Source organism: Halanaerocella petrolearia (genome assembly GCF_054657875.1).
In genome coordinates this window covers 519,044-980,416 of the sequence record NZ_BAAHXW010000002.1, presented here as the reverse complement: position 1 = coordinate 980,416, position 461,373 = coordinate 519,044, and the positions used below count along the sequence as shown (strand labels likewise).

Here is a 461,373-nt window from a genome sequence, read left to right as displayed (position 1 = left end):
TTTTGTCCACTGAAAAATAGCTCAGTTGCTGCTTTAGCTGCTGCTGTAGCAGTACTACCAGTTGTATAACCTCGTCTTAACCTCTTGCCATTCTTAATAACATAACTTTCAAAAGTCATTGAACTACTCCTCTAATTAACATAGTCATGAGTTTTGAGTTGTGAGCTATGAGCTAAGTCAAAACCATATATTTTAGGAGCATGAATTAAATTTATTATTTTGATACTGACTGGACTCACGACTCATATCCCACGACTCACAGCTAATATAAAGTGGCACTTTATATCAGTCACTGACACTAATTCCTCACACTGACACTTAATTATCAATCCATATAAAGCAGTGCATTCATAATAGATGCTGCTACTGCACTACCACCTTTTCTACCTCGCACAGTAATATAAGGAATATCTAATTTTTCTAGTTCTAGTTTAGACTCTTTAGCTCCTACAAAACCAACAGGAGTTCCAATGATTAAGGCTGGATTGGCCTTGTCTACTTTAACCAACTTAATTAATTCAAATAAAGCAGTTGGAGCATTACCAATTACAAAGACTTGATTATCCTTATTTTTTATTGCCTGACGCATACACATCATTGATCTAGTAATTCCTGCTTCTTTAGCCTTTTTAGCAACCTTTTTGTCACTAATAAAACAATTAACTTGGCCTCCTAAGGCACTAACTTTACGCTTATTAATCCCTGCTCTTAACATATTAACATCTGTTACAATGTTGGCCCCTGATTCTAAAGCTTGCAAACCAGATTCTATAGCCTCATCAGAAATAATTACTAATTCCGTAAATTCTGGATCAGCTGTAGCATGAACTACTCTCTTAACTACCTTTTCTTCTTTAGCTGAACAGTCAAGTTCACCTATCTCTTCTTTTATAATTTCCATACTCCTTCGCTCAATTTCCTTTGGATCTTGTAGAATCTCCATTCTATCCCTCCTTATTTTTTATCAATTGACAATGTACAATTTACATTTTACAGTCATTTTTTCTTTATATTCTAGATTTTATGAAAAATTATTTTTAGATTCTTAACTGTTCACTGTCAACTGTTCACTGTACACTGTTATCCCACTGCTTTGATTTGATCTACTAAAATTTCTGCAATTTTTTCATTTGCCCCAATATTCTTACCAAATACAAATTCAATCTCTGGATATTTATCTTCAACTTCTTTAATTAATTCTGGAATATCTTCTTGAATATGTACCCCAGGAAATAAAAATAAAGGAATAATAATTACTTTATTCACTCCTTGCTTAGCTACTTTAGCCACGCTCTGTTCTAAATTTGGCTCTGCTAACTCCATTGATGCCCGCTCAACTAGATCATAATCGACCTTATCTTCAATCATCTCTACAATTTTAGCAAAAACTGAATTCGCTTCATTAGTTCTGCTACCATGCCCTAAAATAATAATTCCTGTCTTCATATTAGCTCCTCCTTCTAATCTTCAATCATTCTTAAAAGTTCTTCTTTACCTTTAGGAATAATCTCATTATCTAATCCCCCTTTAGTTTTAAGTCGATTATAAACTTCTACTAGCCAAGGTTGAGTTAGATTGGCTTCTTCTATAAGTTCTTGATTTTGAAAAATTTTTTCTGGCTTTCCTTGCCCAATCATTCTTCCTTGCTTCATAATATAAGTATAATCAGCCCAAGAATAAGCTAAATCAACATCATGAGTAGCAATAACTACTGTTATTCCTGACTGTTGTAGTTGCTTAAAAAGAGCCATTATTTCTTCTGTAGCTTGTGGATCGAGCCAAACTGTTGGTTCATCAAAAATAATCACCTCTGGTTCCATTACTAAAACATCTGCAATTGAAACCTTCTTCTTCTGCCCATAACTTAACTGTTGAACTGGTTTATCTTTTAAATTACTGATTCCTATTGTCTCCATTATCTGATGAACCCTACTTTTTACCTCTTCTTGAGCCAAGCCTAGGTTTAAAGGACCAAAAGAGATCTCCTGCATAACATCTGCCGAAAACAACTGACTATCAGGCTCCTGAAAGACAATACCAACCCTTTTTCTTAACTCTGTTAATGATCTTTGATCATACTTAATCTTTTTTTCTTTAAATAACATCTCCCCTTGCTGAGGTTGTAAAATACCATTTAAATGAAGGAATAAAGTAGACTTTCCTGCTCCATTTGGCCCTAATATAGCTACTCTTTCCCCTTTAGGAATAGTTAAGGATAAATTTTGTAATACTTCAGTACCATCTTGATAGCTAAATTGAATATCTCTAACTTCAATTATTGGGTTAGACAATTAAATCTCCTCCTAATACAGCAACTACAACTAAAATCACTTCTATTAAAATAATAACTATTAAATTTCTAATAGATATTGTATAATCATAATTTATCACCTTTATCTGTCCCTTATATCCTCTAGCTTCCAGTGCTATTTGCAACTTCCGAGCTCGATGGTAAACTTCAATAAATAAATTAGAAACTAGTTGACTTAAAGAAGATAAAGATTTCCTAAAAGAAGAATAGCCTAATCGAGATAATTGGGAAATCCTAATCTGTTCAGCACTTTCTAAAAATATAAATAATAACCGATAGATTAAAAGCATCAATTCAATAAAAATCTCAGGTAATTTAAGCTTTCTTAAAACTGAAATTATTTCTACCATGGGAGTAGTTAAAGCTAAAAAATAGAGACTAGATACTGTCGCTAAAGATTTAAAAGTCAGCTGTAAAGCAAAAATAATATTCTGCCTACTAATCCCTAAATTAATTCCCCATAAATTTAGATACCATAAAAAATGATTATTCGCTCTACTAATAGAAATTATAATAGGCATTATGCTAATCAATAAAAAAGAACTAGGAATCATAAACAATTTAATAACTACCTGACTAGAAATCTTAGCTCCTAGAATAATAGCTCCAACCATCAATAAAATAATAAATAAAGAAGTAACTATAGAATTAGCAACTAAACAGATTATCATTGTTAATATAGCAAATAACAACTTTTCTCCTGGATGAATTGAACGTAATTGATTGGAATAAGCATACTGATCAATATCTAACATCTCTATTCTGTTCCTGCTGCTATCTGAGCCTCTTCAAAAGTAGCCATATCACTGATAATCTTAGTTGCAGCTTCTACTAAATTCATACTCAAAACTGCTCCTGTTCCTTCTCCTAATCTCATATCCAAATCTAATAATGGTTCTAAATCTAACAGATTATAGATTTCAATATGGCCTGGTTCTACTGATTTATGTGATGGAATCAAGTAATCTGTAACCTGTGGGTTGAGTTTCTTAGCAATCAAAGCTGCAGCTCCTGAAATTAAACCATCTACTATAACCGGTACTCGATTAGCAGCTGCTGCTAACATAACTCCAGCCATACCTGCTATCTCTAAACCACCTACTTTAGCTAAAATATCAATTCCATCATTAACTTGAGGTTGATTTACTTCTAAAGACTGAGCAATTACCTGTTTTTTATTGTTTAATTTTTCTTTACTAATTCCTGTCCCATGACCAACTATCTCATCTAATGATAGATTAGTAATAGTAGCTAAAATAGCACTACTAGCCGTAGTATTTCCTATCCCCATCTCACCTGTTCCAATCAAATTAGCTCCTTGAGAAATTAAATCTTCTCCAACTTCAACCCCTACTTCTAAAGCAGCCCTAGCTTCCTGATGAGACATAGCAGGCCCTTGGGCTAAATTATCAGTTCCTTGTTTTACTTTCTTAACAACTAAATTCTCAGTTTCTAATTCATTAGCAACACCTATATCTACTACTGTCACTTCCGCTTCCATCTGTTTAGCCAACACATTAACAGCAGCTCCTCCATTCAAAAAATTATACACCATCTGGGTAGTGACTTCTTGAGGAAAAGCACTTACCCCTTCTGTTACTACTCCATGATCAGCAGCCATTACAACATGATGTTTCTGGTCAACCTTAGGAAATAACTTTCCAGTTATTCCAGCTAATTTAACTGCAATCTTTTCTAACTTACCTAAACTACCTGGTGGTTTAGTTAAACTATCTAACCTTTTTTGGACCAGATCCATCTTTTCTTGATCTAACTTTTCAATTTTTGTAACTGTCTCTTCTAATAAACTCATTTTTATGCCTCTCTTTCTTTAAATTTAAACTTTGTCTGTTTCAATCCAATATAATAACCTATAACTCCTGCTCCTAAAGCAGCTTGTAAAGCAAAAAGTAGACTTTCAATTTCTCCACTTGGAGGCTTCCAAATAACATGAAACCAAGGTTCATAATTAGGGCTTACTTCTTTGATTATTCCTTGAGCAGTTCCATCAGCTCCCCCAAATTCAGCCTTAGGATTAATTAATAATGGGGCTATAACTAAAACTACTATTACCATTAATAATATTAAGTTCTTATTAGTTAAACTCATACTAGCCCTCCTTAGACAGAACTAATAAATGTTGTAGTTCATTCTCACTATATCTACTAATTAAATTAAAAATCAAGACTGTTAGCAATCCTTCAATAACAGATAAAGGAAGTTGCGTAACTGCAAATACACCCATAAATTTAGCAAGTGAAACTATAAAACCTCCTTGTTGAGCAGGAAAAGCCACAGCCAATTGAGTAGCTGTAGTCACATAGGTCATCAGATTACCTAAAGTAGCTCCTAAAAATACTGCTAGACTAACAGATAACCCTAACTTTCTAATCAACTTATAAACTCCATAAGCTACAAATGCCCCTACTACTGCCATAGAAAAAAGGTTAGCCCCTAAAGTAGTTATTCCACCATGAGCCAACAACACAGCTTGAAAAATAAGTACAATACATCCTAACACAACCATAGGCCACGGTCCAAATAAAATAGCTCCTAATCCTATACCAGTTGGGTGAGAAGAACTACCTGTTAAAGAAGGTAGTTTAAGTGATGATAATACAAAGATAAAAGCTCCAGCTACTGCTAATAATATCTTTACACCAGCACCTTCTTCTTTAGCTAATCTTCTAAGGTGCTTAATTCCGAAAGCTAAAAATGGCAGAATTACTAGCCACCACAAACCTGCCCACTTAAAAGGTAAAAATCCTTCGGCTATATGCATGGCATAAACTCTTTCTGAATAATAAAATAATCCTATTAATAAATAAATTCCTATTACCAAGATATTATTTTTATTCTTCATAAGTCAGTCCCCCAATATATCAAAAGTATTTAAATTAAAAAATTATATATGGTCTATTACTAGGAGAATCCTTTCTAACTACCACATCTGCACCATATACCTCTTTTATATTTTCAGAAGTAATTATATTCTTCGGCTTACCAAAATCATAAATTTGGCCTTGTTTAAGCAGTAGTAGTTTATCACAATATTTAGCAGCTAAATTTAAATCATGCAGTACAATTAAAATAGTTAATTGTTGATTACAATTAAGCCTTCTTAATAAATCCATTATCTCTAACTGATAATTAATATCTAAATTAGAAGTTGGTTCATCTAATAATAGTACTTCTGGCTGTTGAGCCAAACTTCTAGTTAAAATAACTCTCTGCCTCTCTCCGCCACTGAGTTGACTTATAGGTCTATCAGCCAACTTTAAAGTATTAGTTAACTCTAAAGTTTCATTAACTATATTTAAATCCTCTTCTGTTTCACTACTGAATCTATCAATATAAGGACTTCTGCCCATCATTACTAGCTCTCTGACTGTAAAATCAAAATTAAGACTAGTATTTTGAGGTACAGTGGCTAATTTTTTAGCTATTTCTTTCTTCTTAAATCCTTGTAGATCAAAATCATCTAAGCAGATAGCTCCAGAATTAGGCTGAAAAATATTATTTATATTCTTCAATAAGGTAGATTTTCCAGAGCCATTAGGGCCAATTAAACCTATAAACTCTCCTTTTTTAATAGCAAAACTGATTTCTTGTAAAACTTCTACTTTGCCATATTTATAACTTAATTGATCAACTTCGATCTTACTAGCAATCCTTACCTCCTCCTATCTTCCCTTTTAAACAATTATAAGTATACTTTACTGATTATTATATTATTGATATTAAGTGGCACTTTCGTGCCACAGCTATCTGTCGTCTGCTGTGTGTAGATGGTCTTTATCACGAAGAGTTTCTATGAAACTCGTAGGGTGAGCTAAATCAAAGTCAAACCATGAATACAATTAAAACCCTAGAATATAGAATTTATAGGAAATTAGAGGTTTTGAATGTAACGGTTTTAAATTGGCTGATAGCACACAGCACACGACACACGACTGTGTCACCTATAGTGACACAATCTCTACTTTTATCTAAAATTTGTAGTCTTCTTCTTATTTAATAAGTAAAGAAAGAAAGGACCACCAAATAAAGAGGTTATAATTCCTACAGGAACTTCAGTAGGTGCAATTACTGTCCGAGCAAAAGTATCAGTTAAAATTAAAAATACTGCTCCTACTAAAGCTGAACTAGGAATTAAAATTCTATGGTCTGGGCCAACTAATAATCTTACTAGATGAGGAATAATCAAACCTACAAAACCAATTACTCCACTTCCAGCTACTGCTACTCCAGCCAATAAAGATCCAATCATTAATAGTATCTTCTTTATCTGTTCTACTTCAATTCCTAAGCTTTGGGCTGACTCCGCACCTAATAACATAATATTTAGATCCCTAGCAAAAATATAAATTAAAAGGTAACCAAATATAATATAAATCCAGATCATTTCTACTGTATCCCAATCAGCTGAAGCCAAACTACCCATTATCCAGAATATAATCTGTTGCATACTTTCATTATGAAAGACCATTAATAAAGAAACAATAGCCGATAAAAATGAACCTACTGCTACTCCTGCTAACAATAGAGTACTTACTGAAACCTTTTGCCCCACTTTAGCTAAATTATAAACAATAAAAGTTGTTAATAATGCTCCTATAAAAGCAAAAATAGGAATACTATTTGAAAATTTAACTCCCCAGAGCATACCTATAGTAGCCCCTAAAGATGCTCCAGAAGAGATTCCAATTACATAAGGATCAGCCATTGGATTCTTTAGTAAAGCTTGAAAGACTGTCCCAGAAGTTGCTAAAGCTACTCCTACTAAGCCAGCCAATAATACTCTAGGCAATCTAATCTTAAAAATAATAGTCTCATTAATTCCAAAATCCTTCCCTATGCTAAATATCTCTTTAGCATAAGGAACTTTACTTAATAAAATCTTTACTACCTTTAGAAATGGTATTTTAACTACTCCTAAACTAGTTGCTAGTATAACTGTTAAGACTAAAGATATAAATAATGCTAAAATAACTACTCGCCATTTTCTCTCTTTAGTTTGCATATATCATCAACTCTTCTTGTTAGTTTTTCTTTGCTAATTTTTTAAATAAAAAGTTAAAATAACTCTGGATGAATAGCTTTAGCTATCTCTTCTAAAGCAGTCACTATTCTTGGCCCAGCTCGATTAACAATATCGGGATTTAAGATATAGACTCTTCCTTCTTTAATTGCTTTAATATCTTGAAACTTATCTCGTTTCATAATTTCTTTCTTACTTACCTTATTAGTAGCAAGATAAACAGCAGGATTCTTGGCTAACAGAGATTCAAAACTATATTGTGGCCAAGCACTTTGGGCATCATAAGCAATATTTACTCCACCAGCTAAAGAAATCAAATTATTGATGAATGTATTTGGCCCAGCCGTATATAAAGGTTTCTTCCAGACTTCATAAAATACTTTTGGTCTCTTTTTCACATTTCTTTTAACCTTATTAGTAACCTTTTCAACCTTATTTTTCATCTCAGTCGTAACTTTATCTGCTTTACTTTCTTTATCAGTTACCTTTCCTACTAAATTAATAGTAGTCATGATCTCATCTATAGTCTGAGGATTTAAACCAATCACATTAACTCCTAACTTCCTTAATCTCCTAATTACTGATTTAGGATTAGATGCTGCTGCCAAAACTAAATCTGGCTGTAATTGAATTATTTTTTCTAAATTAGGCTCTTTAATATTTCCAACCCCTGTTACTTTAGTAGCAGGCTGAGGATAGTCAGCATATTCAGTAACTCCTACTATCCTATCTTCTAATCCTAACGTAAATAGTGTTTCAGTATGATTTGGTGCTAAAGAAATAATTCGTTGTGGTTTCTTATTAAGTCTCACCTTATTATTTAAATCATCTACTACTGTTACTGGATAATCTGTTGCTTGGGCAACACTTCCTCCTAATACTATAATAGCTACTAGTAAATAAAGAGTATATTTAATCTTTGGTTTCATTTCTTTCCCCCTCTTTTATAATCAAAAAACCCTCAATCTTGTTAGCAAGATTGAGGGTAAATATAAGTAAACATAGATATCCTTATTATCTACTACCTTCTTGCTACCGAAGTGATAGTTATCAACTAACTAGGCAGGTCTCCTGACTTCTAGCTTAACATCAAGCTCTACCTTCCCCAGTCTAAGCTGAGTGGCATCTTAAGCTCAATATGCTAGTTACAGTGGCGGGCCCGCTCAGGATTTACACCTGATTCCCTATTCTCCTTTAGCCGTACTAAAGGCACCTAATTAGTAACTAATATTCTGTTTTATTTCTTAATAGATACATTCTTTAATGATTATAAAGTTCCTTCTTTAAAATCAAATTTAAAAATAATAATTAGGTAGATTCTCTTCTAATCAATTTTGGTAAAACCTTCTCATGTCCTAATTCTACTGTAACATCTTTCATTCTTTTAAATAACATATCAATAGCAAGCCTTGACATTTCATGCTTAGGTAATGCCATAGTACTTAAATTTGGTCTAATATATGTAGCTACACTATCATCAAATCCTATAATTGCCATATCAGCAGGAATTTTTATCTCTAATTCATTTAGATTATCTATAACTCCTGTCCCCATTATGTCATTATAAACAAAGATAGCAGTTAATTCAGGATTTCTCTGAATTAATCTTTTACTAAGTCGAAAACCTTCTTGTCGAGAAAATTCATCTCCTAATTCAATATAGTCTTCATTTACATCTATTCCCGCTTCATTTAGAGCTTTTTTAAAGCCGCTAAGTCGCTGCTCTGTTGTCTTACTCTCTTTAACGCCAATAAAACCAATTTTAGAATGTCCTTGATTAAGCAAATGTTCTGTGGCAGTTCTTCCTCCTGCTAAATCATCTATTGTGACGGTATCAATTTCACCAATTACTCTCGCTCCAGCTAATCCGACTATAGGTATATCTTCTGAAATTACTGTTTCAATCAAATCACTTTGTATAACTTCCCAAGTTAAAGTTGTAATAATCCCATCAACTCTATTTTCTAATAAATTCTTAGTATATAAATTAGCTCTATCAATTTGACTTTCAGTATTACAAAGGTAAACACTATATCCCTTTTCAAAGGCCATATCTTCAATATACTTAGCAATTTGTGAAAAGAAATTATTACTAACAGAAGGAACAATATAAGCTAAGGTATGAGTTGTCTGACTAGAAAGAGCTCTTGCTATTCTATTTGGTCTATAATTTAATTCTCTTACTGCCTGTTCCACTCTTTTAGTTAACTCATCACTAACATTGACTTCTGAATCTTTATTAATAACAGCAGAAACAGTAGCAACTGAAACTTCAGCTTTCTTTGCTACATCTTTCATAGTAGCCATTTATCTACCCTCCTTAACACCTTATCAATAATATCTATTCGTATATAACCTATTCTAATCGCTTAGATGATACTATTATATATTATGATAACTATTACTGTCAAATAGTATAAAATCAATCTATGATCCTTTGAAAAGTGTAAATGAGGGAAAATAATAATAAAAAAATTTAATCTATATAAAATCTATATTCTGTTCTTGCTCTATATAAATGATCTGAAGTATAAGTTTTAGTAGGAAATTTATCTAAGTTTATTGCATTAGGATAATCTTGAGTTTCTAAACAGACTCCTAATCTTTTTTTAGATTCTACTCCATCACTTAATAATCCTTCATCTCCAAGCTGGTTGCCAGCATAAAATACTACAACTGGTTGATCAGTTGAAATACTAACTGCTCTACCAGTTTCTTTTTCTTTAAGAACTATACTGTCTTTATTATCTTCTAAAACAAAGGGATGATCAAAACCATCTGTAAATTTAAGCTGTTTATAATCTAGCTCTATATCTTTACCAATCTCTTTAAGTTCTCTAAAATCAAAAGGAGTATCTTCAACTTCTCTGATTTCTCCTGTAGGAATTGATTCTTCATCAAGAGCTACAAATCTTTCAGAGCTTATCATCAACTGATGATCTAGCATGTCAGTTTTACTACTACCTGATAAGTTAAAGTAAGTATGATTAGTTAAATTAATAATAGTTTCTCGATCCGGTTTAGCTTTATATTCTACTATTAATTTATTCCCCTTTAGTAAATATCTAACTGTGAATTCTACATTAGCTGGAAAGCCTCCTTCTAAATGAGGACTAAAATAACTTAATTCTATTCCATCTTCTATTTCTGTAACATCCCATATCTTTTTATCAAGACCAATTGGCCCACCATGCAAATTATTTGTATTTTCATTTTGGGCCAACTTATATATATGGTCATTAATAGTAAATTCTGCTCCTTCTATCCTACCAGCATGGCGTCCTATAATAGCACCAAAGTAAGGAGATCTCTCTTCGTAATCTTTAATATTATCAAATCCTAAGACTATATTTTCCTTATTTCCATCTTGGTCTGGAGTATATATTTCTGTAATAACCCCTCCATAATTAAGCACATTTACTTGTAAATTTTCATTAATTAATAAGTATTTAGTTACCTTTGCACCATTTTTAAGTTTACCAAATTGTTCTTTTTTAATTTTCATTCCTTCCCCCCCTATAACTCCTAAGCTTAGCAGATTTATTTCTAAATTAGTTCTACCTAAAACACGTTGTTCCATAAAAACAACTCACTAATAAACTATCTCAGTTGGTTATAGACAGTAATATCTATGCCAACTGAGATAGTTTAAAACTTAATGCTATTATAATTTAGCTAAAATGTCCTGAGTTATCTTTTCAGCTTCAAAACCAAACTTCTGAGCAACCTCTTCACCTGGTCCACTAGCACCAAAAGTATCCATACTTACCAGATGATCTCCTTGTCTTAAGAACTGATACCAGCCTTGACCAACACCTACTTCCATAGCCACTCGTAAAGTAGCTGGGTCACCTAAAACTTGGTTTACATAGTCACTACCCTGAGCTAAGAATTTATCTCTATCTGGAATAGATACAATGCGAGCAGACTTTCCTTCTTCTGCTAACTTATCTGCTACTTCTACTGCTAGAGATACTTCACTACCACTAGCTAATAAAGTAACCTCTGCATCTTCCTCTTCACTGACTACATAACCACCTTTATAGATAGCAGTAGTATCATCTTTTTCTATATGTGGTAGACTCTGACGAGTTAAAACTAATACTGTTGGCCCGTCTGTTCTCTCCATGGCCTGAGCCCAAGCAGCTTTAGTCTCTTCTGCATCACCTGGTCTAATAACTTTTAAGTTAGGTATTAATCTCAGTGATTCTACATGTTCAACTGGCTCATGAGTTGGCCCGTCTTCTCCTACATAAATAGAGTCATGAGTCAAAACATAAACTACTGGTTGATTCATTAAAGCAGATAATCTGATTGCCCCTCGCATGTAATCGGAGAAGACAAGGAAGGTTGATACAAATGGTCTTAAACCGCCATGTAGCATAATACCATTAGCCATTGCTGCCATAGCATGCTCTCTAACTCCAAAACGGAAGTTGCGACCTTGATACTCACCTGCTTGAATCTCATCATATTTATTTAAGTAAGTCTTGTTAGATGGAGCTAAATCTGCTGACCCTCCTACTAGATAATCAACTTCATCTGCAATCTTTCTTAATGAAGCACCAGAAACATTTCTAGTTGCAACTGGAGTTTCTATTTCAACCTCCTCAACTATCTCTCGTAAGTCAGTTGGTAACTCTTGGTTGTGAGCTTGATCCCATTTCTCTTTAAGCTCTGGATTGGACTTGGCCCACTGGGCAAATTCTTCTTCCCACGCTGTTCTTTCTTCTTTAAGCTCTTCTTGTCTTTGAGCAAAGAAATCCTTTACTTCATCTGATACATAAAAATCAGTATCAACTGGTAAACCTAAATTTTCTTTCATCCCTTTAATTTCTTCTGTTCCTAACGGGGCACCATGTGCTGAGCTCTTTCCTTCTTTATTTGGAGCGCCAAATCCAATCTTAGTTTCTGCCACAATTAAGCTTGGCTTATCTGTAACCTTCTTAGCTTGAGCAAGGGCTGATTGAATAGCTTCTGGATCATGCCCATCAACTCCATCAATTACATGCCAATCACAAGCCTTAAATTTGACTGGCACATCTTCTGTAAAGGTAATATCTGTGTCACCACCAATAGAAATCTCATTATCATCATAGATAGCAATTAATTTACCCAAATCTAGATGGCCTGCTAAAGAGGCTGCTTCAGATACGATTCCTTCCATCATACCTCCATCACCAAGCAGAGTATATGTATAGTGATCTACAATCTCAAACTCTTCTGTATTATATCTCTCAGCTAGCATTCTCTCACTGACTGCCATTCCTACTGCATTAGCAAATCCCTGTCCTAGTGGCCCAGTTGTAGTCTCTACACCATCAGTCTCGTCACACTCAGGATGACCTGGTGTCTTGGAATCCAATTGCCTAAACTCTTTTAAATCATCTAAACTCACATCAAAACCTGATAAGTGTAATAATGAATATAAGAACATAGAACCATGACCTGCTGATAAGACAAATCTATCTCTGTTAGGCCAACTCGACTGACTTGGATCATAACTCATCTCCGCTCCATAAAGTACACTTCCTATTTCAGCACAACCAAGTGGTAAGCCTGGATGGCCTGAGTTAGCTTTTTCAACTCCATCAGCTGATAAACCTCTAACTATATTAGCTACTTGCTTTAACATCTCTTTTCCCTCCTATTCTCAATTACTCTTTTGTACTCTCCCAATCATCTAAAAATCTCTGAATTCCTATATCAGTTAAGGGATGCTTAGACATCTTCTGTACGACTCCAAATGGAATTGTAGCAATATCTGCTCCTATTAATGCTGCTTCTTTTACATGGCGAGGACTTCTAATACTAGCTGTTATGATTTCACTATCTAATCCATAATTCTCTAAGATCTGATTAATCTCTTCTATCAACTTCATTCCTTCATGGGCTCTATCATCTAAGCGACCTACAAATGGACTAATAAATGTTGCTCCTGCTTTAGCAGCTAATAAAGCCTGATTAGCTGAAAATACCAATGTTACATTAGTCTTGATCCCTTCATTTTCTAAAACTTTGACTGCTTTCAACCCTTCTTCTGTCATTGGAATCTTAACTGCTACATTAGGGGCCAACTCAGCTAACTCTCTAGCTTCTTCGATCATTCCTTCAGCCTCAAGACTGATAACTTCAGCACTTACTGGTCCCTCTATTAGTTCACAAATCTCTTTAATTCGAGTATGAAAATCAACATCTCCTTCTCTAGCAACTAAACTTGGATTAGTTGTTACTCCATCAATCACACCTAAACTTGTAGCCTTCTTAATCTCCTCTAAATTAGCAGTATCAATGAAAAATTTCATCTCTTATCACTCTCCTATATATTTTTTATTCTATTCTTCTAAATAAAAGATACTATCTATATCAAGTAATAAATAATCTAGATTGGCCAAGTCATTCATAGATTCAGCATCCTATAAATCTTCAACTTAAACCACCACTATTTCTAAATATTCACTCTAATATTTTATTGATTATTCTAAATATTCAACGGCTGCTCTTTCCACAGGAAGACACTCTTTATATCTCTCCATAAAGACTTCAAAACCTTCAACATCTTCAGAATCGGGTTCAATGATGGATTCGTTTTGATCTGTAAAAATATATTTATTAAGAAAGCCTTCTAAACTTTCATCCTCTTTTTTATTTAGACAATAAGATGCTAACAGGGCAATTCCCCAAGCACCACCTTCACCGGCAGTTTCCATAACAGAAACTGGTGCATTAACTGCTGCAGCCATCAAACGCTGAGCAACACCTTCTGTCTTAAATAAACCACCATGACCCAGCATCTTATCCAACTTGACACCTTCTTCTTTTAAAAGAATATCCATTCCTATCTTCATAGCACCTAAAGCACTCTGTAGATTAACACGCATAAAGTTTGCCAAATTGAAATTACTATTAGAAGATCTTGCAAACAATGGACGACCTTCTTCAAAACCTGTTATATGTTCCCCAGATAGATATCCATAAGCTAAAAGACCACCACAATCTTTATCACCTTCAAGTGCTTTGTTGAATAAAGTGTCATATAAAGTTGTCATATCTACATCAAAGCCTAGAGAAGTCGTTACTTCTTTAAAGAGATTAATCCAAGAATCTAAATTAGAGGCACAGTTATTGGAATGAGCCATAGCAACTAGTTTTCCTGATGGTGTTGTTACTAAATCTAGTTCAGAATGAGTTTCTTCTAGATTATCTTCAAGAACTACCATTGCAAAAATAGATGTACCAGCTGATACATTCCCTGTCCGTTCAGCAACACTATTAGTAGCTACCATACCTGTTCCAGCATCTCCTTCAGGTGGACACATTAAACTTCCGGCTTCAAGTTTCCCTGAAGGATCAAGAAGTTGGGCTCCCTCTTCAGTCAGTCTACCTGCATCTTCTCCTGCAAGTAATGTTGTCGGAAGAATATCTTCTATCTTCCAGGAAAAATTCTTGTCTGCCACTAATTCATCAAATTGATTCAACATTTTTTTATTAAAAGAGCCTGTTTTAATATCAATTGGGAACATTCCTGATGCATCTCCAACACCTAATACTTTTTTACCAGATAACTTCCAATGAACATAACCTGCTAAAGTCGTCATATAATTAACTTCACCTACATGATCTTCTCCATTTAAGACTGCTTGATATAAATGGGCAATACTCCATCGCTGTGGAATAGGATAATCAAAGAGGTCGGTTAATTTTTTACTTGCTTCTTCAGTAAAGTTATTACGCCATGTTCTAAAGGGTACAAGTAGCTTATCATCTTTATCAAAAGACAAATATCCGTGCATCATTCCACTAAAACCAATAGAAGCCACCTTGGTCAGTTCAACATCATAGTTGGCCTTAACATCATCTGCCATATCTCTATAACTGCTTTGAACCCCTTCCCAAATCTCTTCTAGGCTATAGGTCCAAACTCCATCTATATAACTATTTTCCCAGTTATGACTACCTGTAGCAATTATTTCATTATTCCCATCAAGTAAGACTGCCTTAATCCGGGTTGAACCAAATTCAATACCTAACACAGTATTTCCATTATTAATCATTGCTTGGGTTTCTTTTGGCTCTGAATTCATAAATAAACCTCCATCCTTGATTATTTTGACTAATTATTATTGTCCATAATAGGCATTCTTACCATGCTTTCTTAAGAAGTGTTTATCTAGCAAAACTCGATTAATTGCTTGAATCTCTGGCGTTAACTTTACAGTTCGATAAGCCATCTTAGCTACTTCTTCCATTACAACTGCATTATGAACAGCATTAGCAGCATCTTCGCCCCAAGAAAAAGGTCCATGATTATTAACTAAGACTCCTGGTAGATATGATGCCTTCTTATCTACCAATGTTTCTACTATTACATGTCCTGTTTCAGCCTCATACTCTCCTTCAATCTCTTCTTTAGTCATCTTTCTAGTGCATGGTATATCACCATAGAAGTAATCAGCATGGGTAGTTCCTAACGCAGGAATTGGTTTACCTGCTTGAGCCCAACTAGTAGCCCAGGAAGAATGAGTATGAACTATGCCACCAACTTCAGAGAAATTATTATATAAAACTAAATGAGTTGCCGTATCAGAAGATGGACTTAAATCACCTTCAACTTTATTGCCCTCTAAATCTACAACAACCATATCGTCTACTGTCATTTCCTCATATGGTACACCACTTGGTTTAATCACTACTAATTCTTTCTCTCTATCAATTCCACTTACATTTCTGTAAGCAGACTTTGAGCTTTAAAAAATCGGACAGCTTTCTTTAAAAATATTTGTCCTTTAAACAGCATTTTAACACCATTAAAACCTAAATAAACCAAACCATCCTATCCTAAAATAACCTATAGATATGTAAAAATCCCCTTGTGCAGGGGAAAAGCAGATAACTCATCTACTTAATTAACTCTCTATGTAAACTAATGTTGCTCTAGCAATCTTGCTGGGAGATAACCCCTTAATCAGCTTAAAAATGTCATTCTTATCTAACGCTTCTATGCTCGTAACTTTCATCAAGCAGTCCATGAACTTATGCCCCTCTACTTCTTGAAGTATCTTTAGAGCAGAATCCATATCACTGCAATAAGCAGGTGCTAAACAACCATAAAATTCTATAACTTCTCCATCCTTTCTAGCTTTCTCCCAGCTACCACCTACTAAACAAGTAGAAGTTCCTCCTTTGCCGTCTTTTTCAGCATTAGGGTCATATACATAATTAGCTGCTCCAAATACACTGTCCTCTGCTTTGATAACATTAAACTCAAATATCCTCTCAGCTATAATCTGTTCAACTTCTTTTGCTGACTCTAAAAACTCTTTTTCGTTTAAATTTAAAATTTCATCAATATTCATTTTAACACCTCCGATAGTGTCTGTCCGATTTAAAATAAAGCAAGGAGGCTCGGATAACCTCCCTTTCAACTATAGTCTAGAACTACAGCCTAGCTTACATACTATTCTACCATATATTGATATGAAATCCAATCTAAGTTTATAGTCACTATTGACCATAGACTTTATTCTATGTTAGGAATCAACTTCATTACATCTTTGCCAAATATCTTCCTCTTCAAATTATGACTATTGCAATGCTTGAGTATCCCTAAGTAGGATTGGACTGTCGCATTTAGCTTATCTAATCCTATATCTCCTTCCTTAAACTTAACTGATAACCTCTTAATCCTTCTTTTCATCTTCTTCTTAGTGCTTTTACGCAACTTTCTATGGGTAGCCCAAGTCACATAGCCACAAAAATCAATCCCTAAATCAACTGGTCTTACTGCTGTTTTATTATTTAATTCAAGGTGCAAGTAATCTTCTAGAAATACTTCAATCTCCTCTCTAATCTTATGCAACTCTTTCTTGTCCTCGCCTAGTATCACAAAATCGTCCATATACCTTATATAGTGCTTAACTCTTAAATTATGCTTCACATACTTATCTAGCCAATCCAGATAGACGTTGGCAAACAGCTGGGAAATTAGGTTTCCAATTGGAATTCCTATCCCTCTTACCTTTTCTCTTTCAAAATAATGGTCTCCTAACTGCACACCAAACTCTCCGTCATCCTTTTTAATGATTTCCCAGATGAGGTCTAAAGTATCCTGACAGCCTATTTGCCTCTTAATAATTTGAAGTAGCCTCCTGTGGTCAATCCGATAAAAGTATTTTGCTACATCAGCCTTGAGATAATAATGTTTTTTAGGGCTTCTGTCTAACTTTCGCAACCAATATTGTAGCTTCTCAACTGCATAATGAGTTCCTTTGTCATGTCGGCAGGCACATGAATACTCGTAAAACTGATTATCGAAGATAGACATTATCTGCCTATATATTGCCCATTGAACTATTCGATCACGGAAGGGCAACGCCATGATAAGTCGTTTTTTCGGCTCATATACATAAAATCTATTATATTCACCTACTTTATATTGCTTGTGAATTAGCTCATTCTGCAACTGAATTAAATTAGATTCTAATTGTGCACTAAATTCTAAAACTTGATTGGTAAATCTCTTTGATTTCCTAGCTTCCTTGTATGCTTGGTACAGGTTTTCAAAGTCATATATCTTGCTATATAGATTCTTGATTGTTTTAGGAATAATAACACCACCCTAAATTATTATTGGTGCTGAACGTAGTAGCTTTCGAGCTTATTCTAGCCTACTAGCTACTTTTTCAGCAATCTATGTTTTTTGCTGGAGGGACTTGAAGTATCTCAGCAGGGAAGAAAGCCCCTTTAATCTATTGCTGGTACTGGATAACAACCACTTAGGTTGTTAACTTCTGACCAATGTTTCTACTAGACTAGAGCGGAGCGGAAGCCAATACTGTTGTTCGAGTTCGAGCGACGGTTGTTCAAGTTCAGAGCAAACAGCCCAGCCTTGGAGTCGTTGTTCCAGTTCCCGCCACGCATGGCAGCCACAATGGCTTTCTCCCCAAAGAAAATTATTTATCTATACTCTTCAACCAACCTCCAATTAATTTGCCTATTTCATGTAACTTCTTAGACCAAATCTCATATTTTTTGAAGGGCAGGAATTCAAGGTCACGTGCTAATCTTATGTAAGTCTTTAAGACCTCTAATTCTGCATCTAATTTCTGCATTGTAGTCTTTTTATAATACTTCTTATTAGTAGTTATAATCATCCTTAAAATCTTAACCATAGTCTCTTTTATCTCTGCTACAAAAGTATATTTTTCTGACCTCGGAAATTGCTTTAGTGCTTGATATCCATATTGAGTCATATCATATGCTTTTTGATATACTATCAGATTCTCCAATTACTACCACCTCTTGTATTATGAAAAGTTCAGGGATGGACTATCGTCCACCCTGACAGATTATTAGTTTTCCAGATTGCAGATTACAGAGGAATATAAGCGGAGCGGAAGCCAATACTGTTGTACGAGTCCGAGCGACGGTAGTACAAGTTCAGAGCAAACAGCCCAGCCTTGGAGACGTTGTCCCAGCTCCCGCCACGCACGGCAGCCCTTTCTCCATAATTTCGTGCCCAAACATTGTCACCATTGTATCCTGCACCTGCGGGATAGATAGCAAGGTGCTTTAGTAAGTCAGGAACTGTAGTATCCGCTGTTAAATTTTCAAACAAGGTGTCATTATAGCCATATTGGTCATTAACATCACTATCATACATTGGATTATCTCTAGTATCACTAAGGACTAAATCCCCACCTACATTATGGCTATCTTCTACGCTGTCACCAGCTACTGAGTTATCAATATATGTAGCAGTGTCATGCCAACCTGTAGTATCTCCTGCCACATTATCAGTCATGAAGTCATTATCATCAAAAACCCAAATTTTACCGTCCACCAGTCGAAGTCCATCAACCCACTCCCACACATTACCGTTCATATCATAAATGCCTGCTAGTGTCCCGTCGTGTGCCCAAGTTACTGGACCAGAACCAGTCGCAACTCTATCTGCCCCAACTGCTACTCCTCTTTCATATGGAGCACTTATATCTTTCCCATAATCATTATTCCCACGAGGTTCGAACCCATTTTTTCGACACCAAAGAGCTATGGCAGCCCATTCAGCATTGGTCATGAGATGCCACCCATTACCTTTTGAGAAGCAGGCGTTTCTAGCTTGATCAAAGTCAACATACACTTCTGGGTCTTGGTGAGGCAAGGAATAAGCTCGTCCATCATTAATGATATTTTGATACTTGGAGATATAAATAACATCTTTAATCTCTCCACCAACCTTAAATGCTGGATGAATCTCATGTGGTGCTCCATCAACTACCTCGTCTAAGTAAAATTTAGGTATTCTAACCATAACTGACGGGTAACCTTTATCATCAAAAATTACTGTATTCTTTCCTCCTGTTTGCATTTCAACTAGCTGCTTATATGAGTCCTTCTGACTTAATACAAAGCTCATTATTCTATCCCTCCATTATTATTATTGTAGATACTCGGTAAATTCCATAAAGCTAATTCTACATCATCTAGATTTAATTCCTTTTGTACCTTCTCAAAAACTTTATTCCCATCCTCGTCAACTTCTCCAGTATCAACAAGCTTATGCTCTATTCCAGGGATAACTATATTAGCTATATACCACTTGCCACTATCTTTAATTAAATTTCTATTCTTATCTAATCCAATATCAACAACCTGCTCAATATTGCCTTGTTCCTCTGTTAAACCAACTGTTATTTGACCATCAAAAGTTATAGTTTTGTTAGTCTCATCAACAGTATAAGGTATCTTTGCTCCTTGATTCATCTCTTCTATTTTCATTTTTTACCTCCTTAGACATCAGGGTTAGCTAATATATATCTTATCTTTGCAGAATCAGCTGAACCAGTATATTTAATCTTGAAGCCATTGCTAGTCTTATCATAAATCATTACATCACCAATCAATGCTGGGTCACCTTCGATTATCTCTGTTACTACAGAATAATCAGGAGAATCAAATTGCATATAACCTGGAAGAGCTACTAAAGCTACAGGGTCAGAAGATTGAAAATAATCTCCATCATTACTATTGGTGATTTCTACTTCCCCTTCTTGGAGTCGTTGGTTTTTCCACTTATCAAGTTCAAGCGAGTTACTCCTTGCTTGTCTAGCTACTGTAATAGTATAGGCATTAGCTATATTCTGTAAATCAATACCAGCTTCCATTCTGTTCATATTTTCTTGGTCGAAAAGTGTTCCTTCAACCAATACTTCCCCAGTTCCTTCATCTACTATCTCATCTTGCCACTGAATCGGGTTGTAATTCTTTCCGTAATCCAATTATTACACCTCCTCAATTGTGTAATCAAAAGCAACCATTTTCCCTTTGCGGGCTTCTTTTTCTAAGACATCATTCTTTTCATCAATTACATGCCCTCTATCATCAATTAATTCTACTTTTGTTATTGTGGCAGAATTATCAGAAGCAGGAAGATAGAGAAAAATTCTAATATGCCCGCCATCTCGTTCAACATTTCTTATCTCAGTTGTTACTGTACTACCATCAACTGTCCACCTGCCTGAATTTAAAAAATCTTCAATTTCTTCTGTAAGTCTATCTATTCCAGTGGCATTCAAGATACCAACCTCCCTGAACTATATTTTGTAGTGGAACTGCATACAGGAATTGCATTAGAACTGATTTCAATGTTTGCATCTATTGTAATATCATTTAGCTCACTTGCTCCATTTTGAGTTGTCTTAGTACTTTGGCTACTCACTTGCAATACATTATTTTTATTGACAACTTCACTTTTTAAGGTCAAATTAACCGCCCTTAAAGAGGCATTAAATTTTATATGTTTCTCTCCGCCTCGTAAAGTCCCGCAAGATACTGGTTGATTAGATTCACTCTCAGTGGTCTTAGTTAAATTAAAATCTGACCTAACAGCAAGCCCTTGATTAACATTTTTTTGAGTTTTGCTACACTCTTGGGGCTTGTGATCTGCAACTATATCCTGAAAGCTTAGATTGAAAATACTCTTTTCAGCATGACCTTCATATTTGTGGAACTTACAAAAGTTATTATCAGAAGATGTAATCGTACCACAAGCAGGTCTTTTATCTGAATTACCAGTAATTTCTTTTGTTCTGATTATAAGTTTTTGGTAATAAGTAGCTATATAATTAGGTAAGGAACTGGCTTGTTTAATCCTTCTTACCTCTTTTTTTACAATATCTAAATTTTGTGTTTCATTTATCTTCTCTTGATTTAAGAATATATTGAACTCTGCCCAGCGGTCTGGGTCTGTCTTATATAAAAGTTGAATCTCAGAATTAGGATAACCTAAGACAGATAAAGTCTTTTTCATAGCTGGATAAGTTCCGCCTTGCTGATATGTGTCAAATGCAGCTAATACTCTTTCCCTATATAATTCTATATCTTCGCCTTTATATCTCGGCAAACCCCTTGCTTCACCTAATAATTCAAGCCCATTTTTAGGTGCTGTCTTAACAAGCCAAGCTCTTCTAACATCAAAAATAGACTGCTTTAATTCATCAAGTTCTTCTCCCAAGGTAGTTAGCCACTTTTTATTTTCTTCTCCCTTTTTAAGAGGTCTATTTAATAGCCCCCACAGATAATTAAAAAAATTCATATTAACCAGCCCTCTCAGTTGCTAAATTGATATTTCCTAGAGTCAACAATTCATAAGCAGTGGCTGTTTTATCATCTGGGAGAATAATTTCTACATCTACTACATTATCTATCTTCATTAAATAATAAGTTATTTGCCCCGTGTATAAATCATCACCTAAATTAAGTGCTTCCAATCCCATTGACTGTTTTAAATCATAATTTTCAGTAAAAAAAGCACTAATTATAGTTTCTGCTTCATCTACAATATCCTGTTCGTCCCCATAAAATTCATCTAAAGTTAAAACTATATCGAAATCTATCTGTTTAAACTCTGGGTCTCTAACTAAGACATTATCAATCAGAGGTTTTCTTTCATTAATATAGTCGGTAACTTGCTGTATTAATTCTTGACTAGCAGGATGAATAATCACATCAACAGTACCTTGTCCTCTAGGGTGCATGTCATCAATCTCAACATCAACTACTCCTGGAGTAGCTCTAGCCCATGATTCGTAAGCATCCTTAGTACTACCAGTCGAAAGCTCAGACCATTTTAAAAAATATCTATTTCGTAAACTGTCATCTGACTCTTCCTCAGTACCTTCTTTAATTATCCAATCAGCTGAATTAGAGACTTCTTCTACTCCTGGAATATGAGTTACTAAAGTAGTAATATAACCAGTCCCTACATTATACTTAGCTCCTGCAAATTCAGCTTCAACCTCTACTTCAAATTGACTTTCACCAGCTACAGAAACAACATCTCTAGTAGTAAAATATCTTAACTCTTCCCCTTGAGAAGAAACCTTAGTTTTAACAATGCTACCTGCTTCTACCTTGAGGTTTGCTGAGGGGTCATCTTTAACAAAGGTTACACTACCTTTTGTCTTAGTAGCAGGTTTTCGCTCAAGACCTATTTCAGCTACTTTTAATTCTAACCAAACCCCAGTAGCATACTGAACATAACCTTGAGGCAGGACTTTTACAAGCAGTTTATATAATTCTTCAACACCTTTTAATGCAACATAGGTAAGTGTTTTAAACACTCCGCCATTATTCCAATTAGTAATTCTACTTTTCAGATTCTCCATTTTATCCTTAGCTTCTTGAGTTAAAGTATCAAAATCTTTAAACCCAATTAATGACTTCCAGTCCATTAAATCACCTCCACCTCAAGATTATGCTGATTATATTCCAAAATTAAATTAACAAGATTATCTTCTGAGATTAATTTAAAACTAGCTTTAAGCTTAATTTTCTCTAAATCCCAATTAATCACTTCTGCTTTGGCAGTAGCTGGTTCAATCCTAGCATTATTCTTTAAAACTTTTTTTATTTCTTGGGTAATACCTAAACGATTAATAAAAGTATTCTCTTCATGTAAATACTTCCAAATATCAATCCCGTACTCTGAATCATAAAACAAACTACCTTTAGGAGTAGAAAACTCATTGATTATATCCTGTATTACACAATTTACTCCTGCAACAGTTTCAACATCTCCAGCAGGTAATAATTCATAATCATCTTTCCAAGAAATATCTACTCCATAAATTTCTTCTCCCATAAAATCACCCACTTATTGTCGCTACTATCCAATAGGTTCATGATGCTATTCTTTGTTAAAGTCAAAATCAATTTGAGGGATTATTGCATGAACACAATGTTGTATAGCAGCTATAATATGGAACCCAAGATGTGCTAAGTATTCTTTCATCAACACCACCTCCTTATTTAGTAAAACTAACTTTGGAATCATGCCCAGTCATAACAGGGATAGGCGTTCCAGTTTGCCCGCTACCTCCTCCATCAGTCCAACCATATGGATGCTTATGAGAATCATAAATTGCCTTAACTACATCCGCATAAGCTACAGGATGGGTCTCCGCTCCTAAAATAATCTTATCTGCTATTGCTTGAACTAGAGGAGAAGTTAACGTTACTTCTTTGCTTGCATTAACTTTCAATTCTCCGTTGCTATTAGCTTCTAAAGTGAAATTTGGAATAATAACTTCTAGCAATTTCTCAATTTCTGCTGTCATTTTTTCACTCGTTTTAACTAAAATTTCACCTTTAGGAGTAATCTCAATTTTAATTCCTTCGCTATGCTGAATAATAATTGAATCAATAGCATGGTCAGGTATCTCATAACCTTGTGGCAATACTGCATCAAGATAAGGGTGAGCAGGGTCATTATAGTAAAATCCTATTCTGCAAACAGTTCCTTTTTTAGGAAGACAAAAGACACCTCTTTGATCCCCCGCCCAAACTACTGGTATTTCTACATCAGGAATTACTGGAGATTCTTCATCTACTGACCCATCCTTTTTAAGCGGTTGCACATCACAAGAATATAGATTGTCAAATTCATTAACCTTACCACCTGATTCATGAACTTTAACTACTTTTGCTTTAATAGGGTACTGGTAACCTTGCAACTCTGGAAATACTTCTAGAACTATTTTCCTAACAATATCTTTTAATTCTTTAACTCCTGCCATTCAATATAGCACCTCCCCTTATCTTGATAATGGTTTCTTATCCTATCAATTTTAGCCAATCCTTCAAAACTAGGATGGGTAATCTTAATTACATTAGAATGTTTCAAAAAAGGTACTGCTATTGTTTTCAACAGCCCTGAACCATCTCTATTAGGAGTTAGCTCAATGATGTTTTTGCCATATTCAAACTTAACTATCTCTTCTGTGGAGTATCTAGGCGATTCTTGCCAACTGCCCCAGAAAAATGTCTCATCATCAAAATAAAAATCAAAATCTAACCCCCAGGTTTCATTAATCAACTTTACTAATGTAATTACATCTCTATTTCTAACTACAAAATGATGTTTTTTTCTAAAAACTTTTGAGCTTAATGTATAATCCACTCCAGCTTGGTTAAGACTATATCTTAAGATATCCTGTGGCGTACAATCAACAAAACTTTTAGTAATTTTAACTTCCTTAAGTGCTGCCATATTATCTTTACAGAATAATTTAGTTCTATTGTCATTAGTTAAATTATTGATGTTACCTTTAAAAAGTTGCCATAACCCTTTAGTCCTATAACCTTGTTTAATAATAATCTCTTGTCCAACTTGTAAACTATCTTCTTTTGAAGTTAATTCTATTTCAGCTAAATCTACAGGGGTAATCCTGCTACTGATATGTTCGAAACTTTTAATTTTCTTAATCTCTTTTGAACCAACTGTAATATGAAAATAAGGAGCTATATATTCAATCATGATACAACTTCGCCTCCTGGTATATCATCATCCTCAGCAGGAGAAGGTGGTAAACTAACCGATTGAGAATCAGAATAATAACTATAGCTATCACCTGAGAATCCGTTTACATCTGTTTCATCAGATTGTTCTAAATTGCTTCGTTCTTCCTTTTCTACTACAACTGGCTTGTACTGGACAAAATGAAGTTCGGCAAGAATTGTGTTATCTTTATTAGTATCTTTAGTTTTTAAATCATCAAAAACAACTTCTTCAATTCCCCAAGCAGAAGTTAATCTGTTAACCACATTATAAATGTAGGGTTTAGCATTAGAATCTGTATTTTGAAAAATACTTACTAACTTCTCTACTTTTTCATAACAATCAGTTTGATTGTCTGTCTGTAGTTTTAAAGTCAATGTTATCTTAGCATCATTATATCCTTGAGGCTGTTTTGAAGTTCCGCTTGCTCCTTTAATATCCACTTCATCAATTTTAATAGAGTTCTTAACAGACATATTTTGATAAACACCTGGTATCACCTTATCCCCTAATTTAATCAGCCCATAGTCATTAGTAATAACTTTCATAATTAACCACCTATTTCATCTTTGAATTTGCGTAATGCATCAACTAAATCAGTTGGTTCATTAACCTCTTCAACATTCAAATTAACATCACCCTGAATAACTATTTGGCTTCCAGTAGTACTTGTTGATTCTGTTTGCTGTTGCTGATCAGTGAACTGTGGCATTGAAATATTGCCCGTATCAGAACCTAAAATACTTGAAGCAAAATTAGAATCAGTTTTTGTGCCGTATTGAGCTTCGCCTGCTAACTTAGGTAAAGAAGGTATATCAGGCATTGTTAATTCATACATAGCATTTGCTTTTAAATTATCTAAACTAGGTATAGTTAAGTTTTCTACTACATATTGAGCCTTAGCTGATAAATTTGGTAGTGCTGGTAACTCAGGTAATTGCAAACTAGAACTTTTAAGAAAATTAGAAGCTTTACCTAAAACACCTTTCATCATCCCTGTTAAGCCAGATGATTTATTAACTCCAGAAGCCAAAGTATCAATTAAAGCTTTACCACTTTTAGTCAATGTGGATAATGGACCTTCTTTAGCATCTGAGAAAGGAAGTAAATTTCTAACTTTTTTTAATCCTGCTTGTACAGTTTCTTTAGGTTTATTAATAACTGATTTCAAACCATCTGTGAATGCATTCCATAATCCTGCACCTGATTTTTTAAAGGTTGTAAATAGACCTTTAACCCAAGTTAAAGTATCATTTAAAGAAGTTTTAAAATTAGACCAACTTAATTTAGGCAACTGGATAGGGGTTAATAAAAAATTCTTAAACCCTATAAAAGCATTCTTAATAAATTGAATCCCTGATGTAGTACTATTTTTAATACCTCCCCATAAATTAATGAAGAAAGTTTTAATAGCACTCCAATTTTTAATCACTAAAGCTGGCAAACCTATAAAAGGCATAAAGAAACTAACTACCATTAAAGCTTTATTAGAAGTATTATCAATAGTATCTTGAATCCAATTAAAGGCACTTACTACCATACTCACTGTGGAATTCCAAGCTCCTTGTAAAAATGCTACAACCTTATCCCAATTCTTCCAAAGTGCATATATTCCAGCTGTTAGTGCGGCAATACCAACTACTACCCAGGTAACTGGATTAGCAAGTAAGGCAGTGGTAAAACTCCAAACACTAGCAACTAAAGTTGGGATGGCATTAACACCAGCCCAAACTGCTTTTTTAGCCATCTGAACCAAGCCTAAAGCCATGCTTTTTAATCCATTAACTGCCTGCATAGCTGCTTGTTTCCCAAAGTTCCAAACTGATACTGCTAATTTTTTCATTGAAGTAGCAGCAGTTATGGCAGCTTGCTTGCCTGTTTGATAGATACTAATAGCCATTTTCTTTAAATTTTGAGCAGCTGATATAGCTGCCTTTTTAGCAGCAGAAGCCATATTGACCATACCAGTTTTGATTTTACCAAGTGCAGCATTTAATTTGCCATCCATTAAAGAACCCTTTAATTTTAAATATCCCTTCTTAACATGAAGGAAGCTTTTCCAACCATATCCAGCCATCATTGTAAAAGCACCCATGACTGTCATAATTGGTCCTACTATTCCTAAGATGGCAGTTGTTATTCCAGCAATCATCATTGCAGTTTTAGCTATAGTAGGATGTGCTTTCGCTATATCAGTTAGCTTTTGAATAAATGTTGTAACATTCATTATAGTTAAACTTAATGTTGGTGACACTTGTTGGCTTAAAGCCATTTTTAGTGCATCAAGATTATTAAGTAATATCTGCCATTGTTCATTAGGTGGTGCTTCCATTATTTTTTGAGCTTTAGCAGCTGCGTTTTTAGAATTCTTGACTTGTTTTAATTTCTTCTGTAAATCTCCAACTTCCCCACTTAATAATGAGATAGCCCGCAAGCCTTCTGCTCCAAATGCTTTCTGGAAAGCCATTTTAGTCTCATCTGACATCTTATTAAATCCACCAAACTGCTTTTTGATATTTTTCAATGTTCCTATATATGAAATACCACCATCAGCAGTTCGAGCTATTTCAAAGCCTAACTTTTTAGAAGCACTCATCATCTTACGCATAGAAGAAGCAAAAGCCGTTCCTGCCATACTCCCTTGCATCCCAGCATTATTTAATTTACCTAACACAACATTAAGTTCTTCAACAGAAGTTCCAAACTGTTTAGCAGAAGGAATAGCATATTTTAACCCTTCCTGTAATTGCCCTAGATTCTTTAACTGGAATAATTGCTGAGTCTTAGTTAGTATATCTCCTAGCCTGCCCATTTCATTAGTAACATTTGCTGTCTTATCACCTAAGTTATTATACATAGTAGCTACTAAATTAGCTGTTTGAGCACTATCTGCCATTGTTGCCTTTGCTACAGTTAACGCAGTTTCAGTAGCTGCTATTGCTTGTTGATCTTTTAATCCAGCAGAAGCCATCATGTAAGTTGTTCTAATATATTCTTGAGCAGAATTAGTATGAGCTTTAGACCATTCTACAGCCCTTTTTCTAGTATTAGCCAGTGATTTATCTATACTACCCATAGTAGATGTTGTCACAGTTTTTAACTTTTGCAACTCACTTTTTACTTGTGAAGCAGGATCTATAATGCTTTTTAAACCAAAACCCATTGTTGCAGCAGCTCCTGAAACAGCAGCACCAGTAGTAGCCATCTTCTGCCCTAAGTCAATAGTCTTTTGAGCATGATTCATATTATCCTCTAAATTTTGCACTGAACCAACCATTTCTCTTACTGGTCCTGTTAATTTATCTACTGCTGAAACTATTACTCCTAATTTATATATAGATTCCATTCCCATTTGTTGACAACACCTACCTTTCTGGGTATAATTTTAGTAAGATTTGTTTATACTAATAATAATGAGGTGATAAATTATGTTAGCTGCTCTTATAATGATTATTGGAACTTCTTTTGGTATTGGAGCTATTTTAGGAATTTTATACAGTATTATAAGATTTCTACCACCTGTCTTGTATATGATTTATGATTTAATTGTTACTTTCTGCAAAGCATTCAAGGAAGCTTAAGGCGAAGGGGTTTATTTTTTAAAAAGTTCTCCTATCGCCTTCATGAATCCTAATTTAATATTTTCAATTTCAGTTTCTTGCAAAAATAAAGACTCTGCTGCTTTAGTATAAAAAGCATCATCATCTAACTTGTCTATCTCACTTTGAGAAAGATTAAACCACTTTTTAATCAGTAGCTCAGATTGTGCTAAACCATTTTGTTTAATTAAATTAAACCGATCTACAATTTCTTCCTCGTAAAATTTTTATTGATTCCCACTAGGTCTTGTAATTCATTACCTAAAGCAACAATCAATCCTGGCTCTTCTTCGACCATCTTAACTACTACATCCTTTTCTGGATATACCAAACAGTCAAATACTAAATTATGCATAGCACGGTAGGCATCTGTCATAGCAGTTTTTAAATATCTTCCTAATTCACTTCGCCCTGGCTTCTTAAAGATGAATACCATCTCTTCGCCACCTTCAAAATCAACTTCCGCAGCAATTTCATAAATAGTGCCATACTGCTTCTTAAGGTTTTTAATCTTCTCTTCTAAAGTTACACCTTCCTGTTTAGCCTTTTTCTCTTTACCTTTCTTTTGTGCAGTCTTTTCTTTTTTACTCATTGTTGTAACCTCCTAATTTATTTTAGATTTAGTTTGCTGGTAAGCCATTCCATTCAATTGGTGCTAAAATAACAAAGTCTTTTTCAACATTAACTTTTTTATCCCCTTGAGAAGTAGAGGTTGAATTGGACTTAAATTTACACTTCGGCAGTTTATCAGTCGTAATTGGTTGGTCATCATTAGCATAACTAACTGTAATCGGAAATGGGTCTAAACCATATAAAGTCTCGCTGTTTTGCTTAACATAATCTACAAACTTCTCAAACTCTTCTCGACGAATTGTCAACTTACCCTCAGCAGAGTAGTTACCTTCTCCATAGCCGTATGGGTTAGAGCCCTTCCCATAATTAGCCTCAGTCTCTTTTTCATCACTGTACTCGATACTTTCAATAGCAATCATAGTCCCATAAGGTAATTTGATACTAATTGATTCCCAATCATAACTTTTACCATTAACAGACATATAACTTCCTCCTTTCATACTTAGCAAAACTTATATCAGGCTTTTCTAACCTGCTAAGAATGGATTATCATAAGAGATATCCCATTCAATTTCTCTCATAATCGCTAGTGGCACAATCTTGATTGTACCTTTTAGCTTAGAAGTAGATAGAATATTTTGGTCTAATGGAATAATAACTTGTCCTCCAGAAATTTCTCCATCATCAGCCATCGAGTTGATAGGCTGTTCAACATTGGCTTTGAAGTTAGAAACATCTTTAATCTTGCCATCATCTGTAATCTCAACTTCATCATGTTCAAATAACAATGATTTCTTTCGAGTAGCTCGGCAAGCTTTATCCATTGGTCTTCTCAACTCAACATAGGTATAATCTGACCCCTCTGGAGCCATCATGCGACCATTTGTAATATAAATTCCATCCAATCCTTCATACTGTCGGAAAGTAATATATCCCGCAGCATCTAATGCTTCAATATGACCTGAGTTAATACCCTGTGGTCTAATCTCAACTGCTCCTGGAATGCTTCCCTCCATAACTCTACCTGGAGAACGTCCCACATGAATACTACTTAATCTCCCTGCATATTTACCTGCTCCATTTCTTTCAATAATTTTTCCAAAATCAGCATCTGACACTTCTAATCTGCCCGCAACAACAGAAACTCTTGTTGAAGCAAAACTACTTCTTTCATCAACTAAATTTTGTACCCATGTATCAACATCTTCTCCTTCTGCTGGAGAATAAGCTTCTGCTATAATGTGGATAAATCTATAGTTTGCTTCTGCCTCAGTTGCTTTCGCATCTAGTGCAGCCCACATAGCTGAATCGCTTTCTCCAATCACATGAATAAATTCATATTCTAAATTAGATTCTAAAGCTACATCAATTGCATCTCCTACAGTTTGAACACTTGGTTGTGGAGCTTGAGTCTCAAACGTCCACTTATCACCCGACTTAAATGAATCACTAGGTGTTGTATCATCCTCAGAAAAATCTAAAGTAATACCTGCATTAACTATTTCATAACTGCCATCTGTAGGCACAGTTAATTTCGGCGAGAATATGTCTCCGCCATCAAGGCTATACTTAAAGGTTGCCTCATTAAGTGCCCCTCCATCTATAATCTCTACAATAACTTCATAAGAATCTAAAGGAGTTCCAGAAACCGTCATATCTCCTAGACCAGTATTATTAGCACCAGAAGTAACATCTCCTGTAGAACCTGAAACGCCTTGAGCTGCTTTAACTGCATAAACAGTTGTTGTTCCAGCAGAGAAAGAATCAAAGATAGCATTTACAAGTGGACCACTTCCTAATTCCTCAATTACCGCTTTTTTGTCACTGCTGGTAAAAATCATAAATTTATTATCCTCGCCTTGGGCACTAACTCCAACTTTTACGTGCAATCCTGACGGATCATTAACTGCAACTCCCAAAGCTCCATCTTGAATATTATGATTTACATTTGGTAATGACATCAATTAGTCCTCCTTTCTATTTATCTATTACTCATTCTGCCTTTTAAAAACGACTTCACTTTTTCTTTAAAATCACTCTCGCTAACTTTCTTGCCTTGCCCCCAATTATTTCTTTGCTTAACTCCAGCCATTACATAACCTGGTATATCATGCTTTTTAGCTAATTCTTCAATAGTAATCAGCTTTTCTTTTGTCTTAGATTTACTTTTCTTCGAGTTCTCTTTCTTCTTAGCCATGTTCTACCCTCCTAGCATAAATTATTCAATACTTCCTTCTTCTGGAGCTAAATCTACTAACTTAAATGTCTTGGTGGTGTAAATTCCACCTTCAAACTCTAAAAGTAATTCTCTAGCAACTTTCTTTTTTAATATATCGCCAGTTAAATGTAAAGAAGATTTATTAACTTCAATTTCTACTTTATTATTGTTGCTATCTTGAATCTTTTTATCTAGTGCAGCTAAGAATTTATTTCTTAATTCAGTTGCATCTGATTCCTCTTTAGCTACAAACAAAACATAAATATAGTTCGTAACCTTATAAACTCTTTTGGTGTAATACCTCATTTTATTCTCTAAATCATCTTCTTTACTTACTAATTCACCATCTGTTTCTAAATCTTCATCCTCAGAAAGATAGATAAAAGCAGCAGGAGTTGGAAATCTGTTACGACCTAATTTTTTAAGCCCCTCATAAATCTTTACATCATACTCCATGTTATTTAAAATATTTTTTAAATAATCTTTATATAATGAAATCAATTTTCTCCCTCCTAACTGCCTAAGTGATTATCTATCCTATCTTTAATAATGTGTTTGACCTCTACCTGATCTTCTTCACTAATACCTAAAAATGGTCTAGCAGGAATTTCAACCTTTTTCTTTTTAGCCCATCTGCCTCCTGCTTTAAAATGAAGGTAGTCAGCATTTTTAACTTTAATTTCTTTCCCTTGTTGATGAACTGCTGCATAAATAATATTACTTCCTACATCAGTTTTTTTGCTTGTTGCTTTGTAAGTGATAGAATTTTTCAGTGTTCCTTTATCACTTAAAGTTTTGCCACCTTCTGCTTTGGCTCGATGTGACTTCTCCCACTTATCTCCATCTGGACTTTCTTCATCTTTGAATCTATCCTTTGTTGCTTCAACTAAATACTCTCCAATTTCTTTATGAAGTCCTGTAAAGTTAAAATCAACTAATTTTTTTAAATCCTGATTAAACTTATTAAAATCACCTGTTAGTTTAATCCCCATTTAATCACCCCTTAAAGGGCTTTTTAAATATCTTTTAATTTCTCTGGAACATCCTCCAATTCTGAATCTTCTTGGTAAAAAGGATGTTCAGCAAAATAATCTCCATTAATATTAATCTCAATCTTATCAGCTATGTCTTGGGCAATTGTTTGCGGTGCATCTTCAATTACAGTTTTTAATTCTTTTCTTAACTCCTCTGTCTTATCCAATTCTTTAATGCTTTTAATCTGCTGATAAATGCTTACACTCAAATGAGCACAAAATAATATCCCAACTAAAAGCCAAACTATATTGCCTAAAATAACTAGCAAAGAAACACCTCCTAAAAACCTTGCAAACTATCTCGTGAGAAAACTCGGTCTTGACTAACAACTTCTATAGTATTGTCCGCCTGTGGAGAAGAAGCACCAATAGTCACTTGACCTTTAGCTATCTTCTCCAATAACCTCATAGCATTCTTGTGTTTGCGGATAATGTCCTGTTCACTTTCTTCATCAATACCTCTATCAGAAAACAGCTCATATACAACTATATCAACTGCTATTTTATTAATAACTTTAGGTACTGGACTAAGTGGAACATCATACCTCTTTTGCACATAAGAATTAATTAGAGCAGTTGTATCTTCGATAATCCCATCAACTTTAGTGGAATTAATTTGAGTATCATCAAGACCGCCATCAGTTGTAATATCAATTATAGTTTCTTCTGAATATCTTTCTAATAAATCATCTAGAGTACAGTACATCAGTTACCACTCTTTTCTGCACTTCTTATTTTTTCTTTCCCTTGCTTTTTCCTTTGCCTTTACTTTTCTTTTTCTTTTCTAACTTCTCAACAACTAGCATAGGCTCTGACTCTAGCTGTTTAAGTTCTTCCTTGCTAAATTTATCACCAGGATACTCTTGGGGCTTAGAAGAGTGAGCTACACCACATCTTCTAAAACCCTCTTTTTTTGATGTAATACGGATAACATCCGCCATACGCTTGTCCACCTCCTTAATAAACCTTTCAAACCCCTTTTAAATTTATTCAATTTGATTTAAAAAATATTTTACCTATAAATATACTCTTTGCCTGTCTAATCCTTCTTATCGTCTTTCTGTGGCTTTTGTATATATAAAGAATAACTGGTTATAATAAATAGGTTACGCTAGATAAGGAACAACCAATAAGTCAGCAGTGCCTTTCCATTTGTTAGTTGCACCATTAGCATCTCGGTCTGCTTCTAATATCTCTTTTGCTGCACCTTCTAAACTAGGTGGAACTACCAGTAAGTTAGGTTTGATATTCAGTGGTGTTCCTTCTTCATCTTTAAACTCCATCATAGCACCACGAGCAGACTCATAATTATCAGCAGTTAAATCCTGCTTGCTACCATAAGCCATTTGCCAAAACCCATAACCTACGTTACCTCTATAATCGACACCGTATAAATATTCTTTGTTCATAAATACATGGTCATCATCTGGTTTTGTCTTAGCTACAAACTCAGGCTTTTTTCTTTCTTGGAAGATTAATGGCTTTAGAGCATGGGTAACATCAAGCAAGAACCAAGGTGTGCCAGTTCCTCCGCCAGTATTGGAAACACTTTCACCATTTACTTCATGGTCACTATCAAAGAAATACTGACCATCATAACAAGCTCTTTCAAAACCTTCCTTTAACAATTTAAAGATTAATAGATCAGGATGTTCTTTAGCTGCTTTACCCATTTCTGAAACCATAGGTTTATAAACACCGTAAGCATCATCCTCAATATCATCTCTATCTACTCCTACAGTAGATTCAAAAGACTTATTCTTAATACTATAACCATGAGCAGCTAACTGTTTAACATTTCTTTCTCCAATCCACTCTTTTAATCTTGGGAATCTACCAATCCAAGCATAATCATTCTGCTTAGTGGTTGATGGAACTTTAGTTGCTACTTCTTCCCAATAAGTATCTGACTCCTCGAAGGACTTATTAAAGGTGACTTTAAAACTTCTATAAATTGAAGCTAATACTGCACTATTTACTAACATACTTTCAACTCCCTTATTCTGATTTTATTTAGTCAATCTTAACCCAAACCTTATTACTTTCTACATCAAAAATATTTCCTGCTTTGATGTCGTTAGTCACTGAGCCAACTAGACCAACAGTGATTGCATCTACAATATAACAATCGTCTCCAATGTCGCTTTTGCTAATACTGCCATCATTCTCATAACCAAAGACACCTTTGCGAACTTTTACATCCTCCCCTTCGGAAGAATAATCTTCTGACCTACCAACAACCTTTAAATCTACTGAATCAGAAGCAGGTACTGCCTCGCCACTGGTGTTGATAGCTGTCATAGTCCCTGCATAGATTGTAGTATCAGCAGCAGGTGTTAAAACTAAAAACTCTCCACTACGTCTTGGTGTATTTCTATCAGATGTTACTGGCACTCTTCTCACCCCTTTCTAAAATAAGTATTATTCTGAATCCCCATACTTTTCAAAGTCCTCTTCACTAATACCCAACTGTTTATTTACAATAGTCTGCACTTCACTAGTCTGGCTTTTGGTCTTAGTCTTTAGATCAAATTCTTCTCCATCATCTACTGGAACTACTTGAGGAGCTTTATTAATGAAAGTTTTGAATCCTTCTGGATCATCTTCGGCATAACTTTTAGCCCATTCTTTTTGAGCAGGAGTAATCTTGCCTTCCTTCATTGCTAATTGAACTAATTCATCTCTTTTGCTTCTTTGCATTTCTTGCTTTAGCTTATTAAATTCTTCTACACTTACCCCAGTTACAGTACTCTGTTTTAGAGCATGGATAGTAGCTACTATCTCTGATTGACTAGCTCCTTCTTCTAAATCCAAAGCATCCAGCACCTTACTATTGACTATTTTAGTTTCTTCTTGTGATTCTCCACCTTCTCCAGTTTCTCCATTACCAACTTGATTATTGCCACTTTGTAAATCCTTTAAAGCAGTCATCACTTCTTCTTCTGTGGCATCTTCTTTTAAACCTAGAACTTTAATTAATTCTTCTTTGTTCATTTCTTCTTCCTCCTTCATTCCAAAATTATAGTTTTTATTAACTATCGGCTCCATTCCATCAATGAATGGTTTATTGGTTAAAGCAGCAGAGTGTAGTACATGCGGTCTATTCCAACCTTCTTCATCTTGATGGGAGGATAATAAAACTGGGGAAAGATATTTATATTCCTTGTTTTCAATATATTCTTTACCCCGTTTAGTCCATTCAACCTTGGCATATAGACCTTCATCCTCTTTATTTATTAGTTCTCTAATCCATCCTGCTGCTGGAGCTTCTGTACCATGTAGTGTTTGGTGCTCATAATCAATCACACAATCATTCTCTTCTTGAGCAAAGTTCTCAATTATCTTTACTACATCTGCTTTAGTAACTCTAAATTTTCCTGATGGATGGTCTGTCCAGCTACCTAAAGGTATTATTTGAATCATCTCTGGTGCTTCTCCACCCTCCAGCTCTCCTTTGAGTATAATCGGAGTTATCTTCATTCTCTCTCACCTCGCTCTTGTTTGAATTTATCACTTAAACTTTTGGGATATTTGCTTAAATCAGGTTCCCACGTACCTAAAGCAGGATTAGTAGCCCAACCTTTATCAGGAGCTACTTTTTTGCCACTTGAAGGCATTCGAGGTATTTCTTCTGTTACTTCTAATCCTCTTCGTTCTAAATCTCTAGCTGAGCGAGAACGAACACCGCAACGACATTGGAAACCATTGGGAGGATAATATGTATCCCAAAAGGGGTCATCATATCTTTTAACAACGCCATCAAGTTGTTTGTGGCTTGGTCTTGTCTTGTTATCATTAATAGCATCATACTCCCAATAAGGTCTATTCTTTACAACCTCTGGGTCGGTTTGTTGCTTAAATCTTCCTGCACTAAAATTCTTTTGGATATTAGTGCGATAGATATTCTCAATCCTATATGCTTTAGGTCTCTCTTCTTTAGACCAACCTTTTTTAGCAAATAATGAATCAACATTTTTTTGGAACTCTCTTAGTGGAGTACCTTCCTCCATTACTTTATTTAGTTCATTCCAAACATCATTTAAAATATCTAACTTGCTAACACCAGCAACTGTAAAAGCTTTGTTCTTGCACTCTGCGGTTAATAAATTATATTGTTCAGGAGTTAGAGCTACTGTTTTACTAAAAGCCTCAATCGCTTCTTCAAAAGGCATAGTTACAAGGTCTTTAATCTCCATCTTCTACTGTTGACCTCCCATACAAGTCTGCTACAAAGAATGCTCTAGCAGTTAGCTCTTCTAACTCCTGAGTCTCTAGATCATCATACAGTTCAAATAATTTTTCTTGGATTTCTTCATAAGAATCAGCCTTTAAAATCACTTGTTTAATATTTTTAATGTAATCTTCATAGACTACTTCTGCTTGCTTTCTAGTATTAGCAATTAAGTTCTCTACTTGCTCCTGTTGGGGAGTAAAATTGTTATCTGCTGATAAAGAAATCAAATTTTTAGGTTTTTGTTTCATCTCTACAGAGTTATTTCCAGGGGCAGTAACTACTTTTTCTCCCTCTTTAGGCTTTGGAATACCAAATTTTTTATGAATATGGTCTTCACTAATCCCTTGAAAGCCCATTTGAACTAACTTATCATATACATTAGCTAGCTGTTCTAAATCCTCTGATTTATAGACATTAACTTTAAACGAGGGGGCTGACTCTCTAACTACATCCCAACCAAAGTTAAAACCTACTAAAGGCTCTATTAACTGCGATTGAACAGTTGAAGCTAAACTGTCTGCATCTGCTTCTCTTAAATCCTGCCTTACCATTTCATGAACTTTAGCAGCTGAATAAGTTCCAGTTCCTCCAGTAGTGTCAGTTGTTAATGTCTGACCTAAGATACCTTTTGACATTTCACGATTACAAAAGTTAGCTAGTTTCTCAAAAATATCCCCTTTAGCACTAGAAATTGCCTCAATAAATTCTATCTCAGTATCTTTAGAAATTATTCCTGCTGCATCACTGCCTAAGCTTCTGATTGCTTGAATTAAAGCTTTTTTATCATTTTCAGAAGCACCAGGAGCATACTTTCCAAGCCTTAACGGCATTCCATAAATCTCTGTAAAGCTAACCCAATCCTTGATATCATAATTTTTAAAGAGATACATCCAAGCACATATTTTTAAAATACCTGACCTTAATTGGCTTCCGGTTTTAACACTAGGCTTATGATAGATAAATTTATAAGCTGGTAATTCTTTGCCACTAGGTGCATCATCTGTAATAATTTTAGGCAGAATTGAATCATAAAATGTAAATCTTTTATTCTCGATACTTTTAAGTTTTTTTACAATTGCTTGCCCTTGATTTATCTGCCAGTTGATTTCCTGAATTCTAAAACCTTTACCTACTGCTTCTAATAAATCTTCTAGATAATCTTCAAAGTTAGGAATATTCTTTAATTGATTTTCAACAAACTCTGCAATCTCTTTATCCTTCTTGTCATCAGAAGCAGCAATAACTTCCCAAGTTGCATTAGAACCTAATACAGATTTCTTCCTGATTTGAAAACAATTAAAAAGATGTAAGTCTTTACTTAACATTTCCTCAAAAAGTTCACTTTGGCGTTGAATATCGCCATTGTCAGCTTCTTTAAAAATCTTAGCCAACTTTTGAGGTGTCAGTCCTTCGGAAGGGTAATTTGAGTACCGATCTCTAATTGATGCAACTGCAATTTCTCTAGTATCAGGCTCTTTAGTTGATTTTAATTCTCTTCCATATTGATCTACAATCTTACTCATTAATAAGTCCCCCTTCCTTGAAACCTACGTTTTGATACTGATTCATACTCACTCTCTCCACTTCCAATGCTCATAGCTAACTTATATGCCCCTTCTAATGCGTCGGGTCCATCATCATTAGCAGCCATTGGGAAAAACTTTAATTGTTCTAGTAATGTTTTGTGTTGTTCGTTAAATTTAATATATTTGTTCTTGATATGAGGCTGTAAGGTTTGAATCCTCATTTCTTTATCTGAAACTTGATTGACTTCTTCAATAGGTAGATATAAATTTTCTTGGGCACTTCTTTTAGCCAACTCTTCTTTCAAAAACCATTGGAACTGATTTGTCTCTGCCCCTAACTTAGCAACCCCCTTGCCATAATCACGTCTTAACCTCTTTTCTACCTCAAAAGTATCAGTAATGATTATATCAGGATGTCTTTTTTCAATGGAAGCTTCGACTACATAGATATAACCTGTGATGATATGTTTAGCCAACACAATAATAGTTGAGTAGTCACTATCTTTATTCTTACCTAGTGAAGGATCTATGAACCCAACAAATATAAAACCATCTGAAAAGTCAATTTCTGCTGGATTATAGTAATCAAGCCATTCTTCGTTAAATAACGCATCATCTGGGTCAATTGGTTCGTTTTGAATTTCAGAGTTAAAAGAAGCTTCCCCTTCCGTTAACTTATCAACCATTAAATCATAATAACTATTCTTCTCTTCCCAGAGAACTTCAACGCCTTCTAGCATTTCTTCTTTGAATTGCTCAAAAAAGTGCAAGGCATCTTCTTCACGTTCTGGATTGGATAAATCAGTAAATATCTCTTCCCAGGTGTCCCACATGCTTTGATTTTTAGAGAATGATAAGACACCTTTATACTTAACGCTTCTATAACCTGGGTTCTCTAAGATATTAGCAAGTAATGAGTCGTAGTGTAGAATAGTACCTATATAAACAATATCAGTGTAATCATCACCAGCTTTAGAAACTGCTTTAAAGAACCAATTAGATAATTTTTTACGCTGTTCAGGAGTTTTTACATTCTCATCATTCTCAATATCATCAAGAACTACTAAATCAGGTCGCCAGTTTCTATGCCTTCTACCTCTGACTTTTTTTCCTGACCCAATACCTTCAATTTTAATATTAGTGCTAGTTGTAATTGAATCTTCACGCCATGTTTTGCCTTGTAACTCTCCAAAATCTTCTTGGACTGCTTTATTCTCTTCTAATTCAATCTTGATGTCGCTTAAAAACCCTTTTGCTTGGTCACTTGAATCAGAAAGAATCAAAATATAATGTTTATATTCATATAAAATGGCGTGTAAACTATCTTTGAAGGTAAAGGTAGTACTTTTAGCATGACCACGAGGTGCTGCAATCGCACGATTAGAACCATTTAGCCCAGCAAGTTCTTTAGCAGCATTTTCATCTTCTGGGTTCTTGCCCTTTAATACTGCTTCTTGCCAGATGTCATCTAATTCTCTGTGAAAATCAGGTGACTTTCTAACAAAGTAGTGTGGAAAATAAGCTCTTCCAAAGTATTCAAGGTCAATTGCCCCTAGTTTTCGCCTTAAACCATTTTCTCCAGTAAGTTTTGTTCCATCATGATACTCCTGGAGAAGCTTTTTATGCTCTTTGCTGCTTCCTCGCTTAAGATATTTAACTAGTAATTCTTCAACATCTATCTCCTGTTCACTATTGTTTATATAGTCAGTATCCTCTACTAACTCAGTTATTAATTCAGCCACCTTTACCACCTAATTCTTAACGGCTTCTTTGCTTTTATCCACAAGCCTTGTTAGTTTTTGCATTAACTCGGAATCGGTATTAATTTCTGATTTTAATTCTTCTTTAATCTTTTGGACAGCAGCTTCTACACCTTCGTTATATTTTAGCTTGACTCTTTCACGTCTGGTAGCAGAGGATTCAAGTTTTGATAAGACATTCATCAACTTAACTAAATTTGCTTCTTTTAACTCTTTCCCTGCATCTACCTTCATTAAAGTTTCCATGATTAATTGTACTGACATTTGAGAAGCTGCTTCATACATTTCTGTTGCAGGTCTATCAGCAGATTCTTCAACAATTGTTTTGGCTTGGTCTTTAACTACCTTTAATCGTTCTAAACGAGAAAGAAAGTCTTTCCCATACCTACCTACTGCTGATTTTGAGATTTCATATCCTTCTTGCTTAATCATGTCAGTTATTTCTCGATAAGTCTTGCCAGCGACTAACTTTTGATTAACTGCTTCCAGTAGTTCATCGGGCAACTCTTCTCTTACCTTGTGATGCTTCCTTCTAAAAGTCATAAAATCACCCCTGGGTCAGGGTCGATGTTCCCTTCTATAAGGTCTATTCCTTTTGAAGTTAACTTAACTAAATTTCTTGAAATATCATATTCAGGAATTTCAGCTGTATCTTGAATTACATATTTCTTTTCTGCTAGATAAGTAATTAACCCATTAACCTTAGCAGGAGAGATAGAGTACTGGATGTCAGTAAGAATCTCACTAATTAAGTGATCCCCTGTCGGTTGCGGGTAATTCATATATAAAATTTTTAGTATTCTGCCTCTAATCTCTTTATTTTGATTGCCATTAACTGCTTTTTTCAACTCTATCACCGCCTATCACTTTGGATAATGCCTTGTTCATTTCACTTATTTCACTACTTACATTGTCTATTTTAGAATCAAGATTGCTAATTGCCCGTAAAAAATCATCACGCATAACAAATTTACGGGGCATATCAGCTCTATCATCTGCAATTTCTTTTTTAAGTTCATCAATTTCTCTTTCGTGCTCGTTGATATCTTCTTTGATTGTTGTTCTTAAATCATGGAGAAGATAACCAACTATTCCTAATAAAACTGAAAATATAGAAGTGACAATAGTCACTACTATGCTAGTTTCCATTGCTACCACATCCAATCATGTTACCTCTCCTTCCGAACCAATCTACCTAAAATCTTCTTGTCGGCTATCGTGATTTTTTGATACTCTCCCCGCAATTACTTCAAAGGATTTCCCTCCTACATAGCCTCCAATCATGATTTTAATTATCTGCCACATATCAGGTGGTATCTTAAGCATTACTTTGACATTAAAAAATGCTTCTGTATATGGAGCAATAATATAATTATTTGCTATGATAAAAGTAAAGACTAAGGCAGTGATTGGTCGCCAATTACTGGTAAGGAAGTGTTCTGACTTTGCTTCTGTTACTAGAACATCCCTTTTGGCTTTTAGTTCTTCTTGTTGAACTTCTATCATTTGAGAAGTCAATTCATTCTTTACTTTTTCCATTTCTTTTTTTGCTCTCATTTTTTCCTCTTCGGAAGTATTAATGTCATCAATAATGTCTCCTACTGGTTTGATAGTATTAGAAACTATCTGACCAATTTTATCCCACATAATTTCACCACCTTGTTTAGTAGGGCAGGTGGAGCAACCCTGCCTATATTATTGTGTGAATATTGTTGTCGCCTGCTCCCCAATACTCCAAAATCTATACCAATTAAGAAGGTATTTGACTTAAGTTATTTTAATATAAGCTGAATTGCCTTAGATAAAACAACTACTAGACCACCAATAACTGTTACTAAAGAATCAATTAAATCAGCAGTGTGCTTTTTAGGATTGAAATAATCATAAATTTCTTTCCCTACTGCAATAACAGTAACTAAAACTAAAGTCCACATAGTTGGTATTGTTAATAATAGGCAACCAGCTGCAATGCCTACTCCAACAATAAAGTGTAATAGCTTGTCCTTTTTAATAAGTTTAAAAATCTTTCATCACCTCTTTAAATACAATTTAAAGGCTGTTTATAATACCTGGGGTAGAGTTTCTATCTTTTGATACTGTCTGCTTTTATCTCTCCACCACATTGCTTTTTTGCCAGTCTGTAAAGTTCTAATATCTAAGTGCAGACCAGGGTTATTCCAAAAAGGATAAACTCCAATACCTGTAAAAGGAAATCTAATAGCTGCTAAAAACTGTTCTTGCCAGCTAAGTGCTGGAACATATAAATCTACTGCATTACCTAAATAATGCTGACTATTAGGTGAGTGTTGACCTTGTGTTCCATAATTAATTCTGACAGGTCGCCCTAAATATTCTCGGTATTGGTCTAATAGATAAATTAAACGAGGGTTTATCTTTTCTGGGTCGCCCCAACAAATTTCGCCTAAATCATTCTTTTCGCTTTTGCGGAAATGTTGAACTTGATAAGGCTCACCTTTAAATTGGATTGTGTTCTCATCTAACCACAACATATTTTTTCACCCCCAAAAAATTAAAAAGCCTCAACGATGAATTAATCATCATTAAGGCTATGATACTACATTATTTTGTTGTAGTCTGTTGAGTAATTTCATTAATTTATTGCAATAATTCATTGTAGAATTTCAAGCACTATTTTACTCTTTTGTGAAATCAAATATATTGGTTTGGTTCTCATTCATCTGCTGTTGATGTACGATTTGTCTGACTCGTCTTTCAGAGAGGTTGTATTTACGAGCTAGCTCTTGATAGTTTTCTCCAGTAAACTCTCTAAAAATTCTTTTATCTCTCAGTGGTTGAATGGCACAATCTAATTTAGGGAAATAAATGCTACTACCTTGAAATAATATAGCTATTGTTAAGGCGGTATCTAAATCTACCTTGAGAGCAATTACTTGATATGGTTCAGGTAAATCATCTATATCAATATCTTCTTTATATTCCTTAATTAAAGTCATCAAACCCCTCCTTAGTCATTACGCTCCAACATTGCTTTTAAGCCCTCGATTACTTGGGATGCTTCTTCTTTAGTCTGTGCCCAGGGCTTTCCTATCTGCCTTCTATTAAAACCTGTTCTCCTTTCGGTTTTATGCCAGCCTAACTTATTATATAAGTCTTTAATGTATTCCTGCTGGGCAGGAGTAACTGTATTTCCAGATGTATTATTAGCTGTTTGGCTTCTTCTGGAGTTTTTGGCTGCTCTTTTTGCTGTTGATTCAAAACCCATTTTGTTAAAGCAATCAATTACTGCTTCAAATCCTTCATAATCTAAATCAACTGAGGAGTAAACCCCTGCTTCTCTAAATAATATGTCTCTGTATTCATCATCATTTAGCCCCAGTTCATTTTTAGCTACATGAATTAAGGCAATCTTTTTATTGCTTATCACTGTGCCACCTCCTTAATTAAAGGCAGCCTTAAAGACTGCCTTTATAACTGGTTATGTTACTAACTGGTCTTATAATAAAAGTTATCTGATTCTACTTTATCAATCCCAGCAGATTGAATTTCTTGGTCTGAATAATTCTTTAAAGCTCTTTTATCGACCTTTCTAACTGTCTTAACATTAATGCAATCATTCATGCCTAACTCTCTTAACCTAGCTAAAATTTCTTCTTCCTTCTCTTTAGGAACTTCTAGCCTGATTGATTTTCTATGTCCTACAGTACCAAAGTTGAGTTGTTTAGATTTACCATCAAAATCTTCTCGGTTATCAGCAACAAATTCTTCTAATTCTTCAGCTAACTTAGCAATCTTATCTTCCAGTGGTGCTAAATCCTCACCATATTCTGCTTTAGCTTCAGCAATTATTTCCTTCATTTCATTCTCGACCTTTTTCTTCTTAAATTTTAACTCTGCTAATTCCTTAAGTGTCTGATCTGCTTCTTTCCAGTCTGTAATTTCTTCTGACATGCTATCTCTCCTTTATAAATTATTTTGAGGGTCGTTTAAGAACTCTTCTAGGTCTGTGTAATTTTCTTTTAAATACTCAAATACAATCTCATTATCCACCTTGAGACACCTCCTTAAAAAGGATTGGTTTCCCTTCCTGGTGAAGATTACTTATGGAAGGGAGGGGTTTAATATGCCTTCAACTGGTGAAAAACCAGGTAAAGGAACTTATCGGTGCAAAATGTGTGGTAGATATATTAAATTAGATGATGATTCTGACACGCTACCACCATGTCCTGAATGTTCCTTTACTGAATTCAATCAATCTTAGTGGTTATGAACTCGTGGATTGAGTGTTCATCATAACCAAAGAGTTTGCCTAGTATCCAATGGTCAAATTTACTATCAGGAGTCTGCTGCAAAGTCTTGATTACTTCTAATATATGAGGGTATTTATATATCCAAAGCGTTTGCCACCCCTCATAAAGTTCCTCGTTATAGGTGAGGAGATTTTCCTGTTCTATAAACTCTTTAATCTCATCTAAATACCTATCTTGAACAGCGAGTGTTGCAGCAGGCTTCCCCCTATTGACCATGTAACAATAAGCTTCTGCTTGCCCTTTTAGAAATTGACTCATATAACCACCTTATTTTGTTTAATGTTCCTGCTCTAACTGGTCAGATACGTTCCTTAATGCTTTGAAGAATGCACGCCTGAACTCTTGATTTGCCTGTTGAGGATTCTTCTGTTCTAGCTTAGTTACTCTATCCTCTAATTGTTGTAATTTCTGTTCTACAGTGTCACTCATAGTCTAGCCTCCTATTTATTGGACTTCTTATTACCCTTCTTCTCTTTGCCCCATAACCTAACATTGCCCCGATGTTGCAAGTAATTAATCTCTTCTTTTGCCATTTGTTGCACCTCTTTTCTAATCAATTATTTTCAAAACTATGGCAGGACCTTTTATTTCGGGTTGTAACTTATTATGTGGCTCTACTGTAGCTGATTCTACACCTTCACGCTTTTTTAGTTCTTCCACTAAGTCTTTAGTTGGGATGCTCATTAGAATCTTTTCTTTTGGCAACTTTACTGCTATTGGGGGTAAATCAACTTCTACCCCTGTTATCTCTTCTTTCTCTTCTTCAATTTTAATTGCTTCTCCAGTGCTAGAACTTATAATTTCATCTGCCATCATTTTTCACCTCGCTTTCTAGCCTGTCATCATCAGGGTAGGTGGGCTAATTCCTACCGACTGGGCAGATGCCCAGTTTCGACTTAAGGTTTTTTAAACTGGTTTATAATCTTGAACTTAAGCTCTTATCTTTAAGAGGTCTGCTTTCGATTTTAAAATCTTCATCTAAAGTCTTTAAGGTATAAGAGTTATAAACTTCATATTCTGGTGCAGCAAGCCTTCCTCTATTTCTGACTAATCTTTCTTTAGTGCCATACTCAATGCCAAAGAATAAGGTACTAATTTCTCTTTTGGCTCGCTGATCTCTAATGTAAGAACAAACTTTAGTCCAGGCATCGACTATTTCTTTAGGTGGTTTATTATCTTTAGTCACTGCTATCACTTCCAAAACCTTTAGCCAAAGGACTTATGCCTGTAATCTCATAACCATTTTTCTTAATTCTCCTGATTAGTAGCTGATTGTTGGTTCTTAGTAGCTTGCTTAAGAGATTCATTAGCACTCACCCCTTTAAATGCTCTAATAAGAGCTTGTGCCATATTTCTAGCAGCAGTTGCTAGGGAATTAAATAGAGGTTGAAATATCTGGCGGTACTGTAATTTAGTCTTTAATAGGATTAGTTTCTTATGTTCTGTTGGTTGTTTACTCTTTAGAGCTTCTCCAATAGTCATCATTAGTAACGCCTCCTTATTGGTTGTTAATTAAGATGTCTTTAAGAACATAAACTGTCTGTTTAAAAGCAACAACTCTACCTAAATAACGACTTTTTAAAAGTTCATCAGTGGTTGTTTCGCTCTTTTTGGAGTACCGTTCAGAAGCTTGCTGTAAGTGGCAGATTAAATTGCTTAGTTCGGCAAAGATTCGAGCCTGCTGACTGGTTTGTAATAGAGCAAAGAGTAAGAAACCTAAGCTACCTCCTGTAATCATACCTGCTAAAAATTTAAGCATCTTTGACCTCCTTTCATGGAAGGGCAACTAAAAGTTGCCCTTTTAATTATCCCTGTAAGATTCTTTCTGCTTGTTTAAAGTGGTCAATTTCGATAGAAGTTCCTTTGTTGTAGGCTAATGTCATGGCTAGAACTAGGTGCTTGACCATGTATCTAAACCCCCCGTAATCATTAGCCTTTTTTTCTAAAAAATCAATCATCTCGTCAGCAGGTTCTAAGACACATTCTTGAGCTATTTTTTTAATATCTTTGCGGCTTTTTTCTCCTGAAATTCTGCGTTTGATTCCAATGCGACTAAAGAACTGGGCGAATTCTGCTCGCTTATCTCTCATTTCATCTAATACTAGTGGGTTACCAGCTAAGACAAGTGAGATTCTTGCTCCATCATAGATTGCTCGAACTGTTTCTAGAGAACTGTAAGTAAGATGCTGGGCTTCATCAATGATAATCATTGTACCACTATCAGTTAGATGGTCGATTAAGGCTCTTTGCTTAACTGCTAATTTACCTGATTCTTTCTTTCCTAGAGCATGTAATAGCTCGTCCAATAGTGAATTAGGAGACCGCAAAGCTGGAGAAGCACTAATAAAGACTACATTATGATTTTCTTTGCTGTATTTCTTTAGGGTCATACTCTTACCAATGCCTGGGTCACCAACAATTACACCAATATCATCATTTAGACGGCAGAAACTAAGAACTGTTTTAATCTCTTGGGCTATCTCGGTATCAACAAAGCCTGGTTTCTTAGGAGTATCAAGCTTCTGCTGTTGAAGGTTCATGTACTTCTTGACCTTATCGCAGATATTTGATATACTTCCTTTATAAGTTCCGCTAAGGAACTGGCTTAGTGCTGAACCAGATATTCCAATTTCACGAGCCACCTGGCTTTGTGATTTGTTGCTCTCTTCAATGTAGCGGGAGAGAGCTTGTTTAACTTTTTTTACATCGGAGCCTCCTTGAGGCTCTTTTTTAATTTGCTTAGCATTTTTCATGGTTATCATCCTCCGTTTTAGTTTTTAGATTAACTTCAATTACATTCTGATTAACGCCAATCTTGATTAGATACTTAGTAAATCCCTGCTTAGTAAAATCAATTCTTTCAATCTGCTTAATATCTTTAACTCTTAACTCCCCAGTAGGTTCTGTAAATCCTAATTGCTTATCAGATTGCTCTTCGATCTTATCCAGCAACCTAATAACTTCTTCTAATTTGATACGCTTAAAGGCAATTCCTGAAATGCGACCTCCATCAAAATCCTGTTTAACATAATCAATCTTGGGTTCTTCCTTTCTATCAGGGAGGAGTAATTTTAAGTAACTATTTACACCCTGTTTTAACTGGTTGAAGGTGGGTTCTTTAATCTGATAGTCCCCATCTTTAATAACCTCTGCTAGTAATTCAATCCTGCCAGCTAATTCTGTTCTATCATTCATCATTCTACTAGGCATTTTATCCCTCCTTAAAAGGTGATTAAGCAAAGTTTAAAAGCTGTTTAAATTTATTTAGCTACCTTTTTAGACTGTTGGTTTTGCTTTAACTGGTCTCTAAAATGAGGGTCGTTATAAACTATTTCTTTATACATGGCTGCTAAGTTATTATCTAGCCTATCAATAGTTCTATCGCTTAAGTTGGTCTGCTCAATAACATCCTGCAAGAATTTGATTCTAGCTACTAAATCTTTCTTGCGTAGTCCACTAGCTACTTTTAAATCTGACATATTAACACCACCTCTTTAATGTTGAATGATTGATTCTAAAGTAATAGGGTCAATGCTGATTGTTGCAGTAGTATAGTTCCACTCTCCAGTAAGTTTAGTTCCACACTCAGGACAATCTTCTAGACGAAACCCTGGAAAGACTGTAACTAAGTGATTGCAATTGCTACAAAACTGCTCTAAAACTGAGACTTCTAACTGGCTGTGTTTTCTCACTGGCTCACCTCCTTTCAAAAGGTTTTTCTACCCTTCCTGCTGAATATTAAAAAAACAGGAAGGGGTGATTACATATGGATAATGATAAGCAAATTAATCTAGATGATATAAAGAAAGAGATTATTGAAGAGTTTGAAACTAATCATCTAGATAAATTCACTGGTGTAAATAAGGAAATTATTAGTACTTTAATTCTTCTTTCTGCTAATGTTTCTAAAAGATTCATTGAAGAGTATCTTAAAGAATCAAATAATCAGTAAATCACTTGTCTAGTTCTTTAGATAGTTGTCTTAAAGCCTGTACAAGTGATTGGTTTTCTTCTTTACTTGGCTGTTCTAGAATTCGCCCTTCTAGTTCAGCCATTCTCTTTTCTAATTTACTTACTCTTTCCTTTAGAGCAATAAAGTCTTTATCATTGGACATTTATCTGCACCTCCTTTTAGCCTGTCATCATCAGGGCAGGTGGGCTAATTCCTACCAACTGGGCATTAGCCCAGTTTCGACTAGTTTAAAAATCACCCATAGCATCTTGTAGGTCTTTTAAGTCTTTTTTGCGTTGTTCTTCTTCATCAACTGGTTGTTGCTGCTGGTTCTCAAATAGCTGATGAACTTCGCTCATAACCTGTTTGCGTTCCTGATCAGGAAGGTCTTGGGTCTGTTCTTCTAGCTTTTTAAGTGATTCTCTGATGTCTGTTTTGTGCATACGAACTACATTAGGAGAATCAAGTGCTTCTTGTCTAGCTCTTTCTTGGTTCTCTTTTCGCTTAGCTTCAAGATAATCTTCCATTGTAAATTCTTTGGATTGAGAGATATATTCTTCATCTTCTTTAACTTTATTTCTGATGTTATTACGCTTACGCTTGAAGTCTTTCATTGACTGTTCATCAATGCCTACAAATTTGTTTTGCTGAACTAGTTGAGCGGTACATAGGAACTTATCATCTAAATCACAGATATAGACTTGGGATAGGTCTTCGGGGTCATATCTAACTTGTACTTTTTGACCGCTGGTAGTGATTTCTTTTAGTTCATCACTATAATAGTTAAGACCATCCATCTTGATACCATTACGACCAACCACTCTAGTTCCTTTAACCTTAGTTAGTAAGAAGGTTAGTTCTCGTTCACTTACTTTTCTAACTTCATTAATGTTTTCTTTCCAAACTGTATGTGGTGTTTTACCTTTCATACCTTTACCATTTTGAGGTGTTTCGTGATAGACTACTTCTAACCAGCTTGAAAAGATGTCTTGTAATTCTTCGATGGTAATGAGCTTGTCCTTGTTATTGAGTACTTCTTGTAATTGCTCTGGAGCATTGGAAGGACAATTACCACGATAACTAGGGAACATCTTGTCAAAATGATTGTGGAAGTCCTGAAATTTACGCTCAATTGGTTTTGCTCTGGCATTATAAGGGTTGGAGAAATGGGGCTGAACATCAAGAATCTCTAGCATTGATGTTGCTTTCCACTCCTCAACTTCTATCTGTTGTTTACTGCTGTTGATTCGCCCACCTGCAAATTGATAGGCTCTGTAATCTTTACCATTATCAATATAAACATGGTCTGGAATTCCATAATCTTTACAGGCATCTGCAAAGCTGTGCATGATGGTGTTTAGATTAGGGCTAAAAGATAACCTGTAACCAACAAAGGTTCGAGAACGCATGTCCATCCAAGCAGTAAGAATAGCTCGTTTAGGATTTCCTTCTTCATCAAGAACGAAGAAGTCGCATTGACTGTGGTCTCCAACAAATATTTCATTGCTTTCTAATCCTGCTATATCACGTTCAATGTAAGGTTCGATTTTATCTTTTAGTGCCTTGTCGCCTTCTCTTAAGGCTACACGAGTGGCTGGGTCAATGTATTTTTTAACATATCTTCTAAAGCTTCTGACTGTTGGAATCTTGCCCCAACCCTCTTGTTTTGCCATTGTTTTAGTAATTCGATGGCAGAAGGCAACACTTCTTTGTTGCTGAGTAAGATATAAATTTAAGAAGAACTTCCAGGCTTCTTCATTAACTGCTGGAGGACATCTTCTATCTCCTTGTTGATTTTCACTTAAGGTTCGTTCGTCCATTAAACCAGTAATGCCTTCTTCTCTAAGATTCTTGCTCCAATTGTAGTAACTACCTGTAGAGAAAGGCATATCAGGATGCATTGCTTTGACTACTTGAACAGCTTGTTTGATGGCTTCGGTTTTGCCTAGCTCTTCTTTGAGTTCGGCAATAATTTCATCTGCCTTTTCAATCATCTTCTTTTTGATAACTGCTTCTTCTCTAGCTTGACCTGAAAACTGGTCAATGGTATGTTTTCTGACTATCCCTGTATCTGCATTTTCTCGCTGCCAGTACTTGACTTGTGCCTGCCAGGGTAAGCTCATAACATTGATTCTAAGAACTTTGCCTCCTCGACCTCGCCCTTCCTGGTACTGAATATCATATTTGCCTTCCTTAGCATTTTTTTGGATAGTCCGTTCGCTAGTACCACATAATTTAGCAGCTTCTTTAGTGCTAACGTACACATTCTCACCCCGCTTCCAAAATTGAATTAAATTTACTAGTTTGATATACTAAAATAAAGGTATAAATTTGTTGAGAGTAGAGGTAGCCGCCTCTGCTCTTTTTTTGTTGATAAATAATTATCCAATAGTAGCAATATACTCACACTGACCATCCTTTGTTTGCTCAAGACTGCCTGCAATAATAGTAGATGTTGGTTCATCAAGGCAGATACGTTCTTTAAAATCCTTAATAGCTTGAGCCTTAGTCTGGCAGTAATGACCATAATAAAGTGCTTCGTTGCCTTGCCCATCTTGTCCAACAAACCAAGTTGCAAATTCATCTTTAGCAGGTAGATAGGCAAGAATATAATTGTCACCATTGTGGTCAGAACCACGACAAATAACTTTTCTTTTCATTTTGCAAACCTCCTTAAAAAAAGAATAAACACACTATAATAGGGTAAATATAAGAGTAAAAATATTAACCTACATTTTCAACTTTGCATTCTGTAAAGTTAGTGGGTAAAAAAATTTCATCAGGTGTCTTATCAAGTATTTTGGCTATTTCTAATGCCATTTTTAGTTTCATAGGGCGTTTTCCATTTTCTAATAAACAATAATAGCTTTCTGAAATACCTAACTTTTCAGCCATCTGTTTTTGGGTTAAGTCTGCATCTTTTCTAAACTCAGCAAACTTAATCTTTATAGATTCATTCATTTGAACAGCCCTCCTTCTTTGCATATTGTAAAGTGATTACACTATATATTATAGGGCTAACTTTACAATATGTCAAGAAAAACTTTTCAATTTGCAAGATATTTTTTAACGTGTTGTAACTTTACAAATAGTAAAGTATAATATTTATGAGGTGAGTACGATATGGGAATAGGCAAACAATTAAGGAAGTTACGAAAAGAAGAAAACTTGACTCAAGCCCAACTAGGCAAGAAATTAAACCTAGGTGAGTCAACTATTTCTTTATATGAAAGTAACAAAAGAGAACCTGACTACAAAACACTCAAGAAAATTGCTGATTTCTTTAATGTTACTGCTGATTATCTGTTAGGGTTTAGCAGTAAAGAAGAACAGAAGGATAAACTAAAGGAAATAGCACCTGAAAAAACTCTTGAGTTGCTAAATCCAGAAGAAATAGATTTCCTATGGGAGATACTACACGATGACAAAAGGCAAATACTATTGCGAGAATCTAGAGGTTTAACTGATGAAGATTTAGCTAAAGCAATTGCAATGATAAAAGCGATAGTAGATGAAGAAAGGGAGAAAAGGAAAGGAGAATCCTAATCTCCCCCTTTTTCATTCTCTTATAGATGTTAAAAAAGGGGGTGAAATAGATAATGCTGAAAATAAAGAAGGCTGAAATTGTAGCAAGGAAGTTTTTGCAAAAGCATAGACTAAAAGTTCCTTTAGATATTGAACAAGTGGCTAGTCTTTTAAATATTAAAATAACTTATGGCAGTTTTGTTGGTGATGGAGCTATATTATATAAAGAAGAAGAAATTAGTGTTATTGCAGCTAACAAGGATCAAGACCCTGGGCAGCTTAGATTTAATTTGGCTCACGAGATGTCCCACTGTTTATTGAAGCATAGGGGTAAGATTTTTAGAACATATAAAGGAAAGAATAAGCCTGTTTATGAAAAATGTGCAGATGCTTGTGCCAGTGAGTTGTTGATGCCGAGGAATGAATTAAAGAGGAAGAGTTTTGAGTTGTCAGGTGATGTGCAGAAGTTAAAAGAATACTTTGTTGTTTCTGAGCAAGCAGTAGTAACAAAGATGAAAATTTTAAAGTTACCTTACACGAATACTTTTTATAAGTAGTTTTATTTTTGCCTATCTCAGAAATATTTAACTTAAATGGGTATTGTCGTTAATTGTCGAAATAAGACAAACCTTATGTAAAGAAGCCTCAATTGTAATATTATGGGTTTCGTTAATGGTTCGTTAGTCATCCTTTTTTAACGAAATTCTAAAACTAGAGTGTAAAGCAAACTTACCTCTGTTATCCCCCGCCCAAAGGACATTGGTGGTGTCAAGGAGGAGAATAACAGAGATAAATAAGTTTAACACTGATATATGACTATTTTAAGGTTTATATCATTTTTAATTCTGATTTAAAGACTATTTAAAAGCTATGTAAAGAGGGTACTATTTTTTTAATCTATCTGTCCGAAATCCTAGATTTGAGATATTTTTTCAAAGTAGTGTCTGTCTGCCTGGAGGAGTACCAGGGAGTTAATCAAGTTTGAGTATGGCAGAGTTATCTAGTCTATGCTGATGTGCGAGGTAGTGAGCAGGAGTTAATTAACCTTGTTGGTGGTAGCTGGTGGCTGATTGGGGTGAGCAGCCTGTTTGTGTGTCCTGTCCCACGTTGTCCCGCCGAATCCCACGTTGTCCCAGTCATATCTCTCTTTTTAAACTATCTTGTCCTATAACAATTTCCCCAAGTATAAGTAACTAACTCACGTTTTGGTAACTCTAAATTTGCTTCTAATACTTCTTTTTTTAAATCTTCTAGCATTTTATTCCTCCCTTCTTAATACATCTACAGTAAACCATAGATCATAAGTAAATTTATTACAAAGATTCCAAGGAACACATCTAACCCTTTAGAAAATAGAAATTATAAGATTTAAAATTTAATCCTAGAAACCTTTTGAACTAAAAATGATCTACTCACGACCTTATGATCTATGACACAAAAGTATCACTAATAATTTAATTAGTCAGTAAGTTTATAATAAATATCATTCCACTTAAGTTCTTTCTTAAAGTCTGATAATTTAGTCTCATCATCAATTAATAAACACTCTAGATCAGCTATCTCTGCAAAGTCTTGTAAGTGTTCAGCAGTTAATGATTGACTAAATCCAGCGTGATGAGCTCCACCAGCATGAATCCAAGCCGAAGCTGCAGTCTGTAGATTAGGCTTTGGTTCCCATAACACCCTTGCTACAGGTAAATTAGGTAAATCTTCTGCAGGATTTTCTACATCTAATTCATTAAGAATTAGACGGAATCTATCTCCCATATCTACTACTGAGGCATTAATTGCTGATCCACCTGCTACATCAAATATTAATCTAGCTGGATCATCTTTTCCACCAATACCTAACGGCTGTACATCTAATACTGGCTTATCATCAGCAATTGTTTCACAGACTTCTAGCATATGTGCTCCTAACACTTTTGTATCTTTTTGGTCAAGGTGATAAGTATAATGCTCCATTAAGGAAGTTCCACCTGCAAGCCCTGTATCCATTACCTTCATAGCTCTAACTAAAGCAGCCGTCTTCCAATCTCCTTCTGGGCCAAATCCATAACCATCAGCCATTAACCGTTGTACAGCTAAACCTGGTAATTGTGATAATCCATGTAAATTCTCAAAGGTTGTAGTAAAGCCTTTAAAATTACCATCCTCTAAAAATGATCTCAACCCTATCTCAATTCTAGCAGCATCTCTAAGTGACTGATGTTTTTCACCATTAGCTAAAAGTTCTTCTTTTACAATATACTCTTCTTTATATTCTTCAATTATTTCATCAAGTTCTGCTTCAGTTACATCCTCAACATACTCTACAAGATCTCCTACTGCATAACCATTTACTTCATAACCAAATTTCATCTGTGCTTCAACCTTGTCACCTTCTGTAACTGCCACTTGACGCATATTATCACCAAATCTTGCTATCTTAGCTCCTTGTGCATCAGCCCAAGCAGCAGCGGCTCGTGTCCAAGTTGCAAGTTGGTCAATAACTTCCTCATCTTCCCAGTGACCAACAATTACCTTTCTATTCTTCTTCATTCTAGAAGCAATAAAGCCAAATTCACGCCCTCCATGAGCTGATTGATTAGTATTCATAAAGTCCATATCTATTTCAGACCATGGTATTTCCCTATTAAATTGAGTGTGTAAATGCACAAATGGTTTCTGTAACGCTTTTAAACCTTCAATCCAAGTTCTAGCTGGAGAGAAAGTATGCATCCATGTAATTAGTCCTATACACTTTTTTGCTGCATTTGCTTCTAAGCATAATTGTTTAATATCTGCCGCCGTTGTTAAGACAGGTTTATGAACTACTTTAACAGGTATCTTATCTGATTTTGAGAATGAATTAACAATTTGTTGTGAATGTTCATCAACTTTTTCCAGTACCTCATCACCATATAAGTGTTGACTTCCTGTAATAAACCAAACTTCAAACTCTTTTAATTCTTTCATAATTTAACCTCCTTATATAATTTAAATCTTTCTTACTTGTTCACCTGAAGCAGCTAACATAATATCTTCTTGATTAAAATACTGCCGACTAAATTCACCAGTTAATTCTCCTTCAGAAAGTACTAATATCCTATCACTCATACCAATAATTTCAGGCATCTCAGAAGAAATCATAATAATTCCCATTCCTTGTTTAGCTAATTTAGTTATTAGGGAATATATTTTAGCTTTGGCCCCTACATCTACACCTCTAGTAGGTTCATCTAAAATTAAAATCTCAGGTTCAATTGCCAACCACTTAGAGATAGCAACCTTCTGCTGATTACCACCACTTAGTTGTTTTACCTTCTGTTTTTTAGTAGCTTTAATATCTAAATCCTCCATAAAAGAGTTAACTAACTCTTTCTCCTCTTTTACACTAGGAAACATAGTCTTACTTAGTTTCTTTAAAATTGGTAAAGTAATATTTTCACGCGTATTCATCTGCAAAACTAATCCTTCTCTTTTTCTATCCTCAGGCAGATAACCTACTCCTTGATCTACTGCATCCTCTATTCCTGATAACTCAATTTCTTTACCTTTCAAATATACCTGTCCTTCAGACATAGGATCAACACCTAAAATAGATCTCATTACTTCACTTCTTCCTGCTCCAACTAAACCAGCAAAACCTAATATCTCTCCTTCTCTAAGCTCAAAACTTATATCATCAAAAACTCCATCTCTACTTAAATTCTCAACTGTAAATATTTCTGAACCTATTTCATGTTCTTCCCATTTATAAAAGTCATCCAGTTCTCTTCCTACCATATAAGATACCAAATCATCTTTATTAACTGCATCAACTTCTTTAGTAGCAACTTTCTGTCCATCTCTTAAAACAGTTACTCGATCACATATTTCAAAAATTTCTTCTAACCTATGAGAAATATAGATTATAGTAATACCTTTTGCCTTTAATTTAGCAATAATATCAAACAATATTTTTTCTTCTTTTTTAGTTAAAGCGTCTGTGGGTTCATCCATAATTAAAATCTTAGAATCATAAGATAAAGCCTTGGCAATTTCGACCATTTGCTGATAGGCTACAGTCAAGTTTTTCACTTTAACACCTGAGTCAAGATCTAAATTATACTCTGATAATAAATCTTCTGTTCTCTGCTTAAGTAATTTCTTATCTATTAAGGAGCCATTAGTTGGCTCTCTACCTATAAAGATATTTTCTGCTACTGTTAGATTATCAAATAGATTAAATTCTTGGTGAATAATACTTATACCCTTTTCTTGAGCCGACATTACTCCATCAAATTTAACTTTATTACCATTATAAATAATATCTCCTTCACTAGGCTCATGGACTCCAGATAAAATCTTCATTAGTGTACTTTTACCTGCTCCATTTTCTCCTACTAAGCCATGCACTTCTCCTTCTTTTATTTCAAAACAGACATTATCTAATGCTTTAACACCTGGAAAAAACTTACTAATGTTCTCTGCTTTTAATATCCCCATATATATCAACTCCTAATAAAATATAAAATCAACTTTATAATTATCTCAATAATATTAATATAATAAGGGGCAATCAAATTTAATTATCCTCTTATCTAGTCTTATAAATAATTGTTGCCCCAAAATTACTAATTTAGTCTTTATAGGAATTAATATTGTCTTTGGTAACTACTTCAACACCTGTATCTTTATACTTAGGCACTTCCTTGCCTTTAGATAACTTTAATAATTGTTTAACGGATTGATATCCCATTAGATCAGGTCGCTGAGCAATAGTAGCATATACTGTTCCTTCACGAATATAATCTAACGTTTGAGGCATGTCATCAAATCCAATAATAGTAACTTCATCTGTTAGACCTTTAGTTTTTACTGCTTGGGCTGCTGCTGGTGCTCCAGTAGCACTACAAGCAAAGATACCATCTAAATCATAAGCTTGTAATAAAGCTTCAGCTTGACTAAGAGCTAATGACATATCATCTTGATTAGCTTCTACTTTAACTACTTCAACATCTGTACCTTTTAATGCCTCTTTAAATCCTGCGATTCTAGATTGTAAATTCTGAGCCCCTAATTGGCCAGTCATAATTGCTACTTTTCCTTTACCATTTAACTTTTTAACCATTGCTGCTCCAGCTTTTCCTCCAGCCTTTTTATTTCCTGTTCCTATATAAGAAATTCGCTTACTCTCTGGAGCATCAGCATCAAAAGTTATAACTGGAATATCCCGATCCATAGCTCTTTCAATAACTGATTTTATTGCAGTAGCATCTACAGGTGAAACTGCTATCCCATCTACTCCTTGAACTATTAAGTTTTCAATAGTTGATACTTGTCGAGCAGCATCTGCTTTCTGAGGGCCAACAAAACGAACATCAACTCCCAGTTCTTTACCAGCCTTATTAGCACCATCAGCACTTGCTTTAAAATATGGATGGGTGATTAATTTAGGGACAACTGCAAAAGTTTTCTGTTGCTCCTCATTCTTATCTTCACCAAAAATCCACCAAGCTTCTGCTTTACTACTGATAAATGATACGCAACCGACTGCTAAAACTAAGACCAAAGCTATTGCTATAGACTTTTTATTAAACATTTTAATCCCCCTTTAATATTATTAGTTAGTACCTTACCACCTGAATTATAAAGACTAGCAAACTAATATCTGTTATATACTAGCTTTTATCACCTCCTAAAAATATTTATTAATTATTAAATCAACTTCTATAACTCCAATTTATTCTTCAGATTTACTCTTATTACGTATTCTATCTAAAGCAACTGCTCCAATAACTATAGAACCAATTGCTATAGTCTGCCAATAAACTGAAACATTTAATAGAACTAATCCATTTCTTAATACTGCCATAATAGCAGCCCCTAAAAATGTTCCTAATATACTTCCTTCTCCTCCCATTAAACTTGTACCACCAATTACTACTGCAGCAATAACATCTAGTTCCCAACCATCACCTGCATTTGGTTGGCCCGAACTCAATCTTGAAGCCATTATAGTACCAGAAACCCCTGCTAAAAAACCAGTAATCGTATAGACTAAAGTCTTTATTTTCTTTACATTTAATCCTGATAATTCAGCTGCCTCTTCATTACCACCAATAGCATAAATATATCGACCAATATTAGTACGGTTTAAGAAGATATGTCCTAGAATCATAATCAAAGCCATAACAATAACAGGAAATGGAATTCCTAATAAAGATCCTTGGCCCAGAAATTTAAAACCTTCTGGAACACTACTAATTGGCATTCCTTTAGTAAGTACCATAATCAAACCTCTAGCAATACTTAACATCCCTAAAGTTACTATAAAAGGAGGTATATCTATCTTAGTAATCAAAGTTCCATTTATATAACCTATTAATCCTCCTGATACCATACCTAAAATAACTGCCAGCCAGACTGGAACTCCCATACTCATTAACATAGTCGAAATAATCCCAGTAAATCCAATTACTGAACCAACTGACAGATCAATTCCAGCTGTAATAATAATGTATGTCTGTCCAACTGCAACAATAGAAACTAGTGACATCTGTCTCGCCACACTTAATAGATTATAAGTACTTAAAAACTTAGGAGTTAAAATTGATATAACAGCACCTAACAATAATAATGCTATTAATATAGTTGACTCTTCCATATCTAAAAATTTATTAAACATATTTGTATCCTTATCTTCAGTTTTAGAAACTGAAACATTTTCTTGAGCATTCATTTTGTTTATTCACCCTTTCAACTGATTAGATTTTTTAATTTGATACTTTATATTATAAATAGAAAACTATTGCTTAAATAATCCTCTATCCCTCCTTCCCTTTACTTAACCACAACCTAATCAACATACGGTTGTGCATACAATAAACTGATTAAAATAGTTAATTTCACTACTTAACCCTTTTATTTAGATAATTATTGTACTGTTGTTCGTACAATAATTATCTAATAAAAAAACCACAGCTATCCTAAAAAGTAAATCAACTTACTTTCTAGATACTGTGGGTTCTTATAATAGTTATATTCTTATAACCACTTATTTAAAGTCATTTAAGTTGTGTTTCCTTGCCTAGATTATAACTGCTATTTGTTATATATTATAAAATTATTTTCTTAGAAACTAAATTATAAATACTTTTATTACTTGTTAATCAAATTATATAATAGATTTATAGTATTGTCAAATGATTTATTTAGATAGTACTGATTCTCTCTCAATTAACTTTGGTGTAAAAACAATATTTTCATTAAATTGCGCAATTTCTTCCTCAATATTTTCTAAAATAATCTTAGCAGCCTTCATTCCAGCTTTCTCTTTAGGATGATCAACAGATGTAATTGAAATATTATTTAACTTAACTAAATCCGAATTATCAAAACCAATTATTGATATATCCTGAGGAACTTCAAAGCCTAAATCATTTAATACCTCCTTGACCAAAATAGCAATCTGATCGTTAAAACAAAAAATAGCTGTAGGTGGCTCTTGACAATCTACTAACTCTTTAGTCAAATCAAATATTTCATTCTCAAATTTTTCTGTCTTGCCAAACTCTGAAGTATAGTATTTTTTAACATAATCATTATATACAGCAATATCTCTTTCTTCTAGAGCTTTTTTATAACCCTTAAATCGATTAATAGAAGGTTTATGTAACCCCTTATATATTATAGCAATATTATCATGTCCTTGCTCTAAAAGAAATTCTGTAGCCAAATATCCACCTTTTTTATCATCAATAGTAATATAATTAAATTTATCATTTTCAAATTTACTATCTAAAATTACTACTGGTATATAGTTATCTACAAACCTCTCTAATAAAGCTATATTTTGATAATCATCAGCACTCTTAGCTGGCTCAATAATTAACCCATCTATATTTTTTTCAAGAAATTTTTCCAATATCTCTTTTTCTCTTATCTGACTATCTTTAGAATTACCTAACAATATCTGATAGCCTTCTTGATGAAAGATGTTATCAACACCATTTAAAATATCAGAAAAAATATAATCATGCAGACTGATACTAATAAATCCTATGTTACCTGTTTTCTCTTTAGGATTCCCTTTTAAGAAAGTTCCTACACCTTGCTTTTTATGCAACAGACCTTCTTGGTTTAATATATTTAATGCTTTTCTAACTGTATGTCTGCTAACATTATATTTTTCTGTCAATTCACTCTCTGTTGGCAACTTATCACCAGGCTTTATTTGGCCCTCATTAACTAAATTCTTAATCTTATTTTTAATCATAACATATTTAGGCAAATAATCTTCATTCATCACTTATCATCCTTTACTCATTATTTTATCTATATTATTAACTTATAAGAAAAATATTTTTGTAAAAATCTCATATCTTTCGTCTTTCTTATTTATATTATCCATATATCAAAATGTACGTACAACTACCTTGGTTTAATTATAAAATAAGTACTTAATAATGTCAACCTATATCTAAACATTAAAAATCAGAATATATATTTTTTATAAATATTTATCTTTCTGGTTTCTCATAAATAATTAATGTGTGGAGGATAATCCCCTCCACACTAACTAATCAAACTTTAACTATTCATCTTTTCTAATCTAAGTACATTCCAAGAAAGATTAGATAAATCAGCTACTACTTTATCCCCTTCAACTGTTGCGTTCCCTTCTGTATGAGGCTTTACATTATCAGTATTCTCTGCTGTATTTCTAGCTTTGACGTCTTCATTTTCTAATACAATATGCTCTACTACACTATAATCTTCAAAACCTTTTAATTCACATTCAAAAGACAAACTATCTTCTTGATTTCTATTTACAGCAAAGATAGTTAATTCATCATCTTCTTCATTCATTACACTAACAGCATCTAAGAAAGGTACTTCATCACAATTTTCACTCTCATAAGTTGGAGAAGATATAACTGAATCTAATACAGTCCCTCTTCCATATTTAGATGCATGAAGATATGGATAATAAATAGTCTGCATCCAGACATCTCCACCTTCTTCTGTCATGATAGGAGCTATTACATTAACAAGTTGAGCTAAACAAGCCATCTTTACTCTATCTGCATGCTTCAATAAACTCATTAACATCATACCTACTACTAATGCATCTTCAAAAGTATAGATATCCTCTAACTGTGGTGGAGCAGTCTGCCAAGGCTCAAGTTTTTCATCTGCTGCATTAGAATGAAACCAGACATTCCACTCGTCAAAGGATAGATTAATCTCCTTGTCACTTCCTTTTTTGGCCTTTACATAATCACACGTAGAAATTACTGATTCAATAAAGTCATCCATTCCTACTGACTGAGCTAAGTAATTGGCAAGGTCATCTTCTTTATTACCAAAATACTGATGAAGAGAAATATAATCTACATGCTCATAAGTATGCTCTAACACAGTAGCTTCCCATTCTGCAAAAGTTGGCATCTCCTGATAAGAACTTCCACAGACTACAAGCTCAATTTCTGGATCAACCTGTTTCATAACTTTAGCCGTTTCACAAGCAAGTCGTCCATATTCTTCAGCTGTCTTATGACCTAACTGCCATGGCCCATCCATCTCATTACCTAAACACCATGTTTTAATATTATAAGGCTCTTCTTGACCATGCTCTTTTCTTAAATTACTATAGTAACTTCCACCTGGATGATTACAATACTCTAATAGATTACGAGCAGCGTCTATACCTCTAGTTCCTAAATTAACTGCCATCATAACATCTGTATCCACTTTGTTGGCCCAATCCATAAATTCATTAGTTCCTACTTCATTAGTTTCAATTGTTCTCCAAGCTAATTCTAACCTATTTGGTCTATCTTCTACAGGGCCAACTCCATCTTCCCAATTATATCCTGAAACAAAATTACCACCTGGATAACGAACAATAGGTACCTCTAATTCCTTAACTAACTCCATTACATCTTCTCTGAAACCACCTTCATCAGCTGTTGGATGATCTGGTTCATAGATGCCTGTATAAACAGCACGCCCTAAATGTTCTATAAAAGAGCCATAAATACGATCATCAACTTCACCAACCTTAAAATCCTTATCTAAATTCATTGTTGCTTTCTGTTTGCTCATCAAAATTCTCCTCCTTTAAAATATAAATTAATATATAATAAATTAAACTTTATCCTTTTATACTTCCAGCAGTGAGCCCAGAAATAAAATAATCTTGCATTTTCAGAAAGAATATAACAATTGGTAACACTGCTAAAAAAGATCCAGCCATTAACATACCATACTGCGGTCTATACTGCCCAACTAAAGATGAAAGACCTACAGTTAATGTAAACATTTTTTCAGTTCTCATTACTACTAGAGGCCACAAAAGATTATTCCAAGATCTAATAGAAAATAGAATAGCCATAGCTGCTAAAGCCGGTTTAGAGATAGGAAGTACTATCTTATAAAATATCTCCCACTCCGAAGCTCCATCAACTCTTGCTGCATTTAATAAATCATCATCTATCCCTACCATATTTTGCCGAATAAAAAATAACCCCATAGGATTTGCAATCATCGGCAAAATCAAACCTGCATAGGTATTAATCAGCTTGACTTTAGTTAACATAACAAAAAGTGGAATTATCTGAATGTGTATTGGTAACATTTGAGCGCCAACTATAATCATAAACAAAGTATTCTTATATTTGAAATCATACTTTGCAAAAGCAAAACCAGCAATACCACATACAAATAACCCAAAGAATACATATCCACCACTAAAAATCAAACTATTAATATACCACCTTAAAAAAGGAGTATCTAAAAGATCTATATAATTTTTCAAAATAGGCTCTTTAGGTAACAGCCTTAATTCACTAGTAAAAATTGCACCTGACGCCTTAAAAGAAGAAACAACCATCCAATAAAAAGGAATAATAAACAAAAAGCAAATAAAAGTTAAAATTGCCATTGACATTATTCTATTAGAGTTGATATCTAAATCTATATCTACCATCTTCTTTAAGTTTAATTTCACTTTTTTACCTCCTACGCTTCATCATTAAAAAATCCAGTCAATTTCAATTGAATCAAAGTAAGAATTAATATAATTGCTGCCATTACAAACCCAATGGTTGAAGCATATCCTAACTTAAAGTAAGAAAAAGCATTCTTATAGAGATAAACAGCTAATGTTAAACCACTATTCTCTGGAGTAACTCCACCATTCCACAAGGTATAAATTTCAGCAAATAACTTATAGCCTCCAATTAGGTTTAAGGTAGCAACAAAAATAATAATAGGTTTTAGTAAAGGAAGGGTAATGTAATAAAATCTTTCCAACATATTAGCACCATCTATAGCAGCAGACTCATATAATTCTTTAGATATTCCAGTTAGACCAGTAGTGAAATAAATTATATTAATTCCTGTCCATCGCCAGGTTGCAATTAGAAGAATCGAAGGTATAGCAAGAGCAGGATTCACCAACCATTCTTGAGAAGGAATTCCTATTAATCCTAACATAGCATTTACAAGACCTGTTTCTCCTTCATAAAGTAATATTCTAAAGATAGCAGCTGCTATTACTAAAGAAATTAATGATGGAATAAATAAAATCACTTTATAAACATTTTTCCCTTTGCAATATTTAGAATCAAGAAAGACTGCTAAAATTAATGGTAAAGGAATTAAAATAATCATAGTTCCAATTACATATTTAGTATTATTAATAACAGCCTTTATAAAATTACTATCTTTAAGAAGATTAAAATAATTTTGTAACCCTACAAATTCTCCACCACTCAATCCCTTCATTTGATGGAGACTTAAGAAAGCTGAATATAAAATAGGAACTACCTTAAAGACAAGAAATAAGACTAGGAATGGAGCAATAAAAATCCATGGAACTATTTTCCTATCATACAATACCTTTTTCAGCATATTAGTATATCCCTCCCTAATGGGAATATATCTCTCCCTGGTTGATATTAACCAGAGAGAAATATCTTTGATTATTTATCTTCTTTTAATCTTTTAGTAGCCTCATTTAATGCTTTTTCTGGATCTTTATTCTTCTTTATTACTTTAAAAAGCACTTGTTGATTCATAATATCTCGTGCTGTTGCATATTGACCTGATAAATAAAAAGGTTGTATTTTAGGTTGCAGTTCTTTTATAATTTCCATAACCTTCTCATTATTAAAGTATGGAAGTGGTTTATACAGCTTAGGACTATTGTAAGCATCTTTTCTCATTGGATCAAAACCAAGCTCGGTCCAAATTTCAACTCCTGCTTCCTTAGTTAGTTTTGCATATGATAGAAAATCTTTAGCTATCTCTTTATTATTCGCTGTCTCAGTTATGGCAGTACCTGTTCCTCCTCCTGTAGAAGCACGTGTACCTTTTGACCCCCACTTTGGTAATGGACGAACCACTACTTTCCCTTTTAAATCAGTCATAAACTCAGTAAATCTAATCATATACCATTGAGGCATAATTACAGCAGCATATTTCCCATCATTTATAGCCTTATAAACATTCTTATCATCATAGAAAGGAATAGTTTTTGCTATTTTATATTTGTGAACAAGATTTTGCATATACTGTAGTACTCTTACATTCTCTGATCTATTAAGTATAATATCTCCTTTTTTATCAAATATATTACTGCCTAACTGAGTACTCATAACATTAAAAGTCATAAAGTCTGAGATGGGAACACCAGTCATCCATTGGTCTATCTTACCATCTCCATCAGTATCTTTAGTGATTTTTTTACCTACTTCAACAAAATCTTGCCAAGTCTTTATATCAGAAGGTAATACACCTGCTTTTTCAAATAATTCTTTATTATAATACATTACACCAGTTCCTATATGAGTAGGAATTCCATATACATTACCAGAACTATCTGAATATGGAGTAACTCTTGTTTGTACAATCTCATCTCGATATTTATCAATTACTGAAGTAAGATTAACTAAACTATCTTTACTATTGGCAACGATTCCTGGAAATTTACCAATTTCTATATCAACCAAATCTGGAGCTCCAGTTCCAGTTTGAAGAGCAATATTTAACTTATCATGCATTTGATCATATGGGTAACTTTGCGTGTTTAATTTAAAATCAAATTCTGGATGTGCTTTGTTAAATTCCTTTGCTTTCCTTTGATAATAATCAGCATGAGCACTAACAAATGTCCACATATCAAGCTTTACTACCGACTTATCTGTCTCTTTTTTATCATCACCAAAGATCCACCAAGCATTACTTATAGTTGAAAATGAAATCAATAAAATTAAAACTGATATAAATATAGTCTTTTTATTCTTTAACATACTTTCCCTCCTTAAATATATTTTCTAATAAACAATTTAAACAACACTAAATTATTGCAGTATTTTTATCATCTCCTTTCAAAATTAATTTTCCTGTTTCACTAGCAATGAACTCGAATAATAAATGGAGCTTACTAAAAACTTATAGACTTAATTAATTATACTGTTATACGTACAATTACAAAGGAATAAAAAAATACACAAGCATTCAAAACATCCTCTCCCTCAGAAAGGACATCTTTAATGTTGTGTATTCTTATATTAATTATATAATTTTACTTTTTGCTTGCTGTTACTTAGTATTTACACTAATTATTAACTTATCATTTATATAATACTTAGAATAAATTTAATTGTCAAGTTATATATGTATCTTTTTACAATTATTAGCATATATTTTATTTTTATATTATTATATTACATCTTATTGAAATTAATCTCACTTATTCCATCTCACTAGAGACATTTCTAATCGATTAGAAATGTCTTAAAAAATAATTGCAGTTTCTAATCGATTAGATTTTAATTATAATAAATATTTATATCATCTCAACTTAATTATACACATTACTATATTAAATGTCAATACAAATTAAAAAATTATAATAATCAAATTACTAACCTACATAACAGATTCGATTAGTCAGCCGATCTAGTAACTTTTCGTTATGAGAAACTATAATATAAGGTAGATTAAGATCAGTTAAAATACTAATAGTCTGTTCAACAGCATTAGAATCTAAGGCAACAAAAGGCTCATCTAACAGTAAAATATCAGGTTTCATAGCTAAAACAGCTGCTAGAGCAATACGTTTCTTTTCTCCTCCTGATAGTTGATAAGTAACCTCTTGTTCATAACCAGTTAGCCCTACTAACTCTAGCATCTCTGCTACTATATCTGCTACCTCTTGTTTATTTTTACCTAAATTCAAAGGGCCAAAAGCTATCTCCTCTTCTACAGTAGGACAGAATAGTTGATCATCAGCATTCTGGAATAGATAACCTACTTTTTCTCTAACTTCTCTAAAATCAGACTCTTCTTTACAAAGTTGATTAAAAATAGAGATTTCTCCCTGTTGAGGAGTTAATAGTCCCATAATAATCTTAAAAACAGTAGTCTTGCCTGCTCCATTTGGTCCTACCAATCCTAATCTGTCTCTAGCTTGAAGATGTAAATCAAAATTATTTAATACTTGTTTTCCACAAGGATACTGGAAAGAAATATTCTTTAGCTTTATCATTAATAACCACCTTTATCTAGAATAATCAACCAACTAACTACTACTAAACTACCTAGCATCATAATAAAATCAAGAGACGAAAACTGAAAGTCATCTTGTAAATAAAACTGTCCCTTAAAACCTCTACAGAGCATAGCTTCATAAACTTGCTGAGCCCGATCATAACTTTTAACCAATAGCATTCCTAATAAATAAGCATAACTCTTATATGTGTGTAAGGAAGTCTTATTTTTAAAGCCTCTTAATAACATAGCATTATATAGTTTCTGATATTCTTCTTTAATAACATCAAAATAACGATAGACCAAAAAAAAGAGATAGATTAGTTTCCTTGGTAATTTTAGATAAGTAAAAGTATAAGTCAACTCTACTAAACTTGTAGTAGATAGTAAAGAAATAAGTACTAACAGAATAGAATTGGCTCGTATAGTAATCTGCAAAGCATAAATTAAACCTTCTTTAGAGATTACTAACGGGCCAACTTCCCTTAAAAAATCTCCTGGATAAGTAAAAGGAACTATCAACCAGATAAAGAAGATAAAGCTGTTAACGACTAATAGCCTATTAGCTACATATTTAAGATCTAACTGGGCAGCTAGTACTAGTAACAGACCTACAACTAAGATCTGAGCTAACATTACCAACTTATATCCACTAGCTGCTACTACTGTCAAAACAAAAGCAAGAACTACCTTTAACCTAGGATCTAACTGATGAACCCAACTATTACCTTGGGCCAACTTATGATTCATCATGACTTATTCTCTCGCTTCGTTTTAAAGTAGAAAACAAGTCCCATTAAGCCAAAGATATAACCAATACCACCTATGACTTCAGTCACACCTGGCCTTCTTTCTGTCTCAAACTTAGCCACTTTCCTTCTTAAAGGAGCTAATTGCTTTGCTAACTCCTCTTGAATCACCACTCGTAACTTCTCTTCAGATATTTGATCTGCTTGTTGTTTAGCTTCTTTGCTTACCGTCTCTTCTATCTGCTGTATATCTGACTTACCTAAGTTAGGTAAGTCTTCTTTACTAAGTTGATATTCAGCTCTATGCCCAGCCCCTGCAACTAAGACTATCTTTAGCTTAGCCTTTTTAGAAAGCTTAAATTTATAAATACCTTGTTGATTGGTCTGACCCTGATTTATTAAATCACCTTGTAGATTATAGACCTTAACTTGTCCTTCTATAACTGGACTACCATCTCCAAATGCCCCTTCAACTATTACTTGCTCCCCTTTTAAATAAGCATAAGTTACAACTCTATGGGCCAATACTGGTGTTACTATAGATAGCATTACTACTATTAATAATATTCCAACTAACTTCTGTCTCATCTAAATCACTCCTCTAATAAATTAGGGCGTACTCGACTAAGAAAGAGCAAGGTAAAACTACTGATAATACCTTCTACTATCAGCAAAGGTAATTGTGAGACAATAACCAACTTAGCTATAGCTACAAAAGATTCTCCTACTAACGTAAGTATTCCAGCCATTAAAAGAGAAGATAATAATACTGCTATAGCACCAACCAAGAAAGAACTAACTCCTAACCATAATCTATCTCTTTTAATCTTTATTAACCCTTTAAATAAATAATAAGAAATTATAGCTGGTAGAGCCATTACTATAGTATTAACTCCTAAAGTAGTTAAACCTCCAAACTGAAAGAGAATACTCTGAAGTAATAAAGCTATAAAAAAAGCTGGAAAGGAACTCCAGCCTAATAAAATACCTGCTATTCCATTTAAAATCAAATGAATATTTGTTGGCCCGAGAGGAATGCGAATTAACGACGATATAAATAATGCTGCAGCAATAATAGCTACCTGAGGTAACTCTTCTTCTGACATTCTTTTAAGTCCAGTAGTTATCCCTCCTACAGCCACTACTGCACCTGAAGTTAGAACTGGAAGAGAGAGTATTCCTTCTGAAATATGCATTTAATCACCTACTTTATTATTTACTTCATATCCTGAGCTTTAACCCACATTACAGCTCCTAATTCATGTTCTTTACCTTTAATTTTTTCCCCTTCTAATAAAGCTGCAAACCCCCACCAACCAGCTTTAGGTAAAGCATAACTGAAGACACCATTCTTATCTGCTTTAATAACTTGAGTAATAAAATTAGCATTTGATACCTCTACACTTTCATAAGTTCCTGAATCTAAAGTAGGAAACTTGGCTTGATTAAAATACTCTACTTCAATCTCAGCATAAGGCACTGGCTGTCCATTCTTCTTAACTATCCCTCTAAATAGATTACCAGTCCATAATCCATAAGGACGGGTCAGAGGAACTATTTCTGCTTTCATTCCTACTTCTTGATCCCAACCACCAGAAACAGCCATTGAATTAACTACTACTTTAGTATTATGAGTTATATATTTATTCTCCATTTTTTCCCAATAAGGCTGTGGTTCTAAGTAAAATATATAATCACCAAGTCCTTTAAGCTGATAAGAAGATTTAAAACTCTTACCTCCTTTTATCTCTATAGACTGCAAATTATTTAATAAGCTCTTTTTTCTACCTCTATGTAATACCCCAAACTTAGCTGGTTGTTTCATATCCATTACTTCCGATCCTGCCATAGGGTGGGTAAAAAGTAAGTTTAAATCTATTTTCTGTTTCTCACCTTTAGTTATCATTCCTTTAGATGGTAGAATCATCTGAAAGTGAGCTCCAACAGTACCAACTATTAACATAACTAAAGTAGCTATAATCAATACTACTAAATTTCTTCGCCGCATAACTGATCTTCCTTTCTTTTCTGGACCTTACGATAGATTCTTTTAGTAGGATAAGCTAATTCTATATCTAATTCCTGCTTAAACTCTTCTAAAATTCGCTTATAAACTCGGTCTTCAATAACTCTTCTCTTGCGAACAGAAGTTAAATAACGTAAAGTAATCTGTACTCCACTATCCTTAATCTTTACATAACTAGTTGGAGTAAAAGCTCCATACTTAATCATATAATTTCTACTCATCTTTTGCACTCGACATTTGGCCCGTTCCTCTATTCCTTCTTCCTTTTCTTCATTAATTATATTTAACATTATCTCTTGTGCTTGCTCCCAATCACTCTCAAAAGTAACCAACACCTGAGTTTCATTCCAGAAACAACCAAAACCTTTGGTATAATTAAAGATAGATTTTTTAAATAAGTTACTATTAGGCATCTGCACTAACCTACCAGTACTCTGTTCAGCTTCAATTCTATTTCCTACTTCTAACATAGTAGTATAAAAGACTCCAATATCAATTACATCACCTTGAATCTGCCCCCACTCTATTCTATCTCCTAGACTAAAAGGTCGTTTAACAACCATTAATATCCAAGCAGCAATATTCAATAAGACTTGATGTAAAGCCAAAGTTACTCCAGCAGATAAAAAACCTAAATAAGTAGTTAAATTAACTGTTCTACGGATCCAAATTACTAATATAATAATTATATTCAGAATAAATGTTATATAATAAATAGACCTTCGAACTTGATGGCGTCGTTTCAAATTATCAATCTGCTTATTAACCAATCTTGTACCCCAAATTACAGCTAGGTAACTACCAATAAAAATTAAGATAGATAAAATTAATTTATAACCTAATAAATCTTTTATTCTAAAAATAAACTCCAAACTAAACACCTCAGTATGCTAACCGAACATCTAGTTATAGCATTATTTACCTAAGAAATAATTTCTAGATCACTAACTATTCTCCTGCTCAAAATATAAATTCAAAATCTTCTTTCTAATACCTGATCTGCTAACCAAAACAATAAATCTCTATTAGAAATAGCTGATAATTGTTCTAATCGACTTTCTGCTTTCTGTAAATAAGACTTAGCAAGAGTTACAGTATAATCTAAAGCATTAGTTTTATTAATCACTCTTTTTATCTCTACTTTATTTTGAACTGGTTTCTGCAGTAATTTCTTTAATCGAGTATTATATTCAGTCCTATTAAGAACAAATAGAATAGGCAAGGTATAAATCCCTTGAGTAAAATCGTTATTAGTAGGTTTACCTAACTTAGAAGCTAATTTAGTAAAATCTAATACATCGTCAGTCAGTTGAAAAGCCATACCTAAATACCTACCATATTGGATTAAATTCTGTCTATTTCTAGGCAATAAAGAACCTAACTCAGATCCTAATAAACAACATGTCTCAAATAATAAAGCAGTCTTCTTTTTAATTCTATGTAAATAATCTTTACAAGAAATATCTAATTTATACCGATCTTGATACTGTTGAATCTCTCCTTCACAGATCTTCTTAATTAATTTAGCAATTAAACCAGTATGTCTCTTACTAGCAGTTTCAGACAATAGATCAAAAGTTAAACTAAATAAATAATCACCAGTAAAGACTGCAACATCTTTACCATGAGATTGTTGAACTGTTTTTCTTCCTCGTCTAAAATTAGCTTCATCAATGATATCATCATGAATTAGAGTCGACATATGTAACATCTCTATAGCAGCAGCTACTGGCCAAACTTCTCTTTTATTATAATCTCCATTTTGAGCTACAGCTATTATTAAGGCTGGTCTAATCCGTTTACCACCTGCCTTAGCTAGTTCAGAAATGGATTCTTGAATTAAAGGCTGAGCACTTATTAATTGCTCTTGAAAATAGTCTTCAAACTTTTGTAGTTCACTATTAATTACTGGAAACTGATTCCAGAACACTTTATCACCTGCTTCAAGCTCTACTTTATTTAATACAAAATAGGAGCACAAAGAACTTGTGCTCCTTTAATCACCTTGATATAACCTGCTGAGACTCCTCTTCTACATTCAGTTCTGCTACCCATTCAGTATCATGTTCATCAAAAATAAATTCAGGAATTAAGTATAATTCATCATTAAAATTAAAAACAGTATAAGTATTACTAACTCCTTCTTTAGTTCCTATTCTTTCTGCCCCAGCATCTACTAAATAATTATAAATTTTCTTATATCTCATCTTCTCTGATAAATTATGAACCATTCTTACATCCATATCAAATAATTCCATCATTAATTCAGTAGTAGTCATAATACTTTCTGCTAACAACTTCATTATTCAACCTCCTAATTAATCTATATTCTACTTCATTTTATCCACTTTATTCTTTAACTTCTTAATAATTCTCTTTTCTAATCTAGAAATATAGGATTGAGAGATACCCAAGATATCTGCTACTTCTTTTTGAGTCAGTTCTTTATTCTTATCATTGAGTCCAAAGCGTAAAATCATAATTTTTTGTTCTCTCTCTGTTAAATACTCCATAGCTTCAGCCAATAATTCTTTATCCACTTCTTCTTCAATATATTTATAAATCAAATCAATATCAGTACCTAATACATCTGATAACTTAAGCTCATTACCATCCCAGTCAATATTTAATGGTTCATCAAAAGAAACTTCAGATTTTTTCTTATTATTCTTTCTTAAATACATCAAAATTTCATTTTCAATACAACGAGAAGCATAAGTAGCCAACTTAATATTCTTACTTACATCAAAGGTATTCACTGCTTTAATCAAGCCAATAGTTCCAATTGATACTAGATCTTCAATGTCAATACCAGTATTATCATATTTACGAGCTATATAAACAACAAGTCTTAAATTTCTCTCAATCAAGACACTTCTTACTGTCTTATCCCCATCAGCTAACTTAGATAATAAAAATTTTTCTTCTTGGCTAGATAAAGGAGGTGGTAGAGCCTTACTGCTACCTACATAAAATACATTCTTAGCTTTATACATACCTAAAATCTGTAGTAGCCTAATCATACCTAGCCTCAACTTCCACTTAACCTCTATAAATAGTCTTTCCATCTTATCCCTCCTTATAAGTTAATAGCCCTAAAAACTTTAGGATTAAGTAAAGCTTGATAATTATTATCACTATCTAAAACACTAGCTTGCAAAGCAATAATTACTTCTTTAGTAGTAAATACCTCATCTTCTGTACGAATAGTTACCTGATCTGGTCTAAAACCAACTAACATACCATCTTCTTTTCCAATTGAAGAAAAAGGAATCAATCTAAATCGATTAGACCAACGCGTATCAATTACTTCATCTAATAACTGATTACTATTGTAATTATATTTAGAAAAAGCCTGCTTTATTCTATCTGGTAATATTTCCAACAATACTTCCACTTCTACAATAATCACAGGAGTTTTTGTTAAAGGGTCTTCTAGTTGATTACCTGTATCAACTAATGCCGTTACTTGCTGTGATTCTCCTTCAAACTCAATCTTTAAAGGAATACAGAAGATATCTGGAAGTAGTTTCTGTTGAATGAACATCCAACCAAACTTACCTATAATAATAATTATTACAAATCCAAAAATAATCAACCAACCACTATCTGGAGAAGTATTTAATGTTAATGGAGATCCCCCAGTTAAATTATAGAGAGCTAAAATTGCACCAGCAGTAACAAAAGTAATTAAATAAAAATAACTAAGAGACTTATATAATCTTTTGTAACTAATTGGAGCAAAAGAGATTAAAATCATTACTACAGAAACTATAAAATGAATCCAAATTTGATTTAAAAACCTGAATTTAGGTAAAATAATCAATATAGTATAAGCTGTTCCTAACATAGAAGTCAATAATAGACGCCAAATCTTATAATTTATATCTGATAACTTAGCTGTAGCCCATAACAATAAATAATTCATTACTAAGTTAACTATAGATAATAGATCTAAATAAACCACTAATTTCATTAGCTAAGTATCCACATCCTCCCTGATAAACATTATATTTTTAGTGGGTTATAAATATAACCAAAGTCTATAAATTAATAAAATAGTGAAAAAAAAGACTTTTCCAAAACTATTGTCGAATAAAAAAATCTCGATACCTAAAGGCATCGAGATTCAAATTAAGAATCTTTATTTTTTCGTAAAAAAGCCGGAATATCCAGATCATTATCTTGGAAAGGCTGAATATCAAAGTCATCTTCAGTCTGCTCTTCTTGTTCAAGCTTTTCCTCACTTTTTTCATTAGTTTCTTCTTCTATTACACCTTTTTCAGCTGTATTAAATCCTGTTGCAATAACTGTTACCTTAACTTCATTTTCAATCTCTTCATCGACTACTGATCCAAGAATAATATTTGCTTCTGAATCAGCTACTTCAGAGATAACTTGTGCTGCTTCATTAGCTTCATGTAAGCCTAAATCAGCTCCACCAGTAATATTTAACAAAACACCTTTAGCCCCATCAATAGAAGCCTCTAACAGTGGAGAAGCAATAGCTGCCTTAGCTGCGTCAACAGCACGTTCATCACCAGCAGCCCTGCCAATCCCCATCAACGCAGAACCGGCATCAGTCATAATTGTCTTTACATCAGCAAAATCAAGGTTGATTAAACCAGTAATAGTAATTAGATCAGAAATACCTTGAACACCCTGTCTTAAAACATCATCGGCTGTTTTAAAAGCATCAACTAAACTTGTCTGCTTTTCTACTACATCTAATAATCTATCATTTGGAATAATAATTAAAGTGTCAACTCTCTCTTTTAGTTTTTCAATTCCTTTTTGAGCTTTAGTCATTCGCTGTCGCCCTTCAACAGTAAATGGCTTGGTTACAACTCCTACTGTCAAAGCCCCAATATCTTCTTTAGCAATTCTGGCAATTACTGGAGCAGCACCTGTTCCAGTACCACCACCCATACCAGCTGTAATAAAGACCATATCAGAACCTTCTAAGGCTTCAGAAATCATCTCCTCACTTTCCTTAGCAGCATTTGCCCCTACCTCAGGATTAGCTCCTGCTCCTAATCCATTAGTCAGTTCTTCACCAATCTGCAGAGTGATTTCTGCTCGAGAGGAGACTAAAGCTTGGCCATCTGTATTAACAGCAACAAATTCAACCCCGCTTAAACCAGATTCAATCATACGATTGACGGCGTTATTACCACCGCCACCAACTCCAACTACTTTTATATCTGCAAATTGTGGCTCTTCAGACCCAAACTCAAACATCAAGACCCCCCCTAGTTAACCTAAAAAATATTTTTAAACCAATCTTTAACTTTATTAAATAAATCATCCACTATCTCTTCTTCATCTCTTCTTTTAATCTGCTGTTTTGATGTATCTTTTATATTTTCGGCACCATAATTTCCTAAACCTACTCCTGTAGAGAAGATAGCAGCATTATCTCCAGAGAAACCAGCATACTCATCATCAAGATCATAAATTGAACCATCTACATAATCAAGTAAAGTATTCATATTTTCAGGTGCTCCAACTCTAACAGGCATATCTAACTTTTCAGATGCCAACTCTGGAACTCCTTCTAACAGAGACCCTCCTCCAGTCACTACTGCTCCAGCTGGAACTAACCCCTTATATCCTGCTTTTTCAATATCCTCTTTAACTAAAGAAAAGATCTCATCAATACGTGGCTCAATAATTTGACATAATACTTTACGAGAAATAGTTCTTTTCTGTTTCCCGCTAGTATCTAAAATATCAAGCTTTTCATTCTGGTCTACTAAACTAGCTTTAGCACAACCATGCTTAATCTTGATCTTTTCAGCATTATTACGAGGAGTACGCATTCCTACAGCAATATCATTTGTAACATGATCTCCACCTACTGGTAAAATAGAAGTATACCAAATACTTCCTTCTTTAAAGATAGCAATATCTGTAGTTCCGCCTCCCATATCGACTAGCAATACACCTAAATCTTTTTCACTTTCAGATAGTACTGCTTTGCTAGCAGCCAAAGGCTGTAAAACAATACCTTCTACTCCAAGGCCTACTTTTTTAACACTCTTAACCAAATTTTGAATAGAAGTTTTCGACCCAGTTACAATATGAGCTTCAGCTTCTAATCTAACTCCAGACATTCCTAATGGATATTTAATATCTTTACATCCATCAACAGTAAATTGCCGTGGAATAACATGTATAATTTGGCGTTCAGGTGGCATAGAAATAATCTTAGTAGCATCAATAACTCTGTCAATATCTTGTCTGGTTATTTCTTTATTCTCACCAGTCTCTTCATTCTTGCCAGAAACAGCTACTACTCCATGCCGATTAGTAGAAGAAATATGAGAGCCTGCAATCCCCACAAAGACAGAATCTAATTCTACTCCGGCCATTCTCTCTGCCTTGACAATTGATTTTTCTATGGAAGCAACAGTATCATCTATATCAACAACCATACCTTTCTTTAAACCAGTAGAAGGGCTAGTACCAACTCCAATTATATCAATAGATCCATTATTATTGACTTCAGCAATGATTGTACAAACCTTAGTTGTACCTATATCAATTCCGGCAACTACATTTTGTCGTGTCACCAAGCGCCCTCCTTCCAATAAGTAACAAACACTCCTGATTATAGATCCTTTCTACTGATAATTTCAATATTCATAGTTATTTTCCTTTTTTTATTTGTAAATTTTCTAAAAAATCATCTTAGTTTTAGAAATGAATTCTTTTTATACCTTAAATCTACATAATCTACTTTTAAATTTTTAGTTTTAATATCCTGATAAATGGAAGTAAACACCTCTGCTTTCTGCTCAATATTAAAATTAGTCCCCAATTTAACTTTACCACCTTGTCTTAAAAATAAATTAATCCTTTGCTGAGAATCAATATGTAACTCACTTATCCCTGCTAATACATTTTTAGATAACTTACTTAAGTAATTTACAGCCTGACTCTTCATTCCAGTTAATTTAATCTTCTTCGCCTGACTATCTATATTGACTCCTGTAATTAATGGTAATTTCCAACTGGATAAACTATTAGTTACCTCTAAAATCCAACCTTCAGTATCAACCACTTGATAAGAAGATTGAAAAGGGATGATAGCTATTGGACGTCGTTCTTGAACACTAATAACTAACTTGTTAGGTAAATCACGTTTGATGGTTACTGATTTTAACTGAGGTAACTTTAGTAATTTTTTCTTTATTTTTTTACTATCAATCTCAAAAATATTAGTCTCTTGCTGCAATTTACTAAAGTTAAGTAGATAATTATCAGTTAATAACTGATTACCTGTTATCTTTATCTCCGTAATCTGAAAGTAATTTGAATAAATAATATGTACTACTCCTAACACTACTAATAATGCAATACAGATTAAAATTACTTGCTTGTCCAAAATATCACCCCTCTAAAAAATGCAGGACTAACTTCAGTCCAAACTAAAACTAAGATTAAGATTGAGGTTGAGGTCTGAAACTCAACCTCAATCCTAATTACTTATTTAAAGCTGACTGTAAAATTTTAATTACTAACTCAGAAAAATCAATACCAGATGCTTCAGCTGCTTGAGGTAGCAAACTAGTCTCAGTCATACCTGGAATAGTATTTACCTCTAATACATAAAGTCCTCCTTGAGGAGTAAGCCTTAAATCTACTCTAGACATCCCACTACACTTAAGAACTTGATGTGCCTGTAAGGCCAATTTTTGAGCTCGTTGATAAACTTGTTCATCTAGTTTAGCTGGAACCTCAAACTCAGTCAAACCCTTAGTATATTTAGCCTCAAAATCATAGACACCATCTTTAGGCTTAATTTCAATAACAGGCAGAGTTTCAGGATTTTTATTTCCTAACAGACCTACTGTAATTTCACGCCCAGGGATATACTCTTCAATTAATATCTCCTGATCATACTTAAAAGCCTCTTCTAAACTAGACATTATATCTTCTTCTTGATCTACAATAGATAATCCTATACTAGACCCTTCTAAAGCAGGCTTAACTACAACTGGCATCTCTAACTCTTGCTTTATCTGCTGTCTACACTCTTCCTTTTTCATTTTAAACTGTTCACTAGTTAAAACCATAAACTCTGGAGTAGTAACTCCTACTTGTTGAAATAATCGTTTGGAAGTTACTTTATCCATAGCTACAGAACTGGCTAAAACTCCTGATCCTGTATAAGGAATCCCTTCTAACTCTAACAATCCTTGTAAAGTACCATCTTCACCAAATCTACCATGTAAAGCAATAAAAGATAGGTCCACATCTTGATCTAATAAGGCTTGTGGTAAGTTATCTTGGGCCGGATCTACATCAATAGTTTCATATCCTTGTTTCTGTAAAGTATTTAAAATAGCCTGCCCTGTCTTTAGGGAAACTTCACGTTCCTTAGATTTACCTCCTCTAATTACTGCAATTGTCTTATCTTCTAGCATCTTCTCCCTCCTTTTATTCTTCACGCTTGATTATAGCCCCAAGTTTAGTTAACTTATCTTCTAATCCTTCATAACCACGATCAATATGATAGATATTTTCTACTGTAGTCTTCCCTTGGGCAGCTAAACCAGCTAAAACTAAAGCAGCTCCTGCTCTTAAATCCGTTGCTTTCACTGTTGTTCCTGTAATATTTTCTACTCCTTGAATAATAGCTTGGTTATCTTCTACTTCAATATCTGCTCCCATTTGGTTTAGTTGCTCTGCATGCTGTAAACGATTATCAAAAATAGTCTCTGTAAGCACACTTCTACCCTCTGCTTTAGCTAATAAAGTCATAAACTGTGGTTGCATATCTGTAGGAAATCCAGGATAAGGTAAGGTCTTAAGTTGTACTCCTTGCCATGAATCTACTCCTGTTACTCTTACTTGATCTTCTATAATTTCTACGTTAACTCCTGTTTCAGACAACTTAGCTAATATTGATTCAATATGTACAGGGATTAAATCTTTAGCAACTATTTGACCTTTAGTTAAAGCTGCTCCTACTAAAAAGGTTCCAGCTTCAATTCGATCTGGAATTACTCGATACTCAACTGGATCGAGTTTGTCTACTCCTTGAATCTTGATTACATCAGTACCTGCTCCTTTAACATTAGCTCCTAGACGATTTAAAAAGTTCTGGAGATCAACAATTTCTGGTTCTTTAGCTGGATTATAAATTATTGTTTGTCCTTTAGCCCTTGTAGCAGCCATCATAATATTTTCAGTAGCTCCCACACTAGGAAAATCAAGATGAATTGTAGCTCCTTCTAACTTATCAACTTTTCCTTCCAAGTAGCAACCCTGTTCTGTAAACTCAACACCTAAAGACCGTAAACCTTTAAGGTGTAGATCAATTGGTCGAGAACCAATACTACAACCACCAGGCTGATATATTTTAACCTGACCAAAACGAGCTACCAATGGCCCCATTAAAAATATACTAGCTCGCATCTTCTGCATCAACTCTTGAGGGATTTGGCAACTATCTATATTCTCAGTATTAACAACTATAGTCTTATCTTTATGCTCTGCTTGAGCACCTAAAACTTCTAAGACTTCTTTCATCACTCTTACATCACGTAAATTAGGCACTCTTTTAATTACAGATTCTCCAGCTCCAAGTACAGTTCCAGCCAAGATAGGTAGTACTGCATTCTTAGCCCCATTGATCTTTACTTCACCTTCTAAAGACTGACCACCCTCTATTATAAAACGCGACACTGACTTCACCTCCTTAATTTAAAACTTCCAATTCCCGAACCAGTTGAATACCATACTCTTTATCTACTAACTCTTCTACTTGCTGTATTAAATTTAATACATCATCAGCCGTAGCATTTCCTAAATTAACAATAAAGTTAGCATGTTTAGTAGAAACTTGAGCATCACCGACTCTTAATCCTTTCCCTCCAGCTTCATCAATTAATCTACCTGCTGAATCTAAAGGAGGATTCTTAAAGATACAACCGGCATTAGGAAGTGATAAGGGTTGATTTTCTCTACGCTGGGCCAACTTCTGATTCATTCGCTCTTCTATTAATTGGCGTTTAGCAGAATCCAATTCTAATTCCACCTCTACAATTATTTCTTGCCTATCTTGAAAAGAACTATTTCGATAATTAAAGTCTAATTCATCAGATTTATATATCTGAAACTGACCACTAGGTGATAGAACTTCTACTTTAGTAATCATCTCTCCAATCTCTTGTTCTTTTACTCCTGCATTCATAACTACAGCTCCACCAATACTAGCTGGCAGACCTCTGCCAAACTCTAGACCACTTAATCCATATTTTGCTACCGTTGTAGCTAGAGTAGGTAGACTAACTCCTGCTTGAGCTTTAACTAGATTACCTTCAATTTCAACTTTGGATAACCTAGATAGTTTGATTACTACACCTGTTAATCCTTGGTCACTAATTAATAGATTAGTTCCATTACCAATTATCCAGTAAGATATTTCTTCCTGATATAAATATGTAACTAACCTTCCTAGGTCATCCTTATCATTAGGGATAACTAATGCATCAGCTAAACCACCTATCTTAAAAGAATTATGATTTTTAAGCGGTTCTTCAAATAATACTTCTCCTGTTACTAATGAAGAAAGTGTCTCTTTAATTTCTTGATTAATCATTACATCACCTCAGTCTTAACTAACAACCTTATGCAAGCCCTTATCTCTCATATGATATGCAACCCTAGCTACAGGCGTTACCTTATAACTTGTCCAATTTCTTAATTTAAGTTTAAGAATTAATCTGCTCAAACTTAAACTAAATCCAAAATTAATTCAACCAACTTATCAGCCGCTTCTGGTTGACCTAATTCTTTACTTGCTTGTGCCATCTGGGCCAACTTCTCCTCATCACTAAGTAGTCCAGTAATTGAATTAGATAAATTCTCTCCTGTTAACTCTTGATCCAAAATAACTTCAGCAGCACCATTCTCTTCTATAGATCTAGCATTATGTTCTTGATGATTCTCTGCTGCATGAGGATAAGGAATTAAGATAGCCGGAATACCACAAGCAGTAATTTCTGCTAGACCAGTTGCTCCAGCTCGGGAAACAATTAAGTCAGCTACTGCCAAGGCTGCCTCCATATTATATAAATAAGGCTTAATTATAAGATTCCCACTTTCTAAATTCTTTATACCCTGCTCTTTGGCTTGCTTAGAAACTTTATCAAAGTCACGTTTCCCAGTAATATGTAACACCTGTAAATCTCCTGCTTGCAGTTGAGGATAAATATCAACCATAGCTTGGTTGATACTCTTAGCTCCTCTACTACCACCAAAGACTAATAAAATATCCTTATCTGGTACTAAACCCAACTCCTGATAAGCCTCATTTCTTCCTTTAGTCAAAATTTCAGGTCTAATTGGATTGCCTGTCAAGACTGTCTTATCTGGAGTACTAAAGTGCTTTTTAGCAGCTAAATTACTTAAAGCAATCTTATCTACTACTTTAGCCAAAAGACGATTAGTTATACCTGGATAAGCATTCTGTTCATGAATTAAAGTAGGAATACCACTTAGAGCTGCAGCCAAAACAGTTGGCCCGCAGACATAACCTCCAGTACCAACTACTATATCAGGATTAAATTTACTAATAATCATTCTAGCTTCCACTAACCCTACTCCTGTCTTCAATATAGACTTTACTAAACGAGGTGAAATCTTACGTGGCAATCCTTCTACATGAATAGTCTCTAACTGATAACCTTCTTTAGGAATAATATCAGCCTCTAATCCTGCTTCTGTTCCTACAAATAACAGTTCAAGGTCCTCAACTTCTTCTTCTAACTTTCTAGCACTAGCCAAGCTAGGATAAATATGTCCCCCTGTACCACCACCAGTAAATAATACCTTCATCTTCAACACTCCTACTTCTTACAAAATCGAGATACATTCAATAAGATACCTATAGCCACCGACATAACAACTAATGAAGTACCACCATAACTAATAAAAGGTAGAGTAATACCTGTTACTGGCATAGAACCAGTAACTACCCCAATATTAATAATTGCTTGTAGAACAATCCAAGTAGTAACTCCTACTGCCAACATAGAACCAAATAAATCAGGAGCCCGCATAGCAATCTGTAACCCCCGCAAAGCAAGTAACCCATATAAAAATAAAATAATTAGACTACCTAAAAAGCCTAATTCCTCTCCTACAACAGCAAAAATAAAGTCAGTCCCTGGCTCAGGTAGATAAAAGAACTTCTGTCGACTCCGACCTAAACCAACACCAAACAATCCTCCTGAACCTAAAGCATATAATGATTGAATAATATGAAACCCTGTCCCTTTAGGGTCTTGCCAAGGATTTAAAAAAGCAAAAACTCTCTTTCTTCGATAAGGTTCAGCCATTAGAGCATAAACAAAAGCTGGCAACCCCGATGCAAATAAGCTTCCTAAATGTAGCATTCTCGCTCCTGCAGCAATTAACATAATTACTACTGTTAAAGCTATCGTTCCTGCTGTCCCTAAATCAGGCTCTGCTAAAATTAATAGAAACACTACTCCTAAAACAGCTAAAACAGGTAATAGTCCTGTAATAAACTTCTTAATTCTATCTCCTGCAAAATAGATATACCTAGCAGTAAAAATAACCATAGACAATTTAGCAAACTCAGATGGCTGAACTGCTATTCCGATATTAATCCATCGCCTAGAACCATTTATCTCTGGACCAATAAAGAGTACTAAAACTAATAGTATAATACTACCTAGCAAAATATAATAAGTCCAGCTTAAATAACGATGATAATCAATATTAGAGACTATAATCATAGTAATTATTCCTAATACTGCCCAGGTGAATTGTCGTTTTAAAAAATGAAAACTATCATCATATTTAACATAGGCTGTAATAGAAGTAGCACTAAAGACCATAGTCACACTAATCCCCATTAATAATACTACTACAAGAAAAGTTATATAATCAGGGTTATTTTCCAAATTAACCCCTCCTTAATTTCCTAACACCCTCTTTAAAAATTCTACCTCGTTCCTTATAACTACTGAACATATCCCAGCTTGCACAAGCCGGAGATAAAAGAACTATATCTCCAGAATTAGCCAACCTAGTTGATTGATTAACAGCTTCTTCAATATTAGCTACCTGATAAATATCTGTAAAACCTAACTTTTTGACTTCAGCTTCAATTTCATCTGCTGTTTCACCTAATAAGACTAAAGCCTTTACCTGCTCTACTGCTACTTGAGCAAACTGATCAAAATTAGAATCTTTATCCATACCTCCTGCAATTAAAATAGTTGGCTCTGAAAAAGTCTCTAAAGCTTTAATTGCTGCTGCTGGATTAGTCCCTTTAGAATCATTAATATACTGCACACCATTAATTGTATCTACATTTTCAATTCTATGTTCGACACCAGTAAATTTATTCAATACTTTAGCTAATACTTCTTTCTTGACTCCCATTAATAGAGAAATTGCTACTGCAGCTAAAGTATTTTCTAAATTATGAGGCCCTTTTAAACCTAAATTATCTAACTCAATTATCTCTTGTCTGTTTCCAGATAAGTTACTGACTATCTTATTATCTGCTACAAAAACGCCTTTTTCTAACTGATCTTGTTGACTAAAGAAGATAACCTCAGCTGCAGTAGCCTCTGCAAACTCTCTTACCTGTAAGTCATCATAATTTAAGACAGCATAATCATCTTCTCTTTGTTTAGTTAAGATCTTTCTTTTAGCTGCTACATATTCTTTAAAGGTACCATGCCGATTTAAATGATCAGGAGTTAAATTTAAAACCAAACTAATATCTGGTCTAAAATATTTAGTTCCTTCTAACTGAAAGGAGCTTATTTCAGCAATTGCTACATCTTCTGCCTCCAGCTCTGGTAGATCTTTAATCAGAGCCCGACCAATATTACCTCCTACTATTGACTTTAAATCAGTTGTAGCAAAAATTTCACCTACTAAAGTAGTTGTTGTTGTTTTACCATTAGTCCCAGTAATAGCTATTAGTTGGGCCTGATTATAACGATAAGCCAACTCAACCTCGCTAATCACTTCTATTCCTACCTCTCTTGCTTCTTCTAAGATAGGAATATCAATTGGCACCCCTGGACTAATAACAATTAAATCTGATTTTAAGATTAGTTCTGGAGTATGACCATCTAAGTCTAAAGTAAGATCATAATTTGATAATAGCTTTAATTCATCTTCTAACTCTACCTTAGATTTAGTATCTGTTGCTATAACTTGAGCACCTTGGCCCTCTAGAAATTTAATTGTTTCTACACCTGTTCTTTTACTTAATCCTACCACAGTCACTAATTTATCCTTTAGCTCCATACTATCCCCTTTCTTAACCTAACTTAAACAAACCTAATAATCCTATTAAAGATAAAATAATAGCAAAAATCCAAAACCTAATTACTACTTTAGACTCTTCCCAACCCTTCAACTCAAAATGATGATGAATAGGACTCATTCTAAAGATACGACTACCATTAGTTAACTTAAAATAACCAACCTGGAGCATTACTGAAATAGCTTCAATAACATAAACTCCACCAATAATAAATAAAAACAATTCTGTCTTAGTAAAAATAGCTATAGAAGCAAGCGCCCCTCCTAAAGCTAAGGAACCAGTATCTCCCATAAAAACTTGGGCTGGATGGCTATTAAACCAAGCAAAGCCTAAACAAGCTCCAGCAATAGAAGTAGCAAAGATAGCTAAATTCTGATTACCAAAACCAAAACAGATATAAGCATAAGTAATAGTCACAATAATTGTTACTCCAGCTGCTAAACCATCTAAACCATCAGTTAAGTTAACAGCATTAGAAGTCCCAATAATTACAACAACTATAAAGGGAATAAATAATTTACTGCCTAAATCTATTGTCGTCAATAAATAAGGTATTAATATTTCTGTTCCTAACTCTAACTTAGTCAAAGCTGCTAAAGCCACTGTCAAACCTATCAAAATCTGTCCTAACATTTTCTGCCAAGCTCTCAAACCTAACGATCTATCTGCTATTATCTTAATTCCATCATCTAATAAACCTAATAAGCCATAACTTAAAGTTACAAATAAAGATAAGATAATCTCTAGCTTAGGTTCAGCAAAGATCAAAGTAGAAATTAAAACAGCTAGAATAATGATTACTCCACCCATAGTTGGAATACCAGCTTTCTCCATATGGCTTTTAGGGCCAACTTCTCTTATATTTTGACCAAATTCTAATCTTCTGAACCATTTTATAATAAAAGGACCAACTACTATACTAATTACAAAAGATAATACAGCAGCATATATTAAATTAGCCACTACCATCACTCCTTATTCTGTAACAGATCAACAAATTCCTCAAGTTTCATTCCTCGTGAAGCTTTAACTAAAATTGTATCCCCTGATTCAACTAGTGTTAATAATTTATCCTTTAGTTCCTCTCTATCAGTAAAGTGAAATACCTTCTGTTTATCCATTCCTGCTACTATAGCACCTTGGGCTATCTCTGAACCTAACTCACCAGTTGCAAATAAAAAGTCTAGTCCTTTATTAGCTATTAACTTACCAATCTTTCTATGTTCTTCTTTAGCCACTTCTCCTAACTCTAACATATCTCCTAGAATAGCTATCTTTCTATCTACTGCAATTTCATCTAAGGTATTAATAGCTGCTTGCATAGAAGTTGGATTGGCATTATAGGTATCATTAATAATCTCTAATCCACAGTCAGTAGTTACAATTTGATTTCTCATCTTAGTTAATTTAAGATTAGATAACCCTTCTTTAATTACAGATAACTCTAAATCAAGGGCCAACCCAACTGCTATAGCTGCTAAAGCATTATAGACATTATATCGCCCTGGAATAGGTAACTTAACCTGAATAGATTCTTGAGTCTCATTATTTACTACTTCAAAACTAACTCCTTCTTCACCTAAAGTCTCTATATTAATAGCTTGTAGTTGACTTCCCTCTTCTAGACCATAAGTAATTAGCTGAGCTGCTGTCAACTCATCCATCTGACTGACATACTGATCATCACTATTTAAGATAGCTACTCCATCTTGATCTAAAAATTCAATCAGTTCACCTTTTGCCTGGGCTATCTTCTCTTGACTACCTAACAACTCAATATGGCTAACCCCTACATTGGTCACTACCCCAATATCAGGTTGAGCAATCTGAGCCAAATCTCTAATCTGTCCTAAGCCTCTCATCCCCATTTCAACTACCAAAGCTTGATGTTTTTCTTCTAGTTGAAAGAGAGTTAAAGGAAGACCAATTTCATTATTATAGTTTCCTTGAGTCTTTAAAGTTTGATACTCCTCTTGTAAAACTGCAGCAATCATATCCTTAGTAGTCGTCTTACCAGTACTACCAGTTACAGCAACTACAGGCAAAGAGAATTGACTTCGATAATAAGCAGCTAAATCTTGTAAAGCTTGTTGAGTATCTTCTACTACAATCAAAGGACCATCAACCTCTACTGCTTGAGATACAATAGCAACCTTAGCTCCTTTAGCAAAGGCATCAGCTACAAAATTATGTCCATCAAAATTATCGCCAACTAAGGCAATAAATAATGCACCAGATTCTAAAGTTCTTGTATCAGTTGAAACTCTATCTATAGTAAACTCAAGATTACTAGTTGAATCACCTGTCACAGCTGTTACAATTTCATTTGCCGAAAGTGATTTCATTAAGTTTCACTCCTATCCTCCAAAGCTACTCTAGCTACCTGTCGATCATCAAAGTCAATTACTTGATCTCCAATCTCCTGATATGTTTCATGTCCTTTTCCAATAATCAAAATCATATCTTCAGGCTGGGCTATATCAACTGCTTGGTAGATAGCTTCCTTACGATTCTCTATAATAATATAATCTTGACCTTCCTTCTTATCTAACTGATCAATCCCTTCTTTAATATCAGCAATAATATCTAATGGATGTTCACTACGTGGATTATCAGAAGTAACAATTCCGAAGTCGGCTAAGTTAACACCTAGTTGGCCCATAATTGGTCTCTTTTTAGCATCACGATCTCCACCACAACCAAAGACCACAATCACACGACCTTTAGTAAATTCTTCAGCTGTCTGTAATACATTCTCCATACCATCAGGAGTATGAGCATAGTCAACAATAACTCCAAAGTCCTGTCCTTGATCAATTAATTGAAAACGACCAGGTACACCTATAACTTCTTCAATTTCTTCTTTAATCTCAGTTAAATCAAATCCTAAACTGGCTACAGTAGCAATAGCTGCTAAAGAGTTGTACACATTAAACCTACCTGTTAAATTCAATTTAATTGGTAATTGACTATTAGATGTCTTAAGATCATAACTTACTCCCTTAAAGTCCACTTTAATATCTTCTGCCTTGAATTCAACCTCTTTCTCTAAACCATAACTAACAACCTCACCTTGATTCTCTTCTACAATAGAATCAGCATATTGATCATCAAAGTTGATTATAGCCACTCCTTCATTTTGGCTAAATAATTTAGATTTAGCACTTAAATAATCATCTAAAGACTGATGAAAATCAAGGTGATCCTGACTTAAGTTAGTAAAAACCTGACGATCAAAATCAATTTCTAATACTCGATCTAATTCTAATGCATGTGATGATACCTCCATCACCACATGAGTAATTCCTTCTTCTATCATTTGAGCAAAATAACGTTGCAAATCTAAAGATTCAGGGGTAGTTCGACTAGCTTCCTGTTCAACCTTTCCAACTTTATTCTTAATAGTTCCAATTAAACCTGTTTTCATTTCTAAATTATTTAAAATTGATTCAATTAAATAAGTAGTTGTCGTCTTTCCGTTGGTCCCTGTCACACCAATAATAGTTAAATCTTGGGCTGGATAACTATAAAATTTAGCACTGACTTTAGCTAAAGACTCTCTAGTATCATTTACTCTTATTGTAGTAACTTGATCATTAGCTACTTCATTTTCAACTAAGATAGCCTGAGCACCATTATTGATAGCATCTTCTATAAAATTATGTCCATCTTGTTCAAAACCAGAAATCGCTACAAAAAGATATCCTTCTTCTACCTCACGAGAATCATAAGCAATACCAGTAACTTCTATATCCGACTCTCCTATTATAGATTTGACTGACAATACTTCAACTAACTCCTTTAAATTAACCATTCTTAACCTCCTTATAAGAAAGAATATTAATTAGATAACCATACTTTAACATATTCTCCTGTATCAACTGTAAGTCCTGGAGCAGGTTTTTGATCTTTAATTACTCCAGAACCAGACCATTTAAGCCTTAATCCCAACTCACCTATTAAATCTGCTGCTTCTCTCACTTTCATTCCCTTTAAATCAGGTACTGTTACCTGATACTTTTGCTTTTCATTTTCAGCATCATCAAAGAACAAAATAACAGTACTCTCTTCATTAACTACTACTCCAGGTTGAGGGACCTGATCAACTACCTTATCTCCCCTATCTTCTAATTTAACCTGCAATCTTTTTCGATGTAACTTATCTTCTGCTTTAGTCAAAGATAAATTCTTGACATTTGGTACTTTAACCTGCTTAACTTTATTATCTTCTTTCTTAGATTCTTTTTTCTTAGATTCTTTATCAGTCTGTGGTGGAATCTCTAAATAACGTAAAGCATCTTTGACTACATCATGAAAAATAGGTGCTCCTACTTGGGACCCATAATAAGGATAACTACTAACTCCATACATAACTACTAAAGTGACCAATTGAGGATTTTCAATAGGTACCATTCCGATAAAGGAAGCATCATAAATTCGTTTTCCATAATGTTTAGCTGTTCCTGTCTTACCACCGATTCTATAACCTTTAATTGCTGCTTTCTTCCCTGAACCTTCTGCTACTACTCCTTCTAATAGCCTTCTTACTGTTTGAGAAGTTTCTTTAGAAATCACTCTTCTAATTGGCTCAGGTTCCATCTTCTTAAGCAATTCACCATTTGGTTTTCTAACTTCCTTAACTAACTGAGGCCTTAATAATTGACCGTCATTAGCCACTGCCGAGACTGCTCTAATTAACTGAATAGGAGTCACAGTAATACCATGCCCAAAAGACATAGTTGCCAACTCAACTGGACCAATATCATCTAAACTATAGGCTAATCCTTCTGCTTCACCTGGTAGTTTAATTCCTGTTTCTTGACCAAAACCAAAAGCTTTAATATAATCATAAAATTTCTCTTTTCCAATTCGTTGTCCCACTTGAACAAAACCAGGGTTACAAGAATTTTGTACTACTTCGGCAAATGTCTGCTTACCATGTCCTCCACTTTTCCAACAATTAATTCTCTGACCTGCTACTTCTATATAACCAGGGTCATAAAATTTATCGTTAGAATGAACAACACCTTCCTCTAAACCTGCAGATGCTGTCATAATCTTAAAAGTGGAACCTGGCTCATAAGTATCTGATACAGCTCTATTACGCCACAGACGTGGAGTATAATCAGCAAATTGATTGGGATTATAAGTTGGGCGATTAGCTAAGGCTAAGATATCACCATTCCGAGGATCCATCATCACAATTGTTCCAGCTTTAGCCTGATGCTCTGTCATAGCCTGGTCTAACTCTCTTTCAGCTATATACTGTAGTACATGATCTATCGTTAAATAAATATTATTCCCATCATCAGGTGCAATATAATCTTTAATTCCTTTAGGAATTTCGCGACCAATAGCATCACTTTCAATCGATATCCTACCTGGATCGCCTCTTAGTTGCTGATCATAAGATAACTCTATTCCTTGCAAACCTTGACTATCTATTCCTGCAAAACCTAAAATATGTGAAGCAAGATTACCTTTAGGATAGAACCTTTTACTTTCTTCAGTAAAATAAATTCCTGGTAGATCTAATTTGCGAATCTTTTCTGCTTTTTCCTCTGCTACCTTACGAGCAATATAAACTGCTCCTAACTGCTTTGTAACCTTTTGATAAATCTCTTTTTGTGATAATTCAAGAATTGCAGCTAATTTCTGAGCTGTCTGCTGAGGTTGTTCGATATCTTTAGGAGCTGCTACTACAGTATCAGCACTAGCACTGACAGCTAACTCAACACCATTTTTATCATAAATGACCCCTCGCTTAGGTTCCACTTTAACTTTTCTCAATCTCTGTTGTAAAGCTCGCTGTTGGTAATCATTATTCTTCGATAATTGAATCCAGCCTATCCTTAGAACCAATAGACTTATTGCTAAGAAAGCAAGACCAAATAATAAAAGAATTCTTGCTCTTACCTTTTGACTTATTTTGCTCACCTTATTACTCCCCTTCCTCAACTCAGGAAGTTGATTATTCTAAAGTATCAGCTTGCACATTAGCTAAATTATCAATCCAAGCCATAATTTTATCTGTAATATTCTGCTGTGATCTGTTATTAGCCTGCTTTTTTTCTTTAGAACTAGCTTGTTGAGATGATTTCTTTTGTTCATTATCAAGTACAACATAATGTACTTGATCTGGTTCTTTCATTCCCAATTCTTCTTTAGCCACCTCTTCAATCCGCTCTAAAGACATTAAATTAGAAATTTTGAGTTGTAAATGTGCATTTTCTGATTTTAGACGATTCCTTTTTTCCTTTAACTTTTCTACCTTTAAATTCTTTCTTGATAATTGTACATATTGATTAATATGTATTAAAATCAGAATCACAATTAATACTATTATAAAGATTCCCCATAGAATTCGCTTGAATTGTTGATCATTTGTTGATTCAGATTGAGAGCTACCTTGTTGCAAAAAAAATTGCTGCTCTTGATTTTTTTTATTATTCCCTATTCCCAATCTTATTCACCCACCTTTAACTTTAGAACTCAAGGGATTTTTAGAATAAATCATCTTTTATATCTTTTCTGCTACTCTTAATTTAGCACTCCTTGCTCTACGATTATGAGCTACTTCCTCTTCTGTAGGTGCAATAGAGCTTTTAGTTAAAAAATCAACCCTAGCTTCTTTATCACAACCACAAATAGGAAGTTTAGGAGGACAAATACAATCAATAGCTAACTCCTTAAAATTCTGCTTTACAATTTTATCTTCTAGTGAGTGAAAACTAATAACACAGATTCTAGCTCCTGGCTTTAGCCTTGCTACTGCATCTTCTAACACATTCTCTATTATTTCCAATTCATTATTAACAGCTATTCTTAAAGCCTGAAAAGTTCTTTTGGCAGGATGAGGTCCTTTCCTTCTAGCTGAAGCTGGAATAGCCTGTTTAATCAATTTTACTAGCTGAGTAGTTGTTTCAATTCTTTCCTTGGATCGAGACTCAACAATAAATTGAGCAATTCTAGCAGCCCATTTCTCTTCTCCATACTTACGAATAATAGTTGTCAGCTGATCTTTAGAATAATTATTAACTATATCTGCTGCAGTTTTAGTTTGACGTTGATCCATTCTCATATCTAACGGAGCTTCGTATCTATAACTAAAACCTCGGTCAGGATTGTCCAATTGATATGATGAAACTCCTAAATCAAATAAAACTCCATCAACCAAATCAATATCTAGTTGATCCAAAATATTATCCAGATTTTTATAATTATCTCGGACTAAATCAATCTGTACATCATACTGGCTTAATTTACCTTTTGCTTCTTCAATTGCTGCTTGATCCTGATCAATTCCAACAAATCTGCCCTGATCAAGTTGTTTAACGATTTCTTGAGCATGACCAGCTCCTCCTAAAGTACAATCAACATAAATTCCATCATCTTCACAATCAAGATAATCTAAAACTTCATTCAACATTACAGGTATATGATTAAACTCCATAAATATCACCCTTTTATATAAGTATATATAAGTAAATGAAAGGACATTACATATTGTATTATATAGAGAAATATTTCGCAATACAAATTGGGATAAAAAGTAATTTATTCCCATTATATTCTGGTTAGATCTAGTTTGTAGTATCAGAAAAATTGTAACTTTTTTGCTCCTAGCACATAAATATAAAATAAGGGAATTCCCATTATCTTATTTTATATAATTTAACACAAATTATTGAAAGAATAATTTTACTATTGAACAATTTGATCATTCATCTAGATAAATTTAATAGATTTAAATTCCCTTGAATTAAATATCCCTAGAAGGGAGGTATTGCTATGAAGATTGATTATTTATTCACTTGGTCTAAAAACGAAGAGGAGGATTTAAAGGCAGTAGGAGGAGGATTTAAAGTACCAGCTCCTTTCAAATGGGTATTTGCAATCTTTAAAAAATAAATTACAACTTAATTAATAGGGGCACTAAAATAGGAACTAAAGCAGATAAAACAGCACCACTAATAAAAGAAATAACTACTATTTTAGTCTGATCAACAGTCTTTGAAATTAAAGGCAGAGTAGTATCCATTGTTGTAGCCCCCCCTGGAGCAACAATAGATACTTTAGCTCCTAACCTAGCCATGACTGGAATTAAAACAATAGCAATTACTTCACGAAATACATTAGTCAAAAAAGCCAAAGCCCCTAATTTAGCACTATATATCTTTGTTAACAACACCCCTGATAAACTATACCATCCAAATCCTGCTCCTATAGCACTAGATTCATTAAAAGGCATACCTAATAACTTACCACTTAGAACGGTACCAATTATACTTCCTAAAGCAATAAAAATAGGAACTAATATTATTTTAAGCCCAAACTCCTTTAGTTTATGTAATAATTCTTGATTTCTACCAAGATCTATCCCAACACCTAACAATAGAAAAGCTAACAAAATAGTAGACAGAGACGATAAAGAATCAATCCATAAGCTAGGAATTATAGAATGTCCCAATAGTATTCCTATAATAATAACAATAATAATAGAAATTAACATCTTTATTCCCCCTGGCTTGATAATTCAAAAACTAACATAATTATTATACTACCTAATACTGATCCTAATGCTAAAATGAAAGCATTTAATCCTATCTGATTTAAACTATTGACTATCTGAGGATCAGCACCAATCTGTAATCCCATAGTAAATAATAATAATAATAATCCTCCTAATACTAAATAATCAGCTAAATCTAATACATATTCTGGTAATAACTGCAAATTGCCTATTAATAGCCCTAGTATTAAGGAAAAAATAATTATCCACATTATTTTCACCCCTTACCCCATTAATTTTAAAACAGCTTTTTTAATTATAACATAATCATACTCAATCTTGCCAGAAATTAACCTAATTCTAATCTGATTTTTAGTTATATCAGCTAAAAAGGCTTTCTACTTCTATAGAAAGCCTTTTACATATCATTTTGATATACTATCTTCCTTTTTATTAGCCTTACTTACTTTCTTTTCTTGTTGGTTATTGTCTTCTAAAATCTTGGGAGTAATAAAAATAATCAATTCTCTTTTTTCTTTTGTTTTATTACGACTCTGGAATAATTTACCAAAAATAGGAACGCTGCTTAACAAAGGAACCTCAGATAATTTCTCAATTTCACTTTCTGAAATCAAACCACCAATTACTATTGTTTTACCATCTTCAACTATAATATTGGTTTCAACTTTTTTAGTATTAATTACTGGATAATCACCTTGCCAGTCATAAACACTACTCACTTCTGGCTTAATGTTAAGTCTTATCTGATCATTGCTATTAATTTGAGGCGTTAATCTTAATACAGTTCCTACATTTTTAAAACTAACACTAGTAGTGGTAGTTCCAGCGTCCTTATCAGCTTCCTTTTTTACTATTGGAACTTCTCGACCAACATCAATCACTGCTTCCTTACCATCGACTGTAGCTATTCGAGGGTTAGCTAAAGTAGTTGAATCTCCAGTTGACTTCAATGCTTTAATAATAGAGTTATAATTCATTGAAACATCTCCAATATTTAACCTTCCAGATGGAAGAACCCCACTACCATTACTACCACCTGTATCGCTATCCCATACTTTTTCTCCTGCAGAACCTTCTTGAGCAAAGCTCCAATTTATCCCTAAATCTTTTAACTTATCATATGATACATCTTCTATTCTAGCTTCTATAATTACTTGTCTTTGTGGTTGGTCTAGTTTTTTAATAACTTTAGCAATTGCTTTCATTTCTTTCTTATAGGCTGTAATTATTAAACTCTTACTTCGTTTATCAACTGCAATCTTATCTTGACTAATAAATTGTTGTAGACTTTTCTTAATCTTATCTGGTTTAGAATTTTTTAGTTTAAATACTTTAGTTATCTTTTTAGCAAAATTAGCTTGTAAACTTTTAGATGTTCCTATTAATAAAGTATTATCCATAACCTTGTAGCTTAAACCATTAGACTTAGTTAATAATTCTACAGCCTTTAGAAAAGTAATATTATTTAATTTGATTGTTATTTTTCTATTTTCTACTGAATTATCAATAATAATATTTTTTCCAACACTATTTGCTATAGCCTTAAAAGCATTTTGTAATTCCATATCTTCAAAATTAAGATTAATTTTTCCTTTACTAACTTCTATTTTATTAGCTTTATTTTGCCTCTTAAAACTATCTTGCAAACTCTCGGCAGTTCCAATCAAGACAGTATTATCAATAATTTGATACTCTAAACCATTTGTCTTAGTTAAAAACTTAACTGCTTCAAAAAAAGATACACTCTCTAAATGAACTGTTACCTTTCCTTTAACAGAATTATCAGCTACTATATTCATTCCAGCAATATCTGCTACAGCTCTAAAAGCATCACGTAGTTCTACATTCTTGAAGTTGAGATTAATCTGTTTTAATTTAGGCTTATTCTGCTGGGCCAACCCCACACTAGATAATAAACTAATTAATATTATTCCAATTATTAAGTATCTTACTCTACCATCTATAATTGCTATCACCTCCTATAGTCAAAGTCACTCTCTGCTTATCTTTAGTTACTAATATACGTCTCTCCCCTATTATTTCAACCTGCCAACCAGCTAATCTACCACCTACTGTAACTAATTCTGTTCTATTAGCTAATTGCAAGATAGCTAATTGACTATTATTCTTCTTAATAATTCCTACTAATTTAAACTTAGGCAGAGAAGATTTAACTGGTTGTATAGTTTCTTCTTTTTTTACCTTTGGCAGTTGAATTTGAAATGGATTACTAACTGGATAATTCTGTTTAATCTCTTTTACTTGCTCCTGTTTGATAGATTCTTGACTATTAGATTGATATCTTTTGACTGTAACTAATCTATCTAGTCGATCTCTAAATTTTGCCAACTCTTCTTCTTTACTATCTTCCTTATTTAATAATCTATAAACTATTAATCCACTACTAATGGATAAGAAAAAGATAAGAACTACCCCTAGTATCTTAATTAGATTATCATTTAACTTAATTCTTCTCCGGGCCAACTTCACTTGCTGTCCCTCCTTGCTCTATAAAGTAAGCAACCAACCTTAAATTAGCTTCTAATTTAGCTTTTCCTATCCTTGTAATATTTAAGTTATCAACTAATAATAATTTTTCTAATTCTTCAACATTCTTTATATAATTTAAAAGTTGCTGATAACTTCCTTGTAGTTGCAGTTGAATACTTAATTTATTATTTTTAATCCTACTAGAGCTAATATCTAATAGACCAACTTCTATCTTAGTAGCTAACTGATTTAAATTAACTACTAAATCTAACTCTTGACCTTCCTTTAAAAATTTGGCCTGTTTCTGTTTTAATTCTTTAATTAACTTTCTATTCTTCTGCTTAACTTCTTTTTCTTGCTGTAGAACAGTCTTTTTAGCCTTTAAACTAGTAATTATTCCTCCTAGATTATCTCTGCTCTGCTTTAACTTCTTGACCTGTGGTTGATAAAGATAGAAATAAAAGATCACTCCCAAAATAATTAACATTCCACTAGTCAGTAATATCTGCTCTCTTTTAGTTAATTTGGCCCATAAGTTAGTCAACCACTGCATGATTATTCCCTACCTTATTGATTTCTCCATTTAATTGATAATAAATTACCTCTGCTGGCTGATAGCCTTGTAACCTTAACTTTTTCTGCCTAACAAAATCTATTGTAATCCAACTAAAATAAGCTGATTGTTTTAATTTAGCTACAACTTGTCCAAACTCCTCTCTAGTTAGAGCATAACCTTGTAACTTAAATAGATGTTGCCGATAAAAAGTTAACTTCTCTAACCAACTCACCTCTGTTACTACTAGTTTTAACTCTTGCAGAGCTGGCGTTATAGCTACTTTTGGCCCTTGTATCTGATTAGTCGCTAATTGTTTTTCTAAATTTTTATTATCTGCTTTGATCCCTTTAATATCTGCAACCTGTTGATTAACTTGAACCAACTTCTTTCTTGCTATATCTAGTTTGGACTCCATCTCTGTAATATTAAATACTAGATTAAGATAAATACCTCCAACTATTAAAAATAAAATAATTATTCCTGAACTAATTATTAGAATCCTTAACTTATTTTGACCTAATCTACGATTTTCTAAATATTCAGGAGGTAATAAATTAATCACTTTCTTCTTCCTCCCTTAAAGCTAACCCAATACTAACTCCTAAATACTGAGCTGTCTCTTTCAACTGTCTATTACTTATATCCGTTATATTGGTCATTAGTCTACCCTCTAATTTCATTTTTTCTACCTTTAAACCAAATTCAGTTGCTAAATAATCAGTAAAACCAGCTAATTTAGCTCCACCACCAGTTATAATAATCTGCTCTAGATCTTTATTATTATACTTAACTTCAAAATAATCTAAGGAACGATAAATTGCTGTAGTCAAATTTCGAATAATTAAATTAGTATTATTTTCAACAAATAGATTGGTCTGTTGTTTATATTCCTCTGCCTGTTCAAAGGTTAACTCTTTATTTTCAGCAATATCTTCAGTAATATCAACTCCTCCTAAATCAATTGTTCTAGTAAATAATAATCTACCCTCTTTAATAATTGAAATATCTGTCGTCTTCATTCCTATATCTAAAATTCCAAGTAAAGAATTATTATACAATTGATTAATAGTTCGTGCTATAGCAATTGGCTCAATCTCAATAGCTACTAGATTCAAATTTAACCCTTCAAATAACTCTATATACTTATCAATCAGATCATGTCTAACGGCTATAATTAATACTTGATACTCTCCTTCTAAATTTTCAGTTAAGATTTCATAATCTAAGACTACTTCTTGAATATTAATTGGTAACTTTTCTTCTGCTTCCCACTTAATTGCTTCTGTAAGCTCTTCTTGTGGCATCTTAGGTATCTCTACCATTCTACTAATAACTTCCTCACCACTAATTGCCGTAACAACATTTTTAGCTTTGAAATTATTTTCTGATAATTTAATCTCTAAAACTTGTTTTAAGGCTGCTAACTTCTTTAGTTTACCATCTTTAACTGCTTCTTTAGGGGTTTCTAGAACAGCTAAATTGTTCAATACAATATTTCCTAAGTTAGTTTCAACCTCTACCAGCTTAACTAATTCTTCTCCAATATCAGCACCGATTACCTTTTTATTAAATATATTACCTAACTTATGTTTTATAGTAGCTACTAACCCCATTACCCCACCTCATTTCTAATCTTCTTGCCAACTGACTAGCTGTAATTTACCCTCTGAATCTGACTCATGCTCTGAACTATAATCTACCTGTTGCCTCTTAAAAGTATCTAAATAAGAATTATCAAATACTATCTTTAAATTATTCTTAGCTATTATTCTATCTTGAGCTATTAGACTACCTACTATTTCTACATTATTCCATAGTTTAATACTACCTTGTGAATATAATAGAGTTTCTAAATAAGCATTATTTTTAATGTTAATATCTCCAGTTACTATAACCAAAAAAGGGCCTTTTCTACCTTGTGTGATCTGCCAATTAGATTTAGCTGATAAATTACCATCTACTACTAAGACACCTGAGCCTTGAATATTATTCTTATGAAACTCTACATCACCATCAATATAGTTGATTCCGTCTTCAATAAGCATCGGATCCTTACTATCTCTTGTTATCAAATAATCAGCCTTTTTCCTTAAACTATCAATCTCAATCTCAGGAAAAAGATTATCACTTTCTTCCTCCTTGAGAATAGAACTTTTTAAATAAATATTATTACCCATATTTATCTCACCAGTAGAATAGAGATCTCCACCAGATTCATTACCAATAATAGTAGCATTATTTTTAATCTTAATCTCATTTCCTGAATAAACTGAATAGTTAAAAGCTTGACTACTATTATTATTTTGATATCTATAAGTAGCAGAGATTCTCTTAGTATTATTTTTATACTTAGCTAATGAAGTAAAAGTTACTTGATTATCAGTTATCTCTTTAGTTATCTCTGTTTTATATTCTTTATTTATGTCAATTGGAAGTCTCTCTGTAACCAACTTAAATTGTCCTTCTTTATCTGCGGTTTTCCAGAAACTATCATTAGCAAATTTATCTCTAGCATACTCCAAACCAGCTTCTGCTAAATAAAAAGTCTGCAGCTCTTTCTTTCTAGTTTCATTAATCTTAACTTCACTAACTAAAGAAGTTAGCATTCCAGTAACCAACGTCAATAATACTAATGTAGTTAATAAAGTCAAAACAATAACTGACCCTTCTTGATTCTGGAACATAGACCTACCTTCTTTCTATAAACTAGCCTGTAATGCTCTCAATAAAACTTTATCTTTAATTCTATCTCTCTTAAATGATTGTCTTAAAGTTAAATCTATTTCTATACCCTTCTGTAATACATTATAAGTAAAATTCACTTTCTCAATCTGATCTTGGGCAAATTGCCGAGTAGAAGAACCCCAGTTTAGATTAGATAACTTATCTTTATTCGAATCATTAATAGTGATTTGCCAATAATCAATCCTCTTTTTTTGAGAACTATAAGCATACCTTCTATACTGATCAATTCCCTTATCTAATTTACCATTCCCATTCAAATCTACTGCTAGGCTCACTGCCTTAGCTGTCCAATTATCCTTAAGAGAATGATTGATTTCTAGTGTTCTATGCAGATCTCTAGTCAATCTTAAGAGAATAATTCTAGTTTCTCTCTGGACTGAAACTGTCTGCTGAGTTAATTTCTCTATCTTCCAACCAGTCAGTAAAATACCAACAATTGCAGCTCCAACTATACCAATAATACCTAACACAATTAGAACTTCAATCAAAGTAAAACCTGCTCTATCTTTCATTTTATCACCTGTTAGTCAGTAAGGTCATCAACTTTACTTCTTCCTTATCTCCTCTTTTATCTAACCAAAATACTGTTACTGTTACCTGTTTTAAAGTTGGCCCGGCTTGATTAACTAATTCAATCTTAATTTCAAACTCAGACTGTTTAGGATCAACAATTAATAAAGCATTACTTAATTCCTGTTTTATTGTTACTCCTTGTAAATTCTTTAACTTATCTATTATCTCTGAAATAGTAAATTGATCACTATTACTAGCACAACCCTTTACACTTTCTATAGCCCATCTAGCTAAAGATAGCGCTTGTGTCTTCTTATTAGTATCTGTTATCATCTGAAAACCACCAATAAAACTTCCTAATATAGGAATCAAGACAAGAGATAATATTGTAATTCCTACTACAACTTCAACCAATGTAAATCCAGTTTCTTTTTGATAATCACTTGTATAGATCATTGATTCTGCTCAAACCTACTTTCTTGCAACTGTAGATTAATACTAATTCCTATTCCTAGTAAGCTCCAAAAGACTGGGGCTACTGAAATCACACTATCATTAAACAGACCAGTTATTACATAAGCAATAAAAGCAGTAAAGACACCTACTCCTACCTGTTTATAGTAAGTATCCAATTTCATATTATAATAAAGTTGCTAACTGGAAATAAAATAGGTTCCAAATAAAATTAATAAAGCAAGTAAGGAAGTTAGTCCTGTATTGATCCCAACTTGTAAATACATATTATGAGGTTTATCAACTATAATTTTAGTCGTTCCAAAGGTAATTAACTTTCCTACACTATCAAATTGAGGAAAATAGAGGGCATAGGTATCAGGGCCAAATCCTATAAAAGATGTATCTTTTAGCATAGGAAGTGATCTAGACCAGATATATCCCCGACCAGAACCTAATCTTTCTATACCAACAAAACCCCATTTTTCAATATCACCTGTCTTATATCCTTTATTTTGAAAACCAATAATCCATAGCTCTTTATCTTTCTTATGTTCAGTAATCCTAAAATTGGCTTCTTTATTATTATAAGAAAATTGTAAAATCTGTTTATCTTCTAATAACTTAAACTTATAATCTTTATATCTCTTATCTTCTAATTCTATTACTCCATTTTTTTGATTTAAGGTATAGTTGATTCTTTTTTCTGCCTCATTAAAAAATAATAATTTATTATTAGTAATAACTTTAATTTTTAACTTACTTTTATCTGTAACTAAAATCAACTGATTATCATTAATTATAACATCTTTAAGTTGATTTGAATTCTTCTGACCAGTTGCTATCTTAGTCTCATCTACAAAGGAAAAGAACTCTTCTACTAACCGATTCTTTCCCACCTGATTCATACCTATAAAGACTAGCGTAAAACCAATACCTAATACTAAGATAGCTTTCCAATGCTTAATTAACTCTTCTTTTACCAATATAACTAACAGAATAATGGCTACAAAACCACCAATTATCCCTGCTCGAGAAAGAGATCCTAGCCAATTAGCAAAAATCAATAAACTAAACAGCCCTAATAATATTTTGGATTTTAATTTCTGACTTAGTATATATAAAGTTAATCCTAGAGTAAATATCATTGCCATATAACTTCCTACATAATTTGGATTATATAAAGTAGAAAAAATATAATCAAATTTAGCAGTAATACCATTAACTTTACTAGATAGTTTAGAGGATAGAATCAACTTCTCACCTAATTTAGTAGTAAATAAATCAAAACCAAAATACTGCAAAATTCCTATCAACCCAATAATAGTTGCTGATAAAAAGAGAGTAATTATTAAAAATTTAATATCTCCTTCAGTCTCTACTAAATTTAGAGTAATAACTAAGACTAATAAATAGGATAGAAGTACAAACATTCCTTCATATCTATTAGGAAAGCCCCACAAAGCTACAGAACTAGTCTTTGCATAGTAAGTAGAAAGGATAATACAAATAACATAAATCTCTATTGGAAGATAATAATATGTCTTTTTAAGTTTACCCTCACCAAAACTATAAGTTATAAAAGATATTAAAGCACAACAAGTAGCTAGCAAGAAAACAACCATCTTATAATAAGAAAAAAAGTCTAAATCTTTAGACCAATAGGATTTCAATATTCCTGCGATAGAAATCTGCTTACTAAATAATACTAAAGGAACTACCCCCATTATAATAGCTATTGGTATCAAATATCTAGTATTGTTTTTCTTCTTTAACTTCATTCTACTCACACTTCCTAATATAAAAATAATCTAAGGTACCAATTAATAATCTGATTCCCCCATAGAATCATTATTAAACTACCTAAGGCAATAAAAGGGCCAAAAGGAAGTCGACTTCCCCATTCTTTAGCTCCACTACTTAATAAAAACAAAGCTATAATTGAACCAATAAAAGCACCAATAAAAATAGCTACTAAAGAATATAATCCTCCTATAAAGCTACCTACCATTGCTATTAACTTAACATCACCTAATCCCATACCACCTTTAGTAATAAATATAATCAATAATAAAAAAATAGCTGGAATAACTATACCACTTAATGAACTCTTAAAGTTAAGTTGGCCCGTTAATAAACTACTACCTAACCCTGATACAATACCTAAGTAAGTAAGTTGATTAGGAATGATCTGATATTTAAAATCAATAAAACTAGCCACTATTAATAAAGAGATCAACCACACATAAAGAAAAAATTCTATAGTAAAATAATACTGTTTATATAAAGTAAAAAAAAGTAGACCTGTTACTAGTTCTACTATTGGATACTGGTATGATATTTTCCTCCCACAATAACGACAACTGCTTTTTGTTAAAATAAAACTTAGCACTGGTATTAAATCAATAGGTTGGAGTTTAGTTTCACAACTTGGACAATAAGATCTAGAAAAAACAATCGGTTCTTTCTTTGGTAGCCGATAAATTACTACATTCAAGAAACTACCGATTATTAAACCAAAGGTAAATATTATAACTCCTAATGACATACTTATTTTCACCTGCTCTAAATTACTTATTTGTAAAAAGTCGCATTGTTTTTCTTATTTAAACCTAAAACCTTTTAAAAATAAAAAGATTATTTTAGTAAAGATGTTTCTTAAATTTTAATTGGTCTTAATCTTAACTGTAAACTGTAAATTGCAAACTGTAAACTGAAAAGAGTAATATGAGAATCAGCACCAAAAACGGTGCTGAAAAATGACTACTATTCACTTATACCTCCAGGTGTAACAGTTATTTTATCATTATTATTAACAGTATCGTCATCATTAATATCTACATCTACTTCATACTCAATTGTATAGGAAGAACCAGAAGTAGAGTAACCGCTACCTGTACTATACTTATTAGTATCCACATTTGTAATATAGTCGTTAATATCACTTAAACTTGCTGGATATTCACCCTCTTCCGCATTATACATCTCTAAACCTGCCTGAATATTTCTTAGATCACTTTTTACAGCAGCTATATCTGCTTTATCTCTTACTCCACCAAATTGCGGAATAGCAATTCCTGCTAAAGTTCCAATTACAGCAATTACAATCATCAACTCAATTAAAGTAAAACCTTCTTCTCTAGTTGCTAAAGTCTTAAACTGATCTCTTAATTTTTTTATCACTATAAATCCTCCTTTATATGAAAATACATTATATTACTTCTATAATTGATTAATAAAATCCTGCTTAACATAAATTAAAATGAACCCATTTCCATATTTTATACATATAATGAAATATTAGGATAGAGGCTAGGTTTTTAAACACTCTCACATAACCTCATTTTTATAAATTTGACTTTACTAATACTGATTCCTTACACTGACACTACATCATTTATAAATAACAAAAAACCGCCCTATAATCTTAAAAATTAATTTAAGATAGGACGGTTTCACCAATAGCTCAGTATAACCTAGGTGACCAGATATAAGTCATACTTCATTGCTTCCTATATTAAGAAATTCTTTAATTATACATATATTCCTTTTGGATTAATATATCATTAATACCAAATTATATCAAGTATTTTTATAATACTAAATTGCTTTAAACACTTTGAATCAGACCAAACATAGGTAACATAATTGAAAGTACTATACCTCCAATTATTATTCCCAATACTACAATTAAAGCTGGCTCAACTAATGAAATAATACTATCGACTTTATATTCAACCTCTTGTTCATAAAAATCAGCTAACTTATTAAGCATCTCTTCTAGATTTCCTGTCTCTTCTCCAATTTCTATCATCTGTAGTGCCATTTCAGGAAAGGTATCATCTTCACTTAAAGGCAAAGTAATACTTTCTCCTTCACTAATACTTTGTCGAGCAGATGCCAATTTATCAGCTATAACTTGATTAGAGACAACCTTACTTACTACTTCAAGTCCTTCTAAAATTGATATTCCACTATTAATTAAAATAGATAAGGTTCTACTTATTCTAGCCACTGATACTTTAACCACTAAATCACCCCATAAAGGTAACTTAAGTAGTATTCCATCTATCTTTCTTTTCCCTTGGTCAGTCTGATAATAATAATAGATACTAACAATTATGACAACTAAAACCAAAATAAATAAATACCAATAGCTTGAAACTAAACTACTACCATATAATAATAATCTAGTTAATAAGGGTAATTCAATATCCATACTAGAAAAGACATCTACAAAAGTAGGTAATACTACTGTAATTAAAAAAAAGACTACTCCTAAAGCTACCAAGGTGATTACTATAGGATAAACTAACGCAGAGGTTATTTTCTGCTTTAAATCATTCTCCTTTTCAAAATACTGAGCCAACTCCTCTAAAACACCATCTAATATACCACCAGTTTCTCCTGCTTCTACCATAGTAATAAATAATTTAGGAAAGACTTTATCTTCCTTTATCATTGCTTCTGATAAGGTCATACCACTCTCTACCCTTTCTCTAATAGCAATAATAGAGTCCTTTAATTTAGAAGCAACTACCTGCTCCGATAAAATATTGAGTGTTCTAACTAATGAAAGTCCTGAATTAATCATAGTAGCAAATTGTCTACTAAATAAAGCTAACTCTTCTACACTAGCTTTTTTCCAAGTTAAAAATTCAAAATTAAAATCAAAATTAGAAGTTTCTTCTTCAATTGAAGTAATATAATAACCTTGCTCTCTTAATTGATTAACTGCTATCTTCTTACTTTCAGCTTCTATATTTCCTTCAGTTAACTCTCCTTGTCTATTACGAGCTTTATAGTGAAAAATATGATCTATAACTAGCCACTCCTTTCTAAATTAGATTCTTAAGAGTCTCTATATTATTAGATTTATTTAAAGCTGTTTGACGCTTAATCTTTCCTTGTCTATATAAATCACGTAATGAATAATCCATAGTATGCATCCCCTTGTCTCTACCAGTCTGCATTACTGACTCTAATTGATGGCTTTTACCTTCACGAATTAGATTCTTAACTGCTGAATTTACTACTAACAACTCTGTAGCTGCTACTCTATCTAAACCGTCAATTGTAGAAATTAACTGTTGTGATAAAACTCCTTGTAAAATTAAAGACAGCTGTGTCCTAATCTGAGCTTGTTGGTGCGGCGGAAAAACATTAATAATTCGATCAATAGTTTCAGCTGCTCCATTAGTATGTAGAGTTGCTAAGACTAGATGACCAGTCTCTGCTGCTGTAATAGCAGTTGAGATAGTCTCTAAATCTCTCATTTCACCTACTAAAATAATATCTGGATCTTGTCTTAAGGCAGCACGTAATCCAGTTGCAAATTCTGCTGTATCTTTACCTACAGCTCGCTGATTAATAATTGATTTCTTATGTTGATGAACATACTCAATTGGATCTTCTAACGTTATAATATGCTTATCCTTCTGCTGATTAACTAAATCAAGCATAGCAGCTAAAGTAGTTGACTTCCCACTTCCAGTTGGTCCTGTAACTAAAAATAAGCCTCGAGGCTGTAAAGCCAACTCTTTTAATTTAGTTGGTAATCCTAGATCATCTAACTTAGGAATTTCAGTCGGAATTATCCGTAATACTAAAGCAGGATTTGCTTGCTGCTGAAAAGCATTAACTCTAAAACGATAATCACGCCACTGATAAGCAAAATCAACCTCTCCTTCTTCTTTAAGTATCTTCGCTTCTTCCTGATCTACCATATCAGCAATCATTCCTCTAAGTTCCTCTTTAGTAATTTTCTCAGTTCCTATCTTTTCTAACCTACCATTGACTCTAACTATAGGTTCTGCTCCTACAGTTAGATGAATATCTGATGCTTCTAATTTAATTCCTTGGCTTAATAGCTCAACTAGCTCCATTATTACCACTCCTTAAAAATTAACCTTTGTAACTCGCATAGCCTCTTTTAGCGTAGTTATTCCCTGACTTACTTTCTGTAAACCACTAGATTCTAAAGTAACCATACCTTTCTTCTTTGCTTCCTCTTCAATTTTTGTAGCTGATGCTTCTTCAACTACCAATTGTTTAACTTCTGAATCTAATTCCAACACTTCATAAATAGCTGTTCTTCCTTTATAACCAGTACCATTACATTGATGACAACCTGTTCCATGATATAATTTAATCTTCTTCTCACCTACTCCCAAATAATTCTCTAACTGAGAATCGATAAGTGGAGTATCAGCTTCTACCTTACAATTTGAACAGATAGTTCTAACTAATCTCTGAGCTACTACTCCCATTACTGAAGAGGCTATTAAGAATGGTTCAATCCCCATATCAGCCAATCTTGATAAGGCTCCAGCAGCCTGATTAGTATGTAGAGTACTTAAGACTAGATGACCAGTTAAAGCAGCGTGTATAGCAATTTCAGCTGTCTCTTGGTCACGTATCTCTCCAATCATTACTACATCAGGATCTTGTCGTAAAATAGCTCTTAAACCACTAGCAAAAGTAAGCCCTGCTTTAGGATTAACTTGAACCTGGTTAATACCATTTAACCTATACTCAACTGGATCTTCTACAGTAATAATATTCTCATTTTCAGTATCTAGAGAGCTCAAAGCAGAATAAAGAGTGGTTGTCTTACCACTTCCAGTTGGGCCAGTAATTAAAATCATCCCATGAGGTTGATTAATCATCTTTTTAAAAATACTTTTGTTTTTAGATAAAAGACCTAATTCATCAATATTTAACATTAAATTATTCTTATCTAAAATCCTAATAACAACCTTCTCCCCCTGCACAGTAGGAAGAGTAGAAATTCGCAAATCTATTTCCTGGTCATCAATTGTCATCTGCACCCTACCATCTTGAGGAAGTCTTCTTTCAGCAATATCTAAATCAGCCATAATTTTAATTCGAGATACAAGAGCAGAATGAGTATGCTTTGGTACTTCTGTCTCAGTATGTAAAATACCATCAATTCTATATCTAACTCTTACATTCTCTTCTAATGGCTCAATATGAATATCACTAGCTCTTAATTTCACACCATCATTAATAATATTATTGACCAATCTAACAATAGGAGCTTCTTCAACCATCTCTCGTAATTGATTTACTTCTAGATTTGTATTTTCTTCTTCTGTATCTAGATTCATTTCTTCTACAAATTCATTTACTAAATCAGTATTATTATAATATTGATTTAAAGCATATTCAATTTCAGATTGAGTAGCAATTACAGGATTAACTTCATAGTTTGTCTTAATTCTAATATCATCAATTGCTAACACGTCTAGTGGATCTTCCATAGCAACAGTAAGTTTACCTTCTTCTTTCTTAATTGGAATCACTCGATGCCTTTTAGCTAAAGAAGATGGAATTAAATCTATAACATCAGAATCAATTATAAATTTATCTAGATCAACCTGAGGAATCCCTAATTGATATTCTAATGCTTCTACTACATCCTGCTCTGTTATTAAATCCATTTCTTTTAAAACAGTTCCTAACCTTTTGTCAGTTTCTGTTTGCTGTTCTAGAGCTTCTGTTAACTCATCCTCTGTAATAAAACCACTTTCAACTAATATATCACCAAGACGCTTTTTTCGGAGCATTATTATGACCCCCAAAACCTTTTGTTCTTTTTAACCATGATTTTACAATCATCAGCCTACTATTCTATTATTATACTTCAATAGTATACAACATATCCCTGCTAACTTAACAAAAAATAAAAAATCTCCACTAAATAGTGGAGTACTAAATGGGGTGGATGATGGGATTTGAACCCACGGCCTCAGGAGCCACAATCCTGCGCTCTAACCAACTGAGCTACATCCACCACAATATTTAATTATTCAAATGGCGTGCTTGGGAGGATTCGAACCCCCGGCCCACGGCTTAGAAGGCCGTTGCTCTGTCCAGCTGAGCTACAAGCACTTATTAAATGGAGCGGGAAACCGGACTCGAACCGGCGACACCCAGCTTGGAAGGCTGGTGCTCTAGCCAACTGAGCTACTCCCGCATGATATATAATATGGTGCGAAGGGTGGGAGTCGAACCCACACGCCTTGCGGCACTAGATCCTAAGTCTAGCGTGTCTGCCAGTTCCACCACCTTCGCATATTAAGTTAGCTCTAAAGTGGTGGCAAGACCCGGATTCGAACCGGGGACACGAGGATTTTCAATCCACTGCTCTACCGACTGAGCTATCTCGCCACATTATGATTACACTCTTAAGAACTATTACTATAAAATATTATTATGGTTGCGGGGACTGGATTCGAACCAGTGGCCTCCGGGTTATGAGCCCGACGAGCTACCAACTGCTCTACCCCGCGTTATTGGTGAGCCATGGAGGATTCGAACCTCCGACACCCAGATTAAAAGTCTAGTGCTCTGCCAGCTGAGCTAATGGCCCTTTTTGTGGAGCTGACGACCGGACTTGAACCGGTAGCCTGCTGATTACAAGTCAGCTGCTCTGCCAATTGAGCTACGTCAGCATAGTGGCGGGGACGACGAGATTCGAACTCGCGATCTCCGGCGTGACAGGCCGGCGTGTTAACCAGCTACACCACATCCCCAAATAATGGTGGGCGAAACAGGGCTCGAACCTGTGACCCCCTGCTTGTAAGGCAGGTGCTCTCCCAACTGAGCTATTCGCCCATGTTTTTAGTTTACAGTTAAAAATCTAAACCCTTAAACTTTTTACTTTGAACTTAACTATAAATTGTTAATTGTAAACTGTTAACTGTAGTTTGGTACCCCCAAGGGGATTCGAACCCCTGCCGCCAGGATGAAAACCTGGTATCCTAGGCCACTAGACGATGGGGGCCTATTTAAGGCAATTAAGCTTTTGGCTGGGGTGGCTGGATTTGAACCAGCGAGTGCAGGAGTCAAAGTCCTGTGCCTTACCACTTGGCGACACCCCATTAATAGCTTTGCTTTTTACTCAAGACAAGCATTAGTATATCTCATCTCTACTAACTTGTCAAGATAAAAACTTAAAATCTTTAATAAATTCTAGCAACGACCTACTCTCCCATAGGGCTGCCCCCATAGTACCATCAGCGCTGGAGGACTTAACTACTGTGTTCGAGATGGGAACAGGTGTTGCCCCTCCGCAATCATCACTAGATAAAATGGGGTGGATGATGGGATTTGAACCCACGGCCTCAGGAGCCACAATCCTGCGCTCTAACCAACTGAGCTACATCCACCATAATATCGATTAAACAGTGGCGTGCTTGGGAGGATTCGAACCCCCGACCCACGGCTTAGAAGGCCGTTGCTCTGTCCAGCTGAGCTACAAGCACTTATCAAATGGAGCGGGAAACCGGACTCGAACCGGCGACACCCAGCTTGGAAGGCTGGTGCTCTAGCCAACTGAGCTACTCCCGCATAATAAGTGGTGGCAAGACCCGGATTCGAACCGGGGACACGAGGATTTTCAATCCACTGCTCTACCGACTGAGCTATCTCGCCACATTATGATTACACTCTTAAGAACTATTACTATAAAATATTATTATGGTTGCGGGGACTGGATTCGAACCAGTGGCCTCCGGGTTATGAGCCCGACGAGCTACCAACTGCTCTACCCCGCGTTATTGGTGAGCCATGGAGGATTCGAACCTCCGACACCCAGATTAAAAGTCTGGTGCTCTGCCAGCTGAGCTAATGGCCCAAGCTTGGTGGAGATAACCGGGCTCGAACCGGTGACCTCTTGTCTGCCAGACAAGCGCTCTCCCAACTGAGCTATATCCCCACACACTCCTATTAATTTGGCGGGGACGACGAGATTCGAACTCGCGATCTCCGGCGTGACAGGCCGGCGTGTTAACCAGCTACACCACATCCCCAAATAATGGTGGGCGAAACAGGGCTCGAACCTGTGACCCCCTGCTTGTAAGGCAGGTGCTCTCCCAACTGAGCTATTCGCCCATGTTTTTAGTTTACAGTTAAAAATCTAAATCCTTAAACTTTTTACTTTGAACTTAACTGTAAATTGTTAATTGTAAACTGTTAACTGTAGTTTGGTACCCCCAAGGGGATTCGAACCCCTGCCGCCAGGATGAAAACCTGGTATCCTAGGCCACTAGACGATGGGGGCCTATAAGGCAATTAAGCTTTTGGCTGGGGTGGCTGGATTTGAACCAACGAGTGCAGGAGTCAAAGTCCTGTGCCTTACCACTTGGCGACACCCCATTAATAAGTTTGTCTCTTACTCAAGCCGAGAATTATTATATCTCAACTCTTCTAATTTGTCAAGAGAAAAACTTGAAAACTTCAATCAATTCTGGCGGCGACCTACTCTCCCATAGGGCTACCCCTATAGTACCATCAGCGCTGGAGGACTTAACTACTGTGTTCGAGATGGGAACAGGTGTTGCCCCTCCGCAATCACCACCAGAATTATTTATTACACTTTCAAAACTGCACAATAATAACTTTATCTAGATTAAACCCTCGTTCTATTAGTACCAGTCAGCTTAATATGTCACCATACTTATACTCCTGGCCTATCTACCTGATAGTCTATCAGGGAACTTACTGGATTATTCCATGGGATATCTAATCTTGAGATCTGCTTCACGCTTAGATGCTTTCAGCGCTTATCAGTTCCGCACTTAGCTACCCAGCAATGCCATTGGTTGACAACTGGTCCACCAGCGGTACGTCCATCCCGGTCCTCTCGTACTGGGGATAGTTTCCCTCAAATATCCTGCGCCCACGGCGGATAGGGACCGAACTGTCTCACGACGTTCTGAACCCAGCTCGCGTGCCGCTTTAATGGGCGAACAGCCCAACCCTTGGAACCTGCTCCAGCTCCAGGATGCGACGAGCCGACATCGAGGTGCCAAACCTCCCCGTCGATGTGAACTCTTGGGGGAGATAAGCCTGTTATCCCCGGGGTAACTTTTATCCGTTGAGCGACGGCAATTCCATGCTCTACCGTCGGATCACTAAGCCCGACTTTCGTCCCTGCTCGACCTGTATGTCTCGCAGTCAGGCTCCCTTCTGCCTTTACACTCTTCGTGCGATTTCCAACCGCACTGAGGGAACCTTTGGGCGACTCCGTTACTCTTTAGGAGTCGACCGCCCCAGTCAAACTGCCTGTCTGAAACTGTCCTAACACTGGGTTACAGTGCGTAGTTAGAACACCGGCACAATAAGAGTGGTATCCCATTGATGGCTCCATCGACACTAGCGCGCCGATTTCAATGCCTCCCACTTATACTGTACATAGTGTACCAAAGTTCAATATCAGACTGCAGTAAAGCTCCACGGGGTCTTTCCGTCCAGCCGCGGGTAGTCTGCATCTTCACAGACACTTCAATTTCACCGAGTCCTTCGTCGAGACAGTGCTTAGGTCGTTGCGCCATTCGTGCAGGTCGGAACTTACCCGACAAGGAATTTCGCTACCTTAGGACCGTTATAGTTACGGCCGCCGTTCACTGGGGCTTAAGTTCAATGCTTTGGATCTAAGTCCTAACATATCCCCGTGACCTTCCAGCACCGGGCAGGCGTCAGCCCCTATACTTCGACTTGCGTCTTAGCAGAGACCTGTGTTTTTGGTAAACAGTCGCCTAAGCTTCTTTGTTGCAACCTCTTCGAGCATAACTCTATTGAGGCACCCCTTCTCCCAAAGTTACGGGGCTAGTTTGCCGAGTTCCTTGACGAAGGTTCACTCGCTCGCTTTAGAATTCTCATCCAGTCCACCTGTGTCAGTTTGGGGTACGGGTACCTATCACCTTGCTAGAGGTTTTTCTTGGCAGTAGAGAATCAACTTCTTCGTTCCCGTAGGAACTCCTGATCACACTTCAAAGTTATCAATGGTCCGGATTTGCCTAAACCATCCTTCTAAGTGTTTCAACCTGTCATACCGTTGACAGGCAAGTCTATCTTCCTGCGTTACCCCTTCGCTCAAATGCTAATAGGTAGCGTCGGAATTTTGACCGACTATCCATCGCCTACGCCTTTCGGCCTCGGCTTAGGTCCCGGCTTACCCTGAGCGGACGAGCCTTGCTCAGGAAACCTTGGACTTTCAGCGAACAGGATTCTCACCTGTTTCTCGTTACTCATACCGGCATTATCGCTTCTATACAGTCCACAGCTCCTTCCGGTACTGCTTCAGTCCGTATAGAATGCTCCCCTACCATTGGATAACCAATTCGCAGTTTCGGTGGTAGACTTGAGCCCCGGATATTTTAGGCGCAAGACCACTCGACCAGTGAGCTATTACGCACTCTTTAAATGAATGGCTGCTTCTAAGCCAACATCCTGGTTGTCTAGGCAGTCTCACTTCCTTTGCCACTTAGTCTACACTTTGGGACCTTAACTGGCGATCTGGGTTGTTTCCCTCTCGACTATGAAGCTTATCCCACATAGTCTGACTCTTAAGCTTTCTGTATTAGGATTCGGAGTTTGAATGGATTCGGTAGCTTGGGTAAGCCCCTAGTCCAATCAGTGCTCTACACCCAATACAGCCGTCTTAAGGCTAGCCCTAAAGCTATTTCGGGGAGAACCAGCTATCTCCGAGTTCGATTGGCCTTTCACCCCTATCCACAGTTCATCCCATGGCTTTTCAACGCCAACGCGGTTTGGACTTCCACAGGCTGTTACACCTGCTTCATCCTGACCATGGATAGGTCACTCGGTTTCGGGTCTATGCTAAGCGACTTGCGCCCTCTTCAGACTCGCTTTCGCTACGGCTTCACCTTTTAGGCTTAACCTCTGCCACTTCACATAACTCGCCGGTTCGTTAAGCAAAAAGCACGCCATTAGGCTGATATATATACGCCCTCTGACCGCTTGTAAGCATATGGTTTCAAGGTCTATTTCACTCCCCTCTCGGGGTTCTTTTCATCTTTCCCTCACGGTACTGGTTCACTATCGGTCGCCAGATAATATTTAGCCTTAGGAGATGGTCCTCCTTACTTCCCACGAGGTTCCACGTGACTCATGGTACTCAGGTACTATCTAAGCCTCTTTTAACTTTCATCTACAGGACTATTACCTTCTGTGGTGTGGCTTTCCAACCACTTCGACTAGCTAAAAGTCAGCTTATGATACTTCATAGTAGTATCGTGATAGCCCTACGACTCTATAATAGCAATGCCTATGAGCTTTTACACTATTACAGTTTGGGCTATTCCCCTTCCGCTCGCCGCTACTTAGGGAATCGCTTTTGCTTTCTTTTCCTAGGGTTACTAAGATGTTTCAGTTCACCCGGTTACCTTCCTAGAGTTATTTTAATTCACTCTAAGATGACATGGGTTACCATGTCAGGTGCTCCCATTAGGATATCCTTGAGTCATCACTTGTTTGCAGCTCGTCAAGGCTTATCGCAGCTTGCCACGTCCGTCATCGGTTTCTGGCGCCTAGATATCCACCATACGCCCTTACTAGTTTAATCTAGACTCGGTTAATCGTTGTTATTGTGCAGTTTTCAAGGTGCAATTACGAGAGACTCAGTCTCTCAAAACTAAACAATGTAACATTCCAACTACCCTCAGCGTTTAACTCCTTAGAAAGGAGGTGATCCAGCCGCACCTTCCGGTACGGCTACCTTGTTACGACTTCACCCCCCTTATCGGGCACACCTTCGGCGCTTCTCTCACTTGGTTGAGTCAGCGACTTCTGGTGCCCCCAACTCGGGTGGTGTGACGGGCGGTGTGTACAAGGCCCGGGAACGTATTCACCGTGACATTCTGATCCACGATTACTAGCGACTCCAGCTTCATGCAGATGAGTTGCAATCTGCAATCCGAACTGAGACTCACTTTACAGGATTGGCTCTACCTTGCGGTCTCGCTTCCTTTTGTGTAAGCCATTGTAGCACGTGTGTAGCCCAGAACATAAGGGGCATGATGACTTGACGTCATCCCCACCTTCCTCCGCGTTCTTCCGCGGCAGTCTCCTTAGAGTCCCCATCATTACATGCTGGCAACTAAGAATAAGGGTTACGCTCGTTGCGGGACTTAACCCAACATCTCACGACACGAGCTGACGACAGCCATGCACCACCTGTCATTTCTGTCCCCGAAGGGAACTTCTCTGTTAAAAGAATATCAGAAAGATGTCAAGTTCTGGTAAGGTTCTTCGCGTTGCTTCGAATTAAACCACATGCTCCGCCGCTTGTGCGGGCCCCCGTCAATTCCTTTGAGTTTCAACCTTGCGGTCGTATTCCCCAGGCGGGATACTTAAAGCGTTAACTACGGCACCGAGGGAGTTGAACCCCCAACACCTAGTATCCAGCGTTTACAGCTAGGACTACCGGGGTATCTAATCCCGTTTGATACCCTAGCTTTCGTGCCTCAGCGTCAGAGTCAGACCAGGAGACTGTTTTCACCATTGGTATTCTTCCTAATATCTACGTATTTCACCACTACACTAGGAATTCCATCTCCCTCTTCTACTCTCAAGTCTAACAGTTTCAAAGGACTTTCACTAGTTGAGCTAGTGGCTTTCACCTCTGACTTGCTAGACCGCCTGCGCACCCTTTACGCCCAGTAATTCCGGACAACGCTTGCCCCTTACGTGTTACCGCGGCTGCTGGCACGTAATTAGCCGGGGCTTTCTTTTGAGGTACCGTCATACCTAGCAGTTGTTCACTACTAAGTTGTTCTTCCCTCAAGACAGAGCTTTACGACCCTAAGGCCTTCATCACTCACGCGGCATTGCTCCGTCAGGCTTTCGCCCATTGCGGAAGATTCCCCACTGCAGCCTCCCGTAGGAGTCTGGGCCGTGTCTCAGTCCCAGTGTGGCCGATCGCCCTCTCAGGCCGGCTACCCATCGTTGCCTTGGTAAGCTGTTATCTTACCAACTAGCTAATGGGACGCAAGCTCATCTTTAAACGATAGTAATCCATCTTTCCTCTAAAAAGAGAATATCCAGTATTAGCCACCCTTTCGAGTAGTTATCCCAGATTTAAAGGTAGATAACTTACGCGTTACTCACCCGTTCGCTGCTTTACTCGTTACCCGAAGGTAACTTTCTCGCACAACTTGCATGTGTTAAGCATGCCGCCAGCGTTCGTCCTGAGCCAGGATCAAACTCTCCGAAAAAAGGAAATGAGTTTGACACTGACTTCGGAATAGTCGGATGTTACATTGTTTAGTTTTCAAAGACCGAAATCTCTGTCGCCTTTTTAAGCGACATTTACTATATTATCAAATGTTTATCTTTCTGTCAAGAAGTTTCTAAATTATTTTTCGCTTGTCCAGAAAAAATGGCTCTTTCTTTCAAGCGACACTTATTATATTATCAAACTTTAAATTGATTGTCAAGTTCTTTTTGAGAAAGTTTATTTATAAATCTTAAATTTCTTGCTCTCTCAATAGCACGCTTAACAGTCTAACAAATAAGATTCAAACTGTCAAGATTTTTTATAACCTTAAAAATCAATATAAAAGAATTTTTCAGCTATTAAATTTATCGCTTTTCTCAAGCGACGCTTTATATAATAACAGTCTCTTATCAATATGTCAATAAATTTTTGCGTTATTTAAAGATATTTGATAAATGATATAGAAAAAATAAAAAAGGGCCAACTTTATGCTGACCCTAAAATACTACTCTTTAATTAATCCTCCACCTACAACTAAATCATCATCATAAAAAACTATAGACTGCCCTGGTGTAATTGCTCTTTGTTTTTCTACAAATACTACTCTCACTTCATCATCAGCTGCAGGATAAATAGTAGCTTTAGCAGCTGGAGCATTATATCTGATCTTAGCCTCAACTTCTCTAGGCTCTGTTAGCTTATCTATGGCAACCCAATTTATATCTTCAGTTATTAACTCTTTACTAAATACATCTTCATTATCTCCTACAATAACTGCATTTCTGGCTGGATCTAACTCAACAACATACCATCGCTTATGAGTATCTAATCCTAACCCTTTACGTTGCCCAATAGTATAGAAGGGTAAACCTTCGTGTTCTCCTAGCTTATTCCCTTCTAAATCTAAAATAGGACCTGATTCAATAATATCTGGATAATGATCAGTTAAAAAACGCTGATAGTCATCATCAGGAATGAAGCATATCTCTTGACTATCAGGTTTATCATGAACCTTTAAACCATACTCTTTAGCTAGTTCTCTTGTTTTTGTCTTTTCGTAATCTGCTAATGGAAATAAAGTATGCTCTAACTGTTCTTGAGTCATGTTATATAACATATAGGTTTGATCCTTTTTAGAATCAGTAGCTCTTTTTAATAGATTACGTTCTGAAGTCCGCTCTATTTTAGCATAGTGTCCAGTAGCCATATAATAAGCTCCTAGTTCTTTAGCTTTACGCAGAAAGGCTTCAAATTTTACTTCCTTATTACAGACTACACAAGGATTAGGAGTTCTTGCTTGTGCATACTCATCTTTAAAGTCTTCAATTACTGTTGATTCAAATAATTCTTGAAAATTAACTACGTAAAATGGAATATCAAGTTTATGAGCTACTCTACGAGCATCTTCAACTGCTGATAAAGAACAGCAACCTCCCTCATTCTCTTCTGGCACTTCATCAGAAGGCCAAATCTGCATTGTAATTCCAATTACTTCATAGCCTTGATCTTTTAGTAGAGCAGCTGTTAATGAACTATCAACCCCACCACTCATTGCTACAACAACTTTATTTTTATCTAACATCTAAGTCACCCTTTATTTATTATTCGTGATGATGATCCTCTTCATACTCACGTTCAATTCCTAAATAATCATCAATTGCTTTCTGTAAAGCATCGGCTGCTAAGTTAGAACAATGCATTTTCTGAGCAGGTAGTCCTCCTAGGGCTTCAGCCACTGCTTTATTACTTAAGTCTCTAGCTTCTTCTATACTTTTACCTTTAACTAATTGAGTAGCCATACTACTTGTAGCTATAGCTGCTCCACAACCAAAAGTCTTAAATTTAATATCTTCAATCTTATCATTATCAACCTTAATATACATCTTCATAATATCTCCACACTGAGGATTTCCTACTTGACCAACACCATCTGCATCCTCTAGTTCACCTACATTCCTTGGGCTACTAAAATGATCCATAACTTCATCTGAATAATCTTTCATATTTATCACTCCTTATGCTTTTACTTCTTGATTATAAATTGGAGACATAGCACGTAAGTCAGCTACTACCTTAGGTAAAATCTCTAAAACTCTGTCCACCTCTTCTTCAGTATTATACTTTCCTAAAGATAGACGTAAAGAACCATGAGCAACCTCATGAGATAAGCCCATAGCTAATAAAACATGTGAAGGATCTAAAGAACCAGAAGTACAAGCTGATCCACTAGAAGCTGCAACTCCTTCTAAATCCAACTTCATTAAGATAGACTCACCTTCAATATATTGAATACTAAAGTTAATGTTATTTGGTAACCGCTGAGTACGATGTCCATTTAATTTAACATAATCAATCTTCTCTTCAATACCATTAATTAATTTATCACGTAACTTAATTAATTTTTCCTGCTTTTCTTCTAACTCTTCTTTAGCTAACCGAGCTGCTTTCCCAATACCAACAATACCATGTACATTTTCAGTTGTTGCCCTTCTACCTCTCTCTTGAGCTCCACCATGTAATAACTTATTAATTCTAGTACCTTGCCTAATATATAAAGCGCCAATTCCTTTAGGGCCATAGAATTTATGACCTGATAAGGAAAGCAAATCTACATTTAGCTCATTAACGTCTACTGGAATATTACCTACTGCTTGAACTGCATCTGTATGGAAAGTAACACCAGCCTCTTGAGCTACCTCACCAATCTCTGAAATAGGCTGAATAGTACCCATTTCATTATTAGCTAACATAATTGTAATTAAAATAGTATCTTCTCGAATAGCATCTTTAACATCTTGAGGGTCAACCAATCCTTCTTCATCAACTGGTAAATAAGTAACTTCAAAACCTCTTTCTTCTTCTAAGTATTCACAGGTATGCAAAACAGCATGATGTTCAATAGAAGAAGTAATAATATGTCTTCCTTTACCTTCTAAAGTTTCAGCTACTCCTTTAATAGCAAAATTATCTGCTTCAGTCCCTCCACTAGTAAAGATAACTTCTTTTGATTTATCAGCACCAATTAATTTAGCAACTGAATCCCTAGCTTCAGTAATTGCATTTCTTGCTTCTCGACCAAAAGAGTGGAAACTAGAAGGATTTCCATAGACCTCTTCAAAATAAGGTTTCATCACTTCTAAAACTTGAGGATCGATTTTAGTAGTAGCAGCATTATCCATATATATTCTTGTCACTTTTATTCCCTCCATCTGTTTAGTTTATAATTTACAATGTACAGTTGACAGTTAAAAAAATAAAAATTCAAAAGGCCTAACCTTAAGTCTAAATATTAAAATCACTCACTTTATACATTGCTTAAACTAAAACTCAAACTTAATTTTATTATAAATTCAATTTTAAATTACTGTACTATTTTTGAGATTTAACTGTAAATTGTGAATTGTACACTGTTGACTGATTAGATGTGATACATATATCCATGCTGTTTTCCGTCTTGTTTAGCATTGATTGCTTCTTGACGTAAATTTTCTAAGGTAATTGAGTCTAAAACTTCATCGATATTATCTTTTACCTGCTGCCAAATCAACTTTACTACACAACCATCACTATTTTCACATTCTGTATCTATATCTTCAGAAACACAATCTGAGAGAGCAATTGGACCTTCTAAAACTCTAATAATATCTCCAATTGTTATTTCTTCAGCTTTTTTAGCTAGTAAATAACCACCATGTGCACCACGTACACTATTAACTAACCCTTCATTTCTTAAAGTAGCAATTAATTGTTCTAAATAATTTTCTGAAATCCCTTGCCGCTCTGCTATACTACGCAAGGGGATAGGCCCATCACCTTGGTGTAAAGCTAAGTCAAACATAGCTCGCACACCATAGCGTCCTTTAGTTGATAACTTCATTTCCTACACCCCCTTCAACCTTCAATCCCTACCTTTCTTGTTGGGATTTGTAAGGTAATCTTACCACATTACTAGGGTTTTGTCAATTCAATTCTATTATTTCTCCCAATTTAATCAAGTATTCATTATATAGGTTATTGAAAAATAACCTTATTATCTGATTTTAACTATATTGTGTCACCACAGGTGACACAGTCGTGAGCTATCTGCTATGTGCTATCAGCCAATTCAAAAACTAAATTCTTACAATTCCTGCACTTTAAGGATTTGAGACGTGTTTATGATTTTAAATTTGACTAAGCTACCCTACTAGTTTCATAGAAACTATTCGTAATAAAGCCCATCTGCTGACGACAGATCCTTTAGAGGTCTTGAAATCAAGATCTTTCGTAATAGAACCTATTTGCTGATAGCCGTGGCGCGAAAGTGCCACTTTATATCAATAATATCTCACTAATAGTTACCTACAAACTACTTAAATACATCTCCTTCTTTCTTAAACTCAGATTGTCCTTTAGTGGCTTCAGTAATTCGATCTTTAAATTCAGTAACAAAGCTAGGTTGTAGTAAAGCTATAACTTCAGCACCTTCATTAGTATATGTAGTATCTATAACTTGACCAGTATGACCTTCTAAATCATTGATCACTTGGCCCATCTGACTATAAGGTACAGAAACCTTTAATTTTATGTATCTTGTCTTTTCTATTATCTTAGTTTCCTCAATTGCTTGACGAACACAACCACCATAAGCTCTTATTAATCCACCCACTCCATGCTTAACACCACCAAAGTAACGAGTGATTACAACAGCTACATTAGTAATATTAGCCCCTTCTAATGCCTGTAAAGCAGGTGGTCCAGATGAGCCACTAGGTTCACCATCATCACTAGATCTAGTAACTGACTTATCTCCTAATCCAATCTTAAAAGCAAATACATTATGAGTAGCATCAGTAAAATCTTCAGAAACTTGGTCAATAAATTCTTCGGCCTTATTAACAGTATTAACATTCTTGATTGAAGTTATAAATTTACACTTTTTTATCTTAGTTTTTATTCTCATCCCTTGAGATATCGTCTGATATTTATCAGTCATATTCCAGACGCCTCCTCTTATTAATTTAGAATTTACAATGACAATTATCAATTGTCAATTTGTTTTAATCTAACTGTTCTAGAAATTCTTTAATTCTTTTTTCGTAACCATTAGTAGTAGGTTGATAAAATTTGCTACCTACTAATTCATCAGGTAGATACTGCTGAGATACATAATTATCTTGGTAATCATGAGCATACTTATAGCCTTTACCATGACCTAAATTTTGGGCACCAGAATAATGTGCATCCTTAAGATGATCTGGTACTCCAGAAGTAGTCTCTTCTTCTACAGCTTCCAAGGCTTTATCAATTCCCTTAATAGCTGCATTGCTCTTGTCCACACTAGCAATATAGATAGCAGCTTGGGCCAAAGGAATACGAGCTTCTGGAAGACCTATATACTCTAAAGCTCTAGCAGCTGAAACTGCTAACATTAAAGCATGAGGATTAGCATTTCCTACATCTTCAGCAGCATGAATAATCATCCGCCGAGCTATAAACATTGGATCTTCACCTGCTTTAATCATCTTTGCTAACCAGTATAAAGCAGCATCAGGATCAGAGCCTCGTAGACTCTTAACAAAAGCAGAAATAACATTATAATGCTGGTCTCCTGCTTGATCATATTTTATAGCCTTTTGTTGAATCGATTCTTCGGCTACTCCCAAAGTGATTTTCTTAACTCCATCTTGGTTAGTTGGAGTAGTTAGGACTGCTAATTCCAAAGCATTCAAAGCCTGTCTAGCATCACCATTAGCTACTTGAGCCAAATGTTCAAATGCTTCTTCTTTAGCTTCTACTTGATATCTACCTAATCCAGATTCTTCATCTTCTAAAGCCCGCTTTAAAATTTTTATAATAGCATCTCTAGTTAACTTCTGTAACTGAAAAATCATTGACCTAGATACTAAAGGGGAATTAACTTCGAAGTAAGGGTTCTCTGTTGTAGCACCAATTAGAGTTACAGTCCCTTTCTCTACAGCTGGTAATAAAGCATCTTGTTGTGACTTATTAAATCTGTGAATTTCATCTATAAAAAGAACCGTATCAGTATTATACATTCCTTTTCGTTCTTTGGCCCGCTTAATTACTTTACGAAGATCATTTACTCCTGAAGTAACAGCATTTAAGCTTTCAAAATCTGCTGCTGTAGTATTGGCAATAATTCTAGCTAAAGTAGTCTTGCCAGTGCCAGTTGGCCCATAAAAAATAGCTGACTGTAACCGGTCAGCTTTAATAGATCGGCGCAGTAATTTACCTTCACCAACAATCTCCTCTTGTCCTACAAATTCATCTAAACTTTCTGGTCTCATTCTAGCTGCTAATGGTTTATCATTATCATCTTGGTTTATTTGTTGACTAAATAAGTCCATATTTATTCACCTCCAAAATGAAAACGCCAGGCTAATCCTGACGTTTAAAAGAATAATTCTTCTAATATAAGTGCTACTCCATCTTGATTGTTATCTTTAGCTATCCTATCAGCGCTCTGTTTTACTTCATCTGGTGCATTATCCATTGCTACTCCACAATCAGCCAATTCTAACATTGATAAGTCATTATAATTATTACCGAAAGTCAGCACTTGCGTCGAATTAAGATGGTATTGGTCCATTAAATCTTCTAAAGCAGCACCTTTTGTTACATTAGCTGCCATAATATCTATATAATTGTCTGTGGTCTGTGCAATTGATAATTCATCAGCAAATCTCTCTTTTAAATCTATTACTACTTTTTCTATTCGATAACTATCTACATTAAATAGAATATTAATTAAGTTACCATTTAAAGTTTCAGCCAAATCTCCAACTGGCTGGGGATCTACTTTCTCTTCTTTAATATGCACATCTGCTTTTTCAGTTATATCTGCTACACAAATTCTATCAGGGAAATAAAAACTAATATGTAAATCTTCCCTTCTAGCATAAGATAATAATCTCTCTGCTATAGAAGAAGGAATAAACTCTTGAGATATTATATTCTCATCAGGTTGCTTAATTAAAGCACCATTGTTAACAATTAATGGAGTATTTAAGTCTAATTCTTTAGCAAACTGTAACATAGACTGATAAGGACGACCACTAGCTAAAATAATTTTTACTCCTTCTTCTTTTAAGTTTAACAAAACCCTTTTAGTATATTCTGAAATCTGACATCTATCATCTAATAAGGTTCCATCTAAATCTATAGCTACTAGCTTATAGGACACTTTATCACTCCCAAACTAATATATGATATTTTCACTCATACTGATTATTCATCAATAAACTTTTCTAAAGCATAAGCAACTCCATCTTCTTGATTACTCTTAGTTACAAAATCGGCTACCTCTTTTACTTGAGATAATGAATTATCCATAGCAATAGATAAACCTGCTACTTCAAACATTGGAATATCATTATGTCCATTACCAATAGCTATAACTGATTCAGAATCAATATTCAATCTATCAACTACATACTCTAAGGCCTTCCCTTTTGTCGCTTTTTGATTCATAACTTCTATTGATGATCCGCCAGCACTAGTAATATATAACTCTTTTAAGTATTCCGATCTCAATTGATCAAAACCTGCTCTTGCTATTTCTTCTTCTTCATGATGAAGCAATAGTTTAATTGGAGCTTTATCTATTTCTAAATCTCTATCAATAGTAACAGTTTCAACTTCTTTCAATTCTCTATGTATTTCAGCTCGCTTAGAATAATTAGTTGCAATCTGATCTTCATAATAAACACTGATAATATAATCATTTTCTTTACCATATTCCAAAATATCTTGGGCCAACTCTGATTGGAGGTTTAATTTATGATATATCTTATCAGTTAATAAACATTTAATCAAAGAACCATTAGCTGAAATTATAGGCATTACTATTCCTAAATCTTGAGCATAAGGAGCTAAAGAACCAAAAGGGCGGCCACTAGCTAAGACTACATTTATTCCTTGTTTTAATAGATAATTAATCACTTCTCTATTCTTCTTAGAAACCCTATGTTGATCATCTAATAAAGTATCATCCATATCAATAGCTACTAACTTATATTCCATTTTATCACTCCCAAACAAATCTCAATACCAGAATCCTAACATTCATACTACTTTACTCAACTATAAACTTCTCCAAAGCATAAGCAACTCCATTCTCATGATTGCTTTTAGTTACAAAATCAGCCTTCTCTTTTACTGCATCTGGAGCATTATCCATTGCCACTGCTAAACCAGCTACCTCAAACATAGCTACATCATTATAATTATTACCAATAGAAATTACTTCTTCTGGAATCAAATCTAATCTATCCATTAAATACTCTAAAGCCTGTCCTTTAGAAATCTCTAAATTCATTGCTTCTACATACTCATCATCAGATCTAGTAATATATAATCTATCTTCATAATCACTAGCAAGTTTAGAAAAGGCCTTATCTATTTTATCAACTTTATCATAATATATAATCTTAACTGGTGGCTCTTCTAATTTAGAATCATCTATTACTTCCACATCTAATCCTTCTAATTCTTGATGTCCACGAGCCAACTCTTCATCAAAAGTATAAATATCATCTTCAAAATATAGACTTACACCATAATTATTTTCCAAACCATAATCTAAAATCTCTTGGGCCAACTCTAAAGGCATATCTGCTTTATGATAAACTTTATCAGTTATTGTACATTTAACTATAGAGCCATTAGCTGAAATTAATGGTAAATAAACCTCTAGTTCTTCTGTGTAGGGATGTAAAGATTGATATGGTCGACCACTTGCTAGAACAAACTGAACTCCTTGATCGGCCAACCTATTAATAACTTCCCTATTTTTAGTCGATACTTGGTGATTATTATTAAGTAAAGTTCCATCCATATCTATTGCTACTAATTTATAACTCATTTTATTCCCTCCATATTATATTTAATTAATTTCAAATTATTTATAGATATATCCTGTCACTGAAAATGACACACTATATCAATATTATACTTCTAGTTTTATCATTAAATACCTGTCTTAAAAGAGAATAAGTTGCTTATTACTAATAGTAATACATATTTTTATAAGAAATTATTAAACTAAATAAAGAAGAAAAATTTAGCTAGATGGAGATGGGAAGAATGAATAATCTGCTTAGAGTAATTATTTATAGTTCTTTAGCAGGTAGTACAATCTTATTAGGAGGCTACTTAGGCACTAAAGAAACAACAGATAATTTTTTATCTTTTATCTTGTCCTTTGGTGCTGGCATTTTAATTTCAGTTATCTCTTTCTCTTTAATTCCAGAATCTTATCGAGAATCTGGAATACTAGGTAGCTCTATTAGCTTTATCTTAGGTGGCATTTTCTTTTTAATAGCTGATGAATATATAGAGGAAAATTTTAAACCTGGTTTAGGCATTGCTTTAGGTACTCTATTAGATGATCTACCAGAATCAATTAGTATGGGCATTGGCTTTGCTACTAATAAAGGTGGACTAGGCTTAGTTCTAGCCGCATCTATCTTCTTGCATAATATTCCCGAAGGATTTTTAACTACTGAAGAAATGATCAATGTAGGTGATTTCAAGAGAAAATACGCTTACCTAGTCTCTGGAATTATCTCTCTAATCAATCCACTAGGAGCTATTATTGGTTATAAATATCTAGTTAACTTTTCAGATTTTTGGTTGGGTTCGATTATGGGTTTTGCTGGAGGGGCAATTCTATATATGATTACTAATGAAATGATTCCTAGAGCAGTTAAAATAGGTAATAAATTCGAAGGGTTAGGGGTTCTAATTGGTTTCTTAGTCAGTTTTCTGTTAGGAGAAATATTCACCTCAGCTACTTTAACTTTTTAAAAAAGAAAGCTTCCCTAATCGGAAGCTTTTAATGTTCAATCAAATTATAAAAGTTAATCAATCTTAATATCCTTTAATGATTCCGTTGCCAACTTAGGTGGGGTAGGATTAATATAAGAACCTGTTCCTAACTCAAATCCAGCTGTTATAGATAATCTTGGTAAAATCTCAATATGCCAATGATAAATTAGCTCTTTATTTTTAATAATAGGAATAGTATGTAAAATTATATTAAAGGGTGCATAATTAAATCCTATTTCTAATTTTCTCACTATTTCCTTTAAAATTTGAGCCAAACTTCCAATCTGTTGCCCCTTAATTTGACTAAAACTATCTTGGTGCTCTTTAGGAAGAATCCAAGTTTCAAAAGGAAATCGAGAAGCATAAGGATTAAAAGCAACATAATCTTTATTATTCACAATAATTCTTTCTTCTTGCTTTAATTCATAATCAATCATTTCACAATATACACAGTTTCCTTCTTCTTCATAGAATTTTTTAACTCCTGTTAATTCTTTTTGAATAACAGAAGGAACTATTGGCGTAGCCATAACTTGCCAGTGAGGATGTTCTAAAGAAGCTCCTGCAGCACCACCAAAATTCTTGAAAATTTGAATAAACTTTAATCTTTCATCATCAGCTAAATCATTATGCCGAGTTTGTAAAACCTTAATAATTTCCTCTATATGATCTATAGAATGACTACCAAAAGTACTATCATGCTCATTAGATTCAATAACAACTTCTGCTGCTCCAACTCCACTGATCTTATTATAAAATCCTACTTTATCTTTTCTTAATTTTTTATCAATATCTAAAGCAGCAAATTTATTAGGAACAACCCTAATTTTCCAACCTGATTCATTAGCCTCCCTATTAGGATTATCACTTACAGCCATAATCTCTGAAGGTGTATCAACTTCATTACCATAACAGAAAGGACAATAATCATTGTCTTTAGTTGTCTCATCATCCTGTTCAAAGTCGTGTGGCCTTTTACCTCTCTTAGCAGCAATTACTACCCTATCACCTGTAACTATGTCTTGTCTAACTTCTGACATTTTAATCCTCCTTACACACTAACCCAAATATAACTCTTTTAACTTAGCTAAAGAAATATCATTATTTTTTTTGCCACTTAAAAAATAATCTGGAATTTGAAATTTATTTCGTGGCATATATCTCTCCTTATCTACTAAAACTTGTTCTAATCTGTCTAGATAACCCTTAGCAGTACTAACCCAAGTGTACTGATCTTTAACTCGTTTAATTCCAGCCTCACGATACTTTTTCCAATTATCATTGCTACTAACTATTTTTAATAATCCTTGTGCAATATCAACTGGATCAGATGGATTAACTAGAATACCATATTGATCATCTTCCATAATTTCACTGGGACCACCATTTTTAGTAGCTACTGTTGGAAGTCCTGATGCCATTGCTTCTACTGGAGCAAGACCAAATGGTTCATAATGAGCTGTTAGAGCAAAAACTGATTTATAATCTGCTAGTGTTCGATAACAAGCTGCCAATTCTTTTTGACTAGCAAGAGAGAACATACTTACTTTACCCTGTAAGTTATATTCAACAATAATATCCATTATCTCATCTAAAATCTCTTTTTCATCATCACTTGCTTGAGAATAATCTTCAAATGGATTATCAATCCCTCGTAAAGTAATTACTAGATTGCCTTTCTGTTGTAATTCCTTACTCTGTGCAAAAGCCTTTACTAAACCAATATGATTCTTCTTATGATCTAAACGACTAGCTGCTAAAATAGCTGGTAGTTCTCTCCGATCAGCATCTAAATCACGCTTAAACACTTTTTTAATTTTTTGTTGTATCTTATTCTCAGTTTCATTTGGAGTATCAGGATTAAAAATATCAGTATTGGCTCCTGGAGGAACTACTGCAAATTTATTTCCATCTTCTACATCTACTGCACTTTGGTAAGCTTGATGTGAATACTGCTCCATTTTCTCTTGCGTCGTACTAACAAAGTTAGTAACAGAATTATGCATACTAATCCTTTCAGCAATAATTCTTCTATGAAAATTAAATTTATCATTTAGTTCTTCAATATTACCTTCATCAATATCAAATTTATCCATCTTCTGTGCACCTAAGGAGTGTCCTGTAAAGGTAAATGGAATTTCTGTTTTTTCTTGTAATATTGCTCCTGCTAATCCACCATCACCATAGTGAGTAGTTGTAATATCAGGCATTTGACCTTCTGCTTGATAAAAATCAATGATTTCATCTACATATTTATTAAGATAAGGCCATAACTGCTCTTTATTTAAAAATTTATCTCCCCCAAAAGGCAATCTAATAATTCTGACCTTATCACTATCAATATAGGAATCAAATTGTCTAGCAAATTCTTGCCAAGCTTCATCTTTTATTTGACGAGTAATAATATCAATTTGAACATCAAATTCCTCAGCCATTGCCAAACAAACTTCTTTAACATAAACAAGTTGCCCTCCAAAATCAGGATGTTCAGTCCAATAACTATCATTTGGATCAAAATTACCTTGAGGGTTTAAAAATGTAACTAATTCTGGTTTAGACATGTTTTATCCTCCTTATATTTCTTATATTAATTATTTTTAAACTAGAGTAACCTGCGGCTTAATATCAAACTCTTGTACTATCTCATCTTTATTTGGCAACTCAGCTACGGCTCCTACCTGTTGTAAAGCTAACGCAGCTGTAGCATTACCAACTTTAATCGCTGTTTCTAACTTATCATCAGCAACTAAAGAGGCATACATTCCAGACCAAAATGCATCTCCAGCTCCTGTAGTATCAACCACTTTAGTAGCAAAAGTATCTAATTTTATAGTCTCATCACCTGTAGATACTAACACTCCATCTGCTCCTAAAGTTAAAACTACTAAATCGGCTCCTGCTTGATGAAATTTTACAATATATTCTTCTTTAGTCATTGAACCAAATAAAGCTTTAGCATCATCCAAAGAAGGTTTAGTAATATTAACATCCTGTAGTAATTTTGTGATGAAAGTCGGCCCATCTTCTTCACCTTCCCACAACTGTTGTCGATAATTAGGATCTAAAGAAATAATCTTACCTTCTTCTTTTGCTATTGCAACTATTTTTAATAAAGTTTGACGAGTAACTGGAGCAGCTAAAGCAAAAGTAGATAAATGAATAATTTTAGTTTCTGAAATTAGTTTTTCTTTAATATCTTCCTCAGTAATGTACTTTTCTGCATCACGATAGGCTATAAATTCTGGAGTATCTTTACTTTGAGTAACTAATACAGCTGATGTGTTATAATTAACATCACTGATAATTCCTCTAGTATCTACCCCACTAACTTGTAATTTTTCAATTAAATATTCTCCTAATCCATCAACACCTACTTTACTAATCAGACCAGATTTAGCTCCTAACTTCTTAATATTTATGGCTATATTAGCAGGTGAACCACCAAAATAGCGATTGAAACTTTTAGTTTCCTTTAAAGAAGAAACTAGCTTATCTGAAATTATATCTACTAAAACTTCACCTACTGTTAAAACATCTAACTCAGTATTATCAAAATTCATTCCTTGATTAAATTCAAACATGTAACCAACCCCCACAGTTAAATTTTAATCGATACCTGTATTAGCAACTCCTTGTATAAACTGCCGTTGTCCAATCAAAAATAAAATCAATACAGGTACTGTCACAAAAGTAGCTGCTGCCATTAATAATGTATAATTAGTAGAAAATTGATCTTGGAAAGTAGTCAGTCCTAATTGAACTGTTTTCATAGCCTGGGAACGGGTTAAAATTAATGGCTTGAATAAAATATTCCATTCAGCAGTAAAAGTAAAGATAGACAATGAAACTGCTGCTGGTTTAGATAAGGGAACCATTATTTTCCATAAAATTTGCCATCTGCTAGCCCCATCAATTAAGGCAGCTTCTTCTAAAGCATAGGGAATTTGAGAAAAAAATTGTTTGAATAGAAAAATTCCAAATGCATTAGCCAGTGAAGGAATAATTAACGCTTTATAACTATCTAACCATCCTAATTTAGAAATTATTACATACACAGGAATTGATCTCATTTGGAAAGGCACAATTAAAGTTGTTAATAAGATGCCAAATAAGAGTTTTTTTCCTTTAAACTCAAAACGGGCAAAAGCATACCCAGCCATAGCGGAAGTTATAATTTGACCTAAGGTAATAATAATGGCCACTACCATACTATTAGTAAACTGACGACCAAAATTAGTTTTACTCCAAGCCTGAATGAAGTTCCTCCAATTTGATTTTTTAGGTAGTAAAGTAATTGTTTGGCTAGATAAGATTTCACTTCTAGTCTTTAAAGCAGTACTTACCATCCAAAAGAAAGGAAATAAAACTATAATCGTATTAATTATTAATAAAATATAAACACCTGTTTTTTTTAGTTTTCCGGAAGAATTTAAACTTGATGTACTCATTTCCACCCCTCCTTATTACTCATCTTCTAATAAGTTCATCTGTACTTTACTTACAATCATAGTCACAACCAATAAGATCACGGCTACTGCCGAAGCTTCCCCCATATTGAATTTATCAAAAGCTAATTCATACATATGATATACTAAAACTGTAGTAGATCCCACTGGGCCACCTTTAGTCATAGCATGAAACTGAGCAAAACCTCTAAAACTAAAGAATAACATCATAATTGTAACAAACAATGTAGTTGGCTTTAATAATGGCCAAGTAATATGTTTAAATGATTTCCAACCAGACCCTGCTCCATCTAACCTAGCTGCTTCATAATAAGATTCTGGAATTCCTTGTAAACCTGCTAGATAAACCACCATAAAATATCCTGCAAACCTCCATACAGTCAGCAAAATAACTGCTGGCATAGCCCAAGTGGTACTTTGTAACCAATGAATTGGATCAACTTCTACTATGCCCAGTAAGTAGTTTACTAATCCTTTATCATAATCTAACATCCAAACCCAAACCAATCCTGCTGCAACAAAAGAAATTACCTGCGGACTAAAAAATGCCGTTCTAAAAAAACCTAATCCTTTTATCTTTTGGTTTAATAAAATTGCTAAAAATAAAGAACAAGCTACAGTTAAAGGAACTGTTATAACTACAAAATAACCAGTATTCGCAAAAGCATTCCAAAATTCCAGAGAATGAAACATTTCTATATAATTTTTTAAACCTACAAATTTCATAGAACTAATTACATTCCATTTAGTAAAACTAAGAATAATATTAAATAGAATAGGTATTAGAATAAATACGCTAATAAATAGCATAGCTGGAGCTATAAATAGATAACTAATAATATCTTCTTCATCCAAACTGAGTATATTCTTTATATTACTAACTGAACCTTTTTCCGTATTGAGGTTAGGCATTTTATCCTCCTCCATTCTTCATTGCTTTTTTTAAGTGAGTTGGTGGGGGAATCTCCCCACCAAACTCTAATCCAACTATAATGATTTATTCATTTAATGCTTCTTGACCCTTTCTAGCTGCTTCTTGTAACGCTTTTTCAGGAGTTAATTTTTGATATAAAACTTTTTCAATCGCTTTACCTAATGCACTGGAGATATCTGAATAAGCTGGATCAGTTGGTCGTGCAAATCCATACTTCATTTGCTTAGTAAATGTTTTTACCTCTGGATTATTATCTAAAAATGTCTGATATTCTTCACTATTCATTGCCGGCTTACTTACTGGAAGATAACCTGTTTTCTTAGCCCATTCCACTTGGAAGTCAGCACTCATAACATACTTAGCAAATTCCCAAGCAGCTTTTTCTTTTCTTTCAGTAGTTTTGAAGATGTATAAATTCTCTCCACCAAGACTAGTACCTCTTTCTTCTTGCTTTGGTAACATAAAAGTACCATAATTTAAATCAGTCTTATTAAGCTGTGGAAGTGTCCACGGACCAATAATTTGCATTGCTATTCTTCCTGACTCTAAATCACCAGTCTTATAGCCAGCACCAGTTTGAGAGAAATTAGCTACATTATACTTATATTTTAAATCAGCCCAATACTGTAAAGCTTCTGCCCCATCTGAAGAATCAAAAGCAATCTCAGTTCCATTATTCTTTAAGAATTCACCACCAGATTGCCTTAAGAAAGCTTCCCAATTCCAAACAGTCCATTCCCCAGTTCCCATCGGAATTTGGAAACCATATTTAGCATCACTATTCTCTTGTACCTTTTTAGCTACTTTGATAAACTCTGTCCAAGTATTTGGCATTTTCTCAATTCCAGCTTGCTTAAAATAATCCTTATTATAGAAAACACCTAAGTTATTTGCTTCAAATGGTACTGTGTAGATTTTTCCTTGATAAGAAGACACCTTCCATAAAGAATCATAAACATCATATTTATCGAAACTAGAATCATTCTGAATAAACTCTTCAACTGGAGCTAAAGCACCAGCTTCTGCTAATTGTCCTGTCATATGAGGTCCCATCCACATCATTTCAGGTGGATTGCCACCTGCTACTGCAGTCATAACTTTACTCTCAGCATTATCTGCTGCACCATAACTCTGCAACTTTACTTGAATATCAGAATGAGATTGATTAAATTCTTTTACTTTCTTCTTCAATGCTTTATTATTAACTCCCGATTCCATACCATGCCAAAATGTTAACTTCACTACCTTATCTTTATTTTTCTCTTTGTCATCACCAAAGATCCACCAAGCTCCAGCATTTAATGAGAGCGATAGTACTAATACTAAAGATAATGCTACTACAATGCTCCTTCTTTTAAACATTTTATCCCCCCTAAGTTTATTTATATAAATAAAGCATTATGGAGGTTATAAACTTATACTTTATCATCTTTTATGTATGAAACGCTTTACATAACAAAAAATAGTTCTCACTTCTAACTAGAATTTCTAACAATCAATTCATAATCTAGCATAACATTCTCTTCTTCTAATGGTTTATTTTCAATTAGTTTTATTAACATTTTCATGCCTACTGCACCTAAATGATAAATTGGTTGACTTATAGTCGTTAATTTAGGTATAACATAACGAGACAGTTTAACATTATCAAAACCTACAATACCAATATCATTGGGTATTTTTAAACCAGCCTCTTTGTTTGCTTGCATAGCTCCAATAGCCATTTCATCATTTGCAGCGAATATAGCTTCAGGTAACTTATTAGATGCTAATATTTTTTTCATAGCTTGATAACCACTTTCTAAAGTGTAATCGCCTTCTACTATCCATTCAGATTTATACTTTAAATCATTATCTTCTATAGCTTGTTGAAAACCTCTTAATCTTCTAACACCTGCAGTTTCATCTGAAAATGAACCACTAATAAATCCAATTTTTTTGTAAGAGGAATCAATTAAATATTCAGTCATATCATAAGCTGCTTTATAATTATCAATATTAACTGTTGGAAATTTAACCTCGGATTCTTCTCTTGAAATTAAAACTACTGGAAAATTAAGCTCTTCTAATAGTTCAGCTCTTTTTTTATCAAATTTGCCTCCCATATATATTATACCATCTGCTCTTCTATCTTCTAAAATTTGAACAGCTTTTTTAGTTTTGTCAAACTCAAAATCAGTATCAAATAATACGACATTATATCCATAAAGGTCTACTATATTTTCAACTCCTTTAACTATATTGCCAAAAAATGGGTTAGATATATCTGGTATTATTAATCCAACTAATTTTGTTTTATCCTGTCGCAAATATCTAGCATTCATATTAGGACTATAATTTAATTCTTCAATTGCTTTTTTTACTCTTTTTCTAGTTCTTGGAATAACAACATCATTATTATTTAATACTCTAGATACAGTTGCTTCAGAAACTCGTGCTAGTTTAGCTACATCTTTTATAGTAGTTTCTTTATTTTTAGATTTTAACTCATCATTACCATAATCTAATTTTTCAACTGCTTTATTTACTTTTTCTTTAGTTTCTTGTCTAACCTTATTACTACCATTTAGTACTCTAGATACGGTAGCTGTAGAAACTCCTGCTTCTTGTGCAACCTCTTTTATAGTCGTCATCTTCAGTTCTCCTTCTCTGTATGAAATCCATTACATTTATATTATAACTTTAAATTGCTAATCTGTCAAGAGAAATTGTTCCTAACCTAATTAAAGTTTCATAGTAAATCTTTCAACTACTACATATATATTTCTCTCTGTGATTATTTTATCTACTGAAAAGTCATGCTCCTCAGTAATTACTTTATCTACTATCTGTAATTCAAATCCTAAAGCAACTCTAGGAATTTCACTTATAATATCAAATAATCTATCATAATATCCTCCACCATACCCTAATCGATTACCATGAGAATCAAAAGCAACTCCTGGCACAATAATTAAATCTAAAGACTCTGGATTAACTGGTCTTATATATTTATCCTTAGGTTCTAAAATTCCATATGTTCCTAGTTCTAATTCACGATTATAGTTCTTCAATAATGATAATTCCATCTTCTTCTGTTTCTTATTAGTTATTGGTACTACTATTTCTTTACCTAAATCTAAAGATCTTTTTATCATTAGTTCTGTCTCTACTTCACTTCTGAAAGCTACATAAAACATAATTCGATTAGCATTTCTAAATTCTGATTGTTGAAATAAATATTCTTTTACTTGTCTGCTCTTCTTTATTATCTCCTCTTTAGTCAAATTATCTCTTTTATCAAGCAACCTTTTTCTTTGTTCATTTTTAGTCATTATCTTACTCCTTTCTATAAAGTGAAACTTTCGTGCCACAGCTATCTGTCATCTGCTGTGTGTAGATGGTCTTTATCACGAAGAGTTTCATAGAGGGGTTTAAAGATTTTGAATTGGCTCATAGCTAAAAGCACACGACACACGACTGTGTTACCTGTGGTGACACAATATATCAATTAAGTATCACTTCTATATGAAAAAAGACTAGCCAAATTGGCTAGTCTCTTCCTACTATTCTAACTCTATATCCTGCTCAACCTCAATACCTAACTCATCAAGTTGCTTTTGCGATACATCTGATGGAGCATCTGTTAAAGGAGATGTTCCTCTCTGAGTTTTAGGGAAAGCAATTACATCTCTAATTGTATCTAGTCCTCCTAGTAACATTACTAGTCTATCTAATCCAAAGGCAATACCACCATGGGGTGGAGTTCCATACTTAAAGGCTTCTAATAAGAAACCAAACTTCTCTTCTATTTCTTCTTCAGACATATTTAATAGATTAAAGATCTTCTTCTGTAATTCACTATTATGAATTCTAATACTTCCTCCACCAACTTCAATTCCATTTAAGACTAAGTCATAAGCTTCAGCATTGACTTCTTCTGGTTTATCTTCTAATTTATCTACTTCTTCTGGTTTAGGATTAGTAAATGGATGGTGTAAAGAAACATATCTTCCTGCTTCATTATCCCACTCTACTAATGGAAAATCAGTTACCCATACGAAGTTGAATTCATCTTCAGGAATTAAGTCTAATTCTTCACCCAACTTTAACCTTAAATTACCTAGAGAAGCAGCAACTACTTCAGGAGTATCAGCAACAAATAATAATAAATCTCCTGTTTCAGCTTCCATTTTTTCTAAGATTCCTTCAATCTCTTCATCAGATAAGAACTTAGCAATCTGAGAATTGACTCCTTCTTCAGTCACCTTAATCCAAGCTAATCCTTTAGCACCATATACTCCTACAAAATCAGTTAAATCATCTATCTGACCACGAGAGAAATCAGCACATCCTCTAGCATTAATACCTTTAACTTGGCCACCATCAGCAACAGTACCACTAAAGACATTAAATTCACTATCAGCTACAATATCAGACAGATCAATTAACTCCATACCAAATCTAGTATCAGGTCGATCTGTACCAAAGCGATCCATAGCTTCCTGATAGCTTATATGGGGAAATTCAGTTGGCTCTTCTAAATCTGCTACTGCAAAAATTTCTTGTACCATACCTTCAACCAATTCCATAATCTCATCTTGATTGATAAAGGACATTTCCATATCAATCTGTGTGAATTCTGGCTGACGATCAGCTCGTAGGTCCTCATCTCTAAAGCATCTTGCAATCTGGAAGTAACGTTCCATACCTGATGCCATTAATAACTGTTTAAATAACTGAGGCGACTGTGGTAAAGCAAAAAAGTCTCCTTTACTAATTCGGCTTGGAACTAGAAAGTCTCTAGCTCCTTCCGGAGTACTCTTTGTTAAAATTGGAGTTTCAATTTCTAAAAATTTATTATTATCTAAATAATCTCTAACTACTTTCTTTACTTTATGGCGCAAAATAATATTATCTTGCATTGGTTTTCTACGTAAGTCCAAATATCTATGTTTTAATCTTAAATCCTCACCTGCAGAAACATCATCTTCAATCATGAAAGGAGGTGTCTCTGCCTCATCTAGAATATGTAATTCTTTAGCTTGAATCTCTATTCTTCCAGTAGATAATTCCTCATTAATCATACCTTCTGGTCTAGCTTTAACTTCACCTTTAACAGCGATTACATACTCTTTTCTTAATTCATCTGCTATAGAAAATACACTATTGTCTTCTTCTGGATTGAATACTACCTGTACTAGTCCAAATCTATCTCTTAAATCAACAAAAATTACACCACCATGGTCACGTCTTCTCTGTACCCAACCTGTTAGGGTAACTTCTTCTCCTACCTGCTCTTTACCTAATTGACCACAAAAGTGGCTTCTTGTTATTCCTTTCATTATTGCTTCCCTCCTATGCTATTGTACAAACTCTTCCATCTTAGTAACTAAATTATTTAATTCAACTTCTTCTTGATCTCCTGTTTCCATATTTTTAATAGTAGCTACCCCAGATTCTAATTCATTGCCACCTAGAATAATACTATATTGAGCATTATTACGATCAGCATGTTTCATTTGTCCACTTACACTACGACCTAAATAATCCATTTCTACCTTTAACCCTGCTCTTCGTAAATCATACAAATAAGAAAAAGCAGCTTTTTTAGCTTCTTCTCCGATAGTAGTAATAAATAAATCAATACTTGTATCAATTGGTAGTTCAATTTCTTGCTCTTCTATAGTCAATAACACTCGTTCCATTCCCATAGCAAATCCAACACCAGGAATATCACGACCACCAACTTCTTGGGCCAACTCATCATAACGGCCACCACCGAAGATAGTATCTTGAGCACCTAGCCCTTTATAAATAACTTCAAAGGCTGTTTTAGTATAGTAATCTAATCCTCTAACTAGTGTAGCATCAAGAATATAATCTATATTTAATAGATCTAAATATTCTTGTACACCAGTAAAGTGTTCTTCACATTCAGTACATAACTCTTCATATAATTTAGGTACATCAGACATAAATTCCTTACCTCTATCTTTTTTACAGTCTAAAATTCGTAATGGATTACGTTCATATCGATCTTGACAGTCAGAACATAATTCATCTAGATGAGGTTTAAAGTAGTCTAATAGTTTCTCTCTATATTCAGCTCTACATTCAGGACACCCAACACTATTAAGACGCACCTCTAAATCATCTAATCCTAACCGTTCTACAATCTGCATACCTAAAGAAATAATCTCAGCATCAACTGCTGGGTCATCAGTTCCTAAAACTTCAACTCCTAACTGATGAAATTGACGATAACGTCCTGATTGCGGCCTTTCATAACGGAACATTGGCCCTATATAACAATACTTAGTTGGTTGAGCTTGTCCATAAACCTTATTTTCTAAATAGGAACGCATTACTGAAGCAGTACCCTCAGGGCGCAAAGTTAAACTACGATCTCCTTTATCTTGAAAAGTATACATTTCCTTTTCTACAATATCAGTTGTCTCACCTATTCCGCGTTCAAATAAATCAGTCTGTTCAAAAATAGGTGTTCTAATCTCTTGATAATTATATGTACTAAAGACTTCTTGAGCAATATTCTCAAGATACTGCCAAGTGGCAGTATCTTGAGGTAAAATATCATTAGTTCCTCTAGGAGCTTGATACTTCATTTTCATCCTCCTTATATGCTACGTTACTCTGACTGGTTCTGTTTTTTAGCTTCTTGATTTTGTTTTGTTTCTTTAGCTTTCTTCTGTCGTTTCTTCTGAATCTCTTTTACTTTATTCATTTCCTGCTTAGCTTTCTCTTTTAGACCCATCTTTTGATAGATAGTATATAATCTATAATGAGCCATTAAATTATCTCCAGATAATTCAGAGAATTTACTATATTGAGTTTTTGCTTTATCTTTCTGATCTAATTCACGATATAGATTAGCTAACTCAAAGTGTAATTGAGCATTACCTTCATTCTTCTTAAGAGCTTTACTATAAACATCAACTGCTTTTTTAGTCTGATCTGTCTCTTTATATAAGTTAGCTAAATTCTTATAAAAACTAACTTGCTTTGGATGTTTCTTAATTGCTTGCTTATAAGTCTTAATTGCTTGATCAGTCTTATCTTGTTTCTGATATGCTTGAGCTAAGTTATTATATAAATAAGAAACTTGTGATTTATTCTGTAAAGCAGCTTTATAACCAGAAATAGCTTGGCTATAGTTTTCATTCTTGAAAGCATTATAAGCTTTAATTTCTTGATCCTTTACTACAATATTAGACTTATTTTTAGTATTTTGCAACCATTTATTGAAACTTTCTTTCTTCTTCTGATTCAATAACTTCTGTTTGATCTTCTTCTGTTGCTTATTAAATTCTTCCCCGTTAGCTTCTTTCTTATCAGTTACCTTAATAATATGATAACCATATTGAGTCTTAACTGGTTCACTAATTTGACCTACTTGCATAGAAAGAGCTTTTTCTTTAAAAGCAGATACAAGTTGACTACTCTTACCAATCCATTTACCTAACTTGCCACCTTTTTTAGCAGAAGGACCTTCAGAATACTCTTTAGCCATCTTAGCAAAATCTTTATCCTGCTTAACCTTAGCTAAAACTTTCTTCGCTTTAGATTTAGCTTCTTGGTCACTACGCTTGTCACCTGCTTTAATTAGAATATGACTAGCTTTTACCTGCTTATATTCATCTTTAACTTCAGAGTTAGAAACTTGAATATCACTAGTAACTTCATCTCTTAACTTCTTAATAGCTAACATATCTTTCATTCCATGCTTAAGATTTTCTTTAATATCAGCTAAACTACGTCCATTTTTCTTTAATAACATATCTAATTCTTTTTCAGAAGATACCTTGGCTTGTTTAACATATTGATCAATTCTCTTTTGTACTTCTTGTTTAACTTCTTGCTTAGAGACTTTATCCTGCATTCCTTTTTCTTCTGCCTTCTGAACCAATAATTTGTTGTCAACTAATCTATCTAAAACTCGATCTTTAAGTGGTAACACTTGGGATTGAGAAATTTGTCCTCGATAACGCTGTAAAACCATTCTTAACTGAGAGTTAAATTCTTGATAAGAAATTTCCTGACCATTCACAGTAGCAACTGGTCTATTAGAAGCTTTAGCCTGATTAGCTTGCGGTCCACTACCTGTATTCAAGTAAACTAAAGTACCACCTGCTACAAAAACGACTGCTATTATAGCAGCTATAACTTTCATTCTCTCTCTAAAGAAATTTAATAACATATTAACGTGCCTCCCTTTTTATTTAAATTAACTACATACAGCTACCTAATATTGTAACTTATTTTACTAAAGATGTCAATTTAGCTATCTTTCTATCAGTTCTATTTTCTAGCTCTCTAATATACTGGTCAGGTAACTTAGGATTGATTTCTCGCTCTAAAGACCAGTCTTGAGGATCAACTAATTTAGTAATAGAACCTCCTCCTAGACCAATCACCGTCTGTCGTTCTTCCATCATTAAAATATTATAAATTGACTCTAAACCTGACTTAGCATAACCTATATTTTGTAAATTACCTAGCATATATTTTTGTCGATACATATAATAAGGAATTAATTCTAATTCCTTAGCTGCTTTTTTAGTTAAAACCAACATTTCTTTGACTTTAGAAGCAGTAGGCAACTTAGTTTCTTTATCTAATTTAGCAGCTCTCTTTAAAGCTAAAGTATGCACTGTTAAACTATCTGGAGTTAACTTCTTAATTTCTGATAAAGTATTTTCTACATCCTCTATTTCCTCTCCTGGGAGACCAATAATTAAATCCATATTAATATTTTTAAAACCTATTTCTCGGGCCAATTTAAAGCTATCTATAACTTCTTCCACAGTATGATGGCGACCTATTTTATCTAAAGTGGCTTGATTCATTGTTTGAGGATTAATGCTGATTCTGTCAACTCCTGCTTCCTTTAAGACTTCTAACTTATCTACAGTAATAGTATCTGGCCGACCTGCTTCAACAGTAAACTCTCTTAGATTAGCTAAAGGAAAGTACTTTTTTAGTTTTGAGATTATATCCCCTAATTCTTTAGCTGATAGAACAGTAGGAGTACCTCCACCAAAATAAAGTGTATCTACTTGGAGACCTAAATCTATTACTTTCTTACCTAATCTTTCTATTTCATAATTTAAAGCAGCTAAAAAATCAGCTACATACTCTTGATTTGAGCTAAAAGGATAAGAAGCAAAAGAACAGTAAGCACATCGAGTAGGACAGAAAGGAATCCCTAAATATATACTGACCTTCTTTTTAGCTTCTTTTTTACTAGGTAGATACTGTCGTTCTTTATTTACTATTTTTAATAATAAATCCCGTTTTTCTTGGGCAATACCATATACATCTGCTAAGATATAATCTATCTTTTTCTGACTAAATCCTTTATCTAATAGAAAGTGACCAATTTTAGTTGGTCTCACTCCAATTAAAATACCCCAAGGGCTTAAAGGTTGCTTTAAATAATTACATAGTAGCCGATAGATACTTAATTTCACTCTTGCTTTACATCTTTTCCGAAATTCATCTTTTGTATGAGAGCCAGCCAAAATTTCTTGATCTGTCATCTCTTCAACCAATTCTGGTTCTCCTTGAATAAGACTAGTTACTTTAATTCCCTTTTCAGTCTGTAGAGTAGTCTTAACTGTTATTTCAACTTTATCGTCTTTACCAGCTCTAACTATATCTACATCTGGTAGCAGAATATTCAACATCCCTTTGACTGAACCATAATACTTTTCTGGTATATCTAATGCTACATTCATAATTACAGCCCTTTCTACAAATAAGGATTATTACTTTTTACTTCTTCTAGAGTATAAGTTGGTCCATGACCAGGATACAACTTTAATTCTGGTGGTAAAGATACCAGTTTATTAACTGATATTTTTAAGTCTTTTGATGAACCATGAGGAAAATCAGTTCTACCTACGCCTCTAGCAAAAACTGTATCACCACTAAATAATCCTTCAGCTGACTTTAAAGATATACTACCTGGGGTGTGACCTGGAGTATGAATCACTTCAAAAGTTAAATTACCAGATTCAATCAAATCTCCTTCTACTAATAAGTTATCTGCCTGAGGTGACTTTATCTTCTGACTAGGATTACCTATATAAGCAGATAAATTAAGTTCAGAATTCTGTAAAAAATCACTATCAGCTTGATGGATCAATAATTCAGCTTCAGTCTCTGTTAATAGTTCTTTATTAGCAGCTATATGATCTGCATGACCATGAGTATTAATTATATATTCGAGTTGCCATTCTTTCTCTTTAATCATCTGTAATATTTGACTTGCTTGCGCTCCTGGATCAATGACTATTACTTTATCTGTTTTTTCATCAGCTACTAGATAACAGTTAACATCTAATTGACCTACTACCAGCCTCTTAACTATCATCTCTTATCCTCCTGTCTTACTCTTTCTTCTATATATATTATAAATAATAATCTTTACGAGAGTATGACGAAATAAAATCAATTTTTTAATTGGGATTAGCTCGTTGTACATTTAATACACCAGCAATCTCTTCTAGCTTATTAATTATATCCTGCATATGAGATAGACTACTAATTTCAATTAACAGTTTAATATAAGCCACTTTTTCTTTAGTAGTTCGAGCATTGATAGAAGATATATTGATTCCTGCCTCAGAAATAACAGAAGTTAATTCATTTAACAAAGAACGTTTATCTAAAGCTTCTATCTCTAACTCTACATCATAAGAAGCTTTCTCAGCTACATGCCATTCTACATCAATAATTCTCTCTGGTTCATTATTCTTCATCTGTTCTAAATTATGGCAATCAGTACGATGAACAGAAACTCCTCGACCTCTAGTAATATAACCAGTGATCTCATCACCAGGTACAGGATTACAACATCTTGCTATCCTGACCAATAAACCTTCCATTCCTTTTACTTTGACACCCTTATTATCATCTGTCTTAATTTTGCGAGATTTCTTTAACTTATTCAATTCTTGCTTAGGATCAGTTTTATCTTTCTTCTTCTTTTCTTCAGGTCGTAACTTATTAATAATACTTGATACAGAAAAGCTATTATTCCCAATTCCAGCATATAATCCTTTGATATTATTAACACCTGATTTTTGAGCTATATCTTCTAACTTACTACGCTTAACTTCTTCTTTTAGAGTAAAATGTTCTTTATTTAATCGTTTCTCTAACTTCTCTTTACCTCTAGCAATAGCCTCATCTTTACGTTGTGTCTTAAACCACTTCTTAATCTTACTTTTAGCTCGTGAAGTCTGGACAAAATTAAGCCAGTCTCGGCTTGGACCACTGTCACTAGAAGTCAGAATTTCAATAATATCACCATTATCTAATTGATACTCTAAAGGAATCATCTTACCATTAACCTTGGCTCCTACACAGGTATGACCTACATCAGTGTGAATATGATAAGCAAAATCAACTGGGGTAGCTCCTTTTGGTAAAGGCATCACATCACCTTTAGGAGTAAAGACAAATACTTCATCTTCAAATAATTCAATCTTTAAATTTTCCATAAATTCTCTAGCATCTTTAAGATCACGCTGCCATTCTAATAACTGGCGTAACCAAGAAATCTTCCTTTCAAAGTCTTCATCTTCAGGATTACCATCTTTATAACGCCAGTGAGCAGCAATTCCATATTCAGCAGTCCGATGCATTTCCCAAGTTCTAATCTGAATCTCCAAGGGTTCTCCTTTAGGGCCAATAACTGTAGTATGAAGGGACTGATACATATTCGACTTAGGCATAGCTATATAATCCTTAATCCGTCCTGGCATAGGATTCCATATCTCATGCAGAATACCTAAGACCTGATAACACTCTTTTACAGTATCTACAATGACTCTTAGAGCTGTCAAATCATAAATTTCATCAAAGCTTTTATTTTTATTAACCATCTTTTGATAAATACTATATAAATGTTTAGGTCGCCCATAGATCTTACCACTAATATCTGATTCAGTCAATTTACCATTAAGGGTATCAATTACATCTTCAATATATGCTTCTCTTTCAGCTCGATTTTTAGCTAGCTTATTGGCTAATTCATGATACTTATCCGTCTCTAAGTATCTAAAACTTAAATCCTCTAATTCCCATTTTAAGCGAGACATTCCTAAACGATGGGCCAAAGGTGCATAAATCTCTAAAGTTTCATTGGCCTTCCTTTTCTGTTTCTCTTGTGGTAGATAGTTTAGAGTGCGCATATTATGTAATCGATCAGCCAACTTAATCAAAACTACTCTTATATCTTTAGCCATAGCCAAAAACATCTTTCTTAGACTAGCTGCTTGATGTTCTTCTCTAGTCTTAAAGTCAATCTTATTTAACTTAGTCACTCCATCTACTAAGAGCCTAATTTCTGAATTGAAGTCTTCTTCAATCTCTTGAGCTGTAATCTCAGTATCTTCTACTACATCATGTAATAAAGCACCTGTAATAGAGACTACATCCAACTCTAATTCGGCCAAGATCATAGCTACTTGTAGAGGATGACTAACAAAGGGTTCACCAGAGACCCGTTGTTGGCCCTGGTGAGATTCTTTAGCTATATAATATCCCTGTTTGACTAAATCAAGATTAGGATCTTCAGTATAGGATTCTATCTCAGTTATCAGTTGATCTAAGGATGCCATAAATTAATTACTCCTCTACTAATTTTTAGTCTACTCTTTAATTAAAGAAAAGACATCATAGCCTTCTAACTGATCTCTACCATTTAGATCTTCTAACTCCATTAAGAAAGAAATTTCTACAATGTTACCGCCTAACTCCTCAATTAAATCAGTTGTAGCGTTAACAGTTCCTCCTGTAGCTAATAAATCATCTACAATCAATATATTCTGTCCTTCATCAATAGCATCTCTATGTAATTCTAAAGTATTACTACCATACTCTAAGTCATACTCTCTTGTTACAATATCACCTGGTAATTTACCTGGTTTACGAACTGGTACAAATCCTTTATTCATCTTTAAAGCCAAAGGAGCACCTACTAAAAAGCCACGTGCTTCAATTCCAATAACTAAATCTATCTCTTCATTATCATAACGTTCAGCCATTCTATCAATTGCTTCCTGATAAGCATTAGCATCCTTTAATAAAGTAGTAATATCTTTAAATTCAACACCTTCTTTAGGAAAATCTGAAATAGTTCTAATTTTATCTGTTAAATTCATTATTATGCTCTCCTTTCAGTTCTAAATAGTTCTAATTGATTAAATTTAATATTTCTTTTAATTGAGCAGTCAGTACAGAATTCTTAAATTGATTAAATCTTTCTCGCTGGACAACACATTCATTATAACGTATAGAACTATGCAAGTCTAGTTTATTCTTTGGTTGAGAGTTTAACTGAATCATACTTTCTAAATCTTTACTTCTAGTCAATAAATTGAGTTCAGCAAAGACTGCCAACCCAGTCTTAATTGTCTCTATCTGTACTAGACCTTTACTCCTTTGCTTTAACCTATCTAATAGTTCTTTATCAGATAGTTCAATATACCCCTGACCTTCTGTTAATTTAGATAAAAGAATGTATAATTCCTTCAATAATTCTCGATTAGGGGCCAATCCTGTCAGATGATTTTCAGCTTTTTCTAAATCTTGCTTATTATACAACAGATAAAGAGTAGCTTCATCTTGCTGCTTTAAATAACTAATCTGCTGTAGAAATTCAACCTGAGTTAAACTTGGTTGATAAAAGACTATATTCTTTAATCCTGGCAAAGATACTGCTGGGTTAAAATCAGGAGTAGCTACTAAAGCTCTTAATTGACCGCTAACAAATTGGTCTATTACTTGTTGCTGATCTTGAACTTCAAGCCCTGAGTTATAGAATAGAACTTGATCAGTTAACTCCTCTTGGCTATACCATAGATTAGAAGTTAAAGCTACACTCTTAGAATTATTAGAAACATAAATTAATGTCTGTTCTCCTTGATCTAGTATATCAGTTATATGCTCTAACTTCTCTCTATCAGTCAAATCACGTTTATCAACTACTTCAATCGGCTTGCCTTCTTTTTCACTCGATAAAGTAGTAGCTAATAATGTTACATCAGTAAAACTATCTCTAATTTTAGCTACTCTTGGTATTTGACAAGTAGCTAAAATCAAATTATCAACTTCATTATTAAGTATTTGTTGATAACAACTAATAAATTCGGGTGTAGCCAACAAAATATTGACTTCTCCTGCCTCTAAACCCGCCAATAAGGTCTGTTCTTCTTGGCAGGATAGAGCAGCATGTCCACGATAAACCTCTAATTCTTCTTTTAATAACCGATAGTCTCTTTCCACCATTCTTTTGTCAGGCCAGACAATTAATGATACTTGATTCTTACTGACCTGTCTACTAATAAAGTTATTAATCAAAAGTCTTCTTTCCACTTCCGTAGCTAAATTAACCAACCTATCTTCTCCTGCTTCTAAAGCAGTTAATACTTGTTGGTACTTAGCTGATAATTCATCATCTAAATTCTTACCTTTTTCTTTCTCTACTGACTGATTTAAATTTCTAGTAATAAACACTTTAATCTCTTGTTGTTTTAAATCAGCTATAAAAGCTCGATAATTGACCCCTACAGCAAGATAAGGGGCCAACTCTAGGGCCAACTTAGACTTAAGATAACCTACCACTTGCCCTTGAGTAGTCTGTAATTTAACTTCTAATTCCTGACTATTAGTCCAAACTAAAGTTAGCTCTTCTCTAATAGCTAATTTATCTATTATCTCTTGTTTAACTTCAACTAATTCAGTATAGAACCAATCTAAAGCAGTTGACCTATCATTATCTTCTGCTACTACAGTACTTTCTTTAGTTGCAGCAAGTTTATCTACTAATTTAGGAGCTGGCAGACTAATCTCCTTTACTTTAAGCTGGAGACTGATCTGTCCATTCCACTCATTCTCTTCTAGATTAAAGAGCAAATCTACTTTTTGATCAGCTAAAGTATCTTTTAAATGCCCTTGATTAAAAGCAATCCCATCTCTTCGCTGACCATCAGCCTGAACAGACAGCTTTAAATGCTCCTGATTACTACCAACTGCCCTTAGACTCTGCACTTGTAAACTTCTAGCCTGTAATACAGGACGTGGATTTCTATAACCAAAAGGTGCTAAAGCATCTAACTCTCTTATCAGAGCAAAAGAAAGCTCCTTTAATGCTACTCTTTCATCAACTCTTTGTCGCGGAACCAGATCATCCTCAGTCAGTTTCTGATTAGCATACTGGTTCAATCTCTTTCGAAATTGTTGAATATTCTCTTTTTTAATAGAGAAACCTGCTGCCTGTTTATGACCTCCAAAACTGATTAATAAATCTTGACATTCAACTAGTGCATCATGAATATTAAAACCTGGAATACTACGACAAGAACCTGGCCCGTCTCCTTCTTCCGTTAAAGCAATTAAAATAATTGGTCGATAGTACTTCTCTTGTAAGTCAGAAGCTACATTACCAATAACTCCTGAATGCCAGTTAGGAGAAGCTAAAACAACAACTCTCTCACTATCTAAATCAATATCACGAATAGCTTCCTCAGCTTCAGAAAAAATACGATCACTAATCTCTTTACGACGATTATTCATCTGATTTAACTTAGTAGCCAAACTTTGGGCTCGATTATAATCAGCAGCCAATAACATTTCAACCCCTGCCTCTGGTTGTCCTAGCCTACCAGCTGCATTGATTCGTGGAGCCAACTGAAAACCAATATTACCTGCTTTAATCTCTTTATTGCTATAACCAGCAATATCAACTAAAGCAGCTAATCCTGGCGCCTCTACCTGACTAATTTGATTTAACTGTTCTAAACCATAACTAGCTATAACTCTATTTTCACCTCTTAACGGAACAATATCAGCTACTGTTCCTAAAACCACTAGACTTAAATAATCAGTCAATGGAGACTGCTTACTATTATCTTCTAATTCTAATGCCAACGCCTGGGCCAACTTAAAAGCAACTCCTACACCACAGAGTTCTTGCCAAGGGTAAGTACATTCTTTCTGCTTAGGATTGATTATTGCTACTGCTGGTGGATTTTCTACTGCTGGAGTATGATGATCAGTAACTATTACATCTATTCCTTGCTCATTGGCATACTCTATCTGCTTGTGAGCTTTAATGCCACAATCAACAGTAATCAACAGTTCTGTACCAGCATCAACCAACTCTTCTACTGCTTGTAGATTCAAACCATAACCTTCTGTTAATCGATTAGGAATATAATAATCAACATTAGCATTTAATTGAGTTAAATAATCGACTAATAAAGAGGTACTAGTAATGCCATCAACATCATAGTCACCATAAACTACTATTTTTTCCTCTTTACTTATTGCTTCTTTAATTCTAGCTACTGCCTTTTTTACTCCTCTGAGTAAAAAAGGATTATGTAAATCAGTTAAATCAAAGTCTAAAAAATCCTTCACTTCTTTAGGATTAGTAAAACCTCGTCTAACTAATACCCTTGCTGTAATAGAACTAATATCTAAAGCCTCAACCAATCTCGTTACTAAGCCTTGATCTATCTCTTTAATCTTCCAAATTGTTTCCTGTTGCAAAATCTCCAGCCCCTAACTTATATTAATAGTTAACAGTTGACAGTTAAAATTAAAACAAAATTCAAAACATCTATAAGCTTTTTTACTGTAAACTGTACACTGATTAATGATTCCTGACACTGATTCCTCATAACTAAATAAAGAGCATTTATTATTTTAAATTCTAAACTATAGATTGTCAATTGTTAATTATTTAAAATCTACCTGATCTTAAAATAGAAATTACTACCCAAATTCCTAATATTACTGCTATTAGATAACCTGAAATCCCAATAACAGGGAAACCTAATAAGGTAGCCCCTTTATCAGTCAACATTACTAATGAGGAGCCAACAATCAAAGCCGAAACAATTAACGAAACTGATAACCGATTAGTTACAATATCTAGTTTGGAAATCAAATCATTTAAATCTACATGTTTCATTTTCACTTTCAGACTACCATCTTCTAATAAATGCATTACCTGTTGTAAATCTTCAGGAAAATCAGTTAAAACTTCTATCATATCTCTTAAATCTCTAAATAATCCTTTGACTAACCTTTTGGGATGATATTGCTCTTTTAATAGCTGATAAATAAAAGGTCTAGCTACTACTAGAATATCAAAATCTGGGGCTAAATTAGAAACTACACCTTCTATTGTAACTAATGACTTGGTTAGTAACGTAAATTCAGAAGGTAATCTAATCTTATAACGAAAAGCTAAATCTAATATCCTATTAATAATTGGCCCTAACTCTACCTCTTCTAAAGTAGCACCATAATAATCATCAACTAACTTGTAAAAATCACGTTGTAACTCTTTACGATCTATTTCATGAGTTACTACCCCTAATTTCAATAATTCTTTAACTGCTCGCTCAATATCTTTTCTAATTAAAGAAGTAAATAAAGTAGCTACTGCTTCTCTATCAGGACGGCTCAATTGACCTACCAACCCAAAGTCAATTAAAGCTAACTTATCGTTATCAGTAATAATTATATTTCCAGGATGGAGATCTCCATGAAAGAACCCATCAATTAAAGCCTGTTTCATAAAGGATTCAGTAATTATTTTAGCCATTTCTTTCTTAGTTGATTCAGATTCAAGTTGACGAATCCTACTTCCAGCAATAAATTCCATTGTTAATAATCGGCGAGTAGTAAATTCCCAAATAGGATCAGCTATCTTAATATCTTCTTCTTGGGCAAAGTTCTCCTTGAATTTACTGGCGTTACGTCCTTCAATTCTATAATCTAATTCTCGTTTAATCATCTTAGAAAAGTTCTCTACTACTTCTACTGGACTAAAGAAAGAATCTGTAAATAATCTGTTTTCTAATATTTGAGCCAGATTAACCATAATCTCTAAATCAGTTTCAACTCTACTCTCAATACCTTCTCTTTGTACTTTAACTACTACTTCTTCTCCATTCTTTAAGATGCCTTTATGTACCTGACCAATAGAAGCTGAAGCCAAAGGTGTAGCTGACAGTTCAGTAAAAAAATCCTGACAACTTCCTTCAAGTTCATCTTCTATTATAGCAACTACTTGCTTAAAGTCCATTGCTGGTACCTCTTCTTGTAACTTCTCTAATTCTTCTATGTAACGAGGAGGTAATAAGTCTGATCTAGTACTTAATAGCTGTCCTAGCTTAACAAAAGTTGGCCCTAACTCTTCTAATACTTTTCTTAATCTAATAGCACGTGTATCTTTATTCGGTCCAGAAGGATCTAAGTTTTTAAATCGCTTTCTTAAAGGTACAAAGTGATATAAATCCAATACTTCTACTAAATAACCAAAGCCATTTTTAATCAAGACCTCTACTATTTCTCGATAACGCTTGATATGACGATAACCTCTTGTAATTCCACGCAGCATTTAATCCACCATCCTAAAAAATCGTCATTAATAACCAACTAGTCATAACTAATGAAATTAACAAAGAAACAAGTGAACCTCCTAGCTGACCCAAAATAGTACCTAACCCTATTTGGACTGCTTCTTTAATCTCTCGTCCAGTTAACCACTCTACAATAACTGCTCCTAATAAAGGGCCAACTACTAATCCAATTGGTCCTAATAAGAAAGGAGATATTAATAAACCAGCTATAGCGCCTAATATACCATATCTACTACCACCAAAATATTTAACTCCTAAGAGACTGAATAGATATTCACTTAACTCAGCCAATCCACTTAACAGAATCAAACCTACAATTAATTGCCAACTAATAACTTGCCAGCCAACATTAAAACCATAAACTAGTGCTGCTAAAACAATTAAAGGAGTGCCAGGAAGACCAGGTAGCAGTGTTCCTAACACTCCTAAGCTTGAAATTATGGCTATAACCACTTTAACTGTCATCAACTTCTATACCTTTCTGCCCTTCTTCCTGTTCTAATTCCTGCTCTAATGACTTTACTTGTAACTCTAGTTTTCTAATCTTCTCTTCTAACTCTTTAATTTTTCCTTCATCTTGTAGGTTATTCTTTAGCTCAGACTTGACCTTTTCTTTTAATTCTTCTCGTTGTTTTTGAGCATCAGCAACCATTTGATCTACAAATTCTGCTGCTTCTTTTCGACTCATCTTACCTTGCTCAACTAAATCATCAACTATCTCTGTTAATTTATCTTTAGTCAAAAACAAAGCTCCTAATCCAGTTACCATTAACTCACGAAATACCTTCTTCATCAAATCACCTCCACCAATATATATCTATTCTTATTATATCATCTTAATTAATTATTCCCAATCTTCCTCTTAATAATGTAAAAAAGCCCTAGCCATAAGTGACTAGAGCTTAAAGGTTACATCTGTCTCTTCATTTTATCTCTTTCATTCCAAGCTACTAAAATTGGACTAGCAACAAAGATAGAAGAATAAGTTCCTGATAACATACCAATTAATAAGGCCAACATAAAGTTTTGAATAGTAGCCCCACCTAAGAATATAATAGCTAAAATTGGCAATAAAGTAGTTAAAGACGTATTAATAGACCGTGGTAATGTCTCTAGAATAGCTTGATTATTTAATTCAGCAAAAGTGTCACTACGTTTAGCAAATCTTAACTTTTCTCTAATTCTATCAAAGATAACAATTGTATCGTTAATAGAATAACCTACAATTGTCAATAACGCTGCCACAAAAGGACTATTAATCTCTGGACCTAACAAAGAAAAGACTGTTATTACAATTAAGACATCATGTAATAAGGCCATTAGTGCAGCAATAGAGAATCTAAATTGGAATCTAAAACTAATATAAGCCACGATAGCTATTGAAGCAACAACTAAAGCCCAAAAAGCTTTATTCCTTAATTCTTGTCCAATAGTTGGGCCAACTACAGAAGTTCGTAACATATTAGCAGATGGATAATCTGTTTCTACTTTTTCTTGTAAAGCAACTACCTTATCATGTTCTAACTGCTGAGTTCGAATTAAGATACCATTCTCACCAGTCTCTTGAACTCTACTCTTCTTATTTAAACCAAATTCAGATAAAATATCTCGAACCTCTTCTGTTGTCACCTGTTTATCAAACTGAAACTCCATAATTGTACCACCAGTAAAATCTATACCTAGATTCATACCTTGCATTAGAATAGAAATTAATCCAATGGTAATTATGACACCTGAAATTGTGAACCATAACTTTCTTTTTTCTATAATCTCCACATCCATTACCCCCTTGACCAGCCAAGCAATTTATCTTGCTGTAATAAGTCTCTATCTAAAGCTAAATTAACTAGCATTCTAGTTACTACAATTGCTGTAAACATACTAGCTATAATACCAATACTTAAAGTAATAGAAAATCCTTTAATAGTACCTGTTCCAAAGTAAGCTAAAATAGCTGCAGTGATTAAAGTAGTTACATTAGAATCTAAGATAGTTCTAAAAGCTCGTTTAAAACCAGCATCAACTGCTGCTTTAATAGTCTTACCTGCCTGATACTCATACTTAATTCTTTCGAAAATAATAATATTTGCATCAACAGCCATTCCTATTGATAATAGTAACCCAGCAATACCAGGTAGAGTTAAAGTAGCATTTAAACCAGCTAAAGTACCTAATACAATTACTGAGTAAAAGACTAAAGCAATAGCTGCTAAAAATCCTGGTAACCTATACATTAGAGTCATAAAAGAAACAATTAAGATCAAACCAATAATTCCAGCTTTTACACTCTTGTTAATTGAGATTTGACCTAAAGTTGGCCCTACTGTTCGATTTTCAATTACTTCAACTGGTACTGGAAGAGCACCTGCTCTAAGTAATAATGCATCTTGTTGTGCCTCTTCAAGGTTTTTATATCCTGTAATACTGGCTTTACCAGCAGTAATTGGCTCATTTACTCTAGGATTAGTTAATAATTTATCATCCAAATAAATTCCAATCCTATTTCCTACATTATTTCTAGTTACTTCAGCAAACTTTCTCTCGCCTTTATCAGTAAATATAACCTGAATAACAGGTTGGTTAAACTGACCACCAAAGCGAGCATTTGCTTCTTGTAAATACTCACCGCTCATTAATACATTCCCAGCTTCATCTTTAAACTTTAGCTGAGCAGTCTTACCAATTGTTTCAATTGCTTGATTAGGATTTTTAATCCCAGGTAACTCAACAATAATTCGCCGTTCACCTTGACGTTGAATTACTGGTTCAGTTAATCCCATCTCATTAACACGACGATTAATAACACTCATAACCCGTTGCATAGACTTATTATTAACTTTAGATGTTTCAGTATCTTTCGCTTCTAAAACAACATGAGTTCCTCCCTGTAAATCAAGCCCTAAATTAATACTTTCATTTAGTGGATAGAGAAAATATGCTGCTAATAATAGTAAAGCTATCATACTAAATACTTTTCCGAATCGTTTCTGCTTCCAGTTCATATTCTTTCCCCTTCCTTATAATGCTATAATATAATCAGTCTAACATGTTCATTATATCTTTTTTATAGGGAACTTGTCAATTAATTGCTATGGCTACAGTTTCATAATCTCTTTATTACTACATTATAATATTTTGGCTTCATTAATAAGTAAGTGAAAGCGGCAATCTAAAACTTCAGCTGCCTTCCTCGACATGACCATTCTGTCTAAAAAGATTTCGAAATACTCCATCACTAGACTAACTTCTGTATCAATCTCTACATCTAATGTAATTGTCTGCTCTTTTTTATCTACTCTAACATCAGAACCTTTAGCTGCATAATTAACTCGATCATGAATATCAAAAGTAGCAACCTCTTTATTCCTAACTCGTGTATGATGAACATCAGACTTATCTGCAATAACTAAAGCTGCAGTTATATCATCAACTGGAGCTCCATCACGATGATCATGGTTTCCTACTGCTCCCATAATAATTCCAACTTCATCATAATTCATTCCCATCTCTGTCAATATTCTTTCTACTAATATCCCAGATGTATGGGCATGATCTGATCGATTAACTATATTTCCTATATCATGCAAATACCCAGCCAATTGGACCAACTCCACCTTACGTTGAGAATAATCTAACTCTTTTAAAATCTGTCCAGCTACTTTAGATACCATTCCAGCATGTCTAAATCCATGCTCAGTATATCCTAAACTATCTAACTGCTTATCAGCTCGTTCTATGTAAGACTTAACCCGATGATCTTGTTTAACATCTTCTACAGTAATCTGCGCCACAATTGTCCCCTCCTTTTTCTCTCTTTTTTAGTATAATAATTTAAACTTAAGCTATTCAACTAAATCAAAAAAAGAGGTTATAACAACTTCTTTAGTACTTGTAAAGCTTTATCGTAATGTTTGGTGTCCTTAGCTACAACATAGATTAAATCTCCCTTCTTTATACCATAGCTTGTTCCTTTATACTTAATAGCCTTACCAGGCAATTTATCTGTAGGTACTTTAGCTAAACCTCCTTGAGAAGCAAGCACTTTAAACTCTTCAGCTGGTATTAAAAATAAATCAGGTTCATCATCTGCTCCATAAAGGATTAGTAACTTCTTCATATAAAATTTTTTAGGAGCAACTATCCTACTTACTTCTATTTCTTTTATATTTATAGATTCAGTTCTATCTTTTAAACCACTTCCTAGCCAATGCATTATCTTAATTTGATTCTGGTCAGTATTATTTTGGCTACTACAAGCTGTTAGTAAGAGACACATAATAAAAATAACTACTGTTAATTTTTTCATATTAACCCTCCTGTATCCAGTATAATTTATACTATTAATAATTGCAATAGTGAAAATAATAATAAAAAACTCCTTACCAAAGGAGTTTTAAATATTGAAATCAACTACTTTTAAGTTTTTAAGGAGAAAGAATCAATTCTTTAACTATATCAAACCATAAATCTTCTTCTTTAATTACTTTTAATCCTGCTTCTTCAATATTGTTCATAGTCTCTCGATTGATATTAGCTCCCCACATCCAGAGACTCATCCAATTAATTGAATCCATTAAATAACCAACAGGCTCTTTTTCTGTTCTCATATGTTCTAACATTAAGATCTGTCCATTAGGTTTGCAGACTCTTTTCAACTCTTTTAATCCTTTGATAGGGTCAGGAACAGAACAGAAGACACATGTAGTGACAATTACATCAAAAAAATCATCTTCAAAATCAAGATTTTGAATATCCATTTCAAATAATTTAACTTCTGCCTGTGATTGCTTAACCTTTTTGGCTGATTCTTTTAACATCCGTTTACTAAAATCAATTGCATAAGCTTCAATTCCTGCTGGATAATAAGATATATTCTTTCCTGTTCCTACACCTGCTTCTAACAGATTAATCTTTTTACCATTAGTTATCTTTGCAACTTGTTGCCACAATTTTTGTCGCCAACTTCCCATCTTCCCTTGTTCCATCATTGCCTCACAGATATCATAAACTGGAGCAATTCGATTATATCTCTTCTTAATTTTTTTAGTTTCAGTCTTCTTCATAACTATTACCTCCATTTAAACTATTAATTTGGTGGCAATAAATCACTGAGAAAATTTAGATATAACATCCATTAATTCATCAATAACTTCTTCACTATCTTCTCCTTCACTTATCACCTTACTAACACAACCATGGGTATGAGACTCTAAAATAGACATTCCTACCTTATTTAGCGCTCCTTCAATAGCAGCAATTTGAGTTAAGATATCAACACAATATTTATCATTATCTATCATTCTTTGAATACCTCGAACTTGGCCTTCTATTCGCTTCAATCTAGTTATTAAGTCTTGTTTATTACCACTATATGAATGCATCAGACTACCTCCTCAAATTATTATTTTATAATATCTGTTATTCTAGGTTTAATATTCGTCTCATTACTTACTATTCTTATTATTATAATTGAGAGTATTAAAAATCCTATTGCACCTATTGCACCTGAATTTTCAGCAATTTGTGCCATAAAGTAATCTCCAAGAAAGTAACCTACTACTATACTTACTAGTGGAAATAAATAAACTAATAAAGCAGCAGATACAATACTCCTTCCAGTCATCTCAAATTGCACCCTCTGTCCTGGTTGAGCTCCAATCTGATTATCCACTTCAACTATTAGATCATCTACTTCATGTTCATGCTCTTCTCCTGCTAAACCACATTCTTTATCACAATTATGACAGGCTGAATGGCGTTGAATCTCAACTACAGCCATTTCACCTTTAGTTTCAATAACCTTTCCTATTTCTTCCATAAATCTCCACCTCATCTTTTTATTTTAAATTAGCAACTAATGAATTATTATATCAAAAAGGGATAGGATTTAAAATCCTACCCCCTTACTAATATCTTATTAACAAGATATTAACTTCTTCTATGCAGAAACTTCTACAGGTTCATATCCAGCTTCTTCAACGGCTGCTTTAAGATCAGTACCATCTACATCTGTAGCTAATTCTACAACAGCTTGATTATCATCTGCACTTACATCAGCAGATTCTACTCCACTAATAGCTTCTAAAGCCTCCTTTACACGACCTGCACAATGACCACATGTCATTCCTTCAATTTTAATTGTCTTCTTCACTTGAATCCCTCCTTTATTAGTTTGGCTTTCACCTTGATTTAATTTATATTCAGGCTCAAAGCCTTTTAACCTTAAAGCATTAGTTAAAACTGAAACTGAACTCATTGACATTGCTCCAGCAGCAATCATTGGATTAAGCATTGGCCCTCCAAAGATATACAATAGACCTGCTGCAACTGGAATACCTGCTGTATTATAAGCAAAAGCCCAGAATAAGTTCTGCTTAATATTTCTAATTGTAGCTTTACTTAATTGAATTGCTGTTACAACATCCAATAGATCATCCTTCATTAATACTATATCAGCTGATTCCATAGCAACATCTGTTCCAGAACCAATAGCCATTCCAATATCAGCTTGGGCCAAAGCTGGGGCATCATTAATACCATCACCAACCATAGCCACCTGATTTCCTCCATCTTGTAGCTTTCTTACTTCATTTGCTTTATCTTCAGGTAGCACTTCAGCTCGAACAATATCTATACCTACTTCTCTTGCAATAGCATTAGCTGTTCTCTCGTTATCACCAGTAATCATAGCAACTTCAATACCCATCTCATGAAGTTTTTTAATTGCTTGAGCACTATTGTCTTTGACTGTATCAGCTACAGCAACAATACCTGCTATTTCACCTTCAACAGCCATAAACATTGGTGTCTTACCTTCATTGGCTAATTTATCAGATTCTTCTTGTAAAGAAATATCTATATCATTATCATCCATCAACTTTTTATTTCCAAATAAGATATTCTGACCTGCAACATCTACTTCAATACCATGACCAGGTATAGCTGCAAAATTATCAATATCTTTAAATTCTAATTCCTTTTCTTCAGCATCTCTTACAATAGCTTCACCTAATGGATGTTCTGAACCTTTCTCTGCTGAAGCTGCTAAAATTAACAATTCATCATCTGCATACTCTTCAGTAGTTATAACATCAGTAACTTCTGGTTTTCCTTCTGTAATTGTACCAGTCTTATCAAAGACAATTCGCTCTGTCTGATAAGTAGTTTCTAGTGGAACTCCGCCTTTGATTAAAACTCCATTTTCTGCTCCTTTACCAGTCCCAACCATAATAGCTGTTGGAGTAGCTAAACCTAAAGCACATGGACAAGCAACAACTAATACAGAAATAAAGATAGTTAAGGCAAATACTCCAGTAGCACCAGCTAAGTACCAAGCTAAACTAGACACGATAGCAATTCCAATTACAGCTGGCACAAAGTAAGCTGCAACAATATCAGCCATATTAGCTATTGGCGCTTTAGAACCTTGTGCTTCTTCAACTAACTTAACAATCTGGGCTAAGGCTGTATCCTTACCAACTTTGGTAGCTTTAAATTTAATAGTTCCATTCTTATTAATACTGGCCCCTACTACTTTATCTCCTTCTTCTTTCTCAACTGGGATACTTTCACCTGTCAACATCGATTCATCAACAGAAGTATGTCCTTCAACTACAGTTCCATCTACAGGAATCTTTTCTCCTGGTTTAACTAGCAGGATATCTCCTTCTTCAACCTCTTCAATTGGAATTGTCATCTCTTCACCATCATGGATTACAGTAGCAGTCTTAGCTTGTAAATCCATTAATTTCTTAATTGCTTCTGATGTCTTACCTTTAGAGACTGCTTCTAAGTAATTGCCTAATAAGATTAAGGTGATAATAACTCCTGCACTTTCAAAATATAAGTTATTAGCATACTCTATATTACCACCATAAATTTCTACTATACCATATAAGCCATATACTATAGCAGCAGAAGTACCAATAGCTATTAGAGAATCCATATTAGGGTTTCCTCTAAATAATGACTTAAAACCAACTGTATAGAATTCATAACCTGCTATTGCTGCTGGAATAGTTAATAACAACTGAATTACAGCAAAGTTTAAGGGATTGACTTCTGGATTTATAATCTCTGGAATTGGCATTCCAACCATATGGCCCATTGAGATATAGAATAATGGAATTACAAATACTGCTGAAGCAATAAACTTCCTTAATAAAGTCTGTATCTCATTCTGTCTCCGTTCTTGTTCTGCATCAACCTGCTCACCAGCCTCAATTTCTAATGGTTCATATCCAGCATCTGTAATTGCTGCCTTAATCTCTGAGATTCTAGTCTGGTCAGGATCATATCTTACATTTGCTTTTTCTGTAGCAAAATTAACATTTACTTCATCAATTCCATCTAGTTTATGAATCTCTTTCTCTGTTGCTGCTGCACAAGAAGCACAACTCATACCTCCAACAGGAATTGTAACCTCTCTTAATTCTATATCATCTTCAGCTTCATATCCGGCATCTTTCACTGCTTGTTTAATATCATCTAGTGTGGCTGAAGAAACATCAAATTCTACATTTAGCTTTTCTGTAGCAAAATTAACATTTGCCTCTTTAACACCATCTATTTCATCTACACCTTTTTCAACGGCTTGAGCACAAGAAGCACAACTCATACCTAAAATCTTTAGGGATTCTTGTCTCAACCCTTTAGCATCTGCCATTCTTCCCCCTCCTTTTATTTTATTATTTCTAAAAATAGAAAAATTATTTTTATAAATACCCCCTAAGGGTACCATCTCTGCATAAATAATAACATACTAAAATTAACCTGTCAAGATAACCTATGAAATTAATAGATGTTATTAGCATAAAGTACAACTTCAGGTCGAGATTAAGATCAAGAAAACCAAAAAACCTAAACCTCAGCCTTGACCTTAAAATCTAATATTACCCATACCTATATAGGGTATATATAATAGAAAAGTATCTATACTTCTATTATACTGAACAAGTGGTTTCTAATAATCTCTACTATTTTACTCGGTTATATTATATGCAACAAAACTTATTCTGTCAATATTTTCATCTGGTTATTCGAATTATCAAATATAATTAATTATACTTTAAACTCTTCCACTTTATCATCTAAATTTTGAGCAAAATCCTTTAACTGGTCTGAAGAAGTTGCTGTATTTTTAGCACTTAGGGATAAACCTTGAATAATTTCATTAATAGTTTTTGTATGATCTACAATCCTTTCTAGTTTATCTACTTCCTCTTTTGTTACTGACTTAACACCTAACATCTGCTGGGCTATATCTTCAATATTCTCTTTAATCTGATTAAAATCATCTACTGTTTCTAAAGTACTTGTAGTACCTTTTTTAATTAGTTTATAGTTTTGATTACTATTTTTGACTGCTTTTTTTGTTTTCACCTGTAACTTATTAATTAACTCTTCAATATTTAATGTTGATTTCTTAACATCATTAGCTAACTTTCTAATCTCTTCTGCAACTACTGCAAAGCCTTGCCCTTCCTTATCTGACCTAGCTGCTTCTATTGCAGCATTTAAAGCCAAAATATTAGTTTCTTCAGCTATGTCATCTATAGTCTCAATAACTTCATTTATTTCTTGAGCACTATCATCTACTTCATCTATAATCTGGTTTAATTCTAAAGTTCTCTTATCTATTTTCTCCATATCCTGAACTAATTGACTATTATCTTCTGCTCCTTTAGTAGCTAAATCACTAGTTTTAGTAGTAACTTCTGTAATATATTCAATGTCTTGTTTTGTCTCTTCGATTAAATTATTAAATTCTTGAATCAAGTTTAAATTCTCTTCTACACTGACTGCTTGAGTATCTGTAATAGCCGCTACTTCTTGAGAGATGGCACTTAATTCTTGACTGGCACTATTAACCTGCTCAGATTCTTGGTCTATATTAACAATCAATCCTCTTAAGCTTTCTGTCATCCAATTAAAGATATTAGCCAGTTCTTCTATCTCATCTCTTGTATTAACTTCAATAGTTGTAGTTAAATCACCATTAGCAATTTCTTTAGCTCCTTTAATTAGTCTTTTAATAGGAACAGTAATCAACCATGTAATTACTAAACCTAATAAAGTTACTACTACTCCCATAATAACTACACTTTTTAATAAAAAATCATTTAATTCAGTAGCTAATTTATCTACCTGGTTAGTATGTTGCATCATATCTGATACAACAGGTTTTAGCTCTTGAGTAGTAAGGTTATCGATATTTTTTAAATCATCATGTTGGGTATCTAATTTCTCTAACACATGATTTAATTTGGTTAAATGGTGATTACCATAATAGACTACTCCTCCTAAAAATAAAACAACTATTACAGAACAAGTCAATAATTTAGTCATCAAATTAATCTTTAGCCTTCGCATTATCTTTCCTCCTTATTTTCTAATTATGAGTATAAGTTTATGTAAATTAGAGCAGAAAAACTGCTCTAATTAATAAACTACCTTTGTGCAATAAGATAGATACCAAGTCCTATAAGAACTACAACTGTTAAAGGACTAATGAATATACTCTCGCCAAACCACCTATTTCCCTTTTCCTCTTGCTTCATTTCTTCTGTCTCTTCATCAATATTTCGTCTTGGATCATCTTGAATCTTCTCCTTATATTCTTCACCAGGTGACTGGTCTGGACTATCTTCAGGCTGTCCTCCATTTTGAGCTAAAGCTACAACTGGTAGCAATAATAGAGTAGTAATTAAGATGATACTTATAGTTTTCTTCATAACTCTTCCTCCTTTTATTATTATCTTGTACACTTTGCTAAAATAATATAGAAGAAAAATTATTATTACTCTATAATTTTTAAAACTTAATCTTAAGCTGATATTTAGATCTTTAAAATTTACTATATCCTTGTTAATCTAATAAAGTTAAAATATTAATAAAAAGCCACCTGAGAAGGTGGCTTTAATCTAAAAATCAGATTATTTTATATCTACCAACCCATCATGCCACCATTACCATGCATTCCTCCTAGACCACCCATATGACCTCTAGGTCCTTGTGGTCCTCTTCTCATCATTCCATAACCATTCATCATACCATATCGTCCCATCATTGGCCCAAAGCCCATCATACCATAATTATAACTACCCATTCTCTGTAATTGCTCATTAGATAGAATACTTCTTAAGTCTAAACGCATTTCAGTTCTTAAGTTAGACATTTTGTTTCTTAACTGAATAACTTGATTCTGTAATTCAACTATTTCATCTCGACTAACATCCTTATCTAAATAAACTTCTCTTAATTCATAATTTTTATCTCTTAATTCATAAGCAACATCTCTCATTTGATCATAATACTTATCTTGTAACTCTCGAATCTGATCTTGCTGATTAGCTGATAGACCAAGCTGGTCCTGATAATAATCTACTCCATTGTTATATCCTTGACCTTGATTTACATTACCTTGGTTTCCATTAGTACTATGTCCTCCACCATGAGCAAAAGCAATAGCCGCAAAGCTTAATACCAACATCATTATCAAACCTAAACTCAAAGTCTTCTTCATAATTATCTCCTCCTATTAAGTAATATAGTCGTGAGTCATGTGTCATGAGCCAATTCAAAAAAATAATCTAATTTTCATAAAAATTTTTATTTTAAAGGTGTTGAACTATTTTATAGCTTTGGTTTCGAACTAACTCATAGCTCATAACTCATAGCTAACGACTTATCTTGTACTCATAGTATATAGAGTAAATATTAAGAAAGTATTAAGAAAGTAATAAATTTTTTTAAAATCTTAATTTAAAAGATAAAAAACCACCTATAAAAAGGTGGCTAATATCTATTATGAAAAAAGCCCTGCTACATAATCAGAAGATGGTTTAGAAATCAGTTCTTGAGAATCACCTTGTTGAACTATCTTCCCATCTTTTAATACTACTATTTTATCAGCTATACTCATAGCATCATCTTTATCATGAGAGACAAAAATAGAAGTTATTCCAGTCCGTTTAATAATCCTTCTTAGTTCTTCTCTAATTTTTGACTGTAGATTTGCATCAAGACTACTAAATGGTTCATCCATCACTATCAATGAAGGATCTATTGCTAATGCTCTTGCCAAAGCTACTCTCTGTTGCTGCCCTCCACTAATTTGATGAGGATATCTATCTTTTAGCTCCTCTAAGCCAATCAATCTCAATACTTCCTCTAACTTCTTTTCTTTATATTCTTCACTCTTATCCTTTACGCCAAATAATATATTTTCTGCTACTGTCATATGAGGGAATAGAGCATAATCCTGAAATACCATCCCTACCTCTCTTTCTTCAGGAGATACAAAAACATCATTATTAACTACTGTATTATTATTAATCTTTATAATACCCTTAGTAGGTTCTTCAAGCCCAGAGATTAACCTTAAAACTGTACTCTTTCCACTACCACTCTCTCCTAGAATACAGACTATATCTCCTTTTTCTACACTAAAGGTAAAATCTGTTAGAACATCTGTTTTAGAATTTCTATATTTAAAATTCAGATCTTTAATTTCAACAAACATTTTACCCCTCCTTACTTCCTAATTTGTGAATGTAATATATAGCAGTACTACAAATTAATATTATAATCATAGATAATACAGCCGACTCATGTATCATTTCATTGCCTGCATATTCAAAAGCTTTACTAGCTAATGTATCAAAATTGAAGGGTCTCAAGATCAAAGTTAGAGGTAATTCTTTTAATACTTCAATTAACACAAGTAAAAAGCCACTAATAATTGCAGGTTTAATCATAGGTAGATCAACTTTAAAGAAGGTCTCAGTTATTCCCTTTCCCAGAGTACGTGATGCTTCAAAGAAACTATCTCCTACCTTATCAAAACCTGACTCAACAGAATTATATCCAATACCTAAAAACCTGATTATATATGCAAAAATAAGCATTATTATACTTGACCTCAATGAAATATTCATTTTATTATCTAAGGTTATAAAAAATAATAAGATACCAACAGCTATAACAGCTCCTGGAATTGAATAACCAAGTATTGCAACTTTTGAATATAATTTAGAGATTATATTCTTATTAATCCTTGCAGTATTAGCAATGATTACTGCTATAATAATAATCAGTGCTGAAGATAATAAAGCAACAGATAGAGAGTTAAGAGAGAAAACAATAAACTCTAAATCTAATATTTCAGCATAACTTAACCAACTCCAATGAAGAAGTTGTAAAGTAGGTATTAAAAAGCCAATACTAAAAATTAAAGAACAGAACCCTGAAACTAGATAAGCATTTATTCCAGATAGTTTCTGACGAGAAACAGGTCTTACTTTTGTATTACTATAACTGAACCTTTTATCTCCTCTAGAAAACTTCTCTATTAATAAAACTCCAAAAACAAAAAGCATCAATAAGGCAGATAACTTTACTGCTGAATTTAAATCTCCCATTGCAAACCATGTCTTAAAGATAGCAGTACTAAAAGTTGAAATACCAAAGTATTTTACAACTCCATAATCATTTAAAACCTCTAAAAGCACTAAACTGACTCCTGCAACAATAGCCCCTCTAGAGATTGGTAAAACAACATGCCAAAAAATCTCAAAAGGACTTCTTCCTAAAGTTCTGGCTGACTCTACTAAAGAAGCAGACTGCTTTGATAGAAATGACCTTGTTATAATATAAACATAAGGGAATAGAAAGATTGTATAAATAAATATTGCACCTTCTATTGTCATTATATCAAAGTAAGCTTGATTTAGTTGTACACCAAAATTTCTTAAAAATGTCTGGATCACTCCAGTATAATTTAATAAACCAGTATATGTATAAGCACCAATATAAGGTGGAATAGCTAAAGGAAGTATTAGCCCCCATTTAAAGAAATCACGTCCAGGAAACTTATATTGTGTAACAAACCAAGCTGGTAATAAACCGATAAAAATTGAAAAAACACCTGTAAATAAAACTAGAATAGTCGAATTTATTACATAGTCCTTTAAAAGATATTCCTTTATATGCTGCCAATTTTCACTTGCTGGCTTAAAGATATTTATTAAAATATTAAAGTTGGGAATTAAAACAAGCAATACAATAAAAAAACTTAACACTGACCATATATTAAATAAAGATCTAAAATCTCTCTTTTTCAACAATTGTAATCACCTACCTGTTAAAAAAAGCAGTCAATTAATTGACTGCTTTTTTAAGATTAATTATTGCCATCCTACTTTATTAAAGATTTTAACTGCTTGCTGGTTGTATTCTCCTAATTTAGTTAAATTGATATCCTGAGCTTCAAAGTCACCCCATGATTTTAATAAATCTGAAGCTTCTACATCTTGATTTGCAGGATATTCATAATTAGCATTAGCAAATATTTTTTGTGCTTTCTTACTTGATAAGAATTCTATTAATTTAATAGCATTCTCTTTATGTTTAGCATATTTAGTGAGACCAATTCCACTTACGTTAATATGTGTCTTCTCTGGAAAGAAGACTCCTAGCTTTTCTGCTGCTTCTACTTCTTCTGGATTAGAAGAGTTTAACATTCTTCCTAGGTAATAAGTATTCATAATTGCTAAATCACCAACACCTGCAGCAACAGCTGTAGCTTGAGCTGTATCATTGCCTTTAGGTCTTCTAGCCATATTATTTACAATTCCTGCCGCCCATTCTTTAGCAGCTTTCTCACCTTTTAAAGTAATAAAAGAAGCTAATAAAGATTGATTATAGATATTTAATGAAGTTCTTGCTAATATTCTATCTTGCCATCTCTTATCTGTCAGGTCTTCATATGTAGATAATTTTGATATATCTACTCTATCTTTTGCATAAGCTATAATTCTAGCACGAACAGTTAGTCCAAACCACTGATTACCTTGATCTCTTAGGTTAGCTGGTATATTATTAAATAATTCCTTACTATTAACAGGCTGTAATAGATCTTTTGTCTTGGCCCGATGTAATCTACCAGCATCAGAAGTAATTAATACATCAGCTGATGTAGATTGACCGCCTCTTTCTATTCTTTCAATTAATGCATCAGCACGACCTTTTAACACATTTACCTTAATACCTGTTTCTTCTTCAAATTGTTTATATAAATTCTCGTCAGCCTCATAATGCCTACTAGTATAAACATTAACCACACCTTTATCTTCGCCTAATAAAAAATCAAAAAAGCCAGCCGAAGCTGTTGAAACTATAACTGTACTTAGGATTAAAACCAAAGCTAATACAAATAATGATTTTCTCATTGACGTCATCATCTCCTCTTAATTTAATTCTTTAATTTATACTTTTATTAAAATAATATAAATTAACTCATAAATGAAATTGAAAGTAATTTTCAGTTTCATAATAAATTATAGTAAAACATATCTAATCTGTCAAGATTTGATTTTACTTCTTTATTTACTTTATATATTAAGAATTAATTAAGATATGATATTTAATTAAAGTTTTCTAACAAACAAATCTTTTCGTTTTAAAATTAAATATAAAGGTAACGAGGGCAGGAAAAGCCAGGAAGACTTTTCCTTTTTTGTGGAAGAAATTAAAAGTCAAATTAAAAATTTGACTAATAAGAATACTAAAGTAGATAATAACCATAATATATATCTACTCAAGTCACCGTTATGTGCTTTACTTAAGTTGGCCCCTATATAATCAAAAGCTTTCCCTAACATAGGATAGTAGTCTATATTACTTTCTGAATGAGGATGAGGTTCTATCAAATCATGGGCCAACTTAAATATAACTAAGGCCAGCAAAGTTGGTTGCAAAGACTTCCAGATATAATAGAGTGAAAAAGGTTTCAACTTAATCTTTTGATTAAAAAAGCTAGTTACTAGACCAGGCTTAATTCCAATTACCATAATTACAACTGTAATTACTCCCATACCTAATAACATTGAATTACTTGGTCTCTGTTTAACCTTTATCTCCTGATCATTTTCTCTAAAAAAAGCAAAGTAAGTTACCTTTAAGAAAGATAGCGAGGTTCCAATTCCTGCTAGATATAATCCCCAAGTCAAAATAGGATTACTGACTCCTTTTTTGATTAATAATTTACTGATATGACCACTAAAGATAGGAACTCCAGCAATTGATAAGGCTGCTACTAGAGCATAACAAGTAGTTAATGGCAGTTTTTTATATAATCCACCTAGATCAACTAAGTCTTCTTTTTCTGTTGTATAAATAACTACTCCAATAACCATAAATAATAACCCTTTATACAAAACATTATTAACTAAATGAAGAATTCCACCTGCCATACCAAGCGAAGTTCCAACTCCAATTGCAGTAATCATATAACCTATCTGACTAATAATATGATAAGATAATAACTTTCGCACTTTAGTCTGTTTAAGAGCCAAAAACACTCCTAAGATAGCAGTAATAACTCCGGCATAACTTAAATTGACTTCACCTAATAAACGATATAAAGCATATACTCCTACCTTGGTAGTATAAGCCGACAATACCACACTAATATAAAAAGGAACATTAGCATAGTTTTTAGGTAACCAAGTATGTAAACCAATAAAGGCCAATTTAATACCTACAGCTAAAACAAAGAAAGGTAGTCCATATTCTACACTAGTCAATACTATACTTTCTGTAGCATTATACTGTAATAATATCCCCCATAACAGACTAACTGCCCCTACCATATGCATCATAAAATAATAATAACTTGTCTGTTTAGTAATTGGTTTCTGCTTATTAAAGATTAAAAAATAAGAACTAATAGTCATAATTTCCCAGAAGATATAAAAAGAGAAGAAATCTCCTACAAATAAAATAGCTACTGAAGCCCCTATATAGATTTGAGATAATATATAATATTTTGTATCTGCTACTTGTAAAGAGTAAATAGTACTACAGAGTCCAAAAAAAGCAAAAACTAATCCTACTAATTTACTAATATTAGTTACATTTAATAAGACCAAATCGAAATCTAAAAAAGGCACTACCAACTCTTGTGTAATTGATAAATTATAAATTATGCCTATTACTAACAAAGAATTAGCTATTGCTAACAACTGTCTCAATTTATCTTCTGTAAAATATAACAGCAAAGCACCAAAGAAATAGATCAATCCTGGATTAGCCATAAATACCCTCCCTAAAATAAGTTAATATAAAAACTTCTATTAATAAGAGCTTCTGAAGTTTCTATTATAAATTGAAAAAAGAAATTAGGAAATATCCCTAATAATAAACATGAAAGCGATAATATTAAAGTAGGAACTTTTAAATTCCAAGGTATCAATGTCAGATTAGATCGATTGTTAGACTGACTATATATCTTAACAATTACTTTTAAATAATAAATTAATGACCATAAACTACCAACTAAAATTAAAAAAGCGGGAATTACATAATCAGCTTCCAAAACAGCCTGCACAATTAACCATTTACTTATAAATCCATTAAAAGGAGGTAACCCAATAATAGCTAAAGCTGCTATAGTAAATGACATTGATATATAGGGTAAATTCCAAGCTATTCCTTTAATGTCCTCCAGTCTATCACTCTTAATATTATAGATAAAAATACCAGTAGCTAAAAAGAGAGTACCTTTCATTACTATATGATTAAGCAAATGATAATTTCCTGCTATAATACCTTTATTATTTCCTACTGCAAATGCCATAATAATATATCCCATATGTGCAATACTAGAATAACCTAATAATCGTCTTAAAGTATCCTGTTGATTAGCCAATAAATGTGCTACCAAGAAAGTAACTGCCCCCCAATAAATTAGAAGAGTAGTTAAATTAGCTTTTATAAACTCAACTCCATAAAATAAATACATGATTCTCATAAGAGCATATAATGAAGTTTTAATTACAACACCTGACGATAACGTGCTAAATGTAACTAAAGCATTACTATAAGCATCTACTAGCCAACTATGTAAAGGAATAAGAGCAAACTTAGTAGCAAAACCGAATAAATAAAAGACTATAATAGTAACTTGAATCATATTCGATACACTTTTAAATTTAATAGCCACTTGGGCCAAATTTAATGTTCCAGTAGAAGAATAAACTAAGATTGTAGCCAATAAAATAAATATTCCACTAATTGAACCCAATATTAAGTATTTGAAAGAAGCTTCAATATTCTTATCTTCTCTACTTAGAGCAGTCAAAGCATAAGATGTGATAGATACTATTTCAAAAAAGACATATAGATTAAATAAATCACCTGTTAAGACCATTCCCATAGCCCCAGTCAGCAATAATAAAATAAGAATATAATATTTAATACTACTCTTTTGAATATAACTTATAGAATAAATTATCACTATATATGATAAAATCCCAATTAATAAAACAAATAAAGCTGAAAAAGAATCAACTACAAGACTGATTCCTAGTGATGAATTCCAGCCACCTAAATTATAAATTAGAGGTTCTTTTATTGCCTTAGCAACTACTTTGAATACTAAAAGCAGATGAAGTGTAGAGCCTAACATTAAAATAATATTAATATACTTCTTAAAATAAAACTTTACTAATCCTAAAGAAAAAGCTATCAGTAATGGTAAGATTATCACCCAGATAATAAGGCCCATTTTTCTCCTCCTAACAATAATTTAGAATAATTGCTTGGCTCTAATAGAAACTTGGATATCTGCTTAATAGTAATTAATACTAACTTTGGTTGAAAAGCCAATAATAAACAAGCAATTGATAAACAGACTGTAGGTAATACTAATCTTAAAGATACTGCTATAATTTTAGCTTGATAGTCTAAATTAGTATATAGCAACCTAATAATCTTCAGATAATAAATTAAGGATAGAATACTACCAAGTGGAATAAAAGCTGCCGGTATTATAAAGTTAGCCTCTATAGCAGCATTAGTCAACAACCACTTACTGATAAAAGAATTGAAAGGAGGCAAACCCACTATATTTAAAGCAGCAATAGTAAAGATAAAAGAATTAAGAGGTAACTGATATGCTATTCCCTTTAAATCATAGATATTACTCTTTCCAGTTTTAAAAACAAAGATACCAGCAGTTAAAAATAATAATCCTTTAACTACAGCATGATTAATTATATGATATACACTTGCCTCTAGTCCTGCCACATTAAATAATCCAATTCCTATCATAATATAACCAATTTGAGAGATGCTTGAATAAGCCAAAACCCTTTTTAAGTTCTTCTGTTGATAAGCAAGTAAATGTCCTACAAGTAAAGTCACTACTCCAATATAAGTTAATATAATATCTAAATCCAATGCTAATAACTCTTGTAGTCTAAATAACGTAAATAAATTCCTTAGTAAAGCATATAAATAAACTTTAATTACAACTCCAGACAGTAAAGCACTAATCGGAGATGGAGCTGCTGGGTGAGCATCTGGCAACCAACTATGTAACGGAACTAAAGCAAATTTAGTCCCAAATCCAACTATAAATAGAGCTAAGATTATCTTTTTTGTAATCTCTGGAATAGATTGACTTTGCACAACCAACTGGGCCAAATTTAAGGTTCCAGTACTATGATAAATTAGTATAATGGCTAATAACACTAATACACCACTAATAGAACCTAAAATCATATATTTAAAACTTGCTTCAATAGAAATATCCTTCTTTTCAAAGGCTACTAAGGCATAAGAAGTAATTGAAGTTAGTTCTACAAAAACATATAAATTAAATAAATCACCTGTAGCTACTAAACCTATCATTCCAGTAATTAATAATAATAATAACATATAATACTTTCTTTGCGATTCTCTAATATAATCTAGAGAATAGTAAATAATTCCTAGAGAAATGAAAGTAATTAAAGTTATCAATATTCCACTCAAAGGATCTATAACTAGGTTAATGCCAAGTTTAGAATTCCAACCACTTAAATTATATACAACAGGGTTCTTTATAACCTCTAATAAAGTATTAATTGCTAATAATAAATTAACTCCTCCACTAATAACTGTAACTATTCTCATAAGCTTAGCAGAATATAAATCAATAATAAATAGACTAAATGCAGTTATTAAAGGGATTAATAAAAGCCAGATAGGTTCCATTAACCACTCAGCCTCCTAATTTCACTAATATCCAAGGTATTATACTTTTTGTTAAGTTTTACTGTTAAAAATAACATTAAAGCAGTCATACTGGCCCCGATTACAATTGCTGTTAGAGCCAAAGATTGTGGAATGGGATCAACAATAGTTTGATAATGCTGATCAATAATTGGAGCTGTTCCTTCTGGTTTATAACCTACAGTAAGTAACAATAAAATTAGAGAGCTCTCCATAACATTAATCCCTATAATTATTTTGATTAAATTTTTATAGGTTAAGACTGTATATAAACCTAAAGAGAAGAGAATGATTACTGTAAAATAGATTACTTTCACTCTAGTTCCTCCTTTATTCCTTTATTAAACGGATAAATATAATTGATAATCCAGCACCTACTTTGAGTCCTACCAATAAATTTAAGATCGGAATAATTCCAGCACTCATCAACTTCCCAGGAGTTCCTAAATTAAATCCAGCTTGACTATTAGATAGAAATTGACTACCCATTATTATTCCTAATAACCCGGCCAGAACAAATCCTAGTGCCCCAAGTTTCTCTAATAAAGATTTCTTTTTTAGAGTCTTTTCTTCTGGGTCATGTCTTAAACCGTAAGTAATTGTTAATAAAATAAAGATAGTAGCTATAATTACTCCTCCTGTGAAACCACCACCAGGAGATAAATGACCATAAAAGATTAAATAAAAGCCTAATATATATAAAAAAGGAACAATCAAGCTTATACTCTGGTAAACAATAGGAGAAAAGTTATCATAAGCTGCAATAGGTCTCCTTCTTCCTGCCAGTAGAGATATAGTAGAAACAACAACCAAAATAACTGTTGCCTCTCCTAAAGTATCAAAGGCTCGATAATCAAATAAAATAGCAGTAACTAAATTAATAGAACCAGTATCTTTAACTCCTTGTTCAATATAATAATTACTGATAGAATCTTTATTAACCACTTTATGAGATTCTGGTAGAACAGAAGAGAAATTAGCCAGCAGTACTATTCCCAATATAAGAACTAAGGCTATCACATAAGCTTTCCTCATTGTCTTCCTCCTGTCTTATCAATAGTAATTATAAAGAGTCCTGTAGTGATACCACTAGCAATTACAACCTCAGCTAAAGCTACATCTGGAGCTTGCAAGATTACAAATAGAATAACTAAACTCGAACTAAGAATAGATAAACCAATAACTGAATTAATTAAATTACTAGAAAGCACTGCAAAAAAGGCTGATAATAAAACAATTAATAGTAATATATAAACTATAAGTTCCATTACTGTAATTCACCAACCTTTTTTTCTTTTAAATCATCTCTAACTAATTGATCAGAAGTTTCATTTTCATTACCTTGGTCATAATAACCTGCTCGGGCAATAGCATGAGTAGTAATTGGATTAGTAGTAATTAAAAATATAATTATTAGCCCTAACTTTAAAGAATAAAGTGACCAACCTTTAAGCAGAATAATCCCTAACAGAATTGAGACTCCCCCACCAGTTAAACATTTAGAACCAATATGTAACTTAATATAAAAATCTTCAAATCTGATCATACCAATAGCAGTAATTAAAAAGAAAAAGGTACCATTAAGAACAAGAAAATAACCAATTGGTTGGATAATTTTAAACCCTCCCTTATCTTCTAAAATATTTAGCCATAATTAATACATCCATAAATAACAGTAAAGCATAAACTATAGCTACATCAAGAAAAATCTCTCGTTTAAAATACAAGCTTAATAATACTAAAACTAATAAAAACATAATTCCAATTGAATCTGCTGCAACAATTCTATCAAAGACAGTTGGCCCTTTTATAACTCTATAGAATGTTAATAAAACTGAAATTAGGATTGTTATTATTATAATTTCTATCATTCAAATATCCTCCTAATAATCTTTTCAAAATTACCTAATATTAACCCTCTAATTTCCTTATTATCATCAGATTTTATATTTAACCAATGAACATATAGCCCTTTGCTATTAATATCTGAATCTATTGTTACTGTTCCAGGAGTTAAAGTAATTGTATTAGCTAGAATAGTTAATTTTATTAACTTATCCTTTCTTCCTAATTTAATAGGAACCTTCACAATTCCAGATTTAAATGATGAGTTAGGATTGATCACATAATATGCTACCTTATAACTTGCTATAACTACTTCTATAGCTACAAAAATACTATACAAAATAAAAAACAAAGATTTTGTAATAAACTTTTTAGACAATACTCGAGTAAAAGAACTATGTACAATAACAAATTCTATAGTTCCAGTTATAATTAACCCTAATATTAAAGAACTAAAAGATAAGTTACCAGACAAGGCAATCCAGACAGCATATAATATAATAAATGCAAACAAATCTTCTTTATCTACTACTTTCATCTTTTCCTCCCTAAAAAATTAATTTTTATAACCTAAATTTAAACTTACTTAATATATTCCATAAAATACGTTAATAGTCCTCTACTTATACTTTAAAATAATAATTTATAACCTATAAAATAAAAAACCTAGCCAGATTGGCTAGGTAAAGAGTTAAAACTTATATTCTTCTATTAACTGCTGTAATTTTTGTGACATTGTTGATAATTCCTGAGCTGAATTAGTTACTTCTTCAGACATATTTTCAACTTCATTAGAAGCTTGTATTACCTGTTCACTATTATCTTCTAATTGTTCAATTGCAATAGCAGTCTGTTCTATCTGATCTGAGGTCTCTTGAATTGAACCCTCAATCTGACCAAATACTTCTCCAGTCTCTTGTGCTACAGCTTTACCTTCTTTAGACTTAACTTCTACTTGCTTGATTGCTTTTAATCCAGCTTCAGATTTGTTTTGTGTTTCTTTAACCAAATTATCTATTTTTTCAGTAGCTTGAGATGTCTCTTCAGCTAACTCACGAATCTCTTCTGCTACAACCGCAAACCCCTGACCATGATCTCCAGCTCTAGCCGCCTCTATAGCTGCATTTAAAGCTAATAAATTGGTCTGTTCTGCTATATTAGTAATCAACTCTACAATCTGTCCAATCTCTTGTGAATTTGCATTTAATTCATTAATCACACCTACTGTCTTCCCTACTGCTTGATCGATATCTTTCATACTATCAACTGTCTCTTTAATATTATTACTACCAAATTCGGCTTGATTACTAGTTTCCTCAGCTAAACCGTTGACTTCTTGAGTAGTAGCAGCTATCTGTTGTAAACCACTGATAACTTCCTGTAAGTTCTGATTAGTCTCTTCAACTGTAGCATTTCCTTCTTCAGAAGAAGCTGATAACTCTTCACTATAAGCTGATAAATCTTCAGTATACCCTAAAATATCAGCCATTAATTTTCTTTGTTTTTTAGTATTTTGATTGAAAGTATCAGCTAACATTCCTAATTCATCTTCTCTTTCAATGTCTAACTTAACATCTAAATTTCCTTCTGCTTTTTTATTCATTACAGATACCAAATTTTCAATTGGAGCAACAAATCGTTTAGCAAACCACCATGCAATTAATCCAGCAACTGTTCCTATAACAACTATACTAACTATACTGACCAATAATCTTTCTTGCCCTATAGTAGCCATATTTTTATCTGTTATATCTTGAAATGCTTTTGCTATTTCTGGATGAGAGAACAACTTACTAGCTTCATAGTGCTGTACTATCGTAGTAAGAATCAATGGAAATACAACTAAAGACACAACCACTAAAATAAACTTTTGTTTTAAATTCAATTTATTATATAGCCTTTTCACTTTATCCCCCCTAAGCTAAATTTTTCACTAATATAAACTTTATATAGAATTCACAATTTCTAACAGACTATTATTTGTTACTCAGTTTCGGATAAGTAACATCATTAATTACCCGCATATTAGTCAAGGGCCAATAAACCCAAAACGCTTGACCACTGATAGCATCATAAGGTACATAACCTACCAAAGAAGTCATTCTACTATCAGAACTATGATTTCGGTTATCTCCCATAACAAAAACATGACCTTTAGGCACATGATAAGGGCCATAGTTTCCATACATTGTCTCAAGAATATAATCTTCTTTTACACGATGGTCATTAATAAAGAGATTACCAGCTACAATCTCTAGTTTATCACCTGGTAGGCCAATTACTCGCTTAATATATTTTCGTCCTAGATCACCTTTAGGCTCTAATACTATAATGTCCCCTCGTTCAGGTGACTGAAAATTATAAATAAACTTATTAACAAATAATCGTTCTCCATTATGTAAAGTATCATCCATTGAATGTCCTTGTACTACAAAAGACTGAATAACAAAAGTTATAATAAAGAAGGCTAAAACCCCTGCAATAATAACTGATTCTATAAATTCTTTGACTGTTTCTTTATTAATCAATCTCCTATCCTCCTAATCTATTCTGCTTCTTCTAATTCCACTTCCTCTTCCTTTTTATCTACTAGACTACCAATTGCTCTTTGGGTTACATCAACTTTGACTTCAGGTGCAATTCGCAATTCAAATCCATCATCTTTAACTTCAGTAATTGTAGCCTTAATTCCACCAATAGTCACTACTTTATCTCCTCGTTGTAGCTCTTTTATCATTTCTTGATATTCCTGTTGTTTCTTCTTCTGTGGTCTAATAAATACAAACCAAAAAATAGCAAACATAATAATCCATGGGGCAATACTAGCTACTATCTTCAACATTTTTATTCCTCCTTGTTAGATATGAATGTAAAAGTCAGTGTAAGTGAAACCAAACTTCTAAAAATTAAGATTTAGAATCTACTTACACTCCTTCCTGATACAAATAGGGATTCCATATCAGAATCATGAAATCCCTTACTTAGTTATATATTCAAGAAACAAATATAAAATCCTGTCTTTTCCAGTAAATTTCTAAACCTCTAATCCATATTTATCATAAAATTCGGCTCTATATTCTAAAAATCTATCATCTTTAATAGCTTCTCTAATCTTTTCCATTAAGTTTAATAAGAAATATAGATTATGATAAGTAGTTAATCTCAATCCCAAAATCTCATTACGCTTAATCAAATGTCTAATATATCCTCTTGTATAATTACGACAGGCATAACAGTCACATTCAGGATCCATTGGTGTAAAGTCCTTCTTATACTGGGCATTCCGAACTGTAATTCGACCATGACTAGTAAAGACTGCTCCATTACGAGCTACTCGTGTTGGGAAGACACAGTCAAACATGTCTACTCCTCGCATCACTGCTTCAAATAAATCATATGGAGTTCCAACCCCCATTAAATAACGCGGTTTATTTTCAGGTAATAGATCAGGAGCATAATCAAGAACTTCTAACATCTCCTCTTTCGGTTCTCCTACACTCAAACCACCAATTGCATATCCTGGTAGATCAAATTCAGTAATCTGTTGGGCACTCTTCTCTCTTAAATCCTTATACATTCCTCCTTGCATAATCCCAAATAAAGCTTGGTCACCTCTAGTATGGGCCTTTATACATCTTTTTAACCATCTTGTTGTCCGTTCTAATGACTGGTCAACATAATCTCTTTCAGCTGGATATGGTGGACACTCATCAAAGGCCATAATAATATCAGCCCCTAGACTCATCTGAATCTCAATAGATTTTTCTGGACTAATAAAATGCTTAGAACCATCAAGATGAGACTTAAATTCAACTCCTTTCTCAGTAATCTCATTCATATCACCTAAGCTAAAGACTTGGAAACCACCACTATCAGTTAGAATTGGATGATCCCAATTCATAAATTCATGTAAACCACCAGCTTCTTCTATCAATTCATGGCCTGGTCTAAGGTATAAATGATAAGTATTACTCAAAATAATCTGTGACCCAATATCTTCTAACTCTTCTGGACTCATACTCTTAACTGTAGCTTTAGTACCTACTGGCATAAAGATTGGGGTATCAATCTTACCATGTGGAGTTGATAGCTCGCCAACTCGTGCCTTAGTATCACAACATGTCTTCTCTAATTCATATTCAAATGACATTTTATTCCCTCCAATTTTTCATTTGCTCTAAAATTAGACTATTACAAAGCTAACTCTACTTAATCTTCATTATAACTTATCTATTCTTTATTAATTATTCTTTGGTTCTAACTGTACACTGTAAACTGTTAACTGTAAACTATATTATTAACATCCCATCACCTAGACTATAGAATCTATATTCTCTCTCAATAGCTGTTTGATAAGCTTTCATAGTCAGTTTTCGCCCAGCAAAAGCAGATACCATCATAATTAGTGTGGACTTAGGAAGATGGAAGTTAGTAATCAGAGCATTAATTCCTTTAAAATCATAACCTGGATAGATAAAGATATCTGTCCAACCTTTCCCTGCATTTATCTTCCCATCTTCATTAGCAACTGTCTCTAAAGTACGAGTTGTTGTAGTACCTACAGCAAAGACACGATTACCTTTCTCTTTAGTCTCATTGATTAACTGAGCAGCTTCCTCTGAAACTTCATAGTATTCAGAGTGCATATCATGTTCTTCTATATCATCGACTTTTACTGGTCTAAAGGTACCTAATCCAACATGTAAAGTAATATCAATAATCTTGACACCCTTATCTTTTAATGCATTTAATAAAGAATCTGTAAAATGTAGACCAGCTGTTGGAGCTGCTGCTGCACCTCTCTTTTCAGCATAGACAGTCTGATACTTATCAGGGTTCTCTAACTTTTCTTTAATATATGGTGGTAGAGGCATACTACCTAACTCATCAAGAATCTCTTCAAAGACCCCTTCATGTTCAAACTCAACTACTCGTCCACCAAAATCAGTTACATCTTTTACTTTAGCAACTAACTTTCCTTCACCAAAGACTATTCTAGTTCCTACTCTCACCTTACCATTTGCTTTGACTAAAGTTTCCCAGGTGTCAAGTTTAACTCGATTCAATAATAAAAACTCAACTTTTCCTCCAGTTTCTTCTTTATGACCAAATAAACGGGCAGGAATTACTTTAGTATTATTTCTAACTAAAGCATCTCCTGGTTGAAAATAATCAACAATATCTTTGAAAGTATTGTGTTCAAGTTTATCTTCGGCTCGATTAACAACCATTAACTGTGACTCATCTCGGGGTTCAACTGGTTGTTGAGCAATTAACTCTTCTGGTAGATCAAAATCAAATTCTTCTACTTTCATCTTAATGCCTCCAAACTTAGTTTATAGTATATAATTATAGTTTATCATAACTTATTCAATTGAATAAGTTATTAATTTTCGAGATAATGCTTTACTTTTTAGTAAAAAGTAGCTTAAAAAATTGAATTCAAAAGCTATTTCGGAAAGGCTTACCAGCCTTTTTCCGAGTAGCTTTTATCTAGGGCTATAAAAGCTACCAAAAGATCTCTTTGAAAAACAAGTTATGCTTCCTACTATTAAAAAAAATAATAGATTGTATTAAATACCCTTAATTCATATATTAACTATTATTCTTAAATAAAAGGGCGCATTGTTTTTCTTATTTAAAATCAAAATCTTTAAACATTTATGATTTTGGATTTACTCAGCCTCAGCCTTAACCTCAACCTGAATTACAGAATTATCTCGAAAATATTACACTTAATGAGTATTCTATTTTAACAAACGAATAATTAGAGAAAAAGCTAAACTAATTAAAATAAATTATCCTCTTGAGCTACTTCAATTTCAAAATGTTGATAAGCCTGTTTAGTTGCTTTCCTTCCTCGCGGGGTCCTTTCTAAATAACCTAACTGTAATAGATAAGGTTCATAAACATCCTCTATTGTTTCTTCTTCTTCATTAATAGCAGCCGATAAGGTAGAAACACCTACTGGTCCTCCTTCGAACTTTTCAATAATTGTTAATAAAATCTTCTGATCAATTCTATCTAAACCTAACTCATCAACTTCTAAACGTGATAGAGACTCTTTAGCTATTTCTTGAGTAATAATTCCTTCACCTTCTATCTGGGCAAAGTCTCTTACTCGTTTTAGAAAGCGATTAGCTATTCTTGGTGTTCCTCGAGAACGACGAGCAATCTCATTGGCTCCCTCTTTTTCTATACCTACTTCTAATACCTGAGCAGCTCGCATTACAATCTGGGCCAACTCCTTATTATCATAAAATCTTAACCTACTTAAAACTCCAAAGCGATCTCTTAAAGGAGAAGTTAAGCTACCAGCCTTAGTAGTGGCACCTACTAGAGTAAAGGGGGGTAAATCTAGTCTGACTGAGCGAGCATTTGGCCCATTTCCAACTACTATATCTAAAGCATAATCCTCCATAGCAGGATATAAGATCTCTTCAATTACTCGATTTAACCGATGGATTTCATCAATAAATAAGACATCATTAGGCTTTAAGTTGGTCAGTACTGCTGCTAAATCACCTGGCTTTTCAATGGCTGGCCCAGAAGTTACCTTAATACTAACTCCTAATTCATTAGCAATAATATTAGCCAGTGTTGTCTTACCTAATCCTGGTGGACCAGACAATAAAACATGATCTAAAGATTCTCCCCGTTTCTTAGCTGCTTTAATAAAGATCTTTAAGTTCTCTTTAACCTGACCTTGACCAATATAATCAGAAAATCTCTTGGGACGTAGACTCATATCTAGATCATCTGATCTACGACTAGGAGATACAAACCTATCTTCCATCTTTCAACCTCCCTTAATAGAAGAATTAACAATTTCCAATTGAAGATTGACAATTAAACAATTAATTTTCCTTAAATTTAAGCTCAAACTTAGACTTAAACTTAGCCTACTGGCTTAAATACTGTAAACTGTTTTTAATCATATCTTCAACTTCCAATTCTTCTTTATCTGCTGTTACTTTCTTGACTGCCTGTCGGGCATGCTGTTTAGTATAACCTAAATTAATTAAACCTTTAATAGCATCATTAATTTCATCATTAGTTATAGATTTTCCTTCTGTCTCCGTAAGATCATCTACTTCTACTTTTTCTTGTAGCTCTAGAATCAGCCGCTTAGCTGTTTTATTTCCAATACCTTTAATCTGCTTTAAAGTTTTAACTTCACCATTAATAATAGCCAATTTAAATTCTCTAACTGACATACTGTCTAAAATACCTAAGGCAACTTTAGGCCCTATTCTAGATACACCTAGTAATCTCTCAAACAGCTCTAATTCCTCTATAGTAGTAAAGCCATAAAGAGTAATAGCATCCTCGCGTACATAGGTATAAATATGCAATTCAACTTTATTACCTATTTTTAAGCTATCCTGTAGACTAGCTGGTAGATAAACTTTATAGCCTATTCCATCTGATTTAACTACTATATATTCTAAATCCTGCCGTAATAATTCTCCTTCTAAATAAGCAATCATTTTATTACCTCCAAATTCAAGAAAAAGAAAAAAACAGCCATCTAAAGACTGTTTTGTAAGACAATTTTAGTTTTTAACACTAGCAAACCCTTCTAAATAACTTAACATTTCTTCTCTATCTTCTACCTCAATTCCTAACTGTAAAGCTCTAATATCTTCTTTAGAAAGATCTTTAGTTGGTATATCCTTTCTTACTTCTACCAACTCATGTTCACCTAGTATCTCTCCTCGATAGACAGCTACATAACCATCTTTGATACCAAGATATAATTTGTTAGGCAACTTTCTTTTTGAATCACTATCATCTTGACTACTATTACCAATTATAGTTTCTAATTTTGGTAGTTCTTCTATATCTTCTGTTTCCACTTCAATTACTACTTGTCCAGAATTAAACTCTGTTATTCTTCCTTTAGTCAATTGCTTAGCCAATTCTTCTTTAGATAGACCAGTCCAACTATCATTAACCTTTTTTTGACTAACTACTACTTCTTTATTCAAAGAATTAATCTGCTTAATAATTACTTCAGTATCAAGATCTATTTCTACTTTTTCTGAGTTGGACAACTGCTGATTGATATAAGGTTCTTGCTGACTTAACTTCTTCTGTTCTTTCTTGACTAGATTTTTTAACTGTTGATTCTGCTGATCTTGTTCCTTAACCTTAGACTTTAAACTAGAAGACTGATTCTTATCAGGCGATCTATCAATATCTAAAGTCAAATAAGTAACCATAGCAATTAAAGAAACTACAACTGCTGTCAAGATTATAGCTTTTATTATCTTCATTATTAAAATCCCTCCAGCCTTTGACTTCTTCTTTATTATTTCCTAATAAAGAGTTTAATAAACATTATCTTAATTCTAGAGCCAGACTGGAGGAAACCTCTATTTAAAGTTACATTTCGTCAGCTATCTCTGCCATAACTTCTTCTGCTACATTAAAGTTGGCATAAACATCTTGAATATCATCATGATCTTCTAATTTATCCATTACTTTTAATACTTTCTTAGCATCACTTGGATCATCTAAAGTAATTTCATTATCTGGAATCATTACTATATCTCCAGAATCAAATTTATAACCATCTTCTTCTAATACTTTTCTAACATCTTGTAAATCTTCTGGATCAGTCAAAATATCAACTGTATCATCAGTAAATTGAATGTCTTCTGCCCCTGCTTCAATAGCATCTAACATTGCTTCATCTTCAACAACTTGATACTCAGAACGATCAATTATTAACTTTCCTTTTCTTTCAAACATCCAGGCTACACAACCATCTTCACCTAAATTACCACCATGTTCAGATAACAAATGCCTTATCTCAGATACAGTTCTATTTTTATTATCAGTCATTACTTCCATATATAAGGCTACTCCTGCTGGAGCATAACCTTCATAAACATAAGATTCATAATTGACACCTTCTAACTCACCTGTTCCCCGCTTGATAGCCCGTTCAATATTATCTTTAGGCATATTAGCGTCTTTAGCCTTTTGAATTGCTAAATCTAAATCGTTATTAACTTCTGGGTCACCGCCACCTTCTCGAGCAGCAACAGTAATCTTCTTAACTAGTTTTGAGAACAGTTTGGCCCGTCTTCTATCCTCTTTCTTCTTTTTATGTTTAATATTATGCCATTTGGAATGTCCAGCCATGATTATACCTCCTTTAATAAATCAGTATCAATTAATTATTTTAACATAATAAGCATCTTTTTTCAATTTCTACTTGCTTGTAGAATACTCATCAATAACAGTTGACTTTGGATAAGAACCTAGTAGTTTATACCAAGAAGTCTTACTCTTTAAATTCTGTAGTACCTCTCTAAGTTGGCTTTCTTCTCTATGTCCTTCACAATCTATAAAGAATATATAATCACCTAACAACTTTTTAGCTGGTCTTGATTCAATCCGTGTTAAATTTATCTCTCGCTGAGCAAACTCATGTAAAATTTCATACAAAGCACCAGGATGGTCTTCTAAAGGAGAACAGATTAAAGAAGTCTTATCTTGACCAGTTTGAGAATTGTCATCCTGAGAAAGTAAAACAAATCTAGTCCAATTTTCTCGATTATCCTGAATCCCTTGCTTTAAAACCTGCAATTGGTACTGCTTAGCTGCTTGTAGATTACCAATAGCTGCCCAACTATCATCTAATTCAGATAACTTCTTAACTGCTTCAGCTGTACTATTAGAGCTATGTATCTGATAATCAGTTAAATTATTTTCTAAAAATGAACGACATTGGGCCAAAGCTTGAGGATGAGAAATAACATTATCTATTTCTGCTAGAGATATTTCATCTGTAACTAATAAATTATGCTCTATAGGAATTATAATCTCATGATTAATCTTTAGTTCAGACTCTACCAATAGATCTAAAGTTAAAGTAACTGCTCCTTCTAAAGAATTTTCAATAGGCACTATTGCACCATCAATTACTTCCTGCTTAACCCCTTCTACTAAACTTCTCAAATCAGGGTAAGATGAATATTCAGTGACTTGACCTTGATACTTCTGAGCTGCTAATTCAGTAAATGTACCCTGTGGACCTAAAAATCCTAACTTCAAACTACTCACTCCTTACTACTTCAAATTAGATTATTAAACAAACAGTTTATTATTTGACTTGTATTATAAAAATGAAACTTAATTGATATAATGTGTCACCATAGGTGACACAGTCGTGAGCTATCTGCTGTGTGCTATCAGCAGATTTTCACGGAGAGTCCGTAGGACTCATAGGAGTTCAAAACCTTTAAATTCAAAAACTAAATTCTTACAACACCTGCGTTTCAAGCGTTTAATATGTACTTATGATTTTGAACTTGATTTAGCTCATAGCACATAGCAGACGACAGATAGCAGTGGCACAAAAGTGCCACTTTATATCAAAATAAGAACAAAAAATTAACTAACAACATATCTTATAACAAATATTATAAAGGAGGGATAATTATGTTTCCACTTAAAAATAATGATAAAAAAAAGGAAGACCAAAATAATTATGATGATAATGCAACTAATGACGCCTTTACCTTATTCTTAATTCTAATTCTATTGATCTTATCTGAAATAAATTATAGTAATAAAAACAAACAAAATCCAAAAGACAATAACACATATAGAACTAATGATGCCTTTATTCTCTTCTTGATTCTGATTCTATTAATTTTATCTGGAATAGATATCTAATCCTAACTACTTTTATATGTATATAAAACTACCCCGTTAATATATTAAAAGGCACCCTGATAAGGATGCCCTAATAGTTAGTAATAAGTAGACCTATAAGCCGAGTTCTGTACCTTTGCAGGCGACAGTCATCCATCTAGGGTGATAATTACCTATCACCTCAAGCAGCTAACCCGGAAAGATGAGCGAGCAACTCTTAACCTTTCCCTATTCAGCCTTGCTTCGGATGGGGTTTACCATGCGGTCTTGTCACCAAGAACCCGGTGCGCTCTTACCGCACCCTTTCACCCTTACCTAACAATAAGTTAGGCGGTATACTCTCTGTGGCACTTTCCCGCGAATTACTCCGGCTGGGTGTTATCCAGCATCCTGCCCTATGGAGCTCGGACTTTCCTCAAATATAGCATTATACTATACTTGCGACTGTCCGGTCTGCTTATTACCTTTATTCAATTCGTCGAAAATAATTATAACACGCAGTTATAAGATTGTCAATAAAATTTAACAGCAAAATTTAGTAGTCTATCTACGTCTATCCATAGCCTGATTTGCTAATGCATCGGCTTCCTTATTCTGTTCACGCGGGATATGAACAAAATCAACTTGAGAGAAGTTATCTATTAACTCCTTAATCTGATTATAAAGTGGCTTTAAGTTATTACTTTTAACTCTATATTCACCTGTTAACTGCTTAACTAATAACTGACTATCAGCTCTTACTTCTATTTTTTTCTGACTATAGTCTTTAGTTAAAACCTCAAGCCCTGAAATTACTGCTTGATATTCAGCTACATTATTAGTAGCCTGACCAATATATTCTGAAACTTCTTTTATCTTTTCTTGATCACTATAAACAACAGCACCTACACCTGCTGGACCAGGATTACCTCGTGACCCACCATCAGTATACATTACTAGATTCATCATTATCCCTACCTCCTATTCTGTATATAATATTCTACCACAATTATTACAAGTTACTATTCCTTTTTTCTCTTTAACTTCTGTAACTAGATTAATTGGTAATGACATTCTACATCCCATACAATAGCCATCTTCTATTTTGACTACTGCATTACCATACTTATTATCTACTAATTGATTATATTTAGACACTAATTCTTCATCTAATTCTTCTACTACCTGTTGTCGTTTCTCTTTTATTGACTGTAACTTAACTTTTAATTTATTCTCCTGTTCTTTCCATTGCTCTTGTAGGTCACTTAACTTTTCTTTATACTCTTCTATTTCTTTCTCTAAAGCTCCCACCTTTTCCTGCATTGTCTCCTCCTGAACCATTAAATCTAATAATTCTTCTTCTAATTCTTGTTTCTGTACTATTACTACATCCAATTTATCCTTTAATTGCTCTAATTCTTTAGGATTAGAATTTTCACCACTATATAATTGTTGTTGATAATCCTCTTCTTGTCTTTCTAATCTAGCTTCTTCAAATTCTTTATCCTTAACCTGTTCATGTAACTTCTTCAAATTAACCTTTTCAGCCTGATATTGTTTCTTTAAATTAGCAATCCCCTTCTCTAATCTATCTATTTTAGATAATAATGACTCGTCTTTCATATCTTCTTGTACCTTTTCAATCTGATTATCAAAGTTCTGTAATTGGCATAATAAATTCAGTTTGCTCATTATAACCCTCCCTAAAAAGTTAAAAGAATAGAAAAAAGGTAGGTCAAATCTGACCTACCTAAATTACTTGCCATGGATTAGTATTAATTTCAGATACTACTACTTCAATTTCTTGCGTAGCTAATTCTTCTTGTAGATAATCTGCTATTCCTCTTCTCATAATCTGCTCTGTTCCATAGTGGCCAGCATCAATTAAAGATAAATTCTCTTCTTCAGCCATTTGCGCTTCATGATACTTTACATCTCCTGTAATTAGTACATCTGCTCCTTTAACTGCTGCCGTTTTAATTAAATCAGCTCCACTACCACTACATAAAGCTACCTTCTTAATCTTATTCTCTAAATTACCTACTACCTTAATTTGCCTTAAATCTAATTTTTCTTTAACTAACTGAGCATACTCTTTTAAAGTAGTAGCTTTCTCTAAATTACCTATTCTACCTAAACCTACTTTTGGCCCTTGATTAACCAGGGGATAAATATCATAAGCTACTTCTTCATAAGGATGAACCTCTAACATTTTATTAATTACTTGTTGTAATTTATTAACTGGTACTATAGTTTCTAATCTATACTCTTGCACCTGATTTACTTCACCTTTAGATCCTAGATAAGGATCAGTTTCAGCTAATGGTTTAAAAGTCCCTGTACCTAATTGACGAAAAGTACAGTGGCTATAATTACCTAACCAACCTGCCTTAGCCTCACCTAAAGTTTCCCTAACTTCTGTAACTGAGTCTTCTGGAACAAAAACAACTAACTTTTTCAACTCTTGGCTATCAGTAACTTCTAATACCTTTGTATCAACTATATCTACTTTAGAAGCTAATAGATCATTTAAACCATTAGGGGCAATATCATAATTTGTATGAGCTATATAAAGACCAATATCTTCTTTAATTGCTTTTCTTATAATTTTACCTATTGGATTATTAAAGTTAAGTTTAGAAAGTCCTTTAAAGATAAAAGGATGATGAGCAACTACTAAATCAACATCTTCTGTAACTGCTTCTTCTAATACCTGAGAATTAAAATCTAAGGTAACCATTACCTTCTCTACAGATTGATTATAGTCACCTAACTGCAAACCAACATTATCCCAATCAGCAGCTAAGTTAGTTGGTGCTAACTCTTCTATTAAATTAGTTATTTTTCCTAATTTGATAGCCATCTCTTTACCTCCTGTAAACGTTCAACTTTTTCTTCTAACCTTTCTACTTTAGGGTGCTCAGGTATTTCCGTAGAAATCTGAGTAATAATTCCTTGCCATTTATCTTCTAATTCAGTTAAATATGTAGCTAATAAAGGATCTTCTTTCTCTAATAATCTCGGGCCAACTTCTAGTAAAAAAGGATCTTTTAGTTCCATTGGCCCAGGAGCAACAACAATAATTTGATAGAATCTATCATTATCTGTCACTAACCCTTCATTAACAATCTCAAAATTATTCTTCACCAACCATTTCCTTAGTGAAGCAGCTCCTGCCATTGGCTGTAAAACAATTCGCTTTAAACTTTGGGCCAACTCATACTCATCAGCTAAAATTTGACGAATAGTCTGGCCTCCCATACCAGCAATAATAGCCGTCTTGACTTCATACTTACCTAAGACTGACAATCCACAACCTAACCTTACATCAACCTTATCTTCTACTCCAGCCTTTTTAACATGATCTAGAGCTGCCTGATAAGGTTCACGATTATAGTCACTAGCAATAATCTTAGGAGATTCTGTATTCTGAGCCAAATAAATAGGGATATAAGCATGGTCTGTTCCAATATCTGCTACACTTGTTGGTAGTTCAAGAAATGATACTATCTTCTTTAAACGTGGAGATAATTTCATAATGTACTCCTCACCTTGCTTTTGTTACATTATATTATATCTAACTTAACTATCTGATATCAAGGGTATTCCAATAATAGAATAAAAATAAGACTCCACCTATTGCTAGATGGAGTTGATTAATATCTATTAACTTAAATAATCTTTTAACTTCTTACTTCTGCTTGGATGTCTCAACTTACGTAAAGCTTTAGCCTCAATCTGTCTAATTCTTTCTCTAGTAACTCCAAATTCTTTTCCTACTTGCTCTAGAGTACGAGATCGACCATCTTCAATACCGAATCTAAGCTCTAGAACTCTTTTTTCTCTATCAGTTAAACTGTCCATTACACCATCTAACTGCTCTTTTAATAACATTCTAGAAGCTGCTGCAGCTGGTTCAGGAGAATTTTCATCCTCAACAAAGTCACCTAAATAACTATCTTCTTCTTCACCAATTGGAGTCTCTAAAGAAACAGGTTCCTGAGCAATCTTCTTGATTTCTCGAACCTTTTCTGGATCTAAATCCATTTCGTCAGCAATTTCTTCATCTGTTGGCTCACGACCTAATTCTTGAACTAAGTGTCTAGTTACTCGAATTAACTTATTAATTGTTTCTACCATATGAACCGGCACTCGAATAGTTCTTGCTTGATCGGCAATAGATCTAGTAATAGCCTGCCTAATCCACCAAGTAGCATAGGTACTAAATTTATACCCCTTAGTATAATCGAATTTTTCTACTGCCTTAATTAATCCTAAATTACCTTCTTGGATTAAATCTAAAAATAACATTCCTCGTCCTACATACTTTTTAGCAATACTAACTACTAGCCGAAGATTTGCTGCTGCTAACTTCTGCTTAGCTAGCTCATCGCCTTCATCTTTCCTACGAGCTAACTCTTTTTCCTCGTCAGCATCTAATAAAGGAACCTTACCAATTTCCTTAAGATACATCTTAACAGGGTCATCAATACCAGCTGCATCAGGTACTCCAAAGTCTATCTGACTGAAATCAAATTCCTCGTCATCATCTTCTTCACCATCTTCGCCATCTGTATCTGTAGAAGTCTCTTCTTGTTCTGTATCTTCTACATTATTTACTGCTTGGTCTTCATCAGATGATTCTTCATCTATAACTTTAATTCCTTCAGCAGCAAAGATATCATAAACTTGATCTAACTGATCCGAATCTATATCAACCTCAGATAAAACTTCTTGAATATCTTTTTCTTTTAACTTACCATTCTCTCTACCTTTATCTAATAATTCACTAATTTCTTTCTGCATTGTTTGTTGTTGCACAGCCATTAATTCCCCTCCTTCCTTAATAATCTTTGATACTTTTGATAATCCTCTAATAATTGGTTTAACTTACCAACATCATTCTGCGTTTCAGCTTGCTTAATCTCATCATCTAGATTTTTAATCTTCATTCTTAATTGATGCTCCTTTACCTTACTTATATAATCTAAAAACATTTTATCAACATTACCATTAACTACATTCTGTACCGACAACTTAAGTAACAAATTCTCTGCCTCTTGATCATCAATCTTATCTAATAGATCATCAACATTAAATTTATTATAATCAGCAGAATAATTACAAATTAAAGAAATAATCTGCCGATACTTATCATTAACAAACTCATCAAGAGATAACTTCTCCTCTAGATTAGGAATAAATTCAGGGTTATTAATTACTATTTTAATTAATCCTTTTATTGTACTATCATAACCACTTTTTTGTGAATCAGACAATTCCTCTTTTAAATCATTATTAATATTATACCTGTTCTTATGCTTTCTATCCTGATTCCTTTTAACTTTATGTTTCTTATATTTATTAATCTCTCGTTTTAGAACCTGTAGATTAATATTTAATTTTTCAGCTACTATTTTAGAATATTCATCTCGTTCTATATCATCTGGAATCTGAACTAAAATCGGTAATATTTTTTTTACAGCAGCCACCTTATCATCAATCACTTCAAAGTTCATATTGTCTAAAACGCTATCTATTTTAAACTGTACTAAAGGTTGAGCTTGATCTATTAATCTCTCAAAAACTTGACTACCTTCTTCTTTAATGAATCCATCAGGATCCTGATTAGCCGGCAATTTAACTACTTCTACAGCTAAACCCTCTTGCTTTAAAATATCTAATCCTCGCAATGTTGCCTTAGCTCCTGCAGTATCAGCATCATAAGCAATATAAACTTTTTCAGCATACCTATGCAATAGCTTAGCCTGTTCTTTAGTTAAAGAAGTTCCTAATGAAGCTACTACATTCCTTATTCCATACTGATAGGCAGTAATCACATCAGTATAACCTTCAACTATAATTGCTTCTTCTGAAGCTCGAATTGATTTTTTAGCTAAATTAAGCCCATATAAATTACGACTTTTATCAAAAATTGGAGTTTCAGGAGAATTTAAATACTTAGGTTTATCATCTGAATCTAATACCCGACCTCCAAAGCCTATAGGTTGTCCACGATGATTGCAAATAGTAAAGACCACTCGATTTCTAAACCTATCATAATACCCTGTAGATTTATTACGAGAGATTACTAAACCAGACTTGGCTAAAACTTTATCCGAATACCCTTTTTTTCTTAAAAATTTATATAACTGTTCCCATCTATCAGGAGCAAATCCTAATTTAAACTCTTTAATTATTTCTTCAGTAAATCCTCTACCCTTTAAATACTGATACCCCTTCTGACCAATATCTGATTCTGATAGTAGATATTGATAAAAACGTGTAGCTAGTTTATGAATCTCAAAAATTTGCTGTCTTTGGTTTCTTCTCTTTCTATCTTGAGGAGAGGACTCTTTCTTAGGTAAATCAATATTAGCTTTATCAGCTAAATATTCCACTGTTTCTACAAAATCAAAACCTTCAATCTCCATAATGAAATTAAAAATATTTCCTCCCACTCCACAACCAAAACAATAGTATAATTGACGGTCAGCATTTACATTAAAAGAAGGGGTTTTTTCATTATGAAAAGGACATAAGCCCATATAACTATTCCCTTTTTCTTTCAACTTAGTATACTCATTAACAATCTCAACTAAGTCATTGCTATAACGAACCTTTTCTATCAAATCATCACTATAATAACCATGCCCCAAAATGATTCACCCTTTAATCATTATTATCCCCTAAATCTTCCTCCTTTATAAATTGGTTAGGTCTCTTGTTTATAATATTAGTAGCAATAATTGACTTTCGACAAGTATAAACAAATTCCTGCCTGAAATCCAAAAAATCTATTTTATATTATTTCCAATCTTAATTTAACCATACTAGGGTTTTAAAAATACATAAGCTACATCTTTCAACATAATATTTCATTAAAATATATTTTTACTATTAATTTCACCACTATATTATTATTACAAGATAATAACCAAAGTTCCTGCCCTAAATTACAAATTAAGCTAGATTAAAAATAAAACCCCTAGGTTTTCACCCTAGGGAGATACACTATTGCTATCAATAAGACTATTAATTTTTGTAGCTAACTGCTCAATCTGTTTATCTGTTACATTAACTTTAGGACATCTTAATTTACTCATTACCTGATTAGAATATTTCAATTCATTACTTATACGGCTATCACTCACATATTTAGTATTTAAACTAAGACCTAGATTCAATATTTTATCTTTTCTATGTTTCTTTAAATCACCTAGTTCAATTGTTAAACCAATAATTTTATTCTGATAATCAGCCAAATCAGCAATTCCAAAATCTAATTCTGGTACTAAAGGAACATTAGCAGCTTTATATCCTTGGTATCCTAAAAATAAAGATAAAGGTGTCTTAGCTGTACAAGAAACACCTATTAAGATAATATCTGCTTCTTTTAACTTTGCATAATCTAATCTATCATCAGCAGATACAGCAAATTCCATTGCTTTTATTTTATCTTTATAGCTAATATTTAATTTACTCATAACTTAACCCTCCTATTCAAAAATATACTATTCTTACCTTAGAAGGGTTATTATTAATTTAAGAACAAATTATAGATCTTCTGGTATTCTAGATACTATTTGACTAGCTACTTCTTCAATTGAAGTATTAGTTATATCAATAATTCGACACCCAATATGTTTCATGATCTGTTGAGCATAATCTAACTCCTCTTTAATTCTTTCTAACTTTATGTATCCACTTTGGGAACCAAAATTCATTGCTTTTAACCTCTGCTGTCTAATCTTTTGCAAAATAGCTGGTCTAATTGTAAGTCCTATTATTTTATCTGTTGGGATATTATATATTTCCTCTGGTGGTGCTACTTCTGGCGATAAAGAAATATTAGCTACTTTATAATTTTGATGGGCCAAATACATACTCAATGGAGTTTTAGAAGTTCTAGAAACCCCCATTAGCACAATATCAGCTTCTGATAACTTATTTAAGTCTTTTCCATCATCAGCTCGTATATTAAAATCTACACAATTCATCCGTTCTACAGCTTCTGGATCAACATTATAGCCTAATCCTACTTCTAATTGAGGTTGCTGGTTTAATATTTGAGAAAATTGAGTCATAAAGGGACCTAATATATCCATTGTTGGTAAGTTATATTTATTAGCCTTAGTTTCTAGATAATCACACAATTCAGGTAAGACCAGAGTATAAGCTAAAATTACATCTTCTTCTTCTTGAGCTTTATTAATTATACCTTCTATTTCATCTATACTAGATATATTAGAAAATTTTCTAGTCTGGATATGTTCCATATCAAATTGAATAACTACTGAATCAATTAATGTTTCAGCAGTTCTACCAGTAAAATCAGATATTAAAAATACAACTAAATTGTTAGCATGCACTTTAATTAGTTCCCTCCTTATATATCTAAACCAAAATCAACAAAAACCCTAGTAATATTTGTTTTACTCACCTTACCAATTACTTTTAATTTATCATCTTTGTTATTTTTTGATTGATTTTTAACCTTTTCGATAACTGGAATCACATCAATCTCATAATCAACTAACTTTTTAGCTGCCTCAAAAATTGTATCATCATTTTTGACTGTAATAATATGAGGCATTCTCGTCATAGCAACACTAACTGGAACTTGGTTAATATCTGTCTCTCCCATAGTTATCTTTAATAAATCCTTACGAGAGACAACTCCTACTAATGATTCACTATCATTTATTACAAAAATAGAACCAGCATCTTCTAGAAATAGAGTTACTATTGCATCATAAACTGAAGTCCCTTCTTCTTTAATTACTATAGGGGCTGACTTTATCTCTTTTACCTCTCTTCCATACAGTTCATCAAAATCTTTTAGATATGAGTTATCTTGAGAATAAAAATAACCAACCTTTGGTTTAGCCTTTAATATATTAGCCATCGTCAAAACTGATAAATCTGAACGCAAAGCTCCTCGAGTTAAATCCAATTGTTCTGCTATTTCTTTACTAGGAATTGGTTCATTATTCTTTACTATTTCAATTATTTTCTTCTGTCGTTCACTTAAATTAATTGTAATCACTCCCTTAAAAATGGAGAATCTAATCTATTTAACTACCATATTTATTATAGCAAATAATAACCAATATAAAAAGTTAAGTAGCTAAAACAAAAACCCTGGTAAAAACTATCCAGGGTAACATAGCTATTCTCTTTATCCTAAATAAATAGATGGTGGCACCTGCCCTAATTATTAAAAATTTAACCACATAGTTCTGCTGCAGTTGGCCCTAAACTATGATTAGTTCTTAACTCCCTTACAGATCCTACTTGATCTGCTTGACTATTCATAACAAGAGAATGAGTTTGACTTTCTTGAACCCCAGTTAATATTTCACCACTAGTTACACCTGTCATAGAAAAAATAATATCATCGCCTTGGACTAAGTCATCAAGCTTAAACACCTGACTAATATCATTAATCCCCATCTGTAAAGCTTTTTCAACATCAGTTTGATTACGAGGATATAATTGAGCTTGCATATCTCCACCTAAACATTTTAAAGCTGCTGCTGTTAAAACCCCTTCAGGAGCTCCTCCAACTCCCATTAGTATATCAGCTGCCATGTTATCTAGTGCAGTACTAATTCCGCCAGCTACATCGACTGCACTAATCAATTTGACTCTTGCTCCAATACTTCTCACTTCTGAAATTAAATCTCTATGCCGTTTTCTATCTAAAATAACTACTGTAAGATCAGATACTTTAACCTCTTTGGCTTTAGCTACAGCTTTTAAATTCTCAGTTGGTGTGGCTGTTAAATCAATTACCCCTTTGGCCTCAGGGCCAACTGCTATCTTCTTCATATACATATCTGGTGCTTGAAGTAGATTACCTTTTTTTGCTGCTGCTACTACTGCTAAAGCATTAGGCAGTCCTCCTGCTACTAAACTTGTGCCTTCTATTGGATCAACTGCTATATCTAGCTTACAAGATCCGCCTGCTCCAACCTTTTCTCCTGTATATAGCATTGGAGCTTCATCTTTGGCTCCTTCACCAATTACTACTTCACCACTAATATTAATTGTGGCAAAAGTCTTTCTCATTGCATTAACAGCAGCCTGATCAGCAGCAATCTTATCTCCTTTGCCTATTAACCCTGCAGCAGTTAATGCTGCCTGTTCTGTTACCCTAACAAATTCTAAAGCTAACCGATTCATTTTTCTGAATCAACCCCTCTATAGTTTTTATTTTAAGATTGAGTCTAAGTTTAAATTAAACTATTCATTCTATAAATTACTTAAACTCAACCTCGAACCTATGTTAATCCTTTTCACTTCTCAATTCTAATTTGCTTGTTTGAACTCTCTATAAACTACTCTATCATTAATTTCCTCATTCTGCTTTAAATAATCAATTACAGTTAAACCTTCATCATCAACTAATTCTGGATTTGCTCCATACTCAAGTAAAACAGAAATCTCTTGCCAAGTACTAGACTGAGCAGCAATCATTAATGGGGTTCTTCCTTTTTGATCTTGACAATTAACCTCTGCTCCAGCTTCAATTAATTCAATTAATAATTGTGGTTGGTTATTATTCTTAATAGCCCAAGTTAATGGGGTATTCCCAGTCCAATCACCTTTATTGACATCTGCTCCAGCTAACAATAAGTTCTGTACCAACTCTTGACTCTTTTCAGTAGCATACATTAATGCCGTTCTACCTAAACCTTCTCTGGCATCTACCCTAGCTCCAGTAGCAAGAAGTGTTTCAATCACTTCTAAGTTATCATTATATTTTACAGCATACATTAAAGGTGTCTTTCCTACTGCAGAATGGCTATTAACATTGGCCCCAGCATTAATAAGTTTATTAATTACTTCTTTATCTTCACTATACCAAGCTGCAAACATCAAAGCAGTAGTTCCAGCTCTGTTACGAGCAGTAACATCTACTCCAGAATTAATTAGTGACTTAATTAATTCTAAATTAGTATTATTCTTTAATGACTGCATTAATACAGTTTCTCCATAATCATTTCTCTCTTTAGCCTCTAGATCTTCTTTAATTGACATAGCTACCAAGATAATTCCCCCTTAAGAATATACAGTTGAGTTATTAAAAAATAATTTTATTATCTAATTATTAAATCCACCTATTATCTGAATCTTAATTTTCAAATATATTATACTAATTATATGTATAAAATGCAACACTTTTCAGGTGAAAAAGATTATTTTTCATCATTTTTAGGTTATATATGTTATACTATATGCTTTATTGTTTAACATAATAGCTTTAATCAACACTATTTTGAACTTATTTAATTATATAATAAACATTTCGCATACATATTATAACAATTATTATATATATTTCAATAAAATAAATAAAAAATAATAAAAAGAGCTTAATTAGCACTCAATAAATAAGTATATGATGTACTATTGTACTTTATAACCTGGTTATATTTATATTTTATTATACATTAATATAGTCTTAATTAATTATTAAATTATTATTCTAAATAGATTATAAAATAAAAAAACTCTGGATTTAATTAAATCCAGAGCATTAATAAATACTTATAAATTGTAAGCTTTATTTCCTGTTCCATAGGTAGTTTCCCAATCAGAAATAAATTCTTCCACACCTTGGTCAGTCATTGGATGAGAGACTAATTCCTTAATCAGGTTAGGTTTAGCAGTAATTGCTTGACTACCAGCTAAAAAACAATTGTGAATTTGATCTACATTTCTAAAACTAGCTGCAAGAATCTGAGTAGCTAAATTATGAAGTTCAAATAACTCATTAATTTCTGAAACTACCTTTGTTCCTTTAGCAGAAATATTATCTATTCGATTAACATAAGGCGCTACAAAACTAGCTCCTGCTTGGGCTGCTAAAAAGGCTTGCTGAGGAGTAAAAACTGCTGTAGCAGTCGTCTTGATCCCTTCTTTATTAAGTAACTTAATTGCTTTAATTCCTTCTGTAATTACTGGAATCTTAATATATAAATTTCCTCCTACTTTTTCATTGATAAATTTAGCTTCTTTTATCATTTCCTCAGCCTCTTGACTCAACACTTGCACATGTAACATTTTTTCTGCCCCAATTATATCCCGAATTGCAGTTATTAACTCTAAAAAATCTGTATTCTCCTGAGCAATAATAGAAGGATTAGTAGTTACTCCAGCAATCGGATACAGATCTATATACTCTTTAATCTTTTCTAAATTAGCTGTATCTAATAAAGTAGTCATCCTTATCACTCCTTTTTTATTATCTATATTATGAACAATTAATTAAACAAATAATAGCCTCCTTTCTATAGACTCTGTTCAGTTCGAGAAATAATATCATTTTGAGTCTTCTCATCTAAGGTAACAAACTGAGCACAATAACCAGCTACTCTAACTATTAAATCTCTATATTCTTCTGGATTTCTCTGGGCTGCTTTAAGTGTCTCACTTGATACAATATTAAACTGAATATGCCAGCCCTTAAGATTAATAAATGATTTAATAAAAGAAATAAATTTATTAAATTGAGACTGCCCCTCTAATAATTCTGGAGATAGTTTTTGATTCAACAATTGCCCTCCTGTAATCTCAATTGTAGGCAATTTAGTAATAGAATTAATTACTCCAGTTGGCCCATTTACATCAGTCCCTTGAGTAGGAGATGCTCCTTCAGCAGTAGGAGTTCCTTTCTCTCTACCATCTGGAGTTGCTCCACATACAGATCCCATAGGTACATTAGATGAAATACCAGAAGTACCTAAATAATACTGCCCTCCTATTGGACCACGATTATATCTAGTATTTTTATAATTTTTAATTTCTTTTTTATAGGAATTATAAGCATCTAGAGCTACTTGATCTACATAGTCAATATCATTACCATACTTAGGAGCATCTTTTAACATTTCTTGAATCTCTTGACCTTTCTCTCCAGTAAAATTGTTTTCTAAAGTTTCCATTACTTCTTCAGTAGTTAATTCTTCTTCTTCATAAATATATTTTTTAAGACTAGCAAAAGAATTAGCTACATTTGCCAAACCTACTTGTAATCCACTTATCATATCATAAACTGCTCCACCTTCTTTAACTGTCTTACCTCGTTCAATACAATTATTTATTAAAGACGAACAGACAATATCTGGTACTAACTTTTCTAAGTTAACATCAGCTACATGATCGGAGATTACAGACAATTTAGTATAATAACTAATGTGTTCTTCCCAAGCATCCCATAACTGATCAAAAGTATCAAAATCAGTTAGATCCCCATTGCCTTTTAGTAATACATGACCTGTTCGTGTATCCTTACCATCATTAAGAGTTAATTCTAGAGCTTTAAGCATATTTAAAAAGGTCATTCCTGTACAACGATAGCCCCATTTACCTGGTACAGCTACCTCCACACACCCTACCATAGTGTAACCATAAGCATCTTCATAGGATACTCCTTTATCTAATAAAGAAGGAATAATTATTTCATCATTATGCAAGGCAGGCATTCCATAACCAGTTTTAATAACTTCACCACATTCTCTTAAGAACCTTTCAGGACTGTTAGCATGAACTCTAGCCGATAGATTAGGTTGAGTTAATTTCATTTCTGCTACACTCTCTAGTATTAAATAAGATAATTCATTTGTTTCATCTTTACCTTTATAATCTTGTCCTCCAATAGTTACATTTTGATAGGTAGGATAACCTGCTCCATAACCGGCATGAGAAGTAGGTCTTAACTTAATAATAGAGAATAACTTAATCCATAAACATTCTAATAATTCTTTAGCCTCTTCTCGTTCTATAACTCCTGTTTCAATATCATGCTTATAATACTCGTATAAATATTGATCTACTCTCCCAAGAGAAGCTGAATGACCATTACTTTCAATTTGAAGAACTAAATGAATGAACCAGATTGTTTGGACTGCTTCATAGAAATTTCTAGGAGGTTTAGCTGGTACCCTCTGACAAATATCAGCTATCTTTTTTAACTCTTCTTTTCTCTGTTTATCAGTCTCCTCTACTGCTTTCTGATAGGCTAGTTGAGAATAACGATTAGCAAAATCAATTACACTTTGATTAGCAATAATAGTTGATTCTAAAAAGGCTTTCTTTTTTAAAGCACCAGTTTGGCCCATATCTAATTTTTCAATTGATTCTTCTGCTTCTCTAATAACTCCATTAAGCCCTTTATCTAGTACTTTTTCAAAATCCGGTACAATATGACCATCTCCAGAAGTCATATTCCCTTCTCCATGAATGACTTTCACTTCTGAAGCTTTTTCTACTTCTTCAGGCAGTAACTCTTTACATTTAGCATGTAGAGTTTTGCCTTGCCAATAATCTACTATTTCTAATAATTCATCAATATCTTCTTCAGGAAGATAAAAATTATCTCCTGGACGTTGGTCAAAGTTACCTTCTTCTTCTATTTCAGTCTTCATCCAGTCGACAGCATACTCAGGAAAAATAGGAGCTGTTCTTTCATCAGAAGCTTGATTTCCTACAACAAGTTCACCATCTTTAATGTAAATTGTCATATTTCCAAGAATATTTTTAACTGATTCAGCTCTCTTCAAATAAATAGGTGCAGCTTCATTTTCTTGATAAGCCTCAGTAATATACCTTGCTCTTTCGATACAGACCTCTGGTCTCTTTGATAAAACACTTTCTCTTAATCTTTCTACTCTTGGATTATCCAATTGATAACTATTTTTATCCATTGAAAATCCCTCCTATAATTATGTTTAAAAATAATTAATAAACTTTCACTCTTTTAGAATATTAACTCCACCTACAACTTTAACATCCAGGCCTTTACTTGCTATTAATTGTTTTAAACTCTTAATTTCATCTTTTTTAGGTGGTTCTAAATCTGCTAAAGGATATTTGCGATTTAATTTTTTATAATTTTCTCTGCCTAATGTATGGTAAGGTAGTAAATGAACTTCTTGGATTCCTGAATAGAAAGCTAGATTATAAATTGAATTAAGGTGCTCTTCACTATCATTAATTCCTGGTATAATAGGAACTCTAATAATAATATCATTATCTAATTTGGAAACTTTCTCTAAATTATCTAAGATTAAAGTATTCTCAACACCTGTTACCTTTAAGTGCTGCTTATTATTTAAGTGCTTAATATCAAATAATACTAAATCGGCATATTTTAAAATTCTTTTAAAGTCATCCCAAGCTCCATATCCAGAAGTTTCAATGGCTGTATGAATATATTCTTGTTGACACTTCTCTAGAAGTCTTGCTGCAAATCCAGACTGTGATAAAACTTCTCCTCCAGAAATAGTTACTCCACCATCTGATTGATTATAAAAAGTTATATCTTTTTTTATTTCTTCAAAAACTTCATTAACAGTTAGATATTTACCTATTGTTTCTGTGGATGAATCATTTCCATTATAGGTTTTTTCTATTTTATTGCTTTGTGTCTGCGGACTACTGCACCATTGACATCTAAGAGGACATCCCTTTAAATAAACTACTGTTCTAATTCCTGGCCCATCATAAACTGCATACTTCTCAATATTTGCCACTAAACCTTGAGTGATATAAAATCACCTCCCTAATTATATTTTACCTAATAATCTGTTTTATTATTATTTATTATTTATTATTACTTAATATTATTATAGATTATTTAATTATTAAAATCAACTATTTCCTTTTATTTTATTAATATTGATTATTGATCTATCTTATTATATACTTAATAATAAATTATATTGTATATAAAAGGAGGCTATATTAATGAGTAATAAATTATTTGCAGAAGAAAGAAGAGAAAAAATAAAAGATATCTTAAATAATAAAGGCAAAGTCATTGTTAAAAATTTAAGTAAACAATTTGATGTTACTGCAGATTGTATTCGAAAAGATTTAAAAAAACTAGAGAACGAAGGTGTTTTAAAAAGAACTTATGGAGGAGGGGTTCCAACTAGAAAGATTCCAACAGATAGAAAAGTTGAAGAAAGAATAGATTCTCATCGCGAAGCTAAAAATAAAATCGCTAAAAAAGCTTTTAATCTTATAGATGACAATGAAACTATATTTTTAGATATTTCAACTATAAATATCTTATTAGCTCAACTTATTGATCAAAGTAATAAAAAAATAACTGTTATAACCAATATGACTGATATTATAACTACACTCTCTTCTAATCCAAATGTAACAATAATTTGTCCCGGAGGAAAATTCAATCCTGAACTTGATGGTTTTATAGGAAGTATGACAATTGAGGAGATCTCCGATTATAAACCAAGTAAGGCTTTTATTGGTAGTGTAGGAGTTAATGCTTTTGAGAAAGAAGTAACTACATTTAATACTGAGGATGGAAATACTAAGAAAGCTATTATTAATTCTGCCAAAAAGTCTTTTATAGTAATTGAAAATATTAAATTTGAATTAGATGGATTTTATAAATTTTCTAATTTAGAGGATATAAATGGAATTATTACTGAAAAAAAACCTGGATCTAATATTTGTGATGCTCTGTTAGAAATAAATACTAAGATAATATAACAGAAAATACTACATATTTCTCAAAAAATAAAGGAGTCCTGTTAAATTTAACAGGACTCCTTTATTTAAACTTAATTGAAAGGGTTATTATTAATCAATTACAATTTCATCTAAATCAGCTACTTCAGATAATAACTCAGCAACTAATTTTAATAAGTATAAACGATTTTCCTTAACTTTCTTATCTTCTGCCATTACTCGTACAGAATCAAAAACAGCATCAACTGATTCTTTAATTGTAGTCAATTCTTCTAAAGCTATAACATAATCTTGATCGATTAATAACTGGTCTACTTTATCTTTTAATTCTTTATAATCAATATATAACTCTTCTTCAGTAGTAGATTCAAACAACTCTTCATTGATTATAACTTCCTCTGTAGCCTTCTGGGCCAAATTATTGACTCGATTGAAGACAGTGATTAAGTCTGCAAAGCTTTCATTAGATCTAAAGTCCATAACTGCTTTAGCTCGCAATAAAGTATCATGAATATCAGAACAATCAGTAGCTAAAATAGCATCTCTAACATCATATCTAATATCTGCTTCTTCTAATAACTTCTCTAATCGTAACTTAAAGAAGTCAATTACATCTTCTTTAATCTCAACCTCTGGCCGCTGGATCTTATCAGCTAATAACTCTAAGGCCGAATCGATTAAAGTATCTAAAGTAATATCTAACTGACCATCTACAATAATGTTTACAATCCCTTGTGCTTGTCGTCTTAAAGCATATGGATCTTGAGATCCAGTAGGAATAATACCTACACTAAAGCAAGCTACAATATTATCAATCTTATCAGCAATACTGACAACTTGACCTACATTAGTTTCTGGTAAGATGTCATCAGCATATCGTGGTAAGTAATGTTCAAAGATAGCTGTAGCTACTTCCTTATCTTCTCCATCTAATAAAGCATACTCTCGTCCCATTACTCCTTGTAATTTAGAGAACTCATTTACTATTTCAGTTACCAAGTCAGCTTTAGCCAACTTAGCTGCTCTCGTTGCTTGCTTTACTTCTGTATCAGACATCTCAAGCTCTTGAGCAAAGTTATCAGATAGATCAATTATTCGTTCTACTTTATCATAAATAGTACCTAAATCTTCCTGGAAGATAATATCCTTAAGCTCTTCAACTTTTGCCTCTAAACTTGCTGCTTGATCCTCTTCATAGAAGAATTTCCCATCTGACAATCGAGCCTGTAGTACTTTTTCATTACCTTGACGGACAGTATCAATATGTTCTGCTGTTCCATTTCTAACAGTAATAAATAAATTTTCTAGCTCTCCTGCATCATTTTCTACTGGGAAGTAACGTTGGTGTTCACGCATAGAAGTAATTAGCACTTCAGATGGCAACTCTAAAAACTCTTGCTCAAAGCTACCACACAAGGCAGTTGGATACTCAACTAAGAAGTTAACCTCTGTTAATAAATCATCATCTATAACTACATTAATTTCTTCTTCCTCTTCAATCTCTTTTATCTGCTCAATTATCATCTCTTGGCGTTGACTATGATCAACAATCACATATTCTTCTTCTAAAGCAGAGAAGTAATCAGCAGGTTGAGAAATTTCTATCTTTCCATCACTTAAGAATCTATGTCCTAAACTCCAATTATCAGTCTCTACCTCTGCCACAGAAAAGTCTATCTCTTCTGTTCCATATAAAGCTAATAACCACTTAATTGGTCGGATGAAACGCATTTCTTGGTTGGCCCAGCGCATAGGCTTAGGGAAATTTAAATCAGTTATTAATTCATTTAATAGCTGCGGTAGTAACTCTTTAGTCAGTTGACCTTCTTCTGTAGTACAGGCAAAGACATACTCTCCATTATCTGTATCTCTAATCTCTAACTCATTTGGTGTTATACCTTGACCTCTAGCAAATCCCTGACCAGCCTTAGTAGGATTTCCTTCATCATCAAAAGCAATATTATTAGCTGGCCCACGTACTTCTTTATGTAAATCCTCTTGTTTAATAGCCACATCTTCAATATATAGAGCCAATCGGCGTGGGGTACCAGTTACTTTAATATTACCAGTCTCAATCCTTTGGGCTGAAAATTTATCTCGGGCCAACTTCTCTAATTGTTCAAAAGCAGACAACATAAACCGTGCTGGAATCTCTTCAGTTCCAATTTCTAATAATAGGTCCTTACTCATTATCCTGTCCCTCCTTTAACAATGGATGGCCTAACTCTTCTCGCTGTTGGACATAAACTTGGGCACATGCCTTAGCTAAATCTCGAACTCGACTAATATAGCTAGTCCGTTCTGTAACTGAAATAGCTCCTCGAGCATCTAATAGGTTAAATGTATGAGAACACTTTAACACATAATCATAAGCCGGTAATACTAAACCTTTATCAATTACACTTTGAGCTTCCTCTTCATATAAATTAAATAAAGTAAGTAATTTATCAACATCAGCTTCTTCAAAGTTATATGTAGAATGTTCTACCTCGCCTTGATGGTGTACATCACCATACTTAATTCCATCAACCCACTCAATATCATAAACACTATCTACTTCTTGTAAGTACATAGCAATTCTCTCTAAGCCATAAGTAATCTCTACTGATACAGGCTGACATTCAATACCTCCTACCTGCTGGAAATAAGTAAACTGGGTAATCTCCATACCATCTAGCCAGACTTCCCAACCAAGTCCCCAAGCACCTACAGTTGGATTCTCCCAATTATCTTCTACAAAACGAATATCATGCTTGTCCGGATCAATACCTAATGCTTCTAAACTTTTGAGGTATATCTCTTGAATATTATCAGGCGAAGGCTTCATAATCACTTGATACTGATAATAATGCTGTAGTCGATTAGGATTTTCTCCATAACGTCCATCATCTGGTCTTCGACATGGCTCTACATAAGCTACATTCCATGGCTCAGGACCTAAAGACCGTAAAAAAGTAGATGGATTCATAGTTCCTGCCCCTACCTCAACGTCATAAGGTTGACGAATAATACATTTCTGTTCAGACCAAAACTGATTCAAATTATTAATAATCTCCTGAAACTTCACAATAATTTCCCTCCCGCATTTTAAGTTAGTGTCAGTGTAAGGAATCAATGTAAGTTAATTTAAGCTGTGAGCTATGTGTCATGAGCCTAGTCAAATTCAAAATCATAGACATATCTTAAATCCTTAGAACATAGAAGTTTAAGGGTTTAAGTTTTGAATTAAAGGTTTTGAATTCGCAGATAGCTCAAAGCACACGACTCACGACTGTATCACTTTCAAATTAACTATCTAAGTAAGAAATTTCACTCACACTAATCCGTGACACTCTAATTACAAAAAACCCCCTCCCTAGTAGTACTACCAGGGACGAGGTCAAGCTCTACCCTGTCATTTTATTATACCAAATTTTGCTCTTAATATATCAAAGATTATTCACCTTGTCAATTCTACTTAGAACGCTCCACCTTGATTTTATACTTAGTAGCCATAGCAGCTATAGTAGCTATAGCCGCTAAATAAGGAGCTAAAACTACACCTACTAGACCAGCTGTAACTGGAATATTAAGCACAGAACGATCACCTTTTTTAACAACAATTCTAGTTACATTCCCCTGCCTAATTAGCTCTCTGATCTTACTGACTAATTGACTACCTTGAGCCTGAAACTCATCTTGCTGAAAATTAGCCTTAGTTTCTTCTTGTCGTTTCTGATTTTGACTTCTATTTTGATTCTGATTTTGGGTCTGATTCTTGGTCTCTCTGTTGGCCCTTTTATTTTTAGGTTGGCTCTCATTATCTATAGTCAATACTGCCTCTAATACATCTCCATTAGATTCTTTTAACGCCTGAATTGCTTCTTCATAACTAGCCCCAGTCCGTTCTACTATAACATCTATCTTATCTAATTCCTCCATTGCTTTCCTCCTTAAAAATCTTTTACTGTCTCTAAAAAGGAGAGAGTCTTTAACCTTTTTTCAATAATTGTTTCAACATAAGCTGGCATAATTTCAACTAGTTCTCTATTAGCATAAGCTGGTAAATCAAGCCGTAATAGACGTCTATAATCTAATTGTAATAACTGCTGCATAAACTTAATAGTACCTAGACTTATTTCTTTATCCTGGTTAGTATTACACTTAGAACAGAACAGACCACCTTCTACTAGGTTAAATCTAAAATCAGAATCTACTTCTGCTTCACATTTAGTACAAGCTTTAATCTGAGGACGATATCCTAACAAAGCCAATAATTTCAACTCAAAAGCTCTAACTAATAAGTCTAATTCACCTTCATCTAACTTATCCACCAACTTTAATGTTAACAATACTAGACTGAATACAGATTCATGAGATTGGTAATCAGCAGTCAATTCATTAATTAATTCAGCCAAGTAAGAAGCTACTCCCATCTTTACAATATCATCTCTAAGACTGCTAAAAGATTCTTTAATCTCACACTGACTTAACCTACCCAAATCAGATTTCCCTTGATAGACCAGTATCTGATTATAGGTAAAAGGCTCTAAACCTGCTGCTAAACTACTTTTGGTTTTACGTACTCCATTAGCTACTACTCTAACCTTTCCTTTATCTCTAGTAAACAAAACAATTATTTTATCTGCTTCTCCTAATTCATAATGACGTAAGACTATAGCATCTGTATCAAAGAGGCTCATAATTATCAACCCTTTTTATTAGTGTCTCCTATCTCCTTCTAGATATAACTCCAAACTCCTCTTTGATAGCTTGGCTTATAGTCTTTTCCTCTTTAATGCCCACCTACCAAACTTCCCTAGTTTGATATTTATTGTTCCACATCTGATAAATAGTATTACTATCAAATTTTGATGTAACTTTATAATTTGTATTAAACTACTGCTACTTGTTTAGTATATGCAGACCATCAATCTTCATAACAGCAAAATTAAAAAGAGCCAGCATTTAAACTGGCTCTTAAAAATTAATCATCTTTATTTGTAACTACTTCTATAGCATGCTCGGTACCAATTCTATTAGCTCCTGCATCCAACATCTTAATTGCATCATCAAAATTCTCAACACCACCATAAGTTTCAACACCAATACCTCGACCAACTATCTTTCTAACTAATGCTACATCCTCTAAATTTGGTTCCTCCTCTGGGCCAAAACCCGTCTCAGTCTTAATAAAATCAACACCTAAATTCTTAAGATATTTAGCAACTTCTACAAGTTCTTCTTCAGTTAAGTAAGCAGTCTCTATAATAGCTTTAGTAATAATATCTTTAGTAACTCCTGATAACTTAGTAGCCTCAATTACTGGTTTAATATTCTGCTTAATTGCATCCCAATCCCTTTTTTTAATATTTGCAGTATTAATTACTATTTCAATTTCTTGAGCTCCATTATCTAAGGCATCTTTGGTCTCATAGGCTTTAGCCTTAGCTGTTCCTGCTCCTAAAGGATAATTTACTACTGTCGAAACCTTTACTGAACTATCCTTAAGTAACTGAGTAGCTAAAGGAACAAAACATGGATTAACACTGACAGCCACTAAATTATACTCCTTAGCCTCTTCACAAACCTGCTTTACATCAGCTACAGTAGCAGTTGGATCTAATATTGTATAATCAACAACTTTCACCATATCTTTAGGTTTAATTGCCACTAGCATCAACTCCCTTATATAGTATTAAGTTAAATATTCTAAAAATACTCTAGCTAAACTAAAATAAATAAATAATCCTGAAACATCTATTAAAGTAGTGATAAATGGCCCAGCAGCCACAGCAGGATCAGCTCCAAAATAATTAATAATAAATGGAATAATTGTACCAGCTAAAGTAGCAGTTATAATTGTACAGAACATTGCTAAACCAACAACTACTCCTAACATATAACTTCCTTGCCAGAAGAAAGCCACTATCCCAATAATCAAGCCACAAAATAAAGCAGTCAAAACTCCAACTTTAAGTTCATTCCATAAGTATTTACCAATCTCCTTAGGTTCTATATCTCCAGTAGCCAACCCTCGTACTACAACTGCTAAAGACTGGGTGCCAGCATTTCCCCCAGTTCCAGTCAAAGTAGGAATAAAAAAAGATAAAGCTACTACCGAAGATAAAGCATCAGAAAAACTACCAATTACAGTTCCAGATAACATACTAGCAAATAAAAGTATTGTCAACCAAGGTAACCTTTTAAATGCCCCCTGCAAAATTGTATCTCTACTTGTATCTAAATCCACTTCAGTCGTTGCGGCCATTTTATAAATATCTTCTGTTGCCTCTTCTTCAATTACATCAAGAATATCATCTACAGTTATTATACCCAATAATTGATCTTTAGAATTGACAACTGGAACAGCTAATAAATCATACTTAGAGATAACTTGAGCTATCTCTTCTTGATCTAAATCAACTTGAACATGAATTACTTTCTTCTGCATTAAACTCTTAATTTCTCTATCAGGATCAGCTGTAATCAATTCACGCATAGAGAGCACTCCAACTAACCTTTGTTTCTTATCAACTATGTAGATATAATAAATCATCTCTGCTTCAGTAGCAACTCGCCTGACAGTATTTAAAGCTTCTCCAGCTGTCTTACTCTCTTTAACAGCAATATACTCAGTGGTCATTATCCCCCCAGCACTTTCTTCGTCATATCCTAATAAATCTTGAATCTGCTGGGCATCATCTTGTTTCATTAACCTTAATAACTCTTTACTCTTACCAATTGAAATACTACCAAGCAAGTCAGCTATATCATCAGCATACATATTATCTAAGATTACTTTCAACTGCTTAGCTTCTAAAAAATTTAATAAGATACGCTTTGATGTTGCATCAATCTCAGTTAATGAAAAAGCTATCTTCTCTAAAGGCAAACAAGGCAATACAAATCTCAGTTCAGCTGTCGACAGATCTTCTAACAACTCTGCAATATCAGCAGGATATAACTTGGCTAAAAAATTTTTAATTTTAGAATCAGCTTCGAGTTCAATCTTTCCTCTCAGTTCAGCTAATAACTGCTCCTGCTTATCTCCCATACTACTACCCCCGATATCCTAACATCCGCAAGGCATCTTCTTTATCACGCCAGTTCTTCTTTACTTTAACCCATAAATCAAGGAATACCTTACAATTTAATAAACTTTCAATATCTTCTCTAGCAGCACTACCGATTTTTTTAAGCATCTTTCCTTTCTTACCAATTAAAATACCTTTTTGTGACTTTCTCTCTACATAAATATTGGCCCGTATATCAATTAATTCCTGCTCCTGACGATCATTAAAGTCAATAATTTCAACTGCTACTGAATGAGGAACCTCTTCATGAGTATAATTTAAAACTTGTTCTCTGATTAATTCAGTAATAATAAACTGCTCAATCTGATCAGTTATCATCTCATCAGGATAATACTTAGGTCCTTTAGGTAGAAAATTAACTATTTCGTCAACTAAGTAGTCTAAATTAATATCTTTTAAAGCTGAAATACTGATTACATCATCAAAATCTGCCAACTGTTGATACTTCTTTATTCGTTCAGGTAGTTTATCTTTATCTATATCATCAACTTTATTTAAAACCAATAAGATAGGCATGTCGGCACCTGATAATTGTTTAGCTATTCTTTTATCATCTTGATTAGGAGGATAATTAGCATCAACCATAAATAAAACTAAATCAATATCCTGTAAAGACTGATAAGCAACTTCATTTAAATATTGGCCCATTTTATCTTGTGGTCGATGTACACCAGGTGTATCAAGAAAGACCATTTGAGCATCATCTAAAGTTAAAACACATTGAATCTTATTACGTGTCGTTTGGGCTTTCCGAGAGGTAATAGCTATCTTTTCTCCAATTAAATGGTTAATTAAAGTTGACTTACCAACATTAGGTTGTCCAACTACTGTAATGAATCCTGATTTAAAATCTTCTCCAACTTCTAATTTATTCATCTTGGCTCCTCCTTTTATAACTTCAACTCCATAATAAATCTATCCTCATTGAGACCATATTCTTCTTCATGAAAATCAACTTGTTTAAACCCAAACTTACGATATAATTTAATAGCAGGATGATTATCAGGGTCTACTGTCAGTTCGACATTAGTTATTCCTAGCTGTTGTAATTGTTCTAATGAATAATCAAGTAATCTCTTCCCTAGTCCCTGTCCTTGAAATTCTTCTACAATAGCTAGACCATAAAGATAAGCAGTATTAATTTCATCCATATCTCTCATATATTCAATTACTCCTACAGGTTGACTATCAATATAAATTACATATACAGCACCATGACGTAAAAAAGGCACTAATCCCCATTGATTTAATCCACCTGGGCCAAATATTTCTTCTTCAATAGCAACTAATTCTTTGATTATAGCAGTCTGATTATCAGTTAATCTTTCGATCTTCATCTGCATAATCTGCCTCCTTATCCCTTATTTCTTGTGGCATTATTGTTCCAGCTGAAATAATCAATTTTAATCCTTCCTCTACTGTAATATCTAAATAGGTTACATCCTCTCTAGGAACTAAAGCCAAATGACCTGAAGTAGGATTAGGAGTAGTAGGAATAAAGATACTTACAATTTCTGCTTCACCTGTATTCTTTTCAATACGATTAATTCCTTCTCTTGTCAAAAAACCTAACTGATAGACTCCTGAACGAGGATACTCCACTACAGCTACCTTACGAAATGCAGTCTTATTTTTCCAGAATAGAGCCTGAATTATCTGCTGAATACTTAGGTAAATATTACGAAATATAGGTATCTTAGTCAATACCTTCTCACCATAATTAATCAACTTTCTCCCTAATACATTAGTAGCTATAACTCCTACTCCTAAAACAAGCCCAAAGCTAATTATAACACTTAAACCATAAATTCTGGTACCAATCAAAAACTCAATTACAGGACCAAAGCTTTGCTCAACAATATTAACTAAAGTGACTATAATATAAATAGTAGCCAATAAAGGAAATAATACAGCTAATCCTGTAAGCAGATAATTACGTAACCGTTTTAACATCTAGTCTTCCTCCTGGTCTTCATTATCTTCCTTAGATTCAGCCTCTAAATGCTTAATCTTTACTTTAGTAATTCTACGTTGAATTACCTCTTCAACTGTAATAGTTAAATCTTCAAACTCTAATCTTTCTCCATCTTTAGGAACATAGCCTAACATACTCAAAACAAAACCACTAATTGTCTCATAATCTTCTTCTGGTAGATCGATTCCTAATGTTTCATTAATTTCATCAATATCAACTCGACCATCCACTAATAATTCTTGTTCATTAACCATCTTAATTAATTTTTCTTCTTCATCATATTCATCTTGAATATCTCCTACAATCTCCTCTAATATATCTTCAATAGTAACTAAACCAGCAGTACCACCATATTCATCTAATATAATAGCCATATGTATCTTTTCTTTCTTTAATTCACTCAATAAATTATCAATCTTCTTAGTTTCTGGTACATAGTAGGCTGGTCTCATTATTTTTTGGACATCCATATCAGATTCTTCTTGTCGTAATAAAGGAAGTAAATCTTTAGCGTAGACAATCCCTACAATATTATCAATAGTATCATTATAGACTGGTATCCTTGATAATCCCATATCTGTAACAATCTCTATTAAATTTTCCATAGGATCATTAATCTCTACACAGATCATATCTATACGAGGCACTAAAATCTCTTTAACTCGAATATCATCAAATTCAAAAATACTATTAATCATCTGCTTTTCATCAGTCTCAATAACGCCTTCTCTTTCTCCTACTGTCAAAAATCTTCTAATTCGTTCCTCACTAATAAAAGCCTTACCTTGATATTGATCTTCCTCTTTACTACCTGTAATTATACTAGTTAGTATATTTAAAACCTTGACAATTGGATAAAATAAATAATAACAGACCTCAATTGGTCGAGCCACTGTCATTGAAAACTTAGCTGTTTTTTTATTAGCTATAGATTTAGGGGTTATTTCTCCAAAAACTAATAGTAATAAAGTAACTATCCCTGTAGCTATTCCTACTCCTGCATTACCAAAAATATCAATGGCTAATTTAGTTGCAATTGAAGAAGCTGCAATATTAACTAAATTATTACCTACTAAAATAGTAGCTAATAATCTATCAGGAGTAGCTAATAGCTTTTCTACAATTGCTGCTTTTTTATTTCCTTCTTGATTAAGATGCCTAATTTCAACCTTATTGACTGACATTAAGGCAGTCTCTGAACCAGAAAAGAAGCCAGATAAAATTAGCAAAATAAAGAAAGACACTGGCTCAATTAATTCCTGAATTTGCATACACCAAGCCTCCTTAAAGAATTCAACAATCCCCTAGTAGTTTATAAGCATAGTAATTGGAAGATTAATAAACCTACTAAAATACCAACTACTGCCCCTAAAACTACTTCCCAAAAGCTATGAATCCTTCCTTCAATTCTACTCTGCGCTACTAATAAAGCTAATAATAAGACTAAACTGATTACTAAAGCATTGTCAATTAATATTGAAATAATTAAGACTATACAGAAAGCTATAGCTGTATGACCGCTAGGCATTCCACCCTGTAGAAAAGTACCTGATTTAAAGTAAGATTTAACAAAAATTACTACTAACATAACTACTATTAGAGAAATAAAAGTTAAATGCATAGGGGTTCTTTGAACTCGCTGCAATAAAATCAGAGTCAATGGTCTTAACTCATTAAAAAAAATTATATAACCTATAACAATTGCATTTAAAGCTGTAATTAGTACAGCCCCTGCAGCAATATCTTTAACCACTTTGATCTGAGGATGATATTGACTGCTAATCAAATCACTTAAAGATTCAAGGGCTGTATTAATCATTTCAGCAAAGATAACTAAAGTAATGGCTAAAAATAAGACTACTAGCTCTACTTTAGAAATATTAAATAAAAGACTAGCTAACAAAACAATAATAGCTATCATAAAATGAATCTTCATATTTCGTTCTTGTTTTAAGACTTTAACAATACCGGCTACAGCATAATTAAAACTCTGAATCAGCTTATTTATTAGTCTCATTCTTCTCTAGTTAAACCTAAATCTCCTAAAATTTCTTCTTCTTTTTGACGCATTATTTTTCGTTCTGAATCTTTTTTATGGTTATAATCTAAAAGGTGTAACATACCATGGACAGTTAAAAAACCAACCTCTCGAGCTAAGGAATGATTATATTCCTCTGCTTGTTGCTCTGCAGTCTCTAAAGAGATGATAATATCTCCTAATAAATTTTCATCATCTTGAGGAAAAGATAATACATCAGTCGACTCATCTTTATTCCTAAACTCTTCATTTAATTGCTGAATATACTTATTATCAACAATAGCAATACTTACTTCTTTTTCCTGGCCAGCCTCTAACTCTAGTACTTGATTAACAACTCTATTAATTATATCAACTACCGCTTGGTCTAGTTCATAGTCAAGCTGTGTATCATTAATTAGAACTGCCATTTGATTTCGCTCCCTCCTTAAATTGTTGTTCAATATTATCAGGATATTCAATTCGATTATGAAAAATACCTTTTAGGATATTAACAAATGCAGCACTTATCTTATCTAAATCTTTCAATGTTAAATCCGATTCATCTAATTGTTCACTATTTAGTTTCTTCTTAATTAAGTCATTAACAAATTTCTCTAGTCTATCTGGATTACTCTGGACTGCTACATTAGATCTAACTGCTGCTTCAACCATATCTGATAACATTACCAATGCTGCTTCTTTAGTTTGGGGTTTTGGCCCAGGATATCTAAATTCGCTTTCATCTACATTTTCATATTTATCATCATAAGCTGCCTCTTGATAAAAGTAAGATACTAAACTAGTACCATGATGCTCTTTAATAATATCAATTAGTATCTGTGGTAATTTATATTCTTGGGCCATATCTACTCCATCTTTAACATGAGAAGTAATAATTAAAGTACTTAGATTAGGTGACAACTTATCATGTGGATTCTCATCTCCAATTTGATTTTCAGTAAAGAAGTAAGACCTTTTTATCTTACCTATATCATGATAATAAGCACCTACTCGGGCCAATAAAGAGTCAGCTCCTACTTTATCAGCAGCCGCTTCAGCTAAATTACCTACTATAATACTATGATGATAGGTACCGGGAGCTTCCACTAATAGCCTCTTTAATAATGGGTGGTTAGGATTAGAAAGCTCCAGTAATTTAACTGGAGAAGTAATACCGAAAATATTCTCTACATAAGGCAATAAACCATTTGTGATAACTGCTACTATTACTCCATTTAGTATACCCAAAGGCACTATTTTTAAAAAAGTGACTACTTCAAAAACAGGCTTAGTTAATAAAAAAGCAAAGATAGTAACTGAACTAGCTCCTCCAACAATAAAACCTGCCCTTACTAAATCCGACCTTTGACTGAGTTTAGTAACACTATAAATCCCACTTAAACCACTAACTACTGCTACTACTATATCAGCCATACTCTTGTCACTGACTATTGCTACCAAAAAGGACAAGACAATAGTAAATATAATAGATAAATTACTATCTATCAAGATAGCTATTAGAATCGAAACTGCAGCTATCGGAACAACAAAAGAAGGATAAGTGATAGGTAAATAATTTACAATCTTAGCTAATAATAATATAATAATCGGCAATAGACCTAATAGAGCCAACTTTCCCATATCATCTAATATATAGGAATGATATTGACGAATATAAATAATAGTCATAGCCGAAATAATTAGCACAATTAAAAGATAACCTATAATATTTAAATAATTTATTTTGGGATCTTGTAAACCTAGAATTTCTAATTTTTTCATATCCTCTTCAGTCAGTACTTTACCATGACGAATAATAATCTCACCTTTATGAATTGTTCTCTTAACTGGCTTAACCTGTTCTTTAGCCTTCTCCCTTCTCTTTTGAGTAGCTTCTAAATCAAGAATCAAGTTAGGCTCAATAAACTGTTGGGTAAGTTTCTTAACTAAATCTATATACTGTTTAGACTGATCTAATTTAGCTGCTTCTGTTTCTAATTGTTCTCTGACTTGAGCTAAATAGTCACTCTTAACTCCTCTATTCAAATACTTCTCTAAAAACATCATAATATCTTCTTTTAATTTAGTAAGCCTTTCTGGTTTCAGCTGTAATAAATACATATAATCCTGGTCTGTCAATTTTAATTGGCTTTTCCTCTTAAGTTCATTAACCCTAGTTCCTAACTCTCTTTTTTGCCTCCTAAAGTCTCTAAGAAGGTTGAAGAACTGATTAACTTCTCTTCTAATAGTCGGAGAAACTGTTATATCTTCTTCATAGACTTTAGATACTGAATCTGCAGCTTCTTCTTTTAACTTTTGAGTTCTTTTTTCATCAATATAATTAACTGTTTTAGGAGCCTCAATATCATTTTGAGTGACTTGTCCCACTTTTAAATCGACTTTATCAGGTAAAAAATCAATTGTTACTAATAAGACCAATGCTACAACTACCAGTATACTACCAGCTACCTGTTGAAATTTCTTATTTTGATAAAAATCAAATCTACTTATATCAATTTTTTCTTTAAACTGTGACCACAAATTCATACTATTCACTCCTACTTAATATCTTCATAGGCAGCAATAATCTCCCTGACTAAAGGATGTCTAACTACATCTCGATTAGTTAAATAAACAAAATTAATTCCTACTATCTTCTTTAAAAGTTGTTCTGCCTCTACTAACCCAGAACTCTTTCTTCTTGGTAAGTCAATCTGAGTTATATCACCATTAATTACTGCCTGAGAGTCACGCCCCAATCTTGTTAAAAACATTCTCATCTGTTCTTTAGTAGTATTTTGAGCTTCATCTAGAATTACAAATGAATTCTTTAGTGTTCTTCCTCTCATATAAGCCAAAGGGGCAATCTCTATGACCTTTCTCTCTAATAGTTCATCTACTTTTTTAGTTCCTAATACATCATACAAAGAATCATAAACTGGTCGCAAATAGGGATCTACCTTTTCTTGTAAATCACCTGGTAAAAATCCTAAATTTTCTCCTGCTTCAATAGCTGGTCGAGTTAATATAATTCGCTTTACTTGATCACTCATTAAAGCATTAACTGCCATTACTACTGCTAAAAAAGTCTTTCCAGTTCCGGCCGGGCCAACACCAAATACAATATCATTACCTCGAATAGCATCAATATAAACCTTCTGCCCTAAAGTCTTAGGTCTAATCTTTTGACCAGAACTGGTCACTTGAATTATATCAGAATATATCTCATCTAAAGAAAAACTATCTTCTTTAGCTAATTCAATAGCATATTCTAATTCCTGAGCAGTTAAATCGCCTTTACTCTGTACTATCTGATCTAATTCTTGGAATAGATTTATTACCTGTTCAACGCTATCTTCTTCTCCATTTATCTTGACTAAATTACCTCGTCCAATAATTTCTACTGTAAAATTATCTTCGATCATTTCTAGATTTTGATCTTGGTTACCAAAAATACTCATTGTAGAGTAGTTAGTACTTAATTCTAACTCCTTAGTTATCTGTGCCAAGTATTTCTTCCCTCCTAGTTCCAATTTCTTCTTCAACTTCCACTAAAGCTTTCACTCTAATTAACTTATCTTCATTATCTACCTTAATTAATTTTAATTTACTATTTAATATTATAGCCTTTTTTTCTACCCCTTGCAAGATACGATCAATAGCCTTTTCTTTAGCTACTTGCTTAGCCTCTACTAAACTTCTTTGCTCTTTAAACTCTTTTATCTGAATATATTTTCTTATAACTATTTCTATAGGCAACTGATGATTCCTCCATTGGGGCAGAGATTTTACCTCTTTTTCAACTCTGAAATTAGAATAGGGGGGCTTTTTAGGCCCTGTAAGTATAAACTCTTGTTTATTAATTCGAACTGCTAAACTAGTCTTTATATTATCTGTTGGTTGTTGATAATATCGAGTTAATTTAGCTTCTCCATAACCTTCATACCAGACCTTAGCCTTAACTATTCCTTCTGCTTTAACCTCTTTAGTATCTATCTTAACTCCTTTATCTTCCTCTTCTGTCTCATTTTTAGTTGTCTCACTAACTTGTTTCTTAACTTTTACTTTACTACTAATTAAGGTATCTCCTGTGCTGACTGTCATTCCTTCTTTAACCTGAGGACTTCCTTTTAGTACTATTATCTCACTAATTATTCCTGGCTTGTGAGCTACAATGTCAGCAGGCTCTATTGTTGTATCAATCAATTCCTTTTCTACTACTTCAACTATCAACTTAGTACCCTGAAAATAAACATTGGCCCAAGATACCTGTCGTTTACTTTCTACAATTAACTCAGACAATTTATCAGTAGGAATCTTTGATTTCAAGACACCTGGTCGTATTTTAACCTTTTTAAGAATAGAGTTGATTTCACTCTTATCTAGATTTTCTACCCCTTTTATTTCAATAAATAATACAAAATGTGATAGAGTATAAACAGCCAGTATGATAAATAAAATACCAATAGCTAGAACTCTACGTCTGATTAATTTATTAATCCAAAAAGGCAGGCCTCTTTTTTGATAAATTTCTACTTTACAATCTGTATTTCGAACACTTTTCCTAACTTTTTTAAAATCCTTGACATTAATATTTACATAAATAGTATCATCTATCCGAATAATATTCCATAATTCAATTCCTTGTCGCATCCAATCATTAATTAATTTAGTATACCGTCTACCACTTACTTTAAGTTGTACATAGCCTCTACAGAAATCATATAACTTTTGAAACATAGTATCCTCCTTACAACAAATCAAAGCTTATATCAGTGATTCTACCAGTTATAATAACCCCCTCTTCCTTCATTTGATCAATAACTAAATCTTCACCAGTAATTAATATCTGACCATGATAAACTCTGATTTTAACTGATTCAGGTGTATACTTAATAATTCCTTGATGGTTCTCTACTCTCAAATTTAAATTACCTACAATAGAAATCATAGGTAGATTTAGCAATACGTCTTGAGGAAGGTCGAATAACTCGGCCAGTTTAGCTTTTATTTTTTCCTGCCTCCTCATCTAAACTCCTCCTTAAGTTCTACAGAGAAGATTTTAAATTCTCTGTCTTTAAATATTATGTAAGAAGAAAATTATTAATTACAAAAAAGAAAAAAGCCTGACATCTCTGCCAGACCAACATATCTAATTACTGCAACTTCTTTCTTACTAATTTATTTACTACATTTCCATCAGCTCTACCTTTTACCTTAGGCATAATAGCTCCCATTACTTGGCCCATATCGCTCATATCTTGAGCACCTAAATCAGTAACGGTTTCTTCAACTATATCAACAATCTCTTCTTCACTTAACTGTTCTGGTAAGTATTCCTGTAAAATCTCAATTTCCTGCTTAGCCTCTGCAACTCGATCTTCATCTCCAGCTTTTTCAAATTCAGCTAAAGATTCTTTAGTCTGCTTGACCAACTTAGCTAGAACCTCAATTATTTCATCATCTGATAAATCTTTACGTTCATTAATTTCAGCATCTTTGATCTCAGCTCTAGCCATTCTAATGACAGCTAGTTTCTTCTTCTCCTTACTCTTCATTGCATCTTTCATATCTTCTAATAATTTATCTTGAATAGACATAAAAACTTCCTCCTTAAGATATTTTTACCCTGGTGGCCACTGTAAATTACGACCGCCCAATAAATGATAATGAATATGGAAGACAGTCTGTCCCCCAGCTTGATTGCAGTTGCTGACTACTCTAAATCCATCATGGGCTATTTCCATATCTTCAGCTAATTGATTAGCTACTTGATAAATATGTCCTACTAGCTCATTATCCTCTTCTTCTAAGTCAAGCAGAGTAGAAATATGTTTTTTAGGTACAATTAATATGTGGACAGGGGCTTGAGGATTGATATCTTTAAAGGCAATTACTTCTTCGTCTTCACAAACAATATCACTATCAACTTCACCTGCTACTATCTTACAAAAGAGACAATCATCCATCATTTCACCTCCCCCATTTAAATTGACAATGTAATATATATTAAATAAATATTTTTTAAAACTACATAATTATTTGACTTTTAGATTGATTATAGTATTTATAAGCTTTGGATTTTTAATTGTAAATTCTACATTGCCAATTGTCAATTTGATACAAAATTGATAATCGACTTTATATCATTATTATTAATCTTCTAACTTACCTACTAGCTTTCCTTCTTTTTCCATTAATTTTACCTCAACTAATTCCCCTGCTAATTTATCAGGACCATCAACTAAAACTCGTAAATAATTATCTGTAAAACCAGTTAATAACCCAGTCTGATAGTCACGTTCTTCTTCTAATAAGACTTTCATCTTCTGTCCAGTGAAGTTCTGTTGATAATCATAAGCAAGTTCATCAGCCATCTCTCTCAACTGCTTACTTCGATCTTTCTTAACTTTAGAATGAACCTGATTAGAAAATTCAGCAGCTGGAGTTCCTTCTCGTTTTGAATACTTAAAGACATGAATATCACTAAATTCAAGCTTTTTAACCAACTCATAAGTAATTTCAAAGTCTTCTTGACTAGAACCAGGAAAACCAACAATTACATCTGTAGTAATAGCAATTTTAGGTATTCTATCTCTAATCTTAGCTACCATTTCTTCAAACTCACTACTATCATAAGGTCGATTCATACTTTCTAATATCTTATCTGAACCGCTCTGTAATGGTAAATGTAGATGGCGACATAACTTATCTGATTCAGCAATCAAATCAATTAAATCATTGCTTACTTCTGTTCCTTCAATTGAACTTAATCTAATTCGCTCAATATCTTCAACTAAAATCAACTCTTTAAGTAACTTTTCTAAGCTAAGGTCATCTTTATCCTTACCATATTCTCCTAAATGAATTCCTGTCAAGACAATTTCTTTAAATCCATGCTGGGCCAACTTCTCTGCCTCAGCTAAAACATCTTCTAATTCTCGACTTCGCAATCCACCACGAGCATAAGGAATGATACAATAAGAGCAGAATTGGTCACAACCTTCCTGAATCTTAATTGAAGCTCGAGTACGGCCTTTAAAGTCTTCTAGCTTAATCTCTTCAAAGACCTCTTCTTCTTCAACGGGCTGAACAAAATTAAGTGGCTTATCAGCTTTAGCTGCCTGCTCTACAAACTCAACAATCTTACTTCTACCTGCTGTCCCCACTACTAAGTCAATCTCAGCACTCTCTAGTACCTTCTCTGGTTCTACCTGTGGATAACAGCCTACCACTGCTAGTAAAGCATCTGGATTACGTCGCTTGGCCCGTCTGGTTATCTTACGTGACTTTCTAGCTCCCTGATGGGTTACAGTACAAGTATTTATGATATAAATATCTGCCTCTTCCTCAAAATCAACTATCTCATAATCTTCATCTTCAAATTGGGCCATCATGGCTTCTGTATCATAACGATTGACCTTACAACCTAGTGTATAAAAAGCAACCCGTTTCATAATTAACCTCCTAAATCTCCTATCTCATATTGAGCCAAAGCTACTGCAGTAATTCCTGCTGTCTCTGAACGTAAGATACGAGGGCCAAGGCTAACAGGCTTCATTCCAGCCTCTTTTACCTTGCTAACCTCTTCTGAGCTAAATCCACCTTCAGGGCCAACAAAGATAATTACTCTTTTCGGTTTCTCTTCTTGTAGCATCTCTTTAATTCCTCTTGTATCCTCATCTTCCCAAGGAATTAAAGCTAAATCATAGTCAGCTAGCAAAGAAGAAACATCTGAAGAATCGATTACTTCCTCTACAGTAGGAATTTTAGCTCGTCGTGACTGCTTAGCTGCTGCTAAAGCTACTTTCTGCCACCGATCCTGTCGCTTCTTAGCTTTTTTATCTGTTAACTTAACTACAGTTCTCTTAGTTAAAGCAGGAATAATTCTGTCTACACCTAACTCGGTACATTTTTCTACAATCAAATCCATCTTCTTTTTACGTTTAGGCAGACCATGGACTAAAGTAATCTCTACTTCTGATTCTACTAATTGAGCTAATTCTTCTTTAATTTGGCCCTCTACTACTTCATCAGAACTATGGACTAACTCAACTAAGTATTTATCTCCTTGACCATCAGCTACAGTAATTTCATCACCTGCTCTTAAGCGTAGGGAACGAGTAATATGTCCTACATCAGAACCAGTAATTAAAACTTGATCCCCTCTAATATCATCTGGTGTAACAAAAAAATGATTCACCTTACTCACTCCTAACTAAAACAATTGAAAATTATCAACTATTTTGTCCAACAAGTGTAACCCACTCACCTTGTTGAACTCGCTCTACAACCTTAAAGTTATATTCCTTCAACTTATCCTTTACTTTTTCTTCTTTCTCTACAATAATTCCTGATAACATAAAGTAACTATTATCTTCTATTACTTGGGCCAAATCAGGAATTAAATCTAAGATAATATGTGGCAGTAGATTAGCTATTACTAAATCATAGCCTTTCTCTACCACTTCAACTAAGTCACCTGTTACAAAATCTATCTCTTCTGCTACTACGTTTAAGTTAGCATTCTCTTTTGCTGCTTCAATAGCTACAGGATCAATATCTAAAGCAAAAATATCTTCTGCCCCTAGTTTAGCAGCAGCAATAGATAAAATACCTGTGCCAGTACCAATATCCAATAGACTAGTATCTTGGGTTAGATATTCTTCAAGTAACTGCAAACAACTCTCTGTTGTTTCATGATGTCCTGTCCCAAAGGCTTGACCTGGATCTATCTCGATTATAATATCTTCTGGAGCTGACTGATATTCTTCCCAAGTAGGCTTAATAACAATTCTATCTGTAATCTGTAGTGGTTTAAAATTCTCTTTCCATTTAGAAGACCAGTCTTCTTTAATGACTTCTCTAACTTCTAATTTACCACTACCAACTTCTAAATCATACTCTTCTAAAGTAGAAATATTATTCCTTAACCTTTCTAAATCAATATCTTCTTCAATATAAGCTTTAATCATTATCTCATCTTTACTATCTGTTAAATCTTCTTTAGATATACCTGCTACTTCCTCTTCTTTTAATAAGCTACTAATAGCAGGATAAGCTTGATAAGTTGTACTAATCTCTATCTCTTTCCAAGACATTTATCTCACCTACTTTTAGAATAAATCTTTTATTTTTTGCCAAAAACCTTTATGTTCTGGATTAATCTCTTCTCCACTAATTTCAGAAAACTTCTCTAACATTTCTTTCTGCTCTTGGTCTAATTTCTCTGGAATAACTACCTTAACCTTAATTCTTTGGTCACCACGACCTTTCCGATTAATATAAGGAATTCCTTTATCTTTTAATCTAAAGGAAGTACCAGGTTGAGTACCTTCAGGTATCTTAAATTGGACTTTACCATCTAAAGTCGGTACTTTAATCTCATCTCCTAAAGTAGCTTGCACAAAATTAATTGGCACCTCACAGATAACATCATTGCCTTGGCGTTCAAAGATCTCATGTGACTCAACTTGAACTACAACATATAGGTCACCTGCTGGTCCACCATTTTCACCAGCTTGACCTTCACCTCTAATTCTTAACTTAGAACCATCTTTTACTCCAGCTGGAATATTAACAGATACTTTTCTCTTTCTCTTAACCTTACCTTCACCATTACATTCAGAGCAAGGATCAGTTGCAAATTGACCTGTACCTCCACAACGATCGCAAGTCTTAGACTGTACCATTTGACCAAATGGTGTATTCTGCTTATATTTAATCTCTCCTGCACCATTACATTTAGCACAGGTTTCGACATCCTCAGGTGAAGCAGCCCCTGTACCATCACAGACTTCACACTCTTCAGTTCGAGGAATAGTAATCTCCTTTTCTGCCCCAAAGGCTGCTTCTTCAAAACTGACACTCATTCTATACTTTAAATCGGCTCCTTTACGAGGACCATTTCTGCGTCGACCACGACCACGTCCTCCTTCACCAAAGAAGATATCAAAGATATCATCAAAGCCACCAAAGTTACCACCACCAAAACCTCCGGCTTGACCTTGACCGCCAAAACCAGCATCTTGATTGACTCCTGCATGACCATAACGATCATATCTAGCCTTCTGCTCCTCATCACTTAAAACTTCATAAGCTTCTGTAACTTCTTTGAACTTCTCTTCAGCATCTTCATGATCACTTATATCTGGATGATACTTCTTAGATAATTTACGATAAGCCCGCTTAATCTCTTTCTGACTAGCATCTCGATCAACACCTAGTATATCATAATAATCTTTTTTTGCCATCTTAAGTCACCACCTGTTTTTTTCAATAGTTGATAGTGTACAATTTACAGTTTACAGTTAAAATCAAAACCTATATATCAAAAGATTATTAGATTCTGAATTTACAACTGTCAACCATCAACTGTTAACTGTACACTGATATAAACTACATTACATCTTAACATAAAAAGAGAGCCAAAGCCAACTATTATGGCTTTGACTCCTGTAATTCACTTCCTTATTCAAAATTTACTCGTCATCAACCTCTTCATAATCTACATCTACTACATCATCATCGTCATCTGCTGCTCCATGAGCTCCAGCTCCTTGAGCTCCTGCTCCACCAGCAGCTTGCTGAGCTTGTTGTGCCTGCTGATACATTTGAGTTGTTGCTTCTTGTAACTTACTGCTTACAGTTTCTTTCTTCTCATCAATAGTATCAATATCCACTTCATCTGGATCAATATTATGAATATCAACATCTTCTAGTACTTCTTCTAATTCTTCTTTAGCAGCTTCAATATCACTGATTAATCCACTATCCATCTGTTCGCCAGCTTCTTCAATTGTCTTATCTACCTGACGAACTAAACTATCTGCTTCAGTTACTGTCTCAATAGCTTCTTTCTTCTTCTTATCCTCTTCAGCATGCTCTTCAGCTTCTTGAACCATCTCTTCAATCTCTTCATCAGATAATCCAGTATCAGATTGAATAGTAATCTCTTGTTCTTTTCCAGTTCCTTTATCCTTAGCAGATACATTTACAATACCATCATTGTCAATCTTGAAAGTAACTTCAATCTGTGGTACTCCTCGTGGCGCTGGAGGAATATCAGTCAACTGGAATCGACCTAGTGTTTCATTATCCTTAGCCATCTCTCGTTCACCTTGTAAAACATGGATATCAACAGTTGTCTGATTATCTTCAGCAGTAGAGAAGACTCGACTCTTCTCTGTTGGAATAGTAGTATTTCTCTCAATTAACTTAGTGAAGACTCCACCTAATGTCTCAATACCTAAAGATAATGGAGTAACATCTAATAGTACAACATCATCGACTTCATCATTTAGAATACCACCTTGAATAGCAGCACCAAGTGCTACACATTCATCAGGATTGATTCCTTTATTAGGCTCAATACCTGTCTCTTGCTTAAGTGCTTCCTGAACTGCCGGAATACGAGTAGAACCACCAACTAATAATACTTGGTCAAGATCAGACTTAGATAGACCTGCGTCATCTAAAGCATTCTCAGTTGAATCTATAGTTCTATCAATTAATTCAGATATCATATCTTCGAATTCAGAACGAGACAGGTCAATATCAAGGTGCTTTGGCCCATCTGCAGTCTGAGTAATAAATGGTAAGTTAACATTAGTAGTAGCTACTCCAGATAATTCAATCTTAGCTTCCTCAGCAGCATCTTTTAGTCGTTGTAAAGCCATTCTATCTTCTCTTAAGTCAATACCATGCTTCTTTTCAAACTCATCTGCTAAGTAATTAATAATCTGTTCATCAAAGTCATCTCCACCTAGTTCATTGTCTCCTTTAGTAGAAACTACTTCAAATACTCCGCCACCAAGGTCTAGAATAGAAACATCAAATGTACCTCCACCAAGGTCATAAACTAATACTGTCTGCTCTTGGTCATCATCTAAACCATAAGCTAAAGAAGCAGCAGTCGGTTCATTAATGATTCGTTTAACATCTAAACCAGCAATCTTACCAGCATCTTTAGTAGCTTGCCGCTGAGCATCAGTAAAGTAAGCTGGAACTGTAATAACAGCTTCTTCTACATCTTCTCCTAGATAATCTTCAGCATAACTTTTAATCTCCTGCAAGATCATTGCAGAAACTTCCTGTGGCTTTCTATCTTCACCATCTAATTCAACAGTATAATTCCTATCTCCCATATGTCGTTTAATAGATTGTACTGTCTCCTCAGGATTCTTGATTGCCTGTCGTTTAGCAGGCTCTCCTACTAGTCTCTCTCCATTATCATTATAAGCTACTACAGAAGGAGTAGTTCTACCTCCCTGTCTATTTGGAATAACAGTTGGCTCTCCACCTTCCATTACTGCTACGCAAGAATTTGTTGTACCTAAATCAATACCAATAATTTTACCCATTATGTATTCTCCTCCTTATTATTAATTTATAATTGATGATTAACAATTAACTCCAAGTAATAATTCTAAATATATTTTAGCCATTAATCTTATATTATAAATTGTACCTTGTTCTCTATTCTGCTATTTTAACCATTGCTGGTCTAATTACTACATCATCTAACTTATAGCCTTTCTGCAGCTCTTCAGTAATAATACCAGAATCATATTCATCACTTGGTTCATTCATTACTGCTTCATGTAAATTAGGATCAAATTCCTCTCCTACAGTTTCAATAACCTCTACATCATTTTTATCTAGTAGATTAACCACCTGACGATGGATCATTTCAACTCCCTCTAGTACATCATTTACTTCTTTACTATCTTGAGAAGTAGCTAGAGCTCGTTCAAAATTATCGATAATCGGTAACATATCAGCTACAAAATCTTTAGTAGTCCGGGTAGTCAGTCGTTTCTTTTCCTTGGCTACCCTTTTTTTATAATTAGAAAAGTCAGCTTGTAACCTCTGAAGACGATTAATATACTTTTCTTTCTCTTCTTTTTCAGTAACTAACTCTTCTTCCATCTTTCCTAGTTGTTTCTCAATTTCTTGAGCTTTATTTAACCTATCTTTAAGTTGACTAAGTTTATCCTTAACTAAGTCTGAATCTGCTAACTTATCCTTTAGCTCATCAACTTCCTCTTCTAACTGGATTAAATCACTATCACACTCCAGTTCAGTAAAATCTTCTGTATCTTCCTCTACTTCAAGCTCTTGATCTGTAGTATCTTCTTCTGCCATAACCAATCATCACCTGCTTCCTACTATTAAAATATTTATGTATTTGAGACCAAGCTCTAGCTCAGTCTCAATCTATTAATCATCTTGGTTAGCTAAATATTTACTTAAGATGTTAGACATAAACTTGACTGTACCAACCACTCGAGAATAATTCATCCGAGTTGGCCCTAACACACCAAGTTTACCAACTGGTCGACCATTAAAGTGATAAGTAGCAATTACTATACTACAATCTTTAATTTCTTCACATTCATTCTCATTACCTATTAAAATTTCTAAACCAGTTTTAGATTGAGAATCACCTAAAATATTCTTTAAAACTGACTCATGCTCTAGAACCTGTAGTACATTCTTTACTTTATCTATATCACTAAATTCAGGTTGATCTAAAATATAAGTTGTTCCACCTAAATATATTTTACCAGCTGAAGAAAGATTATTCCTAAAATTAGTTGTCTTTAAAAACTTTAACTCTCGAGTAGTTAAACTTAAACGTCTAACTAATTCCTGATTTAACTTTGCTAATAATTTGTTATCTATCTTATATAATGGTAAACCGTGTAACCGCTGATTTAAAAATCTAGAGACATCTTCTAATTGATTCTGACTGAGGGTCGATGGGACCTCTACTATTTTATCTTTAACTATTCCAGTATCTGTCACTAGTACAATTAGTAATTTTTTGTCTGCTATTGGAACCAGTTTTAAATATTGCAATACACTCTCCTGAACTTTAGGACTAGAGGCTAATGAGGTATATTGAGTCAAATCAGATAACAACTGTGAAGTCTCCTCAATCAAACCTTGAATCTCCTGTTCTTTAGACTTGTATTTCTGTCTAATTGATTCAGCTTTAGCAGAAGATAACTTGTCTAAGTCCATTAAAGTATCAACATAGAATCTATATCCTTTATCCGATGGTATTCTACCTGCTGACCGATGAGGTTGTTCTAAATAACCTACCTCTTCTAAATCAGCCATTTCATTTCTAATGGTAGCAGAACTAACATCAAAATTATATCTTCTTGTCAATTTACGAGAGCCTACTGGTTCAGCTGTTGTAATGTATTCTTTAATAATTGCTTTTAAAATCTTCTTTTTTCGCTCTGTAATTTCCACCTAGTAACCACCACCCCTCTGTATTAGCACTCGTTAGCTTCGGGTGCTAATAACTTGCTATAATAAAAATATCATTTACCTTTTAATTTGTCAAATAAAATTTAAAACTATAAGTTCAAATTTAAGTCAACAGAAATTCAGATATAACTTGATTGGCCATTAACATACCTGAGGTGGTTAAAGACAAGCTTGTATTATCAATAGAAATTAAACCTGTCTCTTTGAGTCGACTAATTTTTTCTTTATATAGATCAAAAACAGATAGATTATATCTAGCCTTAAAGTTTGCTAATAAAATACCTTCAGTAAGACGTAACCCCATCATCATTCTTTCTTCTATCTGCTCCTCTAAAACCAACTCTTGATAATTAGCTACTGGTAACTGTCCTTCTTTAATCTGCTGACAATACTTTTTAATAGAATTATAATTATATCCTCTACCTTCTCCATCATAAAAGTGGGCTCCTGGACCAACTGCCAGATATGGCTGGTATAACCAATATCTTTTATTATGAAAACACTTTTTATTATCTTGAGCAAAATTAGAAATTTCATACTGTTGATATCCATGATTTTCTAATTTTTCTTTTGTTAACTGATACATCTCTAAATCCAGTTCTTCACTAACTGGTTCTAACTTACCTTCTTGTAACCACTGATAGTATAGTGTTCCTTCTTCAAACTTAAGATTATAAGTCGATAGATGATCAGGATTTAATTGACAGACTAAATCCAAAGTAGTCTTCCAATCTCTTAAACTCTGTCCTGGTAGGGCAAATATTAAATCTAAGTTAATATTATCAAAACCTACTTCACGAGCTAAATAATAATTATCAATGGCCTGTTGAACAGTATGAATTCGTCCTAACTGTTCTAAAAAGTAGTCATTAAAAGACTGTACTCCAAAGCTTAAACGATTGACTCCTGCCCTCTTTAAAGTGATCAATTTTTCTCTATCTAAGCTACCAGGATTAGCTTCAACTGTCAGCTCTAAATTATCACTACATGATAATTCCTGCTGGCACTTAGTAATGATCTTAGCTAAAGTAGAACCTGATAATACTGTAGGGGTACCTCCACCAATAAAAATAGTCTCAACCTTAGGACTGTATTTATCAGCTAGTAGTTCTATTTCCCTTTCTAAAGCCTGTGCAAATTCTGTTATTAGATTATTATTCTTGATAGAAACTGAATTAAAATCACAATAATGGCACTTCTCTATACAGAAAGGAATATGAATATATAATCCATAGTCAGTCATAAATTATCACCCTTGCATCAATAGTTGATATAAAGTGGCATTTTGCCACTTTATATCAGTTGACAGTTGACAATTGACAGTTGAAAGCTCTAAATTAAAAATCTATAAAACTTGATATATAAGAGATTATAGAGATTTTGATTTTAACTGTAAACCGTACACTGTACACTGTCAACTATTGATATAAAGCTATGCTTTATATCAATTACTCCTCATCAATTGTCAAGACAGCCATAAATGCTTCCTGAGGAATATCTACACTACCAACCTGTTTCATCCGTTTCTTACCTTCTTTTTGTTGTTTAAGCAACTTCTTCTTTCGAGAGACATCTCCACCATAACATTTCTGCAAGACATCTTTTCTTTTAGCTTTAACTGTTTCACGAGCAATTACATCATTACCAATAGCAGCCTGAATAGGCACTTCAAACATCTGTTCTGGAATATACTCTTTCAACTTCTTAGCCAACTGTCGTCCTATGCGATAAGCAAAATCACGATGAACAATACAAGATAGAGCATCAACTGAATCTTTATTAACTAAAATATTTAACTTGACTAAATCTGCTTCTTGATAGCCAGCAAATTCATAGTCAAAAGTTGCATAACCTCGTGTTTTAGATTTTAACTTATCAAAGAAATCTAAGACGATCTCACTTAATGGAAGATCATAAGTTAATCTTACTCTGATCTCATCTAGATACTCCATATTCTTAAATTCGCCTCGTTTTTCTTGAGCCAACTCCATAGCTGCTCCAACATACTCATCAGGTAACATAATAGTAGCTTCCACTACTGGCTCTTCCATCTTTTCGATATGATGTTTCTCTGGCATTCGGGCTGGATTCTCAACCTCTACTACCTGACCATCAGTCTTATGAATCTTATAGATTACACTAGGAGCAGTAGTTATTAGATCAATATCAAATTCCCTTTCTAGACGTTCCTGAATAATCTCCATATGCAATAGACCTAAAAAACCACAACGGTAACCAAAGCCTAAAGCTTCAGATGTTTCAGCCTCAAAAGTTAATGCTGCATCATTTAACTGTAATTTTTCTAATGCATCTCGCAGTAGCTCATAATCACTATTATCAACTGGATATAGACCACAGAAGACCATTGGCTTAGCCGGCTTATATCCTGGTAGCCGCTCTGAAACAGGATTCTCTGCATTAGTAATTGTATCTCCTACCTGAGCATCCTTAACATCTTTAATACTGGCTGCTACATAACCAACTTCACCAGCTGAAATCTGATCTGTTTCTGTCATTTCTGGACTAAATGTACCTACTTCATCTACTTCGAAAGTCTTATCAGTAGCCATCATCTCAATCTCCATACCTGGCTTAATAGTTCCATCCATTACTCGATAATAAGAAATAACTCCTCGATAAGAGTCATACATTGAATCAAAAATTAAAGCCTTTAGCGGCTTGTCCTCTTGACCATTAGGTGCTGGAACTCTCTTTACAATTGCTTCTAATACATCTTCAACTCCTGTTCCTTCTTTAGCACTAGTTAAAATAGCCTCGTCAGGATCAATACCTACCTCTATCAACTCTTCTTTAACTCGATCTGGATCGGCACTTGGTAGATCAATCTTATTAATAACGGGAATAATCTCTAAATCATTCTCTAATGCTAAATAAATATTAGCTAAAGTTTGAGCTTCAATACCTTGAGCTGCATCAATAACTAATAAAGCTCCTTCACAAGCTGCTAAGCTTCGGGAAACCTCATAGGCAAAATCAACGTGACCTGGCGTATCAATTAAATTTAAGACATAGTCTTGACTGTCTTCGGCTTGATAATCCATTCTTACTGCTTGAGCCTTAATAGTAATACCACGTTCCTGCTCTAAATCCATTGTATCTAATAACTGTTCTTGCATCTCTCTTTGTGAAATAGTACCGGTAATCTCTAATAATCTATCAGCTAAAGTGGATTTTCCATGATCAACATGGGCAATAATGGAAAAATTCCTGATATGTTCTTGGTTAATCTGAGTCATCCTCTTCCTCCTTTAAGGGTAAAAGTTTGCTGGTCTAATTATAACACCAGACTCTAGTTTAATCAACCACCTTCCTTAATCAGACTAGCAAGTACATCAGCTAATAGTTGGGCTGACCTTCTAGCTTCAGGAATTGTATTTTTAGCCCCACCAACCTCTAATAATAGAGCATGAGGATGAATATGTTGATTATATCTTCTATTACTAACCAACTCTACTTCTCTTAATAGACCAGGGTACATACTCTCCATTTTACTTCCTAATCGCTTAGCAAATTTTAAATTCTTTTTCCATTCTGGATGAGGCAGTCCATAATTATTATTAGTTACAATAATCATAACTGTAGCTACTTGTTGTCCATTAATCTGGGTTGTAAGTAAATCTCTACCTCCTTTAGCAATTGCATCACGATGAATATCAAATACCATCTCTAAGTTAGGATTGTCTCTTACCATACCTTTAGCTGTATGTAATGAATTTATATAAGACCGAGCATAAGTTGTATCATTAACCCGGGTAGAATGTATCACTGGAATCTGATATTTATTCTTCAATCTATCAGCTAAATAATCTCCAATTTGAACTACATCTCCTCTCTCGCCAGCAGGTGCATGAGCATTATAGCCTTTATTTTCATAATTCTCTGAAGTATGAGTATGATAGATGCCAACTAAGTTTCCTTTTACTCTAGTTGGTTCTAAACTCTCACTCTTATTATCTCTTTTAGGAGCCAATGTATCTTCTGGTTTATTCTTTAATCTATTCTCATCAGACTGAATATTAGATTCTGTCTGCCAAAAATCTAACTTTACTCTATGGTTCTCTTCATTATTATGCCTACCTTCAGCTTTTAATTTATCTTCTACTTCATCTTTCATATTTACTTTGATTTGTGGCTGACTAACTACTGGTTTAGCTGGTCTTTCTTGTTTATCTTTGACCTTAAAAAAAGAAAGTGGCACTCCTGTAATAAACTCACAACTATAATTAACTATATTAGAGACTTTATCTGAATCAGACTCTAACAGTTGATTGTTAACTCGTACAACAGGTAGACCTTCTTGTAGAATGAACTTAGAATGAAAATTATCAAGTTCTATTATTCCCAACCAATAATTAATTACTCTATTAAAAAGATGATTATTGACAAGTAATTGATAGTTTACGTTACTATCAACCATCTTAATTCCTGGTAAAATAAATAAAAAACAAACGATACTTATAAGTAACGTAAAAGCAACTACTTTCTTTAGCATAATACCACTTCCTATATTCAATTAATCCCTTTTTTATATCAAATCCTATAGAAAATTTATGTAATTAAAACTAAACTTATAACCTTACCTACTCTTAAACTCTAAATAAAAAAACTCTAATCTATTAATAGATTAGAGCTAATACAAGTTAAATTATTGCAAATATAATGACACATCTTCTGCTCTAATATCAGGATGTAAAGCTACATTAATTCCCCCAGCTACCACCCGACTAGTATCTCGAATTAACTGATCTACTCCTTTAGGAGCTACAACTAAATCGCCCATAAAAGGCTGTAAAACACTTTTGATTAAATCTTTTTGACTAGTCTGGCGCAATATATCTCTTGCCTGTGGAGGTAAATTTTGATTATTTTCTATCTGTTTAATAGTATCATTGACAATATGAACTGAATTAATTACTGTCGGCATACCCATAGCAACTACTGGTACTCCCATATCATCTTCGGTGATACCTATTCTCTTCTTTCCTAATCCAGACCCAGGATAAATACCAGTATTACTGATCTGAATAGTCGAAGCTAATCTATTACTTTCTTGTGCTGCTAATGCATCCACGGCTACAATCAAGTCAGGATGTACTCTATCAACAACTCCTTTAATGATTTCAGCTGTTTCAATTCCTGTCAAGCCTAATACTCCTGGTGCTAAAGCACAGACTGAACGCATCCCAGCTTGAGATTCTGGAGCAGCTGAATCATACAAATGGCGAGTAACTAATAGATGGTGAACTACCCTTGGCCCTAAAGCATCAGGAGTAGTATTCCAATTACCTAATCCAATTACCAAAATAGTTGGGTCTTGACCTACTCCCATATTAGAAAAATCTATTATATTATTCATCTCTTGGGCCAACACTCCACTTAACTGTTCATGAACCTGACGATTAGTCATTCGTAATGATTCAGACTCTATAGTAATATATTCTCCAGGTGGTTTACCAATATGTTGAGCAGCTTGTTGATTCATAACTTCAATTCTAGTAATAGTAGCATCTTCTAGTGATTCTTCTTCCACTGCTACACCTGGAATTTCTCCACCAGTTCTCTCTACTGCCAGGTCTTTAGCTTCTAAAGCCAAATCAGTTAAGCTAGCCAAATCTTCAAATTCATCTGTCATAACTAACCTCCTTTATCCTTATCTTAGCTCAGTTGGTACAAAAGTATCAATTACTCCAATTGCTAAAGCTGATAATAAAGCTCCCATAATTGTAACATTCATTCCAGCAACTAAATATTGAGTAAAATAAATTACTACTGTCGAAGTAACAAAACCAATCAAACCTCTTGCTTGAGGTGAAATATCTTCTCCTAATACTGCTTCTAACATAAAACCTAAAAAAGCAATTATAACTGCTGCAACTAAAGCATTAGTAAAACCCACTATTTCCATACCAGGTATTAAAATACCAACTCCCAATAGAACAAATGCTGAAACAATAAACCTAACTAATGCTCCTAACCAACCAATCATACCACCAACCCCTTTCATAAAGTAGGTAAAGCGGTTTATCAAAAAATATTCTGTTATTAATTATAATACCATAACTAACTACTCTTATTCATCTTTTCTCTTAAAATAATCTTGCTTTTTTTATAGCAATATGATAGAATTCATATGGTTCAAATGTCAGATAATTTCCTTATATATAATACATATTAACAAAGGAGGTGCAAAATATGCCAACAACTGACTCTGCTGATAAGAGAGCTAGAACTAATAGAAAAAAAGGTGAAATCAATAAAGGCAGAAAATCTAAAATGAAGACTGCTATTAATAATTTTCACGAAGCAGTTGCAGAAGAAGATATTGAGTTAGCTAAAGAAAGATTACAAGAAGCTAAGCAAGTTATCGACAAAGTAGCTAGTAAAGGAACTATTCCTAAAAATAGAGCTGCCCGAAAAAAATCTAAATTAGATAGAAAGTTTAATCAATTAGATTAATAAGACATAAAAAGGTGTTGCCTTAATTGGCAACACCTTTTTATATTTCACTTTGCTTTTAAATAGTTTCCTTTAGATCAATTACTAACAACTCTAATTCAAATTCTTGATCTGCACCTGTTACTAATTTATAATCTGTTTCTGCTAACCTCTCTAAAGCTTCTTCTAATGATGAAACTGAAAAATTACGGCTCTGTTTTAAACACTTTTCAATAGGATAGGGATGTTGATTTAATTCTTTAGCTATCTCTTTTACTGTTAATCCCTGTTGAGATAATAACTTAGTCTGTAACATCAACCTAATCTGTCGAGCAATCATACCTAAAATCTGTTTAGGTTCAGTTCCTTCTTCTAAAATATTATTCAACAACTCTAATGCTAAAGAAGTATTCTGATGACCAATTGCATCAACAAAATCAAAAATGATATTATCTTTAACTAACCAATCTCTACTAATAACTGCTGCTACATCTGATTTAGTAATTGTATTCTTATCTCCTACAAAAGTAATAATTTTCTCTAATTCACTCTGTAAGCGCTGTAAATCATTATTAAAAGCTTCCTCTAACAACTTAATTGCTTTAAATTTAATTTGATATCCTTCCTGTTGAACTCTTTTTTTTATCCATCGATCTAATTTCTTATATTTTAAAGATCTAAATTCTAAAATCTCTCCTATTTTATTTACTTTTTTATATAACTTTAATCTCTTATCTGGTTTTTTATAACTGACAAATAATAAAATAGTTGTCTCAGGAAAATCATCTAATAAGTTATAAAGTAAATTTATATCTTTAACTTGTTTAGTAAATAAGTCATAAGTATGAACAACTACTATCCGCTTATCAGTCATAAATGGTAGTGTTTCGGCGGCATTAACCAGTTGGCCCACTAAATTATTCTCTTGTTTAATAACATTAAGATTAAAATCTCTGAATTCATCATCTACAAAACTAGTAATAAATCTATCCACAAACTTTTCTAACAAATATTCATCTTCACCATAAGCCAAATAGATAGATTCTAAACCATCAACATTCTGTTGCAAAATATCTTCATACTGCATTATTTCACCTCAATTTTTTTACTATTCTTAATTTGGAATCAAATTTAATTGTAACATAAAAACTAGAATTTATGAAAGAAAATTAATTCCAGACAAAACTTGCTAAGTATAAAATAGCACCTAGAACACATAATAGGTAATGCAACAAAGTAATCAAATACACTAATTAATCAAGTAATTAATCTACTAAACAAAGGAGTTGGAAAAAATGTCTACTAGAAATAACAGCAATCGATTATTAAACCCACAAGCTTTACAGGCAATGGACAAATTTAAAGTAGAAGCAGCTCAGGAACTTAATGTCTCTAACGAGTACAAGTCTGGTTACTGGGGTAATATGACTTCTCGCGAGTGTGGTGCTGTTGGTGGACAAATGGTTAAGAAGATGATCCAGGAATATGAACAAAAACTAGCTAATGGTAATCAAGCTACTACTGCTAATACTCAAGAAGACTATAATTTAGCAGCTAAAGCTGGATCTTTTAAACCTCAACAATAAATCAACTACTACAATCCAACATTCAAGGAGGTAATCAATATGTCAGTTAGAAATAATAGTAATCGATTACTAAACCCAATGGCTAAACAGGCACTAGATAAATTCAAAGTAGAAGCAGCACAAGAGCTTAATGTATCTGATGAGTACAAGTCTGGTTACTGGGGTAATATGACTTCTCGTGAGTGTGGTGCTGTTGGTGGACAGATGGTTAAGAAGATGATTCAAGAGTATGAACAGAAACTAGCTAATGGTAATCAAACTACTACTGCTAATACTCAAGAGAACTATAATCTAGCAGCTAAAGCTGGATCTTTTGAACCTCAACAATAAAATATCGAAATAAGCGGTGCTTAAGCACCGCTTATTTAAATTATTATAAAATCCAGAAAGGGGTTTGATGATGAAAAGAATAAAACCTTGGTTAATTTTATCTTTAGTATTAGGATTATTGGTTGGAACTATAGTCTCAGTAGAAGCTCAGAATTATCGTCGACAGAATCAGAATCAAAACCTATTATGTATTGTTAGAGATGGGGATTCCTTATGGAAAATTTCTCAACGTTATGATATGAGCTTAGATGAAATTATTCAAGCTAATCCTCAGTTTGAAGATCCTAACTTGATATATCCTGGAGATAGAATCTATAAAAACAGATGGCAAAGACGGCGAAGACGACAAAGACAACCAGAAAGAGATAGGCAACAACAAAGAGAAAATGTACCTCAACAAAGAGAAGAACCTCAACAAGAAGAAAGACAGCAACAGCCAACTCCAACTGGTCTCAAGGAAATGGAGAAAAAAGTAGTTGAATTAGTAAATCAAGAACGACAGAAACAAGGATTAGAACCTTACCAACACAATCAAAAAGTATCAGAAGTAGCACGAACTAAAGCCCAAGATATGGCAGAAAATAATTACTTTAGCCATACTTCTCCTACCTATGGTTCTCCATTTGAAATGCTAAGCCAATTTAATGTTAGTTACAGAACTGCTGGAGAGAATATTGCTAAGGGCCAAGGTACAGCCCAACAAGTCATGAATAGCTGGATGAACTCTTCAGGTCATCGTCGCAATATCTTAAGTCAAAGATTTACTCAAATTGGTGTTGGATTAGCTAAAGATGAAGATGGAACTCCTTATTGGGTACAGATGTTTATTAAGCCATAGATAGTATAAGTGTGAGTGAGATTTTCTACACTCACACTTTTTAATTTTTATCCAGAAAAGTATTATACTTATATCTCTCACCATCAGTGAATAAAGTAATTGCTCCTTGTTTATCAGTTCTTAATACTTTAATATTTTTATTTTTCAATCTATTAAGCACTACTATATTAGGATGACCATATTTATTCTCACCTACTGAAACAACGGCTACTTGAGGTCTAACATAGTTGAGAAAATTATTTGTACTAGAAGTCTGACTACCATGATGGGCCAACTTCAATAAACTACTGTCTATATTATAACCACTAGCTACTATCCTCTTTTCAGCCTGTCTTTCAATATCTCCTGTCAATAATAGCTTAAACTCTTTATAAACTAACTGTACTACTAAAGAATTATTATTTGCTGCATCATCTTTAAGTAATGGTAAAGTTGGCCCTACTACCTTAAACTGAATAGGATTAATATCTATTTTATCACCAGCAGCTAATTTAAATAATTTTATCTTCTTCTTGTTAATTAACTGCTTTAAATTCTGCTTTAATTTATTATCTTTAACAGTAGGAGGAATGCAGACCTTATTTACTTTAAACTTTTTGATTATAGGCAATACACCTCCTATATGATCTTGATGGAAATGGGAAATCAAGATTAAATCAACTTCTTCTATTCCTTGTGACTCTAAAAAACTAATTATCTTTTGACCACTCTTTCCAGTATCAACTAAAATTTTCTGACCACTAGGTGTCCTAATATAAGCTCCATCAGCTTGTCCTACATCAAAAAAGATAACTTTCAACTGTGGATAATTATTAAAACCTAACTGGATAAGTAATAATAAAATCAAGCCCAAACAGATAATTAATCCTTGGTTCCTATATTTTTTATAATAAGAGACTAATCTAGATCTAATTAATTGTCCAAAGTAGTAAATAACTAAATAATAAACTATTATCCAGCCTAGATTTGGAGTAGCCAAAGAAATAGATATTGCTATGTAATCAGCTAAATATTCTATTACCTGTAAAGTAAATAATAGCAATAAATTAATTCCACTAGCTATTAATTTAGCTAATAATTGATTAATAAAACCAATACTAATAAAGACTATCCCTAACCATAAAATAATACTAATTAACGGAATTAAAAATAGATTAGCAATTAAACTACCTATTGAAATTTGATTGAAGTAGTAAGCCAAGACTGGTAATAAGCCTAACTGGGCGGCTAAAGTAGCAGCTACTATATCTTGTATCCTCGTTGGTAACCAATCTAGATATTCTTCTAAACAAGGAGCCAAGTAGCTGATAGTTACTACAGCCAAAAAAGAAAGTTGAAAACTAATAGTAAATAGACTTCTAGGATTAATTATTAAGATAATAACTCCTACTCCAGCTAAGAGATTATATAGATCAATTCTTCTCTCTAAATACCTGCCTATTAAAACTGATATAATCAATAGAACTGCCCGTAAACTAGGTAATTGACACCCAGTTAATACTAAATAACCAGCTAAGAAAAATATAGTCAGCACCAAAAGTAATCCTTGTGGTAATTTAAGATATTGACCACAGGAATAGATTAAATAGCTAATTAGTCCAATATGAAAACCAGAGATAACTAATAAATGGCTGACACCTAACTTTTTAAATTTATCTTTTACTTGAGTAGATAATTGAGCTTTATCTCCTAACAATAGTGACTGCAATAGGTTATCCTGCGGAGATGAAAAATAGGTTTTTATCCTCTGAATAATTTTTTGACGTAGATTAAATAAAGAGTTAAATAACCAATTAACCTCTTTTCCTACCTTCTTTATTGTTTCAATCTGACCTATAGCATATACCCCTTGCTCTTTTAAATAATTCCGATAAGAAAAACCACCAGGATTACGTTGTCTACTAGGAATCTCTATGTTAGCAGTAACTTTAATTATGTCACCATAATCAAAGTTATCCTTTATTTCCCAGTGATTAAGTAGCATTTGTCTGTCACTAACTTGATCACTATCAGAAAACTTTATATCAGTAACTAGATATCTTATTCTTTCTTTTCTCTCTTCAATGCCAACGACTTTAGCTTTAAACTCTTTTCTTACTCCTAAATACTCTCTTAACCAGTCTTCTTTCCAGTCTAAATTAAGATACTGAAGATATAAGAATCCTAAAGAAAATATTAATATCCAGACCAAAATTTTTGTTTTATCATATCTTTGCTGCCAACTATAAATAGTTATTAAAGATAGTAGACTAATTCCTAGTCTGATCAAGTCAATCATTTTTTGATTTTCAGACAAGTAGTGAGCCACTATTAACCCTAAACTAAGAGCAAGAAATACTTTGACTAAAGGACGACGAACTCTAATAGCTAATCTGCCCTCTTAACTTAGCTAACGTCTTAGTACCTATCCCCGAAACTTTTGTTAACTCATCTAGACTACTAAATCCATTCTGCTGTTGACGATAACTAATAATACTTTCTGCTGTCGCCGGGCCAACTCCACTCAACTGCTGAAGCTCTTTCTTATTAGCTTGATTGATATTTATCTTATCTGAACCTTTCTTTTCAGTCTGACCTTTAGTCGGAATAATGATTTTACTACCATCTCTAACTGGTAAAGCTAGATTGATAGCATTTAAGTCAGCCTGATCAGTTGGCCCGTCTGCCTTCTTAAGCACACGATAAAGTCGAGCACTTTTTTTACATTTATAGACACCGGGATTAGATACTGCCCCTCCAATATGAACAAATATCTTTTCGGTATTATTATCTGACTGACCTGCCTTCATATGAGAATTCTCTTTCTTAAGTTTATTATTATTATTCTGTTTCTTTACTTTAACAGCTTCATCTCCATAACTTTTATCTTTTAAAATTAAAAAACTACTAGTTCCTACAATAAGAATTATTAATACAAGTACTATTGCGTCTTCCTTTTTATCTATCTTAAACATTTACTCACCTCCGTTCTTTAGTTAATTTTCCCAAGGATAATTTTTCTATACTCGATTATTATATTCATTATCGATACAATTCTTTACTTTTTAATAAAAAGTTAATTTAAAATTTTGATGTCAATTTTCTAAAAGTGACGAAATATCTCGATAATATTTAATCTCTCAAAAAATAAAAAAGACCTACACAAAATTGTGCAGGCCTTTCTTTTATTAGTATCTATTGTGCTACTATATTAACTAATTTTTTTGGTACTACAATCTCCTTAATAATCTCTTTACCTTCAATATGACGCTGTACATTATCCTGCTCTTTAATAACTGTCTTAAGCTCTTCCTCTGCAATATCAGCAGCTACCTTTACTTTATCTCGAACCTTACCATTAACCTGAACTACAATCTCAATTTCATCTTTCTTAGTTGCTGCTTCATCAAATTCAGGCCAATCTTGATTATGAATACTCTCCTCATATCCTAATTCAGTCCATAATTCTTCAGTCATATGTGGAGCAAATGGCGCTAATAATAGAACAATATTTTCAATTACTGTCTTTAGTAATTCATAATTTAGATCATCAGCTTCACTTAAGTATTTATAAGCAGCATTGACTAGTTCCATAATAGAACTAATAGCTGTATTTAACTGTCTTCGTTCTGCAACATCTTGAGTTATATCTCTAATTGCTACATGTAGTTGGCGATGTAACTTCTTATCTGTATCGTTATCGATTGCAAAATCAGTTGTTACATCTTTGATATCCTCTATATTTTGAGCTACTAATCTCCAAACTCGATTTAAAAAGCGTTGCGCACCTTCTACTCCTTCGTCACTCCAATCTAAATCTCTTTCAGGTGGAGCAGCAAATAAGATGAAGAGACGAGCCACGTCAGCACCATACTCATCTAAAATTTTCATTGGATCTACAATATTACCTTTGGATTTAGACATTTTGGCCCCATCTAACAAGACCATACCTTGTGTTAACAGACTAGCAAATGGTTCTCTATCTGCAACTAATCCTTGGTCATTTAAAAACTTCATAAAAAATCGAGCATATAATAAGTGTAAAATCGCATGTTCAATACCACCAATATACTGGTCAACATTCATCCAGTAATTAGCTCGTTCTTGGTCAAATACCTTATCAGTTAATTCAGGGCTTGTATAGCGTAAGTAATACCAAGAAGAATCAACGAAAGTATCCATAGTATCAACTTCTCGCTCAGCCTCTTGTCCACATTCAGGGCAAGTTGTCTGGACAAAACCCTCTACATTCCCTAATGGAGATTGGCCTTCACCTGTAAATTCTACATTTGTTGGTAACTCAACAGGTAGATCTTCTTCTGGAACTGGTACTGTACCACAATCACCACAATAAATCATTGGAATTGGAGTACCCCAATATCGCTGACGAGAGATTAACCAGTCACGTAAGCGATAGTTAACATCTTTACTACCAATCTTTTCTTCCTCAAGATATTCTACAATTTTATCAAAGGCTTGATCTACCGTTAGACCATTTAAAAATTCAGAATTAACTACTACTCCATCTTCAGTATAAGCCTCTTCTAATTGATCTGCAGTTAACTCTTTATCTTCTGGTTGAATTACTACTTTAATTGGTAAATCATATTCTTTAGCAAATTCAAAATCACGCTCATCATGAGCTGGAACAGCCATAATTGCTCCTGTACCATAATCCATTAATACATAATTAGCAATCATTACTGGAATTTCTACACCAGTTACTGGATTAATAGCCTTAATTCCTGTATCAATACCTAATTTTTCAGCCTCAGCACCAGTTCTCTCTTCTTCATCCTGATCTTTAACCTCTGCAATAAAGTCTCTAACTTCTGTTTCATTCTCTTGACCAGCTATTAACTCATCTACTAATGGATGCTCAGGTGCTAAAACCATATAAGTTGCGCCATAAATTGTATCTGGACGAGTAGTGAATACCTCTAATTTACTATCACTATCTTTAATTTGAAACTCAATTTGAGCCCCTTCACTCCGACCAATCCAGTTTTCTTGCATTGTCTTAACTCGCTCTGGCCAACCTTCTAATAATTCATGATCACCTAATAATTGATCAGCATATTCAGTAATTTTAAAGAACCACTGCTCTAATTCCTTATCGTTAACTTGACTATCACATCGCTCACATTCCCCATCAATTACCTGTTCATTAGCCAATACAGTCTGACAACTAGGGCACCAATTCACCTCAGCTGTCTCTTTATAAGCCAATCCTTCTTTATATAATTCTAAGAATAGCCATTGAGTCCATTTATAATAATCAGGTTTGCAAGTAGCTACTTCTCGCTCCCAATCATAACTTAAACCTAGCATCTTAAACTGCTGTTTCATATTAGAAATATTATCTTCAGTCCAATCAGCAGGATGAATATCACGCTGAATTGCTGCATTCTCTGCAGGTAATCCAAAAGCATCCCATCCCATAGGATGTAATACATTATAGCCTTGCATCTTCCTGAAACGAGCAAAGACATCTCCTATAGAATAATTTCTTACATGTCCCATATGTAAATTGCCTGATGGGTAAGGGAACATCTCTAATACATAATACTCTTCTTGGTCTTGATTAGCTTCTATCTGATAGATGCCCTCTTCTTCCCATTGGCTCTGCCATTTTCCTTCTACATCTTTAAAGTTATACCTTTCTTCCATCTCTAATCCTCCCTCAAATTTAATATATAGTCTTCTCTGACACTATTAAACAAAAAACCCCCACCCCAAATAATAGGGACGAGAGTTATATTCAAAGCAGTAAATATAACTTTTAATCTATTATACTCTAAGCACTTTCTATTGTCAATTACAAGAAGATGGATTTATAAACCCTCTATAGCTACTTCTTCTGCATCGCCCCATAATTTTTCTAGATTATACAACTCTCTCTCTTCTTTATGAAAAACATGCACTATTACATCAGCATAATCTAATACTACCCAACGATTTTCATCAGTTCCTTCTTTATGAAGAACTTCAATCTCTTCTTCTTGTAAATTATCCTCAATAGAATTAAAAATAGCTCTAACATGAGGCGTTGAAGTACCATTACAGATCACAAAGTAATCTGCTAAAGTGGTAATACCCCTCATATCTAAAACAGCTAACTCTTCAGCATTTTTATCTTTAGCACCTTCTACAATCTTTTTAGCCAATTCATCTGTCTTAATAGTTTCTAATGTCATATAAAATATGACCTCCTATATATATCTATAGTATTTCCTGAATTACTATAATTTATTCTAATCTTCATTAATCTTTCTTTGACCAATAATTACTTCAACCTGTTGCCCCTCTTCTCTATTAATTACTTTAGCATCTAAATAACGGGCCAACTTCTGTAGACTTTTAACCTTACCTACAGGAGCAATGATAATATTCTGATTATAATTAAAATGTTCAGCATTACCAACCTTTTTTATCTGATACCCCTGTTGAACCAATAAATCAGCAAATTGACCAGCTAAGCCTGATGTCCCACTACCATTTAAAATAGATAATTCTATACCTTGATTTCTAAAGTAACTCTTAGTCTTTAATAAAGAATTAACTACCCCTTTAACCCCTTTAGGATTAGGTAACCAATAACTAACTCCTTCAATATATTTAGGACTTCCTGGTAGCATTTCCATTGCTATCTGATCTAAACTGAAATTATCCATCAAATTAGCTAACTTCATCATCTTAGCCAGCTCTAAATCAGTAGCTACATATTTACTAAATTTATTTATCAGTTTTGGAACTTTTAAGATAGTCTTTAAACTTAAAAACTCCTTTAAAGCTGCCTGTAAAAACTTCTGTTGTCGCTTAATTCGACCAATATCTCCTAAAGCATCATGTCTAAACCGAACATAATTAAGAGCCTGCTCTCCTGTCAATCTCTGTTTTCCTGCCTGAAGATCAATATTTAAACCAGCTGCCTGATCTACATAATGCAGATCTTTCTCTACATTAATCTCTACTCCACCTAGAGTATCAACTAAAGCAACAAACCCCTGATAATCAACTTGTAAATAATAGTCTAAAGGAATCTCTAGATACTCTTCTAAAGTCTCTTGCATTAATTTCAAACCACCATAAGAATAGGCAGCATTAATTTTATGATAATCACTATATTTATCTCCAGCAATTTTTACTCTACTATCACGAGGAATAGATAATAAACCTACTAATTTAGAATTTAAATCAATACTGACAACTATAATTGTATCAGTCCGATTCCGACCTTCTAATTTAGCATCTGATCCTAATAATAAGATATTAAATTTATCATCTAACTTAACCTCTGCTTTATCCTTTTTGACTTCTTTAGGAACTGAATCTAACGGAGATGAATTGAGTAACAGATAGCCTCCTACTCCACTGACTATCATTAGCAGAGCCACTAGAACAGTAATTTTTTTCACCATAATTACACCTCTATCTACAAGAGGACATTTCGAGTCTCAATTGTCTGAGGATGAATTATTGCCTCCTGCTTTAAATTATACTTAATAGTATTTTCACAAGCAATTCTTACTGCCTCATCTAATGGTTTATCTTTTACCTTGGCTCTTAATTGATCTATTGCCTGACAATCTCTATTAGGTTCAATATAATCAGCTAAAAAGACTATCTTATCTAAAGACGTCATCTCTGAACTGCCTAAAGTATGTAAACTAATAGCTTGTAGAATTTCTTGATCAGTAATCTTAAATTTCTCACTAGCCAGCTTAGCACCTACTGGAGCATGTAACAAAGCAGGTACCTTTTGGCAAACACTGTCTATCACTATACCAAACTCTTTTGCCTTTTGCAATAGCTCTTTAGTCGACACTCCTTTAGCACAATCATGTAATAGACCAGCCCATTTAGCTTGCTCTATATTGGCCCCATATTTTTTAGCCAACCTAATAGCTGTTTCCTTTACTCCAAGACTATGTTGTAATCTGGAATCACTGATCATCTCCTTTAGCTTAATTATGGTTTCTTCTTCATTCATTATCTTCTACCTCCAGATATAAATCATGCTTGCCAATATAAGCTTCTACTTCTTCAGGTAGCTGATACTTAATTGTTCTTCCAGCTTCAATTCTATGTCGAATATCTGTTGAGGAGATAGCTAAATTAGGAATTTCTAAGATATGAATACTATCTCGATAAGAATCATAAACTTCCTGACCTAATTTAGACAGAGAATAACCAGGTCGACTAGCTGCAATAAATTTAGCCTCTTTTAATAACTCTTCTGGATTTTTCCAAGTAAAAATCTCTAAAATAGCATCTGCACCAGTAATAAAATAAATCTCTGCTTCAGGGTAGATCTCTTTAAAAGCTCTTACTGTGTCTATAGTATAGGATAACCCTGTTCGGTCAATTTCTATCCGTGAAACAGTAAACTTAGGGTTACTCATTGTAGCCAATAAAGCCATTACATATCTATCTTCAGCATCTGTTATTCTTTGTTCAGTCTTATGTGGAGGATTACCAGAAGGAACAAAAATAACTTGGTCCAAATCATATTGATAAGCCGCACACTCTGCTGTCAAAAGATGACCATTATGAATTGGATCAAAAGTCCCTCCCATAATTCCAATTGTTAGCTTATCTTCTGCCATAAATGTCAACTCCCAATTACTAGTTTTTTAGCTTAATTATTATGATATAACAATTATTTGATTCTCTCAAGGTTAAAGTAGTAAGTATTAAATAAAACATTATTGATATAAAGCTATGCTTTATATCAATTAAAATTCAATAGTATAATTGTAAATATATTAGGGCAAAATTCATTTAGGAGGGAATTTAATGGAGCAAGAAAATAAAGAATTTGAAAAAGAAAAATTATCTGAACTAAAAAAACTATATCAACAAGAACCTAAAACTGAATTTATTCCTGATAGATTATATCATTATGTTCGAGAGAATAAAGAAAGTTTAATTAAAGAGGCAATTACTAAAATTAAAAAAGATGGACTTAAAGTAGCCCATCCTAGAGATACAACAAGTATTATAGACGACAAGACACAACGACCTACTGGCATCTACTTTTGGGGCCAACCAATTAAAGAAGAAGTACATATTGAAATAGATGTAGTTGATTTAGAGTTAGATCAGTTATATGCCTTTCCACATCAGATAGCTGACACTATCTTAAAAATTAATCAGGATAATGTTACAAGTAGCTTTTGGTCTCAGCTAAAAAAGATAGCTACTCCTCTACCATTTACAGAATATCAGGGCCAATTTAGGGCTGAATTCATCTATACTTCTGATATCTCACCAGACCTGATTAAGATTAAAAGCAAATCTAAAACTACTTCTTAGTCAACAGATCAGCAGCCTCTTTAATGTTGGCCCTAGCCCCTACTAAAAATACTTGATTTGAACCTTTAATTACAGTATCACCATGAGGTACTAAGAGTTTATCTTGATCTTGGTCAAAGATACCACCAATTAAAACTTGTTGTGGAAAGTCTCTATGCTGAGCAATCTCTGAAATACTCCTACCATGGCTCCATGTCTTTTCAGGAATAGTTAAAATAGAAACTTCAGCCTTTCCTCCTCCTAGCGAAACAACCTTACGAATATCTGGCTGCTCAATATCTAACACAAACTCATCTACCATCATATCGACGACTCCAGCAATAGTTGTAGCTCCAGCCAATTGATAAGCACTTTTATATTCAGGATCTCGCATTCGAACCATAATCTTTTCTATGCCAAAGTTTTTAGCTAATAAAGAGAATGATAAATTATCAGCATCATTTCTCATTACTCCTACAACAATATCTGCCTGTTCAATCCCTGCTTCTTTTAAAATATTGATATTAGTAGCATTACCCTGAATACTAACTGCTCCATATTCAGAATAAATCCTTTCACATACTTCTTGATCTAGATCAATCACTACTACATCATGTTTTTCTACTAATTTTTTAGTTAGATTACGTCCTACAACGCCACCACCAGCAATTAAAATATACACTTTATCCCCTCCAAGCTTTCTTACTAAAGATAACAAAAAGTGGTAAAATCTCTAATCGACCAGCTAACATTCCAATAATATAAGTAATCTTAATTCCAGCTGATAGACTCTGCATCTTCTCTACACTGAAATAAAATGGACCAATATTCCCTACTGCCGAGAAGATACCAGAAAATGCATTCCAAGCCGGTAGATCAGAATATATAGCAGTAATCCCTCCACCGATAATAATAAATAACAACCATCCAAAGACTATAGCAACTACTCTAAAAATCTCAGCATCTGGAATAATACTCCCATCTACTACCACTGGTAAGATAGCCCGCTTTGGATAATAGATCTTCTTAACCTCACGCTTAAGTAACTTATGTAAAATAGCAATTCTAATCAACTTAATACCACCAGCAGTGGAACCAACACAGCCTCCAACCAACATTAATAATAAGAATAACTGCTTAGCTAAAGCTGGAAAGAAGGGATCCATAATACTCTTAGTTCCATAACCAGTGGTAGTTAAGATAGAAACTACTTGAAATAGAGTCTGTCTAACTGCTGTCTCTAGTCCCAACCAATTAAATGGAACAGACAAATAATGATCAACTAATATTAGCCCTGTTACTCCACTAATAGTAGCCCAGAAATATTTCATCTCTATCTTATCCCATAACGCTTTGATATTTCCTGTTAATATATTATAATGAACTAAGAAATTAATTCCACCTAAAGCCATAAAGATAGTAATTACATACTCAATTAACTTATAATGCTGATATCCAGCTTTCTGAAAGTAGGCAATGCTACTATCATAATTAGAAAAGCCACCAGTTGATAGAGTAGTAAAAGAATGAGTTATAGCATCAAAGAAAGAAAGTCCTAACAATTTTAATAGTATCATCTCTAATATAGTAAATCCAGCATAGACTCCCCATAAGATCTTGATTGTCTTAAAGACATTAGGTACAGGCCTACTCTGATTGATCTTATGGCTCTCAGCAGTAAATAACTGAAATAAACCTGACTGTCCTCGAAATGTAATTACTAAAAAGAAGGTTAAAAAACCTAATCCTCCTAACCACTGAATCAAACAACGCCAGAATTGAATTGACTTAGGTAAGTTATTTAACCCAGTAAAGACAGTAATTCCTGTAGTAGTAAAGCCACTGACTGTCTCAAATAGAGTATCTAAATAAGAATAATCTAACTCTAGATAAAAAGGTAATGCTCCTACTAGCGAGATAACTATCCATCCTAAGGTACAGACTAGCATACCAACTGTAATTGTAATCTTCTCTTCTCTTGCCTTTAAGTGAGGAATAAAACCTAATACCAAAGCTAATACAGCTGGAATAAGAAAGATGTGAACTAGTCCTTCTTGATATAATAGACTAACCATAGCTGGTAATAAAAGCATGCCCCCTAATACAATTAACAGTGAACCTAATAAACTACTTATCGTTGCTAACTTTTGATTAAACACTTATCATCTCCTCCTTAGATTTTGAAAATTTTAGTCTACGGTTTACAGTTTACAATTTACAGTTAAAACCATAAAACTATTCATCAATTCAATTAAATGAAACAAAAAAGAGGCAAGATTGCCTCTTTTAATATATAATACTATAATTTTTATTTAATGAGAAAATATAGTAGATAAAATTTAATTTCTCTACTCAGTTAATAGCTCATCTACTTCTTGCTCATTAAAAGAATAATCTTGACCACAGAAATGGCAATTAATCTCCACTGCTCCTTCTTCTTCTAATATTTCTTCTAGTTCACCTTCACCTAAACTTACTAACAGATCTTTAGTCTTTTCTCGATTACACTTACACTTAAATTCAACATCTTTTTCAGCTAATACTCTAAATTCAAAACCATCTAATAACTTCTTTAATAACTCCTCTGGGCTTAGTCCTTCCGCAATTAATCTACTAATTGAATTAATTTCTGCTAGATTAGCTTCTAATTTATCAATTGTATCTTCACTAGCATCTGGCATTAGCTGAATAATAAATCCTCCTGCCGCTTTAACAGATAAGTCAGTATCAACTAAGACTCCTAGTCCTACTGAAGAAGGCGTCTGTTCTGACTTAGTAAAATAGTAAGTTAAGTCATCACCAATCTCACCTGAAATCAATGGCACACTGCCTTGATAAGGATCTTTTAAACCCATCTTCTTAGTAACTTGAAGTTGGCCCTTACCAATAGCTTCTGCTACATCTAACTTTCCTTGGTTATTTGTCATTAATTCAATTTGAGGATTGGCTACATAACCTGTTACCTCACCATATTGATTACCTTCAACGACTATCTTTCCTAATGGACCATCACCTATAACTCTTAAAGCTATCTTATCACCAGATTTAACCATTGACCCCATCAATAACCCAGCTGTCAATGTCCGACCTAATGCTGCTGTAGCTACAGGAGTGGTTTGATGAGACTCTTGTGCTGCACTAACTACTTCAGTTGATCTTACTGCTAAAGCTCTAATCTCTTTATTAGTTGTTATAGCTCGTACTAAATAATCATTCACTAGTATCACCTCTTAGTGCTTTTAGTTCTTCAACAATCTGATAGTTATTTCCTATTACGCCACCTAATTCAATCTTAGGTTTAAGGTGTCCATGAAAATCACTACCTGCTGTAGCTAATAAATCTTTCTCATTTGCTAATTGCAAGAAACCGTCTATTTCGTCCTCATTATGATAAGTACTATAAGCCTCTATACCCTGTAATCCTGCCTCTATTAAATCATCAATTACATCTTTATCGTGGTAACTTAAAGTAGAACCTGGATGCGCTAAGATAGCCACACCACCTAACTCCCTAATTAATTTAATTGCATCTTTAGCAGTAGGTTTCCAACAAGGAACATAAGCTTTGGCCCCTGCTCTAAAATAATCCAAATAAAAGTTGAAATAAGGTTGATCGCTCTTATCTCCTGTTAAGTAAGTCTGTAATTCTTCATTATCTTGGTTCTCAGGCTTATTTAATAGTACTTCAGCAATAAATCCACCTAATGGTCTATCATTATCTGATTGCTCTAATACTTCCTCTGCTGTAATCTCAAATCCTAACTCCTGCAGTCTTTCAATTCGTTTAAAAAATTGTTCCTTTTTAGCTTCTTCCATACCTTTTAGCATTTCATCAATCTTAGAAGATTGCCAATTAAAATAATAACCTAAAATATGTAATATATTATCTCCATACCTTGTATCAAATTCAACACCAGGAATTACTTCTAATTCATCATCTACCGTTAACTCTAGAGTTTCACCTACTCCCTCTGTTAAATTATGATCTGTAATAGCTATTGCAGCTAAATCATTATCTTTAGCCTTTGTGATTATTTCTTCTGGTGTAAAATCAGCATCATCACTATAATTAGTATGAATATGTAAATCTATCTCTCTCATCAGTTACCTCCTTCTACCTCATCATATATTTAATTAATTAATTTTAAGTTAATTGAACTATCTTCTTCAAAATAATAATCTATATAAATTCTATCATCCTTTATTATAATATCAAACAAAACTTATTTTCAATATATATTCTCAATAATTAATCTATTAGTTTCTATGTAGATACTTAATTAGTAATTATACAACTTGTTGTATTATTTTGACACCAAATCAATACTCTGCTATAATTATCCTTATAACGAATTATCAAGCGTAAGGAGTGTAAAAAATGAGATTAATTAGCGTAGAGAATATCAAACCAGATATGGAGTTAGCTAAACCAATCTATCATAAGGATAGAGTTTTACTAAATACCCATTGTACTAATTTATCTAGGTATAAAAACAAATTACTAGAATTAGGAATTAACCATATTTATATTACTGATGATAAATCAGAAGGAATAGAAGTTACTGACGTAATTGATAAAAAAACAAGAAGAAAGAGTAAAAAGATAATCAAAGAATCATTTCAAAATATTACTAATAATAAAAAGATCAAAGTTGATAAAATAAGTAATGTTACTAAAGAAATAGTTGAAGATATCACTCATCAAGACAATATTTTAGTTAACCTAATAGATATCAAAAGTACAGATTCTTATACTTTTGAACATTCAGTTAATGTAGCAGTCTTATCCTTATTATTAGGCCGAGAATTAAATTATACTCGCCAACAATTAATTAAATTAGGTATAGGTGCTTTATTACATGACATTGGTAAAGTAGCTATTCCAGAAAAAATAATAAAGAAACCTGCTCAACTAACAGATGAAGAATACGAAATAATTAAAAAACACCCTTCTCTAGGCTATGAAAATATAAAAGGGTATTATAATATTAGTCCTTTATCTAGAACAGTGATTCTGTCTCATCATGAAAAAGTAGATGGAACCGGTTACCCAAAAGGGTTCTCTCAAGACAATATCCATGAGTTTGGTAGATTAGTTGCTATTACAGATGTTTTTGATGCTTTAACTAGTGATCGCTGTTATAGAGATCGGTGGCCAATCAATAAAGCAGTCAACTTCTTAATTTCTAAAGCTGGAGAAGAATTTGACTCAGAACTAATTAATAAGTTTGTCAAAACAATTGCCATTTATCCTAATGGTAGTTCAGTAAAATTAAGTACAGGTGAAAAAGCAATTGTGGAAAGACAGAATAGAGATATTCCTACTAGACCAGTAGTCAGAATTATTACAGATGAAACTGGAGAGGAGTTAGAAGGTTATAAAAAAATCAATTTAAAGGATGAGCTTGATATAGTTATTGTTGATGAAGAAGAGTAAAAACTATCTGTTATGACTATCAAAGGGCGAACACAAGTTCGCCTATTATCAACTTTTTTAAAGTTCTGTTAAATCAATTATTTCCTTCTGTAAAGCCTTAATAATTGCCTCCCGTGTACAACAAGCATCTAAATAATCAAATATTTTCTTTTTATGATATTTAATGGTGCTTATACTGCATGATATCTTTCGAGCTACTTCTTGTTCCGTTAATCCTTGAGCTAAAAACTTTAAGACTTTTATCTGCTTATTAGCTACTTTTCTTTTAGAGTTCTCCTGTTGCAAGGAAACTACCTTCTTATGTGATTCTAGATCTTTAATAATATTATCTCTTAACAATAAAGCAATTCCCATTAGTTCTTTCTTTAACTCAAATCTTATCGTCGATACATCTAAATAACCAATTATATCTCTATTTAAATATAATGGAAGAGCAAAACAATACCAATCCTGCAAAAAATCGCAATAGTGATGTTCTGGAGCTAAGTAAATCTGTTCCTTTAAATCCATAGCCAATGAAATAGCATTAGTTCCACTACTCTCTTCTGAAAAACTTACTCCTTTATTTATAGAGTTTGCAACCAATTGTTGAATATTTTTACCTGTCACTACCTTTAATAAGATCCCATTGAAATCAGTTAATAAGAAAAGATAATCATCATCAATAAATTTTGCCACTTTTTTAATATTATCATCAAAAGCTGAAATCAATAGCTTATTTTCTTTTAATCTATCTTTTAGTCTGCTTTTAGCTAATCTAATTTTAGGCTTAGTAATATCAGTAGGTAAATTTTCTCTACTACATCTTCCTAATGAAAGTAAAACTTTTTCTTTAACCTTGATATCTTTCACAACTATAATCTCCTCTCAAAATAATAATTACTAATAATTTAATTAGATAAGCCCTCTGAATTTCCTGCCTGTTTTAATTAATTATTGTAATTAATGGATTATATAGAATTAAATCGAAACAAATTACAAATAAAAAAGTGGCCTAATAGTAGGCCACTTAGATACCACACTTATCACACTCTGAACATTTTTTTAATAATACTTTAAAACAACGAGGACATCTAATCTTATTAAAATCTTTAACTTCATAACCACATTGAGAGCAGATTCTAATCTGTTTATCAGTATTACACTTCATTCTATCACCTTCAAGTTAGATGATTTGTGCTACAATACCACCTACAGTAAAGGCAGTAATCCAACTACCAAACCAGATTGCTACAGATTCCTTCCAATTTCTTTCCTTGATCATAATCATCATTGCAGCAATACATGGCACAAATAAAGTAATAGTAATTAAAGAAACTGTCGTTTGAGCTGCTGTCATACTTAAACCAGTTAAACCAGCTGCTCCAAAGTCACGCCTTACAATTCCCATGATGAAAGCTGTAGCTGCTTGTTTAGGTAGCTGTAACCACCCAACAGTAATTGGAGCTACTGCATCTTGAATAGCTATTAACCAACCAAAATACTGCATTACAGTAATAACCACTGATCCCAGTACAAAAACCGATCCTGCTTCTTTAATAAAGGATTTAGACTTGATATAAGTCTTCTGTAATACATTACTCATTTTAGGCATTCTAAGCGGTGGTAGGTCAATCAATAAGTCAGTTGATTCACCAGGCATTACTTTATTTAAGAAAGTACCTGCTAAAACATAAACAGCCGCAATAGTACCTACATAAATCATAAAGTATTTAGCACCTAAAGGTGCAATTAACCCTGTAATTACCCCTAATTGAGCAGAACAAGGAATTGCTAATCCTAATAAGAAGATAGCAATAATCCTTTCTCGTTTAGAACCTAATAATCGAGTTGTAATTGTAGCCATTGTTACACAACCAAAACCAAGTAACATTGGAATAATTGCTCGACCATTCATTCCTAAAGCTGTTAGGATACGATCAACTAAGGCAGCAATCCGTGGTAAATAACCCGAATCTTCTAATACAGCCAAGAAGAAATAAAATCCTATAACTAATGGTAGCAATAATCCAAAGGTATATGTAACTGCCATAGTTAAAACGCCAAATTCTCCAATTAATAATTGGCCTACTAAAGATGATTTAGAGATTAAATTACCAATAATATCTTTAATAAATGGTTCATAAGTACCAGCAAATAAATGTCCTTCAGTAAAATCAACAATTGTTTGGGCCACAAAAACTCCAATGAATTTATATAACAGATATAAGACACCAAATAACATCGGAATTCCAGTCAAAGGTCGAACCATCCATCTACCTAATTTGGTTTTAAAGTTGGCCCCTTCACTCTTTTGCTCAACTACTTGCTCAACTACTTGATTGACTCTTTCTCTTCGATTTCGATAGATCTCTTCCTGATAATCTAAAGGCTCTACATTGTTTTTTTGAGCAACACTAGAATCACCTTCTAAAACTAATAATGATTCTGGTCGATTACCTACTTCCTCTTGAGTAGCTGCTAGTTCTGATTCTAGATTTAAGCTACTGTTTCCAACTTTAGCTTGATCAACAGCCTTTTTTACTTCAGCTAGCCCTTTTCCTTGAGGAGCTACTGTTGGAATAACTGGTACCCCTAAACTTTGACTTAAACTATCAATATCAATATCAAGACCTTGGTTATCTGCTTCATCCATCATATTTAAAGCTACAACTACTGGAATACCCATATCAATAATCTGTTGAGTTAAGAATAGGTCACGTTCTAAATGAACAGCATCAACAATATTAACTACTACATCAGCTGATGCAATTACATCTCGAGCTACCCTTTCTTCATCATTAAAAGAAGATACTCCGTAAACACCTGGTGTATCAAGTACAACATCATCTCCATACTTACCTGAGCTAATATCTAAAGTCGTGCCAGGATAATTTGATACGTCAACATAAACACCAGTAAAATCATTAAAGAAAATAGACTTACCTACATTAGGGTTACCAGCTAATACTATCTTATCAGCATCTGCTGGAATATCTATCTGATGACTAATATCGCAACAATCCATTTTTCAATTCCTCCTTAATCTATTATGCAACCTCAATCTTCTCGGCCAATTTTCTTCCAATAGCAATCTCTTGTAAGTTACGTTTTAAAATTACTGGCCCACCTGGTATTTTTTCAGCGCAGGCTACCTCTGCTCCTTCTGAAATTCCAAAGCGTAGTGTCTGAGCTCTAACATCTCTATCAGGAATAGAAGTAATTTGAAACTGTTCCCCTCGCTTTACCTCTGCTAAAGTCATATTTATCTCCTCCTTGCAATTGATATTCTTTATCATTAATATCCAAAAATAAAAACCATTCTCATTTTACTCAAATATATTATAATATATTCAACTAAAAAAGTCAATATAATAAAAAACTACTAGAATTATGTAGCAGTTTTTCATTAATATATCATATTCAAAAAAATAAAAAGCCCTTGGGAATTAATTCCCAAGGGCTTTTTACTAAATTACTCTTCAATTGCTTCAGTTGGGCAAGAGCTAGCACAAGCTCCACAATCAATACAAGCATCAGAAATTTCGTATTTAGAATCTCCTTCAGAAATTGCATCAACTGGACAAGTACCTGCACAAACACCACAAGAAACACAAGCATCAGTAATTGTATAAGCCATTTCTTTCACCTCATTTAATAATATTTTAATAGTATTATGTAAGTCATTTTTTCACTATTTATATAGTAGCATATTTTTTTCTAAGTATCAATTATATCTTAAAAATATGAATGAAAACCATAATCATTTATCAGATTGAAATTAGAAATGGCTTATATATTAAGCTATATTACTGACATTCATCACAGTAACCATAAAACTTAATTTTATGTTCTGTTACTTGAAATTTATATTTCTTATACAAATGAGATTCAATCTTCTCTAACATTTCCTCACTGAACTCAGTTATCTTATCACATTCAACACAAATTAGATGATGGTGGATATTTTTACCTTTTAATTCATAACGTCGGCAATTAGTATCAAAGTCTAACTCTTTAATTACTCCTGAATTGGAGAAAACCTCTAAAGTACGATAAACTGTTGATAATCCAATAGATGGATTTTTATTCTTTATATTATTATAAATTTCTTCTGCGCTAAGATGTTTCTCTTGATTACTTAAAAATACTTGTAAAATTAACTTCCGCTGAAAAGTTAACTGATAATTATTTGCTGCTAATATCTTTTTTAGATTCTTAAAATTTATTTCCATAATTAATCACTCTTCTTATAGACTTTATATTTCCTTGGCCCACTTATTAATTTCTTTTATAGCCTCTGAAGTTATATCTCCATCCCACTTAAATCCTTCAGTAACAATATTTACACCTAATTCTTCTAACTGCTCTTCTAAAGTATCTACTGCTTGACAGAACATTTCACCATAAGAAGTATCTCCTGGGCCAAAAACCGCTCCTTCTTTATCAGATAAATCAATATCTGCTTTAGATAAAGATTCACTAAAAGAAAGGAAATCATCTTGTAACTCTCCAGCTCCCCATGTAGATGAACCAAATACTACTAGATCATAATCCTCTAACTCTTCAACTTCTATATTAGATACATTTTCATTAACAACCTCATAATTATCAGCCAATGTCTTTTCTACTTGCTTAGCTAAATCTTCAGTATTTCCCATTGTTGAACCGAATGCAATAATTGCCTTCTCCATCATTTATCTCTCCTTTCTTATTTCTTGAAAATGATTTTCATTATCTATTGATAGGATAGCACTTATTAGTCAGTATGTCAATATTTTTTCTTAAATTATAACTATATCGAGATATTTCTGCAGTTTACAGTTTACAATTTACAGTGTACAGTTAAGGTCAAAACTAATAAAAATCTAAGATGTATCTTTACTAAAAATAATTTTATTATATTTAAATGGTTTTGATTTTAAATAAGAAAAACAATGCGATTTTTTATTAAAAATAGTAGTTAATATATAAATTAAGAGTATTGAATATGATCTAGTGCTTTTTTAATAGTAGGAAGCATAACTTGTTTTTCAAAGGGATCTTTTGGTAGCTTTTATAGCCCTAGATAAAAGCTACTCGGAAAAAGGCTGACAAGCCTTTCAGAAATAGCTTTTGAATTTAAACTTTTTAATAAAAAGTAACGCATTATCTCGATAATATTTTACTTTCAAAAAATAAAAAAGGCTACTCCAGAGGGAGTAACCTTCTAATTCTTTATAAATTTAATCCAGCTTGCTTTAAAGCCTGCTGCAAAGCATTATTATAAGCCTTAGTACTATAAGTAGCTCCAGAAATAGTATCAATTTCTGTTTCTTGTTTTCTTACAACTAATTCAGGAAATTTTTGATAGGCCTTAGCTGCTGGTTGATGCGGATATCCTCTACTCTTATCTGGGGCCAACTTCCCACCAGTTGAACTCTCCCCAGGAATAATCTCTACTTCTTTAATCTGCTCTCCTTTAACAGTAACCTGCAATAATGCATATCCATCATCACCAAAGTCTTTACTAATTCCATAATAAATATTATCATTATACCTACCAGCTGCTATCTGTAAAGCCATCTTAACTGCTGTTACATAATCATTATAACTCTCTGTAGCTCCAGAAACAGTATCTACATTAACAGACTGTCTATTAACTACCTGTCTTGGATACTGATTAAATAATTTAACTGATGGTCCATGAGGATATCTTCCTTCTTTCTTTACAGGATTAAAGATTCTCACATCAGCAATCTTATTTTGATTAATCTCTACTTTAACTACTACATCTCCATGGTTATCAGGTACATAACCAATATAAGTTCCATCTTTATATTCTACATCTTTAGCAATTACCATGGTACTAACTACAACTACTAAAGATAAAATTACTAAGCTAGTAACTAACTTTCTCATCTTTTACCTCCTTACTGACCACTACTTAACTAACTTACCATGATCTAAATTAATCTGTCTTTCTGCCAACTCTCCTACTTTAGGATCATGAGTAACCATTAAGATACTATGTCCTTGTTCATGTAACTCAGTAAATAAATCTAATACTATATTCTCATTCTCTTTATCTAAATTACCAGTTGGCTCATCTGCTAAAATTAATTTTGGATAATTAATTAAAGCTCTAGCTACACAGACTCTCTGTTGTTCTCCCCCAGACAATTCTTTAGGTAAATGATCTGCTCTATGTCCTAGACCAACCTTTGCTAGAGCTTCTCTAGCCTCTTCTTCATCAGCCATACTATGATAATATTGAGCTGTCATTACATTCTCTACTGCCGTTAAGTAAGGAACTAAATGAAACTGCTGAAAGACTAACCCAATCTTCTCTCGTCGCACAGTAGTTAATTCTTTCTTATCTAATTCGGAAATATCAATACCATCAATCTTGACTTGACCTTGAGAAGGAGTATCCATACAACCAATTAAATTCAACATAGTACTCTTCCCTGAACCAGAAGGCCCCATAATAGATATCCATTCTCCTTCTCCAATTCCTAAGCTAACATTATCTAAGGCACGTACATCACCATCATATATTTTAGACACATTATCTAATTGAATTAAACTCACAAGTTTAACCTCCTTATAAACTATTCTCCTTTTAATGTCACTGCTGGATCAATATTAATCACTCTCTGTACTGGTAGAGCAGAAGCAAGGCAAGAAACTATAATAGATAGTATAAATGAAATAAGAATAATCATTGGTCTAAAGGAAATATAAGAATCAAAGACACTTTTACCAATAGCTTGAGCTCCTAAAAACCCTAATCCATATCCAACTAAACCACCAATACCACCTAAAATAGCAGCTTCAGTTAAAAATTCCATACTTACTTGCTTATTCTCAGCTCCTAAAGCCTTCTTTAAAGCAATCTCTTCTTTTCTCTCTGTAACTATAGTCATCATAGTAGTTGAAACACAGAGTAGTGTTGATGCTAAAATGATCATAACTACCAAATACATCAATGACTTAATCTTATTTAAAATCTTACCTTCTGAACTAGCAATCTTCTTGATTGATTCTAACTTAACATTAGTCAATTCTTTATTCAGTTCTGTTATTTTCTGATCCAAACTTTGTCCATTAGTCAAAATACTAAAGTAAGCAGTACTAACCTTATTCGACTTAGCAAAGACCTCTTGAGCTACTGGCAAATTAACAAAAATCCGATTATCTGCCTGAGCACCAGTCTCTACTATAGCAGTAACCATAAACTCTTTCTGGCCCCACATCTTATCTGTAGTAACCTTAACTGTATCTCCTATCTCATAATTTAATTTATTAGCTACTTCCTTCCCAATTACTACTTCATCAGTTATACTATGATCTAGTGGTAATTCACCTGTTATCTTCCAGTAAGGATTAACTTTCCTTATCTGATCAAACCAAGTTCCTACTAAGACTACTGATTTAGTACCCTCATAAATAACTTCTTTTACTTTAACATTAGCTACTCCATAAAGATTAGGTCTATAACCTACCAATTCTTGATCACTAAATTTACTGACTACTTTATCTAAATCTGATTCATTAATTTCTTTCTTATCTTGCTTACCAGGCTTTACAATTAAGTTTGCTCCGTAATTTCTTAATTCCTGACTCATTTTAATATTTATATCATAATAAACACTAAATAAAGCCGAAATCACACTGATTCCAACTACTATAGCAAAGAAGGCTATAGCAACTCTTGATTTTCTTTCTTTAAAAGACTTACCAACAATCCGCAAAAACATCTTTAATTTTCTCATCAAATCCCTCCTTCCTTAACCATGTAAAACTTCAGCTGGTTCTAACTTTAATGCAATTCGTAATGGTGAGACACTACCTAATAAGGCTATAATAACTGATAGAACTAAAATTATAGGCAATACAAATAAATTAATAGCAATTGCAGTACCAAAAACTTGTTGCCCAATTAAATTAGCAAATCCAATACCTAAACCATAACCTAATCCGCCACCTAATAGACCAACTAAAGAAATCTCAATTACAAACAAAGCAATAACTGCTAAATCGCTAGCTCCAATTGCTTTTAATAATCCGATTTCTTTCTTTCTCTCTAAAACTTTAGTAGTCATAATACTAGAAATACCTAAAGCCGAACTAACTAAAGCTGCTAAAGTAACTAAAAACATTAGTAACTGAATCTTATTTAAGATTATTCCTTCTGATTTTGAAATCTGGCGAACTTCTTCAGCTACAACCCCTGGAATAGCTTCTTCTATCTGATAAGCAATAGCACTAACATAAGCTGTACAATACCAAGTCTCAAACTCTTTATCAGATAAAGAATCAGGATCTTCTTTTGCTTTCCGAGCCAAATCATTAACAGGAGTAGTTAAAGCACTAACTTCTACCCTATCAACTTTATCTTTTAGACCAATTGTCTGTTGCAGGAAGTCAAGTGGCAAGTAAATTTTTCCTTCTGCTTCTCCTCCACTATCAATTATTCCTGCTACCTTTATCTTTTTAATAACCACCTTTTTATCCAAATTGAAGTTTAATTCTATCTGATCACCAGCAGATACATCTAAATCTCCTGCTACTTCTTGACCTATCATAGCTAAATTTTTGCTCTTACCATTTTTAATCCATTTACCATCTACTTCCCACCAAGACTTTAGATTCTTGATACCAAAATTAAATATTTCTCCAGTAGGAATTCGAATTCTATCATTAAACCAAGTACCAACCACTGGAATCTGCTTATCTTTTAGTTGACCATTGACTTTTAAATATGGGGCTAAATTTACAATATTATGACGCCAGAAGATAGTCTTAATCTTTGTAACATCATCTTCAGTAATATACTCTTTTCCCTTATCAAGCGAATTAAAGCTGATTCCATCAATTTCTACTGGTAGATTTTCAGATTCAGGCTCAACAACAATATTTGAACCATAGGACTTCAACTCTTGATTCATCTTATCTCCAATATCCAAAGATACATTTAGCATTGCCGTAGCTAAAGAAGCTCCAAAGGTAATAGCTAAAATAGCCAACAACTTAGACTTTAAACCTTTGGTAAAGCCTCTTCTTAAGATTCTAAGTAACATCTTTCCACCTCCTATTTAAACATTCCCTTTCTCTTGACTAATTCACTAACTTCTATTTGAATACTATCTTTATCAATAGCATACTCCATAGGAATTGGATTACATCCCCCTGGGAAACCAATAGTCATCTTATTCATTACTACATCACATCTTTTACAGATTACTTTATCCTCACGTTGATAATAACCTGCTGCTCCACAGATTTCACAGGCATCATAGACCACTCCATAAGCTCCTTCTGCCTTCTTAATCAAGAAGAATGGAATTACTGTTCCATCTTCAGTCTGATATGAATATCTATGTAATTTACCATCAGCTAAATCTTCCTTCTTAATTGAAAACTGTCCATTACTTGGTTCTAATTCAACAGCTGGCGATAATTTAACAGACTGATTAGCATATATATAATTAACTCCTAATAATAAGATTAAAAAGCTAACCATAATGGCTCCAGCTTTGGCCCAGCGTTGCTTATTTTTAAGTTTAGCCTTTACTTTTCTTATTTGAGCTAGATTTAAATCTTTGCTAATAGTTAATTCTTTCTTTCTAAAGGCATTAATTAATAGATAAACTGCTACTATTCCTAATAAAATATGAAAGAAATAACCAATATTATTATAAAAAGGAGCTAAACTAGAGATCAATTGAGGAGTAGCTGAAATTACTCCTTTAATCATTAATCCATAGACACTTAAAACACTTAATCGTAATAAATTAGCTATATAAACTAAAGTAATTAATTTCCTACTTTGAATTAAAGTCATCTTTTTATGAGCTTTAACTAATACAAAAGAAAAACTGATAGCCAATATAATTCCTAATACTCCACCAGAATACTTTAATAATAACTCTGTATTAAAACCAGTAGTCAACATACTATCAACAGTTATTCTAGTCGGAAATAATAATAGTTTAGTCTCAAATTTAATACCTAAATAGAGACTAAAGATGAAAATAATAATTTCAGATAAGAAAGAACTATATCTAGATAACTCACCTTCCTTATTTGAAACCCCTTGATAAATAGCACCTTGTATCCAAGTCCAACCTACCATTATTATGGTCAATATAAATCCAGCAAAGGATAATAAAGTTTTTATTTCTTTTTCAATTCTTAAATTAGCTATTGAATAAGCCAATAAAGCACTAAATAATAACGCTAATCCTAAACCTCCATAGCCATATAAACTAAGTTTCTTCTGTTTAGTCTTGTATATAAATCCAAATAACAGCCCACTTAAAATTGCCAATTCAAGTCCATCTTTAAGTGTCATAACTAATGTTTCTAACATTCTTACACCTCCTAGACTAAATGCTTAAGTCTCCAGATAGATTAACTACTACCTGGAGACTTAAAGTGATTAGCTTTAATTATATTTTACACATTACCTTTGTAAGTAAAGTCCCACTGAACTTTAATAGGTTTCTTCCAGAACCGCTTCTGAACTCCTGTTGTTTTATCTACGTGCTGTAAGAAGTCCTGTTCTGCTGGAGACTTAATGATATAAGTTAATCTATAATTTCCAATTCCCATCATCTTTACATTAGATCCATAGTGAGGGCCATCGCTAGCTACCATCGGCATAAAGCTTCCTTCTTGTACTTCTCCAGTATCTAAATTCTTTAATTTATAATCAACTGTTAAATTAGGAACCCATGATCCAAAAGCAAATCCATAAGGATTATTCATTAAAGCACTAATGTCTGCTTCAATATGAAGATCAGATTCATTAGGTCCTAATCCAGCCTTAGCTCCTGGTTTCATTGGTACTGATTGAAAATAAACTGCTGCAATCTGCATCTTTTTAGCTGTCTTTGGTTCTCCAATTGGATACTCCTTAAAAGCATAAGTATTCATTGCCATTCCTAACATCAAAGTCATTACCATTACTGCTGTGATTAATGTTTTCTTCTTACTTAACATTTGAACTCCTCCTTAAGTTGATTAAGATTAAGTTTGAGTCTAAGTTTAAGTTAACTAGCAAACTTTTAAACCATACTTAATCCCAAACTCAAACTTGAACTAATTGTATTTACGAACTTAATTTAGCTTCTTGATCATCGCCTAAAAAGTAATAACCAAGACCCAAAATCGCTACCACTAATAAAACCACCTGCAAACTCAATGTTTGCCAAGTAGGATAGACTCCTAACCAGCTAATTGTAGGCACTTTACTTATCTGCCTAGCTCCTACTACTCCAGCCTCCTGCAATTCACGGATTCCATCACCAGCAAAGACAAAGGCTAAATAATACATTAGAGTACTTGTTCCTATAAAGAAAGGCTTTAATGGTAATTTTAAACTACCTTTCTTAACTACTAGATAAATAACTGCTAAAGCTAAACAACCTACTAAGAATCCTAAACCAATCATCCCATAATTACTTTTATCTGTTTTAGCAAATAAAGCTTGATAAAATAAAACTGTCTCTGCACCTTCACGATAAACTGCTAAAAAGACTGCCCACCAAAGAGTCCAAGTATTGCCAGTAGTTAAAGAGTCTTCTACTTTACCTTTTATATACTCTTCCCACTTTTTAGTTTCTACCTTACTAATTAACCAGAAACTCATTGAGAACAGAATAACCATAGCTAACAACATTGTAATTCCTTCTAACAATTCTCGGGCTACACCAGTAGTCTGAAAAACATAATTAAATAAAATAGCTGTTACAAAACTACCTGCTATTGCTACAAAGGTACTATTATAAACAGTCTTAAGTTTTTCCTTATTACCAGACTTAATTAAGTAAGCCATAATAGCACTGATAACTAAGATAGCTTCAAAACCTTCTCTAGTTATAATCAATAAAGAATATAAAAATTTACTTAATGGACTATTATCTTCTCTGGGAGCTACCTTATCTAACTTTTTAGCATAAATCTTTAATTCATTAAGTAACTTAGTAGCCATCCCTTTTACTTGTTGTTGTGAAACTCCTTTGTCCATCAACTTCTTTATTTGATTAAACATATACTCCACCTTAAAAGCATTCTGACCACCTATATTCTTTTGAATAACCTGTTCCATCTCTTCTCCTTCAAATGGGCCAAAATAGGCATCAGTAATACTTTTCTTAGCTTCTTTTATATCACCATTCTTATACAAATCTAATCCTTGATTAATCCTAACTTCAATATCATCAGTTACATCTTGCCAAGAAGCAGCGTGACTAGCAGGTGAAAAGCCTGTTAACAATACTGCTACTGCTAATATTAAAAACAATAATCTTTTCTGCTTACCCACTGATCAATCTACCTCCTAAAAGATCTTGAATAAAGAAAGGAATCTACTTAATAAACCATCATCTTCCCTAGGAGCTACTTTATCTAACTTTTCATCATAAGTATCTAATCTATTGATCAACTCAGTAGCCATCGATTTTACCTCTTGTTGAGAAGCACCTTTATCCATTAACTTCTTTATTTTATTAAACATATACTCTACCATAAAAGCATCCTTACCGCCTATATTCTTTTGAATAGCCTGTTCCATCTCTTCTCCTTCAAATGGGCCAAAGTAGGCATCAGTAATGCTCTGTTTAGCTTCTTTTAAATTGTCTTCCTTATACAAATCTAATCCTTGATTAATCTTAACTTCAATATCATCAGTTACATCTTGCCAAGAAGCAGCGTGACTAATAGATGAAAAACCTGTTACCAGTACTGCTACTGCTAATATTAATAACGTTAATCTCTTCTGTCTAATCAATTATTATTCCACCCTTCTAAAAGATTTTGAAATCCATTATCATTAATAGTTAAAATTTTTTAGAACTTTAATTTTTAATCCATCTTTATACTCAATTTATTATAGCCCCATTGAACTTATGTATAGTAAAAATCATTATCATTACCAATTAACACCAATAATTATATCTACTTCAAAGTATAATGTCAACCATTTAATCAATTTAATTCAAAAATCCACAAAAGTTTAATTTCTTATAAATTGAAGACCAGGATCTTCTAGAAAATAAAACTGGAATCTCTCTTGCCTTAGCTTTAGATTTAACCTTCTCACATAAGTTATGACCTACATAATCTGTTAATACTAAGACCATATCAGTCTCTCTATCTACTCTACAATTTTGACACTTACGCCCAGAAATATGCTTAATACAACTAAATCCACAGTTACTTAACCTTTCCGGTATCTTACCTAATCGATCGCCACCTACAATTAAAACAGACATTTTACCCAACCTCCTATTATATAAAACTGAAAATCATTTTCATTTAATTTCTATGGTAATAATAACAATTAATCTTGAATTTGTCAATAAATTTTATGTTATTTTCTTAAATCAATCTTAATTAGAAATAATAGCCAAAAAATAAAAAGCGTCTAATTAGACGCCTTTTCCTATTACTAGATCACTATTATATTTTTTAATACCACCTACTTCAACTATTGCTACCCAGTCTTTAATACTTTTCCCTTTTATAAATAAATCCTCATTCAAATCACCTAATGGTACTAAAACAAAAGCCCTTTCCCGAATTCTAGGGTGAGGCAGAGTTAATTCTTCATCATTTAACTTTAAATCATCATATACTAAAATATCAACATCAATTGTCCTAGGTCCCCATTTGATTTTTCTTTTCCTTTTTAATTTATTTTCAACTTCTTGGCACCAGTCTAATAGATCATAAGGAGTCAATTCAGTCTCTATCTGCAAGCACATATTTAAAAAGTCTTGCTGATCAGTATACCCCCAAGGTTCTGTCTCATAAATTTTAGATAAACCTATCAACTCTGTTTGAGGAAACTTTTCAATTGATTTTATTGCTTGATTTAAATTTTCTTCTCTATCTCCTTTATTAGTTCCTAAACCTAAATATACATCCTTCATTTTTATCGCTCCTTAAAGCCTACTTCTTTCTATCTCAACAGCTACATAATTAAAAATACCTTTAATAGGTGCTTCAGGTTTTTTTACTTTAACCAATACTTCTTCTACTAAAGAATAATTTTCTAATATACTTTGAGCAATATTCTCAGCCAAGGCCTCTAATAATTTATATTGCTGATTCTGGCAGATATCTGCTACCAATTGATAAACTTGAGCATAATTTACTGACTCTTTAAGATTATCACTACTTCCTGCCTGCTTTAAATCACATTTTAACTCTAAATCAATAATAAACTTCTGCCCTAATTTATTTTCTTCTTCTAGTGCACCATGATAGCCGTAGAATGATAATCCATCTAGTATTATTTTATCCACATTTTAACCCCTTTCCTTAAAAATTTAAAATTGACAATTAATTATCAACTATCTATATATTGCATCTGTTACTTGTGCAGCTTCTAAATTCTCTTTAATATCATGAACTCTAACTATATCTACCCCTTGCATAATCCCCATTACTGTAGTAGCCGCTGTACCTACTACTCTCTTCTTAGGTGGCTCATCTAAAATATTACCTAACATTGATTTGCGAGAAGTTCCTAATAAGATAGGATACCCTAACTCCTTTAACTCAGAAATTCTTCGCATAATCTTCATATCTTCTTCTGCACTAGTTCCAAATCCAATTCCTGGATCTAAAATTATATTTTCATCTTTAATCCCAGCTTTTTGGGCTATATTAATACTATTTTTTAAAAACTCCTTCATTGAAATTAAAATATCATCACTTTGCTTTTCATATAATCGACTGTTAAACATAATTATAATTGGGACATCATACTCAGCCACTACCTGGGCCAACTCTCTATCACCTTGTAGACCACGCACATCATTGACAATATCTACCCCTAAGTCTAAAGCCTCTTTAGCTACTGTAGACTTATATGTATCAATAGAGATAGGAACCTCAACCTTGTCTACTAATTCCTTTAAGACAGGAGTAATCCGTTCTATTTCTTCTTGAGCTGTAACCTTCTTGGCCCCTGGTCTAGTCGATTCAGCACCAATATCAATAATATCTGCTCCTGCTTTAACCATTCTTTGTGCCTGTCGTAAAGCAGCATCTAAATCAAAGAAGTCTCCTCCATCTGAAAAACTATCTGGCGTTACATTCAAAATTCCCATAATATATGTTTTTTCGCCGAAGTTAAACACTTTTATCCCTCCTATCAAGTTTTAATCAATAGTTTACAGTGTACAATGTACAATTGACAGTTAAATTCAAAACCAAAATCAGCACCACTATAATTCTATATATATTAATGCTTTAAAAGGGATTGATTTTAACTGTAAACCATAAACTGTTAACTGTACACTGATATAAAATAGCACCTGCTACTTTATATCAATTAAAATTCAACAGACTCATTACTTCATTCTTAATTGCAGAATCTTCCTTAAATATTCCTCTAGTAGCCGAGGTAATAGTCTCGGTTTCAGTCTGCTCTACTCCTCGCATTGTCATACATAATTGCTCAGCTTCTACTACTACATACACTCCTTGTGGCTTCAAGGACTCCATCATTGTATCAGCAATTATTTTAGTCATTCTCTCCTGTAATTGAGGTCGTTTAGCTACTGTCTCAACCAGTTTAGTCAACTTAGAAAAACCAGTTACTCTACCATCTTTAGGTTTATAAGCCAGATGTACTTTACCAAAGAAAGGAATCAAATGATGCTCACAAAGAGAATAAAAAGTTATATCTTTAATCAATACTAGATCATCTGCTTCATCTTCTATAAATACATCAAGTATTTCTTTAGGATCTTCATTAATACCTGATAATATCTCTTGATACATTAGTGCTACTCGTTCTGGAGTTCTCTCTAATCCTTCACGTTCTGTATCTTCTCCTATAGCCTCTAAAATATTACTAACTGCTGCTTCTATCTGCTCTTGATTCATCATACATCTCTCCTTATTTATTATAAACCCGTTGCTTAAATTCTTCATTTAAAGCTGCAAAGACTTGATTATCAGACGAATACTCTACTCCTTCAATCTCTACTACTTTCATTAAATCTAATAAACTATTAGTTACAAAAGCAGCATCAAATTCATTAATTTTATCTAGATCAATTTCTATTACATTAACTTCAATACCTAACTCTGCACTCAACTCTAATACTTTATTTCTTATTATTCCTGGTAATAAACCTAATTCCTGCTTAGGGGTATATATATTTTTCTGGTCAAGAAAAAATATATTAGTCATTGTACCTTCTAACACTTGATTATTCAAATTAACAAATAAAGCCTCATCATATCCTTGCTCTACAGCTTGACGCTTAGAATAAATATTGTCTAAATAATTAACTGTTTTATGTTGGTATAAAGGATTCCAACCTCGCTTAATAGACGCAATTTTTAACCTATATCCTTCTTTGTAATCCTCTGCTTGATAGGGAATATCTCTTAAGAAAAAATTATAACCTTCCGCACAGACTGTTACTCTAAAAGCTTTATCATCTACTCCTTTTACATAATCCAATATTTTCTGCTTTAAATCTTCTTTAGACAATTTAAAAGAAATACTTAACTTATCAAGTGAATTATACAAGCGAAGTAAGTGTTTATTTAAAAGAATAACTTTTCCTTGGTGCACCTTCATAGTTTCAAAAACTCCATTACCAAACTTGGCTAGCTCACTATTAAATGATACTCTATTCTGCATAATATCCCCTCAATGCCTTGATTATAGAATCAGCTTTATCTAATGTCTCCTGATACTCAGCTACAGGATCAGAATCCCAAGTTATTCCTCCACCAACCTGAAAACAAACCTGTTCATCCTTCTTTACAACTGTTCGAATAGCTATATTCAAATCAACTGAACCATCAAAACCTATATAACCTATTGAACCAGTATATACATTTCTCTTAGTCGGCTCTAATTCATCAATTATCTCCATTGCTCTTATCTTAGGTGCTCCAGTTATAGACCCTCCAGGAAAGACCCCCTCAATCAAATCAACTATATCTTTATCTGAACTCATTTCTGCCTTGACAGTAGCTACTAAATGATGTACATTAGCATATTCTTCTAATTCAAATAATTCAGGTACTTTAACTGTTCCAACTCTTGCTATCTTACCTAAATCATTTCTCTCTAAATCAACTATCATTAATAATTCAGCCCTATCCTTAGCACTATTAAGTAATTCTTCTTTAAGCTGCTGATCTTCTTTAGGACAACTACCTCTTGGTCTAGTTCCTTTAATTGGTCTTGTCTCTACAATCCTATTCCGCACCTTAATAAATCTCTCGGGAGAATTAGAGATAATATCCACATCAGAAAAGTTTAAAAAAGAACCAAAGGGAGCTGGGCTTACTCTTCTTAATCTGCTGTATAATTCATAACTAGACATACTCGTTTTCCCACTAAATCTCTGGGCCAAATTAGCCTGATAAATATCTCCAGCTTGAATATAATCCTGTATCTTCTTTATAGCTTCTAAATATTCATTTCTAGTAAAATTAGATTTAAGCTCTACCTCAGGATAATCATTATTTTCATTACTACTTGCTACTCCTTTTTCTTCAGCTAAATTGATTCTAGCTTTAACTTCTTTTATTAGCTTTAATTCCTGTTCTTGATCCAGATTAGGAGTAGCAATATACTTCTTATTCTCTAAATGATCAACTACTATTACCCAATTATACAGTCCTAAGTATAAATCAGGAACTTTAACATCAGCAATCGCTGTCTCAGGTAGATTTTCAATCTGAGCAGATAGATCATAAGCTAAATAGCCTACTGCTCCACCAATAAAAGGTAGTTCAGTATTATTCTCTACTTTATATGACTTAAGTTCCTCCCTTAACTCTTCCAAAGGATCTGCTATTTGTTTATCATACTTTAAAATTTTAAAAGGATTAGCACTTATAAACGAGTATCTACCTAATTTTTCGGCATCCATAGCACTATCTAAAATAAAACTATGGTCATCATCTTTAAATATAGTATATAATTCAAAACTAGTTAAGCTAGTTGTCAACTCCTCTATCATTTACTATTCACCTCTAGCCTGCTTAATAAAATTATCTAATAGTTGATGTCCTTGCTCAGTTAATATAGCTTCAGGGTGAAATTGTACTCCTTCTATTAAATAATCCTTATGTTTAATTCCCATTATTTCTCCCTCATTAGTTCTAGCAGTAACTTCTAACTCATCTGATAAAGTCCCAGGATTAATCACTAAAGAATGATACCTAGTTACTTCTAAAGGATTATTGAGATCTTTAAATATTCCTTGTCTATTATGGTTAATTGGTCCCGCCTTACCATGAACTGGTCTAATAGCTTCTATGATTTCAGCTCCAAAAACATGTCCAATTGTCTGGTGACCTAAGCAGATTCCTAAAATTGGTTTCTTATCTTTAAAATACTCTACTACAGAAATCGAAATACCAGCCTCTAAAGGAGAACAAGGCCCTGGAGAAATTATTATCACTTCAGGGTTTATCTCTTCAATTTGAGGGATTGTGAGCTCATCATTTCTTTTTACAACTACCTCATATCCTAATTCTCTCAAGTACTGAACTAAATTATAAGTAAATGAGTCATAATTATCAATCATTAAAATCAACTTTATCATCCTTTATAGTTATTATGTCACTTTCAGTGACACTAGTTGTGAGTCGTGTGTCGTTTGCTATTAGCCAATTCAAAACCATTATATTCAAAATCTAAACCCTATAAAAGCTTTTTTTAAAAGATTTGAAAACTGTTTATACTGATAGCTGTGTCACTCACAGTGACACAATATACCAATATAGTTTCACTTTTATAATTGACTGTCTTTTAGCAATATTATTAACAAAAAAGTGCCGCTTAAATAAGCGACACTTCACTAAAAGACATTATATATTTTCACTAACTACATTTTCAACTGTTCTACTCTGCAAGAACCAAACAACAGCTAAAATAACAGCTCCTACTAAGTCAGACATTAAATTAGGTATCAATAATCCTACAGCACTAACTAATAATAATCCTTGTTCTAGATTACTAGTCTCTTGTCTAAAGTAACCTAATACTCCTGCCGACAAAGCTGTCACTCCAATTAAAGAACTGGCAGAAATTAAGACTACTTGACTTAAACTAGTATCTATTAATAACATTGCCGGAGAATAAGCAAAAATAAATGGTACTACAAAACCAGCAATAGCTAATTTAACTGCTGTAATACCTGTCTTTAATGGATTAGAACCAGCAATACCAGCTCCAGCATAAGCTGCCAAAGCAGCTGGTGGAGTTAAATCAGCTACTACTCCAAAGTATAAAACAAATAAATGAGCCGCTAGCTTAGAAACTCCTAACTTGATTAAAGCTGGTGCAGCCATAGCAGCCAAAACAATATAAGTAGCTGTTGTTGGTAATCCAGTACCTAAAATGGTACATGCTACCATAGTAAATAATAAAGCTAAGAATAAATTCCCATTAGCTAAAGAGATAGTAATTGTCGTAAACTTTAAGCCTAAGCCAGTTAAAGTTGTTACTCCTACAATAAATCCAACACAGGCACAGGCAATTGCTACTCCTAAAGCCCCTCGGGCTCCTTCTTCTAAAGTCTCTATCACTTCTTGTAAACTCATCCTAGTATCTTCACGTAAGAAACTAAGTCCAAAAGCTAATATAATCCCCATAAAAGCCGCTTTTAGAGGGGTATAACCTCTAAATAAATAATAGAAAATAACTATTAGTGGAATTAACATATGTCCTCGAGTCTTTAATATGTCTTTTACCTTAGGAATTCTATCTTTGGACATACCACTTAAACCTAACTTCTTAGCTTCAAAGTGGACCATTAAACCAACTGCTAAATAATACAACACAGCAGGTAAGATTGCTGCCTTAGCAATCTGCATATAAGGAACACCAATAAATTCTGCCATAATAAAGGCTGCTGCTCCCATAATTGGCGGCATAATCTGACCACCTGTAGAGGCTGCTGCCTCAACTGCTGCGGCAAACTTTGGTTTATATCCAACATTTTCCATCAACGGGATAGTAAAAGAACCAGTAGTTACTGTATTAGCTACTGAACTTCCCGAAATAGAACCCATAAAACCACTAGAAACAACAGCAGCCTTAGCTGGACCACCAGTTGTTCTTCCAGTTAAAGCCATTGCTAAATCAATAAATAAGTCACCAAGTCCTGTTCTCTTAGCAAAAGCTCCTAATAATAAGAAAAGAAAAACATAGGTCGCCGACACACCTAATGGTACTCCAAAAATTCCCTCAGTAGTAAAGTACATATGACTAGCAATCCGTGGAATAGAAAAACCTCGATGCGCCAACACCCCTGGCATATTTGGCCCTAAATAGGCATAAATCAAAAAGATTGCCGAAATAGCCGGTAGTTCCCAACCTACTACTCGCCGAGTTGCTTCTAAAACTAGAAAGATAGCTGCTACTGCCATCACTTGGTCAAGAGTTGTATACATACCTGCTCGACTAACTAGCTCTCTATAATTAATTACTAGATAACCTGCTACTATCAAACCTAAGACTGCCAATCCTATATCTAGCATCCATAGCTTTTTATCTTCCTTAAATTTAGAATGAACAGGATAAAGTAAAAAGATCAGGACTAAAATAAAACCTAAATGAATAGCCCTCTGTTTCAAAGCCAATAAAACACCAAATCCAGCTGTATATAAATGAAATAAAGACATTCCAACAGCAATTAAAGTAATTAATACAGCCATTATCCCGCTATATTCTCTAAACTTACTACTAGGATCGAATTGTTCTAATAATTCTTCTGTCTGTTCCTCTTTTGTTTCCTCCGCCATACTTAGTTCCTCCTCTTATCTTAATCTAATAACATCTGCCAACCATTTCTACTCTCTACTCTAATCTGTACTAAACTTTTAGGCTCAACCATCTTAAATAACTTATATTCTTTATTACCAATTATTAATTTATGGCGAGCATAGTCACTAACTCGTAGAGGTATCTCATCTAACTTCTTATCAATTTCTTTAATCTCAAATTTATCATCAGCTATAATATATTTATTCTTATTTAAAAATGGTAATCCAGCTCCATAAGATTCATATTTAGTTCCTACTAACCAGATTTGATCCTGCTTAATCTGAAAATAATCCCAGACAGGCGTCCTTTCTACAGAATGAATATACTCAATAGCAAATCTCATCTTATCAGTTGTAGACTTTTGCCAAACTACTTGTCCACTATCTGCTTCTTTAATCACTAGTATATTCTCCTGATAAATTAGCCCCACTATTATTAAGATAAATAATACTACTAAAACCAAATATTTTCTCCGCATAAAAATGAGATCCGGACATTTAAAAAATGTCCGGATAACTTCACCTCCATTTAATTAAGCCACTACTCTACTTCTTTAAAATATTTCTTAGCTCCTGAGTGTAGAGGAATAGTCATTCCTTCCTTAGCCGATTCAACCTTAATATCTTTAGCTCGTTTATGAGCGTTAATCAGTTCATCTCTATTTTCGAAGATAGACTTTGTAATTTCATAAACTAATTTTTTATCTAAATTCTTTTGGACAACCAAAGTCGCTTTTAAAGCAATTGTCTTAAACTTCTCATCTTGACCTTTGTAGACTCCAGCTGGTACCTCAAGTCCAGTTAGAAATGGATATTTACCATGTAACTTATCTATCTGCTCTTGATTGAAACTTAATAACTTAATATCCTGAGTAGAAGCGACATCCATAACTGCTGCTGTTGGTACACCAGCAGTCAAGAAAGCAGCATCTATCTGTCTATCCTTTAATCTACTTGCTGCTTCTCCAAATGATAAGAAGTCCTCATCAATATCATCATAAGTAATATCGAAAGTCTTTAATATCTGTTTAGCATTAGCTTCTACACCACTACCTGGAGCCCCAACAGCTACCTTTTTATCTTTAAGATCCTGAATACTATCAATTCCTGTCCCTTCTCTAACAACGATTTGAATAACTTCAGGATATAAAGTAGCAATACCTCTCATATTTTTAACAGCTTTATCTTTAAATTGTTGTTGACCATTAAAAGCATAACTAGCAATATCATTCTGTAAAATAGCTAATTCAACTTCTTCTTTCTTCATTAGTCTAGTATTTGTTACTGATGCACCTGTAGATTGGGCTGAAGCTGAAACATTGCTTACGTCAGAATTGATTATTTTAGCAATTGCCCCTCCTATAGGATAATATGTTCCAGAAGTTCCACCTGTAGCAATAGATAAAAATTCCTTTTTATTTTGAGAGGAACATCCCACCACTACTAAAGATACTGATATTAGTAATACTAAAGAAAAAATTAATTTTTTACTTCTCATACTTATTACTCCCTTCTCTTATCCGCTTATTAGATTTTTAATAACTATAATAATATAAATACAGCAACACTTTTAATTATACATTGCTACAAAAATTATGTCAAATATATGTTAACTTAACAACTAAAAAATCACCTATTCCACAGATTAAGTTCAGAAAAATTCAGCTGATCAAAATTCAAAAACTTGGCTCCTAACTTAACAAATTTTTCAGATAATCTATCTAAATCACTAACATAAAATTTAGCTTCACCAACTTGATTAGAAGTCATTAAATGCTCATCTGCTAATATTTGTCTAGCCTTTAAGGCAATACTTTGACCTGGATAAATCAATTTAACTTCTTGCCCCATTACTTCCTTAATGATTCCACCTAGATAAGGAAAATGTGTACAACCCAATAATAAAGTATCAACTTCCTGCTCTTGTAAAGGAGCTAAATAATCTTGAGCAATCTTTCTAGCTCGTTGGCTGTATAATTCTCCTGCTTCAACTAAAGGGACAAAATCAGGACAAGCTTGTACAAATAATTCTACTTCACTATCTGCTTGCTTGATTGTTTCTTGATAGGCACCACTACCTACTGTTCCTTCAGTAGCAATAATACCTATTCTCTTGTTTTTAGTTCCAGAAATTGCCTTTTCAACTCCAGCATCAATAGGGCCAATAATTGGTATAGAAAAATTATCTCGGGCCAACTCTAGACCTGCTGCAGTAGCAGTATTACAAGCAATAATCACCATTTTAGCTCCTAACTCTACAAAATGATCTATAATCTTAAGCACAAACTCTTCTACTTCTTCTTGTTCTCGCTCACCATAAGGTAAATGGGCTGTATCACCAAAATAAATTATATCTTCCTGAGGAAACTCTTCTATCACTTCTTTAGCTATCGTTAAACCTCCAACTCCTGAATCGAACAACACAATAGGATTATCTCTCTTCATGTTCACCATCCTAACTTTATGATTTATAAAAATAACATAGTCATGTGTCTTAAGCTAATTCAAAACATTTACATTCAAATTCTAACTCTCATAAATCATTTTTTAAGTATTTTGAACTGTTTTATAGTTTTGACTTTGAATTGGCTCACAGCTAATAGCTCATAACTCATGACTAGTGATATAAAGTTTAAACTTTATATCACTACTACTTATAGTTTATATTAATTAGTTAATAATTATTTCTCCAAAGAAAAAACGAGGCCTGAAGTTTCGCCTCGCTTACTGAATTAAATCGCCTTTAAATTTTAGTGGATGCCGTAAATCAATGTGTCCTACTAAAGATTCAACCTCCTGACCAGCTACTAAAATCTGCACTTGATCTATCTCTTCAAATTGGGTCAATGTATTGATGATTGAATAGACTGTCATTGTTTCACCAGCAGTACCACCTGGATGATTCTTAACTATCTCTTGACTAAAATCAACCTTAACTAATCCATCTTTTACTTCTAAATCAAGCAACTTAGTCTCATCTGGGATAGTAGCTATTAAACCTTTAGAAGTTGGCCCTTTAATTAACTCTTCCATTAAATTATAGTAGAAATTATTTATCTTGACTTCTCTATTCTCAGCTACTAAATACTGAGCTTGATTATCACCAAAATAGACTTTTACTTCCCTAGTAGCAAAGAATTTAGGGTATAATAAGATTGATAACAAAATTATAGCTATTGCTAAAAAAATATATATATTTTTGTTTTCTAAATTAAACATTAGAACTCCTCCTCTACCGACAACTTAAAGTACTTACTAATCCCTTTATATAAGCCAACTGCAGCATTCATTCTAGACTCTGGCTGACTTAATAATTCTTCCTCTTCTGGATTACTAATAAAAGCTACCTCAGCCAAAATAGAGGGCATATTACTATTTCTCAGGACATATAAATCTTCAGATTTAGTTCCCCGATCATAAGTATCTAACTCTTTAGCTAAACTATCTTGTACAAAATGTGCTAGTAAATAAGACGTATTCTCTGCCTCTTCTCCCACAAAAGTCTCAGTTCCAAAAGGCTCTTTAGTTTGATGAGAATTAATATGAATACTGACAAAGATATCAGCACCTAATTTATTAGCTAAGTCAGTCCGTTCATCTAAACTAACCTCTCTATCTTTTTCTCTAGTCATAATCACTTTAGCTCCAGCCTGCTCTAGAATATCTCTCAATGCTAAACCAATATCTAAATTAATATCTTTTTCACGTAATCTAGCACCTAAAGCTCCAGGGTCATATCCTCCATGACCAGGATCTACAACAATTCTCTTACCAGCTAAGTTATTTCGAGCTATCCTAAACTCAGTTTCTTTAGCCTTAGACTTGTCCTTACCAATTAAATTAACATCCTCAGTTAAATCTAATACTACTCTTACATTATAAGGATCAGTAGAATATTGACTATAGCGTATCTTACTTACTATAGCTGAATTATCAATTAAATTAATAGCCTCTTGATCAATAACAGTATTAGATAAATCTACTACTAAGCGTTTAGGATTCTCTAGTTTATACACTTGATAAGTACCAGTAGTTAATAAAGAAAGACTGATTTTAGATTGTGTCTTAATATCCTCTACTTTAACTGCCTGTAGTCTATTCATCAACTTTAACTGTAGTTGATTATCAACCCACTTAAGTTGATAAGGAACTAATTCCTTTAAATCAATCACAACTCGAGTAGTTGATTTATCAAACTGAGCTACCCTAATCTCTTCAATTAATTGATTATCAACTTGAATCTCTTCTTTATCAAATCTATTAGTAGTATTTGGAAAATCAAGAATCAATCTATCTCCATCTGTCAAAGGAACAACTTCAGGCTGTTGACGATTAGATAAATTAAATACTATTTGATTCTCTTTCTTAGACTGGTAATCCACCTGTTTCAATTCAGCCAACATAGCTTTAATCTTTAAACCGGCATCCTCTTTAATCGTCTTTATCTTTAGTTTCTTTTTAGGCTCAAAAACTACTCTAACTATATTATTAGGTTCTGTCTGATACTGACTAACTCTAATCTGCTTAAAGAAAGAATCATCTATTTTAATCTCTTTAGCTTCTTCTAGTACAGCATTCTTAAGATCAATAGCTATCCTTTGTGGATTAGATAAATAATTTGGTTCACTTGCTGTTATAGAAGCTGTAGAACCAACTCTCAACCTACCTGATTTATAATTTAAATCAGTAATTATCGGGCTCATCTTAATTAAATACTGGTATTTATCTTCTACCTGTTTCTTTACTATTTTATAATCAACTCTATCCTGTAAATCTACAACTACTCGTACTGTATTTCCATTAAATTGGGCTACCCGAACTTCTTTAATCAAATCACTATCAGCCTCTAATTGATCTAGCTTTTTATATAAAGCAGTTCCTTTTAAATCAAGAGTAATTCGACTAGGTTGTTGTAAAAAATCACTATTAGATTCTACCTTCTGACTAACTGTTACTCCAATGCCATGATAATTATCATTCTGACAATAATTAACTTCTTCTACTTTGGCCTTAATCTGAAAAACTTTAACCACTTTATCTTTAGGATTCGACTTAATAACCAAACCTAAAGCCCTTCCTAAAGTTTTAAGAGGTACCATCAACTCTCCATTAACTCTCTTAGTAGCTACAGGCAACTGAATCAACTCATCATTGACCTGTAGATTCTCATCTCCTTCTCGTAACTTAACTATCTTATCCTTAAGCTGTAAACGAAGAGTCTTAATTGAATTAAACCACTTCATCTTTATTGGTAAAGCCTTGGTCAACATCTGTACTGGAATCAAAATATCTTCTTCAACAAGTTGATAACTTAAACTATCAGTTACTTGGTGTCCATTAACCTCCAACTTAATATCTTCATTAGCATATAAAGAAGTAGAAAAACTACAAATTATAACTACAGCTAATACCCCTACTAATATTTTTTTCGACATCATACTAGCCTCCTAAACTAGACAATCTTATACTGTTTTTTCTACTATATAGGCTATACTTTTTAAATTCTAGTTTAATTACTAAAATCCTCTTTTAAATCACTAAATATAAAGAAAGCCCACATAATAGTGGGCCAACTTCCCTCTATTGCTTTGTAAAATACTTTTTAATCCCTGCCACTATTCCTTTCGCCACCTGATTTTGAAAACTACTATTAGATAACAAACGTTCTTCACGTGGATTGGATAAAAAGGCTGTCTCTACTAAAATAGATGGCATATCTGTTTCCCGTAAGACAGCAAAGTTAGCTGCTTTTAGACCATCATCTTCTAATCCAATCCGCTTAATCAATTCACTCTGTACATACCAAGCTAAAGCCCAGTTTTCTTCAGAAGCATACCAGTGGGCATAAGTAGACGTCCCATTAACTCTAGAATTAGAATTAGAGTTGGCATGAATACTGACAAAAAGATCAGCTGACCAGTTATTAGCCTGGTTGGCCCGATTAGATAAAGTATGAAACTTATCTCCTCTTCTAGCCATCTTAGTTCTAAATCCTTCCTGCTTTAATAACTGATTGACTTTCTTAGACATCTGATAATTGACTACTTTCTCTTGAACTCCTGATGGGCCAATTGCTCCTGGGTCCAGACCACCATGACCAGCATCAATAACTATCTTTTTTCTTCTTAATTTTAACTTAGGTGCTTTTTTAGATCCTGTTTCTGATTTTGGTTGACTAGATCGACTGATAGTAGAAGAAGCAACTACTTGAGTATTATTCTCAACCTCTAATACCACCTCAGAGCCTTTAGGTTTAATCTGATAACTACTCATTTTCTTCAAATCAACAACTACTCTTACTACTGATGGATTAAATCTAAACTGACTGACTCGAACTTGTTCAATAATTCCATTATTAACTGGAATTTTAGTCTTAACCTCTCCTAAACTAAGATTATAGAGATCAAGGACTAATCGTTTAGGATCTTCATATGAATTAACCTCATAATCAACCTTAGTATCAGCATTAACTACCACTTGCGAAGTATTAGCTAAAGTATTGATACCTATGTTAGTTACTTGATTAGTCTGATAGTAAACTGTCTTAGTACTACCTTCCCAACTTATCTCACCACCATAAATTTTAGGTAATAATCTTAATGGAATCATTACTTGATTACTTATTGATTTAATTCTACTACGCAAAGGAATAATCTCCGAATTGATTTCAATAACCCTATCTCCTATCTGAAAAGAGGTCTGTAAATAATCATCTTCAATCTTTAAGCTCTGGTTATCTCTATCCCAATTTACTTTCGCTCCAAATTCATCGGCTAAAATTTGAGCTGGAACTAAAGTTCTACCATTTGTAACTACCAACTTAGTAGCTATCTGCTCTCCATTAATTACTAACTTAATATCTTGAGCAGAAACAGGAATAGCAACAAGAACCATTGCTACCACCAAAGCTACTATCAGTCTAGATTTAGTCTGCAATCTCCTAGCTCCTCTCTAACACCATTAATTACTATATTATCTAATTCATCTACCTTAAAGTTTAATTTTCTCTACCATTTCATCTTGATGATTAGTAAATTTAAATTTCGTATTCTGTGTTGGATCTAACTTGGCCCTATTAACTTTGACTACATCATAAGGTAAATTAACTACTTCTAAGGATAGCTGGTTAACTGAAGAATAAGGTAACACTTTAACTACTACTTCCTTCTTGTGCTGTAGGATACTATCTATCTTAAGGTTACAACCTACTCTTTTACATTTATCTAAAGCAACATAAATTAGAAAATACTTACTATAATTGATATTAAGAATAGATAAGTTTTGATGATACTTAGGCAATTTTAATCTATCCCCTTGATCAGTCAACACCCATGCATTATAATTTACTTCTTCTAACTCCATAGTACTACAATTACATTGTTTATTAATTAAAGAAACAAAAGGAACTTCTTTGGATTTACTAAGCCCTATTTTCTTCCAAAACAAAGCTCTTCTAACCTCCTAACAAAAGACTTCTTCTTTTTACAGATTCAAGACATAAGTTAAAAAACCTCTTATAAAAATATGCCATAATTTATAGTCCAATTCAACTTACCTATTTTTTAGTAATTAGATATATATTAAATATATATTAAACTATAAACAAAAAAATAAAAAAGGACCCATCTGGGTCCTTTAAAAATTATACAATTAAATCATCATCTTTTTCAGGTCGAGAATCAAACTCTTCTTTCATATCAGCAAAACCTTCTCTACCTAACACACCATAAGCATACTTCTTACCTAACTCAACACCAGGTTGATTAAAGGCATTAATATCATATAACTCTCCAGCGAAAGCAGTTGTTAACTCGTATAGATAGAAGAACTGACCTAAAGTAAAGGCATTTACCTCAGGGAAAACAACTGTACAGTTCAATCTATTGTTTTTAGTTAAAGCTAACTCAGTCGCCTTCTTTTCAGTAGTAATCAATTTATTGAAAGTATGATCACCAAGATAAGAAACCCCAGAAATACCTTCATAACCCGCAGCAATCTCTAATTCTTCTGCAAAGTTTTCTACTTCTAAGAAAGTAACAACCTTATCATATGGACCTTCCATATATAACTGAGCTTGAGAGTGCTGATCTGTAGCACCTAAAGCTTTAATTGGAGTAGGGCCAACATTAACAACATTATCATCTCGATCAAGTTTCTTACCTAAAGACTCAGCCCATAACTGACGATACCAGTCAGCAACATCCTTTAAAGAATGGTTATAAGGCATCATTACAGACATTGGCTTACCATCTTGATCAGCTAAATACTGTAAAGTAGCATTTAGATAGGCAGGATTATCCCATAGCTCATCTGTATCACATAACTCAGCCATATATTCTGCTCCAGCTAATAACTCTTCAATATCAACACCAGTAAATGCTGCAGATACTAGACCAACTGGAGTTAAAACAGAGAAACGACCTCCTACATTATCAGGAATAAAGAACTTCTTCATACCTTCTTCTTTAGCAATCTTAATTAGATTACCAGAATCTTCACTAGTAGTGGCAATAAAGTGATCTCCTACTGCATCTTCTCCTAACTCTTCTACTACAGCAGCACGAGCAGTTAAGAACTGACTCATTGTTTCTGCAGTTCCACCAGACTTAGAGATAACATTAAAGACAGTCTTTTCTAAATCTAATGTCTCTAATAAAGACTTTAAACGAGTTGGATCAACATTATCAGGTGTAAATAATCGTGGGCAATTATCTCTAGCTTCATCTTTTAAATTATAGTAAGGATCATTTAAAGCAGTCTGCACAGCAATATTACCTAAAGCAGAACCACCAATTCCTAATACTACAAAGTTGTCATACTTGGCACGATTAGCTTCAGCAAACTCTTTAATCTCTTTCGCAATCTCTTTATGAGTCTCTGGCAGCTCCATAAAACCTAAGTCTCCAGCTGCCTTACCTTCTTTAATTGCCTTATGAGCTTCAACAGCTTTATCTTGCATCTTAGCAATATCTTCAGTAGTATAACCATGCTCTTGACCTACTTTGTCAGCAAACATATTATTTACGTCTAATTTCAAGCGCATAGATTCTTTCCATTCTGCATCTTCATAACGTTTAGTCATTTCTATTCCTCCTCTTAATTATTATCACTTTACTTATAAAAAATATTCTCCTGCAAACGTTTCCATTCTCTTACAATAATAAAGAATAGTATGTACTTTCTGTTACGTGATTCTACCTAACCATCTAATTTCCTGCAAGAAAAGAATATTTTTTTGAAAAATATAAACTCCAAAAAATAAAAATAGAGCAATATGTGAAAACACATTGCTCACCTAAGTTACTAGATTACTTTATGAAATTCTTCAACTTGCTCTAATTTATTTAACTTTGCATTAAACTCTTCTCTTGCCCTATCAAATCTCTTCTGCTTTAATAGAGAAATCTTCTTATTACCATAATACTTCCATTCTCCTCTATGAGTAACCTCTAAATCTACATATCCCATAAATCCTAATACATCTTTAAGAGGATAACCAAAAAAGATACCAATCTCATGAGGAAATTCAGCTCCCTGTAATCTATTCTTTAATTTTTCTAAATATTTATCTAGACTATATTCTTGAGGATAACCTATATTCTTAAGAAAATTAAGTACACGTTGATCTTTAAGTTGTTCTTCTAAAGCTTGAGAATGATAGAAAAGGACTTTCCGTCGTCCATTCACTATATCTATTTCTATAAGTTCTAACTGATTATAGCCTAGAAGAGTTCCTTTACACTTTTGCCAACAACTCTTTTCTTGTTTTATACTTCTTAATTCAGCTGGCTTAACTCCCATAATAGTAGCACCTATTCTTCTTAACAAACATTCACAATTTTTCCTAAAGCAATTTATATCACTTCTACATTTTTTGGTCCCTTTCATCTTCTCTCCCCCTTATCCATCTAACTAATTGAAATTGGTTTTCAATATCTATATTTAGTATAACATTAATAACTTCTACTGTCAAAAACTAATTAAAACAAAAAAACACCTCTCCTAATTGGAAAGATGTTTTAAGTGACTATTGATTAGTTATTTTATAATTTCTACTTTTACTGATTAGATAATCTTGCATCAAAGTTACATCTTTAAATATATAACTCACTAATTTATTAACTAAATCCTCTTTTATTTTATCATTTAAATCTAAATAACTACACAATACTTTAACTACTTCTTCAATTTGTCTTCTCTTACTCTCATTCGAATAATTATTATAAACTTTCAATAGTTTTTCTCTTATTTCTTCTAATAAACTAGCTTGAGTATTTACATCTTTTATTAGCAGAGAAGAGAAACTATTAGAAATATTACGTATAGTACTTGAACTAAAAGCTAAATCATTATTTTTAGTTACAAATATAAAACTAAAATAATGAATAACAACTAACATTAAAGCACGATCATCCACTTCTATTTTAGCTCCTATCTCCTTAAATCTTAACTTATCCTCCTCTTCTTTTATCAATTCAAACAGTTCTTTAGCTACATCATAGCTGGATACCTTACTACTCACCCCTAAAATTTTCTTTAAAGTTTTAACTGGCAATATACCCCTCCTCTAACAAAGTACTATGTTATAAACTTATAAATTATAATAAAAAAACCTAAATTTTCTAGAGAATACTAGAAAATTTAGGTCGGATTCACCATTGACTCCATATAATCCAGGTGCCCAAATAAAGATTATACTTCTCTGCCTCCTAAATACATTCATTTTCTATTTTTTAGCTAACTTCTCTAAACTTTACTTTTGATTATTACTAACTTTTTCTAAAACATTAATAAAATTTGAAAAATCTTCACTTTGGTACTTGTCATTTAAAGAATCAGAATCATCTTTTAAAATAAGATTAATAATAAATCCTAAAATAAAAAGCAATACAATTGAAGAAAGAGGCATAATTATCACTCCCTATATTTTTTTAAGTACTTTAAAATCTATTATAATTATCCCTCTTATTAAAAAAGCCTATATTCCTTTCGGTAACCTGACAATCTTAGTACAACGATTTAATGTACCGTAGACTCATAGTTTTGCGACCTTATTTTTCAATAAGTGTGCCTTTTTCGAGGGTTACTTTTAATTATTCGTTATTTTTATAATGACCTGTTAGAGTAATACTAGATATATTTTTATTATCCTCCATAAAAAAATATTTTTATTAATTTTTTTAATAATATCCAATTTATAACTGACAATTTTATATTCTAAATACTACTTTTTAAAATTACTAATGATCTTTTAATGTACTTATATAAGTTAGCAACTTGTATTTATTATCACTTTCTAACTATTAAAGTATAAAGCGATTAGTCATACTACCAACCGCTTTATACTCAATAAATAGCTATTATCTTAGTGAGTTGCTACATCATTAGCTCCTTCTTTACGTAAAATATCGGATACTTCATTAATCTTATTCTCATCTGTATCTTCTGCTGCTACCAAGATTTTTCCTTGTTCTACTTCTCCTGCATATCTCTCTCCTGTTTCTTGGTCTAATCCATAATCAACTAAACCACCTGCAACGCCTCCAGTGGCTGCTCCAGTTAGACCAGCAGCTACTGGTCCAGCAGCTAAAACAGGGCCAACTCCTGGAATTGCTAATAAACCAGCCCCAGCTAATATTCCTGCTGCCCCTCCTAAAGCGCCACCAGTAGTAGCACCATCAGCTAAATTTTGATCATTACCTGCCATCTCTTCTCCAGCTTCAATATTATCATTTCCGTCTTGTTTAGCTACTAATGAAATTTTATCTTCAGAAATCCCCTTTTCTTTCATCTTATCAACTGCAGTTTTAGCTTCAGATTCACCATTAAATACTCCTAAGACTGTTGGCATATCTTTATCTCCTCCTACAGTGAATTTGGGCATAGCTACATCCCCCTTAATGATTCACACCTATATATTAACCAAGTTTACAATTTAATATTCTATAATAAAAAATAAGATTCAGCTATACTGACAGTTGGAATAGAATGAAATCAGTCTTCCATATCTTAATTACTTCTAATTCAGCAAACTTATCCTTTAGTTTCATAAAAGCCTCTTCATCATAATAGTTAAATAACCTACCATTTCTATAAACTTCTCGATTGCCATACTTAATTGGCTCTAGGTGTCTAAATAAGAAACTGTTCTATTTTTATCGTATCATATACTTAGCAAGTTTATTTCCTATAGTTGTTTCAAAGTTGGTAAATCAATTCGGATAATTCTACCTTGCTAACCTGCTAAAAAATTTTGTTAGATTAGTCAAGAATTCATAATTTCTCTGTGAATCTACGAACCTATCTTAAACATATAACATATAATATTAAAAATTCCTACGAAAGGAATGATTAATATGAATGATGACTATATAATTAATCCACGTCCCCCGAAACAAATTACTAAGTTAAAGGATTATGGACCATGTCCCTTTGTAGTTAATATTGAAGAAGCCACTAAGCAAAACGATTATTACCGTATTGCTTTGTGGACAGGAGAATATTTACAACTTACATTGATGAGCATCAATCCTGGTGATGACATAGGTTTAGAAATGCATCCTAACCTTGATCAATTCATACGCATTGAGAAAGGGCAAGGAATTATTAGGATGGGAGATAGAGAAAAACAGTTAGATTTTGAAACAAAAGTCTATGATGACTATGCAATATTTATCCCTGCTGGTAAATGGCACAATCTGATCAATACAGGTCGTACCCCACTTAAATTGTACTCTATTTATGCTCCACCTGAGCATCCACGTGGTACAGTTCATGAGACTAAAGAAGATGCTGAAGAGTATAACAGATAATAATGGCACGGGAAACAGGACTTGAATCCGCAACACCTGTATTTGGAGTTGAGACAGTATTTTTTTAGGTGTTGTAGACCATTTTGACTTTCCCATGATATCAAGGTTCATAGGCATTTTAAAGATTTGTCTTATTAGCCTTTATCAGCTAATTATAAGATTTTGGGCACTTCTTCGGCACCTGTTAAAATACTAAATTAAAAAAAGTTTAGTGTTCTGCACATTAAAAAAGCCAGTTATTCAACTGGCTTTTTCGTTATTAAGCGAGAAAATTAATGCTGCGTTTTTTTCTTAATCTTCTTCACTTCTTTTTCAGATAAGCCACTGGCCTTTACTATCTTATCTATCTTAACTCCTACATCTAATAAATTTTTAACCATGTCTCTTTTTCCTTCCTCTTTTAACTTCTCAACAATAGTTATAATCTTTTCACTCCTTTCAGTAGAAATTTCTTTTGCTACTTCTTCTAACTTATCTTTCGTTAAATCATCTTTAGCACTCATAATATATCTAACCACCGTTTCTCCGGTTTCCTGCTCCTATAACTTATCTAAAACTAATAAAGCGTTTTTTAGTCTTTCTATAAAATCATCACTAAATATTGCTTTAGCTATTTCTAAAAATACTCTTGCCTTAGCTGTCCCTTTAATTTTTTCTTCACTATATGGCGATATATCATATAATAAGTATTCAAAATCAGGGATATACTTTTCTAATTCTCCTGGAATTTCTTCTAGTAAACTAGATAAATTCAACCCAATATTCCATTTGTTATTACCATAATAAAATACCATTGGAATAACTAATGATAAATCATCTCTTTCTGTCTGCTTTAGTTTTAACTCCCAAATCTTTATTATATACTTTAGCAATTGGATACTTATCTTTTTATAGGGATAACTCTTATGTTCAAATAGTAAATACAAATAAGCTTCTTTATCATTTAAACTAACTTTATGTGGAGTTGGCCCGTTCTATAATCTAACTGATCATTTCTTCACTTCTATCATCGTGTAAATAATCACCATCTAGTACCATAAAACCTTGGTTTTTAGCTATCTGATAAAGAGGTTTAATAGTATTTCGCAAAGCTGAAACAAAATACTCTTTCTTTATCTCTTTCGATAAGCTAATACTCTGTTTAAGATTTAAGTAATCTTCCATTGCTTTTCTTGAAAAACCATACTCTAATCCAATTTTAAATCCCTTATACTGCACTTCACAAAAGTCATCTAACAACAAATCTAAATCTGGTAACTTATCATTCTTTTTACTATTAATTTTTTTAAAGGTAGGAACTAGGTTCCACAATTCATCATGTAGTACAAAACTCCAAGGAATAAAATGATCTAAACTTATATTAGTTTCGGAATCTATCTCTTTTTCAGTATAGATATCTTCAAAAGAAACAATATCTAATACATTACCCCAATACTTTTTAGCTTTACGTAAATTCCTCTTTTGAGGAGCAGATAACTTAAAAGGAATTGCTGGAACATTAGGGTTTCTTTTTTGCAAAAAATAAATCAATTTATATTTAAGCCAACCTTCTACAATGGTTTGATTTTTATAAATATAATTAAACCAGTTTTGATTAATAATTATTTTTTGATCTTGTATCTGATAAATAGCTTTATTATCTTGATTAGAAAGTTTCTCTATTAATTTATTCTTCTTATAATCTTTAACCCCAACTATTTCAAAGTAAAAAGGAGATAACAATCTATATGGAACAAATTTACACAGTTTATTTACTCTTTCCTTAATTTCTTCATTCTTAGCAATTATATATTGCAAAAAATCAAATAAATCACTTTCTTTTATATCTTTACTTAAATCATAGCTATTATAAATATCAAGAACTAGTTTTCCTAATTTATCTTGCGAACCAAAATTCAATTTATACTCAACAATAGAATACCAACTCTTAGTTACCATTTTTAAAGCTAAATTCTGAAAACCAAACTCTTGTTGACCCTTTTTTATTCCATCTAAGATTGATGTAAACCAATATAACTTATAGCTGTTTGTTATTCTCTTCAAAGTAAGCATGTTTTCAAATGCTTGGATGTTTAAACTTGAAGCCATTGGTAATTTCATTATACTATCACCTCTGCCTTTCAGTCTACTAATTAATTAGTAGGTTATTGCACTATATAAGATTTATATCTCTTTTGCAATTTCCTTTAATGAATCCTTATTATTTGATGAATATTTATAAAAAATATTATCAATATTCTTTTTTCTAGCATACTCTTCTACTCTTTCTCTTGAATCTGAAAAAACTAATTCCTCTTCTACTTTAAACAGTTCATATTCTTTTACCATTTTATAATCTCCTTCTTAATTTCATTTAAACTTCTTTTATTTCAACTCCATTATTATTATAGTAAAGATAAATTTTAATTTGATATCATTATTTTTAACTTGAATAATATAATTTTGTGTTAAACAATAGCTGATATTACCAAACAAATACATTGGAAATATATAATACTAAAAAATAATTTAATCTATTGAAAAAGAAATAATTTTAACTCTATTCTCCAAATCTAACCTCAATATCGTTATTTAACTGCCAAAATGCTAAATCATTTATATGAATAGGGTGTTTCTCTTTTCCAAGGTGTACTATACTATAATGCTTCTCTAATTGTTTAATTTTCGTTATAATATTCTCTTCTTCACCTTTAGATTGAGTGTTAAAAATAAACTTCACGTCATTCTTCTTAATATCTGAAACATTATGAACTACCCAACTCCAGATATAATTAGAATAATCATTATTAGATGTAGAAAAATGATCTAAAAATTGTGTAGATAGAATCGTTCCTACACCATACTCTCTTCCCTCTTTTAAAATCTTTTTAAGAGAAGTAAAATCATTCTTCAAGAAATTATCTGCTTCATCAACTAAAATCATCTTTGTAATTTCTCTAAAATCACCTTGAATAGTACTATGCCCTTTCATTTGCATCTGATTATAGAACGTATCTAATGTGATCGCAACAACTAAATTCTGAATACTTTCATCATATCCCGATAAATCAATAACTGTAACACCATCAATAAGCTCATACAATGGTTTTGTCTTTTCAGCATTTGGCTGAAAAATATGAAATCTAGTTAATTTAGTTAAAGCTCTGTGCAATTTATCAACTTTAACATCATCTCTATTTACATAAATATCATATACATCATGTAATGTTGGTGGTTTCTTATCCCATGTCTCTTTATCATTAGGGCTTATCCCTTTATTTTCATACGCTTCTATAATTGACTCTTCTAAAATTTGTTCTTGTACATTACCTAAGTTAAATGCTTGTGAAATGCTTTCTGTTAGATTACTAGCAGTATGAAGTGGTAATAATGCCTTAGAGATTTTAGGTTCATATAAAGCCAACGGATTGTATGGTAAATTATACAATTTATAAACTGTAGCATCTGTAGCCTTTTTAAAATCACCTTTCACGTAATCGCCTTTATAATCAAAAATCAATATTCCAATCTCAGTACCATTCAAATTATATTTGGAGTTTTTATACAACTGAGTAACCATTGACTTTGTAAATTGAGTTTTCCCAGTTCCCATAGTACCAATAATTCCAGTATTAGTATGCATAACTTTATCTGTAGAAGTAGGATACCACTTTATTGGATTGTTATATTCATCATATCCAAATATAACTTCCATAGGCTTATCATTTGAAGTGCAATTTTCTACTTTTGGTTTATTTTTAGCTTGATTTTCTTTACTGTAACTTTCTTCTGACTCTTCTATATCTTCAATTTTTTCACCTTCTTGTTCTTGTGTAGCTTTAATTGAAGAATTTTTATAGATATTACGTAAAAGATCACTTTTATTAAAGTCACTTTGTAAAGGTAAAAAATTATTTTTTAAATCTTCTATAGAACTCACAATATTTTTATAACCATCTTCTTCTGTAAATTCTAAAATTAAAACTTCATCTTCTATCTTTGTATTTCTAAAATGAGTTTCTTTTTTAAATGAAATTACCGCCTGTTTCTGAATTAATGAATCTAAATCATTACTAATCACATAATTATCATTTAATATTTTTTCTCTAACATCGTTATCAATAATTAAATCCCAATTTTGTTCTTCCCATATTCCATAAAGTTTCATTTTTTCAGCACTAATCAATGCTAACTGCATCATGAAATTTCTATAAAATTTATTAATAAATTTATTCCCTTGCAAGTTTATATTTAATAAATCTTTGGTCTGTTTAGCTTGCTTCTTAGCTTTCCTTACAACATTACTCCTATTAAGACCAATTTTAACCTCAATAGGATAATAATGAACTTTAATCTGATTATCATTAATTTCAAATCCAATTAACAATAAATCATCACTATAGCTACCTTTTTTAGACTTTTGAAAAAGTCCTTCATTAGTCTTTAAACCTGTTGCTCCTGATACTCTCAAAATTTCCTCTAAAGAGACCGGTACCCAAATTATATCTGGATGATAAAAATATGCTAATGAAATTTTTACTGCTGATAATATACTCAGTTTTTCTCTAGGAAAATGACTCTTTTTAGATATCAACCTCAAGAGCCAATCTCCATTGATAGCATTAAAACAATTAATAATATCAGGAGAATGTTCTTGAACATTTTCAATATCTTTTTCTTCTAAAAACTCTTCTATTATATTTTGATATTGTTTTGATCTTCTTGTCACAGTAATAGCATCATATCCACTGGATGAAGTATACTGATCACTATAATGTATAATTAATAAATCTTTAAATTTAGCATCATTTTTGAAAAAACTTAAATCAACCTTAGGTTCTATAAAAGAAACCCAATGAGAACTATCATAAATTTTATCTAAATCTTGTTTCTTTTCTTCTGAAATTACCGTAATAATACTTTCTTCTTCATTATAAGGATTCATATTGTTAGCAGTTCTAGCTAAAGCATTTAATTTAATAGCTGTTTCTAGCAAGATATTCTTTTCTTCTCCTATATATTTAGTACCAAATCCAGTACAATAAGAGTTTTGAACATGAACTGAAGGTATTCCTGAAACTAAACCATCTAAGGAAGCACCCGTTTTTATATCGTCCATCTTTCGATATGTGTCTTTTACATTATCTTTCATTTGGTAAAAAGTTATATGAGAATATTCGAATTCTTCGTCAAATAAATCTTTTGTATACACACTTACTTTATTTCTAAATAAGTTTAATAAATCTACTTCATCATAATTTTTAGAAGCTAAATTGATTTCAAACTTTTCTTTAATATTTTCAATATCAGTATATAAAGATAGTTCCTCAAAAACGTTAGTCCCACTATCATTACCGTATATATATATATCCATAGGTATGATTTCTTCCATTTTAACTTCCTTGAGTTTTTTGCTATAATATTCAAAAATCCCCTGTAATATTTCTTTACAATCCCCCATATTAATCAAATTTATCTTTATCGGAGATTCAGATTTTATAGTGAACAGATAAGAAAAATGATTGATAAATTCAGATATTTTGTCACTAACTAATTTTGATACAAATTCTTTTGAACCATTATATCTAGTTAGATTATCATTCACATAATAATTCCACTCTGGAGAATGATGCTGCTCAATAGCTTTATATAATTTTTGACAATCATTTTGAATATAAGGGAGTAAATTAATAGGTTTTAATCTTTTTAATATGTTTTTATTAACTTCTTGCTTGCCTAAAATATTATTAGCTAAAATTTGATAAGATACATTCAATGGATGTAGCGGGGTAAAAATAATTTCTTTTGCCCCCTCTTTTTCCTCTATGGAACCTAATTTTATAAGATTCTTCTGAGAATGATCTAATGGTTCTCCTTCTGGTATCTCACTTATCACCTCAAGATATGATTTAACATATTTCTTAGATAAATCTAATAACTCTTCATCATAATAAGCTAAGCTCGGTAAAAGCTGATTAATATGATAGTAGTCTATCAATTTATTGTAAGTTTTTTCAACCCTAATATCAATCTCTAATTCTTGTTCTTCCAATTCTTCAAATGACTTTTTATAAAACAAAGCCCCTTTTTCAATCATCTGCTTTTCCAATTCTAAATTAGATCTAAATTCATCTCTAGCAAAATACTGTTGATTACCTTGAATCAGCTTTTTATTCTCGAAATCATACTCAAAATCTTTTTGTTTCTCTCTTTTTAACTTCCATACTTTATTTCCAGTTAAAGGTTTTGGTCTTTCCACTTCTTGTTCTAAAACTAATGAAATAAATGTATCAATATATTTCAAATCCACCTGAATCTCTTCTATTTCTGATAAAACATCAGTATCTTTTTCTAATATAAGTTTTTCTTCCGAATTAGATATTTTTATATCACATTTTTCTTGATCAATTATTATCTTTTTCTCTGTACTTCCATTTGAATTTATAACCAAATTTTCCTCTTCACTTTTAACTTCAATATAACTTTTTCTAGGGCTAGCAGGCAAAGAGTAGGTTGTCTTTATTGATTCTAAAAGATCTGTTTTGGCTTCAACAATAGCAATTCTAAAAGCATAATTCTTCCTTCCTTTATAATTATAAAGTACCTTTTTAAAAGTAGTTTGATTCTTTTCAGGAATAATAGTAACTTTTAATTTCTTTCCAGAAGGCGTAGCTATAATATTACTTTTAGGAGTATAACTAATACAACTTTTCTTAAGATAGTCATCAAATTGAAAGAACAAATTAATTTCTTCTTCCTTATCTGGATTAAATACAATAATATTTCTAGTTCTAGCTTGTGCTTTTGTGTTTCCTTTAGGCTTTTCCCAATAAACACAACCTTCTAATGTTTCTTTTTTAGTATTCTCTATATACTTCAAGGGTGTAATACTCTTTTTATTTTCAATTGAATTCTTTACTTTTTTATAGTTAACTTTAGTCCAATCTTTCTGTCTTAGTAAATTAACCCCTTCATCATCAAAAGTTTTTTCTAATTCTTGATCTGGATTTCCATATTGATGAATATTAGATACTTGATAAAACAAATTATAATTTTCTTCTAAGCGTTCTAAAGCTTCTTTTTCTGAAAATGTATCTAAACCATTATCATAAAAGAGCCCAAAACTTTTATATTTATCTTTCGAAATATTGCCTTGATTAAGAACTTCCAATATTTCTTTGTAAGCAAATAAAGAAGTTTCATCTTCTAAATTATTCTTTTCAATTTTAGATAGTATAAAATTAACTACAATTCGATCTGCTTTATTTAGATTTTTAGCCTCAATCTCTTCTTCAATTACACTTTCGATACTTTTCCAATGAAATGGCATTCCTTCTTTGTAAAAATCGCCAGATCCTTTTATTATACTATCTAAATTAGTATTATGGATAAATAAGATAGCTGTATCTTTAAATTTACCGTCTGTTCCTACTTGGTTTCTCAAAAAAGTTAAGAAGTCAATAGTAACATCAGCTATAGTTGCAGATACAATCACTTTTATACCCTTTACTAAAATATAGTATGTTTGATAAGATGAATCATTTCCTTCATATATAAATTCTTCTATATTAGCTTCTTCACCTAATGCTTCATATAATCTTTTTACTTGTTCTTTTTTTTCAAATTGAATATCAAAACGTTCTCCATTTTTGACTTCTATTCCTTCAAAAAAATTTACAATCTGATTTGATAAAAATTTATAAAATTGCTCTGACATATTGTGCATCACCACTATCACTTTTTTTCTCAAGAATGTTTAATTTCTCAAACACCTCGATGATTTCTTGTTTAGAATATTTATCAAAGAATAGACCTCTTCTTTTAAACTCTTCAAATAATTTTTTGAGACGAATTTTAGGTTCATTTTTTATACATAATTTAGTAATGAAAATTAAATACTCTTGACTTAATTTTAATCTATACCCTAATCTTCCTCTTGGCTGTAAAAATTCTTTTTTACAAAAATCTTTAAACCAATTGCTATATTTTTTGTAAGGCCCCTGTCTATTACCAGGAGGATTATTAAATTGAAAATCAATTGTCTTAAAAAGTTCACATATTTTATTTTTAACAGGATTGTCATATCTCTGACCTAATGTAGAGTATTTCTCCCAATCTATATCCTCTGTACAGTATTTATATAATAAAATTAACTCATCTAACTGCTCTACAAAAGCATCGATCTCTGCTTTGTTCATATCTTCTACAACATCAATTATAATTTGATTATAACCATAAGGTTTTTCTATTCCTTTAAGGTGATTCAAAAACTCTAAACAAATAGCATGTGAAAATAAACAATTAACAGGTTCTTCTAAAAATCTCCATCCTTGCTTATAACTTGTTCTTGACTTAGAAGCCTTTTCCCAATCTAAATTGAAATACAACGGAATAGGCTTTTCTGATTCAGAACTAAACATTCTATTTAAATGTAAAGCCAATTGAGAAACATAATAAAAATAATAATAGTTTAAAAAATAGCCAAAATGTTCTACAAAAAATTCTGAATCATTAATCATAAATTTAAAGTCTTCATTAAAAACTTTGGCTACAAAAGAGAAATAACTTTTATAACTCTTTCTCAGCTTTATTCCATCTTTAAGTGATGGCATTGCTTCCAAAATTAAATGCTCTAAAATATTATTTGGTTTTGAATTGCATGTCTTTAAAAACAAGTCCTTATTTTCATCATTTAATAAAACTGAATATAAAAATTCAGCTATCTTCTTTTGCTTAGAATCTTTTAATGAAATATAATTAAAGATTTTAGGATGAAACACTTTCAACTCTTCTTGTTCATTAAAAAAGACCTTATTTATAATATCCTTTAAAGAAGTTTTATTTTTAGTATTTACCTTTTCTATTGCTTTTTCAATTATTTCATTCTTATCGACTTTATCAGAAAAGTCATTTTTAGATAATAACCGTGAAAAGTGTCCCAAAACCCCAGTGAAATCAAGTGCTTTTTCACTTGGATTTGATGTTATATAAGGAAGAATTCTAATATTATTACAATGATTGTGTCTTAACTTGTAGTCTTTTTGACTATCTATATCAACATTAAATGTATCTTTTATCTCTTCTATATCCAAGATCATCTATATCACATCTCCAGAAACTCATATTCTTCAAATTCATCATCAAACACTAATTTATACCTTGTCTTTGCTTCTGATTGTAATTCTTCAAAGTACATTTCTTCTGATAAACCATTAACCTCTATTAACTTATTAATAAACTGTGTAAAACTAATAAAGTTATTTTTATCCCTTTTATTAGGTCTATAACCTTCTTTTATTTTCATTAATAACTCATATAAAGAGAAATCTATAGAGATTAAACTATTGTTCTCTTGATTCTTTCTTTCTATCTTATATTGCAAGTTGATTGTCGGTATAAATCTATCTAGATTATCTTCTACTTTCTTTTTCAAATTTGAAGTATCTGCTTTAATATTAAATTCTTGACTAACCTTATAATCAGTCTGATTTTTTCCTAGATTAATATTTATATAGCCATCTTTATTTCTACCATTCCAATTATATATAGCATATTCTACATCCTCATATAAAAGTTTTAATTTCTTCTTATCACCTTTATTCCAATAATATAAATCTTTCATGAATTTAACATAGGTATTATCCTCTAGCTTCAAAGAATCATTTAGAGGAATAAATTTATAAAAACGAATAAGTACTTTGAGTAATATCTGTTTAAAAGATTTCAACTTTTCATTGGTCTTACAATATTTCTCTAACAGTTGCTCATTAATAAATAAATTTTCTTCTAGCGTCTTGTTATCCAAGTTAATATATTCCTTAAATACTTTCTTAATATTACTAGTATTATTAAATCTAATAATTTCTTGATCTAACTGCTCTGTTCTTAAAGCAGTTGGGTCCAATCTAGATATATGCTCAAAGATATCAGATAAATCATGATGCTCAAATAAGGACATAGGAATCAAAGAACAAATATATTTTTTCATCCTTTCAAAGCTCATCTTTTTATCCAACTCTTGTTTTAAATTAGTAACATCATAGTCACAAACAATTATATCATAAATGAAATTTAATAAATCTCTAGTAGAAATAATTAATTTAAATTTAACTATAATCTCGATTAAAAAATTAATAATAGTGTTTTGAACACTATCTTTTTGTAATAGCTCATAATTAAATCTAACAGCACATGTTTCTTTATAATTACAATTAGTACAATTGGATTTATAACTTCTATAAAAAGGATTATTACTATCAGATTCAACGACCTTATTGATTAAATTCAATATATATTTAGATTTCGGTTTTTCTTCAGTTAAAGTAAACATGTGATAATCACTAAAATTAATAAATTGAAAGTGACTATCTTCTACAAAAGAATTCTTTATTACCTTAGTCTCTAAAATTTGATTATTTAGAACATATTCTCTTAATATACTAAATTCACTTTTATATTTTGATTCTATAAAATTGTTTAGAGTACCTAAATTAATTGCAAGAATCCACTTTTGATTTGAATTATTTTTTAAATTTTCATCTGAAAAAGACTGTAATACCTCTCTTAATGTATCTATAGAAGTTTTCTTTGGTGAAAAACTCTCAGTAGCATCATTATGTATATTAAAATCATCAATAATATTTGGATAATGCTCTTTTAAATATGAAATAATATGTGATTTACCATCTCCTACACTACCACATACCATAATTAGTTGAGACTTATCAACTTTCTGTGAATTTCTAATTAAGCTTAATAGTTCATCTTGCAAACCTCTTTTAACATGCATGTATTCTTTGAATTTGCTAAAAGATTTTAAATTTTCTACCGCTTCTTTAGAAGACTCTTTCAATTTCCTTAATTCTTCAATAAAACAATTTTGAATTCTAGTCAATTAAAACACCTTCTTAAATTATTATATAATAATCTTCAACCTGATTATTTATAACAATAATGAATTATTGTTAATTTAGATATTAAAATAGTCTGTTTAACATTAATGAATTGCGAAAATTTAGTTTAATAACTTTATCTTATACTAAATTGACCATTGTGAATTTCCTATCTTATTTTATAAATGTTTTGAATTAAAATTTGTTTTTTCATTTATTATTCGTATTAATTGATTAATTCAATAATAATTTTATAAATCCTTCTATAATTCCAAATAATATGTATTATATCTATATTATATATATAAAAATCTAAAATTTAACAAATAATATATTGTTAAAAAAACAAATTTGACAATGAAATTTTAGTGTTATATCATTATTCTGTTAAGGACTGTTAAACGTAAAATGCCTTAAAATTTCTAAAATAAATAGTAAATGCAACTTTAGGGAGGCATTTAAATGGAAAATTATTTTGCTGAACATAATATAGAAGATATCTATAATCATATTCAAAATGTATATTTATCAGATGATAGACCTTGGATTTTAGGATATAGTGGTGGGAAAGATTCAAGCACAGTTGCTCAACTAGTATTTAATGCCCTTCACGACCTTAAAAACCAGGGAACGAAATTACACAAACCAGTTTATATAATCTCAGCTGATACCTTAGTAGAAACTCCAATGATAATTGATTTTATTACTAATACATTAAATCAAATTGAAGAAAAAGCTAAAGAACTTAATTTACCAATAAAGGCTCAAAAGGTTTATCCAAAACCTGAAGAAACCTTCTGGTCTTTATTAATCGGGAAAGGTTATCCTAACCCTAGACAAAAATTCAGATGGTGTACTGATAGATTAAAAATTAAACCAACAACTAATTTTATTAAAAACAAACTTTCAGAATATAATGAAGTTATTGTTTTATTAGGAGTTAGAAAAGGAGAAAGTGCTAGTAGAGATCAAGTCTTAAAAAATAGTAAATTAGAAGGCAAAGTATTAAGACGTCATCAATCTTTAAATAATGCATACATATTTGCACCAATTGAAAAGTTTACAGTAAAAGATGTTTGGGCATATCTTTTACAACATAATAATGGTATTTCACCTTGGGAGACAGATAATAATAAATTATATAATTTATATAGAAATTCTGATACTGAATGTCCAATGGTTATTAATAAAAATACTAAAGCATGTGGTAATAGTAGATTTGGATGCTGGGTTTGTACAGTAGTAACAGAAGATAAATCTCTGAAAGGATTTATCAAATCGGGAGAAAAATGGCTTAAACCATTATTAAAATTTAGAAATTGGCTCTATAATATAAGGGATGACAGGGACAAAAGAGAAAAAAAGAGACGCAATGGAGTAGTCTATAAAGTAAAACGAGATAATAAAGAAGTTAAAGGGCTTGGAGCTTACACACTAGAAGCTAGGAAAGAAATTTTAGAAAAACTATTAAAAATACAAAAAAGAGTAGATTATAAACTTATTCAAGGCGACGAATTAAAAGTTATACGTAAAGAATGGCTTAATTCAGGAGATCTAGAAGATTCATTACCTGAAATATATGAAAAAATATATAACGAACCTCTTCCCTGGGAGTTAGATAGAAATTATTTATTTGATAAAAAAGAAAGCAATCTATTATCTGAGCTTTGCCAAGAAGAAGGCGTTGATCCAGAATTACTAAAAAAACTTTTAACTCTTGAAGCAACTCATTTAGGTTATGATTATAGGCATAACATTTATAAAGAAATGAAAAAACTACTTAGTCAAGATTGGATTCATTACGATGATATAGAGAATATAGAAGGTGATATAAGTGAAAGTGAATAATATTAAACTTAAAAATTTCGGGATTTTTTATGATGAAAATAAATTAAATTTTAGTCTTGATGATGAAAATAAAAATATTATTTTAATTGGTGGACAAAATGGAGCTGGAAAAACAACATTATTAGAAGCCATTAGATTAGCATTATATGGTTCAGTTGCTTTAGGATATAAAACTAATACAACAAAGTATTTTGATTATATTAAAAAGAAAATAAATTATTCTGCTCTTGAAGATGACGAACAATCGGAAATGTCTATTATCCTTAATTTAAGTCTTAATAAAAAAGGAAATATTAAAAGGTATATAATTAAAAGAAAATGGAACTTTGAAGAAAAACTCAGTGAAAATTTAATTGTTACAGATCACAATACCAATATTTTGAATGATAAAGAAACTTTAGAATTTGAAAATTATATTAGAACTCTTTTCCCCCCTGCTCTATTCGACTTTTTCTTATTTGATGGAGAAAATATGGGGGATCTACTTTATAATAAAAAATTTAATGATATTTTAAAAAAAGCAATTATCACTGTTTTTAATCTTAATTTAACCAATACATTAAAAGAAGATATTAATAATCTTTTAAGTACTCAATTAGAAACTAAATCACTATCTAAGCCAGAAGAAGAATTTACTAAAAAGAAACAGGAATATAATCAACTGAAATCAAAAATAAAGAAGCAAGAAGAAGAATTAAAAAATACAAAACAAAAAATTAAAAACCTTAATTTAAAGCAAGAAGAATTAAATGAAAGATTCAATACTTTAGGAGGAATCCATGCCGATAAAAGAGAAGAAATAAAAGAAAAAATTAAAGAACTCGAAGTAAAGAAAGAAAAATATAGATCCTTTTTAAATGATTACTACGAAACATTTTTTCCTTTTATAATTAATAAAGACTTATTAAAAGAAATAAAGAACCAATTACATAAGGAAACAGATTATAAGAAATATATGGATATTAAAGAAAACTTGAATAATGAATTTTTCTCAAATCTTGATGAAGAACTGAAACAAATAGATAATATTGGAAAAGATAAATCAGAAATATTAACCTCTAAAGTAGTTAATGTTATTGATAAATCTTTTAAACCAGACTTTAATATTAATCAATTTAATCAAATACATAAATTATCATCAAATAACAAGAATGATCTGTTGAATACCATTCAGAAAATCGAAGATTTCAATACACCAGAAGTTATAGAAAAAGCCAATAAAATAGAAAATATAAATGAGAAATTAAAAAAGTTGAATAACAAACTCCAAAAAAATAAAGAAAACTCAGATTTACAAGGTTTATTAGATCAAATTCAACAATGCCACCTCGAAGTTAGTAAATTAAAAGAAACAAAAGAAGAATTAAATGAAAAAATTGAAACTAATAAAACAGAGTTAAAACAATTAGAAGAAGAAAAAAATGAAAAATATAAAAAATTAAAAGAAGCCAAAAAAAGTAGTAATATACCACTACTTTGCGATAAAATAGAAAATATTATATCAAAATATAATAGAACTCAAATTAATAATAAGCTAAAAATAGTTAAAGAAAAGTTTTTAAAAAATATTAATAAGTTAATTAGTCATGAAAATTATATTAAGGACATAGAAATTGATTCTGAAACTTTTGAAATAAAACTTTATAGTAACACTAATGATTTATTAAATGATCTATCAGCTGGTGAACAAGAATTAGTGATCTTAGCACTTTTATGGTCATTAGCTAACTCATCTAAGAGGCAATTTCCATTAATTTTAGATACTCTTCTAGGAAGGATCGACGAAGATCATAGGGAAAATATAATTAAAAATTTATTACCTAAAACAAATAGTCAAGTAATCATTCTAGCTACAGATTCTGAAATAAATAATAAGCTTTATCATAAATTAATTCCCTATATTGAAAGAAGTTACTTAATAGATAAAACGGATAAATTAAATCATAAGTCTACTATAAAACAAAATTACTTTTTCGGGGATGATAAAAATGAAATTCAGACTAAAAACTTCAAAACAGACGAAAGAAATTTTAAAGAAACTTCAGTCTAAGTCAAATCTTAGGCCTAATATTCTTGCAAGAATAGCTATAAATTTATCTTTAACTAATGAAACTCCTGTATCAGAAAAGGATTACGATAATGATGGACTTGAATTTCCTAGAAATGTTCTATTAGGAGAGTATGATTCCTTATTTAGAGCCCTTCTTACTCAAAAAATAGAAAGTCATCTAGAAGAGGAAAAATACTTTCCGCATTATATTAAATTACATTTAGAAAGAGGATCTAAAATGTTGGAAAGAGAATATGAATACTCAGGTAATTTCAAAACTTTTGTTACTAATCTGACAAAAAACAAACTGGAGTGATTTTATGATTTATTTAGATAATGCAGCTACAACTAAAATTGATCAGCAAGTAACTAAATCAATGTTACCTTTTATCAAAGCTCAATATGGAAATCCTAGTAGTAAACACTATACTCTAGCTAAAACTGCTGAAAAAGCTGTTGAAAATTCTAGAAAAAATTTATCCAAACTATTAAACTGTAAAACAGAAGAATTAGTTTTTGCTAGTGGAGCCTCAGAAAGTAATAATTTTATTATAAAAGGTATTTCAGATAGATGTAATGCTGACGGAAATCACATTATTACTTCTTCTATAGAACATAAATCAGTTATAGAATGTTGTAAATATCTCGAAGATAAGAATTATAAATTAACTTACTTACCTGCTAATGAAAATGGACAAGTAAATCCAGAAGATTTAAAAGAAGCAATCACAAAAGAAACTATATTAATATCTATAATGTGGGCCAACAATGAACTAGGAACTTTAAATAATATAAAAAAACTAGCATCAATTGCTGAACAAAATAATATTTTTTTCCATACTGATGCTACTCAAGTATTAGGTAAAATAGAAATAGATCTTCAAGAAATTCCAATTAACTTTTTATCTTGTTCAGCTCATAAAATTCACGGTCCAAAAGGAATTGGAGCTACCTTTATTAGATTAGATGATTTAGGGCTTAAACAAGAAATAACACCTCTTATCCATGGAGGAGAACAGGAAGAAGGACTTAGAGCTGGCACTCATAGTGTTCATAATATTGTTGGTTTTGGTAAAGCAGCTGAATTAGCAAATAAAAAAATGAAAGAATACGTTCCTAAAATTAAAAAATTAGAAACTTACTTGAAAAATGAATTGAAAAATAAATTATCTGATATCCAATTTAATGGTGATCAAGATAAAAAAATACCAGGTATTGTAAATATAACAATAACTGGTACTAATAATGAATTTATTATTAATAATCTAAAAAAAGAAATAGCTATTTCCACTGGTTCAGCCTGTTCTATAGGAGAACCTTCTCATGTTTTAAAATCTATTGGATTAAGCTCAAAAGAAATTTCTTCTAGCTATAGAATTTCTCTAAGTAAATTTAATACTCAAAAAGAGATTGAGAAATTTATTAAGATATTTGTAGATGAAATAAATAAATTGAAATTTTAAATAAATTAAAATAACCCTGCTTAACATTAAGCAGGGTTAAAATTAATATCTATTCTTTCTTAACTTAAGATGTTCAGTTTCCACTTCATCAAACCCTGTTATTATTTTAATAATTAAATAAGTGAAACAAGCTCCAATAAATACAAAAAATCATTTCTTCTTTACTTATTCTTGACTTTCTTCAACATAAATGATCCATTAAAAATCACCTCTCTCTTTTTTTAATCATCCTTTAAAAATTAATATTATATTTCTTGATTTAAATCTATAATATATTCATCATCATGCATAGATCGTTTAATGTATTTTCTATATTCTCTTTTTCCTCTCCAATTGGCTTTCTAATTTGATATCTTTTTCTTTCAACATCCTCATCTTTTTCATTATTAATCCCAATATTATTTATCCCTAGATCTAAAGTTATAGATATATCTGCAATTAAAGCTCTATTATTAATAGTTTGAGCAACACCATCCCTGCCAATAGGAGTAAGTTTGTAATTATAATGACTTTCTTTAGTATCTTCATCTTTTATATCTTCTTGAGATTCTGATCTAATATAAAGCATTTTTCGATCTGTATCAAAATCAATTTTTATATTATCACCCCTTTATTTTATAGATGCTACTCCATTAAGCCAGTCTTTAATGAAACCCTTCTGTGATTTATCCTCTTCAACTATCTTGATATATTTAAAACCTTGTAAAATATTAAGTAACTTAATTAACTCTTCTTTATGAGAGTAGTTATTAACTGCTTCTAAAGTAATCGGGCCAACTATCCCTCAACTACAATTTCACCTTCTCTAAGCAGATTACAGGCCCTCTTCAGGTGTCTATTAGCCATTTGAGGGCCAAAGTCAGCAGCCTGTTCTAAAACTTCAAGTGTTACTCTATCATCCTCAATTTGATTATACTTAAACTGATCCTTATGACATATCTCAGACATTTCAATTTTATTACTTAAACAGCTATCTTCACAACTCATAATCTCCTCTAAGATTTTATCAAATCTTTCTTCCATATTATCCCCCTTAATCTAGCCATTTTTCTTATCCTTAAGTTGCCTTAAAGACTTCTTTAAAAGTTAGGAATTGGTACTCCAACTTGTCCTAGATTTTCTAAAGCACTGATTCCTTCTTTTGAGATATAAAACCAGATAGCCATTAATCTAATCATACCTCCACTGCCTAATATCTGGTCTGCTAAATGAGCTACAGCTACTGTCAACAGCTACTGTCAAAAACATTCCTATCTTCTGAGCTACTCCTTTTTTGCCTATGGCACTATCAATTTCTTGGAGAACATAAGCTGACAGTAAGCCAGTTAGATAATCAACTACCACCATAGCTAATAAAATCTCTAAAGCCTGATCATAACCACCTAACCAATAAGAAAGAAAACCACCTGTCAGTCCAATGGCATAATGAAAGTATTCAACTATCTCCTCGAGCCAATTCAATTTAACCCTCCCATCCCAACGAATTGTCATACTAAAAACCAGCATCACAATTCTTGAAAACCAACGCCCAGTTCCAGTCATTACATTCCTTCCACTAGGCTAAAACCAATCCCCTCCCTAGCCAGCATAAAAACCATGCTGGCTATAAAGATAAAGGAATTACTACTTCTAATAAAAACTCTCTGCTCTATTTTGCAAGCCCATTGTATCCCTCATTCCCTTTCCCCCAAACCCCCTAAACCCTTTCCTTCAAGTCCTATAGGACTTTTCGTACTCAAAATCGTCACTCCCTTCCCAAACAGATCGGCAACCCCCCCCGCCGATCAAATAAGGATGCATTAAATTGGGGGACAGGGAAGATTGAGGGACACGATTTGAGATGATGAGAAATGACGCATCAGTTTCTCATCTATTCTCAGCTTGCTTACTGGGATTAAAACCATACAATATATAAAAAACACCTAGATTAGCTCTAGGTGTCTAAATAAGAAACTGTTCTATTTTTATCGTATCATATGCTCAGTAAGTTTATCTCCCATAGTTCTTTCAAAGTTGACCCGGTAATATATAATATTAATATTTTTAATCTTATGTTATATTCTGAAAGATCAAAACTGAAGTCTAATCTTTCCACACTAAAACTTTATTGTATATTTCTTATGATGCAATTTGAGGTTCCCCCATTAAATTAGACACATAGTTTAGTGGTTTTTCTCTCATTTTCGTATTTATCTGGACTTTTATAGTTTAAAGCTGAATGAATCCTAAATTTGTTATAAAAGATTACAATATATTCAAATATATCTTATCTTGCTTGGCATCTGTTTTGATAATTAGTTGTGAAACATGATAAGATTTAATCATACACTAAAAAAATTGTGCAACCAGATCTGGTTGCACAATTTAATTAAATTTAAAATAAAGTATCTATCGCTTTATCAATACCTTTACAAATTTTCTTACCTAATGACTTTCCTGCTTTATCTATTGGCGTATTAGGTAATTGTTTATCTATATTTTTAAAAACCTTGCCACCTTGCTTAACAACTTCTTTTGCTCCTTTTTCAACTAACTCGTTCTTCTTATCTCCCATCTATTCCCCTCCTATTACTTCTTATTTTTGGTAACTTCATCAGCATATTTTTTTATGTTTTTAGCTCCCTCTTTTCCAGTAACTACAGCAACCCCAGCAGCTACCAGACCAGTTACCACTTTAGCTGCACCTTTCAAAATATCCTTATTATCTGCCATTCAATATCCCTCCTTTACAAAATAATATATTCCACATATATTTATTATTATGGATTAATTGTAATTAACCTCCTTTTAATAATAAAAAATCATTATATACTAATTATTACATAATTTCTGAAAATCAAGTATTTTTCGAAATTAAGTTATTACTTTTTAAACCCTTCAGACCCATTATTAATTTCCTCCCTTAGTTATATTTTAAAATTTACTTTTATAATCATTAACTACAATAAATCACCAATACTCTCTTCTAATTTATCTAATGCTTGTTTTTTTACTCGATAGTACTGACTACTAGAATAAGGAAACAATCTACTATCATAAATTAAATTATCCCTTTCTATCTTGCCTTGTAGATACTTAGCCTTAATCAATGGCAACTCCTGTTCTTGATCTAAGGCATCCAATCCAGCCTCTATTATTCCAATCTTCCTTTCCAACTCTTCCTTCTCACAAGCCAACTCTTCCTCCAACTTCCCATCATACTCCAACTGAATCTCAAGAGCTTCTAATCTACTCTTAAACTGTCTATAACTAGATAAATATTCAATCAGCTTATCGTAGTCCCCCTCCCTAGAAAAGATCGCCTCTGGCGACTTTTAGTCATCAGTCATGTGTCAAAAATCAAACCCAAAAGACAAAACACCCTCGTTAACATAACAAGGGTGTAAAATAGATTAAATCTTCTCTTGATAATAAGCTAAGATTTTACCATCTAACTCTTCACTTAACTCAACAACTTCTCTATCAACTAAATCATCTCTTCTTGCTGCTTTATCTTTTAGCTGTTCCTTGAGCTCCTTAATCTCACTCTTTAGCTCTTCCACTTTACTACCTCACTTTCAGCTTCAGTTATAAATTATTAATCATCTGCTTAACAACTTGATCTCTCTTCTCTCCAGCTTTTCTTCTCCAGTTATATCCCTTCATCACAATTGACTGGCCACACATCTCCTGAATTCTATCTCTAACATCCTGACCTAACTTGTCTTGCAACCAGTCATAATTATACTTAGTAGTAATAATTAAAGTCTTATTCTCCTCATAAACCTCATCAATCAAGCGATAAATAATTCCTCTCTCAAACTCAGTAAAACTATCAGTCGGTCTCTTACCCCCAGTTAAATCATTTAAAGCAATTATCTTATTCTCTCCAATAGCTCCTAACATCTCATTAAGTCTGCCTTCACCTACTGCATCCTTCAAATCACTTAACAGCTCTCTGACATTGACCATTACCCCTAGATAATCATCATCAACACATAATTCATTGACTATACTAGCTTGGAGCTTAGTCTTGCCTTGACTTGGTGGACCTTGAATATATAAGCCCCAGTTATGATTAATAAACTTATCTATCTCTTTAACTAATACTTGGGCATGTTGATAGGCCTGCTTATGAGATACATCTTTAAACTGAAAATTATTTAATCGGCTCTTCTTAAATCTAGCCGGAATTTTAGCAGACCTAATCTTCTTCTTAACCTTCTTACTCTTATTACAGCTACACTCAACCATCTCTGACTGCCCTTCAGGTTGGTAAAAACCTCTATCTTTACAAATCTGACAGTCATACTCCTCTTCTTCAACTTGCTTAGTAGTCTGGGTATTCTGCTTCCAGTTCCTTCTGGCTCTTTCTACATGTAGTTGAAGTTTGTTCTTTCACCTTCCATCTTGACAGTCCCTCCTCTGCTTCTGTTCTCTATTATACTGCCTGTCTAACCCTTTGACATCTGCCATTGAACTAACTCCTGCTTTAATCCAGTTATTGATCAAACCCTTACCTTCCTTAGGATTCAGTCCAAAGCAGTATTGAAAGGGATCATCCTTATACCTAGCTCTCTTCATTCCTTCAATGACTACTTCAACAGTTAAGTCTTCAGCAACTTCAGTCAACTTTAATACTTGAGAAGGGTTAGGAGTTAATATCCTCCAGTACTCCTCAAAAGTTTCTCGAATTGTCCCTGGCTTATTGTGATTTCCATCTTAAAAAAAGAAATCCCTGAGGAGACGTTAGAGTTATTGGGTGAAGAAGAGTTAGAATTTCTTGTTGAATTATCTCAAGATGACCAACGACAGATACTATTAAGAGAAAGTAGAAAATTATCTGATGAAGACTTGGTTAAAATTATTAAGATCATTAGAACTTTCGCTGAAGAAGATGATGTACCTCCTGAATAATATTCTTTAAAGGATGGTTTTTAACGAGGTAATTGATAATAATCCAGCTGAAGTCATAGAAGCTCCATCACCAGATACTACTGGGATTAAAGCATTAACTCAAGAAGAAGTGAATAAATTACTCGATCAAGCAGATGATTGGGTCTATGATCTTATCTATATTGCAGTATTTACAGGAATGCGTAGAGGAGAATTATTAGCTGTACAATAAAATATTATAGTCAAAAAATTAAAAAAGCACCCTTTTTAAGGGTACAAAAAATAAAAATGGCACGGGAAGCAGGACTTGAACCCGCAACACCTGGATTTGGAGTCCAGTGCTCTGCCAATTGAGCTATTCCCGTACATTATAATATTCATATTTGTTAGTGGCTTGTCCTCACAAGACAATAACTATTATATATAATAGAAAATAAAATGTCAAGAAAAATTTATATAAATTAAATTGGTGGAGGTGGGCGGAGTCGAACCGCCGTCCCTATAGAATACCCTAGGAGGTTCTACGAGCATAGTCTCTGTTTTAACTTCGCAACTTTAGCTCCCACAGACAGGATCTAAAGCACTAGCTTGCAAAATTCCCTACTCTCCTACAAGCTTTAGAGGATAGGTAGTCTGCTAATATGACACTTATAGGCACTCACAGACAAAGCCCCTATAAGTGTAGCGGGTGCGTTACGCAGCCGCTAAAGCGTAATTATTATCGTTTGCAAATAAATTTAGAAATGCCATTAATGTTACGAGTTTAATAGCAATCTCGGCTCGCTGGCTCCCTCATACTCTATAGGTCGAGTCCCATATACACCCCCATGAATTTAATACCTACCTACTTGTCGATCCTTCATAGCCCGTTCCATTTCACGTTGGGCTGTCTTCTTCTTAATATCTTCACGTTTATCATGGAGATTCTTACCTTTAGCTAAAGCTAACTCAACCTTAACTAACTGTCTCTTAAAATAGAGTTTTAAAGGAACTAACGTATATCCACTCTGTTTAGTCTTTCCTATTAAATTTTTAATTTGATGTTTATGCAATAAAAGCTTTCTCTTTCTTTCTGGCTCATGGTTATAGCGATTTCCTTGCTTATAACGTGCAATATGCAGATTATGCAAGAAAACTTCTTCTTCTCTAACCAAAGCAAAACTATCTTTAAGACTTACCTTACCTTGCCGGATAGACTTAATCTCTGTTCCCTTAAGAGCAATTCCGGTTTCATAAGTCTCTTCAATATGATACTCATGTCTTACTTTACGGTTTTTAGCAATAACTTTCACTTGATCTCCCATTTTCTTCACCTCTGACTTCTACCTAAGGAGATTTTAGTCATCTCCTTATCATCAAGAGCACTTATTATTATAACAACTATATTTTATTTGTCAAGAATAATTTAGTAGTTTATATCAATAGTTATAGTCATGTGACTTGAGCTATGAGCCAAATCACAACCTTTTTATATAAAATCTTTTATTTTAAATTCTTATTTCTTTGGTTTTGAACTGGCTCACAACTCATAGCTCATAACTCATAACTATTAATCAGTAATTAACTCTAAATCAATTTCTCGATCAGCTAAATTGACCTGACTAAGTTCTACTTTAACTTCATCACCTAATCGATATATATTAGCGGTCCTTTCACCAATAAAGGCATGCTTGTCCTCATGATAGTGATAATAATCATCTAGCATTGTACTAACATGTACTAAACCTTCAATTCCATTATCTAGCTCAACAAAGAATCCAAAGGGCATAATACTACTAATAATACCTTCGTATTCTTCTCCAATCTTATCTTCCATATACTCTACCTTCTTTAAATCTTTAGATTCCATTTCAGCATCCATAGCCTTTCTCTCTTGAACAGAACAATGGTCTGCTATAGAAAATAGATTCTCTTCTAACTCTTCTCTTCGATCTGAAGATAAAACTCCATTATTAATTACCTCTTTAATAATTCTATGAATCATTAAATCAGGATATCTTCTAATTGGAGAAGTAAAATGGGAATAACAGTCTGAAGCCAATCCAAAGTGACCTACATTTTGAGGATGATAATGGGCCTGTTGCATTGTTCTTAGTAATACTGTATTAACTACCCTCTCTTCTGGCTCTCCAGCTACCTTATTCAGTACTGTCTGTAAAGCTTTAGGATGAATATCTTCTTTTAACCCTTTAATATGATAACCTAGATTATGAAGAAACTGATTTAAATCTGTTAAGTCTTCTAAACTAGGCTGTTCATGAACTCGGTAAATAAAAGGAACTTCCCTATAATACATTGCTTCAGCAACTACCTCATTAGTCCTAATCATAAAGTCTTCAATTAACTTTTCAGATACTCCTCTTTCTACTTTTACAATATCAATCGGACTACCTTCATCATCTAGAACTATATTGATCTCTGAAAAATCAAAATCAACACTACCTTTATCCTGTCTATTATCTCTCAAGATAGCAGCTAAATCTTCCATCATTCTTAAATCATCTATTACATCATCATATTGAGAAATTAGTTCTTCATCATTATCCATTAGCATTTGATTAACTTTGTTATAAGTCAATCTATGATTAACTTCAATTATACTCTCAGTAATTTCATAATCCAGCAATTCTCCACTACCTAAATCAAAATCCATTAATACTGTCATAGCTAGTCTATCTTCATTAGACCGTAAACTACATAAATTATTAGACAGTTTCTCTGGTAGCATAGGAATAACTCTATCTACTAAATAAATACTTGTTCCTCTCTTACTAGCTTCCTTATCTAAAACAGATCCTTCTTCAACATAATAGGTTACATCAGCAATATGAACTCCTAATCGAACCTGATTATCTCCTAGGTCAACAATTGATACTGCATCATCAAAATCTTTAGCATCATCACCATCTATAGTCACCATCATTAAATCTCTTAAATCTTTTCTCCGCTCTGCTTCTTCTTCAGGGATCTCTTCTGACAATTCAGCTACCATTTCTTGCACTTCTGATGGAAACTCTTCTGGTAATTCTAACTTACGAATAATAGCTTCAATATCAACACCAGGATCGTCTTGATGGCCTAAAATCTCTACTATCTGTCCTTCAGGATTTCTACTTTTGTCTGGCCAACGAGTAATTTCAACTACTACTTTTTGACCTTCTTGGGCTTCTTTACTCTCTTTTTTAGGCACAAAAATATCATGGCTAATCCTAGAATCATCTGGTACTACAAAACCAAAGTTCTTACTATCTTCATATGTACCAACTATCTTCTTATTGGCCCGTTCTAAGACTTTAATTACTTCTCCAGATAATCGCTTACCACTTTGCTTACCAATTATTCTGACTACTACTCTATCATTATGCATAGCACCATTTAGATCTTTAAAACTGATATAAACATCTTCTTGAGCCGGATTATCAGGAATTAAGAAACCAAAACCTTTAGCGTGTCCTTGTATACGACCTACTACTAAATTCATTCGTTCTGGAACACCATAACGATCTTTACGATTCTTAATAATAGAACCTTCAGCTTCCATCTCAGATAGGACACTTAAAAACATATCCTTTTCCTCTTTAGGAATCTCAAATACCTGTAGTAACTCTTCTGCTGTCATAGGCTTATAAGCCTGTTCACGCATAAAGTTTAAAATAGAACTCTTTACACTCATATTTTCCCTCCGTTATTACATGATTTATTATTTATTATTCTCATAATCTAGAGTCTATATACCCTTATAAAAAACAAAACTCTCAGTCAGATAAGAATCCAACCAAGAGTCTTATGAAATCAAAGTAATATAATTACTTATACAGCTGCAACTACTAATGATAATATCATGAATAAAACAGCTGCAGCAGTAGTCACTTTACTTAAAACTTGATCTAAGGCCTTACCTTGGTCTCCAAATAAAGAACCAGTTGCTCCTCCTCCATCAAGACCACCTAATCCTGCACTTTTACCAGACTGTAATAATACAGAAACAATTAGGGTAATAGACACAATGATTAATAGTATCTTAAGAAAAAATGCCACTTGTATTACCTCCTCGTTAAAATACCAATAAATATTTTAACACAATTGGAGTAAAAAAGCAATCGATAATTGACAATAGTCAATTATCAATTAAATCCTAAAATCAAAACATTACCAACTATTAATATATAATTATATAGTTTTAACTCTAATTATAAACTATACACATTATAAAATAATAATAGGGCAGGTTTCCCTGCCCTTAAAAGTGATCTATTATAAGTTATAGAAATTAGCTAAACCATTATATTGACCTGTCTCAGCTAACTTCTCTTCAATTCTTAATAACTGATTATACTTTGCCATTCTATCAGAACGAGAAGCAGAACCAGTTTTAATCTGACCAGCATTAGTAGCAACAACAAGATCAGAAATTGTATCATCAGCAGTTTCACCAGAACGATGAGATACAACGGCAGTCATATTATTTCTTTTAGCTAATTCAATAGCATCAAGAGTTTCAGTAATAGTACCAATCTGGTTTACTTTGATTAAGATAGAATTAGCAGCACCCATTTCAATTCCTTTAGCAAGGAATTCCGTGTTAGTTACGAATAAGTCATCACCAACGATTTGGATTTTATCTCCTAATTCTTCAGTCAATTTCACCCAACCATCCCAATCGTCTTCATCTAATCCATCTTCAATAGACTGAATTGGATATTTCTCAACTAGATCAGCATAGAATTCAACCATCTCTTCACTAGTTCTTACTGCTCCTTCTCGCTTGAAGTTATACTTTCCATCTTCATAGAATTCACTAGCAGCTGCATCTAAAGCAAGTACAATATCATCACCAGGAGCATAACCAGCTTGTTCAATTGCTTCGATGATTATTTCAATAGCTCCCTCAGTACCATCAATATCACGAGGAGCAAAACCACCTTCGTTACCTACTGCAGTTACATCTCCTTTTTCAGCTAAGATATTTTGTAGAGCATGGAAGATTTCAGAACCAGCTTGTAAAGCTCGACTATAATTATCGAAACCAACTGGCATAATCATAAATTCCTGAATATCTACAGCAGAGTCAGCATGCTCTCCACCATTTAAGATATTCATCATTGGAACTGGTAATTCTTTAGAGTTAACTCCACCTAAATACTGATATAATGGCAGACCTAACTGATTAGCAGCTGCTTTAGCTACTGCCATAGAAACACCTAAAATAGCATTAGCTCCAAAGTTTTCTTTTCTTTCTGTTCCATCTAACTCAATCATTAAATTATCAATATCAACTTGACGATTAGCAAGCATACCAATAATTTCAGGTGCAATATCTTGATTTACATGTGTAACAGCTTCTTGAACACCTTTTCCATTATAACGATCTTCACCATCTCTTAGTTCTAAAGCTTCATTTTCACCAGTAGAAGCTCCAGAAGGAACAGCAGCTCGTCCCATTGCACCTCCTGCTAAGTAAACATCAGCTTCGACTGTAGGATTACCTCTTGAATCAAGAATTTCTCTAGCAACTACATCAACAATTTCTAACATATTTTTCCCTCCTAGTTTTATTTAATTAATAATTAAGAATTAATAAATAATAAATCTCTTTATTATCTATTCTTTGTTATTTATTCTTTCCAATAAGCTGTTCACCAGTCATTTCTTCAGGCACATCAATGCCTAATAAGTTTAACATAGTTGGTGCAAAATCAGCTAATTTTCCATCTTCAATTAATTGAGCATCTTTGGCTTGGTCATTAATATATACAAATGGTACTGGATTAGTTGTATGAGCTGTAAATGGTTCTTCAGTCTCATAATCCATCATTTGTTCACCATTACCATGGTCTGCAGTCAATAAAACTGCTCCACCTTGCTCTGTAATAGCATCAATTACCCGACCTAAACACTCATCAACAGACTCAATTGCTTCTTGTACAGCTTCAAAATCTCCAGTATGACCTACCATATCTGTATTAGCATAATTAAGAATGATTACATCATGGTCTTCTTCATCTATCTTATCTACTAATCTATTAGTTACTTCATAAGCACTCATTTCTGGTTTCTGCTCATAAGTAGCAACATCTGGAGAAGAAATTAACTCTCTGTCCTCTCCTTGATACTCTTTCTCTTTCCCTCCATTAAAGAAGAAAGTTACATGAGCATACTTTTCTGTCTCAGCAATCTTAAGTTGCTTAAGACCATTATCAGATAATACCTCTGATAATGTATTTTTAATTTCAGCTGGTGGGAAAGCTACAGGAGCATCAATTGTTTCATCATACTCAGTCATACAAACCATATGCACATTAGGATAACCTTCTTGTCTTTCAAATCCTTTTAAGGTAACATCATTTAAAGCACGAGTTAACTGCCGAGCTCGATCTGCTCTAAAGTTAAAGAAGACAGCTGAATCATCTTCTTCTACTTTGGCAACTGGATCTCCAGCTTCATCTACAACAACTGTAGGAAGAACAAACTCATCTGTAGTATCCTCAGCATAAGAAGACTTTACTGCTTCCAAAGCTGACTCTGCCTTATTACCTTGACTAAAGCACATAGCATTATACGCTTTTTCTGTTCTTTCCCAATTATTATCACGATCCATATAATAATAACGCCCACCAATTGTAGCTATTTCTCCTACTCCAATTTGGGCCAACTTTTCTTCTAACTCTTGTACATATTTTTCTGCACTAGATGGAGGAGTATCCCGACCATCTAAAATAGCATGAACATAAACATCATCAAGACCTTCTTCCTTAGCAACCTCTAATAAGCCATATAAATGTTTATTATGACTATGAACTCCACCATCAGAAAGCAATCCTAACAGATGCAAAGCAGAATTATTCTCCTTTGCATTCTTAATTGCTCCCTTTATAGCTTCATTATCATTTAATTTATCTTCTTCAATAGCAAGATTGATACGAGTAAAATCTTGATAAACAATTCTTCCTGACCCTAAATTCAGATGACCTACTTCAGAGTTACCCATCTGTCCTTCTGGTAAACCAACTTCCTTTCCAGAAGCCTGAATAGTTGTACTAGGGTATTCATTCCATAGTTTATCAAAGTTTGGCGTATTTGCAGCTTTAACACCATTCATTTCTTCCTTTGAATTACAACCAAATCCATCTAATATAATTAATGCTAACGGTTTTGGTGCTGCCATGTTTATCACCTCTCTATACTATTTAAACTTTACTATTTTAGAGAATGACTCTGCTTCTAAGCTAGCACTTCCTACTAAAGCACCATCAATATTTGGCTGAGCCATAATCTCTTCTACATTCCATGGCTTAACACTGCCACCATACTGAATTCGAATTGCTTCAGCAGTCTCTTCATCATACATTTCTGCAACTGTTTCTCTAATAAATTTAACTATCTCTTCAGCTTGCTCTGGAGTAGCACTTTCTCCAGTACCAATAGCCCATAGTGGCTCATAAGCAAGTACCATCTCTTTAACATCATCTGCTTCAATACCAGATAAATCAGCTTCTAATTGAAACTTAACTCGAGCGAAATGCTGACCTGCTTCTCTTTCTTCTAGCTTTTCACCAATACATAAAATAGGCTTAATATCATTAGCAAAAGCAGTCTTTAACTTTAAATTAAGTAATTCATCATCTTCACCAAAGATCTCTCTTCGTTCAGAATGACCAATAATTGCATATTCACATCCAACAGATTTAATCATATCTGGAGAAAGTTCACCAGTATAAGCACCACTCTCTTTATAATACATATTTTCTGATCCAAGCTTAACATTTGAATCAGCTAATACTTCATTTAGTGGATATAAATCAACTGCTGGAGCACAAATACCTGCTTCTACATCATCAACATCAGCAACTAATTCTTTAAATTCTTTAGCCATTTCTACAGCTTCATCAACTGTCTTATGCATCTTCCAATTAGCACACATAAAAGGCTTACGCATAATTTATCCTCCTTATTAATTCACAATTTATTAAAGTTTGAGACTAATATCAAGATTATGTATTCAATATCTAAAGGCCTACAGTGCACAGCTTATTAAATTCAACTGTACACTGTATACATATATACTACTTGTTATCTAGTGCCTCTACGGCTTGTAATGGCTTACCTTCAAAGAATTGTAAAGAAGCTCCACCACCAGTAGAAATATGAGTCATTTCATTTTCAAGTCCAGCTTTCTTAACAGCAGCTGCAGAATCTCCACCACCAATAATAGTCATTGCATCAAGGTTAGCTAATACATCAGCTACTTTATTAGTTCCTTGAGCAAAGGCATCCATTTCAAAGACACCCATTGGTCCATTCCAAACTACTGTCTTAGCATCATTAAGAACAGCTGTAAATTCTTCTATAGTCTTAGGGCCAATATCTAGAGCTTGCCAGCCCTCTTCAATCTCATCAACAGCTACAACTTTATTATCAGCATCAGCAGCAAAGTCATCAGCAATAACTAAATCAACTGGTAATACTAGATCGACTCCTTTAGCTTCAGCTTTTTCAATTAATTCACCAGCTAAATCAATCTTATCCTCTTCAAGTAAAGAGTCACCAGTCTCATATCCTTGAGCAGCAATAAAGGTATTGGCCATTCCACCACCAATTAATAAAGCATCTACTTTTTCAATTAGAGATTCAATAACTCCAATCTTATCAGATACCTTAGCACCACCAATAATTGCTACATAAGGATGCTCTGGATTATAAACTGCTTGACCCATAGTTTCTAATTCATTTTGAATTAAGAAACCAGCAACAGCTTCATCTACATAGTCAGCTACTCCTGCTGTAGAAGCATGAGCTCTATGAGTTGCACCAAATGCATCATTAACATATACATCAGCAAACTCAGCTAACTGTTTAGAGAACTCTTCGCCATTCTGCTTTTCGCCAGGATTGAATCGCGTATTCTCTAATAATACAACGTCACCTGACTCCATATTAGCAACTGCTTTCTTAGCATCTTCACCAACAGTATCATCAACTTTAGTAACTTGCTTATCTAATCTATTAGATAAAGCTTGAGCTACAGGATCTAAACGTAGATCTTCCTTAACTTCTCCACCTGGACGACCAAAGTGGGCCATTAAGATAACTTTAGCATCATGCTTAAGTAGATACTTGATTGTAGGTAAAGCAGCTTCAATTCTTGTCTCGTCAGTTACATTACCTTCATCATCAACAGGTACATTAAAATCAACTCTAACTAACACCTGCTTATCATCTACATTAACATCTTTTAGAACTTTTTTATCCATTAGTTTCACCTCCGAGTTTTTTAAATAATAAGGCAGGGCCAACAATTACTGATGACCCCACCTCTAAAAGTTAACTCTAATTACATCTTAAGTGCTAAATCAACAACTCGATTAGTATAACTTAACTCGTTATCGTACCAAGAAATAATCTTAACCATATTGTCAGCAACTTGCATAGTCGCTCCAGCATCAACCTTAGAAGATTCGAACTGTCCCATAATATCTCGAGAAACAAGAGGCTCTTCAGTATAACCTAATACGCCTTCCATTTCTCCTTCAGCCTTCTCTTTAAGAGCAGCATTTACTTCTTCAGCAGTTACATCTTCTGATAAAGTAAATACTCCATCAACGCAAGAACCATTAGGAACTGGAACTCGCATAGCCATACCGTCAATCTTACCTTCTAATTCAGGTAATACTTTAGTAGTAGCAATTGCTGCACCAGTAGTTGTAGGAATGATATTTTCAGCAGCAGTTCTACCTCTTCTAGTCTTGCTTGCAGGCGCATCTAAGATAGCCTGGCTAGCAGTATATCCGTGAACAGTAGTGATTAATCCTTTCTCAATACCAAACTCATCATTTAATGCTTTAGCTAATGGAGCTAAGCAGTTAGTAGTACATGATGCATTAGAAACAATCTTATCATCATCAGATAAGTCATCATCATTAACACCTAATACAATAGTGTTATCTAATTCATCTTTAGCAGGTACAGTTAAAAGAACCTTGTCTGCTCCAGCTTCTAAGTGCTGTTCTAATTGCTCTTTGTATCGGAATACACCTGTAGATTCGATTACAATATCAATATTATGTTCGTCCCATGGTAACTCAGCAGGATCTTTAACAGCAGAAACTTCGATTTCTTCACCATTAACAACTAAGTTTCCATCTTTAGTATCTACTGTACCATCAAACTGACCATGTACAGAGTCATACTTAAGTAAATAAGCTAAGTTCTCTACATCAACTAAGTCGTTGATAGCAACAATCTCTAAATCTTCACCTCTTTGATTAATAAGTCTTAAGAAACCTCTACCAATTCGTCCAAATCCATTAATTGCAATTCTTTTTGTCATTTTAACTCCTCCTTATTTAGGATAAATTTATTTAAAATAAAATTATAAACTTAAACTAATTCTAAAATCTTTTGAGCAGCTTCTTCATCAGTAATTAAAACATCCTGATATTTATTAGAAACAGCAGCTAAGATAGCTTCTGCTTTCTGTTCTCCTCCAGCAACAGCAACGACCTTTTTTATTTTAACCAAATCAGATAATTTTAATCCCACACTAGCTGTAGAATAGACAATTTCTCCTACTTGGTTAAAATAATAACCAAAACTCTCTCCTACAGCACCTTTATCTTCTAATTCTCTAATCTTACTTATAGACATCTTTCTTCTTTTGGCCATTACTTGAGCTGTTCCAACTCCATGTACTAAAATATCAGCACTTTTTGCTAAATCAAGTATATGTTTAATAGAAGGTTCAATCACTAATTTAGAAATAGTATCCTGTTGTAAACTATCAGGTATATGTAATAAGTGGTATTCACCACCTAATTTATTAGCAATTTTAGCTGCAATAGTGTTAGCTTGAATCTCTACTTCCTCTCCTAATCCGCCACGACCAGGAACTACAGTTATATTTGAATTATCATCTATAGGAGTCATCATTTTAGCTACAGTAGCTAAAGTATTCCCTCCTGTTACAGCAATTATGTCATCAGCAGTAATTAAATCGGTTAAAAAATCAGCAGAAAATCTACCTAATTCATCTTTAGATTGGTTATAATTTAAACTTTGGGGAACTATATGAACCTCCACTTCTAAAATTTGAGATAATTTTCTTTCTAGTTCCTTAGTTCCTCTCAGTTCTTTAATATAACCATCTAAGTCGGATAAAATTCTAATTCCTGCTTCAATAATTTGAGCACCTAAACTAGTAATTACTATAAATTGATTTTCTTTTAGAAAATTTAAGTGCTTACGCACAGTTCTTTCACTCAAACCAGACTTCTTAGCCAAAGAACGGCGTCCGATTGGCCCAAAACGATGAATCTCTCTAAGAATAATATATCTTGCCTCTATAACCTCCACTAACTCTGGAGCAATCTTCTGCTGTAACCTAAAATAGTTAACCATCAAATATCCCTCAATCCTTCTGCGGGACAAAAATATCCCGCCAACATAAAACTGTCCCAGCAACTATAAAAATAAAAGTGCACTTCTATTATAAGAAATATAAGTGCCAATTATTCAGTCTCCACTAGGAGTATTTCAAGACTTAATTCTTAACTCCTGCAAAAAATTGATCTTTTTTATTTATTTGCTTAATAATTATATAATTGCTGTTTTATCTTAATTGTTCCATAGCTATCTTTCTAGATTTAAATTTTAACTCCTGCAAAAAAATAAACTTTTTTACTTTTTTCTTAAATATCAACTGGTAACTCTTTTGCAATCTTTCTTAATCTACGAAATCTATGGTTGACACCTGATTTAGTTATATTCAACTTTTCCCCTAACTCTTTCAGACTGGCATAAGGATTTTCTCGTCTTAACTGGGCTACCTCTTGTAAACTAGAAGATAACTTATCTAATCCTTTCAATCTATCTATCAATTCAATAGTCTCTAATTGTCTTTGAGCAGCAGATACAGTCTTATTTAGATTGGCTGTTTCGCAATTTACCAACCTATTAACTTGATTACGAACTTCTTTATGTACTCTAGTATTTTCGAACTTTAATAAAGCTGAATGAGCACCTATTAAATTTAATACTTTAATTATATCATCTGACTTCTTAAGATATAGTAGATAAACACCATTCCGCTCTCTTAATTTAATATTTATTTCAAAACTTTTAAATAATTTACTTAACTCCTCGGCGTACTCTTCATATTCAATACTAAACTCTAGATGGTATTCTTTTTCAGGATGAGTAATAGAACCTGTTGCTAAAAATAATCCTTTCAAATATGATTTCTTACAACAGGAATCTTCAATAAACTTATCTTTTATTTTATAATTTAAAGAGTATAGGTCATCTATCAAACCACAATCAACTAATAACTCTTTAACTCCAGGCTGGGGAGCAACCTTAATGATATAATAATTACCCTTATCTAAATACATCTTCTTTCTAACTATAATTTCTGTGATAAATTTAAATTGTTCTTGTAATAATTTATACAATTTACGAGCTACCACAGCCTGCTGACTAACTAATTTAAGGGCCAACTTCTGATTAATTATCTTTAAACTACCTTCTGACTTAATTAAAGCAGCTAATTCTGCTAAATGACAACATTGGTTAGAATTATCTTTTCTGACTACTTCATGCTTAACTTCATCTGTAAATGACATATTCTTATCACCTAGCTTTTATAGTTTACCGTTAACAGTTTACAGTTAAAATTATTATTTACTATTCCATTTTCCTAACAACTAAATCCATAATTACTTTTGCTAATTTATCTGGATTATGCCGTACTAAGTCTGATTGATTAATCATTCCCTCTTGAACAACTTCTAATCCTTGTTCCTTTAATTTATCTAAATCAACTTCTACTGGTTCTGAACCTTCTTCAGCATATTTTTCTATCAAATCTGACTCAATCTCTTCATTATTCACTAATACATAATCCATAATCTCTGAATCTATATGGTCATAAATAGCTTGGACATGATCACTAGCTGTATAGTTATCTGTCTCACCTGGTTGAGTCATTACATTACAGACATAGGTAGTTAAAGCTTGACTATCTTTAATTGTTTCACTCAACTTCTTAACCAATAAATTAGGCAATACACTAGTATATAAACTACCTGGTCCTAAAATAATTGCATCTGCATCCTGAATTGCTTCTACAGCCTCTGGTAATGGATCACTATCAATAGGATTAATAAAGACTTGTTCAATCTTCCCTTTAGCTTCAGGAATCTGAGACTCACCTTCTATTACTGTACCATCTTTTAGCTGAGCTGATAAAGTAACATCTTCTAAAGTAGCTGGCAAGACTTGACCTCTAATAGCCAATACATCACTAGAAGCTTTAACTCCCTCTTCAAAATCACCTAGTATTTCTGACATAGTAGCAATAAATAAGTTACCAAAGCTATGTCCCTTTAAATCTGTACCTTTATTAAAACGATATTGAAATAATTTCTCCATTAATGGCTCTGTATCAGCCAAAGCTACTAAACAGTTTCTGATATCTCCAGGAGGTAAAACACCTAATTCATCTCTTAACATACCTGAACTACCTCCATCATCAGCTACTGTTACTAAAGCTGTTATATTAGTAGTATACTTTTTTAAACCTCGTAATAGTGTCGATAGACCTGTTCCGCCACCAACTACTACAATCTTAGGTCCTTTCTTTAGATATCTCTTTTGGAAGAATAGATCTACTAACTCTGCATTTTGTTCAGGTAACACAACCTCATACACTGACTTAATTGTCCTCCGAATTCCTAATGCTACACAATATAAACCGACTAAAATAATCATGACACCTAATACTTTATTAATAATAGGAGTAAATTCTCCTGTTAGCAAATATACAAACTCAATTAACATACTTTCAATTAAACTTAATGATTCAAAACCAATTAAAATTGCTACACCAACACTAACTAATAAAATACCTAGTCCTACTAAAGCTAACCATCTTTTAAAATACATTCCTGGATAGAACCACTTTAGTTTCTTCACCAAACCAACTCCCTACTTATCAGAATCACGATGTTTTATCAACATATTATACTCATTTTCAAACTCCTTATATAATTTTTCAGCTAAAGTAACTGATCGATGTTTACCCCCCGTACAGCCAATAGCTATAGTTAAATGTGTCTTCCCTTCCTTGATATACTGAGGTAATAAAAATTTAATCAAATCGAAGAGTTTATCTTTAAACTGTTGAGTAATTGGCCATTTAAGTACATAATCTTGTACTTTTTTATCTTCTCCAGTTAGTGGTCGTAACGAATCAACATAATGAGGGTTAGGTAAGAACCTAACATCAAACATTAGATCAGCATCTAAAGGAACTCCATATTTAAAACCAAAGGATAATATAGATAGAGTAATCTGATCCTTCTTTGTATTCTCTACAAAACTACCTTCAATCTCCTTCTTTAATTCTTTTGGATTCAACTCAGTAGTATCAATTATCTTGTCAGATGCGCCTCTAATCTCTTCTAACTTATTTCTTTCTAAATCAATTGCTTCTGAAATCCTTCCTTCTGGAGCCAATGGATGGCGTCTTCTTGTCTTCTTGAAACGATTGATTAAAGCATCAGTAGCCGCTTCTAAAAAGAGAATCCGATAATTAAACCCTGCTTCTTCTAACTTAGCCAGTTCTTCAGATAGACTATCAAAAAAGTCTCTTCCTCTAATATCAATTACTAAAGCAGCCTGTTTAACCTTATCACTAGAGTGTTTACATAACTCAGCAAATTTAGAGATTAGAGCCGGAGGTAGATTATCTACACAGAAATAACCTAAATCCTCTAATACATTAATAGCTTCTGATTTACCTGCTCCTGACATTCCAGTTACTATAATAAAATCGACTTTTCTTGTCACTATATCCACCTCACCTTATTAGTTTACAGTTAAGCAAAAGCTTTATAAAGTAAGGGTTTAATATATTAAACCCTTACTTACACTCACACTCACTACTCAACATTAATAATCCTATCAGCAGTCAACCCTGCCTTCTTAGCAACAGCTAAAGCACCTTCTATATCTCCTACTCGCTCTGGCTTATGAGCATCGCTACCTAAACTGAATTTAACACCTTCTTTTGCAGCCAGCTTAATATACTTTTGACTTGGTAGATGTTTATCATTAATCTCCAAAGCTACTTCTTGCTTAGCTGCCTCTTTTGCCAATAATTCAGTATTAATATTAATTTGATAGCCAGGATGAGTAATAATATTAATATTATAGTTATTCATTACTCTAATTAATAATTCTGTATTGCGCCTTCTAATCTCCTTTTTATTGATCCCTAATCTTTCTAAAACTAAATTATTAAAAATAATACCTAAACAACTCTGCCAATTAGCTGGACGTATCATTAAATGAAATCCAACTAATACTTTATCTAATTCCTTTAGGATAAACTCAGGTACATCCAACTGACCATTTAAAGTTATGATATTGGCTTCAGTAGCTGCCAAGACTTTGATCTCAGGATATAAATTATCATACTTTTCTACCTCTTGTTTTATCTCTAATAAAGTAAGAGCATCCTTTACACCTAATCTAGTTATACTTTGACTGGCCGGTCCGTGATCAGCAATTGCTATCTCCTCTAAGCCTTGCTCAATTGCAGCCTCTATATTCTCCCGAATAGTTCCTTGACCATGACTATACTGAGTATGTGTATGATAGTCAGCAACTATTTTCATCTATTATGTCACCCTTTATTTTAAATAAAGTGTCAGTCACACTCACCTACAAGTTCTGATAGACTTTCCGTAATAAATTCACTGATTACTGACACTTTATATCAGTTCTCAATTGATTGTTCTAGCGCTTGCTGCTTAACCTTCTTCTTCTCTCTTACAAATTCTCTTACTCTTTCTAGTGAAGTATTGAGAATATCTTCTTCTTCTAGCCCAGCCTTTTTTATAATCTCTATTGCTTTAGGAAACTCTCCTATTTGATCAGCATAATGAGTATCTGTTCCCAGAACTACTTTAACTCCTGCCTCTTTTGCTTTATCAGCAATTTTGATACAGTACTCCTTACTACCAGGACGACTATGATAAGAGCTATTATTGATTTCTAACAAAGTATCATTCTCTCTAGCAGTTGCAACTATCTCTCCAATTTCAACTTCATACGCTGGGTTACCAGGATGAACTACAATATCTACTAGCGGATTACAGATAGCATTTAACATAGTTTCTGTATTTTCTTCTTTACTTCTAGGGTTATAACCAGCATCATTATGAAAACCAACCAATACAATATCTAACTTAGCTAATTCTTTAGCAGCTAAATCTAAAGTACCGTGAATATCTGTTACATTAGCTTCAATCCCTTTTAAAACTCTTATCTCATTTATCTTATCTGGTAGTACTTTTAAGTTAGCAAAATGGTAAGGATGAGCTCCACCAGGCATAATTGGCCCGTGATCTGTCATTCCTATCATCTTAATCCCTTTTTCTTCTGCTTTAGCAGCTAATTCTTGAATGGTACAATAGGCATGTCCACTAGCAATAGTATGTGTATGTAAATCAGCAACTAATTTCATATTATCACCTCAAAATACCGAATTGAGAACCTGCAATTCCTAATGCCATAATAATAAAGTAACTTTCAATTACTGTTAATTTAAAGAAACGTAAAATAGCAAAGACTCCTAATAAAACATCAACCCACAGAATATAACTGATTGGCCCTGTAACTAAAAAACTACCTATTTCTATAATCTTAGGTGCTAATATTAAAGCTAATATTGCTATTGAATATTTAAGATATTTTTTAAACTTTAATTCTCGAATCTGATGCCATAAATAATAAACAGTATACCAAATTGTAGGGAAAAATAATAAGCCATAATAATACCTATTAAAAACAAATATAGCTGTAACTAAAGTAGCTATACTATAACCATAATACCAAATATTATCTCGCTTAAAGATTGGTTTAAAACTCTGCACTAAAAACAAAGCCAACCCTACTGTCGGAAGTAACCCACCACTAATCTGTAAACTATCTATAAATTGAGCTGGAATCCAACCTAACATTAGCTTAATTAAAGAAGCACTACTTAATACAATTAAATTAAATAAAAATACCAATCCAATAAAATACTTTTTATCTTGTAGAAAATCTAAACTCTCCTGAAAACTATAGGTTAAAATAACTACCAAACCTAAATTAAAGTATAAACTAATATTCTGGGTTAAATGCATTAATACTATAGTTAATAAACTAACTAATAAAGGATATTTCAATCCTGATTCATAATCAACTAAGTTACTTCCCCATAATAATTCAACTAAAGCTCCTACAATAAGTCCAGTAGTAAATCCACCCCAACCAAAAAATAGACCTACTAATGGAGTTAATAAAATAGGATGTAAAAATACTTGCCACCTAAAGTTTACTTTACGATATAGATAAAATAATAAAGTAATTACTATAGCTAAACCTAATTTAACTAGCATATTCTCCTCCTTATTTAAATTTCTATCTTATTATTTCCATAATTAACCTTAATCTCCTGCTAAAAATGAATATAAAAACCATTAACAATTTTCCTGAACTACTATTTATTTATAATTTATCATTATAATATTTTTATTCAAACTGAATATCTAAAACTAAACTTAAACATATTAAAACTAAACTAAACCAAAAAGAGGTGGACCTTAATTATGCTTTGGATATCAGCTAGTATTGCCCTATTAGGCGTGCTCATCTTTTATTTTTACTGGCTTAGAAATGAAGAAGGGCTAGAAGCTGAACCAGCTGAAACCCAAGATTATGAATTGGACATGGAAGCAAGTGATGAACTTAGTCCTACTGAAAAGGAGACTATAGAAGTTCTCCAAGGAGAAAAAATTAAAAAGCAGAGACAAGATTATGCTATGGATGCAAGCGATGAAATTACTCCTAGTATAGAAGTACTCCACCATGATAAAAAATAAGTCAATTAGGGAACGGAAACTTCCGTTCCCTAATTATTCTTTAATACTTTAAATCTCAAATAGGTATCTCTTTAATACTTACCCATTAGAATTAGTTTTTATTAGCCTGATATACTCATACTGTAAATACAATATTATATGTAAAAATTAAAATACCTTTTTCAAATGAAAAACCTTCGGTTCAATTGAACCGAAGGTTACTATTTTATTAACTAGTATATAGATCTCCATTGTGAATTTCATAACTCCAATTATGACCACTATTATTATCCCAATTTTCAGCAGAATCTTTAAAGCAGAAGTTAAAACGGTCAGCACTATTAATTCTCAATTGTGCTGTCCAAGTACCATCAGATTCTGGACGCATTTTAATGTCTGTTACATCTTGCCAATTATCACCATAGCCTACACCAGCATGTAAATATACCTGATCTGCTCCTGATTCAGCAAGTAACCCTTCATAATTAACTGTTACTCTCTGACCTGTAGTAATAGGAGTAGGGTCAACATATACTCCATTTCCTGTCATAATCCTACCTCCCTAAATAAAATTATAGTCAATTCTAAATCTAGTTTATCCTAACTGCATTATTTTATAAGTAGTACCTAAATCCAATCTTTAACTTTAAACTTCTTCAACTTTATTGGCAATAAATTTTACAGTAGCTCCTAAAATAGTTAGAATTAAGACAATAATAAAACCAACAATAATCATAAACTTGACAGGTAAGCTCAAATCAGGGCCAACTGCTCGTAAAGTAGCCACTTTACCTTCCTCTAGATCAAAACTACCTAACACTTCTTTCTGATTCATTCCTTCTGGAGTTACAGTATCTAATACATTAGGGTTTAAATCTGTATCTGTTCCTCCACCAAACTTCCAACCTTCTGCTTCCTCAACTACTGGTCGATAATTATCATAACCAAAGCCATCTAAAGCACCTATTAAGACATAATAATGGGCTTCTTTTAATGAACCCAATTTTTCTTTAGGAATAATTAATTTAATCGTCTCATCCTCTAGTTCTACTTGGGCTTTAGTTAACCTATTCTCCTTTTTAGGATCATCTTGTGAAGAATAAACTTCTACAGACCAACCAGTTAATTTAATCAACTTATTCCAAGGATGTCGCTGTTCAAACTGAATATTGGCTCCTGGTTTAAAGGTTTCTAAACTCCCTCCATCTTGATTATCGATATAGACTTGAATCAACTGATGGCTAAAATCATATTTAGCATGCCAAGGATTAGTTATCTCTACAAACTTAAAAAGAAACTTATAATTATCTCCTGTTTCTTCCACTTTAAAATTAGTCAAATCAAATAAACCTTCAAAGGGAGTAAATTGTTTACTCGTTGGATAGGTATAACTACCAGGGCCAAAATCATCACCAACTGGATCATTTAACTCAAAAATACTCTTTTCTTCAGCTTGAACAAAAGGAGCTAATAACATTACTATGATAATACTAATCAATAGAATTTCACTTATTCTTTTAATCATTAAAATCGCTCCTTTGTATAATTTCTCTTGCTTATATCTATGACAAAAAATAAGTGAGTATGTATTTTTAAAACTTAAAACTAGACTTAATACTTAGTTATTACCAAACCAGTAATATTTAAAACTATATAGTATAAAATAAAAAAGGTGCCTCAACTGAGGCACCTTCAGACTAGTATTAGTCTATAGATACTTTATAAACTCCTACTGATTCTGGAGCAACTGGTAGAATCAATTCTCCTTCTTTATCATTTTGTAACTCTTTATCTGTCAGTAACTCTACTGCTGAATCATCTAAGTCAGCTACTTCACCTAATAACTGATGTAAAGAGAAGGCTTCACTATTAGATCCTTTATTGATTGCTACTACAATCTCCTGATCTTCATAACTACGCTTAAAGAGTAAGATATCCTGACTTGTATAAAGCGTTTTATAACTTCCTCTTCTTAAAGCTACCTCTTGTTTGCGTAACTTGATTAATTCTTTGTAGTGATCCTTAACATCTAAATTCTGGTCTGCTTTATTCCAAGGCATTGGCTCTCTATAGTATCGATCTTTCCATTCAGAAACTGCATTATGATCTCCACTCTGTGATAGACCAACTTCATCACCATAATAAATAATTGGTGTACCTGGTAGAGTAAATTGGGCTGCAGCTGCTAACTTAAGTTTCTTAACATCTCCTCCAGCCTCAAACAAGAATCGTGGCATATCATGGCTATCAAGGAAGGAGTTAATTATATATTGATCATCAAAAGCTGCTAAATTCTTCTCTACTGTAGCAGTTAACTCTCTCATTGATTTATCTTGAGCAAAGGTCTTATTAAAAGCACCATGCATACCAAAGCCAATAGCTCCATCTAACTCACCTTCATAGCTATCAATCTTTTGTCGATTATCCCAAATTTCACCAAAGATATAAGCCTCTGAATCTAACTGCTTAACTTTATTACGGAAGTCTACCCAGAAACTATAGCTTGGCCCTTTAGCATAATCAAGCCGGAAACCATCTACACCAAGCTCATTTAACCAGTAAGGAACAACTTCATTTAGCATATAATTTCTGGCTTGGTAATTATCATTATTAAACTCTGGTAATTCTTTAATGTCATAGAAAGTTTCATATTTGTTAGGCCAATCAGTAAAGCTATACCAATCATAATATTTACTCTGCTTTCCTTTCTCTAGTGCATCTTGGAAGAAAGGATGTCGATTTGAACTATGGTTAGCTACAAAATCATAGATAACCTTAATATCTTTTTCATGAGCTTTCTTAACAATCTCTTTCATTAACTTAGCATTACCAAAGTGTGGATCTATCTGCTTAAAATCAGCTGGATGGTAACCATGAGAATAAGGGCCTTTATAGACTGGAGAAATCCAGATAGCGTTGACACCAAGGTCAGCAATATAGTCTAATTTCTCTTTTAATCCAGCTAAGTCTCCACCCATCCATTTCTTTAGCTGTTGGTCATGAGGTAGCTTAGCTACACCTGGTTCATTGTTATCCTTATTTCCATCTCTAAACCGATCTACAAAAACCTGATATATAATTGCATCTTTGGCCCACTGTGGAGTCTGATAGTCATCAACATAGTAAGCAAATTCAGTTGCTTTAGCTGCAGTACGACTATTAGTATCAGCAAACTGTGAACCTTGACCTTCTTTATCCCAGACATCAATCTTATACTTAACAGGAGTCTGATTCTTCTGGGCCGGAATTTTACCTGTTAATACTGAAGTAGTAACACCTTTCTTATTAGTTGTAGAAGACTTCACCTCTAGAGAGATAACTTGCCCATTCTGAATCTTACCTCTCTTTCCTGCAGGAGCAGAACCATCAGTTGTATAATAGATTGCACCTGTATCTACATTACCATAATGTTTGACTGTAGCCTTAATCTTGACCTGATCTTTATTATCTGGAATAGACGGTTGGTGATTAAAACTATGGCTTACATTCTTAGCAACAGGAATACTCTCCCAAGCTGTAATCTGATCCTGATAGACTTTATCTTCTTTTGTAAAAGCTGCCTGACGTGGATCAGCCTTCCTTTCTGTATATCGTTTATCACCTAGAGCATAACGATAAGTTATCTTCTTACCTGGTTTACCAGTTAGTTCAATAGTCCAGACCTGTTTATCTTTCTGCTTTAACTTAGTAAGTTTATAGTTAAAATCATTTAGATTAGTACCTAAAGTTAAAGTTGCCCAGTCTGGTGTTTCATCTGGAACAGTAACTTCTAAAATAGCCTTACCTTGATAATTACTGACTAACTGAACATCTACTTTTCTCTCTTGCTTAGGATAAAAAGTAAATACATATTTACCATCACGTGCTGGAGTAAACTTTAAGTTATTACCAGGCATCCAATTTCCATTATAGACATACTTAAACTGTAAAGTCTCCCCTCCTTTTAAAGAGATAGGTTGACTCTGCCAGGTACCTGTAGACTGATTATAAGTAAGAGGGTTATTATTTGATGACCAATCTAAAGGGGCTAAACTACCTCGTAGAACAACAGTCTCATATTTCTTTTCAGCCTGAGCATAAGTAAAAGCTGACATTGTAATAAGCAAAGTAATTAAAAGCGTAACAGTTATTTTATTTCGTCTAGTAAACATAATTTCTCCTCCCTTTTAATTTGATTCTGTTAAAGATCATTATTAATTAATATATATTACCTTATCACCTCCTGAAACAAAAAAATACCTACCTAGACCACTGCTAAAAATGATTCCCCAACTATTTCAACTTAACTATTGCTCCATCTACCTGATCAAGCTTTAACTGTAACTTACCAGTTTCAACTTTAACTTCATCTCCACTATATAGTTCTTGGTAACTACCACTAGCTACATCAACTGGAACTTCAAGATTTACTTTACTATTTCCAGCATTAATGAAGACTAATAACTCTTCACCTTTATAACTCCGTTTAAAGGCATAAACCATCTTATTATCAAGATCAATTCTTTCTATATTTCCACGCCGTAGAGCTGGTTCTTCTTTTCTAATATCAATCAACTTCTGATAATGGTTGAATAACTTCTTATCTGGCTTAGTATATCCACGATCTTTCCAGACCATAGTTCGTCTATCATCTGGGTCTTCGCCACCTTTCATACCCACTTCATCACCATAATAGATCATTGGTGCACCTACATAAGTCATTTGTAAGAAAGAAGTCAATCTCATTCGGTCTTTATTATCATTAATTACTGTTAGGTAACGCTTTGTATCATGACTGCCAATTAGATTCTGCAATACATAGTTGGCTTGACGAGGATAATCAAACTGAACTTGACCTAACTTAGAAGCGAATTTATCAGCAGTCATCTCTCCTCTACCAATAAATCCAATTACAGCTTCACGGAAACGATAGTTCATTACTGCATCAAATTCATTACCTTCTAGGTAATCAGAAGCATCATTCCAGATTTCACCTGTGATGTAAGCATCAGAGTTAATACCTTTAACATAGTCTCTCCAGTTGGCCCAAAACTCTGGGTTTCTATCCTTTACTTCATTAGCTACATCTAAACGCCAACCATCAACACCATCACTAGGATCTCCATCACCATTTGGATCCATCCACTTCTTAGTTACTTGATAAAGATAATCTTTAACTTCCTGGTTATTAACATTTAATTTAGGTAGTGAACCAAAGCCCCACCAGGCCTCATAATTAGGTGGATTACTTTCACTCTGCTTATAAAGTGGCTTTACTGGGTAGCTATTAATATAGAACCAATCAGCATACTCAGAATCTTTACCATTCTTGACCACATCTTGAAAAGCCCAGTGTTCATATCCAACATGATTATATACAGCATCAAAGATAACTCTAATTCCATTATCATGTAACTTCTTAATTAACTTAACCATATATTCATTAGAAACATCAAAATCATCTTTAATAGCTAAATTATCATCAATTAACTCATAGCCTGCTGTATTATACTTATGATTAGATGTTGATTCAAAGACAGGATTAAAATAGATAGTATTAATACCTAACTTTTTAAGATAAGAAATCTTCTCTTCTACACCTTGTAAATCGCCACCATAGAAGACATGAAGTCCAACCTTAGGCTTAATAGCATTATTATTATCAGATAACTGACTTTCATCAGTTAATACAGAGCCATTACTTGCAGGTACTCCTTGATCCCAGTCAGGAATTAAAGCGTCATGTCTAACCTCTACATCTTTATAAACCTCTATCTTCTCTGGATCATTATTTGGGTTCCCATTATAGAATCGATCAGGGAAGATCTGATAAAAAACTGCATCCTTTACCCAAGCAGGTGTATCAAAAACTTCTTTGCTGGCTAAATTATAACTTACTGGCTTTACATCTGGTCTTGTAACTTCATCTGTTATTTCTTCTGCATCATCATTCCTCAACCAACTAAATAAATTTCTATCTTGTTTTTTTGACTTAGTCTTATTCTTACTAGTTTTAACTACACCATTAGCATCATACCAGACTGTCTTAGTACCATCTCTAACTTCAAAGCTATAATCAAAGTTAGTCTCTTTAACTCTGATAGTTGTGCGATAATAATCAAAGTTCTGACTAGTTAAAAACTTATTCATTTTTATCTCATTCTGTTGCCCATCGTTGTAATGTAAAATAATTTCTTCTAGATCATTCTCTTTAGCCTGGAAGACAATTGAAATTTTATTTTTAGCCATAGGATTGACATAACTTTTATTTGTTTTATTATGATATAAAGCTTTGGTTACTATTTTATTATCTCCTTGCCTAGATTTCTTAGCTAAGGCACCACCTGCTTTAACATAGATTACACCATTTTTTCCACCTTGACCATCATCTACATAATCATCTGCTTCCGGTGGTTTCTTCCATGTCTCACCATTAAGCACAAACTTATACTGGTACTTACCTGGCTCTAAAAAAAGAGTTTTTACATAAGTTCCATCACCATCTTTATCAGTCATCTTAGTCTTAGTTGGACTCCAACCATTAAAGTTACCAGCTAAATTGACACCATCTACTGCAATTACTGGCTTATAAGTAAAAGTTACCTCAACTTTTCCTGGTGGAGCTGCAAAAACTTGAGTTGCTGCTATAAGTACTAATAATAGTGTTACTAAAGTTAACCCTTTCCTCATTAGCTACACCTCCAAATTTTATTTTTAAATAAAATTTAATACTTATCTGCTTTTAATTTAGTATTCTAAAATAAATCTGACTAGTTTGTAATTCATTTATAGGAAGGATCCCGACTAGAATCCTTCCTTTTAAATTGTTAAGGGGGATCTAATCAGCTACTAATCAATAATAATATCTTAAACCTATTAAATGAAAAATACCCATTTAGACTAGATACAGAAAGGGTCTAAATGGGTATTCTTATATTCTTATATACTTATGTATGAAATATTTCTCTTTTCATATTCAGAAATCATTGTGCAATGTGCAATCGTTTGCATTATAATAAATTATAAAATTATACTGTTCTATAAATTATATCTCTTATATTAACTATTATATACTTAATAAAAAAGTCCTTTAAAAAAATTATTTTTTCTATAAACACCAATAAAAGTTAAATACATAGGAAACTTAGTATCGCCAGCTCCACGAAAGGTACCTCCTAAGATCATATTCAAAGCTTTAGAATAATTAATTGCCCTCCCTTAAAAGCAAATCGCTCTAAAGCTAAAGGAACTCCTATACCTCTAGCTACAAAGGTAGCCCAAGCAGCTCCAGTTAAACCTAAAGTAGGTAATATTCCCAGGCCAAAAATAAATAACCAATTACCAATAATCATTACTCCACTAGCAATTATAGAACCAAAAACTATCTTTAAATAACCTACTCCTAACTCTATCACCTCTTTTTTAGCACCTAATAACTGCAGTAGAAATGGAGCTAGAAAGAAAGCTATTCCAAAAACTAAACTTCCTAATATAAGTCCTACTAGTAAAGATTGATTAGCTACTTTACTAGCTAAATGTTGATTGTTAGCTCCTATAATTTCAGATTTCAATTCTTGCTTATTTCTCATAGTAACCCTTCTCTCTCATAATAAAAATAGAGCAGATATAATATCTGCTCTATACAACACCCTATTATTCTTAATTATCTTTTAGACCATAATAGTGAACACCTAAACCAGAAATCTCATGATCAACTTCTAAGCCAGGAATTCCAATCTTACCATGAATTGCTACTGCTAAATGGACATCATGCTTAACAATACCTATCTTAATTCCAGCACCAGAAATGCTACTCATTGGCCCATTCAAACCAGTTAAAGCACGTTCCACGCAACGAGTCAGAACTCTACGATTCTGAACATCATCACCAATAACATTACCTTTAACAGCAGCTCCTAAAGCATTACGTAACACCTTATTCTTTAATTCTTCACCTTTACCTCCTGCTCTAGTAATAACTGCCTTATATCCTTCATCAATGAAAGTTTTTACCAACTTATCATCGGCTCCATCTTCTACCATGGCCAACATAGTAGCCATCTTTCCTAAAGCTCTTTCATCTTCAATTGTAACGAAATCTTCTGCACTAAAACCACTTAATTCCACACTACTTCACCCCATTTATAATAGATTATCTTTCTTCTGCAAAGCCTGATTAAGATTATTTGTAAACTCTTCCGCTGCATTATAACCCATACTCTTCAACCTAAAATTCATAGCAGCTACTTCCATAACCATTGCTAGGTTTCTACCTGGTCGGACTGGAATAGTAACTTTAGGTACTGTAACATCTAAAATTTCCTCTACCTCATCCTCTAAACCTAAACGATCATAATTTTCTTTTTCATTCCATTGCTCTAATTCAACTACTAAATCTATATCTTGCTCTTCTCTGATAGCTCCTGCACCAAAGAGAGTCTTTACATTAATAATCCCTAGACCTCTTAATTCCATATAATGTTTGGAAAGATTAGGAGAGGATCCAATCAATCTATTTCTCATAATCCGTCTCATTACTACAGCATCATCAGCAACTAATCGGTGTCCTCGCTTTACTAAATCTAAAGCACTTTCACTCTTACCAATACCACTAGTTCCTTTAATAAATACTCCTACACCATAGACTTCAACTAAGACTCCATGTTTTGTAACTTCAGGAGCAAACTTCTCTTCTAAAAATTGAGTTAAACGGCTTACGAAACTAGTAGTAGAGTAGTCACTACTTAAGACTGGAATATTAGCTTTAGTAGCTAAATCAATTAGTTTCTGTGGTGGGTGCATACCTCGAGTAATTACAATACAGGGAATATCATAACTAACAAATTTAGTTAATCGTTCTACTAATAACTCTTTAGGTAGTTCCTCTAAAAAAGAAACTTCAGTTCTACCTAAAATCTGTACTCGTTCTGGAGTAAAATAATCAAAGAAACCTGCTAATTCTAATCCTGGTCGTTTAATATCACTAACTGTTACATCTTGATCAATATCTACCTGATTTAAATTTTCTAATTTAAATTCTGAAATAACATCTTGCACAGATATTTTTTCCATAATTTCACTCCAACTTCTAGATTAAAGTTTTATGTAATTAACAGGAAGTTAAATTAAGATTGTAAAACTTCCTGCTCACTTTAATTTATTCCTCTACCTTCTGGTGTAATTCAATTAATTCCTCAATTAATACCATCTCAGACTTAGCAGACATTAAATGATCCATAGCATGAGCCAATAACATGTTAGTATAAACTTTATCTTCTTTATCATCTTTCTTCATTGCTCCAGACTGAACTTCATGTCCTTCCTTATACTCTTCTCTTGCCTCTTCTAACAATTCTTCAGCCTCGTCATAATTCCCTTTCTTAGCAGCTGTTAATGCATCATGAGCCAAATCCTTAGCATTACCACCATGAAGAGTAATTTGAAAAGCTACCTTACTTAAATTGACGCTATTAGGCATAATTTATCCCTCCTATTTAATTTATATTACAGGAAATTAAAAATTCCTGATTTTAACTTAATTCATCAATACCTACTAGAGCAGTAGCAATAGCTCCTACAACTCCTATTTTAGAACTTAATTGAGAGGTAACCAATTCCACATCATCAACTAGAACTTCCATTCCTCTATCTTCAACAGTAGAGACTACTTTATTCTTTATAAGATCCCAAGATTGAGAGACTCCACCACCTACTACAATCTTTTCTGGATTAAAGATATTAATTAAGCTAGCAAAACCAATACCTAAGTATTCTGCAATCCGCTCCATAATTTCACAGGCTACTTGATCTTTTTCTTTAGCTGCTTGAGCAATAACAGCACCATCAACTTCAGTAGAGTTATCTACTAAGTCAGCTATTAGAGTTTCTTGACCTGATTCTAGAGCCTCACGACCTAATCTACTTAAAGCAGTTCCAGAAGCTACAGCTTCCCAACATCCATAATTGCCACAACCACACTGACGATCACTAAATGGCAATAGTGTTAAATGTCCAATCTCTCCAGCACCATCATTTGCCCCATGATAAACTTGACCATCAATAATAACACCACCACCAATTCCAGTACTGACAGTCACATAAATTAAATCCTGCACATCCTGTCCAGCACCAAAATATTTCTCTCCTAAAGCAGCAGCATTAGCATCATTCTCTAAAAAAACAGGAGGTTTTAAATCACTTAACTCCTCAACAATATTAACATTATCCAAATCTAAATTAGGAGTATGATAAATAATTCCTTCTTCAATATTAAGTGGACCAGGAGATCCTAAACCTATTGCCTCTACCTGATTTATATCTACTTCTGCTTTTTCCAAGACTTGTGTAATTGTATCCTTTAGCTTAGCAATTACTACATCTTTTCCTTTGGCTGCTTCTGTTGCTTGTTTCACTTCAGCTACAATATTTCCTTTTAAATCAGCCACAGCTGTCAAAATTTTTGTTCCACCTAAATCAATCCCAATTACATATTCCTTCTTCATAATTAGGCCTCCTCTAATTTTATATTAAATTGTAAGCATTAATTTTTAATAGGAAAAATCATTTGGTCCCTGCATCTCTTCTTTGATTCCATATTTAACCAATAGGTTAACAGTGGTATTATTGGCCATTAAACTTATCCCTCCCATAAATAGAGTAGGTAGTCCAACAACTATTCCTCCACTGATAATAGCAAACATAACTATAGTTAAAAATATAATCAGTGTATACTTAACTTCATTCATAGTAAAAAGGAATGAATATTTAAACAAATCAAAAAAAGAGTATTCTTTATCAAGACGATCAAACTCTATCAATAATGGAAAGATATATAGCGATAACATTGATAGAAAGATAAAAATATAAATCCAAACTGCACTAGTTAGATTTAAAATCTTATAATTTGAATTTAGAAAGTAATGAAAATCAACACTAATGACAAATACAGCTAAGGTTAATAAGAAATTAACTCCCATAGCAGGTAAGAAGTATCTTTTGGCCCCTACAAAAAAATCTCTAATTTTTACCTGTTCATAATTAACAACTTTATTTGTAACATAGAACCCACCAGCAGTAGCTGGTCCAACAAATACTAAAGCTAACAAAACAGGTAAGAAAAACTTAGCTTCAAAACCTATAATACTAGCTATAATTAAAAGTCCAGCTGTAGGAAACCAAGTAAAACTAGTCAGTAAAACTGGGAAGATATGTTTATATATTTCTTTATAATTTTTCTTAATTAGGCTCCAAGTGGTCATAATCTCACCTTTCCTAACTATTGCCTAAACTAAGTTGTATTTTTATTAAGCAATTGCTAATTTTATACTTCTCTATAGAAACATTTATATCCTGCAAGTTTTTTCAAGTTTTAGCCTAAATTCTACGTTCTAAACGTGGATTATTAGTTACTCCAGGAATTCTGCCTCGCTTAGCAACTGGTTTACCAGCTATCTCCTTTAGATCCATGGTCATATTAATAGCATTAGCAGAAGAAATATAACTACCTACACCAAAGCCAGCTACTCCTAAATCATTTATCTTTCTAATCCGTTCCGGAGTTAAACCTCCAGAAACAAAAATATTAACATCTTCATATCCTGCTTGATCCAATCTAGCCCTCACTTCTTTAATTAAGCCTGGTGTAACCCCCCCTCGCTCTGACGCAGTATCTAACCTAATTCCATCTAAATCGTCCTTTAGCTCTTCTGCTAATCGTAAGCTCTCTACTGCTTCATCCTGAAATGTATCTACTAGAATAGTTCTAGGCTCTTCTTTAGGCATCAATTCATGATAGGATTGAGCCACTTCTAATGTATCTCCTACGGTTAAGATCAGCGCATGGGGAACAGTTCCAGATGGTTCTTCTCCTGCTAATTTGGCCCCTAAAATACAACTAGCTCCGTCTGCTCCACCAAGTAAAGCAGCTCTTTCCATTACTGGTGCTACTGAAGGATGGACATGTCGGGCTCCAAAACATAGCATTGGTTTATCTCCTGCAGCATCTTTACACTCTTTTGCTGCTGTAGCCCAGCCACTAGAATTTGCTAATGTACCTAAAATAGCTGTTTCAAAGATACCAAAGTCATTATAGGCTCCTTCAATTCGCATTACTACCTCTTTTGGCTCTATTTCTGCCCCCTCTTCTAATGACCAAACTTTAACATCTTTAGTCTCTAATAAATTTAGTGCTTCATCAATACCAGCTACTACCCCAGAACTACTAGCAAAAACCTCAGCTACTACCTTAGTATCATCATGACCTAATTCTTCTAAAATTTCTCTTGTTTTAATAAAATAGATATCAGTAGTAACACCTTGTTCTATCTCCTTAGGAGTAGCGGAATAAATCTTTCTGTCTTCTTTTGGATTGATTTTTTTTACATCTTCTAAATTTTCTAATTCTTCATTGCTCATCTTTAACCTTCCTTCCTTAATATTATATTCTGCAATATTTAATTCTTTATATTAATAAGCTTAACTATTAGATTCTGAATTAATTAAAATTATCCTGCTTGATTAGTATAAAATATCTTGACTAATCTCATCAATACTACTACACCCAGTTAAAATCATAGCCTTCTTTAATTCTGTTGTTAACTTATCTAATAATAACTCAAAACCTTCTTTACCACCGCCAAAAGCTGCAATAATCAATGGACGAGCCACTAATACTCCATCAGCACCCAAAGCCAATGCTTTCAATATATCAACTCCTGCTCTAATTCCTCCATCAACCAAGACAGTAAGATCATCTTCTACAGATGATGCAATCTCTGGTAATACTTCAGCTGTTCCAGGAGTAGTATCTAAAACTCTTCCTCCATGATTAGATACTACAATAGCCGCTGCACCTACTTCTTGGGCCAACTTAGCTTCATCAGGAGTCATAATTCCTTTCAAAATAACTGGCAGATCAGTACTAGCTACTAACTCCTGTAATTTTTCTTTACTCTTAGCTTCTACAGGTTGACCTTTCAGTCCCATAGTAATCAATCCAGCACCATCAATATCAACTCCTACTGCTTTGGCCCCAACTTTTTCAGCCTCTTTAATACGCTTAATGATCTCATCCTGCATTCTAGGTTTAATAATTGGAATTCCATAACCAGCTGACTCTTCTATTGCTTTTAATCCTGAATTATACATTGTAGGATCAGCTCCATCACCAGTCATAGCAATAGTACCAAATTCCTTACTAGCCTCTACAACTAGTTTAGCATATTCCTCCTCTGATAATTCACCACCCATATTATAAGTTGTACCTGTTACTGGTGCTTTCAGAATAGGAGTAGTTAATTCTTCTCCTAAAATATTAGTACTTAGGTCAGGAGCTGTAGCCTGATGTAGAGTACGTAGATTCAACTTATAATTCTGCCAAGCCTTAACATTAGTCTGGAATGATGCACCTGTTCCAGCACCTCCCATGCCTGGTACTTCTCCTGCACAAGCTTGCCCATTACATTCTGGACAGACTCGACAGTACCCTTCCATCTTGTTTCTTGCTATTTCATATACCTCTTCTAACTCCATTTTAACCCTCCTATTTAGTAATCTTCGCAAACTCAGCTTTAAACTCATCTATCAACCTCTCTTTTTCATCCTTAGAAATAAAAGCTGCTCTAACTCCATTTAAAATTAATTCTTTTATATCTGCTAAATCAAAAAAGAAATTGTTATATAGATTTAAATACTCCTTACTTAAAGTCAAGTCTGAAACTGTTCGGTTATCAGTATTAATTGTAACTGGAATTCCTAAATCATAATATTCTGCAACTGGATGTTCTTTAATATTACTGACTATTCCTGTCTGTAGATTACTAGTAGGACAGATTTCTAAAGAAATTATTTCATCTTTTAAAAGATTTAAAATACTTAAGTCTTCTTTAGACCTAACACCATGGCCAATCCTTTCAGCATCTAAAAAGTTAATAGCTTTTCTTACACTATCAGCTCCTGCCGCCTCCCCAGCATGTACAGTCCGATGTAGACCTGCCTCTTTAGCCAATTGAAAGGCTTCTTTATGATCTTCAGGAGGAAAATTAGCTTCGTCTCCAGCTAAATCTAGACCTACTACTCCTCTATCTAAATAATCAACAGCTAACTGGGCAACTTTAACATTTTCAGCTGGTGTATGATTTCTCATACAACAAAGAATTAAATTAGCCTGTATCTTATAATCATTCTCTGCTTTATCTAAACCAGCTAATATTGATTCGATAACTTGCTCTTTAGTTAGATTATCTGTTAATAGTAGAGGAGCAAATCTAACTTCTACATATCTAACATTATCTTGAACTGCATCTTCAGCCAATTCATAAGCAATCCTAGTTAAGGCTCTTTCGTTTTGCATAACTTTTTGAGGTAACTCAAACTTTGTTAAATATTCATTTAAACTATTACAATCATCACTTACTTTTAAATACTGTTGTAACTCTCTATTATTAGTAGCAGGTAACTTGATTCCTTCTTTCTTAGCTAAATCTAATACTGTCTCAGGTCTTAAAGAACCATCTAAATGCAAATGTAACTCTGTCTTAGGTAATGCTTTAATTATCTCTTTCATCTTTTACTCCTTTGTTTGCTTTTTATAATATAAACTTCTCAATAGCCTCAGCTACTCCACCTTCATCATTAGATGAAGTAATATGATCAGCTACCTCTTTTAGTTGATCACGAGCATTATCGACTGCCACTCCTAAACCAGCATACTCAATCATTTCTAAATCATTATAACTATCTCCAATAGCTAATATTTGATCAGAGTTTATATCTAATTCATCAGCTAGCTGGGATAAAGCATCTGCTTTAGATACCTGCTGATTCATAATCTCTACAAAATGATCTTTAGAAGCTGTAATATGTAAGTCAGAACCTAACTTATCTTGCAAGTCTGTTAAGGTTTGGTCTACTTTATCTAAATCTTCTTCTACAATTAATAACTTAGTAGATGGTTGGTCTAAAAATTCATCTAAATCTTGATTAATTAAAATAGGTTTTATGCCTGAAATCTTCTCATAGTAATCAGCACCAAATCCTAGCTTATTAACATATAATAAATCATCTATATACAGATTTAAATGAAGATCATTCTGCTTGACATAATCAACTATCTGATAAGCCAACTTCAATGGCACAGGTTTATGATATACTATCTCATCTGAACTAGTTTCTTTAATTAAAGCTCCATTATAAGTGATTGCTGCTCCTTTGAGATTTAATTCTTTAAGATAAGGTAAAGCTGAACTATACATTCTACCTGTAGCAACTACTACCTTGACTCCTTTTTCTCTAGCCTGTCTAATTAACTTTTTAGTCTGTTCTGCAATCTGTAGATCTTGACCTAATAATGTATCATCTAAATCAATTGCTAGTAATTTATAGTCCATAATCTATTCCTCCTATTATATAACTTAAGTTATTTATAAATGAAGAAAGAGTCTATTTTATCGACTCCTCTATTTAGTAAACTTATTAATTACATCCATTAATTCATTAATAATCTCATCGCCATTATCATTGGCTACTGCTTCTTGAACACAACCATGAGTATGTTCTTCTAACACGGCCATACCTACCTTATTTAAAGCACCTTTTACTGCTGCAATCTGTGTTAAAATATCAACACAATACTTATCTTCTTCAACCATCCGCTGTAGACCACGTACTTGCCCTTCAATTCTACTTAATCGATTGACTAAATTTTCTTTTTCTGTTTCATAAGAAGCCATTAAAATCACCTCTTTTTTTATTTTTAGTAAAATATTATTGATATAAAGTCCACCAACTAGCTACTCTTTACTATTATACAACAAATAGAAGAAAATAAAAAACCACTTCTAAAAAAGAAGTGGACAACTATTAAGAAACTTCATAACCTGCTGCTCTAACTTCATCTTTAATAGCACTTAGTTCTACCTTTGATTTATCAAACTTAACTGTTACTTGTTCTGATTCTAAATCAACTGTAGCCTCCTCTACTCCTTCTAGCTTTGTCACAGCTGATTTAATAGTTTGCTTACAATTTCCACAAGACATGCCGTTGACTTCAAAAGTCGCTTTCTTCACTTACATCCCTCCCATATTGTTACTATTATGCTCTAATATGTTCTAACTTATGATTTTTATTATATCAATTACTCACTACTCTAGATTTAAAATAAACATAAATAACTGAATAATAAAAGTATATTTAGTGATAAAATAAATGTAAAAGAGTTTTAAGAGGGGATATCTACTATGAGTGAAATTATGGCTACTATTGAAAAGATTATGGATATAGGAAAATCTACTAAAGAAGAGCAGACTGAAATTAATGTAATTGAAGTAGGGCATCTCTAGAATGACCTAGTCTCAAGATATAATGTTAAGCACCAGACAAAAATTCTTAATAGTTTTTGTCGCGATACAGATTTAAAACAAGTAATAAAAATAGGACTAGATCTTATTGAAGAACAGATAGAAATATTAGAAGATTGGTTGAAACATTATGGAGTTGCACTACCTAAAAAACCACCTGCTAATTCTAAAACTGGATTGAATATTGAAATTATTACAGATGAATATGTCTTCAGACAGATATTTACTGGGATTCAACAGTTCTTAACTGTGCATATGCAAGCATTTATTCAAATTTCATCTCCTAAATTAAGGGAGCAGTTTAAAAATTTTTTACTAGATGAAATCAAGGTTTATGATAAATTTTTTGAATACGGAAAATTTAAAGAGTGGGTTATTGGCCCACCCTCTTATAGAAACTAAATTCAGTTTTACTATTCAACCATCTTCAAACTATCCTTCTATAAATAATAATAGTAAAGAAGGATTGAAGATGGTTTCAATTTAACATATCTCTTTATTCAATTAATCTAGATAAAATTTATACTTTGTTCTTGCTGTATATGAGTGATCAGACGTATATATTTTAGTAGGAAAATCAGCTAGATTTATGGCATTAGGGTAATCTTGAGTTTCTAAACAGACTCCTAATCTTTTTTGAGACTCTACTCCATTACTTAATCGTCCTTCATCTCCAAGCTGGTTGCCAGCATAAAATACTACAACTGGTTGATCAGTTGAAATACTAACTGCTCTACCAGTTTCTTTTTCTTTAAGAACTATACTGTCTTTATTATCTTCTAAAACAAAGGGATGATCAAAACCATCTGTAAATTTAAGCTGTTTATAATCTAGCTCTATATCTTTACCAATCTCTTTAAGTTTTCTAAAATCAAAAGGAGTATCTTCAACTTCTCTGATTTCTCCTGTAGGAATTGATTCTTCATCAAGAGCTACAAATCTTTCAGAGTCTATCATCAACTGATGATCTAGAATGTCAGTTTTACTACTACCTGATAAGTTAAAGTAAGTATGATTAGTTAAATTAATAATAGTTTCCCGATCCGGTTTAGCTTTATATTCTACTATTAATTTATTCCCCTCTAGTAAATATCTAACTGTGAATTCTACATTAGCTGGAAAACCTCCTTCTAAATGAGGACTAAAATAGCTTAACTCTATTCCATCTTCTATTTCTGTAACATCCCAGATCTTTTTATCAAGTCCCATTGGGCCGCCATGTAAATTATTTGCATTTTCATTTTGGGCCAACTTATATGTCTGGTCATTAATAGTAAATTCTGCTCCTTCTATCCTACCAGCATGGCGTCCTATAATAGCACCAAAGTAAGGAGATCTCTCTTCATAATCTTTAATATTATCAAAACCTAAGACTATATTTTCCTTATTTCCATCTTGGTCTGGAGTATATATTTCTGTAATAATTCCTCCATAGTTAAGTATATTCACTTGCAAGCTCTCATTACTTAACAGATACTTGGTTACCTCTTTACCACTCTTTAAGTTACCAAAGTTCTCCCTTTTTACCTTCATCTATTCCCCTCCTATATCATTACTCTTAATCTTCAATTACTTCAATAAAAAGTAGAACTCTCTCCTTTCTAAAACGACTTTAGTATATAGAGAAAAAAGAGAGTTCTCTAAATTTGATATAGTACTACTTAATTTAATATCTCTACTTTAGAAAAATAATTCTGCTCACTAACAACTTCTTTAGGCCGACCTGTCAACTCGAATTCTCCTTTTAATCTAATATCATCAGAAGAACTTCCAATCATTACTTCAAACTCACCAGGCTCTACAGTTAAATTCATATCTTCATCATAAAAAGCCAACTGGTCAACTGATAATATAAACTTTAATTCCTTTTCTTCTTTTGGTTTTAAAGTAACTCGTTTAAATCCTTTTAACTCTTTAACTGGTCTAGTTAAACTGGCAACCTTATCGCTAATATAAAGCTGAGCTATTTCATCGGCTGTAGTTGTTCCAGTATTCTGTACTTTGAATCTAATTTCAACTTTGGAATTATGGTTTAGACTCTCTGTAGAAACATCTATATCTATATCTCGATATACAAAAGTTGTATAACTTAACCCATAACCAAATGGAAATAATGGTTCATTATCAACAAATACATAACCTCTATTAGCAGACATACACTTTCGGTTATAATTTATCGGAAGTTGGCCCACATTTTTAGGAATAGATACTGGGAGTTTACCACTAGGACTATAATTTCCAAATAAAATATCAGCTACCGCATTACCTCCTTCTTCTCCTGGTAACCAAGTTTCTAAAATAGCAGGGAGATTATGATACATCCAATTTATAGCCAATGGTCTTCCATTAACTAAAATACCAACTACTGGAGTATCAGTTTCAGAAATAGCCTGCACTAATTGTTTTTGCACTCCTGGTAGTTGTAGGTTAGTCCGATCATGATGCTCCCCTGTAGTATCAGTATTACCTTGTAAAGAGGCATTAAATCCTCCATCAGAGAAATCTACAACTCCTTCTTCATCTGTAACATCATCTTCTCCCATGCCAGATAAACCTGACTTTCCTCCAACTGCTACAACAGCAATATCAGCTTCATCAACTATTTCAACTGCTTTAGCAAAATTTTCTTTAGAAGTTCCCATTATGTCACAACCAGCAACATAATTGATTTCTGTATTATCAGAAACTCTATTCTTAATCCCTTCTAGAATACTTACTATCTCAATCTTCTCTTCTTCACTTCCTACATGAGCACTATAAGCATAATCACCTAATAAATTACGAGTACTATCTCCACTAGGGCCAACTACTGCAATCTTCTCTATATCATCATCTAAAGGTAATAAATCATTATTATTTTTTAACAATACCATTGATTTACGAGCAGCTTCTCGAGCTAATTCTCGTTGTTCTTCAGTCTCAAATACATTATCAACTTTTTCAGGCATAATTGTTTTACTTTCTGTAAAAATACCCATTCTAAACTTTAGTTTCAAATGTCTTTTAACTGCTTGATCAATAACAGTTTCTGATAATAATCCATCTCTAACCGCTACTACTAGTTCTGATCCATAACAGTTAACTTCAGGCAACTCAATATCTAAACCAGCTTTTAGAGCTTTAATTCCTGCCTCCTGCTTATCAACTGCTACATGATGATCCATATAAAGCATATCTATGCTCCAATAATCAGATACTACAACTCCTTCAAATCCTAATTCACCACGTAAAATATCAGTCAATAATTTCTTTGAAGCAGCACAAGGAACTCCATCAAGATCATGATAAGCATTCATTACTGAACTTATATTTGCCTCTTTAATAGCTGCTTTAAAAGGAAAAAGATGATTTTCACGCAATGTTCGCTGTGAAAGGTTAACAGGAGCATGATTTCTACCACCTTCAGGAACAGCATGGCCGACAAAGTGTTTTAACGTAGCATAAATTCCATCTTTGATATCTGAACCATGTAGGCCTTGAGCATAAGCAGTTACCATATTAGCTACAAGATATTGATCCTCACCAAAAGTCTCTTCAATTCGACCCCATCTTATATCTCTTGCTACATCTGCTACAGGAGATAAAGCAAGATGCGATCCTATAGCCTTCAACTGTTGTCTAATTTCTCCTGTAATTTTTTCGATTAATTCAGGCGACCAGCTACTTGCTAAGCCAATTGATTGAGGATAAGTAGTACCTCCTTTTCCCATATAGCCACTAAGACACTCTTCATGAATAATAGCTGGAATACCTAATCTAGTATTTTCTTGTAAATAATCTTGAATTTCTTTAACTACTTTAGCTGCCTTTTTAGGCTCTAAACCACTTGCACCAGCTACTCTAGTAATTTGACCTATACCATTAGTAAGTACTTGATCTGCCTTTTCTTTGGAAAACTCCCCATTTTCTAATATCTTTTCAGGGCCAACTGACCCTAATTGAGCTACTTTCTCTTCTAAAGTCATTTTTGACAATAAACCATCAACCTTAGCTGTAATATTCTCCATTATTATCCTCCTAACTTTTAATAAAATTTATCCTTTTAATGCTCCAGCAGTCATACCTTTAATTACTCTTTCTTGGAAGAAGATATAAAGTAATATCAAAGGCAAAATAGATAGAGTTAAGACTGTCATTACCAATGGAATATCTATTCCATACTGACCTTGAAAGTTAAATAGACCTAAAGTCAAAGTCCATTTTTCTGGATCGGAAAGTAAAATTAAGGCATAAACAAACTCATTCCACAACATAACTAAATTGTAAATAGCTACAGTTGAAATAGCTGGTTTACTTAAAGGTAAAATAACCTTAGTAAAAATTTGGAACTTATTGGCCCCATCAATAATAGCTGCTTCTTCTAATTCCTTAGGGATATCCTGCATAAACCCAGTTAAAATAAAGATTGAAATAGGCAGACTAAAGGCTACATAAGGGCCAACTAAGCCAACTAATTGATCATATAAACCAAGAAATTTAGTTAATTTATAAATCGGAATTAAAGTAACATGTACTGGAATCATCATCCCTGCTACAAACAAAATAAAGACTAATCCATTTATCTTAAAATCTATTCTAGAAATCACATAACTGGCCATTGATGCACTTAAAATTATAAAAGCTAAAGCAAGGAAAGAAACAATCAAGCTATTAAAGAAATAAATATAAAAACCTGAATCTATAGCTTGAATATAATTTTTAAAACTTAACGAATTTGGTAAAGACCAGACTGATTCAGTGATAAATTCCATTTTACTTTTAAAGCTAGATTGAATCATAAAGATTAAAGGATAACTAGTAATAAGTAACCAAAAGGCTAAAAACAATTTTTCCATATAATTTTTAATTTTGTCCACTATCTTTCACACCTCCATAGTTCTGATTAATTTCTAATATCATCTTTAGTTGCATTCATAAATAGAAGCGAAGTGACAAAAGCAATTACAAATAGAGCTACTGCAATAGTACTTCCATAACCCATTCTAAAGTTTTGGAAAGCATTCTTATACATATATGTTGCCATTAACTCAGAAGCATGGTTAGGCCCACCACCAGTCATTGCAAATACGATTCCAAAATATTTTAAAGAACCTACCAATATTAACACAGCAGCATTAATAATAGTTGGTTTCAATAAGGGTAAAGTAATATATCTAAATTTTTCCCACTCAGTTGCACCATCTATTTTAGAAGCTTCATATAAATCTTCAGGAATTCCTACAATAGCTGCAATAAAGAGAATCATATAAAAAGGAATATAACGCCAACTAACAGCAGAAATAACTGCATATAAAGCAATATCAGGATTTCCTAACCAATTAATTGGCCCTAAATCTAATAATTTTAAGAAAGAATTAAATACTCCAAAATTAGGATCAAAAACATAATTCCATAAAATAGCTATTGCTACTGCCGACATTAATAGAGGAATAAAATAGACTGTTTTTAAAAAATCAGCTCCTTTAAAGCCTCTAGTTAACATCACTGCCAACAAAAGAGCAATTGGAATCTGAACTACTATAGAAAAAGCAATTAACTTAATATTATTACCTAAAGCTAGCCAAAATATTTCATCAGTTGCTAACTCCATCCAATTGCCTAAGCCATTAAATATTTTCTCTCCCATTCCATCCCACTGAAATAAGGAATAATAAGTTGAAATAGGAATTGGTGAAAATAAATATAACAGGCAGAAAAAAACTGCTGGAAATAAAAAGAAGGCTACTACAAATTTCTTAGAGTTAAATATGTTTTTATACTTTTCTGGTATAGTATTTTTATTAGAATCAATTGAACTCTCATACTTTTCCTTCATACTCTTCCCCTCCTTATTCTTTAACACTTTACATTACAAATAAGAGAGGCTAAATTTAGCCTCTCTTATTTAATTAAATAATCCAAGATAATTAATTATTTTTATAGTACTCTTTAGTTTCCTGCTCCATCTTATTAGCAGCTTCTTTTGGACTCATCTCTAACCCGAATAATGCTTGAGTAGTATTTTTATGAACTTCACCTAATTGCGGTGGAAGATACTGGTCATACCACAACTGAATATAATTTGCTGATTCCAATTTACGATAAATTTTCTTCATTATTGGATTAGTTAGTTTGCTTTCTACTCCTTTAAATGGAGGAATATTCCCTTCCTCAACAAAAAGCTCTCCTGCTTTTTCATCAGATAAATATTTCAAAAATTCTACTGCTAACTCCTTATTTTCACATGAGCTAGAAACTGAGAAGTAAGTATTTCCTGGTGTGCCAACAATATTAGACTGATCTCCTGCTCCAGACTTGATGGCAGGAAACATAAAGAAGTCTAACTTATCTAAAAATTTAGGGTTTTCATTCTTTATAGCGCCATAAGCCCAAGAACCCATTAGATACATACCTGCTCTTCCAGTATATAATAGATTTCTAGACTGTCCTGCGTCTTCTTCTAAACCATTAACGCCAGGTGGGAAATAGTCTTTTTCTACCATCTCTTGAATCATTGTTCCTGCTTCTACAAATGCTTGGTTATTGAATGCCCCTTCTTGTTCTCTATCTGCTGCTTTCTTAAAATCATCTGCTCCAGCTAGTCTATCAACTAAATACATAAAGTACATTGAACCTGTCCACTTATCCTTATTAGCTAATGTAAAAGGAATAATTTCATTTTCCTTTAACGTATTAGCTACTTCTTTTAATTCTTCATAAGTTTCTGGTGGTTCTAAACCATACTTATCAAACATTTCAGTATTGTACCATACAAAAGCTCCAATCATATTGGTAATTGGTACTCCATAATACTTACCATTAAACTGAGTTAAATCCATTGCTGCTGGTACAAATCTATCTTCCCAGCCTGCTTCTAACTCAGATGTTAGATCATATACTTTCCCACTATCGACATATTTTTCTAATCCTGCAGCTCCCCAACTCATAAATATATCTGGTGGATTATCTGCTCCCATAGAAACCTTTAGTTTTGTCTTATAAGAATCATTTTCTACTGGAGTCGACTTAATATCAACATTAGGATGATCCTTTTCAAATCTATCAATTGCATCATTAATTGGTTTATATGCTGCAGCATTCTCAGAGGTGTAGATATGCCATAAATTAAGGGTTACCTCCTTCTTATTCTCATCACTACTTCCACCAAATAAACCATCAAACCATCCTGCATTAGTCACTGAAGTAGTTACAAATACTAGAAGTAAACATAAAGCAACAGCCATCAATCTCTTTCTTTGTACTTGCATATTCAATCCCTCCTATAGATTTTTTGGTATCACCTAACAATTTAATTTTTAAATTTATATCTTCAACTTTTCTCTAGAATCCCCCCTTTCTTATAGATTAACTAATAAGCAATTTATTTGAAAAATATTATTACTTCTTATATAAATTATAAAATTATTTACAAAATATCATATTTGAAATTACTTCTTATGATTTAAAAATCACTCAACTTATATAAAAAGTTATTTTTAGGGTTAAAATAACTTACAAGTTATCAATCCTATTTATTCTCTAATTTAATCATAATATCTTCAACAATCTTTTCAGCTTTAAAACCAAATTTCTGAGCAACCTCTTCACCTGGTCCACTAGCACCAAAAGTATCCATACTTACCAGATGATCTCCTTGTCTTAAGAACTGATACCAGCCTTGACCAACACCTACTTCCATAGCCACTCGTAAAGCCTCTGGGTCACCTAAAACTTGGTTTACATAGTCACTACCCTGAGCTAAGAATTTATCTCTATCTGGAATAGATACAATGCGAGCAGACTTTCCTTCTTCTGCTAACTTATCTGCTACTTCTACTGCTAGAGATACTTCACTACCACTAGCTAATAAAGTAACCTCTGCATCTTCCTCTTCACTGACTACATAACCACCTTTATAGATAGCAGTAGTATCATCTTTTTCTATATGTGGTAGACTCTGACGAGTTAAAACTAATACTGTTGGCCCGTCTGTTCTCTCCATGGCCTGAGCCCAAGCAGCTTTAGTCTCTTCTGCATCACCTGGTCTAATAACTTTTAAGTTAGGTATTAATCTCAGTGATTCTACATGTTCAACTGGCTCATGAGTTGGCCCGTCTTCTCCTACATAAATAGAGTCATGAGTCAAAACATAAACTACTGGTTGATTCATTAAAGCAGATAATCTGATTGCCCCTCGCATGTAATCGGAGAAGACAAGGAAGGTTGATACAAATGGTCTTAAGCCACCATGCAATGCAATACCATTAGCCATTGCTGCCATAGCATGCTCTCTAACTCCAAAACGGAAGTTACGACCTTGATACGCACCTGCTTGAATCTCATCATATTTATTTAAGTAAGTCTTGTTAGATGGAGCTAAATCTGCTGACCCACCTACTAGATAATCAACTTCATCTGCAACCTTTCTTAATGAAGCACCAGAAGCATTTCTAGTTGCAACTGGAGTTTCTATTTCAACCTCCTCAACTATCTCTCGTAAGTCAGTTGGTAACTCTTGATTGTGAGCTTGATCCCATTTCTCTTTAAGCTCTGGGTTGGCCTTGGCCCACTGGGCAAATTCTTCTTCCCACGCTGTTCTTTCTTCTTTAAGCTCTTCTTGTCTTTGAGCAAAGAAATCCTTTACTTCATCTGATACATAAAAATCAGTATCAACTGGTAAACCTACATTTTCTTTCATCCCTTTAATTTCTTCTGTTCCTAACGGGGCTCCATGTGCTGAGCTCTTTCCTTCTTTATTTGGAGCTCCAAATCCAATCTTAGTTTCTGCCACAATTAAGCTTGGCTTATCTGTAACCTTCTTAGCTTGAGCAAGGGCTGATTGAATAGCTTCTGGATCATGCCCATCAACTCCATCAATTACATGCCAATCACAAGCCTTAAATTTGACTGGCACATCTTCTGTAAAGGTAATATCTGTGTCACCACCAATAGAAATCTCATTATCATCATAGATAGCAATTAATTTACCCAAATCTAGATGGCCTGCTAAAGAGGCTGCTTCAGATACGATTCCTTCCATCATACCTCCATCACCAAGCAGAGTATATGTATAGTGATCTACAATCTCAAACTCTTCTGTATTATATCTCTCAGCTAGCATTCTCTCACTGACTGCCATTCCTACTGCATTAGCAAATCCCTGTCCTAGTGGCCCAGTTGTAGTCTCTACACCATCAGTCTCGTCACACTCAGGATGACCTGGTGTCTTGGAATCCAATTGCCTAAACTCTTTTAAATCATCTAAACTCACATCAAAACCTGATAAGTGTAATAATGAATATAAGAACATAGAACCATGACCTGCTGATAAGACAAATCTATCTCTGTTAGGCCAACTAGACTGACCTGGATCATAACTCATCTCTGCTCCATAAAGTACACTTCCTATTTCAGCACAACCAAGTGGTAAGCCTGGATGGCCTGAGTTAGCTTTTTCAACTCCATCAGCTGATAAACCTCTAACTATATTAGCTACTTGCTTTAACATCTCTTTTCCCTCCTATTCTCAATTACTCTTTTGTACTCTCCCAATCATCTAAAAATCTCTGAATTCCTATATCAGTTAAGGGATGCTTAGACATCTTCTGTACAACTTCAAATGGAATTGTAGCAATATCTGCTCCTATTAATGCTGCTTCTTTTACATGGCGAGGACTTCTAATACTAGCTGTTATGATTTCACTATCTAATCCATAATTCTCTAAGATCTGATTAATCTCTTCTATCAATTTCATTCCTTCATGAGCTCTATCATCTAAGCGACCTACAAATGGACTAATAAATGTTGCTCCTGCTTTAGCAGCTAATAAAGCCTGATTAGCTGAAAATACCAATGTTACATTAGTCTTGATCCCTTCATTTTCTAAAACTTTGACTGCTTTCAACCCTTCTTCTGTCATTGGAATCTTAACTGCTACATTAGGGGCCAACTCAGCTAACTCTCTAGCTTCTTCGATCATTCCTTCAGCCTCAAGACTGATAACTTCAGCACTTACTGGTCCCTCTATTAGTTCACAAATCTCTTTAATTCGAGTATGAAAATCAACATCTCCTTCTCTAGCAACTAAACTTGGATTAGTTGTTACTCCATCAATCACACCTAAACTTGTAGCCTTCTTAATCTCCTCTAAATTAGCAGTATCAATAAAAAACTCCATCTCTTATCACTCCTTAGTTATAAGTATAAAGTCAATTCTCTACCTCAAACTTTTCAATCAACGCATTCAATTGTTTAACCATCTCATTTAATTCCCGACTAGAGCTAGAGACCTGCTGGATAGCTTGATTTTGCTCTTCAGTTGCTTCTGAAATTTCTTGACTACTATTAAGAATATTAGAACTACTTGTAGCTACTTGTTGGACACAATCATTAAGTTCATCAATCTGATTGACTATATTCTGAAATAAAACTTCTGTCTGATTGATATTTTGAACCCGATTCTTAATTTGATCATTATTTTCTTGAATAATATTTACTGCCTGCATTGTTTGATTAATTAGTTTCTCAATAGTCTCTTTTATATTATTAGTAGAATTCTGGGTTCGCTCTGCTAATTCTCGTATTTCTTGAGCTACTACTGCAAAGCCCTGGCCTGATTGTCCATCTGTAGAGCTACCTTTTTCTCGAGCTGCTTCTATAGAAGCATTTAAAGCTAGTAAATTAGTCTGTTCAGCTATATCTGAAATCACTGTAGTTATATCTTGTATCTCATAAGAAATACCCTCTAGCCCTTCTATAACCTCTGTCGCTTCTTCAGAATTAGATAAAGTAGCTTCAATTTCTCTTTTAGTAGATCTCATCTTTTCTAGGCCATCTTCTGCTAACTCTGTTACACTTGTTGTTTTTCCAGCCATCTCTTGAGTTAGTTGATTAGATTCTTTAATTTTATTTGTAAAATTTCTAGTAGTGGCAGAAATCTCCTCAATTGAAGCACTAGTCTGTTGATTAGAATTACTTAATGTTTTACTAGTTACTAAAACTTCTTTACCCATTTCATGAATGCCGGCTATAATTTTATTTAAGATAACAGTCATTTTGTTAATTGCTTCTTCTAAATCACCAATCTCATCATCTCGATTTAAGTTAACTTGACCTTTTAAATTACCATTAGAGATCTTCTTGGTTTGCATAATAATTTTATTTAAAGGTATAAATAATAATTTATTTATACTAAAAGATAAAATAAACTGTACTAATATTAAGCTAATAATTAAAATAAATACAACCCAGAAGAAAATATTTTCCATTACACCATCAACTAAATTTTCAGGTACACCTACTGACCATATTCCAATAATCTTTCCTGAATTATTTCTAATAGGTATATACGAGGTATGATATCTTTTATTTTTTATCTCAACTATATTATGATAATCCCCACCTTGATTTAATACTTTTCTTTCTATTTTTTCAGAGATTGAATAATCAATTCCAATATTGGCATCTGCTACTTTATTATCAGCAAAAACTGCTACACGAATTTGCTCGCTTGATTCTTCATTAGTTAGTGCTCCAGCAATATCTTGAGCAATTAAAAAGTTATTTTTTATAGGAGTATTCCCTTTATATAGCACTCCATTTTCATTTTTCCATCCTCCAGGATATTTAACATCTAAGATTTTGTATCCAGTAGCTAAATTACGTTTAGCAGTTTGAAGTGATATTTGGCTAATTAATACTTTGTTAACAATAAATAAGGCTATTGATATTATAATTACTAATGTACAGATAAATAATAAATTAATTTTCTTCTTCAAAGTAAAATCAATTTCTATCAATATATTCCTCCCTTTATTTATTGCCGATATCATTTTAATTAATTACTTTATAGTTCTATTTACATGGACACATTCTTGATTAAATTATCTTAATCGAATGTGTCCATAACTTTATATTATTTTAAAACTTAATTTGATTCTCCATTCTTTCGACTTGCTACATCAAACCAAACTGCTAACACTAGTACTAACCCTTTAATAATCTGTTGCCAATAACTAGGAACAGCCATTAAACTCATTCCATTATCAAGACTAGCCATAACTATTGCACCTATAACTGCTCCAAATACAGTTCCTATTCCTCCAGCTAAACTTGCTCCTCCAATTACACAAGCAGCAATAGCATCAAGTTCTGCTTGCTGACCAGAGGCGACAGAAGCAGCATTTAAACGAGAAGTTAATAATATACCAGCTATAGCAGCCATTATCCCATTTAAAGTAAAGGTTATAAGAGTGGTTTGTTTTGTCTTAATTCCAGACAACCTAGCTGCTTCTTCATTTCCTCCAATTGCATATATATGTCGTCCAAAAACTGTATTATTAGCAACATAACTAAATAATGCCATTATACCTAATAGTATAAGTACTAATATCGGAATCCCCTGATAACTATTCATAATCATTATAAAGATGAAAATAAGAAAACTAAAAAAAGATATCTTAACAATCTCTAAAGATAATGACGAAACTTCAAAATTATGTTTTATTCTTTTCTTTCTTTTTCTAAGATGATGAAAAATCAAATATCCACTAACTACTAAGCCTAAACCAATACTCATAGGCTCAGAAAGATAAGCACTTCCTAAATAATTAAAAGTTTTGCTTAAAGGCCCAATAGTTGTTCCACCAGTAATTCCAATCAATATTCCTCTAAATCCTAATAACCCCCCTAATGTTACAATTAGAGAAGGGACTCCTCTATAAGCTACCCACCATCCATTCCATAAACCAATTAACAAACCTGCAAGTATAGTAATTGAAATAGTCAAAAATGGATTTAATCCTAGCCAAACATCTAAAATACCAACAATCCCACCAGCTAATCCTAATACTGAACCAACTGATAAATCTACTTCTCCTAAAATTATAACTAAAACCATTCCTACTGCTAAAGTAGAAGTAATTACTGACTGTCTAAATAAATTAGATAAATTTCTAGGTGTTAAAAAAGTTCCTTTGGTAAGAAAGGTAAACATAAACCAAATACCTACTAAAGCTATTACCATCATATAAGTCTTTAAATCGAAATTTAAATTTATATTATCTAAACTAAATTTAGAAGTTATCTTTTTAGATTCCTCCATATTTAATTCCCTCCTGTAGCAGCCATCATAATTTTTTCTTGTGAAACTTTATCTTTTCTATTATCAAATTCACCTGTAATCTGTCCTTGACTTAAAACTAAAATCCTATCACTCATTCCAATTATTTCAGGTAATTCAGATGAAATCATAATTATTGAAACACCTTCTTCAGTCAATTCTTCCATCAATTTATATATTTCATATTTAGCCCCTACATCAATTCCTCTAGTTGGTTCATCTAAAATTAGTACTTCAGGTCGGGTCATTAAATTCTTACTTAAGACTACTTTCTGTTGATTACCTCCACTTAGTTTAGATACTTTTTCTTTAATTGAGGGAGTCTTAACATTCAAGTCATTCACATACTCTCTAACCTCTGATATCTCCTGTTCTTGATCCAGTGCTAAAAAATCTTTAAATTTATCTAAACTAGCTATAGAAGTATTTTCTTTAACATCCATAGTAGGAATCAAACCAAATCTTCTTCTATCTTCAGAAACAAGAGCTATACCAGATTCTAATGCTTGTTTAGGAGAATTTATTTCAATCTTACTTCCTTTTAAATACACTTCTCCAGATTTTTGTCCAGGAAAAACACCAAATATACTATTTACTAATTCGGTTCTTCCTGCTCCTACTAAGCCAGATATTCCTAAAACTTCTCCTTTTTTTAATTCAAAATCAACATTTTTTACTAATAACTGATTAGGATTATCTGGATCAGCAACACTAAAATCTTTAACTTCTAATACAGGCTTACCAGCCTTAGGATTTCTGTCAGGAAACACTTGACTCATTTCTCTTCCTACCATCATTTCAACTATCTCCTGCTTTGTTAAATTATCTACTTTATCACTACCAATTGATTTACCATCTCTTAAGACAGTGACTGAATCACAAATCTCAAATACTTCCTCTAATTTATGTGAAATATAAATACAAGTTACACCATCTTCACGTAAATCATCTAATATTTCAAATAAAATATCAGTCTCACTATCAGTTAAAGAATCTGTTGGTTCATCTAAAATTAATATCTTTACTTCTTTAGCTAATGCTTTTGCTATCTCTACTAATTGTTGCTTACCCATTCCTAAATTCTTAACTTTAGTCTGGGGAGTAACTGAATCTATTTTTAATTTTTCTAACCATTTCTCAGTCTCATTGTACATTGTATCCCAATCAACAATTCCATTATTCTCAATTTCATTACCCATAAATATATTTTCAGCTACACTTAGTTCTTCAATAACTGCTAACTCCTGATGAATAACAGCAATTCCTTTTTCTTCAGCATCATTAACTGTATCAAATTGTTGTTTAGCTGTTTCTAATAATACTTCCCCTTCATAAGTTTCATAAGGATGAACTCCACTTAATACTTTAATTAAGGTTGACTTTCCTGCTCCATTCTCACCACATAAAGCATGAATTTCATTTCTCTTTACTTTAAAAGAAACATGATCTAAAGCTCTAACCCCAGGAAAATCTTTAATTACATCTTCAGTTTCTAGTATATATTCCATTCTTCCCTCCCCTTCCTTAGATTTAGAATAATAGGGGAATATTCCCCTATTATTCTATTTAACATTACTCAGTTTCTTTAGGCCTTTTATCTTTAGGTACATTTTTATATACTTCTTCTATAGTGTGATATCCACTTTTAATAATTGTTTCTACCATATTATCTTTATTAACTAAAATAGGTTTTAACAATACAGATGGTACTTGGATTTTCCCATTATCAATCTTTTTATTTGTTTTGATACTTTTATCCTTTGCCATTTTAACAGCAACTTTAGCAGCTCTATTAGCCAATTTACTAATTGGTTTGAAGATAGTCATTGTCTGAGTACCCTCTACAATTCGACGACAACCAGCAAGAGTAGCATCTTGACCAGAAACTAAGACTTTTCCATCAAGCCCTTGGCCTGCTAAAGCTTCTATTGTACCTCCAGCAGTACTATCATTAGAGGCTACTACTGCATCAATATCATTTCCAACTCGTGTTAAAGCATTTTCGATAATACTCATTGCATTTTGTGGTAACCAATTTTCAGCCCATTGATCACCAATTACTTCTATATCACCTTTTTCAATATAAGGTTCCAATACATTCATCTGACCTTCTCTAAACATATGAGCGTTAGGATCTGTAGGAGCACCTCCTAATAAAAAGTATTTACCTTTAGGCTGTCTTTTGACTAAGGCTTTAGCTTGCATTTCACCAACTCGCTCATTGTTAAATGAAATATAAGCATCTGTTTTAGCATTTTGTACCATCCTATCATAAGCTAATACTTTAATCCCTGCAGCATGAGCATCAGAAACTACACTGCCCATAACCTTTCCATTATGAGGAATCACTACCAACACATCCACACCCTGAGTAATCAAGTTCTGAGCTTGAGAAACCTGTTTTTGATCATTACTATTAGCTGATAAAACTTTGACCTCAGCTCCTAATTTGTTAGCTTCTTTAATGAATGCTTTTTTATCTTTTTGCCATCTTTCCAAGCGCAAATTATCCATTGAAAGACCAATTACTAATTTATTATCATCTCCGCCACCAAATAGACTGTCAAACCATCCAGCATTAGTTACTGAAGTAGTTACAAACATTAGAGTCAAACATAAGGCAACAACCATCAATCTCTTTTTTTGGGCCAACATATTAAATTCCCCCCACTAAATATTTTGGGTATAACTTAATCATTTAGCTGCTAAACTGCCTCTTAAATTTTCCCTACTCCTCAACCTTATTCTTGCAGTTGACTTAATTGCTTAAAGTCATCTTTTAAACTAGCATAAAGTTGCTTATATAACTTATAATAATTATTATAATATTCAGATTTTTCAGAATTTGGAGCTACTTTTTTATTCACTTCAATAATATTTTCAGTTGCTGCAGAGAAATTATCATAAACTCCTACTCCTACTCCAGCAATTAAAGCTGCTCCAAAAGCAGGGCCTTCTTCTATATTAATTAAACTGATCTCTTCTCCTAAGATATCAGCTAATATCTGTTGCCATAACTCACTTTTAGCTCCTCCACCTATCACTCTTACTTCATCAATTTCAATATCCTTATCTTTAATTAATTCTAAAGAATCACGCAGACCAAAACTTACTCCTTCCAATAAGCTACGAACAAAATGGCCCTGCTCATGCTTTCCAGAAATACCAAAGTAAACACCACGAGCATTAGCATCAGCATGAGGAGTTCTCTCACCATATAAATAAGGTAAGAAGATCAGTCCCTCACTACCTGGTTCTACTTGACTAGCCAACTTATTTAAGATATCGTAGTCAAATTTATTATCATATAAATCTTCTTTTAACCACTTATAAGACATTCCTGCTGATAACATAACGCCCATTAAATACCAACTATCAGGACAAGTATGATTAAATAAATGAACTCTTCCTTGCTCATCAGCTACAGGATCATTAATCTGGGCTGCAACCGTTCCAGATGAGCCAATACTAACCATCACTCTTCCCTCTTTTACTATTCCACTTCCTACTGCTCCACAAGCATTATCTGCTCCACCAGCTACTACTGGAGTCCCAGCTTTAATTCCAATTTCTGTTGCTACTTCATCCTGTACAGTTCCAGCTAGATCTATTGAATTAATTACTGGAGGTAATATATCGGAATCCAGATCTAGTTTTTCTACTAGATCTAAATTCCAATCCTTCTCTTCTACATTAAGTAATAATGTACCAGCTGCATCTGATACTTCAGTATATATTTCTTGAGTTAACTTATAACGAACATAATCTTTAGGCATTAACACATAATTTACTTGCTCATAATTTTGTGGCTCATTTTCCTTAAGCCATAATATCTTAGGTGCAGTAAAACCTTCTAAAGCAGGATTAGATACATGACCAATTAATTCTTCTAATCCTCCCGCTTCTTCTTCAATTTCTTTACACTGTTTAGTAGTTCTAGTATCACTCCATAAAATAGCTGGTCTAATGACTTCCATCTCATCATTTAGAAAAACTGAACTATGCATCTGACCAGAAAAACTAATTCCTTTAATATCATTAGAAGCTACCTCATTATTTGCTGTAAGCTCTTTTATAACTTCTTTAGTAGCTGCCCACCAATCATTAGGGTCTTGTTCAGCCCAACCTGCTTGAGGAGTATCTAAAGGATAGGATTCAGTTGCCTCAGCGGCAACTTCTCCCTCCTTAGAAACAAGAATCCCCTTTGTTCCACTAGTACCTATATCAAGACCTAATAAGTAATCCACCTCTAACCAACTCCTTCCTTAGGAACAATTAACCTTCAATTATATAACTGTTAAGAATTGATTCTAGTCTTTCTTGTCGCCCAGAAGTATTATTTATCTCATTATCTAAAGCATACTCAGCTAAAGTTTTAAAACCAACTTCTTCTGAAACAATTTCTTTTCCAATCCCTGTTGTAAAACTACTATATCTCTGATCAACAAAATCTTCTAATTCTCCGCTTTCAAGTAACTTATGAGCAACTTCTAATCCTCTAGCAAAAGTATCCATTCCAGCAATATGACCATAGAATAAATCAACTGGTTCAAAAGAACCTCTTCTTACTTTAGCATCGAAATTAAGCCCTCCAGGTTCTAAGCCGCCATTCTTCAATATTTCATACATGGCAAGGGTAGTCATTTGAATATTAGTTGGGAATTGATCTGTATCCCAGCCTAATAATTTGTCTCCTTGATTAGCATCAACACTTCCTAGAGCATCATTAATTCTAGCATAGTGTAATTCATGTTGCATTGTATGGCCAGCAAGTGTAGCATGATTCGTCTCTATATTCACCTTAAAATGATCATCTAAATCATATTTTCTTAAGAAAGCTAACACACTAGCTACATCAAAATCATACTGATGTTTAGTTGGTTCCTTAGGTTTAGGCTCAATTAAGAATTGACCTTCAAAACCAATCTCTTCAGCATAATCAATAGCCATCTGGAAAAATCGAGCCAAATTATCTTGTTCTAATCCCATATTTGTATTTAATAGAGTTTCATATCCTTCACGTCCACCCCAAAAGACGTAATTTTGTCCTCCTAACTCTTGTGTAATCTCCATTGCTTTCTTTACTTGCGCTGCTGCATAAGCAAATACATCTGCATTAGGAGCCGTAGCTGCTCCATGAACATATCTAGGATGTGTAAAGGCATTTGCAGTACCCCATAATAACTTAATACCTGTTTGATCCATCTTCTCTTTAATTAATTCTACAATCTCATCTAAATTCTCATTTGTTTCGTGTAAGCTATCACCTTCTGGGGCAATATCTCGATCATGAAAACAGAAATAGGGAATGCCTAATTTAGACATAAACTCAAAAGCAACTTCTACTCTCCTCTTAGCTATCTCCATTTCTGATCCAGTCTCCCAAGGACGAATCATTGTTCCCACTCCAAATGGATCGCCTCCATCTTCAGTCAAGGTATGCCAATAAGCCATAGAAAAACGTAAATGTTCCTCCATTGTTTTATCACCAATTACCTGATCAGGGTTATAATACTTAAAAGCTAGTGGATTATCAGATTCTCTTCCTTCATACTTAATCTGTGATACATTTGGAAAGAAATCACTCATTTTTATTCCTCCTTAAATTTTATTTAGAAAATATTAATTTTTCATTAAAGATCAAACTAGCCAAGCCATAAACTACAGTTGCATCTCCTAATTGACTAAATTTTATCTCAGTCTTTTCATAAGAGACAGTTAAGGTTTCTTCTTTAGCAACTTTTAATATCTCATCACAAATATAATCTTTTATCTCAGTTACATCACCTCCTATAACTACCAACTCAGGACTTAAACTATTGATGATATTTCCTACTCCAATTCCTATATTTTTCCCTGTTTCTTTAAAAACCTCAATAAATTCTTGCTTATCTTCCTTATATATATCTAACTCATTTAAGTTATTGGCTCTAGAAATTTTTTGTAAAATATAGCTCTCTGAGGCTAAAGTCTCCCAACAACCATTATTTCCACAATGGCATTTTGGTCCATCTCGATCAATTATTATATGTCCAAACTCTCCTGCATTTCCACTTGCCCCTTTATACAACTCATTATTAAAGATGATTCCACAACCTATTCCTGCATTTATGGAAACATATACTAAATTATCTTCTTCAGGATACACAAATTCTTTCTCTCCAATTGCTGCAGCATTTGCTTCATTCTCTAAAATTACTGGAACATCATATTTATCTTTAAATAATTTAGTTATTTCTACATCAGTCCAAGTTAAATTAGGAGCAAACTTCAGACAACCACTTTCTTTATCAATTAATCCTGGGACTGCTACACCTATTCCCAAAATACTATTCCAGTCTAACTTTCGATTATCGACTATTTTATTGATCTCGTTACATATTCTTTCCATTGTTCTATTGGGATCACTTTTATCAATAATTGGTACTATACTCTTTACTGCTATTTTTAAATCTAAATTAAATAAAACTACTCTCACCCGATTTACCTCAATATCAACACTTAATATATAGGCTTTATCAGGATTTGTCTTTAAATAAACAGGTTTTCTTCCTCCAGTTGAAGATCCTTTTTCTGTTTCCAACACAAAATCCTGTTTAATTAAAGTTTTAACATGATTAGAAATTGTAGCTGAACTATAATCAGTATTTTCAGCCAATTCCTTTCTAGAAATAGGACCCAACTTATGAATTAATTTGAAAATATTGGCCAAGTTCAAATCACGCATTAAAAATGAATTCTTCACTTGAGTTTCCATCTTATTACCTCCTAATTGTTATATTCTTATATAATTATACCTTATAACCTCTAATATTTTAATTATAGGATTATATCCCAAGGAACAATCACTAACCTTATATTAATAGTTAATTTAAGGGTTAAAATAATTCACAAATATAAAAATTGGTTAATTCAACCAATTCAATTTTATTATATGGAATCACTTGCTAAATGTCAAGTGATTCCACATGATTTATTTAGTTCAAGCCTCAATAATCTAATAAATACTACTTATTAAAATTAAGATTAAAGATATCTTCCGTTAGTCATAAACTTAAATATACCCTTAAATTAAGGGCGTAGATGCCTTTTTAAATAATCTCTAATCTTACTAGCTAATCTATGACTAATGCCTGATACTTCAACCAATTCTTCTTCACTAGCCTGCTTAATCTTGGCTAATGAACCAAAGTACTCTAATAAAGCCTGACGTTTCTTATCTCCTATACCAGGAATATCATCTAACATTGAGTGGGTTAATCTTCTAGAACGTAATTTACGATGGTAACTGACAGCAAAACGATGAGCTTCATCTCTGACTCGTTGGACTAAATATAAAGCATCTGAATCACGAGATAACAGAATAGACTCTTCTCTATCAGGTAAAAAGATTTCTTCCTCTTTTTTGGCCAAACTAATAATCTGCTGTCCTGTCCTACCTAACTCTTCTAAAATATTAACAGCAGCATTTAGTTGGCCCTTACCACCATCAATTAAGATCAAATCAGGAAATTCTTTTTCTTCTTCAATCAATCTAGAATATCTACGCTCAATCACTTCTTTCATCGCCCCGAAATCATCTTGACCTTCTAAAGTCTTCATCTTAAAGCGACGATAATCACTCTTCTTAGCTTCTCCATTCTCAAAAACGACTAATGAAGCTACAGTAGATTGGCCTTGAATAGTTGAAATATCAAAACCTTCGATTCGATAGGGAGCTTGAGCTAAATCAAGCTTTCTCTGTAATTCTTCAACTCCTTTTCCTATTTGAGATGAATGTAGAATTGATTTGACTCGATATTCTTTTAAATTTTGACTAGCATTGCGGGCTGCCATCTCTACTAGTTCCTTCTTCTCTCCTTGCTTAGGTAGCTTTATCTCTACCTTACTCTTCTGTTGTTCAGTCAACCAATTACCAATCAATTGCTGATCATCCAATTGTGTGTCAACTAAGATTTCTTCTGGTATATAATAAGCCGTATCATAATATTGCTGTAAAAAAGAAACTATGGTTTCAGCTTTATTCTGAAATTCAGTAAAGATAAAATCTTCTTTTCCAATCAATCGTCCATTACGTACAATTAATAATTGGAGACAGATAGCATCTTCATCTTGTGCCAAGGCCACAATATCTTGGTCAACTAAATTATCAGAGACTACCTTCTGCTTTTGAGTAATCTTATCAATAGCTTGAATTTGATCTCTATATTGAGCAGCTTTTTCAAAGTCCATCTCTGCTGAAGCATCTCTCATTTTGATCTCTAATTTCTGTTTAAGATTATCTTCCTTCCCTTCTAAAATCATAATAACCTTCTTAATCATCATTTGATACTCTTTAGAACTAACCTCCCTTAAACAAGGGCCAAGGCATTTATCAATATGGTAATTAAGGCAAGCACGCTGTTCAGTTTGATCAGTTAACTCCTTTTTACAAGTCCGTAAAGGAAATAAATCGTGAATTAACTCTAACATATCATTAACTGCCTTAGGATCAGTATAGGGACCAAAGTAACGAGCCCCATCTTGTTTAACTATTCTTGTCTTATATACTCGAGGGTAGAGACCGTCTACTGTTACTTTAATATAAGGATAAGTCTTATCATCCTTTAGCTGAATATTGAATTTTGGATTATACTTTTTTATTAAATTATTCTCTAAAATTAAGGCTTCCATTTCAGTATCAGTAATAATATAATCAAAATCAACAATTCGTTTGACTAAAACTGTCGTCTTAAATCGCCGATGCTCTGAGTTTTGGAAGTAAGAACCAACACGCCGGCGTAAAGACTTAGCCTTACCAACATAAATTATTTGACCTCGTTGATTCTTCATTAAGTAAACTCCAGGTTCATAAGGAAGACCTTTAGTTTTCTGCTGTAGATTCATTTATACCACCATCTTGGTTTATATATTATTTTAAATCAATTTTATAGTTAAATTACTTAATTTTATTATAACAGTAATTATTATTAGTTACAATCAGTCTTTTACTCACATTATATTAAATCCCAATCTTATAAGAGAGAATAAGCAAAGTCATACTAGTTATGAAGGAAATAAAAAAATTCTATCTAAATACTATATACATATCTAACTCACTTAATCTCATAATTAAGGAGGTCACATAAAATGAATAATTTTAATTTTAATAACCCAACAGAGTTGCTTTTCGGTAAAGGAAAAGTAGCCCAAGTAGGACAGAAGGTTAAAGAGTATGGTACTAAAGTATTAGTCGTTACAGGTGGAGGAAGTGTTAAGAAAATAGGACTATATGATAAAGTTATCGACTCACTACAAAAAAAGAACTTAGAGATTCATGAATTATCAGGAATTAAGCCTAATCCTAGAGTAACTAATGTACGAAAAGGCGTTAAAATCTGTAGAGAAAATAATATAGATATTGTTTTAGCAGTCGGTGGCGGAAGTACAATTGATGCTAGTAAAGCAATTGCTGGTTCTGTTTATTATGATGATGACCCTTGGGATTTATTTGCTAAAAAAGCACCAATTAAAGAAACCCTTCCAGTTGGTACAATCTTAACTTTGGCTGCCACAGGATCTGAAATGAATCCAAACTTCGTTATTTCTAATTTAGAAACAGAAGAAAAAATGGGAGCTGGTAGTCCACTACTTTATCCTAACTTTTCAATCTTAGATCCTGTTAATACCTTTACAGTCCCAGAAGAACATACAGTTTATGGAATTATAGATATAGCAGCCCATGTTTTTGAACAATACTTCAGTCATACAGAATCTACTCCAATACAAGATAGATGGGCAGAGAGTATACTAGTAACTCTAAAAGAAGAAAGTTCAAAAGTTCTATCGGACCCTAAAGACTATGATGCTAGGGCCAACATAATGCTATCAGGAACAATGGCTTTAAATGGTTTAATATCTATGGGGAAAGAGACTGACTGGGCTAGCCATGGTATTGAACATGCTGTCAGTGCAGTCTATGACATCCCTCATGGAGGTGGACTAGCAATTATCTTTCCTAACTGGATGAAGTATGTCTTAGATAAAGGAACAGGTAAATTTGTACAGTATGCTACAAGAGTTTGGGATGTTGATCCAACAGGAAAATCTGATCAAGAAATAGCTTTAGAAGGAATAGAAAAAACTAGAGAGTGGTTTAATGAAATGGGGGCCCCTTCTTGTTTAGCAGACTATGATATAGGAGATGAAAAGTTAGAGTTAATGGCAGAAAAAGCTACAGACCGTGGTACACGAGGTAGCTACAAAGAATTGGATAAAGATGACGTGGTAGAAATTTACAAAATGAGTTTGTAAAATAAAGTTATGAGTCGTGACACTCTTAATTAATTTAAGCTTTATTTATGGTTTTGAACTTAATCACGACTCATAACTGCCAACTCACATCTAGATATATTGTGATATTATCACAATATATCTATAGTATTTCCTCTAAAAACTGGCCTGTATAAGATTCTTCAACCTCTACTACCTCTTCTGGAGTACCAGTAGCAACTACTTGACCACCTTTATCTCCACCTTCTGGTCCTAGGTCAACAATATGATCAGCTGATTTAATGACATCAAGATTATGCTCAATCACAATAATAGTATTGCCACCTTCTTTTAATCGCTGTAGAACCTGCAATAATTTATTTACATCTTCAAAATGAAGACCTGTTGTTGGCTCATCTAAGATATAGACTGTATTACCAGTACTTCGTTTACTTAATTCTGAAGCTAATTTAACTCGTTGAGCCTCTCCTCCTGATAAAGTTGTAGATGGTTGTCCTAGTTTCATATAACTTAATCCTACATCATATAAGGTCTGTAGACGACGTTTGATTTTAGGAATATTCTCAAAAAATTCTAGAGCTTCTTCAATAGTCATATTTAAGACATCAGCAATAGTCTTGCCTTTATACTTAACTTCTAATGTCTCTCGATTATAACGTGCTCCATCACAGACTTCACAAGGTACATAGACATCAGCTAAGAAATGCATCTCAATCTGAACGATACCTTGTCCTTTACAGGATTCACAACGTCCTCCTTTAACATTAAAGCTAAAGCGACCTTTTTTGTAACCTCTTTCTTGGGCCAATGGCGTCTTAGCAAAAACTTCTCGAATATAATCAAAGACTTTAGTATAAGTTGCTGGATTAGACCGTGGTGTCTTACCAATAGGAGATTGATCAATATTCACTACCTTATCTATCTCCTCTAAGCCTAATACTTGATCATGTTCTCCTGGCTTTAATTTAGAATCATAAAATTCTTGCATTAACCTCCGCTTTAGTGTGGCATCAATTAATGTACTTTTACCAGAACCAGAAACTCCTGTAATACAAGTAAAGGTACCTAGAGGAATCTCAACATCAATATCCTTTAGATTATGCTCTTTAGCTCCTTTAATCGTTAAATAATCTCCACTAGGCTCAATTCTCTCCTTTGGAACTTCTATTCTTTTCTTCCCAGATAGGTACTGGCCAGTTAATGATTCATCAACCTCTTTAATATCTTCTAGATCACCTTGAGCTATTATCTCTCCTCCATGGCGACCAGCACCTGGGCCAATATCTATAATCTGGTCTGCTGCTTTCATTGTATCTTCATCATGTTCAACTACTAAGACAGTATTTCCAACATCTCTAAGTTCCTGTAAAGTATTAATTAAACGTTGGTTATCACGCTGATGAAGACCTATACTTGGTTCATCAAGAATATAAATAACTCCTACTAACTGAGAACCAATCTGCGTTGCTAACCGAATCCTTTGCGACTCTCCACCTGATAAAGTACCAGCTGACCGATTTAAAGTTAGATATTCTAAACCAACTTCATTTAAGAAATTTAAACGCTGTCTAATTTCTTTTAGAATTTCACTACCAATTACCTTATCTTGACCTGTCAACTCTAGTTGAGCAAAGAACTGATAAGTATCACCAATTGGCATCTCAGTCACATCAGCAATTGATTTATCACCAACTGTCACAGCCAAACTAGCTCTATTCAACCTATCTCCTTCACAATTTGGACAAGATCTGACTGTCATATACTTCTCTAACTTCTTTTTGGCTCGATTAGAGTTTTTATTTCTCAATTTTTCTTTTAAGATAGTAATTAATCCTTTAAAAGTAATAGTTTTATTCTTCGTATTTCCACGCCGATTAGTATACGGAAAAGTAACTGAACTGTCATCACCATATAATAATATATCAATAAGATCATCATCTACTTTGCTAAGTGGCTTGTCCTGGTCAATACCATACTTCTCTGCTACAGCTTCTACTGCCCGTGGTTGAAAACGACTTCGTGTTTTTCGCCACGGAATAATTGCTCCATCATTCAAAGAAGAATCATAGTCTAAAATCAAATCAGGATCAAATTCACGTTTATTTCCTAAACCATCACAAGTAGAGCAGGCACCATAAGGACTATTAAAAGAGAACATTCGTGGCGATAATTCTTCTAAACTTACTTGACAATCAGGACAAGCAAACTCTTCACTAAATAACATCTCATCTCCATCAACTAGATCAATAATTACTAAACCATCTGCTAAATCAAGAGCTGTCTCTAAAGAATCAGCCAACCTAGATTCAATATCCTCTTTCATAATTAATCTATCTACTACTACTTCAATTGAATGTTTCTTATTCTTATCTAACTGAATATCTTCAGCTAAATCTCTAATCTCTCCATCAACTTTAACCCTAACATAACCATCTTGACTGACTTGATCTAGTAGATCCTGATGCTCTCCTTTTCTTCCTCTCACTATTGGAGCTAAAATCTGAAATTTAGTCCTCTCTTCTAACTCCATAATTTGATCTACAATCTCCTGTACTGTCTGAGAGGAGATCTCTTGTCCACACTCAGGACAATGTGGGGTTCCCACTCGAGCATATAATAATCGTAAGTAATCATAAATTTCTGTTACTGTTCCTACAGTAGAACGAGGATTCTTACTAGTAGTCTTTTGATCAATAGATATAGAAGGTGATAAACCTTCTATATACTCTATCTTTGGCTTTTCCATCTGTCCTAAGAACTGCCGAGCATAAGCTGATAGACTCTCCACATACCTTCGCTGCCCTTCAGCATAAATAGTATCAAAAGCCAATGAAGACTTACCAGAACCACTTAATCCAGTCATTACCACTAACTTATCACGAGGAATTTCAACATCTATATCTTTAAGATTATGTTCTCTAGCACCTTTAATTATAATCTTATCTTGTACCATTTAAATCACCTCTCTGTTAAATACTCAAAAGTTAACAATTATTATATCAGTAATCATTGCTAATTACAACATAACATATACTCTATAGTTTAATTAATATATAATATTATTCCTCTAAACCTCAAACTTATCTACTAAAGATTGTAGTTGTTCAGCCATGCTAGTTAATTGCTGAGCAGAAACAGCTATTTCATCAGATAATTTGGTAATATCTTGAGTAGCAGTTACTACTTCCTGACTATCCTCATTTAAATCTTCAGTAGCAGAAACAGCTTCTTCAATATTCTTTGCTGCTTCAGTGGTTGAGTTTTTGATTTCAACAAATACCTGATCGGTATGATGAGTAATCTGTTTCCCTTCATTTACCTTATCTTTCACTTCTTCAATAGTCTCTAAACCAACTTTAGACTCGTTTTGCATATCTGTAATTAATTTATCAATATCATCTGTTGCTTCTGCAGTATCTTCAGCTAAATTTCGAATTTCTTCTGCTACTACTGCAAATCCTTGTCCTGTTCCTAACTTATTAGCAGAGCTAACTCGAGCCGATTCAATAGCAGCATTTAAAGCCAATAAATTAGTCTGTTCAGCAATATCATTAATTAAATCTACAATCTTTTCAATCTCTTCTGACTTAGTTGCCAAACTATCAATAACCTTTACAGCCCTATTTACCACCTGATTAATTTCTTCTATATTGGCAACTGTCTGATTAATATTCTGACTACCAATCTCTGTTTGCTTATTAGCCTCCTGGGCCAAATTACTTATCTCTTCTGCACTAGCTGAAATCTGTTCAATACTTGATGATATCTGTTCAACCAACTGATTAGTAGTCTCTATTGTAGCATTTCCTTCTTGGGCTGAAGCAGATAACTCTTCACTATGAGCCGATAGGTTTTCCACTATATCTAAAATCTCTACTATCATTTCCTTCAATTCATTCTTCATTTCTGTTAAAGCTGTACTCATCTGACCTACTTCGTCATTTGAATCAACATCAAATTCAACTGTAAAATCACCATCACCAAACTTTAATACTTTCTGAGACAACTCTTTAATTGGCTGAGTTATATTCTTACCTATTAAATAAGAAACACCAATCATAATCATAATTACAATAGCTATAGTTAAGATAACTGTCTTAATTAAGTTATCAATTCTTTTTAATAAACCATGCTGAGGAATCGAAACTCCTAGCGTCCAGTTGGGTGTATTAGGAATAGGAGCAAAAGTCAATAACATTTCATCTCCATTAGGTCTGACTATATCTCCATATCCTTCTTTACCATTAACAATTTTCTCTCCTAATTTATTTAACCCCTTAAATCCTTGTTGTTTACTCTCTAATACATTTAGGGACATAGTCATCTTATCTTCTGGATGAGCCACTATTAAACCAGTATTATCTACAACCCAACCAAATCCTGCATCTGCTATTTGAATATCATCTACTCTATTAGATAATGCTGCTAAAGTTATTGTTACTCCAAAAACTCCAATTGTATTGTTATTATTATCTTTAATAGCATGTGCTACTACAAATACTGGTCTTTGCGATGATTTAGAAATAATTGGATTACTTATTACAGATTGTTGGCCATTCATGATCTTCTGAAAGTACCTTCGATCAGAAATATTACTCTGTTTATTGCTTGTAGTATGAGCATCACCTGTTTTATCAGCAATAAACATCATCTTATAGAGACTACTCTTTCTTTGTTGTTCCTTAACTAAAATATCTTTACTTTTATTCCACTGTAGAGACTTTATTTCTTTACGTCGCGAAATCTCTTTTGTCTTCTTTATAATACCATTAATCCACTCCCCTACTTCAGCTCTCCTACCTTTAACAATCTCCATAGCCATATCACTAACAAGAGGAGTTATAGTATTCTGAAACTGAAAATAAAGTACTGCTCCCATTAGCACTAAAGCTATTATAGTAACCAAGACAAAAGAAGATAATATTTTCTTTCTAATACTCTTCATGGGTATCCCCCTTTAACTTATACCTTATCTTATAAACTTATTTACAATAATACTATCCAAAATAAGAAAATATTAATATTAACCTCAATTTTATTAAATATTTATACTAATTTTAGTTATATTTTTATATTAAAAATTCGATTTAACTTGACAATATACGATAATCAATGATATCTTTATTTTGAATCATACATAACAAGATTTTTTAAATTTAATTATTTATAAACTATTAATCACATAATCACAATTCAATTAACTCCCCTATATAATAGTATTAGAAACTATTAGTAGGGGGCATAAAATAAGTTTAAATAAAAGGAAGGAAAAAAATGATTAAAATAACTGGAAAAGATAAATTGCATAGAGTTTTGGTTAGTTTATTTAGACTTTTACTTATTGGAGCAATAATAGGAAATGTACTAACTCAAAACTGGTTAAACCTCTTTACTTCACTGCTTACTTTACTATTAACCTACTTACCATTCTTACTAGCAGAAAAAAATCATATCTATCTTCCTTCTGGCTTTCAAATTATTATTTTACTATTTATCTTTGCTTCACTCTATTTAGGAGAATTAAAAGAATATTATCTTAAGTTTTGGTGGTGGGATCTAATGCTTCATACTTTATCAGGAATTATTTTAGGCTTTATTGGTTTTGTACTAGTCTATTTTTTCAGTCAAGAAGATGAAATTAATGTCATTCTAAGCCCTTTATTTATTACTATCTTCTCCTTTACCTTTGCTCTTTCAGTAGGAGTCTTATGGGAGATCTTTGAGTTTTCTATGGATTCTCTACTGAACTTGAATATGCAGAAATCAGGTTTAGTAGATACTATGTGGGACCTAATTGTTGATTCTATAGGGGCTTTAGTAACTTCTATTATTGGTTATCTCTATATTAAAAAAGAAGGGCCAACTTACTTTAAAGAATTAGTTCACCAAATCACAGATAAACATATCTCTAAAAAATAAAAAAGGATAGACTATAATAGCCTATCCCAAATCAACCTTTATTCTATTTCTAATACATCCTTTACTTCATCTTTTATTCCTTCACTAGTAGACTTACGGTCATGTCTGACCTCTTCTTTATCTAAATTTTTCAGTCCTTGATGAATTTCTATTCCAGAAACCTGCTTTAGTTTATTTAAAATCTCAAATTCATCCTCTATCTTACTTTCTCCTTCTAATGACTCTAATACTGCCTTACTAAACTTATATGGATTGGCTGTAGAGGCAATAATAGTTGGAGTCTGATCGTTGGTATCCTTCTTGTACTTTTGATAAGACTTAACTCCTACTGCTGTATGAGTATCAAGAGTATAATCATAGTCTGTAAATACATCTGCAATAGTCTGTAATGTCTCTTCTTCAGTAGCATAATAACCACTAAACAATTCTTTTATTTTATCTTTAGTCTCTTGATCAACCTCAAACTTTCCTTTCTCTTGTAACTGTTGATACCACTTATTAATCTTCTTGTCATCATGACCAGTTATTTCAAATAAGAATCGCTCTAGATTAGAAGAGATTAAAATATCCATTGAAGGACTAATAGTCTGTTTAAAGTCACGATTTATATCATATACTCCTGTAGCTAAAAAGTCAGTCAAGATCTTATTATCATTTGAAGCACAGACTAATTTATTAACTGGTAGTCCCATCTGTGATGCATAATAAGCAGCTAAAATATTTCCAAAGTTTCCTGTTGGAACACTAATATTTATTTCTGCTCCCTCTTCTATCTCATTATTTCTTAACAGGTCAGCATAAGCTGCAAAATAATAAACAAGCTGTGGCACTAGCCGACCCCAGTTAATTGAATTAGCAGATGAGAATTGATAGCCTTTCTCTTGTAAAACATCTTTAAAGTCTTGATCAGCAAAGATCTCTTTTACTGTACTTTGACAGTCATCAAAATTACCTTCAACAGCTACTACTGCAGTATTATTACCTTCAGTAGTTACCATCTGCCTCTCTTGTACCTTACTTACTCCTTGGTCAGGATAGAAGACAATAATCTCAATTCCATCTACATCTTTAAATCCTTCTAAAGCTGCCTTACCTGTATCTCCAGAAGTAGCCACTAAAATAACAACATTATTCTCTAATTCTACCTTCTCTATTGCCTTAGCCAGCAAATGAGGCATTAACTGTAAAGCCATATCCTTAAAGGCGGCAGTTGGCCCGTGCCATAATTCTAAAATATACTCATTATCATCTAATTTAACTACTGGTGCTATTTCCTCAACTGAAAAATTATCTTTATTATAGACAGTAGTAACAATCTCCTTTAATTCCTGCTCACTATAATCTGTTAAAAACTTAGCTAATACTTTATAAGCAACCTCCTGATAAGTACTATCCTGCAATTCGTAAATTTCTTCTTTATCAATAGTTGGTATTTTTTTAGGAACAAATAAACCACCTGTTGGTACCATACCTAACTGAATTGCCTCAGCTGCACTAACTGATTTGTAATTTCCTCGCGTACTAATATACTCCATCCTACTCCATCCTTTCTACTCTAGTTTGCCCCATTATATCAGAGGATATAGTTTTTTAAAACTCTCAATCTATTTTAAATCTAAACTATTTAGTTTTAATTACAAAAGCGGCACACTATATTAATTATCTTTCACTAATAAAAATAAATTCACTTCACAACGAATTCATCCAACAAAGTAAATAACAAATAACAGATACTAACAATTATAAAAGAAAAAAAGAGTATAGGAAAGAGATCAAGAGATGAATAACCATAATAACAGCTGAATCTAAATCATCCCTTGACATAACCCGACATCTAATCTATAATTCTTATTGGAATATATATCCTATAGTTTATTAGATAATAAGTCGTTTTCTTCAAGAGATTAATTTGACTATATAATATAGTTCCACCTCTTCTATTCTCAAAACTACTTGCTACAAAAACACCTTTTTTAATCTATCCTAAACTTATTTAATCAGTACATAATTTGATCAACTTACTATATTAATTTACCAATCAATAAGCTTTATAGATAAGATTAATAAAATATAAGGAGGAATTAATTATGGTAAGTAATCATTCAGAAAAGATAGTAGTCTTAATTTCAATCTTAGTATTAGCATTAGCAGTTACAGGCTGTACAGAAGAAGTAAACAAGAACCAACAAACAAGTAAGAAAGTAAAGTTAGGTTATGTACAGTGGGCATCTGCAGAAGCATCTACTCATATTATTCAAGAGTTATTAAAACAATTAGATTATCAAGTAAAGACTTCAATTTTACAACCAGGAGCCATGTATAGTGGAACAGCTCAAGGAGATATTGATGCCTTAGTCTGTGCTTGGCTACCTAAAACTCATAAGTCTTACTGGGATAAATACTCAGATAAGTTAGTCGACTTAGGGGCCAACTTTCAAAAGGCGAAACTAGGCTTAGTAGTACCTAAGTATGTCAATATTGATAGTATAACTGAACTAAAGAAGAATGCTGATAAATTTAATAAAAAGATTATAGGTATTGGCCCAGGAGCAGGAATTATGCAGACTACTAAGAATGCAACAATACCTAAGTATAGACTGAAAGACTGGAAGCTAGTAAAAAGTAGTGGCCCTGCTATGACTACTGAATTAAAACGTGCTATTCAAAATAAAGAACCTCTTGTAGTAACAGGTTGGACTCCTCACTGGAAATGGTCAGCATTTGATCTTAAATTTCTTAATGATCCTAAGAACAGTTATGGTCAAGCAGAAATGATCAAAAGTATTGGTAGGAAAGGAATTAAAGAAGACTTGCCAACAGTAACAAAGATACTGAAGAATTTTGATATAACAACTCAACAATTAGGTAAAGTAATGAATATGATTGAAAAAGGAAAATCACCAGAAAAAGCAGCAACTACATTTATTAATAACAATCCAAAACTAGTTAACCAGTGGCTTCCTAAAGGAAAAAAACTAGAATAAAATATTAATTCAAATTAATTCTTATATAGCTTGACAATAGGGGGAGGTTCCCCCTATAATCCTTTATTGAAAGTTAGTAATCATGATTATTAAATTACATAGTAAGTAATCTAAACAATATTCTTAATATGGAGGTATTTATGACCAATGTTGAAAAAAGGTATTGAGGAAGAAATCATCCAATGGATGCAAGAAAAAGTTGAAGAACGAGGAGCAGATGGAGCAGTAGTTGGATTAAGTGGTGGAATTGATTCTTCTGTTACTGCCGGTCTAATTAAAAAGGCTTTTCCTGAAAATAGTTTAGGAGTTATGTTACCTGCAGGTGGAACAATTACCAAAGATGTTGAGTATGCTCGAAAGGTAGCTGACAGATTTGACCTAGATACAATTAAAGTTAATATGAAAGATGCTAATGATGCACTTGAAGATACATTCCAAGACATTGATATTAAAAAGACTGAACGAGAATATTGGCCACAGACTAAGATTCCTACACCTAATCCAGCAGAGCAGAATATTCAGACTAGATTAAGAATGATGACGCTTTACTATATAGCTGAAAAAAAGAACTATGTTGTAATGGGAACTAGTAACAAAAGTGAAGTTATTGCTGGATATTATACTTTATATGGTGATGGAGCTACTGATATGCGACCTTTAGGAGATCTTACTAAAACAGAAGTATGGGAATTAGCTTCTAGAATTAATGTACCACAAGAAATTATTGATCGTCCTCCAACTGGCGGATGCCGAGGAGATGAAAGTGATAGAGACGAAAAAGAGTTTGGAATTGAATACGAAACATTAGATGATATTTATAATACAATTCAGAATGGTGGAGATTTATCTGAATTTGATATTGAAGATGTAAATCGAACTGTAGAATTAGTAGCTGCAGCTAAAGATAAATCTGAAATTCCTACTTTCACTAGATAACTTATATAAGTAAAACCCCTGGACATAATTCCAGGGGTTTTCTAATAATTCTAACTTTACTCACATTCACTACTTATAACTGACAACTATTTAAGTTTACCATTAATTCCTACAGTCTCTACCTCTAAATCTAAATCTGAACCAGCAGTCTGAATAGCCTGCTCAGCAATTCTGACTAATCCTCCACAACAAGGAACTTCCATCCGAGCTACAGTAATACTATTTAAATCATTCTCCTTAATAATTGCTGCTAATTTATCCACATAAGCTTGAGCATCATCTAATTTAGGACAACCCATAGCTACTGCTCTTCCCTTCAACATCTTTTGGTGATAATTACCATAAGCTGCTGGCACACAATCAGCTGTTACCAATAAATCAGCATTTTTGAAGTATGGTGCTGTAGGAGGTACTAAATGAATCTGTACTGGCCATTGCTCTAATTGTGATTCAACTTCTACCTCATCTTCAGTCGATTCTGTATTAGTTTTATTCATCATTCTCATTCTACTTCCAGGACAACCACCTGTATGTCCAGCATGACTATGATTATGTCCTGTTGTTGTATCTTCTTCATCTGCATGTTCTTCTTGTGCTTTCATCATTTCTTCTACAGCCTCTTCTCCTCTTAATTCTTTTACATGATCTTTAGTCGCTTCTATATCAAATTCTTTAGCTTCTCGTTCTTCAATTGTTAAAGCTCCTGTAGGACACTCACCAATACAGTCTCCAAATCCATCACAAAACTCTTCATTTACTAATTTAGCTACTCCGTCTACAATCTGTAATGCTCCCTCGTGACACCCTGTAATACATTCACCACAACCGTTACATTTATCTTCATCAATCTTAACAATCTCTCGTTTAGCCATCTTAATCTCCCCTTTCAAGATTTATAATTAAATTATTTGTTTTCTTTATTATCGTCACTTATATTATATTGATAAGTTACCAATGATTCTGTGAACTTTATCACAGAGGGTAATATTTTTTATTTTATACCAGTAATCTCTTACTAAAAGTATTTTACATAAAAAGAGAGGAACTTAATCAAGTTCCCCTTAAATAATCTATACCTTAAATTCTTCAACTAAACTCTGTAGTTTTTGTGCCATATTCGCTAATTCTTGTGAAGAATAAGTTATTTCATCAGACATATTATCCACATCTCCAGCAGCACTCATAATATCATCACTGCTTTGGGCCAAGTCCTGAGTAGCAGCAGCTGTTTCTTGAATTTGAACTGCCGTTTCTTTACTAGCATTCTGTATCTCAGCAAAAACTTCACCATTCTCTTCTACACTAGCTCGTCCCTGTTGTACCATATTCTCAACTCTTCTAATTGCATCTAATCCAGTATCAGACTTGGTTTGGATTTTATCAATTAAATCAGTTATTTTATTAGTAGCTTGATTAGTCTCCTCTGATAAATCCCTAATCTCTTCAGCCACCACTGCAAAACCTTGACCTGCTTCTCCTGCCCTTGCTGCTTCAATAGCAGCATTTAAAGCTAATAGATTAGTCTGTTCTGCAATATTGGTGATTAATTCTATAATTCCTCCAATTTCTTGTGAAGTATCATCTAATTCATCAATGACATCCACTGTTTTCTTAACAGTAGAACTGATCTCATTCATATTCTCTAGAGTTTCTTCAATATGTTCATCTCCAACATCTGTCTTAGAATTAGACTGCTGAGCAAAACTACTTACTTCTTCTGCACTAGCAGAAATCTGTTGAATACTGGCCGACATATCCTCGATAATTTCATTTGCTGTCTTAATTGTAGCATTCCCTTCTTGGGCTGAAGCAGATAATTCTTCGCTATAAGCTGATAAATTTTCAATTGAATCTAGTAATTTAGTTATTAGGTCTCTCTGTTGACTAACAGTAGAATTAAAACCAGATGCTAACTTACCTAACTCATCTTCACTATTAATATTTAAGCTTATTCGTAAATCTCCTGACGCTAACTTCTTCATAGCTTTCAAAATCTTATTTAAATTATTAGTTATATAATTAGAAATTTTTGTTACAACTAATGTGAAAATAATAGCTGCTAAAATAAAAACTCCAAATATAATCTTTAAAGTTTTGTCTTTAAAACTAGAAATTTCTTTTTTAGACTTATTTAAAGTAGAATTAACAACAGATTGATAACTACCTGCTCCTATAAACCAGTTTGTACCTTCTATTGGTTCAACATATCCAAACTTTTGTTCTTTTTGACTAGTATTAGGATTTTCATAAATATAATTTATAAATCCGCCACCTGCTTTAGAAGTACTTACTAATTCCCTTATAATATATTTACCATTAGCATCTTGTAAATCCCATCTATTACTTCCTTCCTTGACTCGATCTAGTGGTAAAGAAATAGTATCCCCATTATAATTATAAATAAAAAAGTAACCGACCTTCCCAAAATTTATTTTAGAATTTCGTTTAGCTATTAAATCTTTTAACTCTGATTTAGATAATTTTCCTTTCTTTTCTTTATAGATTTGACTAAAAGTTTTGGCTACAGAATGAGTAGCATTCTTAATTCTTTCCCTCTCTTTTCCTAATAATACCTTCTTTAAATTTTGACTATTCTCTTGCTGTAACCTATTAAATTGATACCCCACTACTCCTCCAATAACTACCATTACCAATAAGAAACTAATCCCAATACCCAATATAATCTTGAATTTAATGTTTAAGTTCTTTATCTTCTCCACTACTAGTCCTCCTTCTAGTATTAATACAAAATTAGGGTAATATAACAAATATCATAATTAAGCTTACATTGTTCTATTTCCCCCTAGTTACACATTTTCCTCCTAAACTAATATTAAAGTAGTTTTCATCACTATCTTTGCTGTTTCTTCAAACTGCAAGTTCTCCCTTCAAGTCCTTCGGACTCTCCGTGTATAAAAACTATAGTTCTTTTTTCAGTGCATCTATTTTATCTCGCAACTCAGCAGCTTTTTCAAATTCTAGTTGTTCCGCTGCTTCTTTCATTTCTAGTTCTAATTCTGTAATTTTATCCTCTAATTCTTCAACTGACATCTCATCAGCCTCTTCGTTAGATATATCATAATTAGCTTTAGATTCTGCTACCATATCAACTGGACGTAAGATATCACGTACTTCTTTTCTAATTGTTTCTGGAGTAACATTATGTTTTTCATTAAATTCTATCTGTAATTCTCTTCTCCTTTTAGTCTCATCAATAGCCTCTTTCATCGAATCAGTCATCTTATCTGCATACATTATTACTCGCCCATTTACATTTCGAGCAGCTCGTCCAATTGTCTGTACTAAAGAGGTTGTTGATCTTAAAAACCCTTCTTTGTCAGCATCTAATATAGCTACTAATGATACTTCAGGAATATCCAATCCTTCTCGTAATAAATTAATCCCTACTAAAACATCAAATTTACCTAATCTCAAATCTCTAATAATCTCTAAACGCTCAATAGTATCTATATCAGAATGTAAGTATCTGACCTTTATTCCAGCCTCAGCTAAATAATCAGTCAGATCTTCAGCCATCTTTTTGGTTAAAGTGGTAATTAAAGCCCGTTCATCATTAGCAACTATATCTTGTAGTTCTGTTAATAGGTCATCAATCTGATGTTTAATTGGTCTTACATCTACTTTAGGATCAACTAAACCTGTTGGACGTACAATCTGCTCTACTACTTGCCTGCTTCTTTCTAATTCATATTCTTTAGGAGTAGCAGAAATATAAAGTGCTTGATTAACTAATTTCTCAAATTCAGTAAATTTTAAAGGACGATTATCTAAAGCAGAAGGTAGTCTAAATCCATGTTCAACTAACCTCTCTTTGCGGGCCCTATCTCCTGCATACATACCACCAATTTGAGGAATTGTCTTATGTGACTCATCTACTACTAATAAGAAATCATCAGGAAAATAATCAAGTAATGTCTGTGGTCGAGAACCAGCTGGTCTATCTTCTAACAGCCTAGAATAGTTTTCAATTCCTGAGCAAGAACCTACTTCAGCCAACATTTCCATATCATATTTAGTTCTTTCTTCTAACCTTTGGGCTTCTACTAACTTTCCTTCATTTCTTAACTCTTCTAATCTCTTCTCTAACTCTGCTTCAATATCTTTTAAGGCTCGATTAATCTTATCCTGAGGTTTAACAAAGTGGCTGGCTGGATAAATAGTCACCTCTTCTAATTGATTTAATATCTCACCAGTAACTGTATCTACCTCTCTAATTCTATCTACCTCATCACCAAAAAGCTCTACTCTATAAGCTTTATCTTCATAAGCAGGAATAATCTCAATTGTATCCCCCCTAACTCTAAAGCTTCCTCGATCAAAATCGATATCATTGCGTTGATACTGAATATTAATTAATTCTTTAATAATCTCATCTCTTTCTTTAATCATTCCTTCTTCTAAATAACAAGTTAAGTCTAAATAATCAGCTGGATTACCTAACCCATAAATACAAGAAACACTAGCTACAATAATTACATCCTCTCTTTCAAATAAAGATCTAGTAGCTGATAGTCTTAATTTATCAACCTCTTCATTAATTGCAGCATCTTTTTCAATATAAGTATCACTTTGAGGAACATAAGCCTCTGGTTGATAATAATCGTAATAACTAACAAAATACTCAACTCGATTCTCAGGAAAAAATTCCTTAAACTCACTACATAATTGTGCTGCTAGAGTCTTATTATGAGCAATAACTAAAGTTGGTTTTTTTACCTTTTCGATAACATTAGCTACTGTAAAAGTCTTACCTGAACCGGTAACACCTAATAATGTCTGTTCTTCCATTCCTTTATTAATACCTGTAGCTAACTTATCAATAGCTTGTGGCTGATCACCCTGTGGCGTATATTCAGATACTAACTCAAAATTTGGCATATCCTTGACCTCCCCTTACAACAATTCTTAACAGAATTTTTTTATAACGAATTTACTGATCACTAATTCCTCACACTACCACTAATAAAGAAAAAGCACCTCAATAAAATAAGGTGCTTAAACTTAAACTATTTAACTAACTGAGAAGCATAGACTAACTTAATACCCCAGTCTTCTAATTTAGGAATTACTTCTTGTAAAGCTAAAGCTGTATTCTGTCTGACGTGACCAATAACTACTAGTTCTTTCTTCTTTAAAGCAATCTTACCTAATCGTAACAGCATCTTCTTAATCTCTTTTTTCTTATCAATATTATCGATAAATAGATAATTAGCTACTGTTGGTAAATTGTTGGCCCGAGCTACTTCAAAAGCAACTGAATCAGCAGAAGTACTACTATCTACATAAAAGATTTCTCTATCTTTTAATACCTTAACTATCTCTTTCATTACTCGCTTATTAGATGTACCCTTAGACCCCATATGATTATTAATTCCCATAACTTGAGGTAAACTATTCAAGTTATCCTGTAAAGTAGTTCGAATTTCCTCTTTAGTCATAGACGTATCTATAGCCCCAGCACCAGGATCTACCTTAGGGTTTAAAGGCTCTAATGGTTGATGCAAAATCAACTCTTGATCAGCCTCTTTAACTAGTTTGGCATCATGTTGAGAAAAAGGACGCCCAGGTAAAACAGCTAAAGTCAAAGGACGTTTAATCTTTAACATTTCTTCTGTTCCTTTATGATTGAAACCTAAGTCATCAATAACCACTGCCATTTTAGCCACTGGAGGTTCTTGAACAAACTGTAATTTATGAGTCAATAAACTTAAATCAGTCTGAGGTGAAAAGCTAATCTTGATAGTTAAAATCTGTTTCTCATTCTTCTGCCACTGAGTCTTAACAATAGGAAACCTAGTCTTAAATTTATTAATAATCTCTTCTTTATAATCTGATAACAATCTCCCTTTAGCTCCAAACAAAGGAACTTCTAACTGACGATAGTTATAGTTCCAAAAAAATTTATATTCATTTACTTTTTTCTGCTCTTTCTGCTTTACAGATATTAATTCCTTTACTTCTTTTAATCCTAACTCTTCTAGAGTAAGATTAATCTCTTCCTGAAAAGTAGCTATCTCCTGCTTATAATTAACCTTGATTGATTGATCTTTAGTCTGCTGCTTATCTGTATTATTTTCTGAAACATTGTTATTAGTAATTGTTGGCTTAGTTTCTTGAGTACAAGATACTGTAACTAAAACTAGTATAATACAAATTAGGGGTAAAATAAATCTTTTAGACTTCATCAGCCTAATTCCTCTCTATTTTAATTTTTGTTGTAAAACCTTAATTGCTTTCTGTAATTGTTCATCTTCTGGTGTATCCAAGTTCTGCTCAACTATTATATCTGGCTTGATACCTTCATGATTAATATAACGTCCTTGAGGAGTATAATAACGTGCTGTAGTCAATTTAACTGCCGAACCATCTGGGAATGGAACTACACTCTGTACTACACCTTTACCAAAAGTCTGCTTTCCAATAACGACACCTCGAGTATGATCCTGAATAGCACCTGTCACAATTTCAGAAGCACTAGCACTACCCTTATTTACTAAAATAACTAGTGGTGCATTAATAGCATCTATCTTTTTAACTACAGAATAAGTTTTCTTGTGTCCTTCTCTATCTTTAACAGAAACCACTTTTCCCTCTGCTATAAAATTACTAGTTACTTCATTAGCCTGCTGTAATATACCGCCAGGATTATTTCTTAAGTCTAGAATAAAGGCTTGAGTACCTTTCTTATGTAGCTTTTCTATCCTATCAGAAATTTTTGGTCCAACTTCTTGAATAAACTGGCTTAGTCTGATATAACCTATTTTATCTTCTTTAAGCTCTGAAGTGACATATGGTACTTCTATTTCTGCTCTAGTAATATCTATTGTTAGATTTTCATACTTCATTTGAGATTGATTATTCTGGTCTGTTTCTTTTTTCTTTCTCTTAATTTCTAAAGTTACGTCAGTACCTGCTTTGCCTTTCATTATACTTACAGCCTTCTTCATTGTCATCCCTTTAGTAGATTTACTATTAATAGTCATAATCATATCTCCAGCTTTTAGTCCTGCTTTATCTCCAGGTGTTCCTTTAATTGGAGATACAACTGTTAATTGGTTGTTTTTCATAGTAATTACTATTCCAATACCACTATACTTACCTGAAAAATCTTCTTTCATATTTTCATATTCTTGAGGTGGTAAGTAGACTGTATAAGGGTCATCTAATGATTTTAACATTCCATTAATAGCACCAGTTAATAGCTTATCCATATCTGGTTTCTCTACATAATTTTTCTTTACTACATCTAAAACTAAGAATAGCTTTTGAATCGGATTTAATTGTTGATTTTGAGATTTAATAGGTGTAGAATTGGCTTGCACTTTATGAAAAAAGAAACCTGCTGTTCCTGCAACAAATAACATCACTAAAACTAATAAAGTTCCTAAAATACGTCGTTTATTAAACATTCATTTACCCTGCCTTCCTTTTTCTATTACTAATATATTATTTTATAACTAGTTAAATTAATTGTATCACTCTTTTTTTTTCTTCGCAAACAGAATAAGTTGGAATAATTCTCGTTTAAAATCTATATTTAAAAAATATTGAAAAGAATAGTTTAAGCTAGTATAAAAAGCTCAGTCCCTAAAACAACCACTATATATAGTGTTATTCAGATTTTAGATGCACTATATATAGTTGACACATCCTTCAAAATAAGATAAAATCGTCATTGTCGCACTTAGGAAATCGTTAATTTGATGGGTCAAAAGGGAGGAACGTCAATGACAATTAATTATATTAAAAAACGTAACGGAAATAAAGTCTCTTTTAAAAAAGAAAAGATTGAAGAAGCAATTTTTAAAGCTACTAAAGCAGTAGATAAAGCAGATAGAGCAACTGCTCAAGAAGTAACTCAAGAAGTTATATCCTATCTTGAAATTTTTGCTAAATCAGAAACAATTCCAACTGTAGAACAGATTCAAGATTTAGTAGAGAAGATTTTAATTGAAAAAGGAGAAGCAGAAGTAGCTAAAGCTTATATTCTTTATAGAAATCAACATACTAAATTAAGAAATACAGAAGAAATCTTCAATGATGCTATTGATGCTATTGGTAATTACTTGGATCGTAGTGACTGGAAAGTAAATGAAAATAGTAATATGGGATATTCATTACAAGGATTAAATAACCATATTGCCTCTGAAGCTACAGCCCAATACTGGTTACAAGAAGTATATCCACAAGAGATTAGAAAAAAACATAAATCAGGAGATTTACATATTCATGATTTAGGTAACTTATCAGTTTACTGTTGTGGATGGGATCTTAAGGATCTATTATTAGAAGGCTTTAGTGGAGTTGAGCATAAAGTAGAAAGTGAACCTCCTAAACATTTTGATACTGCCTTAATGCAGATGGTAAACTTTCTATTTACCCTACAAGGAGAAGCGGCGGGTGCCCAAGCCTTCTCTAACTTTGATACATATCTAGCCCCATTTGTTGCTTATGATAATCTAAGCTATAAAGAAGTTAAACAAGGTATGCAGAAGTTTATTTATAATTTAAATGTACCAACTCGTGTAGGTTTCCAAACTCCATTTACAAACATTACTATGGATTTGAAAGTACCAGCAATGATGGCAGATGAACCAATAATCATTTCTGGTGAATACAAAGATGAAACCTACAAAGAATTTCAAGATGAAATGAATATGATAAATAAGGCCTTTGCTGAAGTAATGATGGAAGGAGACAAGAAAGGAAGAGTATTTAGCTTTCCTATTCCTACTTACAATATTACAGAAGATTTTAATTGGGATAATAAAGTATTAGAACCAATCTGGAAAATGACTGCTAAATATGGCATTCCCTATTTCAGCAACTATATTAACTCAGATATGAATCCAGAAGATGCTAGAAGTATGTGCTGTCGATTACGTCTTGATAACACTGAACTCCGGAAGCGTGGCGGAGGGCTATTTGGATCTAATCCACTAACAGGTAGTATTGGAGTTGTAACATTAAATATGGCTCGAATTGGCTACCTCGCCGAAGATAAAGAAGACTTTATCAATCAAGTTACTGAGCTTATGGATTTAGCTAAAGAATCATTAATGATTAAACGAAAAGTATTAGAGAGATTAACTGAACAAGGCCTATATCCTTATAGTAAGTTCTTCTTACGTAACATAAAACAGCGGTTTGATGAATACTGGAAGAATCATTTTAATACAATAGGTCTTTTAGGTATGAATGAAGCACTAATTAATTTCATGGGCCAAAATATTGCACAACAAGAAGCTAGAGAGTTTGGTCTTAAAGTAATGAGAATAATGAGAGAAAAGCTACAAGACTATCAAGAAGAGACTGGAGATATCTTTAATCTAGAAGCTACTCCAGGTGAAGGAACAACCTATAGATTTGCTAAATCTGATAGAGAAAGATATGGAGACGATATTATCTGTGCTAATCAAGATAGAGTTGTAGAAGAAGATGCTGAACCATATTACACCAACTCTACTCAGCTACCTGTAGGATATACAAATGATATTTTTGAGGCTTTAGAGTTACAAGATAATTTCCAAACTCTATATACAGGAGGCACTGTTCATCACGGATTTATTGGAGAAAGAATGCCTAACACTACAGCTACTAAGAAGTTAATTAAAAGATCATTTGAAAAATTTGAATTACCTTATCTAAGCATTACCCCTACTTTCAGTATCTGTCCTAAGCATGGTTACTTAGCTGGAGAGTATGAGTATTGTCCTAAATGTGATGCTGAAATGAAATATGATAAAGCAGAATAAAGAAGGTTGATAATATGAAGATAGCAGGTGTCCAAAAGACAACTTTAATTGATTATCCAGAGCAGATAGCTAGTATTATATTTACCCAAGGCTGTAATCTAAAGTGTCCCTATTGTCATAATCCTAATTTAATCTCTAAACCAGAAATTAAAACAGAATATCTACCTTTAGAACAGCTATGGAAGTTTTTAGATAATAGAAAAGATTTAATTGATGGCGTCTGTATTACAGGTGGCGAGCCTACTTTACAACCTAATTTAGAAGAACTAATTAAAGATATAAGAAACTATGGATTAAAAATCAAACTAGATACTAATGGTAGCAGACCTAAAGTTTTAAAAAAACTGATAGACCAAAATCTAATTGATTATATAGCAATGGATATCAAAGGTCCATTAGATAAATATAATAAATTTACTGATAGATCAATTACTGATCAAATAATTACTAGTATAAATTTAATTAAAGACTCTAACTTGAATTATGAATTTAGAACTACTGTAGTCCCTAGTCTCCATGATACTGATGATATCAAAAAAATTGGTAAACTGATTACTAACGCCAACTACTACTATATTCAAAACTTTAGATCAGCTAATACATTAGATCCTAAGTTACAAGAAAAGCAAGGTTTTCCCCCAGCTAAATTAGAGGAATTTAAACAGATTGCTGAAGATTATGTAACAGAAGTAAATATCCGAAATTAAGGAGGTGTAAAAATGGCTAAAGAAACAAAAAGACAAAAGTGTAAGGTATATAGTAGAGTGGTTGGCTTCATTACTCCTACTAGCAACTGGAATAAGGCAAAGAAAGAAGAATTTCAAGATAGAGAAACATATGATCAAGTCTTAGCTGAGGCTAAGTAATTTTAACATAGAAAAGAGGTGCCAAGAGGCACCTCTTTTCACTATACTACTTAAGTAATTCCTTAATCTCATCCTTGCTAGGTACTCTGCCCTTAATCTTAACATCACCATCAACTGCTAACCCTGGTGTGCTCATTACTCCAGCTTTAGCAATCTCAGCCATATCTTCAACCTTCTCTACTTGGGCATCAATTCCTAACTCTTTAACTGCTTCTTGAGCATTCTCAGCTAATGTAACACAGTTTTTACAACCTGGCCCATAAATAGTAACTTTCATTTTTTCACCTCCTTTTTAATTTATAATTTAAATATATCACTTTCAGTGACACTAGTTGTGAGTCATGTGTCCTGTGTCATGAGCTAAATCAAAACCAATTTTTAAAGATATGGGTTTAATATATTAAGCCCTCTACTTTTTTTATATTCATTCGTTATTCCTTATTTTTTATTCTTTATTAACTATTCCCTATGTCTTATTATTTAATTATTAATTCTTCATTCTCAATTACCAATTGATCCTACATCGCTATATTAAAATATACATCTACAAAATTAAATAAATAACCAACACCTATAATTGCTATTCCTACGACAGCAATAAAGATAGCAATCAACTTAGGTTTTATTACTTTACGTAAGATAACCATCTCTGGTAAAGATAAAGCAGTAGTAGCCATCATAAAACTTAAAGCAGTTCCTAAAGCTACTCCTTTATTCATTAAAGCCTGGGCAATAGGAATAGTTCCCATAGCATTAGAATATAGAGGAATACCAAATAAAACTGCTACAATAACTGCTAGTGGATTTCCTTCTCCTGCATACTTAGCCAAAACACTTGCTGGAGCATAGCCATGAATTAAAGCACCAATAGCAATTCCAATAATTACATACTTCCAGACACGCCCAACAATCTCTTTAACTTGGCCCTTAGCATATTTAATTCTATCTTGCCATGATAACTCATCTATTTCATCTTCATCTATCTCAATCTGATAGACATATTCTTCTACTTCATCTTCTAAGCCTAGACTTCCAATTATTATTCCTCCTACAATACCAACTACAAGCCCACTAATTAAATATAAAGTCCCCACCTTCCAACCAAATAAAGAATATAACATAACTAATGCTACTTCATTAACAATTGGAGAAGTAATAAGGAAGGAAAAGGTAATACCTAATGGAACTCCTGATTCAACAAAACCAATAAAGATAGGTACAGATGAACAAGAACAAAAAGGAGTCACTACTCCTAAAATAGAAGCCAAAGCATTACCAACATACTTTTTTCTGTTACTTAATAACTTTTTTGTCCTCTCAGGCGGAAAGAAACTCCGAATAATAGAAATCCCAAAGATCATTATAGTTAATAAAAATAAGATTTTAATTGTATCATAAATAAAGAAGTGAACAGACTCACCTAGCCGAGTTGTTTCACTAAAACCAAACCAATTGTACACCATTAAATCAGCAAACCACTCAATTATACTAAATCACTCCTTAGTTAAAACCTCTCTAGTCTCATTAATTTGATCTAACAAAATATCTTTAGCTAAGTCTAAAATATCTATAATTTGTTCATCCTTTAAGCTATAATAAACTTTTAAACCATCTTTTCTACTTTTCACTAATTGGTTCTGCTTTAACTTGCTCAAATGCTGAGAAATATTAGATTGACTTTGATCTAACTCTTCATAGATATGACAAACACATAACTCGCCTTCTGTTAATAACTCTATAACTTTAATTCTAGTTGGATGGGCCAACGCCTTAAATAAATCACTCTTTAATTTAGAAATTAATGACATTATACTCCTCCTTCTATAAGTATATTATAATATCCTAATATTAATTTTAAAAAAATATAACTATATTAACATCTTCTAATATAATTATATGTTTGCAGAGTAGTTATTGTCAATAAAAATATTTAAAATGGTATTTAATCGAGATATTTCTGCAGTTTACAGTTTACAATTTACAGTGTACAGTTAAGGTCAAAACCAATAAAAATCTAAGATGTATCTTTACTAAAAATAATTTTGTTATCTCTAAAAAGTTTTGATTTTAAATAAGAAAAACAATGCGACTTTTTACTTAAGATAGCAGTTAATATATGAATCAAAAGTGTTGAATATAATCTAGTAATCCTTTAATAGTAGGAAACATAACTTGTTTTTCTAAAAAATCTTTTTGTACCTTTTTAGTAGTTTTATCAGATGTAAATGAAAAATAGTCAGTTACTTCAATTCATTTATTGTTAAACTATATAGCTGATTAAAATTATTGAATTAATGATAAAGACTACTAATTGCGTTCTGAATGAAATGAAGAAGTACTCTTGGGGTGTATTTTGACAAAAGGTACTCGGAAGAAGGCCGATAGGCCGTTCCGAAACCGCCTTTGAATTCAATTTTTTAAGCTAACTTTTTATTAAAAAGTGAAACATTATCTCGATATCATTTTACTTTTATAATTATCTACCTTTTAAGAAACCACTGTCTAGTACGGTTAGCAATACCTACTAATGCCAACATAACTGGAACTTCAACTAATACTCCTACTACTGTCGCTAAAGCAGCCCCTGATCTTAAACCAAAGATAGAAATAGCTGTTGCTACTGCTAACTCAAAGAAATTACTAGCTCCTATCATACTAGCTGGTGCAGCTACAGAATGATCTAATTTAAGCAGTTTAGCGCCACCATAACCTAAAATAAAGATAAAGAAGGTCTGAATCGTTAGTGGAATAGCAATTAATAAAATATCAAATGGATTATTTAAAATAATATCTCCTTGAAAAGAGAACAAAATAATTAATGTTAATAATAACCCAATAATTGTGAAATTATCTAAACTCTTTAGATAGATATTCTCAAACCACTCTAGACCTTTATTCTTAATTATATATTTTCGTGATAAATAACCAGCTACTAACGGCACAACAATATATAATACAACAGATAATAGTACTGTATCATATGGCACACTGAAGTCAGTTACTCCTAATAGAAACATTACTAAAGGAGCATAAGCAAAAACTAAGACTAAATCATTAACAGCTACCTGAACTAAAGTATAATTTGCATCTCCATCTGTTAAATAACTCCAGACAAAAACCATTGCTGTACAAGGTGCTGCCCCTAATAAAATTGCACCTGCTATATATTGATCAGCTAACTGAGGACTAATAAAAGCACCAAAAATATTCTTTAAGAATAACCAAGCAAAAAAAGCCATGGTAAAAGGTTTAATTAACCAATTTACTACTAATGTTAAACCCAAACCTTTAGGTTTATTCCCTGCCTCTACAATACTACTAAAATCAATCTGTACCATCATCGGATAGATCATAAACCAGATTAAAATTGCTACTGGAATAGAAACTTGAGCATATTCAAATTGACTAAGTGTTTCTGGAATTGCTGGTAAAAAGCGACCAATCCCAATTCCAATTATAATACATAATGCTACCCAAACCGTTAAATATCTCTCAAAAAAACCTAATCCTCCTTCTTCAATTTCCTCCTTAGTCTCCACTTCTTGTTTCATAATAATCCTCCTTCTTAATATCTTTTTTCTAATTATTCATTATCAATTTTCAATTATTAATTATTTACCCAATGCCTTGCTCTAGCAGCTCAATCGATTCATCTGCTAAATCCGTCTCCTTTATTTTAGCAGTTACCTTCTCTACTGGATAAGATACTTCAATAAATTCAACCTTTATCTGATTATCTTTAACCTCAATAATTGTATAAATTGCATTAGGATTACCATGCTTTGGTTTACCAATACTTCCTACATTAATTACATGTTTATCATTAATTATTTTATGATAAGGCAAATGAGTGTGACCACAGATTAAAATGTCCTCTTGTAACTCTGCTGTTACTTCTTTAACCTGTTCACTGTCAGCATACAAGTATTCATTTAATCTTCGCGGACTACCATGAACTACTAAAGCAATATAACCATCTAGTTGCAAATTTAACTCCTGTGGTAAATTACTTAAAAATTCTTTATTATTATCTGTAGTCTCTTCCCCAGTAAATTGAAGAGAGGATAGTCCTATCTTCTTAGCCTCTTCAGTCCTATAATCACAGCCACAAGCAATTCGACTATTTCCTATTGCCTCATCATAATTGCCCTGGACTGTTTTAATCTCTTCCTTTTTTATTTTGTCAATTACTTGATTAGGAAAAGGATTATAACCTACTAAATCACCTGCACAAACTACTTGATTAATATTTCTACTTTCAATATCCTTTAATACTTCTTCTAAAGCATAAATATTACTATGTATATCTGAGATTAAAGCTAATTTCATTTTTATCCTCCTTTAACAATTTGATTTTTCAAAATTTGATTGACTAGATTGCTTGGTAGTCATAAAATCTAAATTTTCCTGTAGTTGATCTAACTTCTTATCATTTAATTCATAATCAACCCATTTTCCACGCTTAGTAGCCTTAATTAGTCCAGCATTTTTAAGTACTTTAAGATGATGTGACATATTAGGTTGACTTATATCTAAATGATCTGTTAAATCACAGACACACATCTTGCCACAAGATAATAAATTAATAATCTGTAATCTTCGTTCATCAGCTAAGGCCTTTAACAATTGCGTAGTATTTTCTATTCTTTCTTTCATTACTATCTCCCCTCAATTTTATTTAAGAAACTTAAATTGCTTTATGGTTTAACTTGGAATTGGCTCACAACTTATTACTTATAACTCCTGACTATAACATAAACATATTTATATCTATTTATATGTTAAACAAAACTTAGACTATTGTCAAGAAATATACTTCCGAATAAATTCGATTTACTATCAACTATATCTATCATGATTTTATATCACCAAATTTATCCGGAACTTTTCTAATTAAACAAATAACTAATATGCTTAATCTTCATTCCGCTTGAAGGTTGCTATTGATTCTTCTATTACTTGTCTGCTTTCTGGATATTTTAAGAATTCAGCATGTATTTCAGCAAAAGCCTCTCGAAACTCTTTACTCTCCTTTAAAAAATGAGTAGCTATTTCAGTCAATAATAATATCATTTCAAGTGATTCATCATACTTCTCCGGCTCTGACTCTTCCATCTTTTTTAATTTTTTATTTACCATTCCAATAGATAATTCAGCAAATTCATCTGTTAGAAACATATTATCCCTCCAAAATAATCTTTTTTATTAGTATGAGGGACATTATTTATATTATTCTAGAGCTAGATAATTTGAAATATACTTTTTATTATTTATCACTTATCACTGATTACTAATTACTAGTTACTGCATAAAATAAAAAAGAACCTCAGTAGATCACCTACCAAGATTCTTTAGACACCTCGTCTAGAAAAATCTATAAATCTGAACTTATCTGGTCTATGTCTAGATTCAGTATACTGAAATAAGCTAGCATCATCTAGATGAACATAATTTTTAACTACTACAACAACATCATAACCATTTAGATCTAGATACTCTCTATCCTCTCTACTAACATCCTCTATAGAAATAACTTTCTTAGCAAAACTAATTTCTAACTCTAATTCATCTTCAATATACTCATAAATAGAGCTTTTACAGATTTCTTTAGTTAAATCAGAAACAAATTCTTGATTTAAGAAGTCCTTATCTAAAATTATTCTTTCATTACCTATCTCTCTTGCTCTAATAATCTTCCATACTTCATCATCTTTAGATAGATTCAATTGTTTCTGTAGAAAATTATCTGGTTTCATTAACTCTAGCTCATGAACAATAGTTTCAGAATTTTGACCTAGTTTATCAGAAAGCTCTTTAAAGCTTACTAAACCTGAAACAGGAAAATCAAATTTTTGTATATCCAAAACAAATGAACCTTTACCTTTTATCTTTTGAATATAACCATTCTGTGATAATAAATCTAAAGCTTTTCTGATAGTGCCACGAGATGCATCATATTCTTTAACTAACTCATTTTCTGAAGGTAGCTTAGTCTTAGGCTCTAACTTACCTTCTTCTATCTGATCAACTAAATCATTATAAATACTTAAATATTTGTTTTTCATTATCTATCACCCGGTTTATTCTATCATTTTATGAATTATTTTTCAAGATGATAAACAATGGATTCATATGGACGTAACTTAATATTTTTAAGCTCTTCTGGAGAATCATCATAATTTGAGATTAAAATTTCACTATCATAACCAACTAAATCTTGTAATTCATCTGGTAACTCAAACATGGTTTCTGCTCCATAGAAGTTATTGACAACTAACAGTTTTTCATCTTCATAACTTCTTAGATAAGCAAAGATATCTTGATGATTATCTAGGATTAATTGATAATCACCATATACAATAATATCAAACTCTTTTCTTAAGCTAATTAACTGCTGATAATAATAAAAGATAGAATCTTCATCTTCTAATGCTTGTTGGACATTAATTTCTTTATAGTTTGGTGCTGCATTAATCCACGGTGTTCCGCTAGTAAAACCAGCATTCTGACTATCATTCCACTGCATTGGAGTTCTTGAGTTATCCCTTGATTTGGCTCTAATAGAATTCATAATTTCTTCTTCTTCTTTTCCTTCTTCTTTCATGATCTGATAAGCATTTAAAGACTCGACATCACGATAATCATCAATACTGTCAAATTTAGGATCTGTCATACCAATCTCTTCACCTTGATAGATATATGGTGTTCCTTGCATCATGTGAATCGTAGTAGCCAACATCTTAGCAGATTCTTTATGATACTCTCCATCATCACCAAATCTAGTTACAACTCGTGGCTGATCATGATTACACCAGAACAAAGCATTCCAACCACCACCTTGGTTCATTCCTACCTGCCAATTAGATAAAATCTCCTTTAGTTCAATAAAATCAAAGTCTACATTAGTCCATTTTTCTCCATTTGGATAATCGACTTTTAAATGATAGAAGTTAAAGACCATATCCAGTTCATTTCTATCTGGATTAGTATATTTAATACAGTCTTCAATATTAGTTGAAGACATCTCTCCTACTGTCATCATATCATAATTAGAGAACACTTCTTGGTTCATCTCTTGCATAAATTCATGAACCCTTGGCCCGTCAGTATAGAATTTTCTACCGTCTCCTTCATAATCATCTGGGAAGTCTTGTCTTTTAGAGATTAAATTAACTACATCTAATCTAAATCCATCTACCCCTTTTTCATCTAACCAGAAGTTCATCATTTCATATATTTTATCTCTTACTTCTTGATTCTCCCAATTCAAATCAGCTTGAGTTACATCAAATAGATGTAAATAATACTGTCCAGTCCGTTCATCATACTTCCAAGCAGAGCCACCAAACTTTGATTCCCAGTTATTTGGAATCTGGCCATCATTACCATCTTTCCAGATATAAAAGTCTCTATATTTATTGTCCTTAGACTTTCTAGCCTCTTCGAACCATTCATGTTCAGTAGAAGTATGATTAACTACTATATCCATAATAACTTTAATATCACGTTTGTGTGCCTCATCCAATAACTTATCAAAATCATCCATTGTACCATAATCTTCATAAATACTATAATAATCTCTAATATCATATCCATTATCATTCTGTGGTGAATCATAAATAGGAGTCAACCAAATAACATCTACTCCTAATTTATCTAGATAATCTAATTTTCCTATAATTCCTTGAACATCTCCTACACCATTTCCTGTAGTATCATTAAAACTCTTTGGATAAATCTGATAAACAACTGAATCCCGCCACCAATCTTGTTGTAAATTATTCATAATACCCTCCCTTTTTTAATTATTAATAACTTACGAATTATCACTTTATTGATAAAATTAAAAGGCCCTTCTCAGGCCTTTTATAAATTATCTATTTAGCAAATTTCTTTGCGTATATTACTGTTAAGACAAATGGAATAACTAAACAAACTACTGTTCCAACTAAGAATGCTGGAATATACTTTGGAATAATTGAGATAAATCCTGGTAATCCTCCAATTCCAATTGATGAAGCCAGTACATCATTCATTGTAATATATAAGCCTGCTAAAGCAGAACCAATAATTCCAGCAAAGAACGGATACTTCTTTCTTAATGTAACACCGAATAAAGCTGGTTCAGTAATTCCAAAGTAAGCAGAGATAGCAGAAGTTGAAGCTAGACTCTTATCATCTGGATCATCTGCCATCCAAGACATTGCTAAACAAGCACTTCCTTGAGCTATATTAGATAATGCTAACATAGGCCATAAGAATGTTCCACCATGCTGAGCTATTAACTGAATATCAACAGCAAGAAACATATGATGCATTCCTGTAGCAACCATTGGAGCATATAACGAACCATATAATAAACCGCCTAACCATGGAGCAGTCTCATATGCACCAACAATTCCTGAAGTTAACATACCTCCTAGATTACGAGTAAGCGGGCCAATAAATCCTAATGATAAGAACCCTGTTACTAAAATACTAGTAATTGGAACTATTAATAACTGAATAGCATTTGGAACCCATTTTCTTAACCATTGTTCTACTGTACTTAAGATATATGCTGCAGCTAAGACTGGCAAAACCTGTCCTTGATATCCTACTTTTTCTATCTGAAATAATCCTAAGATATTAAAGTGTTCAACATTTCCTTCAAGTGCTGCTTCTCCATAACCCCAAGCATTCATCAAACTAGGGTGAACTAACATAAGTCCCGTAACAATACCTAAGATTGGACTACCACCAAACTTCTTAGTTGCAGACCAACCAACTAAAGCAGGCAAAAATACAAAAGATGTATTAGCCATCATATTAATTAAATTCCATAAGCCTTGCAAACCAGGATATACTTGTAATAAAGTCTTACCTTCTACAAATAGTCCTTTAGCACCTAATAAATTATTAAGTCCCATTAACACACCAGCAACTATAATAGCTGGAATAATTGGCATAAAGATATCTGATAATGTTTTAACTAATTTCTGCAATGGATTTAAATTTTTAGCGCCAGAACTTTTCACTTCTGATACCGAAGTTTCTTCCATGCCAGTAAGTTGAGTAAATTCGGCATATACTTTCTCAACATCACCCGAACCAATAACAACCTGATAAACTCCTGATGAACTAAAAGCACCTTTAACTAATTTTACTGCTTCTAATTCTTCCTTGTCTACTTCTGATTCATCATTTAAAGACAAGCGAAGCCTAGTCACACAATGAGCCGCATTCTCAATATTCTCTTTGCCACCAAGATGTTTAATTATTTGTTCAGCATTCTTCTTATAATCTGCTGCCATTAGTTTTCCCCCCTATAGAAATTCATCATATTATTTGTCATTATATATACAGTTCTTATAGAGGTTATAATATTATAACTTGTATATACAACTTTTGTTCTGTTAATATTATAACCTGTATATACAAGTTTGTCAACTCCAAACTATTACTTTCTGTATAACTTTGTCGAATTATTAAAATAAGAAAACCTCCCATTTAAGGGAGGCTTTCTTATAAATTAATAATCTGTATTTACTTCTTCACCTGTTACAATTTTAACTCCTGAGCTAGCACCGATTCTAGTAGCTCCTGCTTCAATCATCTCTTCTGCATCTTCTATACTTCTAACTCCACCAGAAGCTTTTACTTCTAAATTGTCTCCCACAACATCCTTCATTAACCTAACGTCTTTTATCTTAGCTCCAGCAGTACCAAAACCAGTAGACGTCTTAACAAAGTCAGCCCCAGCTTCTTTAGCTACTTCACAGGCTTTCTTCTTTTCTTCTTCTGTTAAATAGCAAGTTTCAATAATAACTTTCACTATTTTATTACTAGCAGCTCTAACTACAGAAACAATATCATCTTGAACAATATCCCAAGCTTCAGATTTTACTGCTCCTAGATTAATTACCATATCAATTTCATCAGCACCACTATTGATAGCATCTTTAGTAGAAAATACCTTAGTCTCTGTAGTGGCAGCACCTAATGGAAATCCAATTACTGTACAAACCTTAACTTCGCTACCTTTTAACTCCTGGTTAACTAACCTAACAAAACCTGGATTAACACAGACTGAAGCAAAGCCATACTCAATAGCTTCTTGACATTTAGCTATTACATCTTCAGCAGTAGCATCAGCATTCAAAATTGTATGATCAATCATGCTTGCTACTTCTTCTGTATTCATCTAAATAAACGCCTCCTTCTTTACGTAATTAGGAACTAGTACTAGTGTGAGTAAATTCAAACTCTTCATTTTCTACAAGTTTTTCAGACTTTTCGTAATAAATCTGCTCCCACTCATTACTCACACTGACACTAATATTACTTTTTATTTTTTATAACCTCTTTAACCTGCTTTATAATCTTATCAGCAGTCAATTCAAATTCTTTCATTAACTCTTTTGGAGCACCAGACTTACCAAATGTATCTTCAACTCCTACTCTTTTAAGTGGCACTGGATGATTTTCTGATAATGCTTCAGAGATAGCACTACCTAATCCACCATAGATATTATGCTCTTCTGCTGTTACTACAGCACCTGTCTTCTTAGCAGATTCAATAACACCTTCCACATCTAATGGCTTAATGGTATGTACATTGACTACCTCAGCTGAGATATCTTCATTAGCTAACTCTTCTCTAGCTTCAATAGCCTCTGCTAACATCATTCCGGTAGCAAAGATTGTTACATCGCTACCTTCTTTAACTGTATTCACTTTACCCCATTCAAATTCATATGTCTCTTCATCAAAAACTACTGGAGTTCCTACACGACCAAACCTTAAATAAACTGGTCCGTCATAATTAGCTGCAGCTTTAGTAGCTGCCTTAGCTTCTGTATAATCTGCAGGTACAATTACAGTCATATTTGGAATTCCACGCACAATACTAATATCTTCAATAGCTTGGTGAGTAGCACCATCTGGGCCAACTGTAATTCCAGCGTGAGTTACTGCAATCTTAACATTAAGATTTGGATAAGCAATTGAGTTTCTAATCTGGTCACCTACCCGTGCACTACCAAATACAGCAAAAGTACTAGCGAAAGGAGTCTTGCCAGCACTAGCCAATCCAGCAGCCATCCCCATCATATTCTGTTCACTAATTCCTACTTGAAAAAATCTACCTTCATAGTCTTCAGCAAAGTAAGCAGTTCTAGTAGAACCAGATAAATCAGCATCTAAAACTACTACATCTTCATTTTCAGCTCCTAATTCAACTAAAGCTTCACCATAAGCGTTACGTGTTGGAATCTCTTCTGTCATTATTAACCCTCCCTGAACAATTCAGTTTACAATTTAGTGTACAGTTATAAACAAGCCACAATATTGAGTCTGAGCAGATCTTATCACGAAGTGGTTCATGTATTTTGAACCCAAAGGTGAGCTTAAGTGAAACTATCACAAAGTGATCGCTAAATCCAAACAATTAGTTTTATAAATTACTTAGACTTAAACTCAAACTTAAGCTTAATTGTTAACCACCTTTACTCTAGTTCAGTTAAAGCTGTTTTAGCTTTTTCATCTCCAGGTGTCTTACCATGCCAAGCTGGATTATCTTCCATATAAGAAACACCTTTACCTTTGACTGTGTTTGCTACAATCATTGTTGGTTGTCCTTTTACTTCTCTTGCCTCATCAAAGGCTGCTAAAATTTCTTCTAAATTATGTCCATTAATTTCAATTACATACCATCCAAAAGACTCAAACTTTTCAACAATAGGCAAAACTTCCATAATCTCTTCTGTCTTTCCGGCAAGTTGAATACGATTATTGTCTACAATCCCTACTAAATTATCTAACTCAAATTGGACTGCAGCTAAAGCAGCTTCCCAAATTTGTCCTTCCTGCAGTTCACCATCACCTAATAAAGAATAAACACGATAATCCTTATCATCTGTCTTTCCAGCTAAAGCCATTCCTAAAGCAGTAGACAAACCTTGACCTAAGGAACCAGTTGTCATATCTACTCCTGGTGTCTTTTTCATATCTGGATGTCCCTGTAAGTGGCTACCTAACTTTCTTAAAGTATCTAGATCTTCTTTCGGAAAGTAACCTTTCTCTGCTAAAGCAGCATATAATACTGGAGCAGCATGCCCTTTAGATAGAACAAAACGATCACGATCCTCCCAATCAGGATTTTCAGGATCTACATTCATTTCATCAAAATAAAGAGCAGTTACAATATCAGTTGCTGATAAAGAACCACCTGGGTGTCCAGAACCAGACTCAACTAACATTTCTAAAATATCATATCTAATTGCTTTTGCTTTCTCTTCTAACTCTGTAATCTTTGCCATAATTAACCCTCCTTAAGTAAGTTTTCATTAAAACCTTCACCTAAGACTTCATGTACCTCAGTAATAATTACAAAGGCATCTTCATCTATAGTATGTACCAAACGCTTAAGGTCTGATACTTCTGAACGACTAATAATACATAATAATATTTCTTTATTATCTTTAGTAAAACCACCTTCACCTTTTAAAACAGTGACCCCCCGATCCATCTCCTCTAAGATCTTACCCTTAACATCAGAAGCCGAATCAGAGATAATAAAACTTGCTTTAGCAATATCTAATCCTTCCTGAACTAAATCAATAACTCTACTAGTAACATATAAAGCAACCAAAGCATATAAAGCCTGTTCCGGGTTAAAAGCAATTCCAGCTAAAGCAATAACACAAAAATCAATAATTAATAGTCCTTTTCCTACACTAAAATTTGTATATTTACTAATCAGCTGAGCTACTAAATCAGTCCCTCCAGTAGTACCTTTAGCTCTAAAGACTAATCCCAAACCCAGACCAGTTAAACCACCACCATATAAAGTAGCTAATAGGGGATCATGCGTAATCACTGGTAGGGTTCCAGTCAATAAATCAATTGCTAAAGATAAAGCTAAAATTCCATATAAAGTTCTAATTCCAAATTTGGTTTCAAACTCTCTAAAACCAATTATAAAAAGTGGGACATTAAAAGCTAGTATCACCTTATCTACTGGTAAATTAAAGAGATAATAAATTACTGTAGCTAAACCACTAACTCCTCCAGCAGCAACCTTATTAGGTATTAGAAACATTACTAACCCTGTTGCTGTCAATACTGATCCTAATGTAATTATAAAGTAATCATAGACTGTCTCTTTAGTTATAATCACTACTTATCACCTTGCTTACCCATTTTAAACCGCTGTTGTATAACCTTATAAATAAATTCTGGTAATGCTATCATCCTTCCTAAACGCTTAGGCTCTTGCCCTAGTCTGTATAACCATTCTAAATTAAGTTGTTGCATCATAATAGGAGCTCGTTTCTTATTACCAGCTAAAATATCAAAGCTACCTCCCACTCCTATACCTACTGGAACTGCTAATTCATGTAGATAAGTAGCTAACCATTTTTCCTGTAGAGGAACTCCCATACCGACTAGTAAAATATCAATTGACTGATTTTTAATATCAGCTACTACTTGTTGTTCTGATTCACGATCTAAATAACCATGATGAGTGAAAATAGTTAAATTAGGATACTTCTCTAATACCTTCTGCTTAGCCTGCTTTGCTACTCCAGGAGCAGCTCCTAAAAAATAAAAACTATACCCACTCTTATTTCCTTTAGCTAATAATTTTTTTACTAAATCAACTCCTGCCACCCGTTCATTAAGTGGTTTTCCTAATAACTTAGTAGCTAATACAACTCCAGCACCATCAGGTATAGCCAATTGGGCAGAGTTGATAATCCTCTTTAACACTAGATCTTCATTAGCCTGTACAATCATTTCTGCATTAGGAGTTACAACTAGATTACTAGTTTCTGATTGAACAAACTTTTCAACTCTCTCTACTGTTTCTGACATATTTACCTGATCAATTAAAACTCCTAAGATATCGACTTTATTTACCATAAAAATCCCTTAACAGCCGTAAACTTATTTCTAGATTCTGTTGGGCTAGTCCTTCTAAATTATTGGATTTTTTCTGTAAAGTTGGTTTTATACCTTCTTTTTTCTCCCATAAGGATATTATTGTAGGATAAACTTCTTCTGTTTGTAATGAATCAACTTTGGCTACTGGGGCCAACTCTAACCGCTCCAAAAAGTTATCTACTTTTGGATCATAGGCAATTCCAACTGGTAAAACATCCATTACTGTAGCAAAAACTAGTGAGTGAAGTCTAACACCTATTAGTAAATCAGTCATTCCAGTTAAAGTCAATAACTCCTGAGGAGTATAATTCTCTCTAATAACAACTGCTTGCTCTGTCATCAATCCTTTTATCTGCAAACTAACCTCTTTATCAGTTGGGTAGTGCAGAGGAAGAAATAAGATCTCTGCCTCTAGTTCTATTTTAAGTCTATCTAATATCTTAGCCAACTCTTCTAAATATCTATTATCTCCCCAAGAACGGGGCGAAACTCCAATCACTGGTGAACTTAAACTAATACCTTCTTGGCTTAGAATCTGATCAACTCTTTGTTGGGAAACAGCCTCTAGTAAAAAGACTGGATCAGCTGTTAAATTCACTTCTCCTTTGACACCTATCTCTTCTAGAAGTTTCATAGATGCTTTATCTCGAACTGTAATAGCATCGACTCTAGATAATACCTTCCTAACTAACTTTCGATTGAGTCGACTATTAATTGGCCCTACTCCTTGACCACAGAAGAAGACAGGCAACTTAAATAATTGGGCCAACTGTATAACCCCTAAATAATAAGGTATTGTCTTCCAACTAGTTACATCCTGTAGCAGGCTTCCTCCACCACTGATTAATAAATCAGCTTGTTTGAAATAATAAGTCAACTGCTTTACATCATACCTATTAATTGCCTGAACCTGATGTACTTCTTCTGTCCAACTGGGATTACCAGACAAGACAGTTAATTCAACACCATCTATCTTCTGCCTCAACCCTGTAATTAAAGCAGATAAAATTGCCTCGTCACCAGCATTATTGAAACCATAGTATCCAGATAACATAACCTTGGGCATAAAAATCACCTGTTTCAAAAGGTTTGCAGTTTCAATGACATAGTCATGAGCCGTGTGCTTTGAGCTATGTGCAATTCAAAACCATTACATTCAAAATCTAACCTCTATAAAATTTCTTATTTTAAGATTTATGGGCTATTTTGGACTCACAGCTCATAGCCACTGCTGTACCACAAAAGTGCCACTTAATATCAATTAAGTTTCGCTTTTATAATTTACCTTTCACTACACCTCACCCACTACTCACCACTCACTACTGATAACTTACGATTAACAACTACCAGCCCTATTCCAATCCCCCCACCTAACAGCAACCCCTCAACAATTCTTACTAAAGAGATTAAGACTGGAGTATGTAGATGAGAGAGAGTATTGAGTAAGTTAATTGGCCCTATTAGCCCTAGTACTACTAACCAACTTAACTTCTTTCTCTGTAATGAATGATCTATACCTAATAAAAGTAGAGGATGTCCAATTAAAAATGACTTAAATCGTGGTCTAACTGGCAGTATCTCTTCTAAAAAACCTCTAATCATCTGCTCTATAGAGCTAACACCAATCACTGAGACATTTCCTGTTCTACTAAGATAAATAACTCCAACTCCTAAGACTATAGTTATAACTATTATTTCTTGCCATAATACTGGTCGCTGAAATAAATTTAATAAAAATTCTTTTAACTTCTCCCAACTATTATACTGTTGATAAAGGTAATAAACTCCTCCTAATAATAGTGGTAGAAGAAAAGCCAACTTCACCCCTCGAAAACTTCTAATCTGTAATAAATAACTAGTATCAGATAATAGACCAGAAATTAAGATACCACCTGCTAAAGATAATAGACTAACCTGAATAAAGAGAATAAGACTATCAACTATACCTTTTTTTCTATCAAGTTGGAAATTAATATAACTAATTACTAGTATAGGAGTTGCAATGGCTATAACTAAAGCTATCAACTGCCAAGCGAAATGTCTTACAAGTAAAGTTGACAATACTAATGTTATATTTACTAGGATAAAAATAGATAATGTAAAATTAGGTTGTACTAGATCTACTATTAAAGATATTAATGCAACTGCACCTAATAATATTAAATAGCGTAAATGAAAAGACTTTTTCCATTGTTGATAGGGCTTAGCTCTACCTAATTGATAGCCAGTTTCTTTTAATTCTCTACTCAACCCTGCTACAAACTCTAGAGTCTCTTCTCTAGTAGCAAAAGGCTTTAAGTATAAACTTCTCACTCCTCGCTCTTGTACTGCCTTTAAATAACGACCAATTACCTCTTCTACTCGTAGGTTCAATAATAGTTGTCGATCAATACTATGTACTCTAACAGATTGGTAGTCTATCTTTTGGGCCAACTTATGAGCCCCTTGTTGATAAGCAATAAAGGGCTCTATCAGACCTAGAGTAATATCAAACTCTTGGAGCACCCTAGCTGTCTGCTCTAATTTATCTGGATAACCAACTACCTCTTCTCCACTAAAAATAATCTGGCTTACCTTTGGAATTTTAGCCAATATATTAGCTAAATTACTAGAGCCAACTTGCCTACTAACTCTAGGAATCAAATCTAAACCATACTTATTAGCCAACTGATAACCAAAAGAAGTCATCATTAAAGGCTCTTTCAGTATTTTAGAATCAGATTGGTAATCTTTAATAATTAGGATATTATTATCTAACTCTACTCTATCTGCTCCTAACTTAAGTTTTAAAGCTCGTTTTAAATTCACTAATAACTTAAAAGGACCACTAATGTAAAGAGCATTCGAATCAAACTCAGCATTAGTTTGGACTAGATTATCTAATAGGCTAAGTCTTTTACCAGTATAATAGACTAACTCATTTTTGTTGTCCAGCTCCTGTAAACTCTCTCCTCTAACTGCTATGGTCTGTAGTCCTGATTCCTTTAACTTAGGTAATAATGATAATTGGTCTGCATCAGCCAACAAATTATAATCCATTATCAATTCTACTTGTCTATTACTAGTCTCTACTTGTGATTTATCAGCTACTAGAATCCCAGCACTAACTATAGAAATCAATAGTAGAATAATTAATATCTTTCGCATCAAGTCCACCACACTTTATTATTCTCCCTACCTTTAGGATTCGGAACTTATTAGTTAATTATTCTTACTAGGTCAAATTGTCTATCTTATTAATAGCTATGAGTCGTGTGACATGTGCTGTGAGCTAAATCAAAATCTCTACATTACAAAACCTATACCCTATATAAAATATATCATTTCAAGGGAGAGAAGTATTTTGAATTTTGGTTTTGAATTAGCCCATAACTCATAGCACACGACACATAGCTCACCGCTCACTACTCACCGTTCTCTCCTAACAACTGCAATTTATCCTGCTCTAAATTAACCTTCCTTACTCTGATAGGAACAGTTAGTTTAGCTAAATCTATTTTAAACTGCAACTTATTCTTCAACTCCTTAATAACTTCTCCTGGAACTACAATATTCTCAACAGCTAATTTATCAGACTTGAAAACAATCTTGTCTTTATTAGCTACTACAAAATTACCGGCTAACTGTAGATTAACTTCAGCATTAAAAAAGTTAATTAATCCTGTCATAATCACCTGACTAGAAGTTAAATCAACTTTAAAGTTCTTAAAAATCTTCAAAGCAGGCTTAGTTAATAAATAATTATTTAAATCCTCTTCTGTTATCTCTAAATCTAAATAGGTATTCTTTCCTTCTGTCACCTGCCAACCTTCTTTAGTCTCTTTTAATTTTAGATCTTTAAAAGTTGCCTCCAAGCTATCAACTCTAGTTCCATTTAACTTGATACCTCTACCTACCAAATCCAACTCATCAATTCGACCAATCAAGACCTTGACTGCTGGAAAAGCATCAACATCTACTTCTAACTGTTGCCAACTTTCTACCTCATTCTTTAAACTCTTTTTTACTTCTTGAGCAAAAAAGCCAGGTAATAATAACTGCAGACCTATCATTATTACTATTATAATAATTACAAACCAGAATTTAATTGATTTTGTCATACTAATTCCTCCACTTTACAAGAATAAAGCTAACATTGTCCCAACCCCTAAACCAACTAATAGTCCTACTGTAGCATATAAACCATACCTAAAATTATAAGCCTCTGGTAATAACTCATAAATAATAATATAGAGCATACCTCCACCAGCAAAGCCTAGATTAATAGTTAATATTATAGGCGATATAAACCCTAATAGTGCTCCACAAAAAGCTCCTATTCCCATTGGAATTCCAGGTAGCATAGTAGCCCCTAAAATCTTAAAAGGAGACCACCCCCCAATATTCATTGGTGTAGCTAAAGCTAAGCCTTCTGGTAGATTATGTAAAGTGATTACTACGGCTAAACTCAAGCCTAACTTAGCTTCAGCTATGCAGCCAGCTCCAATAGCTAACCCTTCAGGAAAATTATGCAGAGCAATCCCTAAACCTAATAAAAGACTTGTCTCTATATGCTCATTCTCTTCTCCATCAGTCTTAATATAACCAGCCAATGAACTTAATACTATTAAACCTAATAAAACACCTAAAACAGTATAAATTAAATTACTATGCTCTATTGCTTCTGGAAGTAAATCCAGTAAAACAACAGATAACATAACTCCACTGGCTACTCCTAACATCAGACTAATCGATCTATCCTTAGGTCGGCGCCAAACAAAACTAATAGCTCCCCCTAATCCAGTACCCACTACTCCAGCCAACAGACCAATTATTGTAATTGAGGCAATCAAATACATATCCTTCACCTCACTTGTGTTAATTGACAATGTACAGTTGACAGTTAAAAGCAAAGAACAAATAATAATTAATAAATAATATCTAAAACATCAAAAGACAGATATTGAGCTTAAGTTTGAGGTTAAGTCTGAGCAACCCATAACTCACAACTCACTACTATAAAAAAAGAAACTCCTCGCCTATATAAGACGAGGAAAGTAAACCTATATTAATTTATGCCTCAGCTTTTAAAACTATTCTTGCTTTAGGTAAGCTTCAATCAATAAATCCAAGTCTCCATCCATTACCTGCTCAGTCTTACCTGTCTCAAAATCAGTTCTATGATCTTTAATCATTTGATAAGGATGAAAGACATAAGAACGAATCTGATTACCCCAAGCAATTTCTTTATGCTCACCACGAATCTCCTCTAATTTCTCTGCCTGTTTTTCCTGTAGATATTCAAATAATTTGGCCTTTAGGATCTTCATAGCTCCTCTTTTATTTTTATGCTGAGAACGTTCATTCTGACACTGAGCTACAATTCCTGTTGGCAAGTGAGTAACTCGCACTGCAGAATCAGTAGTATTAACATGCTGTCCACCAGCACCACTAGCTCGATAAGTCTCCATCTTTAAGTCTTTCTGCTTAATATCTACATCAATATCATCATCTAACTCAGGCATGACATCAACTGAAGCAAAAGAAGTATGGCGCCGGCTAGAAGAATCAAAAGGAGAGATTCTAACTAATCTATGGACCCCTTTCTCTGACTTTAAGTAACCATAAGCAGCAGAACCACTAATCTGCATTGTTACACTCTTGACTCCTGCTTCATCACCTGGTATAAACTCTAAGGTTTCAATGCTATAATCATGTCCTTCAGCCCACCGAGTATACATTCTAAGTAGCATTTCAGCCCAATCTTGAGACTCAGTTCCACCAGCTCCAGGGTTAATTGATAATAAAGCATTATTATTATCATACTTACCTGATAATAATACTTTAAGTTCCATATCTTCTATATCTTCACTTAGTTTACCTAATCGCTCTTCTACTTCAGATATTGTTTCCTGGTCATCTTCTTCAGTAGCCAACTCTAATAGAATTTCTAACTCTTCTTTTTCTTCAATTAATTCATCATAACCAGTGATTTTATCTTCTAAATTACTATCCTGCTTACTAATTTTTTGAGCTCGTTTATTATCATTCCAAAAATCAGGCTGAGCCATCTCTTCTTTTAACTTTTCATGTTTAGCTACCAATTGATCATAGTCAAAGAGATTCCCTCAGTTCTGCTAATTGATCTTCTAACTTAGATAACTTTTCTGTTAAATCTTTCATCCAACCACCTCGCATATGTATTTTACAGTTTACAATTTACAGTTAACTGTTAAAATCAAAAAACAAGTAACAAAGATTAAATAATAATTGAGCCTAAGTTTAAGCTTAAATCAATATTTACTCAAACTTAAGCTCAGACTTAATATTTATTACTCACACTAATTCCTGATACTTTATATTCTCTATTCTGCTTTTAAAGAATTTAAACTAGTGATTTTAAATTAACTCATGACTCATAACTCACAACTCACGACGATTGATATAAAAATATTTTTATATCAATCTACCTATTATATCCACCATACTTATCTTTATTAATGCAGCACTTCTTATACTTCTTACCACTACCGCAAGGGCAAGGATCATTTCTACCTGGCTCTTCTCTCTTTCTTAAAGGCTGGGCTTTAGGCTGTTCTTCTTGACCTTGACCTTGAGCTTGTTGCCCTTGAGCTCTAGCTTGCTGTTGGCGCTGTTTCTGCTCTTGGGCCAAATCATAAGCAGTAACCTCAGAACCATGTGTATAATTAAGACCTTCTCTAGTTTCAGGAGTTGCTTCTTCTTCAACTACCTCAATAGCAAATAAATACTTAATAATCTCTTCTCTAATCAATTGATTCATCTGCTTAAACATCTCAAAAGCTTCAAACTTATATTCAGTCAATGGATCTCTCTGACCATAAGCCCTTAAACCAATTCCTTGGCGTAAGTTATCCATAGCTTGTAAGTGATCCATCCATTTATCATCAATAATCTTAAGCATTACTATCTTCTCTAAATCTTCTAAGCCTTCAGAACCTAAATCTTCCCTCTTCTCCTGATAAGCATTTTGGAAGGTAGAAAGTAGTTTATCTTTTAACTCTTCTAGTCGTAAACCTTCTAAATCTTCAGTTTCAACTTCAACCACCTTTAACATCTGCTTTAAATGATCAGCTAACCCTGCTAGATCCCAATCACGTGGATGATCATCTTCATCGACATAATCTTCTAATATATCCTCTAACCAGTTGTGAGCAATTTCAGTTGCCTGTTCTTCTAAATCTTCTCCTAGTAAGATCTGGCGACGGCGTTCATAAATAGCTATTCTCTGTTGATGCAAGACTTCATCATACTCTAAAATATTCTTTCTAATCTCAAAGTTACGGCTTTCTACCTTCTTTTGAGCATTTCCTAGTGATTTACTAATTAATTTATGCTCAATTGGTTGGTCTTCATCAACACCTAGTGTCTCCATAACTCCTGAAATCTTATCAGAACCAAAGAGGCGCATTAAATCATCTTCAAGAGATACATAGAATCTAGAAGAACCAGGATCACCTTGTCGTCCTGAACGACCACGTAACTGATTATCTATTCGACGACTTTCATGCCTTTCTGTACCAATTACATGCAGTCCTCCTAACTCAACTACTCCCTCTCCTAAGACAATATCAGTTCCTCGCCCGGCCATATTAGTAGCAATTGTCACTGAACCTTTCTGACCAGCCCGTTTAATAATCTCAGCTTCTCGTTCATGCTGTTTAGCATTTAGTACCTCATGAGGAATATTCTCTTTTCTTAACAGACGACTTAACTTTTCAGAGTTTTCAATAGAGACTGTACCTACTAAGACAGGTTGGCCCTTCTGATTCTTCTCTTTAATATCTCTAACTACTGCTCTGAATTTAGCATCTTCTGTCTTATAAACTACATCAGGAAGATCCTCACGAATAACCGGTTCATTAGTAGGAACCACAACAACATCTAAATCATAAATCTCTTCAAATTCTTCTTCTTCTGTTGCAGCAGTACCTGTCATACCAGATAATTTACCATACATTCTAAAGAAGTTCTGGAAGGTAATACTAGCTAATGTCTGAGTCTCACGCTGGATCTTAACTCCTTCTTTAGCCTCAATAGCTTGGTGTAACCCTTCACCAAAGCGACGACCAGACATTAACCTCCCTGTAAATTCATCAACAATATGAACCTCTCCTTGCTGCACAATATAATCTTCATCTCGTTGCATCAACTCTTTAGCCTTTAAAGCCTGGTTGATATAATGCAACTCATCCATATGCTGATTATCATAAATATTATCTATCTTTAAAATATCTTCAACTTTATCAATACCTTCATCAGTTAAAATTACTGACTGCTTCTTCTCATCTACTTCATAGTGTTTATCTATCTGTAACCTATTAGCTATCTTAGCAAACTTATAGTATAATTGAGGTGACTCTTGAGCAGGACCAGAGATAATTAAAGGTGTTCTAGCTTCATCAATTAAAATACTATCTACCTCATCTAAAATTGCAAAACCTAGATCTCCTTGTACTAACTCTTCTGACTCAGTAGCCATATTATCTCTTAGATAGTCAAATCCAAATTGATTATTAGTTCCATATAAGATATCGGCTTGATAGGCTTCTTTTCTTTCTTCCGTGCCCATATCTTCTAAAACTACACCTACTTCCAAACCAAGAAACTGATAAATTTGGCCCATCCATTCACTATCACGTTCAGCTAGATAATCATTAACTGTTATAATATGAACATTCTTATCTGCTAATGCATTCAGGTAAGCCGGTAAAGTAGCTGCTAAAGTCTTACCTTCACCTGTCTTCATCTCAGCAATCTTTCCTTGGTGAAGAACAATCCCTCCTAAAACTTGTACATCATAATGGCGCATCCCAGTAGTTCGCTGAGAAGCTTCTCGTACAACAGCAAAAGCCTCTGGTAATATATCATCAACTGTCTCACCACTTTTTAATCGCTCTTTAAATCCATCAGTTTTATCTTTAAGCTCTTCATCAGTCAACTTACTAACTTCAGGTTCAAATTTATTTACTTTCTCTACTATAGGTCTAATTTGATTTAATTTCTTTTCATTCGGATCAGGAAATAACTTCTTTAAAAATCCAAACATGGATTACCTCCTCTTAATTTTATATTTCATAGTCACTATCATTATATCATCAAATCCAATAATTACAAAATGTCAACGTAAATTTTAAGTTCAAAAACCATTTCGGAAAGACTTATCAACCTTTTTTCCTATTCAAATCATAAACTCTCTAAAAAACAAAAAAATATAATAATACAGATAATTTATAATTATGTTTTGACTTTAACTGTTAATTGTACACTGTAAACTGTCAATTATTGAAATGAAACTAGCTTTATTTCAATAAAAAAGACTAGCCTCTCGGCTAGCCCCTTTCTAACTATTTAGATTTATTATCTAAAACGTAGGTTCAATTAATCCATAATCTCCATTATTTCTCTTATATACTACATTAACTTCTTCAGTTTCAGCATTAGAGAAGACAAAGAAATCATGGTCTAGTAGATCCATCTGCATAACTGCTTCTTCTATCTGCATTGGTTTAACAGCAAAACGCTTAGTTCTTACAATCTTAGGTTCATCATCTTCCTCTTCCTGCCGGGATTCAATTACATTCTGTTTGAATTCCTCTTTTTCTTTTCTCAGCTTACGTTGAATCTTAGTCTTATATTTACGGACTTGACGCTCAAGTTTTTCAATTACTCCATCAATAGAAGCATACATATCGCTTGTCTTCTTCTCAGCACGTAAGATTAAACCATCAACAAAGATAGTAACCTCTACAATATGTTCCTCATGCTCTACAGTCAATGAAACTTGAGCTTCAACTTCTGCTTCATCATCAATATTAAAATACTTTTCTATTTTTCCTATTTTTTCTTCCACATAATCTCTTAAAGCATCTGTAATATCAATATTTTTACCCCGTAACATCAATTTCATTACCTGATCAACCCCTTCCAGAAGAGATTAAACAACCAATATCTCATAATATAGTAAGTAAATATCTTTCTCTATTATACTATTTATAGATTGATCAATAAATTCCTGCATAAATTTTATTTATTTTTTGAAAAATTGGTTACAAAAAATAAATAAAAGTCTCGGATCAACTCCGAGACTTGACAGTCGTAATCTATATTAATTATAGCTTAACGACATCTTCAGCTTGAGGACCACGGTCTCCTTCAACAACTTCAAATTCTACTGCTTGACCATCTTCTAAAGTTTTGAAACCATCTTCCTCAATTGCAGAAAAGTGAACGAATACATCGTCACCTTCTTCACGCTCGATAAATCCATAACCTTTTTTCTCGTCAAACCACTTAACATTACCTTGTTCTTTCATTATGCACATTCCTCCTAATTAGAAAATCATTTGTGACAACTTTCTTGCCAACTCAGTTCGATTATTAGTTTAACATATGGTCTAGTAGTTGTCAAGAATATTTTACTAATCAAATAAGCGATTATAAGCAATCTAGTGTCGACTTAAATAATGTAACTTAATTGATATAAAGTGGCACTTTCTTGCCACAACAGACAGCTGTCTGCTATGTGCGGATGATCTTTATCACGAAGAGTTTCATAGAAACTCGTAGGATGAGCCAATTCAAAACCATAAAACAGCTCATGTATCTTAAAATAAGACCTTTTGTAGAGATTAAATTTTGAATGTAGTGGTTTTTTGAATGGGCTGATAACTCACAGCACACGACTCATAACTGTGTAACAAAAGTGACACACTATATCGGTAATAATTTACTTATCACAAAAACAAATTCTTACAACACCTTAGCTAAAAACTCCTGTGTTCTCTTCTCGTCTGGATTAGAGAATAACTTTTCTGGCTTAGCATCTTCAACGACAACTCCCTGATCCATAAATAAGACTCTATCTCCTACTTCACGAGCAAAGCCCATTTCGTGAGTTACAACTACCATGGTCATTCCTTCTTCAGCCAAATCACGCATAACCTCTAATACCTCTCCTACCATCTCTGGATCTAAAGCTGAAGTCGGTTCATCAAATAACATTACTTTAGGTTGCATTGCTAAAGCACGAGCAATGGCAATCCGTTGTTTTTGGCCACCAGAGAGTTGACTAGGATAGGTATCCACTTTATCACTTAGACCTACTTGATCTAGTAAGTCATAAGCTATCTCTGTAGCTTCTTCTTTAGCTACTCCTTTAACCTTCATAGGAGATAAGATAATATTACCTAACACCGCCTTATGAGGAAATAGGTTAAAGTGCTGAAAGACCATACCAGTCTCTTGGCGAATTTGATTAATATCAGCCTGTGGTGAATTGATTACTTCTCCATCAATACTAATTTCACCAGCTGTTGGCTCTTCTAATCTATTCAAACAACGTAAGAAGGTACTCTTTCCTGAACCGCTTGGGCCAATAACCACAACTACTTCTCCTTGCTCAACCTCCTGATCAATACCACGTAAGACTTCCAACTCACCAAAACTTTTGTGTAAGTTTTCTACTTTAATCATTGATACTCACCTTTCTTACAAATTAATTAGAGTGTTGGGAAAACTTTAAAGTTAATACTTGAAAATTATACCTACCATTGCCGCCCCTACTAAGTATAGAATAGGATGTTTCTCATATTTATTTATCAAATATAAGAGTATACTAAATAAAATCATTGCTTTGAAATCAACCAGTTCTCCTTTGCCAACTTCAAAAGCTACAAAACCAATTAAGCCTGCTACTGCTGGCCTAACCCCACCAAGAGCTCCTTTAACAATAGGATGTTCATTAAACCTAATAAAATAACGAGCTACTATTACAATAATAATTACTGATGGAGTTGCCAAACCAATAGGAGCAATTATTCCTCCTAATAAATCAACAGTATTATAGCCTACAAAAGTAGCTACATTAATTCCAATTGGCCCTGGTGTTGATTCAGAAACTGCAATCATATCTAGTAATTGCTGATTTGTAATCCAACCATATTTCTCTACCAGTTGTTGCAACAATGGTAAAGTAGCCAGCCCACCACCTATAGAAAATAGACCAATCTTAAAAAACTCAAAAAACAATTTGAAATATATCATTCCTGATCAGTCCCCTGGTCTAAAGAACCTTTATCTAAATCATTAATTCCTTTGATCTGAATAATAATTCCAATCAAACCAGAACCTACAATAACTACAATGGGAGATAATTCTATAACAGCAAGTAATAAGAACGATACTAGAAATAAAACTACTCCAAAGTAGTTCTGTACCGAATGATCCCACATTTTGATAACTACATCTACTATTAAAGCTACTACACCAATCTTAATACCAGCAAAAGCATGTTGTACCAATTGATAATCTTGAAACCGATAAAAAAAGTGGCTATACTTATTATTATTATTAAAGAAGGAACTATCATACCTATTGTTGCAGCCAGTGACCCCATTATTCCATTAAGTTTATAACCAATTAGAGTAGCTGTATTAATAGCAATAATCCCAGGAGTACACTGACCAATTGCATAATAGTCGACTATCTCCTCTTCTGTAGCCCACTGCCTCTCTTCTACAATTTCTTGTTGAATCATAGGCAGCATAGCATAACCACCTCCAAAAGTAAATCCTCCTATTCGTAAGAAAATGATAAATAACTGCCAAATATCTTTCATACAGCTATCACCTCTCTACTCTATAAAACACTAATAATGATTCTTAAATTAAAAAGAGCAGGATATCCTGCTCTTTTTCTCTATTCAAGCTAATTACTTACAGATGTAATCCTAATTACTAACATTTAATCTTCTCTCTACAACCTCTACTAATCTTGTCATAACAAACGTCATCATAAAGTATAACACAGCTACCATAGCAAAGATTAAGAATGATTCATAATTCCGACTAATAATTACCCGTCCCTGTCGAGTTAAATCCTTAACGGCAATCACTGATACTAAAGAAGAATCTTTTAATAAAGCAATAAATTCATTACCTAATGGTGGCACAATCCTTTTAAAAGCCTGTGGTAAAATAACATATCTCATAGCCTGAAAATAAGACATCCCTAAAGAACGAGCTGCCTCCATTTGACCTGTGTTAATGGCACTAATTCCAGATCGTACAATCTCTCCTACATATGCTCCACTATTTAAACCTAATCCAATAATCGCAGCAAAATAAGGAGATAACTCAATTCCTAAACTAGGTAATCCAAAATATAATAAGAATAATTGCACTAATAAAGGTGTACCACGAAAGAATTCAATATAAGCCTTAGCTAAGTTACGAGAAAATTTATTTCTCCAAGCTCTAGCCAATCCTAATACTGTCCCTAAGATAACACCAATCAAGACACCAAAAGTTGTCAACTTAACTGTCATGCCAGCACCTTTAAGTAATAAAGGTAATGCATTCTGCATAATTTCTATTTTATTGGCCCACATTATTTTCACTCCTTGTATTTTAATTTACAGTGTACAGTTTATAAGCTGTGTGTCGTGTGCTATGTGCTGTGTGCTACTAGCCAATTCAAATCCTTAAATTATTAAATCTTATACTGATTCCTCACACTGACACTATATATAATATAAATAATAAAAATCCATCGAAAGTAATTATACATTACTTTGTTTAGTTATGCAAACACTTTAGCTATTAGTCTTTAGTCTTGAGTCGTGTGCTAATTCAAAACCTTATAAAAAGTAATTTTAAGGTTATAATACGTTTAATAGATTTAAAAGGGGGAATAATATGAGCACTGCAGAGAATTTAAGTGTTTTCAAAAAAACTCACAAGCTTACAATAAAACTATATGAACTTACTTCTTCCTTTCCTAATAAAGAAAAATTTGGGCTTACATCCCAAATCAGAAGAGCAGCTTCTTCAATTAATGCCAATTTAATGGAGGGTAGTCATAGAAGTAGTGATAAAGAATATAAAAATTTTGTTAATATAGCGAAAGGATCCTCTGGAGAGTTAAAATATCACTTATTACTAGCAAAAGACTTAAACTACATAACAAATCAAGATTACTTACAATTTAAAAATAGAATAAATGAAGTAAGTAAAATGCTATCTGGATTAATAAATAGTCTTGAGTCTTAGGCTATGAGCCATAAATTATAATTATGGCTTATGGCTCACAGCTAACGACCCACGACTAATAGCTAATGACTAACTATTTAAACCATTTATCATAAATCTCATCGTAAGTTCCATTCTCTTTAATCTTCTTTAGCGCTCCATTAACCTTCTCTAATAACTTCTTATCACCTTTCTTAAAGGCAATACCATACTTTTCACTAGTAAATGGTTCATCTACCATCTTAACCTCTGGATTCTTGTCAATATAAGCTTTAGTTACTGGCTTATCATTAACTACTGCATCTACTCGACCATTCTTTAATTCAATATAAGCCTGAGTAATCTTCTCATATCGTTTAATCTTCTTAATCCCATCCATTTCACTAACTTCTAAATCACCTGTTGTTCCTAACTGAACTGCTACTGTCTTACCTTTTAAGTCTGCTGGTTTTTTTATCTGATTATTATCAGCTGTAACTGCAATCACTTGGCCCGCATCAAAGTAAGAATCAGAAAAGTTAACAGCCTTCTGTCTTTTCTCTGTGATTGTCATTGCTGAAGCAACTATATCATACTTATTAGTCTTAAGTCCTGGAATTAATCCATCAAAAGCTGTATCCTTTAATTTCAACTCTACTCCTAATTCATCAGTAATAGCTTTTAAAATATCCACATCAAAACCAACAATCTCGTTATCTTTATTAGGATATTCAAATGGTTTGTAATCAGCACTCATCCCTACTACTAATTTTCCTTCTTCTTTAACTTGTGACCAAGTTGAAGTCTCTTGTTGTCCACATCCTGTAACTACCAATAATCCTATTAATAAAGAAAATAATAATATTTTTTTCATTATTAGCCCCCTAACATTTGTTGTCTTATAAATAATTATAAATGATATATTATAATTATGCAAGAGGAAATAATAAAATTTATGACTAATGTTTGTTAGCCTTAATCAAGAGGATTCTAAAAGATAATTTTGTCTACTAAATATTAATAGTACAACTATTTAGTTTGAGCCTGAGTTTAAGTAAACCATTAAAACTACTGGATTTATTGGTTGCTTAAACTTAAACTCAAGCTTAAGCTTTGATTAATCAAGTTGCACTATGTTAATTTCAGATTACATTAATATTTTTTGAAACATCCTATTATCTTATCCCAACTCTTTATTATCCTGTTCTAAAGCATATAACTCTTTTAACATTGGTTTAAATTGATTAATCTTATCAATATCACTCTTATTCACTATATTAAATTTATCAATCTGCTTGATATCAAATTTAAGGTCTAAGTTAGAAATCTGATCTCGTAACTCTCGTTTCTTCTCATCAATTTCACTTGTATCTTCATTATTCTTAAGTAGTTTATTTTTCTCTTTAGTCAGTTCCAATATCTCTTGATATAAATCTACTTCTTCTTCTAATGCTGACAACATATCTTCGGCCATTGTTATCTCTCCTTAACTTTTTTTAAACAAAAAAGCCGAACTATAATAGTCCGACAAGATTAATAATACTATACTTTTTATTTAAACTCAAACTTAATTATATCTTTTTATCTAAAATCAAACCAACCATCTCTTTGATCTTGCCTAACATATCTAATACTTCTTTAGGAGGTATTTCTCTGATAACTTCATTATTCTCAGTATTGACTACTTTAGTCATCATTCTCTCACTCTCTTCATGCAACTCAAAATTCAACTCTTTATGAAAAGGTTGTACAGCTTCATTTAACTGCTCTACTCCTTCTTCTAACTCTTCTTTAGTAAATTCTTTCTCTAGCTTATCTTCTTCTGACCCTAAGTTATTATTCACTATTTGAGACTTATGAACTTGCTTTCTATTAGAGCTTATACTTTCTGTTGATAAATTATTGTTGGCCCTAGATACTTTCATACCATCCTCCTCCTTTTTATTTTATATTTAATTCTAGAAAACAATCAACTTTCCTTTATTTATTAAAATATAGTATAAGTAATTTAAAACTACCATTAAAAAGGAGTATTTTATAATTTTCTTGAATTTTAACATATAAGTACTTAAAGGAGGTGCAATTATGGATATTGCAGCTACAAAAACAGCTCTTCAGCATAATCAACTGCAAAATCAAGCTAGTATGAAAGTTATGAATATGGCTAAAGATCAAGTAGAACAGACTGGTAAACAGATTACTAAACTACTCGATTCTACTCAACCTAAGAAACAACCTGCCCATCCACATATAGGACATAATTTAGATGTTAGAGCTTAATTGCAGAAAGCTGAGGTGATTTTAACCTCAGCTTCCTCTACTCATTTACAGTATTTGTTTAGGAACTGGAAAATCTAAATCATGGAGTTGCCATAATAATTTTACCCACTCCATAGAGTTAACAACATAATCACTATGCCAAAACTCTTGATTATAATCCCTAGGAGTTATTTTACATTTTTCTGGTTGTTTATCAGAATTATGCTGACCAAAAAAATAATTTAAAAATTTATCCATCTTTGGCCCAAATAAAACAGGTAAGATTTCTCCTTCAGGCACTCCATCTCTGACTAATTCTTTATAGACATTCTGCCATAAATATAGAGTTCTATTAGATTCTTTTTCAAAATCATCTACTACTTCTCCTGTTGCCCCTGTTTCAATTCGGGAAGCATTAATAGCAGCTGGATGTCTGACTGTTACTATATAATGAGCTTGCTCACCAAAAATATGATCTATAAGCTGCATACATTTACTAAATCTAGTCTTTTTAACTACCTTCTTTTTCTGTGGAACTTCTCTTCTAATATAAACTAAAAATTGTACTATTTGAAATAAGAGATAATAATAATTGTCTGGCTTTCTCCATCCCATAGTATAGGGTTCTTCTATATCAAAATCAGGGAAGTGCTCATGTAAAATAGACATATATAAATCCTTATAAGGACAATCTAGGGCTCGACTCATTTCTTTAAGCATAAAAGTACCACCAGTTCTAGCCGCTCCTAAGATAAAATAAAATTCTTTATCTAAATACCGATTAATTATACTCTGCTCTTCATTAATAAAAGCATTAAATAAAGCAAAGCACTCTTCTAGAAAATCATCTAGCTTAGCTTGGAGCTGGTTATCATTTTCTAACCTTCGTTCTAATTCTTTTATTTTTTTCTGCTGGTATGTAAAATACTTTTGTGATGACCCATCTCTACCAGAAATACCTCTTACCGTCCAAGCTGCTTGGGGATCATAATTAGCTAGATACTCTATTATTCCATAGTGGACCTGGAGATTCTGCCCTATATCTCGTTCTATCTCTTTTATATTTAATCCATTAGTATGCAATTTATCAACCCCTTGAAGTCCAAGTTAATGCGCGTACCTAGTTGAATAATTACTCAATTAAGTAAACTGCTAAAATATTATTAAGCTTGAGGTTAAGTCAGGCCCAAACTCAATAGTCATAATATAAAATAAGTTTCTCTCTAAGGTTAGTCATATAATAGGTTCTCCACTACTCTTTGAGCTCCTTGTCCGTCAACTAGCTGTTGGCCCTGTTGTGACATTTCCTTCCTTAAAGAAAAATTGTCTATTAACTCTTTAATTTTATGACTTAATTCTTTACTAGTAACTTGATCTCCAAAACCTAGATTGTTAACTGCTCCTTGTTCTTCCATATTTTCTGCAACTAAAATCTGATTTTCAGCTTGTAATAGCGTTATAGCAGGTAGACCTGTCACTGCCAATTCATAAAGAGTACTTCCTCCTGCTGAAATAGCTAAATCATTATTTAACATCAGCTCACTCATCCTTTTTACATTAAAATGAAGAGCAACTTCTAAATCACTTTGTCTAGTTATAGATATAATTTCCTCAACATTCTCAAATCCTGGCCCTATCACTACGTCTATCTGTAAATCAATATTTAACCTATCTAAAGCTTGTAATATCCTAGGCGTTAAATTTAATGTATCACTACCGCCAACAGTAACTAATATTTTATTTACTTGTTGATTAATTTCACGTTGCGGAATATTTTGAAACTCTTCTCGTATTAATGTATAATCTGTTCCTAATAAAAACTCTGTATCTCCAGCATAAGACTGATAATCTATATCAGGAGCATATACATTACCATTAATCACCATATCAGAGGGGAAAACATATGGAGCAAAATCATGAATAGATACTAATTTATCTACTACTTCTTTTAATTCTAATAAATAGTCTTGACCTATTTCATAGAAATCAGTGATTAAAATATCAAAATCATTATCTTTAATTAATTCTTTCACTTCTCTTACTTCGACTGTATAATTTAAACTAGAATCTAATTGTAACACATCGTAGCCTCTCTCTTTAATTAGATCTTTGACTTTCTGCCCAGATTTAGTAATAAAGGTTAGCTCAATCTCTCGAGGAAAGGACCTTGCTAAAGCTAAAGAGCGCATAATGTGGCCTAGGCCAGCCTTTACACCACCATCAACTCGAAAAGCAACCTTTTTAATTTCTATCACCTATCTTTCATAAATTACTAACTCTTAAATCTGCTTTAGATATATTATCTTAATTCTACTTCTGGAAACTCAAATCCATGAATCTGCCACCATAATTTAACCTGATTAATTATTTCATTAACTTGTTCTGAATCCCAGAAGTCAGAATATTGTTTATCACTTACATTAAACTTAGTTAGGGTATATTCTTTATTATTATTTTTATCTGCAAAATCACTTAAAAACCCTTCATATTCTTCCTTACCATATCCTAAGACAGTTATATTACCTTCTGGTAAACCATATTTAACTACATCTTCATAATATATTTGCCAATAGATTAAGATCCTTTCATTATAACTTAATTTTTCCCATTCGGAATAACTAATCCCTTTTCTTTGTTTCGCCATCTCTTTCCATAATGGAGGTTCTAACGTATTTTTCATATCGATACCTTCCATCTTTTGAAATGATTTAGCTATCGCACCAGGATGTCTCACAGTTATTACATAACTTGCTTTATCTCCAAATAAATTATTTAATACCGGTAACGCATGACCATAAGCAATTCTTTTCTGTATTATAACATTTTGCTCACTACACTCTCTCTTGGCCCAAGTTAAAAATTGAGCCATTTCAAACATTAAAGGTAACCATCTATTAGGTTTTTCCCAACCCTCTAGATATCCATAAGTAGGAATACTATCATGTGTCATCTTTATGCTTAAATTTTTCCAATCAATATTCCTTATCTTACTTAATTCTGTATACAAATATGTGCCAGCTGTCCGCATTGCTCCAATTACAAATATAAATCTTTTTTCTGAAAAATAATCCTCAAGCCAAATTTTATCTTCATAAAGTAATTTATGAAAGATTGTACTACACTCTTGTAAAAAAGAATTAATTTTTTTCTGCCCTTGTTCTGTACTTAAAAGCTGTTTAGCATTTCTTCTTTGTTGTTTTAATTCAGCTTTTTCTTGTTGATTATGAGCACTTATTCCTCTTGCCTCCCATTCTAAAATTGGATCTACTTCTCCAACATAATCCAAAGTAGCTTGATGGAGTGGCAGGTTAAGATTAGTTTCTAAATTTATATTTTGAATAAGTAATCACTCCTTTTTAAACTAACTATTATCTTATTGAATAATTAATTTATCATAATTACAAATAATATATTTTAAAGCACATCTCTTAAAAACAACCTGGATTAGAGGATTATAGTTTCAAAACTACAAGAAACATAAGACTGACTATAATTAAAGATGTATTCTATTCAATAATCCATAATTCATTAAACTTAGTATCTATTTCAGAAGTCCAAACTTCAGTTACTTTATCTCTTCTGGCATAGGAAATTCGAGACCATATAGTTCCCATAAATTTTTAATCCTTTCCATACGCTCAATAATTCTTTTTTGATTCCAGAATTCCTGATTATAATCTCATGAGGTTATTTTAATTCCATCAATTTCTTCTGGAAAACCTTGTTTTGAAAAAAACTCTTTAAGAAAATCATCCATATCCTTACCAAATAATAGTGGAATAATCTCTCCTTCTGTTAAACCATCACGAACTACTTCAGTGTAGAGAGTTTCCCAAAGTTGAAACCAACCATATTTAAATTCATTATCATTCTCTCTACCCCAACTTTCAGCTCTAGAAGCACTCACAGCTCCTGGATGCCTAACAGTAACCAAATAATTTGCTTGTTTCCCAAATATTTGATCTAATATAGTTAAACAATGAGCTAAAGAAAGATGTTTTAAAACAACATTACTTGTTTTTTCAACTTATTTATCCATATATACTAAAAACTGACTAATTTGAAATAATAAATTAAAATACTTCATTGGTTCTCGCCAGCCCATACCACCTATTTCATTCTTTTCACCTCTAATAAAATATCCATTAGGCATTGAATCATGAGTCATTGAACGTAAAAGATTCTTCCAAGGCCACCCAACTGCTCTACTCACTTCTTTATAAATATATGTCCCACCAGTTTTTGGGGAACCCATAACAAAATAAAAATTACGATTACTAATATATTTGGAAATTATTCCATTATTATTTATAAATGCATTAAATAAATTTAAAGCTTCTTTAATAAACTTATTTAGCTCTTCTTTAAAACTTTGCTTCTGAATCAATTCCTGTACTTTTTGTTTTCGTTGCTCTAATGATCTTTTAGCAGCTTTTGGTTTGTGTCCTGCTAAACCTCTAATTTCCCATTCTTTACTTTCATCTAAACCAGCTATATATTCTAACACACCATAATTAATAAATAAATCTATATCAAAACTTTTTCCAATTGAGACTTCTAACAATGATTTTCCTCCTTCTAATGTCTACTCTATGATTTAGACTTAATTATTTATTATATATTTAATAACTTCTTATCACTTTAAATAGTTAGATTTCAAGCCATATTTGATTAAATTAATTATAAGATTTACATCTGAAATAATAATTACTCTATTTGTTATTAGTTAATTTTTAACTTGTCTAACTAATTCAAATGCTTCTACATATTCTTTTCCTACTACTGTACCCCATCTTTTAGCAAAAGTTCTTAAAGCTTTTATAGATCGAGGATGGGGATAATCTTTGACTTCTGATTTATAACATTCCATTGCCCTTAACTTTTTATCTATAGTTTTTTTTACATCTACAAAAACATTAGGATTAAAAGAAATTTCATCATTAAAATTCCATTCTGTAGAAGAAGGAGTTTCAAAAGCATATATTTCTTTTACGGTATAATCTTCTACTGGCCTACAAGCTGTAATTACAGCTTTAAAAGTCCTTTGATGATCAATATTTAAATCATCAGAATAATGTGTGTAAATAATATCAGGCTCAATTTTATTAACTTTTTCCTCTACTTCTTTAATAATATCTAATAAATCAATTCCATCAAATCTATTATCAGGAAAATCAGAAAAAAATACATCTTGAAATCCAATAATCTCTGCAGCTTTTAGAGTATCCGTATGCAATTCTTCTAGTTTCTCCTGTTCAACTTCTTCTCTTTTTTCATTTCTAGAAGTCATTCCCTCCCCTAAAATCAAACAATATACTTCATCGCCATTATCAATATGCTTAGCTAAAGTACCACCAACCCCTAAAATCTCATCATCTGGATGAGCAACAACTACTAATATTTTATCCATACTATTCACCCTATCTATAAATATTAATTATTTTCTTTTATTACTTTCGCTATTTGTTCTACAAGCTCCTGAGTAACTCTAACTGGAGAATCTTTACCTACAGCTATAATTAATTTTTCAAGCTGAATATCATACTCCTTCGCTACTTCTTGTACTATTGGCATAAAACTTGAATGAAAGCTTCCCATCCCACAAGCTACATCTTGAGGTTTATTTCCTTGAACATAATTCATTAAGGGAAATATTTCATTTTTAGCAAAGTCCATTAACTTATATATATTTATATCTTCTAGTAGCCCTTTTTTTTGTAATAAATGTACTATTATTTCTGTTTGAGCATTTCCAGCACTTCTTCCCATACCACCAATTGAAGTGTCAATAATAGTAGCACCACATTTTATTGCTTCTAATACATTTGAAACAGATAATCCTAAGTTATTATGACCATGAAATCCTATCTTAGAATTCGCTACATATTCAGTTAGATTAGATAAATATTCATTTACCTCCTCTGGTAACATAGTACCCGCAGAATCCACTAAAACTACTGTATCTGCACCTAAATTAGTAACTTTTTTAGCAGTTCTCTTAAATTCGTTTGGGGGAACCGCATAGGACTTCATTAAATTCCAAGAAACCTCTAAGCCTAATGATTTGGCTAATTTTAACGCTTCTTCCCCTAAATAATATTCTGAAATATTTGTTCCAATTCTTAAAACATCTAACCCAGCATCTTTTGCTTTTTTTATATCACTTAATGAACCAACTGTGGGTATAAAGAAAGAAGCAATTTCAGCATTAGGAGCTGCTTCTTTAGCCACTTTTATATATTCTTCATCCGTTTCAGTTGCAATTCCAATTTTAGGCTTAGATGCTCCCAAACCAACACCATGACCAACTTCTATATATTCAAATCCTAATTCAGATAATTTTTTTACTATATTATAAGTTTGTTGACTAGTGAACGAAAAATCAACAGTATAACTACCGTCTCTAAGAGTACATTCTAATAATTTAATTTGTTTGTCCATTCCAATCCTCCCCAACAATTCATCATCTATTAATTTTTGTCAAAAATTTTTTGAAATTATTATGTAAAATTTTATTTTGCTCTTCAGAACTTAAATTATATTTATCACAAAATTTTTTAAAATAATTTAGTGAATTCTTAAAACCTATATAAGGATAATCCGAACCATAAAATATTCGTTGATAATTCAGTTTTTCAAAAGCAAAAGCATAATCCTCTAATATTCTAGATCCCCACCAATAAGCAATAGAAAAAGAAATATCCATATATACATTAGAAAATTCTAACATTAAAGACATCGCATCTAATACTTTTGTCATACCGCCATGAGCCATAATTATTGGCGAACTTATTCCTTCATTTAATAAACGAGCTACTAATTCAACTCCATTTGTTTTATATAAATAACTTGATCCATAAGCACAACAAACAGTTAATACCATATTTCTTTGTTCTGCTTTTTTAGCAAATTCAACCACCTCTTGATAATCTTCTTTAAAAATATGCTGTTCATAAGGCAGAATTTTTAAAAATCCAACATTATTCTTACTTAATTTATCTAATTTAACATCTATATTTTTAGAAAATGGATCCATAACCACCCCTGGAATAATATTATGAGGAAAATTTGTTGGAAACCAATCATGATGTTCCCATTCTTCATCTAATATATATAAAAGACCTTTTTTAATTTGCTCCTGCTTTATTTCATTTGATAAGTTAGTTAATGTTTCTTTTATTTCTTTCTTCGTCATTTCATTAAATTTTTTATTAAGTTCCTCAATAATATCATCTGGAGTATTAATTCCTTCATCTTCAATTTCTAATAAATGAACATTACTATCAAACATTTATTATTTATCCTCCTTGTTTTTATTAGCAAAAATCATAAATTCTTTTTGAGGAATTGGTTGATAATTATGGGCAAGTAAAAGATCATTTGTTAAAGAAGTCATAAATTTAAAAACCTTTTCTGGAGAATGATAATAAACAAAATTCTCCTTAGGGTATTCCTCAGTTCTATATTTACTAAGAAAATCAATTACAACTTTTTCTTTTGAAATTTGAAATATTTTCTTAATGAATAATTTTGAATATTCAAAATTAGAAACTTCATCAAAGTTATAATTCAAAATTCCCAACGCAATCACTATATCAGCTTTAGGTAATTTATCAAAATCTAACATTACATTCTTACAATAAAATTCTTGTTGCGGATACTCTTCTTTGCAATAATCAATAAAATCTGGAACTATATCTATCCCTATATAGTTAATATTTATATTATTTTTATTCAAGTAAGAAAATAAATCAGCAAAACCACATCCCACATCCATAACAGTCTTTCCATCCAAATTACATTGATTTGTTATTACCTCAAATCTTTGTAATTGATCCTCTTTACTTCCCCATCCTAAAGTAGTTGGAGAAACTCCCTTCTTTTTAAACCGACTATTATATCTCTTTACTGCTTTTTCTTCTATTTTAATTATCTTTTCTTTATTAATCATTTATATTTTTTCCTCCTTAAGTTCACTCATTTTTTCCTCTAGAAATTTAAATGAATAATCTTTTTCTAAATTAATTTCATCAAGAACTAATTTCATCCTAATTGGATAGGTATCAGATAGAAATTCTTTAAAATTATATCCCCCACCTTCTCTCCACACATTACATCTATGACAATTATATCCTATTTTCTCAAAAAAAGGTTTATCTCCTTTAAATAAAGACTCACGTAATTTAATCGCTGATTCTGAATTTATAATTTCCAATATATCATTATCATTAACATTTCCAATTATATATTTAGCCGAATAATCATGGTGACAGCCAGTGACTTTTCCGTCAGAATCAATTTTGGTAACTAACCAAGGAGCAGCACATATTCTCCAATTTTCTTTTTTAAAATCAATTTCATCATAGGCATTGGAATCAGTTTGCAAGCTCATCAGAGGAGACTCATAATAATTATCAATTGGCATTGAGGTCCAAAATTCTTTACTTTCTTCTGCAAACTCCTTTACTTTTTCAGTTTGCACACTAGAAATGCTAATGAAAATATCATTATTATACTTTTTTTTAGCTAAATAAATAAATCTAAGAATTTTAAACAACGTATCTTCATAATCAGCTCCCACTCTAATATCTTCATATACCTTTCGGTTAATTGAGTCAAAAGAAAACTGAACTCGGGAAATACCACTTTGAATTAATTTTTTAGCATTCACTTCTGTTAAAACTGTTCCATTTGTAATTAAAGATACAAAACAATCATTGTTTGCAGCATATTCTATCATATCATAAATTTCTTCATTCAGTAACGGTTCTCCATTCCCAGTTAAAGTAATATAAGATCCTTCTGGTAAAGGATCTATTATTCTTTTAAAACTTTCAAAGTCCAAAAACTTAATATCTCGTTCCATATTTTCTCGGGCACAAAAATAACATTTTAAATTACAAGCATTAGTTGGTTCTATATATATATTTAGTAATGAATCTATATTAAATTCTTCATTATCTACTGATTTATCTAATTTCCATTTTTTATATAGGCCCTTTAACTCACAATACTTTTCAGAATAATTACTTATAATTTGCTTTGTTTCCTTTTCATTAATCATGAAGTTACTCCCTCCAAAAATATTCAGTATTTACCACATTTATTTCTGATTCTATCTCTCTAGCTTCTTTCTTCAATTCAACAAAAGAGTCTCCCGTTAAAATCACCACTCCTGCTCTTCCTAATGCATCTTTACTATCTACATTTTCAATTTTTGATTTATCTTTCATATACAAAGCTAAAATGTCTTCTTTATAATTTTCCTTTATTGCTTGAGGAGAAGCTTGCCCTTTAGGATCTAAAAAATACATTAAGACCTTAGATTTATATTCATTATCAAAATCAATTTTTACTTTTTCTCCTAATGACATTAAAATAAACTTTTTTTTCAAATCCAATCCTGTAATTTCAGATAAAATTTTTTCAGATATATAAACTCCTCCCCCTCTATTAGCAATTTCTATCAAATAAATATTTCCTGTTTCTTTTTCGATTTTATACTCAGCATGTACAAAACCAAACTCTATCCCTACAGTTTTAATAATTTCTTTATTTAAATTAAGTATCTTATTTTTCCGTTGATTAGTAATTTCCCCTGGAAAATATAATAACTTGTCTAAATTTCTAAATTCTGAATATTCTTCTTTAGTTGAAATACAGAGCCCAGAAAATTCATAAGAATCATGAAATCCATCAACTGCAATCATTTCTCCCTCTATATAATCTTCAACTATGCATTTTCTAGAATGAGAATTAGAAATGGCCTTAAACCATGCCTCACTTAATTCCTGTTTATTATTTGCAACAGAAACTCCTATACTTCCTCTATTATCAATTGGCTTTAAAATTACTGGATAACCTATTTCCTGAGCTACCTCTAAAACCATTTTAAAATTCCAACACAATTTATAATCAGGTTGACATACACTTGTGTCTTCACAAATTTTTCGTTGTAAAGATTTATCATTAGTAATGCTTAATGGCTTTAATCCTGGTCCAGGTAAATTATACTTGTCAGTTAAATAAGCTACAGCATACATGGAATAATCACATTCATCAGCAATGACAGCATCTGGGTTTTCCGATGAAAATATTTCTTCTAATCTATTTAAATTTCGAGGCTCTACTTCATATACCTCATCTGCTTCAATTTCTGTTTTATCCCAAGTAGTAGTAGCTATTACTTCTAAATCTAACTCTTTAGCCTTACTTAATAACGGAAGTTGTTCCCAACCAACTCCTATAATCATTATCTTATCCATAATATCCCCCCCTGTTTAATATAGTTTTTCATATGTTATAAATTCATTTTCTTTTATCTTATTTTTTGTTTTCAACCCAACTATTTCTTTTTCTTGCCAAGCTGAAACTCCTTTTCCTTCTTTATTTCTCAAATATCCTAATTTATCATTAGTTATTTTTTCTCCCGCATCAATTTTTTGCTTGGCTACAAGTTTCATTTCTATTTCTGAACGAAATTCAATTTCAAACTCTTTTAATTGAGATTTTGAACACCTACCTTTTGCCTTTTCAATTTTTCTAATCCCTACCATCATTTTTTTAAACTCATCAGGCTCAAGAGCAAAATAATGATCAGGACCTTTCATATCTCGATTTAATGTAAGATGCTTTTCTATCACTTTTGCCCCTTTAGCAACTGCTCCTAAAGTAACTTCATAACCTAAAATATGATCAGAAAATCCAGGTATTACGCCAAACATATTTCTTAGAGTAGTCAAAAAGTTCAAATTCACATCTTTAGGATCAGTAGGATAATCAGAAATACAATGTAATAAAACAAGTTTCTCATTACCAGTTTCCTTGAAAAGATCAACAGCTCTTTCAATCTCTTTATATTTACAATAACCAGTAGACATAATAGTAGGTAAATTACTAACACCTACTTTTTCTATCAATTTTGGATAACCATAAGTTTGAGGAGAAGCTATTTTCATAAGCTTAACACCATGATTTATTAAAATATCCACTGCCTCTAAATAGGTTGGAGAACTAAAATATAATATATTTTTTTCTTGACAATAATCTCTTATCTTTTGGTACCAATTTTTTTGCAATTTTATTTTATCTAATAGTTCCCTATCTTTAGCTTTTAAATCATCTAAATTATATATTTTATCAGGCTTTATAGACTGAAATTTCACTGCATCTGCGCCACTTTCTACAGCTATGTCAATTAATTTAAACGCTAATTCTAAATCTTGATTATGATTTGAACCAATCTCTGCTATTACAAAAGTTTTTTCCCCTCCAATTATTTTATTTCCAACTTCAATTTTATTTCTAAACATTATAAATCTCCCCTAAATTCAAGGATTTTTTTAGCCACTCTACGAGCACCACTACCATCAAAACAATTATATAATTGTTGAAGTTTGTTTTTATATGTTTTACCATTTGCTTTTTTAATGGCTTTAAAAATATTATTCTCTTTTATATTTTTCTGCCAACCTAAATTAATTACACCTTTTTCTGCAAATGAATTAGCAATTTTCACTTGATCATCTTCCATAATATATATAATAGGCCTTTTATTTAAAGTAAGTGTTTCATAAACTGTAGACCCCGCTGCAGTTAGAATTAAAGCAGACTTCTCAATATGCTTCTTAAGACCAACAGGTTGCATAATCAATTTAAATTTATCTTTATTACTAATCTTATTTTTGATTTTATCAATTTGCTTAGCAGTAAAATATGGACCTACTACTATTTTTTTAGTTAAATTAATATTATCTAACTTATTAATGAAATCTATCATTAAATTTTTAGGGTCTGCTCCACCACAAGTTACTAAAATTCCATCATCATCTTTAGATTGGCTTTTGTCTACTGGCCAAAACTGAGGATTCATAACTAGATATGGGGGACCAAACAGACCTTGTTTATAATTTATATTTTTCTCATAATTGAGATTATCAGCATAAACATTTCCATTAATTAATACATCTACTGTTATATCAGAATATAAATTACTATTATCATCAAACATAACTACTACTGCAGAACAATTTTCTTTTAAATAATTAAAATATTGATTATTGCTTTTATAAGTATCTACCACTACTATATCAGGATTATAAGAAGAAATTAATTCAACATCTTGATTATTATAATTATCGGATAATCTAATATTTTTCTGATTAATATTCCACATTAATAGCCTCTTCTTAGCTTCATTATTAACTATAAATTTATAATCATAATTTATGATTTCATTTAAAGCTCTATACAAAGAATAAATTCTATTTAAATGACCTAAACCTTCCCGACCAGCATTAGTTCTAAATAAAATTCTCATATTTAAACACCTTTTTATTCAATCTAAAATCCATATCAATCAATATCCATATAATATTTTATATATTTTTCCTTTTCTAATTTTCGATATCTAGCTTTTTCAAAAGATTTTCTAGAAGCTAAATTATTATATTTAACTTTACCAATTAAATTTTTAATATTAACATTTTTAGATTTTTTTATAAAATTAAAGATTTTAATTAATAATCGACTACCATATCCATTACATCTATACTCTTTCGCTATACTATAATCTATATACCCATTACCACCTTCAATATCTATTCTTATTTGTCCTATTTCTTTATCATTTAAAAGAGCAATATAAATAAATGAACTACTAGAATTAAATTTTTCCTTAAACCATTTTTTATGCTCTTCATATTTAATAAATTCATTATTAAATGAATTTTCTCTAACAACTGGATCATTAACCCATTCAAACAATAAATCACAATCATTTTTAGTTACTTCTCTTAAACTAATATTCATCTCAATCACCAACTTACTTTAGAGCTTTTTTTGTTCTACATTAGAATTAATTTTTACTAATTTGGAGTTTTGTTTCATTAATTCTATAATTTCATTCAAGTAAAAATCATGTTCTCCATTGTACAATTTACTATATATGATTTTTATTAATTTTAAATCATCATCTTCATCTAATGTTAATCTATAATTAGAGTAATCAGTTTCATTTTTATAATAATATATTTCTTCATTGTTTTCATAAATATAGGGAGTAACATGCTCTAATTGATATTCTTTTTCAGATTTTTCAAATGCTCTTTTTAACATTTTAAATGAAAATACTTCAGTATCCAGTCCTCTTGGATAGGTTCTATCTTCAAGACTAGGACCAGCATTGGTTACTAATCTATAATTATTTTCTTTATATGATTTAATAATTTCATCCACTACAAAAGGATCAATTAGAGGACAATCAGACGTAATCCTAACAATAGTATCAATATTATTTTCTTTAGCAGCATAATAATATCTGCTAAGTACATTTTCTTCGCTACCCCTATAATACTTCACATCATAATTTTTAGACTCATCTACTATTACATCATCCTTATCTAATACTGTAGTAGCTATTATAATTTCATCAATCAAATCACTTTGTTTTACTCTTTCTATTACATGGGCCAATACCGACTGCCCACATAAATTCTTCATTACTTTTCCCGGTAACCGAGTAGAACCCATTCTAGCTTGAATAATCGCTGCTACTTTACTCAATTTATTCACCTCCTATAAACAACTATTTATTAGATCTAAGGTTGATATCTCTTTATAACCTTTGCCACTCTTTTTATAACTTCTTGCACATCTTTATCTTTCATTTTAGGATATAAGGGAATAGTAATAATTCGTTCATATAACCATTCAGCATTAGGACATAATCCATATTCATAATCTAAATTTTTGTAATAAGGATGATAATAAACAGGAATATAATGGACATTAACTCCCAATTGTTTATCTCTTAATTTAGTGAAAATTTTCTTTCGATCAGCTTCTAATTTATCCAATTCCAACTGCAAAACATAAATATGCCAGGAAGATTCCCTGGTAGATTTTTGTTGAGGAATAACTACCCCTTCTAAATCTTCAAAAACTTGATTATATTCAGCAGCTATTTCTTTTCTTCTAGCTAAAAATTGATCACTCTTTTCTAATTGACTAATTCCTAAAGCACATTGAATATCAGTCATTCGATAATTATATCCTAAACTCTGCTGTTCATGATACCAAGAACCATGACTTTCATTTATATACTTACTACTATCTTTAGTTATTCCATGTGTTCGAAACTGTATTAATTTATTATATAATTTCTTAGAATTGGTAGTAATCATTCCACCTTCACCACTAGTAATATGCTTAACTGGATGAAAACTAAAAGTACTCATATCACTTAAACCACCGATTTTCTGCCTGTTATAAGTAGCTCCTAGTGCATGAGCAGCATCTTCAATCACAATTAAATTATATTCCTCAGCAATTTTATGGATTTTATCCAATTCACAAGGTTGTCCAGTATAATGTACAGGAATAATAGCCTTTGTTTTATCAGTGATTTTATCTCTAACTTCATCTGGGTCTATATTATAAGTTTCTTTATCTATATCAGCAAAAACAGGAGTTCCACCTTGATAAAGTATACAATTAGCTGATGCTGCAAAGGTCATTGGCGTAGTAATTACTTCATCCCCTTCACTAATATCAGCAGCAAAACAAGCTGCATGAAGGGCTGCTGTCCCATTAGAAACAGCCACAGCATATTCAGCATCTACATATTCAGAAAACTTATCTTCAAATTCTTTAACTTTTGGCCCAGTAGTTAAATAATCACTCTTTAATGTCTCCACTACTGACTCTATATCATCTTCATCTATCCACTGGCTCCCATATGGTATAAACTCTTGGCCCATATTCTACCTCCTACTACCTAAAAATCTAACTTATTTATCTTGTTTCTCATTTCTTCAATTGTCAACCACTGATTATTATTGTCACTACTATATTTAAATCCATCTTCTAATGGTTGTCCGCCTCTATGATTACCAGCATTCCACCAGTCAAAATTAGGTTGAATTATATAATAATCATCAAACTCAAGAGTTTGCCGAGCATCAGACTTGCTAATTAGTACTTCATGTAACTTTTCTCCTGGCCTAATTCCTATAGTCTCTTGCTTACATTCTGGAGCGATAGCTTTAGCTAATTCAGTAATCTTCATACTAGGAATCTTAGGAACAAAAACCTCGCCACCTTCCATCTCTTCTAATGCCAATGTTACCATCTCTACTGCCTCGTCTAAAGTAATCCAAAATCTCGTCATTCGAGGATCAGTAATTGTTATTTTCCCCTCTTCTTTTTGCTGTTGAAACAACGGAATAACACTACCTCGGCTCCCCATCACATTACCATATCTAACTACTGAAAATTTAGTCTTTTTTCCCCCAGCATAGGCATTTCCAGCTGTAAATAGTTTATCAGAACACAATTTCGTAGCTCCATAGAGATTTATTGGATTAGCTGCTTTATCAGTACTCAAAGCTACTACTTTTTCTACTTTTTTATCAATTGCAGCATCGATTATATTTTGTGCACCTAATACATTGGTTTTAACTGCTTCAAAGGGATTATATTCACACTCTGGAACTCTCTTTAAAGCAGCAGCGTGAATCACTATATCCACTCCATCGAAAGCACGATATAATCTATCTTTATCTCTGACATCCCCTATAAAGAATCTTAATCTTGGATCATTATTAAATTTAGCTTTCATTTCTGCCTGCTTAAGTTCACCACGACTGAGAATAATCAATTTTTCAACATTATATTTATCTAAAACTAATTGAGTGAATTTCTTTCCAAAGGACCCTGTTCCACCAGTTACTAAAATAGTTTTTTCTTCTAACATAACTATATCTCCTTTTATATTATTTATCTTTTACTATCAAAAAATTTACCTTCTCTATTAACCTTATTACCACTCATATAGGAATTAAAAGCTTTCTTACCTTCATTTAACTGACTTAACTTCTTCTTCCATTTATCTTTTCTTTTCTCTAGTAATTCATAATTTTTCTCATCTAACTTTTGTAATTTAGAAACTAATTTCAAAATTTGATAGCTTACTTTTTCTATTTTATCTTTGTAAGGAATATCAACTTTAAGTAAATTATTAATAAATTCTTTATCATTAACTATATTCAATTTATCAGATAATTGCCTTCGAATAAGATCAATTTCTTTCTGTTCTTGATCTATCTTATCAATAATTCGTTGCTTTTTATTGGTGACTTTTGTTAAATCAGTAAGCTCCTTTGTAATTATATTTTCTTTCTGTTGCTCAGTCAACTCCAAGATTTTCTTATAATCTCTATAACAGATTTTATATTTATCTATTAAGTCTAATAGAAGAGATTTTACTTTCGGTTTATCCTTCAATACTAACTCCCCTATTCCCTTCTTTTCCTTTTTTCTTCAGTTTTTCTGCAGCCTGTTGCCAAGTTTCTCGTAATTCCTTTAACATCCCTAATACTTCTTCAACTGGATCTATGTTCTTCCCTACATTTCCTTTAATCAACCGACGTTTCATATAGTCATATAAAGCATCAAGGTCAGCTGTCAGTTCTGGTGCCTGGTCATGATCAAGAGTAGTTTGAAATTCAGATAAAATTGCCTGGACCTTATTTAAAGCATTATTTGTCAATTCATAATCTTCTTCCTTGATTCCTTTGATTCCTTGTTTAGTAAATTTAATTGCTCCATCATATAACATTAATAAAAGTTTTTCCTGACTAGCTGTCTCAACTTGAGTATTTTTATACTTTTGATATGGATTATTAGCCATTATTAACTCCTCCTCTTTTTGATACTTTTCTTTACACAAACTTATGATTAGTTATATAATTTAAAAGACGAATAAATATCTTTTTATATTCCTTAATATGAACTTCTAATTCATAATTGATCAAATCAGATATTTGCAAATAATCCTCATTTTCCATAGCTATTATTAATTTATTAGCTAAAAAATTGTTAAACTGTTCGATATAATGATTCAACTCTTTCCCTTCGTATTTTATTTGACTATAATCTAATCCTAAAATATTCTTTATATTATATAATAATTTATTTAAATTCTCTACCCCATCAATCAAATTTCCGAATTCCTGCCAAGCAATTTCATAATCTTCCTCATCTAATGCATCCGAAATCAATTCTTTTTTTAATAGAACTTTATTCAAATAATCTACTGCTCCCTCTAGTGGGTTTAAGAGTTCAGCTTGCTCTATTTCTATATCTATTTCTTCCATTATGAATCACTCCTTGCTAATTTAATCTGCTCTATACTTTCTTTCCCTTCACTAAATACATCAATCAAGATATCACAGATCTGTTTTATATCATCTAATTTATCTAAATCATATCTACACCAATCTTTAAATTTATTTTTAGTATCTATAGATAAGTCACCTAACTGTACTTTATTTCGTTCTAGTTGAATAAAGATAGCTTGACAGACAAAGAAAAAGATAGCATCACCATTTGACATTTGGGCAATTTGAGTATTTATCTCATTAAATTTTTTTTGAGCCCACCCTACAGTATTATTAGCTGTATCTATTTTCTTCTCAACTGTCTCTAACAAATCTACTATCTCTTCTATCATCTCTTTAATCTCCTTCAAACGATTTAACTCTTCTGAGATTCCTTTCTCAAGGCTATCTACTCTATTTTCTATCTTGTTAGTTGAAACTGAATTTGAAATTTGATTTATGTCTGCTAGATTTTCTTGACAATACTCCTCTACTACTTCTTGTAAAGACATCAGTTCAGTACCTTCAATATAAGCCCCACCTTCAGTAGCATCAATACACTTTACTTCAGTCTCAGCAATACGATACTCAAACCATTCTTTAAAGATTTTCCACCACTTTCTAGCCTTTAACTCTTCTCCATTATAGCCCTCTACTGTTACTATCTCATCCTTTTTTTCTCCCACCTCATCATATTTTGTCCCTGTAGCATGTCCTTTTCCCTCTTTAGAAAAAGCTAAATCTTGTCCTACAAGTACAATCGGTGAGCATCCTAGAGCCAAAGCAGTACTATAATTTAAATTGGCAACTGAATTTCCTGTATCAAAGGAAGTAATTTCCCCTGTAGTTTCGGCCAACCACTGTTCCGAGGGTATATTATTTCTAAAAACAGATACTTTTTTACCAGGAAAATTATTATAAATTTTAGGATTAATAATCCCTTCTGCCACAAGTACAACATCTTCAGGTAATTTATTTTCTTTTATTAATTCCTTAAAGAAATAATCATAAACAGTTTCAGTTCTTTCTAATACTCCTACAATATCAGGATTTATTCCTTCACTAAGTAACCTTTCTAGTATAGTATCAGCAGCAATAATCAATACTTGATCCTGATATTCTTTTAATACATCTATATTCTTATCCAAAGAAGGTCCTGCTGCAACACAAACAGCCGGTTGATTCTTGAATTCTTTAATTTCATCTAAAGATGAACTCTGTAAAATATATTCTAAGTTAGAAAAAGCCTGTTCTATTCCTAATATACTATCTCCAGGATCATTACCTACAGACTGATTTATAAACTGCAAAGTCGAAAAAAATCTCTTCCTAAATCTAATATAATCTTTTTCCTCTGAATTAGCTAAAATCGGCGTCTTAAAAAAATCAATATTTCCTGCTACCAAAGCTGTATAATCTATCCTCTGCAATTGATCTTTCATGCGAGTAATATATCTTTTATCTGAACCATCAAATATTCTTATATTTCTAATCTGCTGCAATATATCAGTTAAATCCTGGTGTTTCATTACTTCTTTCAAAATATCAGGCCTGTTTTCAATAACTACTACTTGTGATTCCTGGCTGAATTCTTGCATAATTGCTCTAATATAGTGCCCACAACCTATACCAGCAACTCCAATCAAATTATGATACCCTAATTTCAATTTATTTATCTTCTTTTCCGCTTGTAAACGAGGTCGATATAAACTATGAACTAACCTTTCATTTCCAGATTCTATCATCTTCAAGCTATAATCTTGACCATTTTTGGTAGGTACTACTACAAAATCATCTCGAGTAGTTTCTAATCGATCAACTTTGTGAGCCAAAGTAGGATTAATTTTATTTAATGCTGCTAAATTATTATTATAAATCTGGTTCATACCAATCTCCTTTCTTAATCTTCTGATACATTAATTAGATTCTTCATAAGTCATCTAAGTCCTAGTATAAAATTTAGTCATATTTTTCATTTTTATCCTAATCCCAAAGTTGAAATTTGAGAACTCAACCATGAACTTTGGCTATTAAAATTAGAAACTGTAGTCTCCATTCGAGTAAACTGTTCTTTCATTCGCTGCATTTCCATATCTACTTGTCTCTGATAGTCATCAATAGTATCATTCATTCGGTCAACTTGATCACCTAATCTATCTGTTCGATTAGGAATAATCCCATCACGTTCTACCAGAGAATTTGTATAATCTTTCAGTTTAGTTGCCAAACCATCATGGTTATAATTAGCATCTTCACTAGCATCTGGGGCAAAAAATTCATGAACCTGACCTGGGGTATCTTGAATAGACTTTTTTAGTTTCTCTTCATCGAGAGTTAATTTATTATAATCTCCATTATCAAACTCTAATCCCACTTCTGACATATGATCAATCTCATTACCAGTAGATATACTATTCAATAGAGTTGATTTCAAATTACTAGCAATTCTGTTAGCAGTACCATCTCCCTGCAATACATTTCCTTCGATATTTTCTCCTGTTCCACTAACACTCGTTTTCCCTTCAATAAAGTCTACCACACTATTATACTGATCAACCACTTCTTTAATTGCATTTTTAGCCTTTTTTGTATCTGCACTAACATCCACAGTAGTAGAGTCACCAGAACTAGCAGAACTCTCAATATTAAATGTTACTCCTTTAACTGCATCTTCGAAAGTATTATCGGAACTAGTGATTCCACTTATGCCATTAACAGTTATTTCAGCATCTTGAGCATCTTGATACCCACCATTTCCTTGATATACATTACCAGTATTATTAGAATCATAAACTCCTAAGTCAGTTAATAGATTACCCCCATTTTCATTCAAGGTCATTGAATTGTCTGCTCCAGTTTTACTACTCTCTAATACAACTCGATTATCAACTATAGAAGCAGTAACTCCAGCACTACTATCATTAATTTTAGTTACAAAATCAGATAAAGTATCACTAGCAGTCATATCAATTGTAGTACCGTTCATTGTAGGATCACTGCCTACAGTATCATATAAACTATTCTGGGTTAACGTGTTTTGTTGATCTCCATCTGTACCATGCATCTTTAAGGTAGTACCCATACTGACTTGATAACCAAAATCATAATTTCCTCCAGTATCATTATCAAGATTTAAACTTCCTAAATTCCCCTCAGCAGTAGCAGATTTTAAAGAAGTATAATTTTCACCATTTTCACTAATAGCAACAACATCTCCATTACTATCAGTTAAACCATATTTGTAAGTAGTTCCATCAATAGTAGTATCAGTTATATCTGTAGTATCATAAGTTTTTCCGTCTTCCATAGCAATATCACTAGCATCACCATCAGAAGTAGTAGCATCTTGACTTTCACTAGAAACAGCTTCTGCCACTTTAGTTCCGCCTACTACTCTTTGGACTTGGGCTTTTTGATTTACAGTAATATCATAGCTTCCCTTACTTGCTTCAGGATCAGCACTAGCAGTCACTACATCCTTATCATTAGAAGAAGTAGTCATACTATTATAAGTCTCTTGTTTCTTTAGATCTTTAAGTAAATTATCTAATTTTGACATCCGAGAATTAATATCCCGCCAAGCATCCTTCTCTCTTTTGACTTGTGAAATATCATTTTCTATATTTCGGATAGGTTGTTCTTCAATATATCTCATCTGTTGCATAATCTGTTGAGTATTTATTCCTGTAGCACTCATTCCTAATTGACTCAAACCCATATTAACCATTTTATCCCACCTCCAATTTAAATTTTAATCACCACTATTCTAAATAAAAAAGCCAGCCGGAAAAACCGGCCGGCTTCTTGGTAACTTAACATTCAATTTTAGTACAATACTAAATACTATTATCCAAGTAAAGAAAGTACTCCTTGTGATTTCTGATTAGCTTGAGCTAACATAGAAGTACCTGCCTGCTTTAAGACTCTAGACTTACTCATGCTCATCATTTCTTTAGCCATATCCACATCTTTAATTCTTGACTTTGATGCAGTTAAATTCTCTTCAGAAGCACTTAAGTTATTAATTGTATGATCCAATCGATTCTGCTTAGCACCTAACTTAGAACGTTCACTAGATACTTTTCCAATTGCTTGGTCAAGTACACCAATTGCTTTTTCTGCTCCATCTTGAGTTGATACATCAATACCAGCTGATGTCAATAAATCCTTTGCTTTCATAGACTTAATATTTAGATCAGTATCCTGACCACCATTGGCTCCAATTTGGAATGTCAAAGAATTATTTGAACCAATATTACCTGAAGCTTGACCAGCTCCAATATCTATTCCACTAACTGCTCCAGAACCAGTATCAAATGTAACATTATCAAATTTAACTGATGTGCCTCCTGTATTACTTGCTACAACCTCACCATTTTCATTTTTAACTTGAATAGTAGATGTGTTTCCATCAATATGCTCAATATCATAAGTAGCATCAAATTCTACTTCACCATTCATGCCTGTAACTCCAGTTGCTCCACTACCAGATCTTATCTCAGTTCTATCTTCCACATTTCCATCTAATAAACTTTTCGTGTTGAATTCAGTTGTCTCAGCAATTCTATCTAATTCATCAGTCAACTGACTAACCTCTTCTTGAATCTCTGCTCTATCTGAATCAGTATTACTATCATTAGCTGACTGAACAGATAACTCTCTCATCCGTTGTAAAATAGAATGACTTTCTTTCAAAGCACCTTCTGCTGTCTGGATCATTGAAATACCATCTTGTGCATTTCTCTGAGCCTGACCTAAACCATTAATCTGACTTTCCATCTTCTCACTAATTGCTAATCCAGCTGCATCATCAGCCGCCTTATTAATCCGCTTACCGGATGATAACCTCTCCAGTGAAGAATCCATACTTTGATTAGTCTGTTTTAGTTGATTATAAGAGTTTAAAGCTGCAACATTCGTATTAATTCTCATTTTTTATTCCTCCTTGAGTATTTTGATTTCTCCAGCCTCCATGCTAGAGAAACTATTTAATAATTAATAGCATATAATTGATAATTAAAACTATACACTTAATTAAAACTATACACTATAATAGGCTCTAACTCATTAATTGACTTTATTTACAACTAATATAAGTTAGTAACCATTACTACTCTGAATTATTTCAGAGTACCAATCATTACTAAATTTATAAATACAATTTTTTTACCTTTCTTTCATTATTCTTATCGAATAAAAAACTATTCTTTTAATTCTATAATAAGACCATATATCCTTATTTAAGCTCATTTTAAAAAAATAGGTTCTTTTTTCGAGCTTATTTACCCTGATTTCAAATTATTAATTCATTAACTTTTACTCACCAACTTCCTTTATTAATTTTTCTAATGTATCTAACTTGGCCACTGCAGCTGCTTGTTTATTTTCTCTTTCTATCTGCTCATATATTTCTTTACGATGAATTTCTATATCTTCAGGAGCGTCAATTCCTATTCTAACTCGATTTCCTGCTACATTAACTACTGTAATCTCTATATCATCACCAACCATAATACTTTCTTCTTCTCTCCTAGTTAAAACTAACATTAACCTGCCTCCCTTAATTATGCCGAAATATTTTCTTGTCCTTCAATTAATGGATATTTAACTGGATAATCCTTATCTTCTAAAATAAACTGTTTAGCAATTTGATTTTTCTTATTAACTATAATTGGAGCCTTTAAATTCATTGTTATATCTTGAAGATTTTCCGGAACTGTTACAATATTAATTACTAATACATCTTCTTTATCCTCTAATTCTAACATCCCTTCCAGCTCTCTACCTATTTCAAACTCATAATCTGGATAAAAGCTCCATGGTTCAGTAACTACAAAGGCTAGATCTGGATTAGTTATTGATTGTAACCAGAAGAAAGCATCTTCTCCATTATCTATTAAAGTAAACTGTTTCTCATCTTCAAAACCATAAGGGCCAACTACAAATTCAATTACCTCTTCTTCTTTAAACTCAATTTCACCAAAGCGAGTAGTTTCAAATTTCATATATAAGCTCCTTTCAATCATTTCTATAATTTCCTATCAATTACTTGAGTATCCAACTTTGCTTTCTGTTTCAAATAAGTCTCAACCTTACCCCACTTCAAATCAGTTTCTGGCCAACTAGATTCTACATCTAATTTGATTCCATCAAGATCAGGTGATTCATACTTGATTTTCTGTTTACCAGGTTTAACCTTAATTTCAGCACCTCGTTTCCATTTTAATCCTATTTCTTTCTTCTTATCTTTAAGACTTTTTTTGGCCTGAGCAATCAACGGCTTATTATTCTTTTCAATAGCAGCCAACTGATCTCCTTCTTGAGATCTTCTCTTGATTCCTTTAAGGGCTGTCTGTCTAGCTTCTTGTACTATCTTTTTACCATATAACTTATGATTTCTATAGTTTAAATCTGCTCGAGCTTTATTCATATCAATCTTTACCTGAGCAGGTTTAGAATTTATCTTTAATTGGCCAGGAACCTGTTGTAATTCAAACTGATCAGGTTTCTGATCTATCTTCATCTGAGGAGATTTGATTTGTAAGCCAGTTTTAGCAAATTGTTGATGGATTTCTAACCTCAAAAGTATCAGCTCCCATGTTAGCTACCAGTAATCAGTTTTCGAGAATCAGTATATAGTTAGCTCTCAGTTCTCTGAAATTATCATCTAATATTTAGTTGATAATTAGTTTTCAGTAGTAACCAGTTACCTAAAATTAATTATCTGTATGTATTTCCTAATCCATTTGCTATCTAATATCATACTGATTACTTGTTTTTGACTCCTGTCTACTACTATACAATGACATTAATATATTCACACTAACTCCTCACACTCACACTATCTAAGAAACTTAACTAAGCTTGGTTGAATTATCCTTGATCCCGAAGATAAAGCAGCCTTGTAAACATTCTCACTAGTCTTTAGATTCATAATTGTTTTAGCAATATCAACATCTTCATTCTTAGATAATAACTTCTTAAATTTGATTTCATCACTCTCTAAACGACTTTTAGTCGTCTCTAATCTTTTCTGTTTAGCTCCATTTTCTGATCTCTTACGTAATAACTTATCTATATTCTGGTCTAATTCATTAATTCTTTGCTGAGAAATAGCTTTTCCATTATCATTAGATAAGTCATTTGCTAATTTATCTAATGTAGCTAAAGGATCTTCAAAATAACTCCCTGATTGATTAATCTGCATTTCTACTCCAGGAGAAATTTCCCGCTTTATTTTACTACCATCTCCTTCATAAGTATACTTTTTATTCTTAATACCTAATTTTTGTACAACATTATCTCCACTATTATCTTCAACAGAGATTTTCTTCCCATTGTCTGCAGTAACCTCTAAAGTATTATCACTACCTACACTAGCTGAAACCCCTGTAAGTCCATTTATATTAGTTGCTATATCATTAAGGCTATCACTATTATTTACTGAAACTGAAGGCCCAGGATTATTTATCAATGTACCATCTACTTTTATGTTAATATCCCCATTATAATTTAAAGAGGCATTTGGATCATTAACAGGATCAGAAACAGAAATACTAGAAGGAGAATCATTATAAGGCTCAACTTTAGTTTTATTCCCTCCAAAAATATACCGATCATTATAAGTAGTGTTAGCAACACCAACTAAACTTTTTCTTAGCTCACTTATTTCATCAGCTACTGCTTGTCTATCTTGCTTACTCAATGAACCATTAGCACCACGAGCTGCTAGTTCTCTAGCTCTCTGTAATACATTACCAGCTTGCTTATAAGCAGAGTCTGTTGCTTCAGTCCAGGCTATCGCTTCATCTACATTTTTAGTATATTGTTCGTTCTTTTCTATTGTATTATTTAAATCCATACTCCGAGCTACACCAATTGGATCCTGTGACGGACGACTAAATTTCTTTCCTGTTGACAACTGCCGATTAAATTTATCTAGCCGTTCTCGGTTATTATTTAAATTTTCCATTAACTTACTAGTCATCATACTATTAGTTACGCGCATTCTTTACCACCTCTCTTCTTATCTCTTTAATCCATTAACTAATGTCTGTAACATTTGATCCATAGTCGAAACTACTTTTGAAGCAGCTGTATAAGAATGTTGATACTTGATCATCTTACCCATCTCTTCATCCAAAGAGACTCCTGCTACTGCTTGTTGCTGCTGGTCTAATTGATTAAGTAGTGTATCTTGATTACTTACCATTCGATTAGCACGTTGACTATCAACACCTAATTGCGAAATATTAGAAGTATAATACTCATCTAAAGTAGCAGTACTTGAATTCATTACTTCTTTGTTTCCTAACTCATTTAATTCTAAAGCATTATTCCCATCACCAGCATAATCGTTGACTCCATCTCCATTACTATCTGCTGCTTGAGTAGCTGCAGCTATATTATTTAATCCAGTATCTCCTTTAATATCACTAGCTATATCTATATCTTGAGCTCCAGTCCCCTGAAAAAAGTTATTTCCTGCACCAGTTCCTTGAATTCCTAACTCCTTCTTTATATTTACTTCTCCAGTGCTGGTATCACTAGTATTAACTATATCAAGTTTAGTTCCTGCATCTTGTACCTCAATCTTTAGTCTTTTATTGCCATCTCCATCAGAATCTATAACACTAGCAGTCACATCTTTAGTACCATTAGAATTTGTATCTACAGCATTATTATTTATACTGGTAACAATATCACTAAGACTATCTCCACTATTTACTGATACAGAAAAAGAACTACCATTTACTTTTACTCTAAAACTACCAGTCTTTCCTCTTAAAGGATTCGAGGAATTTGCTTGCTCTTTAGATACCATAGTATCCATCTTTGTATCACTTAAACCATATCCTTTTTTATGTTGCTTATTGAATTCAGTAATTAATTTATTAGCTAAATTATCTAATTGTTCTTTCTGTTTAGTAATATCTTCATCCCTAGACTCTAATAGACCTTTAATCTCTCCATCTTTAAACTGAACTTGATTACCAGTCTCCCATTGTACTTTATATAAATCATTATTAGTTGCATCTTTTTCAGCTTTTAATTTAGTCACTTTAGTATTAGAAACTAGCTTAGTCCCTCCAATACCAACTCTTAGCGCTCCATTACTAGCTTCTTTAACCTGTATATCAGTTATTTTAGATAAATCACTAACTAACTTATTTCGTTTATCTCGTAAGTCATTAGCATCTTGCTCTGTACTTTCTGCCTTCACAATCTGTCCATTCAGATCAGCAATTCGATCAGCATAAGAGTTGATTTCTTCTACTTTAGTCTTAACCCGCTCATTTAAAGATGATTGATAATCATCTAACTGAGTATTAAGATGATTAAAAGTATCAGTTACTGCTAAAGCTCGTTGTCTTACAGTAGCTCTCACTGCCTTACTTTCTGGATTATTATTTAAATCCTGCATTGAATTCCAGAATTCACTCATTGATTTTCGTAATCCTTTATCTGATGGTTCATTAAAGATTAACTCTATCTCCTTTAATGCTTCATTCTTCATCTCCCAACGACCTTGAGTACTAGACTCTTTTCTGATCTGACCGTCAATAAATTTATCTCTAGCTCGTTTAATCTGACTAACTTTTACTCCTGTTCCTATCTGTCCTGCTCTTACTCCAGCTGCATTTCGTGGCTGAGTAGCCGACTGTATAGCCTCTTGTCGACTATATCCTTCTGTATTAGCATTGGCTACATTGTGTCCTGTAACCTCTAACGCCTTCTTTTGAGCCTGCAAAGCTCGTTTTCCAATCTCTATCCCACCAAAAGTTGACCCCATATTCTCACCCCAAACTTTTATAATTTACAGTTTACAATTTACAGTGTATAGTTAAAATCAAATATAAAGCATAATTTATCAGCTTAAGCTTGAGTTTAAGTAAACCATAAAACTAATTTTTCAAAGGATTGACTTAACCTTAAGCTCAAACTCAATAATTATTCTTTATTATCTATTATTTGCTACTATGCTTTCTGATTCAACATTGAACTACCATTCTGACCTTGACTTACACTACCTTGTTTACTATAAGTACTATTCTGCTGGTTGGCTCCTAATATACTAAGATTAATATTATTTAACTGTAAAGCATCAGTTATTAACTTGCTATTCAACTGATTTAAATCCTGCAACTTAGTCGTAATCTCTAATAAATTTTCTTGTAATTGACTTAACCTGCTACTAATCGGTTCTTTAGACTCCGTTATCAGTTGAGAAATATTTTCACTTCCTACTAATTGCTCTCGATTATTCTCCAACTTTTGAATCATCTCTAAGTATTCTGCCTCTTCTTTTACTATCTCTTCTAGTTGATCTATATCTTCATTAATTACTACTTCCTGTTTCTTTTCTGCCAGATCATATACTTTCTGATACAATTTATATTCCGCTTCTAGTACATCAGCTAATTTCTCTTCCATCTAATACCTCCTTTGCTACACCCGTTTATCTATAACCTGATCTAAAATATCTTTAGCTACTTCTTCTCCATCTACATCATAAGTTCCTTGTTTAATCTGTTTCTTTAGACTAGCAACTTTTTCTTGCCGAATCTGAGGTTTATAATCTACCTTTTCCTTTATATTCTGTAACTCTTGTGCTTGATTTGATAAAGATAATTCATCCTTCTTCTTATTCTTTTCAGCCTTTTGAGTCTCATTTTTATTCTGTTTGCCATAATTATTAATTATTTTAGACATTCTACTACCATCAATCTTCATTTTATCACCTACCTTCCTTTATAAGTTGTTGGAAAAATTTTAATTAGAAAAGTGTACATTAGTTGATATTATGTGTCGTTTCTAGTGACACAGCCGTGAGTCTTTAGTCTTGAGCTATGAGCTAATGCAAAACCATTTAAAACCCAAAGTCCATTTTTTATATTCTGTATTATAAAGACTTAACCCTTATATGTGGTTTTGAATTGGCTCATGACTCACAACTCATAACTCACGACTTATCTTATTCATCGTAGTTTTATCTAATAACTTAAATATAATCTAAAATAATAAAAAGGATTTAAAGCAGATTAGCTAGCTGAAAATAAACTATTCTGCCTCAAACCCTTAAATTAAAAATAACTTTTAGTCTCTACTAAACATTCGATGGTTTGATTTATTTTTTTTCTTCTCTTTTTGTTTATTTTTATTACTTTTAAGTCCTTGTTGCAGTTCACCACTACACTCTTCACAGTATTTACCACTATCAATTTCAGTACCACATCGTTGACACTCAACTTTTAGATTAACACCATCCAAAGAAAGGAGACGCCCTTCTCTGATAAACTTCCTAATTATTTCTCTATCTACACCTGTATCTTCAGTGATTTGTTCAAGATTTGCATCAGGATAATCCCATAAGTATTCCTTTACATCTTCAAAATCTTCTTCCTCTTTCTGTTTACATCTAGGACAGATTTTAGCTCCACCTACTGGAGAAAAAACTTTTTTACACCTTTTACACTTCTTAATATCCATCTTTTTCCTCCTAACTGACTTCGTTTTATAATTAATTCTACAAACATATTAATATTCCTTTTTAACTACCAATATCCTTTCCTGTAGCAACAGTAATTACTTTTACTTTTTGAGCCTCGTAATTTAATAAAATTCTACTAGCTGCATTGACTGTAGCCCCAGTAGTAAAGATATCATCTACTATTAATATATTCTTATTCCTGACTAAATCTGACTGTTCTATAGTAAACTTATTCTTTATATTATCTAACCGTTCCTTTCTAGATAACTTACTCTGTTTTATTGTATTCTTTTGTCTAACTAGTAATGATTGTAGAGACAAATTAATCCTACTTCCTAATTCCCGGGCCAACAAATAAGCCTGGTTAAAACCACGCTCCTCCATTCTTTCCTGATGAACTGGAATATAAGTAATTAGATCAAACTGTTTCAAGTCATAGAATCGCCTAGCATATATAGCCAATAATTGACCTAATGGCTGGGCTAAACTACGGTATTTACTATACTTTAACTTCTGAATAGAATCTTTTAACTGCTTGCTATAAACACCTACAGCTCTAGCCTGATCAAAGAATCTCCGTAGTTCTTTACAATCCTGACATAATCTCTGACTACTAGCCACTAACTTACCACACTTCTGACAGTAATTCTCTTTAATAAACTCTATTTCAGAAATACATTCTGGACATAAAGTAACCTCTTGTGGTTCAAATTCACTTCCACAACTAGGACACTGAGGGAAACTAGGATAGACTAACTCTAGTAGACCTGTTGCTAATTTGGATAAAATAGTTTTCCACCTCTTGATTTTAACTTCAATATTCAGTTTAAGTTTGAGATTAAGTCAACCATTTATAAATGAATTTATTTAAGCTCAGACTCAAACTAAAACTTATACTCAACTTACTATTAACTGATTTTAATTGTCAATTCTCAATTTTCAATTGTAAATTTTTTTAAGGTGTCCCTTCTCCGCTGCTTCTCGATTCAAATCTCGAATCATATCTCTTGCCAATTCCATTTCTTCTGTTATCTTATCTCCTACAAAACAGACTCTTCCTTCTGGATACTTAAATGATCGGCCAGAACGACCTGCCATCTGAATTAGTGACTGTTCATCAAAGACGCAATCCCAATGGGCAAATAAAACTAACACATTGGCTTTATCAACTGTTATGCCTCGCTCCATTATTGTTGTGGATACTAAGATAGGATACTCACCAGCAAGAAAGGCCTCTCGTTTTTCATCACGTAACTTATCTTGTGAGTGGCTTCCTTGTACCCAACTTTGACCATTGGCTGTCGGGAAATTATCCTGCAAAGTTTCTACTACTAGCTGAACCAAACTCCGACTAGGTACAAAAACAAAAGCTTGGGCCAACTCCCCTTCAACCCACTGCTCTAGTTTTTCAACTACTATCTCTGACAACTCTACCTGCTCTGTTTCTTTATCATAAATCAAATCTGTTTCTACCAACTCTGGTTCAGGTAGCGGATATCCATGATAACGTGCCGATAACTTAATTAACTTATTATCATCATCCTGTTTCATCTTTTGTAACTGACCCTGACTAGGAGTAGCAGTCATATAGACTAATTTACCTGATAGTTTGCGAGCTTGTCTAACAGCTCGTTGTAACATCTCACTTCCTTGATAAGGAAAAGCATCCATCTCATCTAAGATTACGAGATCAAAAGCCCTATAATATCTCAGCAGTTGATGAGTAGTAGCAATTACTAAATCTGCCTGCTTATACTTATCACTACTACCTCCATACAACGCCTTAACTTCTACCATAGGAAAAGCCTCTTCTAATCTTTCTGCTAGTTCTATTACTACATCCTTACGAGGAATAGCAAATAAGACCTCCCCTCCCTGGCTCAATACTTCAGCAATTACAGAAAATGTTACTTCAGTCTTTCCAGCTCCACAGACAGCCCAGACAAAAGCTTGGCTATAGTCTTGATACCAGAAATCCAACAGAGAATTTGATACTTCAGCCTGTAAATCAGTCAACTCAAACTCAAGATATGGTTGGATATAATCTAGCTTTGCATCTTTTAATAAAGCAGAAATTAAATACAAAGGCCGACATAACCTAGCCTCCCCCATTAATAAGCAGTCTTCACAGTAATAGTCCTGGTTATAGCAATAATTACAGTCTGTTGCTACTACCTCTTGACTACCACACCGTTGACAGATAAGTTCTCTCTCTTGATATCTGATACTAGGCACAACTTCTAATTTATGTAGTAACTTTAGATAGACTAATAATTTGTCTACAGACTCAACTACTACCTTGTTCTGTCGTAACAGCTTCTTTATTTCACTCTGATATAACCTACGCCCTTGAATCAATTGGTAAACTTCTTCAGAGTTTTGTTTAGATGGTAGCCTTACTCTATCTATCTCCTCCTTACCAATCTTTTTACTCATTACTTCCACATCTGGCTCTAAATCAGCTACTAGGTCTCTAATCAGTTCTAACTTCTCCTCTAGTATCTGTTCGAAGGAATCAACTTCCCAGAAGAAACTAAGCAAGCCTCCTAAATCTTGATTATACTCTTTCCCACTTCTCTCTTCTGCAGTAGTAATCTCTTGATAGATATAATCAGCTACTCCCCAACTTAATCTATCTGTTAATAGGTATAATTCTCCTTCTTGTTGATTTATATCTCCTTCAGCAAAGTGAAATTTAGCTTCTAAAGTAGGTCTAGTAGAAAGCCCTACTAAAAATTTATTCGTATCAGCTAAAAAATAAAGCACAGGCTGTTGCACTTTCTTCCTCACCTCATCACTATTATTATACCTTTGATTATAACATTTATTTTATTATTTTACAAAAAAAGGATATAAAGATACTAAAAAACAGTTGAATGATCTGTTAGAGATTCACTTTATTGAGTTAGAAAAGTATAATAACAAAAAAAGCCGCCCTCTCGGACGGCTAATATCTTATGTAAGCTATGTAATTGACAACTCTCCTACTTCAGACTTTAACCTCTGTTTTAGTTCATCTATCTTACGTCTAGCTCGTTGCAAGGCATTATCTACAGTCTTAACACTACCTTCTATCTCAGAGGCAATCTCCTTGTAAGACTTACCTTGGATATAGCGATCAAAAACTTGCCATTCTAACTTAGTTAACTGATCTTTTAACTGTTCAGTTACCTCACCAACTAACTCTCGATTTACATAATCTCTTTCAGGATCATTCTGTTGGTCAGGCAGAATATCCAATAAAGTTCTACCTCTGCCTCCATCATCCTTAGAGTAATTTAATTTCTTATTAATAGAGGTAGAATTATTTAGTGGCATATGTTTTTGGCGATTAGCTGTTTTTATAGCTGATATAAGTTGTCTACTAACACAAAGATGAGCAAAACCTCTAAATGATGCCTCGCGCTTAATTTTATAGTCACGAATTGCTTTATACAACCCTACTAATCCTTCTTGAATTACATCATCATTGTCTAACCCTTTAATGTAGAATAGCTTAGACTTGGAATAAACAATATCAATATTATTATCAATCAAATACTCCTCAGCCTGCTTGTCCCCATTTTGAGCCAACCATACTATATCATTTTCCGACATTTCTTCATACTTGGTAGTATCTTGTTTAGGGGTCTGATTATAGTTGCCAGTCATTACGATATCCGCTGGTTTATGTTTAATCAAAGTTACTAAAACTTGTTCAAATGAGTAACTTTAATTAAACTACAGCGTTGACACCTCCTTTATCAAAATTAGGTATCTTTATCCACTACCTCTATCTACCAACAGATTCGAGAGTGCTTTTAAGATACTTTTTTCTTAATTTCATAATTCCACCTATCTTTAAGTAATTTACTAAACTGATAATCATTTTCTACTTTAATAGGATTACACAACTTTTTCAAATCATTGCAATTCTTTTTTTGATAATTAGGACTTAGCTTAATAATATTTCTAGCTCCATTCAAATCACTATTATAAACTAAGTTGTTTATATCATCAATATATAAACCGCGCTTAATTCGCCTTCCTTGAAAGAAATAATATTTCAAGATTTCCTGGTAGGCATTAATTAAGCTTTTAATCCTATAATATTGATGCCCTTTAGTTTCTTTAAGTTTTTCTTTTAATTTTTTAATCTTATCAAGCAAATTATGAACTTTGTGTATATCATCAGTTTGACAATTACTTTTAGAAGTATATGACTCATCTACAATAGTTACTTTTATTCCAAAATCTTTGGCTTTATATTCAAGATATTCTAGTAATTTAATAAAAGGTATTTGAATAAAATTTTGTTTAGTTTTCTTTAATAATTTGCATTCTCCATTATTTTTTAACTTACTAAGATTTTTAGAGATTACTAATTCAGTTACATTGTGTTTATCTAAATACTCTAATATTCTTTTACTTATTTTATGAAATTGATCATAAAAGAAGTTATTTCTTTTCTCAAACAAATAACTTCTATATTGTTTAAGATAATCGATTTTATCTTTATTAACATTATTCTTATTTTTTAAAGTATCTATAGTATTATTTAATTTAGCTGTAAACCGATTAAAGTTAGCATTATAGGTTTTATACTTTTTACCATCTACAATTAAACTAGGGCTATCTTTATCCTTTATGTAGATACTAGCTAGATTATTAACTCCAACATCAAGTCCAGCTATTTTATGTGGCTTATCTTTATTACAACATTTATTTACTTGATGATGATAAGTAATAAGCAAATAGAGCTCTCCATTAGAATAATGTAAACTTATATTTTGAATATTATCTATATCTCCATCAACTAATTGTTTTACTTTATTACTATTAATTTTAATATACTGTCTACCTCTATCATGGTCTAAAGTAATACCTAATCTATCTTGACCTTTTTTCAAATAAGATAATCCTAGTCCTTTATTATTATCTATTAAAAGAGTATAATGACTCATTTTAGATAACTTTTTAGGTTTAGGTGGGTTTGCCTGACTATCTCCATTTTTTCGTTTACTATAAAAGGAATTAAAATCCTTTTTTACTTTCTTTATAGTCATGACTAAATTATCTTTTTTTAACTTTGTACCTGTATTAATTAAATCCTGCATTAATTGATGATTTTTATATTTATCTTTAATATAAGATACTTTATCAGCATAAGAGCCACCTTTAGTATCACAAATTACAGCTCTCATTACATAAGGATTAGCAATTAATTTCCTATCACCAATACCTTGCTTATAATCCTGCTCTAAAAGTATAAGCAAAATATTTTCAAAATGTCTAGTTAAATATGCCTTTTCAATTGCAAAATTTTTAAATTTTTTATCCTTAATTAGTATCTTACTTGTTCTAAGCAACTTAGTTTCACGTCCTTATTTTAATTTGCATATTTATTCGAGCATTTCATATCCAAAACGAATGAGCTTATCTGCATAATTTAAAGCTGAATCCCATTCTCTTAATGCAAAAATAACTAACTATTATTTAACTCTTATATTCTAGTAGTTGTCAAATTTTATATACATAAATTAATTTAATTAACCATATAAAAACTATTACAACTTTATATCACAATAATCGACTTAATTATACCATACTTCCCTACAACATTCAAAATCAACCCCAAAATTTTTTGGCCCATTTTGCTACCTTAACTACAGCATGTTCATTAACTTCAATAGCCTCTTTAGGACATAATTCTTGACAGCATAAACACTTAATACAGTCTTCTGGCTTAATCTCTATTCTATCTCCTTCTTCTACAATTACTTTTTGGGGACAACTCTGCAGACATCTCTTACACTGAACACAATCATTCTGTATAATTTCTGGACTAGATAATAATGATTCAAACATTGAACTTAATAACCAACTAGGTAGCCAATTTAAAGCGGCATTAGAAGGTAATTTATAATCTTTATCAGTCGACTCAAAATCACCTACTACTTTAATCTGATCTAAATCATTACTTCCTAAGTCTCGACTACTAGCAATCTCAGCAATAGGTACCTGATCTGCCTTATAGCCTAAATAAGAAGCAGCTACTGTATCTAAGGCTACTAGATCAGAACTAGCTAAAATAGTTCCAATCTGACAGGTATCTCCTGTCGTTCCTGGCCCATTTCCTTCTAGACCAATAATACCATCCATAATTGCTAAATCTGGACTAACTAAACTGAATAGATCAACTACTAAACCAGCAAATTCACGAGGGTGAGGATATAGTTTATGATATTCTGCCTTCTTCATACCTGGAATACAGCCATACAAATTCTTAACTGCCCCTGTAAATAGAGTTAAGCTATGAGTCTTTAACTTAGGTAAAGAAATAATAACATCTGAGGATAATAAAACTTTAGGTAATGGAATCTCTTCTCCTTGAGGAGAAATTAATATCTCTGTAGCTACTCGATCAAAGTTAATAAATTCAACTCCTGCTTCTTGACAGATTTCTTCCATACCAGTCTCCTTAAAGGCTTGCTGAGTAAGAGATTGATTAACCATCATCCCTCCTGAACTCTCACCTACTATTACTTCTCCTCCTACCTCTGTAACTAACTTAATTACTGCCTTAACTATAGTAGGGTGAGTTGTAATTCCTTGCTCAGGGCTATGAGGACTTAATAAATTAGGTTTCAATAGAACAGTATCTCCAGGAGTAAAAAATTCCTCTATTCCTCCTAATAATTCTATACTCCTACGCACCTTATCTATTATTAATTGTTGGTCATAATCATTACATTCTATAGATGATACCTTCACTTCACTCCCCCTTTTTTCTAAACTAACTTAGATAATAAACTTTCTAAATCGCCACCTAATACAGTATAAATAATAGTCACCAAAATTATTACTATAGCAACTAATATAGTATCTTCAAATGGGTTTAAATCATTTCCTTCCATATAATTGCTCCTCCAGTTTATTAGTATTATACCATAAATCAGAGTAGGATTTAAAATACTATAAACAAATAAAAAAAGACAGACGAAAAAATTTCGCCTGCCTTACTAAAAAATTAATTTCTATTCCGTTTCTGATAATTAGTGTGTAATAGATGATGTGCTTTTTCACTTAATGGATTTTCTAAAAAGTCATTGTATACTCTCTTAATCTCTGGATTTTCATGTGATTTACGAATTTTATCAGATTGATCAATATTATATAGTCCCTGACCACGCTTAGCTTTAATCTCTTCAGAGACAGGATATGGCTGACCTCCACCACCAACACAACCGGCTGGACAAGCCATAATCTCAATAAAGTCATAATCAGCATCACCAGTTTCAACCTGGTCTAGTAAGTTAGCTGCATTACCTAATCCATGAGCCACTGCTACCCTAACAGTCTGGTCATTAATATCTACTGCTGTTTCTTTAACACCTTCTAAACCACGCACCTCTTCTAAATCAAGATGTGGTAGTTCTTCGTTAGTCAACTTCTCATAAACAGTTCTTAAAGCAGCTTCCATTACACCACCAGTTGTACCAAAGATAGTACCTGCTCCTGTAGCTTCACCCATCATTCTATCATATTCTTCATCTTCAAGACCTACAAAATTAACTCCAGCCTCTTTGACCATTCGAGCTAGAGTCCGAGTCGTCAAGATTGCATCAGTATCTTGGAAACCACTATCTTGTAGCTCTTCTCTTTCTTTCTCAAACTTTTTAGCTGTACAAGGCATTACTGCTACTGTATAGATACTCTCAGGATCAACATCCATCTGCTCAGCATAATAAGTCTTAGCTAAGGCAGAGAACATTGACATTGGAGACTTTGCAGTAGATAAATTATCTAATAATTGTGGGTAATTATGTTCACAGAACTTAACCCAACCTGGACAACAAGAAGTGATCTGTGGCACATCAGATTCTTCATCTTCTAGTCGTTCCAATAATTCATGACCTTCTTCCATAATAGTCAAGTCAGCTGCAAAATCTGTAGAGAATACTTTATCAAAGCCTAATCTCCTTAGAGAAGCCGCTAATTTACCAGTAACTACTGTACCAGGTTCCATACCAAATTCTTCTCCTAAAGTAGCTTGAATAGTAGGTGCAGTCTGAACTACAACATGTTTCTCTTCATCTTCTAAAGCAGACCATACTTTATCAGCTTCACTAATTTCAGTCAAAGCTCCTACAGGACAGACTGTTACACATTGACCACAATTAGCACAATTGATTTCAGCCTGTGGAATATCATAAGCAGTCGTTACTACAGAATCAAAACCACGTTCTGTAAAGTCTAAAGCAGAAACTCCTTGAATCTCTTCACAAGTTCTTACACAACGACCACATAAAATACATTTATTTGGATCTCGCTTAATAGACGGGCCAACTTCATCAATTGGATGTTCATTCTGTTCTCCATCAAATCTAACATCAGTAATGCCAAACTTTTCAGTAAGATCTTGTAATTCACAAGTCCCACTTCGTTCACAAGTTAAACATTCATTAGGATGATTAGCCAATAATAACTCTAAGTTCATCTTACGGGATCTTCTTACCTTACCACTGTTAGTGTTAATCTCCATTCCATCTTGAGCTGGAGCTACACAAGAAGCTACTAAATCTCCACTCTCCTCATTTTCTACTACACAAACTCGACAAGAACCATATAAACTTAAGTCCTCATGGTAACATAAAGTAGGAATCTCAATTCCTAATTTCTCAGCCGCATCTAAAACTGTAGCATCTTCTTCTACTTCAACCTGCTGACCATTTATTGTCAAAGTAATGGTAGCCATTTCTTTACCACTCCTTCTAATTGCTAATAAACTATCTAAGTATTTATATTTTATATCTAGTTTCGAATTAAAAGACTAATTTTGTCAACTAGCACTTGTATTCACATTCACTAACATTGAGCAATAGCATCAACTGGACATTTTTCTTCACAAGCTCCACAAGCAATACATTCATCCTGATCGATTGTATGAACTTCTTTTGGTTCTCCTGCAATGGCACTTACTGGACAGATCTTGGAACAAGCAGTACAACCAATACAATCATCTTCATCTATCTTATAACCGGATAATAATTCATCACAAGCACCTGCTGGACAACTTTCATCATAAATATGAGCTTCATACTCATCTCTAAAGTACTCTAAAGTACTTATCACTGGATTAGGTGCTGTCTGACCTAAACCACATAGAGAAGTATCCTTAATAGTCTCACCTAACTCTTCTAACAACTCAATATCTCCTTCTTGACCTTCTCCATCTGTAATTCTTTCTAAGATTTCTAACATACGTTTTGTACCTTCTCGACAAGGTGTACACTTACCACAAGACTCACTCTGAGTAAAGTCTAAGAAAAATCTTGCTACATCTACCATACAAGTGTCTTCATCCATTACTACTAATCCACCAGAACCCATCATTGCTCCAGCATCAATTAAAGAATCATAATCAATTGGTAGGTCTAAATGTTCTTCTGTTAGACAACCTCCAGATGGTCCTCCAATCTGAACAGCTTTGAATTCCTTATCATCAGAAATTCCACCACCAATATCATAGATAATCTCTCGAACACTAATTCCCATTGGTACCTCAGCAAGACCTGTATTATTAATCTTACCTGTTAGAGCAAATACTTTGGTACCCTTACTTCCTTCAGTACCAACCTTACTATAATCATCAGCACCTTGCTTAATAATAACTGGTACATTAGCAAAAGTCTCTACATTATTGATATTAGATGGCTTACCCCATAAACCTTTCTGAGCTGGGAATGGTGGTCTTGGTCGTGGCATACCTCTTTTACCTTCAATGGAATTCATTAAGGCTGTCTCTTCACCACAAACAAAAGCTCCTGCTCCTTCTTTGATATGTAAATCAAAGCTGAAGTCGGTGCCAAATAAATTATCTCCTAATAAGCCATACTCTTCGGCTTCTTCGATAGCATTACGTAATCTATCAACTGCTAGTGGATACTCAGCTCGAACATAAACATATCCTTCATCAGCACCCATAGCATAACCACCAATAATCATACCTTCAATTAGGCGATGTGGATCTCCTTCTAATAAACTCCGATCCATAAATGCTCCTGGATCACCTTCGTCAGCATTACAGATAATATACTTCTTATCTCCATCAGCATCAGAAGCAAATTGCCACTTTAGACCAGTTGGGAATCCACCTCCACCACGGCCACGCAGACCTGCTTCTTTTATCTCATCAATTACTTCTTGAGATTCCATTTCTGTCAAAGCCTTACCTGCTGCTTCATAACCACCTTGAGCAACATACTCTTTAATATCTTCTGGATCAATCTTACCACAATTATCTAAAGCAATTCGCTGTTGTTTCTTATAAAAATCAATATCATGATAAGAAGGAATATTTTCCTCTGTAACTGGCTCTTGATATAATAATCGCTCTACTCTTCTACCTTTCAGTAAATGTTCTTCTACAATTTCTTCTGTATCTTCAGGCTGTACTTCACAGTAGAATACTCCTTCAGGATAGACAATCATAATTGGACCTTTTTCACAGAAACCATGACAACCTGTTTCTACTATCTTAATTTCAGTATCTAAATCCTTCTCTATTAACTCTTCCTTTAAAGCATCTTGTACATCTTTACAACCAGAAGAAACACAACCTGTTCCTCCACAAACTAGGATATGAGATCTATAAATAGAATCTGCCATTCTCGTTACCTCCTTATATCTCTTTAATTACTCATCTAATTTAGCTACTACTAGGTCCTTTACAACATTACCATTTACTACGTGATTAACAATAATCTTCTGTACATCGTCTACTTTTACTGGCCCATAAGTAATTCGATCCTGACCAGGTAACTTAACATCAACTAATGGCTCCTTTTCACACATACCAATACAACCAGTCTGTGTTACAGTTACATCTAACTCTCTCTTATTTATCTCATTTACAATAGCCTTCATTACTTTTCTAGCTCCTGCTGCAATACCACAAGTCCCCATACCTACAATTACCTTTGGCTTATTAGCTGTATCTCTTGCCTGTACGTCTTTTTGGGCTTGTTCTCTTAACTCTCTTAATTCATCTAAAGATTTCACAATAGTCACCCCCGCAATTGTTCTAAGTTATTGGTTAAGTATTTTTCTACCCACTGTAATACCTGAGGATTATTTATACTTAACTCCCCACCTAACTCAGCTTTGATCTCTCTTGTATCAAACTCAAAATTCTGACTATCAACTTGATGATAATATAAGAAATCAACCTTTGGACTCGAAGTTAAACAAGCTATAATAGTTCCTGCTAAATCACCTAATGGTGCTCTGTCTATATGACTTAGCTTAAAAGTAGCCTTTACTCTAGTCCCCTCTTCTGGTCTAGACTTTAATTCAAAATCTCCCTCACACCTTTCAGCTGCTGCTTTAAAAAGAGGAAGTCCTAAACCAACACTTCTTGTATTTCGTGAAGTCCAAAAGGGATCTAAAGCTGCTTTAGCTTCCTTCATTCCCTGACCATCATCAGTAATTTCAATAGTTAACTGATCCTCTTGACTATCTTCATTTATTACTAACTTAATTAAACTAGAATTAGCTGTAATTGAATTCTGAATAATGTCTAAAATATGAAGCGACAGTTCACGCATTATTTATACTGTTCTAAAACCTCTTCTACTTTATCAGCTGTCATTCGACCATGAGTATCATCATTAACCATAATTACTGGAGCTAATCCACAAGCACCAATACAAGCTACAGATTCAAGAGTAAACTGTAAGTCCTCAGTAGTACCACCATCATCTACTCCTAACTGATCCTTGATTTCTTCTAATACTTCTCCTCCTCCACGAACGTGACAAGCAGTTCCCATACAAACTCGAACAATATTCTCACCTCGTGGTTCTAAATGAAACTGCGAGTAAAAAGTAGCTACTCCATAAACTTGACTAAAAGATAAATCAAGCTTATTAGCAATCTCTCTTAATACTTCCTTAGGTAAGTAACCATACTCTTCTTGAGCATCCTGTAAAACTGGAATTAAATCTTTTTCTTTCTTTTCATAACCTTCTAACATTCTTCGTAATGGTTCTAAGTACTGTTCTTTGTTCTCCTCTTCATTTCCACATTGACAGGCCATTATACTAGTACCTCCTTTTTATTTTCAAAATGTGAATGCCTTCACTTGGATAACTAAAGGGTTAAATTTTATCTTCTATTTGATTATAAAATAAAGTATTATATTTTGTCAAAATTGATAATTAAATAACAATCTGTTGAAGATTATATAAATTAAAATAATATAAATATTAGGCAAGATTTCAAATACATTATTTTACTATAGTAGATAGTCTAACTATTAATAGTATACTTAATATAAACTCTTATGTAAATATTTACCTTATTAAATAAAAAAGGAGGCGCTAAAAGCGCCTCTAACAATGAAATATTCAGTTTTACGTATACCGCTCTAAAATTTTATTAATAATTTCTGTTGTAGAAGCTCCTTTAACTTCAGGAACCAATTCAATCTGGCCACCATAAGAACTAACTACTTCTGCTTCAGGTAATTCTTCTATCTGATAGTCTCCACCTTTAGCATAAATATCAGGCTTTAAAGTAGCAATTACATTATTTGCTGTCTGTTCAGGAAAAATTGTGATATAATCTACCATTTCTAAGTTAGCTAACATTTCAGCCCGTTCCTCATCTGGAATCAATGGTCTTTTTTGGCCTTTTAAAGCCTTAACAGAAGCATCACTATTCAATCCAACTATTAATAAGTCACCATAATTTCTTGCTTCCTTTAAATATCGAGTATGACCTACATGTAATAAATCAAAACAACCATTAGTAAAAACAATCTGATTTCCTTCTTCTTGTTTGCTTGCTACAATCTTCTGTAACTTAGCCAACGGATACACTTTATTCTCCATCTTTACCCGTCCCTTTAATTACTTCAGCCAACTCTTTTCTGCTAACAGTAGCTACACCTAATTTTCTAACTACAATTCCTGCTGCATAATTAGCCAACTTCATTGCTGTTTCTAAAGAAACTTTACTAGCTAAAGCAAGTACCAAAGTTCCAATTACTGTATCTCCAGCACCAGTAACATCAAAAACCTCAGCATAATTTGAAGCAGGAATATGAACTGTTTCTCCTTGAGCAAATAACTGCATTCCTTCTCCACCTAAAGTGATTAACATTGCTTCAGCATCTAACATTTCTTTAAGTTGCCAACCAGCCTTCTCTACCTTTTCTGGTGTATCAAGACTGAATCCTACTGCTTTTTCTGCTTCTTCTTGATTAGGAGTAGCAATTGTAATCCCTTTAAAACTAGGTAGTTCATATCGAGAATCAACAGCAATAATCTTATTATAATTATTAGCTAATTCTATTACTTTTTCTTTTAGAGTATCAGTAAAAACTCCATTGCCATAATCAGACAATAATATAGCATCAACTTGATCTATAACTTTTTTTATATAATCTAATAGCTTGTCCTCAATCTCTTTAGAGATAGCATGAGTCTCTAAGTTATCAACTCTAACTACTTGTTGTTTCACTGTATGTCCACCACCAGCTAAAATTCTAGTCTTAACTGAAGTAGGTCGAGATTCATCAACTATTAATCCCTCTGTCTCTAACCCTAACTCATCTAAAGTATTAGTTAATCTCTGGCCTACTAAATCATCACCAATAATTCCTGCTAAATAAACCTTCCCATCTAAAGAAGCTACATTATTAGCAGCATTACAACCTCCACCAGGTAAGACTTCATGATCATCTTGTTCTAGAATTAAAACTGGAGCTTCACGGGAAATACGTTCTGGTTGGCCAGTAACAAACTCATCAGCAATCATATCACCAACTACTAGAATATCTTGATTACTAAAATCAGATAAGCAATCTACTAGATCTGACATTATTGCCCCCTCTCTTCAAGGTCTAACAAGATCCACTCTACTGCATCATATAGATCTTCTGCTATATAATCTGGCTCTACTTCCCAGTCAGATTGATCGTTTTCATAATTCCCTCGCCCATAACCAGTTAAAACAAGAATACCTTTCGCATCTACCTTATGGGCCAACTCCACATCACTGATCTTATCTCCTATCATATACGACTTAGTTAAATCTAAATCAAAGTCCTCAGTACCTTGTAATAACATACCTGGTTCTGGTTTCCTACAATTACAATCTTTATTGAATTTACCTTCACCTACATCAGGATGATGATGGCAGTAATAAATTTCATCTAAATAAGCTCCTTCTTCTTCTAATAAATCCTCTAATCTATTATGCACTTTTCCAATCATCTCTTCTTCAAAATAACCTCGAGCTACACCAGCCTGATTAGTAGCTAAAAGTGCTTTAATTCCTGCTTGGTTTAACTTTTTAACTGCTAAACCAGTCCTTGGTAACAATTCATAACGCCAAGGATGGTTGACATAACCAATTTCTTTACTTACTGTTCCATCACGATCCATAAATACGCCTACTTGATCTAATTCCATAATCCACCTCTCCTTTAGAAATAATACCTCATTCCTACATTTAATCCTTCAGTCTTAGCTTGACCAGTAAATCTTCTGTGTTCTACTTCTAGATAAACTTTTTCAGTTAATTTATAATCAAAACCTAATGTATAGCCTATATAATTATCTTGAGCCCCTAATAGAAAATCCACACCAGCATTTAAGTCTAATTCACTTGTTTCTGCCTTAGAAACTAAAAATCCAACTCGAGGCGAATCATCATCTCCATCTAATTTAATATGATAGCCTACTATAGCTGATAGATCAAAGTCCTGTTTATCTACAACTCCAATCTTAGCATTTAAATCAAAAATATTCTTATTATCTCCACTATCTTTATAGTAAGTATACATTCCTTCAATCCCTATATTAGAAGATATCCCCATATCACCTTCTAGATTAAGAGAAATCAATTCACCATTCAAAGTCTGAGCCCCATAAGCAATTGAAGTATCATAAGGATTAACTTCAGCCTGCTGTAAGGCAGAAACAAAATTGGTATTGGCTATAATAAGTCCTAGTACTAAAACTAATACTGCAAATCTTTTCTTCATCCTAATCCTCCTTAATTATTTTATTATTGCAAGAGCATTATAGCATATTAATACCAATAAATCATTTCCAATTATTAATTATCTTCATTAAATTTCTGGTTAATTAACTCTATAATTTCTGCTACAGCCTCTTGCTCATCTGGCCCATCGCCTTGAATAATAACCTCTTCTCCACAACCAACAGCCAAAGACATCAAACTAACAATACTCTTTAAATTGGCTTCTTTATTACCATAAATCAACTTTAAACTAGAATCAAATCCATTAGCCATATCAACTAACAAAGCAGCTGGTCTAGCATGAAGGCCTGTCTGATTACTAATCTTTATTTCTTTTTCTAGCATTTTTATCACCTCATAATAAGTATTAACATAATTAATTAATTATATATATTTTCTAATAATTCCTGCTTCAATAGATAAAAAAGCTCCTTATATAAGGAGCTTTTCATATCTCTACCATTGGCAGTGAGCCACTATAATCTCAACAACTTTTTCTAGATATTTTTGATCAACCTCATTAAATCTTTCTTTAATAGGACTATCAATATCCAGTACTCCCTTTACTTCTTCTTCTACAATAATTGGCACTACAATCTCTGATTCAGAATCAGCATCACAAGCAATATGGCCTGGGAACTTATGTACATCAGGTACTACTAAAGTCTCTTCTTTCTCTACTGCTGTACCACAGACTCCACTTCCTTTATCAATTCTAATACAAGCTGACTTACCCTGAAATGGGCCAAGTACTAACTGTCCTTCTTGCCATAAATAAAATCCAGCCCAATTGACCTGCTCTAAATCATTATATAAGACAGCAGCAGTATTAGCCAAGTTAGCAATCACATTGCTTTCATCAGCTGTTAAACCTTGAACTTTTGTAACTATCTCATTATATTTTTCTTCCTTCTTCATCTATATCACTTCCTTTAATAATTTACAATTGACAGTTAAAATAATTCAAGCTATGTGTCTTGAGCTATCAGCTGTGAGCCAAACAAATCAGAAAAATATTTTACTCATGACTCATAGCTCACAGCTCATGATATTAAATTTCAATTGTCAATTCTTTTTAATGAGTGCTACATTCTCAATATGATAGGTTTGCGGGAACATATCAACTGGCTGAATCTCCTCTGTATGATAGCCTAATTCCTTTAACCTCTTTAAATCTCTAGCTAAACTAGTTGGTTTACAAGAAACATATACGATTCGCTTTGGGCCAATTTCAGCAAAAGTCTCTAATACTTCTTCATGACATCCTTTACGTGGTGGATCAACTACAATTACTTCTGGCGAAACTTCTTCTTTCAACTTAGGTAATACATCTTTTACTTTGCCTACTTCAAAGTGGCAATTATCGATCTGATTCAACTTAGCATTCTCTTCGGCTTGTTCAATAGCCTCAGCTACCACCTCTATACCATAAACTTCCTCAGATTCACTAGCTAAATATAGAGAAATAGATCCTAATCCGCAGTAAGCATCGAGAACCTTCTCATTACCAGTTAGCTCTGCATACTCTAGAACCTGATCATAGAGTACCTTTGTCTGTAATGTATTCACCTGAAAGAAAGATAAAGGAGAAATCTGATACTTAATCTGACCTATATAATCAAGAATATAATCTTGCCCAGCTAATTTTTTAGTCTTATCTCCTAGAACTACGTTAGTCTGGTCTGGATTAATGTTCTGATAGATACTAATCAATTCTGGTATCTGATTCATTAACTTTTCTGCTATCTCTTCTCCTACTACAAATTCCTCTTCCCTAGTTACAATCATCAACATAGCTTGATTAGTACAGACCCCAATCCTAACTACCAAATGGCGTAAGAAGCCCTGTTGACTCTCTTCATTATAAACAGGTAGTTGATACTCTGTAAGTAGTTCAGTAGCTCGATCAACAATCCGATTAATGACTGGATGTTGAATCTGGCAGTCACTAACTGGTACCAACTCATGGCTACCTGCCTGATAAAAACCAGCTACTATCTCTTCCTCTCTAATTGCTAAAGGAAATTGGGCCTTATTACGATAGAGATAAGGATTCTCCATTCCTTTAACTGGATTTATCTCAAGATCAAGCTTACCAATTCGCTCCATAGCATCTTCAACCATCTGATATTTATAATCAAGTTGGGCTTGGTAATCAATATGCTGCATCTGGCAACCACCACAAGCTCCATAGTCTACACACTCAGATTCAACTCGCTCTTCAACTGGAGAGACTACCTCTATTATCTCTCCTCTACCAAAACTTCGCTTCACTTCAGTTATCTTGACCTTGACTACTTCCCCAGGAATTCCTTCTGGAATAAAGATAGCAAAACCATCTTTTCGACCTACTGTATCTCCACCATAAGCTACATTATCTAACTGAATAGTTATTATATCTCCTACTTCCACTGGTTTACTCACCATAACAACTCCTTCTTACCTTCACATTTATTCATTACACTTAAAATTAGTATCAAACAGTCTTCCTTTTATCATTCACAACTACTATCTATATCAAATACCTTAAAAGCTAATAATCCTCCTAGAATAATAGAACTATAATAGGTAAAGAAACGCCAACTACCTACTATTACTCCTACTAATGAGACAGGTATACTTCTCTGTAATAGACTGGCTAAAATAACTTCTATACCACTTCCTCCTGGTATAGGAATAAAAATAACAAGTGTATAAACTAATAATTGTAATAATAAGAGATAACCTAAATCAATCTGTAGATTAAGACTTTTAATTATAAAATAAATAACTGTAAATTGTGCTCCCCAAGATAAAATAGTCAACAAGAAACTAACAATCAACTCCATTTTACTATCTTCTAAGTAACGCCACAGAGTCTCATGAAAGATATGAATCTCCTTAACTAAGCCTCTTTTCCAAGCATATATCTTCCTTTGACTAATTAGCTTGGCAACTATTCCTCTATTTAAAACCCAAAAACAGACTAAAACTAAATAACGAGGTCGACATAACTGTAAATAAATTAACAATAGTAAACCTAAGAAAAAAACTATAGTACTTATGATTAATAGTTTCGTATTAATATAGGCGACAAAAAGATTACTTAATTTAATAAAGATCAATGGTAGAGTAGAGATAAAAAATAATAATCTAAGAATCAACTCTACAACTACAATAGCACTAGCTTTACCAGAAGAAACTTTTGATTTAGTTAAAGCTACTATCTTAAAAGGCTGTCCTCCAATTCCAGAAGGGGTAATATTAGCAAAAAAGCTACCTGCTAAACCAATTTCAATAGCAGATAATAGTGGTAAATCAAAGTCCACTCCTTCAGCCAACACCTTTAATTTTAGTCCATTAGTAAACCAGACTAGACACATAACCCCTGTAATAATTAATGCATAATTAACTTTTAATTTCTTTAGAGCCTGCCATGTATCTTCATTCACTGTATATAAAGTTAACATTAAAACTACTAATAAACTACAACCTACTGTCAACAAAAGTTTCTTTTTTAACTGCTTCATTCAATCACCTACTACAGATTTCTTTAATTCAAAAAAGGAAAATAGCTCCTCTCCTGGTATTAAATCATAGATCCAGAAATAAGGAGCATTATATATAATTATATCATTTAATATAATTAAAAAAAAGAAGTTTTACAAATTTATTTTCAAATAAAAAACGACCCATTTTACTGGGTCGCAAGCAAGGATTTTTAATTATAGTAGCTAATTTATAATTAAGGAGGTAATAATATGAAACAAGAATTCAAACCAAGCTTGAGCTGGTTAGCCTTTAATACCTTAACCTATATTAGCTACTGGTATTTTGATTTAAATCAAATGATTGAATCCTTTTTTCAAGACAGTAAACTAGTTAATTTTCCATTACTAGAGCATAATCCATTATTCCGACTATATCTAATTAGTACAATTATCATCTTAATTATCGGTTTCATTGATACTTATATTAATAAACAACGCAACCAAATTAAAGAAGAAAAAGAAAGAAGAGAACATCGCCACTACTACTCTACTCCAAGTTGATTAATAATTTCTTCTGTCAACTCAGTAGTACTAGCTTGACCACCTAAATCAGCAGTTAATACCTCTCCTTCTGTTAATACTTTCTCAATAGCAGCCTCTATATCCTGAGCTGCTTCTTCCTCTCCTAAGTGGTCTAACATTAAGCAAGCAGATAATAATAAAGCCATTGGGTTTGCTTTATTCTCTCCTGCAATATCAGGTGCAGAGCCATGTACCGCTTCGAAAACTGCTAGCTCATCACCTAAGTTAGCTCCTGGTGTTAAACCTAAACCACCAATTAAACCAGCACATAGATCAGAAACAATATCTCCATATAGATTAGGTAAAACTAATACATCATAATCCTCTGGATACTGTACTAACTGCATACACATATTATCAACAATTTTATTATTAAACTCAACTTCTGGATAATCTTTAGCTACTTCCTCTGCTACTGACTTAAACAAACCATCACTTAACTTTAAGATATTGGCCTTATGAACTGCCGTAACCTTATCTCTATCATTTTCTTTTGCATATTCAAAAGCAGCTCTTACAATTCTTTCAGAAGCTTTTCTAGTAGTAATCTTAATACTTTCTGCAGCATCTTCTCCTACATTATGTTCAATACCAGCATATAATCCTTCAGTATTCTCTCTAAAGATAGCTACATCTAGATTAGAAAATTCTGTTGGTGCTCCATCTAATATCTTAGCTGGACGTAAGTTAGTATATAAATCTAGCTTTTGTCTAATAGCTACATTAACACTTCTAAATCCACTACCTACAGGTGTAGTAATTGGCCCTTTGAGGGCTACTTCATTCTTCTTAATTGATTCTAATACTTCTTCTGGCAAAGGAGTTCCATACTCATCCATTACATTAGCGCCAGCATTAACAGTCTCCCAATTAATATCTACTCCTGCTGCTGCAATTATCTCACGAACAGATTTAGTGATTTCTGGTCCAATTCCATCTCCTGGAATCAAAGTTACATTATACATCTTCTCACTCCTCATCTAATATTTCTTAAGTTTAATTATTATCTCTTTTGTATAATTATAAAATACACTTTATTAATATTTAGCCATCCTTATTATACCGTTTCCTAACTAAGATGTCAATTAAAGCTTACATTAGATTAAGATAATCTAATTGTAATTTAAAAAGATTTATGATAGTATATTTATACAAATATTCTTATATTTCTTCGCATAGATATAACTAGAATAATGAAAGGAGGAATTATTATGCTTACAGAGATAAAAAAACTATTATCAGACATTGAAGATGAAAAAGTAAAAGAAAAATATATACAGATAATAACAACACTCTTTGAAAAAGGATATTTTCCAGGAGCTGAAAATATACCTGTAGCAAAATCTGGGGTTAGTAATATTGATGGAGAGAATGGCATTCTTACCTTTAGAGGTTACCCTGTCCAAGAATTGGCAGATGACTGCTCTTATGAAGATGTCTGCTTCTTATTACTTAAAGGGGATTTACCTTTACCTAAAGAGAAAGGGAGTTTACAAGAACAACTTCTAAAGAATAAAGATATCACTTCTAATATTGCAAATACTGTAGTCTCTATGGACAATAACTTACATCCAATGTATATGCTAAGTGCAGGTGTTTTACAATTACAAAGCAATAATGGCAATTCATTTACAGTAGATCAATACAACTTAAATCTACACCATGCTATTCAATTAATAGCAAAGTTACCTACTTTAATTGGAACTTATAAGACCAAAGATCCTAACTTTGCTAAGGATAAAACTTTTGATTCTTTTGCTCAATACATTCTTTATTGTTTTAATCAAGACTTAGCTACTAAAGATAAGTGGGTAAATATCCTCGATAAACTATTAATTCTACATGCTGACCACACAATAAATAATAGTACATTTTCTGTACGAGCTGTTGGTTCTTCCGAAGCAAGTATTTATGCTTCAATATCTTCAGCTATTAATTCTTTGTCTGGCCCTCTTCATGGAGGCGCTAATGAAAGAGTGATCAAAGAATTAGAAAAAATTGATTCTCCAGATAACGTAGCAAGTTATATTGAAGAAAAAATAGCCAATAAAGAAAAGATAATGGGACTAGGTCATAGAGTATATGAAACATATGATCCTAGAGCTCTGTATCTAAAGGAAAATATATTACCAAAAATATTTAATCAGAATTCGCAAGCAGTTACTTCTGATTTAGAAAACTTATATAACACAGCTCAGAAAATGGAAGAGATAGCTCTAGATAAGTTTGCAGATAAAGGGATCTATCCTAATGTTGACTTCTGGTCAGGATTAGTACTTAGAGCAATGGATATTCAACCAGAATACTTTACAACAATCTTTGCTTTAGGTAGAATTATGGGTTGGTGTGCTCATTGGGTTGAAAACTTAGAAGTAAATAATAAGATTTTTAGACCTAATCAATTATATGATGGCTTTAGTGTAAGACATGTTCTAAGAGATTAAAAAAAGCCCCCTGAATTAACCAGGGGACTTTTTTATTTATTCCTCTAATTTTTCTTGTAATAACTCTCTAACCTTCTGTGGATTAGCTTTTCCACCACTGGCTTGCATAGTCTGACCAATTAAGAAACCAATTACATTCTTATTGCCATCATGATAATCTTGTACAGCAGATTCATTGTCAGCTAGTACATCTGCAACAATATTATCCAGCTCGCCTTCATCACTAATCTGTTTCAAACCTTTTTCTTCTACAATATCTTCTGGTTTATCACCAGTAGTAAACATATCTTCAAAAACTTCTTTAGCTATATCACGAGAGATAGTATCTTCATCCATCATTGTTAATAAATCAGCTAAATCTTGCGGGCCAAATTTAACCTCAGCTAATTCAGTATCTTCTTCATTTAATAGACGTGAGAATTCACCCATCATCCAGTTACTAACTTCTTTTGCGTCATCGTATACTTCCACCACTGCTTCAAAGAAGTCAGCCATCTCTCTATCAGCAGTAATTACACCTGCATCATACTCTGGAATATCAAATTCTTCTATATAACGTTCCTGTCTTACATCAGGTAATTCAGGAATATCTTCTTTAATTTTTGTTACCCATTCCTCTTCTACTACCACTGGCACTAAGTCAGGTTCTGGGAAGTATCGATAATCATGTGCTTCTTCTTTTTCTCGTAATGGTAGAGTCTTTCCAGCATCTCCATCCCAAGTTCTAGTACCTTGAGTTATTTCGCCACCCTCATCTAAAACTTTAGCTTGGCGCTTAGCTTCATAAGTTAAGGCTTTCTCAATAGCTTTAAAGGAGTTCATATTCTTAAGTTCTGTCTTAGTACCTAATTTATCAGCACCTTGTGGAGCAATAGAAAGGTTCGCATCAGCTCGTAGAGAACCTTCGGCCATTTCACAGTCAGAAACCTCTATGTATTCTAAGATACTCTTTAGTTTCTTTAAGTAAGCAACTGCTTGAGCTGGTGAATGCATATCTGGCTCACTAACAATCTCAATCAATGGCGTTCCTACTCGATTATAATCAACTAAGCTGCTATCAGCACTAGAGATATTACCAGCATGAGTCAACTTACCAGCATCTTCTTCTAAGTGAATTCTAGTAACACCTATCTGATATTCATCACCATCAATATCAACTTTTACTTCACCATCTTCACAGAAAGGTAGATCAAACTGCGAAATCTGATAAGCCTTTGGCAGATCAGCATAAAAGTAATTCTTCCGATCAAATTTACTGAAAGTAGCTATTTCACAATCTACAGCTAAACCTGCTTCAATTATATAATCAACTGCTTTTTTATTTAGAACAGGTAAAGTACCAGGTAATCCTAAACAGATAGGGCAGGTATGAGTATTAGGTTGAGCCCCAAACTCATTCTTACAACCACAGAAAATCTTAGTATCTGTATCTAATTGGGCATGAACCTCTAACCCAATAGTAATCTCATAATTATCTAACATAATTACACCTCCGTTATTTAGCTATCAGCAGAAATTATTTATTATAAATTAGGGTTATTATTAACATCTGTTGTCTGTTCAAAAGCATGAGCAACCTTTAAAATTGTCTCTTCATCAAAGGCTTGACCAATAATCTGTAATCCAATTGGTAGATCCTGGCTATCATATCCGCAAGGCATAGATAAAGCAGGTAATCCAGCTAGATTAACTGGAATTGTACAGATATCAGATAAATACATATCCAATGGATCATCAGATTTATCTCCTATCTCAAAGGATGTTGTTGGAGAAGTTGGAGATAAGATAACATCATAATCTTCAAAAGCCTTGTCAAAGTCCTGCTTAACTAATGTTCTTACCTTCTGGGCTTTCTTATAATAGGCATCATAATATCCTGAACTTAAAGCATAAGTACCTAGCATAATACGACGTTTAACCTCTGGACCAAATCCTTCTTCTCGTGTATTCTTAAACATATCAATTAATCCATTAGACTTACTACGTAAACCATAACGAACTCCATCATATCGAGCCAAATTAGAACTTGCTTCAGCTGGAGCAATTAAATAATAAGCAGATAAAGCATATTCAGTATGTGGTAAAGAAACTTCTTCATACTCTGCTCCTAACTCTTCTAGCTCTTTAATAGCATTCCAGACTGCTTCTTTAACTTCTTCATCAATTCCTTCTCCAAAGTATTCTTTAGGAACTCCTATCTTTAGACCTTCAATATCACCATCTAAGCTCTCTGTATAATCTGGAATCTCTCGGTCTACAGAAGTAGAATCATACTGATCATGACCTGCAATATAATTTAAAG

General features: G+C 32.9%; 461 protein-coding genes, 24 tRNA genes, 4 rRNA genes, 2 other RNA genes, 4 pseudogenes and 4 riboswitches (2 of these 499 only partly in view). Of the genes and pseudogenes, 34 read left to right on the top strand and 461 right to left on the bottom strand.

What is annotated here, in order from left to right:
- The 31 genes and pseudogenes from cbiD to ACYQ39_RS12130 all read right to left on the bottom strand — a co-directional run.
- Positions 1 to 119: the start of a cobalt-precorrin-5B (C(1))-methyltransferase CbiD gene (gene cbiD / locus ACYQ39_RS12280; protein ID WP_459843535.1), read on the bottom strand. 964 nt of this gene lie to the left of the window's left edge; only the first 119 of its 1,083 coding nucleotides appear in the window; its start codon is at positions 117 to 119; its stop codon lies beyond the left edge, outside the window.
- Between the two features lie 206 nt (positions 120 to 325).
- Positions 326 to 943 (bottom strand): precorrin-8X methylmutase, encoded by a 618-nt coding sequence (locus ACYQ39_RS12275; RefSeq protein ID WP_459843532.1) that lies wholly within the window; start codon positions 941 to 943, stop codon positions 326 to 328.
- Between the two features lie 137 nt (positions 944 to 1,080).
- Positions 1,081 to 1,446 carry a sirohydrochlorin chelatase gene (locus ACYQ39_RS12270; protein ID WP_459843530.1) on the bottom strand — a complete coding sequence of 122 codons (366 nt, stop codon included), beginning with the start codon at positions 1,444 to 1,446 and terminating at the stop codon, positions 1,081 to 1,083.
- Positions 1,447 to 1,460: 14 nt separating this feature from the next.
- The gene (locus ACYQ39_RS12265) at positions 1,461 to 2,291 is read right to left on the bottom strand and encodes an energy-coupling factor ABC transporter ATP-binding protein (RefSeq protein WP_459843528.1); all 831 of its coding nucleotides are present in this window, start codon (positions 2,289 to 2,291) and stop codon (positions 1,461 to 1,463) included.
- Positions 2,284 to 3,066: a cobalt ECF transporter T component CbiQ gene (gene cbiQ / locus ACYQ39_RS12260; RefSeq protein ID WP_459843526.1), complete on the bottom strand. Its 783-nt coding sequence runs from the start codon at positions 3,064 to 3,066 to the stop codon at positions 2,284 to 2,286. The genes ACYQ39_RS12265 and cbiQ (ACYQ39_RS12260) overlap by 8 nt, the downstream gene beginning before the upstream one ends.
- A gap of 2 nt (positions 3,067 to 3,068) precedes the next feature.
- A complete protein-coding gene (gene cobT / locus ACYQ39_RS12255; protein WP_459843523.1) occupies positions 3,069 to 4,124 on the bottom strand; it encodes a nicotinate-nucleotide--dimethylbenzimidazole phosphoribosyltransferase in 1,056 nt (351 codons plus the stop codon).
- A gap of 2 nt (positions 4,125 to 4,126) precedes the next feature.
- Positions 4,127 to 4,420, bottom strand: coding sequence for an energy-coupling factor ABC transporter substrate-binding protein (locus ACYQ39_RS12250; RefSeq protein WP_459843520.1), 294 nt, complete (start codon positions 4,418 to 4,420; stop codon positions 4,127 to 4,129).
- A gap of 1 nt (position 4,421) precedes the next feature.
- Positions 4,422 to 5,174 carry an energy-coupling factor ABC transporter permease gene (locus ACYQ39_RS12245; RefSeq protein ID WP_459843517.1) on the bottom strand — a complete coding sequence of 251 codons (753 nt, stop codon included), beginning with the start codon at positions 5,172 to 5,174 and terminating at the stop codon, positions 4,422 to 4,424.
- A gap of 34 nt (positions 5,175 to 5,208) precedes the next feature.
- A complete protein-coding gene (locus ACYQ39_RS12240) occupies positions 5,209 to 5,970 on the bottom strand; it encodes a heme ABC transporter ATP-binding protein (RefSeq protein WP_459844357.1) in 762 nt (253 codons plus the stop codon).
- 326 nt (positions 5,971 to 6,296) lie between these two features.
- Complete coding sequence (locus tag ACYQ39_RS12235) at positions 6,297 to 7,334, bottom strand: FecCD family ABC transporter permease (RefSeq protein WP_459843514.1); 1,038 nt, start codon at positions 7,332 to 7,334, stop codon at positions 6,297 to 6,299.
- Between the two features lie 53 nt (positions 7,335 to 7,387).
- A complete protein-coding gene (locus ACYQ39_RS12230; RefSeq protein WP_459843512.1) occupies positions 7,388 to 8,281 on the bottom strand; it encodes an ABC transporter substrate-binding protein in 894 nt (297 codons plus the stop codon).
- Between the two features lie 115 nt (positions 8,282 to 8,396).
- Positions 8,397 to 8,584: riboswitch (cobalamin riboswitch) on the bottom strand.
- Between the two features lie 76 nt (positions 8,585 to 8,660).
- The gene (locus ACYQ39_RS12225) at positions 8,661 to 9,659 is read right to left on the bottom strand and encodes a LacI family DNA-binding transcriptional regulator (RefSeq protein WP_459843509.1); all 999 of its coding nucleotides are present in this window, start codon (positions 9,657 to 9,659) and stop codon (positions 8,661 to 8,663) included.
- Positions 9,660 to 9,828: 169 nt separating this feature from the next.
- Positions 9,829 to 10,857 carry an aldose epimerase family protein gene (locus tag ACYQ39_RS12220; RefSeq protein WP_459843507.1) on the bottom strand — a complete coding sequence of 343 codons (1,029 nt, stop codon included), beginning with the start codon at positions 10,855 to 10,857 and terminating at the stop codon, positions 9,829 to 9,831.
- A gap of 159 nt (positions 10,858 to 11,016) precedes the next feature.
- Positions 11,017 to 12,987 (bottom strand): transketolase, encoded by a 1,971-nt coding sequence (gene tkt, locus ACYQ39_RS12215; RefSeq protein ID WP_459843505.1) that lies wholly within the window; start codon positions 12,985 to 12,987, stop codon positions 11,017 to 11,019.
- A gap of 22 nt (positions 12,988 to 13,009) precedes the next feature.
- Positions 13,010 to 13,657, bottom strand: coding sequence for a fructose-6-phosphate aldolase (gene fsa, locus ACYQ39_RS12210; RefSeq protein ID WP_459843503.1), 648 nt, complete (start codon positions 13,655 to 13,657; stop codon positions 13,010 to 13,012).
- Between the two features lie 171 nt (positions 13,658 to 13,828).
- Positions 13,829 to 15,436: a xylulokinase gene (locus ACYQ39_RS12205; RefSeq protein WP_459843501.1), complete on the bottom strand. Its 1,608-nt coding sequence runs from the start codon at positions 15,434 to 15,436 to the stop codon at positions 13,829 to 13,831.
- 36 nt (positions 15,437 to 15,472) lie between these two features.
- A pseudogene (locus ACYQ39_RS12200) lies at positions 15,473 to 16,078 on the bottom strand (L-ribulose-5-phosphate 4-epimerase); the annotation flags it as partial.
- Between the two features lie 180 nt (positions 16,079 to 16,258).
- Positions 16,259 to 16,708, bottom strand: coding sequence for a hypothetical protein (locus tag ACYQ39_RS12195; RefSeq protein WP_459843498.1), 450 nt, complete (start codon positions 16,706 to 16,708; stop codon positions 16,259 to 16,261).
- A gap of 164 nt (positions 16,709 to 16,872) precedes the next feature.
- Entirely contained in the window at positions 16,873 to 17,814 is a 942-nt protein-coding gene (locus ACYQ39_RS12190) for a reverse transcriptase/maturase family protein (protein WP_459843496.1), read from the bottom strand.
- Positions 17,815 to 18,304: 490 nt separating this feature from the next.
- Positions 18,305 to 18,640 (bottom strand): diversity-generating retroelement protein Avd, encoded by a 336-nt coding sequence (gene avd, locus ACYQ39_RS12185; protein WP_459843494.1) that lies wholly within the window; start codon positions 18,638 to 18,640, stop codon positions 18,305 to 18,307.
- Positions 18,641 to 18,723: 83 nt separating this feature from the next.
- Entirely contained in the window at positions 18,724 to 19,770 is a 1,047-nt protein-coding gene (locus ACYQ39_RS12180; RefSeq protein WP_459843491.1) for an SUMF1/EgtB/PvdO family nonheme iron enzyme, read from the bottom strand.
- The gene (locus tag ACYQ39_RS12175; RefSeq protein WP_459843488.1) at positions 19,770 to 20,132 is read right to left on the bottom strand and encodes a hypothetical protein; all 363 of its coding nucleotides are present in this window, start codon (positions 20,130 to 20,132) and stop codon (positions 19,770 to 19,772) included. The genes ACYQ39_RS12180 and ACYQ39_RS12175 overlap by 1 nt, the downstream gene beginning before the upstream one ends.
- 11 nt (positions 20,133 to 20,143) lie before the next feature.
- Positions 20,144 to 20,632, bottom strand: a complete 489-nt coding sequence (locus ACYQ39_RS12170) for a signal transduction protein (RefSeq protein WP_459843486.1) — start codon at positions 20,630 to 20,632, stop codon at positions 20,144 to 20,146.
- 3 nt (positions 20,633 to 20,635) lie between these two features.
- Positions 20,636 to 20,929, bottom strand: a complete 294-nt coding sequence (locus ACYQ39_RS12165) for a hypothetical protein (protein ID WP_459843483.1) — start codon at positions 20,927 to 20,929, stop codon at positions 20,636 to 20,638.
- Positions 20,926 to 21,948: a phage tail protein gene (locus ACYQ39_RS12160; protein WP_459843481.1), complete on the bottom strand. Its 1,023-nt coding sequence runs from the start codon at positions 21,946 to 21,948 to the stop codon at positions 20,926 to 20,928. Before ACYQ39_RS12160 ends, ACYQ39_RS12165 begins: the two co-directional genes overlap by 4 nt.
- Position 21,949: 1 nt before the next feature.
- The gene (locus ACYQ39_RS12155; protein ID WP_459843478.1) at positions 21,950 to 23,086 is read right to left on the bottom strand and encodes a baseplate J/gp47 family protein; all 1,137 of its coding nucleotides are present in this window, start codon (positions 23,084 to 23,086) and stop codon (positions 21,950 to 21,952) included.
- Entirely contained in the window at positions 23,086 to 23,496 is a 411-nt protein-coding gene (locus tag ACYQ39_RS12150; RefSeq protein ID WP_459843476.1) for a GPW/gp25 family protein, read from the bottom strand. The genes ACYQ39_RS12155 and ACYQ39_RS12150 overlap by 1 nt, the downstream gene beginning before the upstream one ends.
- 163 nt (positions 23,497 to 23,659) lie before the next feature.
- Positions 23,660 to 24,430, bottom strand: a complete 771-nt coding sequence (locus tag ACYQ39_RS12145) for a type VI secretion system Vgr family protein (RefSeq protein ID WP_459843473.1) — start codon at positions 24,428 to 24,430, stop codon at positions 23,660 to 23,662.
- Complete coding sequence (locus ACYQ39_RS12140) at positions 24,409 to 25,170, bottom strand: hypothetical protein (RefSeq protein ID WP_459843471.1); 762 nt, start codon at positions 25,168 to 25,170, stop codon at positions 24,409 to 24,411. Before ACYQ39_RS12140 ends, ACYQ39_RS12145 begins: the two co-directional genes overlap by 22 nt.
- The gene (locus ACYQ39_RS12135) at positions 25,167 to 25,739 is read right to left on the bottom strand and encodes a baseplate complex protein (protein ID WP_459843469.1); all 573 of its coding nucleotides are present in this window, start codon (positions 25,737 to 25,739) and stop codon (positions 25,167 to 25,169) included. Before ACYQ39_RS12135 ends, ACYQ39_RS12140 begins: the two co-directional genes overlap by 4 nt.
- Before the next feature lie 2 nt (positions 25,740 to 25,741).
- Positions 25,742 to 28,543, bottom strand: a complete 2,802-nt coding sequence (locus tag ACYQ39_RS12130; RefSeq protein WP_459843466.1) for a phage tail tape measure protein — start codon at positions 28,541 to 28,543, stop codon at positions 25,742 to 25,744.
- 76 nt (positions 28,544 to 28,619) lie between these two features.
- Here ACYQ39_RS12130 and ACYQ39_RS12125 point away from each other — a divergent pair, with 76 nt between their 5' ends.
- Positions 28,620 to 28,772, top strand: a complete 153-nt coding sequence (locus tag ACYQ39_RS12125; protein ID WP_459843464.1) for a hypothetical protein — start codon at positions 28,620 to 28,622, stop codon at positions 28,770 to 28,772.
- Between the two features lie 220 nt (positions 28,773 to 28,992).
- On the opposite strand, the gene ACYQ39_RS12120 is transcribed toward ACYQ39_RS12125, so the two are convergent.
- The 24 genes from ACYQ39_RS12120 to ACYQ39_RS12005 form a co-directional block, all read right to left on the bottom strand.
- The gene (locus tag ACYQ39_RS12120; RefSeq protein WP_459843461.1) at positions 28,993 to 29,382 is read right to left on the bottom strand and encodes a DUF6848 family protein; all 390 of its coding nucleotides are present in this window, start codon (positions 29,380 to 29,382) and stop codon (positions 28,993 to 28,995) included.
- Positions 29,383 to 29,410: 28 nt separating this feature from the next.
- On the bottom strand, positions 29,411 to 29,845 hold the full coding sequence (locus ACYQ39_RS12115) for a hypothetical protein (protein WP_459843458.1): 435 nt from the start codon (positions 29,843 to 29,845) through the stop codon (positions 29,411 to 29,413).
- A gap of 45 nt (positions 29,846 to 29,890) precedes the next feature.
- Positions 29,891 to 31,324 (bottom strand): DUF2586 domain-containing protein, encoded by a 1,434-nt coding sequence (locus tag ACYQ39_RS12110; RefSeq protein WP_459843455.1) that lies wholly within the window; start codon positions 31,322 to 31,324, stop codon positions 29,891 to 29,893.
- Between the two features lie 20 nt (positions 31,325 to 31,344).
- Complete coding sequence (locus tag ACYQ39_RS12105) at positions 31,345 to 31,560, bottom strand: hypothetical protein (protein WP_459843452.1); 216 nt, start codon at positions 31,558 to 31,560, stop codon at positions 31,345 to 31,347.
- 21 nt (positions 31,561 to 31,581) lie between these two features.
- Complete coding sequence (locus ACYQ39_RS12100; protein ID WP_459843449.1) at positions 31,582 to 32,082, bottom strand: hypothetical protein; 501 nt, start codon at positions 32,080 to 32,082, stop codon at positions 31,582 to 31,584.
- 11 nt (positions 32,083 to 32,093) lie between these two features.
- Positions 32,094 to 32,573: a phage virion morphogenesis protein gene (locus ACYQ39_RS12095; RefSeq protein ID WP_459843447.1), complete on the bottom strand. Its 480-nt coding sequence runs from the start codon at positions 32,571 to 32,573 to the stop codon at positions 32,094 to 32,096.
- Between the two features lie 23 nt (positions 32,574 to 32,596).
- Positions 32,597 to 32,884 carry a hypothetical protein gene (locus tag ACYQ39_RS12090; RefSeq protein WP_459843444.1) on the bottom strand — a complete coding sequence of 96 codons (288 nt, stop codon included), beginning with the start codon at positions 32,882 to 32,884 and terminating at the stop codon, positions 32,597 to 32,599.
- A gap of 11 nt (positions 32,885 to 32,895) precedes the next feature.
- Complete coding sequence (locus ACYQ39_RS12085) at positions 32,896 to 33,321, bottom strand: gp436 family protein (RefSeq protein ID WP_459843442.1); 426 nt, start codon at positions 33,319 to 33,321, stop codon at positions 32,896 to 32,898.
- A gap of 25 nt (positions 33,322 to 33,346) precedes the next feature.
- Positions 33,347 to 33,556, bottom strand: coding sequence for an HI1506-related protein (locus ACYQ39_RS12080; RefSeq protein WP_459843439.1), 210 nt, complete (start codon positions 33,554 to 33,556; stop codon positions 33,347 to 33,349).
- Positions 33,557 to 33,721: 165 nt separating this feature from the next.
- Complete coding sequence (locus ACYQ39_RS12075; protein WP_459843437.1) at positions 33,722 to 34,600, bottom strand: Mu-like prophage major head subunit gpT family protein; 879 nt, start codon at positions 34,598 to 34,600, stop codon at positions 33,722 to 33,724.
- Between the two features lie 28 nt (positions 34,601 to 34,628).
- Complete coding sequence (locus ACYQ39_RS12070) at positions 34,629 to 35,009, bottom strand: hypothetical protein (protein WP_459843434.1); 381 nt, start codon at positions 35,007 to 35,009, stop codon at positions 34,629 to 34,631.
- Positions 35,010 to 35,036: 27 nt separating this feature from the next.
- A complete protein-coding gene (locus ACYQ39_RS12065; protein ID WP_459843431.1) occupies positions 35,037 to 36,095 on the bottom strand; it encodes a phage protease in 1,059 nt (352 codons plus the stop codon).
- Entirely contained in the window at positions 36,092 to 36,811 is a 720-nt protein-coding gene (locus ACYQ39_RS12060) for a phage head morphogenesis protein (protein WP_459843428.1), read from the bottom strand. The genes ACYQ39_RS12065 and ACYQ39_RS12060 overlap by 4 nt, the downstream gene beginning before the upstream one ends.
- Complete coding sequence (locus ACYQ39_RS12055) at positions 36,801 to 38,372, bottom strand: DUF935 domain-containing protein (RefSeq protein WP_459843425.1); 1,572 nt, start codon at positions 38,370 to 38,372, stop codon at positions 36,801 to 36,803. The genes ACYQ39_RS12060 and ACYQ39_RS12055 overlap by 11 nt, the downstream gene beginning before the upstream one ends.
- Entirely contained in the window at positions 38,372 to 40,126 is a 1,755-nt protein-coding gene (gene terL / locus ACYQ39_RS12050; RefSeq protein ID WP_459843422.1) for a phage terminase large subunit, read from the bottom strand. Before terL ends, ACYQ39_RS12055 begins: the two co-directional genes overlap by 1 nt.
- Positions 40,127 to 40,678, bottom strand: a complete 552-nt coding sequence (locus ACYQ39_RS12045; RefSeq protein ID WP_459843419.1) for a phage protein Gp27 family protein — start codon at positions 40,676 to 40,678, stop codon at positions 40,127 to 40,129.
- Positions 40,675 to 40,983 carry a hypothetical protein gene (locus ACYQ39_RS12040; protein WP_459843416.1) on the bottom strand — a complete coding sequence of 103 codons (309 nt, stop codon included), beginning with the start codon at positions 40,981 to 40,983 and terminating at the stop codon, positions 40,675 to 40,677. The genes ACYQ39_RS12045 and ACYQ39_RS12040 overlap by 4 nt, the downstream gene beginning before the upstream one ends.
- The gene (locus ACYQ39_RS12035) at positions 40,967 to 41,299 is read right to left on the bottom strand and encodes a hypothetical protein (RefSeq protein ID WP_459843413.1); all 333 of its coding nucleotides are present in this window, start codon (positions 41,297 to 41,299) and stop codon (positions 40,967 to 40,969) included. The genes ACYQ39_RS12040 and ACYQ39_RS12035 overlap by 17 nt, the downstream gene beginning before the upstream one ends.
- A 27-nt stretch (positions 41,300 to 41,326) precedes the next feature.
- On the bottom strand, positions 41,327 to 41,782 hold the full coding sequence (locus ACYQ39_RS12030; protein ID WP_459843410.1) for a 3TM-type holin: 456 nt from the start codon (positions 41,780 to 41,782) through the stop codon (positions 41,327 to 41,329).
- 125 nt (positions 41,783 to 41,907) lie between these two features.
- The gene (locus ACYQ39_RS12025) at positions 41,908 to 42,069 is read right to left on the bottom strand and encodes a hypothetical protein (RefSeq protein WP_459843408.1); all 162 of its coding nucleotides are present in this window, start codon (positions 42,067 to 42,069) and stop codon (positions 41,908 to 41,910) included.
- A gap of 126 nt (positions 42,070 to 42,195) precedes the next feature.
- Positions 42,196 to 42,645, bottom strand: coding sequence for a hypothetical protein (locus ACYQ39_RS12020; protein WP_459843405.1), 450 nt, complete (start codon positions 42,643 to 42,645; stop codon positions 42,196 to 42,198).
- A gap of 144 nt (positions 42,646 to 42,789) precedes the next feature.
- Entirely contained in the window at positions 42,790 to 43,110 is a 321-nt protein-coding gene (locus tag ACYQ39_RS12015) for a Mor transcription activator family protein (RefSeq protein WP_459843403.1), read from the bottom strand.
- An 11-nt stretch (positions 43,111 to 43,121) separates the two neighbouring features.
- Entirely contained in the window at positions 43,122 to 43,541 is a 420-nt protein-coding gene (locus tag ACYQ39_RS12010; RefSeq protein WP_459843400.1) for a regulatory protein GemA, read from the bottom strand.
- A 59-nt stretch (positions 43,542 to 43,600) separates the two neighbouring features.
- Positions 43,601 to 44,065, bottom strand: coding sequence for a host-nuclease inhibitor Gam family protein (locus ACYQ39_RS12005; protein ID WP_459843397.1), 465 nt, complete (start codon positions 44,063 to 44,065; stop codon positions 43,601 to 43,603).
- 172 nt (positions 44,066 to 44,237) lie between these two features.
- Between ACYQ39_RS12005 and ACYQ39_RS12000 the strand changes: the two genes are divergently transcribed.
- Entirely contained in the window at positions 44,238 to 44,375 is a 138-nt protein-coding gene (locus tag ACYQ39_RS12000) for a zinc ribbon-containing protein (protein WP_459843394.1), read from the top strand.
- Here ACYQ39_RS12000 and ACYQ39_RS11995 read toward each other — a convergent pair.
- The 10 genes from ACYQ39_RS11995 to ACYQ39_RS11950 form a co-directional block, all read right to left on the bottom strand.
- Positions 44,362 to 44,682, bottom strand: coding sequence for a hypothetical protein (locus tag ACYQ39_RS11995; protein ID WP_459843391.1), 321 nt, complete (start codon positions 44,680 to 44,682; stop codon positions 44,362 to 44,364). The genes ACYQ39_RS12000 and ACYQ39_RS11995 overlap by 14 nt on opposite strands.
- A gap of 18 nt (positions 44,683 to 44,700) precedes the next feature.
- A complete protein-coding gene (locus ACYQ39_RS11990) occupies positions 44,701 to 44,853 on the bottom strand; it encodes a hypothetical protein (protein ID WP_459843389.1) in 153 nt (50 codons plus the stop codon).
- Positions 44,854 to 44,973: 120 nt separating this feature from the next.
- Positions 44,974 to 45,237 (bottom strand): BC1881 family protein, encoded by a 264-nt coding sequence (locus tag ACYQ39_RS11985; RefSeq protein ID WP_459843386.1) that lies wholly within the window; start codon positions 45,235 to 45,237, stop codon positions 44,974 to 44,976.
- Positions 45,238 to 45,340: 103 nt separating this feature from the next.
- The gene (locus tag ACYQ39_RS11980) at positions 45,341 to 45,610 is read right to left on the bottom strand and encodes a hypothetical protein (RefSeq protein ID WP_459843383.1); all 270 of its coding nucleotides are present in this window, start codon (positions 45,608 to 45,610) and stop codon (positions 45,341 to 45,343) included.
- Positions 45,611 to 45,672: 62 nt separating this feature from the next.
- Positions 45,673 to 45,909, bottom strand: coding sequence for a hypothetical protein (locus tag ACYQ39_RS11975; RefSeq protein WP_459843381.1), 237 nt, complete (start codon positions 45,907 to 45,909; stop codon positions 45,673 to 45,675).
- A gap of 13 nt (positions 45,910 to 45,922) precedes the next feature.
- On the bottom strand, positions 45,923 to 46,183 hold the full coding sequence (locus tag ACYQ39_RS11970; protein WP_459843379.1) for a hypothetical protein: 261 nt from the start codon (positions 46,181 to 46,183) through the stop codon (positions 45,923 to 45,925).
- Between the two features lie 46 nt (positions 46,184 to 46,229).
- Entirely contained in the window at positions 46,230 to 47,177 is a 948-nt protein-coding gene (locus ACYQ39_RS11965) for an AAA family ATPase (RefSeq protein WP_459843376.1), read from the bottom strand.
- Entirely contained in the window at positions 47,164 to 47,634 is a 471-nt protein-coding gene (locus tag ACYQ39_RS11960; protein ID WP_459843373.1) for a hypothetical protein, read from the bottom strand. Before ACYQ39_RS11960 ends, ACYQ39_RS11965 begins: the two co-directional genes overlap by 14 nt.
- 50 nt (positions 47,635 to 47,684) lie before the next feature.
- Positions 47,685 to 47,903 (bottom strand): hypothetical protein, encoded by a 219-nt coding sequence (locus ACYQ39_RS11955; RefSeq protein WP_459843371.1) that lies wholly within the window; start codon positions 47,901 to 47,903, stop codon positions 47,685 to 47,687.
- Between the two features lie 15 nt (positions 47,904 to 47,918).
- Positions 47,919 to 48,116 (bottom strand): hypothetical protein, encoded by a 198-nt coding sequence (locus ACYQ39_RS11950; protein WP_459843368.1) that lies wholly within the window; start codon positions 48,114 to 48,116, stop codon positions 47,919 to 47,921.
- A 74-nt stretch (positions 48,117 to 48,190) separates the two neighbouring features.
- On the opposite strand from ACYQ39_RS11950, the gene ACYQ39_RS11945 reads away from it, so the two are divergent.
- On the top strand, positions 48,191 to 48,376 hold the full coding sequence (locus ACYQ39_RS11945) for a hypothetical protein (RefSeq protein ID WP_459843365.1): 186 nt from the start codon (positions 48,191 to 48,193) through the stop codon (positions 48,374 to 48,376).
- Position 48,377: 1 nt separating this feature from the next.
- On the opposite strand, the gene ACYQ39_RS11940 is transcribed toward ACYQ39_RS11945, so the two are convergent.
- From ACYQ39_RS11940 to ACYQ39_RS11925, 4 genes are all read right to left on the bottom strand, one after another.
- On the bottom strand, positions 48,378 to 48,539 hold the full coding sequence (locus tag ACYQ39_RS11940; protein WP_459843362.1) for a hypothetical protein: 162 nt from the start codon (positions 48,537 to 48,539) through the stop codon (positions 48,378 to 48,380).
- Positions 48,540 to 48,624: 85 nt separating this feature from the next.
- Complete coding sequence (locus tag ACYQ39_RS11935) at positions 48,625 to 50,640, bottom strand: Mu transposase C-terminal domain-containing protein (RefSeq protein WP_459843360.1); 2,016 nt, start codon at positions 50,638 to 50,640, stop codon at positions 48,625 to 48,627.
- 117 nt (positions 50,641 to 50,757) lie between these two features.
- Positions 50,758 to 51,036, bottom strand: a complete 279-nt coding sequence (locus ACYQ39_RS11930; RefSeq protein WP_459843358.1) for a hypothetical protein — start codon at positions 51,034 to 51,036, stop codon at positions 50,758 to 50,760.
- 64 nt (positions 51,037 to 51,100) lie between these two features.
- Complete coding sequence (locus ACYQ39_RS11925; RefSeq protein WP_459843355.1) at positions 51,101 to 51,337, bottom strand: helix-turn-helix transcriptional regulator; 237 nt, start codon at positions 51,335 to 51,337, stop codon at positions 51,101 to 51,103.
- Between the two features lie 162 nt (positions 51,338 to 51,499).
- On the opposite strand from ACYQ39_RS11925, the gene ACYQ39_RS11920 reads away from it, so the two are divergent.
- Complete coding sequence (locus ACYQ39_RS11920) at positions 51,500 to 51,922, top strand: helix-turn-helix domain-containing protein (RefSeq protein WP_459843352.1); 423 nt, start codon at positions 51,500 to 51,502, stop codon at positions 51,920 to 51,922.
- Positions 51,923 to 51,975: 53 nt separating this feature from the next.
- Entirely contained in the window at positions 51,976 to 52,458 is a 483-nt protein-coding gene (locus ACYQ39_RS11915) for an ImmA/IrrE family metallo-endopeptidase (protein WP_459843349.1), read from the top strand.
- Positions 52,459 to 53,074: 616 nt separating this feature from the next.
- Here the strand turns inward: ACYQ39_RS11915 and araD are convergent.
- From araD to ACYQ39_RS11475, 88 genes and pseudogenes are all read right to left on the bottom strand, one after another.
- Positions 53,075 to 53,158, bottom strand: a pseudogene (gene araD, locus ACYQ39_RS11910) (L-ribulose-5-phosphate 4-epimerase); the annotation flags it as partial.
- A 201-nt stretch (positions 53,159 to 53,359) separates the two neighbouring features.
- Complete coding sequence (gene araA, locus ACYQ39_RS11905) at positions 53,360 to 54,859, bottom strand: L-arabinose isomerase (protein ID WP_459843346.1); 1,500 nt, start codon at positions 54,857 to 54,859, stop codon at positions 53,360 to 53,362.
- A 21-nt stretch (positions 54,860 to 54,880) separates the two neighbouring features.
- Entirely contained in the window at positions 54,881 to 56,371 is a 1,491-nt protein-coding gene (locus tag ACYQ39_RS11900) for a sugar ABC transporter ATP-binding protein (protein WP_459843343.1), read from the bottom strand.
- 133 nt (positions 56,372 to 56,504) lie between these two features.
- A complete protein-coding gene (locus ACYQ39_RS11895; RefSeq protein WP_459843340.1) occupies positions 56,505 to 57,467 on the bottom strand; it encodes a sugar-binding protein in 963 nt (320 codons plus the stop codon).
- 141 nt (positions 57,468 to 57,608) lie between these two features.
- Positions 57,609 to 58,607 (bottom strand): ABC transporter permease, encoded by a 999-nt coding sequence (locus ACYQ39_RS11890; protein WP_459843337.1) that lies wholly within the window; start codon positions 58,605 to 58,607, stop codon positions 57,609 to 57,611.
- Positions 58,608 to 59,075: 468 nt separating this feature from the next.
- On the bottom strand, positions 59,076 to 60,173 hold the full coding sequence (locus tag ACYQ39_RS11885) for a GntR family transcriptional regulator (protein ID WP_459843334.1): 1,098 nt from the start codon (positions 60,171 to 60,173) through the stop codon (positions 59,076 to 59,078).
- 284 nt (positions 60,174 to 60,457) lie between these two features.
- The gene (gene arfA / locus ACYQ39_RS11880) at positions 60,458 to 61,975 is read right to left on the bottom strand and encodes an arabinosylfuranosidase ArfA (RefSeq protein WP_459843331.1); all 1,518 of its coding nucleotides are present in this window, start codon (positions 61,973 to 61,975) and stop codon (positions 60,458 to 60,460) included.
- A 49-nt stretch (positions 61,976 to 62,024) separates the two neighbouring features.
- Positions 62,025 to 62,879 (bottom strand): carbohydrate ABC transporter permease, encoded by an 855-nt coding sequence (locus tag ACYQ39_RS11875; RefSeq protein WP_459843328.1) that lies wholly within the window; start codon positions 62,877 to 62,879, stop codon positions 62,025 to 62,027.
- An 11-nt stretch (positions 62,880 to 62,890) separates the two neighbouring features.
- A complete protein-coding gene (locus ACYQ39_RS11870) occupies positions 62,891 to 63,784 on the bottom strand; it encodes a carbohydrate ABC transporter permease (protein ID WP_459843325.1) in 894 nt (297 codons plus the stop codon).
- Between the two features lie 71 nt (positions 63,785 to 63,855).
- Positions 63,856 to 65,184 (bottom strand): ABC transporter substrate-binding protein, encoded by a 1,329-nt coding sequence (locus ACYQ39_RS11865; RefSeq protein ID WP_459843322.1) that lies wholly within the window; start codon positions 65,182 to 65,184, stop codon positions 63,856 to 63,858.
- A 617-nt stretch (positions 65,185 to 65,801) separates the two neighbouring features.
- Positions 65,802 to 66,425, bottom strand: coding sequence for an energy-coupling factor ABC transporter ATP-binding protein (locus tag ACYQ39_RS11860; RefSeq protein ID WP_459843320.1), 624 nt, complete (start codon positions 66,423 to 66,425; stop codon positions 65,802 to 65,804).
- A complete protein-coding gene (gene cbiQ, locus ACYQ39_RS11855; RefSeq protein ID WP_459843317.1) occupies positions 66,425 to 67,180 on the bottom strand; it encodes a cobalt ECF transporter T component CbiQ in 756 nt (251 codons plus the stop codon). The genes ACYQ39_RS11860 and cbiQ (ACYQ39_RS11855) overlap by 1 nt, the downstream gene beginning before the upstream one ends.
- Positions 67,177 to 67,764 (bottom strand): hypothetical protein, encoded by a 588-nt coding sequence (locus ACYQ39_RS11850; RefSeq protein WP_459843314.1) that lies wholly within the window; start codon positions 67,762 to 67,764, stop codon positions 67,177 to 67,179. The genes cbiQ (ACYQ39_RS11855) and ACYQ39_RS11850 overlap by 4 nt, the downstream gene beginning before the upstream one ends.
- A gap of 5 nt (positions 67,765 to 67,769) precedes the next feature.
- Positions 67,770 to 68,372, bottom strand: coding sequence for a cobalt transporter CbiM (cbiM, locus tag ACYQ39_RS11845; protein ID WP_459843312.1), 603 nt, complete (start codon positions 68,370 to 68,372; stop codon positions 67,770 to 67,772).
- A 20-nt stretch (positions 68,373 to 68,392) separates the two neighbouring features.
- Positions 68,393 to 69,184, bottom strand: coding sequence for a DUF4198 domain-containing protein (locus ACYQ39_RS11840; protein ID WP_459843310.1), 792 nt, complete (start codon positions 69,182 to 69,184; stop codon positions 68,393 to 68,395).
- Positions 69,166 to 70,074, bottom strand: a complete 909-nt coding sequence (locus ACYQ39_RS11835) for a mechanosensitive ion channel family protein (RefSeq protein ID WP_459843308.1) — start codon at positions 70,072 to 70,074, stop codon at positions 69,166 to 69,168. The genes ACYQ39_RS11840 and ACYQ39_RS11835 overlap by 19 nt, the downstream gene beginning before the upstream one ends.
- A 101-nt stretch (positions 70,075 to 70,175) precedes the next feature.
- Positions 70,176 to 71,132 (bottom strand): polyprenyl synthetase family protein, encoded by a 957-nt coding sequence (locus ACYQ39_RS11830; protein ID WP_459843305.1) that lies wholly within the window; start codon positions 71,130 to 71,132, stop codon positions 70,176 to 70,178.
- Positions 71,133 to 71,202: 70 nt separating this feature from the next.
- Positions 71,203 to 71,505 carry a hypothetical protein gene (locus ACYQ39_RS11825; protein WP_459843302.1) on the bottom strand — a complete coding sequence of 101 codons (303 nt, stop codon included), beginning with the start codon at positions 71,503 to 71,505 and terminating at the stop codon, positions 71,203 to 71,205.
- 27 nt (positions 71,506 to 71,532) lie between these two features.
- Positions 71,533 to 72,270 (bottom strand): RNA polymerase sporulation sigma factor SigE, encoded by a 738-nt coding sequence (gene sigE, locus ACYQ39_RS11820; RefSeq protein ID WP_459843299.1) that lies wholly within the window; start codon positions 72,268 to 72,270, stop codon positions 71,533 to 71,535.
- A gap of 11 nt (positions 72,271 to 72,281) precedes the next feature.
- Positions 72,282 to 73,178, bottom strand: coding sequence for a sigma-E processing peptidase SpoIIGA (spoIIGA, locus tag ACYQ39_RS11815; RefSeq protein WP_459843296.1), 897 nt, complete (start codon positions 73,176 to 73,178; stop codon positions 72,282 to 72,284).
- Between the two features lie 158 nt (positions 73,179 to 73,336).
- Positions 73,337 to 74,443: a cell division protein FtsZ gene (gene ftsZ, locus ACYQ39_RS11810; protein ID WP_459843293.1), complete on the bottom strand. Its 1,107-nt coding sequence runs from the start codon at positions 74,441 to 74,443 to the stop codon at positions 73,337 to 73,339.
- Between the two features lie 20 nt (positions 74,444 to 74,463).
- The gene (gene ftsA, locus ACYQ39_RS11805; RefSeq protein ID WP_459843291.1) at positions 74,464 to 75,777 is read right to left on the bottom strand and encodes a cell division protein FtsA; all 1,314 of its coding nucleotides are present in this window, start codon (positions 75,775 to 75,777) and stop codon (positions 74,464 to 74,466) included.
- A gap of 113 nt (positions 75,778 to 75,890) precedes the next feature.
- Positions 75,891 to 76,592, bottom strand: a complete 702-nt coding sequence (locus ACYQ39_RS11800) for a cell division protein FtsQ/DivIB (protein ID WP_459843288.1) — start codon at positions 76,590 to 76,592, stop codon at positions 75,891 to 75,893.
- 97 nt (positions 76,593 to 76,689) lie between these two features.
- Complete coding sequence (locus ACYQ39_RS11795) at positions 76,690 to 77,634, bottom strand: D-alanine--D-alanine ligase family protein (RefSeq protein WP_459843285.1); 945 nt, start codon at positions 77,632 to 77,634, stop codon at positions 76,690 to 76,692.
- A 13-nt stretch (positions 77,635 to 77,647) separates the two neighbouring features.
- Complete coding sequence (gene murA, locus ACYQ39_RS11790; RefSeq protein ID WP_459843282.1) at positions 77,648 to 78,898, bottom strand: UDP-N-acetylglucosamine 1-carboxyvinyltransferase; 1,251 nt, start codon at positions 78,896 to 78,898, stop codon at positions 77,648 to 77,650.
- Positions 78,899 to 78,911: 13 nt separating this feature from the next.
- Positions 78,912 to 79,814: a UDP-N-acetylmuramate dehydrogenase gene (gene murB / locus ACYQ39_RS11785; RefSeq protein ID WP_459843279.1), complete on the bottom strand. Its 903-nt coding sequence runs from the start codon at positions 79,812 to 79,814 to the stop codon at positions 78,912 to 78,914.
- A gap of 134 nt (positions 79,815 to 79,948) precedes the next feature.
- Positions 79,949 to 81,052 (bottom strand): undecaprenyldiphospho-muramoylpentapeptide beta-N-acetylglucosaminyltransferase, encoded by a 1,104-nt coding sequence (murG, locus tag ACYQ39_RS11780; RefSeq protein WP_459843277.1) that lies wholly within the window; start codon positions 81,050 to 81,052, stop codon positions 79,949 to 79,951.
- An 11-nt stretch (positions 81,053 to 81,063) separates the two neighbouring features.
- Complete coding sequence (gene spoVE, locus ACYQ39_RS11775) at positions 81,064 to 82,146, bottom strand: stage V sporulation protein E (RefSeq protein ID WP_459843274.1); 1,083 nt, start codon at positions 82,144 to 82,146, stop codon at positions 81,064 to 81,066.
- A gap of 1 nt (position 82,147) precedes the next feature.
- On the bottom strand, positions 82,148 to 83,512 hold the full coding sequence (murD, locus tag ACYQ39_RS11770) for a UDP-N-acetylmuramoyl-L-alanine--D-glutamate ligase (RefSeq protein ID WP_459843271.1): 1,365 nt from the start codon (positions 83,510 to 83,512) through the stop codon (positions 82,148 to 82,150).
- A 13-nt stretch (positions 83,513 to 83,525) separates the two neighbouring features.
- Entirely contained in the window at positions 83,526 to 84,494 is a 969-nt protein-coding gene (gene mraY / locus ACYQ39_RS11765) for a phospho-N-acetylmuramoyl-pentapeptide-transferase (protein WP_459843268.1), read from the bottom strand.
- Positions 84,495 to 84,499: 5 nt separating this feature from the next.
- Positions 84,500 to 85,876, bottom strand: a complete 1,377-nt coding sequence (locus tag ACYQ39_RS11760; protein ID WP_459843265.1) for a UDP-N-acetylmuramoyl-tripeptide--D-alanyl-D-alanine ligase — start codon at positions 85,874 to 85,876, stop codon at positions 84,500 to 84,502.
- The gene (locus tag ACYQ39_RS11755) at positions 85,876 to 87,345 is read right to left on the bottom strand and encodes a UDP-N-acetylmuramoyl-L-alanyl-D-glutamate--2,6-diaminopimelate ligase (RefSeq protein WP_459843262.1); all 1,470 of its coding nucleotides are present in this window, start codon (positions 87,343 to 87,345) and stop codon (positions 85,876 to 85,878) included. Before ACYQ39_RS11755 ends, ACYQ39_RS11760 begins: the two co-directional genes overlap by 1 nt.
- A 26-nt stretch (positions 87,346 to 87,371) precedes the next feature.
- Entirely contained in the window at positions 87,372 to 89,468 is a 2,097-nt protein-coding gene (locus ACYQ39_RS11750) for a stage V sporulation protein D (protein ID WP_459843260.1), read from the bottom strand.
- Positions 89,469 to 89,502: 34 nt separating this feature from the next.
- The gene (gene ftsL / locus ACYQ39_RS11745) at positions 89,503 to 89,994 is read right to left on the bottom strand and encodes a cell division protein FtsL (protein ID WP_459843257.1); all 492 of its coding nucleotides are present in this window, start codon (positions 89,992 to 89,994) and stop codon (positions 89,503 to 89,505) included.
- A gap of 57 nt (positions 89,995 to 90,051) precedes the next feature.
- Positions 90,052 to 90,984: a 16S rRNA (cytosine(1402)-N(4))-methyltransferase RsmH gene (gene rsmH, locus ACYQ39_RS11740; protein WP_459843254.1), complete on the bottom strand. Its 933-nt coding sequence runs from the start codon at positions 90,982 to 90,984 to the stop codon at positions 90,052 to 90,054.
- A 459-nt stretch (positions 90,985 to 91,443) separates the two neighbouring features.
- Positions 91,444 to 92,043 (bottom strand): LysO family transporter, encoded by a 600-nt coding sequence (locus ACYQ39_RS11735; protein WP_459843252.1) that lies wholly within the window; start codon positions 92,041 to 92,043, stop codon positions 91,444 to 91,446.
- 2 nt (positions 92,044 to 92,045) lie between these two features.
- Positions 92,046 to 92,315 (bottom strand): LysO family transporter, encoded by a 270-nt coding sequence (locus ACYQ39_RS11730; protein ID WP_459843249.1) that lies wholly within the window; start codon positions 92,313 to 92,315, stop codon positions 92,046 to 92,048.
- 153 nt (positions 92,316 to 92,468) lie between these two features.
- Positions 92,469 to 94,040 carry a type II secretion system protein GspD gene (locus ACYQ39_RS11725; protein ID WP_459843246.1) on the bottom strand — a complete coding sequence of 524 codons (1,572 nt, stop codon included), beginning with the start codon at positions 94,038 to 94,040 and terminating at the stop codon, positions 92,469 to 92,471.
- Positions 94,018 to 94,554, bottom strand: a complete 537-nt coding sequence (locus tag ACYQ39_RS11720) for a hypothetical protein (RefSeq protein ID WP_459843244.1) — start codon at positions 94,552 to 94,554, stop codon at positions 94,018 to 94,020. Before ACYQ39_RS11720 ends, ACYQ39_RS11725 begins: the two co-directional genes overlap by 23 nt.
- Positions 94,529 to 95,107, bottom strand: a complete 579-nt coding sequence (gene gspM, locus ACYQ39_RS11715) for a GspMb/PilO family protein (protein ID WP_459843242.1) — start codon at positions 95,105 to 95,107, stop codon at positions 94,529 to 94,531. Before gspM ends, ACYQ39_RS11720 begins: the two co-directional genes overlap by 26 nt.
- Entirely contained in the window at positions 95,091 to 95,672 is a 582-nt protein-coding gene (locus tag ACYQ39_RS11710) for a PilN domain-containing protein (protein WP_459843239.1), read from the bottom strand. Before ACYQ39_RS11710 ends, gspM begins: the two co-directional genes overlap by 17 nt.
- Positions 95,665 to 96,723 (bottom strand): type IV pilus assembly protein PilM, encoded by a 1,059-nt coding sequence (gene pilM / locus ACYQ39_RS11705; RefSeq protein ID WP_459843237.1) that lies wholly within the window; start codon positions 96,721 to 96,723, stop codon positions 95,665 to 95,667. The genes ACYQ39_RS11710 and pilM overlap by 8 nt, the downstream gene beginning before the upstream one ends.
- Positions 96,724 to 96,738: 15 nt before the next feature.
- Complete coding sequence (locus tag ACYQ39_RS11700) at positions 96,739 to 97,794, bottom strand: hypothetical protein (RefSeq protein WP_459843234.1); 1,056 nt, start codon at positions 97,792 to 97,794, stop codon at positions 96,739 to 96,741.
- 15 nt (positions 97,795 to 97,809) lie between these two features.
- Positions 97,810 to 98,367: a PilW family protein gene (locus ACYQ39_RS11695; RefSeq protein WP_459843231.1), complete on the bottom strand. Its 558-nt coding sequence runs from the start codon at positions 98,365 to 98,367 to the stop codon at positions 97,810 to 97,812.
- 4 nt (positions 98,368 to 98,371) lie between these two features.
- Positions 98,372 to 98,824, bottom strand: coding sequence for a type IV pilus modification PilV family protein (locus tag ACYQ39_RS11690; protein ID WP_459843229.1), 453 nt, complete (start codon positions 98,822 to 98,824; stop codon positions 98,372 to 98,374).
- A complete protein-coding gene (locus tag ACYQ39_RS11685) occupies positions 98,821 to 99,006 on the bottom strand; it encodes a hypothetical protein (RefSeq protein WP_459843226.1) in 186 nt (61 codons plus the stop codon). The genes ACYQ39_RS11690 and ACYQ39_RS11685 overlap by 4 nt, the downstream gene beginning before the upstream one ends.
- A gap of 15 nt (positions 99,007 to 99,021) precedes the next feature.
- A complete protein-coding gene (locus tag ACYQ39_RS11680; protein ID WP_459843223.1) occupies positions 99,022 to 100,602 on the bottom strand; it encodes an O-antigen ligase family protein in 1,581 nt (526 codons plus the stop codon).
- Between the two features lie 14 nt (positions 100,603 to 100,616).
- A complete protein-coding gene (locus ACYQ39_RS11675) occupies positions 100,617 to 101,369 on the bottom strand; it encodes a prepilin peptidase (RefSeq protein ID WP_459843221.1) in 753 nt (250 codons plus the stop codon).
- Between the two features lie 218 nt (positions 101,370 to 101,587).
- Positions 101,588 to 102,004 (bottom strand): type IV pilin protein, encoded by a 417-nt coding sequence (locus tag ACYQ39_RS11670; RefSeq protein WP_459843218.1) that lies wholly within the window; start codon positions 102,002 to 102,004, stop codon positions 101,588 to 101,590.
- Between the two features lie 255 nt (positions 102,005 to 102,259).
- Positions 102,260 to 102,343: riboswitch (cyclic di-GMP riboswitch) on the bottom strand.
- Between the two features lie 88 nt (positions 102,344 to 102,431).
- Positions 102,432 to 103,583: a type II secretion system F family protein gene (locus tag ACYQ39_RS11665; protein ID WP_459844355.1), complete on the bottom strand. Its 1,152-nt coding sequence runs from the start codon at positions 103,581 to 103,583 to the stop codon at positions 102,432 to 102,434.
- 76 nt (positions 103,584 to 103,659) lie between these two features.
- A complete protein-coding gene (locus ACYQ39_RS11660) occupies positions 103,660 to 104,706 on the bottom strand; it encodes a type IV pilus twitching motility protein PilT (RefSeq protein WP_459843216.1) in 1,047 nt (348 codons plus the stop codon).
- Positions 104,707 to 104,718: 12 nt separating this feature from the next.
- Complete coding sequence (gene pilB / locus ACYQ39_RS11655; protein ID WP_459843213.1) at positions 104,719 to 106,410, bottom strand: type IV-A pilus assembly ATPase PilB; 1,692 nt, start codon at positions 106,408 to 106,410, stop codon at positions 104,719 to 104,721.
- A 150-nt stretch (positions 106,411 to 106,560) separates the two neighbouring features.
- Positions 106,561 to 106,637, bottom strand: a tRNA-His gene (locus ACYQ39_RS11650).
- A 21-nt stretch (positions 106,638 to 106,658) separates the two neighbouring features.
- Positions 106,659 to 106,735: transfer RNA gene (locus ACYQ39_RS11645), tRNA-Arg, on the bottom strand.
- 8 nt (positions 106,736 to 106,743) lie between these two features.
- Positions 106,744 to 106,820, bottom strand: a tRNA-Gly gene (locus ACYQ39_RS11640).
- A 13-nt stretch (positions 106,821 to 106,833) separates the two neighbouring features.
- Positions 106,834 to 106,918, bottom strand: a tRNA-Leu gene (locus ACYQ39_RS11635).
- A 20-nt stretch (positions 106,919 to 106,938) separates the two neighbouring features.
- A tRNA-Phe gene (locus ACYQ39_RS11630) sits at positions 106,939 to 107,014 on the bottom strand.
- 46 nt (positions 107,015 to 107,060) lie between these two features.
- Positions 107,061 to 107,136: transfer RNA gene (locus tag ACYQ39_RS11625), tRNA-Met, on the bottom strand.
- A 4-nt stretch (positions 107,137 to 107,140) separates the two neighbouring features.
- Positions 107,141 to 107,216: transfer RNA gene (locus tag ACYQ39_RS11620), tRNA-Lys, on the bottom strand.
- A 6-nt stretch (positions 107,217 to 107,222) separates the two neighbouring features.
- Positions 107,223 to 107,298: transfer RNA gene (locus ACYQ39_RS11615), tRNA-Thr, on the bottom strand.
- A gap of 4 nt (positions 107,299 to 107,302) precedes the next feature.
- Positions 107,303 to 107,379: transfer RNA gene (locus ACYQ39_RS11610), tRNA-Asp, on the bottom strand.
- Between the two features lie 6 nt (positions 107,380 to 107,385).
- Positions 107,386 to 107,461: transfer RNA gene (locus ACYQ39_RS11605), tRNA-Val, on the bottom strand.
- A 93-nt stretch (positions 107,462 to 107,554) separates the two neighbouring features.
- A tRNA-Glu gene (locus ACYQ39_RS11600) sits at positions 107,555 to 107,630 on the bottom strand.
- Positions 107,631 to 107,652: 22 nt separating this feature from the next.
- A tRNA-Gln gene (locus ACYQ39_RS11595) sits at positions 107,653 to 107,727 on the bottom strand.
- An 89-nt stretch (positions 107,728 to 107,816) separates the two neighbouring features.
- Positions 107,817 to 107,933: ribosomal RNA gene (gene rrf / locus ACYQ39_RS11590) — 5S ribosomal RNA — on the bottom strand.
- Between the two features lie 5 nt (positions 107,934 to 107,938).
- A tRNA-His gene (locus ACYQ39_RS11585) sits at positions 107,939 to 108,015 on the bottom strand.
- Between the two features lie 19 nt (positions 108,016 to 108,034).
- Positions 108,035 to 108,111 (bottom strand) — tRNA-Arg (locus ACYQ39_RS11580).
- Positions 108,112 to 108,119: 8 nt separating this feature from the next.
- Positions 108,120 to 108,196, bottom strand: a tRNA-Gly gene (locus ACYQ39_RS11575).
- A gap of 8 nt (positions 108,197 to 108,204) precedes the next feature.
- A tRNA-Phe gene (locus ACYQ39_RS11570) sits at positions 108,205 to 108,280 on the bottom strand.
- A 46-nt stretch (positions 108,281 to 108,326) separates the two neighbouring features.
- A tRNA-Met gene (locus tag ACYQ39_RS11565) sits at positions 108,327 to 108,402 on the bottom strand.
- Between the two features lie 4 nt (positions 108,403 to 108,406).
- Positions 108,407 to 108,482 (bottom strand) — tRNA-Lys (locus ACYQ39_RS11560).
- Between the two features lie 5 nt (positions 108,483 to 108,487).
- Positions 108,488 to 108,563: transfer RNA gene (locus ACYQ39_RS11555), tRNA-Ala, on the bottom strand.
- Between the two features lie 17 nt (positions 108,564 to 108,580).
- A tRNA-Asp gene (locus ACYQ39_RS11550) sits at positions 108,581 to 108,657 on the bottom strand.
- A 6-nt stretch (positions 108,658 to 108,663) separates the two neighbouring features.
- Positions 108,664 to 108,739 (bottom strand) — tRNA-Val (locus ACYQ39_RS11545).
- A gap of 93 nt (positions 108,740 to 108,832) precedes the next feature.
- A tRNA-Glu gene (locus tag ACYQ39_RS11540) sits at positions 108,833 to 108,908 on the bottom strand.
- A 20-nt stretch (positions 108,909 to 108,928) separates the two neighbouring features.
- A tRNA-Gln gene (locus ACYQ39_RS11535) sits at positions 108,929 to 109,003 on the bottom strand.
- 89 nt (positions 109,004 to 109,092) lie between these two features.
- A 5S ribosomal RNA gene (gene rrf, locus ACYQ39_RS11530) occupies positions 109,093 to 109,209 on the bottom strand.
- 43 nt (positions 109,210 to 109,252) lie between these two features.
- Positions 109,253 to 112,214: ribosomal RNA gene (locus ACYQ39_RS11525) — 23S ribosomal RNA — on the bottom strand.
- 115 nt (positions 112,215 to 112,329) lie between these two features.
- Positions 112,330 to 113,865: ribosomal RNA gene (locus tag ACYQ39_RS11520) — 16S ribosomal RNA — on the bottom strand.
- The 16S, 23S and 5S rRNA genes sit together here with 23 tRNA genes alongside, the layout of an rRNA operon.
- Positions 113,866 to 114,372: 507 nt before the next feature.
- Positions 114,373 to 115,449 (bottom strand): tRNA 2-thiouridine(34) synthase MnmA, encoded by a 1,077-nt coding sequence (gene mnmA, locus ACYQ39_RS11515; RefSeq protein ID WP_459843210.1) that lies wholly within the window; start codon positions 115,447 to 115,449, stop codon positions 114,373 to 114,375.
- A 19-nt stretch (positions 115,450 to 115,468) separates the two neighbouring features.
- Complete coding sequence (nifU, locus tag ACYQ39_RS11510; protein WP_459843207.1) at positions 115,469 to 115,870, bottom strand: Fe-S cluster assembly scaffold protein NifU; 402 nt, start codon at positions 115,868 to 115,870, stop codon at positions 115,469 to 115,471.
- Between the two features lie 12 nt (positions 115,871 to 115,882).
- Entirely contained in the window at positions 115,883 to 117,061 is a 1,179-nt protein-coding gene (nifS, locus tag ACYQ39_RS11505; RefSeq protein ID WP_459843205.1) for a cysteine desulfurase NifS, read from the bottom strand.
- Positions 117,062 to 117,285: 224 nt separating this feature from the next.
- A complete protein-coding gene (locus ACYQ39_RS11500; protein WP_459843202.1) occupies positions 117,286 to 117,744 on the bottom strand; it encodes an RrF2 family transcriptional regulator in 459 nt (152 codons plus the stop codon).
- Between the two features lie 471 nt (positions 117,745 to 118,215).
- Entirely contained in the window at positions 118,216 to 118,842 is a 627-nt protein-coding gene (locus ACYQ39_RS11495; RefSeq protein ID WP_459843199.1) for a YigZ family protein, read from the bottom strand.
- 64 nt (positions 118,843 to 118,906) lie between these two features.
- Positions 118,907 to 120,217, bottom strand: a complete 1,311-nt coding sequence (locus ACYQ39_RS11490) for an AAA family ATPase (RefSeq protein ID WP_459843197.1) — start codon at positions 120,215 to 120,217, stop codon at positions 118,907 to 118,909.
- 44 nt (positions 120,218 to 120,261) lie between these two features.
- A complete protein-coding gene (locus ACYQ39_RS11485) occupies positions 120,262 to 121,053 on the bottom strand; it encodes a Cof-type HAD-IIB family hydrolase (protein ID WP_459843194.1) in 792 nt (263 codons plus the stop codon).
- 44 nt (positions 121,054 to 121,097) lie between these two features.
- Positions 121,098 to 121,892 carry a Cof-type HAD-IIB family hydrolase gene (locus ACYQ39_RS11480; protein ID WP_459843191.1) on the bottom strand — a complete coding sequence of 265 codons (795 nt, stop codon included), beginning with the start codon at positions 121,890 to 121,892 and terminating at the stop codon, positions 121,098 to 121,100.
- Between the two features lie 52 nt (positions 121,893 to 121,944).
- Positions 121,945 to 122,733 carry a Cof-type HAD-IIB family hydrolase gene (locus ACYQ39_RS11475; RefSeq protein ID WP_459843189.1) on the bottom strand — a complete coding sequence of 263 codons (789 nt, stop codon included), beginning with the start codon at positions 122,731 to 122,733 and terminating at the stop codon, positions 121,945 to 121,947.
- 221 nt (positions 122,734 to 122,954) lie between these two features.
- Here ACYQ39_RS11475 and ACYQ39_RS11470 point away from each other — a divergent pair, with 221 nt between their 5' ends.
- Positions 122,955 to 123,677 carry a ZIP family metal transporter gene (locus ACYQ39_RS11470; RefSeq protein WP_459843187.1) on the top strand — a complete coding sequence of 241 codons (723 nt, stop codon included), beginning with the start codon at positions 122,955 to 122,957 and terminating at the stop codon, positions 123,675 to 123,677.
- Between the two features lie 53 nt (positions 123,678 to 123,730).
- On the opposite strand, the gene galT is transcribed toward ACYQ39_RS11470, so the two are convergent.
- From galT to pheA, 52 genes are all read right to left on the bottom strand, one after another.
- Positions 123,731 to 124,738 (bottom strand): galactose-1-phosphate uridylyltransferase, encoded by a 1,008-nt coding sequence (gene galT, locus ACYQ39_RS11465; RefSeq protein WP_459843185.1) that lies wholly within the window; start codon positions 124,736 to 124,738, stop codon positions 123,731 to 123,733.
- Between the two features lie 18 nt (positions 124,739 to 124,756).
- On the bottom strand, positions 124,757 to 126,259 hold the full coding sequence (locus tag ACYQ39_RS11460; protein ID WP_459843183.1) for a glycosyltransferase: 1,503 nt from the start codon (positions 126,257 to 126,259) through the stop codon (positions 124,757 to 124,759).
- A 36-nt stretch (positions 126,260 to 126,295) separates the two neighbouring features.
- On the bottom strand, positions 126,296 to 127,279 hold the full coding sequence (locus tag ACYQ39_RS11455) for a carbohydrate kinase family protein (protein WP_459843181.1): 984 nt from the start codon (positions 127,277 to 127,279) through the stop codon (positions 126,296 to 126,298).
- A gap of 24 nt (positions 127,280 to 127,303) precedes the next feature.
- Positions 127,304 to 128,146, bottom strand: a complete 843-nt coding sequence (locus ACYQ39_RS11450) for a carbohydrate ABC transporter permease (protein ID WP_459843179.1) — start codon at positions 128,144 to 128,146, stop codon at positions 127,304 to 127,306.
- A gap of 15 nt (positions 128,147 to 128,161) precedes the next feature.
- Positions 128,162 to 129,076, bottom strand: a complete 915-nt coding sequence (locus ACYQ39_RS11445; RefSeq protein WP_459843177.1) for a carbohydrate ABC transporter permease — start codon at positions 129,074 to 129,076, stop codon at positions 128,162 to 128,164.
- An 85-nt stretch (positions 129,077 to 129,161) separates the two neighbouring features.
- On the bottom strand, positions 129,162 to 130,460 hold the full coding sequence (locus ACYQ39_RS11440; protein ID WP_459843175.1) for an ABC transporter substrate-binding protein: 1,299 nt from the start codon (positions 130,458 to 130,460) through the stop codon (positions 129,162 to 129,164).
- A gap of 113 nt (positions 130,461 to 130,573) precedes the next feature.
- Positions 130,574 to 131,737 carry a LacI family DNA-binding transcriptional regulator gene (locus ACYQ39_RS11435; RefSeq protein ID WP_459844352.1) on the bottom strand — a complete coding sequence of 388 codons (1,164 nt, stop codon included), beginning with the start codon at positions 131,735 to 131,737 and terminating at the stop codon, positions 130,574 to 130,576.
- Positions 131,738 to 131,821: 84 nt separating this feature from the next.
- Positions 131,822 to 132,412: a 5-formyltetrahydrofolate cyclo-ligase gene (locus ACYQ39_RS11430; protein ID WP_459843173.1), complete on the bottom strand. Its 591-nt coding sequence runs from the start codon at positions 132,410 to 132,412 to the stop codon at positions 131,822 to 131,824.
- 231 nt (positions 132,413 to 132,643) lie between these two features.
- Positions 132,644 to 134,422, bottom strand: a complete 1,779-nt coding sequence (gene aspS, locus ACYQ39_RS11425) for an aspartate--tRNA ligase (RefSeq protein WP_459843171.1) — start codon at positions 134,420 to 134,422, stop codon at positions 132,644 to 132,646.
- Positions 134,423 to 134,440: 18 nt separating this feature from the next.
- Positions 134,441 to 135,703, bottom strand: coding sequence for a histidine--tRNA ligase (gene hisS, locus ACYQ39_RS11420; RefSeq protein WP_459843169.1), 1,263 nt, complete (start codon positions 135,701 to 135,703; stop codon positions 134,441 to 134,443).
- A gap of 23 nt (positions 135,704 to 135,726) precedes the next feature.
- Entirely contained in the window at positions 135,727 to 137,295 is a 1,569-nt protein-coding gene (locus tag ACYQ39_RS11415; protein ID WP_459843167.1) for a peptidylprolyl isomerase, read from the bottom strand.
- 58 nt (positions 137,296 to 137,353) lie between these two features.
- Positions 137,354 to 138,835: a coproporphyrinogen dehydrogenase HemZ gene (hemZ, locus tag ACYQ39_RS11410; protein WP_459843165.1), complete on the bottom strand. Its 1,482-nt coding sequence runs from the start codon at positions 138,833 to 138,835 to the stop codon at positions 137,354 to 137,356.
- A gap of 14 nt (positions 138,836 to 138,849) precedes the next feature.
- Positions 138,850 to 139,473, bottom strand: a complete 624-nt coding sequence (locus ACYQ39_RS11405; protein WP_459843163.1) for an MBL fold metallo-hydrolase — start codon at positions 139,471 to 139,473, stop codon at positions 138,850 to 138,852.
- Positions 139,474 to 139,558: 85 nt separating this feature from the next.
- Positions 139,559 to 141,727 (bottom strand): RelA/SpoT family protein, encoded by a 2,169-nt coding sequence (locus tag ACYQ39_RS11400; RefSeq protein WP_459843161.1) that lies wholly within the window; start codon positions 141,725 to 141,727, stop codon positions 139,559 to 139,561.
- Between the two features lie 30 nt (positions 141,728 to 141,757).
- A complete protein-coding gene (locus ACYQ39_RS11395) occupies positions 141,758 to 142,270 on the bottom strand; it encodes an adenine phosphoribosyltransferase (protein WP_459843159.1) in 513 nt (170 codons plus the stop codon).
- A gap of 31 nt (positions 142,271 to 142,301) precedes the next feature.
- Entirely contained in the window at positions 142,302 to 145,661 is a 3,360-nt protein-coding gene (recJ, locus tag ACYQ39_RS11390; RefSeq protein ID WP_459843157.1) for a single-stranded-DNA-specific exonuclease RecJ, read from the bottom strand.
- Between the two features lie 193 nt (positions 145,662 to 145,854).
- Complete coding sequence (locus ACYQ39_RS11385; RefSeq protein WP_459843155.1) at positions 145,855 to 147,522, bottom strand: ABC1 kinase family protein; 1,668 nt, start codon at positions 147,520 to 147,522, stop codon at positions 145,855 to 145,857.
- Positions 147,523 to 147,535: 13 nt separating this feature from the next.
- On the bottom strand, positions 147,536 to 148,009 hold the full coding sequence (locus tag ACYQ39_RS11380) for a DUF456 domain-containing protein (RefSeq protein WP_459843153.1): 474 nt from the start codon (positions 148,007 to 148,009) through the stop codon (positions 147,536 to 147,538).
- Positions 147,999 to 148,337, bottom strand: a complete 339-nt coding sequence (locus ACYQ39_RS11375) for a phasin family protein (RefSeq protein ID WP_459843151.1) — start codon at positions 148,335 to 148,337, stop codon at positions 147,999 to 148,001. Before ACYQ39_RS11375 ends, ACYQ39_RS11380 begins: the two co-directional genes overlap by 11 nt.
- 116 nt (positions 148,338 to 148,453) lie before the next feature.
- Positions 148,454 to 149,326 (bottom strand): protein translocase subunit SecF, encoded by an 873-nt coding sequence (secF, locus tag ACYQ39_RS11370; RefSeq protein WP_459843149.1) that lies wholly within the window; start codon positions 149,324 to 149,326, stop codon positions 148,454 to 148,456.
- Positions 149,326 to 150,546, bottom strand: a complete 1,221-nt coding sequence (gene secD / locus ACYQ39_RS11365) for a protein translocase subunit SecD (protein WP_459843147.1) — start codon at positions 150,544 to 150,546, stop codon at positions 149,326 to 149,328. Before secD ends, secF begins: the two co-directional genes overlap by 1 nt.
- Positions 150,547 to 150,669: 123 nt before the next feature.
- Positions 150,670 to 151,335: an HD domain-containing protein gene (locus tag ACYQ39_RS11360; RefSeq protein WP_459843145.1), complete on the bottom strand. Its 666-nt coding sequence runs from the start codon at positions 151,333 to 151,335 to the stop codon at positions 150,670 to 150,672.
- Between the two features lie 77 nt (positions 151,336 to 151,412).
- Entirely contained in the window at positions 151,413 to 151,850 is a 438-nt protein-coding gene (locus tag ACYQ39_RS11355) for a hypothetical protein (protein WP_459843144.1), read from the bottom strand.
- 118 nt (positions 151,851 to 151,968) lie between these two features.
- Positions 151,969 to 152,607 carry a class I SAM-dependent methyltransferase gene (locus tag ACYQ39_RS11350; RefSeq protein WP_459843142.1) on the bottom strand — a complete coding sequence of 213 codons (639 nt, stop codon included), beginning with the start codon at positions 152,605 to 152,607 and terminating at the stop codon, positions 151,969 to 151,971.
- A 42-nt stretch (positions 152,608 to 152,649) separates the two neighbouring features.
- Positions 152,650 to 152,925, bottom strand: coding sequence for a metal-sensitive transcriptional regulator (locus ACYQ39_RS11345; protein WP_459843140.1), 276 nt, complete (start codon positions 152,923 to 152,925; stop codon positions 152,650 to 152,652).
- A 20-nt stretch (positions 152,926 to 152,945) separates the two neighbouring features.
- On the bottom strand, positions 152,946 to 153,362 hold the full coding sequence (locus ACYQ39_RS11340; protein ID WP_459843138.1) for a SoxR reducing system RseC family protein: 417 nt from the start codon (positions 153,360 to 153,362) through the stop codon (positions 152,946 to 152,948).
- 120 nt (positions 153,363 to 153,482) lie between these two features.
- Positions 153,483 to 156,209 (bottom strand): heavy metal translocating P-type ATPase, encoded by a 2,727-nt coding sequence (locus ACYQ39_RS11335; protein WP_459843136.1) that lies wholly within the window; start codon positions 156,207 to 156,209, stop codon positions 153,483 to 153,485.
- 395 nt (positions 156,210 to 156,604) lie between these two features.
- The gene (locus tag ACYQ39_RS11330; RefSeq protein ID WP_459843134.1) at positions 156,605 to 157,915 is read right to left on the bottom strand and encodes a methyl-accepting chemotaxis protein; all 1,311 of its coding nucleotides are present in this window, start codon (positions 157,913 to 157,915) and stop codon (positions 156,605 to 156,607) included.
- A 77-nt stretch (positions 157,916 to 157,992) separates the two neighbouring features.
- Positions 157,993 to 158,277, bottom strand: coding sequence for a hypothetical protein (locus ACYQ39_RS11325; RefSeq protein ID WP_459843132.1), 285 nt, complete (start codon positions 158,275 to 158,277; stop codon positions 157,993 to 157,995).
- A gap of 212 nt (positions 158,278 to 158,489) precedes the next feature.
- Entirely contained in the window at positions 158,490 to 159,068 is a 579-nt protein-coding gene (locus tag ACYQ39_RS11320; RefSeq protein ID WP_459843130.1) for a Spy/CpxP family protein refolding chaperone, read from the bottom strand.
- Positions 159,069 to 159,350: 282 nt separating this feature from the next.
- Positions 159,351 to 160,067, bottom strand: coding sequence for an ABC transporter ATP-binding protein (locus ACYQ39_RS11315; RefSeq protein ID WP_459843128.1), 717 nt, complete (start codon positions 160,065 to 160,067; stop codon positions 159,351 to 159,353).
- A gap of 1 nt (position 160,068) precedes the next feature.
- Positions 160,069 to 161,670, bottom strand: coding sequence for an ABC transporter permease (locus ACYQ39_RS11310; protein WP_459843126.1), 1,602 nt, complete (start codon positions 161,668 to 161,670; stop codon positions 160,069 to 160,071).
- A 60-nt stretch (positions 161,671 to 161,730) separates the two neighbouring features.
- Positions 161,731 to 162,774 carry a Fe(3+) ABC transporter substrate-binding protein gene (locus tag ACYQ39_RS11305; protein ID WP_459843124.1) on the bottom strand — a complete coding sequence of 348 codons (1,044 nt, stop codon included), beginning with the start codon at positions 162,772 to 162,774 and terminating at the stop codon, positions 161,731 to 161,733.
- A 306-nt stretch (positions 162,775 to 163,080) separates the two neighbouring features.
- On the bottom strand, positions 163,081 to 164,640 hold the full coding sequence (locus ACYQ39_RS11300; protein WP_459843122.1) for a proton-conducting transporter transmembrane domain-containing protein: 1,560 nt from the start codon (positions 164,638 to 164,640) through the stop codon (positions 163,081 to 163,083).
- An 11-nt stretch (positions 164,641 to 164,651) separates the two neighbouring features.
- On the bottom strand, positions 164,652 to 166,112 hold the full coding sequence (locus ACYQ39_RS11295; protein ID WP_459843120.1) for a complex I subunit 5 family protein: 1,461 nt from the start codon (positions 166,110 to 166,112) through the stop codon (positions 164,652 to 164,654).
- Complete coding sequence (locus ACYQ39_RS11290; RefSeq protein ID WP_459843119.1) at positions 166,091 to 167,584, bottom strand: complex I subunit 5 family protein; 1,494 nt, start codon at positions 167,582 to 167,584, stop codon at positions 166,091 to 166,093. Before ACYQ39_RS11290 ends, ACYQ39_RS11295 begins: the two co-directional genes overlap by 22 nt.
- The gene (locus tag ACYQ39_RS11285) at positions 167,584 to 167,919 is read right to left on the bottom strand and encodes a sodium:proton antiporter (RefSeq protein ID WP_459843117.1); all 336 of its coding nucleotides are present in this window, start codon (positions 167,917 to 167,919) and stop codon (positions 167,584 to 167,586) included. Before ACYQ39_RS11285 ends, ACYQ39_RS11290 begins: the two co-directional genes overlap by 1 nt.
- A 13-nt stretch (positions 167,920 to 167,932) precedes the next feature.
- A complete protein-coding gene (gene mbhE / locus ACYQ39_RS11280; protein ID WP_459843115.1) occupies positions 167,933 to 168,637 on the bottom strand; it encodes a hydrogen gas-evolving membrane-bound hydrogenase subunit E in 705 nt (234 codons plus the stop codon).
- Positions 168,634 to 168,870 (bottom strand): Na(+)/H(+) antiporter subunit B, encoded by a 237-nt coding sequence (locus ACYQ39_RS11275; protein WP_459843113.1) that lies wholly within the window; start codon positions 168,868 to 168,870, stop codon positions 168,634 to 168,636. Before ACYQ39_RS11275 ends, mbhE begins: the two co-directional genes overlap by 4 nt.
- Positions 168,870 to 169,205: a monovalent cation/H(+) antiporter subunit G gene (gene mnhG / locus ACYQ39_RS11270; protein ID WP_459844349.1), complete on the bottom strand. Its 336-nt coding sequence runs from the start codon at positions 169,203 to 169,205 to the stop codon at positions 168,870 to 168,872. Before mnhG ends, ACYQ39_RS11275 begins: the two co-directional genes overlap by 1 nt.
- A gap of 25 nt (positions 169,206 to 169,230) precedes the next feature.
- Positions 169,231 to 169,473: an MrpF/PhaF family protein gene (locus ACYQ39_RS11265; RefSeq protein ID WP_459843111.1), complete on the bottom strand. Its 243-nt coding sequence runs from the start codon at positions 169,471 to 169,473 to the stop codon at positions 169,231 to 169,233.
- A complete protein-coding gene (locus ACYQ39_RS11260) occupies positions 169,470 to 169,985 on the bottom strand; it encodes a Na+/H+ antiporter subunit E (protein WP_459843109.1) in 516 nt (171 codons plus the stop codon). Before ACYQ39_RS11260 ends, ACYQ39_RS11265 begins: the two co-directional genes overlap by 4 nt.
- Positions 169,986 to 170,138: 153 nt before the next feature.
- Positions 170,139 to 171,353, bottom strand: coding sequence for a methyl-accepting chemotaxis protein (locus ACYQ39_RS11255; protein WP_459843107.1), 1,215 nt, complete (start codon positions 171,351 to 171,353; stop codon positions 170,139 to 170,141).
- Between the two features lie 70 nt (positions 171,354 to 171,423).
- Complete coding sequence (gene lepB, locus ACYQ39_RS11250; RefSeq protein ID WP_459843105.1) at positions 171,424 to 171,975, bottom strand: signal peptidase I; 552 nt, start codon at positions 171,973 to 171,975, stop codon at positions 171,424 to 171,426.
- Positions 171,976 to 171,992: 17 nt separating this feature from the next.
- On the bottom strand, positions 171,993 to 172,289 hold the full coding sequence (yajC, locus tag ACYQ39_RS11245) for a preprotein translocase subunit YajC (RefSeq protein ID WP_459843103.1): 297 nt from the start codon (positions 172,287 to 172,289) through the stop codon (positions 171,993 to 171,995).
- Between the two features lie 192 nt (positions 172,290 to 172,481).
- Positions 172,482 to 173,597: a tRNA guanosine(34) transglycosylase Tgt gene (gene tgt, locus ACYQ39_RS11240; protein WP_459843101.1), complete on the bottom strand. Its 1,116-nt coding sequence runs from the start codon at positions 173,595 to 173,597 to the stop codon at positions 172,482 to 172,484.
- Between the two features lie 139 nt (positions 173,598 to 173,736).
- A complete protein-coding gene (gene queA, locus ACYQ39_RS11235; RefSeq protein ID WP_459843099.1) occupies positions 173,737 to 174,762 on the bottom strand; it encodes a tRNA preQ1(34) S-adenosylmethionine ribosyltransferase-isomerase QueA in 1,026 nt (341 codons plus the stop codon).
- A gap of 473 nt (positions 174,763 to 175,235) precedes the next feature.
- Positions 175,236 to 176,243, bottom strand: a complete 1,008-nt coding sequence (gene ruvB / locus ACYQ39_RS11230) for a Holliday junction branch migration DNA helicase RuvB (RefSeq protein ID WP_459843097.1) — start codon at positions 176,241 to 176,243, stop codon at positions 175,236 to 175,238.
- A 106-nt stretch (positions 176,244 to 176,349) separates the two neighbouring features.
- Positions 176,350 to 176,937 (bottom strand): Holliday junction branch migration protein RuvA, encoded by a 588-nt coding sequence (gene ruvA / locus ACYQ39_RS11225; protein WP_459843095.1) that lies wholly within the window; start codon positions 176,935 to 176,937, stop codon positions 176,350 to 176,352.
- Positions 176,938 to 177,003: 66 nt separating this feature from the next.
- Positions 177,004 to 177,726 carry a BofC C-terminal domain-containing protein gene (locus ACYQ39_RS11220; RefSeq protein ID WP_459843093.1) on the bottom strand — a complete coding sequence of 241 codons (723 nt, stop codon included), beginning with the start codon at positions 177,724 to 177,726 and terminating at the stop codon, positions 177,004 to 177,006.
- Positions 177,727 to 177,835: 109 nt separating this feature from the next.
- Positions 177,836 to 178,600 (bottom strand): YebC/PmpR family DNA-binding transcriptional regulator, encoded by a 765-nt coding sequence (locus tag ACYQ39_RS11215; RefSeq protein ID WP_459843091.1) that lies wholly within the window; start codon positions 178,598 to 178,600, stop codon positions 177,836 to 177,838.
- A gap of 69 nt (positions 178,601 to 178,669) precedes the next feature.
- Positions 178,670 to 179,515, bottom strand: a complete 846-nt coding sequence (gene pheA / locus ACYQ39_RS11210; RefSeq protein WP_459843089.1) for a prephenate dehydratase — start codon at positions 179,513 to 179,515, stop codon at positions 178,670 to 178,672.
- Positions 179,516 to 179,902: 387 nt separating this feature from the next.
- On the opposite strand from pheA, the gene ACYQ39_RS11205 reads away from it, so the two are divergent.
- Positions 179,903 to 180,139: a hypothetical protein gene (locus ACYQ39_RS11205; protein ID WP_459843088.1), complete on the top strand. Its 237-nt coding sequence runs from the start codon at positions 179,903 to 179,905 to the stop codon at positions 180,137 to 180,139.
- A gap of 80 nt (positions 180,140 to 180,219) precedes the next feature.
- On the opposite strand, the gene rnpB is transcribed toward ACYQ39_RS11205, so the two are convergent.
- The 15 genes from rnpB to ACYQ39_RS11130 form a co-directional block, all read right to left on the bottom strand.
- Positions 180,220 to 180,578, bottom strand: an RNA gene (gene rnpB, locus ACYQ39_RS11200) — RNase P RNA component class A.
- Between the two features lie 83 nt (positions 180,579 to 180,661).
- Entirely contained in the window at positions 180,662 to 181,066 is a 405-nt protein-coding gene (locus ACYQ39_RS11195; RefSeq protein ID WP_459843086.1) for a ribonuclease HI family protein, read from the bottom strand.
- A 12-nt stretch (positions 181,067 to 181,078) separates the two neighbouring features.
- On the bottom strand, positions 181,079 to 181,789 hold the full coding sequence (locus ACYQ39_RS11190) for a zinc ribbon domain-containing protein (RefSeq protein WP_459843084.1): 711 nt from the start codon (positions 181,787 to 181,789) through the stop codon (positions 181,079 to 181,081).
- Between the two features lie 58 nt (positions 181,790 to 181,847).
- Positions 181,848 to 182,960, bottom strand: coding sequence for a Nif3-like dinuclear metal center hexameric protein (locus ACYQ39_RS11185; RefSeq protein ID WP_459843082.1), 1,113 nt, complete (start codon positions 182,958 to 182,960; stop codon positions 181,848 to 181,850).
- A complete protein-coding gene (locus ACYQ39_RS11180) occupies positions 182,945 to 183,634 on the bottom strand; it encodes a tRNA (adenine(22)-N(1))-methyltransferase (protein ID WP_459843080.1) in 690 nt (229 codons plus the stop codon). The genes ACYQ39_RS11185 and ACYQ39_RS11180 overlap by 16 nt, the downstream gene beginning before the upstream one ends.
- A 129-nt stretch (positions 183,635 to 183,763) precedes the next feature.
- Positions 183,764 to 184,924, bottom strand: a complete 1,161-nt coding sequence (gene rpoD, locus ACYQ39_RS11175; protein WP_459843078.1) for an RNA polymerase sigma factor RpoD — start codon at positions 184,922 to 184,924, stop codon at positions 183,764 to 183,766.
- Positions 184,924 to 186,756, bottom strand: coding sequence for a DNA primase (gene dnaG, locus ACYQ39_RS11170; RefSeq protein WP_459843076.1), 1,833 nt, complete (start codon positions 186,754 to 186,756; stop codon positions 184,924 to 184,926). The genes rpoD and dnaG overlap by 1 nt, the downstream gene beginning before the upstream one ends.
- A gap of 342 nt (positions 186,757 to 187,098) precedes the next feature.
- On the bottom strand, positions 187,099 to 187,584 hold the full coding sequence (locus tag ACYQ39_RS11165; RefSeq protein WP_459843074.1) for a kinase/pyrophosphorylase: 486 nt from the start codon (positions 187,582 to 187,584) through the stop codon (positions 187,099 to 187,101).
- A gap of 69 nt (positions 187,585 to 187,653) precedes the next feature.
- Positions 187,654 to 188,469, bottom strand: a complete 816-nt coding sequence (locus ACYQ39_RS11160) for a pyruvate, water dikinase regulatory protein (RefSeq protein ID WP_459843072.1) — start codon at positions 188,467 to 188,469, stop codon at positions 187,654 to 187,656.
- A gap of 17 nt (positions 188,470 to 188,486) precedes the next feature.
- Positions 188,487 to 189,146 (bottom strand): transcriptional regulator CcpN, encoded by a 660-nt coding sequence (ccpN, locus tag ACYQ39_RS11155; protein WP_459843070.1) that lies wholly within the window; start codon positions 189,144 to 189,146, stop codon positions 188,487 to 188,489.
- A 179-nt stretch (positions 189,147 to 189,325) separates the two neighbouring features.
- Positions 189,326 to 190,285, bottom strand: a complete 960-nt coding sequence (glpX, locus tag ACYQ39_RS11150; RefSeq protein WP_459843068.1) for a class II fructose-bisphosphatase — start codon at positions 190,283 to 190,285, stop codon at positions 189,326 to 189,328.
- Between the two features lie 126 nt (positions 190,286 to 190,411).
- Positions 190,412 to 191,143 carry an ankyrin repeat domain-containing protein gene (locus ACYQ39_RS11145; protein WP_459844347.1) on the bottom strand — a complete coding sequence of 244 codons (732 nt, stop codon included), beginning with the start codon at positions 191,141 to 191,143 and terminating at the stop codon, positions 190,412 to 190,414.
- A gap of 510 nt (positions 191,144 to 191,653) precedes the next feature.
- Positions 191,654 to 192,331, bottom strand: a complete 678-nt coding sequence (locus ACYQ39_RS11140; protein ID WP_459843067.1) for a fructose-6-phosphate aldolase — start codon at positions 192,329 to 192,331, stop codon at positions 191,654 to 191,656.
- Between the two features lie 65 nt (positions 192,332 to 192,396).
- Positions 192,397 to 194,811, bottom strand: a complete 2,415-nt coding sequence (locus tag ACYQ39_RS11135; protein WP_459843065.1) for a glycyl radical protein — start codon at positions 194,809 to 194,811, stop codon at positions 192,397 to 192,399.
- A 45-nt stretch (positions 194,812 to 194,856) separates the two neighbouring features.
- On the bottom strand, positions 194,857 to 195,639 hold the full coding sequence (locus ACYQ39_RS11130; protein WP_459843063.1) for a glycyl-radical enzyme activating protein: 783 nt from the start codon (positions 195,637 to 195,639) through the stop codon (positions 194,857 to 194,859).
- 214 nt (positions 195,640 to 195,853) lie between these two features.
- Here ACYQ39_RS11130 and ACYQ39_RS11125 point away from each other — a divergent pair, with 214 nt between their 5' ends.
- Entirely contained in the window at positions 195,854 to 196,627 is a 774-nt protein-coding gene (locus tag ACYQ39_RS11125; RefSeq protein ID WP_459843061.1) for a DeoR/GlpR family DNA-binding transcription regulator, read from the top strand.
- Between the two features lie 90 nt (positions 196,628 to 196,717).
- Here the strand turns inward: ACYQ39_RS11125 and glyS are convergent, their stop codons facing one another.
- The 30 genes from glyS to ACYQ39_RS10975 all read right to left on the bottom strand — a co-directional run bounded on the left by glyS (position 196,718) and on the right by ACYQ39_RS10975 (position 227,967).
- A complete protein-coding gene (glyS, locus tag ACYQ39_RS11120) occupies positions 196,718 to 198,796 on the bottom strand; it encodes a glycine--tRNA ligase subunit beta (RefSeq protein WP_459843059.1) in 2,079 nt (692 codons plus the stop codon).
- Positions 198,789 to 199,673: a glycine--tRNA ligase subunit alpha gene (glyQ, locus tag ACYQ39_RS11115; RefSeq protein WP_459843057.1), complete on the bottom strand. Its 885-nt coding sequence runs from the start codon at positions 199,671 to 199,673 to the stop codon at positions 198,789 to 198,791. Before glyQ ends, glyS begins: the two co-directional genes overlap by 8 nt.
- Before the next feature lie 386 nt (positions 199,674 to 200,059).
- Entirely contained in the window at positions 200,060 to 200,527 is a 468-nt protein-coding gene (locus ACYQ39_RS11110) for a DUF4342 domain-containing protein (RefSeq protein WP_459843055.1), read from the bottom strand.
- An 11-nt stretch (positions 200,528 to 200,538) separates the two neighbouring features.
- A complete protein-coding gene (gene recO, locus ACYQ39_RS11105; protein ID WP_459843053.1) occupies positions 200,539 to 201,288 on the bottom strand; it encodes a DNA repair protein RecO in 750 nt (249 codons plus the stop codon).
- A 284-nt stretch (positions 201,289 to 201,572) separates the two neighbouring features.
- Positions 201,573 to 202,265, bottom strand: coding sequence for a deoxyribose-phosphate aldolase (gene deoC, locus ACYQ39_RS11100; protein WP_459843051.1), 693 nt, complete (start codon positions 202,263 to 202,265; stop codon positions 201,573 to 201,575).
- Between the two features lie 18 nt (positions 202,266 to 202,283).
- Positions 202,284 to 203,642 (bottom strand): magnesium transporter, encoded by a 1,359-nt coding sequence (mgtE, locus tag ACYQ39_RS11095; protein WP_459843049.1) that lies wholly within the window; start codon positions 203,640 to 203,642, stop codon positions 202,284 to 202,286.
- Between the two features lie 4 nt (positions 203,643 to 203,646).
- Positions 203,647 to 204,558 (bottom strand): GTPase Era, encoded by a 912-nt coding sequence (gene era / locus ACYQ39_RS11090; protein ID WP_459843047.1) that lies wholly within the window; start codon positions 204,556 to 204,558, stop codon positions 203,647 to 203,649.
- Positions 204,559 to 204,572: 14 nt separating this feature from the next.
- The gene (locus ACYQ39_RS11085; protein WP_459843045.1) at positions 204,573 to 205,025 is read right to left on the bottom strand and encodes a GNAT family N-acetyltransferase; all 453 of its coding nucleotides are present in this window, start codon (positions 205,023 to 205,025) and stop codon (positions 204,573 to 204,575) included.
- Positions 204,997 to 205,635 (bottom strand): DUF502 domain-containing protein, encoded by a 639-nt coding sequence (locus tag ACYQ39_RS11080; RefSeq protein WP_459843043.1) that lies wholly within the window; start codon positions 205,633 to 205,635, stop codon positions 204,997 to 204,999. Before ACYQ39_RS11080 ends, ACYQ39_RS11085 begins: the two co-directional genes overlap by 29 nt.
- Positions 205,636 to 206,928 (bottom strand): hemolysin family protein, encoded by a 1,293-nt coding sequence (locus ACYQ39_RS11075; protein WP_459843041.1) that lies wholly within the window; start codon positions 206,926 to 206,928, stop codon positions 205,636 to 205,638.
- A gap of 41 nt (positions 206,929 to 206,969) precedes the next feature.
- The gene (locus ACYQ39_RS11070) at positions 206,970 to 207,674 is read right to left on the bottom strand and encodes a diacylglycerol kinase (protein WP_459843039.1); all 705 of its coding nucleotides are present in this window, start codon (positions 207,672 to 207,674) and stop codon (positions 206,970 to 206,972) included.
- Positions 207,671 to 208,105, bottom strand: a complete 435-nt coding sequence (ybeY, locus tag ACYQ39_RS11065; RefSeq protein WP_459843037.1) for an rRNA maturation RNase YbeY — start codon at positions 208,103 to 208,105, stop codon at positions 207,671 to 207,673. Before ybeY ends, ACYQ39_RS11070 begins: the two co-directional genes overlap by 4 nt.
- Positions 208,089 to 210,224 (bottom strand): HD family phosphohydrolase, encoded by a 2,136-nt coding sequence (locus tag ACYQ39_RS11060; RefSeq protein WP_459843035.1) that lies wholly within the window; start codon positions 210,222 to 210,224, stop codon positions 208,089 to 208,091. The genes ybeY and ACYQ39_RS11060 overlap by 17 nt, the downstream gene beginning before the upstream one ends.
- A gap of 11 nt (positions 210,225 to 210,235) precedes the next feature.
- Positions 210,236 to 211,186: a PhoH family protein gene (locus ACYQ39_RS11055; RefSeq protein ID WP_459843033.1), complete on the bottom strand. Its 951-nt coding sequence runs from the start codon at positions 211,184 to 211,186 to the stop codon at positions 210,236 to 210,238.
- Positions 211,170 to 212,417 (bottom strand): sporulation protein YqfD, encoded by a 1,248-nt coding sequence (gene yqfD, locus ACYQ39_RS11050; RefSeq protein ID WP_459843031.1) that lies wholly within the window; start codon positions 212,415 to 212,417, stop codon positions 211,170 to 211,172. The genes ACYQ39_RS11055 and yqfD overlap by 17 nt, the downstream gene beginning before the upstream one ends.
- A gap of 10 nt (positions 212,418 to 212,427) precedes the next feature.
- On the bottom strand, positions 212,428 to 212,706 hold the full coding sequence (gene yqfC / locus ACYQ39_RS11045) for a sporulation protein YqfC (protein ID WP_459843029.1): 279 nt from the start codon (positions 212,704 to 212,706) through the stop codon (positions 212,428 to 212,430).
- Between the two features lie 127 nt (positions 212,707 to 212,833).
- Positions 212,834 to 213,277, bottom strand: a complete 444-nt coding sequence (locus tag ACYQ39_RS11040; protein WP_459843027.1) for a GatB/YqeY domain-containing protein — start codon at positions 213,275 to 213,277, stop codon at positions 212,834 to 212,836.
- 24 nt (positions 213,278 to 213,301) lie between these two features.
- The gene (locus ACYQ39_RS11035; RefSeq protein ID WP_459843025.1) at positions 213,302 to 213,646 is read right to left on the bottom strand and encodes a histidine triad nucleotide-binding protein; all 345 of its coding nucleotides are present in this window, start codon (positions 213,644 to 213,646) and stop codon (positions 213,302 to 213,304) included.
- A 186-nt stretch (positions 213,647 to 213,832) separates the two neighbouring features.
- Complete coding sequence (gene mtaB / locus ACYQ39_RS11030) at positions 213,833 to 215,134, bottom strand: tRNA (N(6)-L-threonylcarbamoyladenosine(37)-C(2))-methylthiotransferase MtaB (RefSeq protein WP_459843023.1); 1,302 nt, start codon at positions 215,132 to 215,134, stop codon at positions 213,833 to 213,835.
- Positions 215,135 to 215,136: 2 nt separating this feature from the next.
- Positions 215,137 to 215,880 carry a 16S rRNA (uracil(1498)-N(3))-methyltransferase gene (locus ACYQ39_RS11025; RefSeq protein WP_459843021.1) on the bottom strand — a complete coding sequence of 248 codons (744 nt, stop codon included), beginning with the start codon at positions 215,878 to 215,880 and terminating at the stop codon, positions 215,137 to 215,139.
- Between the two features lie 34 nt (positions 215,881 to 215,914).
- On the bottom strand, positions 215,915 to 216,778 hold the full coding sequence (gene prmA / locus ACYQ39_RS11020; protein ID WP_459843019.1) for a 50S ribosomal protein L11 methyltransferase: 864 nt from the start codon (positions 216,776 to 216,778) through the stop codon (positions 215,915 to 215,917).
- Between the two features lie 15 nt (positions 216,779 to 216,793).
- Complete coding sequence (gene dnaJ / locus ACYQ39_RS11015) at positions 216,794 to 217,930, bottom strand: molecular chaperone DnaJ (protein ID WP_459843017.1); 1,137 nt, start codon at positions 217,928 to 217,930, stop codon at positions 216,794 to 216,796.
- Positions 217,931 to 218,158: 228 nt separating this feature from the next.
- A complete protein-coding gene (gene dnaK / locus ACYQ39_RS11010; protein ID WP_459843015.1) occupies positions 218,159 to 220,039 on the bottom strand; it encodes a molecular chaperone DnaK in 1,881 nt (626 codons plus the stop codon).
- Positions 220,040 to 220,154: 115 nt separating this feature from the next.
- Positions 220,155 to 220,823 (bottom strand): nucleotide exchange factor GrpE, encoded by a 669-nt coding sequence (grpE, locus tag ACYQ39_RS11005; protein WP_459843013.1) that lies wholly within the window; start codon positions 220,821 to 220,823, stop codon positions 220,155 to 220,157.
- Between the two features lie 75 nt (positions 220,824 to 220,898).
- Entirely contained in the window at positions 220,899 to 221,942 is a 1,044-nt protein-coding gene (gene hrcA, locus ACYQ39_RS11000) for a heat-inducible transcriptional repressor HrcA (protein ID WP_459843011.1), read from the bottom strand.
- Between the two features lie 121 nt (positions 221,943 to 222,063).
- Positions 222,064 to 223,203, bottom strand: coding sequence for a radical SAM family heme chaperone HemW (gene hemW / locus ACYQ39_RS10995; RefSeq protein ID WP_459843009.1), 1,140 nt, complete (start codon positions 223,201 to 223,203; stop codon positions 222,064 to 222,066).
- 205 nt (positions 223,204 to 223,408) lie between these two features.
- Positions 223,409 to 225,217, bottom strand: coding sequence for a translation elongation factor 4 (gene lepA, locus ACYQ39_RS10990; RefSeq protein WP_459843007.1), 1,809 nt, complete (start codon positions 225,215 to 225,217; stop codon positions 223,409 to 223,411).
- A gap of 62 nt (positions 225,218 to 225,279) precedes the next feature.
- Positions 225,280 to 226,473 carry a stage II sporulation protein P gene (gene spoIIP / locus ACYQ39_RS10985; RefSeq protein ID WP_459843005.1) on the bottom strand — a complete coding sequence of 398 codons (1,194 nt, stop codon included), beginning with the start codon at positions 226,471 to 226,473 and terminating at the stop codon, positions 225,280 to 225,282.
- Between the two features lie 153 nt (positions 226,474 to 226,626).
- Positions 226,627 to 227,613 carry a GPR endopeptidase gene (gene gpr / locus ACYQ39_RS10980; RefSeq protein WP_459843003.1) on the bottom strand — a complete coding sequence of 329 codons (987 nt, stop codon included), beginning with the start codon at positions 227,611 to 227,613 and terminating at the stop codon, positions 226,627 to 226,629.
- Positions 227,614 to 227,631: 18 nt separating this feature from the next.
- Positions 227,632 to 227,967 carry a phage holin family protein gene (locus ACYQ39_RS10975; RefSeq protein ID WP_459843001.1) on the bottom strand — a complete coding sequence of 112 codons (336 nt, stop codon included), beginning with the start codon at positions 227,965 to 227,967 and terminating at the stop codon, positions 227,632 to 227,634.
- 206 nt (positions 227,968 to 228,173) lie between these two features.
- On the opposite strand from ACYQ39_RS10975, the gene rpsT reads away from it, so the two are divergent.
- A complete protein-coding gene (rpsT, locus tag ACYQ39_RS10970) occupies positions 228,174 to 228,437 on the top strand; it encodes a 30S ribosomal protein S20 (protein WP_459842999.1) in 264 nt (87 codons plus the stop codon).
- Between the two features lie 58 nt (positions 228,438 to 228,495).
- On the opposite strand, the gene holA is transcribed toward rpsT, so the two are convergent.
- Complete coding sequence (gene holA, locus ACYQ39_RS10965; protein WP_459842997.1) at positions 228,496 to 229,503, bottom strand: DNA polymerase III subunit delta; 1,008 nt, start codon at positions 229,501 to 229,503, stop codon at positions 228,496 to 228,498.
- Between the two features lie 208 nt (positions 229,504 to 229,711).
- Here holA and ACYQ39_RS10960 point away from each other — a divergent pair, with 208 nt between their 5' ends.
- The 3 genes from ACYQ39_RS10960 (at position 229,712) to ACYQ39_RS10950 (ending at position 231,170) form a co-directional block, all read left to right on the top strand.
- Positions 229,712 to 230,002 (top strand): alpha/beta-type small acid-soluble spore protein, encoded by a 291-nt coding sequence (locus ACYQ39_RS10960; RefSeq protein WP_459842995.1) that lies wholly within the window; start codon positions 229,712 to 229,714, stop codon positions 230,000 to 230,002.
- A 39-nt stretch (positions 230,003 to 230,041) separates the two neighbouring features.
- Complete coding sequence (locus ACYQ39_RS10955) at positions 230,042 to 230,332, top strand: alpha/beta-type small acid-soluble spore protein (protein WP_459842993.1); 291 nt, start codon at positions 230,042 to 230,044, stop codon at positions 230,330 to 230,332.
- Between the two features lie 70 nt (positions 230,333 to 230,402).
- Positions 230,403 to 231,170, top strand: coding sequence for a CAP domain-containing protein (locus ACYQ39_RS10950; RefSeq protein WP_459842991.1), 768 nt, complete (start codon positions 230,403 to 230,405; stop codon positions 231,168 to 231,170).
- 40 nt (positions 231,171 to 231,210) lie between these two features.
- Here the strand turns inward: ACYQ39_RS10950 and ACYQ39_RS10945 are convergent, their stop codons facing one another.
- The 7 genes from ACYQ39_RS10945 to nadD form a co-directional block, all read right to left on the bottom strand.
- Positions 231,211 to 233,478, bottom strand: coding sequence for a DNA internalization-related competence protein ComEC/Rec2 (locus tag ACYQ39_RS10945; protein ID WP_459842989.1), 2,268 nt, complete (start codon positions 233,476 to 233,478; stop codon positions 231,211 to 231,213).
- Between the two features lie 52 nt (positions 233,479 to 233,530).
- Positions 233,531 to 234,124 carry a helix-hairpin-helix domain-containing protein gene (locus ACYQ39_RS10940; RefSeq protein ID WP_459842987.1) on the bottom strand — a complete coding sequence of 198 codons (594 nt, stop codon included), beginning with the start codon at positions 234,122 to 234,124 and terminating at the stop codon, positions 233,531 to 233,533.
- A gap of 220 nt (positions 234,125 to 234,344) precedes the next feature.
- Positions 234,345 to 236,819 carry a leucine--tRNA ligase gene (gene leuS / locus ACYQ39_RS10935; protein WP_459842985.1) on the bottom strand — a complete coding sequence of 825 codons (2,475 nt, stop codon included), beginning with the start codon at positions 236,817 to 236,819 and terminating at the stop codon, positions 234,345 to 234,347.
- A 164-nt stretch (positions 236,820 to 236,983) separates the two neighbouring features.
- A complete protein-coding gene (gene rsfS / locus ACYQ39_RS10930; RefSeq protein WP_459842983.1) occupies positions 236,984 to 237,346 on the bottom strand; it encodes a ribosome silencing factor in 363 nt (120 codons plus the stop codon).
- A gap of 57 nt (positions 237,347 to 237,403) precedes the next feature.
- Positions 237,404 to 238,570: an LCP family protein gene (locus tag ACYQ39_RS10925; RefSeq protein ID WP_459842981.1), complete on the bottom strand. Its 1,167-nt coding sequence runs from the start codon at positions 238,568 to 238,570 to the stop codon at positions 237,404 to 237,406.
- 14 nt (positions 238,571 to 238,584) lie between these two features.
- The gene (gene yqeK, locus ACYQ39_RS10920) at positions 238,585 to 239,142 is read right to left on the bottom strand and encodes a bis(5'-nucleosyl)-tetraphosphatase (symmetrical) YqeK (protein ID WP_459842979.1); all 558 of its coding nucleotides are present in this window, start codon (positions 239,140 to 239,142) and stop codon (positions 238,585 to 238,587) included.
- Positions 239,135 to 239,758: a nicotinate-nucleotide adenylyltransferase gene (nadD, locus tag ACYQ39_RS10915; RefSeq protein WP_459842977.1), complete on the bottom strand. Its 624-nt coding sequence runs from the start codon at positions 239,756 to 239,758 to the stop codon at positions 239,135 to 239,137. The genes yqeK and nadD overlap by 8 nt, the downstream gene beginning before the upstream one ends.
- Before the next feature lie 190 nt (positions 239,759 to 239,948).
- Here nadD and ACYQ39_RS10910 point away from each other — a divergent pair, with 190 nt between their 5' ends.
- Entirely contained in the window at positions 239,949 to 240,467 is a 519-nt protein-coding gene (locus tag ACYQ39_RS10910; protein ID WP_459842975.1) for a hypothetical protein, read from the top strand.
- On the opposite strand, the gene ACYQ39_RS10905 is transcribed toward ACYQ39_RS10910, so the two are convergent.
- The 4 genes from ACYQ39_RS10905 to ACYQ39_RS10890 form a co-directional block, all read right to left on the bottom strand.
- A complete protein-coding gene (locus tag ACYQ39_RS10905; protein ID WP_459842973.1) occupies positions 240,457 to 241,128 on the bottom strand; it encodes a potassium channel family protein in 672 nt (223 codons plus the stop codon). The two genes, ACYQ39_RS10910 and ACYQ39_RS10905, sit on opposite strands and share 11 nt — an antisense overlap.
- A gap of 1 nt (position 241,129) precedes the next feature.
- Positions 241,130 to 242,605 carry a TrkH family potassium uptake protein gene (locus tag ACYQ39_RS10900; RefSeq protein ID WP_459842971.1) on the bottom strand — a complete coding sequence of 492 codons (1,476 nt, stop codon included), beginning with the start codon at positions 242,603 to 242,605 and terminating at the stop codon, positions 241,130 to 241,132.
- A 189-nt stretch (positions 242,606 to 242,794) separates the two neighbouring features.
- Complete coding sequence (gene hslO / locus ACYQ39_RS10895; RefSeq protein WP_459842969.1) at positions 242,795 to 243,664, bottom strand: Hsp33 family molecular chaperone HslO; 870 nt, start codon at positions 243,662 to 243,664, stop codon at positions 242,795 to 242,797.
- A complete protein-coding gene (locus ACYQ39_RS10890; protein ID WP_459842967.1) occupies positions 243,657 to 244,547 on the bottom strand; it encodes a PHP domain-containing protein in 891 nt (296 codons plus the stop codon). The genes hslO and ACYQ39_RS10890 overlap by 8 nt, the downstream gene beginning before the upstream one ends.
- A 277-nt stretch (positions 244,548 to 244,824) precedes the next feature.
- On the opposite strand from ACYQ39_RS10890, the gene ACYQ39_RS10885 reads away from it, so the two are divergent.
- Positions 244,825 to 245,883: an HD-GYP domain-containing protein gene (locus tag ACYQ39_RS10885; protein ID WP_459842965.1), complete on the top strand. Its 1,059-nt coding sequence runs from the start codon at positions 244,825 to 244,827 to the stop codon at positions 245,881 to 245,883.
- 57 nt (positions 245,884 to 245,940) lie between these two features.
- Here the strand turns inward: ACYQ39_RS10885 and ACYQ39_RS10880 are convergent, their stop codons facing one another.
- The 36 genes from ACYQ39_RS10880 to ACYQ39_RS10705 form a co-directional block, all read right to left on the bottom strand.
- Complete coding sequence (locus ACYQ39_RS10880; protein WP_459842963.1) at positions 245,941 to 246,735, bottom strand: helix-turn-helix transcriptional regulator; 795 nt, start codon at positions 246,733 to 246,735, stop codon at positions 245,941 to 245,943.
- A 157-nt stretch (positions 246,736 to 246,892) separates the two neighbouring features.
- A complete protein-coding gene (locus ACYQ39_RS10875) occupies positions 246,893 to 247,033 on the bottom strand; it encodes a hypothetical protein (protein WP_459842961.1) in 141 nt (46 codons plus the stop codon).
- Positions 247,034 to 247,048: 15 nt separating this feature from the next.
- Positions 247,049 to 248,890, bottom strand: a complete 1,842-nt coding sequence (gene feoB, locus ACYQ39_RS10870; protein ID WP_459842959.1) for a ferrous iron transport protein B — start codon at positions 248,888 to 248,890, stop codon at positions 247,049 to 247,051.
- A 22-nt stretch (positions 248,891 to 248,912) separates the two neighbouring features.
- The gene (locus ACYQ39_RS10865; protein WP_459842957.1) at positions 248,913 to 249,125 is read right to left on the bottom strand and encodes a FeoA family protein; all 213 of its coding nucleotides are present in this window, start codon (positions 249,123 to 249,125) and stop codon (positions 248,913 to 248,915) included.
- Between the two features lie 212 nt (positions 249,126 to 249,337).
- Positions 249,338 to 249,502, bottom strand: coding sequence for a DUF362 domain-containing protein (locus ACYQ39_RS10860; RefSeq protein WP_459842955.1), 165 nt, complete (start codon positions 249,500 to 249,502; stop codon positions 249,338 to 249,340).
- Positions 249,503 to 249,671: 169 nt separating this feature from the next.
- On the bottom strand, positions 249,672 to 250,097 hold the full coding sequence (locus ACYQ39_RS10855) for a Fur family transcriptional regulator (protein WP_459842953.1): 426 nt from the start codon (positions 250,095 to 250,097) through the stop codon (positions 249,672 to 249,674).
- A gap of 24 nt (positions 250,098 to 250,121) precedes the next feature.
- Entirely contained in the window at positions 250,122 to 250,556 is a 435-nt protein-coding gene (locus ACYQ39_RS10850; protein WP_459842951.1) for a flavodoxin domain-containing protein, read from the bottom strand.
- Positions 250,557 to 251,079: 523 nt separating this feature from the next.
- Entirely contained in the window at positions 251,080 to 251,763 is a 684-nt protein-coding gene (locus tag ACYQ39_RS10845) for an FMN-binding protein (protein WP_459842949.1), read from the bottom strand.
- 21 nt (positions 251,764 to 251,784) lie between these two features.
- The gene (locus ACYQ39_RS10840) at positions 251,785 to 252,435 is read right to left on the bottom strand and encodes an ABC transporter ATP-binding protein (RefSeq protein ID WP_459842947.1); all 651 of its coding nucleotides are present in this window, start codon (positions 252,433 to 252,435) and stop codon (positions 251,785 to 251,787) included.
- A gap of 20 nt (positions 252,436 to 252,455) precedes the next feature.
- Positions 252,456 to 253,619 carry an ABC transporter permease gene (locus ACYQ39_RS10835; RefSeq protein WP_459842945.1) on the bottom strand — a complete coding sequence of 388 codons (1,164 nt, stop codon included), beginning with the start codon at positions 253,617 to 253,619 and terminating at the stop codon, positions 252,456 to 252,458.
- A 15-nt stretch (positions 253,620 to 253,634) separates the two neighbouring features.
- A complete protein-coding gene (locus ACYQ39_RS10830) occupies positions 253,635 to 254,927 on the bottom strand; it encodes an ABC transporter permease (protein WP_459842943.1) in 1,293 nt (430 codons plus the stop codon).
- Between the two features lie 11 nt (positions 254,928 to 254,938).
- Positions 254,939 to 256,219, bottom strand: a complete 1,281-nt coding sequence (locus tag ACYQ39_RS10825; protein ID WP_459842941.1) for a Fe-S-containing protein — start codon at positions 256,217 to 256,219, stop codon at positions 254,939 to 254,941.
- Positions 256,220 to 256,305: 86 nt separating this feature from the next.
- Positions 256,306 to 256,851 (bottom strand): iron transporter, encoded by a 546-nt coding sequence (locus tag ACYQ39_RS10820; RefSeq protein WP_459842939.1) that lies wholly within the window; start codon positions 256,849 to 256,851, stop codon positions 256,306 to 256,308.
- A 109-nt stretch (positions 256,852 to 256,960) separates the two neighbouring features.
- Positions 256,961 to 258,175 (bottom strand): FTR1 family iron permease, encoded by a 1,215-nt coding sequence (locus ACYQ39_RS10815; RefSeq protein WP_459842937.1) that lies wholly within the window; start codon positions 258,173 to 258,175, stop codon positions 256,961 to 256,963.
- A gap of 15 nt (positions 258,176 to 258,190) precedes the next feature.
- Positions 258,191 to 258,640 (bottom strand): hypothetical protein, encoded by a 450-nt coding sequence (locus tag ACYQ39_RS10810; protein ID WP_459842935.1) that lies wholly within the window; start codon positions 258,638 to 258,640, stop codon positions 258,191 to 258,193.
- A gap of 202 nt (positions 258,641 to 258,842) precedes the next feature.
- Positions 258,843 to 259,124 (bottom strand): DUF2325 domain-containing protein, encoded by a 282-nt coding sequence (locus tag ACYQ39_RS10805; RefSeq protein WP_459842933.1) that lies wholly within the window; start codon positions 259,122 to 259,124, stop codon positions 258,843 to 258,845.
- 156 nt (positions 259,125 to 259,280) lie between these two features.
- Positions 259,281 to 259,784 (bottom strand): 2-amino-4-hydroxy-6-hydroxymethyldihydropteridine diphosphokinase, encoded by a 504-nt coding sequence (folK, locus tag ACYQ39_RS10800; RefSeq protein WP_459842931.1) that lies wholly within the window; start codon positions 259,782 to 259,784, stop codon positions 259,281 to 259,283.
- A 12-nt stretch (positions 259,785 to 259,796) separates the two neighbouring features.
- Positions 259,797 to 260,159: a dihydroneopterin aldolase gene (gene folB / locus ACYQ39_RS10795; RefSeq protein WP_459842930.1), complete on the bottom strand. Its 363-nt coding sequence runs from the start codon at positions 260,157 to 260,159 to the stop codon at positions 259,797 to 259,799.
- Between the two features lie 48 nt (positions 260,160 to 260,207).
- On the bottom strand, positions 260,208 to 260,999 hold the full coding sequence (gene folP, locus ACYQ39_RS10790) for a dihydropteroate synthase (RefSeq protein WP_459842928.1): 792 nt from the start codon (positions 260,997 to 260,999) through the stop codon (positions 260,208 to 260,210).
- A 190-nt stretch (positions 261,000 to 261,189) separates the two neighbouring features.
- Positions 261,190 to 261,750 carry a GTP cyclohydrolase I FolE gene (folE, locus tag ACYQ39_RS10785; RefSeq protein ID WP_459842926.1) on the bottom strand — a complete coding sequence of 187 codons (561 nt, stop codon included), beginning with the start codon at positions 261,748 to 261,750 and terminating at the stop codon, positions 261,190 to 261,192.
- Positions 261,751 to 261,763: 13 nt separating this feature from the next.
- Positions 261,764 to 262,519 (bottom strand): aminotransferase class IV, encoded by a 756-nt coding sequence (locus ACYQ39_RS10780; protein ID WP_459842924.1) that lies wholly within the window; start codon positions 262,517 to 262,519, stop codon positions 261,764 to 261,766.
- Positions 262,509 to 263,855: an aminodeoxychorismate synthase component I gene (pabB, locus tag ACYQ39_RS10775; protein WP_459842922.1), complete on the bottom strand. Its 1,347-nt coding sequence runs from the start codon at positions 263,853 to 263,855 to the stop codon at positions 262,509 to 262,511. Before pabB ends, ACYQ39_RS10780 begins: the two co-directional genes overlap by 11 nt.
- Positions 263,856 to 263,858: 3 nt before the next feature.
- Positions 263,859 to 264,434, bottom strand: a complete 576-nt coding sequence (locus tag ACYQ39_RS10770; RefSeq protein ID WP_459842920.1) for an anthranilate synthase component II — start codon at positions 264,432 to 264,434, stop codon at positions 263,859 to 263,861.
- Between the two features lie 274 nt (positions 264,435 to 264,708).
- Positions 264,709 to 266,646, bottom strand: coding sequence for a TRAP transporter permease (locus ACYQ39_RS10765; protein ID WP_459842919.1), 1,938 nt, complete (start codon positions 266,644 to 266,646; stop codon positions 264,709 to 264,711).
- A gap of 20 nt (positions 266,647 to 266,666) precedes the next feature.
- Complete coding sequence (locus ACYQ39_RS10760; RefSeq protein ID WP_459842917.1) at positions 266,667 to 267,068, bottom strand: DUF1850 domain-containing protein; 402 nt, start codon at positions 267,066 to 267,068, stop codon at positions 266,667 to 266,669.
- Between the two features lie 140 nt (positions 267,069 to 267,208).
- On the bottom strand, positions 267,209 to 268,165 hold the full coding sequence (locus tag ACYQ39_RS10755) for a TAXI family TRAP transporter solute-binding subunit (protein ID WP_459842915.1): 957 nt from the start codon (positions 268,163 to 268,165) through the stop codon (positions 267,209 to 267,211).
- A 131-nt stretch (positions 268,166 to 268,296) separates the two neighbouring features.
- Positions 268,297 to 269,112, bottom strand: coding sequence for a glutamate racemase (murI, locus tag ACYQ39_RS10750; RefSeq protein WP_459842913.1), 816 nt, complete (start codon positions 269,110 to 269,112; stop codon positions 268,297 to 268,299).
- A gap of 279 nt (positions 269,113 to 269,391) precedes the next feature.
- A complete protein-coding gene (locus ACYQ39_RS10745; protein WP_459842911.1) occupies positions 269,392 to 269,886 on the bottom strand; it encodes a GerMN domain-containing protein in 495 nt (164 codons plus the stop codon).
- Positions 269,886 to 272,102 carry an N-acetylmuramoyl-L-alanine amidase gene (locus ACYQ39_RS10740; protein ID WP_459842909.1) on the bottom strand — a complete coding sequence of 739 codons (2,217 nt, stop codon included), beginning with the start codon at positions 272,100 to 272,102 and terminating at the stop codon, positions 269,886 to 269,888. Before ACYQ39_RS10740 ends, ACYQ39_RS10745 begins: the two co-directional genes overlap by 1 nt.
- A gap of 145 nt (positions 272,103 to 272,247) precedes the next feature.
- A complete protein-coding gene (locus ACYQ39_RS10735) occupies positions 272,248 to 273,603 on the bottom strand; it encodes an N-acetylmuramoyl-L-alanine amidase family protein (protein WP_459842907.1) in 1,356 nt (451 codons plus the stop codon).
- Between the two features lie 54 nt (positions 273,604 to 273,657).
- On the bottom strand, positions 273,658 to 274,113 hold the full coding sequence (locus ACYQ39_RS10730) for a hypothetical protein (protein ID WP_459842905.1): 456 nt from the start codon (positions 274,111 to 274,113) through the stop codon (positions 273,658 to 273,660).
- A gap of 196 nt (positions 274,114 to 274,309) precedes the next feature.
- Positions 274,310 to 275,749 (bottom strand): glucose-6-phosphate isomerase, encoded by a 1,440-nt coding sequence (locus tag ACYQ39_RS10725; RefSeq protein ID WP_459842904.1) that lies wholly within the window; start codon positions 275,747 to 275,749, stop codon positions 274,310 to 274,312.
- A gap of 221 nt (positions 275,750 to 275,970) precedes the next feature.
- Positions 275,971 to 276,555: a DUF3793 family protein gene (locus ACYQ39_RS10720; RefSeq protein ID WP_459842902.1), complete on the bottom strand. Its 585-nt coding sequence runs from the start codon at positions 276,553 to 276,555 to the stop codon at positions 275,971 to 275,973.
- A gap of 139 nt (positions 276,556 to 276,694) precedes the next feature.
- Positions 276,695 to 277,222, bottom strand: coding sequence for a hypothetical protein (locus tag ACYQ39_RS10715; RefSeq protein ID WP_459842900.1), 528 nt, complete (start codon positions 277,220 to 277,222; stop codon positions 276,695 to 276,697).
- A gap of 80 nt (positions 277,223 to 277,302) precedes the next feature.
- A riboswitch (cyclic di-GMP riboswitch) is annotated at positions 277,303 to 277,386 on the bottom strand.
- Between the two features lie 34 nt (positions 277,387 to 277,420).
- A complete protein-coding gene (locus tag ACYQ39_RS10710) occupies positions 277,421 to 277,576 on the bottom strand; it encodes a hypothetical protein (protein ID WP_459842898.1) in 156 nt (51 codons plus the stop codon).
- Positions 277,577 to 277,655: 79 nt separating this feature from the next.
- Positions 277,656 to 277,749, bottom strand: a riboswitch (cyclic di-GMP riboswitch).
- A 283-nt stretch (positions 277,750 to 278,032) separates the two neighbouring features.
- Positions 278,033 to 278,551, bottom strand: a complete 519-nt coding sequence (locus tag ACYQ39_RS10705; RefSeq protein ID WP_459842896.1) for a hypothetical protein — start codon at positions 278,549 to 278,551, stop codon at positions 278,033 to 278,035.
- Positions 278,552 to 279,023: 472 nt separating this feature from the next.
- Here ACYQ39_RS10705 and ACYQ39_RS10700 point away from each other — a divergent pair, with 472 nt between their 5' ends.
- A complete protein-coding gene (locus tag ACYQ39_RS10700) occupies positions 279,024 to 279,479 on the top strand; it encodes a cupin domain-containing protein (RefSeq protein ID WP_459842894.1) in 456 nt (151 codons plus the stop codon).
- A gap of 272 nt (positions 279,480 to 279,751) precedes the next feature.
- Here the strand turns inward: ACYQ39_RS10700 and ACYQ39_RS10695 are convergent, their stop codons facing one another.
- The 7 genes and pseudogenes from ACYQ39_RS10695 to dptF all read right to left on the bottom strand — a co-directional run bounded on the left by ACYQ39_RS10695 (position 279,752) and on the right by dptF (position 290,352).
- Positions 279,752 to 279,982 carry a hypothetical protein gene (locus tag ACYQ39_RS10695; RefSeq protein ID WP_459842892.1) on the bottom strand — a complete coding sequence of 77 codons (231 nt, stop codon included), beginning with the start codon at positions 279,980 to 279,982 and terminating at the stop codon, positions 279,752 to 279,754.
- Positions 279,983 to 280,018: 36 nt separating this feature from the next.
- A pseudogene (locus tag ACYQ39_RS10690) lies at positions 280,019 to 280,423 on the bottom strand (Rpn family recombination-promoting nuclease/putative transposase); the annotation flags it as partial.
- Between the two features lie 37 nt (positions 280,424 to 280,460).
- A complete protein-coding gene (locus tag ACYQ39_RS10685; RefSeq protein WP_459842890.1) occupies positions 280,461 to 281,579 on the bottom strand; it encodes an HNH endonuclease domain-containing protein in 1,119 nt (372 codons plus the stop codon).
- A gap of 63 nt (positions 281,580 to 281,642) precedes the next feature.
- Entirely contained in the window at positions 281,643 to 281,807 is a 165-nt protein-coding gene (locus tag ACYQ39_RS10680) for a hypothetical protein (RefSeq protein ID WP_459842888.1), read from the bottom strand.
- 211 nt (positions 281,808 to 282,018) lie between these two features.
- The gene (gene dptH / locus ACYQ39_RS10675; RefSeq protein WP_459842886.1) at positions 282,019 to 287,175 is read right to left on the bottom strand and encodes a DNA phosphorothioation-dependent restriction protein DptH; all 5,157 of its coding nucleotides are present in this window, start codon (positions 287,173 to 287,175) and stop codon (positions 282,019 to 282,021) included.
- Positions 287,156 to 288,556 carry a DNA phosphorothioation-dependent restriction protein DptG gene (dptG, locus tag ACYQ39_RS10670; RefSeq protein ID WP_459842884.1) on the bottom strand — a complete coding sequence of 467 codons (1,401 nt, stop codon included), beginning with the start codon at positions 288,554 to 288,556 and terminating at the stop codon, positions 287,156 to 287,158. Before dptG ends, dptH begins: the two co-directional genes overlap by 20 nt.
- 5 nt (positions 288,557 to 288,561) lie before the next feature.
- Complete coding sequence (dptF, locus tag ACYQ39_RS10665; RefSeq protein ID WP_459842882.1) at positions 288,562 to 290,352, bottom strand: DNA phosphorothioation-dependent restriction protein DptF; 1,791 nt, start codon at positions 290,350 to 290,352, stop codon at positions 288,562 to 288,564.
- Between the two features lie 460 nt (positions 290,353 to 290,812).
- Here dptF and dndC point away from each other — a divergent pair, with 460 nt between their 5' ends.
- Genes dndC through ACYQ39_RS10645 form a run of 4 tightly spaced genes read left to right on the top strand, consistent with a single transcriptional unit; the run spans position 290,813 to position 295,711 of the window.
- Positions 290,813 to 292,198 (top strand): DNA phosphorothioation system sulfurtransferase DndC, encoded by a 1,386-nt coding sequence (gene dndC / locus ACYQ39_RS10660; RefSeq protein WP_459842880.1) that lies wholly within the window; start codon positions 290,813 to 290,815, stop codon positions 292,196 to 292,198.
- Entirely contained in the window at positions 292,185 to 294,248 is a 2,064-nt protein-coding gene (dndD, locus tag ACYQ39_RS10655; RefSeq protein ID WP_459842879.1) for a DNA sulfur modification protein DndD, read from the top strand. The genes dndC and dndD overlap by 14 nt, the downstream gene beginning before the upstream one ends.
- The gene (dndE, locus tag ACYQ39_RS10650) at positions 294,187 to 294,564 is read left to right on the top strand and encodes a DNA sulfur modification protein DndE (protein ID WP_459842877.1); all 378 of its coding nucleotides are present in this window, start codon (positions 294,187 to 294,189) and stop codon (positions 294,562 to 294,564) included. The genes dndD and dndE overlap by 62 nt, the downstream gene beginning before the upstream one ends.
- A gap of 4 nt (positions 294,565 to 294,568) precedes the next feature.
- Entirely contained in the window at positions 294,569 to 295,711 is a 1,143-nt protein-coding gene (locus ACYQ39_RS10645; RefSeq protein WP_459842875.1) for a cysteine desulfurase family protein, read from the top strand.
- 265 nt (positions 295,712 to 295,976) lie between these two features.
- Here the strand turns inward: ACYQ39_RS10645 and ACYQ39_RS10640 are convergent, their stop codons facing one another.
- The 12 genes and pseudogenes from ACYQ39_RS10640 to ACYQ39_RS10585 form a co-directional block, all read right to left on the bottom strand.
- The gene (locus ACYQ39_RS10640) at positions 295,977 to 296,279 is read right to left on the bottom strand and encodes a hypothetical protein (protein ID WP_459842873.1); all 303 of its coding nucleotides are present in this window, start codon (positions 296,277 to 296,279) and stop codon (positions 295,977 to 295,979) included.
- A 42-nt stretch (positions 296,280 to 296,321) separates the two neighbouring features.
- Positions 296,322 to 296,435 carry a hypothetical protein gene (locus ACYQ39_RS10635; protein ID WP_459844345.1) on the bottom strand — a complete coding sequence of 38 codons (114 nt, stop codon included), beginning with the start codon at positions 296,433 to 296,435 and terminating at the stop codon, positions 296,322 to 296,324.
- A 53-nt stretch (positions 296,436 to 296,488) separates the two neighbouring features.
- Positions 296,489 to 296,734 carry a hypothetical protein gene (locus tag ACYQ39_RS10630; protein WP_459842871.1) on the bottom strand — a complete coding sequence of 82 codons (246 nt, stop codon included), beginning with the start codon at positions 296,732 to 296,734 and terminating at the stop codon, positions 296,489 to 296,491.
- A 56-nt stretch (positions 296,735 to 296,790) separates the two neighbouring features.
- Positions 296,791 to 296,889 (bottom strand): phage holin family protein, encoded by a 99-nt coding sequence (locus ACYQ39_RS10625; protein WP_459842869.1) that lies wholly within the window; start codon positions 296,887 to 296,889, stop codon positions 296,791 to 296,793.
- Positions 296,882 to 297,172, bottom strand: coding sequence for a phage holin family protein (locus ACYQ39_RS10620; protein WP_459842867.1), 291 nt, complete (start codon positions 297,170 to 297,172; stop codon positions 296,882 to 296,884). The genes ACYQ39_RS10625 and ACYQ39_RS10620 overlap by 8 nt, the downstream gene beginning before the upstream one ends.
- Positions 297,173 to 297,860: 688 nt before the next feature.
- Positions 297,861 to 298,016, bottom strand: a pseudogene (locus tag ACYQ39_RS10615) (IS3 family transposase); the annotation flags it as partial.
- Positions 298,017 to 298,085: 69 nt separating this feature from the next.
- Complete coding sequence (locus ACYQ39_RS10610; protein WP_459842865.1) at positions 298,086 to 298,265, bottom strand: hypothetical protein; 180 nt, start codon at positions 298,263 to 298,265, stop codon at positions 298,086 to 298,088.
- Between the two features lie 14 nt (positions 298,266 to 298,279).
- The gene (locus ACYQ39_RS10605; RefSeq protein WP_459842863.1) at positions 298,280 to 298,423 is read right to left on the bottom strand and encodes a hypothetical protein; all 144 of its coding nucleotides are present in this window, start codon (positions 298,421 to 298,423) and stop codon (positions 298,280 to 298,282) included.
- Between the two features lie 227 nt (positions 298,424 to 298,650).
- On the bottom strand, positions 298,651 to 298,887 hold the full coding sequence (locus ACYQ39_RS10600; protein ID WP_459842862.1) for a hypothetical protein: 237 nt from the start codon (positions 298,885 to 298,887) through the stop codon (positions 298,651 to 298,653).
- Between the two features lie 216 nt (positions 298,888 to 299,103).
- On the bottom strand, positions 299,104 to 299,253 hold the full coding sequence (locus tag ACYQ39_RS10595) for a Spo0E family sporulation regulatory protein-aspartic acid phosphatase (RefSeq protein WP_459842860.1): 150 nt from the start codon (positions 299,251 to 299,253) through the stop codon (positions 299,104 to 299,106).
- A gap of 25 nt (positions 299,254 to 299,278) precedes the next feature.
- On the bottom strand, positions 299,279 to 299,944 hold the full coding sequence (locus ACYQ39_RS10590; protein ID WP_459842858.1) for an ATP-binding protein: 666 nt from the start codon (positions 299,942 to 299,944) through the stop codon (positions 299,279 to 299,281).
- A gap of 144 nt (positions 299,945 to 300,088) precedes the next feature.
- Entirely contained in the window at positions 300,089 to 300,322 is a 234-nt protein-coding gene (locus ACYQ39_RS10585) for a hypothetical protein (protein ID WP_459842856.1), read from the bottom strand.
- Positions 300,323 to 300,448: 126 nt separating this feature from the next.
- On the opposite strand from ACYQ39_RS10585, the gene ACYQ39_RS10580 reads away from it, so the two are divergent.
- Together ACYQ39_RS10580 and ACYQ39_RS10575 are read left to right on the top strand one after the other, a co-directional pair.
- Complete coding sequence (locus ACYQ39_RS10580; protein ID WP_459842854.1) at positions 300,449 to 300,607, top strand: hypothetical protein; 159 nt, start codon at positions 300,449 to 300,451, stop codon at positions 300,605 to 300,607.
- Between the two features lie 13 nt (positions 300,608 to 300,620).
- Positions 300,621 to 300,818, top strand: a complete 198-nt coding sequence (locus ACYQ39_RS10575) for a hypothetical protein (protein WP_459842852.1) — start codon at positions 300,621 to 300,623, stop codon at positions 300,816 to 300,818.
- 57 nt (positions 300,819 to 300,875) lie between these two features.
- On the opposite strand, the gene ACYQ39_RS10570 is transcribed toward ACYQ39_RS10575, so the two are convergent.
- The 17 genes from ACYQ39_RS10570 to ACYQ39_RS10490 all read right to left on the bottom strand — a co-directional run bounded on the left by ACYQ39_RS10570 (position 300,876) and on the right by ACYQ39_RS10490 (position 318,030).
- Positions 300,876 to 300,951: transfer RNA gene (locus ACYQ39_RS10570), tRNA-Trp, on the bottom strand.
- Positions 300,952 to 301,053: 102 nt separating this feature from the next.
- Positions 301,054 to 301,413, bottom strand: a transfer-messenger RNA (tmRNA) gene (ssrA, locus tag ACYQ39_RS10565).
- A 6-nt stretch (positions 301,414 to 301,419) separates the two neighbouring features.
- Positions 301,420 to 301,890 carry an SsrA-binding protein SmpB gene (gene smpB, locus ACYQ39_RS10560; RefSeq protein WP_459842850.1) on the bottom strand — a complete coding sequence of 157 codons (471 nt, stop codon included), beginning with the start codon at positions 301,888 to 301,890 and terminating at the stop codon, positions 301,420 to 301,422.
- 245 nt (positions 301,891 to 302,135) lie between these two features.
- Entirely contained in the window at positions 302,136 to 304,259 is a 2,124-nt protein-coding gene (rnr, locus tag ACYQ39_RS10555) for a ribonuclease R (protein ID WP_459842848.1), read from the bottom strand.
- A 137-nt stretch (positions 304,260 to 304,396) separates the two neighbouring features.
- Positions 304,397 to 304,624: a preprotein translocase subunit SecG gene (gene secG, locus ACYQ39_RS10550; RefSeq protein WP_459842846.1), complete on the bottom strand. Its 228-nt coding sequence runs from the start codon at positions 304,622 to 304,624 to the stop codon at positions 304,397 to 304,399.
- Between the two features lie 216 nt (positions 304,625 to 304,840).
- Complete coding sequence (gene eno / locus ACYQ39_RS10545; protein WP_459842844.1) at positions 304,841 to 306,121, bottom strand: phosphopyruvate hydratase; 1,281 nt, start codon at positions 306,119 to 306,121, stop codon at positions 304,841 to 304,843.
- 76 nt (positions 306,122 to 306,197) lie between these two features.
- The gene (gpmI, locus tag ACYQ39_RS10540) at positions 306,198 to 307,751 is read right to left on the bottom strand and encodes a 2,3-bisphosphoglycerate-independent phosphoglycerate mutase (protein WP_459842842.1); all 1,554 of its coding nucleotides are present in this window, start codon (positions 307,749 to 307,751) and stop codon (positions 306,198 to 306,200) included.
- 18 nt (positions 307,752 to 307,769) lie between these two features.
- Positions 307,770 to 308,522, bottom strand: coding sequence for a triose-phosphate isomerase (gene tpiA, locus ACYQ39_RS10535; protein WP_459842840.1), 753 nt, complete (start codon positions 308,520 to 308,522; stop codon positions 307,770 to 307,772).
- A gap of 127 nt (positions 308,523 to 308,649) precedes the next feature.
- On the bottom strand, positions 308,650 to 309,837 hold the full coding sequence (locus ACYQ39_RS10530; RefSeq protein WP_459842838.1) for a phosphoglycerate kinase: 1,188 nt from the start codon (positions 309,835 to 309,837) through the stop codon (positions 308,650 to 308,652).
- Between the two features lie 80 nt (positions 309,838 to 309,917).
- Positions 309,918 to 310,913: a type I glyceraldehyde-3-phosphate dehydrogenase gene (gene gap / locus ACYQ39_RS10525; protein ID WP_459842836.1), complete on the bottom strand. Its 996-nt coding sequence runs from the start codon at positions 310,911 to 310,913 to the stop codon at positions 309,918 to 309,920.
- Positions 310,914 to 310,963: 50 nt separating this feature from the next.
- The gene (locus ACYQ39_RS10520; RefSeq protein WP_459842834.1) at positions 310,964 to 311,980 is read right to left on the bottom strand and encodes a sugar-binding transcriptional regulator; all 1,017 of its coding nucleotides are present in this window, start codon (positions 311,978 to 311,980) and stop codon (positions 310,964 to 310,966) included.
- Positions 311,981 to 312,270: 290 nt separating this feature from the next.
- Positions 312,271 to 313,203: a DNA-binding protein WhiA gene (gene whiA / locus ACYQ39_RS10515; RefSeq protein WP_459842832.1), complete on the bottom strand. Its 933-nt coding sequence runs from the start codon at positions 313,201 to 313,203 to the stop codon at positions 312,271 to 312,273.
- Positions 313,204 to 313,264: 61 nt separating this feature from the next.
- On the bottom strand, positions 313,265 to 314,554 hold the full coding sequence (locus ACYQ39_RS10510; RefSeq protein ID WP_459842830.1) for a gluconeogenesis factor YvcK family protein: 1,290 nt from the start codon (positions 314,552 to 314,554) through the stop codon (positions 313,265 to 313,267).
- Between the two features lie 12 nt (positions 314,555 to 314,566).
- Positions 314,567 to 315,430 carry an RNase adapter RapZ gene (gene rapZ / locus ACYQ39_RS10505; RefSeq protein ID WP_459842828.1) on the bottom strand — a complete coding sequence of 288 codons (864 nt, stop codon included), beginning with the start codon at positions 315,428 to 315,430 and terminating at the stop codon, positions 314,567 to 314,569.
- A 92-nt stretch (positions 315,431 to 315,522) separates the two neighbouring features.
- A complete protein-coding gene (locus tag ACYQ39_RS10500; RefSeq protein WP_459842826.1) occupies positions 315,523 to 316,260 on the bottom strand; it encodes a PHP domain-containing protein in 738 nt (245 codons plus the stop codon).
- 101 nt (positions 316,261 to 316,361) lie between these two features.
- On the bottom strand, positions 316,362 to 317,111 hold the full coding sequence (locus ACYQ39_RS10495; RefSeq protein ID WP_459842824.1) for a phosphatase: 750 nt from the start codon (positions 317,109 to 317,111) through the stop codon (positions 316,362 to 316,364).
- A gap of 4 nt (positions 317,112 to 317,115) precedes the next feature.
- Positions 317,116 to 318,030 carry a hypothetical protein gene (locus ACYQ39_RS10490; RefSeq protein ID WP_459842822.1) on the bottom strand — a complete coding sequence of 305 codons (915 nt, stop codon included), beginning with the start codon at positions 318,028 to 318,030 and terminating at the stop codon, positions 317,116 to 317,118.
- Between the two features lie 210 nt (positions 318,031 to 318,240).
- Between ACYQ39_RS10490 and ACYQ39_RS10485 the strand changes: the two genes are divergently transcribed.
- A complete protein-coding gene (locus ACYQ39_RS10485; RefSeq protein ID WP_459842820.1) occupies positions 318,241 to 318,513 on the top strand; it encodes a hypothetical protein in 273 nt (90 codons plus the stop codon).
- Positions 318,514 to 318,721: 208 nt separating this feature from the next.
- Here the strand turns inward: ACYQ39_RS10485 and ACYQ39_RS10480 are convergent, their stop codons facing one another.
- The 16 genes from ACYQ39_RS10480 to ACYQ39_RS10405 all read right to left on the bottom strand — a co-directional run bounded on the left by ACYQ39_RS10480 (position 318,722) and on the right by ACYQ39_RS10405 (position 334,536).
- Entirely contained in the window at positions 318,722 to 319,042 is a 321-nt protein-coding gene (locus tag ACYQ39_RS10480) for a carbohydrate-binding protein (protein ID WP_459842818.1), read from the bottom strand.
- A 96-nt stretch (positions 319,043 to 319,138) separates the two neighbouring features.
- Positions 319,139 to 320,017 (bottom strand): glucodextranase DOMON-like domain-containing protein, encoded by an 879-nt coding sequence (locus ACYQ39_RS10475; RefSeq protein ID WP_459842816.1) that lies wholly within the window; start codon positions 320,015 to 320,017, stop codon positions 319,139 to 319,141.
- Between the two features lie 178 nt (positions 320,018 to 320,195).
- Entirely contained in the window at positions 320,196 to 322,643 is a 2,448-nt protein-coding gene (locus ACYQ39_RS10470) for an alpha-amylase family glycosyl hydrolase (protein WP_459842814.1), read from the bottom strand.
- 121 nt (positions 322,644 to 322,764) lie between these two features.
- Complete coding sequence (locus ACYQ39_RS10465; protein ID WP_459842812.1) at positions 322,765 to 325,161, bottom strand: alpha amylase N-terminal ig-like domain-containing protein; 2,397 nt, start codon at positions 325,159 to 325,161, stop codon at positions 322,765 to 322,767.
- A gap of 497 nt (positions 325,162 to 325,658) precedes the next feature.
- Positions 325,659 to 326,060 carry an MATE family efflux transporter gene (locus ACYQ39_RS10460; RefSeq protein WP_459842810.1) on the bottom strand — a complete coding sequence of 134 codons (402 nt, stop codon included), beginning with the start codon at positions 326,058 to 326,060 and terminating at the stop codon, positions 325,659 to 325,661.
- A gap of 70 nt (positions 326,061 to 326,130) precedes the next feature.
- Positions 326,131 to 326,598 (bottom strand): HutP family protein, encoded by a 468-nt coding sequence (locus ACYQ39_RS10455; protein ID WP_459842808.1) that lies wholly within the window; start codon positions 326,596 to 326,598, stop codon positions 326,131 to 326,133.
- A 15-nt stretch (positions 326,599 to 326,613) separates the two neighbouring features.
- Positions 326,614 to 327,543, bottom strand: a complete 930-nt coding sequence (gene hprK / locus ACYQ39_RS10450; protein ID WP_459842806.1) for an HPr(Ser) kinase/phosphatase — start codon at positions 327,541 to 327,543, stop codon at positions 326,614 to 326,616.
- A gap of 85 nt (positions 327,544 to 327,628) precedes the next feature.
- Complete coding sequence (locus ACYQ39_RS10445; protein ID WP_459842804.1) at positions 327,629 to 327,949, bottom strand: PTS lactose/cellobiose transporter subunit IIA; 321 nt, start codon at positions 327,947 to 327,949, stop codon at positions 327,629 to 327,631.
- 52 nt (positions 327,950 to 328,001) lie between these two features.
- On the bottom strand, positions 328,002 to 328,973 hold the full coding sequence (locus tag ACYQ39_RS10440) for an ROK family protein (RefSeq protein WP_459842802.1): 972 nt from the start codon (positions 328,971 to 328,973) through the stop codon (positions 328,002 to 328,004).
- 45 nt (positions 328,974 to 329,018) lie between these two features.
- On the bottom strand, positions 329,019 to 329,729 hold the full coding sequence (locus tag ACYQ39_RS10435; protein ID WP_459842800.1) for a YesL family protein: 711 nt from the start codon (positions 329,727 to 329,729) through the stop codon (positions 329,019 to 329,021).
- A gap of 115 nt (positions 329,730 to 329,844) precedes the next feature.
- Positions 329,845 to 330,885, bottom strand: a complete 1,041-nt coding sequence (locus tag ACYQ39_RS10430; protein WP_459842798.1) for a nicotinate phosphoribosyltransferase — start codon at positions 330,883 to 330,885, stop codon at positions 329,845 to 329,847.
- 102 nt (positions 330,886 to 330,987) lie between these two features.
- Positions 330,988 to 332,001, bottom strand: a complete 1,014-nt coding sequence (locus ACYQ39_RS10425; RefSeq protein ID WP_459842796.1) for an alpha-hydroxy-acid oxidizing protein — start codon at positions 331,999 to 332,001, stop codon at positions 330,988 to 330,990.
- Positions 332,002 to 332,011: 10 nt separating this feature from the next.
- Positions 332,012 to 333,034 (bottom strand): adenosine deaminase, encoded by a 1,023-nt coding sequence (gene add / locus ACYQ39_RS10420; RefSeq protein ID WP_459842794.1) that lies wholly within the window; start codon positions 333,032 to 333,034, stop codon positions 332,012 to 332,014.
- Between the two features lie 22 nt (positions 333,035 to 333,056).
- On the bottom strand, positions 333,057 to 333,857 hold the full coding sequence (locus ACYQ39_RS10415; protein ID WP_459842792.1) for a Cof-type HAD-IIB family hydrolase: 801 nt from the start codon (positions 333,855 to 333,857) through the stop codon (positions 333,057 to 333,059).
- A 69-nt stretch (positions 333,858 to 333,926) separates the two neighbouring features.
- Positions 333,927 to 334,199, bottom strand: a complete 273-nt coding sequence (locus tag ACYQ39_RS10410) for a metal-sensitive transcriptional regulator (protein ID WP_459842790.1) — start codon at positions 334,197 to 334,199, stop codon at positions 333,927 to 333,929.
- A 130-nt stretch (positions 334,200 to 334,329) separates the two neighbouring features.
- Positions 334,330 to 334,536, bottom strand: coding sequence for a heavy-metal-associated domain-containing protein (locus ACYQ39_RS10405; protein WP_459842788.1), 207 nt, complete (start codon positions 334,534 to 334,536; stop codon positions 334,330 to 334,332).
- A 315-nt stretch (positions 334,537 to 334,851) separates the two neighbouring features.
- Here ACYQ39_RS10405 and ACYQ39_RS10400 point away from each other — a divergent pair, with 315 nt between their 5' ends.
- Complete coding sequence (locus ACYQ39_RS10400; protein WP_459844343.1) at positions 334,852 to 335,229, top strand: DUF3231 family protein; 378 nt, start codon at positions 334,852 to 334,854, stop codon at positions 335,227 to 335,229.
- 102 nt (positions 335,230 to 335,331) lie between these two features.
- Here the strand turns inward: ACYQ39_RS10400 and ACYQ39_RS10395 are convergent, their stop codons facing one another.
- From ACYQ39_RS10395 to uvrC, 15 genes are all read right to left on the bottom strand, one after another.
- Positions 335,332 to 336,360 (bottom strand): aldose epimerase family protein, encoded by a 1,029-nt coding sequence (locus tag ACYQ39_RS10395; RefSeq protein ID WP_459842786.1) that lies wholly within the window; start codon positions 336,358 to 336,360, stop codon positions 335,332 to 335,334.
- Positions 336,361 to 336,488: 128 nt separating this feature from the next.
- A complete protein-coding gene (locus ACYQ39_RS10390) occupies positions 336,489 to 338,834 on the bottom strand; it encodes a glycoside hydrolase family 3 N-terminal domain-containing protein (protein ID WP_459842784.1) in 2,346 nt (781 codons plus the stop codon).
- Positions 338,835 to 338,861: 27 nt separating this feature from the next.
- The gene (locus tag ACYQ39_RS10385; protein WP_459842782.1) at positions 338,862 to 339,683 is read right to left on the bottom strand and encodes a carbohydrate ABC transporter permease; all 822 of its coding nucleotides are present in this window, start codon (positions 339,681 to 339,683) and stop codon (positions 338,862 to 338,864) included.
- A gap of 26 nt (positions 339,684 to 339,709) precedes the next feature.
- Positions 339,710 to 340,642, bottom strand: a complete 933-nt coding sequence (locus ACYQ39_RS10380; RefSeq protein WP_459842780.1) for a carbohydrate ABC transporter permease — start codon at positions 340,640 to 340,642, stop codon at positions 339,710 to 339,712.
- A gap of 91 nt (positions 340,643 to 340,733) precedes the next feature.
- On the bottom strand, positions 340,734 to 342,074 hold the full coding sequence (locus ACYQ39_RS10375) for an extracellular solute-binding protein (protein WP_459842778.1): 1,341 nt from the start codon (positions 342,072 to 342,074) through the stop codon (positions 340,734 to 340,736).
- A 260-nt stretch (positions 342,075 to 342,334) separates the two neighbouring features.
- Positions 342,335 to 344,314 (bottom strand): transketolase, encoded by a 1,980-nt coding sequence (gene tkt / locus ACYQ39_RS10370; RefSeq protein ID WP_459842777.1) that lies wholly within the window; start codon positions 344,312 to 344,314, stop codon positions 342,335 to 342,337.
- Positions 344,315 to 344,336: 22 nt separating this feature from the next.
- Complete coding sequence (gene fsa, locus ACYQ39_RS10365) at positions 344,337 to 344,984, bottom strand: fructose-6-phosphate aldolase (RefSeq protein WP_459842775.1); 648 nt, start codon at positions 344,982 to 344,984, stop codon at positions 344,337 to 344,339.
- Between the two features lie 31 nt (positions 344,985 to 345,015).
- Positions 345,016 to 346,605 (bottom strand): methyl-accepting chemotaxis protein, encoded by a 1,590-nt coding sequence (locus ACYQ39_RS10360; RefSeq protein ID WP_459842773.1) that lies wholly within the window; start codon positions 346,603 to 346,605, stop codon positions 345,016 to 345,018.
- Between the two features lie 128 nt (positions 346,606 to 346,733).
- Entirely contained in the window at positions 346,734 to 347,909 is a 1,176-nt protein-coding gene (locus tag ACYQ39_RS10355; RefSeq protein WP_459842771.1) for a sugar ABC transporter permease, read from the bottom strand.
- 2 nt (positions 347,910 to 347,911) lie between these two features.
- A complete protein-coding gene (locus ACYQ39_RS10350; RefSeq protein ID WP_459842769.1) occupies positions 347,912 to 349,435 on the bottom strand; it encodes a xylose ABC transporter ATP-binding protein in 1,524 nt (507 codons plus the stop codon).
- Positions 349,436 to 349,499: 64 nt separating this feature from the next.
- A complete protein-coding gene (gene xylF, locus ACYQ39_RS10345) occupies positions 349,500 to 350,582 on the bottom strand; it encodes a D-xylose ABC transporter substrate-binding protein (protein ID WP_459842767.1) in 1,083 nt (360 codons plus the stop codon).
- 86 nt (positions 350,583 to 350,668) lie between these two features.
- Positions 350,669 to 352,174 carry a xylulokinase gene (gene xylB, locus ACYQ39_RS10340; RefSeq protein WP_459842765.1) on the bottom strand — a complete coding sequence of 502 codons (1,506 nt, stop codon included), beginning with the start codon at positions 352,172 to 352,174 and terminating at the stop codon, positions 350,669 to 350,671.
- A 28-nt stretch (positions 352,175 to 352,202) separates the two neighbouring features.
- Complete coding sequence (gene xylA, locus ACYQ39_RS10335; RefSeq protein ID WP_459842764.1) at positions 352,203 to 353,516, bottom strand: xylose isomerase; 1,314 nt, start codon at positions 353,514 to 353,516, stop codon at positions 352,203 to 352,205.
- Positions 353,517 to 353,535: 19 nt separating this feature from the next.
- Entirely contained in the window at positions 353,536 to 354,684 is a 1,149-nt protein-coding gene (locus ACYQ39_RS10330; RefSeq protein WP_459842762.1) for an ROK family transcriptional regulator, read from the bottom strand.
- Between the two features lie 314 nt (positions 354,685 to 354,998).
- A complete protein-coding gene (gene uvrC / locus ACYQ39_RS10325) occupies positions 354,999 to 356,813 on the bottom strand; it encodes an excinuclease ABC subunit UvrC (protein ID WP_459842760.1) in 1,815 nt (604 codons plus the stop codon).
- 243 nt (positions 356,814 to 357,056) lie between these two features.
- Here uvrC and ACYQ39_RS10320 point away from each other — a divergent pair, with 243 nt between their 5' ends.
- On the top strand, positions 357,057 to 358,220 hold the full coding sequence (locus ACYQ39_RS10320; RefSeq protein ID WP_459842758.1) for an iron-containing alcohol dehydrogenase: 1,164 nt from the start codon (positions 357,057 to 357,059) through the stop codon (positions 358,218 to 358,220).
- A 121-nt stretch (positions 358,221 to 358,341) separates the two neighbouring features.
- Here the strand turns inward: ACYQ39_RS10320 and uvrA are convergent, their stop codons facing one another.
- Both uvrA and ACYQ39_RS10310 read right to left on the bottom strand, forming a co-directional pair.
- On the bottom strand, positions 358,342 to 361,152 hold the full coding sequence (gene uvrA, locus ACYQ39_RS10315; protein ID WP_459842757.1) for an excinuclease ABC subunit UvrA: 2,811 nt from the start codon (positions 361,150 to 361,152) through the stop codon (positions 358,342 to 358,344).
- A gap of 114 nt (positions 361,153 to 361,266) precedes the next feature.
- Complete coding sequence (locus ACYQ39_RS10310) at positions 361,267 to 363,144, bottom strand: methyl-accepting chemotaxis protein (RefSeq protein WP_459842755.1); 1,878 nt, start codon at positions 363,142 to 363,144, stop codon at positions 361,267 to 361,269.
- A 329-nt stretch (positions 363,145 to 363,473) separates the two neighbouring features.
- On the opposite strand from ACYQ39_RS10310, the gene ACYQ39_RS10305 reads away from it, so the two are divergent.
- Positions 363,474 to 364,118 (top strand): DUF2238 domain-containing protein, encoded by a 645-nt coding sequence (locus tag ACYQ39_RS10305; protein ID WP_459842753.1) that lies wholly within the window; start codon positions 363,474 to 363,476, stop codon positions 364,116 to 364,118.
- A 38-nt stretch (positions 364,119 to 364,156) separates the two neighbouring features.
- Here the strand turns inward: ACYQ39_RS10305 and thrC are convergent, their stop codons facing one another.
- Positions 364,157 to 365,653, bottom strand: a complete 1,497-nt coding sequence (gene thrC, locus ACYQ39_RS10300) for a threonine synthase (RefSeq protein ID WP_459842751.1) — start codon at positions 365,651 to 365,653, stop codon at positions 364,157 to 364,159.
- 552 nt (positions 365,654 to 366,205) lie between these two features.
- On the opposite strand from thrC, the gene ACYQ39_RS10295 reads away from it, so the two are divergent.
- Together ACYQ39_RS10295 and nadE are read left to right on the top strand one after the other, a co-directional pair.
- Positions 366,206 to 367,102 (top strand): glycine betaine ABC transporter substrate-binding protein, encoded by an 897-nt coding sequence (locus ACYQ39_RS10295; RefSeq protein ID WP_459842749.1) that lies wholly within the window; start codon positions 366,206 to 366,208, stop codon positions 367,100 to 367,102.
- A 147-nt stretch (positions 367,103 to 367,249) separates the two neighbouring features.
- Complete coding sequence (nadE, locus tag ACYQ39_RS10290) at positions 367,250 to 368,038, top strand: NAD(+) synthase (protein WP_459842747.1); 789 nt, start codon at positions 367,250 to 367,252, stop codon at positions 368,036 to 368,038.
- Positions 368,039 to 368,124: 86 nt separating this feature from the next.
- Here the strand turns inward: nadE and ACYQ39_RS10285 are convergent, their stop codons facing one another.
- The 5 genes from ACYQ39_RS10285 to ACYQ39_RS10265 all read right to left on the bottom strand — a co-directional run bounded on the left by ACYQ39_RS10285 (position 368,125) and on the right by ACYQ39_RS10265 (position 375,468).
- Positions 368,125 to 368,910, bottom strand: coding sequence for an ATP-binding protein (locus ACYQ39_RS10285; protein WP_459842745.1), 786 nt, complete (start codon positions 368,908 to 368,910; stop codon positions 368,125 to 368,127).
- A gap of 198 nt (positions 368,911 to 369,108) precedes the next feature.
- Entirely contained in the window at positions 369,109 to 370,758 is a 1,650-nt protein-coding gene (locus ACYQ39_RS10280; RefSeq protein WP_459842743.1) for a methyl-accepting chemotaxis protein, read from the bottom strand.
- 199 nt (positions 370,759 to 370,957) lie between these two features.
- Positions 370,958 to 372,937 carry an excinuclease ABC subunit UvrB gene (uvrB, locus tag ACYQ39_RS10275; RefSeq protein ID WP_459842741.1) on the bottom strand — a complete coding sequence of 660 codons (1,980 nt, stop codon included), beginning with the start codon at positions 372,935 to 372,937 and terminating at the stop codon, positions 370,958 to 370,960.
- Positions 372,938 to 373,065: 128 nt separating this feature from the next.
- Positions 373,066 to 374,244 (bottom strand): divergent polysaccharide deacetylase family protein, encoded by a 1,179-nt coding sequence (locus ACYQ39_RS10270; RefSeq protein WP_459842739.1) that lies wholly within the window; start codon positions 374,242 to 374,244, stop codon positions 373,066 to 373,068.
- A 15-nt stretch (positions 374,245 to 374,259) separates the two neighbouring features.
- Positions 374,260 to 375,468: a S41 family peptidase gene (locus ACYQ39_RS10265; RefSeq protein ID WP_459842737.1), complete on the bottom strand. Its 1,209-nt coding sequence runs from the start codon at positions 375,466 to 375,468 to the stop codon at positions 374,260 to 374,262.
- Positions 375,469 to 375,786: 318 nt separating this feature from the next.
- On the opposite strand from ACYQ39_RS10265, the gene ACYQ39_RS10260 reads away from it, so the two are divergent.
- Genes ACYQ39_RS10260 through nrdD form a run of 3 tightly spaced genes read left to right on the top strand, consistent with a single transcriptional unit; the run spans position 375,787 to position 378,680 of the window.
- The gene (locus ACYQ39_RS10260) at positions 375,787 to 377,814 is read left to right on the top strand and encodes a ribonucleoside triphosphate reductase (protein WP_459842735.1); all 2,028 of its coding nucleotides are present in this window, start codon (positions 375,787 to 375,789) and stop codon (positions 377,812 to 377,814) included.
- Positions 377,815 to 377,828: 14 nt separating this feature from the next.
- Positions 377,829 to 378,521 carry an anaerobic ribonucleoside-triphosphate reductase activating protein gene (locus ACYQ39_RS10255; RefSeq protein WP_459842734.1) on the top strand — a complete coding sequence of 231 codons (693 nt, stop codon included), beginning with the start codon at positions 377,829 to 377,831 and terminating at the stop codon, positions 378,519 to 378,521.
- A 12-nt stretch (positions 378,522 to 378,533) separates the two neighbouring features.
- A complete protein-coding gene (gene nrdD / locus ACYQ39_RS10250; RefSeq protein ID WP_459842731.1) occupies positions 378,534 to 378,680 on the top strand; it encodes an anaerobic ribonucleoside-triphosphate reductase in 147 nt (48 codons plus the stop codon).
- Positions 378,681 to 378,726: 46 nt separating this feature from the next.
- Here nrdD and ACYQ39_RS10245 read toward each other — a convergent pair whose 3' ends face one another.
- The 28 genes from ACYQ39_RS10245 to ehuC form a co-directional block, all read right to left on the bottom strand.
- A complete protein-coding gene (locus ACYQ39_RS10245) occupies positions 378,727 to 378,957 on the bottom strand; it encodes a thioredoxin family protein (RefSeq protein ID WP_459842729.1) in 231 nt (76 codons plus the stop codon).
- A 241-nt stretch (positions 378,958 to 379,198) separates the two neighbouring features.
- Positions 379,199 to 380,167: a permease gene (locus ACYQ39_RS10240; RefSeq protein ID WP_459844341.1), complete on the bottom strand. Its 969-nt coding sequence runs from the start codon at positions 380,165 to 380,167 to the stop codon at positions 379,199 to 379,201.
- Positions 380,168 to 380,173: 6 nt separating this feature from the next.
- A complete protein-coding gene (locus tag ACYQ39_RS10235; protein WP_459842727.1) occupies positions 380,174 to 380,488 on the bottom strand; it encodes an ArsR/SmtB family transcription factor in 315 nt (104 codons plus the stop codon).
- 672 nt (positions 380,489 to 381,160) lie between these two features.
- Complete coding sequence (gene arsB, locus ACYQ39_RS10230) at positions 381,161 to 382,231, bottom strand: ACR3 family arsenite efflux transporter (protein WP_459842725.1); 1,071 nt, start codon at positions 382,229 to 382,231, stop codon at positions 381,161 to 381,163.
- Between the two features lie 64 nt (positions 382,232 to 382,295).
- A complete protein-coding gene (locus ACYQ39_RS10225) occupies positions 382,296 to 383,009 on the bottom strand; it encodes a metallophosphoesterase family protein (protein WP_459842723.1) in 714 nt (237 codons plus the stop codon).
- A 12-nt stretch (positions 383,010 to 383,021) separates the two neighbouring features.
- Positions 383,022 to 383,336 (bottom strand): ArsR/SmtB family transcription factor, encoded by a 315-nt coding sequence (locus ACYQ39_RS10220; protein WP_459842721.1) that lies wholly within the window; start codon positions 383,334 to 383,336, stop codon positions 383,022 to 383,024.
- Positions 383,337 to 383,594: 258 nt separating this feature from the next.
- The gene (locus tag ACYQ39_RS10215) at positions 383,595 to 383,858 is read right to left on the bottom strand and encodes a hypothetical protein (protein WP_459842719.1); all 264 of its coding nucleotides are present in this window, start codon (positions 383,856 to 383,858) and stop codon (positions 383,595 to 383,597) included.
- A 173-nt stretch (positions 383,859 to 384,031) separates the two neighbouring features.
- Complete coding sequence (gene treR, locus ACYQ39_RS10210; protein WP_459842717.1) at positions 384,032 to 384,745, bottom strand: trehalose operon repressor; 714 nt, start codon at positions 384,743 to 384,745, stop codon at positions 384,032 to 384,034.
- 35 nt (positions 384,746 to 384,780) lie between these two features.
- Positions 384,781 to 386,466, bottom strand: a complete 1,686-nt coding sequence (treC, locus tag ACYQ39_RS10205) for an alpha,alpha-phosphotrehalase (protein WP_459842715.1) — start codon at positions 386,464 to 386,466, stop codon at positions 384,781 to 384,783.
- Positions 386,467 to 386,557: 91 nt separating this feature from the next.
- Positions 386,558 to 387,973 (bottom strand): PTS system trehalose-specific EIIBC component, encoded by a 1,416-nt coding sequence (gene treP, locus ACYQ39_RS10200; RefSeq protein WP_459842713.1) that lies wholly within the window; start codon positions 387,971 to 387,973, stop codon positions 386,558 to 386,560.
- 218 nt (positions 387,974 to 388,191) lie between these two features.
- Complete coding sequence (gene deoC / locus ACYQ39_RS10195; protein WP_459842711.1) at positions 388,192 to 388,863, bottom strand: deoxyribose-phosphate aldolase; 672 nt, start codon at positions 388,861 to 388,863, stop codon at positions 388,192 to 388,194.
- A 137-nt stretch (positions 388,864 to 389,000) separates the two neighbouring features.
- A complete protein-coding gene (locus ACYQ39_RS10190) occupies positions 389,001 to 389,945 on the bottom strand; it encodes a transketolase family protein (RefSeq protein WP_459842709.1) in 945 nt (314 codons plus the stop codon).
- A gap of 221 nt (positions 389,946 to 390,166) precedes the next feature.
- Positions 390,167 to 390,979 (bottom strand): transketolase, encoded by an 813-nt coding sequence (locus ACYQ39_RS10185; protein ID WP_459842707.1) that lies wholly within the window; start codon positions 390,977 to 390,979, stop codon positions 390,167 to 390,169.
- 2 nt (positions 390,980 to 390,981) lie between these two features.
- Positions 390,982 to 391,833, bottom strand: a complete 852-nt coding sequence (locus ACYQ39_RS10180) for a YitT family protein (RefSeq protein ID WP_459844339.1) — start codon at positions 391,831 to 391,833, stop codon at positions 390,982 to 390,984.
- A gap of 5 nt (positions 391,834 to 391,838) precedes the next feature.
- Positions 391,839 to 392,585, bottom strand: coding sequence for a WecB/TagA/CpsF family glycosyltransferase (locus ACYQ39_RS10175; protein WP_459842705.1), 747 nt, complete (start codon positions 392,583 to 392,585; stop codon positions 391,839 to 391,841).
- On the bottom strand, positions 392,575 to 393,672 hold the full coding sequence (gene csaB / locus ACYQ39_RS10170) for a polysaccharide pyruvyl transferase CsaB (RefSeq protein ID WP_459842703.1): 1,098 nt from the start codon (positions 393,670 to 393,672) through the stop codon (positions 392,575 to 392,577). Before csaB ends, ACYQ39_RS10175 begins: the two co-directional genes overlap by 11 nt.
- A 239-nt stretch (positions 393,673 to 393,911) precedes the next feature.
- Positions 393,912 to 395,753 carry a DUF5693 family protein gene (locus tag ACYQ39_RS10165; protein ID WP_459842701.1) on the bottom strand — a complete coding sequence of 614 codons (1,842 nt, stop codon included), beginning with the start codon at positions 395,751 to 395,753 and terminating at the stop codon, positions 393,912 to 393,914.
- A gap of 257 nt (positions 395,754 to 396,010) precedes the next feature.
- Positions 396,011 to 396,706, bottom strand: coding sequence for an LmeA family phospholipid-binding protein (locus ACYQ39_RS10160; RefSeq protein WP_459842699.1), 696 nt, complete (start codon positions 396,704 to 396,706; stop codon positions 396,011 to 396,013).
- A gap of 15 nt (positions 396,707 to 396,721) precedes the next feature.
- Complete coding sequence (locus ACYQ39_RS10155; RefSeq protein ID WP_459842697.1) at positions 396,722 to 397,444, bottom strand: ZIP family metal transporter; 723 nt, start codon at positions 397,442 to 397,444, stop codon at positions 396,722 to 396,724.
- A gap of 234 nt (positions 397,445 to 397,678) precedes the next feature.
- A protein-coding gene (prfB, locus tag ACYQ39_RS10150; protein WP_459842695.1) for a peptide chain release factor 2 occupies positions 397,679 to 398,768 on the bottom strand; the annotation gives its coding sequence in 2 pieces (ribosomal slippage) (positions 397,679 to 398,701 and positions 398,703 to 398,768; 1,089 coding nt in all).
- 283 nt (positions 398,769 to 399,051) lie between these two features.
- Positions 399,052 to 401,673, bottom strand: a complete 2,622-nt coding sequence (gene secA, locus ACYQ39_RS10145) for a preprotein translocase subunit SecA (protein ID WP_459842693.1) — start codon at positions 401,671 to 401,673, stop codon at positions 399,052 to 399,054.
- A 315-nt stretch (positions 401,674 to 401,988) separates the two neighbouring features.
- Positions 401,989 to 402,534: a ribosome hibernation-promoting factor, HPF/YfiA family gene (gene hpf / locus ACYQ39_RS10140; RefSeq protein WP_459842691.1), complete on the bottom strand. Its 546-nt coding sequence runs from the start codon at positions 402,532 to 402,534 to the stop codon at positions 401,989 to 401,991.
- Positions 402,535 to 402,736: 202 nt separating this feature from the next.
- Complete coding sequence (locus ACYQ39_RS10135; RefSeq protein WP_459844337.1) at positions 402,737 to 402,940, bottom strand: cold shock domain-containing protein; 204 nt, start codon at positions 402,938 to 402,940, stop codon at positions 402,737 to 402,739.
- 436 nt (positions 402,941 to 403,376) lie between these two features.
- Complete coding sequence (locus tag ACYQ39_RS10130) at positions 403,377 to 404,099, bottom strand: amino acid ABC transporter ATP-binding protein (RefSeq protein ID WP_459842689.1); 723 nt, start codon at positions 404,097 to 404,099, stop codon at positions 403,377 to 403,379.
- A 51-nt stretch (positions 404,100 to 404,150) separates the two neighbouring features.
- Entirely contained in the window at positions 404,151 to 404,669 is a 519-nt protein-coding gene (locus ACYQ39_RS10125) for a chromate transporter (RefSeq protein ID WP_459842687.1), read from the bottom strand.
- Positions 404,666 to 404,926: a chromate transporter gene (locus ACYQ39_RS10120; RefSeq protein WP_459842685.1), complete on the bottom strand. Its 261-nt coding sequence runs from the start codon at positions 404,924 to 404,926 to the stop codon at positions 404,666 to 404,668. The genes ACYQ39_RS10125 and ACYQ39_RS10120 overlap by 4 nt, the downstream gene beginning before the upstream one ends.
- Positions 404,887 to 405,243: a chromate transporter gene (locus tag ACYQ39_RS10115; protein ID WP_459842683.1), complete on the bottom strand. Its 357-nt coding sequence runs from the start codon at positions 405,241 to 405,243 to the stop codon at positions 404,887 to 404,889. The genes ACYQ39_RS10120 and ACYQ39_RS10115 overlap by 40 nt, the downstream gene beginning before the upstream one ends.
- A 111-nt stretch (positions 405,244 to 405,354) precedes the next feature.
- Positions 405,355 to 406,014 (bottom strand): ectoine/hydroxyectoine ABC transporter permease subunit EhuC, encoded by a 660-nt coding sequence (gene ehuC, locus ACYQ39_RS10110; RefSeq protein ID WP_459842681.1) that lies wholly within the window; start codon positions 406,012 to 406,014, stop codon positions 405,355 to 405,357.
- A gap of 307 nt (positions 406,015 to 406,321) precedes the next feature.
- Between ehuC and ACYQ39_RS10105 the strand changes: the two genes are divergently transcribed.
- A complete protein-coding gene (locus ACYQ39_RS10105) occupies positions 406,322 to 406,675 on the top strand; it encodes a four helix bundle protein (protein WP_459842679.1) in 354 nt (117 codons plus the stop codon).
- Between the two features lie 73 nt (positions 406,676 to 406,748).
- On the opposite strand, the gene ACYQ39_RS10100 is transcribed toward ACYQ39_RS10105, so the two are convergent.
- From ACYQ39_RS10100 to ACYQ39_RS10090, 3 genes are all read right to left on the bottom strand, one after another.
- Positions 406,749 to 407,507, bottom strand: coding sequence for a basic amino acid ABC transporter substrate-binding protein (locus ACYQ39_RS10100; protein ID WP_459842677.1), 759 nt, complete (start codon positions 407,505 to 407,507; stop codon positions 406,749 to 406,751).
- A gap of 306 nt (positions 407,508 to 407,813) precedes the next feature.
- Positions 407,814 to 408,107: a flagellar biosynthesis protein FlgN gene (locus ACYQ39_RS10095; protein WP_459842676.1), complete on the bottom strand. Its 294-nt coding sequence runs from the start codon at positions 408,105 to 408,107 to the stop codon at positions 407,814 to 407,816.
- 97 nt (positions 408,108 to 408,204) lie between these two features.
- Complete coding sequence (locus ACYQ39_RS10090) at positions 408,205 to 408,558, bottom strand: flagellar protein FlaG (protein ID WP_459842674.1); 354 nt, start codon at positions 408,556 to 408,558, stop codon at positions 408,205 to 408,207.
- 160 nt (positions 408,559 to 408,718) lie between these two features.
- Between ACYQ39_RS10090 and ACYQ39_RS10085 the strand changes: the two genes are divergently transcribed.
- Positions 408,719 to 408,913 carry a YjfB family protein gene (locus ACYQ39_RS10085; RefSeq protein WP_459842672.1) on the top strand — a complete coding sequence of 65 codons (195 nt, stop codon included), beginning with the start codon at positions 408,719 to 408,721 and terminating at the stop codon, positions 408,911 to 408,913.
- Between the two features lie 45 nt (positions 408,914 to 408,958).
- Here the strand turns inward: ACYQ39_RS10085 and ACYQ39_RS10080 are convergent, their stop codons facing one another.
- From ACYQ39_RS10080 to ACYQ39_RS09835, 50 genes are all read right to left on the bottom strand, one after another.
- Positions 408,959 to 409,975, bottom strand: a complete 1,017-nt coding sequence (locus ACYQ39_RS10080) for a hypothetical protein (RefSeq protein WP_459842670.1) — start codon at positions 409,973 to 409,975, stop codon at positions 408,959 to 408,961.
- Between the two features lie 146 nt (positions 409,976 to 410,121).
- A complete protein-coding gene (gene pseG / locus ACYQ39_RS10075; protein ID WP_459842668.1) occupies positions 410,122 to 411,147 on the bottom strand; it encodes a UDP-2,4-diacetamido-2,4,6-trideoxy-beta-L-altropyranose hydrolase in 1,026 nt (341 codons plus the stop codon).
- A gap of 44 nt (positions 411,148 to 411,191) precedes the next feature.
- Positions 411,192 to 412,178 (bottom strand): hypothetical protein, encoded by a 987-nt coding sequence (locus ACYQ39_RS10070; RefSeq protein WP_459842666.1) that lies wholly within the window; start codon positions 412,176 to 412,178, stop codon positions 411,192 to 411,194.
- Positions 412,179 to 412,571: 393 nt separating this feature from the next.
- The gene (locus ACYQ39_RS10065) at positions 412,572 to 412,799 is read right to left on the bottom strand and encodes a hypothetical protein (RefSeq protein WP_459842664.1); all 228 of its coding nucleotides are present in this window, start codon (positions 412,797 to 412,799) and stop codon (positions 412,572 to 412,574) included.
- Between the two features lie 120 nt (positions 412,800 to 412,919).
- Positions 412,920 to 413,456 (bottom strand): hypothetical protein, encoded by a 537-nt coding sequence (locus ACYQ39_RS10060; RefSeq protein WP_459842662.1) that lies wholly within the window; start codon positions 413,454 to 413,456, stop codon positions 412,920 to 412,922.
- Between the two features lie 162 nt (positions 413,457 to 413,618).
- Complete coding sequence (locus ACYQ39_RS10055; RefSeq protein WP_459842660.1) at positions 413,619 to 414,302, bottom strand: PIG-L deacetylase family protein; 684 nt, start codon at positions 414,300 to 414,302, stop codon at positions 413,619 to 413,621.
- 23 nt (positions 414,303 to 414,325) lie between these two features.
- The gene (locus ACYQ39_RS10050) at positions 414,326 to 415,333 is read right to left on the bottom strand and encodes a beta/alpha barrel domain-containing protein (RefSeq protein ID WP_459842658.1); all 1,008 of its coding nucleotides are present in this window, start codon (positions 415,331 to 415,333) and stop codon (positions 414,326 to 414,328) included.
- 22 nt (positions 415,334 to 415,355) lie between these two features.
- Positions 415,356 to 416,183: an amidohydrolase family protein gene (locus ACYQ39_RS10045; RefSeq protein ID WP_459842656.1), complete on the bottom strand. Its 828-nt coding sequence runs from the start codon at positions 416,181 to 416,183 to the stop codon at positions 415,356 to 415,358.
- A 3-nt stretch (positions 416,184 to 416,186) separates the two neighbouring features.
- Entirely contained in the window at positions 416,187 to 416,843 is a 657-nt protein-coding gene (locus ACYQ39_RS10040) for a methyltransferase domain-containing protein (protein WP_459842654.1), read from the bottom strand.
- Entirely contained in the window at positions 416,844 to 417,956 is a 1,113-nt protein-coding gene (locus ACYQ39_RS10035; RefSeq protein ID WP_459842652.1) for a radical SAM/SPASM domain-containing protein, read from the bottom strand. It lies immediately after the preceding gene.
- Between the two features lie 4 nt (positions 417,957 to 417,960).
- Complete coding sequence (locus ACYQ39_RS10030) at positions 417,961 to 419,157, bottom strand: ATP-grasp domain-containing protein (protein ID WP_459842650.1); 1,197 nt, start codon at positions 419,155 to 419,157, stop codon at positions 417,961 to 417,963.
- A 15-nt stretch (positions 419,158 to 419,172) separates the two neighbouring features.
- Complete coding sequence (locus tag ACYQ39_RS10025; protein WP_459842648.1) at positions 419,173 to 420,204, bottom strand: N-acetylneuraminate synthase family protein; 1,032 nt, start codon at positions 420,202 to 420,204, stop codon at positions 419,173 to 419,175.
- Positions 420,204 to 421,211, bottom strand: coding sequence for a hypothetical protein (locus tag ACYQ39_RS10020; protein ID WP_459842646.1), 1,008 nt, complete (start codon positions 421,209 to 421,211; stop codon positions 420,204 to 420,206). The genes ACYQ39_RS10025 and ACYQ39_RS10020 overlap by 1 nt, the downstream gene beginning before the upstream one ends.
- Positions 421,212 to 421,246: 35 nt before the next feature.
- Complete coding sequence (locus ACYQ39_RS10015) at positions 421,247 to 421,702, bottom strand: GNAT family N-acetyltransferase (protein ID WP_459842644.1); 456 nt, start codon at positions 421,700 to 421,702, stop codon at positions 421,247 to 421,249.
- An 18-nt stretch (positions 421,703 to 421,720) separates the two neighbouring features.
- A complete protein-coding gene (locus ACYQ39_RS10010; protein ID WP_459842642.1) occupies positions 421,721 to 422,455 on the bottom strand; it encodes a cytidylyltransferase domain-containing protein in 735 nt (244 codons plus the stop codon).
- 35 nt (positions 422,456 to 422,490) lie between these two features.
- Complete coding sequence (pseC, locus tag ACYQ39_RS10005) at positions 422,491 to 423,651, bottom strand: UDP-4-amino-4,6-dideoxy-N-acetyl-beta-L-altrosamine transaminase (RefSeq protein WP_459842640.1); 1,161 nt, start codon at positions 423,649 to 423,651, stop codon at positions 422,491 to 422,493.
- Positions 423,652 to 423,668: 17 nt separating this feature from the next.
- A complete protein-coding gene (gene pseB / locus ACYQ39_RS10000) occupies positions 423,669 to 424,646 on the bottom strand; it encodes a UDP-N-acetylglucosamine 4,6-dehydratase (inverting) (RefSeq protein ID WP_459842638.1) in 978 nt (325 codons plus the stop codon).
- 23 nt (positions 424,647 to 424,669) lie between these two features.
- On the bottom strand, positions 424,670 to 425,176 hold the full coding sequence (gene flgN / locus ACYQ39_RS09995) for a flagellar export chaperone FlgN (protein WP_459842636.1): 507 nt from the start codon (positions 425,174 to 425,176) through the stop codon (positions 424,670 to 424,672).
- Entirely contained in the window at positions 425,166 to 425,582 is a 417-nt protein-coding gene (fliS, locus tag ACYQ39_RS09990; RefSeq protein WP_459842634.1) for a flagellar export chaperone FliS, read from the bottom strand. Before fliS ends, flgN begins: the two co-directional genes overlap by 11 nt.
- A gap of 31 nt (positions 425,583 to 425,613) precedes the next feature.
- A complete protein-coding gene (locus ACYQ39_RS09985) occupies positions 425,614 to 426,048 on the bottom strand; it encodes a DUF8042 domain-containing protein (protein ID WP_459842632.1) in 435 nt (144 codons plus the stop codon).
- The gene (locus ACYQ39_RS09980) at positions 426,048 to 427,937 is read right to left on the bottom strand and encodes a motility associated factor glycosyltransferase family protein (protein WP_459842630.1); all 1,890 of its coding nucleotides are present in this window, start codon (positions 427,935 to 427,937) and stop codon (positions 426,048 to 426,050) included. The genes ACYQ39_RS09985 and ACYQ39_RS09980 overlap by 1 nt, the downstream gene beginning before the upstream one ends.
- A gap of 92 nt (positions 427,938 to 428,029) precedes the next feature.
- On the bottom strand, positions 428,030 to 429,778 hold the full coding sequence (gene fliD, locus ACYQ39_RS09975; RefSeq protein WP_459842629.1) for a flagellar filament capping protein FliD: 1,749 nt from the start codon (positions 429,776 to 429,778) through the stop codon (positions 428,030 to 428,032).
- A 119-nt stretch (positions 429,779 to 429,897) separates the two neighbouring features.
- On the bottom strand, positions 429,898 to 430,983 hold the full coding sequence (locus tag ACYQ39_RS09970) for a flagellin N-terminal helical domain-containing protein (RefSeq protein ID WP_459842627.1): 1,086 nt from the start codon (positions 430,981 to 430,983) through the stop codon (positions 429,898 to 429,900).
- A gap of 384 nt (positions 430,984 to 431,367) precedes the next feature.
- Positions 431,368 to 431,598 carry a carbon storage regulator CsrA gene (gene csrA / locus ACYQ39_RS09965; RefSeq protein WP_459842625.1) on the bottom strand — a complete coding sequence of 77 codons (231 nt, stop codon included), beginning with the start codon at positions 431,596 to 431,598 and terminating at the stop codon, positions 431,368 to 431,370.
- A gap of 17 nt (positions 431,599 to 431,615) precedes the next feature.
- Entirely contained in the window at positions 431,616 to 432,056 is a 441-nt protein-coding gene (gene fliW / locus ACYQ39_RS09960) for a flagellar assembly protein FliW (RefSeq protein ID WP_459842623.1), read from the bottom strand.
- Positions 432,057 to 432,079: 23 nt separating this feature from the next.
- Entirely contained in the window at positions 432,080 to 432,634 is a 555-nt protein-coding gene (locus ACYQ39_RS09955) for a DUF6470 family protein (protein ID WP_459842621.1), read from the bottom strand.
- Positions 432,635 to 432,892: 258 nt separating this feature from the next.
- Positions 432,893 to 434,059 (bottom strand): flagellar hook-associated protein FlgL, encoded by a 1,167-nt coding sequence (gene flgL, locus ACYQ39_RS09950; RefSeq protein ID WP_459842619.1) that lies wholly within the window; start codon positions 434,057 to 434,059, stop codon positions 432,893 to 432,895.
- Between the two features lie 18 nt (positions 434,060 to 434,077).
- The gene (gene flgK / locus ACYQ39_RS09945) at positions 434,078 to 435,844 is read right to left on the bottom strand and encodes a flagellar hook-associated protein FlgK (RefSeq protein ID WP_459842617.1); all 1,767 of its coding nucleotides are present in this window, start codon (positions 435,842 to 435,844) and stop codon (positions 434,078 to 434,080) included.
- Positions 435,845 to 436,029: 185 nt separating this feature from the next.
- On the bottom strand, positions 436,030 to 436,485 hold the full coding sequence (locus ACYQ39_RS09940; protein ID WP_459842615.1) for a flagellar protein FlgN: 456 nt from the start codon (positions 436,483 to 436,485) through the stop codon (positions 436,030 to 436,032).
- Between the two features lie 15 nt (positions 436,486 to 436,500).
- A complete protein-coding gene (gene flgM / locus ACYQ39_RS09935) occupies positions 436,501 to 436,785 on the bottom strand; it encodes a flagellar biosynthesis anti-sigma factor FlgM (RefSeq protein WP_459842613.1) in 285 nt (94 codons plus the stop codon).
- Positions 436,786 to 437,148: 363 nt separating this feature from the next.
- Entirely contained in the window at positions 437,149 to 437,541 is a 393-nt protein-coding gene (locus ACYQ39_RS09930; protein ID WP_459842611.1) for a flagellar protein, read from the bottom strand.
- Positions 437,542 to 437,602: 61 nt separating this feature from the next.
- Positions 437,603 to 438,331, bottom strand: coding sequence for a ComF family protein (locus ACYQ39_RS09925; RefSeq protein ID WP_459844334.1), 729 nt, complete (start codon positions 438,329 to 438,331; stop codon positions 437,603 to 437,605).
- 150 nt (positions 438,332 to 438,481) lie between these two features.
- Positions 438,482 to 440,320 carry an ATP-dependent helicase ComFA gene (locus ACYQ39_RS09920; RefSeq protein WP_459842609.1) on the bottom strand — a complete coding sequence of 613 codons (1,839 nt, stop codon included), beginning with the start codon at positions 440,318 to 440,320 and terminating at the stop codon, positions 438,482 to 438,484.
- A 186-nt stretch (positions 440,321 to 440,506) separates the two neighbouring features.
- Positions 440,507 to 441,193, bottom strand: a complete 687-nt coding sequence (gene sigH / locus ACYQ39_RS09915; protein ID WP_459842607.1) for an RNA polymerase sporulation sigma factor SigH — start codon at positions 441,191 to 441,193, stop codon at positions 440,507 to 440,509.
- Between the two features lie 149 nt (positions 441,194 to 441,342).
- Positions 441,343 to 442,890 (bottom strand): IS200/IS605 family accessory protein TnpB-related protein, encoded by a 1,548-nt coding sequence (locus ACYQ39_RS09910; protein WP_459842605.1) that lies wholly within the window; start codon positions 442,888 to 442,890, stop codon positions 441,343 to 441,345.
- 259 nt (positions 442,891 to 443,149) lie between these two features.
- Entirely contained in the window at positions 443,150 to 444,295 is a 1,146-nt protein-coding gene (locus tag ACYQ39_RS09905; protein WP_459842603.1) for a DUF362 domain-containing protein, read from the bottom strand.
- Between the two features lie 17 nt (positions 444,296 to 444,312).
- A complete protein-coding gene (locus ACYQ39_RS09900; protein WP_459842601.1) occupies positions 444,313 to 444,438 on the bottom strand; it encodes a hypothetical protein in 126 nt (41 codons plus the stop codon).
- Between the two features lie 113 nt (positions 444,439 to 444,551).
- Positions 444,552 to 446,279 carry an NADH-dependent [FeFe] hydrogenase, group A6 gene (locus ACYQ39_RS09895; RefSeq protein ID WP_459842599.1) on the bottom strand — a complete coding sequence of 576 codons (1,728 nt, stop codon included), beginning with the start codon at positions 446,277 to 446,279 and terminating at the stop codon, positions 444,552 to 444,554.
- Between the two features lie 110 nt (positions 446,280 to 446,389).
- A complete protein-coding gene (gene nuoF / locus ACYQ39_RS09890; protein ID WP_459842598.1) occupies positions 446,390 to 448,192 on the bottom strand; it encodes an NADH-quinone oxidoreductase subunit NuoF in 1,803 nt (600 codons plus the stop codon).
- Between the two features lie 27 nt (positions 448,193 to 448,219).
- A complete protein-coding gene (locus ACYQ39_RS09885) occupies positions 448,220 to 448,585 on the bottom strand; it encodes a (2Fe-2S) ferredoxin domain-containing protein (protein ID WP_459842596.1) in 366 nt (121 codons plus the stop codon).
- Positions 448,586 to 448,590: 5 nt separating this feature from the next.
- The gene (locus ACYQ39_RS09880) at positions 448,591 to 449,130 is read right to left on the bottom strand and encodes an ATP-binding protein (RefSeq protein WP_459842594.1); all 540 of its coding nucleotides are present in this window, start codon (positions 449,128 to 449,130) and stop codon (positions 448,591 to 448,593) included.
- Positions 449,130 to 449,621 (bottom strand): NADH-quinone oxidoreductase subunit NuoE, encoded by a 492-nt coding sequence (gene nuoE, locus ACYQ39_RS09875; RefSeq protein ID WP_459842592.1) that lies wholly within the window; start codon positions 449,619 to 449,621, stop codon positions 449,130 to 449,132. Before nuoE ends, ACYQ39_RS09880 begins: the two co-directional genes overlap by 1 nt.
- A gap of 316 nt (positions 449,622 to 449,937) precedes the next feature.
- Positions 449,938 to 450,417: a D-glycero-beta-D-manno-heptose 1-phosphate adenylyltransferase gene (gene rfaE2 / locus ACYQ39_RS09870; protein WP_459842590.1), complete on the bottom strand. Its 480-nt coding sequence runs from the start codon at positions 450,415 to 450,417 to the stop codon at positions 449,938 to 449,940.
- A complete protein-coding gene (locus ACYQ39_RS09865) occupies positions 450,407 to 451,408 on the bottom strand; it encodes a bifunctional heptose 7-phosphate kinase/heptose 1-phosphate adenyltransferase (RefSeq protein ID WP_459842588.1) in 1,002 nt (333 codons plus the stop codon). The genes rfaE2 and ACYQ39_RS09865 overlap by 11 nt, the downstream gene beginning before the upstream one ends.
- Positions 451,408 to 452,001: a D-glycero-alpha-D-manno-heptose-1,7-bisphosphate 7-phosphatase gene (locus ACYQ39_RS09860; protein ID WP_459842586.1), complete on the bottom strand. Its 594-nt coding sequence runs from the start codon at positions 451,999 to 452,001 to the stop codon at positions 451,408 to 451,410. Before ACYQ39_RS09860 ends, ACYQ39_RS09865 begins: the two co-directional genes overlap by 1 nt.
- Positions 452,002 to 452,015: 14 nt before the next feature.
- Positions 452,016 to 452,576 carry a hypothetical protein gene (locus ACYQ39_RS09855; protein WP_459842584.1) on the bottom strand — a complete coding sequence of 187 codons (561 nt, stop codon included), beginning with the start codon at positions 452,574 to 452,576 and terminating at the stop codon, positions 452,016 to 452,018.
- Between the two features lie 74 nt (positions 452,577 to 452,650).
- Positions 452,651 to 452,920 carry an HPr family phosphocarrier protein gene (locus tag ACYQ39_RS09850; protein ID WP_459842582.1) on the bottom strand — a complete coding sequence of 90 codons (270 nt, stop codon included), beginning with the start codon at positions 452,918 to 452,920 and terminating at the stop codon, positions 452,651 to 452,653.
- A 111-nt stretch (positions 452,921 to 453,031) separates the two neighbouring features.
- Complete coding sequence (locus ACYQ39_RS09845) at positions 453,032 to 453,493, bottom strand: GAF domain-containing protein (protein WP_459842580.1); 462 nt, start codon at positions 453,491 to 453,493, stop codon at positions 453,032 to 453,034.
- A gap of 147 nt (positions 453,494 to 453,640) precedes the next feature.
- Positions 453,641 to 455,002, bottom strand: a complete 1,362-nt coding sequence (gene rlmD, locus ACYQ39_RS09840) for a 23S rRNA (uracil(1939)-C(5))-methyltransferase RlmD (protein ID WP_459842578.1) — start codon at positions 455,000 to 455,002, stop codon at positions 453,641 to 453,643.
- A 68-nt stretch (positions 455,003 to 455,070) separates the two neighbouring features.
- On the bottom strand, positions 455,071 to 456,084 hold the full coding sequence (locus ACYQ39_RS09835) for a lysylphosphatidylglycerol synthase transmembrane domain-containing protein (RefSeq protein WP_459842576.1): 1,014 nt from the start codon (positions 456,082 to 456,084) through the stop codon (positions 455,071 to 455,073).
- A 231-nt stretch (positions 456,085 to 456,315) separates the two neighbouring features.
- On the opposite strand from ACYQ39_RS09835, the gene ACYQ39_RS09830 reads away from it, so the two are divergent.
- The gene (locus ACYQ39_RS09830) at positions 456,316 to 456,606 is read left to right on the top strand and encodes a hypothetical protein (protein ID WP_459842574.1); all 291 of its coding nucleotides are present in this window, start codon (positions 456,316 to 456,318) and stop codon (positions 456,604 to 456,606) included.
- On the opposite strand, the gene ACYQ39_RS09825 is transcribed toward ACYQ39_RS09830, so the two are convergent.
- Positions 456,588 to 457,592, bottom strand: coding sequence for an isocitrate dehydrogenase (NAD(+)) (locus ACYQ39_RS09825; RefSeq protein ID WP_459842572.1), 1,005 nt, complete (start codon positions 457,590 to 457,592; stop codon positions 456,588 to 456,590). The two genes, ACYQ39_RS09830 and ACYQ39_RS09825, sit on opposite strands and share 19 nt — an antisense overlap.
- A gap of 246 nt (positions 457,593 to 457,838) precedes the next feature.
- Here ACYQ39_RS09825 and ACYQ39_RS09820 point away from each other — a divergent pair, with 246 nt between their 5' ends.
- Positions 457,839 to 459,071 (top strand): citrate/2-methylcitrate synthase, encoded by a 1,233-nt coding sequence (locus ACYQ39_RS09820; RefSeq protein WP_459842570.1) that lies wholly within the window; start codon positions 457,839 to 457,841, stop codon positions 459,069 to 459,071.
- Between the two features lie 36 nt (positions 459,072 to 459,107).
- On the opposite strand, the gene gatB is transcribed toward ACYQ39_RS09820, so the two are convergent.
- Positions 459,108 to 460,553, bottom strand: a complete 1,446-nt coding sequence (gene gatB / locus ACYQ39_RS09815) for an Asp-tRNA(Asn)/Glu-tRNA(Gln) amidotransferase subunit GatB (protein WP_459842568.1) — start codon at positions 460,551 to 460,553, stop codon at positions 459,108 to 459,110.
- 41 nt (positions 460,554 to 460,594) lie between these two features.
- Positions 460,595 to 461,373 carry the 3' portion of an Asp-tRNA(Asn)/Glu-tRNA(Gln) amidotransferase subunit GatA gene (gatA, locus tag ACYQ39_RS09810; RefSeq protein ID WP_459842566.1) on the bottom strand. The gene runs 676 nt beyond the window's last position, so only the last 779 of its 1,455 coding nucleotides appear in the window; the start codon falls outside the window, past its right edge; its stop codon occupies positions 460,595 to 460,597.

What these genes read in the sequence shown, in the direction of transcription:
- rsmH (WP_459843254.1), bottom strand. Translation starts at nt 90,984, where the DNA reads ATGGAGTTTAATCATATACCTGTAATGTTGAATGAAGTTTTAGATTAT.
- ACYQ39_RS11405 (WP_459843163.1), bottom strand. Translation starts at nt 139,473, where the DNA reads ATGATAGTTAAGAGGCTGGTAGTAGGTCAATTAGATGTTAACTGTTAT.
- sigE (WP_459843299.1), bottom strand. Translation starts at nt 72,270, where the DNA reads ATGGAAAGACTATTTATAGAGGTTAAGTGGAAGTTGAGGCTAGGTATG.
- ACYQ39_RS11335 (WP_459843136.1), bottom strand. Translation starts at nt 156,209, where the DNA reads ATGGCAGATGCTAAAGGGTTGAGACAAGAATCCCTAAAGATTTTAGGT.
- ACYQ39_RS11480 (WP_459843191.1), bottom strand. Translation starts at nt 121,892, where the DNA reads ATGGAATATAAGTTAGTAGCTATTGATATGGATGATACTTTATTAGAT.
- ACYQ39_RS11940 (WP_459843362.1), bottom strand. Translation starts at nt 48,539, where the DNA reads ATGTCCAATGATAAAGACTTTATTGCTCTAAAGGAAAGAGTAAGTAAA.
- murD (WP_459843271.1), bottom strand. Translation starts at nt 83,512, where the DNA reads ATGGAGCTAAAGGATAAATTAGTGACTGTGGTAGGATTAAGTAAAAGA.
- dndE (WP_459842877.1), top strand. Translation starts at nt 294,187, where the DNA reads ATGAAATTCAGACTAAAAACTTCAAAACAGACGAAAGAAATTTTAAAG.
- ACYQ39_RS11865 (WP_459843322.1), bottom strand. Translation starts at nt 65,184, where the DNA reads ATGTTAAAGAATAAAAAGACTATATTTATATCAGTTTTAATTTTATTG.
- ACYQ39_RS12045 (WP_459843419.1), bottom strand. Translation starts at nt 40,678, where the DNA reads ATGACTTTTAGAAGGAAGCATCACAAGGTAAGAGAAGAGTTGCCCGAT.
- ACYQ39_RS09940 (WP_459842615.1), bottom strand. Translation starts at nt 436,485, where the DNA reads ATGGAAGAGAAATTAGCTGATGTACTAGAAGCGGAATATAAATTGTAT.
- ACYQ39_RS11265 (WP_459843111.1), bottom strand. Translation starts at nt 169,473, where the DNA reads ATGATAGAAATTATAATAATAACAATCCTAATTTCAGTTTTATTAACA.
- ACYQ39_RS10630 (WP_459842871.1), bottom strand. Translation starts at nt 296,734, where the DNA reads ATGGAAGAAAGATTTGATAAAATCTTAGAGGAGATTATGAGTTGTGAA.
- ACYQ39_RS12065 (WP_459843431.1), bottom strand. Translation starts at nt 36,095, where the DNA reads ATGAAGATAACTCCGATTATACTCAAAGGAGAGCTGGAGGGTGGAGAA.
- ACYQ39_RS10305 (WP_459842753.1), top strand. Translation starts at nt 363,474, where the DNA reads ATGATTAAAATAACTGGAAAAGATAAATTGCATAGAGTTTTGGTTAGT.
- ACYQ39_RS10850 (WP_459842951.1), bottom strand. Translation starts at nt 250,556, where the DNA reads ATGGAGAAGGCAATTATTGCATTCGGTTCAACAATGGGAAATACTGAA.
- pabB (WP_459842922.1), bottom strand. Translation starts at nt 263,855, where the DNA reads ATGATAGAGGAGTTGACAACTAGCTTAACTAGTTTTGAATTATATACT.
- ACYQ39_RS10820 (WP_459842939.1), bottom strand. Translation starts at nt 256,851, where the DNA reads ATGTTAAGTAAGAAGAAAACATTAATCACAGCAGTAATGGTAATGACT.
- ACYQ39_RS11220 (WP_459843093.1), bottom strand. Translation starts at nt 177,726, where the DNA reads ATGAAGATAATAAAAGCTATAATCTTGACAGCAGTTGTAGTTTCTTTA.
- hisS (WP_459843169.1), bottom strand. Translation starts at nt 135,703, where the DNA reads ATGAAGTATCAAGCTCCTAGAGGAACTAATGATATTTTACCTCAAGAT.
- flgM (WP_459842613.1), bottom strand. Translation starts at nt 436,785, where the DNA reads ATGAAGATTGATGGTAGTAGAATGTCTAAAATAATTAATAATTATGGC.
- ACYQ39_RS11315 (WP_459843128.1), bottom strand. Translation starts at nt 160,067, where the DNA reads ATGTTTGTTGAAATTAAAGATCTGAATTTTAAATATAGAAATTCTAAA.
- rlmD (WP_459842578.1), bottom strand. Translation starts at nt 455,002, where the DNA reads ATGGTGAGTAAACCAGTGGAAGTAGGAGATATAATAACTATTCAGTTA.
- spoIIP (WP_459843005.1), bottom strand. Translation starts at nt 226,473, where the DNA reads ATGCTAAAGAAAGTAGTTGCTTTTACGTTACTTATAAGTATCGTTTGT.
- ACYQ39_RS12060 (WP_459843428.1), bottom strand. Translation starts at nt 36,811, where the DNA reads ATGGAGATTAAAGACCTTGTAACTATGCCTTTTGAAGAAGCGATTGAG.
- ftsZ (WP_459843293.1), bottom strand. Translation starts at nt 74,443, where the DNA reads ATGTTTGAGTTTGGGTCTGAAGAGCCACAATTTGCAGATATAAAAGTA.
- nadD (WP_459842977.1), bottom strand. Translation starts at nt 239,758, where the DNA reads ATGGCAGAAGATAAGCTAACAATTGGAATTATGGGAGGGACTTTTGAT.
- ACYQ39_RS10245 (WP_459842729.1), bottom strand. Translation starts at nt 378,957, where the DNA reads ATGAAAGTTACTATTTATGGGCCAGGTTGTAAAAACTGTGTTACATTA.
- nrdD (WP_459842731.1), top strand. Translation starts at nt 378,534, where the DNA reads ATGGCTAAAGAAACAAAAAGACAAAAGTGTAAGGTATATAGTAGAGTG.
- ACYQ39_RS10700 (WP_459842894.1), top strand. Translation starts at nt 279,024, where the DNA reads ATGAATGATGACTATATAATTAATCCACGTCCCCCGAAACAAATTACT.
- ACYQ39_RS10765 (WP_459842919.1), bottom strand. Translation starts at nt 266,646, where the DNA reads ATGGCGGAGGAAACAAAAGAGGAACAGACAGAAGAATTATTAGAACAA.
- ACYQ39_RS12230 (WP_459843512.1), bottom strand. Translation starts at nt 8,281, where the DNA reads ATGAAACCAAAGATTAAATATACTCTTTATTTACTAGTAGCTATTATA.
- ACYQ39_RS10050 (WP_459842658.1), bottom strand. Translation starts at nt 415,333, where the DNA reads ATGGACAAACAAATTAAATTATTAGAATGTACTCTTAGAGACGGTAGT.
- rpoD (WP_459843078.1), bottom strand. Translation starts at nt 184,924, where the DNA reads ATGGCTGTGCAACAACAAACAATGCAGAAAGAAATTAGTGAATTATTA.
- ACYQ39_RS11345 (WP_459843140.1), bottom strand. Translation starts at nt 152,925, where the DNA reads ATGCATTCATATAGTGGTAATAAACAAGACTTAATAACTAGATTGAAG.
- ACYQ39_RS10040 (WP_459842654.1), bottom strand. Translation starts at nt 416,843, where the DNA reads ATGATTAATAAAGAAAAGATAATTAAAATAGAAGAAAAAGCAGTAAAG.
- ACYQ39_RS10255 (WP_459842734.1), top strand. Translation starts at nt 377,829, where the DNA reads ATGAAGATAGCAGGTGTCCAAAAGACAACTTTAATTGATTATCCAGAG.
- ACYQ39_RS09835 (WP_459842576.1), bottom strand. Translation starts at nt 456,084, where the DNA reads ATGAAGCAGTTAAAAAAGAAACTTTTGTTGACAGTAGGTTGTAGTTTA.
- rpsT (WP_459842999.1), top strand. Translation starts at nt 228,174, where the DNA reads ATGCCAACAACTGACTCTGCTGATAAGAGAGCTAGAACTAATAGAAAA.
- ACYQ39_RS09845 (WP_459842580.1), bottom strand. Translation starts at nt 453,493, where the DNA reads ATGAAGAAGGAAGAAAAATATAATGAGATAGTTACAAAAGTTCAAGGT.
- ACYQ39_RS11140 (WP_459843067.1), bottom strand. Translation starts at nt 192,331, where the DNA reads ATGACTACTTTATTAGATACAGCTAATTTAGAAAAGATTAAAGAGTAT.
- mtaB (WP_459843023.1), bottom strand. Translation starts at nt 215,134, where the DNA reads ATGAAACGGGTTGCTTTTTATACACTAGGTTGTAAGGTCAATCGTTAT.
- ACYQ39_RS10720 (WP_459842902.1), bottom strand. Translation starts at nt 276,555, where the DNA reads ATGAAAGGGACCAAAAAATGTAGAAGTGATATAAATTGCTTTAGGAAA.
- ACYQ39_RS10310 (WP_459842755.1), bottom strand. Translation starts at nt 363,144, where the DNA reads ATGAAGAGTATTAGAAAGAAAATATTATCTTCTTTTGTCTTGGTTACT.
- ACYQ39_RS11475 (WP_459843189.1), bottom strand. Translation starts at nt 122,733, where the DNA reads ATGAGTTATAAATTAGTAGCAATAGATATGGATGGAACTTTACTTAAT.
- arfA (WP_459843331.1), bottom strand. Translation starts at nt 61,975, where the DNA reads ATGAGCAAACAGAAAGCAACAATGAATTTAGATAAGGATTTTAAGGTT.
- ACYQ39_RS11145 (WP_459844347.1), bottom strand. Translation starts at nt 191,143, where the DNA reads ATGTCAATTAAAGAAGATCTAGAGGCTAAAGAGAGAAATGATTATGGA.
- yqeK (WP_459842979.1), bottom strand. Translation starts at nt 239,142, where the DNA reads ATGAATGAAGAAGAAACCATAATTAAGCTAAAGGAGATGATCAGTGAT.
- cbiM (WP_459843312.1), bottom strand. Translation starts at nt 68,372, where the DNA reads ATGCATATTTCAGAAGGAATACTCTCTCTTCCAGTTCTAACTTCAGGT.
- flgK (WP_459842617.1), bottom strand. Translation starts at nt 435,844, where the DNA reads ATGGGGTCAACTTTTGGTGGGATAGAGATTGGAAAACGAGCTTTGCAG.
- rnr (WP_459842848.1), bottom strand. Translation starts at nt 304,259, where the DNA reads ATGAGTGTAAAGAGTTCTATTTTAAACTTTATGCGTGAACAGGCTTAT.
- ACYQ39_RS11180 (WP_459843080.1), bottom strand. Translation starts at nt 183,634, where the DNA reads ATGAAATTATCTCCACGTTTAAAGAAGATAGTATCATTTCTTGAACTA.
- ACYQ39_RS11760 (WP_459843265.1), bottom strand. Translation starts at nt 85,876, where the DNA reads ATGAAATCACTTTCGGCAAATGAAATTGTAACAGCTGTGACAGGTGAT.
- ACYQ39_RS10380 (WP_459842780.1), bottom strand. Translation starts at nt 340,642, where the DNA reads ATGAAGGAAAAGTATGAGAGTTCAATTGATTCTAATAAAAATACTATA.
- ACYQ39_RS11885 (WP_459843334.1), bottom strand. Translation starts at nt 60,173, where the DNA reads ATGAATGAAGATTATTTGCCTAAATATGTTATGATTAAAAATAAGATT.
- ACYQ39_RS12030 (WP_459843410.1), bottom strand. Translation starts at nt 41,782, where the DNA reads ATGTGGGATAAAATTGGTCAGATAGTTTCTAATACTATCAAACCAGTA.
- cbiQ (WP_459843317.1), bottom strand. Translation starts at nt 67,180, where the DNA reads ATGATGAATCATAAGTTGGCCCAAGGTAATAGTTGGGTTCATCAGTTA.
- gspM (WP_459843242.1), bottom strand. Translation starts at nt 95,107, where the DNA reads ATGCAGTGGTTGACTAACTTATGGGCCAAATTAACTAAAAGAGAGCAG.
- ACYQ39_RS09860 (WP_459842586.1), bottom strand. Translation starts at nt 452,001, where the DNA reads ATGGAATTAGATCAAGTAGGCGTATTTATGGATCGTGATGGAACAGTA.
- ACYQ39_RS10440 (WP_459842802.1), bottom strand. Translation starts at nt 328,973, where the DNA reads ATGAAGAAGGAATATGTAATTGGGATTGATTTAGGTGGAACAAAAATT.
- ACYQ39_RS10435 (WP_459842800.1), bottom strand. Translation starts at nt 329,729, where the DNA reads ATGACCACTTGGAGCCTAATTAAGAAAAATTATAAAGAAATATATAAA.
- ACYQ39_RS10875 (WP_459842961.1), bottom strand. Translation starts at nt 247,033, where the DNA reads ATGAAGTGTAATACTGATAAACAGATTAGAATCTGCTCTCAATGTGGT.
- ACYQ39_RS11080 (WP_459843043.1), bottom strand. Translation starts at nt 205,635, where the DNA reads ATGTTAAAACGGTTACGTAATTATCTGCTTACAGGATTAGCTGTATTA.
- ACYQ39_RS11190 (WP_459843084.1), bottom strand. Translation starts at nt 181,789, where the DNA reads ATGAGCAAACTGAATTTATTATGCCAATTACAGAACTTTGATAATCAG.
- ACYQ39_RS10805 (WP_459842933.1), bottom strand. Translation starts at nt 259,124, where the DNA reads ATGTCTGTTTTAATTGTAGGTGGCGATCGATTAGGTAAGATACCGGAA.
- ACYQ39_RS09865 (WP_459842588.1), bottom strand. Translation starts at nt 451,408, where the DNA reads ATGTCAGATCTAGTAGATTGCTTATCTGATTTTAGTAATCAAGATATT.
- ACYQ39_RS11895 (WP_459843340.1), bottom strand. Translation starts at nt 57,467, where the DNA reads ATGTTTAATAAAAAGTCTATAGCAATAGCTTTGGTCTTAGTTTTAGCA.
- ACYQ39_RS12015 (WP_459843403.1), bottom strand. Translation starts at nt 43,110, where the DNA reads ATGACTTTAATTAAGGAATATAAAGAAGATATTGATATAGATGATTTA.
- ACYQ39_RS12180 (WP_459843491.1), bottom strand. Translation starts at nt 19,770, where the DNA reads ATGAGCTTTGTATTAAGTCAGAAGGACTCATATAAGCAGCTAGTTGAA.
- ACYQ39_RS10950 (WP_459842991.1), top strand. Translation starts at nt 230,403, where the DNA reads ATGAAAAGAATAAAACCTTGGTTAATTTTATCTTTAGTATTAGGATTA.
- fsa (WP_459842775.1), bottom strand. Translation starts at nt 344,984, where the DNA reads ATGGAGTTTTTTATTGATACTGCTAATTTAGAGGAGATTAAGAAGGCT.
- ACYQ39_RS11795 (WP_459843285.1), bottom strand. Translation starts at nt 77,634, where the DNA reads ATGCTAGAAGATAAGACAATTGCAGTAATTAGAGGAGGTAAATCTAAG.
- treR (WP_459842717.1), bottom strand. Translation starts at nt 384,745, where the DNA reads ATGAAAAACAAATATTTAAGTATTTATAATGATTTAGTTGATCAGATA.
- ACYQ39_RS11440 (WP_459843175.1), bottom strand. Translation starts at nt 130,460, where the DNA reads ATGTTTAAAAGAAGGAGCATTGTAGTAGCATTATCTTTAGTATTAGTA.
- ACYQ39_RS11320 (WP_459843130.1), bottom strand. Translation starts at nt 159,068, where the DNA reads ATGAAGAAGACTTTGAGTTTAGGTTTGATAATGATGTTGGTATTAAGC.
- ACYQ39_RS10470 (WP_459842814.1), bottom strand. Translation starts at nt 322,643, where the DNA reads ATGTTTACTAGACGAAATAAAATAACTGTTACGCTTTTAATTACTTTG.
- ACYQ39_RS10100 (WP_459842677.1), bottom strand. Translation starts at nt 407,507, where the DNA reads ATGAAAAAAATATTATTATTTTCTTTATTAATAGGATTATTGGTAGTT.
- ACYQ39_RS10425 (WP_459842796.1), bottom strand. Translation starts at nt 332,001, where the DNA reads ATGGAGTTAGAAGAGGTATATGAAATAGCAAGAAACAAGATGGAAGGG.
- ACYQ39_RS09820 (WP_459842570.1), top strand. Translation starts at nt 457,839, where the DNA reads ATGCTTACAGAGATAAAAAAACTATTATCAGACATTGAAGATGAAAAA.
- xylA (WP_459842764.1), bottom strand. Translation starts at nt 353,516, where the DNA reads ATGAGTGATTTCTTTCCAAATGTATCACAGATTAAGTATGAAGGAAGA.
- ACYQ39_RS10220 (WP_459842721.1), bottom strand. Translation starts at nt 383,336, where the DNA reads ATGAAAGAAAGAATAGAAAATACTACGCAATTGTTAAAGGCCTTAGCT.
- ACYQ39_RS10185 (WP_459842707.1), bottom strand. Translation starts at nt 390,979, where the DNA reads ATGGCAAAGATTACAGAGTTAGAAGAGAAAGCAAAAGCAATTAGATAT.
- ACYQ39_RS12160 (WP_459843481.1), bottom strand. Translation starts at nt 21,948, where the DNA reads ATGAATTTTTTTAATTATCTGTGGGGGCTATTAAATAGACCTCTTAAA.
- ACYQ39_RS12195 (WP_459843498.1), bottom strand. Translation starts at nt 16,708, where the DNA reads ATGAATATTGATGAAATTTTAAATTTAAACGAAAAAGAGTTTTTAGAG.
- ACYQ39_RS11350 (WP_459843142.1), bottom strand. Translation starts at nt 152,607, where the DNA reads ATGAAGAAGACTGAAACTAAAAAAATTAAGAAGAGATATAATCGAATT.
- ACYQ39_RS10640 (WP_459842873.1), bottom strand. Translation starts at nt 296,279, where the DNA reads ATGCTTTATATTAGATCAGAATCTCAAGAAGATATAAAAGATGAAGAT.
- hpf (WP_459842691.1), bottom strand. Translation starts at nt 402,534, where the DNA reads ATGAAATTGATGTTACGGGGTAAAAATATTGATATTACAGATGCTTTA.
- ACYQ39_RS11755 (WP_459843262.1), bottom strand. Translation starts at nt 87,345, where the DNA reads ATGGTTAATTTAAAGGAGTTAGTTGAAGTATTGTCAGTCAAATCTATA.
- csrA (WP_459842625.1), bottom strand. Translation starts at nt 431,598, where the DNA reads ATGTTAGTTTTAACTAGGAGAGAAGAAGAAAGTATTATGGTTGGTGAT.
- galT (WP_459843185.1), bottom strand. Translation starts at nt 124,738, where the DNA reads ATGTCAGAAGTTAGACAAGACATAGTTACAGGTGATAGGGTAGTAATT.
- queA (WP_459843099.1), bottom strand. Translation starts at nt 174,762, where the DNA reads ATGAAAGTAGAAGAATTTGATTTTGATCTACCAGAAGAGTTAATTGCT.
- ACYQ39_RS11415 (WP_459843167.1), bottom strand. Translation starts at nt 137,295, where the DNA reads ATGTTATTAAATTTCTTTAGAGAGAGAATGAAAGTTATAGCTGCTATA.
- whiA (WP_459842832.1), bottom strand. Translation starts at nt 313,203, where the DNA reads ATGTCATTTACAGATGAAGTTAAGCATGAAGTAGTCAGAAAAGATAAT.
- ACYQ39_RS12225 (WP_459843509.1), bottom strand. Translation starts at nt 9,659, where the DNA reads ATGGCTACTATGAAAGATGTAGCAAAGAAAGCTGAAGTTTCAGTTGCT.
- fliD (WP_459842629.1), bottom strand. Translation starts at nt 429,778, where the DNA reads ATGGTTAATATGGGTTTGAGTCAATTAGGAATGAGTGCTACAGGAATA.
- ACYQ39_RS11450 (WP_459843179.1), bottom strand. Translation starts at nt 128,146, where the DNA reads ATGAGTACATCAAGTTTAAATTCTTCCGGAAAACTAAAAAAAACAGGT.
- tgt (WP_459843101.1), bottom strand. Translation starts at nt 173,597, where the DNA reads ATGTCATTTGAATATGAATTAGAGAAGACATGTTGTGATACTAAGGCA.
- aspS (WP_459843171.1), bottom strand. Translation starts at nt 134,422, where the DNA reads ATGAAAGGAATAACAAGAAGCCACTTTTGTGGTCAATTAGGTAAAGAG.
- ACYQ39_RS10130 (WP_459842689.1), bottom strand. Translation starts at nt 404,099, where the DNA reads ATGATTAAAGTAGAAAACTTACACAAAAGTTTTGGTGAGTTGGAAGTC.
- ACYQ39_RS12005 (WP_459843397.1), bottom strand. Translation starts at nt 44,065, where the DNA reads ATGTCAGAAGAAATTACAGACTGGAAAGAAGCAGATCAGACACTTAAG.
- ACYQ39_RS10265 (WP_459842737.1), bottom strand. Translation starts at nt 375,468, where the DNA reads ATGTTTAATAAACGACGTATTTTAGGAACTTTATTAGTTTTAGTGATG.
- mnmA (WP_459843210.1), bottom strand. Translation starts at nt 115,449, where the DNA reads ATGTTAGATAAAAATAAAGTTGTTGTAGCAATGAGTGGTGGGGTTGAT.
- fsa (WP_459843503.1), bottom strand. Translation starts at nt 13,657, where the DNA reads ATGAAATTTTTCATTGATACTGCTAATTTAGAGGAGATTAAGAAGGCT.
- tkt (WP_459842777.1), bottom strand. Translation starts at nt 344,314, where the DNA reads ATGTTAAAGCAAGTAGCTAATATAGTTAGAGGTTTATCAGCTGATGGA.
- pseC (WP_459842640.1), bottom strand. Translation starts at nt 423,651, where the DNA reads ATGGGCCAAGAGTTTATACCATATGGGAGCCAGTGGATAGATGAAGAT.
- ACYQ39_RS10445 (WP_459842804.1), bottom strand. Translation starts at nt 327,949, where the DNA reads ATGCCTAATAGCGTCAATTTAAGTAAGGTAGCTTTTCAAATTACTCTT.
- ACYQ39_RS11430 (WP_459843173.1), bottom strand. Translation starts at nt 132,412, where the DNA reads ATGACTAAAAATGAACAAAGAAAAAGGTTGCTTGATAAAAGAGATAAT.
- ACYQ39_RS10890 (WP_459842967.1), bottom strand. Translation starts at nt 244,547, where the DNA reads ATGAGAGAGATAGATTTACATATTCATACTAATTATAGTGATGATGCT.
- leuS (WP_459842985.1), bottom strand. Translation starts at nt 236,819, where the DNA reads ATGGAAGAAAGGTATAACTTTAAAGATGTAGAAGGAAAATGGCAGAGC.
- ACYQ39_RS10025 (WP_459842648.1), bottom strand. Translation starts at nt 420,204, where the DNA reads ATGTTTAGAAATAAAATTGAAGTTGGAAATAAAATAATTGGAGGGGAA.
- ACYQ39_RS10860 (WP_459842955.1), bottom strand. Translation starts at nt 249,502, where the DNA reads ATGGCTTATACAATTACTGATGCTTGTGTTTCTTGTGGTGTTTGTGCA.
- ACYQ39_RS10485 (WP_459842820.1), top strand. Translation starts at nt 318,241, where the DNA reads ATGCTTTGGATATCAGCTAGTATTGCCCTATTAGGCGTGCTCATCTTT.
- ACYQ39_RS11305 (WP_459843124.1), bottom strand. Translation starts at nt 162,774, where the DNA reads ATGAGAAAATCATTATTTGTATTAGCTTTGGTTTTAATCCTAAGTACA.
- ACYQ39_RS10015 (WP_459842644.1), bottom strand. Translation starts at nt 421,702, where the DNA reads ATGAATATTAGTTTAAGAGAAGTAACTAAAAATGATTGTGATTTATTG.
- ACYQ39_RS11960 (WP_459843373.1), bottom strand. Translation starts at nt 47,634, where the DNA reads ATGCCTAGTAGAATGATGAATGATAGAACAGAATTAGCTGGCAGGATT.
- ACYQ39_RS12125 (WP_459843464.1), top strand. Translation starts at nt 28,620, where the DNA reads ATGTTAGCTGCTCTTATAATGATTATTGGAACTTCTTTTGGTATTGGA.
- ACYQ39_RS10605 (WP_459842863.1), bottom strand. Translation starts at nt 298,423, where the DNA reads ATGGCAGATAATAAGGATATTTTGAAAGGTGCAGCTAAAGTGGTAACT.
- ACYQ39_RS11850 (WP_459843314.1), bottom strand. Translation starts at nt 67,764, where the DNA reads ATGAGACAGAAGTTAGTTGGAATATTATTAATAGTAGTAATGCTATCT.
- ACYQ39_RS10355 (WP_459842771.1), bottom strand. Translation starts at nt 347,909, where the DNA reads ATGGAGGAATCTAAAAAGATAACTTCTAAATTTAGTTTAGATAATATA.
- thrC (WP_459842751.1), bottom strand. Translation starts at nt 365,653, where the DNA reads ATGGAGTATATTAGTACGCGAGGAAATTACAAATCAGTTAGTGCAGCT.
- ACYQ39_RS09825 (WP_459842572.1), bottom strand. Translation starts at nt 457,592, where the DNA reads ATGTATAATGTAACTTTGATTCCAGGAGATGGAATTGGACCAGAAATC.
- ehuC (WP_459842681.1), bottom strand. Translation starts at nt 406,014, where the DNA reads ATGTGGGCCAATAAAATAGAAATTATGCAGAATGCATTACCTTTATTA.
- nuoF (WP_459842598.1), bottom strand. Translation starts at nt 448,192, where the DNA reads ATGGCAGATTCTATTTATAGATCTCATATCCTAGTTTGTGGAGGAACA.
- ACYQ39_RS11990 (WP_459843389.1), bottom strand. Translation starts at nt 44,853, where the DNA reads ATGAGTGACACTGTAGAACAGAAATTACAACAATTAGAGGATAGAGTA.
- ACYQ39_RS10235 (WP_459842727.1), bottom strand. Translation starts at nt 380,488, where the DNA reads ATGTCATTAATTTCTAAATTAAAGAGTGATTTATTTAAGGCGTTGGCC.
- xylF (WP_459842767.1), bottom strand. Translation starts at nt 350,582, where the DNA reads ATGTTGGCCCAAAAAAAGAGATTGATGGTTGTTGCCTTATGTTTGACT.
- ACYQ39_RS11355 (WP_459843144.1), bottom strand. Translation starts at nt 151,850, where the DNA reads ATGAAAAAATTAACAGTAGTTATTTTTATTATGTGTCTCTTACTAACA.
- mgtE (WP_459843049.1), bottom strand. Translation starts at nt 203,642, where the DNA reads ATGGGAGATAAGCAGGAGCAGTTATTAGCTGAACTGAGAGGAAAGATT.
- ACYQ39_RS10940 (WP_459842987.1), bottom strand. Translation starts at nt 234,124, where the DNA reads ATGTTTAAGATAGATAAAAAGGAAGACGCAATAGTACTTGTATTAATA.
- ACYQ39_RS10705 (WP_459842896.1), bottom strand. Translation starts at nt 278,551, where the DNA reads ATGCCCAAATTCACTGTAGGAGGAGATAAAGATATGCCAACAGTCTTA.
- folE (WP_459842926.1), bottom strand. Translation starts at nt 261,750, where the DNA reads ATGAATCAAGAGCAGATAGAAGCAGCAGTTAGTAATATTTTAGAGGCT.
- ACYQ39_RS11840 (WP_459843310.1), bottom strand. Translation starts at nt 69,184, where the DNA reads ATGCGGCGAAGAAATTTAGTAGTATTGATTATAGCTACTTTAGTTATG.
- ACYQ39_RS11995 (WP_459843391.1), bottom strand. Translation starts at nt 44,682, where the DNA reads ATGAGTCAATTTCTAAAAGGGCAAGCAGAAGCTTATTGTTACATGGTC.
- ACYQ39_RS09985 (WP_459842632.1), bottom strand. Translation starts at nt 426,048, where the DNA reads ATGGAAGAAATAGATATAGAAATAGAGCAAGCTGAACTCTTAAACCCA.
- ACYQ39_RS11260 (WP_459843109.1), bottom strand. Translation starts at nt 169,985, where the DNA reads ATGAAAGTAGTAGATAAAGAAGATTTGTTTGCATTTATTATATTATAT.
- ACYQ39_RS09930 (WP_459842611.1), bottom strand. Translation starts at nt 437,541, where the DNA reads ATGGATATTAAGAAGTGTAAAAGGTGTAAAAAAGTTTTTTCTCCAGTA.
- araA (WP_459843346.1), bottom strand. Translation starts at nt 54,859, where the DNA reads ATGAAAGAATTAAAAGAGTTTGAAGTTTGGTTTATTACAGGAAGTCAA.
- ACYQ39_RS10835 (WP_459842945.1), bottom strand. Translation starts at nt 253,619, where the DNA reads ATGAGAAAATTAAAGATGTTTTTGCGGATTGTTGGTAAGTCTTTTAAA.
- ACYQ39_RS10910 (WP_459842975.1), top strand. Translation starts at nt 239,949, where the DNA reads ATGGAGCAAGAAAATAAAGAATTTGAAAAAGAAAAATTATCTGAACTA.
- ACYQ39_RS09855 (WP_459842584.1), bottom strand. Translation starts at nt 452,576, where the DNA reads ATGAAGAAAAGATTTGCAGTATTAGTTTTAGTACTAGGACTTATTATA.
- ACYQ39_RS10045 (WP_459842656.1), bottom strand. Translation starts at nt 416,183, where the DNA reads ATGTTTGATAGTAATGTTCATTTATTAGAAATTGAAGATGAAGGAATT.
- ACYQ39_RS12150 (WP_459843476.1), bottom strand. Translation starts at nt 23,496, where the DNA reads ATGGGAGAAGAAATTTATGGAGTAGATATTTCTTGGAAAGATGATTAT.
- murI (WP_459842913.1), bottom strand. Translation starts at nt 269,112, where the DNA reads ATGAAGAGAGATAATCCTATTGTGTTGTTCGATTCAGGAGTTGGAGGT.
- ACYQ39_RS11195 (WP_459843086.1), bottom strand. Translation starts at nt 181,066, where the DNA reads ATGATGAATCTAGTAATGTATACTGATGGTGGGTCACGAGGTAATCCT.
- ACYQ39_RS10415 (WP_459842792.1), bottom strand. Translation starts at nt 333,857, where the DNA reads ATGGACTATAAATTACTAGCAATTGATTTAGATGATACATTATTAGGT.
- ACYQ39_RS10155 (WP_459842697.1), bottom strand. Translation starts at nt 397,444, where the DNA reads ATGTATTTGATTGCCTCAATTACAATAATTGGTCTGTTGGCTGGAGTA.
- ACYQ39_RS11975 (WP_459843381.1), bottom strand. Translation starts at nt 45,909, where the DNA reads ATGATGACTATTGGAGAAGCTCTAAAGAGTAAACAACCAACAGAACAT.
- uvrB (WP_459842741.1), bottom strand. Translation starts at nt 372,937, where the DNA reads ATGCCAAATTTTGAGTTAGTATCTGAATATACGCCACAGGGTGATCAG.
- cobT (WP_459843523.1), bottom strand. Translation starts at nt 4,124, where the DNA reads ATGAGTTTATTAGAAGAGACAGTTACAAAAATTGAAAAGTTAGATCAA.
- ACYQ39_RS12145 (WP_459843473.1), bottom strand. Translation starts at nt 24,430, where the DNA reads ATGGCAGGAGTTAAAGAATTAAAAGATATTGTTAGGAAAATAGTTCTA.
- secD (WP_459843147.1), bottom strand. Translation starts at nt 150,546, where the DNA reads ATGAACTGGAAGCAGAAACGATTCGGAAAAGTATTTAGTATGATAGCT.
- eno (WP_459842844.1), bottom strand. Translation starts at nt 306,121, where the DNA reads ATGTTAGAAATTGTTGATGTAGTTGCTAGAGAAATTCTTGATTCAAGA.
- ACYQ39_RS10390 (WP_459842784.1), bottom strand. Translation starts at nt 338,834, where the DNA reads ATGGAGAATATTACAGCTAAGGTTGATGGTTTATTGTCAAAAATGACT.
- ACYQ39_RS12175 (WP_459843488.1), bottom strand. Translation starts at nt 20,132, where the DNA reads ATGAAAATAGAAGAGATGAATCAAGGAGCAAAGATACCTTATACTGTT.
- gap (WP_459842836.1), bottom strand. Translation starts at nt 310,913, where the DNA reads ATGACAAAAAGAATTGCAATTAATGGATTTGGACGAATTGGTAGAGGT.
- folK (WP_459842931.1), bottom strand. Translation starts at nt 259,784, where the DNA reads ATGAAGGATGTATATTTAGGTTTAGGAACTAATAAAGGAGATAGAGAA.
- ACYQ39_RS11735 (WP_459843252.1), bottom strand. Translation starts at nt 92,043, where the DNA reads ATGTTAATTTCTATTATTATTGTTATTATTATAGGAATACTATTGGGA.
- ACYQ39_RS11035 (WP_459843025.1), bottom strand. Translation starts at nt 213,646, where the DNA reads ATGGATGATTGTCTCTTTTGTAAGATAGTAGCAGGTGAAGTTGATAGT.
- ACYQ39_RS10680 (WP_459842888.1), bottom strand. Translation starts at nt 281,807, where the DNA reads ATGGTAAAAGAATATGAACTGTTTAAAGTAGAAGAGGAATTAGTTTTT.
- ACYQ39_RS10465 (WP_459842812.1), bottom strand. Translation starts at nt 325,161, where the DNA reads ATGAGGAAAGGGTTAACTTTAGTAACACTATTATTAGTACTTATAGCA.
- ACYQ39_RS12120 (WP_459843461.1), bottom strand. Translation starts at nt 29,382, where the DNA reads ATGAGTAAAAAAGAAAAGACTGCACAAAAGAAAGGTAAAGAGAAAAAG.
- feoB (WP_459842959.1), bottom strand. Translation starts at nt 248,890, where the DNA reads ATGGATTGTTGCGATATTAGTCATCAGATAGATATTCCAGCAGATGCT.
- ACYQ39_RS10410 (WP_459842790.1), bottom strand. Translation starts at nt 334,199, where the DNA reads ATGGCTTCTTATGAAACAGAAAAAGAAAATTTAGTCAATCGATTAAGT.
- uvrA (WP_459842757.1), bottom strand. Translation starts at nt 361,152, where the DNA reads ATGGTACAAGATAAGATTATAATTAAAGGTGCTAGAGAACATAATCTT.
- smpB (WP_459842850.1), bottom strand. Translation starts at nt 301,890, where the DNA reads ATGGGAGATCAAGTGAAAGTTATTGCTAAAAACCGTAAAGTAAGACAT.
- ACYQ39_RS10855 (WP_459842953.1), bottom strand. Translation starts at nt 250,097, where the DNA reads ATGGAAATAAATTTTAAGAATCTAAAAAAGATATTAGCAGCAAATAAT.
- ACYQ39_RS11675 (WP_459843221.1), bottom strand. Translation starts at nt 101,369, where the DNA reads ATGTCATTAGGAGTTATAATATTTACCTTTGGTTTAATAATCGGTAGT.
- ACYQ39_RS10685 (WP_459842890.1), bottom strand. Translation starts at nt 281,579, where the DNA reads ATGAAATTACCAATGGCTTCAAGTTTAAACATCCAAGCATTTGAAAAC.
- ACYQ39_RS11445 (WP_459843177.1), bottom strand. Translation starts at nt 129,076, where the DNA reads ATGCCTAACCTCAATACGGAAAAAGGTTCAGTTAGTAATATAAAGAAT.
- fliW (WP_459842623.1), bottom strand. Translation starts at nt 432,056, where the DNA reads ATGAAATTTGAAACTACTCGCTTTGGTGAAATTGAGTTTAAAGAAGAA.
- ACYQ39_RS11920 (WP_459843352.1), top strand. Translation starts at nt 51,500, where the DNA reads ATGGGAATAGGCAAACAATTAAGGAAGTTACGAAAAGAAGAAAACTTG.
- ACYQ39_RS12105 (WP_459843452.1), bottom strand. Translation starts at nt 31,560, where the DNA reads ATGGCTAAGAAGAAAGAGAACTCGAAGAAAAGTAAATCTAAGACAAAA.
- ACYQ39_RS10955 (WP_459842993.1), top strand. Translation starts at nt 230,042, where the DNA reads ATGTCAGTTAGAAATAATAGTAATCGATTACTAAACCCAATGGCTAAA.
- ACYQ39_RS10830 (WP_459842943.1), bottom strand. Translation starts at nt 254,927, where the DNA reads ATGTTACTTAGAATCTTAAGAAGAGGCTTTACCAAAGGTTTAAAGTCT.
- ACYQ39_RS12250 (WP_459843520.1), bottom strand. Translation starts at nt 4,420, where the DNA reads ATGAGTTTAACTAATAAGAACTTAATATTATTAATGGTAATAGTAGTT.
- holA (WP_459842997.1), bottom strand. Translation starts at nt 229,503, where the DNA reads ATGCAGTATGAAGATATTTTGCAACAGAATGTTGATGGTTTAGAATCT.
- ACYQ39_RS10845 (WP_459842949.1), bottom strand. Translation starts at nt 251,763, where the DNA reads ATGAGAAAGTTAGTTACTAGCTTAGTAATTTTATCTTTAGTAGTTGTA.
- tpiA (WP_459842840.1), bottom strand. Translation starts at nt 308,522, where the DNA reads ATGCGTAAGCCTTTTATGTGTGCTAATTGGAAGATGCATAAGACAGTT.
- ACYQ39_RS12135 (WP_459843469.1), bottom strand. Translation starts at nt 25,739, where the DNA reads ATGAAAGTTATTACTAATGACTATGGGCTGATTAAATTAGGGGATAAG.
- ACYQ39_RS10480 (WP_459842818.1), bottom strand. Translation starts at nt 319,042, where the DNA reads ATGACAGGAAATGGAGTATATGTTGACCCTACTCCTATTACTACAGGT.
- ACYQ39_RS10260 (WP_459842735.1), top strand. Translation starts at nt 375,787, where the DNA reads ATGACAATTAATTATATTAAAAAACGTAACGGAAATAAAGTCTCTTTT.
- ACYQ39_RS11185 (WP_459843082.1), bottom strand. Translation starts at nt 182,960, where the DNA reads ATGGCTATCAAATTAGGAAAAATAACTAATTTAATAGAAGAGTTAGCA.
- ACYQ39_RS12115 (WP_459843458.1), bottom strand. Translation starts at nt 29,845, where the DNA reads ATGTCTGTTAATGGTAAAAGTTATGATTGGGAATCAATTAGTATCAAA.
- ACYQ39_RS11205 (WP_459843088.1), top strand. Translation starts at nt 179,903, where the DNA reads ATGTTTCCACTTAAAAATAATGATAAAAAAAAGGAAGACCAAAATAAT.
- ACYQ39_RS09850 (WP_459842582.1), bottom strand. Translation starts at nt 452,920, where the DNA reads ATGCTAGAAAAAGAAATAAAGATTAGTAATCAGACAGGCCTTCATGCT.
- ACYQ39_RS10225 (WP_459842723.1), bottom strand. Translation starts at nt 383,009, where the DNA reads ATGAAATTAGCTTTAATCTCAGATATACATAGTAATATTTATGCTTTA.
- ACYQ39_RS10520 (WP_459842834.1), bottom strand. Translation starts at nt 311,980, where the DNA reads ATGGTTAACTATTTTAGGTTACAGCAGAAGATTGCTCCAGAGTTAGTG.
- ACYQ39_RS11955 (WP_459843371.1), bottom strand. Translation starts at nt 47,903, where the DNA reads ATGTCAGATTTAAAAGTAGCTAGTGGACTACGCAAGAAAGATTTAGTA.
- gpr (WP_459843003.1), bottom strand. Translation starts at nt 227,613, where the DNA reads ATGACAGATGAATTTGAAGATTTGGCTAGCTTAACTGATTTGGCTTTA.
- ACYQ39_RS11945 (WP_459843365.1), top strand. Translation starts at nt 48,191, where the DNA reads ATGGATAATGATAAGCAAATTAATCTAGATGATATAAAGAAAGAGATT.
- ACYQ39_RS10885 (WP_459842965.1), top strand. Translation starts at nt 244,825, where the DNA reads ATGAGATTAATTAGCGTAGAGAATATCAAACCAGATATGGAGTTAGCT.
- ACYQ39_RS11290 (WP_459843119.1), bottom strand. Translation starts at nt 167,584, where the DNA reads ATGGAACCTATCTGGCTTTTATTAATCCCTTTAATAACTGCATTTAGT.
- ACYQ39_RS12025 (WP_459843408.1), bottom strand. Translation starts at nt 42,069, where the DNA reads ATGTGGACTTTAGTTTTAGTTACTGTTATTGCAGTAGGGAAAGAAATT.
- ACYQ39_RS12205 (WP_459843501.1), bottom strand. Translation starts at nt 15,436, where the DNA reads ATGAATTCAGAGCCAAAAGAAACCCAAGCAATGATTAATAATGGAAAT.
- ACYQ39_RS10780 (WP_459842924.1), bottom strand. Translation starts at nt 262,519, where the DNA reads ATGCAGAATAGAGTATCATTTAATAGTGAGCTAGCCAAGTTTGGTAAT.
- ACYQ39_RS10135 (WP_459844337.1), bottom strand. Translation starts at nt 402,940, where the DNA reads ATGAAAGAACAAGGTAATGTTAAGTGGTTTGACGAGAAAAAAGGTTAT.
- hprK (WP_459842806.1), bottom strand. Translation starts at nt 327,543, where the DNA reads ATGGAAAAAATATCTGTGCAAGATGTTATTTCAGAATTTAAATTAGAA.
- ACYQ39_RS11470 (WP_459843187.1), top strand. Translation starts at nt 122,955, where the DNA reads ATGAATAATCTGCTTAGAGTAATTATTTATAGTTCTTTAGCAGGTAGT.
- nuoE (WP_459842592.1), bottom strand. Translation starts at nt 449,621, where the DNA reads ATGGCCTGTCAATGTGGAAATGAAGAGGAGAACAAAGAACAGTACTTA.
- ACYQ39_RS11680 (WP_459843223.1), bottom strand. Translation starts at nt 100,602, where the DNA reads ATGAAGTTAAAGAAGAAAAACAATACTAGATATTTGATACCAATAGCT.
- ACYQ39_RS12275 (WP_459843532.1), bottom strand. Translation starts at nt 943, where the DNA reads ATGGAGATTCTACAAGATCCAAAGGAAATTGAGCGAAGGAGTATGGAA.
- ACYQ39_RS10105 (WP_459842679.1), top strand. Translation starts at nt 406,322, where the DNA reads ATGAGCACTGCAGAGAATTTAAGTGTTTTCAAAAAAACTCACAAGCTT.
- ruvA (WP_459843095.1), bottom strand. Translation starts at nt 176,937, where the DNA reads ATGATTGCTTATTTAGAAGGAGAATTATTACGGCAGGATTTAGAATAT.
- ACYQ39_RS10030 (WP_459842650.1), bottom strand. Translation starts at nt 419,157, where the DNA reads ATGGATAAGATAATGATTATAGGAGTTGGTTGGGAACAACTTCCGTTA.
- ACYQ39_RS11330 (WP_459843134.1), bottom strand. Translation starts at nt 157,915, where the DNA reads ATGCGAAGGCTAAAGATTAATTTGATGACTAAATTATTGACTTGTTCT.
- rsfS (WP_459842983.1), bottom strand. Translation starts at nt 237,346, where the DNA reads ATGACATTAGAAACTATTAAGACAGATGAATTGGCTAAAAAGATTGTA.
- ACYQ39_RS11685 (WP_459843226.1), bottom strand. Translation starts at nt 99,006, where the DNA reads ATGAAATTGGATACTTACTATAAACAGGTAGGAGTAGGTGTCTTTACT.
- ACYQ39_RS10175 (WP_459842705.1), bottom strand. Translation starts at nt 392,585, where the DNA reads ATGGTAAATAAAGTCGATATCTTAGGAGTTTTAATTGATCAGGTAAAT.
- recO (WP_459843053.1), bottom strand. Translation starts at nt 201,288, where the DNA reads ATGAGCCTCTTTGATACAGATGCTATAGTCTTACGTCATTATGAATTA.
- murG (WP_459843277.1), bottom strand. Translation starts at nt 81,052, where the DNA reads ATGAAGGTATTATTTACTGGTGGTGGTACAGGGGGACATATTTATCCT.
- ACYQ39_RS11660 (WP_459843216.1), bottom strand. Translation starts at nt 104,706, where the DNA reads ATGGAGCTAGTTGAGCTATTAAGCCAAGGAATTAAATTAGAAGCATCA.
- ACYQ39_RS10740 (WP_459842909.1), bottom strand. Translation starts at nt 272,102, where the DNA reads ATGTCGAAAAAAATATTAGTAGGGGTATTAGCTGTAGTTATAATTTGT.
- ACYQ39_RS11385 (WP_459843155.1), bottom strand. Translation starts at nt 147,522, where the DNA reads ATGCTGCGTGGAATTACAAGAGGTTATCGTCATATCAAGCGTTATCGA.
- ACYQ39_RS09830 (WP_459842574.1), top strand. Translation starts at nt 456,316, where the DNA reads ATGAAACAAGAATTCAAACCAAGCTTGAGCTGGTTAGCCTTTAATACC.
- ACYQ39_RS11860 (WP_459843320.1), bottom strand. Translation starts at nt 66,425, where the DNA reads ATGATAAAGCTAAAGAATATTTCTTTCCAGTATCCTTGTGGAAAACAA.
- ACYQ39_RS09970 (WP_459842627.1), bottom strand. Translation starts at nt 430,983, where the DNA reads ATGAGAATTAATACGAATGTTGCAGCTTTAAACTCTTATAATCAACTA.
- arsB (WP_459842725.1), bottom strand. Translation starts at nt 382,231, where the DNA reads ATGAAACAAGAAGTGGAGACTAAGGAGGAAATTGAAGAAGGAGGATTA.
- ACYQ39_RS12095 (WP_459843447.1), bottom strand. Translation starts at nt 32,573, where the DNA reads ATGGGGATTAAACTAACAGGTGATTTTAATAAGTTTAATCAGGATTTA.
- ACYQ39_RS09980 (WP_459842630.1), bottom strand. Translation starts at nt 427,937, where the DNA reads ATGAACCAGATTTATAATAATAATTTAGCAGCATTAAATAAAATTAAT.
- ybeY (WP_459843037.1), bottom strand. Translation starts at nt 208,105, where the DNA reads ATGGCAGTTCTAATTAATGATACACAGCTTGACTATGAACTAGACCAA.
- ACYQ39_RS11930 (WP_459843358.1), bottom strand. Translation starts at nt 51,036, where the DNA reads ATGAAAAGAAAAGTTATTTGTCGTGGTTCTGACCACAATGGTGACAAT.
- ACYQ39_RS10090 (WP_459842674.1), bottom strand. Translation starts at nt 408,558, where the DNA reads ATGAAAGTATCTAGGGCCAACAATAATTTATCAACAGAAAGTATAAGC.
- ACYQ39_RS11500 (WP_459843202.1), bottom strand. Translation starts at nt 117,744, where the DNA reads ATGAAGTTATCAACTAAAGGACGCTATGGTGTGCGAGCTATGTTTGAC.
- ACYQ39_RS10695 (WP_459842892.1), bottom strand. Translation starts at nt 279,982, where the DNA reads ATGAGTGCTAAAGATGATTTAACGAAAGATAAGTTAGAAGAAGTAGCA.
- deoC (WP_459843051.1), bottom strand. Translation starts at nt 202,265, where the DNA reads ATGCTAGTGGCAATTAAACCTAAAGATATGGTGAAAGTTGTTGATTAT.
- ACYQ39_RS11925 (WP_459843355.1), bottom strand. Translation starts at nt 51,337, where the DNA reads ATGAATGAATCTATAAAGATTAAGTTTGCTGAGTTTAGAAAAGATGCA.
- ACYQ39_RS10575 (WP_459842852.1), top strand. Translation starts at nt 300,621, where the DNA reads ATGGTTTTTAACGAGGTAATTGATAATAATCCAGCTGAAGTCATAGAA.
- cbiQ (WP_459843526.1), bottom strand. Translation starts at nt 3,066, where the DNA reads ATGTTAGATATTGATCAGTATGCTTATTCCAATCAATTACGTTCAATT.
- ACYQ39_RS10320 (WP_459842758.1), top strand. Translation starts at nt 357,057, where the DNA reads ATGAATAATTTTAATTTTAATAACCCAACAGAGTTGCTTTTCGGTAAA.
- ACYQ39_RS10055 (WP_459842660.1), bottom strand. Translation starts at nt 414,302, where the DNA reads ATGGATAAAATATTAGTAGTTGTTGCTCATCCAGATGATGAGATTTTA.
- ACYQ39_RS11060 (WP_459843035.1), bottom strand. Translation starts at nt 210,224, where the DNA reads ATGAATTTGTGGTCACAGTTTAAAGAAAAAATTGATATAAGTAGATTT.
- add (WP_459842794.1), bottom strand. Translation starts at nt 333,034, where the DNA reads ATGAAAGAGATAATTAAAGCATTACCTAAGACAGAGTTACATTTGCAT.
- ACYQ39_RS10460 (WP_459842810.1), bottom strand. Translation starts at nt 326,060, where the DNA reads ATGAGAAATAAGCAAGAATTGAAATCTGAAATTATAGGAGCTAACAAT.
- ACYQ39_RS11040 (WP_459843027.1), bottom strand. Translation starts at nt 213,277, where the DNA reads ATGTCTATTCAAGATAAATTATTAGAAGATATGAAAGATGCAATGAAG.
- ACYQ39_RS10530 (WP_459842838.1), bottom strand. Translation starts at nt 309,837, where the DNA reads ATGGATAAAAAAGTTCTAAAAGATGTTAATGTAGATGATAAGCAGGTG.
- ACYQ39_RS10490 (WP_459842822.1), bottom strand. Translation starts at nt 318,030, where the DNA reads ATGCTAGTTAAATTAGGTTTAGCTATAGTAATTACTTTATTATTTTAT.
- ACYQ39_RS12130 (WP_459843466.1), bottom strand. Translation starts at nt 28,543, where the DNA reads ATGGGAATGGAATCTATATATAAATTAGGAGTAATAGTTTCAGCAGTA.
- ACYQ39_RS11075 (WP_459843041.1), bottom strand. Translation starts at nt 206,928, where the DNA reads ATGCAAATTCAGGAATTAATTGAGCCAGTGTCTTTCTTTATTTTGCTA.
- pilB (WP_459843213.1), bottom strand. Translation starts at nt 106,410, where the DNA reads ATGCTCCGAAAAAAGCGTCTTGGTGATATATTAGTTGAAAGTGGTTTT.
- ACYQ39_RS10645 (WP_459842875.1), top strand. Translation starts at nt 294,569, where the DNA reads ATGATTTATTTAGATAATGCAGCTACAACTAAAATTGATCAGCAAGTA.
- nadE (WP_459842747.1), top strand. Translation starts at nt 367,250, where the DNA reads ATGTTGAAAAAAGGTATTGAGGAAGAAATCATCCAATGGATGCAAGAA.
- yajC (WP_459843103.1), bottom strand. Translation starts at nt 172,289, where the DNA reads ATGTTGAAGATAGTAGCTAGTATTGCCCCATGGATTATTATGTTTGCT.
- ACYQ39_RS12080 (WP_459843439.1), bottom strand. Translation starts at nt 33,556, where the DNA reads ATGGCGGATGTTATCCGTATTACATCAAAAAAAGAGGGTTTTAGAAGA.
- ACYQ39_RS10190 (WP_459842709.1), bottom strand. Translation starts at nt 389,945, where the DNA reads ATGACAGAAGAGATTCCAACACGTAACGCTTATGGTGAAGCTTTAGTT.
- ACYQ39_RS10755 (WP_459842915.1), bottom strand. Translation starts at nt 268,165, where the DNA reads ATGAGAAGTAAAAAATTAATTTTTTCTTTAGTATTACTAATATCAGTA.
- yqfD (WP_459843031.1), bottom strand. Translation starts at nt 212,417, where the DNA reads ATGTTTCAAAAGTTATATGATTTCTGTAGAGGCTATGTACAACTTAAA.
- tkt (WP_459843505.1), bottom strand. Translation starts at nt 12,987, where the DNA reads ATGTTAAAGCAAGTAGCTAATATAGTTAGAGGTTTATCAGCTGATGGA.
- ACYQ39_RS10330 (WP_459842762.1), bottom strand. Translation starts at nt 354,684, where the DNA reads ATGGAAACTCAAGTGAAGAATTCATTTTTAATGCGTGATTTGAACTTG.
- ACYQ39_RS11730 (WP_459843249.1), bottom strand. Translation starts at nt 92,315, where the DNA reads ATGTGGATAATTATTTTTTCCTTAATACTAGGGCTATTAATAGGCAAT.
- ACYQ39_RS10035 (WP_459842652.1), bottom strand. Translation starts at nt 417,956, where the DNA reads ATGATTAATGAAAAGGAAACAAAGCAAATTATAAGTAATTATTCTGAA.
- ACYQ39_RS11495 (WP_459843199.1), bottom strand. Translation starts at nt 118,842, where the DNA reads ATGACTGATAAATATCAGACGATATCTCAAGGGATGAGAATAAAAACT.
- ACYQ39_RS10020 (WP_459842646.1), bottom strand. Translation starts at nt 421,211, where the DNA reads ATGAGAATTTTATTTAGAACTAATGCTGGTCGGGAAGGTTTAGGTCAT.
- ACYQ39_RS11110 (WP_459843055.1), bottom strand. Translation starts at nt 200,527, where the DNA reads ATGGAGGAATTAGATAAGATAGATGTTATAGTAGAACGGACTGGGGCT.
- ACYQ39_RS11135 (WP_459843065.1), bottom strand. Translation starts at nt 194,811, where the DNA reads ATGGATAAAAATAGTTATCAATTGGATAATCCAAGAGTAGAAAGATTA.
- dndC (WP_459842880.1), top strand. Translation starts at nt 290,813, where the DNA reads ATGGAAAATTATTTTGCTGAACATAATATAGAAGATATCTATAATCAT.
- glpX (WP_459843068.1), bottom strand. Translation starts at nt 190,285, where the DNA reads ATGAATCGGTTAGCTTTAGAATTTGTTAGGGTAACAGAACAGGCAGCA.
- ACYQ39_RS11375 (WP_459843151.1), bottom strand. Translation starts at nt 148,337, where the DNA reads ATGAAGAAGGTATTTCGTGAGTTAATGGTAACTGGATTAGGAGCTTTG.
- uvrC (WP_459842760.1), bottom strand. Translation starts at nt 356,813, where the DNA reads ATGAATCTACAGCAGAAAACTAAAGGTCTTCCTTATGAACCTGGAGTT.
- ACYQ39_RS12140 (WP_459843471.1), bottom strand. Translation starts at nt 25,170, where the DNA reads ATGATTGAATATATAGCTCCTTATTTTCATATTACAGTTGGTTCAAAA.
- ACYQ39_RS11825 (WP_459843302.1), bottom strand. Translation starts at nt 71,505, where the DNA reads ATGAAGTTGTTAGCAGAAAGTATTATGACTACTACTGAATTAATGATG.
- ACYQ39_RS11870 (WP_459843325.1), bottom strand. Translation starts at nt 63,784, where the DNA reads ATGCTGAAAAAGGTATTGTATGATAGGAAAATAGTTCCATGGATTTTT.
- ACYQ39_RS11455 (WP_459843181.1), bottom strand. Translation starts at nt 127,279, where the DNA reads ATGTTTGAATTTAATCAAGGAATGAATTTTGATAATACTGAGTTAGAT.
- ACYQ39_RS10375 (WP_459842778.1), bottom strand. Translation starts at nt 342,074, where the DNA reads ATGCAAGTACAAAGAAAGAGATTGATGGCTGTTGCTTTATGTTTACTT.
- ACYQ39_RS11215 (WP_459843091.1), bottom strand. Translation starts at nt 178,600, where the DNA reads ATGGCTGGACATTCCAAATGGCATAATATTAAACATAAAAAGAAGAAA.
- pseB (WP_459842638.1), bottom strand. Translation starts at nt 424,646, where the DNA reads ATGTTAGAAGAAAAAACTATTTTAGTAACTGGTGGAACAGGGTCCTTT.
- flgL (WP_459842619.1), bottom strand. Translation starts at nt 434,059, where the DNA reads ATGCGCGTAACTAATAGTATGATGACTAGTAAGTTAATGGAAAATTTA.
- gatB (WP_459842568.1), bottom strand. Translation starts at nt 460,553, where the DNA reads ATGTTAGATAATTATGAGATTACTATTGGGTTAGAGGTTCATGCCCAA.
- ACYQ39_RS12270 (WP_459843530.1), bottom strand. Translation starts at nt 1,446, where the DNA reads ATGAAGACAGGAATTATTATTTTAGGGCATGGTAGCAGAACTAATGAA.
- ACYQ39_RS10625 (WP_459842869.1), bottom strand. Translation starts at nt 296,889, where the DNA reads ATGATTAGATTAATGGCTATCTGGTTTTATATCTCAAAAGAAGGAATC.
- dnaJ (WP_459843017.1), bottom strand. Translation starts at nt 217,930, where the DNA reads ATGGCAAAAAAAGATTATTATGATATACTAGGTGTTGATCGAGATGCT.
- deoC (WP_459842711.1), bottom strand. Translation starts at nt 388,863, where the DNA reads ATGAATACAGAAGAAGTAGCAAGCATGATTGATCATACAATTTTGAAT.
- ACYQ39_RS10430 (WP_459842798.1), bottom strand. Translation starts at nt 330,885, where the DNA reads ATGAGCAATGAAGAATTAGAAAATTTAGAAGATGTAAAAAAAATCAAT.
- ACYQ39_RS11070 (WP_459843039.1), bottom strand. Translation starts at nt 207,674, where the DNA reads ATGAGACTAATAAATAAGCTGATTCAGAGTTTTAATTATGCTGTAGCC.
- ACYQ39_RS10295 (WP_459842749.1), top strand. Translation starts at nt 366,206, where the DNA reads ATGGTAAGTAATCATTCAGAAAAGATAGTAGTCTTAATTTCAATCTTA.
- mbhE (WP_459843115.1), bottom strand. Translation starts at nt 168,637, where the DNA reads ATGAGGAAAGCTTATGTGATAGCCTTAGTTCTTATATTGGGAATAGTA.
- ACYQ39_RS12075 (WP_459843437.1), bottom strand. Translation starts at nt 34,600, where the DNA reads ATGTTAGTAAATAGTGCAGTATTAGCTTCAATTTATAGAAGTTTTAAA.
- dptG (WP_459842884.1), bottom strand. Translation starts at nt 288,556, where the DNA reads ATGATCTTGGATATAGAAGAGATAAAAGATACATTTAATGTTGATATA.
- ACYQ39_RS11460 (WP_459843183.1), bottom strand. Translation starts at nt 126,259, where the DNA reads ATGTCTAAACCAGAATTAGTTACATTTTTAAACCCTCAAGGTAATTTT.
- ACYQ39_RS10710 (WP_459842898.1), bottom strand. Translation starts at nt 277,576, where the DNA reads ATGCCTCTTTCTTCAATTGTATTGCTTTTTATTTTAGGATTTATTATT.
- glyS (WP_459843059.1), bottom strand. Translation starts at nt 198,796, where the DNA reads ATGAGTAAGGACCTATTATTAGAAATTGGAACTGAAGAGATTCCAGCA.
- lepA (WP_459843007.1), bottom strand. Translation starts at nt 225,217, where the DNA reads ATGACTCAGATTAACCAAGAACATATCAGGAATTTTTCCATTATTGCC.
- ACYQ39_RS11900 (WP_459843343.1), bottom strand. Translation starts at nt 56,371, where the DNA reads ATGGGGATATTAAAAGCAGAGAACATTAGTAAGTTTTTTCCAGGTGTT.
- ACYQ39_RS11380 (WP_459843153.1), bottom strand. Translation starts at nt 148,009, where the DNA reads ATGACAGTTAAAGTGGTTATAGCCATAATTTCAAGCTTAGGAGTGTTA.
- dnaK (WP_459843015.1), bottom strand. Translation starts at nt 220,039, where the DNA reads ATGGGTAAAATTATTGGTATTGATTTAGGTACAACAAATTCTTGCGTA.
- ACYQ39_RS10745 (WP_459842911.1), bottom strand. Translation starts at nt 269,886, where the DNA reads ATGTTTAATTTAGAAAACAAAAATATATATATTTTTTTAGCAATAGCT.
- ACYQ39_RS12110 (WP_459843455.1), bottom strand. Translation starts at nt 31,324, where the DNA reads ATGTCATTACCAAATGTAAATCATAATATTCAAGATGGAGCTTTGGGA.
- nifU (WP_459843207.1), bottom strand. Translation starts at nt 115,870, where the DNA reads ATGAAAGATTATTCAGATGAAGTTATGGATCATTTTAGTAGCCCAAGG.
- ACYQ39_RS11400 (WP_459843161.1), bottom strand. Translation starts at nt 141,727, where the DNA reads ATGGCATCCTTAGATCAACTGATAACTGAGATAGAATCCTATACTGAA.
- ACYQ39_RS10500 (WP_459842826.1), bottom strand. Translation starts at nt 316,260, where the DNA reads ATGAAAATAGTTGCTGACTATCATACACATACTCAGTATAGTCATGGT.
- sigH (WP_459842607.1), bottom strand. Translation starts at nt 441,193, where the DNA reads ATGACTGGCAACTATAATCAGACCCCTAAACAAGATACTACCAAGTAT.
- ACYQ39_RS11085 (WP_459843045.1), bottom strand. Translation starts at nt 205,025, where the DNA reads ATGCAGATGAAGATCGAAAGATTAACTGATAATCAGACTGCTATAATC.
- ACYQ39_RS11125 (WP_459843061.1), top strand. Translation starts at nt 195,854, where the DNA reads ATGAGTAATAAATTATTTGCAGAAGAAAGAAGAGAAAAAATAAAAGAT.
- hemZ (WP_459843165.1), bottom strand. Translation starts at nt 138,835, where the DNA reads ATGAATGTAGCATTAGATATACCAGAAAAGTATTATGGTTCAGTCAAA.
- ruvB (WP_459843097.1), bottom strand. Translation starts at nt 176,243, where the DNA reads ATGGAAGATAGGTTTGTATCTCCTAGTCGTAGATCAGATGATCTAGAT.
- ACYQ39_RS09880 (WP_459842594.1), bottom strand. Translation starts at nt 449,130, where the DNA reads ATGCGTGAACTGTCGCTTCATATTTTAGACATTATTCAGAATTCAATT.
- ACYQ39_RS10610 (WP_459842865.1), bottom strand. Translation starts at nt 298,265, where the DNA reads ATGGGAGATAAGAAGAACGAGTTAGTTGAAAAAGGAGCAAAAGAAGTT.
- secF (WP_459843149.1), bottom strand. Translation starts at nt 149,326, where the DNA reads ATGGATGTGGAGATTATAGAAAAAAGAAAGTTATGGTTCACAATTTCA.
- ACYQ39_RS10165 (WP_459842701.1), bottom strand. Translation starts at nt 395,753, where the DNA reads ATGCGAAAGATATTAATTATTCTACTATTGATTTCTATAGTTAGTGCT.
- prmA (WP_459843019.1), bottom strand. Translation starts at nt 216,778, where the DNA reads ATGTCTTGGAAAGAGATAGAGATTAGTACAACTTATCAAGCTTATCCT.
- spoIIGA (WP_459843296.1), bottom strand. Translation starts at nt 73,178, where the DNA reads ATGAAATTAGTGGTTTATTTAGATCTATTATCTATAGTTAACTTAGTA.
- ACYQ39_RS10115 (WP_459842683.1), bottom strand. Translation starts at nt 405,243, where the DNA reads ATGAAAGATATTTGGCAGTTATTTATCATTTTCTTACGAATAGGAGGA.
- gpmI (WP_459842842.1), bottom strand. Translation starts at nt 307,751, where the DNA reads ATGGCAGCACCAAAACCGTTAGCATTAATTATATTAGATGGATTTGGT.
- ACYQ39_RS11300 (WP_459843122.1), bottom strand. Translation starts at nt 164,640, where the DNA reads ATGGCTAATCCAGGATTGATCTATTTCTTTGGTGCTTTGCTGTTATAT.
- ACYQ39_RS11275 (WP_459843113.1), bottom strand. Translation starts at nt 168,870, where the DNA reads ATGGAACTTATAGTTTATATATTACTATTAATTGTTTTATTATCAGCC.
- ACYQ39_RS11700 (WP_459843234.1), bottom strand. Translation starts at nt 97,794, where the DNA reads ATGTTCCAGAATCAAGAAGGGTCAGTTATTGTTTTGACTTTATTAACT.
- ACYQ39_RS11490 (WP_459843197.1), bottom strand. Translation starts at nt 120,217, where the DNA reads ATGGACTTATTTAGTCAACAAATAAACCAAGATGATAATGATAAACCA.
- ACYQ39_RS12235 (WP_459843514.1), bottom strand. Translation starts at nt 7,334, where the DNA reads ATGCAAACTAAAGAGAGAAAATGGCGAGTAGTTATTTTAGCATTATTT.
- ACYQ39_RS11690 (WP_459843229.1), bottom strand. Translation starts at nt 98,824, where the DNA reads ATGATCTATACAAGTGATTATCAAAAAGAAACTGGATTTACATTGGTT.
- ACYQ39_RS11890 (WP_459843337.1), bottom strand. Translation starts at nt 58,607, where the DNA reads ATGAATGCTCAAGAAAATGTTTCAGTTTCTAAAACTGAAGATAAGGAT.
- ACYQ39_RS11970 (WP_459843379.1), bottom strand. Translation starts at nt 46,183, where the DNA reads ATGCTTAAATTTTTAGCAGGTATGATTACAGGAGGTAGCTTAGGTTTC.
- yqfC (WP_459843029.1), bottom strand. Translation starts at nt 212,706, where the DNA reads ATGAGGAGGCAGGAAAAAATAAAAGCTAAACTGGCCGAGTTATTCGAC.
- ACYQ39_RS11985 (WP_459843386.1), bottom strand. Translation starts at nt 45,237, where the DNA reads ATGGCAGATGAAATTATAAGTTCTAGCACTGGAGAAGCAATTAAAATT.
- ACYQ39_RS10095 (WP_459842676.1), bottom strand. Translation starts at nt 408,107, where the DNA reads ATGGCCGAAGATATGTTGTCAGCATTAGAAGAAGAAGTAGATTTATAT.
- ACYQ39_RS11695 (WP_459843231.1), bottom strand. Translation starts at nt 98,367, where the DNA reads ATGAAAGATAGAGCAGGTTTTACTTTGATTGAAGTTCTAATTGTGTTA.
- treC (WP_459842715.1), bottom strand. Translation starts at nt 386,466, where the DNA reads ATGAATAATTTACAACAAGATTGGTGGCGGGATTCAGTTGTTTATCAG.
- ACYQ39_RS10975 (WP_459843001.1), bottom strand. Translation starts at nt 227,967, where the DNA reads ATGATTGGTTGGTTAGGAGCATTAGTTAGGTTTATTGTTTCAGCATTT.
- ACYQ39_RS11965 (WP_459843376.1), bottom strand. Translation starts at nt 47,177, where the DNA reads ATGAAAAATGCTAAGCAAATTAAAAAAGAGCCTCAAGGAGGCTCCGAT.
- ACYQ39_RS10960 (WP_459842995.1), top strand. Translation starts at nt 229,712, where the DNA reads ATGTCTACTAGAAATAACAGCAATCGATTATTAAACCCACAAGCTTTA.
- ACYQ39_RS10865 (WP_459842957.1), bottom strand. Translation starts at nt 249,125, where the DNA reads ATGACTTTAGCAGAGGTAAAGCGAGGGGAACAGTTTCAAATTACTTCT.
- ACYQ39_RS11325 (WP_459843132.1), bottom strand. Translation starts at nt 158,277, where the DNA reads ATGAAGAAAACTATAAGTATCATCTTAATTACTACTCTATTATTGCTA.
- ACYQ39_RS10825 (WP_459842941.1), bottom strand. Translation starts at nt 256,219, where the DNA reads ATGTTAGAAACATTAGTTATGACACTTAAAGATGGACTTGAATTGGCA.
- rfaE2 (WP_459842590.1), bottom strand. Translation starts at nt 450,417, where the DNA reads ATGGAGAATAAAGTGTATCCGTTGGCTAAGTTACAGAAGATTGTAGCA.
- ACYQ39_RS10285 (WP_459842745.1), bottom strand. Translation starts at nt 368,910, where the DNA reads ATGGCTAAACGAGAGATTGTTAAGATTGATGAAGATAAATGTAACGGT.
- murB (WP_459843279.1), bottom strand. Translation starts at nt 79,814, where the DNA reads ATGATTAATCAAGAAATTAAAGAGACACTTTCTTCATTAGTAACAGGA.
- ACYQ39_RS10270 (WP_459842739.1), bottom strand. Translation starts at nt 374,244, where the DNA reads ATGAAGTCTAAAAGATTTATTTTACCCCTAATTTGTATTATACTAGTT.
- grpE (WP_459843013.1), bottom strand. Translation starts at nt 220,823, where the DNA reads ATGGCAGAAGAAGATACTACAGATCAAGAGCTTGAAGTAGAGGAAGAT.
- ACYQ39_RS12055 (WP_459843425.1), bottom strand. Translation starts at nt 38,372, where the DNA reads ATGAGTAAGATTGTAGATCAATATGGAAGAGAATTAAAATCAACTAAA.
- ACYQ39_RS12220 (WP_459843507.1), bottom strand. Translation starts at nt 10,857, where the DNA reads ATGAAAATTAAAAAAGAACAATTTGGTAAACTTAAAAATGGTGCAAAG.
- ACYQ39_RS11395 (WP_459843159.1), bottom strand. Translation starts at nt 142,270, where the DNA reads ATGAATTTAACAGATAAAATTAGAACTATTTCAGATTTTCCTAAAGAA.
- ACYQ39_RS09895 (WP_459842599.1), bottom strand. Translation starts at nt 446,279, where the DNA reads ATGGCTACCATTACTTTGACAATAAATGGTCAGCAGGTTGAAGTAGAA.
- ACYQ39_RS12085 (WP_459843442.1), bottom strand. Translation starts at nt 33,321, where the DNA reads ATGTACTGTACTCTAGATGATTTATTAGAAAGATATTCAGAAGAAACT.
- ACYQ39_RS11340 (WP_459843138.1), bottom strand. Translation starts at nt 153,362, where the DNA reads ATGGAAGAAATAGGAAAGGTTATTGAAACTAAAGGTGAAATGGCTGTA.
- csaB (WP_459842703.1), bottom strand. Translation starts at nt 393,672, where the DNA reads ATGCCCAAGGTTATGTTATCTGGATACTATGGTTTCAATAATGCTGGT.
- treP (WP_459842713.1), bottom strand. Translation starts at nt 387,973, where the DNA reads ATGGCAGCAGATTATAAGAAGAATGCTGAACAAATAATTAAACATCTT.
- hemW (WP_459843009.1), bottom strand. Translation starts at nt 223,203, where the DNA reads ATGACTGACTATGGATTATATATTCATATTCCTTTCTGTATAGAGAAG.
- ACYQ39_RS10085 (WP_459842672.1), top strand. Translation starts at nt 408,719, where the DNA reads ATGGATATTGCAGCTACAAAAACAGCTCTTCAGCATAATCAACTGCAA.
- ACYQ39_RS11295 (WP_459843120.1), bottom strand. Translation starts at nt 166,112, where the DNA reads ATGGGCCTTATTATCTGGGTGATAATCTTACCATTACTGATAGCTTTT.
- dptH (WP_459842886.1), bottom strand. Translation starts at nt 287,175, where the DNA reads ATGTCAGAGCAATTTTATAAATTTTTATCAAATCAGATTGTAAATTTT.
- secA (WP_459842693.1), bottom strand. Translation starts at nt 401,673, where the DNA reads ATGTTTGGATTTTTAAAGAAGTTATTTCCTGATCCGAATGAAAAGAAA.
- ACYQ39_RS11165 (WP_459843074.1), bottom strand. Translation starts at nt 187,584, where the DNA reads ATGAGTAAATTAAATATTAGCTATAAAGATAAAATAAAAGCAATGGAA.
- ACYQ39_RS10125 (WP_459842687.1), bottom strand. Translation starts at nt 404,669, where the DNA reads ATGATATATTTCAAATTGTTTTTTGAGTTTTTTAAGATTGGTCTATTT.
- ACYQ39_RS10215 (WP_459842719.1), bottom strand. Translation starts at nt 383,858, where the DNA reads ATGTTTCTAACAGATGAATTTGCTGAATTATCTATTGGAATGGTAAAT.
- ACYQ39_RS10590 (WP_459842858.1), bottom strand. Translation starts at nt 299,944, where the DNA reads ATGGTTGAGTGTAGCTGTAATAAGAGTAAGAAGGTTAAGAAGAAGATT.
- ACYQ39_RS11915 (WP_459843349.1), top strand. Translation starts at nt 51,976, where the DNA reads ATGCTGAAAATAAAGAAGGCTGAAATTGTAGCAAGGAAGTTTTTGCAA.
- ACYQ39_RS12155 (WP_459843478.1), bottom strand. Translation starts at nt 23,086, where the DNA reads ATGGACTGGAAGTCATTAATTGGGTTTAAAGATTTTGATACTTTAACT.
- ACYQ39_RS10925 (WP_459842981.1), bottom strand. Translation starts at nt 238,570, where the DNA reads ATGGTGAAAAAAATTACTGTTCTAGTGGCTCTGCTAATGATAGTCAGT.
- ACYQ39_RS12000 (WP_459843394.1), top strand. Translation starts at nt 44,238, where the DNA reads ATGCCTTCAACTGGTGAAAAACCAGGTAAAGGAACTTATCGGTGCAAA.
- ACYQ39_RS10160 (WP_459842699.1), bottom strand. Translation starts at nt 396,706, where the DNA reads ATGACAAAATCAATTAAATTCTGGTTTGTAATTATTATAATAGTAATA.
- ACYQ39_RS12020 (WP_459843405.1), bottom strand. Translation starts at nt 42,645, where the DNA reads ATGTTGTGGTTAGATGAGAACACAATCCAATTTAAAGGTGAGCCTTAT.
- ACYQ39_RS10495 (WP_459842824.1), bottom strand. Translation starts at nt 317,111, where the DNA reads ATGAAATTAGTTGCTGATTTACATACACATACTATTGCTAGTGGACAT.
- ACYQ39_RS12245 (WP_459843517.1), bottom strand. Translation starts at nt 5,174, where the DNA reads ATGAAGAATAAAAATAATATCTTGGTAATAGGAATTTATTTATTAATA.
- ACYQ39_RS10350 (WP_459842769.1), bottom strand. Translation starts at nt 349,435, where the DNA reads ATGGAATATATACTAGAAACTGAAGATGTAATTAAAGATTTTCCTGGG.
- pilM (WP_459843237.1), bottom strand. Translation starts at nt 96,723, where the DNA reads ATGGGGTTAGTAGCTACTATAAAACATAAGTTAGGTAATATATTTAAT.
- fliS (WP_459842634.1), bottom strand. Translation starts at nt 425,582, where the DNA reads ATGGCTAATAATCCATATCAAAAGTATAAAAATACTCAAGTTGAGACA.
- ACYQ39_RS10725 (WP_459842904.1), bottom strand. Translation starts at nt 275,749, where the DNA reads ATGACTAAACGTTATGAAGATGCAGAATGGAAAGAATCTATGCGCTTG.
- ACYQ39_RS10475 (WP_459842816.1), bottom strand. Translation starts at nt 320,017, where the DNA reads ATGATTAAAAGAATAAGTGAAATTCTATTGATTAGTATTATCATAGTA.
- ACYQ39_RS09900 (WP_459842601.1), bottom strand. Translation starts at nt 444,438, where the DNA reads ATGGAAGGAAATGATTTAAACCCATTTGAAGATACTATATTAGTTGCT.
- ACYQ39_RS10395 (WP_459842786.1), bottom strand. Translation starts at nt 336,360, where the DNA reads ATGAAGGTAAAAAGGGAGAACTTTGGTAACTTAAAGAGTGGTAAAGAG.
- era (WP_459843047.1), bottom strand. Translation starts at nt 204,558, where the DNA reads ATGAATAAATTAGAAGTTGGAGAAGATTTTAAATCAGGATTCATTACA.